At 65.1% G+C, this 461373-nt stretch carries 395 protein-coding genes and 3 riboswitches (2 of these 398 cut by a window edge); of the genes, 157 read left to right on the top strand and 238 right to left on the bottom strand.

Annotation, left to right across the window (positions count from 1 at the left end):
• The 8 genes from DCG74_RS18885 to DCG74_RS18850 all read right to left on the bottom strand — a co-directional run.
• A protein-coding gene (locus tag DCG74_RS18885) for a formate dehydrogenase subunit alpha (protein WP_172784439.1) crosses the window boundary here: on the bottom strand, positions 1-2803 show its 5' portion. The gene continues 140 nt to the left of window position 1, outside the view; 2803 of the gene's 2943 nt are visible here — the first part of the coding sequence; its start codon is at positions 2801-2803; the stop codon falls past the left edge of the window.
• Between the two features lie 15 nt (positions 2804-2818).
• The gene (locus DCG74_RS18880; RefSeq protein ID WP_172784438.1) at positions 2819-3028 is read right to left on the bottom strand and encodes a twin-arginine translocation signal domain-containing protein; all 210 of its coding nucleotides are present in this window, start codon (positions 3026-3028) and stop codon (positions 2819-2821) included.
• Between the two features lie 29 nt (positions 3029-3057).
• The gene (locus tag DCG74_RS18875; RefSeq protein WP_172784437.1) at positions 3058-3837 is read right to left on the bottom strand and encodes a molecular chaperone TorD family protein; all 780 of its coding nucleotides are present in this window, start codon (positions 3835-3837) and stop codon (positions 3058-3060) included.
• Between the two features lie 129 nt (positions 3838-3966).
• Positions 3967-4578, bottom strand: coding sequence for a DUF3306 domain-containing protein (locus DCG74_RS18870; RefSeq protein ID WP_172784436.1), 612 nt, complete (start codon positions 4576-4578; stop codon positions 3967-3969).
• Complete coding sequence (locus tag DCG74_RS18865) at positions 4575-5090, bottom strand: DUF3305 domain-containing protein (RefSeq protein WP_172784435.1); 516 nt, start codon at positions 5088-5090, stop codon at positions 4575-4577. Before DCG74_RS18865 ends, DCG74_RS18870 begins: the two co-directional genes overlap by 4 nt.
• A complete protein-coding gene (locus DCG74_RS18860; protein ID WP_172784434.1) occupies positions 5087-6094 on the bottom strand; it encodes a DUF6352 family protein in 1008 nt (335 codons plus the stop codon). The genes DCG74_RS18865 and DCG74_RS18860 overlap by 4 nt, the downstream gene beginning before the upstream one ends.
• Positions 6091-6630: a DUF6505 family protein gene (locus DCG74_RS18855; RefSeq protein ID WP_172784433.1), complete on the bottom strand. Its 540-nt coding sequence runs from the start codon at positions 6628-6630 to the stop codon at positions 6091-6093. The genes DCG74_RS18860 and DCG74_RS18855 overlap by 4 nt, the downstream gene beginning before the upstream one ends.
• The gene (locus tag DCG74_RS18850; protein WP_257187588.1) at positions 6627-7313 is read right to left on the bottom strand and encodes a biotin/lipoate--protein ligase family protein; all 687 of its coding nucleotides are present in this window, start codon (positions 7311-7313) and stop codon (positions 6627-6629) included. Before DCG74_RS18850 ends, DCG74_RS18855 begins: the two co-directional genes overlap by 4 nt.
• Before the next feature lie 219 nt (positions 7314-7532).
• Between DCG74_RS18850 and DCG74_RS18845 the strand changes: the two genes are divergently transcribed.
• On the top strand, positions 7533-9503 hold the full coding sequence (locus tag DCG74_RS18845; RefSeq protein ID WP_172784432.1) for a 4Fe-4S binding protein: 1971 nt from the start codon (positions 7533-7535) through the stop codon (positions 9501-9503).
• A 49-nt stretch (positions 9504-9552) separates the two neighbouring features.
• Positions 9553-9852 carry a hypothetical protein gene (locus DCG74_RS18840; RefSeq protein WP_246571057.1) on the top strand — a complete coding sequence of 100 codons (300 nt, stop codon included), beginning with the start codon at positions 9553-9555 and terminating at the stop codon, positions 9850-9852.
• A 7-nt stretch (positions 9853-9859) separates the two neighbouring features.
• Here the strand turns inward: DCG74_RS18840 and DCG74_RS18835 are convergent, their stop codons facing one another.
• Together DCG74_RS18835 and DCG74_RS18830 are read right to left on the bottom strand one after the other, a co-directional pair.
• The gene (locus DCG74_RS18835; RefSeq protein ID WP_246708768.1) at positions 9860-11071 is read right to left on the bottom strand and encodes a c-type cytochrome; all 1212 of its coding nucleotides are present in this window, start codon (positions 11069-11071) and stop codon (positions 9860-9862) included.
• A 152-nt stretch (positions 11072-11223) separates the two neighbouring features.
• Positions 11224-11484, bottom strand: coding sequence for a hypothetical protein (locus tag DCG74_RS18830; protein WP_172784431.1), 261 nt, complete (start codon positions 11482-11484; stop codon positions 11224-11226).
• A 182-nt stretch (positions 11485-11666) separates the two neighbouring features.
• Here DCG74_RS18830 and DCG74_RS18825 point away from each other — a divergent pair, with 182 nt between their 5' ends.
• Entirely contained in the window at positions 11667-11789 is a 123-nt protein-coding gene (locus DCG74_RS18825) for a hypothetical protein (protein ID WP_257187580.1), read from the top strand.
• Between the two features lie 316 nt (positions 11790-12105).
• Positions 12106-13242, top strand: a complete 1137-nt coding sequence (locus tag DCG74_RS18820; RefSeq protein ID WP_172784430.1) for a GNAT family N-acetyltransferase — start codon at positions 12106-12108, stop codon at positions 13240-13242.
• A 19-nt stretch (positions 13243-13261) separates the two neighbouring features.
• On the opposite strand, the gene DCG74_RS18815 is transcribed toward DCG74_RS18820, so the two are convergent.
• Positions 13262-14479 (bottom strand): NAD(P)/FAD-dependent oxidoreductase, encoded by a 1218-nt coding sequence (locus DCG74_RS18815; RefSeq protein WP_172784429.1) that lies wholly within the window; start codon positions 14477-14479, stop codon positions 13262-13264.
• A 419-nt stretch (positions 14480-14898) separates the two neighbouring features.
• On the opposite strand from DCG74_RS18815, the gene DCG74_RS18810 reads away from it, so the two are divergent.
• The 3 genes from DCG74_RS18810 to DCG74_RS18800 all read left to right on the top strand — a co-directional run bounded on the left by DCG74_RS18810 (position 14899) and on the right by DCG74_RS18800 (position 19199).
• On the top strand, positions 14899-16245 hold the full coding sequence (locus DCG74_RS18810) for a lipopolysaccharide biosynthesis protein (RefSeq protein WP_172784428.1): 1347 nt from the start codon (positions 14899-14901) through the stop codon (positions 16243-16245).
• Positions 16246-16458: 213 nt separating this feature from the next.
• Positions 16459-17634, top strand: a complete 1176-nt coding sequence (locus tag DCG74_RS18805) for a glycosyltransferase family 4 protein (protein ID WP_172784427.1) — start codon at positions 16459-16461, stop codon at positions 17632-17634.
• Positions 17635-17663: 29 nt separating this feature from the next.
• Positions 17664-19199 carry a hypothetical protein gene (locus tag DCG74_RS18800; protein ID WP_172784426.1) on the top strand — a complete coding sequence of 512 codons (1536 nt, stop codon included), beginning with the start codon at positions 17664-17666 and terminating at the stop codon, positions 19197-19199.
• On the opposite strand, the gene DCG74_RS18795 is transcribed toward DCG74_RS18800, so the two are convergent.
• The 7 genes from DCG74_RS18795 to DCG74_RS18765 form a co-directional block, all read right to left on the bottom strand.
• A complete protein-coding gene (locus tag DCG74_RS18795) occupies positions 19196-20911 on the bottom strand; it encodes an FAD-dependent oxidoreductase (RefSeq protein WP_172784636.1) in 1716 nt (571 codons plus the stop codon). The genes DCG74_RS18800 and DCG74_RS18795 overlap by 4 nt on opposite strands.
• Positions 20912-20957: 46 nt before the next feature.
• Positions 20958-21425, bottom strand: a complete 468-nt coding sequence (locus tag DCG74_RS18790) for a MarR family winged helix-turn-helix transcriptional regulator (protein WP_172784425.1) — start codon at positions 21423-21425, stop codon at positions 20958-20960.
• 161 nt (positions 21426-21586) lie between these two features.
• Positions 21587-22534, bottom strand: a complete 948-nt coding sequence (locus DCG74_RS18785) for an ABC transporter substrate-binding protein (RefSeq protein WP_172784424.1) — start codon at positions 22532-22534, stop codon at positions 21587-21589.
• A 101-nt stretch (positions 22535-22635) separates the two neighbouring features.
• Positions 22636-23676, bottom strand: coding sequence for a ribose ABC transporter permease (locus DCG74_RS18780; RefSeq protein WP_172784423.1), 1041 nt, complete (start codon positions 23674-23676; stop codon positions 22636-22638).
• Positions 23669-25192 (bottom strand): sugar ABC transporter ATP-binding protein, encoded by a 1524-nt coding sequence (locus DCG74_RS18775; RefSeq protein ID WP_172784422.1) that lies wholly within the window; start codon positions 25190-25192, stop codon positions 23669-23671. Before DCG74_RS18775 ends, DCG74_RS18780 begins: the two co-directional genes overlap by 8 nt.
• Positions 25193-25329: 137 nt before the next feature.
• A complete protein-coding gene (gene xylB / locus DCG74_RS18770) occupies positions 25330-26775 on the bottom strand; it encodes a xylulokinase (protein ID WP_172784421.1) in 1446 nt (481 codons plus the stop codon).
• Positions 26776-26788: 13 nt separating this feature from the next.
• Positions 26789-27712 carry a LysR family transcriptional regulator gene (locus DCG74_RS18765; protein WP_172784420.1) on the bottom strand — a complete coding sequence of 308 codons (924 nt, stop codon included), beginning with the start codon at positions 27710-27712 and terminating at the stop codon, positions 26789-26791.
• 107 nt (positions 27713-27819) lie between these two features.
• Here DCG74_RS18765 and DCG74_RS18760 point away from each other — a divergent pair, with 107 nt between their 5' ends.
• The 11 genes from DCG74_RS18760 (at position 27820) to DCG74_RS18710 (ending at position 38666) form a co-directional block, all read left to right on the top strand.
• A complete protein-coding gene (locus tag DCG74_RS18760) occupies positions 27820-28143 on the top strand; it encodes a Dabb family protein (RefSeq protein ID WP_036005173.1) in 324 nt (107 codons plus the stop codon).
• A complete protein-coding gene (locus DCG74_RS18755; RefSeq protein ID WP_172784419.1) occupies positions 28140-29219 on the top strand; it encodes a maleylacetate reductase in 1080 nt (359 codons plus the stop codon). The genes DCG74_RS18760 and DCG74_RS18755 overlap by 4 nt, the downstream gene beginning before the upstream one ends.
• 4 nt (positions 29220-29223) lie before the next feature.
• Positions 29224-30588: an amidohydrolase family protein gene (locus DCG74_RS18750; protein WP_172784418.1), complete on the top strand. Its 1365-nt coding sequence runs from the start codon at positions 29224-29226 to the stop codon at positions 30586-30588.
• 21 nt (positions 30589-30609) lie between these two features.
• On the top strand, positions 30610-31512 hold the full coding sequence (locus DCG74_RS18745; RefSeq protein ID WP_172784417.1) for an NAD(P)-dependent oxidoreductase: 903 nt from the start codon (positions 30610-30612) through the stop codon (positions 31510-31512).
• Between the two features lie 15 nt (positions 31513-31527).
• Positions 31528-32412, top strand: coding sequence for an intradiol ring-cleavage dioxygenase (locus tag DCG74_RS18740; RefSeq protein WP_172784416.1), 885 nt, complete (start codon positions 31528-31530; stop codon positions 32410-32412).
• Positions 32413-32462: 50 nt separating this feature from the next.
• A complete protein-coding gene (locus tag DCG74_RS18735; protein ID WP_172784415.1) occupies positions 32463-33857 on the top strand; it encodes an FAD-linked oxidase C-terminal domain-containing protein in 1395 nt (464 codons plus the stop codon).
• On the top strand, positions 33854-35377 hold the full coding sequence (locus DCG74_RS18730) for a sugar ABC transporter ATP-binding protein (RefSeq protein WP_172784414.1): 1524 nt from the start codon (positions 33854-33856) through the stop codon (positions 35375-35377). Before DCG74_RS18735 ends, DCG74_RS18730 begins: the two co-directional genes overlap by 4 nt.
• On the top strand, positions 35370-36320 hold the full coding sequence (locus tag DCG74_RS18725) for an ABC transporter permease (RefSeq protein ID WP_172784413.1): 951 nt from the start codon (positions 35370-35372) through the stop codon (positions 36318-36320). Before DCG74_RS18730 ends, DCG74_RS18725 begins: the two co-directional genes overlap by 8 nt.
• The gene (locus DCG74_RS18720) at positions 36317-37294 is read left to right on the top strand and encodes an ABC transporter permease (protein ID WP_172784412.1); all 978 of its coding nucleotides are present in this window, start codon (positions 36317-36319) and stop codon (positions 37292-37294) included. The genes DCG74_RS18725 and DCG74_RS18720 overlap by 4 nt, the downstream gene beginning before the upstream one ends.
• Positions 37295-37335: 41 nt before the next feature.
• A complete protein-coding gene (locus tag DCG74_RS18715) occupies positions 37336-38310 on the top strand; it encodes a sugar ABC transporter substrate-binding protein (protein WP_172784411.1) in 975 nt (324 codons plus the stop codon).
• Between the two features lie 68 nt (positions 38311-38378).
• Positions 38379-38666: a YciI family protein gene (locus DCG74_RS18710; RefSeq protein ID WP_172784410.1), complete on the top strand. Its 288-nt coding sequence runs from the start codon at positions 38379-38381 to the stop codon at positions 38664-38666.
• 4 nt (positions 38667-38670) lie between these two features.
• Here the strand turns inward: DCG74_RS18710 and DCG74_RS18705 are convergent, their stop codons facing one another.
• The 13 genes from DCG74_RS18705 to hydA form a co-directional block, all read right to left on the bottom strand.
• Positions 38671-39648 (bottom strand): ABC transporter ATP-binding protein, encoded by a 978-nt coding sequence (locus tag DCG74_RS18705; protein ID WP_172784409.1) that lies wholly within the window; start codon positions 39646-39648, stop codon positions 38671-38673.
• A complete protein-coding gene (locus DCG74_RS18700) occupies positions 39645-40634 on the bottom strand; it encodes an ABC transporter ATP-binding protein (RefSeq protein WP_172784408.1) in 990 nt (329 codons plus the stop codon). The genes DCG74_RS18705 and DCG74_RS18700 overlap by 4 nt, the downstream gene beginning before the upstream one ends.
• A gap of 31 nt (positions 40635-40665) precedes the next feature.
• Entirely contained in the window at positions 40666-41589 is a 924-nt protein-coding gene (locus tag DCG74_RS18695) for an ABC transporter permease (RefSeq protein WP_172784407.1), read from the bottom strand.
• Entirely contained in the window at positions 41586-42527 is a 942-nt protein-coding gene (locus DCG74_RS18690; protein WP_172784406.1) for an ABC transporter permease, read from the bottom strand. The genes DCG74_RS18695 and DCG74_RS18690 overlap by 4 nt, the downstream gene beginning before the upstream one ends.
• A gap of 17 nt (positions 42528-42544) precedes the next feature.
• Positions 42545-44149 carry an ABC transporter substrate-binding protein gene (locus tag DCG74_RS18685; RefSeq protein WP_172784405.1) on the bottom strand — a complete coding sequence of 535 codons (1605 nt, stop codon included), beginning with the start codon at positions 44147-44149 and terminating at the stop codon, positions 42545-42547.
• A gap of 141 nt (positions 44150-44290) precedes the next feature.
• Entirely contained in the window at positions 44291-45961 is a 1671-nt protein-coding gene (gene nikE / locus DCG74_RS18680; protein ID WP_172784404.1) for an ABC transporter ATP-binding protein, read from the bottom strand.
• On the bottom strand, positions 45958-46806 hold the full coding sequence (locus DCG74_RS18675; protein WP_172784403.1) for an ABC transporter permease: 849 nt from the start codon (positions 46804-46806) through the stop codon (positions 45958-45960). The genes nikE and DCG74_RS18675 overlap by 4 nt, the downstream gene beginning before the upstream one ends.
• Complete coding sequence (locus DCG74_RS18670) at positions 46803-47837, bottom strand: ABC transporter permease (protein ID WP_172784635.1); 1035 nt, start codon at positions 47835-47837, stop codon at positions 46803-46805. Before DCG74_RS18670 ends, DCG74_RS18675 begins: the two co-directional genes overlap by 4 nt.
• Positions 47838-47865: 28 nt before the next feature.
• Positions 47866-49485 (bottom strand): ABC transporter substrate-binding protein, encoded by a 1620-nt coding sequence (locus DCG74_RS18665; RefSeq protein WP_172784402.1) that lies wholly within the window; start codon positions 49483-49485, stop codon positions 47866-47868.
• 119 nt (positions 49486-49604) lie between these two features.
• Positions 49605-51041: an NAD(P)-binding domain-containing protein gene (locus DCG74_RS18660; protein WP_172784401.1), complete on the bottom strand. Its 1437-nt coding sequence runs from the start codon at positions 51039-51041 to the stop codon at positions 49605-49607.
• A complete protein-coding gene (locus DCG74_RS18655; RefSeq protein ID WP_172784400.1) occupies positions 51038-51787 on the bottom strand; it encodes an SDR family oxidoreductase in 750 nt (249 codons plus the stop codon). Before DCG74_RS18655 ends, DCG74_RS18660 begins: the two co-directional genes overlap by 4 nt.
• Before the next feature lies 1 nt (position 51788).
• Positions 51789-52763, bottom strand: a complete 975-nt coding sequence (locus DCG74_RS18650; protein ID WP_172784399.1) for an NAD(P)-dependent oxidoreductase — start codon at positions 52761-52763, stop codon at positions 51789-51791.
• 16 nt (positions 52764-52779) lie between these two features.
• Positions 52780-54249, bottom strand: coding sequence for a dihydropyrimidinase (gene hydA, locus DCG74_RS18645; RefSeq protein ID WP_172784398.1), 1470 nt, complete (start codon positions 54247-54249; stop codon positions 52780-52782).
• Positions 54250-54305: 56 nt separating this feature from the next.
• Here hydA and DCG74_RS18640 point away from each other — a divergent pair, with 56 nt between their 5' ends.
• Complete coding sequence (locus DCG74_RS18640; protein ID WP_172784397.1) at positions 54306-54968, top strand: aspartate/glutamate racemase family protein; 663 nt, start codon at positions 54306-54308, stop codon at positions 54966-54968.
• Here the strand turns inward: DCG74_RS18640 and DCG74_RS18635 are convergent.
• The 8 genes from DCG74_RS18635 to DCG74_RS18600 form a co-directional block, all read right to left on the bottom strand.
• Positions 54965-55624 (bottom strand): flavin reductase family protein, encoded by a 660-nt coding sequence (locus DCG74_RS18635; protein ID WP_172784396.1) that lies wholly within the window; start codon positions 55622-55624, stop codon positions 54965-54967. The two genes, DCG74_RS18640 and DCG74_RS18635, sit on opposite strands and share 4 nt — an antisense overlap.
• A 5-nt stretch (positions 55625-55629) precedes the next feature.
• Positions 55630-56562: an N-carbamoyl-D-amino-acid hydrolase gene (locus DCG74_RS18630; protein WP_172784395.1), complete on the bottom strand. Its 933-nt coding sequence runs from the start codon at positions 56560-56562 to the stop codon at positions 55630-55632.
• Between the two features lie 103 nt (positions 56563-56665).
• Positions 56666-58342 (bottom strand): long-chain-fatty-acid--CoA ligase, encoded by a 1677-nt coding sequence (locus DCG74_RS18625; protein ID WP_172784394.1) that lies wholly within the window; start codon positions 58340-58342, stop codon positions 56666-56668.
• Positions 58339-59634, bottom strand: a complete 1296-nt coding sequence (locus DCG74_RS18620; protein WP_172784393.1) for an aminotransferase class III-fold pyridoxal phosphate-dependent enzyme — start codon at positions 59632-59634, stop codon at positions 58339-58341. Before DCG74_RS18620 ends, DCG74_RS18625 begins: the two co-directional genes overlap by 4 nt.
• A 10-nt stretch (positions 59635-59644) precedes the next feature.
• Positions 59645-61225, bottom strand: coding sequence for a hydantoinase B/oxoprolinase family protein (locus tag DCG74_RS18615; RefSeq protein WP_172784392.1), 1581 nt, complete (start codon positions 61223-61225; stop codon positions 59645-59647).
• The gene (locus DCG74_RS18610) at positions 61222-63231 is read right to left on the bottom strand and encodes a hydantoinase/oxoprolinase family protein (RefSeq protein WP_172784391.1); all 2010 of its coding nucleotides are present in this window, start codon (positions 63229-63231) and stop codon (positions 61222-61224) included. Before DCG74_RS18610 ends, DCG74_RS18615 begins: the two co-directional genes overlap by 4 nt.
• A gap of 465 nt (positions 63232-63696) precedes the next feature.
• Positions 63697-65130 carry a PepSY domain-containing protein gene (locus tag DCG74_RS18605; RefSeq protein ID WP_172784390.1) on the bottom strand — a complete coding sequence of 478 codons (1434 nt, stop codon included), beginning with the start codon at positions 65128-65130 and terminating at the stop codon, positions 63697-63699.
• A gap of 12 nt (positions 65131-65142) precedes the next feature.
• Positions 65143-67500: a TonB-dependent siderophore receptor gene (locus DCG74_RS18600; protein ID WP_172784389.1), complete on the bottom strand. Its 2358-nt coding sequence runs from the start codon at positions 67498-67500 to the stop codon at positions 65143-65145.
• 114 nt (positions 67501-67614) lie between these two features.
• Positions 67615-67818, bottom strand: a riboswitch (cobalamin riboswitch).
• 71 nt (positions 67819-67889) lie between these two features.
• Between DCG74_RS18600 and DCG74_RS18595 the strand changes: the two genes are divergently transcribed.
• The gene (locus tag DCG74_RS18595; protein ID WP_172784388.1) at positions 67890-68462 is read left to right on the top strand and encodes a histidine phosphatase family protein; all 573 of its coding nucleotides are present in this window, start codon (positions 67890-67892) and stop codon (positions 68460-68462) included.
• On the opposite strand, the gene cobT is transcribed toward DCG74_RS18595, so the two are convergent.
• The 8 genes from cobT to cbiE all read right to left on the bottom strand — a co-directional run bounded on the left by cobT (position 68455) and on the right by cbiE (position 75649).
• Positions 68455-69507: a nicotinate-nucleotide--dimethylbenzimidazole phosphoribosyltransferase gene (gene cobT, locus DCG74_RS18590; RefSeq protein WP_172784387.1), complete on the bottom strand. Its 1053-nt coding sequence runs from the start codon at positions 69505-69507 to the stop codon at positions 68455-68457. The genes DCG74_RS18595 and cobT overlap by 8 nt on opposite strands.
• Positions 69508-69517: 10 nt before the next feature.
• On the bottom strand, positions 69518-70267 hold the full coding sequence (gene cobF / locus DCG74_RS18585; RefSeq protein WP_172784386.1) for a precorrin-6A synthase (deacetylating): 750 nt from the start codon (positions 70265-70267) through the stop codon (positions 69518-69520).
• Between the two features lie 39 nt (positions 70268-70306).
• Entirely contained in the window at positions 70307-70984 is a 678-nt protein-coding gene (locus DCG74_RS18580; protein WP_172784385.1) for an energy-coupling factor ABC transporter permease, read from the bottom strand.
• A gap of 36 nt (positions 70985-71020) precedes the next feature.
• A riboswitch (cobalamin riboswitch) is annotated at positions 71021-71240 on the bottom strand.
• Between the two features lie 45 nt (positions 71241-71285).
• A complete protein-coding gene (gene cobA / locus DCG74_RS18575; protein ID WP_172784384.1) occupies positions 71286-72017 on the bottom strand; it encodes a uroporphyrinogen-III C-methyltransferase in 732 nt (243 codons plus the stop codon).
• The gene (locus DCG74_RS18570; RefSeq protein ID WP_172784383.1) at positions 72014-73324 is read right to left on the bottom strand and encodes a cobyrinate a,c-diamide synthase; all 1311 of its coding nucleotides are present in this window, start codon (positions 73322-73324) and stop codon (positions 72014-72016) included. Before DCG74_RS18570 ends, cobA begins: the two co-directional genes overlap by 4 nt.
• Positions 73324-74106 (bottom strand): precorrin-4 C(11)-methyltransferase, encoded by a 783-nt coding sequence (cobM, locus tag DCG74_RS18565; protein ID WP_172784382.1) that lies wholly within the window; start codon positions 74104-74106, stop codon positions 73324-73326. The genes DCG74_RS18570 and cobM overlap by 1 nt, the downstream gene beginning before the upstream one ends.
• Positions 74103-74471 (bottom strand): cobalamin biosynthesis protein, encoded by a 369-nt coding sequence (locus tag DCG74_RS18560; RefSeq protein WP_172784381.1) that lies wholly within the window; start codon positions 74469-74471, stop codon positions 74103-74105. The genes cobM and DCG74_RS18560 overlap by 4 nt, the downstream gene beginning before the upstream one ends.
• Positions 74468-75649 carry a precorrin-6y C5,15-methyltransferase (decarboxylating) subunit CbiE gene (gene cbiE / locus DCG74_RS18555; RefSeq protein ID WP_172784380.1) on the bottom strand — a complete coding sequence of 394 codons (1182 nt, stop codon included), beginning with the start codon at positions 75647-75649 and terminating at the stop codon, positions 74468-74470. Before cbiE ends, DCG74_RS18560 begins: the two co-directional genes overlap by 4 nt.
• On the opposite strand from cbiE, the gene DCG74_RS18550 reads away from it, so the two are divergent.
• Positions 75648-76394, top strand: coding sequence for a cobalt-precorrin-6A reductase (locus DCG74_RS18550; RefSeq protein ID WP_172784379.1), 747 nt, complete (start codon positions 75648-75650; stop codon positions 76392-76394). The genes cbiE and DCG74_RS18550 overlap by 2 nt on opposite strands.
• On the opposite strand, the gene cobJ is transcribed toward DCG74_RS18550, so the two are convergent.
• From cobJ to DCG74_RS18515, 7 genes are read right to left on the bottom strand one after another with little or no spacing between them, the layout of a single operon-like run.
• Complete coding sequence (gene cobJ, locus DCG74_RS18545) at positions 76370-77104, bottom strand: precorrin-3B C(17)-methyltransferase (RefSeq protein WP_172784378.1); 735 nt, start codon at positions 77102-77104, stop codon at positions 76370-76372. The two genes, DCG74_RS18550 and cobJ, sit on opposite strands and share 25 nt — an antisense overlap.
• On the bottom strand, positions 77101-77832 hold the full coding sequence (locus DCG74_RS18540; RefSeq protein ID WP_172784377.1) for a precorrin-2 C(20)-methyltransferase: 732 nt from the start codon (positions 77830-77832) through the stop codon (positions 77101-77103). The genes cobJ and DCG74_RS18540 overlap by 4 nt, the downstream gene beginning before the upstream one ends.
• A 2-nt stretch (positions 77833-77834) precedes the next feature.
• On the bottom strand, positions 77835-78464 hold the full coding sequence (locus tag DCG74_RS18535) for a precorrin-8X methylmutase (RefSeq protein WP_172784376.1): 630 nt from the start codon (positions 78462-78464) through the stop codon (positions 77835-77837).
• Positions 78464-79627, bottom strand: coding sequence for a precorrin-3B synthase (gene cobG / locus DCG74_RS18530; RefSeq protein ID WP_172784375.1), 1164 nt, complete (start codon positions 79625-79627; stop codon positions 78464-78466). The genes DCG74_RS18535 and cobG overlap by 1 nt, the downstream gene beginning before the upstream one ends.
• The gene (gene cobN / locus DCG74_RS18525) at positions 79624-82872 is read right to left on the bottom strand and encodes a cobaltochelatase subunit CobN (protein WP_172784374.1); all 3249 of its coding nucleotides are present in this window, start codon (positions 82870-82872) and stop codon (positions 79624-79626) included. Before cobN ends, cobG begins: the two co-directional genes overlap by 4 nt.
• On the bottom strand, positions 82872-83906 hold the full coding sequence (gene cobW, locus DCG74_RS18520) for a cobalamin biosynthesis protein CobW (RefSeq protein ID WP_172784373.1): 1035 nt from the start codon (positions 83904-83906) through the stop codon (positions 82872-82874). Before cobW ends, cobN begins: the two co-directional genes overlap by 1 nt.
• Entirely contained in the window at positions 83903-84277 is a 375-nt protein-coding gene (locus DCG74_RS18515; RefSeq protein ID WP_025035271.1) for a DUF1636 domain-containing protein, read from the bottom strand. Before DCG74_RS18515 ends, cobW begins: the two co-directional genes overlap by 4 nt.
• Before the next feature lie 93 nt (positions 84278-84370).
• Positions 84371-84592, bottom strand: a riboswitch (cobalamin riboswitch).
• A gap of 40 nt (positions 84593-84632) precedes the next feature.
• On the opposite strand from DCG74_RS18515, the gene cobO reads away from it, so the two are divergent.
• Positions 84633-85268 (top strand): cob(I)yrinic acid a,c-diamide adenosyltransferase, encoded by a 636-nt coding sequence (gene cobO, locus DCG74_RS18510; protein WP_172784372.1) that lies wholly within the window; start codon positions 84633-84635, stop codon positions 85266-85268.
• Between the two features lie 7 nt (positions 85269-85275).
• On the top strand, positions 85276-86724 hold the full coding sequence (locus tag DCG74_RS18505; RefSeq protein ID WP_172784371.1) for a cobyric acid synthase: 1449 nt from the start codon (positions 85276-85278) through the stop codon (positions 86722-86724).
• Here DCG74_RS18505 and cobD read toward each other — a convergent pair.
• A complete protein-coding gene (cobD, locus tag DCG74_RS18500) occupies positions 86713-87678 on the bottom strand; it encodes a threonine-phosphate decarboxylase CobD (protein WP_172784370.1) in 966 nt (321 codons plus the stop codon). The genes DCG74_RS18505 and cobD overlap by 12 nt on opposite strands.
• A gap of 11 nt (positions 87679-87689) precedes the next feature.
• Positions 87690-88631 (bottom strand): adenosylcobinamide-phosphate synthase CbiB, encoded by a 942-nt coding sequence (gene cbiB / locus DCG74_RS18495; RefSeq protein WP_172784369.1) that lies wholly within the window; start codon positions 88629-88631, stop codon positions 87690-87692.
• A 121-nt stretch (positions 88632-88752) separates the two neighbouring features.
• Between cbiB and cobU the strand changes: the two genes are divergently transcribed.
• From cobU to bluB, 3 genes are read left to right on the top strand one after another with little or no spacing between them, the layout of a single operon-like run.
• Positions 88753-89256, top strand: a complete 504-nt coding sequence (gene cobU, locus DCG74_RS18490) for a bifunctional adenosylcobinamide kinase/adenosylcobinamide-phosphate guanylyltransferase (RefSeq protein ID WP_172784368.1) — start codon at positions 88753-88755, stop codon at positions 89254-89256.
• Positions 89253-90035: an adenosylcobinamide-GDP ribazoletransferase gene (gene cobS / locus DCG74_RS18485; RefSeq protein WP_172784367.1), complete on the top strand. Its 783-nt coding sequence runs from the start codon at positions 89253-89255 to the stop codon at positions 90033-90035. Before cobU ends, cobS begins: the two co-directional genes overlap by 4 nt.
• Before the next feature lie 4 nt (positions 90036-90039).
• A complete protein-coding gene (bluB, locus tag DCG74_RS18480) occupies positions 90040-90672 on the top strand; it encodes a 5,6-dimethylbenzimidazole synthase (RefSeq protein WP_172784366.1) in 633 nt (210 codons plus the stop codon).
• A 254-nt stretch (positions 90673-90926) separates the two neighbouring features.
• Here bluB and DCG74_RS18475 read toward each other — a convergent pair whose 3' ends face one another.
• The 3 genes from DCG74_RS18475 to DCG74_RS18465 all read right to left on the bottom strand — a co-directional run bounded on the left by DCG74_RS18475 (position 90927) and on the right by DCG74_RS18465 (position 110137).
• The gene (locus DCG74_RS18475) at positions 90927-92615 is read right to left on the bottom strand and encodes a ShlB/FhaC/HecB family hemolysin secretion/activation protein (RefSeq protein WP_172784365.1); all 1689 of its coding nucleotides are present in this window, start codon (positions 92613-92615) and stop codon (positions 90927-90929) included.
• A gap of 11 nt (positions 92616-92626) precedes the next feature.
• Positions 92627-109330, bottom strand: coding sequence for a leukotoxin LktA family filamentous adhesin (locus tag DCG74_RS18470; protein ID WP_172784364.1), 16704 nt, complete (start codon positions 109328-109330; stop codon positions 92627-92629).
• A gap of 69 nt (positions 109331-109399) precedes the next feature.
• Positions 109400-110137 (bottom strand): hypothetical protein, encoded by a 738-nt coding sequence (locus DCG74_RS18465; RefSeq protein ID WP_172784363.1) that lies wholly within the window; start codon positions 110135-110137, stop codon positions 109400-109402.
• A gap of 288 nt (positions 110138-110425) precedes the next feature.
• Between DCG74_RS18465 and DCG74_RS18460 the strand changes: the two genes are divergently transcribed.
• The 3 genes from DCG74_RS18460 to DCG74_RS18450 all read left to right on the top strand — a co-directional run bounded on the left by DCG74_RS18460 (position 110426) and on the right by DCG74_RS18450 (position 114638).
• Positions 110426-111469, top strand: coding sequence for an ABC transporter substrate-binding protein (locus DCG74_RS18460; protein WP_172784362.1), 1044 nt, complete (start codon positions 110426-110428; stop codon positions 111467-111469).
• Positions 111466-114159 (top strand): hybrid sensor histidine kinase/response regulator, encoded by a 2694-nt coding sequence (locus DCG74_RS18455; RefSeq protein WP_172784361.1) that lies wholly within the window; start codon positions 111466-111468, stop codon positions 114157-114159. The genes DCG74_RS18460 and DCG74_RS18455 overlap by 4 nt, the downstream gene beginning before the upstream one ends.
• A 308-nt stretch (positions 114160-114467) precedes the next feature.
• Positions 114468-114638 (top strand): hypothetical protein, encoded by a 171-nt coding sequence (locus DCG74_RS18450; RefSeq protein WP_172784360.1) that lies wholly within the window; start codon positions 114468-114470, stop codon positions 114636-114638.
• Positions 114639-114830: 192 nt separating this feature from the next.
• Here the strand turns inward: DCG74_RS18450 and DCG74_RS18445 are convergent, their stop codons facing one another.
• Complete coding sequence (locus DCG74_RS18445; protein WP_172784359.1) at positions 114831-115307, bottom strand: hypothetical protein; 477 nt, start codon at positions 115305-115307, stop codon at positions 114831-114833.
• A 355-nt stretch (positions 115308-115662) separates the two neighbouring features.
• Entirely contained in the window at positions 115663-116586 is a 924-nt protein-coding gene (locus tag DCG74_RS18440; RefSeq protein ID WP_172784358.1) for a LysR family transcriptional regulator, read from the bottom strand.
• 128 nt (positions 116587-116714) lie between these two features.
• On the opposite strand from DCG74_RS18440, the gene DCG74_RS18435 reads away from it, so the two are divergent.
• Positions 116715-117653 (top strand): ring-cleaving dioxygenase, encoded by a 939-nt coding sequence (locus DCG74_RS18435; RefSeq protein WP_172784357.1) that lies wholly within the window; start codon positions 116715-116717, stop codon positions 117651-117653.
• On the top strand, positions 117650-118276 hold the full coding sequence (locus tag DCG74_RS18430) for an alpha/beta hydrolase (RefSeq protein WP_172784356.1): 627 nt from the start codon (positions 117650-117652) through the stop codon (positions 118274-118276). The genes DCG74_RS18435 and DCG74_RS18430 overlap by 4 nt, the downstream gene beginning before the upstream one ends.
• A 40-nt stretch (positions 118277-118316) precedes the next feature.
• Here DCG74_RS18430 and DCG74_RS18425 read toward each other — a convergent pair whose 3' ends face one another.
• Complete coding sequence (locus DCG74_RS18425; RefSeq protein WP_172784355.1) at positions 118317-119291, bottom strand: magnesium transporter CorA family protein; 975 nt, start codon at positions 119289-119291, stop codon at positions 118317-118319.
• Between the two features lie 220 nt (positions 119292-119511).
• Here DCG74_RS18425 and DCG74_RS18420 point away from each other — a divergent pair, with 220 nt between their 5' ends.
• A complete protein-coding gene (locus DCG74_RS18420) occupies positions 119512-120423 on the top strand; it encodes an arginase family protein (protein ID WP_172784354.1) in 912 nt (303 codons plus the stop codon).
• 218 nt (positions 120424-120641) lie between these two features.
• On the opposite strand, the gene DCG74_RS18415 is transcribed toward DCG74_RS18420, so the two are convergent.
• The 3 genes from DCG74_RS18415 to styA form a co-directional block, all read right to left on the bottom strand.
• Positions 120642-121169 carry a flavin reductase family protein gene (locus DCG74_RS18415; RefSeq protein WP_172784353.1) on the bottom strand — a complete coding sequence of 176 codons (528 nt, stop codon included), beginning with the start codon at positions 121167-121169 and terminating at the stop codon, positions 120642-120644.
• Positions 121169-121471, bottom strand: a complete 303-nt coding sequence (locus DCG74_RS18410; protein WP_172784352.1) for an EthD family reductase — start codon at positions 121469-121471, stop codon at positions 121169-121171. The genes DCG74_RS18415 and DCG74_RS18410 overlap by 1 nt, the downstream gene beginning before the upstream one ends.
• Before the next feature lie 70 nt (positions 121472-121541).
• Positions 121542-122792: a styrene monooxygenase subunit StyA gene (styA, locus tag DCG74_RS18405; RefSeq protein ID WP_172784351.1), complete on the bottom strand. Its 1251-nt coding sequence runs from the start codon at positions 122790-122792 to the stop codon at positions 121542-121544.
• Positions 122793-122885: 93 nt separating this feature from the next.
• Here styA and DCG74_RS18400 point away from each other — a divergent pair, with 93 nt between their 5' ends.
• Entirely contained in the window at positions 122886-123782 is an 897-nt protein-coding gene (locus tag DCG74_RS18400) for a LysR family transcriptional regulator (protein ID WP_172784350.1), read from the top strand.
• 150 nt (positions 123783-123932) lie between these two features.
• Here DCG74_RS18400 and DCG74_RS18395 read toward each other — a convergent pair whose 3' ends face one another.
• The 3 genes from DCG74_RS18395 to DCG74_RS39005 all read right to left on the bottom strand — a co-directional run bounded on the left by DCG74_RS18395 (position 123933) and on the right by DCG74_RS39005 (position 126891).
• Positions 123933-124913 carry an ABC transporter substrate-binding protein gene (locus tag DCG74_RS18395; RefSeq protein ID WP_172784349.1) on the bottom strand — a complete coding sequence of 327 codons (981 nt, stop codon included), beginning with the start codon at positions 124911-124913 and terminating at the stop codon, positions 123933-123935.
• A 225-nt stretch (positions 124914-125138) separates the two neighbouring features.
• Positions 125139-126092 carry an ABC transporter substrate-binding protein gene (locus DCG74_RS18390; protein WP_257187587.1) on the bottom strand — a complete coding sequence of 318 codons (954 nt, stop codon included), beginning with the start codon at positions 126090-126092 and terminating at the stop codon, positions 125139-125141.
• A 268-nt stretch (positions 126093-126360) separates the two neighbouring features.
• Entirely contained in the window at positions 126361-126891 is a 531-nt protein-coding gene (locus tag DCG74_RS39005) for a hypothetical protein (protein WP_373569524.1), read from the bottom strand.
• Between the two features lie 288 nt (positions 126892-127179).
• Between DCG74_RS39005 and DCG74_RS18380 the strand changes: the two genes are divergently transcribed.
• Positions 127180-127368, top strand: coding sequence for a hypothetical protein (locus tag DCG74_RS18380; RefSeq protein ID WP_172784347.1), 189 nt, complete (start codon positions 127180-127182; stop codon positions 127366-127368).
• A gap of 744 nt (positions 127369-128112) precedes the next feature.
• Here the strand turns inward: DCG74_RS18380 and DCG74_RS18375 are convergent.
• The 3 genes from DCG74_RS18375 to DCG74_RS18365 all read right to left on the bottom strand — a co-directional run bounded on the left by DCG74_RS18375 (position 128113) and on the right by DCG74_RS18365 (position 131398).
• Positions 128113-129558: an IS1182 family transposase gene (locus DCG74_RS18375; protein ID WP_172784346.1), complete on the bottom strand. Its 1446-nt coding sequence runs from the start codon at positions 129556-129558 to the stop codon at positions 128113-128115.
• Positions 129559-129743: 185 nt separating this feature from the next.
• Positions 129744-130736 carry a nitronate monooxygenase family protein gene (locus DCG74_RS18370; RefSeq protein ID WP_172784634.1) on the bottom strand — a complete coding sequence of 331 codons (993 nt, stop codon included), beginning with the start codon at positions 130734-130736 and terminating at the stop codon, positions 129744-129746.
• A 257-nt stretch (positions 130737-130993) separates the two neighbouring features.
• Entirely contained in the window at positions 130994-131398 is a 405-nt protein-coding gene (locus DCG74_RS18365; RefSeq protein WP_172784345.1) for a hypothetical protein, read from the bottom strand.
• Positions 131399-131516: 118 nt separating this feature from the next.
• Here DCG74_RS18365 and DCG74_RS18360 point away from each other — a divergent pair, with 118 nt between their 5' ends.
• On the top strand, positions 131517-132224 hold the full coding sequence (locus tag DCG74_RS18360) for a hypothetical protein (RefSeq protein WP_172784344.1): 708 nt from the start codon (positions 131517-131519) through the stop codon (positions 132222-132224).
• A 186-nt stretch (positions 132225-132410) separates the two neighbouring features.
• Here DCG74_RS18360 and DCG74_RS18355 read toward each other — a convergent pair whose 3' ends face one another.
• The 7 genes from DCG74_RS18355 to DCG74_RS18325 form a co-directional block, all read right to left on the bottom strand.
• Positions 132411-134066, bottom strand: a complete 1656-nt coding sequence (locus DCG74_RS18355; RefSeq protein WP_172784343.1) for an amidase family protein — start codon at positions 134064-134066, stop codon at positions 132411-132413.
• Between the two features lie 232 nt (positions 134067-134298).
• The gene (locus DCG74_RS18350) at positions 134299-135795 is read right to left on the bottom strand and encodes an ABC transporter substrate-binding protein (RefSeq protein ID WP_172784342.1); all 1497 of its coding nucleotides are present in this window, start codon (positions 135793-135795) and stop codon (positions 134299-134301) included.
• Between the two features lie 56 nt (positions 135796-135851).
• Positions 135852-136856, bottom strand: a complete 1005-nt coding sequence (locus tag DCG74_RS18345) for an ABC transporter ATP-binding protein (RefSeq protein ID WP_172784341.1) — start codon at positions 136854-136856, stop codon at positions 135852-135854.
• A complete protein-coding gene (locus DCG74_RS18340) occupies positions 136853-137866 on the bottom strand; it encodes an ABC transporter ATP-binding protein (RefSeq protein ID WP_172784340.1) in 1014 nt (337 codons plus the stop codon). The genes DCG74_RS18345 and DCG74_RS18340 overlap by 4 nt, the downstream gene beginning before the upstream one ends.
• A gap of 2 nt (positions 137867-137868) precedes the next feature.
• Positions 137869-138756, bottom strand: a complete 888-nt coding sequence (locus DCG74_RS18335; RefSeq protein WP_172784339.1) for an ABC transporter permease — start codon at positions 138754-138756, stop codon at positions 137869-137871.
• The gene (locus DCG74_RS18330; RefSeq protein ID WP_172784338.1) at positions 138753-139703 is read right to left on the bottom strand and encodes an ABC transporter permease; all 951 of its coding nucleotides are present in this window, start codon (positions 139701-139703) and stop codon (positions 138753-138755) included. The genes DCG74_RS18335 and DCG74_RS18330 overlap by 4 nt, the downstream gene beginning before the upstream one ends.
• A gap of 84 nt (positions 139704-139787) precedes the next feature.
• Complete coding sequence (locus DCG74_RS18325; protein ID WP_172784633.1) at positions 139788-141209, bottom strand: amidase; 1422 nt, start codon at positions 141207-141209, stop codon at positions 139788-139790.
• A gap of 124 nt (positions 141210-141333) precedes the next feature.
• Here DCG74_RS18325 and DCG74_RS18320 point away from each other — a divergent pair, with 124 nt between their 5' ends.
• Positions 141334-142221, top strand: a complete 888-nt coding sequence (locus DCG74_RS18320) for a LysR family transcriptional regulator (protein WP_172784337.1) — start codon at positions 141334-141336, stop codon at positions 142219-142221.
• Positions 142222-142227: 6 nt separating this feature from the next.
• Here the strand turns inward: DCG74_RS18320 and DCG74_RS18315 are convergent, their stop codons facing one another.
• The 15 genes from DCG74_RS18315 to DCG74_RS18245 all read right to left on the bottom strand — a co-directional run bounded on the left by DCG74_RS18315 (position 142228) and on the right by DCG74_RS18245 (position 157222).
• The gene (locus tag DCG74_RS18315) at positions 142228-143163 is read right to left on the bottom strand and encodes a carbohydrate kinase (RefSeq protein WP_172784336.1); all 936 of its coding nucleotides are present in this window, start codon (positions 143161-143163) and stop codon (positions 142228-142230) included.
• A 5-nt stretch (positions 143164-143168) separates the two neighbouring features.
• Positions 143169-144815: an FGGY-family carbohydrate kinase gene (locus tag DCG74_RS18310; RefSeq protein ID WP_172784335.1), complete on the bottom strand. Its 1647-nt coding sequence runs from the start codon at positions 144813-144815 to the stop codon at positions 143169-143171.
• Between the two features lie 39 nt (positions 144816-144854).
• Positions 144855-145628 carry an SDR family NAD(P)-dependent oxidoreductase gene (locus tag DCG74_RS18305; RefSeq protein ID WP_172784334.1) on the bottom strand — a complete coding sequence of 258 codons (774 nt, stop codon included), beginning with the start codon at positions 145626-145628 and terminating at the stop codon, positions 144855-144857.
• A 20-nt stretch (positions 145629-145648) separates the two neighbouring features.
• Positions 145649-146656, bottom strand: a complete 1008-nt coding sequence (locus DCG74_RS18300) for an ABC transporter ATP-binding protein (RefSeq protein ID WP_172784333.1) — start codon at positions 146654-146656, stop codon at positions 145649-145651.
• Between the two features lie 8 nt (positions 146657-146664).
• Complete coding sequence (locus DCG74_RS18295) at positions 146665-147495, bottom strand: carbohydrate ABC transporter permease (protein WP_172784332.1); 831 nt, start codon at positions 147493-147495, stop codon at positions 146665-146667.
• A 3-nt stretch (positions 147496-147498) separates the two neighbouring features.
• Positions 147499-148371: a carbohydrate ABC transporter permease gene (locus DCG74_RS18290; protein WP_172784331.1), complete on the bottom strand. Its 873-nt coding sequence runs from the start codon at positions 148369-148371 to the stop codon at positions 147499-147501.
• Positions 148372-148455: 84 nt separating this feature from the next.
• Positions 148456-149766, bottom strand: coding sequence for a sugar ABC transporter substrate-binding protein (locus DCG74_RS18285; RefSeq protein WP_172784330.1), 1311 nt, complete (start codon positions 149764-149766; stop codon positions 148456-148458).
• Between the two features lie 204 nt (positions 149767-149970).
• Positions 149971-150921 carry a sugar-binding transcriptional regulator gene (locus DCG74_RS18280; protein ID WP_172784329.1) on the bottom strand — a complete coding sequence of 317 codons (951 nt, stop codon included), beginning with the start codon at positions 150919-150921 and terminating at the stop codon, positions 149971-149973.
• 6 nt (positions 150922-150927) lie between these two features.
• Positions 150928-151590: an HAD family hydrolase gene (locus DCG74_RS18275; protein ID WP_172784328.1), complete on the bottom strand. Its 663-nt coding sequence runs from the start codon at positions 151588-151590 to the stop codon at positions 150928-150930.
• 73 nt (positions 151591-151663) lie between these two features.
• Entirely contained in the window at positions 151664-153577 is a 1914-nt protein-coding gene (locus tag DCG74_RS18270; protein WP_172784327.1) for a nitric oxide reductase activation protein NorD, read from the bottom strand.
• A gap of 9 nt (positions 153578-153586) precedes the next feature.
• Positions 153587-154393: a CbbQ/NirQ/NorQ/GpvN family protein gene (locus tag DCG74_RS18265; RefSeq protein WP_172784326.1), complete on the bottom strand. Its 807-nt coding sequence runs from the start codon at positions 154391-154393 to the stop codon at positions 153587-153589.
• A 61-nt stretch (positions 154394-154454) separates the two neighbouring features.
• Positions 154455-155801: a cbb3-type cytochrome c oxidase subunit I gene (locus tag DCG74_RS18260; protein ID WP_172784325.1), complete on the bottom strand. Its 1347-nt coding sequence runs from the start codon at positions 155799-155801 to the stop codon at positions 154455-154457.
• A 34-nt stretch (positions 155802-155835) separates the two neighbouring features.
• On the bottom strand, positions 155836-156288 hold the full coding sequence (locus DCG74_RS18255) for a cytochrome c (protein ID WP_172784324.1): 453 nt from the start codon (positions 156286-156288) through the stop codon (positions 155836-155838).
• Between the two features lie 95 nt (positions 156289-156383).
• On the bottom strand, positions 156384-156644 hold the full coding sequence (locus tag DCG74_RS18250) for a cytochrome C oxidase subunit IV family protein (RefSeq protein WP_172784323.1): 261 nt from the start codon (positions 156642-156644) through the stop codon (positions 156384-156386).
• 2 nt (positions 156645-156646) lie between these two features.
• Complete coding sequence (locus tag DCG74_RS18245) at positions 156647-157222, bottom strand: cytochrome c oxidase subunit 3 family protein (RefSeq protein ID WP_172784322.1); 576 nt, start codon at positions 157220-157222, stop codon at positions 156647-156649.
• Between the two features lie 170 nt (positions 157223-157392).
• Between DCG74_RS18245 and DCG74_RS18240 the strand changes: the two genes are divergently transcribed.
• Both DCG74_RS18240 and DCG74_RS18235 read left to right on the top strand, forming a co-directional pair.
• On the top strand, positions 157393-157548 hold the full coding sequence (locus tag DCG74_RS18240) for a hypothetical protein (protein WP_085965373.1): 156 nt from the start codon (positions 157393-157395) through the stop codon (positions 157546-157548).
• 152 nt (positions 157549-157700) lie between these two features.
• A complete protein-coding gene (locus DCG74_RS18235) occupies positions 157701-158126 on the top strand; it encodes a cupin domain-containing protein (protein WP_172784321.1) in 426 nt (141 codons plus the stop codon).
• 97 nt (positions 158127-158223) lie between these two features.
• Here DCG74_RS18235 and mmsB read toward each other — a convergent pair whose 3' ends face one another.
• The 16 genes from mmsB to DCG74_RS18155 form a co-directional block, all read right to left on the bottom strand.
• A complete protein-coding gene (mmsB, locus tag DCG74_RS18230) occupies positions 158224-159414 on the bottom strand; it encodes a multiple monosaccharide ABC transporter permease (RefSeq protein WP_172784320.1) in 1191 nt (396 codons plus the stop codon).
• Entirely contained in the window at positions 159411-160988 is a 1578-nt protein-coding gene (mmsA, locus tag DCG74_RS18225) for a multiple monosaccharide ABC transporter ATP-binding protein (RefSeq protein ID WP_172784319.1), read from the bottom strand. The genes mmsB and mmsA overlap by 4 nt, the downstream gene beginning before the upstream one ends.
• A 239-nt stretch (positions 160989-161227) precedes the next feature.
• Positions 161228-162298, bottom strand: a complete 1071-nt coding sequence (gene chvE / locus DCG74_RS18220) for a multiple monosaccharide ABC transporter substrate-binding protein (RefSeq protein WP_172784318.1) — start codon at positions 162296-162298, stop codon at positions 161228-161230.
• 71 nt (positions 162299-162369) lie between these two features.
• Positions 162370-163248: an SMP-30/gluconolactonase/LRE family protein gene (locus tag DCG74_RS18215; RefSeq protein WP_172784632.1), complete on the bottom strand. Its 879-nt coding sequence runs from the start codon at positions 163246-163248 to the stop codon at positions 162370-162372.
• On the bottom strand, positions 163248-164324 hold the full coding sequence (locus tag DCG74_RS18210) for an aldose epimerase family protein (protein WP_172784317.1): 1077 nt from the start codon (positions 164322-164324) through the stop codon (positions 163248-163250). The genes DCG74_RS18215 and DCG74_RS18210 overlap by 1 nt, the downstream gene beginning before the upstream one ends.
• Positions 164325-164326: 2 nt before the next feature.
• Positions 164327-165253, bottom strand: coding sequence for a Gfo/Idh/MocA family protein (locus DCG74_RS18205; protein WP_172784316.1), 927 nt, complete (start codon positions 165251-165253; stop codon positions 164327-164329).
• Positions 165250-166026, bottom strand: a complete 777-nt coding sequence (locus DCG74_RS18200) for a FadR/GntR family transcriptional regulator (RefSeq protein WP_172784315.1) — start codon at positions 166024-166026, stop codon at positions 165250-165252. Before DCG74_RS18200 ends, DCG74_RS18205 begins: the two co-directional genes overlap by 4 nt.
• Positions 166023-167003 carry a galactofuranose ABC transporter, permease protein YjfF gene (gene yjfF, locus DCG74_RS18195; protein WP_172784314.1) on the bottom strand — a complete coding sequence of 327 codons (981 nt, stop codon included), beginning with the start codon at positions 167001-167003 and terminating at the stop codon, positions 166023-166025. The genes DCG74_RS18200 and yjfF overlap by 4 nt, the downstream gene beginning before the upstream one ends.
• On the bottom strand, positions 167000-167992 hold the full coding sequence (locus DCG74_RS18190) for an ABC transporter permease (protein ID WP_172784313.1): 993 nt from the start codon (positions 167990-167992) through the stop codon (positions 167000-167002). The genes yjfF and DCG74_RS18190 overlap by 4 nt, the downstream gene beginning before the upstream one ends.
• Complete coding sequence (locus DCG74_RS18185; protein ID WP_172784312.1) at positions 167989-169530, bottom strand: sugar ABC transporter ATP-binding protein; 1542 nt, start codon at positions 169528-169530, stop codon at positions 167989-167991. The genes DCG74_RS18190 and DCG74_RS18185 overlap by 4 nt, the downstream gene beginning before the upstream one ends.
• Positions 169531-169645: 115 nt before the next feature.
• Entirely contained in the window at positions 169646-170611 is a 966-nt protein-coding gene (gene ytfQ / locus DCG74_RS18180; protein WP_172784311.1) for a galactofuranose ABC transporter, galactofuranose-binding protein YtfQ, read from the bottom strand.
• Between the two features lie 303 nt (positions 170612-170914).
• Positions 170915-172087, bottom strand: coding sequence for a fumarylacetoacetate hydrolase family protein (locus DCG74_RS18175; protein WP_172784310.1), 1173 nt, complete (start codon positions 172085-172087; stop codon positions 170915-170917).
• 155 nt (positions 172088-172242) lie between these two features.
• Positions 172243-173220 carry a HEAT repeat domain-containing protein gene (locus DCG74_RS18170; protein ID WP_172784309.1) on the bottom strand — a complete coding sequence of 326 codons (978 nt, stop codon included), beginning with the start codon at positions 173218-173220 and terminating at the stop codon, positions 172243-172245.
• A 2-nt stretch (positions 173221-173222) separates the two neighbouring features.
• Complete coding sequence (locus DCG74_RS18165) at positions 173223-173456, bottom strand: ferredoxin family protein (RefSeq protein ID WP_007593252.1); 234 nt, start codon at positions 173454-173456, stop codon at positions 173223-173225.
• 31 nt (positions 173457-173487) lie between these two features.
• Positions 173488-175230, bottom strand: coding sequence for a fumarate reductase/succinate dehydrogenase flavoprotein subunit (locus DCG74_RS18160; RefSeq protein WP_172784308.1), 1743 nt, complete (start codon positions 175228-175230; stop codon positions 173488-173490).
• 101 nt (positions 175231-175331) lie between these two features.
• Positions 175332-176105 (bottom strand): ferredoxin--NADP reductase, encoded by a 774-nt coding sequence (locus tag DCG74_RS18155; RefSeq protein ID WP_172784307.1) that lies wholly within the window; start codon positions 176103-176105, stop codon positions 175332-175334.
• A 200-nt stretch (positions 176106-176305) separates the two neighbouring features.
• Here DCG74_RS18155 and DCG74_RS18150 point away from each other — a divergent pair, with 200 nt between their 5' ends.
• From DCG74_RS18150 to DCG74_RS18130, 5 genes are all read left to right on the top strand, one after another.
• Positions 176306-176602 carry a gamma-butyrobetaine hydroxylase-like domain-containing protein gene (locus DCG74_RS18150; RefSeq protein WP_172784631.1) on the top strand — a complete coding sequence of 99 codons (297 nt, stop codon included), beginning with the start codon at positions 176306-176308 and terminating at the stop codon, positions 176600-176602.
• Between the two features lie 128 nt (positions 176603-176730).
• Positions 176731-177504 carry a Crp/Fnr family transcriptional regulator gene (locus tag DCG74_RS18145; protein WP_172784306.1) on the top strand — a complete coding sequence of 258 codons (774 nt, stop codon included), beginning with the start codon at positions 176731-176733 and terminating at the stop codon, positions 177502-177504.
• A gap of 181 nt (positions 177505-177685) precedes the next feature.
• The gene (locus DCG74_RS18140) at positions 177686-179104 is read left to right on the top strand and encodes an ABC transporter substrate-binding protein (RefSeq protein ID WP_172784305.1); all 1419 of its coding nucleotides are present in this window, start codon (positions 177686-177688) and stop codon (positions 179102-179104) included.
• Positions 179101-180012 (top strand): ABC transporter permease, encoded by a 912-nt coding sequence (locus tag DCG74_RS18135; RefSeq protein ID WP_373569523.1) that lies wholly within the window; start codon positions 179101-179103, stop codon positions 180010-180012. Before DCG74_RS18140 ends, DCG74_RS18135 begins: the two co-directional genes overlap by 4 nt.
• Positions 180009-180881: an ABC transporter ATP-binding protein gene (locus tag DCG74_RS18130; RefSeq protein ID WP_172784304.1), complete on the top strand. Its 873-nt coding sequence runs from the start codon at positions 180009-180011 to the stop codon at positions 180879-180881. Before DCG74_RS18135 ends, DCG74_RS18130 begins: the two co-directional genes overlap by 4 nt.
• A 124-nt stretch (positions 180882-181005) precedes the next feature.
• Here the strand turns inward: DCG74_RS18130 and DCG74_RS18125 are convergent, their stop codons facing one another.
• The 3 genes from DCG74_RS18125 to ald all read right to left on the bottom strand — a co-directional run bounded on the left by DCG74_RS18125 (position 181006) and on the right by ald (position 183773).
• Positions 181006-182064: a YeiH family protein gene (locus DCG74_RS18125; RefSeq protein WP_172784303.1), complete on the bottom strand. Its 1059-nt coding sequence runs from the start codon at positions 182062-182064 to the stop codon at positions 181006-181008.
• A gap of 111 nt (positions 182065-182175) precedes the next feature.
• A complete protein-coding gene (locus DCG74_RS18120; protein ID WP_027546306.1) occupies positions 182176-182394 on the bottom strand; it encodes a hypothetical protein in 219 nt (72 codons plus the stop codon).
• A 263-nt stretch (positions 182395-182657) separates the two neighbouring features.
• Positions 182658-183773: an alanine dehydrogenase gene (ald, locus tag DCG74_RS18115; RefSeq protein WP_172784302.1), complete on the bottom strand. Its 1116-nt coding sequence runs from the start codon at positions 183771-183773 to the stop codon at positions 182658-182660.
• A gap of 143 nt (positions 183774-183916) precedes the next feature.
• Between ald and DCG74_RS18110 the strand changes: the two genes are divergently transcribed.
• From DCG74_RS18110 to DCG74_RS18085, 6 genes are all read left to right on the top strand, one after another.
• A complete protein-coding gene (locus DCG74_RS18110; protein ID WP_036035057.1) occupies positions 183917-184396 on the top strand; it encodes an Lrp/AsnC family transcriptional regulator in 480 nt (159 codons plus the stop codon).
• Positions 184397-184537: 141 nt separating this feature from the next.
• Positions 184538-185023, top strand: coding sequence for a (2Fe-2S)-binding protein (locus tag DCG74_RS18105; protein ID WP_172784629.1), 486 nt, complete (start codon positions 184538-184540; stop codon positions 185021-185023).
• Entirely contained in the window at positions 185020-186036 is a 1017-nt protein-coding gene (locus tag DCG74_RS18100; RefSeq protein WP_172784301.1) for a xanthine dehydrogenase family protein subunit M, read from the top strand. The genes DCG74_RS18105 and DCG74_RS18100 overlap by 4 nt, the downstream gene beginning before the upstream one ends.
• 7 nt (positions 186037-186043) lie before the next feature.
• Entirely contained in the window at positions 186044-188248 is a 2205-nt protein-coding gene (locus DCG74_RS18095; RefSeq protein ID WP_172784300.1) for a xanthine dehydrogenase family protein molybdopterin-binding subunit, read from the top strand.
• A 96-nt stretch (positions 188249-188344) separates the two neighbouring features.
• The gene (locus DCG74_RS18090; protein ID WP_172784299.1) at positions 188345-190702 is read left to right on the top strand and encodes an Orn/Lys/Arg decarboxylase N-terminal domain-containing protein; all 2358 of its coding nucleotides are present in this window, start codon (positions 188345-188347) and stop codon (positions 190700-190702) included.
• Positions 190703-190708: 6 nt separating this feature from the next.
• Positions 190709-191284, top strand: coding sequence for a GNAT family N-acetyltransferase (locus DCG74_RS18085; protein WP_172784298.1), 576 nt, complete (start codon positions 190709-190711; stop codon positions 191282-191284).
• A gap of 3 nt (positions 191285-191287) precedes the next feature.
• Here DCG74_RS18085 and DCG74_RS18080 read toward each other — a convergent pair whose 3' ends face one another.
• Both DCG74_RS18080 and DCG74_RS18075 read right to left on the bottom strand, forming a co-directional pair.
• Positions 191288-191500, bottom strand: a complete 213-nt coding sequence (locus tag DCG74_RS18080; protein WP_172784297.1) for a hypothetical protein — start codon at positions 191498-191500, stop codon at positions 191288-191290.
• Between the two features lie 124 nt (positions 191501-191624).
• Positions 191625-192674: a hydroxyacid dehydrogenase gene (locus tag DCG74_RS18075; RefSeq protein ID WP_172784296.1), complete on the bottom strand. Its 1050-nt coding sequence runs from the start codon at positions 192672-192674 to the stop codon at positions 191625-191627.
• Positions 192675-192903: 229 nt separating this feature from the next.
• Between DCG74_RS18075 and DCG74_RS18070 the strand changes: the two genes are divergently transcribed.
• The 3 genes from DCG74_RS18070 to DCG74_RS18060 all read left to right on the top strand — a co-directional run bounded on the left by DCG74_RS18070 (position 192904) and on the right by DCG74_RS18060 (position 194514).
• Positions 192904-193455: a thiamine pyrophosphate-binding protein gene (locus DCG74_RS18070; RefSeq protein WP_172784295.1), complete on the top strand. Its 552-nt coding sequence runs from the start codon at positions 192904-192906 to the stop codon at positions 193453-193455.
• A gap of 8 nt (positions 193456-193463) precedes the next feature.
• Positions 193464-194060, top strand: a complete 597-nt coding sequence (locus DCG74_RS18065; RefSeq protein WP_172784294.1) for a thiamine pyrophosphate-dependent enzyme — start codon at positions 193464-193466, stop codon at positions 194058-194060.
• 76 nt (positions 194061-194136) lie between these two features.
• A complete protein-coding gene (locus DCG74_RS18060) occupies positions 194137-194514 on the top strand; it encodes a VanZ family protein (protein WP_172784293.1) in 378 nt (125 codons plus the stop codon).
• 40 nt (positions 194515-194554) lie between these two features.
• Here the strand turns inward: DCG74_RS18060 and DCG74_RS18055 are convergent, their stop codons facing one another.
• The 5 genes from DCG74_RS18055 to DCG74_RS18035 all read right to left on the bottom strand — a co-directional run bounded on the left by DCG74_RS18055 (position 194555) and on the right by DCG74_RS18035 (position 200491).
• Positions 194555-194938, bottom strand: coding sequence for a DUF1236 domain-containing protein (locus tag DCG74_RS18055; protein ID WP_172784292.1), 384 nt, complete (start codon positions 194936-194938; stop codon positions 194555-194557).
• A 114-nt stretch (positions 194939-195052) separates the two neighbouring features.
• Positions 195053-195940 carry a 2-hydroxy-3-oxopropionate reductase gene (locus DCG74_RS18050; protein ID WP_172784291.1) on the bottom strand — a complete coding sequence of 296 codons (888 nt, stop codon included), beginning with the start codon at positions 195938-195940 and terminating at the stop codon, positions 195053-195055.
• A gap of 12 nt (positions 195941-195952) precedes the next feature.
• Positions 195953-196738, bottom strand: coding sequence for a hydroxypyruvate isomerase (gene hyi / locus DCG74_RS18045; protein ID WP_172784290.1), 786 nt, complete (start codon positions 196736-196738; stop codon positions 195953-195955).
• A 13-nt stretch (positions 196739-196751) separates the two neighbouring features.
• Positions 196752-198536: a glyoxylate carboligase gene (gene gcl, locus DCG74_RS18040; protein ID WP_172784289.1), complete on the bottom strand. Its 1785-nt coding sequence runs from the start codon at positions 198534-198536 to the stop codon at positions 196752-196754.
• A 152-nt stretch (positions 198537-198688) separates the two neighbouring features.
• Positions 198689-200491, bottom strand: a complete 1803-nt coding sequence (locus DCG74_RS18035; protein ID WP_172784288.1) for an adenine deaminase — start codon at positions 200489-200491, stop codon at positions 198689-198691.
• A 775-nt stretch (positions 200492-201266) separates the two neighbouring features.
• On the opposite strand from DCG74_RS18035, the gene DCG74_RS18030 reads away from it, so the two are divergent.
• Positions 201267-202007, top strand: a complete 741-nt coding sequence (locus DCG74_RS18030) for a Crp/Fnr family transcriptional regulator (RefSeq protein ID WP_210268167.1) — start codon at positions 201267-201269, stop codon at positions 202005-202007.
• 712 nt (positions 202008-202719) lie between these two features.
• Positions 202720-204228, top strand: a complete 1509-nt coding sequence (locus tag DCG74_RS18025) for an amidohydrolase family protein (protein WP_172784628.1) — start codon at positions 202720-202722, stop codon at positions 204226-204228.
• Positions 204229-204373: 145 nt separating this feature from the next.
• On the opposite strand, the gene DCG74_RS18020 is transcribed toward DCG74_RS18025, so the two are convergent.
• From DCG74_RS18020 to DCG74_RS18000, 5 genes are all read right to left on the bottom strand, one after another.
• The gene (locus DCG74_RS18020; RefSeq protein ID WP_036023341.1) at positions 204374-205873 is read right to left on the bottom strand and encodes a tripartite tricarboxylate transporter permease; all 1500 of its coding nucleotides are present in this window, start codon (positions 205871-205873) and stop codon (positions 204374-204376) included.
• On the bottom strand, positions 205873-206358 hold the full coding sequence (locus DCG74_RS18015; RefSeq protein ID WP_172784286.1) for a tripartite tricarboxylate transporter TctB family protein: 486 nt from the start codon (positions 206356-206358) through the stop codon (positions 205873-205875). The genes DCG74_RS18020 and DCG74_RS18015 overlap by 1 nt, the downstream gene beginning before the upstream one ends.
• Positions 206355-207323 carry a tripartite tricarboxylate transporter substrate binding protein gene (locus tag DCG74_RS18010; RefSeq protein ID WP_172784285.1) on the bottom strand — a complete coding sequence of 323 codons (969 nt, stop codon included), beginning with the start codon at positions 207321-207323 and terminating at the stop codon, positions 206355-206357. Before DCG74_RS18010 ends, DCG74_RS18015 begins: the two co-directional genes overlap by 4 nt.
• Before the next feature lie 106 nt (positions 207324-207429).
• Positions 207430-208272 (bottom strand): IclR family transcriptional regulator, encoded by an 843-nt coding sequence (locus DCG74_RS18005; RefSeq protein WP_172784284.1) that lies wholly within the window; start codon positions 208270-208272, stop codon positions 207430-207432.
• Positions 208273-208469: 197 nt separating this feature from the next.
• Entirely contained in the window at positions 208470-210599 is a 2130-nt protein-coding gene (locus DCG74_RS18000) for an acetate--CoA ligase family protein (RefSeq protein ID WP_172784283.1), read from the bottom strand.
• A 349-nt stretch (positions 210600-210948) separates the two neighbouring features.
• Here DCG74_RS18000 and DCG74_RS17995 point away from each other — a divergent pair, with 349 nt between their 5' ends.
• The 4 genes from DCG74_RS17995 (at position 210949) to DCG74_RS17980 (ending at position 215399) form a co-directional block, all read left to right on the top strand.
• Positions 210949-211644, top strand: coding sequence for a GntR family transcriptional regulator (locus DCG74_RS17995; protein ID WP_157282741.1), 696 nt, complete (start codon positions 210949-210951; stop codon positions 211642-211644).
• Between the two features lie 75 nt (positions 211645-211719).
• Complete coding sequence (gene oxc / locus DCG74_RS17990) at positions 211720-213453, top strand: oxalyl-CoA decarboxylase (protein ID WP_172784282.1); 1734 nt, start codon at positions 211720-211722, stop codon at positions 213451-213453.
• A gap of 63 nt (positions 213454-213516) precedes the next feature.
• Entirely contained in the window at positions 213517-214794 is a 1278-nt protein-coding gene (gene frc / locus DCG74_RS17985; RefSeq protein ID WP_172784281.1) for a formyl-CoA transferase, read from the top strand.
• 422 nt (positions 214795-215216) lie between these two features.
• A complete protein-coding gene (locus DCG74_RS17980) occupies positions 215217-215399 on the top strand; it encodes a hypothetical protein (protein ID WP_025035185.1) in 183 nt (60 codons plus the stop codon).
• An 80-nt stretch (positions 215400-215479) separates the two neighbouring features.
• Here the strand turns inward: DCG74_RS17980 and DCG74_RS17975 are convergent, their stop codons facing one another.
• From DCG74_RS17975 to DCG74_RS17965, 3 genes are all read right to left on the bottom strand, one after another.
• Positions 215480-215704: a hypothetical protein gene (locus tag DCG74_RS17975; RefSeq protein ID WP_172784280.1), complete on the bottom strand. Its 225-nt coding sequence runs from the start codon at positions 215702-215704 to the stop codon at positions 215480-215482.
• A 55-nt stretch (positions 215705-215759) separates the two neighbouring features.
• Positions 215760-216020 (bottom strand): transcriptional regulator, encoded by a 261-nt coding sequence (locus DCG74_RS17970; protein WP_172784279.1) that lies wholly within the window; start codon positions 216018-216020, stop codon positions 215760-215762.
• A gap of 113 nt (positions 216021-216133) precedes the next feature.
• A complete protein-coding gene (locus tag DCG74_RS17965; protein WP_172784278.1) occupies positions 216134-216343 on the bottom strand; it encodes a cold-shock protein in 210 nt (69 codons plus the stop codon).
• A gap of 1329 nt (positions 216344-217672) precedes the next feature.
• Here DCG74_RS17965 and DCG74_RS17955 point away from each other — a divergent pair.
• Positions 217673-218629, top strand: a complete 957-nt coding sequence (locus tag DCG74_RS17955) for a helix-turn-helix domain-containing protein (RefSeq protein WP_172784277.1) — start codon at positions 217673-217675, stop codon at positions 218627-218629.
• Between the two features lie 133 nt (positions 218630-218762).
• A complete protein-coding gene (locus tag DCG74_RS17950; RefSeq protein ID WP_172784276.1) occupies positions 218763-220016 on the top strand; it encodes an acyl-CoA dehydrogenase family protein in 1254 nt (417 codons plus the stop codon).
• Between the two features lie 167 nt (positions 220017-220183).
• Here the strand turns inward: DCG74_RS17950 and DCG74_RS17945 are convergent, their stop codons facing one another.
• Entirely contained in the window at positions 220184-221002 is an 819-nt protein-coding gene (locus DCG74_RS17945; RefSeq protein WP_246708766.1) for an alpha/beta fold hydrolase, read from the bottom strand.
• Between the two features lie 270 nt (positions 221003-221272).
• Between DCG74_RS17945 and DCG74_RS17940 the strand changes: the two genes are divergently transcribed.
• Positions 221273-221962, top strand: coding sequence for a hypothetical protein (locus tag DCG74_RS17940; protein ID WP_172784274.1), 690 nt, complete (start codon positions 221273-221275; stop codon positions 221960-221962).
• A 121-nt stretch (positions 221963-222083) separates the two neighbouring features.
• Positions 222084-222527, top strand: coding sequence for an SRPBCC family protein (locus tag DCG74_RS17935; protein ID WP_172784273.1), 444 nt, complete (start codon positions 222084-222086; stop codon positions 222525-222527).
• A gap of 235 nt (positions 222528-222762) precedes the next feature.
• Here the strand turns inward: DCG74_RS17935 and DCG74_RS17930 are convergent, their stop codons facing one another.
• On the bottom strand, positions 222763-224094 hold the full coding sequence (locus tag DCG74_RS17930; RefSeq protein ID WP_172784272.1) for an Hsp70 family protein: 1332 nt from the start codon (positions 224092-224094) through the stop codon (positions 222763-222765).
• A 354-nt stretch (positions 224095-224448) separates the two neighbouring features.
• On the opposite strand from DCG74_RS17930, the gene DCG74_RS17925 reads away from it, so the two are divergent.
• From DCG74_RS17925 to DCG74_RS17845, 17 genes are all read left to right on the top strand, one after another.
• The gene (locus DCG74_RS17925) at positions 224449-224589 is read left to right on the top strand and encodes a hypothetical protein (protein ID WP_172784271.1); all 141 of its coding nucleotides are present in this window, start codon (positions 224449-224451) and stop codon (positions 224587-224589) included.
• Positions 224590-225049: 460 nt separating this feature from the next.
• Entirely contained in the window at positions 225050-226057 is a 1008-nt protein-coding gene (locus tag DCG74_RS17920; protein WP_172784270.1) for a tripartite tricarboxylate transporter substrate binding protein, read from the top strand.
• Positions 226058-226152: 95 nt separating this feature from the next.
• A complete protein-coding gene (locus DCG74_RS17915; RefSeq protein ID WP_172784269.1) occupies positions 226153-226650 on the top strand; it encodes a tripartite tricarboxylate transporter TctB family protein in 498 nt (165 codons plus the stop codon).
• Positions 226651-226691: 41 nt separating this feature from the next.
• Positions 226692-228191, top strand: a complete 1500-nt coding sequence (locus tag DCG74_RS17910) for a tripartite tricarboxylate transporter permease (RefSeq protein WP_172784268.1) — start codon at positions 226692-226694, stop codon at positions 228189-228191.
• Positions 228192-228601: 410 nt separating this feature from the next.
• Positions 228602-229891: an oxalate/formate MFS antiporter gene (gene oxlT / locus DCG74_RS17905; RefSeq protein WP_172784267.1), complete on the top strand. Its 1290-nt coding sequence runs from the start codon at positions 228602-228604 to the stop codon at positions 229889-229891.
• Positions 229892-230155: 264 nt separating this feature from the next.
• Entirely contained in the window at positions 230156-231478 is a 1323-nt protein-coding gene (oxlT, locus tag DCG74_RS17900) for an oxalate/formate MFS antiporter (RefSeq protein WP_172784266.1), read from the top strand.
• Positions 231479-231652: 174 nt separating this feature from the next.
• Positions 231653-232081, top strand: a complete 429-nt coding sequence (locus tag DCG74_RS17895; protein ID WP_172784265.1) for a CBS domain-containing protein — start codon at positions 231653-231655, stop codon at positions 232079-232081.
• Between the two features lie 223 nt (positions 232082-232304).
• Complete coding sequence (locus tag DCG74_RS17890) at positions 232305-233324, top strand: 2-dehydropantoate 2-reductase (RefSeq protein ID WP_172784264.1); 1020 nt, start codon at positions 232305-232307, stop codon at positions 233322-233324.
• Entirely contained in the window at positions 233324-234106 is a 783-nt protein-coding gene (locus tag DCG74_RS17885) for a fumarylacetoacetate hydrolase family protein (RefSeq protein ID WP_172784263.1), read from the top strand. Before DCG74_RS17890 ends, DCG74_RS17885 begins: the two co-directional genes overlap by 1 nt.
• Positions 234107-234132: 26 nt before the next feature.
• A complete protein-coding gene (locus DCG74_RS17880) occupies positions 234133-234333 on the top strand; it encodes a hypothetical protein (protein WP_172783832.1) in 201 nt (66 codons plus the stop codon).
• A gap of 329 nt (positions 234334-234662) precedes the next feature.
• Positions 234663-236069, top strand: coding sequence for a hypothetical protein (locus DCG74_RS17875; RefSeq protein ID WP_172784262.1), 1407 nt, complete (start codon positions 234663-234665; stop codon positions 236067-236069).
• A gap of 192 nt (positions 236070-236261) precedes the next feature.
• On the top strand, positions 236262-236459 hold the full coding sequence (locus DCG74_RS17870; RefSeq protein WP_210268228.1) for a hypothetical protein: 198 nt from the start codon (positions 236262-236264) through the stop codon (positions 236457-236459).
• Positions 236460-236513: 54 nt separating this feature from the next.
• On the top strand, positions 236514-237164 hold the full coding sequence (locus DCG74_RS17865) for a hypothetical protein (protein WP_172784261.1): 651 nt from the start codon (positions 236514-236516) through the stop codon (positions 237162-237164).
• 309 nt (positions 237165-237473) lie between these two features.
• Positions 237474-238469, top strand: coding sequence for a nitronate monooxygenase family protein (locus tag DCG74_RS17860; protein ID WP_172784260.1), 996 nt, complete (start codon positions 237474-237476; stop codon positions 238467-238469).
• 25 nt (positions 238470-238494) lie between these two features.
• Positions 238495-239466: a zinc-binding dehydrogenase gene (locus DCG74_RS17855; RefSeq protein ID WP_172784259.1), complete on the top strand. Its 972-nt coding sequence runs from the start codon at positions 238495-238497 to the stop codon at positions 239464-239466.
• Positions 239467-239712: 246 nt separating this feature from the next.
• Positions 239713-241086 carry a cation-efflux pump gene (locus DCG74_RS17850; protein WP_172784258.1) on the top strand — a complete coding sequence of 458 codons (1374 nt, stop codon included), beginning with the start codon at positions 239713-239715 and terminating at the stop codon, positions 241084-241086.
• 226 nt (positions 241087-241312) lie between these two features.
• Positions 241313-243643: a PAS domain-containing sensor histidine kinase gene (locus tag DCG74_RS17845; protein ID WP_172784257.1), complete on the top strand. Its 2331-nt coding sequence runs from the start codon at positions 241313-241315 to the stop codon at positions 243641-243643.
• 187 nt (positions 243644-243830) lie between these two features.
• Here the strand turns inward: DCG74_RS17845 and DCG74_RS17840 are convergent, their stop codons facing one another.
• Positions 243831-244724, bottom strand: a complete 894-nt coding sequence (locus DCG74_RS17840) for a LysR family transcriptional regulator (protein ID WP_172784256.1) — start codon at positions 244722-244724, stop codon at positions 243831-243833.
• A 225-nt stretch (positions 244725-244949) separates the two neighbouring features.
• On the opposite strand from DCG74_RS17840, the gene DCG74_RS17835 reads away from it, so the two are divergent.
• From DCG74_RS17835 to DCG74_RS17815, 5 genes are read left to right on the top strand one after another with little or no spacing between them, the layout of a single operon-like run.
• Entirely contained in the window at positions 244950-245426 is a 477-nt protein-coding gene (locus DCG74_RS17835) for a formate dehydrogenase subunit gamma (protein WP_172784255.1), read from the top strand.
• Positions 245423-246979 (top strand): NADH-quinone oxidoreductase subunit NuoF, encoded by a 1557-nt coding sequence (locus DCG74_RS17830; protein WP_172784254.1) that lies wholly within the window; start codon positions 245423-245425, stop codon positions 246977-246979. The genes DCG74_RS17835 and DCG74_RS17830 overlap by 4 nt, the downstream gene beginning before the upstream one ends.
• 10 nt (positions 246980-246989) lie before the next feature.
• Complete coding sequence (gene fdhF, locus DCG74_RS17825) at positions 246990-249863, top strand: formate dehydrogenase subunit alpha (protein WP_172784253.1); 2874 nt, start codon at positions 246990-246992, stop codon at positions 249861-249863.
• Between the two features lie 5 nt (positions 249864-249868).
• Positions 249869-250696: a formate dehydrogenase accessory sulfurtransferase FdhD gene (gene fdhD, locus DCG74_RS17820; protein WP_172784252.1), complete on the top strand. Its 828-nt coding sequence runs from the start codon at positions 249869-249871 to the stop codon at positions 250694-250696.
• On the top strand, positions 250686-250919 hold the full coding sequence (locus tag DCG74_RS17815; protein ID WP_172784251.1) for a formate dehydrogenase subunit delta: 234 nt from the start codon (positions 250686-250688) through the stop codon (positions 250917-250919). Before fdhD ends, DCG74_RS17815 begins: the two co-directional genes overlap by 11 nt.
• Here DCG74_RS17815 and DCG74_RS17810 read toward each other — a convergent pair.
• The 13 genes from DCG74_RS17810 to DCG74_RS17750 form a co-directional block, all read right to left on the bottom strand.
• On the bottom strand, positions 250894-253863 hold the full coding sequence (locus tag DCG74_RS17810) for a bifunctional [glutamine synthetase] adenylyltransferase/[glutamine synthetase]-adenylyl-L-tyrosine phosphorylase (RefSeq protein ID WP_172784250.1): 2970 nt from the start codon (positions 253861-253863) through the stop codon (positions 250894-250896). The two genes, DCG74_RS17815 and DCG74_RS17810, sit on opposite strands and share 26 nt — an antisense overlap.
• Positions 253860-255320 (bottom strand): ATP-binding protein, encoded by a 1461-nt coding sequence (locus DCG74_RS17805; protein ID WP_172784249.1) that lies wholly within the window; start codon positions 255318-255320, stop codon positions 253860-253862. The genes DCG74_RS17810 and DCG74_RS17805 overlap by 4 nt, the downstream gene beginning before the upstream one ends.
• A complete protein-coding gene (locus DCG74_RS17800) occupies positions 255304-255984 on the bottom strand; it encodes a response regulator transcription factor (protein ID WP_172784248.1) in 681 nt (226 codons plus the stop codon). Before DCG74_RS17800 ends, DCG74_RS17805 begins: the two co-directional genes overlap by 17 nt.
• A 274-nt stretch (positions 255985-256258) precedes the next feature.
• Entirely contained in the window at positions 256259-257839 is a 1581-nt protein-coding gene (locus DCG74_RS17795) for a Do family serine endopeptidase (RefSeq protein ID WP_172784247.1), read from the bottom strand.
• Between the two features lie 240 nt (positions 257840-258079).
• Complete coding sequence (locus DCG74_RS17790; RefSeq protein WP_172784246.1) at positions 258080-258559, bottom strand: cytochrome c-type biogenesis protein; 480 nt, start codon at positions 258557-258559, stop codon at positions 258080-258082.
• Between the two features lie 4 nt (positions 258560-258563).
• Complete coding sequence (locus DCG74_RS17785) at positions 258564-260546, bottom strand: heme lyase CcmF/NrfE family subunit (protein ID WP_172784245.1); 1983 nt, start codon at positions 260544-260546, stop codon at positions 258564-258566.
• Positions 260543-261076, bottom strand: a complete 534-nt coding sequence (ccmE, locus tag DCG74_RS17780; RefSeq protein WP_172784244.1) for a cytochrome c maturation protein CcmE — start codon at positions 261074-261076, stop codon at positions 260543-260545. The genes DCG74_RS17785 and ccmE overlap by 4 nt, the downstream gene beginning before the upstream one ends.
• A 37-nt stretch (positions 261077-261113) precedes the next feature.
• A complete protein-coding gene (ccmI, locus tag DCG74_RS17775) occupies positions 261114-262220 on the bottom strand; it encodes a c-type cytochrome biogenesis protein CcmI (protein WP_172784243.1) in 1107 nt (368 codons plus the stop codon).
• Between the two features lie 132 nt (positions 262221-262352).
• Positions 262353-262622 carry a hypothetical protein gene (locus DCG74_RS17770; RefSeq protein WP_172784242.1) on the bottom strand — a complete coding sequence of 90 codons (270 nt, stop codon included), beginning with the start codon at positions 262620-262622 and terminating at the stop codon, positions 262353-262355.
• Positions 262623-262722: 100 nt separating this feature from the next.
• Positions 262723-264123 (bottom strand): hypothetical protein, encoded by a 1401-nt coding sequence (locus tag DCG74_RS17765; RefSeq protein WP_172784241.1) that lies wholly within the window; start codon positions 264121-264123, stop codon positions 262723-262725.
• A gap of 160 nt (positions 264124-264283) precedes the next feature.
• Positions 264284-265660, bottom strand: coding sequence for a sensor histidine kinase (locus DCG74_RS17760; protein ID WP_172784240.1), 1377 nt, complete (start codon positions 265658-265660; stop codon positions 264284-264286).
• Between the two features lie 94 nt (positions 265661-265754).
• Positions 265755-266429 carry a response regulator transcription factor gene (locus tag DCG74_RS17755; protein WP_036035233.1) on the bottom strand — a complete coding sequence of 225 codons (675 nt, stop codon included), beginning with the start codon at positions 266427-266429 and terminating at the stop codon, positions 265755-265757.
• Positions 266430-266670: 241 nt separating this feature from the next.
• Positions 266671-266826 (bottom strand): hypothetical protein, encoded by a 156-nt coding sequence (locus DCG74_RS17750; protein WP_162832009.1) that lies wholly within the window; start codon positions 266824-266826, stop codon positions 266671-266673.
• Positions 266827-267056: 230 nt separating this feature from the next.
• Here DCG74_RS17750 and DCG74_RS17745 point away from each other — a divergent pair, with 230 nt between their 5' ends.
• The 4 genes from DCG74_RS17745 (at position 267057) to DCG74_RS17730 (ending at position 269427) form a co-directional block, all read left to right on the top strand.
• Positions 267057-268049 (top strand): Ku protein, encoded by a 993-nt coding sequence (locus DCG74_RS17745; RefSeq protein ID WP_172784239.1) that lies wholly within the window; start codon positions 267057-267059, stop codon positions 268047-268049.
• 60 nt (positions 268050-268109) lie between these two features.
• Positions 268110-268346 (top strand): hypothetical protein, encoded by a 237-nt coding sequence (locus DCG74_RS17740; RefSeq protein WP_172784238.1) that lies wholly within the window; start codon positions 268110-268112, stop codon positions 268344-268346.
• Positions 268347-268617: 271 nt separating this feature from the next.
• A complete protein-coding gene (locus DCG74_RS17735) occupies positions 268618-268782 on the top strand; it encodes a Flp family type IVb pilin (protein WP_172784237.1) in 165 nt (54 codons plus the stop codon).
• Positions 268783-269010: 228 nt separating this feature from the next.
• Positions 269011-269427 (top strand): hypothetical protein, encoded by a 417-nt coding sequence (locus DCG74_RS17730; RefSeq protein WP_172784236.1) that lies wholly within the window; start codon positions 269011-269013, stop codon positions 269425-269427.
• Between the two features lie 254 nt (positions 269428-269681).
• On the opposite strand, the gene DCG74_RS17725 is transcribed toward DCG74_RS17730, so the two are convergent.
• The 6 genes from DCG74_RS17725 to DCG74_RS17700 all read right to left on the bottom strand — a co-directional run bounded on the left by DCG74_RS17725 (position 269682) and on the right by DCG74_RS17700 (position 275194).
• A complete protein-coding gene (locus tag DCG74_RS17725; RefSeq protein ID WP_172784235.1) occupies positions 269682-269987 on the bottom strand; it encodes a putative quinol monooxygenase in 306 nt (101 codons plus the stop codon).
• A 77-nt stretch (positions 269988-270064) separates the two neighbouring features.
• Positions 270065-270754: a type 1 glutamine amidotransferase domain-containing protein gene (locus DCG74_RS17720; protein ID WP_172784234.1), complete on the bottom strand. Its 690-nt coding sequence runs from the start codon at positions 270752-270754 to the stop codon at positions 270065-270067.
• 60 nt (positions 270755-270814) lie between these two features.
• The gene (locus DCG74_RS17715) at positions 270815-271447 is read right to left on the bottom strand and encodes a hypothetical protein (protein WP_172784233.1); all 633 of its coding nucleotides are present in this window, start codon (positions 271445-271447) and stop codon (positions 270815-270817) included.
• An 8-nt stretch (positions 271448-271455) separates the two neighbouring features.
• Positions 271456-273711, bottom strand: coding sequence for a xanthine dehydrogenase family protein molybdopterin-binding subunit (locus DCG74_RS17710; RefSeq protein WP_172784232.1), 2256 nt, complete (start codon positions 273709-273711; stop codon positions 271456-271458).
• 1 nt (position 273712) lies between these two features.
• On the bottom strand, positions 273713-274177 hold the full coding sequence (locus DCG74_RS17705; protein ID WP_172784231.1) for a (2Fe-2S)-binding protein: 465 nt from the start codon (positions 274175-274177) through the stop codon (positions 273713-273715).
• Positions 274178-274258: 81 nt separating this feature from the next.
• The gene (locus tag DCG74_RS17700; RefSeq protein WP_172784230.1) at positions 274259-275194 is read right to left on the bottom strand and encodes a helix-turn-helix domain-containing protein; all 936 of its coding nucleotides are present in this window, start codon (positions 275192-275194) and stop codon (positions 274259-274261) included.
• A 335-nt stretch (positions 275195-275529) separates the two neighbouring features.
• On the opposite strand from DCG74_RS17700, the gene DCG74_RS17695 reads away from it, so the two are divergent.
• The 7 genes from DCG74_RS17695 to DCG74_RS17665 all read left to right on the top strand — a co-directional run bounded on the left by DCG74_RS17695 (position 275530) and on the right by DCG74_RS17665 (position 286180).
• On the top strand, positions 275530-276285 hold the full coding sequence (locus tag DCG74_RS17695; RefSeq protein WP_246708743.1) for an alpha/beta fold hydrolase: 756 nt from the start codon (positions 275530-275532) through the stop codon (positions 276283-276285).
• Positions 276286-276340: 55 nt separating this feature from the next.
• On the top strand, positions 276341-277354 hold the full coding sequence (locus DCG74_RS17690; RefSeq protein WP_172784229.1) for an aldo/keto reductase: 1014 nt from the start codon (positions 276341-276343) through the stop codon (positions 277352-277354).
• Between the two features lie 94 nt (positions 277355-277448).
• Positions 277449-278279 (top strand): VOC family protein, encoded by an 831-nt coding sequence (locus DCG74_RS17685; RefSeq protein ID WP_172784228.1) that lies wholly within the window; start codon positions 277449-277451, stop codon positions 278277-278279.
• Between the two features lie 73 nt (positions 278280-278352).
• Positions 278353-278775, top strand: a complete 423-nt coding sequence (locus tag DCG74_RS17680; RefSeq protein WP_172784227.1) for a putative quinol monooxygenase — start codon at positions 278353-278355, stop codon at positions 278773-278775.
• A gap of 133 nt (positions 278776-278908) precedes the next feature.
• Entirely contained in the window at positions 278909-281839 is a 2931-nt protein-coding gene (locus tag DCG74_RS17675) for a winged helix-turn-helix domain-containing protein (protein ID WP_172784226.1), read from the top strand.
• Positions 281745-283580, top strand: a complete 1836-nt coding sequence (locus DCG74_RS17670) for a thiamine pyrophosphate-requiring protein (RefSeq protein ID WP_257187579.1) — start codon at positions 281745-281747, stop codon at positions 283578-283580. Before DCG74_RS17675 ends, DCG74_RS17670 begins: the two co-directional genes overlap by 95 nt.
• A 104-nt stretch (positions 283581-283684) precedes the next feature.
• A complete protein-coding gene (locus DCG74_RS17665) occupies positions 283685-286180 on the top strand; it encodes a GAF domain-containing protein (RefSeq protein ID WP_172784224.1) in 2496 nt (831 codons plus the stop codon).
• A gap of 3 nt (positions 286181-286183) precedes the next feature.
• Here the strand turns inward: DCG74_RS17665 and DCG74_RS17660 are convergent, their stop codons facing one another.
• The 5 genes from DCG74_RS17660 to DCG74_RS17640 form a co-directional block, all read right to left on the bottom strand.
• A complete protein-coding gene (locus tag DCG74_RS17660; RefSeq protein ID WP_172784223.1) occupies positions 286184-287767 on the bottom strand; it encodes an MDR family MFS transporter in 1584 nt (527 codons plus the stop codon).
• A 194-nt stretch (positions 287768-287961) separates the two neighbouring features.
• The gene (locus DCG74_RS17655; protein WP_172784222.1) at positions 287962-289284 is read right to left on the bottom strand and encodes a hypothetical protein; all 1323 of its coding nucleotides are present in this window, start codon (positions 289282-289284) and stop codon (positions 287962-287964) included.
• A gap of 11 nt (positions 289285-289295) precedes the next feature.
• Entirely contained in the window at positions 289296-291317 is a 2022-nt protein-coding gene (locus DCG74_RS17650; protein WP_172784221.1) for a S8 family peptidase, read from the bottom strand.
• Positions 291318-291328: 11 nt separating this feature from the next.
• Entirely contained in the window at positions 291329-292462 is a 1134-nt protein-coding gene (locus DCG74_RS17645; RefSeq protein ID WP_172784220.1) for a patatin-like phospholipase family protein, read from the bottom strand.
• A 134-nt stretch (positions 292463-292596) separates the two neighbouring features.
• Complete coding sequence (locus tag DCG74_RS17640) at positions 292597-293106, bottom strand: YcgN family cysteine cluster protein (protein WP_172784219.1); 510 nt, start codon at positions 293104-293106, stop codon at positions 292597-292599.
• Between the two features lie 292 nt (positions 293107-293398).
• On the opposite strand from DCG74_RS17640, the gene DCG74_RS17635 reads away from it, so the two are divergent.
• From DCG74_RS17635 to DCG74_RS17620, 4 genes are all read left to right on the top strand, one after another.
• Positions 293399-295675 (top strand): transglycosylase domain-containing protein, encoded by a 2277-nt coding sequence (locus DCG74_RS17635; protein WP_172784218.1) that lies wholly within the window; start codon positions 293399-293401, stop codon positions 295673-295675.
• A gap of 9 nt (positions 295676-295684) precedes the next feature.
• Positions 295685-296263 carry a DUF1214 domain-containing protein gene (locus tag DCG74_RS17630; protein WP_172784217.1) on the top strand — a complete coding sequence of 193 codons (579 nt, stop codon included), beginning with the start codon at positions 295685-295687 and terminating at the stop codon, positions 296261-296263.
• Positions 296260-296844, top strand: a complete 585-nt coding sequence (locus tag DCG74_RS17625) for a DUF1254 domain-containing protein (RefSeq protein ID WP_172784216.1) — start codon at positions 296260-296262, stop codon at positions 296842-296844. The genes DCG74_RS17630 and DCG74_RS17625 overlap by 4 nt, the downstream gene beginning before the upstream one ends.
• 410 nt (positions 296845-297254) lie before the next feature.
• The gene (locus tag DCG74_RS17620) at positions 297255-298037 is read left to right on the top strand and encodes a sulfite exporter TauE/SafE family protein (RefSeq protein WP_172784625.1); all 783 of its coding nucleotides are present in this window, start codon (positions 297255-297257) and stop codon (positions 298035-298037) included.
• Between the two features lie 7 nt (positions 298038-298044).
• Here DCG74_RS17620 and DCG74_RS17615 read toward each other — a convergent pair whose 3' ends face one another.
• The 9 genes from DCG74_RS17615 to DCG74_RS17575 all read right to left on the bottom strand — a co-directional run bounded on the left by DCG74_RS17615 (position 298045) and on the right by DCG74_RS17575 (position 305808).
• On the bottom strand, positions 298045-298653 hold the full coding sequence (locus DCG74_RS17615; RefSeq protein ID WP_172784215.1) for a class I SAM-dependent methyltransferase: 609 nt from the start codon (positions 298651-298653) through the stop codon (positions 298045-298047).
• Positions 298654-298715: 62 nt separating this feature from the next.
• Complete coding sequence (locus tag DCG74_RS17610) at positions 298716-299564, bottom strand: SDR family NAD(P)-dependent oxidoreductase (protein ID WP_172784214.1); 849 nt, start codon at positions 299562-299564, stop codon at positions 298716-298718.
• Positions 299565-299693: 129 nt separating this feature from the next.
• Entirely contained in the window at positions 299694-300848 is a 1155-nt protein-coding gene (locus DCG74_RS17605; protein ID WP_172784213.1) for an L-dopachrome tautomerase-related protein, read from the bottom strand.
• A gap of 93 nt (positions 300849-300941) precedes the next feature.
• Complete coding sequence (locus DCG74_RS17600; RefSeq protein ID WP_172784212.1) at positions 300942-301958, bottom strand: AraC family transcriptional regulator; 1017 nt, start codon at positions 301956-301958, stop codon at positions 300942-300944.
• A gap of 9 nt (positions 301959-301967) precedes the next feature.
• The gene (locus DCG74_RS17595; RefSeq protein ID WP_337993336.1) at positions 301968-302762 is read right to left on the bottom strand and encodes an oxidoreductase; all 795 of its coding nucleotides are present in this window, start codon (positions 302760-302762) and stop codon (positions 301968-301970) included.
• Positions 302763-302960: 198 nt separating this feature from the next.
• On the bottom strand, positions 302961-303431 hold the full coding sequence (locus tag DCG74_RS17590) for a DUF2147 domain-containing protein (protein ID WP_172784211.1): 471 nt from the start codon (positions 303429-303431) through the stop codon (positions 302961-302963).
• Between the two features lie 208 nt (positions 303432-303639).
• Positions 303640-304140 (bottom strand): heme-binding protein, encoded by a 501-nt coding sequence (locus DCG74_RS17585; protein ID WP_172784210.1) that lies wholly within the window; start codon positions 304138-304140, stop codon positions 303640-303642.
• Between the two features lie 28 nt (positions 304141-304168).
• The gene (locus DCG74_RS17580; RefSeq protein WP_246708742.1) at positions 304169-304762 is read right to left on the bottom strand and encodes a family 16 glycoside hydrolase; all 594 of its coding nucleotides are present in this window, start codon (positions 304760-304762) and stop codon (positions 304169-304171) included.
• 161 nt (positions 304763-304923) lie between these two features.
• Positions 304924-305808 carry a DUF1259 domain-containing protein gene (locus tag DCG74_RS17575; protein ID WP_172784209.1) on the bottom strand — a complete coding sequence of 295 codons (885 nt, stop codon included), beginning with the start codon at positions 305806-305808 and terminating at the stop codon, positions 304924-304926.
• A gap of 456 nt (positions 305809-306264) precedes the next feature.
• Between DCG74_RS17575 and DCG74_RS17570 the strand changes: the two genes are divergently transcribed.
• Complete coding sequence (locus tag DCG74_RS17570) at positions 306265-307347, top strand: Cj0069 family protein (RefSeq protein ID WP_172784208.1); 1083 nt, start codon at positions 306265-306267, stop codon at positions 307345-307347.
• A gap of 132 nt (positions 307348-307479) precedes the next feature.
• The gene (locus DCG74_RS17565; RefSeq protein WP_172784207.1) at positions 307480-307887 is read left to right on the top strand and encodes a GFA family protein; all 408 of its coding nucleotides are present in this window, start codon (positions 307480-307482) and stop codon (positions 307885-307887) included.
• 306 nt (positions 307888-308193) lie between these two features.
• Here DCG74_RS17565 and DCG74_RS17560 read toward each other — a convergent pair whose 3' ends face one another.
• The 9 genes from DCG74_RS17560 to DCG74_RS17520 form a co-directional block, all read right to left on the bottom strand.
• Entirely contained in the window at positions 308194-308673 is a 480-nt protein-coding gene (locus DCG74_RS17560; protein ID WP_172784206.1) for a DUF411 domain-containing protein, read from the bottom strand.
• Between the two features lie 73 nt (positions 308674-308746).
• Positions 308747-311938, bottom strand: coding sequence for an efflux RND transporter permease subunit (locus DCG74_RS17555; RefSeq protein WP_172784205.1), 3192 nt, complete (start codon positions 311936-311938; stop codon positions 308747-308749).
• A complete protein-coding gene (locus DCG74_RS17550) occupies positions 311935-313356 on the bottom strand; it encodes an efflux RND transporter periplasmic adaptor subunit (RefSeq protein WP_172784204.1) in 1422 nt (473 codons plus the stop codon). Before DCG74_RS17550 ends, DCG74_RS17555 begins: the two co-directional genes overlap by 4 nt.
• A 79-nt stretch (positions 313357-313435) precedes the next feature.
• Entirely contained in the window at positions 313436-313828 is a 393-nt protein-coding gene (locus DCG74_RS17545; protein ID WP_172784203.1) for a FixH family protein, read from the bottom strand.
• Positions 313829-313924: 96 nt separating this feature from the next.
• Positions 313925-314287: a hypothetical protein gene (locus DCG74_RS17540; RefSeq protein ID WP_172784202.1), complete on the bottom strand. Its 363-nt coding sequence runs from the start codon at positions 314285-314287 to the stop codon at positions 313925-313927.
• 152 nt (positions 314288-314439) lie between these two features.
• Positions 314440-315627 carry an MFS transporter gene (locus tag DCG74_RS17535; protein WP_172784623.1) on the bottom strand — a complete coding sequence of 396 codons (1188 nt, stop codon included), beginning with the start codon at positions 315625-315627 and terminating at the stop codon, positions 314440-314442.
• 60 nt (positions 315628-315687) lie between these two features.
• On the bottom strand, positions 315688-316863 hold the full coding sequence (locus tag DCG74_RS17530; protein WP_172784201.1) for an MFS transporter: 1176 nt from the start codon (positions 316861-316863) through the stop codon (positions 315688-315690).
• Positions 316860-318221: an NAD(P)-binding domain-containing protein gene (locus tag DCG74_RS17525; RefSeq protein ID WP_172784200.1), complete on the bottom strand. Its 1362-nt coding sequence runs from the start codon at positions 318219-318221 to the stop codon at positions 316860-316862. The genes DCG74_RS17530 and DCG74_RS17525 overlap by 4 nt, the downstream gene beginning before the upstream one ends.
• Positions 318222-318269: 48 nt before the next feature.
• Complete coding sequence (locus DCG74_RS17520) at positions 318270-318587, bottom strand: helix-turn-helix transcriptional regulator (protein ID WP_172784622.1); 318 nt, start codon at positions 318585-318587, stop codon at positions 318270-318272.
• 133 nt (positions 318588-318720) lie between these two features.
• On the opposite strand from DCG74_RS17520, the gene DCG74_RS17515 reads away from it, so the two are divergent.
• Genes DCG74_RS17515 through arsC form a run of 4 tightly spaced genes read left to right on the top strand, consistent with a single transcriptional unit; the run spans position 318721 to position 320702 of the window.
• Complete coding sequence (locus tag DCG74_RS17515; RefSeq protein ID WP_172784199.1) at positions 318721-319083, top strand: helix-turn-helix transcriptional regulator; 363 nt, start codon at positions 318721-318723, stop codon at positions 319081-319083.
• Positions 319076-319603: an arsenate reductase ArsC gene (locus tag DCG74_RS17510; RefSeq protein ID WP_172784198.1), complete on the top strand. Its 528-nt coding sequence runs from the start codon at positions 319076-319078 to the stop codon at positions 319601-319603. The genes DCG74_RS17515 and DCG74_RS17510 overlap by 8 nt, the downstream gene beginning before the upstream one ends.
• A complete protein-coding gene (locus DCG74_RS17505) occupies positions 319603-320304 on the top strand; it encodes an MIP/aquaporin family protein (RefSeq protein WP_172784197.1) in 702 nt (233 codons plus the stop codon). The genes DCG74_RS17510 and DCG74_RS17505 overlap by 1 nt, the downstream gene beginning before the upstream one ends.
• Positions 320301-320702 carry an arsenate reductase (glutaredoxin) gene (gene arsC, locus DCG74_RS17500; RefSeq protein ID WP_172784196.1) on the top strand — a complete coding sequence of 134 codons (402 nt, stop codon included), beginning with the start codon at positions 320301-320303 and terminating at the stop codon, positions 320700-320702. Before DCG74_RS17505 ends, arsC begins: the two co-directional genes overlap by 4 nt.
• A gap of 27 nt (positions 320703-320729) precedes the next feature.
• Here the strand turns inward: arsC and DCG74_RS17495 are convergent, their stop codons facing one another.
• The 6 genes from DCG74_RS17495 to DCG74_RS17470 form a co-directional block, all read right to left on the bottom strand.
• The gene (locus DCG74_RS17495) at positions 320730-321494 is read right to left on the bottom strand and encodes a hypothetical protein (RefSeq protein WP_172784195.1); all 765 of its coding nucleotides are present in this window, start codon (positions 321492-321494) and stop codon (positions 320730-320732) included.
• Between the two features lie 2 nt (positions 321495-321496).
• Entirely contained in the window at positions 321497-321706 is a 210-nt protein-coding gene (locus DCG74_RS17490) for a hypothetical protein (RefSeq protein ID WP_172784194.1), read from the bottom strand.
• Positions 321707-321717: 11 nt separating this feature from the next.
• On the bottom strand, positions 321718-322161 hold the full coding sequence (locus DCG74_RS17485; protein WP_172784193.1) for a hypothetical protein: 444 nt from the start codon (positions 322159-322161) through the stop codon (positions 321718-321720).
• 25 nt (positions 322162-322186) lie between these two features.
• Positions 322187-325606, bottom strand: coding sequence for a CHAT domain-containing protein (locus DCG74_RS17480; protein WP_306558279.1), 3420 nt, complete (start codon positions 325604-325606; stop codon positions 322187-322189).
• Positions 325607-325782: 176 nt separating this feature from the next.
• Positions 325783-326544, bottom strand: coding sequence for a hypothetical protein (locus DCG74_RS17475; protein WP_172784192.1), 762 nt, complete (start codon positions 326542-326544; stop codon positions 325783-325785).
• Between the two features lie 16 nt (positions 326545-326560).
• Positions 326561-326749, bottom strand: coding sequence for a hypothetical protein (locus tag DCG74_RS17470; RefSeq protein WP_172784191.1), 189 nt, complete (start codon positions 326747-326749; stop codon positions 326561-326563).
• Between the two features lie 251 nt (positions 326750-327000).
• Here DCG74_RS17470 and DCG74_RS17465 point away from each other — a divergent pair, with 251 nt between their 5' ends.
• Positions 327001-327978: a DUF2336 domain-containing protein gene (locus DCG74_RS17465; RefSeq protein WP_172784190.1), complete on the top strand. Its 978-nt coding sequence runs from the start codon at positions 327001-327003 to the stop codon at positions 327976-327978.
• 182 nt (positions 327979-328160) lie between these two features.
• Here the strand turns inward: DCG74_RS17465 and DCG74_RS17460 are convergent, their stop codons facing one another.
• The 5 genes from DCG74_RS17460 to DCG74_RS17440 form a co-directional block, all read right to left on the bottom strand.
• Positions 328161-328505 (bottom strand): DUF1491 family protein, encoded by a 345-nt coding sequence (locus DCG74_RS17460; RefSeq protein ID WP_172784189.1) that lies wholly within the window; start codon positions 328503-328505, stop codon positions 328161-328163.
• 3 nt (positions 328506-328508) lie between these two features.
• Complete coding sequence (locus tag DCG74_RS17455) at positions 328509-328802, bottom strand: BrnA antitoxin family protein (protein ID WP_172784188.1); 294 nt, start codon at positions 328800-328802, stop codon at positions 328509-328511.
• Entirely contained in the window at positions 328783-329043 is a 261-nt protein-coding gene (locus DCG74_RS17450; RefSeq protein WP_172784187.1) for a BrnT family toxin, read from the bottom strand. Before DCG74_RS17450 ends, DCG74_RS17455 begins: the two co-directional genes overlap by 20 nt.
• Before the next feature lie 109 nt (positions 329044-329152).
• Entirely contained in the window at positions 329153-329869 is a 717-nt protein-coding gene (locus DCG74_RS17445; RefSeq protein ID WP_172784186.1) for a peptidoglycan-binding domain-containing protein, read from the bottom strand.
• Positions 329862-331724 (bottom strand): PAS domain-containing sensor histidine kinase, encoded by a 1863-nt coding sequence (locus DCG74_RS17440; RefSeq protein ID WP_172784185.1) that lies wholly within the window; start codon positions 331722-331724, stop codon positions 329862-329864. The genes DCG74_RS17445 and DCG74_RS17440 overlap by 8 nt, the downstream gene beginning before the upstream one ends.
• Before the next feature lie 411 nt (positions 331725-332135).
• Between DCG74_RS17440 and DCG74_RS17435 the strand changes: the two genes are divergently transcribed.
• Both DCG74_RS17435 and DCG74_RS17430 read left to right on the top strand, forming a co-directional pair.
• Entirely contained in the window at positions 332136-332579 is a 444-nt protein-coding gene (locus DCG74_RS17435) for a DUF5330 domain-containing protein (protein ID WP_172784184.1), read from the top strand.
• 68 nt (positions 332580-332647) lie between these two features.
• Positions 332648-333076 (top strand): SufE family protein, encoded by a 429-nt coding sequence (locus DCG74_RS17430; protein ID WP_172784183.1) that lies wholly within the window; start codon positions 332648-332650, stop codon positions 333074-333076.
• Between the two features lie 117 nt (positions 333077-333193).
• On the opposite strand, the gene DCG74_RS17425 is transcribed toward DCG74_RS17430, so the two are convergent.
• Both DCG74_RS17425 and DCG74_RS17420 read right to left on the bottom strand, forming a co-directional pair.
• A complete protein-coding gene (locus DCG74_RS17425; RefSeq protein WP_172784182.1) occupies positions 333194-333610 on the bottom strand; it encodes a MucR family transcriptional regulator in 417 nt (138 codons plus the stop codon).
• A gap of 145 nt (positions 333611-333755) precedes the next feature.
• A complete protein-coding gene (locus tag DCG74_RS17420) occupies positions 333756-334625 on the bottom strand; it encodes a DUF308 domain-containing protein (RefSeq protein ID WP_172784181.1) in 870 nt (289 codons plus the stop codon).
• A gap of 329 nt (positions 334626-334954) precedes the next feature.
• Between DCG74_RS17420 and DCG74_RS17415 the strand changes: the two genes are divergently transcribed.
• Both DCG74_RS17415 and DCG74_RS17410 read left to right on the top strand, forming a co-directional pair.
• Positions 334955-336604, top strand: coding sequence for a glycosyltransferase family 39 protein (locus DCG74_RS17415; protein ID WP_172784180.1), 1650 nt, complete (start codon positions 334955-334957; stop codon positions 336602-336604).
• A 193-nt stretch (positions 336605-336797) separates the two neighbouring features.
• Positions 336798-337577: a class II aldolase/adducin family protein gene (locus tag DCG74_RS17410; protein WP_172784179.1), complete on the top strand. Its 780-nt coding sequence runs from the start codon at positions 336798-336800 to the stop codon at positions 337575-337577.
• Between the two features lie 368 nt (positions 337578-337945).
• On the opposite strand, the gene DCG74_RS17405 is transcribed toward DCG74_RS17410, so the two are convergent.
• From DCG74_RS17405 to DCG74_RS17395, 3 genes are all read right to left on the bottom strand, one after another.
• Positions 337946-339340 (bottom strand): M20/M25/M40 family metallo-hydrolase, encoded by a 1395-nt coding sequence (locus DCG74_RS17405; RefSeq protein ID WP_172784178.1) that lies wholly within the window; start codon positions 339338-339340, stop codon positions 337946-337948.
• Positions 339341-339364: 24 nt separating this feature from the next.
• Positions 339365-340693, bottom strand: a complete 1329-nt coding sequence (locus DCG74_RS17400; RefSeq protein ID WP_172784177.1) for a glycosyltransferase family 87 protein — start codon at positions 340691-340693, stop codon at positions 339365-339367.
• Positions 340694-340833: 140 nt separating this feature from the next.
• Entirely contained in the window at positions 340834-342456 is a 1623-nt protein-coding gene (locus DCG74_RS17395; RefSeq protein ID WP_172784176.1) for a helicase HerA-like domain-containing protein, read from the bottom strand.
• A 338-nt stretch (positions 342457-342794) separates the two neighbouring features.
• Between DCG74_RS17395 and DCG74_RS17390 the strand changes: the two genes are divergently transcribed.
• The 8 genes from DCG74_RS17390 to scpA all read left to right on the top strand — a co-directional run bounded on the left by DCG74_RS17390 (position 342795) and on the right by scpA (position 350140).
• On the top strand, positions 342795-343160 hold the full coding sequence (locus DCG74_RS17390) for a DUF2267 domain-containing protein (protein ID WP_172784175.1): 366 nt from the start codon (positions 342795-342797) through the stop codon (positions 343158-343160).
• Positions 343161-343184: 24 nt separating this feature from the next.
• A complete protein-coding gene (locus tag DCG74_RS17385) occupies positions 343185-343592 on the top strand; it encodes a DUF4332 domain-containing protein (protein ID WP_025035066.1) in 408 nt (135 codons plus the stop codon).
• A 237-nt stretch (positions 343593-343829) separates the two neighbouring features.
• Positions 343830-344690 (top strand): dihydropteroate synthase, encoded by an 861-nt coding sequence (gene folP / locus DCG74_RS17380; RefSeq protein ID WP_172784174.1) that lies wholly within the window; start codon positions 343830-343832, stop codon positions 344688-344690.
• Positions 344687-345055: a dihydroneopterin aldolase gene (gene folB, locus DCG74_RS17375; RefSeq protein WP_025035064.1), complete on the top strand. Its 369-nt coding sequence runs from the start codon at positions 344687-344689 to the stop codon at positions 345053-345055. The genes folP and folB overlap by 4 nt, the downstream gene beginning before the upstream one ends.
• A gap of 1 nt (position 345056) precedes the next feature.
• The gene (gene folK / locus DCG74_RS17370) at positions 345057-345548 is read left to right on the top strand and encodes a 2-amino-4-hydroxy-6-hydroxymethyldihydropteridine diphosphokinase (protein ID WP_172784173.1); all 492 of its coding nucleotides are present in this window, start codon (positions 345057-345059) and stop codon (positions 345546-345548) included.
• Between the two features lie 81 nt (positions 345549-345629).
• Positions 345630-347501 carry a methylmalonyl-CoA mutase subunit beta gene (locus DCG74_RS17365; protein WP_172784172.1) on the top strand — a complete coding sequence of 624 codons (1872 nt, stop codon included), beginning with the start codon at positions 345630-345632 and terminating at the stop codon, positions 347499-347501.
• A complete protein-coding gene (locus DCG74_RS17360; RefSeq protein ID WP_018647959.1) occupies positions 347498-347962 on the top strand; it encodes a GFA family protein in 465 nt (154 codons plus the stop codon). The genes DCG74_RS17365 and DCG74_RS17360 overlap by 4 nt, the downstream gene beginning before the upstream one ends.
• A 21-nt stretch (positions 347963-347983) precedes the next feature.
• Positions 347984-350140 (top strand): methylmalonyl-CoA mutase, encoded by a 2157-nt coding sequence (scpA, locus tag DCG74_RS17355; protein WP_172784620.1) that lies wholly within the window; start codon positions 347984-347986, stop codon positions 350138-350140.
• Positions 350141-350259: 119 nt separating this feature from the next.
• On the opposite strand, the gene DCG74_RS17350 is transcribed toward scpA, so the two are convergent.
• Positions 350260-350739: an SRPBCC family protein gene (locus tag DCG74_RS17350; protein WP_172784171.1), complete on the bottom strand. Its 480-nt coding sequence runs from the start codon at positions 350737-350739 to the stop codon at positions 350260-350262.
• 217 nt (positions 350740-350956) lie between these two features.
• Here DCG74_RS17350 and DCG74_RS17345 point away from each other — a divergent pair, with 217 nt between their 5' ends.
• The 8 genes from DCG74_RS17345 to DCG74_RS17310 all read left to right on the top strand — a co-directional run bounded on the left by DCG74_RS17345 (position 350957) and on the right by DCG74_RS17310 (position 358104).
• A complete protein-coding gene (locus tag DCG74_RS17345; protein WP_172784170.1) occupies positions 350957-351949 on the top strand; it encodes a tripartite tricarboxylate transporter substrate binding protein in 993 nt (330 codons plus the stop codon).
• Between the two features lie 161 nt (positions 351950-352110).
• Positions 352111-352602 (top strand): tripartite tricarboxylate transporter TctB family protein, encoded by a 492-nt coding sequence (locus DCG74_RS17340; protein WP_172784169.1) that lies wholly within the window; start codon positions 352111-352113, stop codon positions 352600-352602.
• A gap of 4 nt (positions 352603-352606) precedes the next feature.
• Positions 352607-354118 carry a tripartite tricarboxylate transporter permease gene (locus DCG74_RS17335; protein WP_172784168.1) on the top strand — a complete coding sequence of 504 codons (1512 nt, stop codon included), beginning with the start codon at positions 352607-352609 and terminating at the stop codon, positions 354116-354118.
• Between the two features lie 97 nt (positions 354119-354215).
• Positions 354216-354530 carry a nucleotidyltransferase family protein gene (locus DCG74_RS17330; RefSeq protein ID WP_172784167.1) on the top strand — a complete coding sequence of 105 codons (315 nt, stop codon included), beginning with the start codon at positions 354216-354218 and terminating at the stop codon, positions 354528-354530.
• A complete protein-coding gene (locus DCG74_RS17325) occupies positions 354531-354875 on the top strand; it encodes a DUF86 domain-containing protein (protein ID WP_172784166.1) in 345 nt (114 codons plus the stop codon). It begins immediately after the preceding gene.
• A 21-nt stretch (positions 354876-354896) separates the two neighbouring features.
• On the top strand, positions 354897-355883 hold the full coding sequence (meaB, locus tag DCG74_RS17320) for a methylmalonyl Co-A mutase-associated GTPase MeaB (RefSeq protein ID WP_172784165.1): 987 nt from the start codon (positions 354897-354899) through the stop codon (positions 355881-355883).
• Positions 355880-356536, top strand: coding sequence for a pyroglutamyl-peptidase I (locus DCG74_RS17315; RefSeq protein WP_172784164.1), 657 nt, complete (start codon positions 355880-355882; stop codon positions 356534-356536). Before meaB ends, DCG74_RS17315 begins: the two co-directional genes overlap by 4 nt.
• 197 nt (positions 356537-356733) lie before the next feature.
• Positions 356734-358104 (top strand): TIGR03808 family TAT-translocated repetitive protein, encoded by a 1371-nt coding sequence (locus tag DCG74_RS17310; RefSeq protein WP_172784163.1) that lies wholly within the window; start codon positions 356734-356736, stop codon positions 358102-358104.
• 129 nt (positions 358105-358233) lie between these two features.
• Here the strand turns inward: DCG74_RS17310 and DCG74_RS17305 are convergent, their stop codons facing one another.
• From DCG74_RS17305 to DCG74_RS17290, 4 genes are all read right to left on the bottom strand, one after another.
• On the bottom strand, positions 358234-358992 hold the full coding sequence (locus tag DCG74_RS17305; protein WP_172784162.1) for a TIGR03809 family protein: 759 nt from the start codon (positions 358990-358992) through the stop codon (positions 358234-358236).
• Positions 358993-359538: 546 nt separating this feature from the next.
• Positions 359539-361254: a S8 family serine peptidase gene (locus DCG74_RS17300; protein ID WP_172784161.1), complete on the bottom strand. Its 1716-nt coding sequence runs from the start codon at positions 361252-361254 to the stop codon at positions 359539-359541.
• Between the two features lie 16 nt (positions 361255-361270).
• Positions 361271-361966 (bottom strand): hypothetical protein, encoded by a 696-nt coding sequence (locus tag DCG74_RS17295; RefSeq protein ID WP_172784160.1) that lies wholly within the window; start codon positions 361964-361966, stop codon positions 361271-361273.
• A complete protein-coding gene (locus tag DCG74_RS17290; RefSeq protein WP_036006024.1) occupies positions 361963-362532 on the bottom strand; it encodes a sigma-70 family RNA polymerase sigma factor in 570 nt (189 codons plus the stop codon). Before DCG74_RS17290 ends, DCG74_RS17295 begins: the two co-directional genes overlap by 4 nt.
• Positions 362533-362970: 438 nt before the next feature.
• Here DCG74_RS17290 and DCG74_RS17285 point away from each other — a divergent pair, with 438 nt between their 5' ends.
• Both DCG74_RS17285 and DCG74_RS17280 read left to right on the top strand, forming a co-directional pair.
• Complete coding sequence (locus DCG74_RS17285) at positions 362971-364128, top strand: GGDEF domain-containing protein (RefSeq protein ID WP_172784159.1); 1158 nt, start codon at positions 362971-362973, stop codon at positions 364126-364128.
• Positions 364129-364191: 63 nt separating this feature from the next.
• Positions 364192-365292, top strand: coding sequence for a DUF2336 domain-containing protein (locus DCG74_RS17280; protein ID WP_172784158.1), 1101 nt, complete (start codon positions 364192-364194; stop codon positions 365290-365292).
• A gap of 11 nt (positions 365293-365303) precedes the next feature.
• Here DCG74_RS17280 and DCG74_RS17275 read toward each other — a convergent pair whose 3' ends face one another.
• Complete coding sequence (locus DCG74_RS17275; protein WP_172784157.1) at positions 365304-365942, bottom strand: NrsF family protein; 639 nt, start codon at positions 365940-365942, stop codon at positions 365304-365306.
• A 3-nt stretch (positions 365943-365945) separates the two neighbouring features.
• On the bottom strand, positions 365946-366491 hold the full coding sequence (locus DCG74_RS17270) for a sigma-70 family RNA polymerase sigma factor (RefSeq protein WP_172784156.1): 546 nt from the start codon (positions 366489-366491) through the stop codon (positions 365946-365948).
• 291 nt (positions 366492-366782) lie between these two features.
• On the opposite strand from DCG74_RS17270, the gene DCG74_RS17265 reads away from it, so the two are divergent.
• The 5 genes from DCG74_RS17265 to DCG74_RS17245 all read left to right on the top strand — a co-directional run bounded on the left by DCG74_RS17265 (position 366783) and on the right by DCG74_RS17245 (position 371540).
• Complete coding sequence (locus DCG74_RS17265; RefSeq protein ID WP_172784155.1) at positions 366783-367439, top strand: hypothetical protein; 657 nt, start codon at positions 366783-366785, stop codon at positions 367437-367439.
• A gap of 105 nt (positions 367440-367544) precedes the next feature.
• A complete protein-coding gene (locus DCG74_RS17260) occupies positions 367545-368324 on the top strand; it encodes an enoyl-CoA hydratase (protein WP_172784154.1) in 780 nt (259 codons plus the stop codon).
• 187 nt (positions 368325-368511) lie between these two features.
• Positions 368512-369942: a TolC family outer membrane protein gene (locus DCG74_RS17255; RefSeq protein WP_172784153.1), complete on the top strand. Its 1431-nt coding sequence runs from the start codon at positions 368512-368514 to the stop codon at positions 369940-369942.
• A gap of 26 nt (positions 369943-369968) precedes the next feature.
• Positions 369969-370526: a hypothetical protein gene (locus tag DCG74_RS17250; protein WP_172784152.1), complete on the top strand. Its 558-nt coding sequence runs from the start codon at positions 369969-369971 to the stop codon at positions 370524-370526.
• A 51-nt stretch (positions 370527-370577) separates the two neighbouring features.
• Positions 370578-371540: an amidohydrolase family protein gene (locus tag DCG74_RS17245; RefSeq protein ID WP_172784151.1), complete on the top strand. Its 963-nt coding sequence runs from the start codon at positions 370578-370580 to the stop codon at positions 371538-371540.
• Between the two features lie 69 nt (positions 371541-371609).
• Here DCG74_RS17245 and DCG74_RS17240 read toward each other — a convergent pair whose 3' ends face one another.
• The 5 genes from DCG74_RS17240 to DCG74_RS17220 form a co-directional block, all read right to left on the bottom strand.
• The gene (locus DCG74_RS17240) at positions 371610-375518 is read right to left on the bottom strand and encodes an NB-ARC domain-containing protein (protein WP_172784150.1); all 3909 of its coding nucleotides are present in this window, start codon (positions 375516-375518) and stop codon (positions 371610-371612) included.
• Positions 375506-375862, bottom strand: a complete 357-nt coding sequence (locus tag DCG74_RS17235; RefSeq protein ID WP_172784149.1) for a CU044_2847 family protein — start codon at positions 375860-375862, stop codon at positions 375506-375508. Before DCG74_RS17235 ends, DCG74_RS17240 begins: the two co-directional genes overlap by 13 nt.
• 239 nt (positions 375863-376101) lie before the next feature.
• On the bottom strand, positions 376102-379218 hold the full coding sequence (locus DCG74_RS17230) for an efflux RND transporter permease subunit (RefSeq protein ID WP_172784148.1): 3117 nt from the start codon (positions 379216-379218) through the stop codon (positions 376102-376104).
• A 29-nt stretch (positions 379219-379247) separates the two neighbouring features.
• On the bottom strand, positions 379248-380498 hold the full coding sequence (locus DCG74_RS17225; RefSeq protein WP_172784147.1) for an efflux RND transporter periplasmic adaptor subunit: 1251 nt from the start codon (positions 380496-380498) through the stop codon (positions 379248-379250).
• A 145-nt stretch (positions 380499-380643) separates the two neighbouring features.
• On the bottom strand, positions 380644-382044 hold the full coding sequence (locus DCG74_RS17220; protein WP_172784146.1) for a CoA transferase: 1401 nt from the start codon (positions 382042-382044) through the stop codon (positions 380644-380646).
• Between the two features lie 137 nt (positions 382045-382181).
• On the opposite strand from DCG74_RS17220, the gene DCG74_RS17215 reads away from it, so the two are divergent.
• On the top strand, positions 382182-382469 hold the full coding sequence (locus DCG74_RS17215) for a hypothetical protein (protein ID WP_057027154.1): 288 nt from the start codon (positions 382182-382184) through the stop codon (positions 382467-382469).
• A gap of 173 nt (positions 382470-382642) precedes the next feature.
• A complete protein-coding gene (locus DCG74_RS17210) occupies positions 382643-383413 on the top strand; it encodes an SDR family NAD(P)-dependent oxidoreductase (protein ID WP_172784145.1) in 771 nt (256 codons plus the stop codon).
• A 264-nt stretch (positions 383414-383677) separates the two neighbouring features.
• On the opposite strand, the gene DCG74_RS17205 is transcribed toward DCG74_RS17210, so the two are convergent.
• Genes DCG74_RS17205 through DCG74_RS17195 form a run of 3 tightly spaced genes read right to left on the bottom strand, consistent with a single transcriptional unit; the run spans position 383678 to position 389434 of the window.
• Positions 383678-387157 (bottom strand): error-prone DNA polymerase, encoded by a 3480-nt coding sequence (locus DCG74_RS17205; RefSeq protein WP_172784144.1) that lies wholly within the window; start codon positions 387155-387157, stop codon positions 383678-383680.
• On the bottom strand, positions 387154-388749 hold the full coding sequence (locus DCG74_RS17200; RefSeq protein ID WP_172784143.1) for a DNA polymerase Y family protein: 1596 nt from the start codon (positions 388747-388749) through the stop codon (positions 387154-387156). The genes DCG74_RS17205 and DCG74_RS17200 overlap by 4 nt, the downstream gene beginning before the upstream one ends.
• On the bottom strand, positions 388646-389434 hold the full coding sequence (locus tag DCG74_RS17195) for an ImuA family protein (protein WP_172784142.1): 789 nt from the start codon (positions 389432-389434) through the stop codon (positions 388646-388648). The genes DCG74_RS17200 and DCG74_RS17195 overlap by 104 nt, the downstream gene beginning before the upstream one ends.
• Before the next feature lie 162 nt (positions 389435-389596).
• On the opposite strand from DCG74_RS17195, the gene DCG74_RS17190 reads away from it, so the two are divergent.
• From DCG74_RS17190 to DCG74_RS17180, 3 genes are all read left to right on the top strand, one after another.
• Positions 389597-390832, top strand: coding sequence for a putative DNA modification/repair radical SAM protein (locus DCG74_RS17190; RefSeq protein ID WP_172784141.1), 1236 nt, complete (start codon positions 389597-389599; stop codon positions 390830-390832).
• Positions 390832-392274: a UdgX family uracil-DNA binding protein gene (locus DCG74_RS17185; RefSeq protein ID WP_172784140.1), complete on the top strand. Its 1443-nt coding sequence runs from the start codon at positions 390832-390834 to the stop codon at positions 392272-392274. Before DCG74_RS17190 ends, DCG74_RS17185 begins: the two co-directional genes overlap by 1 nt.
• 117 nt (positions 392275-392391) lie before the next feature.
• The gene (locus DCG74_RS17180) at positions 392392-394020 is read left to right on the top strand and encodes an inorganic phosphate transporter (RefSeq protein ID WP_172784139.1); all 1629 of its coding nucleotides are present in this window, start codon (positions 392392-392394) and stop codon (positions 394018-394020) included.
• Positions 394021-394170: 150 nt separating this feature from the next.
• Here DCG74_RS17180 and DCG74_RS17175 read toward each other — a convergent pair whose 3' ends face one another.
• On the bottom strand, positions 394171-395343 hold the full coding sequence (locus DCG74_RS17175; protein ID WP_172784138.1) for a M20 aminoacylase family protein: 1173 nt from the start codon (positions 395341-395343) through the stop codon (positions 394171-394173).
• Positions 395344-395514: 171 nt separating this feature from the next.
• On the opposite strand from DCG74_RS17175, the gene DCG74_RS17170 reads away from it, so the two are divergent.
• The 5 genes from DCG74_RS17170 (at position 395515) to DCG74_RS17150 (ending at position 400077) form a co-directional block, all read left to right on the top strand.
• Entirely contained in the window at positions 395515-397134 is a 1620-nt protein-coding gene (locus tag DCG74_RS17170; RefSeq protein WP_172784137.1) for a GMC family oxidoreductase, read from the top strand.
• Between the two features lie 224 nt (positions 397135-397358).
• Positions 397359-398303, top strand: coding sequence for a metallophosphoesterase (locus tag DCG74_RS17165; RefSeq protein WP_172784136.1), 945 nt, complete (start codon positions 397359-397361; stop codon positions 398301-398303).
• A 19-nt stretch (positions 398304-398322) separates the two neighbouring features.
• On the top strand, positions 398323-398658 hold the full coding sequence (locus tag DCG74_RS17160; RefSeq protein ID WP_172784135.1) for a cupredoxin family copper-binding protein: 336 nt from the start codon (positions 398323-398325) through the stop codon (positions 398656-398658).
• 109 nt (positions 398659-398767) lie between these two features.
• The gene (locus DCG74_RS17155; protein ID WP_172784134.1) at positions 398768-399313 is read left to right on the top strand and encodes a sigma-70 family RNA polymerase sigma factor; all 546 of its coding nucleotides are present in this window, start codon (positions 398768-398770) and stop codon (positions 399311-399313) included.
• Complete coding sequence (locus DCG74_RS17150) at positions 399310-400077, top strand: anti-sigma factor (protein ID WP_172784133.1); 768 nt, start codon at positions 399310-399312, stop codon at positions 400075-400077. Before DCG74_RS17155 ends, DCG74_RS17150 begins: the two co-directional genes overlap by 4 nt.
• A gap of 110 nt (positions 400078-400187) precedes the next feature.
• Here the strand turns inward: DCG74_RS17150 and hpnO are convergent, their stop codons facing one another.
• Complete coding sequence (gene hpnO, locus DCG74_RS17145; RefSeq protein WP_172784132.1) at positions 400188-401579, bottom strand: aminobacteriohopanetriol synthase HpnO; 1392 nt, start codon at positions 401577-401579, stop codon at positions 400188-400190.
• A gap of 141 nt (positions 401580-401720) precedes the next feature.
• Between hpnO and DCG74_RS17140 the strand changes: the two genes are divergently transcribed.
• Positions 401721-402374, top strand: a complete 654-nt coding sequence (locus tag DCG74_RS17140) for a DUF2147 domain-containing protein (RefSeq protein WP_172784131.1) — start codon at positions 401721-401723, stop codon at positions 402372-402374.
• Here the strand turns inward: DCG74_RS17140 and DCG74_RS17135 are convergent.
• A complete protein-coding gene (locus DCG74_RS17135) occupies positions 402342-404930 on the bottom strand; it encodes an MMPL family transporter (protein WP_172784130.1) in 2589 nt (862 codons plus the stop codon). The genes DCG74_RS17140 and DCG74_RS17135 overlap by 33 nt on opposite strands.
• A gap of 452 nt (positions 404931-405382) precedes the next feature.
• On the opposite strand from DCG74_RS17135, the gene ispH reads away from it, so the two are divergent.
• Positions 405383-406309, top strand: a complete 927-nt coding sequence (gene ispH / locus DCG74_RS17130; protein ID WP_172784129.1) for a 4-hydroxy-3-methylbut-2-enyl diphosphate reductase — start codon at positions 405383-405385, stop codon at positions 406307-406309.
• A gap of 36 nt (positions 406310-406345) precedes the next feature.
• Positions 406346-407506 (top strand): adenosyl-hopene transferase HpnH, encoded by a 1161-nt coding sequence (gene hpnH, locus DCG74_RS17125; protein ID WP_036006086.1) that lies wholly within the window; start codon positions 406346-406348, stop codon positions 407504-407506.
• A 1034-nt stretch (positions 407507-408540) separates the two neighbouring features.
• Here hpnH and DCG74_RS17120 read toward each other — a convergent pair.
• From DCG74_RS17120 to DCG74_RS17095, 6 genes are all read right to left on the bottom strand, one after another.
• Positions 408541-409290 (bottom strand): phosphorylase, encoded by a 750-nt coding sequence (locus DCG74_RS17120; RefSeq protein WP_172784128.1) that lies wholly within the window; start codon positions 409288-409290, stop codon positions 408541-408543.
• Complete coding sequence (shc, locus tag DCG74_RS17115) at positions 409287-411239, bottom strand: squalene--hopene cyclase (protein ID WP_172784127.1); 1953 nt, start codon at positions 411237-411239, stop codon at positions 409287-409289. Before shc ends, DCG74_RS17120 begins: the two co-directional genes overlap by 4 nt.
• 64 nt (positions 411240-411303) lie before the next feature.
• Positions 411304-412560, bottom strand: a complete 1257-nt coding sequence (hpnE, locus tag DCG74_RS17110; RefSeq protein ID WP_172784126.1) for a hydroxysqualene dehydroxylase HpnE — start codon at positions 412558-412560, stop codon at positions 411304-411306.
• On the bottom strand, positions 412560-413399 hold the full coding sequence (gene hpnD, locus DCG74_RS17105) for a presqualene diphosphate synthase HpnD (RefSeq protein WP_172784125.1): 840 nt from the start codon (positions 413397-413399) through the stop codon (positions 412560-412562). Before hpnD ends, hpnE begins: the two co-directional genes overlap by 1 nt.
• Positions 413389-414273 (bottom strand): squalene synthase HpnC, encoded by an 885-nt coding sequence (gene hpnC / locus DCG74_RS17100; RefSeq protein WP_172784124.1) that lies wholly within the window; start codon positions 414271-414273, stop codon positions 413389-413391. The genes hpnD and hpnC overlap by 11 nt, the downstream gene beginning before the upstream one ends.
• A 193-nt stretch (positions 414274-414466) precedes the next feature.
• Complete coding sequence (locus DCG74_RS17095; RefSeq protein WP_025035011.1) at positions 414467-414700, bottom strand: hypothetical protein; 234 nt, start codon at positions 414698-414700, stop codon at positions 414467-414469.
• A gap of 455 nt (positions 414701-415155) precedes the next feature.
• On the opposite strand from DCG74_RS17095, the gene DCG74_RS17090 reads away from it, so the two are divergent.
• On the top strand, positions 415156-415653 hold the full coding sequence (locus tag DCG74_RS17090) for a hypothetical protein (protein WP_172784123.1): 498 nt from the start codon (positions 415156-415158) through the stop codon (positions 415651-415653).
• A gap of 90 nt (positions 415654-415743) precedes the next feature.
• Positions 415744-416577, top strand: a complete 834-nt coding sequence (locus DCG74_RS17085) for a hypothetical protein (RefSeq protein ID WP_172784122.1) — start codon at positions 415744-415746, stop codon at positions 416575-416577.
• 28 nt (positions 416578-416605) lie between these two features.
• On the opposite strand, the gene DCG74_RS17080 is transcribed toward DCG74_RS17085, so the two are convergent.
• From DCG74_RS17080 to DCG74_RS17065, 4 genes are all read right to left on the bottom strand, one after another.
• Positions 416606-418972, bottom strand: a complete 2367-nt coding sequence (locus DCG74_RS17080; RefSeq protein WP_172784121.1) for an RND family transporter — start codon at positions 418970-418972, stop codon at positions 416606-416608.
• A 208-nt stretch (positions 418973-419180) separates the two neighbouring features.
• Positions 419181-419966 (bottom strand): ethanolamine ammonia-lyase subunit EutC, encoded by a 786-nt coding sequence (gene eutC / locus DCG74_RS17075; protein WP_172784120.1) that lies wholly within the window; start codon positions 419964-419966, stop codon positions 419181-419183.
• A 6-nt stretch (positions 419967-419972) separates the two neighbouring features.
• Complete coding sequence (locus DCG74_RS17070; protein WP_172784119.1) at positions 419973-421559, bottom strand: B12-binding domain-containing radical SAM protein; 1587 nt, start codon at positions 421557-421559, stop codon at positions 419973-419975.
• Between the two features lie 154 nt (positions 421560-421713).
• Positions 421714-423096 (bottom strand): ethanolamine ammonia-lyase subunit EutB, encoded by a 1383-nt coding sequence (locus DCG74_RS17065; protein WP_172784118.1) that lies wholly within the window; start codon positions 423094-423096, stop codon positions 421714-421716.
• A gap of 237 nt (positions 423097-423333) precedes the next feature.
• On the opposite strand from DCG74_RS17065, the gene DCG74_RS17060 reads away from it, so the two are divergent.
• Positions 423334-425073 carry a methyl-accepting chemotaxis protein gene (locus DCG74_RS17060; RefSeq protein WP_172784117.1) on the top strand — a complete coding sequence of 580 codons (1740 nt, stop codon included), beginning with the start codon at positions 423334-423336 and terminating at the stop codon, positions 425071-425073.
• A 218-nt stretch (positions 425074-425291) separates the two neighbouring features.
• Here DCG74_RS17060 and DCG74_RS17055 read toward each other — a convergent pair whose 3' ends face one another.
• The 18 genes from DCG74_RS17055 to hpaR all read right to left on the bottom strand — a co-directional run bounded on the left by DCG74_RS17055 (position 425292) and on the right by hpaR (position 449379).
• Positions 425292-426749 (bottom strand): hypothetical protein, encoded by a 1458-nt coding sequence (locus DCG74_RS17055; protein ID WP_172784116.1) that lies wholly within the window; start codon positions 426747-426749, stop codon positions 425292-425294.
• A 211-nt stretch (positions 426750-426960) separates the two neighbouring features.
• The gene (locus DCG74_RS17050) at positions 426961-427929 is read right to left on the bottom strand and encodes an ABC transporter substrate-binding protein (protein ID WP_172784115.1); all 969 of its coding nucleotides are present in this window, start codon (positions 427927-427929) and stop codon (positions 426961-426963) included.
• Between the two features lie 185 nt (positions 427930-428114).
• Complete coding sequence (locus DCG74_RS17045) at positions 428115-429086, bottom strand: ABC transporter substrate-binding protein (RefSeq protein WP_172784114.1); 972 nt, start codon at positions 429084-429086, stop codon at positions 428115-428117.
• A 214-nt stretch (positions 429087-429300) separates the two neighbouring features.
• Entirely contained in the window at positions 429301-430518 is a 1218-nt protein-coding gene (locus tag DCG74_RS17040) for an acyl-CoA dehydrogenase family protein (protein ID WP_172784113.1), read from the bottom strand.
• Positions 430519-430844: 326 nt separating this feature from the next.
• Positions 430845-432056, bottom strand: a complete 1212-nt coding sequence (locus DCG74_RS17035) for an ABC transporter substrate-binding protein (protein ID WP_172784112.1) — start codon at positions 432054-432056, stop codon at positions 430845-430847.
• Positions 432057-432179: 123 nt separating this feature from the next.
• Positions 432180-432755: an HdeD family acid-resistance protein gene (locus DCG74_RS17030; protein WP_172784111.1), complete on the bottom strand. Its 576-nt coding sequence runs from the start codon at positions 432753-432755 to the stop codon at positions 432180-432182.
• 127 nt (positions 432756-432882) lie between these two features.
• The gene (locus DCG74_RS17025; RefSeq protein WP_172784110.1) at positions 432883-434406 is read right to left on the bottom strand and encodes an FAD-dependent oxidoreductase; all 1524 of its coding nucleotides are present in this window, start codon (positions 434404-434406) and stop codon (positions 432883-432885) included.
• Positions 434407-434433: 27 nt separating this feature from the next.
• On the bottom strand, positions 434434-435060 hold the full coding sequence (gene folE / locus DCG74_RS17020) for a GTP cyclohydrolase I FolE (protein WP_172784109.1): 627 nt from the start codon (positions 435058-435060) through the stop codon (positions 434434-434436).
• Positions 435061-435229: 169 nt separating this feature from the next.
• On the bottom strand, positions 435230-436123 hold the full coding sequence (locus DCG74_RS17015; protein ID WP_172784108.1) for an alpha/beta fold hydrolase: 894 nt from the start codon (positions 436121-436123) through the stop codon (positions 435230-435232).
• A 117-nt stretch (positions 436124-436240) separates the two neighbouring features.
• A complete protein-coding gene (locus DCG74_RS17010; protein WP_172784107.1) occupies positions 436241-437068 on the bottom strand; it encodes an HD domain-containing protein in 828 nt (275 codons plus the stop codon).
• 252 nt (positions 437069-437320) lie between these two features.
• Positions 437321-438199 (bottom strand): transglutaminase family protein, encoded by an 879-nt coding sequence (locus tag DCG74_RS17005; RefSeq protein WP_172784106.1) that lies wholly within the window; start codon positions 438197-438199, stop codon positions 437321-437323.
• Positions 438196-440721 (bottom strand): circularly permuted type 2 ATP-grasp protein, encoded by a 2526-nt coding sequence (locus tag DCG74_RS17000; RefSeq protein ID WP_172784105.1) that lies wholly within the window; start codon positions 440719-440721, stop codon positions 438196-438198. Before DCG74_RS17000 ends, DCG74_RS17005 begins: the two co-directional genes overlap by 4 nt.
• Positions 440722-440747: 26 nt before the next feature.
• Positions 440748-444017 carry a DUF2126 domain-containing protein gene (locus tag DCG74_RS16995; protein ID WP_172784104.1) on the bottom strand — a complete coding sequence of 1090 codons (3270 nt, stop codon included), beginning with the start codon at positions 444015-444017 and terminating at the stop codon, positions 440748-440750.
• 278 nt (positions 444018-444295) lie between these two features.
• Complete coding sequence (locus tag DCG74_RS16990) at positions 444296-445600, bottom strand: methyl-accepting chemotaxis protein (RefSeq protein WP_172784103.1); 1305 nt, start codon at positions 445598-445600, stop codon at positions 444296-444298.
• Complete coding sequence (locus tag DCG74_RS16985) at positions 445578-446099, bottom strand: PAS domain-containing protein (protein WP_172784102.1); 522 nt, start codon at positions 446097-446099, stop codon at positions 445578-445580. The genes DCG74_RS16990 and DCG74_RS16985 overlap by 23 nt, the downstream gene beginning before the upstream one ends.
• A 171-nt stretch (positions 446100-446270) precedes the next feature.
• Complete coding sequence (locus tag DCG74_RS16980) at positions 446271-447794, bottom strand: UxaA family hydrolase (RefSeq protein ID WP_172784101.1); 1524 nt, start codon at positions 447792-447794, stop codon at positions 446271-446273.
• Positions 447795-447968: 174 nt separating this feature from the next.
• Complete coding sequence (locus tag DCG74_RS16975) at positions 447969-448745, bottom strand: HpcH/HpaI aldolase/citrate lyase family protein (protein ID WP_131867264.1); 777 nt, start codon at positions 448743-448745, stop codon at positions 447969-447971.
• Between the two features lie 115 nt (positions 448746-448860).
• Positions 448861-449379: a homoprotocatechuate degradation operon regulator HpaR gene (hpaR, locus tag DCG74_RS16970; RefSeq protein WP_172784100.1), complete on the bottom strand. Its 519-nt coding sequence runs from the start codon at positions 449377-449379 to the stop codon at positions 448861-448863.
• Between the two features lie 111 nt (positions 449380-449490).
• Here hpaR and hpaH point away from each other — a divergent pair, with 111 nt between their 5' ends.
• The 6 genes from hpaH (at position 449491) to DCG74_RS16940 (ending at position 455887) form a co-directional block, all read left to right on the top strand.
• Complete coding sequence (gene hpaH / locus DCG74_RS16965) at positions 449491-450297, top strand: 2-oxo-hept-4-ene-1,7-dioate hydratase (protein WP_172784099.1); 807 nt, start codon at positions 449491-449493, stop codon at positions 450295-450297.
• Between the two features lie 28 nt (positions 450298-450325).
• A complete protein-coding gene (locus DCG74_RS16960) occupies positions 450326-450724 on the top strand; it encodes a 5-carboxymethyl-2-hydroxymuconate Delta-isomerase (RefSeq protein ID WP_172784098.1) in 399 nt (132 codons plus the stop codon).
• Positions 450717-452255 carry a 5-carboxymethyl-2-hydroxymuconate semialdehyde dehydrogenase gene (gene hpaE, locus DCG74_RS16955; protein WP_172784097.1) on the top strand — a complete coding sequence of 513 codons (1539 nt, stop codon included), beginning with the start codon at positions 450717-450719 and terminating at the stop codon, positions 452253-452255. Before DCG74_RS16960 ends, hpaE begins: the two co-directional genes overlap by 8 nt.
• Positions 452256-452379: 124 nt before the next feature.
• Positions 452380-453363, top strand: coding sequence for a 3,4-dihydroxyphenylacetate 2,3-dioxygenase (gene hpaD, locus DCG74_RS16950; protein ID WP_172784096.1), 984 nt, complete (start codon positions 452380-452382; stop codon positions 453361-453363).
• The gene (locus DCG74_RS16945) at positions 453363-454232 is read left to right on the top strand and encodes a fumarylacetoacetate hydrolase family protein (protein WP_172784095.1); all 870 of its coding nucleotides are present in this window, start codon (positions 453363-453365) and stop codon (positions 454230-454232) included. The genes hpaD and DCG74_RS16945 overlap by 1 nt, the downstream gene beginning before the upstream one ends.
• Before the next feature lie 26 nt (positions 454233-454258).
• Positions 454259-455887 (top strand): thiamine pyrophosphate-dependent enzyme, encoded by a 1629-nt coding sequence (locus DCG74_RS16940; protein ID WP_172784094.1) that lies wholly within the window; start codon positions 454259-454261, stop codon positions 455885-455887.
• Between the two features lie 171 nt (positions 455888-456058).
• On the opposite strand, the gene alkB is transcribed toward DCG74_RS16940, so the two are convergent.
• From alkB to DCG74_RS16920, 4 genes are all read right to left on the bottom strand, one after another.
• Positions 456059-456712, bottom strand: coding sequence for a DNA oxidative demethylase AlkB (gene alkB, locus DCG74_RS16935; RefSeq protein ID WP_172784093.1), 654 nt, complete (start codon positions 456710-456712; stop codon positions 456059-456061).
• Positions 456713-456721: 9 nt separating this feature from the next.
• The gene (locus DCG74_RS16930) at positions 456722-457468 is read right to left on the bottom strand and encodes a 2OG-Fe(II) oxygenase (RefSeq protein WP_172784092.1); all 747 of its coding nucleotides are present in this window, start codon (positions 457466-457468) and stop codon (positions 456722-456724) included.
• Between the two features lie 289 nt (positions 457469-457757).
• Positions 457758-458444: a DUF2848 domain-containing protein gene (locus DCG74_RS16925; protein WP_172784091.1), complete on the bottom strand. Its 687-nt coding sequence runs from the start codon at positions 458442-458444 to the stop codon at positions 457758-457760.
• Complete coding sequence (locus tag DCG74_RS16920) at positions 458437-459786, bottom strand: amidase (RefSeq protein ID WP_172784090.1); 1350 nt, start codon at positions 459784-459786, stop codon at positions 458437-458439. The genes DCG74_RS16925 and DCG74_RS16920 overlap by 8 nt, the downstream gene beginning before the upstream one ends.
• A 187-nt stretch (positions 459787-459973) precedes the next feature.
• On the opposite strand from DCG74_RS16920, the gene DCG74_RS16915 reads away from it, so the two are divergent.
• Together DCG74_RS16915 and DCG74_RS16910 are read left to right on the top strand one after the other, a co-directional pair.
• A complete protein-coding gene (locus DCG74_RS16915; RefSeq protein WP_027558650.1) occupies positions 459974-460387 on the top strand; it encodes a Zn-ribbon domain-containing OB-fold protein in 414 nt (137 codons plus the stop codon).
• A 3-nt stretch (positions 460388-460390) separates the two neighbouring features.
• Positions 460391-461373 carry the 5' portion of a thiolase gene (locus tag DCG74_RS16910; protein WP_172784089.1) on the top strand. The gene runs 157 nt beyond the window's last position, so only the first 983 of its 1140 coding nucleotides appear in the window; the start codon lies at positions 460391-460393; its stop codon lies off the right edge, out of view.

The raw sequence follows: 461373 nt of genomic DNA, 5'->3' as shown, positions 1-461373 counted from the left end.
CGTTGCCGCCGAGCCAGCCGCCGAAATGGAACGGCATCCAGGCGACGCCCTTGCCGACGCGTTCGGTCACCAGCGCCTTCATCCGGGCACGGGAATTGTTCTCGGCGCCGCTCACCCAGACCCAGCCGCCGTCCTTGATGCCGCGATCGGCGGCATCGGCCGGGCTGATCTCGATGAACATGTCCTGCTGCAATTCGGCGAGCCACGGATTGGTGCGGGTTTCCTCGCCGCCGCCTTCGTATTCGACGAGACGCCCGGAGGACAGGATCAGCGGGAACTGCTTGGCGATCCCCTTCTCCACCGCCGCCTTCTGCACCGAGAAGCCGATGTTGGGCAGGCGGAACTGCTTGGCGTCGGGCAAGGTCGGATATTTCTCGACGAGGTCGACGCGCGGCGTGTAGATCGGCTCGCGATGCACCGGGATCGGATCCGGCAGACCGAACGCATTCATGCGCGCCTTGCCGTTGCCGAACGGCACGCAGCCATGCTTCAGCGCGACGCGCTGGATGCCGCCGGAGAGGTCGAGCGCCCAGGACACCGCATCCGGATTGGCCGCGTTGACCCGCTGGATCGTCGCCATTTCAGCCTCGGTGAGATCCTTGTCCCAACCGAGCTTCTTCAGGCTTGCCAGCGTGAACTCGGGATAGCCGTCCTCGATCTCCGAGCCCTTGGAGAAGGACTTGTCGGCGAGCAGGCTCACCTTGCGCGTCGTGCCGTCCGGCAGCTTCTCCTCGCGTTCGATGCCGAAGCGCGGGCGGAATGCGCCGCCGCCGTCCATGACGTGCAGATCGTTGTTGTAGAGCAGCGGCGAGCCGGGATGCTTCACCTCGGGCGAGCCCCAACACGGCCAAGGCAGACCGTAATAATCGCCGCCGACTTCCGGATCGTCCTTGGGCGCGCGCATCGTCACCAGGTCGAACTTGTGCTGGTTCTTCATATGCGCCTTGATGCGCTCCGGCGACTGGCCGCAATAACCGGTCGACCAGCTTCCACGGTTGATCTCGCGCAGCACGTCCTCGGCGACCGGGAGATTGTTCTCGACCTTGATGTTCTTGAACATCTTGTCGGCGAAGCCGAACTTCTTCGCCATCAAATAGATGATCTCGAGGTCGTCCTTGGATTCGAAGATCGGCTTGACGATCTGCTCGCCCCATTGCATCGAGCGGTTGGAGGCGACGCGCGATCCAGTGCATTCGAACTGCGTGGCCACGGGCAGGATATAGACGCCGTCCTTGCGCCCGGCCTCGACCGCCAGGGCCGCCCAGGTGGTCGGGTGCGGATCCGCGATCACCAGCAGTTCCAGCGCCTTCAGGCCCTTCAGCGATTCGGGAATGCGCGTGATGCTGTTGCTGGCGTGGCCTTGCACGAACACGGCCTTGACGTTGTCCTTCTGCGCGATGTCGGCCTTGGGCAACAGCGCGGCATCGAACCACCGCGTGAGCGGGATGCCTGGCGTTTCCATCTGCTTCTTCTCGTCGAAGCGGGAGACGAGATAGTCGTAATCGACCTCCCAGACCCGGGACCAGTGCTTCCAGGCGCCCTCCGCGAGGCCGTAGTAGAACGGCAACGTCACGATATCGAGGCCGACGTCGGTCGCGCCCTGCACGTTGTCATGGCCGCGCAGAATGTTGGCGCCGGCCCCGGCCTTGCCGACGTTGCCCGTCATCAGCAGCGCGATGCAGCTCGCCCTCACGTTGGCGGTGCCGACCGTGTGCTGGGTCTGGCCCATGCACCAGATGATGGTCGCGGGCTTGACCGTCGCGAACGTCTTGGCGACGCGCTCGAGCTGCGCGGCGGGCACGCCGGTGACGCGCTCGACCTCCTGCGGATTCCATTTCTCGACCTCCTTGCGCAGGTCGTCGAAACCGTAGACGCGCTGGGCAATGAATTCCTTGTCCTCCCAGCCGTTCTTCAGGATGTGCCACATCATGCCGTAGAGCACGGGAATGTCGGTGCCGGGACGGATCCGGACATATTCGGTGGCATGTGCCGCGGTGCGGGTCAGACGCGGATCGAAGACGATGAAATTCGCCTTGTTGATCTCCTTGGATTCGAGCAGGTGCTGCATGCTGACGGGATGCGCTTCCGCCGCGTTGCTGCCGATGAACAGCATCGTCTTGGAGTTGCGCATGTCGTTGATGCTGTTCGTCATCGCGCCATAGCCCCAGGTATTGGCGACGCCGGTGACGGTGGTGGAGTGGCAAATCCGCGCCTGGTGATCGGTGTTGTTGGTGCCCCAGAACGCGCCGAACTTGCGGAACAGGTAGGCCCCTTCGTTGGTCATCTTGGCCGAGCCCAGCCAATAGACGGAATCGCTGCCCGACTTCTCGCGAACCTGCAGCAGCTTGTCGCCGATCTCGTTCACCGCCGTGTCCCACGACACGCGCGTCCACTGCCCGTTCACCAGCTTCATCGGATAGCGCAGGCGGCGATCGCTGTGCACGAGCTCGCGCACTGACGCGCCCTTGGCGCAATGCGAGCCGCGGTTGATCGGCGAATCCCAGCTCGGCTCCTGCCCGATCCAGACGCCGTTGAGCACTTCCGCCGTCACCGTGCAGCCCACGGCGCAATGGGTACAGATGCTCTTCTTGACGGTGGCGCCGGCCGCGAGCGGGCCGGCTGCGGCCGCCTCCGCCTTGCGCACGTTGCCGACCGGCATGGCCCCGAGCGCGGCGAGCGCGCCGCCGGCGAGGCCCGACTTGCGCAGGAATGTGCGGCGATCAACTCCCCCGCCTTGGCCCGCAAGGGATTCGGCCACGGAACCTCGGCGATCGGAACGCTGGTGTGTTCGCTTGATAAGCACGGGCAGCCTCCCCTCTCAAGCCGGATAACGGTTGACGCGGTAGAACGTCTTGACGTGATCGGATTCCTTGTAGCGCGCCTTGCGCTTGTCATCGTTGGTTTCGCTGTCGGCCTGGGCAGACCCGACCAAGGGCGTCGCAAGCGTCGCGCCGACACCGGCCGTGCCCAAGCCGACCTTGCGAAGGAAATCGCGGCGTCCGACCTTTGCTTTCGTCTCGTCACTCATCGCATCTCTCCCGGACCGAAGCGCCTCGGTCAGCTGGCGAATGTGAATGCTTCCGTCTCGATTTCGATGAAGGTGCGGCCGAGCGCACCGACTGCGCGATAGAAACGGGCATCTCCCGCGTTCTCCATGTCGGCGAACAGCCGCCCCATCCAGGGCGAAACATGCTTTTCGAAGAAGGCACGCTGCGCCTCGGGCGCGGCATCGAAGCGGCCATCGGCAAGACCCGACATGATCTCGCACAGGATGGCGGCGTGATCTTCGGGTTCGGAATTGTTGGCGATACGCTCGATGCCGAGCGTCAACAGGTCGCCGCGCAAGCGCGACAAGGGCCGTTCGTTGAGAAAGCCCGTGAGATAATAGGAGGCATAGGGCAGCAATTCACCACGGCCGAGCCCGACGAACAGGTCGAAATATTCCCGCTCGACTTTGGCCGGGACGGTGCTCGAGGCGACGTCGGCGAGCGCCGCATGCGCGCGCCCGAGCGGCGTCGCGTCACCGCTCAACGCGGCGAGTTGATCGAGCAGACGCTTCGACGGAGGCGCAGACAGCAGCACCGCCAGCAGCGCGTATTCGCGCGCGCGCGCCGCGTCGATGGGATCGACGAACTCGGCGGAGCCGGCTTGCTCGCCGTAAAGATCGGGCCGCAGATCGTTTCGGGAAACGCCGGTCGCCATCTCGACCGCAACCACCCGTTGTGCGGGCACACGGGTCCAATTCGACACGGACGGCTGACTGATGCCTATTTTGCGTGCAAGCTGAGCGATGCCGCCCGCAGCATCGATCGCGCGATCAAGTCCGTCATCACGCACGTGGACCTCCCATCCAAGTCCCGTCTGCTTGATTATCGCTTTTGTTACAAAGCAGTAGGCAGCGTAATCTCGGTTCCAGCAACGGTCAATCGCCCGCCATAGCCTGTACCTATAGCCTTTGGTCGTGGTTCAGCGCGGCAGTGCACCGCCATGCGTGCGGGACCTGACGGGTTCCGCAGAAATCGCAGATGTTTCACCCACTGGCGGTTGCACTGCAGCAGCGATTGCCTGCTGCTCCGTCTCATCCGGCGGCTCAACGACATTGGCAGGAAGTCCCGCATCGGCCTGATGCGATTCCGCCGGAGAATTTCCCGTTTCGATCGATCCCTCGGCGAGAGACTGGGCCGCCTCCCGGACGCCGCCGACAACGCGATCGACCAGTGCTGCCAGCTCCTCCGAGGAGCAATCCAGCGGGCCAAAGCCCGGCATCGCCGTTGGGTCGTTGAAGTCCCATGCATTCTCCGCAAGCCCGACGAAGTCGCGAATCGCGGGATCGGTCGCCCAAGCGCGGCGAAGAGCCGCACGGCTCAAGTCGCGAGGAATCCCCTTGGCGAGGAAGGCCGTGATGTCGGTGGCAGCATTGATTTCGTCGATCGACGGCAGACTCGACAGATCGAGTTCCGTCTCGTCCTCTTTGGTTTCCGCTGGCGACGCGGGCTGCGCCGCGGCAGGCTTCGCCGGCTCCGCTCGCGATTGCTGTTTGCGGCGGGACCAGCGCGCAAGGAAGTCCTCCTCACTCATTCCTGTCCGCCTTCATGTTCGCGCCGCGCCAGCGCCTCCGGGTCGGCGCGGCGCCGCTTGCGCTTGACGAATTCCCGCTCGACATGGTGCTCGGCCACGAAGCTTTCAATCGCTTCGCGCAGCACCTCCGGCATCGGCACGGCCTCGACGAGATTGTCGGCGGCTTCGGTATAGCCTTCGCCCTCGGCGGGATCGGCGGTCACTGCGGTGACGGCATAGGGCCAGGCGCCCTCCGAGGGTGACAGCACGATCCAAATGCTCGGACGGCCGGAGGCGAGATTGTCGCGATAGCGCGCCGTTTCCGACGGATAGAGATCGATCGTCGCGCTTCCGGCATAGAACAGGGTCGTGCCGTCCTGCTCGCGAAGCACGGTCCAGGGTTGCGTCGACGGCTCGTCCGGCAGGACGGCAATTCCGCGCCAGATGAAATCGACCCAAGGCGAGTCGGCCTTGCGCCGCTCGACCACGACGCCGACGGCAATCGAGAGGGACGGCAATGCCGCAGGGCTCATGTCGCCATCTCCCGGCGCTTCACCGGCAGCCCGGTCAGCAGATTCTGTGGCTTCATCCGGAGCTTCTGATCCGCCGTCATCGACAGGATCAGGTAGACCGGTTCATCCCCGACCTCGTCGAGGGCACGGCCGGAATCCGCAAACGTCAGCCGGAACAGCGCGAGCACACGATCGGCCTCGCGCTCGCCGAGCTCTTCGCCGTGCCACAGACGGTCGCCGAGCCTCGTGGCATCGGCATCGAGCCCGACATACCACGCCAGCTTTGCCTCGTGCAGCGCCCGTAGCGGCTCGATCACGACATCGATGCCGAGCAGATGGGCGACCCAGCGCGTCATCGCCTGCGCCAGCGCTACAGGTCCGCGGCCGTCCGCGGTCAGGTCGAGAGCCATGTCGAACTGATCGCTACGGTGCCAGTATTCCTCCGAATTCTCCTCGCCCAGCACCTCCACCACCGCATCGGTGGTGGCGCCCAGCATCGACATCAGCGAGAGCACCGGGGTCGGGCTCCGGCCGCCGACGACCTCCTCGTCGCCCAGCAACAAAGCGTGCTCATGCGGCAGGACGCGCTGGGTCCGGAAGAACAATTCGGCCGCGCGCAGCACGAACGGGTCGTCGCAGCCATCGAGCGCGTTGCGCAGGATGACGTGGACGAGCTGGTTGACGAACAGCGGCGGCAGATCGTTCGCCCCTGAGCGCACCCAGGCAAGATAGGCGGCTTCGAGCGTCGGATGCCGCAGCAGAAGATCGCGGAACGCCAGCACGAACTGCCAATTCTCCCGGGCATCCGCATCGAGGATCGCGGCGATCTCGGCGGCGCTGACCGCCTGGCGCGGGTCGGCGAGCAATTCGCGATGCAGCCGGCGTTCGACCGGGCACGCCTCGTCCGGCGGCATCAGCTCGGGACGGGCAAAATAGGCTTTGAGAAATTCGTCCGTGACACGCAGCCCGCCGCCCTCGTCGCGATCGAGCAGGTGATGACCACAGGCGATCCAGAAATCATTCATCTGTCGGTCGGCTCCCGGCCCAGATCCGCAAGCTTGAGATCGCCGTCCGGCTGGACGTCGTCCTCCATCTCCATGAACGAGAACGCCTTGCTATGCCCCTGCCCCTCCCGGAGCTGCAGCCGGCGGAACGACTCGCGGACCTCACCGTCGCTTGACGTGCGGTGCACTGCAATAAGCGAGCTGATGGGATGGCTGCAGAGCGACTGCGCGAAAGCGACCTCCTCTTCCGCGGCCGTTTTCGCCGCCGCCATGTCCGGCGCGCCGAAACGATCGACGAGTTGCCTCGCCAGGAGATCGACCAGGCCGTGGTAATCGTCTGCCGTCGCCGGAACGATCTGCGCCAACGTCGACCAGCCCCAGGATTGCACCCCGAGGAAACCGCCGCGAAACGCCGCGCGTGCCTTGCCCTCGAGCTTCGCGCCATCGCAATCCCAGAAGCGGAAAGCGCCGGAGACGGCCCATTCGCCCGGCTCTGCCGCCACGTCGAACACGAAGGTGTCGGAGGGATCGAGCGCGATGGTACGCAGGAGCTTCACAGGCGCGGTCCTCCGAGGGCCGGATCGAGCCAGGACGGGGCCGCGAGCGCCCGGACGAGGTCGCTCCGTTCGATCCTCTCCGTCCCGATGCGGCGCGTCAGGAGGTCGCCGCGATCATCGATGCGCTGCATAGTCTGCCTTTCACGCGGCATCCGCGTGAGATAGTCGCGCGCGACACTGTCAAAGCCGTCGACCCGCCAGCCGTCCAGCGCCAGCATCAGGTGCCGGGCGAAGCTCTCGGTGATCTGCGCTGCGCCCGCCTCGCCAAAGCCTTCCTGGTCGAGCGCCGAGGCCAGCGGGTGGACGCCTGGATCATCATCGTTCATGGCAACCGTTCGTATCATGGCGCCGAACACCAGCCAGGGCGGCGGCGCGTCCTCGTCAGCTCCGGAAAGCCAGCCCAACCGTCCGCCGCCGACCAGCCCCCCGTCGATCCTGACCGCATCCGGCCAGCCGATCGTGATCGGCTTGCTCGGCGGCGCGTAGGCGCGAAGCGCATCCGTGAGCGCGACCATGCCGGCGTAGAACGCGCGCCGCGCGCCGCGCAACGGCTCGGCCGGCTCGAGCACCACGGCGAACTCGGCGAGGTCAAAGCGGCCGACATAGACGAGCGTTCCGGCGCCCCTCTCCGTTGCGATGCGGCATGCATGGGCAAAAGCGTCGCCGCTCTCGCGCAACCGCACCAATGTGAAAGGCGGCGGCAGGTGGATCGGTTCCGCCGCGGAAACATGGCTCAGTGGGATCGACGGCAGGCCGTCCTCCGCTTTCCTTTTCTTCCCGATGGATAATGTCTATACGAGGCGAAGGGCCGGCGCGAGTCCGTCGTCGGCGTCCGAATGGGCGGAGGGTTTAACCTGGAGCAGCCGTCGAAGACCGTCCTGATCTGTTCGTGCGAAGACACGATGCCCCTCGACGTGGCTGCGATCCGGCGCGGATGCCCGAATTGTGAGGTCAAGAGCTTTCGCCACCTCTGCGGAGCGGAGCTCGAATCATTCCGCAAGATGGCCGCGACAGAAGGCGTGTTGACGGTCGCCTGCACGCAGCAGGCAGCGCAGTTTTCGGAGGAGGCCGGCGAGCGGCCTGACGCGATCAGCTTCGTCAATATCCGCGAAACCGCCGGCTGGTCGCGCGGCGGCGCGCGCGCCGGGCCAAAAATGGCGGCCCTGCTCGCATCCGCCGCCATCCCCGCCCCGGACTATCCGCTCGTCACCTTGTCGAGCGAGGGCGTCATCCTGATCTACGGGCGCGATGAGGCCGCGATCGAGGCCGGCCGCCTGCTTGCCGATCACCTCGACGTCACGGTGATGCTGAAGCAGCTCGATGACACAGTTCCGCCGGCGGCAACGGTGTTCCCGATCGTGAAGGGCACGATCCGCTCCGCGAAGGGACATTTCGGCGCGTTCGAGCTTGCAATCGACGACTATGCGCGTCCCCGCCCCTCCTCGCGCGATCGCTTCGTATTCGAACCGCCGCGAAGCGGCGTCACCTCGCGCTGCGATATCGTGCTCGATCTTTCCGGCGGTCCGCCACTGTTTCCCGCCCACGACCTGCGCGACGGCTATCTCCGCGGCGACGCGAAAGATCCCGCCGCGGTGCTGCGCGCCGTGCTGACCGCGCGCGATCTCGTCGGCAGCTTCGACAAGCCCAGATATGTCGAGGTTGTGCCTGCGCTTTGCGCCCATTCGCGCTCGAAGCGCACGGGCTGCCATCGCTGTCTCGATCTTTGCCCGACCGGGGCGATCACGCCGGTCGGCGATCATGTCGCCATCGATCCGAACATCTGCGCGGGCTGCGGCCAATGCGCGGCGGCCTGCCCAACCAGCGCGGTCTCCTACGCGCTGCCGCCCGCCGATACGCAGCTCCAGAGACTTCGCGCGATGCTGCTCGCCTATCGCGAGGCCGGTGGCGCGGATGCGGTGCTGCTCTTTCATGACAGCCCACACGGCACGCCGCTGATCGACGCACTCGCGCGGCATGGCGACGGCCTGCCGGCAAACGTGCTTCCCTTTGCCGTCAACGAGCTCACGCAGGTCGGGCTGGAGGCGATCGTCGGCGCCTTCGCCTATGGCGTCTCCGCCGTGCGCTTCCTGCTCCGTGGCAAGCCGCGCCACGACGTGACCGGATTGACGCAGACGATCGCGATGGCGGATGCGATCCTCGGCGGCCTTGGATTTGCGGGCGTTCGCATCGCGACCGTCGAAACCGACGATCCCGACGCGCTCGGCCAGCATTTGACCGATATCGGCGCGCTCACTGCGGTCGCGACGCCGGCAACCTTCAAGACCGTCGGCAAGCGGCGCGATCTCTTGCGGTTCGCCCTGAGCGAGCTGCATCGGCTGGCGCCGCAGCCGGTCGACGTCATCGCGCTGCCGCAAGGTGCGCCGGTTGGCGCAATTGCCGTCGACACCGATGGCTGCACGCTGTGCCTCTCCTGCGTCTCGGCCTGCCCGACCGGCGCACTGCGCGACGATCCCGAGCGGCCGGTGCTGAAATTCATCGAGGACGCCTGCGTGCAGTGCGGCCTGTGCCAGAGCACCTGTCCGGAAAAGGTCATCAGCCTCAAGCCGCAGATCGATTTCCGCGCGGCGCGCGCGCCCGCCGCTGTCATCAAGGAAGAGGAGCCCGCGCTCTGTGTCCGCTGCGGCACGCCCTTCGGCGTCAAGAGCACGATCGACCGCATCGCGGCCAAGCTCGAAGGCCGGCACTGGATGTACCCGGCCGGCGACAAGCGGATCGAGGCGCTCAGGATGTGCGCAGATTGCCGCGTCGTGGTCATGAGCGAACAGCAATTCGATCCGTTCAAGGGCGTTCCGGAACGAACGCCGCCGCGAACGACGGATGATTATCTCCGCGAACGCAACGGCAAGGACTAAACAAGACGAACAGACATCTTCGCAGGGTCGGAAACCAGGAAGCATCACCATGTCTCGTTTGATCACAGCTCTGTCGACGTCCATGATCTTCATCGCCATCGCCGGCGGAGCGGCCGAAGCTGCCGCGCCTCCGCTGACCAAGGCGCAGAAAGTGGCCGTGAAGCAGGCGATCGTCGCATGCAAGGCCGAAGCCAAGGGCAAGAAGATCGCGTGGCTGTCGCGCCGCAAATACGTCAACCATTGCGTGGCGGAAGCGCTCAGGGAACACCCCACGATCGACGTCATTCAGATCCTCAAGGCGCATCCGGAAATGAGGGATTTCCCGATGGACAATTGGGACTCGATCTGAGCGGATGTTAGCGCGAGGTCGCGCGGCCCAGAAACTCGGTCAGCGCGCGTCGGTCCTCGGCCGAGCCGATGCGCTGCTCCGGCATCTTCGTGCCGGGGGTGTAGGCATTCGGCCCGATTTCGAACAATTTCGCGACGGTTTCCGGCGTCCAGACGATGTCCATCGTCTTCAGCGCATCGGAGAAGCGATATCCCGGCAGCGAAGCAATCTTGCGGCCGTAGAGTCCCGCAAGCGTGGGACCCGCACGCTGGACCTCCTTGTCCGAGAGCGTGTGGCAGGCAACACACGCCCGAAACACATCGGCGCCATGATCTCCGGCGTAGGCGGCGAGCGGATCGGCCGGTGTGCCGATCAGACTTGAACCGATGGGATCGCCGGTGCGCGCATTCCAGCGCCTGATCCTGCCGTCCGCACCACCCGTCATCAGTGTCTCGCGATCGGGAAGGAAGGCGACCGCCCACACCGGCAGCCCGGGCCCAACCAGCGTGCGCAGCAGCTTGCGCGACTTGCGATCGATGATCGCCACTGTGCCGCCGATGCCGGCCGCAGCGATCAGCGCGCCGTCCGTCGACATGGCCAAGGCCACCACCGGTGTCGGACCGGCCACGACCTCGCCGCTGACCTTGCCGTCCGCAGTCAGCATGCGCAGCTTGCCATCGACGGCGCCTGTGACGATTTCACCATCCGACGCGACAGCCACCGCGTTCAGCGGCGCCGGCAACGTCACGATGTCAGGCTGGCCATCCGGCAAACGCCAGATGCGCAGTGCAAGATCGTAGCCGACGCTGACGGGCCTGCCGTCGGGCAGGAAAGCGACGCCGTTGACGTTCTGCGTATGCCCTTCGAGCACGCGGGATGTGCCGTCCGACAGCGACCAGAGCCGCACCGTCCGGTCCCATGACGCCGATGCGACAAGCGTCCCATCGGGCGATACCGCGAGCGCCGCGAGGGGTGCGACATGTCCCTCCAGCACCCGGTCCGGCTCCGGCCGCCCCGCCGTCCATACCGCAATGCGCGCATCGGCACCGGCCGTGATCATGCGGCCGTCTTTGAGAAACGCGACGGCATTGACGCCATCGGCATGAAACCGCAGCACTTGCTCGGCGCTATCCGTCTTGAGCGACCAGCGGATCACCGCCGTGTCGAAGCTGCCGGACAGAAGGCTGCCGCCATCGGGCGAAAGGGCGAGAGCCCGTATCGGGCCGCCGTGTCCGACCATGTCGGCCTGCACCGACGATGCGGCAAAGAGGGCCCACAGCACTGCGGCCACCTTCGTGCACAGAGATGATCTGTTCATTCCTGGCCGCCTGCTGACATTCACCCTTTCGAGATTGCCAGAAGAGGCACCGGAAATGAATATCCTGAAACGGGCTACTTGGCCGGTGCCGTCGTGGTCTTGGACGAGCCCTCCGGCGCAGCCTGCATTCCAGGCGGGCTCTGGCCCTGGGGACTTTCGGGCGGCGCACCACCCGAACCGGTATTGATCGGGCCTGTCCAACCTTGCGGCTGGAGCTGGCCCTTGTCTTCGGGAGGCGTTTGCGTCGCCGGCGAGTTGGTTTGGGCGGGCTGGGCCAGCGCACCCTCGACAAAACAAAGTGCTGCGAAGCACAGGATCGTTCTCGGTAACTTCACGCAAGGCCTCCGATGCGCTCACCAGGCTTGCAGAGAACTTGCAAGACCTGCATCCGTTCCGAATCGTGCAGCGCAACAGCGAGCTCGCGGAATCCTCCGCTCGAACGGCGATCGCCGCGACCGGCTTGCTCGCCGCAAGCCCTGTCGTATAGATGGCCTGGTCCAATCGAGGGAGGCTGAGGATGAAGGCTTTTTTGCTTGGCTGCGTCGCGGCCGTCGTGATCGCGCTTGCCGGGATGGTGGTCCTCAATCGCATGCAGGAGCCCGCCGCGCAGGCGTTTGCGACCACCGGGGTGCGCCTCTGAGCAGCCTCACTGGCGCTTGAGCCCGATCGACGCGAGGATGGGAGCGGGGCGCGCGAGCCCGTCCTTGCGAACCTTGCTTTCCTGCAGCTGAGGATCAGAGATCGCTGCCCTCTGCTGCGGGGACGATGGCGCCGCGCGAGGCGCTCCCCGCGCGCCATATCCACCTCCGGCATTTAAGAATTGGTAACCATACCAGCATGGTTGAACGCATTGGCGCAAATCGCACGATACCGGTGTCTGACCTGTAACGCCCTTGCTATAAGCGCAGCTACGGTTCGAGCAACGCTCGCGAATGACCCGGTTTTCTTGATTGCTCATGAATAAGCTCAGCAACACCTTCGACATCGCCATCGAGCCGTCGTTCGACTTTCTGTCTCCGGACTACGCCGAGCTATTCGATCGCTCGGCTGCCACTGCGTTCCAGCATCCGGTCTGGTTGCAGAGCCTCTACGCCAGGCTCGCGCCGGAAGCGGGCGCAACAGCTCTGGTCGTCGTGGTGCGCCACCGCGACACCGGCGCCCTTGCCATGGTGCTGCCCCTGCTTCGGATCCGACGCGGTCCGATACGAACCGTCGAGTTCGCCGACCTCCGCGTTTCCGACTATCTGGCACCGGTTTGCAGCCCGGACGTGTTCTCACGATTGCTCCAGGATGCGGCTGCATGCGCGCAGATTCGCCGCCTTGTCCGCCCCTTCGATCTGCTCCGAATGGCCAAGCTGCCCGACGGACGGCTTCCGATCGAAGACCTCCTTGCCACGTCCCGCCGCGTCTCGATGAACACCAATGCCTACGCCACGGTTCTGGTCGCGCCGTACGAGCAATGGCGGGCCAGCGCGATGGATCGCTCCTACCAGAAGGAGCTCGCAAAGAAGTCTCGTCAGCTGCAGAAGAAGGGGGCGCTGAGCTTCGCATGCTGCGGCGACAGCGCCGCCGTGCTCGAGGCGATGGACGTGATGAGGAAGTTTCGCGGCCCGCGCTTTCACGCACAAGGCGACGGAGACCTGCTGCAGCGTCCCGAATATTACGGCTTCTATTCCGACGTCGCCCTTCGCGGCCTCGGCTCCTTCGTCCGCCTCTATGCCATGAAGATGGACGGCGAAGTGATCGCCGCCGTGCTCGGATTGTGCCACCGCGGCAGCTTCCTCGTCATCATGAGCGCCTTCGACATTGCCGGTTACAAGAGCCAGTCCATCGGCGCGCTGATGTTCGAACAGGTGGCGCGGGATTGTATCGAGCGCGGAGATCAGATGCTCGACTTCACCATCGGCGACGAGCCATACAAGAAATCGTTCGGCGCACAGCCTTCGCCGGTGTGGGAGGTCACGCAGGCTGGCAGCGCCGTAGGCGCCATCGCGCTCTTCGGGCTGAAGCAGGCGCCCTGGCTCAAGCTGGCGGCCAAGCGGCTCTCGGATCTGAAGGTTCAGCCTGCCCACACTCCGAGGCCGACGCGCTGACGGACGGGGGCCCTAGAGCTCAGGCGCGCAACGCGCCGCGGACACGCCCAAGCCAGCCCGGGTGCATCTGATCGACGCGGTGTGCAAGACTGCGCCGGAGGAAGTGCAACCGTCGCCGCACGTCCCAGCCGATATCGTTGCGCGAGGTCAGCGCCTGGCGGAAGCGTGCCATCTTCAGCGACTGCTGATCCGCCGCGATCTTGTCGCGATCGGCATAGAATTGCGAGATCTTGTCCAGGCCCATGCCTGCGGTCATGAGCCATTGCGGCACATATTCGGTGCAAAGACGATCGACGTCCACCAGCAGGCGGGCGACACCCGTTCCGGCCGCGGGACAATTGGTCTGGAACGCATCGCCGATGAGCACGATTCCGGGCTGGAGATGCCCCTCGACGACGGTCAGGTCCATCACCCAGTTCTGGACCCGATCGGTCACACGGAAATCGCCGAGGTAGCTCCGCAACCCCGGCAGCAGACGCAAGACTGTCGCTTCCGGCTCGCGGCGCAACTCGCGCATGATCGGATCGGTCGGATCGCGGAACATGAAGAGATTGGCTCGCATTCCGGCGCGGACGGGAAACAGGCTGAGATAGTCGATGCCATCCGCCGTGCGTTCGCCGTAACAGGTCAGCGCCTCGAAATCGAACGGGGTGCCATCCTTGCGAGCGATCGTGAAGCCGAACGACACCGAATGGCGCTCGGCCAGCACGCGCCGCCTGATGCCGAGCTTGTAGCCCAGGACTCCCGCCATGCCCGTGGCCAGAACGACGAGGCGCGCCCTCATGCGCCGTCCGGAGGCCAGCTCGACATGCTGGACGTCGTCGCTAGGACCGATCGCCGTGACCTCGTCGACGATCAGACTGGCGGGATCGGGAATCTGGCGACGCGCCATGGCGACGAGATCGGCATAGGGAAATCCGTAGGCCTGGCCGACGCTGACATCGACCACCTTGCCCTCGCGGATGTTGAGCACTTGATCATATCGGCACGCGACATCTCCGAGTGCGTCGAGGAAGCCGAGCTTGCGGAGCAATTCCAGCTGATGGCCGCCGATCTTCTCGACCCGGAACTCGTCCGGATAGACCGCCCGCTTGTCGACGAGCGCGACGCGATGCCCTGCCCGCGCCAGCACGGCCGCCGCAAGCGATCCCGCAAGGCCGCCGCCGACGATGGCGACGTCCGAATCGATGGCCGCGCTCTCGCCTCCATCGACTGGCTCGGTCACGGGTCTCGTCATGGCTCCGGCTCCCACGATTAACGACGTCTGCAGTGCAATTCTCTCGCCTGATGTCGCATCGCAGGGCCGAGTGCGAACATTTCCTGAGATTGAGGTTAACGACCGGACGCGCCGAGTTCGCTGCCTCGCCGCGGCACGCGTCTTGCTGCGTCAAATCCATTCCGCACGCGAGCGCCAGATCTCGTCTTCTCGGTCGTCGATGCGCTACAAATGCCGGCACTCGCGCGGGCCTGAACTTGCAGAACCAGGACAATGGAGACGGCGATGTTCCAGAACGAAGCAATGGCATCACCGCGATATCGCCGCGACCGCCGAAATCCCGCAGCTCGTCCATTAACACTCGCGATTTCTCGACATGCTAGGTTGCCGCCGGTATCGGAACATGTCCCGTCAGGGGAGCGCAGCCCCTTAACCCTTCCATGATCGCATCCATCCTCCAGTTCATGCGGCGCGACGTCACGCGCGGTGTCGTCGGGACCATCCTGCTCAAGGTTGGCAGCGGCGTGCTCGCGTTCGCATTGTTCTCGCTGGCGGCGCGGACGATGTCGCCTGACGGCTTCGGCATCTTTGCGACCTGGCTTTCGGTGGCGCAGATCGCGGCCGTCGTGGGACTGGTCGGCCAGGAATCCTTGCTGGTGCGATTCCTGAACGAATATCAGGTCGGCGAAAGGCCGGACCTTACCAAAGGCGTCCTCCAATCGAGCTTGAAGATCACCTCGCTCGCAATGCTGATCGTGATCGGCGGCATCGCGATCGCCGCGAGCATGAGAGGCGACTGGTGGGTGCTGATCCTCGCGGTGTCGGCCTACACGGCGGTCAATGCCGGATTGATGCTCGGCAGCCAGATCGCGCGCTCGCTGGTCAGCATTCTCATGGGTGAAGGAAACCGCGAGTTCCTCTGGCGGGCCATCGTCGTCTTGTTCCTGCTCGTCATGCTGCTCGCCCATCGCCAACTCGATCCGGCCGAGATGTTCGCGGCGATGACGGTCGCCATGTCGGCCGGCCTTGTTGCGCAGATCGTATCCGTCGCCCGCGTGCTGCCGGATCTGCGCAGTACGCCGGCGCGCTCCGAGACGTCACGCTGGCGATCGAGTGCCCTGCACTTCTGGATCGCATCGATCCTCGAAGTCGCCAACCAATATCTCGACGTCATTCTGGTCTACTGGATGCTGGATCCAACGACCGCAGGAATCTACTTTGCCGCCTCGCGCCTCGCCAACATTTTCGCCATGGTTTCCGCGGCACTTTACACGTTCGGGGCGCGCCGGCTCCCGTCGCTGTATTTCAGCAAGAACCACAGGGAGTTCGAGCGGACCTCGCGCTTGATGGCGGAAGTGACTGCGCTCAGCGTCGTCGCCGGTCTCGCCACGATCTGGATCGGCGGCCCCTATCTCCTCAACCTGTTCGGACCTCATTTCGCCGAGCAGCATTCGGTCCTGATCGTGCTCGCAATCGGAACCGCCATCCAGGCAGCGGGCGGCCCGTCGGCTGCGATCCTGCAGCTGACCGGCCATGAACGAATCTATGTGCCGGTTGTCGCCGCCAGCGTCGCGCTGCGGCTCGTCGGATTTCTCGTCCTCATTCCCTTCCTCGGCGTGCTTGGCGCGGCGATTTCGACGACCGTGTCGCTCGCGCTCGCGACGATTGCGCTGAACGTCCTCTGTCGCCGGCGAAGCGGGGTCGATCCTTCCGTTCTCGTGCTGTTGCGCTTCCCTGCATCGAGGCGCGGCAACTACGCAGTTCGCAGCGCGGAATCACGTGATTAGGTGTCACGTGCCGCTCGGGTCATCCGCAGGACCGATTGGTTAACGCGCCCGCTGTGCGCCAGCCGGGAACCAGCGGAAATGCTGCGCGAACGACGTCGTCGCCATAGCCTCGCATTAACTCCGTTTGTTGCAAGTCGGTGTCCGCGAGACGCCCGCATGATAGGTACGGAGTTAAGAAGGTGAAGATTTCCTTTCTTTAGCGGGTCGGGATCCGTGCTCCACTATCAGCCGAACAAGGACTTGGGCGAGACGAGCGCGACGGCACCTGCGCGGCCGGACGGCGATGGGCGAAAACTTCACGTGCTTCTCGCACAAACCCAGGCCGAGAACGCCGGTGCACAGGAGATCTCCCGGCTGCTCGGCGCCGGCCTGACCGCGCGCGGTTACCGGGTCACCAACCTGTTCTTCTTCCGCAAATCGGACTCCTTCGACGAGCCGCCCGATACGCTCTACTGCGCGCCAAGCCGGCCGGGCAATCCGCTGGCGCTGCTGCGGATGCTGTGGACGCTCGGCCGCCACATCAGATCCACCAGGCCCGACGCCGTCCTGACGTTCCAGCATTTCGGCAACGTCATCGGCGCCGGCGTCACGCGCCTCGTCAGCCGTGCACCGGTCGTCGCCAATCAGGTTTCATCCGCGCTGGCGATGAGCCGGCCGGTCCGCACCGCCGACATCGCCATGGGCAGCCTCGGCTTCTTCGATTGCATCACGCTCAATTCGCGGGACATGGAGCGCGAATATTCGCGCTACCCCGCGGCCTACCGGTCGCGCATGGTGCATGTGCCGCACGGCTTCGACGACAAGGCCCTCACCCTGTCGAAGGAAGCGGCGCGGCAGCGATTCAATCTGCCGCCGGATCGCGTCCTGCTTGGCTGCGCCGCACGGCTGCATCCGCACAAGCGGCTCGATCTGGCGATACGTCTGCTGCCGGATCAACCGTCCTGGCATCTTGCGCTCGCCGGCCAGGGAGCCGACGAGGCCCGGCTGAGGCAACTGGCGAACGACTTGAACGTCTCGGACCGTCTGCATTTGCTCGGGGAGATTCCTCCCGGCCGGATGGCGGACTTCCTCGCCTGTCTCGATGTGTTCGTCTTTCCGACCCAGGCCGAGACCTTCGGTCTGGCTGCCGTCGAGGCCGCCAACGCCGGTGTTCCCTCCGTCGTGACCGATCTTCCCGTCCTGCGCGAAGTGCTGTTCTACGAAGGCAGACCAACTGCACTCTTCGTCGATGCCTCCGATCATGCGCAGCTCTCCGCGTCCGTCTCGAGGCTGCTGACCGACACGCAATTGCGCGACGACCTGCGACAAAACGCCAAAGGCCTGCGGCTGCGCTATTCGGTAGATGCCATGGTCGAGGAATACGTCCGAATTCTCGACCAGGTCGTTTGACCTGATTCGCTGGAACAGATTGGCTCGACATGATCATCGAGTTTCGCTGTGAACGTGAGTACGCGCGACGCTGGATGGACCGCAGGACGCTGTCGGTCGACGGCCGGGACGTGCCGGTGCAAGTTGCATGGACGGCATCGGCGGAGTCACGGCCGGCGGGTCTCGATGCCCTGTTCGAGCTCGAGCGCCTGGTGTTGCACAAGGGCAAGCACAGCAGGGCCGACAGGCTGACGATCGGCTCCGAACCAGCACGCGCCAGCGTCGGCACGGCCGACGTGATCGTCGATTTCACGAGTGCCCCACGCGATCCGGCCAGCCCTGCCCGGCTGTATCTCCGGCCGCTGTTCAACGGCGTCGCCGGTGAAAATGCCGCGATCGCCGCCATCCTCGCCGGCGACCTGCCGGTGATCGAGATCGTCAACGAGATCGACGGCTCAGTCCTCGACCGCGGCCATCCGTCCGGAGAGATTGCCGCAGGCCTCAGCGGTGGGCTCGAAACGATCATGGCGCGGACTCTGACCATGCTGGCGGCGATCCTGTCGGGAAGGCCGCGCATCGTGCCGCAGCTGCCGCACCCCGCTGGAATTGGCTCGCGACGCGGCGCGGTTGGCTACGTCGCGCGCGGCCTTGCCGTATCGATCGCCAAGGAGATCTATCGGCTCTGCTGCTATGCCCCGCATTGGCATATCGGATGGCGCTTCAACGACGGCGCAGGCGTCTGGCAGACCGGAGACCTGTCGGGTCCAGGCTGGAACGTTCTGAGAGATCCTGGAAACCACTTCTATGCCGATCCCTTTCCCGTCACCTGGCAGGGCCGGACCTTCGTCTTCTTCGAGGATCTCGATCACCGCGTCGGAAAAGGCATCATCTCGGCGATCGAGTTCGCCGACGCGGGGCCAGTCGGCGAGGTGATGCCGGTGCTCGAGGAGCCCTGTCACCTCTCCTATCCGTTCGTGATCGAGGACGATGGCGAGCTCTGGATGATCCCGGAGAGCTCGACCCGCGGGGACGTCGCCCTCTACAAATGTGTTCGGTTTCCGGACAAATGGGAGCGATACGCAACGCTCCTTTCCGGCCTCGAGCTGGCCGACGTCACGATCACGCGCCACAACGGCCTGTATTATCTGTTTGGCGCCTGGCGCGACGGAACGGCTGGCTATTCGGATTCGCTGGCGATCTACCACGCCGATCGACTCTTGGGGCCCTGGTTGCCCCACGCCAGCAATCCCGTCCTGATCGACCGTGCAAGCACGCGGCCGGCAGGAAACTTCGTCACACTCGATAACAAGCTGTGGCGACCGGTCCAGGACTGTACCGACGGATACGGCGCAGCGCTTGCCCTGGCGGAAGTGGTCGAACTGTCGCCGACGGCATTCAAGCAGATCGTCCGCCATGCTCTGAAGCCCGGACCGGCATGGCCCGGCAGGAAGCTGCATACCCTGAACCGCTGCGGCCGCCTCGAGCTGATCGACGGATCGCGCGTCCAACCCAAGACCAGTCTCTTCGCGAGCGCAATTCCGTCGGCCGTGTCACCTGCGCGAACCAATCCCTCCACCGCGCGCTAGCTGCCGCTTGCTAGCCCGGCGTCTTCGCGTGCACCGCGCGCGAGTGCGCGGCCGAGCACGCGTGCGATCGTCCCGGCCTGCGATGCGTTGCCGCGCCAAGCCACGATCTGGTCGGGACGTATCAGGGCGAGATCCGCCTCGTAGAGATCGCGAAACGATCTGGGCAGCGTGACCAGCCTTACATCGGCCCCGATCCCGCGGACGGTCTCAGCGAATGACGCATGGGCCGACATCACGTCCCCAAACTGAAGCAACGTCCATTCGAAACCGAACAGGTCGTACAGCGACATGCCGTCCTCCAGCCACGCATGCGGTGCGCGGCCGCCGGGACAGGCGGTGGGAATGTAGACGTTGGCGGCATCCGGCGGCGGCTCGCTGCCATCGGGGACGATGATCGGCGAGCCGTCGTAGCGCCCGCCAAAGGTGACGCCGGGGATGTTGAACTCGGCGCGGGCGTGCTGATCGAGATAGGCGCCCGCGATCCGCCGCGCTTCGTGGCCGGCGTCCGTCGCATCCTCGATCTCCGGCGCCGGCGCGAAGAGGCCGAGCGAATCGGCGAAGCGCCGCGCATAATCGGTGTTGCGGAGCGCTACCGGACGCCGCTCGACCTCGTAGCTGCCGAGCAGTGCCGCCGGGCTCACGCCCTTGACGACGCTTGCGAGCTTCCAGCCGAGATTGACCGCATCCTCGATCGCGGTGTTGTAGCCGAGCCCGCCGGTCGGCGTGAACAGATGCGCCGCGTCGCCGCCGAGGAAGATTCTGCCCCGCTGCATCCCGTTCGCGACCAGTGCGTGACCGGCGGTCCAGGTCAGAAAGGACAGAACTTCGCAATCGATCGGCGCACCGCAGGCGCGCTGGAACGCGGCTTTGGCCTCGTTGATCGTGATCGCACTTTCGTCCTCGCCCCGCCGCAGCTGCGTGTGGAACGCAAATTCATCACGGCCGTTCACCGAGGCCATGAAGGCGCGGCGGTCGCCGTTGAAGCAATTGTACATCCACGCTTTCGCGTGGGGGACGCGTGCGTAGAAGTCGGGCGAGCGGAGATAGACCGCCAGCATGCGGCCGCCCATGAAATCGCGCTGCGTCCCGGTCTCGCCGCCATAGACGATCCCGAGCGATTGGCGAACCATGGAGCGCGGCCCGTCCGCCCCGACCAGGAAGTCGGCGCCGATCCGGAAGCGGCTGCCATCGTCGAGACATTCGACCTCGCCGACGATACCGTCATCGCTTTCGGTGTAGCCGATCAGCCGGTGACCGTAGTTGAGCTTGATGCCGGGGAGCCGTTCGGCGTGGCGGCGCAGCACCGCCTCGACATATTTCTGCGAGACCCGATGCGGCAGCTCCGCCGCGCTCCAGGAGCCCGACAGGCCCTTGATCAGCTCGCCCGCCCGCGACGCCGGCGGCAGCGCGAACCGCGCCAGCTCGTAGCCGGTATAGCGCGTGAAATAGGCAACATCGGTCGGGTAGTCCGCGGGCAGACCTTCGCGTCTGATCTCGTCGGCAAAGCCTAGCCGTCGATAGTGCTCCATCGAGCGCGCCTGCGTCGCATTGGCTTGCGGATTGAAGGCCGTGCCCGGCTTTTCATCGACCAGGATCGCGGATACGCCGCGGCGGCCGAGCTCGTTCGCCAGCATCAGCCCACAAGGGCCTCCGCCCACGATGAGCACCGCGGCCGTCAGACGAGTCTCCAAGACGCTTCTCCCTACCAGCATCATCCAGCATGGTAAGGTCACCTGACTATTTCGTCAAGTTGCCTGACTAATCGGGATCGTCGAGCGTATCGAACTCCGTGCCATACGCCGCGAGGCCCTTCAGGATCGCGTCCATCGTGGCCTTGCCGAGCTCGGCGCGCATCTCCCACTCGGCGACGTCGACGGCATCGCGGAACGCATCGAGCCATTTGCGCCCCGTGGGCGTGAACATGACGATGCGCGCGCGCCGGTCGGTCGGATCGGCGATGCGATCGACGAGGCCGAGCGCGGCACATTGATCGACCAGCTCGCCCATCGCCTGCTTGCTCATGGAGGCGCGGCGGGCGAGCTCGGTGAGCCGCGTCCCCTCAACGTCGAGATTGCGCGTGAGGCTGACATGGGCGATGCGCGTCTCGTCGTGGCCCCGCTCGCTCATCAATTCGAGCACACGGCCTTCGAAGCGCCGCACCGCGTTATTGAGCAGGCGGCCGATATTGGCATGCCGCCACGCCGTGCCTGACGTCCTGGATTTCACCGGATCTGCTTTCCGAATCGACCGATCGAGATCGTGGAAAGCTAGCACAGGCATCGCTGCGTACTACCGGTGAGCACGCAGGGTATCGGCGGCGGGCGGCGCGATCGAACCGCCGCCCGTCATCTCTCATGCTTCGAACGTCTCCAGCAGCGGACGATGCCTTACTGGGAGCGATCCGAGGTCCAGCCCTTGTACTCGGCGACGTTGTCCCTGGTCACGAGCTTTGACGGCAGCAGCTCGACGGTCGAGGCCGGCTTCTGGCCGTTGAGAATGCCGACGCCGACCTGCACCGCGCGCCGCGCCATGAAGAACGGGTCCTGCGAAGCAGAAGCCTGGATCTGCGGCGACTGCGGATCTTTCAGCGCGGCCTCGATATCGGGCGCGCCGTCGACCGCCGTGATGATCATGCCGCTGCGGTTCTGCTGGCGCGCCGCAAGGTCGGTGCCGATCGCCTGCGGATCGTTGATGGCGAAGATGGCGTCGATCTTGGGGAAGCGGGTCAGATAGCCCTGCGCGACGGTGAGACCGCCCTCGCGCGAGCCCTTGCCGTCCTGGTCGCTGGACAACACCTTGATGCCGGGATTTTTCGAGAAGACATTCTTGCAGCCGACGACACGGTCGATGACGGCGGAGACCTGTGGCCCGTTCTCGATGATGACGTCACCCTTGCCGCCCAATTTGTCGACGATGTACTGGCAGGAGATCTCGCCGGCCTGCACGTTGTTCGTGGTCACGGTGGCATCGGCACCCTCAGCCGCGGTGTCGACCGCGACGACGACGATGCCCGCGGCTTGCGCCTTCTTGATGGCCGGCCCGATCGCCTTGGGATCGCCGGGATTGAGCAGGATCAGGTCGACGCCGGCGGCGATGAAATTGTCGATCTGGGTGACCTGCTTGCCGAGGTCGTATTCGAAGCCGACCGCCGTGATCTTCACGTTGGGATTGGTCTTCTTGGCCTCGAACTCGGCGCCCTTCGACAGCGCGACGAAGAACGGGTTGCCCATCGATCCCAGCGAGACGCCGATCGACTTGAGCTCCTTGGCGAAGGATGGTGCGGTGGTCAGGGCAAGTGCCGTGGCGGCACCGGCGAGCATGATCGTCTTCAACATGGACTTCCTCCCTGGTCTGTCTTCGTCCCCGGCGCGGCAGACCAGTTGCCGCAACGGAATTTCGTATCACGCCATGCGCACATCGTTGCGCGCCCGGCCTCTCACGTTCTCGCGGAGCCTTGCAGCCGGTAGCGGTCCAGCGCCACGGCGCCGATGATCACCAGGCCCTTGATCACATATTGCCAGATGTCGGAGACGCCGATGAGGATGAGGCCGTTGGACAGCACGGCGATGATCAGTGCGCCGACCAGCGTGCCCCAGATCGAGCCGATGCCGCCGACGAACGAGGTGCCGCCGAGGATCACGGCGGTGATCGCATCGAGCTCATAGGACTGGCCGAGCTGGAGGCCGTTGGCCGCATAGAGGCGCGCCGCCTGCATGCCACCGCCGAGCCCGGCGAAAAGTCCGGAGATGCCGTAGACGAAGATCAGGACGGCCCAGACCTTGATGCCGGCCAGCCGCGCCGCGCTCTCGTTTCCGCCCACTGCATAGATATGCACTCCGAGCACGGTCCGGCGCAGCACCAGCCAGGAGACGAGAATGACGAGCAAGGCGATCACCGAGAGCCAGGGGATCGACGCGACGCCGGGAATGAGCGTCAGCGAGCCGTTGCCGATGAAGGCATAGGGAATGGAGGGATTGAACACGGTGGTGTCGGCCCCGAGCAGCCGCGCCAGGCCGCGCACCGCGGTGAGCGAGCCGAGCGTGACGATGAAAGGCGGCAGGCGAAGCAGCGCAATCAGCGCGCCGTTGACGATTCCGAAGCCGAGGCCGGTGAGCAGCGCGGCCGGCAGCCACAGCATCCCGAGCTCCGGCAGCTTGGAGAGCGTCAATCCCGCCATTGCGGAGGCCGCCAGGATCGAGCCGACCGATAGGTCGATGCCGCCGGTGAGGATGACAAAGGTCATGCCGGCGGCGAGCACGGTGTTCACAGCGGCCTGCTGCAATACGATGCCGAGATTTTGTCCGGTGAAGAAGCGGCCTTCGGAGAGCACGTTGAAGCCGATGCAGAGGATCAGCAGCACCGGCAACATGCCCAGCGCACTGATCAGCATCCGCATCCGCTGGCGCCTTGTTTCTGCGGCAGCTCCGTTGGTCGTGGTCGATGCCGGCTTCGCCCCCACACCACCATTGTCAGGCATCGAGATGCTCCATCCCCGTGGCTAGCCCCATGATGTCTTCCTGCGCCAGCGGCGAATTCGGGCCGCGGGTGACCTCGCCGGCGATGTGCCCCGCACGCATCACGACGACGCGGTCGCAGATGCCGATGATCTCGGGCAGATCGGATGAGATGACGAGGATCGCGGTGCCGGCCTTGGCGAGATTATCGATGATCGAATAGATTTCAGACTTGGCACCGACATCGACGCCGCGCGTCGGCTCGTCGAGAATCAGGACCTTCGGTGCGATGGCGAGTAGCCGCGACAGCAGCACCTTCTGCTGGTTGCCGCCTGACAGGCCGCCGGCGGGAACGCCGGCATTGGTGGCGCGAATGCTGAGGCCCGCAAAGGCGCGGTCGGCGCGCTCGCGTGCCTTGTCGCGATCAAGAAACCAGCCGAGCTTCGCATCGCGGCCGAGCACGGCGAGGTTGATGTTGTCCAGACACGACATGTCGAGAAACAGGCCGAGCGCCTTCCTGTCTTCCGTGAGATAGGCGATACCGGCCTCGAGCGCCTCGCCCGGCGTGCGGATATCGACCGGACGCCCCTCCAGCTCGAGCCGGCCCGAGGTTTTCGGCGACGCACCGATGATGAGATGGGCAAGCTCGGTGCGGCCGGCGCCGATCAGGCCGGCGAGGCCGACCACCTCACCCGCATGCACGGCGAGCGAGCAGCCCTTGACGCGCTGGCCATCGGCCATGTCGATCGCCGCGAGCACGGAATGCCCCCGCCCCGCCTCCGGATCATGGTCCTTCTTGTAGAACGAGGAGACGTCGCGACCGACCATCAGTCGCACGATGGTGTCGGCGCGAATTTCGGGCTTGTCGAGCGAGCCGACCAAGCGGCCGTCGCGCAGCACGGTGACCCGATCGCCGAGCGCGTAGACCTCGTCCATCCGATGCGAGATGTAGATGATGGCAAGCCCCTCGGCGCGAAGCTGGCGGATCAGCGCGAACAGCCGCTCGCTTTCGGCGGCCGACAAGGAGGTGGTCGGCTCGTCCATGATGAGAATCTTTGATCTGACATGCAGCGCACGCGCGATCTCGACCAGCTGCCGCTGGCCCATGGACAGATGCGCCACCAGCGTCGAGGGCAGGAAGTCGGCGCCCAGTCGTTTCAGGATCGGGCCGACGCCCTCGCGCATGGCGCCGCGCGCCAGCAAGCCCGAGCGCGACATCTCCCGGCCCAGATAGATGTTCTCGGCAACGCTGAGATTGGGAGCGAGCGACAGCTCCTGGTAGATGATGGAGATGCCCGCCGCGCGGCCGCCGAGCGGGCCTTCGATCCGCACCGCCCTGCCCTCGATGCGAATCTCGCCGCCCGGATCGGGCCGGTAGGCGCCGGACAGGATCTTCATCAGCGTCGACTTGCCGGCGCCGTTCTCACCCATCAGGGCGTGAATTTCGCCGGGATAGACGGTGAGATCGACGGCCCGCAGCGCCTTGATGCCGAAGAAGGTCTTTGAGACCCCGCGCATCTCGAGGATCGGATCGTTCATCGTGCCTCCCGGCGCACAATGCGTTTCCCACCCGCGTCTCGTTTCTCGGCAACGCGGTTTGGTCATTAAACAAAAGCGGTGACGCAGGGCAATACCGAAGGCGAGTATACCGAAGTATGCAAACCAGATTGGGCCAGCTAGTGGCGCGGCCGATACAGTACGCGCCAGGCGGGAAGCCGTTCGGCGTAGGCATCGACCAGTGCAGCGTCGGGCTCGAATGTTTCGATGCGCTGCGGCCGCACGCATACGTCACCGATTGCCTCACCCGTGACAGCAAGCCGCCCCAATCTCGCCGCACCGAACGCGGCACCGGTCTCACCTCCGGCAAAGCGATGCACTGGAACATTGAGCACATTCGCCAGCACCGAGAGCCAGAAGGCCGAGCGCGAACCACCGCCGATCACATCTGCTTCCGCAATCTCAATACCGGCACCGGCGAGCGCATCGCGGCAATCGGCAAGCGCGAAGGCAACGCCTTCGAGCACCGCCTGCACGATCGCCGCGCGATCGGTGCCATGACTGAGGCCATCCAGCATGCCGCGCACGACGGGATCGTCGTGCGGCGTCCGCTCGCCGGCGAGATAAGGCAGGAAGCTCACGGGCGACGGTGCCCGCGGTCGCGCTCCAAGCGGCGCCAGCAGTTCCGCCTCGGTGGCGCCGAACAGGCGCGCGAGCCAGGCGAGGCAGGAGGCGGCCGAGAGGATCGCGCCGGCCTGAATCCACATGCCGGGAATGGCGTGGCAGAACGTGTGCACGACGCGATCGGGATTGGCGGCGATCCTGTCGGTCGGGGCCATGAGGGCCCCCGAGGTTCCCAGCGACACGAATGCGGCTCCCGGCCGGACTGCGCCGATACCGACGGCGCCCGCCGGATTGTCGCCGGCCCCGCCCGCGATCACCGGCTGCCTGACCATGCCCCAGCGCCGCGCGAACTCGCTGCGCAGCGTGGTTGCGGGCGCGCATCCCTCGACCAGGCGCGGCATGTGCGCGCGTGACAAGCCGGTCGCTTCCAGTGCTGCGTCCGACCAATCGCGGCGCGCCGCGTCGAGCCACAGCGATCCCGAAGCATCCGAGACATCCTCGACGGCCTCGCCCGACAGCACAAGGCGCAGATAGGCCTTTGGCAGCAGAACGAGCTTCGTCGCCGCAAAGATCTCGGGCTCGTGCGCGGCGATCCAGAGCAGTTTTGGCGCGGTGAAGCCCGGCATCGCCTTGTTGCCCGTCACCGCGCGCAAGGCGGGCCAGCGTTGCTCCAGGACACGGCACTCGTTGGCCGATCGTCCGTCGTTCCAGAGGATGCAGGGCCGCAGCGGCCTCAAGCTCGCATCCAGCAGCGTGGCGCCATGCATCTGGCCGGACAGTCCGATGCCTTGGACCGCCGCCAACGCATCGGCGTGCGACGCCTTGAGGGCATCCAGCGTGGCAAAGGTCGCATCGATCCACTGCGCCGGATCCTGCTCGGAATAGCCCGATTGCGGCGAGACGGTCGCGAGCGGCCGGCTCTCGCTTGCGATCACGCGCTGGGCATCGTCGACGAGAACCGTCTTGACCGCCGACGTGCCGAGATCGATGCCGAGATACATGGATGCTTCCCGCTCACTTCGCCGCGTCGATCCAGATCCCCGGCTCCGAATGGTCCCGGATGTAGCTGACGAGGAAATCGGAGAACACCCTGATCTTGGCGGGCAGCCTGACGCGATTCTGATAGGCGATGTTCATGGTGAGCAACGGCAGCTGCCAATCCCTGAGGACAGGCACCAGCCGGCCGGCCGCGATATCGCCCTGCACGATATAGAGCGGCTGGATCAGGATGCCGAGCCCCGCACGCGCTGCACCGCAGATGATCTGGCCGTCATTGCTGTCGAGCGTCGGCGCGATCCGGATCGTCTGCGTCGTGCTGCCCTGGCTCAGCCGCAGCGAGTAGGGATCATTGGCGAGGTTGTAGATCAGCATGTTGTGACGGGCGAGATCGGCGGGATGCTCGGGCCGGCCGTGCTTCTCCAGATAGGACGGAGCCGCCGCAAGCACGCGGTGCATCTGGCCGATGCGGCGGACGATGATGTTGGAATCCGGCTCGTGCTCCCGGGTCCGGATCGCGACGTCGATGCCGGCTTCGATGAAGTCGGGGTAGCGGTTTGCGCTGATGATCTGCACGCTGAGATTGGGATAGAGCGCGCGGAAGGCGGGCAGCATCGGCGCGAGATAGATCATCGCGAAGGACAGCGAAGACGTCACGCGCAGCATGCCCTTCGGCGACAACGCGCGGTCGGAGACGGCGTCCTCGGCTTCGGCGAGCTCGTTCAGGAGCGTGCTGCAACGCTGCAAGAGCTCCTGCCCGGCTTCGGTCAGCCATTGCCGGCGCGTGTTGCGCTCGATCAGCCGGACCGCCAGCCGCTCCTCCAGCGCACTGAGATGGCGGCTCGCGGCCGCGTTCGACATCCGCAGGATTTCGGCGGCCTTGGAAAGGCTGCCGAGCTCAGCGGTTTTGGAGAAGACCTCGAGTTGGAGGAGCCGGTCCATTTTTGCGAAAACAGGAAAAGAGACTTACAAATTTTGACCTTTATTTCCGTTTTCTGCAAGGCAAAATGGCGCCAACAAAGCACCATTGCAGGCGAGGAAATCAGGAAATGTCGGGCCCGATCAGGCACATCGTGATGTGGCGGCTGCGCGGGGAGAGCCCCGAGGAGCGCTCCGCCGCCCGGCTCAAGGTCAAGACCCTGTTCGAGGGCCTCAAGGGCCGGATCGACGGCCTCACCCATATCGAAGTCGGCATGGACGTCAGCGCGGTCGATTACGCCTGCGACGTCGTGCTGTTCTCCGAATTCACGGACCAGGCGGCGCTGGCCGCCTACGCCAACCACCCGGAACATCTGCGGGTGCGCGAGGCGTTGGGCGACTTGCGGATCGGGCGCTTCCAGGTCGATTATCCCATCAAAGAGACCGGCGCATGATCGGTTCGTTCACCTTCGAAAACCTGCCTTGCCGCGTCGTGTTCGGCAGCGGAACGTTGGCTAACGCCAAGGCCGAGGTCGAGCGGCTCGGCGGCGAGCGTGCGCTGGTGCTGACGACGCCGCAGCAGGAGGCGCAGGGCAAGAGCTTGGGGGCCGCGCTCGGTCCGCTCTATGCCGGCATCTTTCCCGGCGCCACCATGCACACGCCGGTCGAGGTCACGGAACGCGCGCTCGCGGCGATGAAGGCATGCGAGGCCGATTGCGTCGTCTCGCTCGGAGGCGGCTCGACCACCGGACTAGGCAAGGCGCTGGCCTTGCGCACCGGTGTGAACCAGCTCTGCATCCCCACCACCTATGCCGGCTCGGAGATGACGCCGATCGTCGGCCAGACCGAGAACGGGCTGAAGACCACGGTGCGCGATGCGGCCGTGCTGCCGGAGACCGTGATCTACGACGTCGACTTGACGCTGACGCTGCCGGCGGGTCTCGCCGCAACATCCGGCATCAACGCCATCGCGCATGCGGTGGAGGCACTCTACGCGCGCGATGCCAATCCCGTGACGTCGCTGATGGCCGAAGAAGGCATCCGCGCGCTGGCGCGTGCCCTGCCCGCCATTGCCGCCAAAAGCGACGATCGCGAGGCCCGCACCGAAGCCCTTTATGGCGCCTGGCTGTGCGGTGTCTGCCTCGGCACCGTCGGCATGGCGCTGCATCACAAGCTCTGCCACACGCTCGGCGGCACGTTCGACCTGCCGCACGCCGAAACGCATACCATCGTGCTCCCGCACGCGCTGGCCTACAACGCCCCGGCCGTGCCCGATGCGATGGCGCGCATCTCGCGGGCGATCGGTGCGGCCGATGCATCGCAGGGACTTTACGATCTCGCCAAGGGGCTTGGTGCGAAGCTGGCGCTACGCGATGTCGGCATGCCCGAGAGCGGAATCGACAAGGCCGCCGATCTCGCCGTCACCAACGCCTATTGGAACCCGCGCCCGCTCGAGCGTGGCGCCATTCGCGACTTGATTGCGCGCGCCTTCGCCGGCGAGCCGCCAAGCGCCGTCAAAGCGGCGGCGTAAGGCAATGCGGCGCACGCTGATCAGATCGGCCATTGTCATCAGCATGGATGACGCGATCGGCGATCTCCTGACCGGCGATGTGCTGGTCGAGGGCAACCGGATTGCCGATGTGCGCCCGTCGATCGACGTTGGAGCCGACACCGAGGTCGTCGACGGCGTGGGCCGCATCGTCATTCCAGGCCTGATCAACGCGCATATGCACACCTGGCAGACGGGCTTGCGCGGCTTTGCCGCGAACTGGACGTTGCTGGAATATTTCCGCCGCATGCATGCGGGCCTCGCGACCGTGTTCCGGCCCGACGACATCTACATCGCGACCCTCGTCGGCGCGCTGAACCAGATCAATCACGGCATCACCACGCTGGTCGACTGGTGCCACAACAACCCGACGCCCGATCATACCGACGCCGCCGTGCGCGGCCTGATCGAAAGCGGCATCCGCGCCGCGTTCTTCCACGGCTCGCCCAAACCGGAGCCGAAACCGGGCGAGCCGCATTTCTCGGAAGTGCCGCATCCGCGCCGCGAGGTCGAGCGGCTGCTGGCGGGCCCCCTCGCCGACCGCGACGGCCTCGTCACGCTCGGGCTCGCCATTCTCGGTCCCCACTATTCGACGCTCGACGTCGCCATGCACGATTTCCACCTGGCGCGGGAGCTGAACTTGACCGCCTCGATGCATCAGGGCGGCGGTCCGGCCAAGACGCCTGGCGGCTGGGAGAAGCTGCTCGAGGCCGGCCTCGTCGGCCCCGGCGTCAATATCGTCCATGGCAATGATCTGCCGGATGATCTGCTCGATCGTCTCGTCGATCTCGGTGTGTCCTTCTCGGTCACACCCGAGAACGAGATGATCCAGGGCCATGGCTTTCCGATCACCGGACGCCTTCTGAAGCGCGGCGTGCGGCCGACCATCGGCATTGATCTGGAATCCGTGCTGGCGGGCGATCTGCTCTCCGCCGCGCGCGTTGCGCTGTCGATGCAGCGGGCGCTCGACAATGCGGAGTCGCGCAAGACCAGTGACACGATCCCGGCGACGACCACGATTCCGCTGCGCGAAGCGCTGCGCTGGATCACGACGGAAGGCGCCCGCATGCTCGGGCTCGAGCACCAGATCGGTTCGCTGACGCCGGGCAAGCTCGCCGACCTCGTGATCATCAACGCCTCCGATCTCAATCTCCATCCGGTGCACGATCCCGTCGCAACCGTCGTGATGCAGACGAGCCTCGCCAACATCGAGGCCGTCATGATCGGCGGCGCCTGGAAGAAGCGGAGCGGCCGGCTGCTGGTCGAGGGACTCGAGACGAAGAAGGAGCTGCTGGCGCAATCCGGCCGGCGGCTGGTGCAAGACATCGAACGACAGGGACGCGCCGCCTGAAGGCGCCAATGGACAAGAACAATGACTGACGCTCTGAAAACAGTTGCTTTCATCGGGATCGGCAAGATGGGCCTGCCGATGTCGGTGCTCGTCGCCAAAGCCGGCTACACCGTCACCGCGTTCGACCAGAGCCCGGCGCGCATCGACGAGGCACGCGCGCAGGGCATTGCGATCGCCGCCTCGCCGGCCGAGGCCGTGAGCGGCAAGGCCGCCGTGATCACCTCCCTGCCCGACGACGCCGCTTTGCGCGGCGCCTTGCTCGGCCCCGCCGGCCTGATCGCCGCGATGGCCCCCGGTGCCGTCTTGATCGAAACCAGCACCGTGAGCGTCGAAGCCTCGGCTGAGGTTGCGGCCGCCGCGCAGGCGCGCGGCATTGCCTATCTGCGCTCGCCGGTGTCCGGCAATGCAAGCATCGTTCACACCGGCGCGCTGACCTGTTTCGTGTCGGGATCGACGGACGCGTTCGAGCGCGCAACGCCGCTGTTCGCCGCCTTCACCCGCGCCCAGACCTATCTCGGCCCCGCCGAAGAAGCGCGCTACGCAAAACTCTCGGTCAATCTGATGATCGCCGTGTCGGCGGCGATGATGGCGGAGAGCCTGGCGCTGGCGCGCAAGGGCGGCATCGCCTGGCAGGACATCCTGAAGGTGCTCGACGACAGCGCGGTGGCCTCCCCCATGGTCAAGTACAAGACCGCGCCGCTGCGGACCCGCGACTTCGAGTCCACCTTCTCCTGCAAGCAGATGGCCAAGGATCTCGATCTGATCCTGGGCGCCGGCCACGCCGTCGGCGTGCCGCTGCAGCTCGCCGCGCAAGTGCGCGAGACCTATGGCTCGCTGGTCGCCCAAGGCGACGGCGACACCGACTTCATTGCGACCGTCAAGCATCTCGAGCGGCTGTCCGGCCTCGGCGAGCCGAAGCTGTGATCAACGGAGACCGACATGCGTAACTTCAACGAGAACACGATCACGGACGCGGTGCTGGAGCGGATCGCGGGCGCGACCGATCCACGCATCAAGCAGGTCAGCGAGGCGCTGGTGCGTCACCTTCACGCGTTCGTCCGCGAGGTGCGGCCGACCCAGAAGGAATGGGAATACGGCATCGACTTCCTGACCCGCACCGGGCACATGTGCAACGACAAGCGTCAGGAATTCATCCTGCTGTCGGACACGCTCGGTGTCTCCATGCTGGTCGACGCTATCAACCATCCGGTGCCGGAAGGCGCGACCGAGACCACGGTGCTCGGCCCGTTTTTCGTCCAGGCCGCGCCGGAGAAGGACAGCGGCGCTGACATCTCCGGGTCGATGGAAGGCGATCCGATGCTGGTCACCGGCTCGGTCTCGACCGTGGACGGACAGCCGCTGGCCGGCGCCATCGTGGACGTCTGGCATTCCGACGACGACGGCTACTACGACGTCCAGCAGCTCGACAAGATCGGCGATCTCGCGATGCGCGCCCGCTTCCACACCGACGCCAACGGCCGCTTCCATTTTTGGTCGATCAAGCCGGCCGCCTACCCCATTCCGCATGACGGACCGGTCGGCGAGATGCTGGAGGTGCAGGGACGCCATCCCTGGCGCCCGGCGCACGTGCACTTCATGATCTCAGCGCCCGGTTTCGAGCAACTGGTGACGCACGTCTTCGTTGCCGGCGACCAATATCTCGACAGCGACGTGGTGTTCGGCGTCAAGGACAGCCTGATCCGCGAATTCGTCCGGCATCCCGCGGGCCGTGCGCCGGATGGTCGCATGGTGGAGCGCGACTATTTTCATCTCAACTATGATTTCGGCCTGAAGCAGGTCGCAAGCAACGCAAGAGCCGCTTAAGCTCAACGACGGACCAACAAGAGTCCGTAAAACAGGGACGGGAGCTGAGGATGGGACCGCGGGTCAGCACGGGCACATTGGCCGATCGCCTCACCGGCATGATCGGCCCGCGCGTGAGCGTCGCGCGCGGCGTGCTCGATCAGCACGGGCAGAGCGAGTCGCATTATCAGAACCTGCCGCCCGACATCGTGGTCTTCCCCGAGACCACGCAGGAGGTCGCCGAAATCGTCAAGCTCTGCGCGAGCGCGGGCATGCCGATTGTTCCGTTCGGCGCGGGGACCTCGCTCGAAGGCAATGCGGCCGCGGTCGCCGGCGGCGTCTGCTTCGACTTCGCGCGCATGAACAAGGTGCTCAGCCTGCACGACAGCGACATGGACGTCGTGGTGCAGCCCGGCATCACACGCAAGCAGCTCAATGCGGAGCTGCGCAACACCGGCCTGTTCTTCCCGATCGATCCGGGCGCCGACGCTTCGATCGGCGGCATGACCTCGACGCGCGCCTCGGGCACGATGGCGGTGCGCTATGGCACCATGAAGGACAACGTCATGGCGCTCGAGGTCGTGCTGGCCGACGGGCGCATCATTCGCACCGCCAAGCGCGCGCGCAAATCGGCGGCCGGGTATGATTTGACTCGCATGTTCGTCGGCGCGGAAGGCACGCTCGGAATCATCACGGAGATCACGCTGAAGGTCCATCCGGTGCCGCAGGCGATCTCGGCGGCAGTCTGCAGCTTCGACACCCTGCACGACGCCGTCGACACCGCGATCTCCGTGATCCAGTCCGCGATCCCCGTGGCGCGCATCGAGCTGCTCGACGACGTCATGATGCGCGGCATCAACGCCTACGCCAAGCTCGGATATCGCGAGGCGCCCACCCTGTTCTTCGAATTCCATGGCTCGGAGACATCGGTCGCCGAACAGGCCGAGGCCGCGCAGGCGATCGCGGCCGACCACGGCGGCCATGGCTTTGCCTGGGCCAAGGCACAGGAAGACCGCAGCCGGCTCTGGCACGCCCGCGACAACACGCTCTATGCCGGCCTCGGCCTGCGGCCCGGCGCACGCGCGGTGATCACCGACGTCTGCGTGCCGATCTCACGGCTGGCGGAATGCCTGACCGAGACGCGGCGCGATGCGGACGCGCACGGTTTCACCGCACCGATCGTCGGCCATGTCGGTGACGGCAATTTCCACATGCTGATCCTGATCGACCCGACAAAGCCGGAGGAGGCCGAAGGCGCCAAGGCGCTGCAGGCCCGCATGGTCGCGCGCGCCATTGCCATGGACGGCACCTGCACCGGCGAGCACGGCATCGGGCTCGGCAAGATCGATTATCTCTCCGATGAGCTCGGCGAGGCCGTGGACGTGATGCGATCGATCAAGACGGCGCTCGATCCCGCCGGATTGATGAACCCCGGAAAGATCTTTGCTGGCGGAGCCAAAGCATGAGCGACGCGCTCCCGATCGAGGTCACCTCACCCACGCCGCTGCTGGAGCTGCGCGGCATCAGCAAGGAATTTCCCGGCGTCAAGGCGCTGGACGACGTGTCCTTTGCCGTCTACCCCGGCGAGGTCCACATGCTGCTGGGCGAGAACGGCGCCGGCAAATCGAGCCTGATGAAGGTGCTGTGCGGCGCCTATCGCGCCGACGCCGGCGAGTTCTATTACAACGGCAAACGGGTCGCGATCTCCTCGACCGCCGATGCGCAAAAGCTCGGCATTGCCGTGATCTTCCAAGAATTCTCGCTCGTCCCCCATCTCGACATCGCCCAGAACATCTTCTTGGGACGCGAGCCGAAGGGCCGCATTCCCGGCACCATCGACCGCCGCAGGTTATTGGCCGACGCAAGGCGCGTGCTCGACACCATCGGCTTCGACATCGATCCCTCCACCATCGTCGACAAGCTCGGCGTCGCGCAGCAGCAGATGGTCGAGATCGCCAAGGCGATCAGCCAGAACGCCCGCATCCTGGTCATGGACGAGCCGACCGCAGCGCTGTCCGACCGCGAGACCGAGCTCTTGTTCGCACTGATCGCGCGGCTGAAGGCGGACGGCGTGTCGATCGTCTACATCTCCCACCGCATGGCCGAAGTGTTCGCGCTCGGCGATCGCATCACCGTGCTGCGCGACGGCCGCCGCATCGATGGTGTCCGGCCCGCCGACGTCACGCCGGACCAGCTCGTGCGCATGATGGTCGGCCGCAACGTCGACATGACCTACCCGCGCCATTTTGCCGATAAACCCGGCGAGGTGCTGCTCGAGGTCAAGGGCCTGACTGCGCCGACCGGCATCTCCGACATCAACATCGAGGTACGCCGCGGCGAGATCGTCGGCCTATGCGGGCTGGTCGGCTCCGGCCGCAGCGAGGTCGCCCGCGCGATCTTCGGCGCCGATCCCGTGACATCGGGCGAGATCATCTTCGACGGCAAGAGCATTTCCGGCGAGCCGGATCTCGCCGCCCGCCGCGGCATCGCGCTGATCCCGGAGAGCCGCAAGAGCGAAGGCCTCGCGCTGCTGCGATCCGTCAGCGACAATCTGGTGGTGTCGGCGCTGAGGAAGCTGTTCCCGAGCGGGCTGTTCGACCAACGCTCGGCCCAGCGTACCGCCGACGGCCTGATCCGGCAGCTCCGCGTCGCGACACCGAGCGCACGCCAGACCGTCGGCCTGCTCTCGGGCGGCAACCAGCAGAAGGTCGTGATCGGAAAATGGCTCGCCGCCGGCTCGAAACTCTTCATCTTCGATGAGCCGACGCGCGGCATCGACATCGGCGCCAAGTCGGAAATCTTCGCGCTGATCGACCGCCTCGTCGCGGAAGGCGCGGCGGCGTTGATGATCTCGTCCGAGCAGGTCGAGATCTGCCATGTCTGCGACCGCGCCTATGTGATGCGCGAGGGGCGCATCGCCGGGCACCTGACACGCAACGAATTGACCGAGGAGAATATCGTGCGACTGGGGATGCATCATGCGTGAAGCCGCGGTCGTCGCCCAACCCAATCCGCTGCAACGCATCCCAGGCGTTGCCATCGTGCTGGTGCTGCTGATCGCGCTGTTCAGCGCGATCGCGCCCGGCTTCCTGTCGGTCGCCAACCTCTCCAACGTGCTGGTGCAGTCGACCATCCTGACCATGCTCGCGCTGCCGATGACGCTGATCATCATGACGGAGGGGCTGGACCTGTCGATGGGCGCGGTGCTGACGCTGACCTCGCTCTGCGTCGCGATCGTGTCGCTGGCGACCAAATCGATGCTGCTGGGCCTTGGCGCCGGCCTTCTGGTCGGCGCGGCCTTTGGCGTTGCCAACGGGTGGCTGGTCGCTATCCTCGGCATTCCGCCCTTTGTCGCGACGCTCGGCACGCTCGGCATGGCGCAAGGCCTGTCGCTGATCGTCAGCGACGGCCAGAGCGTGGTCGGCATTCCCCACAGCGTGCGCGACATCTATTCGGCGACGCTGCTCGGCATTCCCGTGCCGATCGTGATGGCGCTGGTGACCTACGCTGCCTTTCACGGCCTGCTCTATCACACCCGCTTCGGCACCTACATCTTCGCGCTCGGCGGCAACCGCGAGGCACTGCGCTATGCCGGGCTCTCGCCCAACAAGCTGCTGATCGCGGTCTACGCGATCGGCGGCGCCATGGCCGGCATTGCCGGCCTCTTGATGACCGCACGCATGAACTCCGGCCACCCCACCGCCGGTCTCGGGCTGGAGTTCGATGCCATCGCGGCCGTCGCTGTCGGCGGCACCTCGTTCGAGCGCGGCAATGGCTGGCTGCTTGGTACCCTGCTCGGGGTCCTCTCCGTCGGCGTGTTGCGCAACGGGCTGAACCTGATCTCGCTGCCGTCCTCGGTGCAGGTCGCCAGCGTCGGCGTGCTCGTCATCGTTGCCCTGTTCCTCGACGGCCTCAGGAGCCGCACATGACCGATATCACCAAGGCCGCTATCGCGCCGCCCCGCTCCTTCCTGTCGCAGGACGCGGTCCAGCTGTTCTATCGCCTGCTCGCGGCTTTCCTGATCTGCGCGGTGCTCGCCGTGCTCAGCGATTCCTTCCTCAGCCTCGGCAACATCCTCAACGTGCTGAGGCAGGCGAGCCTGACCTTCTTCATCGCCTCCGGGCTGACGCTGGTGGTGCTGACCGCGGGCCTCGACCTCTCCGTCGGCGCCAATGTCGCGCTGTCGGCCTGTATCGCGGGGACCGTGATCCACAAGACCGGCTCGCCGGCGCTCGGCATCCTCACCGGCCTTGCCTGCGGCGGCATCGTTGGCCTGCTCAACGGCATCATGGTCACGGCGCTGCGCATCCCATCCTTCATCGCCACCTATGGCATGCTCTGGGTGCTGAATGGCCTCACCTATTGGTACATGGCGGGCGAGACCCTGCACGGCTTCCCGACTGGCTTCCGCCAGATCGGCAGTGGCTATCTGTTCGGCCTGCCGATCCCGGTCTACCTGCTGCTGGTGTTCCTCGGGATCGGGACGTTCTTCGCTCAGCGCACGATCTGGGGTCAGGAGATCTATGCGATCGGCGCCAATCCGGTCGCGGCGAGGCTCTCCGGCATTCCGGTCGCGCGGCGCCTGCTGCTGGTCTACGCGGTATCGGGCACCATGGCGGGACTTGCCTCGATCATCTTCCTGTCGCGGCTCAATTCGGCCGAGGCCGACATCGGCGAGAGCCTGACGCTGCCGGCGATCGCGGCCGTGCTGATCGGCGGCACCTCGCTGTTCGGCGGCGTCGGCACCGTCTTCGGCACGTTCATCGGCGCGCTGATCCTGACCCTGGTGCTGAATGGCATGAACCTGCTGTCGGTCAGCGCCAATTGGCAGCCGCTCGTCACCGGCATCATCGTCATTCTCGCCGTCTGGCTCGACATGAAGACCCGCCGCCGCGCGCAATGAGTTCTAGCAATCCAACAAGCAAAATGAGGGATGGAGGCAACATGAAACAAGGACTGGGCTATCTGGCACTGCCGCTGCTGATGGCGGCCGCGTTCACGACTGGGGCACGTGCCGACGGCGAGACCATCGCCGTCTTCACCAAGAACCAGACCAATCCGTTCTTCCAGACGGTGCGGGTCGGCGCCGACAACATGGCGAAGACGCTGAACGCGAAGACGCTGCAGTACATTCCGACCAAGCCGGACTCGATTCCCGAGCAGCTCAGCCAGATCGAGGACGTCGTCGTGAAGAAGCCGAGCGCGATCGTGTTCACGCCGGTCGACTACAAGGCGATGGTGCCGGGGGTCGAGAAGATCAACGAAGCAAAGATCCCGGTCGTCAACATCACCGATCGCTCTGCCGGCGGCAAGTTCCTGTCCTTCGTCGGCGCCGACGATTACAGCCTTGGACTGGAGACCGCGCGCTTCCTGCTCAAGACGCTCGGCGGCAAGGGCAACATCGTCATCATCGAGGGCGTCAAGGGCTCGCTGACCAATGTCGACCGCGTGCGCGGCTTCAACGACGCGTTGAAGGAGGCTCCCGGCGCCAAGCTTTTGGCCTCGCAGCCCGGCAACTATCAGCGGCTCCAGGCGCTCCAGGTCATGGAGAATTTGATGCAGTCGAATTCGCAGATCGACGGCGTGCTCGCCGCCAACGACGCCATGGCAGTCGGCGCGATCGAAGCGCTCGACGGCGCCAACCGCAAAGCGCAGGTGATCGGCATCAACGGCACCAAGGAGGCGATCGACGCGATCAAGTCCGGCAAGCTGCTGGCGAGCGGTGACTACAACGGATTTGCGCAAGGCTGCCTCGGCACCATGATGGCGATCCGGTCGCTACGGAACCAGCCCGTGATCAGCGAGATCGTGCTGAAGCCGACCGTGATCACCAAGGACAATTTTGGGCCGTTCGACGTGCCGCTGGAGCAGCGGACCTGTCCGACCTTCGAGGACGCCGGCAAGCTCAGCGCGAAGTAGACCACCCCAAGCCCGGACGGCCGCAGCCCGCGGCCGTCCCAAGAACTGACGCAAGAAACGGAGACACGATGCTGTTCGCCATTCACGCCGTCGATCGCGCCGACGCGTTGCCGACCCGGCTCGCCAACTACGATGCCCACAAGGCCTTCCTCAGCGACACCTCGCGCTTGGGCGTCAAGATTGTGATGTCGGGACCGCTGGTCTCCGACGATGGCCAGACCATGATCGGCAGCCTGTTCCTGATCGAGGCTCCTGGCCGCGCCGAGGTCGAAGCCTTCAACCGTGCAGATCCCTTTGCCGCGGCCGGCATCTGGGAAAAGGTCACGATCACGGGCTTCCTGCGCCGGCAGGGATGAGCCCCTACGGCGGTTCGTCGAGGTGACAGGCCACCCACTGCTCCGGTCCTGTGGCGCGAAGTACCGGCTCCTCGGTCCGGCAACGATCGAAGACGAAGGGACACCGGGTATGAAAGCGACACCCCTTCGGCGGGTTGATCGGGCTCGGCACGTCGCCCTTGAGGATGATGGGATTGCGCTGGGCTCCGGGCTCCGGCAGCGGCACGGCCGAGAGCAGCGCCTTGGTATAGGGGTGCCTCGGCGCGGCAAAGATCTCGCGCCGAGGTGCCACCTCGACGATTTTGCCGAGATACATCACCGCCACGCGGTGGGTCATGTGCTCGACGATGGCGAGATCGTGGCTGATGAACAGCAGCGCGAGGCCGAACTCGCGCTGCAGATCCTGCAGCAGATTGACGATCTGCGCCTTGACTGAAACGTCGAGCGCGGAGACCGCCTCGTCGCACACGATCAGCTCGGGCTCGGCCGCGAGCGCCCGCGCAATACCGATGCGCTGACGCTGGCCGCCGGAGAATTCGTGCGGCCTGCGGTTCAGCGCCTCGCGCGGCAGGCGCACCGTGTCCATCAGCGACGTGACGCGGACCTCGAGGTCCTCCGCGGACTTCGCGAGGCCGAAATTGCGGATCGGCTCGGCGAGAATGTCGCGCACGCGCATGCGCGGATTGAGGCTCGAGAACGGATCCTGGAACACGACCTGCACGCGGCGGCGCATCTGGCGCATCGTGCTCGGTGCGGCGTCGTCGATCCTCTGGCCGTCGAGGATGACCTGCCCCGAGGTGATCTCGAACAGCCGCAGGATGGCGCGGCCGACCGTCGATTTGCCGCAGCCGGACTCGCCGACCAGCGACAAGGTCTCGCCGCGCGCGATCTCGAACGACACGCCGTCGACCGCATAGACGAATTCGGTTTGCCGCCCGAAGAGGCCCTTGTTGATCGGAAAATGCTTCTTGAGGTCGTTGACCTGGAGCAGCGGAGGACTCATGCCGCAACAGCTCCCTTGGCAGCGTAGTGACAGGCGGCGACGTGGCGCGGGCCCTTCTCTTCCAGTCCCGGCGCATATTGCCGGCAGAGGTCGGTCGCGAGCGCGCAGCGGCCGGCGAAGACGCAGCCGGTGATCGGCTTGCGGAGGTCAGGCACCTGCCCGGGAATCTCGGCGAGGCGGGTCGCGGTGCCCGCGAGCGAGGAGCCGAGCTTCGGTACCGCGCCAAGCAGGCCTTGCGTATAAGGATGGCGCGGGGAACGGAACAGCTCCGCCACCGGCGCCTCCTCGACCTTGCGGCCGGCATACATCACCATGACGCGCTCGGCGATCTCGGCGACGACGCCGAGATCGTGCGTGATCAGGATGATGGCGGCACCGACCCGACGCTTCAGATCCAGCATCAGCTTGAGGATCTGCGCCTGAATCGTCACGTCGAGCGCGGTGGTCGGCTCGTCCGCAATCAGAAGCTTCGGATTGCAGGCCAGCGCCACCGCGATCATCACGCGCTGGCGCATGCCGCCGGACAGCTGGTGCGGATATTCGCCGACGCGCCGTTTCGGCTCGGGAATGCCGACCAGGGTCAGCATCTCGACCGCGTGCGCCTCCGCCGCCTGCTTGTCGAGGCCCTGATGGATCATCAAGGTCTCGCGGATCTGGCGGCCGACGGTGAGCACCGGGTTCAGGCTCGTCATCGGTTCCTGAAAGATCATCGAGATGTCGTTGCCGCGGATCGCGCGCATCTCGCGGTCGGACAGCTTCAGGAGATCCCTGCCCGCGAAGCGGATGCTGCCTGCGATCCGGCCCGGCGGCTCCGGGATCAGCCGCATCAGGGACATCGACGTCACCGACTTGCCGCAGCCGGACTCGCCGACGATGGCGAGCGTCTCGCCCTCGTTGACATGGAAGGACACCCCGTCGACCGCGCGGTTGATGCCGCCGGGCGTGCGGAAATGGGTCTGGAGGTTCTCGACTTCGAGCAAAGCCATCGCGATCAGCCTCGATCCATCAGAGGCAACATCACAGGCTCTTGGCCATGCGCGGATCGAGCGCATCGCGAAGGCCGTCGCCGAGCAGATTCACGGCGAGCACGGTGACGGACAGGAACGCCGCCGGGAAGAACACGATGTAGGGCTTCACCTGCCAGAGCGCACGGCCCTCGGCCATGATGTTGCCCCAGGACGGGATGGTCGGCGGCGTGCCGGCGCCGATGAAGGACAGGATCGCCTCCGTGATCATGGCGCTGGCGCAGATATAGGTCGCCTGCACCAGCATCGGCGCAACGGTGTTGGGCAGGATATGGCGCAGGATGATCATCGGTGTGCGGGTGCCGCAGGCCACCGCCGCGTCCACATAGGGCTGTTCGCGCAAGGACAGCACGACGCTGCGGACGAGGCGCGAGACGCGCGGGATCTCGGCCACGGTGATTGCCAGGATGACGTTGCCGACGCTGCCGCGCGTCAGCGCCATCAGCGCGATCGCCAGCAGGATCGGCGGGATCGACATCAGCCCGTCCATGAACCGCATCAGGATGCCATCGGCCCAGCGGATGAAGCCGGAGACCATGCCGATGGCAAGGCCGATCGCCGACGCGAAGATCGCGACCGACAGGCCGACCGTGAGCGAGACGCGTGCGCCGAACAGCACGCGCGAATAGATGTCGCGGCCGAGCACGTCGGTGCCGAACCAGAAATCGGCCGACGGCGCGCGGGTGCGCTTGGCGGGCGCAAGCGCGGTCGGGTCGACCGTGCCGAGGTAAGGCGCAAAGACCGCGATCAGCACCAGGGTCAGCAGCAATGCGCCGCCGATCGCGACCGTCGGATGGCCGCGCAGCAGGCCGACGAAGCCGCGCCGTATCCTGACCGGCCGCAGGATCTCGGGCAGTTGCGGCGCAAGGACGAGGCCGGCCGGAAGCGATTGCGGATTGACGGTGGTGTCGGTCAATAGCGGATCCTCGGGTCAACGAGCGTGTAGACGACGTCGATCATCAGATTGACGAGGACGTAGACGAAGCTGAACAGCAGCACGATGCCCTGGATCACCGGATAGTCGCGGCGCAGGATGGCATCGATGGTGAGGCGGCCGAGGCCGGGGATCGCGAACACGCTCTCGGTGACGACCGCGCCGCCGATCAGGAGCGCGATGCCGATCCCGATCACGGTGACGATCGGCACCGCCGCGTTCTTCAGGGCGTGGATGAACAGGATGCCGCCCTGCCCGAGGCCCTTGGCCTTGGCGGTGCGGATATAGTCCTGCTGCAGCACTTCGAGCATGGCCGCCCGCGTGATGCGGGCGACCAGCGCGATATAGACGCAGCCGAGCGCGACCGCCGGCAGGATCAGGTTCTCGAGCCACGGCCAGAAGCCGGAGCTGAGCGGCGTGTAGCCCTGCACCGGCAGCCATTCCAGCTCCAGCGCGAAGATGTAGGCGAGCATGTAGCCGACCACGAAGACGGGCAGCGAGAATCCGAACACGGCAAAGCCCATGATGACGCGATCGATCAGGCTGCCGGCCTTCCATGCCGCCACCACCCCGAGCGGCACCGCCACCACGACCGTCAGCAGCAGCGTGACGATCATCAGCGACAGCGTCGGGCCGAGACGCTGCCCGATCATCGCCGAGACCGGCAGGTTGGTGAAGATCGAGGTGCCGAGATCGCCGTGCAGGATGCGCCAGACCCAGCTTCCGAACTGGACCAGGAAGGGCCGGTCCAGCCCGAGGCTCTGGCGGATGCGCTCCACATCCTCCGGGCTTGCCTGATCGCCGGCGATCACCACGGCCGGATCGCCGGGCGCGATGTAAAGCAGGCTGAACACGAACAGCGCGACGATTGCCATGACCGGCAAGGTCGCGACGATGCGACGGAGGATGTAGGAGAGCATCTTGCTTCAGCGCACGATCATGCAGATTTCGACACGCCCCAGAAGAACGGCAGCGGCCCCTTGGTGACGCCGGAGACGTTCTTGCGCCAGGCGGTGTAGCTCAGGAAGAAGCCCGTGGGCGCGTAGACCACGTCGTCGAGCGCCGCCTTGTTGAGGCGACCGATGGCAGCCTTCTCCTCGTCGAGGCTCTTGGCCTCGAACCAGGACGCGACCTCCTTCTCGGTGCCGGGGCTGTTCGGCCAGCCGAACCAGGCCTTGTCGCCGTTGGCGCGGATGGCGGTGTAGGGAGCCGGATTGATGCAGTCCGCGCCGGCATGCCAGGTGTGGAACATGTTCCAGCCGCCCTGTCCCGGCGGCGTCTTCTGCGCGCGACGGGAGCCGACCGTGCCCCAATCGGTGGCGACGAAATCGACATTCATGCCGAGCTTCTTGAGCAGGTCCGCGGTGACGTCACCCATTGCCTTGGTGATCGGCTGATCCTGCGCCACGATGCAGGTCACCGGCTGGCCGGAATAGCCGCTCTCGGCGAGCAGCTTCTTGGCCGCATCGAAATCGCGCTTGCCCTTCAGGATCTCGCCACCGACTTCGCTGTAGAGCGGCGTCTCCGGCGTGAAGAAGCCGGGCAGCGGCTTCCAGAGAGCGGTGTCGTCGCCGACGATCGCGCGCATATAGTCTTCCTGGCTGAGCGCCATCAGCACGGCACGCCGCGCCCGCACGTCGTTGAACGGCGCGAACAGATGATTCATCCGGAACGAGCCGATATTGCCCAGCGGATCGCCGATGTCGACGCTGATGTTCTTGTTCTTCTTCAGAACAGGCACGAGGTCGGCAATCGGGTTTTCCCACCAATCGACCTCGCCGTTCTGCAAGGCAGCGGCGGCCGTGGCCGGATCCGGCATCACGATCCATTCGATGCGATCAAGCTGCATCTGCTTGCCGCCCGCGAGCCAGGACGCCTTCTCCTGCCGCGGCACGTAGTCCGCAAATTTCTCGAACACCGCCTTCGCGCCCGGCACCCATTCGCCCTTGACGAACTTCATCGGCCCGGAGCCGACATAGTCGGTGATCTGCTTGAACGGATCGGTCTGCGCGATGCGCTCGGGCATGATGAAGCCGCAAGGCGAGTTGTTCTTGGCCAGCGCGTAGAGCATCTTCGGGAAGGGCTGCTTGAGCACCCATTTGAATGTGCGATCGTCGACCGCGGTCAGCTCCTGCTGCAGCGCCTTGATCATCAGACCCATCGGGTCGCGCGCCGACCAGCGCGTCAAGCTTGCCACGACGTCCTTGCTGAGCACCGGCTCGCCATCGTGGAACTTGAGCCCGGAGCGCAGCTTGAACGTCCAGGTCGTGCCGTCGTCGGTCACCTCCTCGGACTCGACCATCTGGCGTTGCGGCTTCAGCGAGGAATCGATGCCGTAGAGCGTGTCCCAGACCATCGCGGCGGCATTGCGCACGACATATTGCGTGCCCCAGATCGGGTCGAAATTGGCGAGATTGGCCTGCGGCACGAAACGCAGGGTGCGGGCCGCGGCGCCCTGAGCGATCGCCGGGGCCGACAGGCCGCCTGTCAATGCCAGACCGCCCGCGCCCGCCAACCCCTTCAATACCGTCCTGCGATCCATGAAGTCCTCCCAGTAATGCCGTGATGCCAGCTGTTCATTGGCAAAGGGCAAGTGAAACCGAGCCCATTTGCAAGCAAATGGTATGCCACTAAATGCGCCATCGCCAGTGGGATCTCACCGCCATTTGGGCTGATCCCGGCCTCAAAGAGCGGCCGCCAGGGCCGGCCCGGCTTCGAAATGCGGAATCGCCTCGACCAGCTTGCGCGTGTAGTCGGTCTTCGGATTATCGAACAGGGCCCGGCTCTCGCCCTGCTCCACGATGCCGCCGTTGCGCAGCACGATGGTGCGGTCACACAGCATGCGCACGACGTTGAGATCGTGGCTGACGAACAGCAGTGCAATGTCGTTTTCACGCCTGAGGCGATCGAGCAGCTGCAGCACAACCGCCTGCACCGAGACGTCGAGCGCGGCGGTCGGCTCGTCCAGCACCAGAAGCCGCGGCCGGCAGGCGATGGCGCGGGCAATGCCGACGCGGGCTTTCTGGCCGCCCGAGAGCTGATGCGGAAACCGCGGCAATAGATCGAGCGGCAAGCCCACCCGCTCGCCGCATTCTTCCACCCGTTTGCGCAGCCCCTCGCCGGCGCGCATGCCGTCCAGACGCATCAAGGGATGGGCAATGCAATCGAACGCCGTGAAGCGTGGGTTGAGGCTCTCGTTCGGGTCCTGAAAGACCATCTGGATGTCTTTGCGCAGGGGCGAGCGGTGGAAATCGCGCGCCGCCACGTGCCCGATCGACTGCCCGCCGAACACGATGTCGCCTTCGCTCGGATCGATCAGGCGGCAGATCATCCGCGAGGTCGTGCTCTTGCCGGAGCCGGATTCGCCGACGAGACCGACGCTCTCGCCGCCGGCCATCGTCATCGAGAAGTCGGCCACCGCGGCAGAGCCCTGATCGAAGCGCTTGGCGAGCTTCCGTACTTCCAAGAGCGGCGGCGTGCCGTGCGCCAGCGCAGGCCGTGGCTTGCCGAGAACGGCCGTATAACGCTCGCGCTCCTCCTCCGTCACGAGATCTTCGATCCGTGACGTCGCCGTCGGCGATGCCGCAACCAGGCGCCTCGTATAGGCGTGCTGCGGCGCGCCGAAGAGCGTGCTGGGGCTCGCCTCCTCGACGATACGGCCGCGCTCCATCACGGCGATGCGGCGGCAATAGCGCGCCGCGAGGCCGAGGTCATGCGTGATCAGGATCGTCGCCATGCCACGCGCGGCGGCAATGTCTGCCAGGAGATCCATGACCACCTTCTGCGTGGTGACGTCGAGGCCGGTGGTCGGCTCGTCCGCGATCAACAGCGCAGGATTGCAGGAGATCGCGATCGCGATCATGACGCGCTGGCACATGCCGCCGGAAAGCTCGTGCGGATAAGCGGTCATCCGCGCCTCGGGATCGCGGATCTGGACCGCGCGCAGCAACTCCAGCGCCTCGGAGCGCGCGGCCTCTTTCGAGATACGCTTGTGGGTGAGGATCGCGTCCGCGATCTGCAGGCCGATCGCACGGATCGGATTGAGCGCCGCCCGCGGGTTCTGGAAGATCATCGACATCGCGGCGCCCTGCAACTGTCGCAGATCATCGCCGCGGAGCTTGGTGACGTCCTGCCCGCGAAACAGGATCTTGCCGCCGGTGACGCGGCCGGCGGCATCCAGCAGCCGCGTCGTCGCAAAGCCGGTGACCGACTTGCCCGAGCCGCTCTCGCCGACGAGGCCGAGCATCTCGCCGGCCTTGACGGTGAGCGTCACGCCGCGCACGGCCTCCACAATGCCCCGCCGCGTCGAGAACGAGACGTGGAGGTCGTCGATCCTGAGCAGGTCCTCGCTCATGTGCGCATCCGGGGATCGAGAATGTCCCGCATCCCGTCGCCGAGGAGATTGAAGCACAGCACCGCCAGCATCAGCGCAAGGCCCGGAAAGGCCACCAGCCACCAGCGTCCGGTCGAGATGAAGCGCGCTCCCTCTGCGACCATGATGCCCCATTCCGGCGTCGGCGGCTTGACGCCGAGGCCGATGAAGGACAAGCCGGCGGCATTGAGAATGGCCCAGCCCAGATTGAGCGAGATCTGCACCGCCATCGCCGGCAGGATGTTCGGCAGCAGGAAGCGCAGCACCACCGAGAAATGGCTCTCGCCGCAGGCGCGCGCGGCCTCAACCCAGCCGACATTGCGCCGGACGTTGACCTCGGCGCGCGCGAAGCGGATGTAGAAGGGAAGATTGATGATCGCGGTCGCGATCACGATGTTCTCGATCCGGTTGCCGAGAGCGGCGACCATCGCCATCGCCAGCACGAACAGCGGAAACGCCATCATCACGTCGACGAAGCGGCCGACGGCGCGATCGAGCCGTCCGCCGGCATAGCCGCAGAACGCGCCGACGACGGCCCCGATCACGAACGAGATGCCGACCGCGGAGACTGCGATGGCAAGGTCGAGCCGTGCAGCGATGATGAGACGGCTGAACACGTCGCGGCCGAGCTGGTCAGTGCCGGCGAGATGCGTGGCGCTCGGCGGCTGCAGGGCTTCCGAGACATTAGAGACCACGGGATCATAAGGCACGATCCAGGGACCAAAGATCGCGACCAGGACGAACAGCGTCACCCCGGCCGCGGCCACCGCCGTCAGCGGATTGCCGCGCAAAATCCAGACCGAATGGCGAAGTGTGGCGCTAGTCATTCGATCGACACCCTGGGATCGGCGATGCCGTAGCAGATGTCCACGACGAGATTGACCAGCACGAACAGGCTGGCCATCAGCAGCACGAAGCCCTGCACCGGCGCATAGTCGGACGACAGCAACGCGTCGAGCGCATAGGAGGCCACGCCCGGCCAGGAGAACACTTTCTCCACCAGCACATTGGCGCCCAGCATCGTCGAGAACACGATGCCGGCGATGGTGATGACGGGCAGGATCGCGTTGCGGAGCGCATAGGTGACGACGACCTTGCGCCAGGACAATCCGACCGAGCGCGCGGTGCGCACGAAATCGCTGCCGAGCGAGACCAGCATCGAGGCCCGCGTGATCCGCGCCAGCGGCGCGATCACGAACAGCGCCATGCTCACCGCCGGCAGGATCAATTGCCTGCAGGCCGCCCACCAGCCCTCAACGTCACCGGCGAGCAGGAAATCGATCGAGAGGAAGCCGGTGCGTTGCGGCGGCAGCGAGGTGAAGACGTCGATCCGCCCGGTCGGATCAGGCGCCAGCCCGAGCAGATAATAGAAGACGTAGATCAACAGCAGGCCCGAGACGAAGGTCGGCACGCAGACACCGAGCGCGCAGAACAGCCGCACGCCGTGATCGATGATCGATCCCGGCCGCAGCGCCGCGATGACGCCGAGCGGCACCGCCGCGATCAGCGCGATCAGGAGTGCGGTGAAGGTGAGCTCCAGGGAGGCCGGCAGCCGCTCGCGGAGGTCCTTCAGCACCGGCTGGCCGGTCATCATCGAGCGGCCGAGATTGCCGTGGCCGATGTCGGAGAGATAGAACACGAGCTGCTCCGGCACGGATTTGTCGAGCCCCATCTGCTTGCGGATCTGCTCGATCTCCTCCTTACCGGCATTGGGCCCCGAGGCGAAGAACACCGCGGGGTCGCCGGGCAGGACGCGCATCAACAGGAAGGTGAAGACCAGCACACCGAACAGCGCCGGCAGCGACGACAAGAGCCGCCTGCCCGCCCGCACCATCGTTGCACCAAGACCGGACGTCACCATTCAGTGTCCCTGCTGGCCGCTGATGTCACTTGCGGCTGACATCGCGATAATCCACCTGGCGATGGAACTCGTAAGTGTAGCCTTCGATCGACGGCGCCATCACCGCGTCCTGATTGGGTTGCCACAGCATGACCTGCGGCATCAGGTCGAAATGCATCGCGTTGAGCTTGCGGCCGGCTTCCTCGTACTTGGCCTTATCCGGCTCAAAGCGCGCCTCCTGCGCGATCGCCGCAAGGTCGGGGTTGTTGATCGAGCTGTAATTCCAGCGCTGACTGCCGGTGTAGAAGTTGCGGTAGAAATAGTCGGTCGACGGCAGCCAGGCGACGATCCCTTCGGTGAAGAACGGCAGCTTCTTCTCGTTGATCTGCGTCGACATCTGCGCGTCCGGCAGCTTCTGGATGTCGACCTTGATACCGATCTTGCCAAGCGACTCCTTGACGAGGGCGGCCATCGGCTCGGCGGTCGAAGCCTGGCCGACGTTGAAGCTGAAGGTGGTCGAGAAGCCCTCGGGAAGACCAGCGGCTTTGAGGTACTCCCTGGCCTTGTCGAGATCGAGCTTCAGCGGCTGCTGGAACGGATAAATGCCGTTCGCCGGCTTGCCGTCCGCCCAGGTCGCGCCAAACAGGGGCGCCCCCCGGCCGAACAGAGCGGCCTTGAACATGTCGTCATAGGGCAGCGCGGAAGCGATGGCGCGGCGAACATTGACGTTGTCGAAGGGCGGGATCTGGTTGTTCATCGAGACGAAGGTGACCGCGTTGTATTGCGGCGTCGAGATCACCTTGAGCTTGCCCTTGGCCTCCAGCGACTGCACGTCGCTCGCCTGCAGGTCGAGCACGAGATCGGCATCGCCGCGTTCGACGAGGTTGGCGCGGGTCGCCGGCTCCGGCACCGACTGCACGATGATGCGCTTGAAGAACGCGGGCTTGTTGGCCGAGCCGCGATTCCAGCTCTCGTCGCGCTTGAGAATCACCTGCTCGCCGGGCTTGAAACTCTCGACCGCATAGGCGCCGCTACCGGCAGTGTGCTCCTTCAGCCAGGCCGTGGCCCAGGGATCGTCAGCCGTCGCGTGCTCTTTTGCCACTTTCGAGTTGATGATCATCGGATAGACGGTGGCAAGATTAGGCAGCGCAAGCTTGTCCGGTTTTGGCAGCGTCACCTCGATGGTGAGGGGATCGATCACCTTGAACTGATCGGCCGACGTCAGCGAGCCCGTCAACAGCTGCGCCTTGCCGAGGATCGGCGCGGTGACGCAGCGGTCGAGCGACCACTTCACGTCCTCGGCGGTCACGGGCGAGCCGTCCTGGAATTTTGCATCCTTGCGCAGGCGGAAGGTGATCTTCAGGCCGTCGGGACTGACGTCGTAGGATTCGGCGAGCTCGCCGGTGATCGTATCGAGATCGAACACCCATTTGCCGTTGAGCTGCTTGCGGCCGAACGCGACCAGCCGGTCATAGGTGCTCATGCTCAATGCGAAGGACTCGCGGGTCGAGCCGGGAATGTTGGGATCGAGCGTGTTGACGGAGGCGCCGGTGACGTAGCGCAACGTCTCGGCCCGGGTTTGCGCCTGCGAAGGCGCGGCGGCGATGAGCAACAGCGCGGTGGTGGCGAGGACCGACGACGCCAACCTGAAAGACACAAAACGCATTGGTTTTTCCCTGAATTTCGAACGAGAACGCCAGCAAGGCAGGTTCAAAAAGAAGCAAGTTGCGCGCCAGTCTCATCGGGCGTTTTTGAGGACGCATCGTCGCGGCGGCGCATGGATGATCACAGCGATTCCCCCATTTTTCGCGCCGGCCGCGCAACCACGGCCTGCGGCACGTCATAGGCGCTGAGCGAAGCCCAGTGCCGTTCGACATCGGCGCGGAACAGGCCGCGCGTCAGCCCGTGGATCAGCTTTGGAACGGCGGTCGTCATCGCGTTGATCGACGATCCCGACGGACCGAAGCTCATGGTGGAGGCGATGGCGAAGAGATGGACGTCGGAGATCCACGGCGTCGTTCCCGGCACGCGCTCGGTGAAGGAATAGTCGTCGGCAAGATAGGGAAAGCGGCCGAGCCGTTCGTTGCGTTCGTCTTCCGGCGGCTGGTAGCGGTCGGTCCAGATGGCGATGTTGCCGGCGAAATTGGCGAGCTCGCCGCGACCGGCAAAGTCCATGTCGATGCCGGTACCGCAGATGACGAAATCGGCCGTGATGGCTCCGCGTGGCGTCTGGAGTTCAACGCCTTTGCCGGTCTTGCGCGCGGCTTCGACCGGCGCGCCCTCGTGCAAGGTGAAATTGGCGTGACGCGCGCAGCGGTCATAGGTCGGTTGCGGAAATCCCTCGCGCATTTCGAGGATCTTGCGCATGAAGCGCCAGCGCCAGGCATCGTCGAGATCGCTGAGATGGCGCAGGAAGCCGCGAAAGGTCAGCCAACGATAGGGCTGGATGACCTGGATCTGCGCACGGCGGCACAGCAGGTGTACCTCGGCGGCCCCGGCTTCCAGAGCCGTCGCCGCATTATCGAAAGCGGAGGCGCCGGCACCGATGACGGCGACGCGCTTGCCGCGCAGGCTTTCGAAATCGATGTCGTCGGCAACGGTTGCAACGGAGCTCGCCGGCAGATGCGCTAGCTGCTCCGGGATCATCCAATCGCCCATGCCCTCCTGCCCCGTCGCGAGCACGATCTTGCGGGCATAGAGCGTTTCGTCCCCTCCTGCCCGTTTCACGCGCGCAGCAAGCAGGCCGCCAGCCGCCGGCGCGATCTCCAGCAGCTCACAAGCATTGCGCACCGGCAGGCCGACCGTGCGCCGCAGCCAGAGCAGGTACTCTGCCCAATGCTCCCGCGCGATCAGGCCGAGCTCCTGCCAGCTCGCCTTGCCGAAGCGGGCCTCGTGCCACGATTGGTACGTCAGGCTGGGGATATCGAGATCGGGCCCGGTATAGTCCTTCGGGCTGCGCAATGTCGGCATCCGGGCGTAGGTGAGCCACGGGCCCTCCTTCCCCTCCAAGGCCTTGTCGATCAGCAGGATGTTGCTGACGCGCGAGCGCAGCAGGCCGAAGCCGATGGCGATGCCGGACTGGCCGGCGCCGATGATGAGGACATCCAGCGCCGGCTTGCCATCGGGTCCCGTTTTGGGATCGAGCCAGGCAGCGCCGGGATGCGCGATCCTGGAGAGATCGGCGCGAATATCGGCTTCGAGCTGGGTGAGCGCCTCACTCATGCCGCGAGCCAGCCTCCGTCGACCACCATCACGGTGCCGGTCGTGAAGGACGAGGCATCGCTGGCCAGATGCAGCGCGGTCTGCGCGATCTCTTCCGCGGTGCCAAACCGCTTCATCGCGTGGCGATTGCGCGAGGCCTCGCGCACTTCCTCGGAATTGGCGTGACGGGCAAAGCTGCGCCGAAGCATTGGCGTGTCGATCGCGCCGGGCGCAATCGCGTTGACCCGGATACCGTCAGTGGCGAAGTCCACCGCCATGGTCCGCGTCAGGCTGATGATCGCGCCTTTGGCGGCGATATAGGCGCTGTTGCCCTTGCCGCCGGCGATCGCGAGCTGCGATGCCAGCGTGATGATCGAGCCGGACTTCTGCCGCTGCATGTGAGGCACTGCGGCCCGCGCCCATAGCCAGGTGCCGCCGACATTGGCACGAAACACCGCATCCCAGTCGTCCAGGCTCGTCGTCAGCACGGTGCCGCCGCAGGAGAAGCCGGCCGCCGTCATGAGGATATCGAGCCGGCCAAATCGGGCCACGACGTTATCGACGACCGTCTCGGCGAAAGCGGCATCGCCGACGTCGCCGACATGCGTGGTTGCTTCGCCGACCAGGCTCAGAGTTTCCGCAAGGCCCGCGGCATCACGATCGACCAGAGCAAGGCCCGCGCCCTCCTCCGCGAACAATTTTGCGCTGGCGCGGCCGATACCCGAGCCCGCGCCGGTGATGATGGCGGTGCGCCCATTCAGCCGCATCTCAGATCCACTCCTTGTGCTGCTTCAGCCAGGCGCTCATCGCGGAGGCGGACTCGGCGCAGCCGAACCGCGCGCGCCAACCGAATTCGTCGGCCATTCGCGTCACCGACAGCGGCGCGCGACAGGGCCCGTGCAGCTTGATGGCCGTCTTCTCTCCCGGCGCCGCGAGCCGGCACTCCAGGCCGGGATGCAACGCTGCGAACGCCTCGCCCCATTGCAAGGCGGGCCACGCCCCGCCGTTCGAAATGTTGTACAGCCGGTGACGAGGACGCTCGGCTTCAACCAGAATCGCGACAGCTTCGGCAGCGTCCGGCGCGTAAGTCCAGTCTCGCAGACCCGGCTCCGGCATGATGGCCGGCTCGCCGCGAGCGAATGCGGCCAATATCTGATATTGGAGGCTCGGCGTATCGCGCACTGAACCGGGGCGCTCCCACGGCCCGAAGACCGCAGTCAACCGCACACTGAGGAAATCACCGCCAAAAAGCTCGGCGTGCCGTGCCACCGATCGCTCCGAGGTGAACTTGCTGATGGCGTAGAACGAGACGGGATCGCAGGGCGTTTCCTCGTCCAGAATGTCGACCCGCGCACCCGCGGCGCCGTAGGCCGATGCCGACGACAGATTCACGACGCGGCGAACGCCATGGCGGATCGCGGCTTGCAGGATCGGAATCTGCGCCATGACGTTGACCTCGAGAACGCGTGCGGGCGATACCCGCTCGAGATCTTCGCCGGCGGTGACTGCCGCGCCGAGCACGATCGCATCGCAACCCTTTGCGATAAGGCCATCGATGGTGTCGGCGTCGGTGATATCGCCCTGCACCGCTTCGAGCCGTGCGCCGTAATCGGCAAGAGATCGCTGCGCGGATGGCGGCAGCGGTGCACGATCATACAGCGTCACCTCGTGCCCGCGTGCGAGCAGCACCTCTGCGAGATTGAGGCCGAGAAAGCCGGTGCCGCCGAAGATAACGGTCCTCATCGCGCGCGATCCACCATCACAGCAGCTTGGCTCCAAAATTCCGCTCCGGATCCATGTCGGCAACGAGCCGGCCGGTCGGCCTGGCCGCCTCGCCGCCGCTGCGCGCCAGGAATTTTCCGCTGCCGGTGCTCGCAAGACACTTGTCGCCCTCGATGATCACGCGGCCGCGCGAGAGCACCGAGACCGGCCAGCCCTTCAGCTGGCGGCCCGCGAACGGCGTGTAGCCGGCGAGATCGTGCATCATCTCGTCGGCGATGGTGACCTCGCGGTTGGGATCCCAGATCGCGATATCGGCATCGGCGCCGACGGCGATCGAGCCCTTGCGCGGATGCAGATTGTAGATCTTTGCCGGCGCCGTCGCGGTCAGCTCGACGAATTTTTCCAGGCCGAGCCGTCCCTTCGACACCATCGCGTCGAACAACAGCGGCAGCCGCAGCTCCAGGCCCGGCAGGCCGTTGGCGACCTGCTTGAAGTTGGGATTGGGACCGGCGCGCAACTTGCCGGTCTCGTCATAGCGATACGGCGCGTGGTCCGACGAGATGGTCTGGAGATCACCGAGCGAGAGCGCCTGCCACAGCGCCTCCTGGTCGGCATGCGTGCGCGGCGGCGGGCTACACATCCACTTCGCGCCCTCAGCACCCGGCTTGTCGAGATCCGCAGCGGTCAGGAACAGATATTGCGGGCAGGTCTCGGCGAAGACCTTGAGCCCCTGCCCGCGCGAGTCGCGGATCACCTTGGCACCCTCGGCTGTCGAGACATGGAAGATCATGATCGGCTGGTCGATCAGCGCCGCCATGCCGATCAGCCGGGTGAAGGCTTCCGCCTCAGAGACGCGGGCGTGGCTGACGGCGTGGTATTTCGGCATCGTGTAGCCGCGCGACAGCAGCCGCTTCACCATCCAGGCGATGATGCCGTGGTTTTCGGCATGCGCGCACAGCATCGCGCCGGACTGGCGCGCGGCGAGCAGGATGTCGAGCAGCGGCTCGTCGTCGACCTTGAGGCGGTCGTAGGTCATGAAGATCTTGATCGAGGCATGGCCCTGCTTCACCAGCGCGGGAATGTGCTCCTCGACCGTCTCCTTGGTCGCGTCCGCAATGATCATGTGAAAGGCGTAGTCGATCACCGCACCTTTCTTCGCCAAAGCGTGATAATCCTCGACGACCTGTGGCAGCTTCATGCCGACATGCTGAGCCGCGAACGGGATCACCGTGGTGGTGCCGCCGAAGGCGGCGGAGACGGTGGCGCTCTCGAACGTATCGGCGTTCATGATGCCGGCGGCCGAGAGCTGCTCGATATGGGCGTGGCTGTCGACGCCGCCGGGCAGCACCAGCTTGCCGCGGGCGTCGATTTCGCGCTTTGCGGGCGGAAGCCCGCGGCCGATCGCCGCGATGGTCTCGCCGGAGATGGCGACGTCGGCCTCGAAGACGTCGGTCGTTGTGGCGACGCGGCCGCCGCGGATGATCAGGTCGTAAGCGGGTTCAGTCATGAGGCACTCCGTGATAGGCTCAAGGCACGTTCGCTAAATTTCGCAGGAAGATCATCATGTCCCGGCCGCGCATTCTCGTCATCAACCCGAACTCCAACCACAAGGTCACGCAGGGGCTGGAGGATGCGTTGAAGCCGCTCGATTTCGAAGGCGGACCCGAAGTGGTCTGCCAGACGCTGGCCGAGGGTCCGTTCGGCATCGAAAGCCAGGCGGACGCCGATAGCGTTGCGATACCTTTGCGGAAGCTGGTCGAAAGCGACAACAGCTCGGCCGCCTTCGTCATCGCCTGCTACAGCGATCCCGGGCTCCAGGTCTGCCGTGAAGGCACCGACCGGCCGGTGTTCGGCATTGCCGAGTGTGGCGTGCTGACGGCGCTTTCCCGCGCGGAGACTTTCGGCGTCATCGCCATCGCGCAGCGGTCGATTCCGCGGCACATGCGCTATCTCAGGCAGATGGGCCTGACCGACCGCTTTTCCGGCGAGCGGCCACTCAACATGAGCGTCGCCGAAACCGCTTCCGGTGAAGGCACGCTCGCCAAGATGATCGAGGTCGGCCGCGCGCTGCGCGACGAGGACGGTGCCCGCGCCATCGTGATGGGCTGCGCCGGCATGGCCCGCCACCGCCGTGCGCTGGAAGACGAGCTGCGCATTCCCGTGATCGATCCGACACAGGCGGCCGTCACCATGGCGCTGGGTACGGTGCGGTTCTCGGCTCACTAGGCGTCCTTCAGCTCTTTGGTTTCCTGGCGCGCGAGCCATTGCGCATGGCTCTCGCGGACCAGGGCAAACGTGTCCCGCTGGGTGGTGTAGAGGTTGCCGAACATGCGGCCGATCGGCCGATAGGCGTCGAGATCGACATACATGTTGGCGGTGTCGACGAGGCCCTCGCGGGCGTGAACCCGCACGACCTCGCCGACCAGGAGCTCGCGATCGGGCGAGAAGGTCAGCACGACATGGCGCCGGCATTCCAGCGCGAACGGCGCCGCAGCGAGGCGCGGCACCTTCACGTCCACGGAGGGAAGCGTCGCCAGGCCCGTCGCGGCGACCTCGCTGTCGCCTGAGGGGAAATCGACCGCGCAGTCGTTCATCGCGACCGACAGCGCCTCGTCCACCATATGCACCACGAATTCGCCGTCGCGATGGATGTTGCGAGTGGTGTCCTTCGGCGAGTGGTCCGGCTTGTGCTGGAGCCCGAGCACGATCAAGGCCGGGCTTTCGGAGAACACGTTGAAGAAGCTGAACGGCGCGGCATTCACCGCCCCGTTCTCGTCCAGCGTGGTCACCAGCGCGATCGGCCGCGGCACCACCACGCCGCAAAGCAGCTTGTAGCGATCGCGCGGATCGAGCTCACGCAAGGAGATGCCCTTGTCAGCCATCGGCGTCAGTTCTCCGGCGGCGGCACCGCGCCGGTCTGGCTGGTGATCAGGCCGTAATGCTCGATGCGGCGATGCCGGGCGAAATCGAAGATCGTGGTCTTGCCGAAGGTGGTGGCGTCGAGGTCGCAGGCGTGAACCAGAACCTCGTCGTCGTCTGTCTTCGCCTCGGCCACGATCTCGCCATTGGGATCGACGATCAGGCTGCCGCCGAACAGCGGGTGACCGTCCTCATTGCCGGCCTTGGCGACCGCGACCACCCAGGTCGCGTTCTGATAGGCGCCGGCCTGCACCGAGAGGCGATTGTGGAACAGGCGCTTCTCGACGCCCTCCTCGCTCTTCTCCGCATTCACGGACGGCGTGTTGTAGCCGATCAGCACCATCTCGACGCCCTGCAGGCCCATGACGCGGTAGGTTTCGGGCCAGCGGCGGTCGTTGCAGATCGCCATGCCGATGATGCCACCCAGCTCGCGCCAGACGTTGAAGCCGAGATCGCCCGGCTCGAAATAGCGCTTCTCCAGATGCTGGTGCGAGCGCTTGGTGTCGTAGTCCACATGGCCCGGCAAATGGACCTTGCGATATTTTCCGATGATCTTGCCGGACTTGTCGGTGAGAACAGCGGTGTTGAAATGATGACCGTCCGGCGTCAGCTCGGCATAGCCGAAATTCATCGCCATCCCGTGCTGCGCCGCGCGCTCGAACAGCGGCCTGGTTGCCGCGTTCGGCATCTCACGCTCGAACCAGATGTCGAACTCGGAGCGGTCCTCGACGTACCAGCGCGGGAAAAACGTCGTCAGCGCCAGCTCGGGATAGACGATCAGGTCGGCGCCCTTGCTCTTGGCCTCGTCCATCAGCGCGATCATGCGCTTGACCACGGCCTCGCGGCTGTCGGCTTTCTGGATCGGGCCCATCTGGGCGGCGGCGACATTGACGATACGCATCAGCGAATTCCTGGTGATGTCTGGGGGGAAGGGTCGGCTCGTGGGATCTTCCGCCGCGCCGAGCATAACGCGGCTCCGTGCCGATATTCCAGCCAAGCAGCTTTCATGCCGTCCGCCCCCATTCGGCATCCTGCAACAGCCGCCAGTTGATTTTGTTGCTGGCGGTGCGCGGCAGGGACTCGACGAAAACGACGGCGCGCGGCGCCTTGTAGCTTGCCATCGCGCCGCGTGCCCAGCCGACGATATCATCGGCCGAAGTCGTCGCGCGCGCGGCGTCATCGAGCACCACCAGCGCCTTTACGGTCTCACCGCGATAGCCGTCCGGCGCTGAAATGATGCAGCATTCCCGGATGGCGCGGTTCTGGTACATCGCCGCCTCGACCTCGGCCGGCCACACCTTGAAACCGCTGACATTGATCATCCGCTTCAGGCGGTCGACGGCGAAGAAATAACCGTCGGCATCGCGGTAGCCGAGATCGCCGGTGCGCAGGAACCGCTTGCCGTCGCGTTCGATGAAGGCCTCAGTATGCGCCTGCGGCCTGTTCCAGTAACCCTGCAGCACCTGCGGCCCATGCACGATGATCTCGCCGACCACGTGGTCGTCGAGCTCGATCAGGCTTTCGGGATCGATCACCCTGGCGTCGGTCTCGTGCACGGCGATGCCGAGGCATTGCCGCTTCGGCGCGGCCATCGGATTGAGGTGCGTCGGTGACATCGTCTCGGTCATGCCGTAACCTTCGACGAAATCGAGGCCGAACCGCCCCTTGAGCCGTTCGGCGACCGCGGTCGGCATCGCCGCGCCGCCGCCAGTCAGCACCTTGAGCTTGGCAAAGCATTTTTCGCGGAAACTGGCGCTGGCGAGCACATCCACGATCATGGTCGGCGCGGCGTTCCAGAACGTGACGCCATAGGTCTCGAACAGGTCGGGGAGCAGATCCTTGTCCCAACGCGCCATCAGCAGCAGCGTGGCGCCGGCGACGATGGCGGCATTCATCGAGCCCTGCATGCCCGCGACATGGAACAGCGGCATGAAGCCGGTCATGACGTCACCGCCATCGAGCCCATACCAGCGCGCCTGCAACACGGCGGTGAACAGCGCGCTGCGATTTGTATGCATGCACGCCTTGGGCTTGCCCGTCGTCCCGGACGTGTAGGGCAGGATCATGAGATCGTCCGGCCCCGCCTCCATCGCACCCGGCTGCAGGCCTTGCGCGATCGCGGGCGACCACGAATGCCAGCCCGGCGACGACGGCACTTCCGACGGCGCGTCGGTCACGCAGCGCGGCAGCGTGTAGGGCGTGGCGGCTGGAACCTCGTCGCGATATTGCGCGACGATTGCATGCGTGATGGCCTCGTCGACCACTGGCGCAACCACATCGCTCAGCTCGCTGCCGATGATCGCAACTCTGGCGCCGCTGTCCGCGGCGAGGTACGCGATCTCTGCGGTCTTGTTCATGGGATTGACCGGTACGATCACGGCGTCCGCCCGCATCACCGCGTAATAGGCGACGACATATTGTGGCGAGTTCTGCAGCGCGATCATGACGCGGTCGCCGCGCTTGATGCCGCAAACGCTTTGCAGGAAGCCGGCCATGGCATCGACCCGGTCGCGCAGCTCGGCGTAGCTCAGGCTCGCGCCGTAGAACACCGTCGCCGGATGCGATGGACGTTCACGTGCAGCACGCACCAGCGCGTCGTAGAGCGTCCCCTCCGGCATCGCGAGATGCCAGGGCTCGTCCGCCGGCCAGGCCGGTGACCTCAGGGACGTTGTGTGGCTCACCCGTGCTCCTTGTCAGCGACATCGAGACCGTGGTCGAGCGCGTCCAGAAGCTGGTTAGCCTCGCGCTCGGAGATGATCAGAGGCGGTGCCAGGAACAGCGAGGTCTGCTCGCCGCTGGTGCCGATCACCGCGCCGGCCTCCAGCGCCCGCTCCGCGACGCGCGAGGCGATCGGCACCTCCGTGGTGTCGGCATGCCAGGTGCGCCAATCCGGGCCATGCAGCTCGACCGTCCAGTGCAGCCCCTGCCCCGCCACGCGCTGCACGCTCGGATGCCTTTGCGCGATCGCCAGCAGGCGCCGCGCAAACAGCCTTTCGAGGCCCGCGACGTGCTCCAAAATCTTGTCGTCGCTGACGACCTTCAGATAGGCGCTCACCGCAGCCATGCTGATCGGATGGCCGCGCAACGTGCCGTAATTCTGCCAGCTGGTGCCCTTGAGCCGCTCGACGATGTCCTTGGACACCACCACCGCGGCGACCGCCGCCGCCCCGCCGCCCAGTGATTTGCCGAGCGTCACGATGTCGGGGCGGCTCTGCGCGCCCTGGAATGCGAACCAGCGGCCCGCGCGGCCTGCGCCAGTGACGACCTCGTCCGCGATCCAGTACGAACCGGCCTCTCGCGCGCAGCGCGCGACCTCGTCCTGATAGGCGCCGTCGTAATAGATGCCGCCCTGGGTGTAGTCGATGATCGTCGCCGCGGTGTCCGACAAGAGGCGCGGCGCGTCTGCCAGATATTCGCTGGGCGGCGCGTTGTTGGCCGGCGCGCCATAGATCGCGCCATTCGGCGCCGGGAGAATCCGCACCGGTGCCATCGGTGCCGGCAATTTTGAGCCGCCGGCGTGCACCGCTAGGCCGCCGTGCCATTGCGGCTGCACCGTCATGCTGCGCGACAGGCCGGTGATGCCGTGATAGGCGCGCTCGCGCGTTGCCAGCGCGGAGCGCTGCGTCAGCGCCTGGCACAGCGACAGCGCCATGTCGTTGGCCTCGCTGCCGCTGATGCAGAAGCGCACCGCGCCGACCCAATCCTCTTCGCCCTTGAAGGCGGTCGCCATCAGATCGTCGGCAGCCTGCTCGCGACCGATCCAGGTCCAGCCTTCATTGACGACAGGCGTATCCGCCGCGCGGCGGATCGCCTCCACCATTGCGGGATGGCGGTGGCCGAGACCGCCGCCGGTGTTGCTGCCGTCGATCAGCTTGCGGCCGTCCGCAAGGTGAAAGTAGACGCCCTCGCCGCCGACCACGGCCATCGGTGCGGCCTCGCCCGCGTTCAGCCCGGTTCGCAACAACCTGCTCATGGCCACTGCCTCACTTCGCTGTCGCGGCGCCGTAGCCGCCGCCACCGCACATCTCGATCGTGACGAGATCGCCTTGCTGCAATACGAGGTTCGACTTGCCGTCGATCGTGACGTTTCGGCCCTGCCGGACCAGCGAGATGCGGCAGGCCTTGCCGGGATAGCCGCCCTGCATGCCCCAAGGCGCCATCACCATGCGTTCGATGCAGGTGGTCAGGTGCATCGATGGCGCCAGGATGCGGTAGGTGCGGACGGAGCCGTCCCCACCGCGATGCGCGCCCGCGCCGCCGGAATTCCGGCGGATGGCCTGCTGCTCCAGCCGGATCGCGTAATTCGCCTCGATCACCTCGACCGGCGTGTTCGAGGTGTTGGACAGATGCACCCGGGTGGCCGAGGTACCGGCTCGATCGTGCCGCGCGCCTTCGCCGCCGCCATGGACCTCGTACAGCATCTTCCACGACCCGTTCGGCCGCGGCTCGGCGAAGAATAGCACGCCGGCGGTGGTCGCCCCGCCCGCCGACAGGCGCTCGGGAATGGTGTCCTGCATGGCGCGGAAAATCGCATCGACGATGCGCATGGAGGTCTCGTGATTGCCGGCGGCAACCGAGGCGGTCCAGCCGGGCTCGAGGATCGAGCCCGGGCGCGTGATGATGGTCAGCGGCCGCAGCGCGCCGGCGTTCTGCTGCATGTCGCGTCCGCTCATGATGCGCGCGGCATAGGCCACCGCCGAGCGCGCCATGAACGGCGTCGTGTTGCAGAAATTGGAGACCCGGTCGCAGCTTCCGGAGAGATCGAAGGTCGCTTCATCCCCGCGAATGGTGATCTTCACATGGATGCGCGCCGGTGCGTTGTTCGCGCTGCCGTCGTCGAGATAATCCTCGCCCTCGTAGACGCCATCCGGCAGATCGCGCAGCGCTTCCCGCATCTCGATTTCGGAGAGATCGTGCAGGCGCGACTGCGCCGCCATGAAGACCGCCTTGCCATGCTCGCGGCAGAGCTCGACGATGCGCTTCTCGCCGGCCTTGGTCGCCGCGATCTGGGCGAGCAAGTCGCCCTCGCAGGATTCGGCATCGCGAACGTTGGCTTTGAGCAGCTGCACGATCGGCGTGTTGAGGCCGGCAGCAGTCGCGATCAGCACCGGCGGAATCCGCATCGCCTCCTGGAACGTGTCGACCGCCTTGGCGAAATAACTGCCGGGCCAGGTGCCGCCGATATCAGGCCAATGGGCGAGGCTGACCGCGAAAGCCACGATCTCGCCGTCGAAGAAGACGGGCCGCACGACCTTGACGTCATTGAGATGATTGCCGCCGAGCGCGCCGATATTGTAGATGACGACGTCGCCGTCGTTCAGGCCATCGCGCGGCATCACCTTCAGGAGTTCGGGGATGGTGTAGGCCATCGCGCCGAGATGGATCGGAATGTCGCGGCCCTGTCCGACCAGGCCGCCGTAGCCGTCGGTGATCGCCGACGACAGGTCGCCGGCTTCGCGCAACAGCGGCGAGCGCGCCGAGCGCGTCATGACGAGGCTCATCTCCTCGGCCGCGGCCGAGAGCCCGTGCCTGATGACCTCGACGACGAAGGGATCGAGCTTCATGCCGCCCTCCGCCTCAGGAACAGATTGCCTGATGGATCGGGCCTCGCCTGCCAGCCCGGCGGCACCACCACGGTCGACCAGGCGTCTTCGATGATGGCGGGACCATTGATGGTCTCGGTGAGCGAGGCGCGGTCGACGATCGCGGTTGCGATGTCATGGAAGCCGTCGAACGAGCAGGTGCGCGTGCCCGTAGACACCGCCCTCGCCGCTGTCGCCGGCCGGCTGACAACGGTTGTCGACGGGCGCCGGGCCTGCACCCGCACGGATTCGATGACGCAGGGCTCACCGGTCGCATAGCCGAACAGCTCGTGATGCCGCGTCAGAAAGTCCTGCTTCAGCCTGACAACGTCGAGCGGCAGCGTGAACGATACCGGAATGGCGTCATTCTGCGCCGCATAGCGCATCAAGGCCACCAGCTCGACCTGGATCTCCGCTTTTGCAACATTGTTGGCGAAAAGCGGCGCCGAGGCATCGGCAATCAGGGTGTCGATCCGCTCCGAGACGCGGGCGAGATCGATGCCGTCGAGGGCAGCGCGAAGGGTCTGCTGCTGCAGGAAGCTGAAATCGGCGGTGAGGCAGCCCAGGGCCGAGAACGCACTCGAGGCACTGGGCACGACGACCTCTGCAATGCCGTAGAGATCGGCAAGGCCCGCGGCATGCATCGGACCGCCGCCGCCGAAGGCCAGCAGCGTGCAGTCGCGCCCGTCGATGCCGCGCTCGACCGTGACGCGGCGGAGCGCGCGGGCCATGGTCGCGTTCGCGACCTTGATGATGCCGAGCGCCGTTTCGGTCAGGCTCAGTCCGAGTGCGTGCGCAATTGGCGCGATGACACGCTTGGCGCTCTCGATGTCTATGCCGATGCGATCGCCAAGCTTGGTCTCGGGATTGAGATAGCCGAGCACGGCATTGGCATCGGTGATGGTGGGCTCCGTGCCGCCACGGCCATAGCAGGCCGGGCCCGGCTCGGAGCCGGCGCTCTCGGGCCCGACCGTCAGCCCGCCGGGACCGTTGCGCACGATCGATCCGCCGCCCGCACCGATCGAGTGCACCGCCAGCATCGGCTGGCGCAGCGGCTTGTCACCGAGCATGCGGCCGTCGGTCATTTCGGCCTGGCCGTCGACGATCAGGCACACGTCCGTCGTGGTGCCGCCCATGTCGAAGGTCAACATGCGCGAGCAGCCGAGCTGGCGCGCGATGCTGACCGACGCCGAGACGCCCGCCGCCGGCCCCGACATCGCCATCACCAGCGGACGCCGCTTCACCGCCGAAATCGGGACCATGGCGCCGGCGGAGTGAAACACCTGCAGGCCGGCCCCGATCGGCAGCCGCTGCTCCAGCTCGCTGAGATATTCCACCGCGATCGGCATCGCGGCCGCGTTGAACACGGTCGCCGAGGTCCGCTCATATTCGCGTGCCTCGGGATTGACCTCGTGCGAGAGCGAGACATGGGCGACGAGGCCCTTGAGCCGCTCGCCCAGCATCTTTTCATGCACCGGATTGGCATAGGCGTGAAGGAGTGCGACCGCGACGCTCTGAACGCCGGTCCCTTTCAGCCACGCCACCAGGCGCTCGATCTCGGCTTCCTCGAGCGCCTTCAACACTCGCCCCTCATGATCGAGGCGCTCGGCGAGCCCGAAGCATCTTTCAGGCGGCACCAAAGGCGGCGATTTCGGCGGAATGTCGAGCCGGTAGAGGTCGCGCCGGCGATAGCGGGCGATCTCGAGCACGTCGGCGAAGCCTTCGGTCGCGACCAGCGCCACCTTCGGCAGCCGATTCTCGACGATCGCGTTGGTCACGCGCGTGGTGCCGTGGACGAAGCGCCTGACCTCGCTCTTGCGCAGACCCACCGCCTCGATCGCCTCCAGCATCGCCTGAACCGGTGCGTCGGGGCGCGACGGCACCTTTGCAATCCGCGCTTCCGCGGAATCGCGCCGGATGGCGATGATGTCGGTGAAGGTGCCACCGATATCGGTGCCGACCTCCCAGTGATCGTCGGAGTAGCTCATCTGCACAGTCAGCTACGCGTGACGTCCGGACCGGACGCCAGGTCCTTCCCGGCCATTGCCGCATCCAATGCCAAAGCGAGCACGCTCATCGTCATTCCCTGTCATGCCATCACGGGCGAGCGTGCGACAGAGCGATGGCCGCGGGATAGGGTCGGAGTTGTCGCAAACCACCGAGCCAGCGAGCCGCCGGCATTGCGCGGCGCACCATCGGCTGCACGTTTTGGTGCAGCGCTGCTCGCCCAGAGAGCAGAAGCATACGAAGCCAGAAATGTGCAGCGCACCCTTGGATTCTTCGACACAAATGGGAGCGCCCGTTGCACTGCAATCGGAATCGCGCAAGTCCGTTTGTCTAATTTGCAGGCGATCAATCTGCGGTGCAGGAGAGAGGGCTGACCAGGAGCTATGCACGCAGGTCGGCTCAGCCTCTCTTTATTGTACGGTCAGTAAGCGAGGACGTCACCGGCCTCAGGATGCCAGCGACGCCCGCAAGCGTCGCCATCCGATGACGACGCCGGTGATGGAGAACATCAGTCCGAGCGTACAGAGGCTGACAATGAGAGCGTCACGCAGCCGCGCGTGAGCCAGCAGAATCGGGAAATCAAGCGTGTGCAGCGCACTGTAGAGCCAGCGATAGACGCGCCGCGACGGGTCCAGTCTTTGCAGCACCTTGCCATCGGCAGCATCGACATCGAACCAGAGATCGCCGCAGGTCGTGCGGTAGACCGGAGCTCCCGGAATAGCGGACTGCGCCGGATAGTCGTCGTAGCCGGCGAGCAGGAACGGTGCGGCACAGCCGGCGCCAAGGCGCGCCGTCAGATCCCCGATCTCCTGCGTATCCAGGTATGCCGCCTGCCCATCTCGCGGCGCGTCCCCGGCCCTGATCAACGTCTGATGGCCAAGGGCGAGCCGATCGCGCCGATAGACCCTGCCGCCGAAGGCGAACCATTCGACCTCGCGCGCCGACGGCGATATTGGCGGCAGATCGAGCGGTGAAGCGTCTCGCCAATCCGGGGCGGCATCGACCACGCCCGCCTCTGCCGGCGTCAATTGCCCGCGCGAGAACAGGCGGCCGTGATCCATCGAGAGCCAGCCGCTGAAGATCCAGCTCAGTACGAACAGCGTCGCCGCGAGGCCGATCAGGTGATGCAGCGCATGCCAGCCACGGTAAGGCGAGGAGATTTGGCCCTTGCGAAACCTGATCCGCACGATTCCGAGCACCGCGCCAAGCAATGCCGCAATCAGGGCCAGCAGCGACAGCGTCCAGACCACGCGATCCCACACCGCCCAGCTGCTGCGCAGAACCGTCGGATAGATCCAGTGCAGCACGCTGCCGGCCCAGTTCCACGCGCGCTCACTGCGCGTCGTATCCAGGACGACCTCCCCGGTCAGCGACGAAACGTAGACCTCCGTTCCAGGGGCATCGCCGAGAGCGGCGCGAAACAAGGGGCGATGGCGATCAAAACCGTTCGGCACGCTCCATTGATCGTGGTCCGACCGCGCGACGATCGCGGCGCGTGGCGCGTCGAGCCCGCGCTGACGGGAATAGCCCTGCACGATGGTGAGCGCGACATCGGCGGACGTCACCGATGCGTCTCCTCTATCGGAGGCGCGGACCGCTCGCGAACCTGCGGGGCCCGAGACGACGTAGACCGGTCCATCACTGCGCTGGATCAGCCGAACACGCGTCCCGTCGGTGATTCCGCTCGCAGCAACGGCGTCCGCGACCGAGATCGTTGTCCCGCCACGGTCCAGCGGCGCGAGCCCGGCAAATCGCTCCGCTTCCGTCAGCGACGGAAACGGGACGAAGTGCATCACGATCCCGCTCGCGAACCACATCGCGAACAGCAGGCAGAACGCGATCCCGAGCCAGCGATGCGAGAGGACGATCGCGCCCATCATGCGCTCAAGGCCTCACCATTTGAACGCGGCCGAGACCTCGTAGGTGCGCGGCGCGCCCAGGAGGATCTGGTCGGGATAGAACGGATCGCCCCAGATCGCATAGCGCTTGTCGGTGATGTTGCGGACGCGGAAAGTCAGGCGGGCCTGGTCGACCGCATTGAACACGGCCTTGGGGATATCGACGAAGGCGTAGACGTCGGCCACGGTGTAGGCCTTCATCGTCACGACGTTCGCGTCGGTGTTGTAGCGGTCGCCGACATGACGGCCGGTCATGCCGAGCTCCACAGGCCAGGGCGTGAAGAACCGGTACGATGCGCCGGCATTGGCCACGATACGCGGTACGTTCGGCGGCGTATTGCCGGAGAACGAGCCACCGACGAAATTGTAGTCGGCATAGCGCGCATCGACATAGGCGATGTTGCCCCACAACCGAAGCGGCTCGATCGGCCGCACCGAGGCGGCAAGCTCGACGCCCTTGGACTCCTGCCGCCCGGCGATATTGAGCGCCTGCCCGCCGGCCGCCGCATAGACGTTCTTGCGCAGGATGTCGTAGGCCGAGAACGACCACTCCGCCCTATTGTCCCAGAACAGATGCTTGACGCCGGTCTCGTAGGTTCGCGACGTCGTCAGGTCCAGTGGCTGGGTCGGCAACAGCAGGAAGATGTTGTTGGCTGCGACGTCGGCCCCGGTGGCGTACTGGCTGAAGAAGGTCAGGCCGGGCACGGCCTCCCAGGTGTAGCCAATGCGGCCCGTCACCGGCGCCCAGTCTTTGGTGTACGGAAAGCCTGCCTTCTCCAGCCCGGCCTTGTCGGTCGAGTTACGGTCGAGTCCGATGTGCTCGACACGCAGGCCCCCGATCAACGCGAAGCTGCGCGTCAGCTTCAACCGGTCCTCGAACGACAACGCCTCGTTGTCGATGCGCGCGGTCTGCTGCTGTGTCGTGAGCAGGCCGTAGAAGCCGCGGTTGGGATCGACCAGCGAAACGGAATCTCCGGGAAAGTTTGCCGCGCCGGGCCTGACGAAATCGAGATAGCTCGACGAGAGCGTCGTGACCAACCGGTTGTCGAATCCTGCGATGTTGGTGTCCCAGATCAGGTCGGTGATGTTGCCGACCAGCCGCTGGCTATGGGCGACATAGAAGCGCTCGCGATCGACCAGGTTCGTGGTGGAGTTGAATGCCTCGATCTCGTTGTTGAACCAGGTCCGTTCGGCGCCATAGCCATAGGCCTGACTTTTCAGCGTGAGGTCAGGCGCGAGCTTCAGCTCGAAGCCGCCGCGCAGCCACACTTCCTGCGCCACGTTGCGGTTATCGAGAACGTTGTAATTGGTGTTGAAGGTGCGGTCGTCGATTGTGACGGCACCGAGATTGGTACCGTTGTAATTCGAGACGTAATTGCCGGAGACGATCCCCGTCGTCGCATGCGAACCGCTGAAGGCGACCGGCACTAGCGGCGCGCCCCAATAGGCCTTCGAGCGGTCTTCGCGATACTCGACCGCACCCCAGATCTTGAGGCTGTCGGAGACCTGGTAATTGAGCTGGCCGGACGTGCCGAACGTCTTGACGTTGGTGTCGTCGGCAAAGCCGTTGAGCGTGGAACGGCTGATGTCGAAGCGATAGTCCAGCCCTTGCACATTGGTGCTGCCGCCCGAGCCGTAATGCGCCCGGAACAAATTCAGCGAATCCCAGGAGAAATTTGCCTCGTTGCGGATCGCTCCCGTGTGCGGCTGCTTGGTGACGAAGTTGATGGCGCCTCCCGCGGCACCCTCGCCCGAGATCAGCGAGGCCGGTCCTTTGAGGAATTCCACGGCCTCCAGATTGGCGGTGTCGACGATCCGCGAGGTCATGTTCTGCGGACCGATCTTGATGCCGTTGTAAAGCGTGTTGATCTGGCTGTTGGTGAAGCCGCGCATCGAGAAGGCGGAAGGTTCGGCCGGGTTGTCGCCGGAGGTGACGCCGACGGCGCCCTGCGCCACCTCGGACACGGTGCGATAGCCCTGCTCGCGCATGGTTTCGGCCGAGATCACCTCGACGGTCGCGGGCGTCTGCCGCACCGTCAGGCCGAGCCGCGAGGCGCTTTCGGCAACGGCATTGGTGTTGAGCGGCGTTTGCGCCGTCGAATCCGGCATCACGGGTTTTGGCGCTGCCGATACCGCCGCCGGCCTGCGCGCTGCCGCGCGGCGCGCGCTCGCCGCCTCTCCTGCTGCCGGTCTGGCCGGCTTGCGCGCCTGGGCGGGCGAGACCTCGACGGGTGGCAGCGGCTCTCGGACCTGCTGCGCCAGAGCGGCAGGCGGATCGAGAACGGCGAAGGACGTGAACGCGGCGGAAACCAGCAGGACGCGGCGCGGTCGTGCGATACGGATGGAAGACACGGTACAAACCTCGGTATGACGTCAGTGGCACGTCACAGCGAACGAGGTCTCACCTTTTGGCCTTGCAGCCGTCCGATGAAGCCGAATGTCTGTACTCCCCGACCGACATCTTCGCGTGTGACCACGGCTGACGGCAGGTCTCCTGGCTCGCGGGTCGTGACCTCTTCGTCGCCTTCCCGGGACCGAGGACCCAGTGGCTCGTGACGAAGGATTCACCGCTCACAGTTGCGGGGGCAGCCGCGGCATTGGGGACAATTTTCCCCGCACCGCATTCCCTTTTCATTCCCTCTCGGGAAAACCGTCGCGAGCATCTAGGATTACCACCAAGACAGAGTCAATGTCCCAGTTGCGGCGTCGTGGCGACCGCACAAGCTTCCTTGGAGATGAGCATGGAAGGCGAGACCTTCCTCTGGTTGATACGGCACGCGGTTGTCGCGGGCGTAGCCGGGACGATCCATGCAGCCGATGCGCCGGCCGATCTCGGCGATTGCGCGGCGTTGGCGGCTCTCAAGCAGCGCTTGCCCGCGGATGTCGCAAGCTATGCCAGCCCATCGCGGCGCACGGTCGAGACGGCGCGCGCGCTGGGGCTGGAACCGGAGCTGGTCAGCGAATTCCGCGAGCAGGATTTCGGCGATTGGATCGGCCATCGGCATGACGAACTCGCCGCGACCGGCGGCGAGATCTACGCGCAGTTCTGGCGCGATCCGGCGCGCGGACGGCCGCCGAAGGGCGAAAGCTTTGCGGATCAGGTCGCCCGCGTCCGCCTCGGCCTGTCGCGGATCGGCGCAGGCTCCGCGGCGCTGGTCGTCCATTCCGGCACCATTCGCGCCGCGCTCTGCATCGCGCTCGATCTCGCACCGGAAGCGGCGTTGCGCTTCGTGATCGATCCGTTGTCGCTGACCCGGATCGACCGGCTCGCCAGCGGCTGGCGCGTCGTCTCGGTCAATCAGCGGATCAGCTAGACCGGTCCGGCACATTGGCCTGCGCAAAGGTCGCCATGCCGTTGTGAAGTGCGCAGGCCGAGCGCACCAGCGGCAGCGCAATGGCGGCGCCCGATCCCTCGCCGAGCCTGAGATCGAGGCTGATCAGCGGCTGCACGTTCAGCGCGCGCAACACCAGCCGATGTCCCTGCTCCGCCGATTGATGCGAGGGCAACAGGAACGGCTGGCAGGAGGGATTGAGGCGCGCCGCCGCCAGCGCCGCCACCGAGACGATGAAGCCGTCGATCAACACGGGAATGCGGCGTTGCGCGGCCGCAATGATCGCGCCCGAGATCGCCGCGATTTCGAGGCCGCCGACCGCGCACAGGATTGTCTCGACCGAGGCTCCGGCGACGCGATGGCGTACGATCGCCGCATCGATCACCCGCGCCTTGTGTACGCGGCCGGCCGCATCGACGCCGGTGCCGCTGCCGGCGATCTCTTCGGCGCTCACACCGAGCAGGCTCGCAGCAATCGCAGCTGACGTCGTGGTGTTGCCGATCCCCATCTCGCCAAAGATCAAGAGATCAGGCCGGCCGGCCTCGGCGCGCGCCACCGCGCGCTGGCCGGCCTCAAAGGCGAAGACCAATTCCGCCGGGGTGAGCGCGGCCTCGACGCTGAAATCGCGCGTGCCGCTGCGCGGCTTGTCGGTGACGATTCCGGCCATCTGCACCTCGGACAGCGTGCCGGCGTCGACCACCTCGAGGCTCGAACCCAGCTCGCGCGCCAGCACCGAGATCGCGGCGCCTCCAGAGGCAAAATTCGCCATCATCGCGATGGTGACGGCTTGCGGATAGGCCGACACGCCCTGTGCGACGATGCCGTGGTCGCCCGCGAAGATGATGATCGGCACCAGCGCGGCGCGCGGCTGCTCGGTGGCCTGCAGGCCTGCGAGCTCGATCGCGAGCTGCTCCAGCCGGCCGAGCGCGCCGGTCGGCTTCGTCAATTGCGCCTGCCGCGCAATGGCCGCCTCGCGATGGACCGCGGAGATTTCGGGGCAGTTCTGGGTGACCCATTCGGGAAGCATGCTGCCTCGCTCAACGCCTGCGTTTGAGAATGTAGCTGTCCATGATCCAGCCGTGCCGCTCACGTGCGTCCTGCCTCGCGGCGGCAATGCGCGAACCCACGTCGGTGAGCGCACCGGACATGAGGATCTGATCGGGCATGCCGAGATAGGCACCCCACCAGATGTGAAGCCCAGCCGGATCGAGCGACTGGAACGCCGTGCCGCCGTCGAGCATCACCACGACTGTATCGACACCCGCCGGCCAGCCGCCTTCGCGCAAGCGCCGCCCCGTCGTGACCAGGAACGGCTCGCCGATGTCGTTGAGCGGCAGCGCATGCGCCGCGCACAGTGCCTGGATCGAGGTGATGCCCGGCACGACCTCGATTGTCGGCGATGGATTCAATCGCCGCGCAATGCGCAGCGAGGAATCGTAGAGCGACGGGTCGCCCCAGATCAGCAGCGCGACCTTGCCGTCACCGCCGAGATGGCTTGCAATGGTCCGCGACCACGTGGCGGCAACGGCATCGTGCCAATCGTCGACGCCCTTGCGATAGTCGGCCTCGGTCGCGTCGCGCACGGGAAGATCGAATTCGGCGATGCGCGTCGCCTTGTTGGTGAGCACGTCAGTGCAGATCGTCCGCCTGAGATCGGCGAGATCAGACTTCGCGCTCCCCTTGCGCGGGATCAGGACGAGATCGGCCGCGTTGATGGCGCGGGTCGCGGCGCGCGTGAGCTGCTCGGGATCGCCGCAACCGATGCCTATCAGAGAGAGCGTGAGCATCGGGCGTACGGGGCGACCATGACGGCCGCCCCTTGTCTCTTAAGCCGCGTTGTGCAGGCGAGGCGTGACGAGGCCAGGCGCGGTGACACCACGCAGAGACTTCGCCAGCGCCAGCACGGCGAGATCGGCGAGCGGCTCGATCACGATGACCAGTGCATAGGACGCCGCGAAGGTCGCGATGCTGGCGAGGTTGCTCATGGCAAAGCCGGAGCCATAGAGCGCCCAGAACGCCACCCAGGCGATCACGCCGGCCTGGTAGGTCGTCGAGAGCGCCAGCGCCTGACGATATTTGAGATCGACATAGGCGGTGTTGCGCGAAATGATCCGGGCAGCGATTGCCTGGATCGCGAACAGCGGCACCAGCAGCGTCGTGACATTCATGCCATATTGCGGCAGGTCGGCCGGCTCGAAGAAAACGCCCTGGAGCAGCAGGCCGAGCGCAAGGCCGAACGCCGCGGGAGCCGCGCCGAATAGCAGGAACAGTGTCGAGCCGAGAATGAAGTGCACCTCGGAGACGCCGACCGGGAAATGCGGCAGGATCTCGAAGAAGGTGAAGACGGCCGCGGTGGTCGCGAGGGTGCGCAACGCAAGCGAGCCGATGCCCTGCTCGCGCACGGTCTCGACCGCGAGCTTCAAGGCAACGCCGCCTGCGGCGATGCCGGTTGCGTAACTCAACACGAGCTTGGCGCCCGTCACGACGCCGGGTTCGATATGCATGGCTCAATTCCTTCCTGCCGTCACACCCGACGGCCTTGGCCTCAATACGTGCACGGCCGGTCTCCTGGCTCGCGGTTCACTGGGTTCTCCGGCCTTCCCGGACCTTGCGGTCCAGTGGCGGTTCGGAGCCCCTCACCGCTTACAGTCGCGGGGGCGGCTGGGGTTTTGGGCGCCGCAACTGGGTCCGCCCATTCCCATTCCCGATTATGCTCCGGCGCTTTGCGCCGCGTCGAGCACCATGCCGCTCTTGTGTGCCCCTTTCGCATTGCGGGCGTCAAGGGGCGAACCGCTGCCGGAGCCGTCATGCCGGATATTCTCCCGCCAGCGCGCCGAACAGGATCACGGCGGCGGTGGAAGCGGCGCCGCCGCGGCCAAGCTGCTCGGCAAGCTCGGCAATCGTGGTACGGACCAGCCGTTCGTCGGGACGCCCGAGAGATTCGGCGAACAGCGCCGGGGTGCTGGGGGCGAGACCGTGCGCGATCAATTTTGCGGCAAGCGCCGGAAAGGTGCGCCGGCCCATATAGACCACGGTCGTGGCCTCGGGATCGGCCAGCGCGGCCCAATTCAAATTGGGCGGCAACTCGCCGGTGACATCAGCACCGGTGATGAACTGCACCCGGCGGGAGGTATGCCGCCGGGTCAAGGGAATGCCGGCCTCGGCGGCGGCGACACAGGCGGATGTGACGCCGGGAACGATCTCGTAGCCGATGCCGGCTTCGCGCAGTGTTTCCAGCTCCTCCTCGAGCCGACCGAAAATGCCGGCATCGCCGGACTTGAGGCGCACCACGCGCGCGCCGGTTGCGGCGTAGTCGACCAGGAGACGGTTGACGTGGTGCTGCTTGGTCGAAGGACGCCCGGCCCGCTTCCCCACCGCGACGAGATTGGCACCGGGCCGGGCGAGATCGAGGATCGCGCCGGAGGCAAGGTCGTCATAGAGCACGACATCGGCCTCGCGCAGCCGCGCGGCGCCCTTCACCGTGAGGAGCTCGGGGTCGCCGGGGCCGGCGGAGACGAAAGAGACAAAACCGCTCACCGATCCTCCGCGATCAGATGGAAGAACGTGCCCGTGGCATGGCCACGGCGCGAGCCGGTCTCGGCGATGACCGCGCCGGTGGCGTCGTGCACGACGGCCAGTGGCGTATCGGGTTGGGCGAGGATGGTCGAATAGTGGAATTCGTGGCCGCGCAAGCGCGCGCCCGGCCGATGCCCCGGCATCGGCGCGGCGAGTTCGGCAAGACGATAGCCGAGATGCATGCGGCGCTTGGCAAAGCTGGTCTCCAGGCCGAGCAGTCCCGCCATCTCATGGCTGATACCGTCAGCGTCGGTGAGGCCTGCGCCCAGCACCATATAGCCTCCGCATTCGCCATGCACGGGCCGTGTCTCGGCGAAAGCGCGCAAGGAGCTGCGAAAGCGCGCATTGGCCGCGATCGTTCCGGCATGCAGCTCGGGATAGCCGCCCGGCAGCCAGCACACGTCGGCGCTCGCATCGGGCGCTTCGTCGGCCAGCGGCGAGAACGGCACGATCTCCGCGCCCGCCGCGCGCCAAGCTTCCAGCATATGCGGATAGACGAAGGAGAATGCCGCATCGCGGGCCAGCGCGATGCGCTGCCCGGGCGGCGTTACGTTCATGTCGTTCGCCGCAGCTTGCGGCGACCATTTGCCTGCCGATTGCAACACCGCATCGAGATCGACGTGCTCGGCAACGAAGCGCGCGGCCTCGTCGATCAGCTTGCCGATCTCGGCCTGCTCCTCGGCCTGCACGAGGCCGAGATGCCGCTTCGGCAGGCTGATCTCGGCATGGCGCGGCAGCGCGCCGAACACGGTGATGCCGGCCTCGTTCAGCGCGCGCCGCACCAGATCCTCGTGGCGCGGGCTGGCGACGCGGTTGAGCACGACGCCCGCGAGGCGCACGCCGGCGCGGTAATCGCGAAGGCCTGTGGCGATCGCTGCCGCGGTCTGCGCCTGGCCGGAGGGATCGATCACAAGAACCACCGGCCAGCCCAGCATCTCCGCAATGTCAGCGGTCGCTCCGGTGCCGGAGACACCGCGCGCAGCGACACCGTCGAACAGGCCCATCGATCCCTCGGCGAGCACGACATCGGCTTCGGCACCACGGCTGACGAGATGCGCGATAGTGCCGCGATCCATCGCCCAGCTGTCGACGTTGACCGAGGCGCGTCCCGTGGCCGCGGTGTGGAAGGCGGGATCGATGTAATCGGGCCCGCTCTTGAAGCACTGCACGTTCAGGCCGCGATGGCGCCAGGCGCGGGCGAGTGCCAGCGTCAGCGTGGTCTTGCCGACGCCGGAGGCCGGCGCGGAGATGACGAGGCTCGCAGGCATCACGACGCCTCCGGAAAGCGCGGCTCGGCACCGACGGGCCGGTAGCGACGGTCGTAATCGGCGGCGTAGAGACGGCTCTCGTCGAAATCGGCCGCGCCAAGCGTCTTGCCGACCAGGATCAACGCCGTGCGCTCCATCTCGCCACCCACGGCCGCATCGAGCGTTGCCAGCGTCGCGCGCACGATGCGCTGCTCCGGCCAGCTCGCGCGCCAGACGATCGCGACCGGGCAATCCGCGCCGTAATGCGGCGTCAGCTCGACGACGACCTGGTCGAGCAGATGGATCGACAGGTGGATCGCGAGCACCGCGCCGGTCGCGGCGAACGCGGCGAGCTTCTCGCCTTCGGGCATCGCGCTGGCTCGGCCCGGCGTGCGCGTCAGCACGACCGTCTGAGCAAGACCGGGCAGCGTCAGCTCGGTTTCCAGTGCCGCTGCGGCAGCCGAGAATGAGGGAACGCCGGGTGTCACTGTGTAGGGAATCCCAAGCGCGCGCAAACGGCGGAGCTGCTCGCCCATCGCCGACCAGATCGAGAGATCGCCGGAATGCAGCCGCGCGACGTCCTGGCCTGCCGCATGCGCGGCTGCGATCTCGGCGATGATCTCGTCGAGCGACATTGGGGCAGTGTTGACGATCCGCGCTCCCGGCGGGCAATGCGCCAGCACGCCCTCCGGCACCAGCGAGCCGGCATAGAGGCAGACCGGACAGGCCGCGATCAGGTCGCGGCCGCGCAAGGTCAGCAAATCGGGCGCGCCCGGGCCGGCGCCGATGAAATGCACGGTCATGCGCCGTCTCCTTCGGCGATCGCGGCGCTCGCGGTGCGATCCTGCGAGACAACCCGAGTTGCAATCAACCGCGCGCCGGGACCGGCGACCGCGAGCGCCGCGGCCTCGGCGACCGATCCGGTGCCGAACTTCTCCGCGACGAGCTTCGATTGCGTGAACGTGTCGATGCCGGCCAGTGTCGCGGCCGGAACGGCCCGGATCGGCACGCCGCACTCACGTGCGAGCTGCTTCAGTGCGTCGGTATCGGCCTTGTCGCTGACGGTTGCCACCGCCGCAAGTCCTTCCGCACCGCCGGCAGCCAGCAGCGCTTCGCGCAGCGAAGCCAAAGTCACATCGCGCTTGAAGCCGAGCCCGGCGACCTTCATCGCATCGCACTCCACTGCACCACGGGACGTGCTGGCTCCCACGACCGATAGCGGCCGAGCGGGGCGACTTGAGAAATCTCCACCCGCGTCAGCTCGCCACCATGGCGCTGATGGAGTTCGCCGAGCAGCGCTTCCGTCTCCAGCGTCACCGCATGCGCCACGAGCCGCGCTCCGGGCGAGAGCCGCGTCCAGATCGCATCAAATAACACTTCGTCGAGACCACCGCCAATGAAGACGGCATCCGGCGCTTCCAACCCGACAAGTGCTTCCGGTGCCCTGCCCGTTACGACTGTGATGCGATGCGCCAGACCGAAGGCGGCTGCATTCTTGCGGATGTTCGCGGCGCGATCCTCGCGCGCTTCGACTGCAATCGCCGTCCCGCCGCACAGCGTCCATTCCACTGAGATCGAGCCTGAGCCAGCGCCGAGATCCCACAGCCGTTCGCCGGACCGAGGTGCCAGTGCCGAAAGCGCAAGCGCGCGCACCGGCCGCTTGGTGATCTGGCCGTCGTGGACGAACAGATCGTCTCGCAGGCCCGAGCTGCGGGGAATGCCCTGTGCGCCCCTCGCCCACACCGCCACCGCGACCAGATCAGCGGCGACCTCCTCGGCAAAGAGGTCGACACGATGCTGGTCAGTGTATTCCCGTGGCCCGCCAAGCGCCTCGAGCGTCCACATCAGTGACGCGCCCCATCCGCGCTCGGTCAGCCATTTCGCGAGATCGCCGACCGCCGCTGCGTCGCGCATCAGGCAGATGATATGCGCATCTCGCACCAGATGCGGCACCAGGCGCTCGAACGGCGCCGCATGGAGGCCGATGCACGTCGTTGCCTCCAGCCGCCAGCCCAAGCGCGCGGCGGCGAGCGAGAAGGTCGACGGCGCGGGGTGCGCGATCCATTCGTTGGCCCCAAGCTTCTCGGCAAGACTGGCACCCGCGCCATGCCAGAACGGATCGCCGGAGGCGAGCACCACCGTCGGTCGGCCTCGGCAGCTCAGCACGACATTCGCATCGAACGGCACCGGCCACGCACGGCCGCGGCTGCCGACCTCGGCAAGCGCGAGATGGCGCTCGCCGCCGAACACGGTTTCGGCCTTGCCAAGCGCCTTTCGGCTTGCCTCCGACAGCCCGGCAAGGCCATCTTCGCCGATACCGATGATGGTCAGCCAGGGTTCACTCATGATTCGCGCCCTCGTTCTGGGCGGAACGGCCGATGCGAGCCTGCTCGCCGCGGAGATCGCGCGCGCCGGCGTCGACGCTGTCTATTCCTATGGCGGCCGCACGCGCGCGCCGGCCGATCAGCCGCTGCCGACCCGCATCGGCGGTTTTGGTGGCGTGAGCGGGCTGGCCGACTACATCCGCCGCGAAGGCATCACCCATGTGATCGATGCGACGCATCCCTTCGCCGCAGAAATGAGTCGCAACGCCGTCGAGGCGTGCGCGGAGACCGGCACGCCGTTGCTTGCGCTGGAGCGCGCGCCCTGGATCAAGGCACCCGCCGACAACTGGATCGAGGTGGCGGATGTCAACGCTGCCGCCGCCGCGCTGCCGGACGCCGCTGCAAACGTGTTCCTCGCCATCGGCCGCCAGCACATTGCGCCATTCGCGACGAAGCCGCAGCACGCCTACACGCTGCGCTTCGTCGATCCGCCCGACGCGCCCCTGCCCTTCGCGGCCGATGTGATCGTGTCGCGCGGCCCGTTCACCTTCGACGGCGAGCTGAACATGCTGCGCACACGCGGCATCGGCTGGATCGTCGCCCGCAATTCCGGCGGCGACGGCGCGCGCGCCAAGATCGATGCGGCCCGCGGGCTCGGCCTTCCCGTAATCATGATCTCGCGACCAGAGCTGCCCGAGCGCCGACGGGCCGAGCGCGTCAGTGACGTGATGCAATGGCTCGGTCATTCTGCCCGCCTCGGCGCATAGACCCAGCGGCCGACACGGCGTGTCTGCGAATTGCCGACGATCACCAGCGTGCGCATGTCGGCCATCTCGGGCCGCGCCTCTTTCAGCGTAACGGTCACGATCTTCTCGTCAGCCGCACTGATCGCGCGCGCGAAGATCACGAGACGCTCGCCGCAGCCCGCCTCGCGAAGCACTGCCAGCGCCCGGCCGAATCCTTCCGGCCGGCTTGCCGAGCGCGGATTGTACATCGCGATGGCAAAATCGGCTTCCGCCGCAAGGCGCAGGCGTTTCTCGATCACCGCCCAGGGCTTGAGGTTGTCGGAAAGGTTGATCGCGCAGAAATCATGGCCGAGCGGCGCGCCGGCGCGTGCCGCCGCCGCCAGCATCGCGGTGACGCCCGGCAGCACGCGGATCGGCAGATCACGCCATTGCGGCGCCCGTTCGAGCGCCTCGAACACGGCCGAGGCCATCGCGAACACGCCGGGATCGCCGGAGGAGACGACCACGACCTGCCAGCCTTCGGCGGCAAGCCGCAGGGCTTCGCTCGCACGTTGCAGCTCTTCGCGATTGTCGGAGGGATGCAGGGTGAGCCCAGGCCGCGGCGGCACGCGCGAAACATAGGGCGCATAACCCAGAATATCGGTCGCCGTCGCGAGCGCGGCCGTGACCTCGGGCGTCACCAACGCGTCGCTGCCCGGCCCGAGGCCCGCGATGGTGAGCGTGCCTGTCATTCGGCGGCGTCCAGATGCCGGCCCTTGCCGTGCACGAGCACGATCGCGAAATAGGGACAATCGGCCGCATCGATCTCGGCGAGCCGCACCACCCGCTCGCCCGGCATAGTGCCGCGCTCGACCAGCCAGGCATCGTCCAGCCGCCCGGCGGCTGCGAGCGCACGGCGCACCTTTGCGAGATTGCGCCCGGTCTTCATGATGACCAGCGCATCGGAATCGCGCATGCGCCGTTCGAGCTCGTCTTGGGGTAGCGTCCCCATCAGCACCGTCGTGACGTCGTCACCGAGCGCGATCGGCTGGCCGACCCCGTTCCAGCAACCGACCATGCCGGGAATGCCGGCGATCACCTCGATCTCGACGCGGCCCTGCAGGCGCGTGTGCAGATGCATGAACGATCCATAGAAATAGGGATCGCCCTCGCAGAGCACGACGACGTCGACCGCGCGCGACAGCCGCGCAAGGCGCTCCGCCCATTCGTCGTAGAAGCCTGCGAGCAGCTGCACGTATTCGGGGCTGTCGAAAGCGATCTCCGTCGTCACAGGATATTCCATGGGATATTCGGTGACGCCGCCTGCCAGCATGCCCTCGACGATGCGGCGCGCCTGTCCCGGCCTGCCCTTCTTGCGGAAATAGGCGACGTGGCTGGCGCCGCGCACCGTGCGATCGGCACGCACGCTCATCAAATCAGGATCACCGGGGCCGAGACCGCAGCAGATGATGCGTCCCATCTCTATTCGCTCCGGCTCGCCAGCGCGTTCACGGCAGCAACCGTGATGGCGGAGCCGCCGAGGCGGCCCTCGACCGTCAGCGCCGGCACGGGTGGATCGGCCATCAGCGCGGCCTTGGACTCGGCCGCGCCGACGAAGCCGACGGGACAGCCGATGATTACCGCAGGCCGCGGACAGTCGCGATCCTCCAGCATGTTGAGCAGATGAAACAGCGCGGTCGGTGCATTGCCGATCGCGACGATCGCGCCATCGAGATGCGGCCGCCAAAGCTCCAGCGCCGCGGCCGAGCGCGTGTTGCGCATGGACTGCGCCAGCGCGGGCACGGCCGGATCGCCGAGCGTGCAGATCACGGCATTAGCGGCGGGAAGTCTTGCGCGCGTAATGCCTTCGGAGACCATGCGCGCGTCGCACAGGATCGGCGCGCCCTTCTGCAAGGCCGCGCGCGCGGCTTTCGCCATATCAAGCGTGAAGCGGATATGCGCTTCCAGGCCGACCATGCCGGCGGCATGGATCATCCGCACCACCACCGGCTCCTCGTCGGGCGTAAAGCGCGCAAGATCGGCCTCGGCCCGGATGGTCGCAAAAGATTGCCGGTAGATCGCCACGCCGTCGGTCTCGTAAGTGTGCGGCATCAATTCCCTCCGACCAGGATGGAGGGATCCCTGACGATGTCGGCGCCGCTCAGCCCGCGCAAGACCGGCGCATCGCGGGTCGAGCCGTCTCGGACGAGATCGAACCCGGCACGCGTCGCAATCAGCGTGACCGCAGCCGCGCCGGAATGGGCGCAGCCCTTGCCGCAGCCGGAGAGGTGCAGCCGCGCATCGGCGGCGATGCGCGGCGCCAGCGCTGCTGCCAGCGCGCGCGTATCGGCATGGGCTTCGCGGCAGCGCGGCGCGCCGCTGCAGGCGATGACGCGCAGCGCCGGGTCATAGGGCTCGGTGATGAGCCCCGCCCCGCTCGGCATCTCGCGCTTGCCCTCGCTGAGCACCATCCGCCAGGGGGTCATGCGCAGCGCATGGCCGCAGGCAGAGAATTGATGAAGTGTCGCGTGCAGCATCTGCCCGAACGCGACACCGACCATCGCGCCTTGCGGATAGGGCCCGGGCCGCACCGCGGCCATCACGGGGGCCGGCTCGGTCTCGCCGCGCAACGATTGAGGCAACACGGCACCGGATGCGACGTGGGCTGCCATGCGCCCGCGCCCGTCCTTCGCACCGCCGGAGATGATGAACCAGCTTGCGAGCGCCAGCGCCGCGCTCACAGCCTGGCCGCGATCGACGGAGCGGCCGAGCTTGGCGCCGTCGGCCCGCACGAGGAGACCGCCCGAGCGGTCGCGCTCGATGCGGATGTCGGCGGAATCGGCGGCGAGAACGCGCGACCGTCCGTCATCGATGGCGAAGCCGAACTTGGTGGGAAGCGCAAGGCCGGAATCGACAAGCGCCTCCTCGAGCTCCGCCGCAAGCGACTGCGTTTCGTCGCCGTTGCTCCAGAACGGCGTCACCAGGATGTTGCGCCTGGCTTCGATATCAGCATCGGGGTCGAGCAGTGCCAGTCGCGCAAGACCGTCGAGCAACGGCCGATGGCCATCCTCCTTGACGCCCCTGATCTGTAGATTGGCCCGGCTCGTGACGTCGACCAGACCATTGCCGAAGCGCTCGGCGAGTTCCGCAAGCCCGGAGATTTGCGGCGCCTCAAGGCGTCCCCCAAACGGACGGACGCGCACCACGAGCCCGTCGCCCGATTGCATCGGGCGCAGCGCGCCGGGACACCAGCCCTTGACTGCGGAAGCGCTCATGACGCCTCCTTTAGCGCCGCTGCAATCGAATTGCGGCGGGTTCGCCAGAGCGAGGCTTCGTGCAGACGCGCGAAGCAGGTTTCCATTGCTGCGAGCGCCGCCGGATTTTCGTGCGCCATGAAGGCGCGGACGTCGTCGTTGCCGAGTGTCGCGTCGTAGTAGAGGTCGAACAGGTGCGGCGGCACGGCGCCGGCGAGATGCGCGAAGGCGGCCATGTGCTCCAGCGTCGCGGTGATCTCTGCGGCGCCGCGAAAGCCATGACGCATCATGCCGGCGATCCAGGCCGGATTGGCCGCGCGTGCCCTGACGACCCGTGAGATCTCCTCCGTCAGCGTGCGCGCATGCGGCTCGCCGGGCCGTGTCGCATCGAGGTGATAGAGCGACGGCGCGACGGCGCCGAGATGCGCGGCCGCCGCAGCAACACCTGCCTCATGCGCGGCATAATCGGCGGCGAGCAGCAGATCGGTTTCGGGCAAGTCCTGGACATGGACAAAAGCGTCGGCGGACGCGAGACGCTGTTCGATACCTGCGCGATCCGGCTGCATCGCGCCATCGGCAGAGAACGCCCAGGACGACGCCGACAGCCAGGCTTCGCCGGCGGCCTCGCGCGTCTCCGGCGTGAACGCATCCGGGATAGCCGAGAGCCCGACGCCGTATTGTCCGGGCCGCGGCGCGAACACGCGGGACGCGCGGTGGCGATACGGATTCTCCTCACCCTCCTCTTCTCGCGACGCAAGCGCTTCGGAGGCGGCTTCGAACAATTGCGCCAGACCCGCGAAGACATCGCGGAACAGGCCGGATACGCGCAGCGTGACGTCGATGCGCGGACGGCAGAGCTCGGCCGGCGCGATGATGTCGTAGCCGGTGACGCGGCCGGACGCATGATCCCAGCGCGGCGCAAGGCCGGCCAGATGCAGCGCCATCGCAAACTCCTCACCGGCGGTACGCATCGTCGCCGAGCCCCAGAGGTCGACCACGAGCCCTTTCGGCCAGTCGCCGTGATCCTGCAAGTGACGACGCAGCAGCTCTTCAGCAAGCTTGATGCCTTGCGCATGCGCCGACGGCGTCGGCACCGCCCGCGGGTCGACGGCGAAGAGATTGCGCCCCGTCGGCAGCACGTCCTGTCGACCCCGATAGGGCGAGCCCGATGGTCCCGGTGCAACGCGCTGTCCGGCGAGCGCGGCACGCAACGCATCCCGCTCCGCTTCGCCGCAGGCGCCGCGGCCGAACACGTGCAGGCCGTCGCCGAACTGGCTCTCCTTGAGGTCGCAAACGAAGCGATCGATCCGCGGAATCGCTTCGGCCGGCGCGGCCGATGCATCCAGGCCGAGATCCTCTTCGAGGCCGGCCGCACGGGCCTCGTCGCGGATCGCCGCGATCAGGCGCTGACGACGGGCGGGATCGAGACCGTCAGCGGTCGAATATTCGTCGAGCAGCCGTTCGAGCCGGCGCAAAGCTTCCGGCACCGCGGATGTCTCAAGTGGCGGCGGCAGATGGCCGATCGTGACCGCGCCGATGCGCCGCTTGGCCTGCGCGGCCTCGCCGGGATCGTTGACGATGAAGGGATAGACGACGGGGAGATCGCCGATCAGCGCTTCCGGCCAGCACGCTCGCGACAGCGCCACGGATTTACCCGGCAGCCATTCCAGCGTGCCATGTGCGCCCACATGCACGACGGCATCGCAGCCTTGCTGCCTGAGCCAGAGATAGAACGCGACATAGGCGTGGCGTGGCGTGCGGGCGAGATCGTGATAGTCGGCATCGCGCGAGGCGGCATCGCCACGCTCGGGCTGCACCGCGATGATCGACCGGCCGCACGCGATGCCGGCGAAATGGAATACGCCATCGCGGCAGCTCGGATCGTCATCCGGCGCGCCCCAGGCGCGCGCAAGATCGTCCTGCAAGGATTGCGGGAGACACGAGAGCGCCGCCCGATAATCCGCGACGCTCCAATTCAAGCTCTGCTTCAACAGTTTCTCGCCGAGCGCATCGACCGACGCAACGTCGAAGCCGACCTCCGCGATATCGGAGATCAACGCCTCGACCGACGCCAGCGCATCGAGACCAACGGCGTGCGCGATCTGATGCGGACGGCCCGGATAGTTCGAGAGCACGATCGCCAGCCGCTTCTCACTGATCGGCTTCTCCGCGAGGCGCCGCCAGGCCGCGACGCGCGCGGCAACGGCGTTGACGCGCTCTTCGTCGGCCCTGTGCGCCAGATGCAAGAACTGCAGATCGGGATCGCGCTCCCCAGCGGACTTGAAGCTCACCACACCGGCGAACAGGCGGCCGTCGACTTCGGGCAGCACGACGTGCATCGCGAGATCGCCGGGCGAGAGGCCGCGCAGCGATTCCGCCCAGTCCTCACGCCGCGCAGTGGAGAGCGCGACCTGGAACACCGGACAGGACGCGGCATCGAATGGCGTCGTGCCGTCATCGCCAAGGGCCGAAAACGCCGTCGCATTGACGATCGCCGCCGCAGGATGTTGCGCCAGATGCGCGCGCAGCCAGTCTGCAACGCCTGGCGCCTTCAGCGAGGTGACGAACACGCCGTAGGCGTCAAATCCCTTCTCGCGCAGCGCGGCAATCAACGCGTCAACCGGCCCGGTATCGGCGGCCGTGAGATAGGAGCGATAGAACGTCACGAATGCGCGCGGCTTCCCCTCGCCGCCCGCAGGCGCAGCGATGACACCGCGTACGGGATCATAGAATCCCATCTCGGGCACGGTCATCTCTCCGATGACCGGGCCGGCATAAAGGCCGGAGGCCAGCGCGAGCTGCGCGATCGCGGCTTGCGCTGCGACTGGGCCGCCAGTGTCGCAGAGCACCTTGAGCCGACGCAGCGTCGAGACCGGCAGGGTCGAGTACGCATCCAGCCGCGTGTCGTCGCGGCCGTCCGCCGGCAGCACGGCGAGCACGATGTTGCGCTCTTTCGCGAGTTGCTGGAGCGCCGCGAGCCCATACGCCCAATAGGATTCCCCGCCGATCAGGCGCACCAATATGCCGCGCGCCTTCGACAGCGTGCGCTCGATATAGGTGTCGACCGACAGCGGATGACGCAGCTCGGCAAGATTGGCGAGCCGCAACGACGGCAGGCTTCCTCGGCCGCGCCGCCAGCCGGCCGCAAACGCGGCAAGGTCGGAATCCGAATACGAGAGCACCACGAGATCGGCCGGGTCCTGGCCGATGTCTCTTGGCGTCGCGGTCTCCTCGAGACCGCGGCTCTCGCGGAAGACGACGTGCATCAGACTCCCAGTCCTGCCTTGATGGCAGCCTCGTCGATATCGCCATGCTCGCCGATCACGACGAGTTTTGACTGCCTGAGACCCGCGCCCCATGGCTTGTCGAACTGGTGGCGCACGCGCTCACCGACCGCCTGCAGCAACAGCCGCATCGGCTTGCCAGCGACCGCGATGTAGCCCTTGGCCCGCAGCACGTTCTGCTCGCGCGCCAGCTTCTGCACCGATGCGACCAGCGCCTCGATATCCGCCACCTCCGGAAGGTCGATCACGACGGAGGCGAAATCATCATGCTCGTGCTCTTCCTCGCCGTCATGATGCGAGGGGCGCGCGGCGAGATCGTTCTCGGCGGCAGCGCCGAGACCGAGGATGACGCGCGCATCGATCGCGCCGTCTGTGACCGGCAGCATCGGCACGCGGCGCGGCATCTCGGCGGTGATCGCGGCCTTTGCGGCTTCGATGCCCGCGGTGCCCGCAAGGTCGGCCTTAGTCAGCAGCACGATGTCGGCACAGGCGATCTGATCCTCGAACACCTCCGACAGCGGCGTCTCGTGATCGAGATTTTCGTCCGCCGCGCGCTGCGCTTCGACCGCAGCCGGATCCGGCGCGAAGCGGCCGGCCGCGACAGCCTCGGCGTCGGCCAGCGCAATCACGCCGTCGACCGTGATGCGCGAGCGGATCTCCGGCCAGTCGAACGCCTTCAAGAGCGGCTTCGGCAATGCCAGTCCCGAGGTCTCGATCAGGATGTGATCGGGCCGCACCGGCCGCGCCAGCAATTGCTCCATCGTCGGAATGAAATCATCGGCCACCGTGCAGCAGATGCAGCCATTGGCGAGCTCGACGATGTTCTCCTCCGGGCAGTTCGCATCGGCGCAGGATTTCAGGATCTCGCCGTCGACGCCCTCGCTGCCGAACTCGTTGACGAGCACCGCGAGCTTCTTGCCGCCGGCATTGCTGAGCAGATGCTGGATCAGCGTCGTCTTGCCGGAGCCGAGGAAACCGGTGACCACCGTAACCGGGACTTTTGCGAGCGAGTTCATTCAGCGGCCTCCGGCACGACGGCAATGGGGGGAATGCGGGCAAGCGACTGCTTGCGGAAGATTTCGGGACGGCTGCGCCAGGGCACGATGCCATCGGGCGCGGCAGCGTAGGCAGCGGCGCCTGCGACCACGTCCTGCGCGTTCGCATCGGACAGGCGACCATAGACATAGGACCAGCGGCCGGGTGCGCTGAGCGCGACCGAGCAGCCCTGGCTGCAGGCCGACAGGCATTCGACGGGAACCACGCTGACGCCCTCCGGCACGCCGGCCTCGAGGATCGCGCCGTGCAGGCGCTTGCCGGGCGTCGTCTCGCCCTCGCCCAGCGTCTGGCCGGCGCGGCAGGTGATGCAGACATGAAGTGTGACGGTCATCGCCTCTTCCAGATAACAGCGGGAGGCGATGAGGCGCACGGACCATTCTCCTGAAGGCCCGCTTCCCCGTCGCGGAACACCCCGTCCGCCGGTCCAAAACTCGTCCGCGCTGGCAGGTCTCCCGGCTTGCGGAGCAGGGTTTTGGCCCTTCGATCCCCGCCTTCCCGATTCCGAAAGGAATCAGTGGCTTCGGGCATCTCTCCGGTCACGGTCGCGGGGGCGGCTGCAGTTTGGATCCAAATCTTGCCGATTCGGACCCTATCGCATTCCCTCTTCGCCTGTCATAGGACAGGAACCAACGCCGGGCCACCATTTGCCGGTGGCCGCCACTTGTCAAGCCGAAGGACCGGGTCCCATGACGTCTGAACCGGATACCCAATCAGCCGAGGATACCGACATCAGGCACGCCCAGAAAATGGCGAAGAAGAAGGCCGCCCGCGACAAGATCATGGCGACCAAGAGCGGCGAAAAGGGCCTGATCATCGTCCATACCGGCGCGGGCAAGGGAAAATCCTCCTCGGCCTTCGGCATGATCGTTCGCTGCGTCGCGCATGGCTTCCCTTGCGCGGTGGTGCAATTCATCAAGGGCGCCTGGGATACCGGCGAACGGCGCCTGCTCACCGGCCATTTCGGCGATCTCTGCCAGTTCCACGCGATGGGCGAAGGCTTCACCTGGGAGACGCAGGACCGTGCCCGCGACATCGCCGCCGCACGTGCCGGCTGGGAGAAAGCCAAGGAGCTGATCCTTGACGCGAACTTGCGTATGGTCGTGCTCGACGAGATCAACATCGCGCTCCGCTACGACTATCTCGACATTGCCGAGGTGGTGGAGTTCCTGACGACGCAGAAGCCTGCGATGACGCATGTCGTGCTCACCGGGCGCAACGCCAAGGACGAGCTGATCGAGATCGCCGACCTCGTCACCGAGATGACGCTGGTCAAGCATCCGTTCCGTTCCGGCATCAAGGCGCAGGCCGGCGTCGAGTTCTGAAGGCACGATGGCACGCGCATTGATGATCCAGGGGGCCGGCTCGGACGTGGGCAAGTCGCTCATCGTCGCCGGCCTCGCGCGCGCCTTCACGCGCCGTGGTCTGCGGGTGCTGCCGTTCAAGCCGCAGAACATGTCGAACAACGCCGCCGTCACCGTCGATGGCGGCGAGATTGGCCGCGCCCAGGCATTGCAGGCGCTCGCCGCCGGTGTCGAGCCGCACACCGACATGAACCCGGTGCTGCTCAAGCCCGAGACCGATGTCGGCGCGCAAGTCGTGGTCCATGGCAAGCGCATCGCGACCGCACGCGCGCGCGAATACGCGGCGATGAAGCCGTCGCTGATGGGCGCGGTGCTCGAGAGTTTCGAACGCTTGAAGGCGCGGGCCGATCTGGTGCTGGTCGAGGGCGCCGGCAGTCCGGCCGAGGTGAATTTGCGCAAGTCCGACATCGCCAATATGGGCTTTGCCCGCAAGGCGGATGTGCCGGTCGTGCTGGTGGGCGACATCGATCGCGGCGGGGTCATTGCCCAACTGGTGGGCATCAAGACGGTGATCGATCCCGACGACGCCGCGATGATCTCCGGCTTCGTCATCAACAAGTTCCGCGGCGACCCCACGCTGTTCGACGACGGTTACAGGCTGATCGAGCAAAAGACCGCATGGCGTGGTCTTGGCGTGCTGCCCTGGTTCGCGCGTGCCGGCGAGCTGCCGGCCGAGGATGCGCTCGGCCTGCGCGACGCACGCAAGCCCGGTCAATGCAAGATCGCCTGTCTCGCACTGTCGCGGATCGCCAATTTCGACGATCTCGATCCTCTCAAGCTCGAACCGGGCGTCGATCTCGTAATGGTGCGCCCAGGCGAAGCAATCCCGGGCGACGTGCGCCTCGTTATCGTCCCCGGTTCCAAATCCACCCGCGGCGACCTCGCCTTCCTGCGCGCGCAACGCTGGGACATCGATCTCCTCGCGCACCACCGCAGGGGCGGCCATGTGCTCGGCCTCTGCGGTGGCTATCAGATGCTGGGCCGCAGCGTCGCCGATCCCGAGGGCATCGAGGGACCTGCGGGCGACACGCCGGGCCTCGGGCTTCTCGATGTCGAGACGGTGATGAGCCCGCAAAAAACCCTCACGCGCGTTGCGGCCGTGCACGCCGCGACGGATCAGCCGATCCAGGCCTACGAGATTCACATCGGCCGCACCGACGGCCCGGATCGCGCCCGCCCCTTCGCGAAGCTGGGCGGCGAGCCCGAAGGCGCCATCTCGCGCGACGGACGCGTGCAGGGCAGCTATCTGCACGGCCTGTTCACGTCGGATGATTTCCGCAAGGCATACCTCGCCAAGCTCGACATTCCCGCAGGCGAGGAACCCTATCACGACCGGGTCGAAAGCGCGCTCGAGGCGCTGGCCGATCACATCGAAGTCCATCTCGACGTCGAAGGCCTGCTCGCGCTAGCGCGCTAGGGCCTCAGCCAGGCGCGTCCATTCGGCTTCCCTGCCGGGAAGCCCGAGGCGCAGCCATGTGGGCTGTTGCGCGAAGACACGGGACCAGATGTGGGCGCGCGCGAGCCTCTCTTGCGCGGTCTGCGCGTCAGGCGTTTCGTACAAGCGGAACAGCGGTGTGCCGCCGATCAGCCGCCAGCCTTGCGAATGCGCCATCGCGTCGAGACGACGACAGTCGCGCGCGAGCCGCGCCGACGTCGCCTCGGCCCAGGCCTTATCGCGCAAGGCTCGGCAGCCGATTTCGATCGCCGCGCCTGAAACAGGCCATGGGCCCGACATCGCGGCAAGCCTGTCGATATCGGCGGCATCACCGATTGCGAAGCCGAGTCGCAGGCCGGCCAACCCATAAAACTTTCCAAAGGACCGCAGCACCAATAGTCCCGGCCGATCCGCGTCGGGCGCAAGCGACAATTGCGGATCGGCATCGGCAAAGCTCTCGTCGATGACGAGGTGGCCGACGCGCCGGAGCAATGCCAGCAAGTCCTTCGGCGCATGACGTCGACCGTCGGGATTGTTGGGATTGACCACGATGGCGAGGTCCGCACCCGCGAGCGCATCGAGCTCCGCAGCCTCCTGGACATCCCAGCCCGCGGCCGACAGCACCCCGGCATATTCGTTGTAGGTCGGTGCGAGGATGCGCGCGCGCCCTGGCACCGCAAGCTGAGGCAGCAATTGGATGGCGGCCTGTGCACCGCCCATCGCAACGACCGGGGCGCTCGTGCGATAGGCCTGCTGGCCGGCCCGATGCAGGGCCTCGATCTCGGCACGCGAGGGCAGCGCGCTCCACGCGCGCGCGCTCACCTCGCCCACGGGATATGGCAAGCGGTTGATGCCCGTCGACAGGTCGATCCAATCCTCCGCGCGTCCGCCAAAACGCTGCTGGGCCAGGTCCAGATTTCCGCCGTGCTCACGCATGCCCCGTTCTTTCACGCGAAGGCCAGGATCGCAAGCAGGCCTGCGACCAGCGACATGGCACGACGGTAGACGGTCAGCGCCTCCGCGATGTCGGCAGCGCGCGGATCGCGCGCACCTTCGTTCAGCCAGGGCTCGTCGGTCCCACTGCCGTGATAGATGCGGGGACCGCTGAGCCGCACGCCGAGTCCGCCCGCCATCGCCGCTTCCGGCCAGCCGGCATTCGGCGAGCGATGACGGCGCGCATCGCGCGTCATGCACGCCAGCGCCTCCGACCGCTGCGGTGCCAGCAGCACGAAGAGGAATCCGGTCAGCCGCGCTGGAATGAAATTGGCGACATCGTCGATGCGCGCCGCCGCCCAGCCGAAGGCTTCATGCCGTTCACTGCGGTGGCCGATCATGGAGTCCAGCGTGTTGATGGCCTTGTAGCCGAGGATCCCGGGCAAGCCGAATAGCGCGCCCCAGAACACCGGTGCGACGATGCCGTCGGAGGCGTTTTCGGCAAGGCTCTCGATCGCCGCGCGCGCGATGCCGGCTTCATCGAGCGCTGCGGGATCACGGCCGACGATGCGTGAGACGGCATCGCGCGCGGCGGCGACATCGCCGGCCAGCAAGGGCGTGGCGACGGCAGCCACATGATCATGCAGCGAGCGCAGCGCGACCAATGGCCAGGCAAGGATGCCAATCAGCACGATCTGGATCCAGCCCGAAGGCAACAGCGATTGAAGCGCCCAACCGAGCGCAGCGGAGAGCGCGATCACCGCAAGCGCGCCGGCGACGCCGGCGGCTCGACGCAATGCCGGCGGATCGGACGCGCGATTCCAGGCGGTGTCGATGGCAGCAATCAGCCGGCCGAGCCAGGTGACGGGATGGCCGATCCGCGCGAACAGCCATGCCGGCCAGCCCAGAAGGGCATCCACCGCCATCGCCACCACCATCGCGCCCGCAAAGTCCACATTGGTCTCCTGTCCCGCCCCTGTTGCGCAAGACGGCGGCCGAGCGCAAGCCCCTCGCCGCCTGATTTCGGCTTTGTCTTTGGCCGCGTTTGATGATTAGTGCTCATCGCAGGAGACCTTCATGGCCGTCATTCTGATCACCGGCGGGGCGCGATCGGGCAAGAGCACCCGGGCGGAAGCGCGCGCGCGCAGCTTTGCCGGCCAGCCCGTCTACATCGCGACGGCCGAGGCGCTCGACGGCGAAATGCAGGAACGCATTGCAAGACACCGCGCGCGCCGCGGAATCGATTGGATCGAGCGCGAGGTGCCGCTCGATCTCGTGCCCGCGCTGCTCGCAACCGATGGCGGCGGCGCAAGGCTGGTGGATTGCCTGACACTCTGGCTTTCCAACCTGATGCATGCCGGGCGTAACTGGGAGCACGAGGTGAACGCGCTTGCCGCGATCCTCTTCAATCTCAAGAGCCCGGTCGTCCTCGTCACCAACGAGGTCGGCCTCGGCATCGTGCCCGACAATGCGCTGGCGCGCAGCTTCCGCGATGCCGCCGGGATCATGAACCAGATCATTGCCGGTGTCGCCGACGAGGTCGAGTTCGTCGTCGCCGGCCTGCCGATGAAGCTGAAATGATCCCGCGCGCCGAGCTGCTCAAAGACATCTTTGCCGATCTCAGGATGGCGACATCGTTCGTGACGATCCTCCCGGTGGCATCTTCGAAGCCCGCCGGTGACGGCGCGATCGCGCGCGCGACCTGGGCGCTGCCGGTCGCGGGACTGCTGGTCGGCCTCGCCGGCGCCCTCACTTACAAGATCGCCATTCGCCTCGGACTGACGCCGAGCCTTGCCGCTTTGCTCGTGCTGGCCACGACCGCCCTCATCACCGGCGCGCTGCACGAGGACGGACTTGCCGACACCGCGGACGGACTTGGCGGCGGCCGCACGCGCGAGCGCAAGCTCGAGATCATGCGCGACAGCCGGATCGGGACCTATGGTGTCTGCGCACTGATCCTGTCGTTCGGTCTGCGCTGGAGCGCGCTTGCCACAATCGCAAATCCATGGACCGTCATGCTCGCATTGTGCGCGGCGCACGTTGCTGCCCGCGCCGGCGTGCCCGCCTTCATGTCGCTGGTGCCGCCGGCGCGGCCTGACGGTTTATCGGCCGGCGCCGGGGCACCGCCCGGCCGCAGCGTGGCGATCGCCTTCGCGCTTGGAACGCTCGCGCTTGCCCTGGCGTTGGGGCCGGGCAAGGCGCTGGTCGGCCTGATCCTGCTGTCGCTGGCCGGCCTGATGCTGGCGCGGCTTGCCATCCGCCAGATCGGCGGGCAGACCGGCGACATTCTCGGCGCGTTCGAGCAGACGGGCGAGATCCTGATCCTGCTGGTGGCCGCGTCCTTCCAGATGGGGCGATGACCTCATGGTCGAGTTCGACGATACCTTCCGCCAGCACTTGCGCGAGCTGTTCGTGTGGCGCCGCGACGTGCGCCGCTTCCGCAGCGATCCATTGCCGAAGGGGGCGATCGATCGCCTGATCGAGACCGCCTGCCTCTCGCCTTCGGTCGGCCTCAGCCAGCCCTGGCGCTTCGTCGTCGTCGACGATGCCGCGCGGCGCCGGGCGGTCACCGACGATTTCAAGGCGTGCAACACCGACGCGCTGAATTGCTATTCCGGCGAACGCGCGGCCCGCTACGCCACGCTGAAACTGTCGGGCCTCGAACAGGCCCCCGGCCACCTCGCCGTGTTTGCCGACAAGGCCAGCGACATCGGCCACGGCCTCGGGCGCGCGACCATGCCGGAGACGACCGAATATTCCGTGGTCGCCGCCATCACCGCGATGTGGCTCGCCGCCCGCGCCGAGAGCATCGGCATCGGCTGGGTCTCGATCCTCAATCCGGATCGCATTCACGCCATCCTCGATGTGCCTGAAACCTGGAAATTCATCGCCTATCTCTGTGTCGGCTATCCGGAAGCCGAATGTGACCAGCCCGAGCTGGAGCAGGCGAAATGGGAGCACCGGCGCGGCGCGGAGGAGTTTACGCTGCTGCGCTAAGCGGATCGCGCCCCGGGCAGAGACCAGCAGTCGATCCATCCTCCGTCATTGCGAGCATCGAGCAGCATTCTGCGTGTCCCGGACGCGGTGCGGCACGCAGTGACGCTCCGCAGAGCCGGGACCCAGGAGACCGGGTCATTTGCTGCTGCATGGGCCCCGGCTCTGCAGCGCACCGCCGAAGAGGCGCTGCGCTGCGTCCGGGGCACGAGATCCGAAATGTCGCGCAATGACGGGGAGAGAGCGTCAGGCCGCCGCTACGACTTGCTCCTGCCGGCCAACGCCGCCACCGGCGCGGGGCTTTCCGGCTTCTGGAACATCAGCAGCGGCCGGAAGATGACGCGGCCATAGGCCTCGTAATGGTTCTGGGTCGAGACCGCCATCTTCAGCGGCGTCGCGTAATTGGCCTCGAAGGTCATGAACGGCGCGTAGGTCCAGGAGAAGCCGAGGCCGACCGAGGCCATTTCGGTGACGCCGGGGAAGGTCGAATACACTGCCCCCCAGTCGGTGAAGACGTAGGTGTCGAAACCCCTCAACCATTGCGACCAGTTGTAGTGCAGCTCGGCGTTGAAATAATAGCCGCTGTCGCCGGACGCCGCGCTGGAGGGATAGCCACGCACGGTGGTCGGACCGCCGATCGAAAAAATCTGATCGCCCGGCAGCAGCTTCTCCTGCGTGTACTGCCAGCTCGCCAGCACGTTGGCGCTGAAGTTCGCGGGCCCCGCGGCGCTGGTCGCGATCAGCGAGCCGGTATAGGTGTTAAACGCGCGGTTGTTGCCGAGCACATAGTCATGCCACGCGATGTAGTTCACCGCCGGCGAGACCGTGATCGAATAGGTGTTGCCGGACTTGGTCACCGAGACGCCCGCCGTGGTCTTGTCGTAATGATCGTCGGTGACGGCGACGGTGGCAAAGCGGCTGACGGTCTTGCCCTCGGTCAAGGCGGCGTTGAGCAGCACCAGCCAGTCCTGGGTCACCCAGACCGGCTGGCTGAGATTGACCGACGCCTGGCTCGAGCGTCCGGTGACGTCGAGCGCGACGAACGGCCCCTGGATGATCTTGATCTTTCCTTCGGTGTAGCTGACGCCGACACGCCCGCCCCAGGGATTGAAGGGAATGCTGTAGGCGACATTGCCGTTGAGATTGCCGTCGGAGCGGACGCCGTAGAAGGTCAGGCGGTCGTCGACACCGAACAGGCCGTGGCGCTTGTAAAAGGTGCCGCCTTCCCAGCGCCCGGTGTTCTCCACGCCCTGATTGTCGACGAAGAGCTGCCAGGTGTCGACCGGCGGCTCGATCACCGCGAACTGGAGGTCGGTCAAGCCGAAGCTCGAGCCGGGCTGCAGCAGCGCCTTGATCTGCACGTCGTTGGTCCGGTTGAACCAGATCACGTCGCGGTTGAGCTTGGGAACGTCGAGTACCTCCCCTTCGGGCTCCTTCACGCGATCGAGGATGTAATCGGTGCGGGTCTGCTTGTTACCCTCGACGGTCGTCTTCTGGAGCCGGCCCTCGGTCAGCTTGACGCGGACGATGCCGCCCTTGGCGTCCTGCTCCGGCAGCGTCGCGATGCCCGTGACGATGCCGCGCGCGACATAGATGGCATTGATGTCGGCGACGAGCTGCAGTAGCGCGGCGATGTCGACATCCTTGCCGACATATTTCTTCGCGATCTCGTCGAGCTCCTCCGGCGTGATGAACTTGGACTCGTCGAACGTGACCTTGCGCAGCCGGAACTTCGGCCCACCCGGCTTGAGGAGCTGGGACTTCTCCCGCTCGCCGCCGATCACTGCGGGCCCGGTGAGCTTGGGCGGCGCGCTCTGCTGCTCGAGCTGCCGGCGCTGCCGGTCAATGTCCTGCTGGATCGCGCCGGGATTGATCGACTGGGCACGCGCGGAGGCGATGCACGATGCTATCAGCACGACCGCCAATGCTGCCCGCAGAATCCGCATGCCCAAGCCCGTCACCATGCCTCCGCCAGGCGACCGATTGCCGGCTTCGCTGTTTCGATCGCCGCATCCTTCCAGCCCGGACGTCCCGCGCGCTGTCCCTTTTGGCGCAGCTTGCGCATGTCGCTGAGCCCTTCGATGTTGACGGCGAGGCCGGACCCGACCGCCTCGACCGGCCGGGGCGTCAGCAGCGCGTCGAGCCGCGCCTGGCCGGAGAGGCCGAGCAGGTAGAATGTGCCCCCGTCCTTCTTGGCGAGCCAGGTCTCGATGTTCTGGTTGCCCTCGCCGTCGACCGAGATGTTGCGCACCATGCTGGCGCCGGTGAAGACGTTGCAGCAGGCGTGACTCGGCCCGTAATTGGTCACCGTCGCCGAGACGTCGCCGGTATAGAACACCACATAGGCATTGCTGACATTGGCATTGCCGGCCTGGCTCATCGTGAACACGCCGCCCGGCTGGTAGAGCTGCAGCGTCGGCCAATTGGACGGCGCCGGCGTGCGGTTGTTCAGGAGTATCTGCTGGGTGGCCGTGGTGAGCATGAGCTGGCCCGGCACGTAACCGTTCAGGATCGAGACAGCCGGCGCATCGGTCCAGAAGGTCGCATCCACCACCCTGAACTGGTTGATAATGATGTGGTCTGGGTCGATCGAGACGTCGGCGGACTTCGCGACGCCGCCGTTATAGCCGGTGATGTTCATGACCAGCGGGATTGCCGGCGTCGAGCGGATCTGCTCGCCCCTGACGTTGATCGTATCCGCCGCGAGGTCGAGCTCCTTCACGACGCTGACCCAGCCGATGGTCAGGTCACCTGGCGAGGTCATCTTGATGGTCTTGCCGCTGATCCTGTCGAGCGAGACCGGGCCCGCCGAGACGAAATGCGTGTCGCCGTTGGCGGAGATCGATCCGCGGCGGATCGCACCCGTATCGGAGCGCAGGTCGATGTCGCCGAAATCGCCAGGGATGCCGGTCGTGGTGAGCTGGCTGAAGACGATGTCGTTCACGGCGTACAGGGTCTGCGTGCCGCCGCTGACAGCGGTGCCGACGGTGATCGCTCCGGCCGTCGCGGTGACGTCGAGCGTGCCGCCGACATTGAGATTGTCCCAGTGAACGACCGTGCCGCTGAGGACTGCATTGCCGGTCGAGGCCGTGAGGTTATGGCCGGTGTTGGTGCCCGCGGCGATCAGCCGCGCCGAGCCGTGGGCCGAGACCGAGCCCTGTGTCGGCACGCCGCCCGAGATCACCGTCTGCGCGAGGATGAAGCCGTTGTCGCCGGTGACGTTGATGTTGCCGACGTCGCCGGCGATGCCGGTCGCCGTCAGTGCGTTGAAGGTGACATTGTCGCGGGCATGAATGGTCTGCGTGCCGCCGCTCTGCGCGGTCTGGAAGATGATGCTGCCCTGGCTCGCCGTCGCAGCCAGCGTCGTTCCGACACTGAGAGCGTTCCAATCGATCGGGCCGCCGTTGGCCGTCAGCAGCCCCGAGCCGGTCGAGGCCGCGAGCGTGTTGCCGGTGATGGTCGTGCCGGCCAGCAGCGTCGCCGAGCCATGGGCCGAAACCGAGCCCAGCGTGGTCGAGCCGCCCGAGATCACCGTCTGCGCCAGGATGAAGCCGCTGTCGGCAGTGACGTTAATGTTGCCGGCATCGCCGCTATTGCCGGTTGCCGCGAGCGATTTGAACGTCACATTCTGGGTCGCGTGGATCGTCTGCGAGCCGCTGCTATAGGCGGTGCCGATGACGATGCTGCCGTTGTTCGCGACCGCGCTGAACCTGCCGCTCGCACCGGTTGCCGTGCCCGCCAGCACCTGATCGAGCGTCAGGCCACCGGTGCCGATGATGTCCACGCTGCCCTTCACTGCCGACAACAGGCTCGCCTCGGTGTCGGTGAGAACCATGACGTAGATGTCGCCGGCGCTCGTGCTCGCCGACAGCCGCGCGGCACTGAGAATGAACCGGCTGGTCGCGTTGCCGATGCCGTTCGATGCGCTCAGCGACACCTCGGCGCCCGCGCCGGAGGCGACGAACTTGGTCCGGCCGTCGCCATTGTCGACGATCGCGCCGAGCGAGGCGACGCCGCCGGCGGTGACGATGATCGAGGGCGCGTTCGATGCTGCCGCGTAGGACAGCGACGAGTTCAGCTGGCCGATCGTCGCATCACCCGTGGTGGTCACCGAGATCAGTCCGGCCGCATGGATCGCCGAATAGGCGCCCATCGACAGCGTCGCCGCGACGAGCGTGACACCATCAGAGCTGCTGGTCGCAACCACCGGCGCCGCGCTGGTGCCGGCCGCAAAGGTCATGCCGCGGTTGGCGAGCAGCTGCATCAGGCCGCCGCTGGTGATGCTGGTGTTGAGCATGAGTGCACCGCGCGCTACGTTCAGCGTCAGCGCACCGCCGGCCGTCAGCGCCCCATAGGGGCCGCTCGTGCCGACCGCGAGATCGCCGGTCACGGCGAGGATGCTGAGATCGCCGATCGCCGAGCCGGTCACCGCGCCGGAGATGTTCATCTGCAGCGGCTGGAAGGTTGACCCATTGAAGCCAATGCTGCCGCCGGCGCGCAGATCGAGGTCGGTCCCAAGGATGTGGATCGCAGAGCGGTCCGTGAAGCCCGCCTCGGCGTAGATGCTGCCGGTCGCGGCGAGCTGGATCGCATTGCCGGCAGCGATGTTGCCGAGGATGAGATCGCCGGTGGTCTGTCTCACATAGATGCCCTGTGCCGACGAGACCTGGTCGAGCTGGTCGTTGCCAGGGTCGGCAAACGCGATCTGGAGCGCGTTGGCGTTGGCCGCGGGATTGCTTCCGGCGGCCCCGGGCGCGCCGACATTGCCGCGCTCGGCGATCAGGGTCAGGTTGGCGATATCGCCCGAGATCACGGCCCCGCCCGCATTGGCGGAAATGCTGTTCACGGCGTCGAGCTTGACGTCGCCGCGGCCGGTCACCTCGATGCCGTTGGCCTGCGCGGCCGTGATCGGGCCGTAGTTTGCGGTGACGCCGCCGAGCGCGAGGCTGTTCTTGCTGCCGAGATAGATGTTGGTCAGCGCCTTGGCCGAGATCGCGATCGGGTTGTCGACCACGACGAGGTTCTGCTGCGACAGGCTGACCGTATAGGTCGTGACGTGGGTCGTGGGATTCGTGACCGCGCCGACGGTGAGCTGGCCGGGACCGGCCGTCGCGAGCAAGCCCCTCTGCTCCGGCGTCAGCGACGAGGAATCGACGCTGGTGAAGGTGAAGGTCTGGGGCGCGGCCGAATTGCCGACCGAGCCGCGCGGCGCGTAGAGCATGATCTGGTTGGCGCTGACATTGGCGATGACGTTGTCGTCGATCGGCGGCGGCGCGGCACCGACGGCCGACGACGACACGGTGTAAGCGAGCTGGCTCTGGGTCCACTGCGAGCCGGCGGTGATGATGCCGTAGACCCGTTCGGTCGACGCGAGCGTGTAACTGTAGCTCGCATTGTAGGCATTGAGCGCGGTCTGCAGCGCCGCGTTGCTGGGAAGGCGCTGATTGGCCGTTGAGACTCCCTCGAACAGCTTGGTGAACAGGGTCGACGACAGCGAGCTGCCGAACAGCGTCCCCAGTGGATCCGTGGGCGCGCTGCCGAGCAAGGTCGTCAGCGAGCTCTTGAGCTGGTCGGTGGTGATCTGGCCGAGCAGGAACTGATCCCGCAGGAACCGCGTCGTGGCCTCGGTCTTCATCTGCGTCGCCGTGACGCTGGCGGGATCGATGCCGAGCTTGGCCGCCACCTGCGCCCGCAGCACCGTCTGCCCCACCGAGGTCGGAGCGTAGGTGCTGCCGTTCGGGAATGCGATGTTCTTGAGCTGGAAGTAGTCGTTGTAGGCCGAGGTCACCATGGACTGGTAGCTGTTGACGGCGTTGGTGGCGGCGTTGCCGCTGAGCAGGTCAAGGCTGGCCCAGACGCCCTGCAGATGCTGGCTCTGCGCCGGGGTGAGACCGACCGCCGCCCGGCCGTTGAGGATGCTGGCCTGGTTGCCGTCGGAGCCGGCGGCTTCGAGGAAGACCGGGCCGCCGGTCGACTGCACCGTGCCGAGGCGCAGATCGCCCTTGGACTGGACGATGTAGGTGCCGGTGGCCGAAGCGCTGTCGAGAACACCGCCATCGACGGTGCCGTCGGTCTGCGTGGTGCCCGTCGCCTGGATCACCAGGGGGTTGATGTTGGTCAGCGTGGACGCGCCGTTGACGACGGCGCTGGTCGCGCCGATCGCGCCGGCACTGGAGTTGATCTCGACATTCTTGCCGATCACGACCGGGGTGGCGACGTTGTAAGCGGCCGCCGAGTTGATGTCGCCGGTCGCGGAGATGAAGACGCTGCCCTGCGGCGCGCGGCCGGAGACGCCCGAATTGACGGCGACCTGGTTGATCGAGAGCGAGCCGACCGCCGCGATCGCGATGTCGCGATCGATCGAGGTGGCGGTCAGGTTGCCGCCGTAGACCTGCACCTGGACGGGAACACCGTTTGCGCCGATCGAACCAATGCCGCCATCGGCCCGCAGCGTCACGTTCTTGCCCGAGATCATCGGGTTGTTCGCATTCGCCCCGGACGTGATGGCCGAATTGGCGCCGGTGGCGATCACCGTCGTCGACCCCGAAAGATTGTTGATCGGCCCGTTGATGACGATGCCGGAGTTCGAGCTGACATTGACCGTGCTCGCACCGCCGCCGCTGAACTGGATGTTGATCGGGTTCGACGCCTTGACCGTGTTGGTCAGCGTCAACGTCAGGTGATCGTAGATCTGCTGAAACCAGTCGAAATGAGCGTCCGCGCCACAGCACTTGCCAGCCCCGGTGTTGTAGCCAGCGTTATGATAGCTGCCGGTCGCCGTGACCACTTCCTGGAAGTTCGCAGTCTGCAATTGGCCGGTGTTGCCGCCCCCGCCCGTGGCCTGCATCACGTTCTCAACCAGGCTGATGGTGCGCGTCCAATTCTCTCCGGTCGCCGGATTCGGCGTGTAGTGCCAGCCATAGTCGAACTGCGTGCTGGTCACCGGACGATCGAGCGTCGCCGTGTCGACCCACTGGTAGTACATGTTGGGCTTCACGGTGTACTGGATGCCCGCTGTGCCGCTCATGCCGGCCAGCATCGAGCCGGTGTACGCGCTCGCGTTGACGCCGGCCGTCCGGTACGTCGACACCTGCTGACTCCCCGCAGCGGAGGGATTGTAGACGTACCAGGTCGTCTGCTGCTGGAGCTGATCGACGATCTGGATCACGCTGGGCGCGCTGACGCCCGTGTTGATGGTGTTGGTGACGAGCTGGAGCCCGGTCGTATTGTTGACCGTGATCGAGCCGGCACCGCCCTTGACTGCGATCGTGCCCTGAGGCGTGCCGTCGGTCGAGGTCGAGATGATCTTGCCGTTCAGATAAACGTAGCCGCCCGAGCCCTGCACCACGCCATTGACGAGGATCTGGTCGGTCAGCGCGTTGTACCGCACTCCGATTTTGATATCGCTGCTCACCAGCGGCGCGGCGGCGGCCGTGATGTCGTAATAGCTGCCGTTCCGCGCGTTGGCCTGCGCCTGGGCGAAGGCCGCGCTGTTGCCCTTGAGGTCGTTGATGGCGGACAACGCGCCGCTGCCGATGTCGATCGAGTAATTGCTGCTCGTGCCGCTCTGGATCAGGCCGTTGACGTTGATGACACCCGCCGAGATGATGATCGCCTGTCCGAGGATGAAGGGCGCGTTCGCGGGATTCTGGTATCCCGAGGGCGTGGTTGAGGCCCAGTTCGTGATGGCGTTGGTGTTCGCGGTCCTCGGCGTGATCACATCATTCTGGATATTGACGACCTGGAAATAGGTTCCGCAACCATCACAATTGAACGGTGAGTAATACGTGTAGGTGCGGGTCGAGGTCGAACCGTCGGGGTTAGTAATGGTCACGTCGCGGGTTGTGTTGCTGAAGACGCCCTGGCCGGCATAGGTGTTGCGCTCCCACGGCGCGGTGACGATCGGTTGGACCGTCGGCCCTTCCATCGCCGCGAGCGTGGCGGTGCTGCCCACGCTGCCGCCGCCTCCGTTGGGCGTGCCGTTACCCGTCGGCAGGAAAATCGCTGAATAGAGCGACAGGCCGTCGTAATAGGTCATCAGCATGCGCGCGGTGAAGACCGTGCTGTTGGCGGCCGTTTGCTGAACGCCCGTGTTGCCGTCGACGCAGCAGTAGTAGAAATACGGGTGATTGCCGCCCGCGCCGATATGCGGGCTGTACGCATATTCGCCATAGGCCCCGAGGAAGGTCGCCGCTGCCATCACGGCCGTCAGCGTGTCGTTGCTCGCCGGCTTGTACTGGACGCCGGCCCATTGCGCGGTAACGTCGTGGTTGGAATTGTAGAAGCTGCCGATGCCGCCGAGGAAGATGAACGAGCCGTTTGGCGCCACCATCTGGATGGTCGCGGCATTGAGCGACTGCGACGCCACGACGCTGCCGAGTTGGCTGGTGATCTTGAGCAGACCGTTCTCGTTGCTGACGATGCCATCGAAATAGATGTCGGGCTTGCGGGTCAGCTGGTTGCCGTTGTCGTCGACGCCAAGCCCGGTGCTGGGATCGACCCGGTTGTAAGTCGCCGAGATGTCGATGATCGGCGTTGCGCTCGGCGTGGCGGTGAAGGTCACGTTGGAGTGCGAATCCGGGTCGACATGGTCGATCTGGCGGTAGGTGATGTTGCCGCCGGTCACAGTGGTAACCGTGAGGTTCGCAAAGTCCATGAAATCGAGGCCGCGGTTCTCGACCTTGATCATGGGCGAGCCTCGCGCGATGACCGCTGGCGCCGAATGACCGGCGAGGCTGTTTCCGGTCAGCTTCTGCGCCAGGATCGAGACATTGCCTGCTGACGCCAGCATGTCGCCGAAGGCAAAGGCGTTGCCGCCAGCATCGGAGGTGTATGGTGCCTGCTGGATCAAAGCGTTGATCTGACGCTGGATGTCGCCGGTCGGATCAGCCCCGGACGGCGTCATCGTGGCGGGATGTGTGGACGTCGACGCCGCCAGCGCGGTCCGGATTTGCGTATCGGTCAGGCCGGTCAGCGTGCCGAGCTGGTTGACGATGTTCTGGTAGGGATTGAAGCCGCCGACGATCGTGTACTGCACCGTCTGGTGGTTCCAGCTCTTTACCGGGCTGAAATGATCGACGTCGGCGACGTATTCGAGTGTGGATGACAGCGACGAGTACGGGCTCGTCGTGCTCAGGGTCGGCGCGCTTGCACCGAGATCGATCGTGATGAGCACGTCGCTGTTGATGCCCGCCACCACAAGGCCGTTGAGCGCGACGTCGCCGGTTCCGCTGGTGTGGCTGTGGTTGTCGCTGTTCTTGGCGCTGAAGATGTCGAGGTACGGATTGTAATTGCTGCCGTTGCCGGACGCGGTGACCTGCCCCTGCGTCGCGCCCAGATAGATGTCGCGCACGCCGAGCACGCGCGAGCCGTCAGCCAGCGTCAGGCTGCTGTCGCCGCCCGCATTGGCCGTGCCGCGGTAGAGGGTCGAGATCGGAATGGCGGTGTTGTTGTAGACGACCGTCGTCGCCGTGGCCTGGATGCTGCTGAAGGTGATGGTGTCGCCCGACATGCCGGCGAAGATGTTGATGTCGCGCCAGGCCTGGATCGTCGTGCCGCTGTCGACGGTGACGTCCTGGTCGGCGTGGACCCAGGTGTTGGTGCTGGCACCGACGCCCGCGATCGCGCCGTAGAGACTGGCGTTGGCGTTGTTGGACGCGGCCATCTTCGCAGCCGTGCCGATGAAGATCTTGCCGACGCTGAACAGCTCCCGGGCATGGATGTTGACGGCGAGCGTGGCGTTCGCCGTCATGTTGGACACGGCGCCGCCGCCGGCGAAGAAGCTGGCCGTGGCGAGGCTCGCGGTGTCCCTGGTGTTCAGCGTGTTGTAGGCCTCGATGTCGATCACGCCCGTCGACGTGCGCGGGTCACCATTGAGGCTCAGGATCGTCCCGGCGCCGATATTGGTGGTGACGGTCTGGGTGACATGGGAATCGCTCAGCGCAGCCGCACCCGAGAACGAGCCGCCGGAGCCCGAACGCGCGCCGCCGCCGGCCTGGTTCACGATGTCGCTGGAGATGACGACGATATCGCCGCCATCCGTGTTGATGATCAGATGCGTTCCGATCTCGGCGGTGGTGGTCGAGGTGACGTCATTCTGCGCCTTGCCGGCGGAGACGCCGGCCGTGGACGCCTGGTAGGCGTCGCCGTTGGCCGCATAGTTGGTGGTGTGCGTGGCCTTGACGCTGAGGCCGCCGAAATAGAGCGTGTCGTCGGACGTACCGCCGTCGAACCGCGCATTGGTGACCGCGGTCGAGCTGGTCGTGGCGACCGCCGCGGCGCCGGCGTAGGTGCCGCCCGCACCGACCGTCGCGTTGGAGACGTTGGTATCCTTGCCCGTGGCGGTGATCTGAAGGATGCCGGTGTAGTCGGCATGGTTCAGGCTATCCATGTCCGCGGGCGCGCCGAGATAGGCGTAGGTGTGCGCGTTCGAGGACGTCTGCGCGACGGTCGCACCCAGCGCCAGGAACCCGGTCGAAAGGCCGGTCGCTTCCGCATATTGGGCGCTGTCGTTCTCGGCGGCGATGACCACGTCGGCATTGGGAAGCCGGATCCCGACTCCGCCATAGGCGCTGACCGTCGCGTTCTCCGACGCCCTCGCCAAGCTGCCCTGCGCGCCGATCAGCGAGCCGCCGCCACCGGCGAGCGCCTTGGCGTAGGTCGTCGTGCCATAGATCGTCGTCGTGGTTCCGTCGGTGTTGGTCTGCGTACCGATGATTGGGACGAGCGCCATCGCGGTCACGCCCAGCGCGCCGCCCGAGAAGACGGTGTTGTCGCCGACATCGGCCGTTACGGTGGCTCCGACCGTCGACTGGGCGATCGCGACGCCGACCGCACCGCCGCCCACCGAGACGCCGATCGCCTCGCTCGACAGATTGGGCGTGATCGATGCCGTCACCAGGGTGCCGACGCCGGTCGCGGACGTGGTGATCGAGGAACCAGTGCCGATCTCGGCGGTCACGCTGGAATTTTCGTGCGCCTCAGCGTCCGCGCCGACGCCGGCGAGGATGCCGCCGCCGAGCGCCGTTGCGGTCGTCGACAACGTGCCGGCTCCAGCCGCGCCCACCGCCAGCGTCGAGGCATTGACCGTGGCGTTGTCCAGGACCTTCGCGGCGACCGAGCTCGACCGTCCGGCCGTCGCGACCGAGGCGCCGACCGCCGCGGCTCCGGCAGTGACGCCGCCCGTGAAGACGACCTGGGTCGTGGAGTCCTGCGCCATGACGGCGACGCCGGTGCCGCCCGTGCCGGTGACCTGGCCGCCGAGCTGGGCCGTCACGGTGTTGGCGACGTTGCCGAACGCCACCGCCGCCTGGGCGCCGAAGTAGAGCGCCGCGCCGCCCGCGATCGCCTCGGTGTCGATGGTCTTGCCGGCATAAGGTCCGGTGTTGGCATCCCTGACGACCGCTGCAACCGTCACGGACGGCGCGGACACGATCGCGCTCAGATTAGCGAGCACGCTGCTGTTGACGCTGGTGTAGCCGATGCCGGCACCGATGCCGACGTTTTTCGCAAAGCCGGCGCCGAGCAGGTACATCTTGGCTGCATTGGCGCTGGTGGCACCGACATTGACCTGCGTGCCCGTGACATTGCCGCCGGCGATCTGCGCGGTGACGCCGTCATTGCCGCCGGTGAGCACGCTGCTGACGTTGTAGGTCGACGTCACATTGGCACTGCTGGGACTTCCCGCCGTTCCGCTCGCGACCGCATCGCTGCCTTGCGCGGTGCTGGTCCTCGCGTTCACCGCGGCGATCGTGCCGTTGCCATTCTGGTTGAGCTGACCGGTCTGCTGCCCCTGCGTATCGGGATCGGCGGTATTGGTGCCGACGATGATGACGCCGACGGTCGCACCGATGCCGACGCTGCCGCCGATGCCGGCCGTCACGGCGTAGGACAGCACTTCCTTGGTGCTGAGCGCATTGACGTTGATCGCGCCGGACGAATTCAGATTGCTGTTGCGGCTTTCCGCGATGGTCTGGCTCTTGAAGACGATGACGTTGGCCGCGGCTCCGACGCCGACCCCTGCCCCGCTGGCGCCGACCGCGAGCGCGCCGGCGATCTCCTTGATCGCCACGTCCTCGTTGGCGTTGATGGTGACCGCACCGGCCGCACCGCCGGTCACCGATTGCAGTGTGGTGTCGTAGACGCCGGCGATGGTGGTGTTGTTGGCGATCTCGATATTCGCCATGCCAGCGATCGCGGCCGTTCCCGTCGAGAGCGCGCCGCCGATCGCATAGGCCTCGAAGCGGTTCCTGGTCTTGGCCTGGACGTCGAGCGCGCCGCTCAGGTTGAGCGCGGTCGTGTGCGGTGTCGTGCCGCCATGATAGGCGAATTCGTCGCCGACATAGGCCTCGGTCCGGTTCGAGGAGACCTGCACCAGGAAGGCCGCGCCGATCGCGGCCTGGCTGCCATAGGCGCCCGAGCCGTTCGCGGAGAAGATGCCGGTGTTGTTGTTGGCGTTTACCGTCAGCGATGCCGCCGTCAGCGCGCCGCCGTCGACATAGGCTTCCGTCGTCGCCTGGAACACGTTCAACCCGACCGAGCCGGTGTTGAACCCGACCGCGATCGAGGACGCATCCTGCTCGGCATTGGCTTTCACGGTGACCGCACCGACGGTCGGGCTCGACGACTGCACTCCTCCGACCGTGGCATTGGTGATGGTGGCGAAGGTGCCGCGCGACATCGTCGTGCTGATGACGGTGGCGCCGCCACCGCCATTGCCGGTCGGCGGCACGATGCCGGCGCCGAACGCGCCGGAGTAGGAGAAGCTCGACGCGGCGACCACGATCTGCGGCGCCAATGTCGACGAGGTCAGGCGCGTGTCGATGGCGGCGCTGTCGATATACGCTCTCGTCGCCCCGCTCATCACGTTTGTGATCGGGTTGATCATGATGGCGATGCCGCTGCTCGCGGCAAGCGAGGCGACGTTGGCCACCACGGCTTGGTGCGAGCTCGCGACGACGGCAAGGCCGCGCACGGTGTCCTGGTTCTCCGAGAGATCAGGTGTCGTGTCGGTCGGGGCATGGGCGGCGCCGAGATCGAAAGCATGGACCAGCGTGCCGTTGTTGACCGCCAGCGTGTCGGTCGAGCTGGTTCCGAGCGCATCGACCTTGGTGTTCACCCCGCTGATATAGGCCGCCGTGGTCCCGGTGATCTGGTTGGTCACCAGCGAGCCGGCAATGCCAGCCGCACCCTTGCTGATCGACAAGGCGCCGGCGAACACGGCCGCCTTGTCGTTGTTGCCGGCGATCACGCCGACATTGTTGGTAGCGGTGACGTCGGCGCCGTTGATGCCGTTGGTGCCGGCCGCGGTGATGCTGGCGGTGACGTTGGTGCCCATCAGATTGGTGGCGACCGAGCCTGCCAACCCCACCTGCGAGGACATCGCGACGCCGACGGCAACCGTCGAGATGCTGGCGTTCGAGTTCGCACCGATCGCGACGTTGCCCGAGGCGGTCAGCTTGGAGCCGGTGACGCCGGCGCTGACAGTGTTGGCGATGCTGCTGTTGACGAGCGCTAGGCCCGCGGCGCTGCCTTGCGTCGAGGCGCCCGCGACCGCGGCGGTTCCGGTGATGCTGGAGTTATCCGTCGCGGTGACGGACACGTTCCTGGCCGTGACGCTCGATTGCGTCGTGCTCGACTGGCTGTTGCCGATGGCCGCCGAAACAGTGTTGGAGATGCTGCTGATCGTGGTGCCGCCGACGCCCGCGAACTGACCGGTCGCAAGACCAAAGCCGATCGTGACCGCCTGGATCTTCGAGGAATCGACCGCGCTCACACTGACATTGCCGTTGCTGCCCGCCGACATCAGGACGTTGGCGATATAGGCCGAATGCGTGGTCGCGATGGTATTGTAGACGATCGAGGCGCCGACATTGTTCTTGCCGGCCTGAATCAGGCCAGCGACGGAGACGATGCTGGCGCCCGGACCGTTGCCTGTGCCGCCGTTGAGCGCAGCCGCGCTGAAGTCGATGCAATTCTGCCCGCCCGTGCCGCCGGCGACCGTGCAGGTATCCGAGGCGAGAAGATTGTTGTTCGACTTCTTGACGAGGTTGCCGAGCGCCGTATCCAACGCCGACACGGCGCCGCTGTCCGCCAGCACCGTCACGCGGCCGACGTTGATGTTCACCGTCGCGCCGCTGCTGATATAGGCCGTCGTGGTCGGCGTGATCTCGCTGACCACGACCGCGCCCGCAAGCCCGTTGGACCCCGCCCCGCCCGACGCCGCACCGGCCGCAATCACGCTGGCGCTGTCGGCCATCACCAGCAGGGTGTCGTAGTTCGAGATCGAGCTGCTGCGGATATGCGCGTCGGTCGCGTTTCCGCCGGTGGGATCGCCGATCGAAGCATAGGTCAGCCCGATGCCCACGCCGGCCTGGCCACCCGATATATAGAGCGAGCCGCCGCCGATCGCGACGTTCGTGGTCTGGTAAGCATCGACCTCGAGCGCGCGGTTGACGCCGGAGGACTGCCCCGTGATCGTCGAGCTCTCGATATAGGCGTTGGCACTGTCGGTGATGATGCCGACGGAAGCCGACAGCGAGGCCGCGTTGGATTTCGATCCCGCAACGCCGATGGCGACGACGGTCTCCGAGCCGCCGTTGAGCGCCTGCACCGTCACCGAACTCTGGTTGTTCACGGTGGTGCCGTAGATATAGGCGAGCGTCGTATTGTTGGACATCGCCGCCGCGATGGCGCCGCCGATCGCAGCGCCCTGAGCGGACGCTCCGGCCAGGTTGAGCGCCGCAGAGCCCGAACCGTTGCTGAGAATGGTGTCGTTGAGCGCCTGGACCATCGTATTGGTCGTGACAGCGGTGGCCGTGGTGTACTTGTTGACCGTCGTGTTCCTGATATAGGCGCTGGTGCCGAGCGAGACGTCGCTCACCGAGGAGCTTCCGGCGAGATCGATGCTGAAGCCGTCGGTGCTCGATCCCGACGTCGAGCCGATCTTGCTCGCGGCCGTCGTGACGCCGGTGGCCCCGCCGGTCGCGCCGGCCCCGGCAGCGCCCGCCTTGTCGGAGAAGCTGGATGCGGCCGGCTCGGAGATCGATGCCGCGACGGCAGCCGCGGTGATGCGCCCCGAGGTGGTCGCGCTGATCGTGAGATTGTCGACATTGACCGCGCCGCTCCCGCCGCTCGTGCCGGCGAACGGATCGTTGAAGCTGAACACGCCTGGGCGAATGTCGGAATGGTTGTCGCCGATATAGGCGGAGGTGTCGGTATTGGCTCCGAGATAAGCCATCGACAATCCGACCGCGGAGCCGCCGCCTCCATTCCGGCTCATCGCCCCGGACAGTGTCACCACCGACAGATCCTGCTGCGCCAGGATGCCCACGGTCGGAGCATAGACGGTGGCCTGGCTCGAGATCGACGCATGCGTCGTGTTGTTCAGGAAGCCGAGCGAGGTAATGCCGTTCAGCGCCAGCGCGCCCGCGGCCTTGCCGGACGACGGCGCGACGGCGACGAACTTGTCAGACGTGATCGCGTTGACGGCGATGTCGTCCGCCGCCCGGAGCGTCGCGCGGTCCGAAACGCCGGCGATGGTATTGGTGTTGAACTGGACGAGATTGAGCGCGCCGCCGACCGAAGAGCCGCCCGAGGTGTTGCCGGTCAGGAAGCCGAGCGTGCCGACATTGCCGGCAGCGTCGATCGACGCCATGGTCGTGGTTGCCGCCACCTGGATGCTGGCGTTGTAGGTGTGGACGTCACCATTGTCCATCCCGGCCGCCCAGCTGCTGCCGCAGGTCGCGCTCGTGCATGTCGCCGTGAGGCTCGCACCACCCGCGACCCACGCCGTCGTGTTGTTGTTCACGACGAAATGGTTCAGCGAACCGGCGATGCCGATCGTGTCGCCGGCGTCCGACGTGGCATTGGCGTAGCTGGTCAGGATGTTGCCGCCGACGCCGAGACTGCCGTTGAGGTGGCTCAGAGTCGCACCTAACCCGTCCCATTTCAGCCAGGTGTTGGTGATGGGCTGTTCGGTGGTGGCATCGACGGCGATGTTCGCCGCGTTGATCAGCGTACCGCTGCCGACATAGGCGTTCGAATTGTGGGTGAAATTGCCCCAGGCGACTGCCGCGCTGATGGCCGTGCTCTCGCCCGACACCACGTCCTTGGTGATCGCGCTGGCCGTCGCATTGCTGCGAACGCCGCGATCGATGACGTTGCTGGCGACGGCGACGTTGCCGCTGGCATAGATGCTCGGCGCGCCGCCGCTCGGATTCTGCGCGATCGCAGCGGTCGCGCTCTGGGTGCTGTTGGCCAGCGAGAGCGCACCTGCGGCCTTGAAATTGAAGTTCAGCGGCACCAGCGAGGACATGTGGTCCTGGATGATCGACGTCGGTGCGGTGACGGCGCGCAGTCCTCTCTCGATCGCCGCGATCAGCGCCGGCAGGCCCGCGATGGACGACGCCATCGTGGAATTGCTGGTCGTGTCGGACGTCGCCTCGACCAGTACGGAACCGTTCATCCGGTTGGCGGTATCGGTTCCGAGCGATGCGCCGAGCGTCGCGGTCACTGACGTCGTGATGTCGCTGATGGCGAACGCACCGCCGACGGCGCCGCTCGCCCCTAATCCGGGTGCCGCAACCGACGTTGCGCTGGTCGAGAAGGAATTGTTGTTGATCGCGCGCACCTTCAGCGTGCTGCCGCTCGTGTTCACGGTGCCGGCTGCGATATGCGCGCCGCTCTCGACGTTCGCGACCGTCGTCACCGATCCCTTGGAATAGGCCACCGTCGGGACGATCTGCGCGCTCGTCGATGCCGCGAGAGCAGAGATGGCAATGGTGGCGTCGTTGAGCGCCTTGATCTCGAGGTTGCCGCCGGCATTGACCGTCGCGCCCGAGGCAATGTTGGTCGTGGCGACCCCGTCGATCTTGCCCACAACCACGCCGGCCGCAACCGGCGTGAGGCTGCCGAGCAAGGTGGACGCGATCGCCGGGTCCGAGGCGGTTTCCGATGCATGCGCTGAAATGGTGACATCGCCACGGCCGTTGATGTCGGCATGGCTGTTGATGTTGATGGTCGCGGTGGCGCTGGCGGCGACATAGCCGCCATTGAGGCCCAGCAGCGAACCGGCAAGCGTCGAGCCGACGAGCGCCAGGGCTCCGACTGGCGAACCGTCAAGGAAACTCGATACGGCGGTCGAGGTCGCGGTGATCGAGACGATGCCGCCGGTGATCTTGCCGTCGACGGTGATTGCCGTCGCCGCGGTGGCCTGGCCGGACAGCTTGATGTCGCTCGCCGTTGCTCTCAGCGTCACATTGCCGTCGGTATAGGTGGTCCCGCCGAAATTGACCGACTGGGCCAGGATCTGCGCGCCATTCATGATCTGGATGTTCGGCGCGTCGATGATGACGTTGTTGGCGTTCCCGGTCGAATGGCCGGATCCATCGAGCCGACGGGCGTCGATCACCGCATGCGCGGCAAGCGTGATCGAATTGTCCGCCTGGATGAGGTAGTCGGCGCCTGCGCTGAGCCCGGCCAGCGCATTCGCGATCGAGCTGTTCGACAGGGTCACGCCGGTGTCGCCCTGGCTGGCGTCGCCGACCACCAGGTCGATCGGATCGAACAGCAGCGTGCCGGCCTTGCCGTTCGGCGCGGTAAGGTTGACGGAAACGCCGCGGCCGACATCGATGATGCCGTTCGCGCTGAAATCGACCAGGCCCGCATTGCCCGTCTTCGCGCTGGCGTTGAACCTGGCCCCGCCCGCCACGGTCAGGTTCTGCGCCGCCTTCAGGCGGATCTCGCCGGCATCGCCGGACTTGCTCGCGATATTCAGCCTGGCGTTCCTGCCGATATCGATGTTGTTGCCGGCCTGCACCGTGATGTTGCTCGGCGTCGTGGTCTTGCTGCGCGCGGTCAGCCGGCCGTTGACCCTGGCGTTGTTGACGGCACCGATATGGATCGAGCCGTTGCTCACCGTGATGGCGCTGGCGCTGCGCAGGCCCTTTGAGTTGACCGAGGCCGCGAACTTGGCGGCATGGTCGAGATTGGCGATGTCGCGCTGGCTGGCGCCGCCAACATAGACGTTCTGCCCGGTCAGGCGCACGCCGTCCTGAGCGTTGATCCGGCCGTAGATGCGGATGTTGCCGTCCGGCGAGACCGGGAACGAGCCCGCCATGAGATTGCCGACGGCCGTGCCGTTGATCGCGCCTCCGGGACCGATCAGGCTGTCGGTGAACTCGCGCGTCGGCGTCGAGACGTTGAGGCTGCCGACATTGACCACGCCGCTGCGGCCGACCACGAACCCCTTGGGATCGGCGAAGTAGACGTTACCGCCGATCGCGCCGTTCATGTAGGAATTCAGCGTGCCGTTGATGTAGACTGGCGCGTCGCGAACGATGTTGACGAGGTTCTGCGTGCCGGTCGGCAGTTGCAGATTGACGGTGTTGCCCTGCCCGACGCTGAACTGCGAGAACGAGTTGAAGGCATTGTTGCCCGAGACCGTCGACGTCGTGACATTGGTGACGCTGCCGGAGGTCTGAAGGCTGGTTCCAGTCCGTCCGTCGGGAACGATGACGTTCGCGGTCTGCGCCTGAACGCGGACGCTGTACACCGGCAGGAAGACCATCTGCATCGCGCAGAGCAGCGACATCGAGCGGAACTGCGCAAGTCCGCGCAGGCCCCGTTCGTCAGTGTCTCGCCTCGCAGATAGCCCGCGCATTTCAGATCCTCTTCACCGGCATTGGCGCCGATCCACGACCGGGTGGGAGAATGTCGCGATGGGCCGGCATCAGAACTGGCCGGGCGGAAGCTTGAAGATGTCGGGGCTCTTGGCGTCGGCGACGTAGAACAGCAGTAGGCTGGTCGGCGTCAGCACGCGGTTGCTCTCCTTGGTCTCGAACGTGCCCTGGAGCAGCAGGATCACCGAGCGATCCTTGGCGTCGCTGCCGCGGAACATCACGATGCCGCCGGCGACGGGCATGTTGACCGCGATGGAGTCGGGCTTGAAGCCCTCGCCCATGAAATGGGCGCGCAGGATGTTGGCGTTGGAGAACAGCTTCTCCGGCGTCATCGCGGTGTCGGTCCCCTTCGACCAGACCGCGCCGACCTGGATCAGCGACTTCGACTTGTAGCCGAGCACGTAGGAGAGCTCGGCGGTGCCGCCGTTCGGCAGCAGCTCCGGAACGGACAGCAGAATGCTGTGCGTCAGTTCGGACGCGTTGTCCTGTGACCTGATGGCGTCGGGCTTGGCGTTGAAATCCTTGGTCATCGCCGCGCGCACGTCGGCCTCGTTCATGCCGAACTTGGCCGAGCGGAAGCCATCGATCGCCTTGATCTTGTCGTCGGCGACTGGCGTCTCGGCTGCAACCGCAGATGTCGCACCGGCAGCAACCGGCGTCCCGGCAGCACTGGCCTTGGGCGCCGGCGCCGCCTTCTGCTTCGGCACGGCGCCCTGGGCCGCGACCGGCCCGACTGCAACGGAGGTGAGCAGGCCGACGAGGGCCGGAATGAGATAGATTCTGCGCATCGAAAACCTTCGAAAAACCTGAAACAACGCTTCAAAAATCAGCAGCAGCGAAACCGGCTTCCCCGAACCGTCGTCGCAGCCGGACGGAAATTGTTGCAGCGCCGCAAGGCGTTACAAGAGTCACGGAGAAGACGAGATTCGAAACAGCGACTCCTTGGCAGCAAAGGCATACGGTATCGGGCTGCCAAACGCTGCGAATGAACATTCACAAGCGCATTTTTTGATCAATTGTGGTCACCAGCCTTTCGCGTTATGCAACCGCCTGGGGAAAATCTTGCGAAGCATTTCATGATCGAGCGGCGCGCTCCTGCCCACACTGTGCCGGCGGTTGCCCGCCGCGATGTCCTTCGCCTTGCAAGTGCATCGGTCGCGGGCTGGATCGCGCTCGGCACAACGACCGATCGCATGCGGATCGTCGCCTCGCTCACCGCATTGCCGCTCGACGACGAGCTGACCAGACGCGGCATGATCGACAGCGCGAGCTCTCGCCTGGGCAACCTCGTCGCCGGCTTGCGCCAGCGCGGCTGGGTTGAAGGCGTCAACTTCCGCCTCGAGCTTCGTTCGACCTTCGGCGCACCGGACAGGCTGAAGACGGCCGTCCAGGAATTGCTCGACCTCAGGCCGGACGTGATCCTGACCGGGTCGACGGTCGAGACCGCCGCCGTGCTTGCCGCCACCAAGACCATCCCGGTCGTGTTTGCGACCGCCAACGATCCGGTCGGCAACGGCTTCGTCGAAAGCCTGGCGCATCCCGGCGGCAACGTCACCGGCTTCACCAACAGCACCGCCGAGATGGGCGGCAAATGGCTCCAGCTGATCCGCGAGGCCGTGCCCGACGTCGCGCGCGTCGGCGTCCTGTTCAACCCGGCGACCACGCCGCGCGGCGGGCGCTTCTTTCTCGACTCGATCGAGCAGGAGGCCGCAGTGTCCGGCGTGTCCGCGGTGCCCGCCCCCGTCAACGCGCCGACGGAGATCGATGACGCCATCAGGCGCTTCTCCGAATCGCCCAAGGCGGCGATGCTTGCGCTGGTCGACAGCTTTCTCGTGGTCAACCGGCAGGCGGTCGTCACGGCAGCCGCCAAATACCGCGTGCCCATGATCTATCCGTTCCATTACTTCATGGATGCCGGCGGGCTGATGAGCTACGGACCGACGCTCGAGGTGCGCTCGGCCGATTATGTCGATCTCATCCTGCGCGGCACCAAGGCCGGGGATCTTCCGGTGCAATCGCCGCGCAAATACGAGCTCTTGATCAACCGCACGGTCGCCCGCACGCTCGGCTTGACGATCCCATTCACGCTGCTCGCGCGCGCCGACGAGATCCGCGAGTGAACGAGCCGGTCGACCAGGGACCTTCGCGGACGCCTCCCGGCCGGTTGTTCAGGAAATATCTCTACTCGATCGTCGCCCTCGCCTTTGCCGCGCTCGCCATCAACACCGGCTTCGACGTCTGGTTCTCCTATCGCGAGCAGAAGCAGCTGCTGGCGGCGACCCAGCGCGAGCAGGCCGCCTCCGCAGCCATTCAGATCGGCCAGTTCATCGGCCAGATCGAGAACCAGATCAGGTGGCTTGCGCGCCTGCCGCCGGAGCTCTCGACCAACGAGGACGAGCGGCTGAACGCCATCCGCCTCCTGCGCCTCTCGCCCGCGATCGCCGAGATCGCCCAGCTCGACGCGCAGGGCCGCGAGCAGGTGCGTGTGTCGCGCCGTGTCGCCGACAGGATCGGCAGCAAGATCGATCTCTCCACGACGCCCGCCTTCCGCGGCGCCAATGACAGCCGGGCCTATTACGGACCGGTCTACTTCTTCGGCGACACCGAACCGTTCATGACGCTCGCCACGCGCGGCACCGGCCGCGCTCCCGATGTGATCGTCGCCGAGGTCAATCTGCGCTTCATCTGGGACCTGGTCGCCGGGATCAGGGTCGGCAACACCGGCAAGGCCTATGTGGTCGACCGCAAGGGCGTCTTGATCGCGCATCCCGATTTGTGGCGGGCGCTCCAGCGCAGCGATCTCTCCGGCCATGCCGACGTCCGCGCCGCGCTCGACGGCGTCGGGCCGCCTTCGGGCGGCCTCGTCAAGGAGGATCTGTCCGGCCAACGGGTGCTGTCGACCTATGCGACGGTGCCTTCGCTCGGCTGGCTGGTGTTCGTCGAGCTGCCGCTCACCGAAGCCTACGCGCCGATCTACGCCTCGATCGGCCGCTCGACCTTCCTCCTCGTCATCCTGCTGGCCGGTGCGGTGTTGGTCTCGCTGGTTCTCAGCCGGCGCATGACCGTGCCGATCCAGTTGCTGACCCAAGGAGCCAAGCGGATCGGCAGCGGCGACCTCAACTCGCGGCTCGCGATCAAGACCGGCGACGAGCTGGAGGCGCTCGGCGAGCAGTTCAACCGCATGGCGGCGCATTTGCGCGAATCCTACGCCACGCTCGAGCGCAAGGTGATCGAGCGCACCTCCGAGCTGGAAAAGGCGCGCGACCACGCGCTCGCCGAGCACGACGCCGCCGAGCGCGCGCGCAGCGCGGCGGTGGCGGCCAACGAGACCAAGTCGCGCTTCCTGGCCGTCGTCAGCCACGAGCTGCGCACGCCGCTCAACGGCGTCATGGGGGTGCTGCAATTGTTGGACGACGGCAGCCTCAGCGAGGCCCAGCGCCGCCACCTCGCCACCGCGGCGGCGTCGGGCGAAACGCTGATCGCGCTGGTCGATGCAGTGCTGGAATATGCGCGCCTCGAAGCGAGCACGGAAATTCTGGAGACGCGCGACTTCCGTCTCGACCAGCTCATCGAAGCCGCCGTCGACCTGATGCGCCCGCAAGCCCTGGACAAGGGCCTGCGCTTCGACCTCGCCTGCGATGCGACGGTCGACACCGCCGCGCATGGCGATCCCGTCAGGCTCAATCGCATCCTGCTCAACCTGATCGGCAACGCGATCAAGTTCACCCCAAGCGGCGGCATCGGCGTGAGCGCGGCGGCCGGGCGGCGCGACGATCACCTCCTGCTGCGCATCAATGTTCGCGACACCGGCATCGGCATCGCGCCCGAGTTGCACGAGCGGATCTTCGAGGATTTCGTCCAGGCCGACGACAGCATCGCGCGGCGGTTCGGCGGCACCGGCCTTGGCCTTGCGATCGCGCGCCGCCTCAGCCGCCTGATGCGCGGCGAGCTCAAGGTCGAGAGCGCGCCCGGCGCAGGCAGCACGTTCACGCTTCAAGTGCCGCTCGGTCTTGCCGGAGACAGCGTGGCGCAAGGCGCGCTCGCGCCGCCGTCGCGGCAGCTCCGCGTGCTCCTGGTCGACGATGACCCCGTCAATTGCGAGGTCGGCGCAGCCATCCTGCACCGGCTCGGCCACCACGCCACGATCGCGAGGAACGGCGCCTCCGCCATCGAGCTCGCCCGCGATCAGGCCTTCGACGTCATCCTGATGGACCTGCACATGCCCGACATGGACGGCGTCGAGGCCGCCTCGCGGATCGGCGAGCTCGGTCTTGCCAAGATGCCGCGCCTCGTCGCCGTGACCGCCGACGTCTCGCGCAGTGCCCGCGATCGGCTCGCGGGCGCTGGCATCGCCAAGGTCGTGAGCAAGCCGATCCTGATCAACGCGCTACGCGAGGCGATCGAGGATGATCAGGCAGTCGAGCCGGCAGCCGCGCAACTCGCGGCCCACGAACTGATTGATCGGGTTTTCCTCGACGACCAGCGGGAGCTGCTGGGCGCGACGCAAATCGACAAGCTCCAGCAGCTTCTCCAGCAGACGGGCGAGCGACTGATCGACGACATCGCCACGGCCGCGGCGGCCGGCGATCACAAGCAGCTCGCGCGATCCGCGCATCAGCTCGGCAGCGCGGCAAGCGCGCTCGGCCTCGTCCGCCTGTTCGAGCGCTGCCGCGAGGTCGAGGAAGCCGCGCCCGCGATGCCGCTGCAGGAATGCCCGACTGCCGCTCGCGAACTCGCTGCGCTGCGGGAAGCGTCGATGAGCGCGCTTGACGATCTGCTCCGCCCCGCCGAGCAGCGCTTGCTCGGCTAGCGCGAGTCCATAAATCTGCAGAGCGGACGGCTTGCCAAAGCCCGCTATCCCTCGACAGCAGCCAAATTCGCCATGGCGTCTGACCTACGTCAGTATGGTCACGTCATACCCCCGCACAATGGCAATGACCAGGTGCTCTTGCTATCTACCAACGCAGAATGAAACGCAATGGAACCGGCCCCGCGAGCCGGCAGTTGCAGGACAAGTCCGGTGGCGTAGCGCCCGCCGGCCTTTCTCCTGATCGAGCGGCAGCATGCTGCTTCGAGACCCTGGCGTCGACCGTCACATTTGGCTGCTGAGAGTACGCCATGAGAAACATCGCCAATCTCCTCACGCGGTTTTGGCAAGGGAGCCAGCCTGCATCCAATGCTCAGGTTGCGGCCGAAGCCGAACACCGAGATCAATCCAGCATGGCTGATTTTGTCCGCATCCTGCAGGCCTACGATCAAGACCCGTGGGGCGACGGCGCCCGCCCGTGACACCGTCGCCGCAGCAGATCAGCGCTGAGGCCGGGCTGCGGACTGTCTCCAGTCAGCTGGTCAACAGGATCAATCTTCCGACTCCAATCGGTCTTGAGCGGGTCGCCCGGCCAGCAATGTGCCGCCGGCCGGGCCAACACCCACACGAGGGATCAACTTCCTTCGTGCCGGAAACCTGTGACCATTGCGGTGTCATGAGCCCGACGTTTTAACGACGAGCTTTATATTTAGCAGGTTGACGCCTTTGAACGGGTTCGGCGCGCTTTCGATTGTTCCCGTACCCGTGGCGTTCGCATAAGCACCTGTGCCCGATAGGATCGTGTATTCGCCCGTTGATTTTCCATCTTTGGCCGAACCAGTGTAGCGCGCCGTGATCGAGCCCTCCTCGAACGTGTAAGTGCTATAGCCGAAGAAGGGACCCGACCCTTTAAGCAGGTCCGAAGTATTCACGAACTCTTTCACTCCGATGCGGCCATCGCTGAAGACGGCAACCCCAAAGAACTTACCAGACACAACCGTCTGTCCTTCGACGTTTGCGGCCTCGATGACCTTGAGGTCGATCGGCTTCGTGATCAGCTTGAACTCAAGCACCCGCTCGCCGGCTAAGGCGGGTGACGCCGCGACCGCCAATGCCAGTCCGGAAAGGAGAAAGGTGAGAGACTTCCGCATAGGCTCCTCCTGCGCTTGTTGAACTCAAGTCGAGAAGTGCCGGCGGGCTACACATCGTGCCGCCGCTTTTCGCTGCGGCATGGAAGAGAGCCCTCGGCGACGCCCCGGCAGCGGCTGAAGCTCTCTGGTCCTAAGGCGCGAAGCCGGGACGCAAGTATGAGTCCGAGCGAGCGGAAGAAAGTTCAGGTTTCCGCTGCGGTATAATAGTGTCCAGCCAACTATGCGGGACTCTCAGTTGAGTCGGCACGGGCGACATGATCGAGCTGATCAAAACCTGCTTCGAAGGCGCTCTTCGGCATCTGGCCCAAGCTCGACCTGTCTCGCGCTTTGCGGCAAGACCACTGACCTCTTCCCTCTAGCGGGTCGTCGCTTTGCGCCCGCCGGCTTCGTCCTCCTCCCGCCCAAACCGCTCCACCAGGAAATCGATGAGCAGCCGCACCTTCACTGACAGGTGCCGGGTTGGTGGATAGACCGCATAGAGCGCTAGCGGCGGTGCGGAATAGCTGTCCAGCACCGTCCGCAGCTCGCCCTTCCGCAACGCATCGGCGGCGATGAACTCCGGCAGCAGTGCCAGGCCCCGGCCCTTGATCGCGACGTCGCGCAGCACCTCGGCGTTGTTGACGCAGAGCGACCAGGCCGGCTGGATCCAGTGGTCGCCGTCGCTGCCTGTGAGCTTCCACTGATTGCCTGTGAGCAGGAAGCCGTAGGTCAGCGAAGCATGCTCGCGCAGATCCTGCGGATGTTTTGGCGTGCCGTGGCGCGCCAGGTAATCCGGCGAGGCGCAGATCATGCGCGCCACCGGCATGATCTTGCGCGCGATCAGGCTGGACGATTCCAGCTCCGCGATCCGCAACGTCACGTCAAAGCCGTCCTGCACGGGATCGAGCAGATCGTCGCTGAGCACGATCTGGAGCTGAAGCTCCGGGTAAAGCGCCATGAAATCGGCGAGCACCGGCCCGAGCCGCATCGTGCCGAACGACATCGGCGCGTTGACGCGGAGCAGCCCGCGCGGCGCCGATTGCGCCTGCGTCACCGCCTGGTCCGCCGCCTCGATCTCCGAGAGGATCACGACCGCGCGCTCGAAATAGCGCTGGCCGTTCTCGGTCGGGCTCGCGTGCCTTGTAGTGCGGTTCAAGAGCTGGACGCCGAGGCTCTCCTCGAGGTCGGCGATGTACTTGCTGATCGCCGAGCGCGACAGCCGCAGCTGCCGGCCGGCCTCGGCAAAGCTGCCGCTTTCCACCACCTTCACGAAGGCCCGGAGGCTGCCGAGCTTATCCAAGGGGTCGCCCCGCCGATTGTTTCCAAATCGTAGACATAGCCGTCATATTTGCATGGATTGTCTCCAATCCAAAGCGGAACGATATTTCCGGCCAGAGCAAGACCGCTCCCCGAATCTGGAGGACGACAATGTCTGGACTGCACCATGTCACCGCGATTGCCGGCGATCCCATCCGCAATTTCGGCTTCTACACCCGGGATCTCGGCCTGCGCTTCGTCAAGAAGACGGTCAATTTCGACGATCCCGGCACCTACCACTTCTATTACGGCGACGAGACCGGCCGCCCCGGCACCATCCTGACCTTCTTTCCGTGGGCCGGCGTCTCGGCCGGGCGCCGCGGCGTCGGCGAGACCCACCAGACCGCCTTTCGCGTGCCGCAGCGCTCGCTCGGCTATTGGACCCAGCGCTTCACCGAGAAGGGCATCGCGTACGAGGCGCTGGAGAAGCGTTTTGGCGAGTCCGTGCTGCCGTTCACCGATCCTGATGGCATGGCGCTCGCGCTGGTCGGCGTCCCCGGTGCCGAGAACGAGCCGGGCTGGAGCAATGGCGACGTGCCGGCCGAGCATGCGATCCGCGGCTTCCACGGCGTGACCCTGCTGCTCGACAGCGCGGCCAAGACGGCGGCCGTCCTCGCCGACGTGTTCGGCTTCAAGGAGACCGGGCGCGAGGGCTCGGTGATCCGCTTCAAGGCGCCGGGCGATGCCGAAGGCAGCGTGGTCGACATCTACGAAGCCAAGGGCTTCCTGCGCGGGCACCAGGGCGGCGGCTCGGTGCATCACATCGCCTTCCGCGCGGCCGATGATGCCGAGCAGGGCCAGATGGCGCAAAAGCTCGTGAGCAATCACGGCCTGCACCCGACCGAGCAGCGCGACCGCAACTACTTCCGCTCGATCTATTTCCGCGAGCCCGGCGGCGTGCTGTTCGAGATCGCGACCGACATCCCCGGCTTCGCCGTCGACGAGCCGGTCGCGACGCTGGGACGTGACCTGAAGCTGCCGAGCTTCCTCGAGCAGCACCGCAAGCAGATCGAGGGCGTGCTGCCTAGCCTGGAAGAGACCGTGTCATGACCGAGACTGCATTCATCCATCGTTTCGAGCCCGCGGCCAGCGCGGGCTCTCCCCCGCTGCTGCTGTTGCACGGCACCGGCGGCGACGAAAGCGACCTGCTCGGCCTCGGCCAGATGATCTCGCCCGGCTCGGCCCTGCTCTCGCCGCGCGGCCGCGTGCTCGAGCACGGCATGCCGCGCTTCTTCCGCCGCCTCGCCGAGGGCGTGTTCGACGAGGATGACGTACGCCGTCGCGCGCATGAGCTCGGCGACTTCGTCGTGGAGGCGCGGCAACGCTACGGCATCGCCGCGCCGATCGCGGTCGGGTTCTCCAACGGCGCCAACATCGCGGCGGCGCTGTTGCTGCTGCAGCCGGACGCGCTTGCAGGCGCGATCCTGCTGCGCGCGATGGTGCCGTTGTCCGATCCGCCCAAGGCTGATCTCGGCAGCAAGCCGATACTGCTGCTCTCGGGCCAGGCTGATCCAATCGTGCCGGCGAGCAATTCGGCACGGCTCACCGCGCTGCTGTCGCAGGCAGGTGCGAGCGTCACCCACAAGGTGCTGCCGGCGGGCCATCAATTGTCGCAAGCCGACGTGACGCTGGCCCGCGACTGGATCAGCAAGGCCGACGCGAAGGCCGCATGATCAAGCAGCGGCGCATCGTTCGAACGATGCGCCGCTGCCATCACTCGAACCAGCCGCGCCGCTTGAACCAGATCAGCGGCAGCACGCCGCTGGCGATGACCGCGAGCCAGGCCAGCGGATAGCCGAAGCTCCAGTCCAGCTCGGGCATGTGCTTGAAGTTCATGCCCCAGATGCCGACCATGATCGTCGGCGGCACGCCGACGACCGACACGATCGTCAGGATCTTGAACAGCTCGTTCTGCTGGATGTTGATGAAGCCGAGCACGGCGTCGAGCAGCAGCTGGATCTTGTCCGATAGTCGCGTCTCGTAGTCGCTGAGCGAGACGACGTCCTTGGACACGGCCTCGAGGCGCTTCTTCGACGACGCCGTGATCCACTCGCTGCCGACGTCGCCGGCAAACGCGGCGATGCGGCCCACCCCGAGCAGGACATCGCGCGCCTTGGCGAGGCGCTCGGCCAGCTCGCCGACATTCTCCAGGGCCTCGCGCATCCTGCGGCTGGAGCGCACCGGGCGCTGGGTGCGCACCAGCCCGCCCTTGAAGACCCCGCGCGAAAGCTGATCGACCTTGGCGCCGAGATGCTCCAGGACATCGGCGCCGCGATCGATCATGGCCTCGAGCAGGCTGACGAACACGCACATGCCGTTCTCCAGGCTGTCATCGGAGCCGACGCGCTTGCCGATGTCGTCGAAGATCGGCAGCTCGGCAAAGCGCACCGTCACCAGCACGTGCGGACCGATGACGAAGCCCACCGGCGTGATCTCGGCCTCGTTGGCCTCCGTGACCCGCACCGCCGGCGAGCTGAGATAGAGCGTGCCGCGATCGAAGATCAGGCGGCTCGACGCCTCGATCTCGCTGAGCGAGTCTTCCGAGGGAATGCGGATGCCGAGCAGCCGCTCGACGAACTGCTTTTCCTCGTCGGTGCCGTTCAGGAGATCGGCCCAGATGATCTCAGAGGGCATTTCCGCGCCGATGCCGTGCCAGTCGTCGGACGGCCACCTGTAAAGCCTGAGCAAGAACCGAACTCCGTGGCCGCATCGTCATGCCGGATGGTGCATGTCCCTCATCCGCTAACGCATGAGAGTTCCAAACGTTCAAGACCTCTACGTGACAGCAATATTCACGCCGCTCACCGATGCTTCCAGGGGACATCGGAGATACCGACCGGAACACGGCCGAGCGATGCACGTTGACGGACGCGCGGGTGATCCATGGATACGCGTAGTGCATCCCGACATGACGACTTTCCTGGGTGTTGAGGCCTGCGACTTGACCACCGCACCGCCGGCGGCCGGCGCGATCCTGTTCGGCGCGTCGGATGCCACCCCATACCTTGCGGGTCAGACCAGCCATGCCGCAAAAGCGCCGGACGTCATCCGCCGCGCGCTGCGTCACTACGAGAGCGATCTCACCCGTTGGGATTTTGACCAGGACGCCGAGTTGCTCGATTCCAGCAAAACGAGGGTCTTGGACGGCGGAAACGTGCCGACCGACCCAATGACTCCGCAGAGCAACCGTGATGCGATCAGAGCAGCCGCGCAAGCCGTCCTTTCGGTTGGCGCCGTTCCGATCCTGCTGGGCGGTGATGACTCCGTCCCCATCCCTTTCTTCGAGGCATTCCAGGGCAGCAAGGGACTGACGATCGTGCAGATCGACGCCCATCTTGATTGGCGGGATCAGCGAAACGGATCGGGCTATACCTTCTCCAGCACGATGCGGCGCGCCAGCGAATTGCCCTGGGTGAAGCGCATCGTGCAGGTCGGCTTGCGCGGCGTCGGCGGCTCCGGTCGTGCCGAATTCGATGATGCAAAGGCCTGGGGCGCGAAGATCTTTACGGCAAGGCATGTCCAGCATCACGGGATCGCAAGCGTGCTCGACGCGATCGAGGATGACGGCGAGTGCCTGATGACCATCGATTGCGACGGTCTCGATCCATCGGTCATCCCGGGCGTGCTCGTCCCACAGCCCGGCGGCCTGTCCTATTTCGACGTGGTCGATCTCATACGGGGAGTCGCGGCAAAGTCCAGAATAGTCGGCCTGGATGTCGTCGAATACGTTCCCGAGCGCGACGTGCAGAATTTGGGAGCGATTGCGGTCGCGCGGATCATCTGCAATGCACTGGGTTGTGTTCGGCGGCGGAAGGTATAGCTGCTACGGCATATGAATCGTGGCGGCGACCGGTGCGCACGCCTCGTCCTTCGAGACGGCGCTTACGCGCCTCCTCAGGATGAGGCTCATCAGCGTCGGTGCCTGCTAGAACTGCAGCCACGCACTCCGTCCTCATCCTGAGGAGCCCGCCAAAGCGGGCGTCTCGAAGGATGGCCGCAGCGAAGGCTCTCAAATGCTCCTGGCGCAACAACATAAATCTAGGTCCACCATCCGTCACCGGGATAGGCAACACTATCCGCGGAAGAGATTTCCATCCCCACGCCCCTTCGAAGACGGCTGGCGTAGAACGCGAGAGGCGCTCCCTCATTGTGTCGGCACCAGCGCACCGCGCCGATGAAGAGCGTGTGGTCAGCGATATCGATCGATTGGACCACCTCGCAGGCGAACTGCGCGATTGCCTGCGGGAGCACGAAGAATCCTTGGCGCGAGACGAGCGGCGGAGCGTCGCGCAACAAAGGCCTTCCGGCAAAGTGCGCGCAGAGCGCAGCGTCTTCCGCATGCAGGACATTGACCGAATAGATGCCGGACCTGGCCACAGCCTGCCACGTCCGCCCGTGCATGAGAGAGACAAGCACAGTCGGCGGATTCGCTGAAATGGTCGTGAAGCTGTTGGCGGTCATGCCGAGCGGCGCGCCATCCTGGTCGACGGTTGCGACGACCGTAATGCCCGTCGCGAACCGCGATGCGGCTGCCCGAAAACCGGCCGGTTCGGCATGATGGCCCATTACGCGCCTTCGATCTTGAAATGGCAGAGCGTCGCCCCCTTGGGCGAATAGTTCGGCACGTCGGCTGCGACCTTCCGGCCGATGCTTGAGCCGAGCGCCGCCTCCATCGCAGCAGCGTCGGGGAAGAACGCCTGGAAGATGCAGAAAGGCGCCTCCCCCGGTCCGAGTCGGTGGGGGAAAGCGTAATGATGACGCACCAGACCGGGCAGTGTCGCTGCGAGGGGGACGTGCTTGTCGACGTAGTAGCCCCTGAAGGCCGCTGGATCGTCGGGCGTCGGGTAAAGAACGGTCAGGCAGTGCATTGGCGTTCCTCTCAGACGTGGTTCAGCCAACCGCCCGGGAGCAGGACTGCTTCCGTGTGGCGGTTCGCCGTCAGGCGGCGATCCTGCCGCTTCTGTCGATCCAGGCGTGGATGCGCTTGTCGCTCGCCAGACGATCCCACTGGCGCTCCGGATAGTTGAAGTTCTCGGTGAACTCGTCGCAAAGCTCCCGGTCCTGCGACATGGCGAAAATCAGCCGGCCCATGGCTTCCGATGGCGGCTGCAACATCATGTTGGTCCAGCGGGCAGCGGCAAGCACGCGGTTCTCGCGTGCGCGGTCGACGTCCTCGACGAAGCGCGCATCGAATGCCACCGCCTCGACGATCGCCTTGCCGAGCTCGAAGGCCGCATATGAGGCCATGTTGGCGCCCTGGCCCATCAAGGGATCGACGACGGAGTGAACGTCGCCCAAGGCAATCGCAAGCTTGTCGCCGTCGAAAGCCACCCAGGACTGCCGCACCGTTGGCACCACCGCGCCTTGCAGCAGGTCGAGCGGCTGGGCCAGCCCGAAGCGGTGCGTGTCGATCCGGTCGTAGGTGTGCGGATGATGCTTTTCCAGCTTATCCAGAAGGGACTGGCGGAATGCTGCCGGGTTGGCATCGTAGCTGAGCGAGACCAGGTCGGCCATGTCGCCGCCGGGAATGTTTTCCATCAACAGCGCCGTTTTCATGCCGCCGAAGGTCAGCGTAGGAATGACGATCATCTCGCCATGGCCGGGCGAGACGGACAGTGTGACGCCGCGCGGATCGTCGCCATCCGGGCTGCCATGATCGACGCCGTCATACAGGCCGACGCAAAGCAGGCGCTGTGGCCGACTGTACGGAGAGAGTTCGGGCCGGTGAGCGAACATGCGCCCGAGGGCGCCTTTGCCGGTGGAGACGACGAGAAGGTCGAAGCGCGAGACCAGCGCGGGGATGTCGTCATCCTGAATGCTGGCATATTCGATCCGACCGCCACGATCCTCGAAGTCCTTCATCAGTGCCGGCAAGTAGATCCGATAATCCACCGCGCGGCTCGGCCGCCGAAATGCACCGCGGAACAGGAGCCCGCCGTCCGGGAAATTGAAGTAATGATCGTGGTGGTGATAGACCAATTGGGGATCGTCCCAGTGGTTCACGCCGAGCTCGTTCTCGCGCGCGATGGTGACGCTATGATGCGCGACGGTGTTCATCAGCCGTGTCGCCGCATACTGCTCCGGGGCGCGGTCCGTCAGCACGGTTGCCGCGATGCCCTGCTTCTGCAGGTAGAGTGCCAGATGCAGGCCGCCGATGCCGGCCCCGAGAATGCCGATCGATTTGCTCATTCGTTTCCTCCCCTGAACGCGAGCAAGGCTAGACCGGACCAGCCATGCCGTATATGGAATGGTGAGAATATTATAAATTCCGGCGAGGAATGAATGGACCGGATCGAGGCGCTGCAGACCTTCATCCGGGTGATGGAGGCAGGCAGCTTCACCCAGGCCGCCGACGACCTCGGTTTGGGGCAACCGGCGATCAGCAAGCGGATCGCGCTGCTGGAAGCCGAGTTTCGCTGCCGGCTGTTCGTGCGCACCACGCGCAAGGTGCGGCCGACCCCGGAAGCGGACCGCGTGTTGAGATACGCCAAGGACATCGTCGCGCTGCTCGAGAGCGCCGGCGCTCCGACGCAGAGCCGGATCGGCAATCCGTCAGGGACGTTGCGGATGACGGTGCCGACGTCGTTCGGCCGCTTCTTCTTCCGCGAGATCTTCGCCGAATACACCCGTCGCTATCCTGATGTCCGGCTGGACGTCAGTTTTACGGAACAGTTTGTCGACCTCATCGAAACCGGGACCGAGCTTGCGATACGGATCGGCAGCCTCAATTCGAGTTCGTTGGTGGCGCGGCGGGTGGGCACCATCAAACGCCGGCTGGTGGCGGCGCCCGCGCTGCTCGCGCGTCATCAGGTGCCCTCGCTGCCGGATCATCTGCGCCGCATGCCCTGCGTCACCTACTCGCGCCTGTCGCAGAAGAATCAGTGGACGTTCGAATCCGAAACCGGCCGTTACGTCGTGGATATCGCGCCGGCGATGACCTGCGACGATGCGGACGTGATGACGTTGGCTGCATTGGAGGGGATCGGCGTCGCCGTGCTGCCGAACTGGTGTACCGTCGAGCACATCGCGGCCGGCCGTCTCGTCCATGTGCTGCCCGACTTCGTCGTGCCGCCGCTGCCCATGCATGTCGTCTATCCCGACCCGCAATGGATGTCACACCGGGCGCGACTGTTCCGCGATCTGATCATCGAACGTGCGGACGTCTTTGCACTCGGATGATCGCTTTCGGCACCCACAGAAACTGGCTCATTCGATTTGCCCAGCGGTCGGGCGCTTCCGGTTTACCCCGGTTTCCGGACAACTCGTCGCTACGCCCTAACGGAAGCGATGGGCCATGAACGGACTCATGCACCGCAGCAAACAACAGCTCTATTCGATCACTTCATCGGCGCGGGCAAGCATCGACGGCAGCAAAGCTAGGCCGAGGGCCTTGGCGGTCCTCAAGTTTACGACGAAGTCGAACTTGGCCGGCTGCTCCACCGGAAGATTAGCGGGTTTTGCTCCACGCAAAATCCTGTCGACGTATTCGGCAGCGCGGCGATACAAATCCGTAAAATTCGGCCCATAAGACATGAGGCCACCCGCTTCGACGTGCTCTCTGGCGTTGTAGATTGTTGGCAGTCGCGCTCCCATTGCTAAAGTCTGGATCTGATCGCGGTGGGTATTCACAAGCGGATCGGCAACTATATACAATGCCGCTGCACCACCTTTTAGCGCCTCGAAGGCAGACGGGATGTCCTCTGCTTGACGAATTGTGAGGATGTCGGTCTCAAGACCAAGCCTCGCCGCCGCCGCTTGCACCTCACTAAGCTCCAGTGCAGACAAGGAATTGCCAATGTTCCCAATAGCTGCCAAACGCCGAAGACTTGGAATGGCCTCGCGCAAAAGTTCTAGGCGCTTGCCGGCAAGATCGGTTGCTACCGTCGAGAGGCCCGTGACGTTGCCGCCGGGTTTCGCCAAACTCGCAACCAGTTTGTTTGCAACTGGGTCTCCCGCCACCGCGAACACGATCGGAATAACCGAGGTTGCCTGCATCGCCGCGATAACGTTTGCGGTCCCCGAGGTTACAATGACATCGACTCTAAGCCGAACGAAATCCGTCGCAAATTTAGCGAAGCGTTCACTGTTTCCTTCGCCCCACGCATACTCAATCACGACGGTTCGCCCCTCGATCCATCCGAGTTCACTCAGTCGCTTCAAGAATGCAGCAAGCCGTTGGCGCTCGACCGAAGGGGTGCTCTGACCCAAGAACCCGATGGTTGGCAATCGAGGGGATTGCTGCGCGCGGCCCGTTACCGGCCGCACGGCCACCAGACCAGCAAGAGCACCAAGCAAATCCCGGCGCCTCATACCTACCTCAACCGCAGACGACGGCATCATATGACTGAGGCCAGCGTTTTGGTAGGGATGAAACCGGCTTCGCCGCGGTCCGATGTCCGAGTTGGGTCAAAGTGCGAAGAACTCAAACGTGAGCAAATCTGGTCCGCTATGCCTCGGTGAGCGGACCTCCTGGCGAGGTGCCACCACTTCGCCGATGGGCCAACAGCGGACTCATGCGCTGCAGCAATTGCGACCCTATTCGATCACCTCATCAGCGCGGGCAAGCAGCCCCGGCGGCACGGAGAGGCCGATCGCTTTCGCGGTCCTTAGGTTGATCATCAGTTCGAACTTTGTGGGCTGCTCCACCGGGAGGTCGGCGGGGCGTGCGCCTTTGAGAATGCGGTCCACATAGACCGCAGCACGCCCGATGAAATCGGACATGTTCACCCCATAGCTCATCAGGGTGCCGGCCTCAGTGAACTCCCGGAGGAAGGTTATGACCGGCAATCGCGCCGCTATCGCAAGTTCGGCGAGTTTGGCGCGATGGGGCGTGAAAGGAGATGTCATAATTGCAAGGCCATCCATGCGGGCCCGCGCCATCTCGGCAAACGCATGATCAAACTCTTCAGGACCTCGCGCTTCGAACAATTGAAGGCGAATGTTCAACGAGTGCGCGGCGATCTGAAGCTCCTCCATCTGTAATGCAAGACCCACGTCGGCCGGGTTGCCAAGGACCGCAACTGCGGTGATGTGAGGGGCGGCCTGCTTCAGAATTTCCAGAAGTTTGCCGATAATTTCCATGCCTACCGAGGCGGTCGTCCCGGTGACGTTTCCACCGGGCTCGCTAAGGCTGGAAATGAGTCCCAGCTTCACGGGATCGGTCGGGAAAGTCATGACGATCGGAATTCGGCTGGTCGCGTTTTTTGCCGCCAAGACCGCTGAGGTGGCCGGTGCAACGATCAGGTCTACGTTGAGCGCCACCAGCTCCCTTGCAAGCTCGGGCAACCAGTCGATGTTTCCCTCAGCCCATCGATATTCAATGATGAAGTTCTCGCCTTCAACCCAACCCAGTTCGCGCAGCCTCCGCAAGAACGCCTGGAGCGGACGCTGGACTGATTCCCGGGTGGGGGCGCTTAGATAGCCGATGCGAAAGACCTTCTTCTGTTGCGCAAGGCCGGTCGCCGGCAAGGCCACCGCGGCTCCCAACACCAGGATCAACTCCCGCCGCCTCATTGAGCCCCCGCTAGGAACCACATCATCGGCGCCTGCAGCCTACCACTTTGTGGCAAGACGGCGAGCAAGAATGGGCAAACAACCGGCTCTAGATCCTGCTAGCGAATGTCCGCATTGTTCACAAGCGGGTATCGCCGCGCTCCCCGACCTTGGTCGGGTTTCGGCCGAACAGCCGACATTCCGATTCTTGAGATAGAAGTCAGCTAGCGGCCAACAGCGGAAGTGCTGGTGGAATGACCCGCCGTCAGCGCGACCTCTCAATGTCGGCTTCAGTCTCGATACTACTTCCACATGCGACGCAAAGAAAGACGTGACGCATTGTCGGACCATCTTTCACCAATTGGGAGCGGGACCACTTCATGATAGTCCCGCACCCAGAGCACATTGGAGGTCTCATTCCGCTGGAATAGGCATCCGAACTTGCGATATCTTCTAGACCTTGTGCGACCGAGCTATAGCTCTTGGCGATATGTTGTAATGTTTCGCGCCTAGACTCATTGCCGACTTGATCGGCCATCTGTAAAGCTTCGGCGGCCTTGTCCCGAAAGCGCTTGGCGTTTTCCAAACCAGTACGCGCCTTCTGACGGAGTTTGCCGGGCGAGGTCAACCACTCGCTCATATGCGAACCGGTTTCGGCCTGGCGGGCCTTCCGCGGAAGTTGCTCGCGCTCGGGGCCGCGCGGCAGAGACTTCGCCTCGTCGCGCAGCCGATTGGCTTCCTGACGAAGCCGTTCTTCGAGAGAATGGCTCTGCTTGAAGCGACGGCGCTCTATCATGGCGCTGCTCCATTGGTAAGTTAAGCGGAGCGCAACTGGCGTTCACACACACCGATAGTGGTCTCGGACCACTCAGTGATGGAACAAAGTGGAGCTAGGAAGAAGACAAGGCAAACGGTTTATTTCGTTCCGCACACGGAACTATCCAGGAACTACTCAAAAGCAGCCGAATTGGCCAATACCCACATTCGCTTTAGGAACGGCCAACCCGGCGGCTCATTGAAGATTGAGGGACGTCAGTGCCGCGACACGCTGGCGCAAGCACGTTAGTGCCGCAAGGCTACAGCCATGCACGACATGCAAACCCACCTAGAAAAACTCCTCACCGAAGCGGAGGAGTGCGCGCTTATCAGCAGACGCCACGCAGCCGACCAGTCGAAGAAGGAGTTGTTTGCTGATCTCTCCTCGAACCTATTGGGGCTCGCCACCAAGTTGGAACGCGCCATCCAAGAGCGTCAGGACTGGTCTAACAGGTAGGTGCATCGGCGAGCCTTGCCTGCGTCTCGCACCTGGCGCTCAGAGAGTAGGTCTAATCGCGACAGGCGATCAGTAGTCAATGATCAGGTTCTTCCCTTCAATCCGGCCATGATCGCGCAAGCTTCCCTGCCACACGTTTGAACAGCGGCAACTACAAGGTCGCACCATCAAGATAGCCAATCCGGCGAGCGGCCCCTCTGCCCACCGACGCGCGGCGAGACAAGCAGTGCCGCACTAGTTGCCGGAGTTCCTAACTGGCTGCTCTGCTACGTCTCGCAGGGTGCGGACCTGCTCCGCCCGGCGCGCGAGCTCCTCATAGGTCTTAGCGACGTTACGCAAGCTTTTCCTTGTCTCAGGATGCTCGCAGTTGTCCGCCTTCGCCCGAAACTCCTCCGCTCGCATCTCCCAGTAGTGAGGCGAGTGCATACGCTCGATACCCATGACGCCAAATTTCCTGAATTGGTCGTTCATGCTGATTAATGTACGTTCAGTCCAAGTGTTCCGCTCCTACCCAGGGAACGGTTAGGTCGCTTCCTCAGCCTAGTGAGCAAAAGCGATAAGGATCACGCCGGAGAGCCGGCCTGGGTCAGCTTCGGGTCTTGGTTGTGTGCAAACGGATGGTCGGCACGCGGCCGTGGTCGCCAATCACTGCAGGCGGCTGAGGTTCTCGCGTCGGATCGCCCAATGACGGCCAAAGCGGGCATCGCGAGGCGGTATTGCGCTTTTGGACGTACTTTCCGGCCTTCAGACGGCGCGGATGGCTGCAATCAGGCGCGGTTTGCCGACGATGTTCATCACCCGCGTGAGGTTATAAGCGAGAACATGCAGCGCCATCTCAGCGGCAACATTCCGTAAGCGCTTCATCAGGAAGTGGGTCGCACCCATACGGGCTTTGATCGTGCCGAAGGGATGCTCGACCGTCTCGCGCCGCGTCCGCATGGCTTTGGGATTGGAATCGAGCCGTCTCTGGACCTCCTCGACTACATGTTCATGCTCCCAACGAGTGATGCGGCGCTCCTTGGATGGCGTACATTGGCTCTTGATTGCGCAGCCTTGGCACGCTGCTGTCGACCAGTAACGGCGCAGCGTCATTCCATGCTCGATGTTGGTATAGCGATAGGGCAGCAGTTGGTCGGACGGGCAGCGGTAGACGTCCTCATCAGGCAGGTAGGCGAAGTCCTGTTTGCCGAACCGACCCTCCGCCTTGGCGTTCGACGTCATGGGCTTGGGCAGCGTGACTACAACGCCAGCCTCTTCGCAGGCCAATATCTCCTCTCCGTCGAAGTAGCCACGGTCGGCGACCGCCTCGAGTTTGTCCACTTCGAGCACTTCTTTGGCTTGCTTCGACATCCGAGCAAGCTGCCCACGGTCATTGCCGACGTTTATGACCTCATGCGTAACAATCAGATGGTGTTCGGTGTCCACCGCGACCTGGACATTGTAGCCGACGACACCCGATCCGCGTCCGCTGGTGGCCATCGAACGGGCATCCGGATCGGTCAGCGATATCTGTTGATCCGGCGTCTTGCGCATCTGCGCGTCAAGCACTTCCAGGCGGCTCATCTCCTGCTTCAGTCGAGCGATCTTTTCCTTGATCCTCGGTGTCTTGATGCTGATCGCTTCCGATGGCTCCTGCCGATCGGCGCTATCCAGTTGACGCAGATATCGCCCGACGCTTTCCTCGATTTGCGCCATCCGCCTCGCCATCTTGGCATGCGTGAAGTTGCGATCGCGGTTGTTCACTGCCTTGAACTTGCTGCCATCGATTGCGACGCTTGGGGTCTGCAACAGGCCCATTTGCCGGCATAGCGCAACGAACTTCGCACAAACCTTCCGAAGCGCCGCACCATTGTCCTTCCGGAAATCGGCGATCGTCTTATGATCGGGAGCCAGGCGGCCGATCAGCCACATCACCTCGATATTGCGGCACGCCTCACGTTCCAGGCGGCGACTGGATTGCACCCGATTGAGATAACCGTAGATGTAAAGCTTCAGAAGGACTGCTGGATGATAGGAAGGCCGGCCCGTCTCCTTGGCGATCACACGCTCAAATCCCATTCCATGCAGGTCGAGCGCCTCGACAAACACGTCGATCACATGGACCGCATTGCCCTCGTCTACCCAATCCTCCAGACATTCCGGCAAGAGCGTCAGCTGGGATCTGTCCGCGCCTTCAACGAAGCGTCCCATCCGTATCCCCCCATTAGGAAACGGAGGAATCGTAACCGACTCGCGGCTTTTCACACAGCCAGGGTCACAAGCGGCGGTCGGGCAAGCTCTAGCCCGCGTCCGCTCTGGCTCCCTTAGCCGACATAGCAAATGCCTCAGCCCGGTTCGGCTAAGGGCTAGGAGCGGACATGGCAATTCACTGAAGCTTAACGGGCGTTGCTTAGCCGACCTAAGACAGCCTGAGCTTCGTCAAAAATCTCCTGCACGATCTCCGCTGCTGGCTGTGTCTTATGGACGAGCGCAACGCTCTGCCCGGCCCAGAGCGACAGTGCATCGATGTCACCCTCGGCATCGGCTGCTGGTGTATAGGATCGATAACGGACGATTGGGCCACGAGATTTCGAGGTGGCGACGACCTCGCCCTCACCCGGCCGCTTTCCCGAAACTGGACGCCCGGCGGCTTCCCAAGCCGCGACAGTGCTGTTGCGCAATACACGGTGAGGAGCCTTTGGCCATCCGATGTCAAATAGCTCTTCGAGATAAACGGTATCGTCTTCTGTTGCTCGAAATAATCGCTCGCGATAATGGGGATGAATTTCCACTTCAGTGCTCGCGAGGAAACGGGTCCCGATCCAGACCCCCGAAGCGCCGAGCGCCAAGGCAGCGGCAAGTCCACGACCATCCGCAATGCCTCCCGCGGCTATGACTGGGACACGGCCAACAGCATCGACCACTGCGGGTACAAGTGCCATCGTCGCGACCTTCCCACGCACATGGCCACCTGCCTCCCATCCTTGTGCAACGACGATGTCAACCCCGCATTCTACTGCTCGGCGCGCGTCTTCGGCGGTGCCAACCGTATGAAGTACGACAGCGCCGCCCGCCTTCGCACGGGCCACAAGCGCCGAGGGTTCGCGCCAGAAGAAGGAGATAATCGGCACGCGCTCCTGCAGGCAAGCGTCAAGGCGCTCTCCTTGCGCGAACTCTAGGTTTAAATTGACGGCGAATGGCTTGCTTGTAAGGGCTTGAGTTTCGCGAATTTGCCGACGCAACGTTTCTATGTCCGCTCCCCATAAAGCCAAGGTGCCCAGCCCACCGGCATTGCTCACTGCTGCAGCAAGAGCGGGACCGACCGCTCCGCCCATTGGGGCTTGAATGATAGGAAGTTCGATCCCAAGACGCGTGCACGCTGCCGACATCACGAGTGTGGTCCTCCAGTTTCAGAGCACAGCAAATCAAAGCATGAAGGGCCGCCCGCCGACTAGGGCTGGCTTCCGCTTCAGGTCACAAAGCGCCTTCCCCAGGGCAGGACGGCGCGCCCGCTGCATCTGCGAGAACAGACAGCGGATTTGTCAGCACGTAGGATGGCTTGAGCCCTTGCGAAACGCATCATGCCTTTCCCACAGGTGGAGGCAGTAATGGGTTTCGCTGGCGCTCTACCCATCCTACGAGCTTCCTAGGGAAGCCCGTAGTAGCTCCGATAATGGCCAAGCTGCTGTTGCGGCGTAAAGCCAGCAAAATCGCCGGCGCGCTTGCAGTCCTGGAGCATGGCGAGAAGCGCTTTCGCTTCAGGGTCGCTACTTGCGCGCAGGAATGCTTCAGTGGCCTCAAGCCCTGCTCCGCAGACCAGCTGAATGTCAATGTAGCACGCTGCGTCGAAAGACGACATCTTGGCCTTATAGATCAGAAGAGCATCATTTGGGATGCCAGCCGAGAATAGCTGCGTGCACAGGAGCTTCAACGTCTCATTGCTGTCGCGATTGGTGTCGGCAATCGACGATTGGATGAGACGTCGGACTTCAGCAAGATCGGCCGCAGCCGGAGCGACACCGAAGCGCGCGAGTAAGTCGTGTTCGTCCATGGTGATGCAAAATCCAGCAGTTCTGCGACCTGGTCAACAGGCAGATCGACCGCTTTGGCCATAAGCAGAAGAACTTTCGCTGGTCGTGGCGCATGAGACAGGTCATCATTGGCTTTGCATGACCCGGCTCTTTTGCAACATATGGTCCAGAATTGTGATCGTCGAAGGGATCATGGGGTCCGGCAAGTCGACGACCGTACGGCGAATTGCTGATCGCTTGAAGGCTTCCGGTGTGTCCGCCCTCGGCATTACCGAGGGCACCAGCCCACATCCGATCCGCTTTGATTGGGACGTGCCATGGGAGGACATGCCGGCAACGCAAATAGCGAAGTTAGCCGCTGCGCGTTGGAGTGCCTACGTCAATTCTGCCGCGACGTCAGCGAGCATCACGGTTGTCGACGGACAGCTTTTCCATGGGAATTTAACGTCGCTGTTTCTGCTTGATGCCGACATCGCCCTGATCCGCAGCTATCTTCGTGAGGTGCTAGCCATTATCAAGCCGCTACACCCTTTGCTGATCTACTTTCACCAAGACGACGTTGACCGAGCGATTAGAGCGATTTCCGCTGAGCGGGGGGACTCATGGGTGACATATCAGGTCAATTGGAAGCTGACGTCGCCGTACGCCGTTAGGCATGGCTACGCTGGCCTTGGGGGACTCATCGAGCTCTATCGTGATTACCGCCGGCTTACCGACGGTCTCTACGCAGAGCTCGATATCCCGAAGATCAGCATCGAGAACTCCGGAATGGAGTGGGCGAAGTATGAAGAGACCATAGTTTCCGTCTTGGTGAACCCGGCCGGCGACGGGGGCAGCAATTCTTGATCGCTCTATGACTGAGCTAGAGAAGATGCTTGCGTGCTGAGCGAGTGGCCACAGGCGGCGCTGGTCCCTGCTCCGGGTCACAAAGCGCCCTCCCCACGGCAGTACGGCGCGTCCGCTGTATCGGTGAGAACAGACAGCGTTTTGTCGGCGTAGGCTACCGGCACCAACCGGCGCACCCACAGTGCTCTAAAGCGCCGGCAGGCCGGGCGGCGGCTTGCGCTTGGCGGAGGCCTGTTCAAAGGCGTAGGCCAAGCGCAGCAGCTTGTGCTCGCTCCAGGCGCGGCCTGCGAAGGTGACGCCGAACGGATAGTCGGGCGTATCCTTGCCGTCATCTGTCCCCGAAACGAACCCGCCCGGCACCATGACGCTGGGATAACCCGCCTTGGCGGCGATTGCGGCTCCGTATGCGCCGGGGAACAGGACGGCGTCGAGCTCGTGTCGGCTCATATAGGCATCCATGCCGCGCGTCTTGGCCGAGAGCAGGTCCATGGCGCGTGCGGATTTGTACTCGCGCTCGCTGAGATCGCCCCTGGTCATCTCCGCGGCGAGAAAGTGGTCCTGGCCGAAACGCAGCGCCCTGTCCGCATTCGCCTCGTTGAAGGCGACGATGTCGGCAATCGTCTTGATGTCCGTGTTGGTCGCCCACTCGTTCAGATACAGATTGAGGCCGTGCTTCATTTCGTAGAGGAAGACGATCGGCGGCCTTGCGATCGTGCCCTTGTGGGCGCTCAGCGGATTGCGGTTGAGCACGGCCATCGTCGTGCCCGGCCCGCCGATCCAGCCAAGCGTCGGCATGCTGGCACGCACGATGACGGCTCCGAGATCCTCCAGCACCTGGATCGTCTCAGCCATCAGCTTGGCCGCCTTCGATGGCAGCTTGCCGTAAAAGCAATCGTTCAGCGGGTCGGCAGGGTCGCTCGGCACGCCGATGCGCGCACCTTTCATGGCGTCGGCGGCAAGGCCGTCGGTGAAATCGTCCGGCCGCCGCTGCTTTTGCGTCGCCGGGTCGAGCGGATCCTTGGCCGCCAGCACGTTCAGCAGCAGCGCCGCGTCGCGCACGGTCCGGGTCATCGGCCCGGCGGTGTCCTGGCTATGCGCGATCGGCACGATGCCGGCGCGGCTGATCAGGCCGACCGTCGGCTTCACGGTGACGAGGCCGTTCTGGCTGGCGGGAAACAGCAGCGAGCCCGAGGTCTCCGTGCCGATCGAGGCCGCGCACAAACCTGCCGCCACTGCAACCGCCGAACCCGCGCTCGAGCCGCCCGAGGACACGACGGGGATGCCGTGATCGTCGGCCAGCGCCGGCGCATAGGGGTTCTTGACCTGACCGCCCAGCGACGAATAGCCGGCGGGCATGTCGACCGCGATCATGTTGGAAAATTCGGTCAGGTTCGCCTTGCCGACGATCACCGCACCGGCCTCGCGCAGCAGCTTGACGAGCGTCGCATCGTCCCGCGCATGCGCGCCTTCCAGCGCCAGCGAGCCCGCCGTGGTCGGCTGCTTATCGCCGGTCGCGATGTTGTCCTTCACCAGGATCGGGATGCCGGCCAGCGGCCGCTTGGGCGACTTGACGCCGTCGAGCCTGGCCGCGATCGCGAGCGCGTCGGGATTGAGCGTGCGTACCGCGTTGAGCCTGGGCCCGTCGCGGTCGTAGGCTTGGATGCGCGCGAGATAGGCTTTGAGCAGCGCCGTGGCAGTGACATGCCCATTGGCCAAAGCATGAGCGATATCGCTCATCGACGCATGATCGAGCCTTGCATGATCAAGCTTTGGGGAGATCGGCGCCTCGGCGCGGACGGCCGCCGCGGCAATGCCGGCATCGCGGCGGGATGGCTTCTTCACGGCTGTCTCGCCTTGCGGCGCGTCCCTGACCACGAGACCGCGACGATGCCATCATGCCAGTGTTTTGCCCGACGGGTCAACGACCGGCGCATCACCTCGATCACGCGCGACGCAAGCGCGCAAGCCATTGAAATGACTAACCCTGGCTACTGTGCATGGGGTTGTTTTTCAGGTTTTGGTTTGGAGCTGTGTCCTCTCCCACGCGTGGAGAGGACACGGAAACGGACGCCGCCTACTCCCAATACCACGTGGAGAAGTCGTTCTCGAATTGCGGCACGTCCTTCCAGACGCCCTTCAGCTTCTTGGCTGTGATGGTGATGAGCTGCGGCTGGTACAGGTAGGCGGAGACCGCGTCGGTGGCGAGCATGCGCTGGGCGTCGCCGAGCAGCTTTGCGCGGGCGGCTTCGTCCGGCGTCGAGACGATCTGCTTGTAGAGCGCGTTGAAGGCCTCGTTGTTGTAACCGAGGTAGTAGTCCGACTCGGTGATCTTGACGAGGTCGAACGGCTCGACATGGCTGACGATGGTCAGATCGAAATTGTGCGGGCCATTGCCGGCGAACACCTGCGACAGCCATTGCGCCCACTCGACGTTCTCGATCTTGGCGACGATGCCGACCTTGGCGAGCTGGGCTGCGGCGATCTCCCCGCCCTGCCGCGCATAGGACGGCGGTGGCAGCTTGAGCGACAATTCGAGCGGCGTGGTGACGCCGGCTTCAGCGAGCAGCTTCTTGGCTTTCTCCGGATCGTACGGGTTGATGCCGGTGGTGTCGACATAGCCGAGCGCGCCCGGCACGTAGAAGCTGCCGATCGGCGTGCCGAAGCCGTCGACGGCGCCGTCGATCATGGCCTTGCGGTCGATCGCGGCAAGGATGGCGCGGCGGACGCGGACGTCGTCGAGCGGCTTCTTGCGGTGGTTGATCGCAACGATGGTCTTGGCCCGGGAGCCGCCGACCTGGACGTTGAAGCGCGGATCGGCCTTGAACTGTGCCAAGGCGCGCGCCGCGGCGACGCGCGGGAATGCATCGACGTCGCCCGACAGCAGCGCCGCCACCTGCGCCGCCGGATCTGAGATGAAGCGGATCGTCACCTTGGACAGCTTGATCGCGGAGGCGTTGCGGTAGTCGGCCCATTTGTTCAGCGTGATCGAAGAGCCCTTGGCCCAGCCGCCAAGCTGATACGGTCCGGTGCCGACCGGCTGCGTGACATTGGTACCCGCGCTCTTCGGCTCGACGATCGAGCCGCCCGCCTGGCCGAGCAGGAACGGCAGGTTCGGCTCGGAATATTTCACGGTGATCACGACGGTGTCGGCGTCGGGCGTCTCGACCTTCTCGAAGGCCTGGTACAGGCTCTTGTCCTTGTTGGTGCTGGTCGGCGCCGCGTTGCGCTCGAACGAGAACTTCACCGCCGCGGAATCGAACGCTTCGCCATTGTGGAATTTGACGCCCTTGCGCAGCTTGAACGTATAGGTCTTCAGATCGGGCGAAGCGGTCCAGCTCTCGGCCAGCAGCGGCGAGACCGAGCCGTCCTCGTTGATCTTGGTCAGGGTCTCGTAGATGTTGTAGAGCGTGACCTCGGCGATCGCGGCCGCGGCGGCGTTGGTGGGGTCGAGCCCCGGCGGCTCCAGCGCCATCGCCATGACGACGCTGTCCTTCTTGCTCTGCGCCAGCACCGGCAAAGGCGCCGCGACGAGCGCAGCGGCAAAGGCGACGATCGATAGTTTCCTGAACATGCGCAAACTCCCCGGCCAATCCTGTTTCCAGCTTAACGCCAATCCTGCCCCGGACACTAACCTTCCATGGCCGCCTGCGGCAACGCCATCACGGCCTCGGCCTTGTGGCAGGCGGCAAGGTGTCCCTCGCCCACCTTGCGTAACGCAGGCGGAACCTCGCGGCAATGCTGGTCGGCAAGGGCGCAGCGCGCGGCATAGGGGCATCCGGCCGTCGCGGCCGATTGCGAGGCGATCGCCTGGGCCCCGCGCCGGCGCCGGCCACCCCCGGCACGCGCCCGCGGCACCGCATCCAGCAGCGCCCGCGTATAGGGATGGGCGCCGCGCTCGAACAAATCCTCCGGCCGCCCCTGCTCGACGATGCGGCCGAGATACATCACCGCGACCTCGTCGCAGAGATAGTCGACCACGGCGAGATCGTGGCTGATCAGGATGTAGCTCAGGCCGAACTGCTCCTGGAGGTCCTGCATCAGGTTCAGCACCTGGGCCTGCACGGAGACGTCGAGTGCGGAGACGGGCTCGTCGGCGACGATCAGCTTCGGCTGGGTGATCAGCGCACGCGCAATGGCGATGCGCTGGCGCTGGCCGCCGGAGAATTCGTGCGGATATTTTTCCATGTCCGCATCGCGCAAGCCGACCTGGCGCAACACCGCTGCGACGCGGTCGCGGAACGTGGTGCGGACGGCACCTTCCAGCACGGTCAGCGGCTCGGCGACGATCCGCGCGATGGTCTGGCGCGGATCGAGCGAGCCATAGGGGTCCTGGAACACCATCTGGAAATCGCGCCGGGCGCGGCGCAGCTCGTCGGCCGGCAGGCGATTGAGATCACGCCCGAGCAGTGCGACCTGCCCTGACGTGGGCCGCTCCAGCGCCATCACGACGCGCGCGAAGGTGGACTTGCCGGAGCCGGACTCGCCGACGATGCCGAGGCTCTTGCCGGCCTGGACCTGCACGCTGACACCGTTGAGCGCGCGCACCTGCCCCGGCGGTCGGAACAGGCTCTCGCGCGGCAGCGTGTAGCGCTGTTCGAGATCCCGGACGTCGAGAAGCGGCGCGGTGCTCATGCGGTCAGCGCTCCGACGCGTTCGGCCATCGACACGTCCGTTCGGATGCAGCGCGCAAAATGGCCGGGTCCGACACCCACCATCGGCGGCAGCGCGCCGCGGCACTGGTCGATCACGAGCGGACAGCGATCGGAGAAGGTGCAGCCGGACGGCAGATCGGCGAGTTCCGGCACCGTGCCCGAGATCGTCTTCAGCCGCGTCCCCTTGCGCGCGCCGAGCTTGGGCCGGGCACGGAACAGGCCCTGCGTGTAGGGATGGCCCATGCGACGGAAGACTTCGTTGGTCGGCCCGCTCTCGACGACGGTGCCGCCATACATCACCATCATGCGCTGGACGTTCTCGGCGATGACGCCGAGATCGTGCGAGATCAGGATCATCGACATGCCGCGCTCCTCGACGAGGTCGTCGATGAGATCCAGGATCTGACCCTGGATGGTGACGTCGAGCGCGGTGGTCGGCTCGTCCGCGATCAACAGGTCCGGCTCGCAGGCAAGCGCCATCGCGATGGTGATGCGCTGACGCTGGCCGCCGGAGAACTGATGCGGATAGGCATCGACACGACGTGCGGGGTCAGGCAGCCCGACGCGGTCGAGCAAGGCGATCGCCTCTTTGCGCGCCTGCGCCGCCGAATATTTCTTATGACGCCGCAGCGGCTCGGCGACCTGGTTGCCGATCGTGTGCATCGGGTTGAGCGCAGTCATCGGCTCCTGGAAGATCATGCTGATGCGGTTGCCGCGCAGGCGACAGTAATCGGCATCCGCAAGTCCGACGAGCTCGTCGCCGTCCAGCTTGATGCTGCCGGTGACGACGGCACTGTCCGGCAGCAGCCCCATCAACGACAACGCCGTGACCGACTTGCCGCAGCCGGACTCGCCGACGAGCCCAAGCGTCTCGCCGCGCTTCAGCGCAAAGCTGACACCGCGCACGGCCTGCGCCGGCCCACGGCTGGTGTTGAGGCGGACGCCGAGATTGTCGACTTCGATCAGCGGCATGTTGGCGCGCTCGGCCATCGTCATCGCTCCCGCGCCAGCCGCGGATCGAGCAGGTCGCGCAGTCCGTCGCCGAGCAGGTTGAGGCCGAGCACGGAGATTGCGATCGCAGCACCCGGATAGACCGCGAGCATCGGCGACTGGAACAGCAGCGTCTGTGCATCGTTCAACATCCGCCCCCAGGACGGCTGCGGCGGCTGCGTGCCGAGGCCGAGATAGGACAAAGCGGCCTCGGCGAGAATGGCGAGCGCGAACTGGATGGTGACCTGCACGATCAGGATCGACAGAATATTCGGCAGCACATGCTCGATGGTGATGCGGAAGCGCCCCTTGCCCGCCGCGCGTGCCGCAAGCACGAATTCGCGCGCCCAGATCGCATTGGCCGAGCCGCGCGTCAGCCGAGTCAACGTCGGGATCTGAAAGATGCCGATCGCGATGATCGAGGTCACCATGCCCGGCCCCACCACGGCGGCGAGCATGATCGCGGACAGCACAGCCGGAAAGGCGAAGGTGAAATCGGAGAAGCGCATGATGATCTCCTCCGTCCAGCCGCGCCGGGCCGAGGCGATCAGGCCCAGCGTGACGCCGAAGGTGAGACCGATGCTGACGGCGATGACACCGACCATGATGGTGGATCGGGCGCCGGCAAGCAGCAGCGAGACGATGTCGCGGCCGAAGGAATCGGTGCCGAGCCAATGCGCCGCCGAGGGCGGGCGGAGCTTTGCGGCGATATCGATCTCATAGGGCGACCACGGCGTCCATACCAGCGACACCAATGCCGAAGCCAGCACCAGAAGGCTGAGCGCGCCACCGAGGACGAAGCTGCGGTGGCGCAGCGCGCGGCGCCAGAACGTGCGCGCCGGCAGCGGACGCGTTGCGACGGGCGCGTCGATGGTGATGGGCGCGCTCACAGGTCGTGCACCTTGATGCGGGGATCGATGAAGGCATAGAGCACATCGACCACGAAGTTGACGATCACGACCATCGCGGCGAGCAGCATCACGCAATTGCGCACCACGATCAGGTCGCGGTTGGCGATCGACTGGAAGATCAGGCGGCCGAGGCCCGGCAGGTAGAACACGTTCTCGATCACGATGGTGCCGGCGAGCAGATTGGCGAATTGCAGCCCCATCACGGTCATCACGGGGATCATGGCATTGCGCAGCACGTGGCTCCACAGCACCTCGCGCTTGCCGAGGCCCTTTGCGCGCGCGGTGCGGACGAAGTCTTCGCGCAGCACTTCGAGCACGGCCGAGCGCGTGACGCGCGCGAGGATCGCGGCCTGCACCACCGCGAGCGAGATCGCCGGCAGCAGCAGCGACTTGATCCCCGGCCAGATGCCGTCCTCCCAGCCGGCGAAGCCGCCTGCCGAGAGCCATTGCAGCCGCACCGAGAACAACAGCACCAGGAGAATCGCGAACCAGAAGTTCGGCAGCGCGATGCCAACTTGCGTCAGCGACATCACGCCGACGTCGCCGAGCTTGTTGTGATTGGCGGCGGTGTAGATGCCGGCGGAGAGCGCCAGCGTCACCGTGATCGTCATCGCCATGATCGCGAGCGGAATGGTCAGCACCAGCCGCTCCGCGATCAGGCTGGCGACCGGGGTGCCGTAGACGTAGGAATTGCCGAGATCGCCGACGAGGAGGCCCTTGATCCATTGCACGTAGCGAACGGCCAGCGGCTGGTCGAGCCCGAGCTTGACGGTGAGCGCGCGGACCGCATCCGGCGAAGCGTCGGCACCCATCAGCATTTGCGCCGCGTTGCCGGGCAGCGCGTCGAGCACCAGGAAGATGATCAGCGACGCGCCGACCAGCGTCGCCAGCAGGGTCAACAGACGTCGGAGGACAAAGACGCTCATGCGCGCTCGGCTTCAGTGCTCACCAACGCCACGATCAACATGTCCGGACGCCTTAAGCAAGCTCTTTGCTGCACGCCCATCTCCTCAAGCCGGCCAGCGGGACAGAAGATCGCTTGACGCCTCGAACAGTGCGCTCACGCGCAGCAATTCCGCGTCGGCCCGGAAGCGGCCGACCAGCTGAAGCCCGATCGGCAGCCCGTCGCGGGCAAAGCCCGAGGGAAGGCTGATCGCGGGATGGCCGGTCATGTTGAACGGCATGGTCCAGGGGAACCAATGCGGCCGGACGCTGTCGTAGTGCCTGCCATCGATCTCGATGCTGCCGAACAGGTCCTGCTTGATCGGCAACGCGGTGCGCGACAGGGTCGGCATCGCCAGGAGGTGACCGCGCGCAAGCAGCGATTGCACGCGGCGGAACAACGCGGTGCGCGCGAACATCGCCTCCTGATAATCGACGCCGCTGACTTCGCTGGCGAGCGCGAGCTGCTTGAGAAAAGCCTCGCTCAGCTCGCCCCCATGCTCGGCCGCAAGCTTGGCAAAGCGCGTGCGCCAGACGGTGTGGTTGATGGCGCGCCAGATCGGCTCGATGTCGAAGCCCTCGCCGGAGAATTCCTCGAGCTCGGCCCCTAATCCGGCCAGCCGGTCGAGGCTCGCCTTGAAACTGGCGGCGACTTCGGCGGAGACCGGACGGCCCGGCGGCGTCAGGCAGTACAGAATCCTTATCCCGCGCAAATCGCCGCGCGGTGCGGCGATGCCGATGAAGTCAGGCACGGGCACGCCGATCGACCAGGGATCGATAGGATCTTCGCCCGCCATCGCCTGCATCATCAACGCGGTGTCGGCGACGGTACGGGTGGTCGGCGTGACATAGGTCTGGTTGCCGAAGACGTCGAGGGCCTGGCTGTGCGGGATCACGCCGTTGCTCTGCTTCAGACCCACCACGCCGTTGCAGGCCGCCGGAATGCGCGTCGAGCCGCCGCCGTCGGTAGCAATCGCCAGCGGAGCGATGCCGCTGGCGACAGCGACCGCCGCGCCACCGCTGGAGCCGCCGGAGGAACGGCAGGCGTCCCACGCATTGCGGGTCCGACCGAACAAAGGTGAATCGGTGAGGCACTTGCTGCCGAACTCAGGCGTCGTGGTCTTGCCGATCAGGATCGCGCCTGCGCTGCGCAACCGTGCGACGGCGACGGCATCCTCGGTCGGCACATTGTTCTTGTAGGGAACAGCGCCAAAGGTGGTCTTGACGCCCTTGGTGTTGACGATGTCCTTGACGGTGACGGGGAGGCCGTGCAGTAGGCCGAGCGGTTCGCCCGCCATCACCTTGCGCTCGGCGTCGCGCGCCGCTGCGATCGCCTCGTCACCGCACAGAGTGATGAAGCAATTCAATTCGGGCTGGCGCGCCTCGGCGCGGGCAAGTACGGCGCGGGTGAGCTCGACCGGCGATATCCGCCTTGCCGCAATGAGACCGCGCAGCTCGGTTGCGGACAACAGACAGGGATCGCCGTTCATCGTCACATCACGCTCCGAAGCGGGCCGCCATTGGCCCGAAGACATTGACAGCGAGAATGACAGTTTTGTTAACTCGCCGTCCAATACGATTTTTGTGGCCAACCCATACGCTCTCGGTATGCCAATGGATCTTCGCCGGCTCCGCTATTTCGTCGCCGTCGCCGAGGCGCGCAGCATCGGCAAGGCCGCCGAGCGGCTCCGGATGGCGCAGCCGCCGCTCTCGGTCCAGATCCGCAAGCTCGAGGCCGAGATCGGCGCGCCGCTGTTCCGCCGCGGCACCCGAGGCATGGATCTGACCGAGGCGGGCCAGGCGTTGCTGGCGCGCGCCAGCGAAGCGCTGGCGCTGGCGGCCGACGGCGCCGAAGCCGCGCGCGCGGTTGCTTCGGGACGGCGCGGCCGGTTGTCGGTGGGCTACATGTTCGTGCTGGCGAATGCGATGCTGCCGCGGCTCATCCCCGAATTGCGCCGCGCGGTTCCCGGCGTCGACCTCAGCTTCGCCGAACTCAGCGCCTCGACGCGCGAGGCCCGCGTGCTCGACCGCAGCGTCACGGTCGCGCTGTGCATGCCCGCAATCAATCATCCCGAGATCCAGGTGGCAAAAATCGGGGCACAGCCTTTCAAGCTCGCCATGCCGATCCGCTCGCCCCTCGCCCGCTTGAGCTCCGTGCCGATGGCCCGGCTGCAGGGCTGTCCGCTGATCGCACTGCCGCATCCGGACCATGGACCCGCCTCCTCGGCGGTCGTCCCCTTGTTGCGTCGGCACCAAGTGGTGATGCCGATCGCCAGCCGGGTGGAGACGGTGCATTCGGCGATGAGCCTGGTCCTGGCCGGTGAAGGTCTCGCCATCCTGCCGGCCTGCGCACAGCTCGGCGCGCCACGCGGAGTCGTGTTCAGACCCCTGCGTGACGTCGCCGACTCCCTCGACGTTGCAGTCTGTTGGCGGCGGGACTCGCAAAGTCCACTGATCGGAACCTTCCTGAAATGTGCCGAGAAGGCCGTCGCGCGGATGTGACGCGGACTACCAGCTCCAATGGATCTCGTGGCTCCAGGGCGGATCGGCACCCGGACGCGTGCAGGTCAGGCCGGCACAATTGGCCGCAAAGGACAGCGCACGGCGGAGCTCGTCCGCGCCGATGTCCTTCAATCGCGGCCGGGTGATGCGGCCCTGCTTGTACAGGGCGAACAGCAGCGCCGCCTGAAAGCTGTCGCCAGCGCCAATCGTGTCGGCCACCTCGACCTTGGGCGCAGCGACTTCAATCTGGCCTGCTCGCGCATGCCAGGCGATGGCGCCGTTGTTGCCGCGGGTGATGACGACAAGGCTCGTGCCCTGCGCCAGCAATGTGTTCGCGCGCTGCTGACAAGGCTCCTCGCCGAACAGATAGGCGAAATCGACGTCCGACATCTTGATGAGATCGGCGCTTCCGGCGAACTCGGCCATGCTAGCGAGATACGCGGGCTTGTCCTTGACGAGGTTCGGTCGGCAGTTCGGATCGAAGGAGATCGTGGTCGACGCCCGCGCGTCCGCAATCAGCGCCTTGGTCTCGGCCGCACCAAGGTCGTTGACCAGCGTGGTCGAGCCGATATGGAGAGCTTCAATCGTGTCGAAAGGAACTGTGCCGCGGCGGTACGTCCAGCTCCGGGTCGCGGTCTCGGCGTCGTAGAAGGCGTAGTGCGATTCGCCTGCGACAATACGGACAAAGGCGAGCGTGGTCTGGTGGTCGCTGCGGGTGGCGAGATCGAGCGCGACGTTCGATGCGGTGGCATGGTCGGCGATCATGCGCCCGAACAGGTCGGTCGAGATGCCGCCGACAAAGCCGGTCGGCGCACCCAGCCGCGCCATGCCGATCGCGACATTCAGGCAGGAGCCGCCGACCGCGGGCATCACGGCCTCGCGTCCGTCGACGTTTCGCGTCGGCACGAAATCGATCAGCGCATCGCCGCAGGCAATCAGCATGTCTTTCAACCTCTCGCGACACTGCTCATCGCCGCGCGGCTGCCGCGATCGACCTCGCGCAGCAGCTTGTAGACCTCGCGCTTGCGGGTGTGAAATGCGGCCATGTCGGGCGCGGTCGGCTCGCTCTTGCGCCCCAGCGCCGACATTTTTGCCATGGTCTCGCCGATCGAGGCATAGGCGCCGCCGGCGACCGCCCCGAGCATCGCGGCGCCCAGCAGGACCGGCTCTTTCGTTTGCGGCAACGCAACCGTGAGGCCGGTGGTATCCGCCATGATTTGGCGAACTAGCGGGCTGCGGCTGGCGCCGCCGCCCATGATCATGATGCTGGAGCGGACCCCATGCGCGGCAAACGCCTCGATCACCTCGGCGAGACCATAGGCAAGACCGCAGAGACCGGCAACGAACAGCCGTTCCATCGAGGCGATGTCGGTGTCGAGATCGAGGCCCGCGATCACCGCGCGCGTGTCAGGGTCGGCATAAGGCGAGCGATTGCCGATGAATTCCGGGAGCACGTGGACGTCGCGCGCCAGCAGCGCGGCGCCGCTGGCATCGCCGGCGCGCGCGATGATGCGGCGCTCGAGGAAATCGATGAGATCGAGGCCCTCACTGCGCGCCGCCGCGCTCGCCTCGCCATGGCCAGGATGCGACTTGAGGAGATGATCGATCGCAGCGCCCGCGGCGGACTGCCCGCCTTCGTTGAGCCAGAACTCCGGCACCATGCCGGAATAATAGGGGCCCCACACGCCCGGCACGAAGCACGGCTCCTTCGTCGTCGCCATGATGCAGGCCGACGTTCCCATGATGTAGGCGAGACGGTCGCTGACATCGCTCGCGCCCCCCGATCCGTCGCGGCCGCCGATCGCGCCGATGCCGCCGGCATGGGCGTCGATCAGGGAGGCGCCGACCGGGATGCCCGGAGCGAGGCCGAGCTCGACTGCTGCTGCCGGCGTGAGCCCGGCGCCGAGGCGCGTACCGGGCGCAACGATCTCGGTGCCGATGCGCGCGTATTGTTCGGTGACGAAGTCCGACAGGCCAATGCGCTTGAAGAACGGCGCGCTCCAGCCGCCGCCGTCATGGGCGAGATAGTTCCATTTGCAGGTGACGGTGCAGGTCGAGCGCTGCAGCGCCCCGGTCGCGCGCCAGGTCAGATAGTCTGCCAGATCGAAGAAGTGACCGGCGGCATTGAAACTCGCGCGCAGATGCCGCTTCAGCCAGAGCAGCTTCGGCATCTCCATCTCCGGCGAGATCGAGCCGCCGACATAGCGCAGCACGGCGTCCTCGGTCTCGTTGATCAGCCGCGCCTCGGCCGTGGCGCGGTGATCCATCCAGACGATGACGTTGCGCTGCGCCTCGCCGGACGCACTGACGGTGAGCGGCTCGCCTTGCGGATCGAGCGCCACGAGGGAACAGGTGGCGTCGAAACCGATGCCGCCAATGCTGTCGGGGGCGACGGCAGCTTCCGCCATCGCCGCCCGCACCGATTTGACGCAGGCCTTCCAGATGTCCTCTGACGACTGCTCGACGATATCGCCGGCCTCGTGCCAGATCCTGATCGGATGCCGGGCCGTCGCGAGCAGTGTGCCGGCCTCGTCAAACACCCCTGCACGCGTGCTCGTGGTCCCCACGTCGACGCCGATATACGCTCGCGGCATTGTCGCTCCCGGTCGCTTTCCGTCCGTTTTGACGTAAGCCTACCAGCAAGTGTAGCCGCCATCCACCAGCACGATGCTGCCGGTCATCAGGCTCGCGGCCTCGGATGAGAGGAACAGGACGACGGAGGCGATCTCCTCGACCTGCCCCATCCGCGCCATCGGGGTTCCACCGATCCAGGCGTCGTACATCTTCGGATTGCTCTTCACGAAGGCGTTGAGCGGCGTCTCGATATAGGTCGGGGCCACCGCATTGACGCGGATGCCGCGCGCGCCCCATTCGGCGGCCAGCGACTTGGTCAGATGGTGCACCGCGGCCTTGGAGGCGTTGTAGAAGCACTGCTCCTGCGGCTTATTGACGATGAAGCCGCTCATCGAGCCGACATTGACGATGGCGCCGCTCTTCGCCTTGAGCATGTGCTTGCCGAACTCGCGGCAGCACCAGAAGGTGCCGTTGAGATTGACGTCGATGACGTTGAGCCAGTGCTCGTCGGTGACGGTCTCGGCCGGCGTCTCGCTGCGCGCGATGCCGGCATTGTTGACGAGGATGTCGACCTTGCCATGGCGGGCGACGAGATCATTTGCCACCTCGGCCACGCGTTTGGTGTCGGTGACGTCCATGATTGCGGTCTCGGTGTCATAGCCCTTCGCCTTCAGGCTGGCTTTTGCGCTATCGGCGACCTTGCCGTCGCGGTCGCCGATGATGACCTTCGCGCCGGCCTCCGCCAGCGCCTCCGCGCAGGCGAGGCCAATGCCCTGCCCGCCGCCGGTGATGAACGCGGTCTTGCCGCTCAGCCTGAACTTTTCCAGATACATGATCGTCTTTCCGTTTCTTGTCAGCCCCGAAGAGCGTTCCCGCTCTCGTCGAAGCGGTGGATGCGCGCTGGGTCCGGCATTAGCGACACCCGGTCGCCGGCATGCAGGCTCAATTCGCCGACGTAGCGCGCCGTCAGCATGCCGAGCGCGCCGGCATCGACGTAGAGGAAGGTGTCACTGCCGAGATGCTCGGCGACCGCAATGGTGCCCTGCCAGCCTCCGCCGCCGTCGCGCTCGATCTTCAGATGCTCCGGCCGGACGCCGATCGTCGCTGCCCCCTTCTGCAAGGCGGGCTCGCCGGTGACGAAGTTCATCTTGGGCGAGCCGATGAAGCCGGCGACGAAGAGATTGGCGGGCCGTTCATAGAGCTCCAGCGGCGAGCCATATTGCTCGATCTTGCCGCCGTTGAGCACGACGATCTTGTCGGCCATGGTCATGGCCTCGACCTGGTCGTGGGTGACGTAGATCGCGGTGGTGCCGAGCTGCTTCTGCAGCCGCGTCACCTCGATGCGCATCTGCACGCGCAACGCGGCGTCGAGGTTGGAGAGCGGCTCATCGAACAGGAATGCCTTTGGCTCTCGGACGATGGCGCGGCCGATCGCGACGCGCTGGCGCTGGCCGCCGGAGAGCTCGCGTGGCTTGCGGTCGAGGTAGGGCGTGAGGTTCAGGGTCGCGGCGGCCGCCTCGACCTTGCGGTTGATCTCGTCCTTCCGCAAGCCCGCCATCTTCAGGCCGAAGCCGATATTGCCGCGCACGCTCATATGCGGATAGAGCGCGTAGGACTGGAACACCATCGACAGCCCGCGCTTGGCGGGCGGCGTATCGACGACGTTCTTGCCGTCGATCAGGATCTTGCCGCCGCTGACGTCCTCGAGCCCCGCGATCAGCCTCAGCAGCGTGGTCTTGCCGCAGCCGGAGGGACCGACGAACACGACGAAGGAGCCGTCGGCAATGTCGAGGTCGGCGCCCTTGATGATGTGCACGGGGCCGAAGGACTTTTGCACGCCCTGAAGTGTGATCTGACCCATGATCCCCTCTACTTCACCGCACCGAAGGTGAGCCCGCGCACGAGTTGCTTCTGGCTGAACCAACCGAGGACGAGAATGGGCGCGATCGCCAGCGTCGAGGCCGCCGACAGCTTTGCCCAGAACAGCCCTTCGGGGCTGGAATAGGATGCGATGAACGTGGTCAGCGGCGCAGCGCTCGAAGTCGACAGGTTCAGCGTCCAGAACGCCTCGTTCCAGGCCAGGATCAGATTGAGCAGCAGCGTGGACGCCAGCCCCGGAATCGCCATCGGCGTCAGCACGTAGACGAGCTCGCGGCCGATCGTGGCGCCGTCCATGCGCGCGGCTTCGAGAATGTCGCGCGGGATCTCCTTGAAATAGGTGAAGAGCATCCAGATGACGATCGGCAAGTTGCCGAGACACAGGATGAAGACGAGGCCGATGCGGGAATCGAGCAGGCCGAAGCTCTTGTAAATCAGGTAGATCGGCACCAGCACGCCGACCGGCGGCATCATCTTGGTCGAGAGCATCCAGAGCAGGACGTCCTTGGTGCGCTTGGTCGGCGAAAACGCCATCGACCAGGCCGCGGGAATGGCGATCAACAGCGCAATGAGCGTCGAGCCGCCGGCGATGATGATCGAGTTCATCGCGTGGTGCAGATAATCGCTGCGCTCCTGCACCGTCGCGTAGTTTTCCGTGGTCCAGTGGAAGAACAGGAAGGATGGCGGGATCGCGAAGGCCTCGAGCTCGGTCTTGAAGCTCGCCAACCCCATCCACAGGATCGGAAAGAAGATCAGGAAGCCGAACAGCCACGCTCCGATCGTCGAGATGACCACCCGTTGTCTCGTCGCCATCCGCGCCATGCTTCAAGCCTCCAGATTGCGGCCGACGATGCGGACGAGGAAGAAGGCGACGACGTTGGCGATCACCACCGCGACGAGACCGCCCGCGGAGGCGCTGCCGACGTCGAACTGGATCAGCGCCTGCGAATAGATCAGGAAGGCGATGTTGGTGGTCTGCAGGCCGGGCCCGCCGCCCGTGGTGACGAAGATCTCGGCGAACACCGTGAGCAGGAAGATGGTCTCGATCAGGATCACCACGGTGATGGGACGCGCCAGGTGCGGCAGCGTGATGTAGATGAAGGTTGAGATGGCGCTCGCGCCGTCCATCTCGGCGGCCTCCTTTTGCTCCTCGTCGAGCGATTGCAGCGCCGTCAGCAGGATCAGCGTCGCGAACGGCAGCCATTGCCAGGTCACGATCAGGATCACCGCAAACAGCGGCACGTCGTTGAACCAATCGATCGGCGTCAGGCCGAACAGCGAGGCGAGCCAGGCGAACAGCCCGGACACCGGATGCATCAACAGGTTCTTCCAGACCAGCGCGCTCACCGTCGGCATCACGAAGAACGGCGCAATCACCATCAGCCGGACGAAATTGCGGCCGATCACGGGTTGGTCCATCAGCAGCGCCAGCGGAATGCCGAGCAGGATCGTCAGCGCCAGCACCGAGCCGACCAGCACCAGCGTGTTTTGGAGCGAGGCCAGAAAAGCGGGATCGGTGAGGAAGTAGCGGAAGTTTTCGAGGCCGACGAACGATTCCGAACCGGGATCGAGCAGGCTGTAGTGCAGCGTCGAGAAATAGATCGTCAGCGCCAGCGGGACGATCATCCAGATGAACAGCAGCCCGACGGCGGGGGTCAGGAGCGACCGCGCAAGAAACTGCGTCTGCCGGGTTGCCATTTCTTGGCGCTCCGCTCGGAGGAAGAAGACGGCCATCCAGCAAGGATGGATGGCCGCAAGTTTGAGCTCAGGGAGAGCTCGGGTTCACTTGATGTAGCCGGCGCGCTTCATCTCGCGCTCGGTAGCAGACTGCGCAGCCGTGAGCGCTGCATCGACGGTCATCGATCCTGCAAGCGCCGCCGAGAACTGCTGGCCCACTTGCGTGCCGATGCCCTGGAATTCAGGGATCGCGGCGTATTGCACGCCGACGTAAGGAACGGGCTTCACCGTCGGCTTGTTGGGATCGGCGGCGTCGATCGAGGCCAGCGTCAGTTTCGCGAACGGCGCGACCTTCAGGTACTCATCGTTCTGGTAGAGCGAGGTGCGCGTACCCGGCGGCACGTTGGCCCAGCCCTCCTTCGACGCCACCAGCTTGGTGTAGTCCTTGCTGGTCGCCCAGGCGATGAACTTCTCGGCAGCTTCCGTCTTCTTGGAGCCGGCCGGGATTGCGAGATTCCAGGCCCACAACCAGTTGGCGTTCTTGCCGAGGCCGGTGTTGGGCGCGAGCGCGAAGCCGACCTTGTCGGCAACCTTGGAATCCTTCGGGTTGGTGACGAAGGACGCCGCGACCGTGGCGTCGATCCACATCGCGCATTTTCCGGCGTTGAACAGCGCCAGATTCTCGTTGAAGCCGTTGGAGCTCGCGCCGGGAGGGCCGGCTTCCTTCATCAGGTTCACGTAGGTCGTGAGCGTCGTCTTCCATTCCGGCGTATTGAACTGGGGCTGCCAGTTCTCGTCGAACCAGCGCGCGCCGTAGGAATTGGCCATCGCCGAGAGGAACGCCATGTTCTCGCCCCAGCCCGCCTTGCCGCGCAGGCAGATGCCGTAGGTGCCGGCACTCTTGTCCGTCAGCTTCTTGGCGGCGTCGATCACGAAGTCCCAGCTCGGCTTTTCCGGCATCTTCAGGCCGGCCTTCTCGAACAGATCGGTGCGGTACATCACCATCGAGCTCTCGCCGTAGAATGGCGCGGCGTAGAGCTTGCCGTCGGCGGAGACCGCGTCCTTGATCTTGGGCAGAAGGTCGGCGACGTCGTAATCGGCACCGAGATTGGCGAGCGGCACCAGCCAGCCCTTCTTGGCCCAGATCGGCACCTCGTAGGTGCCGATGGTGAGCACGTCGAACTGGCCGCCCTTGGTGGCGATGTCGGTGGTGACGCGCTGGCGCAGCACGTTCTCCTCCAGCGTCACCCACTTCACGGTGATGTCGGGGTTCTTCTTGGTGAACTCGCCCGTCAACCCCTGCATGCGGATCATGTCGCCATTGTTGACGGTGGCGATGGTCAGGGTCGTTTCGGCCATCGCAGGGACGGCCAGCAGGACAGACGCGCCGCAGACGGCGCCCAGGACATGTTTCACGGTGACCTCCCCTCAATTCGTTTTGAGCATATGCCCACGCGTTGGGCGTATGTTCAACGGGGGCGCGTCAGTTGTCAAGCACGCGCGCGGGTGTTTGCGCAACTTATGAGTGCTGCAGTGCGGGAGGGTGGAAGGACCGAGGCGGAAGCGACGGCATTGTTGGGAACGAACGCCGCGGCTTGCTACACCTCCGCGCGAACCGCCCTACCGCTCCAGAATCGCCCTTGCCGTCGCTTCGTCGGTGATCAGGCCGTTGATCAGGCCGCCGTTCAGTGCCGCCGCGATCGCCGCCACTTTGGCCGCCCCGACCGCTGCGCCGATCGTCGTGGTTTTCGCCGGCACTTCCGGCGGGATGCTGGTGAGGCGCTTGTTGGTGCCGGCCTTGAGCAGGCGGCCCTTGGCATCATAGGCCCAACCGGTGATCTCGCCGATCGCACCCAGGCGCATCATCTCGAACAATTCGTCGCGGGTGACGAAGCCGTCGACGTGCACCTGCGCCTTCTGGTCCATCTGGCCGATGCCGACGAGGCGCAAATCCGCTTTAGCTGCGACCGCTTTCACCTTCGCGATCGGCTCGATGCGCACCATCCTGTTGCGCTCGTCCTCCGACGACATCAGGAACGGCAGCGGCATCGGATAGTGCCGCGCGCCGGTGCGGTCGGCGAGCCGGCCGACGGTGTCGTAGAAGCTCGCCGAGCCGTCGGCGGAAATGTTGCCGACCAGCGAGACGATCTGGTGATTGGGCCGCTCGATCGGCGTGACGCGCTCGACCGCGGCGCGCACCGCCCGGCCGGTCCCGAGCGCGACGATGACAGGCGTCTCCGAGCGCAGCGTGGAATCGAGCAGATTGGCGCAGCGCTCGGCAATGCCCGCCGTGGCCTGTGGCGCGGCAGGATCTGCCGGCACCACCTCGCAATGGACGAGGTCGAACCGTTGCTTCAAACGCGCCGCCAGCTCCATGCAGGCCGCGATGGGATGTTCGAGCCGGAAGGTGATGAGCCGCTCGGCGAGGCACAGCGAGACCAGCCGCTGCGCCGAGGCGCGCGAGACCTGGAGCATCTTTGCGATCTCGTCCTGGGTATGGCCGGCAATGAAATAGAGCCAGCCGGCGCGCGCGGCGTCGTCGAGTCTCGACTTGTCGTTCTCGGCGGCCATGCGGGCTCACATCTCCCAGAAATCGCTCATGCGCGCGAAGACCCGATCGGCTCCGGCCGCGGACAATATAGCGCAGCCATCGCGGCTGCGATAATGGCCGCCGCCGACAAATCCCCAGACGGTCATGCCGGCGGCCTTGCCCGCCTGCACGCCGCTGACGCTGTCCTCGATCACCAGCGTGCGTGTGGGCGGTGTGCGCATGCTCTCGGCGGCATGAAGAAAGAGATCGGGCGCCGGCTTGCCGTGCCTGACCATCTGCGCAGTGTAGATCCGGTCGCCGAAATATCCCCGAAGACCGGTGACGTCGAGCGCGAGCGACACGCGATCGAGGTCGCTGGACGAGGCCACGCAGAACGGCACGGTCAGCGCCGAGATCACCGCCTCCACCCCGGGGATCGGCTCGAGCGAGGCGGCGAACGTCTCCAGCACACGCGACTTCAATCGCGGCAGGAAGCCATCTGGCACGACCTGACTGAGATCGCGATAGTGCTGCTCGATCGCCGTGGTGCTGCGTCCGAGAAACAGTTCGAGCGCCTGCTCCTCGCTGAGCAAAAGACCGAATTCAGCCAAGGCCTCGGACAGGCAGCGGCAGCTCAAGAGCTCGCTGTCGACGAGCACGCCGTCGCAGTCGAAGATGATCAGATCGGGGTTTGGCCGGCCCTTGTCCATCCGGCCATTCGATCATATACCCACGCTATGAGCAATAGTTCAGCCGAGAACACGGCGCCGTGGCGTTCCCGCATCAGTGCGCCACCTGCCGGTAGATCGCCGGCAGCGCCGCGGGCAATCGCTTAATGTTGCCGACGATCGCAAAGCCGCTGCGCCCGAACAGCGTCGGAAAATAGGATTGCGCCGCCGCGTCGATCGTCACGCCGAACACCACCATCCCGAGTCGGCGCGCTTCCTGCACAGACCTCCTGGTGTCTTCGACCGCAAAGCGCCCCTCATAATGATCGACGTCGTTCGGCTTGCCGTCGGTGAGGACGAGCAGCAGCTTTTTACGCTGCGGCTGGCGTGCAAGCTCGGCGGCGGCATGGCGGACCGCCGCGCCGATCCGCGTGTAGTAGCCGGGCTTGAGCGCGCCGATGCGGCGCTCGACCACGCCGCTCATCGGCTCGCCGAACGCCTTGACCGTCTCGAGCCGCACCCAGGACCGCCGACGCGAGGTGAAGGTCAGGATGCTGTGGTGATCGCCGCAGGCGGATAGGCCGTGGGCAAGCACGAGCAGCGCCTCCTTCTCGACGTCGAGCACGCGGTAACCATCAACCCAGGCGTCCGTGGAGAGTGAGACGTCGACCAGCAGGGTGACGGCGAGATCGTGCCCTTGCGGGCGCATCGCAACGTGGACACGATCAAGACCGCTACTGCTGCCGGCGCGGAGGTCGCATCGCGCGCGCACCAGCGCGTCGAGGTCGAGGTCATGTCCGTCGGCCTGGGCCCGCATCAATTCATGGCGCGGCCGCAGGACCCCGAAGCGGCGGCGCACCTGGCGCACGTGCCGGCGCATGGTCTCGTCAGGCGTCCAGCTTTCACCGGTTTCAGACGCGGCAGATGCGAGCACGCGGCAATGATCGGGCAGATAGGAGCGGCCTCGATAGTCCCATTCGGGATAGGTCAAATCCGCAGTCAGCCGCGATGCATCGAGCGCTTCCGGCGGCAGGTCGAGATCGAACTTGAACCGGCTCGCCGGCTTGCCGCGGCGGCTGAGCGTGATCTCCTCGAGATCGTCAGCCGCCTTCTGGGCGTCCTCGTCCTCGCTGTCATCCGAGGGGCGATCGACATTGACCATCTCGGCCATCGCCAGGATCTTTTCGAAACGATTGAGCACGAAGGGATCGCGGCGATTGGCTCCGTCCTCGCGCTCGCGGACGGCAAAGCGCTTGCGATTGTCCTCGCTCGCGGCCTCCGCACTGCCAGCGCACTCATCCTCTCCCGCATGCGTAGGCGACAGCTCGCGGGTCCAGCAATCGCCCCAGACTGGGCATGGCAGAATCGGACGATAGCCCGGCGGAGACTTGCCCGGCAGCGGTCCATTCCCCATCATCGCCGACCACAGTTTCCCTGCTGGTGCAGGTTCCGCGCCGAGCAGGGCGAGAATGATCTGCTCGATCTCCTGCTCGATGCGCGGCAGGGGACGCCGGGGCCGCGCCGCTGCGGTCGCGGCGGCAAGCTGCGCGTAGTCGGCGACAAGCCCGGGAAACTGGGTCAGCACGAAGACCGCGGTTTCAGCGGCGCGGCGCAGCACGAGCAGATCGCGCCGGAGCGGATCGGTCTCGGCGATCGCCTCGACCGGCGCAACCGCGAACCATGCCGCGAGCCAACGATAGAGGCTTGCATTGAGTACGCGGTCGGCGAAAATCCCGATGCTGTCCGGCAGGAAGATGGTCGCGGCGTCGCGGCCCGGCTGCTCGATGCGCTCGTCACCGAGACCGATGCGTTGCCGCCAACCGAGCCGGTGCCCGGACTTGCGCGCACGGGCGCTCGCGATCTGCACGCCCGCCTCGCCGCCCAGCGCGCGGAACATTACCGCGAGGCGGCTCCTCACTTCTGCAAGGGAAACCGCATGTTCGGCATGAACCGGATAGCTGGCGGTGCCGCCGACCATGCGGTGCCAGGCGCGGCCGACCGTCTCCTCCAGTTCGAGGAAATCGAGCATGGTCGTACCTCAGCCGATCATCGCGCGCGCGACGTCGAGAAGCGCCGCCTTGACGTCGGCATCGTCGGTCAGCGGCTCGATCATGCCCGCGAGCACGGCATCCGCAAGCGGCATGCCGGCCGCGATCAGGGTCGCGCAATAGACCACGAGCCGGGTCGAGACGCCCTCCTCCAGGTCGTGCCCCTTCAGCGCGCGCAGCCGGCCAGCCAGCCCGACCAGCGGCCGCACGCGCTCCGACGACAATTCGCTCTCGGCCGCGACCACCGCGATCTCCTGCTCCGGGGCCAAGAAGCCGAACTCGATGGCGACGAAGCGCTGGCGCGTCGACGGCTTGAGCGCCTTCAGCAGCGTCTGGTAACCGGGATTGTAGGACACGACGAGCATGAAGCTGTTCGGTGCGGCAAGCTCCTCGCCGATGCGCTCCAGAGGCAGGATGCGGCGATCGTCAGTCAGGGGATGCAGCACGACCGTGACATCCTTGCGCGCCTCCACGACCTCGTCGAGATAGCAGATGCCGCCCTCGCGCACCGCCCGCGTCAACGGGCCGTCACTCCACACCGTATCGCCGCCCCTGAGTAGATAGCGGCCGGTGAGATCGGCCGCGGTGAGATCGTCGTGGCAGGCGACGGTGTGCAGCGGCAATCCCAACCGCGCCGCCATATGCGCAACGAAGCGCGTCTTGCCGCAGCCGGTCGGTCCCTTCAGCAGCACCGGCAGCTGGTGCCGCCAGGCGTGCTCGAACAGCGCGCATTCATTGCCGCTTGCGACATAGGCCGGCAGCGCCGGCGCGGTAACGGCGTGAAGGGCAGCTTTCATAATCATTCTCCGCAATTCGCATCGAGATGGCGGCCGCGGCGAACCGCGGCCGCCTTTACGCTCATTCGGCCGGCTGCAACGCGCCGGGGATGACGGGCTGCCTGGCGCGGCCGGGCGCCAGCACGGCCCACACGAACATCAGTGCGGAGATGGCGACGAACACGCCGGACCCGAGCCGGACCCAGTAGAACATCGAGAGCTGGTCCTGCACGTCCATGTAACCTTGGCCGAGCACGCGCTGGAGGTGAACCTGGACCACGCCAGCGAAGGTCAGCGCGAAGGTCATCACCATCATGGCCGTGCACATGATCCAGAAGCTCGCCATGGAGAGCCACTGGTTGTAGGGCGCACGTCCCTTGAGCTGCGGGATCGCATAAGCCATCACGGACAGGTTCAGCATCACATAGGCACCGAAGAAGGCGAGATGGCCGTGCGCGGCGGTGACCTGCGTGCCGTGGGTGTAATAGTTCACCGAGGACAACGTGTGCAGGAAGCCCCACACACCGGCGCCGAGGAATGCCATCACCGAGCAGCCGACCGACCACAACAGCGCAGCGCGGTTCGGGTGCTTGCGGCCGGCCTTCCAGGTCATCTGCACAGTGAAGATCACCATCGTGAAGAACGGCGCGACCTCCAGCGTGGAGAACAGCGAGCCGATCCACTGCCAGTAGCCGGGCGCGCCGATCCAGTAGAAATGATGACCAGTGCCGAGAATGCCCGAGAACAGCGCCAGCCCAATGATGACGTAGAGCCACTTCTCCACCACCTCGCGATCGATGCCGTTGAGCTTGATCATGAGATAGGCGAGCACGGAGGCCATGATCAGCTCCCAGACGCCCTCGACCCAAAGATGCACGACGTACCACCAATACATCTTGTCGACCGCGAGGTTCGCCGGGTTGTAGAAGGCGAACAGGAAGAAGATCGCAACGCCCCACAGTCCGAACAGCAGGATGTTGGTGATCGTCGTCTTGCGGCCCTTCAGCGCTGTCATGGTGACGTTGAACAGGAACATCAGGCAGACCACGACGATGCCGACCTTGATGATGAAGGGTTGCTCGAGGAATTCGCGGCCCTCGTGGTAGTGGAAGAGATAGCCGACGACGGCCACGCCCGCAGCACCGAAGAACATCCAGAACTGGATCTTGGCGAGCAGCGGGCTGTAAAGCTCGGTCTCGGTTTCCTCAGGCAGCAAGTAATAGGTCGCGCCCATGAAGCCGATCAACGACCACACGATCAGTGCGTTGGTGTGGATCATCCTGACGATGTTGAACGGCAGGAGGGCCGACAGCGTGTTGGGCAGGACGTAGATGGTTCCGGCGACAAGACCGAACAGGACCTGGGCCAGGAACAGCGTCAGCGCGCCGTAGAAATACAGCATCGCGACTTTCTGGGTTTGGTATTTCATCTCGGGTTCTCTCTGTCTGGAAAGAGGAAGGCGCTCAGCCAGCCTTGTTCGGCGGCCATTCCTGGCGCTTGATCTTGCTGGTCCACTGCAGGAAGTCGGCGAGATCGTCGAGTTCCGGGTCGGTCAGGTTGAACTGCGGCATCTGCCGACGGCCCGGCGCGCCGGAGGGCTGCGATTGCATCCAGGCCTTCAGCATCTCACGTGCGGCGGCCGGGTCCTCGTTGCCGCCCCAGCGATCCCAGACATTGCCAACCTCAGGGGCGAAATAGGCGCCCTCGCCCAGCAGCGTGTGGCAGTTGATGCAGGAGTTCTTTTCCCAGACGTGCTTGCCGCGGGCGACCGACGACGTCAGCATCGTCGCGTCCGTGGAGGACGTGGCCATGTAGTAATGGCTGTGCGCCGTCAGCCCTATGAAGATCGCAAAGAAGAAGGCCGAGCCGCCGTAGAAGACGTTCCGAGCGGCCGACTTGGTCAGGCGTTCAGCCATTGCCAATCCTTTCCGGTTTGATTCCGAAGACATGCGATGGTGTGATTTATTGCCGCTTTGCCCGGCACGTTCTTTGTCAGGGCGCAATGAGCGCGTCAGATCAGGGCGGCGACGGCCGAGGCGAGCCAGGCAAGCAGCAGCACGATCAGGATCCAGCTCACGACGAGACCGCGCCAGAGCCCGGGCACGACGCGAAGATCCATGAAATCGAGCGCGATGCGGTGCCCCTTGAGCGCTGCGAAGGCGAGCAGCAGCGCATTGCCGAGCAGCGCCCGCGGCATCAGCGGCGGCAGCAGGATGGTCGCGAGCGCGATGCCGATCAGCACGATCCAGGTGATGTCGATGCGATCCGGCATCGTCATCTCACCAGGTAGAGAATGGGAAACATGACGATCCAGACCAGATCGACCATGTGCCAGAAGGCCGTTCCCGTCTCGATGCCTGATATTTCGGCGCGGCGGCAGACCACGGCGAGAATGACGATGCCGAGGCCGACATGCAGAAGATGAAAGCCGGTCAGCAGGAAGTAGAGCGTGAAGAACGGGCTGGTTTCGAGCCCGACCCCGCCTCCAATTTCTTCGGCATATTCGGCAAGCTTGATCGCGATGAAGAGACCGCCGAGCACGATGGCGCCGACAATCCAGGATCGCGCCACCTGCCGTTCTCCGGCGCGCGCAGCCTTCGTGGCTCTTGCCGCCGCCCAGCCGCTGGATACCAGCACGACGGTGTTGAGGCCTGCGAGATTCGAATTGAGCGCGGCCTGCCCGGCCGCGAACACAGCCGGGTGGATCGCACGGGCGACCGAAAAGGCGCCGAGGAACAGGCCGAAGGCGACGAGCTCGCTGAAGATCAGCACCCAGATCATGGGATCGCCGGGGAGATCTTGCAGAATTCCCCAGCCGGTTTCCTGTTGTTCGCACTCGGTCGTCGACATCGTCTTTCCGGACCATGACACCGGCCAGACTTAGCCCGGCTTCTCGGTTCCGAATTTGTCGGCGGACAAACTGGGGATCGCCAGAGCCCTTGTTTGCGCCGACGCAACGTCCGGCCGGCCGGCTCGCGGTACGAACCGGCGCTGGGTTCCCAGGACTGGCGAACGATCACATGAGTGATGCACAAATCGGGCTGATGACTGCGACCCCCATCATCATCGCGTTTGCCATCGCGCTCAGGCGCATGGGGGTCTTGTCGACCGTGGCAACGGTCTCGGCCGTGAGCCTCTCCGTCGCGATCGCGACGGTGCTGTTCACGACGCAGTAGCGGCCCGCGCCCCGAGCGCCATGCAGGGCGTCATTACGATGCTGCACAGCAGGAAGCACTTGCTGTTCGTGGTGTCAGACAGTTCCATTCCTCGGTTTTGGCTTCTTGACGTCGTGCGCTAATATTGCGCTCCACGATTGGATGAGTTGGCCATGCCTGAGATCATCAACCTTGGCGCGCTGCAGCTGACATTCCTACAGAGCAAGGACGACACCGCCGGCGGCCTCGATCTGTTCGAGATGACATTGCAGCCGAACGCGCGCATGCCGATTCCGCATTATCACGATCGCTGGGACGAAACGATCTATGGACTCAGCGGCATCTCGACCTGGCGGATCGAAGCAAAGGACATTGACGTCGCGCCGGGCGAAAGTCTGTTCATCAAGCGCGGCGTTGTGCACGGCTTCATCAACCGTTCCCCCCGACCGGCGACCTGCCTGTGCATCCTCAGCCCCGGCGTACTCGGCCCGCAATACTTCAGGGACATGGCGGGCCTGCTATCGGCCGGCTCGCCTGATCCGGCCAAAATGAAGGAAACGATGCTGCGCTACGGGCTGGTTCCTGTGATGCAATCCTGAGGATGAGCGCGGCGCGAGCGGGGTGGAGCGAGATGGCCAAAGCGTTCGCGATTGGTGGGCACGGCGCGTTGCGCCTTTGCCCACCCTACGAGACCGCCTATCGCCGCTGATTGTACACGTCGATGCACACGGCACCCAGCAGCACCAGGCCCTTGATGACCTGCTGATAGTCGATGCCGATGCCGAGGATGGACATGCCGTTGTTCATCACGCCCATGATCATGGCGCCGACCACGGCACCGCCGACCCGCCCGACGCCGCCATAGGCCGAGGCGCCGCCGATGAAGCAGGCGGCGATGACGTCGAGCTCGAAGCCGAGGCCGGCCTTTGGAGTTGCCGTGTTGAGGCGCGCGGCGAAGACGAGGCCGGCAAGCGCGGCGAGCACGCCCATGTTGACGAAGGTGAGGAAGGTCAGCCGCTCCGTCTTGATGCCCGACAGGCTCGCCGCCTTGGCGTTGCCGCCGACGGCGTAGATCTGCCGGCCGATCACGGTGCGGCGGGTGACGAAGCCGTACAGCGCGATCAGGATACTCATGATCACCAGCACGTTGGGCAGGCCGCGATAGGTCGCGATCAGATAGGTGAAGTAGAGCACCGCGCAGGCCAGCACAACGCTCTTGCCGAGGAAGAACGCATAGGGCTCGACCTCGATGCCATGCGACTGTTCGCGCGACCTTCCCTTGGCACTGGCATAGACCAGCCCGAGCGCGAGCAAGGCGCCGATCAGCATGGATGTCGGATGCAGCGTGCCGGCCTCGGGCAGCAATTCGGGAATGAAACCGGACGACAGTTTCTGGAAAGTCGCCGGGAACGGGCCGAGCGACTGGCCCTGCAACACCGCGAGCGCCAGGCCCTTGAAGACCAGCATGCCCGCCAACGTCACGATGAAGGACGGAATCTTGAAATAGGCCACCCAATAGCCCTGCGCCGCACCGATGGCGGCGCCGAGCGCGAGGCAAGCGAGGAAGGCGAGCGTGTAATCGACCTTGTAGGTCACCATCAGCAAGGCCGCCACGGCACCGATGAAGCCCGCGACCGAACCGACCGAGAGGTCGATATGGCCGGTGACGATGACCAGCAGCATGCCCAGCGCCATGATGACGATGTAGCTGTTCTGCAGCACCAGGTTGGTGAGGTTGAGGGGCTGCAGCAGCGTGCCGCCGGTCACGACCTGGAAGAACAGCATGATCGCAACCAGCGACATCAACATGCCGTAATTGCGCAAATTGTTCTTGATGAAGCTGCCGTGCCGGCGCTCCTCGGGCAGCGAAACCGTCTTGTCGGTCATGGCTGCGATCCTCCCATCTCCGCGGCCGCGGGCGCGGCGTTCCCAATGCTTCGTTCGTTGCGCATGATGGCGCGCATGATCTTTTCCTGTGTCGCCTCCGAGCCCTTGAACTCGCCGACGAAAGCGCCGTCGTTCATGACGCAGATGCGGTCGCAGATGCCGAGCAGCTCGGGCATCTCCGAGGAGATCACCACGACGCCGCGGCCGGCTTCCGCAAGCTCATTGATGATACAGTAAATCTCATATTTGGCACCGACGTCGATACCTCTTGTCGGCTCGTCCAGGATCAGGACCTTGGGGTCGGTCATCAGCCATTTCGATAGTACGACCTTCTGCTGGTTGCCGCCGGAGAGCTGGCCGGTCTCCTGGTAGACGTCGGAGCAGCGGATGCGCATCCGGTTGCGGTAGTCGCTAGCGACCTTGAGCTCGGCGATGTCGTCGATCACCCTGCTAGGTGCGACCTGGTCGAGGCTCGCCAGCGTGATGTTCTTGCGGACGTCGTCGGCGAGGATCAGGCCGAGCTGCTTGCGGTCCTCGGTGACGTAGGCAAGACCGGCGTCGATCGCGGCGGCGACGCTTGGCAGCGCGATCTCACGGCCTTCGAGCCGGATAATGCCGCTGACATTGGTGCCCCAGGAGCGGCCGAACAGGCTCATGGCAAACTCGGTACGCCCTGCCCCCATCAGGCCGGCAATGCCCACGACCTCGCCGCGCCTGACGCCGAAACTGACGTTCTTGATCACCTGCCGCTCGGGATGGATGGGGTGATAGACCGACCAGTTCTCGACGTCGAGCACCGGCTCGCCGATCTTCACATTGCGCTCCGGGAAGCGGTGCGCCATATCGCGATTGACCATGCTGCGGATGATGCGGTCTTCCTGGATCGGCTCGTCATGGCAATCGATGCTGTCCACCGTGCGGCCGTCGCGCAGCACGGTGATGTGGTCGGCGACCTTGGCGACCTCGTTCAGCTTGTGCGAGATCAGGATCGAGCCGATGCCCTGCTCGCGGAACGCCATCAGGCGATCGAGCAGCGCGGCGCTGTCGGCCTCGTTGAGGCTCGCGGTCGGCTCGTCCAGGATCAGCATCCGTACCCGCTTGGACAGCGCCTTGGCGATCTCGACCAGCTGCTGCTTGCCGACGCCGAGATCGGTGATCAGCGTATCCGGGGATTCCTTCAGGCCAACCTGCGCCAGCAGCTCGCGCGTGCGCCGGTAGACCTCGTCGCGGTCGATCACCCCTAGCTTCGACGGCGGATGCGACAGGAAGATGTTCTCCGCAATCGACATCAGCGGGATCAGCGCCAGCTCCTGATGGATGATGATGATGCCCAGCGCCTCGGAATCGTTGATGTCGCGAAAGCGCCGCTCCTCGCCGTCGAAGACGATGGTACCCTCGTAGCTGCCGTGCGGATAGACCCCGCTCAGCACCTTCATCAGCGTCGACTTGCCGGCGCCATTCTCGCCGACGAGCGCATGGATCTGCCCGGCGCGAACCGAGAAGTTGACGTCGCGCAGCGCCTGCACGCCGGCAAAGCTCTTGCTGACGTTGCGCATCTCCAGCATGGCGGTCATGGCTTTGGTGTCCCTTGCTTTACTTCGCCTCTCTCCGCGTGCGGGGAGAGGTTGAATGATATCGCTGCATCCACATCGTCATTGCGAGCGCCGAAGCAATCCAGACTATTTCCGCGTTGGCAGACTGGATTGCTTCGCTGCGTTCGCAATGACGGAGTGCATCAACCACTGCCCGCATGGAAGGAGCCCCCTCATCCTAACCCTCTCCCCGCAAGCGGGGAGAGGGGAAAGAGAGAGTCTTACTGGAACTGCGACTTCTTGTAGTAGCCGCTGTCGACCAGCACCTTCTCCCAATTGTCCTTGTAGACCACCACCGGCTTGAGCAGGTAGGACGGCACGGTCTTGACGCCGTTCTCGTAGGTCTTGGTGTCGTTGACGGTGACCTCCTTGCCGGCGAGCGCGGCGTCGACCATGTCAGCGGTCACCTTGGCGAGGTCGCGGGTGTCCTTGAAGATGGTCGAATACTGATCGCCGCGTAGCATGGCCTTGATCGAAGGCACTTCGGCGTCCTGGCCCGAGATGATGGGCATCGGCTGGCCGGCACTGCCGTATCCGACGCCCTTCAGCGAAGAGATGATGCCGATCGAGAGGCCGTCATAGGGCGACAGCACGGCGTTGACCTTCTTGTTGCCGTAGTAGGCGCTGAGCAGGTTGTCCATGCGGGCCTGCGCAGTGGCGCCGTCCCAGCGCAGGGTCGCGACCTTATCCATGCCCATCTGGCCGGATACGACGACGAGCTTGCCGCTGTCGATATACGGCTTCAGCACGCTCATGGCGCCGTTGTAGAAGAAGTAGGCATTGTTGTCGTCGGGCGAGCCGCCGAACAGCTCAATGTTGAAGGGACCCTTGCCGTCCTTCAGGCCAAGACCTTGCACGATCGACTCTGCCTGGAGCACGCCGACCTGGAAATTGTCGAAGGTCGCGTAATAGTCGACGTTGGGCGTGCCGCGGATCAGGCGGTCATAGGCGATGACGGTGATGCCTTTCGCTTTCGCCTGCTTGAGCACGTCGGACAAGGTGGTGCCGTCGATCGCGGCGATCACCAGCGCCTTGGCGCCCTTGGTCACCATGTTCTCGACCTGGGAGAGCTGGTTCGGGATATCGTCCTCGGCATATTGCAGGTCGGTGTTGTAGCCGCGCTCCTTCAGCACCTTCACCATGTTGTTGCCGTCGTCGATCCAGCGCGCCGAAGATTTCGTCGGCATGGCGATGCCGACCGTCGCCTTCTGGGCGAAGGCAGCGACGCCCGTGGCCATCGTAGCGGCACTGGCCAGCGCCAGCGCGAGAAATGTCGTCTTCAGTTTCAGCATGTTTCACTCCCTTTGGGTGTCAGACTTTCTTCGTAGTGTCGAGAACGACGGTGGTGTACGGCTTGGGCCTCCTATGCGAGCTTGACGTCGGGTTCCGCGCGCCCGCGCGCGTTTGCTTCGAGCAGAAAGGTGCAGCCGGCTTGCGGATCGGCGGCGCGTGCCGTCGCGTCCATGTCCTGCCAGGCCGACGTGACGAGCAGGCGCGACAGGTCGGGGCCGACGAAGGCGGGGCAGCTCGCCTGCTTCGCCGGCACGCTGAGTGACCGCAGGCGCTCGCCCTGCGGCGAATAGACGTCGATCCGGCTCGCGCCCCAGCACGCATTCCAGATCTGCCCGTCGGCGTCGCACACCGAGCCGTCGAGACCGCCGATGCCGCTGTGGCGCAGCAGCACCTCCGGCTCGCCGCGCGGCAGGCCGGTCGCGGGGTTCAGCGGCACGGCATAGAGCACCGCGCGCGGGGTGTCGGTGAAGTAGCCAGTGGCGCCGTCAGGCGAGAAGCAGATCGAATTGGGAATGCTGATGCCGGGAAACAGGGTCGAGATCTTGCCGCGATGAAACGCGTAGATCGCGCCCGCCTTCGGCTCGGCTTTCTTGCCCATGGTGCCGATCCAGAACGTACCCGATTGATGCACGCGGCAATCGTTCGAGCGCGTCGCCGGATTGTCCGCTTCGAGTGGACAGAACAGCGTCATCGCACCATCAGCGAGCTTGCGGATGTAGAGGCCGTCTTCGGCGACGATCAGCTGCCGCTCGGCGTCGATGCGCCCGAGCGCGCTCGCCATCCGGCCGAGCGCGTGGATGCGGACAGAACCGCTGCCGAGTTGCGCCTCGAACAGCTTGCCTTCGCGAATGTCGAACCACCAGGCCGTGTTAGTGGTCACGTCATAGGTCGGACCTTCGCCGAGATGGCAAGGATGGTCCGAGAGGACAGTCGTTGGCACCTGCTCCATCATGGCGACCTCACCGAAAAGCGATAGACCGTGTGATGGCGATAGACCCCGCCCGGATCGAGGCGCGGGCTCGGAAAGTCCGGCCGGTTCGGAGCGTCGGGCCAGATATGCGGCTCCAGGCACATGGCGTCCGATTGCCGGATCAGCTTGCCGCCCTTGCCCGCCATCGTCCCGTCGAGATAATTGCCGGAATAGACCTGAAGTCCGGGCTGATCGGTGAGCAGCTCCATGATACGCCCGGAGAGCGGCGCCTCCAGCCGCGCCGCGAGCGCAAGCTTGCCGTCGCGGCCGAGGCAATAGGTGTGGTCGTAGCCCCTGCCGTTTCGCAATTGCGGGTCGCTCTCGCGGATGCGCTCGCCCACCGGCCGCGGATTGCGGAAATCGAACGGCGTGCCGGCAACGCTGCGCGGCGGCTCCGGCAGCGGAATGGCGGTGGGTTCGATGGCGAGGAACTGCTCGGCGGCGACCATCAGGCTGTGATCGAGAATGGACGTACCTGACGTCGCACCCTCGAGATTGAAGAAGCTGTGGTTGGTCAGATTGACGATGGTCGGCCGATCGGTCCGCGCTTCCATCAGCAGCGACAGCTCGGTCGGACCGGTGATGCGATAGGTCACGCGGACGTCGAGCTTGCCCGGATAATTCTCCTCGCCATGCGGGCTGACATAGGTGAGCGTCACCGCGGGCTCGTCGCCCTCGTCGATGTCCGCGATCTCCCAGAGCTTGCGATCAAAACCCTCGAGCCCGCCGTGCAGCGCATTCGGACCGTTATTGACGGGAAGCTGCACCGTCTCGCCTTGAAACGAAAATTGTCCCTTGGCGATGCGGTTGGCATAGCGGCCGACGGTAGCACCCAGAAACTTCCGTTCGGCGAGATAGCCCGCGAAGACATCATGGCCAAGCACGATGTCGTCGTATCCGCCGTTGGCATCCGGCGCGATCAGCGCTTGCAGCACCGCGCCGTGGCTGATGATACGCGCCTCGAAACCGCCCTCCCCACGCAGCGCGACGCGCTCGACCTTGCGGCCGTCGGGCAGCGTCCCGAAGACGTCTCTTGTGATTGTTGATGCGGCCATGCTCAATCCACAAACGGTTCGACGATCGTGCGCTTGCCGAGCAGGAAGGCGTCGGCGACGAGACGGAGCGGCGTCAGATCGACGTCACTTGCGCCGGCCGCTGCAAGCTCGACGAAGCGCCGGTAGAGTCCGCGATATTCCTGATCAGGTCCTTCGGCAAGCACCTTGCCGTCGACGGCCATGCGCGCGCCACCGCTTGATAGCGTCAGCCGGCCCTGATCGGTCTCGACGAGGATATCCCAGCTCTGCGGCCCGGTCTGGCGGAAGTCGAACTCGGCAGTCACGGGCAGGCCGCTGATATCCGTCAGGTTCAGGTTCGCCGCGATCGGCGCCTGGCAGTTGGCTGGAAAGGCCAGCTCGGCCGCGGTGACGAACACGGGCTTCGGCAGAATCCTGGTCAGGATCGACAGCGCATTGATGCCGGGATCGAACACGCCGAGGCCGCCCGGCTCCCAGATCCAGCCCTGCCCGGGATGCCAGACGCGGACATCCTCCTTCCAGCTGATGTGCACCGAGTTGATGCGCCGCTCGGCGAGCCATTGCCGGGCCGGCTCGACCGCCGGCGCATAGCGCGAATGCCAGGTCGCAAACAATGTCCGCTTCGCACCCGCCGCCATCGCAATCAACGGATCAAGCTCGGCAACCCCGGTGCCCGGCGGCTTCTCCAGCATGACATGCTTGCCGGCGGCGAGCGCCGCCGCGGCCTGGACCCGTCGCACCTGCGGCGGCGTGCAGAGCGAGACCGCGTCGATCGGCGGCCCCTTCTGAAGCAATTCCTCGATGGTTGCAAAATGCGGCACCCCCGGTAGCGAGGCATTGCGGCTCGCCACGGCGGCGAGCATTGCACCCGGCGTGGCGGCGATCGCCGCCACATGCTGGTCCCGCGCGATCTTGCCGAAGCCGACGATGGCGATGCGAAGGTCTGTCACGCTTGTTCTCCGGTATCGGTCGATGGCAGCGGATCGGCCGGGGCGGTCTCGATCACCGTACTGTCGTGGCGGCGCATGCCATTGTGAATGACATAGACCATGGCCTCGGATGCGGCGTCGGCATCGCCCGCGACGATGGCATCGACGATCCTCTGATGCCACAGCAGCACCGTCTCGCGGTCCTCGGTTTCGACCGGGGCGCTGAGCAGGAACGATGCACGCAGCGCTGCTTCGATGACATGCCCGACCGAGCGCATGAATAGATTGCCGGAGGCGCGCGCCACACCAACGTGAAGCGCGAGATCGGCATCGGCAAAGCCGACCGAGTCGGAGGCTTCACGCCGCATGCGATCCATGCAGCGGCGAAGCTCGCTGATGTCCTCCTCGGACCGCTGCGTGGCCGCCAGCATCGCCGCGCGCGGCTCGACCGCCAGACGGATCTCGGCGAGGTCGTTGAGGAAGCGCTTGTCGATGCCGGCGTCGAGGTGCCAGGCCAGCACGTCCGCGTCGAACATGTTCCAGGCGCCGCGCTCGCGCACGACCGTGCCGACCCGCGCCTTGGTGGTGAGCAGGCCCTTGGCGACCAGCGTCTTCACGCTCTCGCGCAGCACCGGCCGCGACACACCGAACATCGCGATCATCTCGGCATCACCAGGCAGGCGCGTGCCTTCCGCATAGCGGCCGGCGATGATGTCGACGCCGATCGAACGCGCCACCTCCGCATGGTTGGAGTGGGCCCGCCGCGTCGGGATAACGACGATCCGCGAGGTCATGACGCCGCTCCCATATGTTTCACCGCCGGCCGGCGCGCAAGCGTGACCAGCCCCTGTTGCAGGGCGATGAAGGCGAACAGAAGCACGCCGGTCGCGATCTTGGTCCACCAGCTCGACAGCGTGCCGTCGAAATTGATGTAGGTCTGGATCAGGCCCTGGATCAGCACGCCGAGGAATGTTCCGACCACCGAGCCCTGGCCGCCGGTGAGCAGCGTGCCGCCGATCACAACGGCGGCGATGCTGTCGAGCTCGACGCCGACGGCGGAGAGCGAATAGCCGGCGCTGGTGTAGAAAGAGAAGACGATCCCGGCGAGCCCCGCGAGCAGGCTCGACAGCATGTAGATCTTGATCGTCATCTTGCCGACGGCAACGCCCATCAGGCTCGCGGTGGCCCGGCTGCCGCCGAGCGCATAGACGTTGGCGCCGAACCGGGTGAGATGCAGCAGCAGGGCCCCGCCGATCACGATCAGGAGCATGATGATCGCGATGGCCGTCAGCCGGCCGCCGCCGGGCATCCGCAGTGCAAAATCTGACACCGTCGAATAGATCGGCGCGTTGATCGGCACCGATTCGGTCGACAGCAGGAAGCTCGCGCCGCGCGCCAGGAACATGCCGGCCAGCGTCACGATGAAAGGTGGCAGATCGAAGACGTGGATGACGGCGCCCATCGCCGCGCCAAACGCCGCCGAGAGCGCGAGGATGGCGACGAAAGCGACCAGCGGCGGGACGCCCCAGCGCTCGATAGCCAGCGCAACGAATACGGTGGTGAAGCCGATCACCGAGCCGACCGAGAGGTCGATGCCGCCGGAGATGATCACGAACGTCATGCCGGTCGCGACGATCCCCAGGAAGGCATTGTCGGTGAGCAGATTGCCGACCACGCGGGTGGAGGCGATGTTGGGGAATTGCATGGCGCAGAGCGCAAAGGCCGCAACGAGCACGATCGCCGTGATCAGGACGGGCGGCAGGCCTTTCATGCTTTGGCCCTCCGCAGCCACGTGGCGATTCCGGCGAGACCGGAGAATTTCGGCGATTGCAGCAGCAGCACCGCGAGCACCACCACCGCCTTGACCAGCAGATTGAACTCCGGCGGGTAGCCCGACAGCAGGATGCCGGTGTTCATGGTCTGGATGATCAGCGCACCCAGCACGGCCAGCACGAGACTGAATCGGCCGCCGAACAGCGAGGTGCCGCCGATCACCACGGCGAGGATCGCATCGAGCTCGAGCCAGAGGCCGGCATTGTTGGCGTCTGCACCCATGATGTCGGCCGCCGCGATCACGCCGGCCAGCGCGGCGCAGACGCCGCACCAGACGTAGACGGCCAAAATCATTGCGCGTGTGCCGACGCCGGCGAGCTCGCTCGCCCGCGCGTTGCCGCCGGTTGCCTCGATCAGGAGACCTAGCGCGGAGCCACGCACGACCGCGCCGGTGAGGATGAGCATGCCCAACGCAATCACGACCGGCACCGGCAGGCCGAGCACCGAGCCATTGCCGAGCCACACCAGATCCGGCGAGGAGAACGTCACGATGCGTCCTTCGGTGATGAGCTGGGCGATGCCGCGCCCCGCGACCATCAGGATCAAGGTCGCCACGATCGGCTGCATGCCGAGCACGGCGACGAGAAAGCCGTTCCAGAGCCCGCAGACGAGGCCCGCCCCAAGTGCAGCCGCCAGCACGATCGGGAGACTATGACTGTCGGCTAGGCTCGCGGCGATCGCACCGCAGATCGCCATCACGGCACCGACCGACAGATCGATGCCGCGCGTCGCGATCACCAACACCATGCCGAGGGAGAGCAGTGCCACCGGCGTGCCGCGGTTGAGCACGTCGATAAGGCTGCCGAACAGACGGCCATCCTGCAGGCGCAGGTCGAAGAATTGCGGCGAAACCACGCGATCGACCGCGAGGATGACGATCAGCGCCAGGATCTGGGCAAGGCCGCGGCGCGGCAACAGCGCTGTCATGTGTGGGCCTCAAGCGCAACAGCGACGCTATCGGCGGCAATGGCGGCGAGAATGTTGCCGACGTCGATCGCCTCGCCCGTGAGCTCCTCTACATGGGCGCGGTCGCGCAGCACGACCACGCGATCGGAATACGTAACGATCTCATCCAGTTCGGAGGAGATGACGAGCAGCGAAAGCCCGTCGTCGCAGAGCTCGCGGATCAGGCGGATGATCTCGGCATGCGCGCCGACATCGATGCCGCGGGTCGGCTCGTCCAGCACGAGCAGCCGCGGCGAGGTCGCGAGCCAGCGCGCCAGCAGCACCTTTTGCTGGTTGCCGCCGGAGAGCAGGCCGACCGGGCGCTCCGGATCGGGCGGGCGGATGTCGAGCATCTTGACGTAACGGCGCGCGATCTCGTCCTGCTCGCGGCGCGACAGCGGCCGATGCAGCCCGCGCTTGGCCTGGAGCGCGAGCACGATGTTCTCGCGCACGCTGAGCTCGGCGACGATGCCGTCGGTCTTGCGCTCCTCCGGGCAATAGCCAAAGCCGTGACGAACGCCGTCGCGCGGCGACTGCAGCCGAACGGCTGCGCCCGCCACCCTCGCCTGCCCACGATCCGCGCGCTCGGCGCCGAACACCAGCCGCGCCGTCTCGGTGCGGCCTGAGCCGAGCAGCCCGGCCAGACCGACCACCTCGCCGTGACGCAGCTCGAGATCGAACGGCGCGACATAGCCGGCCTTTCCGTAACTCCCGAAGCTCGCACACACCTCGCCGGCCTGGCGCTCACGCGTTGCCGCCCGCGCGGTGGTTTCCGCCAGCTCGCGGCCGAGCATCATCCGGATCAATTCCAGCCGCGGCAGCGAGGCGGTCTCGCGCTCGCCGACGAGGCGGCCGTTACGCAGCACGGTGATGCGGTCGGAGATCTCGTAGACCTGGTCGAGGAAGTGGCTGACGAAGACGATGCCGATGCCGCGCCCCGCGAGCTGGCGCATGATACGGAAGAGAATCTCGACCTCGTGCCGGTCGAGGCTCGCGGTCGGCTCGTCCAGGATCAGCACCCGGGCGGAGAGATCCACCGCGCGCGCAATCGCGGTGACGTGCTGAATCGCCACCGAATAATTGCCGAGCGGCGCGGCGACGTCGATGTCGAGGCCGAAATCCGCGAGCAGAGCCTTGGCGCGGCGCCGCATCTCGCCTTCGCGCACGATGCCGAAACGCATCGGCTGGCGGTCGAGGAACAGGTTCTGCGCCACCGAAAGGTTCGGCAGCAAGTTGACCTCCTGGTAGACGGTCGCGATGCCCGCTGCGAGTGCTGCCTTGGCCGAGCGCGGCGCGATCTCCTCACCGCCGAGCCTGACGATGCCGACATCGCGCGGAAACACGCCGGTGACGACCTTGATCAGCGTGGACTTGCCGGCGCCGTTCTCGCCGAGCAGCGCATGGATCTCACCGGCGCGCAGCGTGAAGTCGACCTCCTGCAACGCGCGCACCGCACCAAAGCTCTTGCTGATCCCGCGCACCTCCAGCAGCGGCAGAGCAGGATCAAGGCTGTTTTCCATCGCGACGTCACTCCCACCGGCGCCCGCGGACAGCGCGGACGCCAAGCCTACTCGTTCGCGCAGCGGTTTTGAAAGGGGGTGCCGGACCGCAAGACGCGGTCCGGCGGAGCCCACCTCAGTAACCGAGGCCCTTCTTGCTGTCGTAGATCTTCTGCGGATCATCGGCGGCGGTATAGAGCTTCGACTCGGTCTGGATCCATTTCGGTGGCACCGTACCCTTGTCCTTGAACGCCGCGATGGCATCGAGCGCGGGGCCGGCCATGTTCGGCGTCAATTCGACGGTGGCGTTGGCTTCGCCCGCGGCCATCGCCTTGAAGATGTCGGGCACCGCGTCGATCGAGACGGTGAGGATCTCCTTGCCGGGCTTGAGGCCGGCTTCCTTCATCGCCTGGATCGCGCCCACCATCATGTCGTCGTTGTGGGCATAGACCGCGCAGATCGACTTGCCGCCGCCTTCGGCCTTGATGAAGCTCTCCATCACCTCCTTGCCCTTGGCGCGGGTGAAGTCGCCGGTCTGGCTGCGCACAACCTTCAGGTTCGCGTGCTTGGCAATCGCTGTGTCGAAGCCCTTCTTGCGGTTGGCCGCGACGCTGGCGCCGACCGTGCCCTGCAATTCGACGATGTTGCAGGCCTTGTTGCCGACCGTCTTCGCCAGCCAGTCGCCGGCGACCTCTCCTTCATGCACGCTGTCGGAGGTGACGGCGGTGAGATAGAGCTCCTTGCCGGAGGGATCGATGTCGCGGTCGAGCAGCACGACCGGGATCTTGGCCTCCTTGGCTTCCTTCAGCACCGAATCCCATCCCGTCGAGACGACAGGCGCGAGGAAGATCGCATCGACATTCTGCGCGATGAAGGAGCGGATCGCCTTGATCTGGTTCTCCTGCTTCTGCTGGGCGTCGGCGATCTTGAGGTTGACCTTCCGCTTGGCAGCTTCCTGCTTGGACACGGACGTCTCGGCCGCGCGCCAGCCGGATTCCGATCCGATCTGCGAGAAGCCGATGGTGAGCTCGCCGGCGCTGGCCGGGGTCGCGAGCAACAAGGCGGCCATGGCGCTGGCCGCAAAGAGGGCTTTAGGGGTCATCAGGCGTGTCTCCCAAGATGTTATCCGGGGCGCCCATTGGTATCATGGCACCCACAGGCCGGCCTTCGGGCCAGCGGTGGGCACTATTTCACGGAAGTGGAGTTCCGACTAGTCATATTATTTGACTATTTGGAGGAAAACGCACGTAGGTGGCGGCGAGCTGATTATGACACGCTCAGCGCGATTTTATTCCCCTCATGCAACGAGGAGATGAAAAAAATAAGCGGGCTCGTTTGAGCTTCAGCTGTCAGCGCGGAGAAGATGCGACCTTCGCCCGCTTGCGGGAGGCGAAGGGCAGCAGCGCTAAATCAGCTTCCGTTGCGCCAGGTTCTTCATCAGCGCGCCGATGCCGAACGTCCAGGGCTCGCACTCGTCGCTGGTGCGCATGCGGTTGACGAGCTTGCCGAGCTGAGGCGCCGCGATCGTGACGATGTCATCGCGCTTGTGAGTGAATCCCTGCCCCGGCGCATCGCGATCTTTCACGGGCGCGAACATGGTGCCGAGGAACAGCACGAAGCCATCGGGATATTGATGCACCTTGCCGATGGTCTGCGCGACGAGATCGGTCGGATCGCGGCTGATCTTGCTGATCGAGGAATGGCCGTCGAGAACGAAACCGTCCGTGCCCGTGACGTTCAGGCTGATGTCCAGCCTGCGCGCGTCGTCGAGCGTGAAGGTGTCGTCGAACAGACGCAGCAGCGGGCCAATCGAACAGGACGCGTTGTTGTCCTTGGCCTTCGACAACAGCAGCGCCGAGCGGCCTTCGAAGTCGCGCAGGTTCACGTCGTTGCCAAGCGCGCCGCCGACGATCTTGCCGCGGCTCGAAACGAACAGCACGAGCTCGGGCTCGGGGTTGTTCCAGGTCGATTTCGGATGCAGGCCGGCGTCCATGCCGGTGCCGACCGACGACAAGGTGGGCGCCTTGGTGAAGACCTCGGCATCCGGACCGATGCCGACCTCGAGATATTGGCTCCAGGCGTTCTGATCGATCAGCACCTGCTTCAGGTGCATCGCCTGGTCCGAGCCCGGCTTGAGCTTCGACAGATCGTCGCCGATCAGGCGCGTCACTTCTTTCCGGATCGCTTCGGCCGAAGCCGGATTGCCCTTGGCGCGCTCTTCGATGACACGTTCCAGCATCGAGATTGCGAAGGTGACGCCGGCGGCTTTCAGCGTCTGGAGATCGACGGGTGCGAGCAGCCACGGCTTTTTTGCATCGCGCGTATCGGGGGCCGTATTGGCGACGATGGCGTCGAGATCGCCGATGCGTTCGCCTTTGACTGCGGCCAGCGCCTTGGCCGGATTGTCTTCTTCGCAGAGCGCGCTGATGGTCGGGAATTTGGCGGTGACGTCGAACACGCCATCGGCGCGCACGGCGACCACGGCCGGGCCGTTCGCCTGCGGCAGCCAGACGCGGCCGACCAGCGTCCCCTTCGTTCCATCTTCGGGGAGAAGGTCTTTAACGGACAGTGTCGTCATGGCCGGCGTCCTCGCTGTTTTTCGGACCGGTCGCGCTCACAGCGGCCGGTCCCATTGGCGAAGACCAATAAACGTCTGGCGGGGGAAGTCCAGAGCGGCAGGATGCCCCTCTGGCATGCCCCTGCCCGCGCCTTTATGCGCCTGCGCGCGCCTTTTTACGCGCCTGCGCGGGCCTTGCGGGCCGCGATCTGCTGGAGCGCCCAGCGTGCGTTCTTGCGGACGTCAGGATCGGTGTCGTCGGCGATGACGGCCAGGAACGCCTCGCCGTCGGGATGGGCGATCTCGCCGAGTGCGGCCGCCGCTTCCTTGCGCAAATTGGCCTGGTCGTGATTGACGCAATTGCCGATCGGGCGCACCGCGCGCTCGATCTTCATCTTGCCGAGGCTGCGGATCACTTTGACTCGCACCTGCCAGAATTCATCGGCCAGCGCGCCAATGAGCTGGTCGGCGGCGAGCGAACCGTTGACGTTGAGGCCGAGCGTATCCGCCGCCATCTCGCGGACCATCCAGTCGGCATCCTTCAGCGCGCGCGTGATCGTCTCGGCCGCAGGCTTCAGCTGCGAGAACGCCAGCGCGCTCACGGCGGCGCGGCGGACATGAGCGTCGGGATCGTTGATCAGTGCCGTCAGCGCCGGAATGGATTCCTCCAGCTTGAGGAAGCCGATCACGCCGATCGCCTGCACGCGCACGGCGGCATCTGCATCCTGGAGCGCTTCCAGCGCCGGCTTCAGCGTGTCCTTGGACCGCAACTCCTTCAGCGCGCGCAGCGCGCCCATGCGGACGAAGGCGTGGGCGTGCTTGACCAGCGGCAGGATTATCTCGGCGCAGGCGGGATCCTTGAACTCGGCCATGCTGTCGGCAGCAGCCGCCGCGACGATCCGTTCCGGATCGACCAGCAGCCTCACCAGCGCGCTCGCCACCTCCGGCCCGTCGAACTCGCCGAGCGCCATCGCGACCTGCTGGCGGACGCCGGCGTCGGGATCGGCGACCATATTGGCGAGGTGGCCGACCGCCGCGGGATCGCCGGAATGGCCGAGCGCGATGATGGCAACGCGGCGCTCGGCAGGATCGGCGGCTTGCAACCGCTCGTCGGCGTCCTCGAGGTCGTCGTAGGATTCGAACGGGCTCGACATGATCACCTCAACAGATAGGGAATGTTGACGGTGACGGCGCCGGTCGGGCAATCGGCCTCGCAAGGCATGCAGTACCAGCATTCGTCATAGGCCATGTAGGCCTTGTTGGTCATGTCGCTGATGCGCAGGACGTCGAGCGGGCAGACGTCGACGCAGACGGTGCAGCCCTTGTCGGCGATGCATTTGGCGTCGTCGACGACCACCGGAACGGATGTCTGATAGGACGCGAGAGGCATGTGATGTCTCCTGTTGTTCTGTTGCGGCGGGTCAGGCGGTGGCGCGGATGCGCTGCTTGTCGTAGAGATCCTTCTCGTCGTCCGCGATCGGCACGACATAAGGCTCCACGGCGCGCTTCTCGCTGGTCATCTTGCCGTCCTGCTTGGACAGCAGCGTGTGGCAGAACCAGTTCTCGTTGTCCTTCTCCGGAAAATCCGTGCGCCAGTGATAGAGGCCCCAGCGGCTTTCCTCGCGATAGAGCGAGGCGTGCACGGCCATGTCGGCGCAGTCCATGATCGACTGCACTTCGAGGGCGCGCAGCAGCTCGTGCGCGTTGCGCGCAATCATGTGCTCCTGCATGTCCTGGCGCGTCTCGGCGAGGCGGCGCATGCCGAGCTCGTATTTGCGCGTGACCTTCGGCGGCTGGAGATAGTCGTTGACGAGACGGCGGGTCTTGTACTCGACCTGGTTCGGCGGAATGCCATCCTCGCGTTTTGTCGGCGCCAGGACGCGGTCGCGCTCCTTCGCGACATCGGCGGCGTCGAACTCCGCAAAATCGTGGCTGTCGGCGAACTCCATCGCATCGGTGCCGGCAACCGCGCCGTTGGTGAAGGCGCCGAGCATGTAGTTGTGCGGAACGCTCGCCATGTCGCCGGCGGCGTAGAGGCCGGGCACGGTGGTACGGGCGTTGTCGTCGACGAACACGCCGGAGGCACTGTGACCTGAGCAGAAGCCGATCTCGGAGATGTGCATCTCGATCGAGTCGTTGCGGTAGTCGACGCCGCGTCCCTGCTGGAACAGGCCGCGCGTCGGACGTTCCACCTTGTGCAGCGTGGACTCGATCTCGGAGATGGTGTCGGGGTGAAGATGCTTGAGCTGCAGGAACACCGGGCCCTTGCCCGACAGCAGCTCGTTGTAGAATTCGAGCATCATCTGACCGGACCAGTAGTCGCATTCGATGAAGCGCGAGCCCTCGTTATTCGCCGTGAAGGCGCCGAACGGGCCGGCGACATAGGCGCAGGCCGGGCCGTTATAGTCCTTGATCAGCGGATTGATCTGGTAGCATTCGAGGTTCGCGAGCGCTGCGCCGGCGTGATAGGCCATGGCGTAGCCGTCGCCGGAATTGGCGGCGTTCTCATAGGTGCCGAACATGTAGCCGGAGGTCGGCAGACCGAGCCGACCGGCGGCGCCCATGCAGAGGATCACGGCCTTGGCCTTGATCACCAGGATCTCGGCAGTGCGGGTGTTGACGCTGATGGCACCGGCAATCCGGCCGTCGGTCGACTTGAGCAGCCGCGTCGCCATGTAGCGGTTGGAAATGAGGATGCGCGCGCGGCGGAGCTGGCGGTACAGCGCCTTCTTCACGGTTTCGCCGTTCGGCATCGGCAGCACATAGGTGCCGATGTGGTGCACCTTCTTGACCGCGTAGTCACCGTTCTCGTTCTTCAGAAAGCGGATGCCGAAGCTGTCCAGCTCTTCGATGATCTTGTAGCAATTCTGCGCGTATTTATAGACCGCCTTCTGGTCGACGATGCCGTCATTAGCAATAGTGATTTCCTTGGTGTACTGCTCCGGCGTGGCGTAACCGGGAATGACGGCATTGTTCAGCCCGTCCATCCCCATCGAGATCGCGCCGGAGCGCTTGACATTGGCCTTTTCGAGCAGAACGACGTTGGCCTTCGGGTTTTTCAGCTTCGCCTTCAGCGCCGCCATCGGGCCGGCCGTGCCGCCGCCGATCACGAGCACATCGCAGGAAACCTCCGAAAGTCCGTCGACGATCTGATCTAGTGACATCACTTGCTCCTGGTTCGCCGACCCGCGGCGCCTGTGCATCAGATTTGTTCAGGTGGATGTCCAGCGATAGCAATTAGTTGTCGCCGGACAGCGATTTGGCCTCAGCGCTCGACAAAAGCCTTTTCAATCACGAAATGGCCGGGCTGGCTGTGGTTGCCCTCGACGAAGCCGCGCGCGGAGAACATCGCGTGGAGTTCCTCCAGCATCGCCGGGCTGCCGCACAGCATGATGCGGTCGCTCCCGATATCGAGGGCGGACTGACCGATATCGTCGAACAGCTGGTTCGAGGCGATCAGGTCGGTGATGCGGCCGCGGTTGCGGAACGGCTCGCGGGTGACGGTCGGATAGTAGACGAGCTTGTCGCGGATCAGTGGCCCGAAGAATTCGTGATCGCGCAGACCTTCGACGAGATGCTCGCCGTAAGCGAGTTCGGAGACCTGCCGGCAGCCATGAGCGAGCACGATGGTCTCGTAGTTCTCATAGACATCCGGGTCCTTGATCAGGCTGGCGAAGGGGGCAAGGCCGGTTCCGGTCGAGAGCAGCAGCAGGCGCTTTCCCGGAATGAGATTGCCGGTGATCAGCGTGCCCGTCGCTTTGCGGCCGACCAGGATGATGTCGCCCTCCCTGATCTTCTGCAGGCGCGAGGTCAACGGGCCATCCTGCACCTTGATCGAGAAAAACTCGAGCGCCTCCTCGTGATTGGCGCTGGCCATGCTGTAGGCCCGCATCAACGGCTTGCCCTCGACCTCCAGTCCGATCATCGCGAACTGGCCGTTCTGGAAACGAAAGCCGGGATCGCGCGTCGCGGTGAAGCTGAACAGGGAGTCGGTCCAATGCCTGACTGACAAAACCGTTTCCTTCTGAAATGCACTCATGGTCTCTCCTTGTCGATGACGACAAGGTCATGGAGAGAGGGGGGGCCCGGCAATTCAGAAGTGAAATTCCCGGTCGATTAGTTTCACATTTCGCGCGTGGTGATCGAAGACCAGGCACGCGGTCATGCCGGCGCCGGCAATTAGTTGCTATTCGCCGCGCCGGTGCCGGCATAGATAGAAGTCGGAGGTTCGTCATGACCATGACCTTGGTGGCACCGACCGTTGCCAACTATGAAGCCAGCGCCGATCTCGCCGCGCTTCTCGTCCGCACCACGCAGGACGACGCGCTCAGCGTGCCCGCCGAGAAACTCCGCCTCTCATGCAAATGCGCCCACTGCACCCGCGCCCGTTTCGACGGCCGCTTCCCGGAAGCATTTCCCGGGATTGCGATCACCGGGATCGGCGATCTCGGCTATGGGCTGAACATCTCGTTTTCGGACGGGCACAGCCGGGGGATATATCCGAAGCCGTATTTGCTCAGTCTGGCGGGGCGGTGACCCATCGACGGTCGTCATTCCGGGGCGCCCGAAGGGCGAGCCCGGAATGACGAAGAGCGTCAATCTCGCTCCATCTGGCACAGACATTGCTCCTCTTTAGAACGATTTGAACGTTCCGGAGGCAGACGATGTTGCAGGCGGCAAATGTGGTTCGTGGGACCGCCCCCCCGGCGGCCCGGCCTGCAGGCAGTTCCTCCCTGCTGCTCACCGAGAACCAGCAATGGATCGGCGGTCCACCACCGCTGATGGACAAGCTCTCACCGCGCGAGCGGGAGTTGGTGCTGAAGCAGGGCCGCCGCAAGGTGCTCAACCGCGGCCAGACGCTGTTTAGCCAAGGTGGCAAGCATGATGGCATCTGGCTGATCGAGAGCGGCCGCATCCGCGTATTCTATACCTCTCCACTCGGGCGCGAGATCACACTCGCCTATTGGCACGTCGGCAATTTCGTGGGCGGCCCCGAAGTGTTCGAAGGCACCGTGCATCAATGGTCCGGCGTCGCCTCCAGCAATTGCAGCGTCGTGCACTTGCCCGGAAAGGAGTTGCGGTCGCTTGCCTTGGAGATCCCGAACCTCGCGATCGGCCTGATCGAGGGCCTCACGTTCAAGGGGAAGTGCTATTCGGCGCTCGCGCAGATGCTGGGCACGCGCTCGATCACCCAACGCCTCGCGCATCTGTTGTTGCACCTCGTTGAGCTTTACGGCGTCGAGGATGCTGACGGCACCGTCATTGCCGCCGCCTTCACTCACGCCGACATCGCCCACATGGTCGGCGCCACCAGGCAATGGGTCACGATCAGCCTGAAGCGCATGCAAGAGAAGGGAATCGTGTTGACCAAGCGGTCGCAGATCGTCGTCTGCCGTACCGACGTGCTGGAGGAGATGCGAGGTCACGCATCCGATTAGGAGAATTTGCAGCCAAGACCGATGCACAGGCAAGCGGCTTTATAGTGCAGAACTGCTCAAGGAGTATGCAATCACCTTTTCCGGGCAACTAATCGACCGCTGTCGTCATTCCGGATTTGCCCTGCCGGTGCCCTCAACCAATCATGGCAACCACAGCACATCCAACCGAAAGAGGATGAGAATGGTCCGCCATCTTCCCACGCTCTCGATCGCGATGTCAGTGACGTCGCTGGCGCTTCTCACCGCGCAGCCGGCCGCCGCGGAAACCGTCACGCTCGGCATCGGAACCCAGGACACCACAACCAACACGGTGACCGCGGGGGTCGTCATCCGCCAGTTGCATCTGCTGGAAAAATACCTGCCGAAGGACGGCAAATACGCCAACATCAAGTTCGAGCTGGAGTGGCAGAACTTCACCTCAGGTCCGCCCGTCACCAACGCGATGATGGCGAACAAGCTGCAGATCGGCATGATGGGCGACTATCCGCTGATCGTGAACGGCTTCACTTTCGAGAGTAACCCCGAGAGCAAGAGCCGCCTGATCGGCATCGCCGCCTACAGCCTGTCCGGCTCGGGCAACGGCCTCGTCGTCCACAAGGACTCGCCCTATTACGACCTCGCCGATCTCAAGGGCAAGTTGGTCAGCGTTCCCTTCGGCTCCGCCGCGCACGGCATGGTGCTGAAGGCTATGCAGGATCGCGGCTACGCATCTGACTTCTTCCAGCTCGTCAGCCAGAGCCCGGAAGTGGGCTCAACCAATCTGCAGGAGAAGAAGATTGACGGGCATGCCGATTTCGTCCCCTTTGCGGAATTGCTGCCGTTCCGCGGCTTCGCGCGAAAGATCTTCGACGGTGTCGAGACGAACTTGCCGACCTTCCACGGCATCGTGGTTCGCACCGACTTCGCCCAAAAATATCCGGAGGTCGTCGTCGCCTACTTCAAGGCGCTGATCGCTGCCAATCAGTGGCTGCGCGACGATCCCAAGCTCGCCGCGGAAAAGATCCAGGAATGGACCGGCATCAGCAAGGAAGTCGTCTACATCTTCCTCGGCCCCAGCGGCAACATGACCACTGATCCCACCATCAAGCCGGCGCTGATCGATGCGGCCACGACCGACGTCAAAGTGCTGCAGAATCTCGGCCGCATGAAGGAGTTCGATCCGAAGAAATGGGTCGACGACAGCTACATCCGCAAAGCCTATGCCGATATGAAGCTCGACTATGATGCGCAGCTTGCGAGCACCAAGAACTATGAAATTTCAGGTGAAGATGGTTTCTGCAAGAAGCCGATCGCGGATCCCCGCAAGGCCGGCGAGGTCTGGGTCGATGACGCCGGTATCTTGCCGTTCTCGTCCGCGAGTTGCACACTCGGTGCCTATGCCGACTACAAGGCCAAGGGCAAGAAGATCAACGTCGCCTACGTCTTCGACACCACGCGCGGAATCAAGCTGTTCGCCGATCAGGCCTTCTTTGCGGTCGGCAATGGCGAACTCGCCCCGTTCCTGCTGAAGAAGGATGCCGAAGCCTATGCCGCCAAGATCAGCGGTAAGGTGCTCGGCTTCGACGACGCCCTAAAGGCCGCAGTCGGAGGCAAGACGTGAGCAGTCCCGCCCTCGTCAGACCTCCCGAGGACAGCATGCCGGCAACAGCACTTGCAGAGGCGGCCTCCTCGCCCGCTGCCATCACCCCGCCTACGACGCCGCCGTCCTTCGACACACTCGCCTTGCGCTGGTACCGGCTCAATCGGTCAGGTCTGCGCGCGGCGGCGATCGGCGTGATTTCGCTGTTCGCGTTCCTGCTGGTCTGGCACCTGCTCACGACCTATCGCGTCGTGTTCTTCGTGCGCTTCACCAACGTGCCCTCGCCGCTCGCGGTTTATGCGAGCTTCACCAAGGCGATCCACGATCCCAAATTCCTGATGCACATCCTGCTCAGCTGCCGGCGCATCTTCATCGGCTTCTCGCTGGCGGCGATCATCGGCGTGCCGCTCGGCCTCATCATGGGCCGCTTCAAGCTGGTTCATGAGGTAATCTTCCCGGTCGCGGAGGTGCTGCGGCCGATTCCGGCGATCGCCTGGGTGCCGATGGCGATCATGCTGTGGCCGACCAACGAGCAGAGCATCGTCTTCATTACCTTCCTCGGCTCGTTCTTCCCGATCCTGGTCAACACGTTGCACGGCATGACGCTGGTCGACCCCGTGCTGGTGCGCGCCGCGCAATGCCTCGGCGCGCGCGAGCGCTCGATCTTCCGCGAGGTGTATTTTCCGGCATCGCTGCCTCACATCTTCACCGGCCTCACCGTCGGCATGGGCGTCGCCTGGGTCTCGCTGATCGCCGCCGAGATGATCTCGGGCCAATACGGCATAGGCTATTTCACGTGGGAGGCCTATTCGCTGGTCCAGTACGCCGACATCGCCCTCGGCATGATCGCGATCGGGGTACTCGGGCTCGGATCGAGCCTGCTGATCCGGGGTGCAGGGAAGCTGGTAATGCCGTGGAGATCGACATGAGCGAATTAGTTGCGAGTCCGCCGAAGGGCCACATTGAGGTCAAAAACTTCTCCCTCGCCTACGAGACGATCGAGGGAGCGGTCCAGGCCGTGACTGACACGCAGATCCATGTGAAGCCGGGCGAGTTCGTCTCGATCGTCGGTCCTTCCGGTTGTGGAAAATCGACGCTTCTCAACGCCGTCGCCGGCTTCCTCAAGCCGACTACCGGCATCGTGACGGTCGACGGCGAGCGCGTGAACGGCCCTAGCGCCGAGCGCGGCATGGTGTTCCAGCAATATTCACTGTTTCCCTGGAAGACGGTGCGGGAGAACGTCGAGTTCGGGCTGAAGATGCGCGGCATGCCGCGATCGCAGCGCGAGCGGGCGGCGCGCACGCTCTTGGGGCTCGCGGGTCTGGAGGCGTTCGAAAAGCACTATCCGGAAAAGCTCTCCGGCGGCATGAAGCAGCGCGTCGGCATCGTCCGCGCGCTGGCTACGGGACCGAAGGTGCTGCTGCTGGATGAGCCGTTCGGCGCCCTCGATGCGCAGACGCGCGTCATCATGCAGCAGATCCTTACCAACATGTGGCAGCGGTTGAAGATCTCGGTCTTGTTCGTCACCCACGACATCGACGAGGCGATCTTCCTCTCCGACCGCGTGTACTGCATGACCGCGCGGCCCGGTTCGATCAAGGCGGAGATCCCGATTCCGCTGGAGCGGCCGCGTCAGCAATCGATGATGATGTCGTCGGAGTTTTTGGCGCTCCGCCGCGGGCTGATGTCGCTGATTCGCGAAGAGAGCCTGAAGGCGATGGGCGGCGAGATCAACGACATGGGCATGCAGGGGCTGAACATCGAGCTGCAGGGCCATTCGCTGGCGGACGTGATTTAGCTTCCCGCTCGCAGCATTGACGGTCTCGTAGGGTGGGCAAAGCGAAAGCGTGCCCACCATTCTCCGTCTGTTATAGAACTGGTGGGCACGGCGCTTACGCGCCTCTGCCCACCCTATGCCATGATCATTTGAACCAGTGCACCAGTGCGATGCTGATCCCCAGCAGCAGCATCAGCGACAGCGTCACGGCGGCCGTCACCCGGCCGCCGACATTGGCGAGCACGCGCACGTCGACGCCAAGGCCGAGGGCTGCCATCGAGACCACCGTGAGAAAGCCGGTGATCTTCGTCACGGGGCCGACCACCGTGGCCGGCACGATCTCCAGCGAGCGCAGGGTCGCAAGCGCAAGGAAGCCGAGGATGAACCAGGGGACCAGGCGGAAGAAGCCGACGCTGGTCTTCCGGGCATCGCTCTGCCAGCGCGAGGCGACCAGCGACAGGCCGACAACGACCGGCCCGAGCATCAGGACGCGCATCAGCTTCACCAGCGTGCCGATCTGGGTCGAGACGAGGCCTGCCGGCACCGTGGCGGCAAGCACCTGCGGCACCGCGTAGACGGTGAGCCCGGCGAGGATGCCGTACTGCGTTGCGGACAATTGCAGCAGCGGGATCAGCAGCGGCAGGCCCAGCACCATCATCACGCCAAGGATCGCCGTGAAGGAGATCGAGGATGCAATCTCGTCGTTGCTTGCGCCGATGATGGGAGCCACCGCGGCGATGGCGGAATTGCCGCAGATCGAGTTGCCGCAGGCGATCAGGATCGACAGCCGCGTCGACAGGCCGAGCAGCCGGCTGAGGCCGAAGGAGACGCAGAGCGCGACCACGACGACCGCGGCAATGGAGGCGAGCAGCGCAATGCCGGAAGCCGCGATCGCAGCGAAGCTGATGGAGGCCCCGAGCAGCATGACCGCGACCTCGAGCAGCTGCTTGGCGCTGAAGGCGATACCCGCCTGCCAGCGCGGGGCCGGCTTCCAGAAGCTGCGCACCGCCATGCCGAGCAGGATCGCCATGACCAGCGCCTCGACATAGGGATGCTCGAACACGCCCAGTTCGGCCCGCTCGAGCAGGGCCGACACACCGGCCACGGCGATACAGAGGAGAATGCCCGGGATCAGCGCCGCAATACGGCTCGCGGCGGTGGCCGGCTTGGAATCGGCCGGGCTGGATGCTTGATTCTGCGACACAAATCTCTCCCGAAGGAGAAAGATTTATACGCAGCGCGACCCAATTGGGAAATATGTTTTCGACATATCAGGGCCGAGAGAAGTTCTGTCCTCAGCCCGGAATAAACGGCCTCAGAAGATCAGGTTCTTGGCCAGCGAGGCGACGCGGCTGAAGCCGTCATAGATGCCCGGCTCGAAGAAGGCGGCACGGGCCAGCACGATGCCGGCGACCAGCGACCAGAACAGGGTGGTGCCGGCCCGCAGCAGGAGCTTCGACGCACGCGACTTCGGCTGTGTGTCCGTTGCGGACACCAGTTGCTCGCCGAAGGGCTCAAATCCAGTGCGTTCCATGGCTGCCGATCCACCAATTTCTGGCGCAAATGTCGTCGTTTCGGCTCCAAACAGCAATGGAAGCGATTGGCGTTTTTGCCCTCGTAAGGGGAAACTCCTTCCTCCTGACAGGACCGCGGCAATAGTTTTCTTCTTCTCGCCGATTTGGATACCGCCACTCCAGTCACAACGCCCTTCCCGCGCCGGGATTCCCGGCCCGGGGCAAGGCGGCAGCGCCATCTTCCAGTCGATTGATGGCACCGCATTGGCGGTAGCCCATTTCGCTAAGCCGCCAGCCCGCTCTCTACTGGCGCAAACTCCAGCCCCAGACTCTCCGCCACCGCCTTGTTCGTCACCCGGCCGCGATGCACGTTGAGCCCGTTGCGCAGATGCGGATTCTCCAGGACCGCCGCAAAGCCCTTGTTCGCGAGCATCAGGCCGAACGGCAGCGTCGCGTTGTTCAGGGCCTGGCTCGAGGTCACCGGCACCGCTCCCGGCATGTTGGCGACGCAATAGTGCACGACGCCGTCGACCTCGTAGGTCGGCTCCGCGTGCGTGGTCGGGTGCGAGGTCTCGAAGCAGCCGCCCTGGTCGATCGCGACGTCGACCAGCACGGCTCCCGGCCGCATCGATTTCAGCATCGCGCGCGTGACGAGCTTCGGCGCGCTGGCGCCGGGCACCAGCACTGCGCCGATGACGACGTCGGCGGCGAACACCTCGTCCTCGACCGCCTCGATGGTGGAGAAGCGGGTGCGCACGCGTCCGACGAAGAGATCGTCCAGTTCGCGCAGGCGCGGAATCGAGCGGTCGATCACGGTGACTTCGGCACCTAAGCCGGCCGCCATGCGCGCCGCCTGCATTCCGACCACGCCGCCGCCGAGGACGACGACGCGAGCCGGCTGCACGCCGGGCACGCCGCCCAGCAGCAGACCGCGGCCGCCGGCCGAGCGCTTGAGGGCGGCGCCGGCGGCCTCGATGGCGAGGCGGCCGGCGACTTCGCTCATCGGGGCGAGCAGCGGGAGGTGACCACTCGCGTCCGTGACGGTTTCATAGGCGATTGCGGTGCAGCCGGAAGCAAGCAGGCCCTTGGCCTGCTCGGGATCCGGCGCAAGATGAAGATAGGTAAAAAGGATCTGGCCTTCGCGAAGCTGAGCCCATTCGCTCTTCTGCGGCTCCTTCACCTTCACGATCATGTCGGACTTTGCAAAGATCTCGCGAGCCGTCTCGGCAATGGACGCCCCAGCCCGCCGGTACACCTCGTCGGACGCACCGATGCCGCTGCCGGCGCCGCTCTCGACCATTACCTGGTGCCCGGCGGCGACATATTCGCGGACCGCCCCTGGGGTGAGCCCGACGCGATATTCCTGCACCTTGATCTCCTTCGGCACCCCGACGCGCATCTTGCTCTCCTTCGCCAATGCTTTGATTCCATTGTTGATCGTAGCGAGAGCGTCGGTTTGGTTTCGTGCAAATATCCGCTACCTTGGCGGCACCCGCGCCGGTTTCAGGCGCGAAAACGTCCTTTGGCGCTGGAAACGAAACCTTGGCCCTCGACCGGAAAGACCTCGCCATCCTCGCGGAACTCACGACCAATGCGCGAGCCAGCCACACCGAGCTTGCCAACAAGATCGGCTTGTCGAGCACGGCGCTGGCGCGGCGGCAGAAGGCGCTGGAGGATGACGGCTACATCCAGGCTTACCAGGCCGCGCTCGACCTCGGCCAGTTCGGCCTTACCACCACGGTGCTGGTTCGCATCGCGCTGGAAAGCCAGAGCGACGAGGCGCTGAAGGCATTCGAGGCAGAGGTGACGAAATGTCCCTCTGTCGTGCGCTGCTTCCTGATGTCGGGGACGGACGACTACATCCTCATCGTGCTCGCCCGCGACATCCAGGATTTCGAGCGCATCCATCGCACCGAGCTGTCCCGCCTGCCACGCGTGGCGCGGGTGCAATCGAGCTTCGCGCTGCGCGAGATCGTTAACCGCGCGGTGCCGACCGTCGTGTTCGGCGAGACGAAGCGCTGATCTCGTCGATCCAGATCGGGAGAACCGGTCAGGAACCAAGCAACTCCTCATCCGTTGGGCGCTATTGGCCAGCGGCGGCAACGCATTCTCGCGTCACTTGCCCAATTTGCCCGACTCGGCCTTTCCGCAGGGAAACCGACCATGGCCGACCTTACGATCCCCGAACGCATTCCGATCAACCTCGTCGTTAATGGCGAAAGCTACGCGCTCGAAGTCGTGCCTTGGACCACGCTTCTGGATGCGCTGCGTGATCGCCTGGAGCTGACCGGCAGCAAGAAAGGCTGCGATCACGGCCAATGCGGTGCCTGTACCGTGCTGGTCGACGGAAGACGGGTCAATTCCTGTCTCACCCTCGCCGTCATGAAGGATGGCGCTGAGATCACGACGATCGAAGGCTTGGCCGCGGACGGCGCGCTGCATCCCCTGCAACAGGCCTTCATCGACCACGATGCCTTTCAGTGCGGCTATTGCACGCCGGGACAGATTTGCTCCGCCGCGGGCCTGTTGGCCGAAGGCCGTGCGCGCGATGCGGACGAGATCCGGGAGCTGATGAGCGGAAACCTCTGTCGCTGCGGTGCCTACCCCAACATCGTGGCTGCGATCGAGCAGGCAATGAGCCGGTCATGAACAACTTCCAATATTCCCGCGCAAGCGATGTGGCCGACGCCATCCGCCTGCTCGCCGCCGATCCCGGCGCGAAGCTGATTGCCGGCGGCACCAACCTGATCGACCTGATGAAGGAGAATGTCGAACAGCCCTCCCGGCTGATCGACATTTCCCGCTTGCCGCTCCGCGACTTCGCGGAGACCGCCGACGGCGGCCTGCGTATCGGCGCCTTGGTGCCGAATTCGGACCTCGCCTACCATCCGTTGATCGAGCAGCGCTATCCCCTGCTTGCCAGCGCCATCCTGGCCGGCGCCTCCGCGCAATTGCGCAACATGGCCTCGGTCGGCGGCAATCTGATGCAACGAACGCGCTGCCCCTACTTCTATGACACCACGACGCCGTGCAACAAGCGAAGCCCCGGCACGGGCTGCTCGGCCATCGACGGCCTCAACCGCAACCACGCCATCCTCGGCACCAGCACGTCCTGCATCGCGACCAATCCATCCGACATGAGCGTGGCGCTGGCCGCGCTCGGCGCGCTCGTGCACATCGCAGGCCCCTCGGGGCAGCGCACCATCGCGCTGACGGATTTCCATCGGCTTCCCGATGACAAGCCTCATCTCGATACCAATCTCGGCAGCGGCGAGATCATTACCGCCATCGAGCTGCCGCCGCACGGCTTTGCCCGGAACTACAGCTATCTGAAGATCCGCGACCGGCTCTCCTACGCCTTTGCTCTGGTCTCCGTCGCGGCCGCGCTCGAACTGGAGGGCAACGCAATCGGCGAAGCGCGCCTTGCGCTGGGCGGCGTGGCTCACAAGCCCTGGCGAAGCCTCGAGGCCGAAGCCGCATTGCGCGGCCAGGCGGCAACACCGGATCATTTCGGGCGCGCCGCCGACCTGCTGCTGCAGGGAGCGACTGCCCGCTCCCATAATGGATTCAAAATCGAGCTGGCGCGCCGAGCCGTCCTGCGTGCGCTGATGCAGGCCGCAAGCGCCACGCCGCAGTCACAAGCTTACAAGAAGATCGCATGAGGTCCCGATGAACGCCTATGTCGGAACACCAACGTCGCGCGTCGACGGCCGGGCCAAGGTCATCGGGGCCGCCAAATATGCCGGCGAATTCGCAGCAGAAGGTCTTCTTCACGGCTTCGTTGTCGAGGCCGCCATCGCGCGCGGGCGCATCGCTCGTCTTGACACCAGCGAGGCTCTGAAGGTGAAGGGCGTGGTCGACGTGCTCACCCATGCACATCGGCCGCCCCTCGCCGACAAGGACGAAGCCTGGAAGGATGAGGTGGCGCCGGAGAAGGGCTCGCCCTTCCGTCCGCTCTATGACGACAGGATCAAGTTCAACGGACAGCCGATCGCACTGGTCGTCGCGGAGGACTGGGAGACCGCCAAGTTCGCCGCAACCCGTGTTCGCGTCGAATATGAGCAGGAGGCGTTTGCGACCGATCTCGAATCCGAACGCGGCAAGGCTTCCAAAGTGGATCAGCCGCACGAGCCGCGTGGTGATGCGGCAGCAGCCCTGACGCGCGCGGCCGTGCGCCACGAGGCGGACTACGTCATTCCGAGCGAGCACCACAATCCGATGGAGCTCTATGCGACGACGGCGGTCTGGGACGGCAGTGGCGGGCTTACGGTCTACGACAAGACGCAAGGCGTCCAGAACGTCCAGAAGTTTCTCTGCGGCGTTTTCGGCAAGAAGCCCGACGACATCCGCGTGATCTCGCCGTACGTCGGCGGCGCCTTCGGCTCAGGCCTGCGGCCGCAACACCAGGTCGTGCTGGCAACCCTTGCCGCGCTCGCACTGAAGCGATCTGTTCGCGTCGTGCTGACGCGGCAGCAGATGTATGGCCTGGGCTATCGTCCCATGACAATCGAGCGCCTTGCGCTCGGCGCAAAGCCGGACGGCACCCTCGATGCGGTCAGCCACGAAGCGATTGCCGTGACCTCCCGCTACGAGGATTTCTCTCGCAATGACACCGGCTGGGCCGAGCAGCTCTACAAGAGCCCCAACAGCCACTATTCCCACAAGCTGGTCGACCTCGACGTCTCGACGCCCTGCGACATGCGCGCACCGGGTGCGGCAACGGGCGTGTGCGCGCTTGAATGCGCCATGGACGAATTGTCCGTCGCGCTGAAGCTCGATCCGCTCGAATTGCGCCTGAAGTGCTATTCGGATCGCGACCAGACCGAAGACCTCCCTTACACCAGCAAGCAGTTGCGCGAATGCTACGCCCGCGGCGCGGAGGCGTTCGGCTGGAGCAGGCGCAATCCGGCACCGCGCTCCATGCGCGACGGCAAGGAACTGGTCGGCTGGGGCATGGCGACAGGTGTATGGGAAGCGCTGCAGATGCCGGTCGCCGTCCGCATCGTGCTGACGGCCAACGGCCATGCCGAGGTCTCCTGCGCCGCGTCCGATATCGGCACCGGCACCTACACCATCGTGGCGCAGGTCGCGGCCGATGCCCTCGGGCTGCCGATCGAGAACATGTGCGTCAGGCTCGCGGACTCGAGCCTGCCGCAGGCACCGGTGGAAGGCGGCTCATGGATGGCCGCCTCGAGCGCGCACGCCGTGCTGGGAGCAGCCGAAGAGATTCGCCGCGAGCTAGCGCGATACGCCAAGGCGATGCCTGCCTCGCCGCTTGCCGGGGTCGATGTGCCAGACATCATTCTCCTCGACGGCACGGTTGCTAAGGCCGCCGACCGCAGCCGCTCAGTTTCGATTGCTGATGCGATGCGCCATGGCCAGGTCGAGCGGATCGAGAAGGAGAAGCTGAACGAGTTCCCCGAGGACAAGTCGCACGCGCGCAACACCCATTCGGCCGTGTTCGTCGAGGTCAAGATCGATGAAGAGCTCGGCGTCATTCGCGTCACCCGGGTCGTGAGTGCGGTCGCGGCTGGACGCATCCTGAACACCAAGACGGGCCGCAGCCAGATCATGGGCGGGGTAGTCTGGGGAATTGGAATGGCGCTGCACGAGGAGACGGTGATGGATCACCGCTTCGGCCGCATCATGAACGCGAACATCGCCGAATACCACATCCCCGTGAACGCCGACGTCCACGACATTGACGTCATTTTCGTCGACGAGCCCGACGACCGCATCAACCGGTTGGGCATCAAGGGGCTCGGCGAAATCGGCACCGTCGGCGTGCCGGCCGCGATTGCGAACGCCGTCTATCATGCCACCGGCAAGCGCATCCGGCGCTTCCCGATTACGCTGGACAAGCTGCTGGAGTGAGGCGGCAGGCTAACCCTGTCGCAGCACTCGGGCATGTCATCCAAATGTCATCGAATGTGTCGAGAGCTGTATCTTCCTGCACATTCGGGATCCGACATGGACTATTTCAAACGCTTCAACTTCCTGTTCGCCGCACCTGTGTTCGACGCCGACGATCTCGAAGGCGTCCGCTTCAACCAGATCATCGAGGAAATCCAACGCTCCGGCTTCGAGGTAGTCCGCGCCCGCAAGCTGGAGGATGCCGAGATGGCGGTGCAGACCGATGCCGCGATCGGCTGCATGGTGGTGGACTGGGGCAAGAAGGGGCTTGAGGGCAAAACCTCGGCGCTGATCAACCTGATGCGCCGCCGCGGCCTCGACTTCCCAATCATTCTCCTGATCCGTCGCAAGCGGTTCGAGGACCTGCCGGTCGAAGTGCTCGACTTCATCGACGGCTATGTCTTCCTCTCCGAGGAGACGCCGACCTTCATCGCCAAGAACCTGATCAGCCGGCTCAAGCAATATGCCGAGACGCTGAAGACGCCCTTCTTCGGCGCGCTGGTCGACTATGCCGAGGAAGGCAACCAGCTCTGGACCTGCCCGGGCCACAATGGCGGCGTGTTCTACAATCGCAGCCCGATCGGGCGCGTGTTCGTCGAGCATCTCGGCGAATCCGTGTTCCGCGACGACCTCGACAATTCCGTGCTCGACCTCGGCGACCTCCTCACCCATGAGGGCCCGGCGCTGAAGGCGCAGAAGGAAGCGGCGGCGATCTTCGGCGCGGAAAAGACCTATTTCGTGCTCAACGGCACCTCGACTTCGAACAAGGTCGCGCTGGGCGCCCTCGTCACCGACGGCGACCTCGTGCTGTTCGACCGCAACAACCACAAGGCCGCCCATCACGGCGCGCTGATGATCAATGGCGGCATCCCGGTCTATGTGCCGACCGTCCGCAACGCCTGGGGGCTGATCGGCCCGATGCGCTGGGACAGGCTCGACGAGAAGGCTCTGCGCGAGGCGATCCGCAACCATCCCCTGGTGAACGATCGCGACGCCTGGCGCAGGGAGCGGCCGTTCCGCGTCGCTGTGGTCGAGCAGTGCACCTATGACGGCTCGATCCACAGCGCCGAGATGATCATCAAGCGCATCGGCCATCTCTGCGACTACATCCTGTTCGACGAGGCCTGGGCCGGGTTCATGAAATTCCACCCGCTCTATGCCGGCCGCTTCGCCATGGGGCTGGCAAATCTTCCGCCCGACGCCCCCGGCATCATCGCGACGCAGTCGACCCACAAGCAGCTAGCAAGCTTTTCGCAGGCCTCGCAGATCCACATCAAGGATCGCCACATCCGCGGCCAGAAGCGTCGCGTCGAGCACCGCCGTTTCAACGAGAGCTTCATGCAGCACGCCTCGACTTCGCCGTTCTACCCGCTGTTCGCCTCGCTCGACGTCGGCGCGCAGATGATGAAGGGCCGCTCCGGCGAAGTGCTGTGGGACGACACGATCCGGCTCGGCATCGAGCTGCGCAAGAAGATCCGGGCGATGCGCCGGGAGTTCGAGGAGAAGGAGCAGAATCCGGATCGCCGCTGGTTCTTCGAGCCGTTTGTTCCAGATCGCGTCGCCATTGCCGATGTCAGCCGCCCCGGCGCGGCGCATAACGTCGCCTGGGAGACCCTCTCGACCGACGAGCTCGCCACCAATCCCGCGCTGTGGCAGCTCTCTCCGGATACCAACTGGCACGGCTTTCCCGATCTCGCGGAAGGCTTTGCCATGACCGATCCGAACAAGCTGACGCTGCTCACCCCCGGATTCGATCGTACGACCGGGGCCTATGCCGAGCACGGCATTCCCGCGCCGGTCGTCGCGCAATATCTGCGCGAGAACCGCATCGTCCCAGAAAAGAACGACCTCAACTCCCTGCTTTTCCTGCTGACGCCCGGCGTCGAGGCGAGCAAGGCGGGCACGCTGATCTCCGGCCTCGTCGCGTTCAAGAGGCTGCATGACGACAATGCGCTGCTGGCCGATGTCATCCCCGAATTCTATCAGCGGCGACAGGCGCGCTACGCCGGCGCGCGGCTGCGCGACCTCTGCGGCGAGATGCACCGTTTCTTCCGCGCCGCCGATGTCAGCGCGCTCCAGGCCCGGCAGTTCATGCCCGAGCATATGCCCGAGATCGCGATGTCGCCCCGCGATGCCGCGCGCTATCTGTTCAAGAACGACGTCGACTACCTCCCGATCGAGGCGATCGCCGGCCGTATCGCGACCACGCCCTTCGTGGTCTACCCGCCCGGCATTGCCACCATCGTGCCCGGCGAGCGACTGACGGAACGGGCCAAGCCCATGATCGATTATCTCAAGATGTTCGAGACCTGCTTCAACACATTCCCGGGCTTCGACGTCGAGATCCAGGGCGTCTACAAGGAGGTCGACGCGAACGGGCGCATCGGGCTCTACACTTATGTCGTGACCGAGTAGGTGCCGATGAACGAGACAGCTGCGCGCGCGAGCGACGAAGCGGTCCTGGTCCGCACCTCACGCGAGAGCGACGTCGAGGCGATGCTGGCGATCTACCGCCATCACGTCCGCAATGGCGTGCCGCGCGATGTCGAGGGAACCGGTGCGCCGGAGCCGGACGATCTGCGCGACCGGCGCAAGAACCTGAAGCAGACCCGCCTGCCGCATCTGGTCGCGACCTGGCGCGGCGAGGTCGTCGGCTATGCCTATGCCGTGCTGTTCCGCAAGCGGCCGGCCTATCGCTACGCCGCCAAGCACTCGATCTATGTCCACCACGCCCATCTCGGCCGCGGGGTCGGACGGCTGTTGCTGCAAGAATTGATCGACGCCTGCGCGGCGGCCGGCTTTCGCCAGATGATCGGCTATATCGATGCCGACAACGCGCCCTCGCTGGCGCTGCACGAGCGGTTTGGCTTCGCGCGCGCCGGCCTGCTCAGCGGCGTTGCCTATCGCCACGGCCGCTGGTCCGACACCGTCATGGTGCAACGCTCGCTCGGCGCGGGGACGACGACGCCCCCGCCTGTCACGGCACCCGGGCGTTAGGCCCTACGACGGGAAGTCGGCCGCTTTGACATGGATGCGGTCGGCATGCAGCGACCAGTGGTGCAACGCCTGGTCCTTGCAGAACCTCGCTTTCGCACGTTCCTTGGCCTCGTCCTCGTCGGCGGCGTCGATCTCGAGCGTGCCCTGGCAGACCTCGCACTGCCGGCCGTATTCGCCGAGCACGTCCTTCATGAACCTGACGACATAAGTTGACATGGGACCTCCCTGCCTGCCCGCCGGCACTCTAGTCCCATTTAGGCCGGACGGGGAAAGGAGATTTTGACGCGGATCAAGGCCGGGGCTCAGTTCCCGGCCATCATCCAGAGCGCTTGGTGCGCCCCTACCCCGGCGTCACCCCGAAGGCCTGCTTGAAACGTTCCGCATAGCGCGGCCAGGCTTCGGGGTTGATGATGCGCGGCGGGCGCTTGCCGTCGAGCACATCCAGCACCTGCTCGGCGGCGATCCGGCCCATATTCTGGCGCGCCTCGATGGTGACGCCTGCGGTGTGTGGGCTCGCCAGCACGTTGTCGAGCTGGAGCAGCGGATGCTCCGGCGGCGGCGGCTCCTTGGACCAGACGTCGAGGCCGGCCCCGGCGATGCGCTTGTCGCGCAGAGCCTGCAGCAGTGCATCCTCGTCGTGGATGAAGCCGCGCGCGGTGGTGATGAAATAGGCATGCGGCTGCATCAGCGCGAATTCGCGCGTGCTGATCATGTTGCGGCTGCCTTTATTGAGAGGGCAGGAGATCGAGACGAAATCGGCGCGGCGCAAGAGCTCGTCGAGCTCGACCTTCTCCCCGCCCCGCTCGGCCATCACCTCGGCCGACAAATAGGGATCGTAGGCCAGCACCGTCATGCCGAGCAGGCCCTTGCACAATGCGGCGATGCGCCGGCCGACATTGCCGAGGCCGATGATGCCGACGGTCTTGTGCTCGACCTCGTTGCCGACGAGATCGTTGCGGTTGACGTCGCGCTCGCGGCGCAGCCGGCGATCCGACTGGATGATGCGCTTGGACAGCGTCAGCATCATCGCCAGCGCGTGCTCTGCGACCGAATGGGCATTGCCGCCGGACTGGTTGACGACCACGACCCCGGCGGCCGTGCAGGCCTCGACGTCGACCGGGTCGAAGCCGGCACCGTTGCTGGAGACCAGCAGCAAGTTCGGCGTGCGCTTCAGGAAGGCGGCATCGACATGGAAATGCGGGGCGAGCTCATCGCGGGCGGCACCGACCTGGTAGACGTGGGCAGCGCCAAGGAGCGGCCCATAGACGTCCTCGGGGCTTGCGTTCTCGATGCGATCGAGCCGCACGTCGGGCCGCGCCTTCAGGATGTCGATATAGATCGGATTGGCCAAGTAATTGGAGTAGACGACGCGCTTGTTGTTGACGGACATCAGGACCCTTCCGGCTCTTGCGAGGGAGAGCCGCAAGGTCAGCGCCCCGTGCCCCCCCGTGTTCTGGTTATCGCCGCTTATGCCATGGCGGTGCCGGCCACGGCAGGCCTGCTGGCGCAGATCATGGTGACGGCGCGGACATGTTGACAATCCCGCTGTTCGCGTCAAGTTCGGCAGACTGCCGCGACGGCCAGAACCAAGAAGCATGTGCGGCCGCAGGGAGAGCGCAATGGCGATTGCGGAACAGCAGACGCAGGGGAGCCGCGACGGAAGCTGGCACGGCATCGTCCTGCAAACGTTGAAGCGGAACGAGATCAGCCTGATTCCTTACGTGCCTGACCGCGTGCTCACGCCGCTGATCAAGAACCTGCACGCCGATCCCTTCTTCACCACCTTCGCGACCGCCCGCGAGGAAGAGGCCGTCGGCATCGTCTCCGGCGCCTGGATGGGCGGACGGCGCGGCGCGGTGCTGATGCAGACCTCCGGCTTTGCCACGCTCGCCAACGTGCTGGCCTCGCTCGCAGTGCCCTACCAGATTCCGCTGATCATGTTCGTCTCCGAGCGCGGCACGCTCGGCGAGTTCAACTACGGCCAGTCGCTGGTCTGCCGCACCATGCGACCGGTGCTGGATTCGCTGGCGCTTGAGCACCACACCATCACCCGGCTCGACGAGCTCGAATTCATCACCGACCGCTCGATCAAGCAGGCTGTCACCACGCAGGCGCCGGTGGCGTTGATCCTCAACCCGCTGCTGACGGGCGGCAAGGTCTTTGACAAGTGAGGCCGGCGATGAACACTGGCAATACCAAGGTGATGAACCGGTTTGACGTGACCTCGCGGCTGATCGCAAAGCTCGAGCACGAGGAAGCCGTGATTGGCGGCATCGGCAACACCAATTTCGACCTCTGGGCCGCCGGCCACCGGCCGCAGAATTTCTACATGCTGGGCAGCATGGGCCTTGCCTTCCCGATCGCGCTCGGCGTGGCGCTGGCACAGCCCGACCGCCGCGTCTTCGCGCTCGAAGGCGACGGCTCGCTATTGATGCAGCTCGGCGCGCTCTCGACGATCGCGGCTCTGAAGCCAAAAAACCTCACGATGATCGTGATGGACAACGGCATCTACCAGATCACCGGCGCGCAGCCGACACCGGCAGCCAGCGTCGCCGACATCGTCGCCATCGCCATCGGCTGCGGTCTCGCGAGCAGCGCCTGGGCCGCGGACGAGGAGGATTTCGAGCGACTGGTCGACGATGCGATGGCGGCCTCCGAGCCCTGCCTGATCGCGGTCAGGATCGACGACAAGCCCGGCGTAGGCACCACCCGTCGCGACCCCGTGCAGATCCGGGAACGTTTCATGCATGGCCTTGGCGTGCGCGATCCGCTTTAACATTTTGTCATTAACTACACGGCGATCTGATACGAGCCTCGCGACAACCCGACCAAATTCGTGCTAAGCGACCCAGATGTCGCTTTTCATTCGTACCTTTGCCTGGCTGCTCGCCGCTGCCGTTACGTTCGCCACTCTCGGTCCTCCCGGCCTTCGCCCCCATTCCACCCTCGGTCAGGACGGCGAACATGCGCTTGCCTTCATCATGGTGGGGTTGGCCTTCGGCCTCGCCTATCCACGCCGGCGTCTGCTGATTGCGGCGGCTGCGGTCATCCTGATCGGCGTGCTCGAGCTGATGCAATTTTGGGCACCCGGCCGCCATGCGCGGCTGGAGGATTATCTGGTCGACGCCGCCACCGCCTGCCTCGGCTTTGCGCTCGCCGCCACGGCCGACCGGCTGCTCTCGCGCTTTTGCATCAGCTCCGCCGTGGCAAGCGAAGGCCCCGCGGAGTGACACTCCGCAGGGCCCTGCTCAGCACAGAGGATTGCGTCGATCAGTCGATGATCTTGACCACGCGGCGCGTGCGCGGCTCGACGATCACGCGGCGATCGTTCACGACCGCATAGCGATACTCGGTGTAATTCGGCACCGGGCGGAGCACCACGGTGGGTGGCAGGGGCTCGCCGACCACGACGCGCTCGTGGACTACGACGGAGTCGCTGCGCGGAATTCCGCCCAGGACCGCATTCGGAATTTCAAGACCGGCGCCGACGGCTGCACCCACGGTGCCGCCGACCATCGCTCCGATCGGGCCGCCGATGTCGCCACCCGCACGCGCGCCGTCCCTGGCGCCTTGTTCGGTCGTCGACTGGGCAAAGGCTGCGCTCGACGCCAGCAGCGACGCTGCAGCCAACGTAATCGCAAGACGGGTTTTCATGGTGTTTTGTCTCCAGTGATTGTCCTGCGCCTTCAACCGCGGGGCCAGATCATTGTTCCGGTTCCCCTGCGGCGAAAGTCACCCCGCATCTGGAGACTGTTACGGCGTAACAGTTCAGCTAGCTGCGATCTCGTGGCCGGCCATCAGTTCCAGCGCCCGAACCATCGCCGAATGATCCCATGCTTTGCCGCCATGTGCGGTACAGGACGAGAACAATTGCTGCGCCACGGCCGTGCTCGGCAGCGACAGGCCGAGTGAGCGAGCGCCTTCGAGCGCGAGATTGAGATCCTTCTGGTGCAGCTCGATGCGGAAGCCCGGATCGAAATTGCGCTTCACCATGCGCTCGCCATGCACCTCCAGAATGCGCGAAGAGGCAAAGCCGCCCATCAGCGCCTTGCGCACCAGCGCGGGATTCGCACCGGCCTTGGATGCGAACAACAGCGCCTCGCTCACAGCTTCGATGGTGAGCGCGACGATGATCTGGTTGGCGACCTTCGTCGTCTGTCCGTCGCCGTTGGCGCCGACATGGGTGACGTTCTTGCCCAACTTGTCGAAGATCGGCTTCATGGTGCCAAAGGCCCGCTCCGGCCCGCCGACCATGATGGTGAGGCTCGCAGCTTTCGCGCCGACTTCCCCTCCCGACACCGGCGCGTCGAGATAGTCGGCGCCGAGCGCCTCGATCTTCTTCGCGAACTCCTTAGTCGCCAGCGGCGAGATCGAGCTCATGTCGACGACGATCTTGCCCTTGGAGATGCCGCTGGCGACACCGTCCTTGCCGAACAGCGCGGCCTCCACATGCGGCGTATCCGGCACCATGATGATGACCGCGTCCGCCTGCTCTGCGACCTCCCTGGACGACGTGCAGGCGATGCCGCCCGCGGACATCAGATCCGGCGCGATCGGCGCAATGTCATGCAGGAAAACGCGATGACCCGCGGCCAGGAGATGGCCGGCCATCGGCCGCCCCATGGTGCCGAGTCCGATGAAGCCGATATTGGTCATGTTTGCGTTTCCTCAGGTCTCAAACGTCTGTGCCGCGTGCCAGGACAGGCCTTCCAGCGTCGTCGTGCGCGGCTTGTATTCGCAGCCGATCCAGCCGCGATAGCCGATCGCGTCGAGGTGGCGGAACAGGAAGGGATAGTTGATCTCGCCGGTGCCAGGCTCATGGCGGCCGGGATTGTCGGCCAGCTGGACGTGGGCGATCTGAGGCAGGTATTCCTGCATGGTGCGGGCGAGATCGCCCTCCATGATCTGCATGTGGTAGATGTCGTACTGGATGAAGAGGTTGTTCGACCTCACCTCGGAGATCAGCTGCACCGCCTGCTCGGTGCCGTTGAGGAAGAAGCCGGGAATGTCGAGCGTGTTGATGGGCTCGACCAGCAGCTTGATGTTCTCCCGCGCCAGCGTCGAAGCCGCAAAACGCAGATTCCCGACCAGCGTCTCCTGAAGCTCGCGCGGATCGGCATCAACAGGCGCGATGCCGACGAGACAGTTGAGCTGCTCGCAATCGAGCGCCTTGGCATAATCAATGGCGCGGAACACGCCATCGCGGAATTCGGCGGTGCGGTCGGGCAGGATCGCAATGCCGCGCTCGCCGCCGGCCCAGTTGCCAGCGGGGAGATTGTGCAGCACCTGCGTCAGCCCGTGGGCCTCGAGCTGCTCGCGCAGCTGCGCCTTGTCGAAATCATAGGGGAAGAGATATTCGACCCCGGCAAAGCCCGCCGTCTTCGCCGCTGCGAAGCGGTCGAGGAACGGCATCTCGTTGAAGAGCATGGTGAGGTTGGCGGCAAACTTCGGCATGGTGCTTCTTCCCCTATTCCGCCGGCTGCAGCACGCGTGTGGTCTCGACTTCGTCGAGCGGAAGGTCCAGCACCTCCTCGAACTCCACGATGTTGTCGATCTCCGTGCCCATGGCGATGTTGGTGACCCGTTCGAGGATGAACTCGACCACGACTGGCACGCGGTGCTTCGCCATCAATTCGCGGGCGGTCGCAAACGCCGCTTGCGTGTCCTTCGGGTCGGTGACGCGGATGGCCTTGCAGCCGAGACCTTCGGCGACCGCGACATGGTCGACGCCGTAGACGCCGATCTCGGGCGCGTTGATGTTCTCGAAGGAGAGCTGGACGTGATAGTCCATATCGAAGCCGCGCTGGGCCTGGCGGATCAGGCCGAGATAGGAATTGTTCACGACGACGTGGATGTAGGGCAGATTGAACTGCGCGCCGACTGCGAGCTCCTCGATCAGGAACTGAAAGTCGTAATCGCCCGACAGCGCGACGATCTCGCGCTCCGGACAGGCCGCGCGCACGCCGAGCGCGGCCGGCAGCGTCCACCCGAGCGGCCCCGCCTGCCCTGCATTGATCCAGTTGCGGGGCTTGTAGACGCCGAGGAATTGCGCGCCGGCGATCTGCGACAGGCCGATCACCGTAACATAGGTGGTGTCGCGGCCGAATGCCTTGTTCATTTCCTCATAGACGCGCTGCGGCTTGATCGGAACGTTGTCGAAATGGCTCTTGCGCAGCATCGTCTTCTTGCGGTCGCGGCAGGAAGCGGGCCAGGCCTGGCGCTCGCGGAGCCTGCCCGACCGCCGCCACTCCCTGGCGACGGCGACGAACAGCTCGAGCGCGGCCTTGGCGTCCGAGACGATGCCGAGATCGGGATTGAACACACGCCCGATCTGCGTCGGCTCGATGTCCACGTGAACGAATTTGCGACCCTTGGTGTAGGTCTCGACCGAGCCGGTGTGGCGGTTGGCCCAGCGGTTGCCGATGCCGAGCACGAAGTCGGATTCCAGCAGGGTGGCGTTGCCATAGCGGTGGCTGGTCTGAAGCCCGACCATGCCGGCCATCAGCACGTGATCGTCAGGGATCGCGCCCCATCCCATCAGCGTCGGCACCACCGGCACGTTGGCGATCTCGGCGAACTCGACCAGCAGGTCAGAGGCGTCGGCGTTGATGATGCCGCCGCCTGCCACGATCAGCGGCCGCTCGGCGGTGTTGAGCATCTCGAGCGCCTTCTCCACCTGCTTGCGCGTCGCGGCGGGCTTGTAGACCGGCAGCGGCTCGTAGGTCTCGTCGTCGAACTCGATCTCGGCGAGCTGCACGTCGAGCGGCATGTCGATCAGCACCGGCCCCGGGCGCCCTGAGCGCATCACATGAAAGGCCTGGCTGAACACACGCGGCACCAGCGCCGGCTCGCGCACCGTCACTGCCCATTTGGTCACGGGCTTGGCGATCGACTCGATGTCAACCGCCTGAAAATCCTCCTTGTAGAGCCGCGCGCGCGGCGCCTGACCGGTGATGCAGAGGATCGGGATGGAATCGGCGATCGCCGAATAGAGTCCGGTGATCATGTCGGTGCCGGCCGGCCCGGAGGTACCGATGCAGACCCCGATGTTGCCGGCCTTGGCGCGCGTATAGCCCTCGGCCATGTGCGAAGCGCCCTCGACATGGCGCGCCAGGATGTGGCGGATCGAGCCACGCTTCTTCAGCGCCGAGTAAAGCGGATTGATCGCAGCGCCGGGAACTCCGAAGGCCGTCGAGATACCTTCCCTCTCCAGGATACGCACGGCCGCATCGACAGCTCGCATCTTCGCCATATCGGACCTCGCTCAAATTGCGTCAGCGAACGAGATCATCAGGTGCGCAGAAGCCGATCTCAACGAGATCGATTTTATTTTCCACGATGCGGCAGCCGCGAGAAAATCGTGGGCGTCTCAATCGGTTAGATCAAGAGATGCGTGAAAGCAGGTCACTCGAACAGTGGCGCCAGCTGCATCTGCGGCACCAGCACGAGGCCCTTGTCGGTGATGCGAATTTCCGGAATGACCGATAGCGGAATCAAATTGAAGCCCATGTACGGGATGGTGCAGCCAGCCTCGGCCCATTGTTTCTTCAGCACCTTCACCTCTTCCGCCACTTCGGTGACACGCTTGTCGGAGAGGAGTCCTGCGATCGGCAGCGGAACCAGCGCCCTCACCTCGCCATCGGCGACGACGCAAACGCCCCCCTGCTGCTCCCTAATCGCTGCAATCGCGACCTGCATGTCGGCCTCGTTGGTACCGGCGACGATGATGTTGTGGCTGTCGTGACCGACGCTGGAGGCGACCGCGCCGCGCTTCAGGCCGAAATCCTTGAGAAGGCCGTGGGCGACATTGCCGGCGGACTTGCCGTGGCGCTCGACCACCGCGACGAAGCAGAGGCCATAGCGCGCGAACAGCGACGGCCAGTCCTTGGCCGGCTCGATCGCGACCTTCTCGTGGATCAGCGTGATGCCGGGAAGCGCGGTCCTGATGGCGTTGACGGTGCAGGCCTTGGCCGGCAATTCCGGCGTCAGCTTCATCGTCTGCGGCAGCTTGACGGTCGCATAGGCTGCCCTCGGATATTGATAGCGCTGCGACAGCGCCCGATCGAGACGCGACGTGATCTTGCCGCGCTCGACCACGAGCTCGCCGCCATACCAGGTGCATTGTGGCTTGAGCTGATCGTCCACCAGCACGAGATCGGCGCGGCGGCCGCCGCCGAGCCCGCCGATATCGCCTTCCATGCCGAAGCGGGTCGCGCCATGCAGCGAGCCCATCGACCAGGCCTGCTCCGGCGACATCCCCGCCTTCACGGCTTCGCGCACCACCCAGTCGAGACCGAATAGCAGGAGATCGTCGGCGTCACGGTCGTCCGTGCACACGGCGGTGCGCTTGTGCGAGGCCCCGAGTTCGGTGATCGTTCGGATCGCTTGCGGCAGCGAATGCCACGGCGTGGTCGGCGGTCCCCCGCGCAAAAACACCCAGACGCCGGCATCGAGCAGGTCATCGGCGATGTCGCGGTCGATCGCCTCATGCGTGTCGGTGACGCCGGATGCCGCATAAGCCGCGACGAATTCGCGGCCATAGACATGGCCGGACACGGGACGCCCCCGCTTCAAGGCGGCGGCGAGGATGGCGTGGCTGCGCTCGTCACCCATCGTGACGGGCACGAAATCCATCTTCTCGCCAAGCGCCACCGCTTCGGGCCAGCGGTCGAAAAGGCCGGCGATCTTGTCCGGCGTAAGGTCGCCGCCCGCCGTCTCGAGCTCAGCCGAGGTCGCAGGAACGGTGCTCGGCACGGTCAGGAAGATCGAGAGCGGCGCCTCGCGCGCATCTTCCAGCATCGCCTCCACACCGGCGACGTCCATGACGTTGCCGATCTCGTGGCTGTCGCAAAAGATCGTCGTGGTGCCGTTGAGCAGCGCGGCCTCGGCGTAGGAACAGGCCGTCACCATCGAGGATTCGATGTGAATGTGCGGATCGACGAGGCCCGGCGCGATGATGCCGCCGGCCGCGTCATAAAGCGGAACATCGCCCCACGCCTTCTTCGCTGTACCGGCCGGCTTCACCGCCGCGATGCGGCCGCCTGAGATCCAGACCTCCCGCCCCGGATGGATACGCTCGGAATAGGTCGAGAGCACGCGCGCGCCCGTGATGACGAGATCCGGCGTCACACGCGCCGAGGCGACGTCAGCCAGACGCCGCGTCATGCTGTGCAGCGGCGCGACGGAGAAGCGGGTGAGCTTGGTCATCGGGGCTCTCGCGTGGGAATGGACAGCGCCGCGATGGTTGCCGCCGCTGGCGGCGAGAGCAACTCAAATAATACGTCACCGGTGCTTACGCATTAGGCAGACGCGCCCCGCCTTCTTAATTTCCGCTAGGGCGTGTACTTATAAATCATACGCTGAGTTTGGGCGCGCCAGATGTCGGCTCGTCTCTCAACAGTGCACAACGTTGACGGCGCCGATGGGCCATAACCGGACTTTGCCTAGACGCCGCCAATGCGCCAATTGCGTTCGCCTGCCAGCTGCGCTTATCGATTTCAAAGCCGCCAAACCTGAGGCCTTGTTCTCTCGCAGAGCTGAGGGCCGAAAGGGCCCCCGACGTACTTGAGGCATCGGGCCCCAAACTACCCACTGAGGCAAGTCGCAGATGCGGCGGCTTGGTCGCCCCTTTGCAAGCGGTGCCAAGCTTGAGCTCGAGGGCTCAACGGGAACCAGCTTGCGGCGCAATCGCCCCAATTTACGCATCACTGATTGTGGCGTTTGCCACGCGCCGAAATTGGAACCCTTATGATGTTACCCATACCCATTTTGCAATTGTCCGCGCGTGGCGTCCGGATCTAGTTGAATGATCCTGCACCAGCAGAATTCGCCTGCTTGGAGTTTCATTTTTGCGATTAAGAGCTTTCGCATCTGAATTGGATTTCGAGGCGACACGCACAGGCGAATTCAAACAAAGTTTGAGGCTGTTGCCGTTTGTCGCTCGAAATGCGATGGGGCGGACCGTTCGCATCGGGCTGCAGTGATGCTTGTAAGCGAAGTTGGCAACCGGCTTCTGTCAGCACTGCCGATCGCTGATCTCGATCTTTTGGCACCCGACCTACAGATGGTAACCCTCGATCGGGAAGAGGTCGTCTCGCGGGTGGGGGATCATACCGAGCACGTCCTCTTCCCTCACAGTGGCGCCGTTTCGGTGATGGTCGACATGGCGAATGGGCAGACGGTCGCCAGCGCCGCAATAGGGCGCGAGGGGGCAGTGGGCACTCTTTCCGTGCTGGGACCGTCCCCTGCGGCCGTTACGACTATCGTTCGTGCCGCGGGGACGGCCTCGCGGATCCCCGCGGCGCGATTCCATGCCGCTTTCAGCCGGAGTCCCGCGATCCGCCACGTAGTCCAGCTTCACTTCAAGGCGGTGCTGATACAGTTTCAATTGGGCGGGGCTTGCAATGCACTGCATCCGGTCCAAGCGCGTATGGCACGCTGGCTGCTTCAACTTCACGACCGCATCAACCACGACGTCCTGCCCCTCACGCAGGACGCGCTTTCGCAGATGTTGGGTGTGCGACGAACGACGGTGACGCTCCTGATGCGCAATCTGCGCGCTTCCGGAGCGATCAGATCTGAGCGGCGAGGCGAAATCGAGATCGACTCATCGCGGCTCGCTGCGGTGGCGTGCGAATGCCACGACACCATGCGGCTCGAACTCGAGAAGATCTTCTCTACGGGTACAGCGCCATCTCGCGTTTTCGATCTGCCGATCCGGTAGATGAAACGAGGCGATGCTAGCCGTTTCGGCGCGTCCGGGTAAAGCCGGCGGGCACGATGCTCGAATAGCATCGCCGGATGCGCATCCTTCTGACCGGGCTGCGGCCCAATGCGGTGAGGATCTCCCAGCCAACGTCCGTAACGGGTCAAAAGCGCTGGTCAATGACCCGCCGGCGCAGCGACTCAAGCGCTGAATTGGTCCATCTCGGATGCGCTATTCGAACACTGCGCGTTGAGGTCGGCTATGGGTCCAAAAGCAGCAGTTAACGCAGCCACCTATGAGGATCTCCGGCAGAGAGTCGAGATGGCAGCCGCGGCTGCGGTGTTCGGCTCGGGGACATGAGCCGACGCAGTCCATTTGAAAAACGAGCCTTTCACTTCGGCTGAAATCGATCAAATGAAAGATTGATCAGATGAAAGAGTGATGCGGCGTTGGGACAGCGTGACTGTCGATTCACATCGGTTGCGCGAATAGAAGTTTGAGCATTGAATCAGCGGGGATACCCACAACTGCAAGTGGTTTCTCGGGTATGCCGGCCGCTCTCGCAGGAGCAAGGCGATGCAGAGATTCGCCTAGGCTTCGGGCGCGTGATGGCTTCATGCGTAGCTGAACCGGAGAGGTACGCCTAGTCGGTCCTGCCAACTGATTGGGAGTAGCCATACGCGTCTCATGCCCGCCTGCCACGGTCGGCCAACAAACGGGGAGGAGAACAATGAGCACCTGGCTTAGTGAGCGAGAACAGCGTCTCGTCGCGGGCGCGGAGGCGGCATCGGCGGCAACGCCTATCCCGACCCAGATTGTTTCCAATGGCGAGTATCTCCCGCCCCCGCAGAGCGATACGCAAAAGAAAGTCGAGGCACGGATCAACGAGCTCGCTGATGTTAACGGCAGACACCTCGGCTTGAGCCGCAGGCAGTTCTTACACACGAGCTGCGGCATGGCAGCAGCTTTCCTCGCCATGAACGACATCTACGGCAATGTTTTCCGGGTCGCGCCCGCTGAAGCCCGCGAACCCGAGCTGATGCTGGCCCGCGCGCAGAGCCTTGCAGGCCAATTCATCTTCGACGTCCAGACTCATTTCGTGCGGGACGACTTCGATCATAAGGAGCTGTTGGGGCTGGCGGACTTTGCGAGCCAGCACTGGAATCCGAAGATGAAGGAGGAAGGCGTCTCTTCGCTAGCCCGCTACAAGTTCCAAAACTATGTGAAAGAGATCTACTACGACAGCGACACCAACATGGCGCTCCTGAGCGGCGCGCCCTTCGACGACCCGAGTTGGTGGCTGCTGTCCAATGAGCAGATCGTCAAGGCGCGAGAACTGATCAACGACTTCGCCGGTTCGCGCCGCCTGCTGGCGCACAGCGTCATCACTCCCAAGCAACCCGGCTGGATGGACGAGGTGGACAAGGCAATCGAAGTCTACAAACCGGATTCCTGGAAGTCCTACACGATTGGCGATCCGCTGGCGCCCTCGAAGTTCCCATGGCGGCTCGACGACGAGCAGGTGATGTATCCGTTCTACGAGAAAGCAGTGAAGGCCGGCATCAACACGCTGTGTATCCACAAGGGGTTGCTGCCGCCCGATTATGAGAAGTCGTTCGCCGGCGTCTGGGAATACGCAACGGCGTGGGACATCGGAAAAGCCGCGAAGGATTGGCCGCAGATGAACTTCGTGATCTATCACTCGGCGCTGCGGCCGTTCCTCGAACTACCTGATCACGCGTGGGCGGATTTCGAACAGACCGGCCGTATCCAGTGGGCCACCGATCTCGCGGAAGTCCCGCAGAAGTTCGGCGTCGCCAACGTCTATGCCGAGCTCGGCACGTCCTTTGCCAACTCGGCGGTCGCGCATCCGAAGTTCTGCGCCGCGCTGATCGGCACGCTGATAAAGGGGATGGGTGTTGACCACGTCATGTGGGGCACCGACTCGGTCTGGTACGGCTCACCACAGTGGCAGATCGAGGCGCTGCGCCGGCTCGAAATCCCCGAGGACATGCAGAGGAAGTACGGCTTTGCGGCGCTTGGCGATGCCAACAGCGCTACCAAGCAGCTGATCTTCGCGGGCAACGCAACCAGATTCTACAAGATCAAGCTGAAGGCGGCTGAGAATACCAGGATGCCGGCCTTTTCCGAGGACCGCCTCGCGGCGCTCAAGAACGAGTACACGCAAGCTTCGAAGCAACCGTCGAACCTGCGCTACGGCTACGTTCGCGCCGCCTAGGAACGATGCCAACGGCTTGGGCAACTCCGCCGGCAATGGATGCGCGGCTGCCGCAATCCGACTTCGGCTCAGTGTCACCAATGCTCTCGCCGATCAGAGATTTCCGCTCAGCCTCAGGAGCCGACATGACTTATGAGTACACGCCCTAGTCCTCGTTTGCCTTGAACCGTCCCAACCCCTTCAGCACAAAGGGCGCCACCAGCGCGATCAGCGCGACGCCGAGAAGCGTTGCCGAAATCGGGCTCTGCAGCAGCGTCATGGGATCGCCGAGGCTGATGGCGAGCGCGCGGCGCAGCTGGCTCTCGGCAATCGGGCCGAGGATCAGGCCGACGACGACGGGCGCGATCGGGAAATCGAACCGGCGCATCAGGAAGCCGAGCACGCCGAAACCGGCGAGCATCGACAATTCCACCACCGACGGCTTTGCCGCGATGGTGCCCATGGTCGCGAACACGAGGATGCCGGCATAGAGCCAGGGCTGCGGGATCGCGAGCAGCCGCACCCACAGGCCGACCAGCGGCAGGTTGAGCACCAGCAGCATCATGTTGGCGATGAAGAGGCTGGCGATCAGGCCCCATACGAGGTCAGGCCGCTCGGCGAACAGCAGCGGGCCCGGGTTGAGGCCATATTGCTGGAAGCCCGCCAGCATCATCGCGGCGGTGGCCGAAGTCGGCAGGCCCAGCGTCAAGAGCGGCACCAGCGTGCCGGCTGCGGAAGCGTTGTTGGCGGCCTCGGGGCCGGCGACGCCTTCGATCGCGCCCTTGCCGAACTCTTCGGGGTGCTTCGTCAGCCGCTTCTCGGTCGAATAGGACAGGAAGGTCGGGATCTCCGCGCCGCCTGCCGGCAGCGCACCGATCGGGAAGCCGAACATGGTCCCGCGCAGCCATGGCTTCCAGGACCGCTTCCAGTCCTCCTTGGTCATCCACAGCGAGCCGCGCACCGGCTCCAGCTTCTCTTCGGTGTGGTGGCGGCGCGATGCGACATAAAGCGCCTCGCCCACCGCGAACAGGCCGACGGCAAGCGTTGTGACTTCAACGCCATCGAGCAGTTCGGGGACGCCGAATGCAAGCCGCGCCTGACCCGTCAGCTTGTCGATGCCGACGAGGCCGAGCGTCAGACCGATGAACAGGCTGGTCAGGCCGCGGATCGGGGAATCGCCGAAGGTCGCCGACACCGTGACGAAGGCGACGCACATCAGCGCGAAGTAATCCTCGGGGCCGAAGCGTACGGCGACATCGACCAGCCATGGTGCGAGGAAAGCCAGGCCAATGGTGGCGATGGTGCCGGCGACGAAGGAGCCGATTGCGGAGGTCGCGAGCGCCGGCCCGCCGCGGCCCGCCTTGGCCATCTTGTTGCCTTCAAGCGCGGTGGCCATCGAGGCACTCTCGCCGGGCGTGTTGATCAGGATCGCGGTGGTCGAGCCGCCATACATGCCGCCGTAATAAATGCCGGCGAACATGATCAGCGAGCCGCCGGGGTCGAGCTTGTAGGTCACCGGCAGCAGCAGCGCGACCGTCAGTGCCGGGCCGATGCCGGGCAGCACGCCCACGGCCGTGCCGAGGAACACGCCGATCAGCGCGTAAAGCAGGTTCATCGGCTGGACGGCGACCGCCATGCCGTGAGCCAGCGCGGCAAAGGTATCCATCACAGCAGTCGCTCCAGTGGGCCGGCAGGCAGGCTCAGCGTCAACAACCGGTCGAACGCCAGGTAAATGAGGGTCGACATCACGAGGGCGATGATGGCGTCAATGAGGATGGCACGGCGTCCGAAGGCCGCCGAGGTCGTCACGAACAGCGCCGAGGTCGCCAGGATGAAGCCGCCGCCAATGCCGATGATGGCGATCAGCAGCGCAAGCCCGACGAGGATCAGAACCACAGGCACGGGATCGGCGCTCTCGCGTGCCGGCAGATTGCCGCGCAGCGCGTCGATGAAGTTGCCGATCGCAAGCAGCCCAAGGCCGCTGGCGACCACGACCGGCATCGCCTCCGGTCCCATCCCGTACATCGCCGCAGATTGCAGGCCGCGCGCGTCCCAGACCAGCACGACGGCGAGCACCGCAAGCAATGCCGCGATGACGAGACCGGCACGGTCGACGCGCCGCGGCGGCTGGACGGGATCGCCTGAGATCATGACTTGACCAAGCCGACCGATTTCAACACGTCGGTGACGCGGGCCGTTTCCTTCTTCAGGAAGTCGGCGAAGGCGTCGCCGCCGAGATAGGCATCCTCCCAGCCCTTCTGCTTGAGGATCTCCTTCCAGGCGTCAGACTTCACCATCTTCTCGACCGCATCGCTCAAAGTCTTGCGCTGCTCCGGCGTGATGCCGGGAGGCGCGACCACCGAACGCCAATTGGCGATTACGAGGTCGATGCCCTGCTCCTTGAAGGTCGGGAGATCGCTGCCTGCGATTCGCTTCTCCGAGGTCACGCCGATCGCACGCAGCTTGCCGGACTTGATCTGCCCTTCATATTCGCTGAGGCCCGAAATGCCTGCGGTGACCTTGCCGCCGAGAATCGCCGCGAGCGACTCGCCGCCGCCGGAGAACGGGATGTAGTTGATCTTCTTGGCGTCGGCGCCGACCGCGCCGGCGAACAAGGCCGCCATCACATGGTCGACGCCGCCGGCCGAGCCGCCGGCGAAAGTGACCTTGGCGATATCGGCCTTCACCGCCGCGGCCAGATCCTGCGCATTTTTGATCGGCGAATTCGCGGGAACCACGATCACCTGGATTTCCTCGGTGAGGCGCGCGATCGGCGTCACCTGCTCCAGCGTCACCGGCGACTTGTTCATGGCGAGCGCGCCGACCATGACGAAGCCGTTGACCATCATCTGGTTGCCGTCACCCTTGGCGCCATTGACGAACTGCGCGATGCCGACACTGCCGCCTGCACCGGGAACGTTGGTGACCTGCACGCTGCGGGCGATGCCCGCAGCCACCAGCGCCTGTTGCATCGAGCGCGCGGTCTGGTCCCAGCCTCCGCCCGGAGCCGCCGGCGCCATCAGCTTGAGCTCGAGCTGCTGGGCAAAGCCCGGATTGGCTGCCGCCAGGGTGAACGCGACGGCTGCGCCGACAAGGCGCGCGGGAAATCGGAACATGGGGGCATCTCCAGGGCTCATGCGGACGTTCGCCGCATTGTGTCGTTTGGTCGCATATCAACCAAAACGGCCGATGCTGTCCAGTGACATGCCTCAGGGTTTTTGGTCAGCGGGGCGCCGGGATGACCCCACCGAGCGCAGCCGTCAGTTCGGCCGCCACTTCCCGGACGATTTGTCCGATCTCCGGCAACCGCTCGTCGGTGACCCGACTGGTCATGCCGGATACGGAGATCGCGGCAAGCGGTTCGGCCAACGCGTTGTATACCACCGCCGCGACGCAGCGCAGGCCGATCTGCGCCTCCTCATCGTCGACGGCAAAGCCCTGCTTGCGGATTTTCTCGAGCTCCCTGAACAGGTCGCTCGGGCGCACGATCGACTTCTCGGTCAGGCGGGGCATGCCGTGATGGCGGATGACGGCGCCGACGTCCTCGTCTGAATAGGTTGCGAGCACCGCTTTGCCGACGCCGGAGGTCACCATGGGGACGCGGCCGCCGACCTTGGTGAGCGAGCGCATGATCTCGCGGCTTTCCATGCGGGTCAGCACGATGATGAACTCATCGTCGACCACGGCGAGATTGGCCGTCTCGCGGGTGAGATCGCGCAGCTTGCGCAAATATGGAATGGCCTGTGCGGAGAAATTGCGTCGCCGCGCAAAGCTGGCGCCAACCGTGAAGCTGCGCACGCCGACGTGCCATTTGGACTCGCCACGGTCGAACTGCACGAAACGGCGACTTTCGAGCGTTGCGAGAAGCCGGTGCACGGTGGACGCCGACAGGCCGGTGCGGATCGCGAGATCGCTGAGACGATAACCTTCGTCGTCCTCGGCCAGCGTCTCGATGATCGACAGCGCGCGGTCGACCGACTGCACGCCACCGTCGCGGCCCTCGTTATCAGCCTCCGCGGCCGATTTAGGCTCGAACGATTTGCGCCGGATCACGTTCTTGCTCATCGCGACCTGCATTTGCCAATCAGACAAGACGCGAGCCGCCTCTTCGCCCTCTCCCCGTTCTTACGGGGAGAGGGCGGGGGTGAGGGGCTATCTCCACAAAGACGGTGAGAGACAGACTCGTTGAGAGTCCCCCTCACCCGGAATTTGCTGCGCAAATTCCGACCTCTCCCCGCAAGCGGGGAGAGGCGAACGCAAGCTCAGAGCAGCCCTGCCCCGCGCGCCCACTTGTACTTGGCGCCGAGGACCTCGACCGGCAGCTCGGTCGAATAGGCGTAGGCCGGGATGCCGTTCTGGTAGAGATATTCGGCGGCTTCCTCGACCTCGACGTCGCCGGCGAGAGAGGCGACCATCGGCTTCACAAAACCCTTGGCCTCCATCTCCTTCTTCACCTCGACCATGTTGCGGGCGAACACCATCGGCGGGGTGACGATGGTGTGCCAATAGCCGAGGATCAGCGCGTGGATGCGCTCATCCGACAGCCCGAGCTTCACGGTGTTGACATAGGTGATCGGCGGCTCGCCGCCGGTGATATCCACGGGATTACCGGCAGCTCCAAACGGCGGGATGAACTTGCGGAAGGCCGCATCGAGATCCGGCGGCATCGACATCAGCGACAGGCCGTTGTCGACGCAGGAGTCCGACAGCAGCACGCCCGAACCGCCGGCACCGGTGATGATGAGCACGTTCTCGCCCTTCGGCGTCGGCAGCACCGGCACGCCGCGGGCGAATTCGAGCAGCTGGCGAAGTGAGCGGGCACGGATCACACCGGATTGCTTGAACACGTCCTCATAGATGCGGTCGTTGCCGGCGAGCGCGCCGGTGTGGGACGATGCCGCCTTCGCGCCAGCCGAGGTGCGGCCGGCCTTGAGCACCACGACAGGCTTCTTCTTGGAGACGCGCTTGGCGGCTTCCGCGAAGGCGCGGCCGTCCTTGAGGTCTTCGCAATGCTGCGCGATCAGATTGGTGTTCGGGTCCTGCTCGAAGAAGGCGAGCAGATCGTCCTCATCGATGTCGGACTTGTTGCCGAGGCCGACGATCGCGGAGACGCCCATCTTGGCCGAGCGCGAGAAGCCGATGATGGCCATGCCGATGCCGCCCGATTGCGACGACAGCGCCGCATGGCCCTTGACGTCATAGGCGGTGCAGAAGGTCGCGCAGAGATTGGCGGGCGTATAATAGAAGCCGTAGATGTTCGGCCCCATCAGGCGGATGTCGTATTTCTTGCCGACCTCGACGATCTCGGCCTGCAGCTCAGGCGCGCCGGCTTCAGCGAAGCCCGACGGGATCAGCACAGCGCCCGGGATCTTCTTCTCGCCGCATTCGGTCAGCGCGGCGGCGACGAATTTCGCCGGGATCGCGAACACCGCGACGTCGATCACGCCTGGCACGTCCTTGACGCTCTTGTAGGCCTTGTAGCCGAGGATCTCGGCGGCCTTGGGATGGATCGGATAGATCTCGCCCTTGTAGCCGCCGTTGATGAGGTTCTTCATCACGGAATTGCCGATCTTGCCGTCCTCCGCGGAGGCGCCGACCACGGCGACAGCCTTCGGCTGCATGATGCGGTTCATCGCCGCGACGATCTCTTCGGTCGGACGCGGCTTCGGCTTCGGCACATAAGCGAAGTCGACGACAATACGGACGTCGGCGGCCGTGGCCCCCTTCGCGGTTGCGAACACTGGGTTGAGGTCGAGCTCGACAATCTCGGGAAAATCGGTGACGAGCTGCGAGACCTTGACGATGACATCGGCGAGCGCGTTGCGGTTCACCGGCTCGCCGCCGCGCACACCTTTCAGGATCTCATGCGCCTGGATGCCGTCGAGCATCGAGAGCGCATCCTCCTTTGTGGCAGGCGCAAGGCGGAACGTGATGTCCTTAAGCACCTCGACGAGCACGCCGCCGAGGCCGAAGGCGACCAGCTTGCCGAACGAGCCGTCGGTGATCGAGCCGACGATGACCTCGGTGCCGCCGGCCAGCATCTGCTGGACCTGGACGCCTTCGATCTTGGCATCGGCCTTGTACTTCTTGGCGTTGCCGAGAATGGTCTCGTAGGCCTTCTCGGCCTCTTCAGCCGTCTTGAGGCCGACGATGACGCCGCCGGCTTCGGTCTTGTGGAGAATGTCCGGCGAGACGATCTTCATCACCACCGGGAAGCCCATGGACGAAGCCATCTTGCCGGCCTCGCCCGCCGACTTGGCCACGCCCTCCTTCGGCACCGGAATGCCGTAGGCGTCGCAGACCAGCTTGCCTTCCGGCGCTGTCAGGCTGGTGCGGTTGTCCGCCTTGACCTGGTCAAGCACCTTGCGGACGGCATCTTTGGAATTGGACATGTGGCTTCTCCCTTGACCTGAGTTCGTTCTTTTCAAAGCGCGCGCGAGTTTGCGGCTGCCCGTGATGCTTGCCATTCGCCGCGCTCTGTTCCATGCGGCGGAACGGAGTGGCATAAAGCCAAGACTACTCCGCCGGCTTGGATCAAAAATGGCTGGCGATGGCATTTGGTATGCCAGAAGCCAACTTGTCAAGCTGGTGCACGCCCCAGAACGCCGCAAAAAATAGCCAGCTTGACATTCTGGCATGTGGTATGCCAAAAACTTTCCCGTTAATATTCCTGTAAAAGACGACTCCCACTGGAGGAGATTCGTCGTGTCACTACGGAAACCAACCAAGGCGTTGCCGAACATGGCCGAGGCAGACATCGCAATCGTTCGTATTGCCCCGGAGAGCAGCTTCAAGAACAAGGCGTATGACGCCTTGAAGGAAGCCATCCTCAAGATGGATATCTATTCGACGCCCGAGCCGGTGATGCTCGACGAGCGCGCGCTGTCCGAACGTCTCGGCGTCAGTCGCACCCCGATCCGCGAAGCCATCGCGATGCTCGAGCAGGACGGTTTCGTGAAGACGGTTCCGCGCCGCGGCATCATGGTGGTGCGCCGGACCAAGAGTGAGATCGTCGACATGATCCGCGCCTGGGCGGCGCTGGAGAGCATGGCGGCGCGGCTCATCACCACCACCGCGCGGAAGAAGGACATCACGGCGCTGCGCGACTATTTCAAGGATTTCGGCAAGGACCGCCTGCCCGAGGATCACGTCGAGGAATATTCGCGCGCCAACATCGCGTTCCACCAGGCGCTGATCTCGCTGTCGGAATCGCCAGTGCTGGTCGATCTCACCAACGACCTGCTCTTGCACGTGCGCGGCTATCGCCAGCTGACCATCGGACGCAAGGACCGCACCGCGACGTCACTGCCCGAGCATCTCGGCATCATCGAAGCGCTGGAGGCGCGCGACACCGAGCTCGCCGAGAAGCGCGCCCGCGATCACACCCTCGGCCTTGCCGCTTACGTCGAAGCGCACGGCCAAGAACTGTTTACGTAACTCTTCGCTTAGCAACGTTCACCAGAAGGGCGAACAATTCGCCCCAACGACCTTGAGACCAGGGAGACAAGGCCCATGCTGAATACCGCGACCAAGTCCGAAGCACCGGGCACCGAGCAGGAACTGACGGATGGCTTCCATCTCGTCATCGACGCGCTCAAGCTGAACGGCATCAACACCATCTATAATGTGCCGGGCATCCCGATCACGGATCTGGGCCGCATGGCGCAGGCCGCCGGTATTCGCGTGATCTCCTTCCGTCACGAGCAGAACGCCGGCTACGCCGCAGGCATCGCCGGCTATCTCACCAAGAAGCCCGGCGTCTGCCTCACGGTGTCGGCGCCCGGCTTCCTCAACGGTCTCACCGCCCTCGCCCACGCCACCACCAATTGCTATCCGATGATCCTGGTCTCGGGCTCTTCCGAGCGCGAGATCGTCGACCTCCAGCAGGGCGATTACGAGGAGATGGACCAGCTCGCGATCGCCAAGCCGCTGTGCAAGGCGGCCTATCGCGTGCTGCACGCCCAGGACATCGGCATCGGCTTCGCCCGCGCCATCCGCGCGGCGGTCTCGGGCCGTCCGGGCGGCGTCTATCTCGACCTGCCGGCAAAGCTGTTCGGCCAGGTGATGAACGCCGAGGCCGGCCAGAAGTCGCTGGTCAAGGTGATCGACGCGGCGCCGGCGCAGATCCCCTCGCCCGCTTCGGTCAAGCGCGCGCTCGACGTGCTCAAGGGCGCCAAGCGTCCGCTCATCATCCTCGGCAAGGGCGCGGCCTACGCGCAGGCCGACGAGGAGATCAAGAGCTTCGTCGAGAAGAGCGGCGTGCCGTTCCTGCCCATGAGCATGGCCAAGGGCCTGCTGCCCGACACCCATCCGCAATGCGCCGGCGCCGCCCGCTCGACCGTGCTGAAGGAATCCGACGTCGTCATGCTGATCGGCGCGCGGCTGAACTGGCTGCTGTCGCACGGCAAGGGCAAGAGCTGGGGCGAAACGCCGAAGAAGTTTATCCAGGTCGACATCGAGCCGAAGGAGATGGATTCCAACGTCGAGATCGTCGCGCCCGTCGTCGGCGACATCGGCTCGGTGGTCTCCGCCTTCAACCAGGCGATGGGCTCCGGCTGGACCGCGCCGCCCACCGAATGGACCAAGGCCGTCTCGACCAAGCGCGAAGAGAACGTCGCCAAGATGGCGCCGAAGCTCATGAACAACAAATCGCCGATGGACTATCACGGCGCGCTCGGCGTCTTGAAGAACGTCATCAAGGATTATCCCGAGGCGATCCTCGTCAACGAAGGCGCCAACACGCTCGACCTCGCCCGCGGCGTCATCGACATGTACAAGCCCCGCAAGCGTCTCGACGTCGGCACCTGGGGCGTGATGGGCATCGGCATGGGCCAGTCGATCGCGGCTGCGCTCGAGACCGGCCATCCCGTGCTCGCTGTGGAGGGCGATTCGGCGTTCGGCTTCTCCGGCATGGAGGTCGAGACCATCTGCCGCTACAACCTTCCGATCTGCGTCGTCATCTTCAACAATGACGGCATCTATCGCGGCACCGACGTCAACGGCGCCAACGACGATCCGGCGACGACCGTGTTCGTCAAGGGCGCGCGCTACGACAAGATGATGGAAGCCTTCGGCGGCGTCGGGGTGAACGCGACTTCGCCGGACGAGCTGAAGCGTGCCGTCAACGACGCCATGAAGTCCGGCAAGCCGACGCTCATCAACGCGGTGATCGATCCGGCCGCAGGCTCGGAGAGTGGCCGCATCGGCAACCTCAATCCGCAGAGCGTCCTGCAGAAGAAAAAGTAAGTCCACCCCTTCAACCCTTATTCCCTGTGGTTAGCAGGGGCAGACAGAGTACGGAGCAATATGATGACGAAAGCGCTCGAGGGCGTTCGCATTCTCGACTTCACCCACGTCCAGTCCGGACCGACCTGCACGCAGTTGCTGGCCTGGTTCGGCGCCGACGTGATCAAGGTTGAACGCCCCGGCGTGGGTGACATCACCCGCGGCCAGCTGCAGGACATCCCGAACGTGGACAGCCTGTATTTCACCATGCTCAACCACAACAAGCGCTCGATTACGCTCGACACCAAGAACCCCAAGGGCAAGGAGGTCCTCACCGAGCTGATCAAGAAGTGCGACGTGCTGGTGGAGAATTTCGGCCCCGGCGTGCTCGACCGCATGGGCTTCCCCTGGGAGAAGATCCAGGCGATCAACCCGAAGATGATCGTCGCCTCGATCAAGGGGTTTGGCCCCGGACCGTACGAAGACTGCAAGGTCTATGAGAACGTCGCCCAGTGCACCGGCGGCGCCGCCTCCACCACCGGCTTCCGCGACGGCCTGCCGCTCGTGACCGGCGCGCAGATCGGCGATTCCGGCACCGGCCTGCACCTCGCGCTCGGCATCGTCACGGCGCTCTATCAGCGCACCCACAGCGGCAAGGGCCAGCGCGTCACCGCCGCGATGCAGGACGGCGTGCTCAACCTCTGCCGCGTCAAGCTGCGCGACCAGCAGCGCCTCGCCCACGGCCCGCTCAAGGAATACAGCCAGTTCGGCGAAGGCGTGCCGTTCGGCGATGCCGTGCCGCGCGCCGGCAACGATTCCGGCGGCGGCCAGCCCGGCCGCATCCTGAAGTGCAAGGGCTGGGAGACCGATCCCAACGCCTACATCTATTTCATCACCCAGGCCCCGGTCTGGGAGAAGATCTGCGACGTGATCGGCGAGCCCACCTGGAAGACCGATCCGAATTACGCCAAGCCGGCCGCCCGCCTGCCGCGCCTCAACGAGATCTTCGCCCGCATCGAACAATGGACGATGACGAAGACAAAATTCGAGGCGATGGAGATCCTCAACAAGGACGACATCCCCTGCGGCCCGATCCTGTCGATGAAGGAGATCGCCGAAGACCAGTCGCTGCGCGCCACCGGCACCGTGGTCGAGGTCGATCACCCCACCCGCGGCAAGTACGTCTCGGTCGGCAACCCGATCAAGCTGTCGGACTCGCCGGCGGACGTGACCCGCTCGCCGCTGCTCGGCGAGCACACCGACGAGATCCTGCGCTCGGTGCTCGGCTTCTCGGATCACCAGGTCGCCGAGATCCACAAGTCCGGCGCGCTCGACCCGCCGCAGAAGCAGGCCGCGGAGTAAGCGGCCCCACATTGCACGAGACGAAAGGGCCGCCCGAAGGGGCGGCCCTTTTTGCTTGGGAAGGCGTGCAGCCGCAGGCTCGAAATCAAAACTCGGAAAACAACCCCATGCACAGTAGCCATCCCATTGGCACGCAACGGGATTTCTGATTCGACGAAAAAAATCCTGACCCGTCGGGCAAAACAGGGGTATTATGCCATGGTCGCCAGGCGAGTCAGTGCGAGCCGAGCAAGCATCAATGCCGAATTGAAGCCGCCTAATTGGAACCGACCGGGTTGCGCCTCGTTGTCTCCTGCACCGGAGCACGCTCGGAGCGCAGCCGGCCATCCGACGACAAGTCTAACGCTACCGGCTCGCGAGCCGGACACGCCGGCTCGGGCGTGTTTCGAGCCGCGTTCCCCTACGCCGACATCGAGGTCGACATGACGAGAGATCATCCCGCGTCCCGGGCTCTGCGGGAGGCCAACAAGGCATTCAAGCCGGTCGAGACCAAGAAGCCGATGACCGACTATGCAAAGGCGCAACAATCCCATCACGAAAATCGCGAACGCCTGAAAGCGGAACGGCTGGCGCGAGAGGCCGAGCAGGGAAATCGTCGCAGATAAGGGATTGCCGGTGCCCGCGTTATTACTTCGACACGGCCAGGCAATCTCTGTGGACGAAGAGAGACCGACCTTGGTAAGCTTCAGAGCATCGAGAGCACGATGACCCCGTCCTCGAGCTCCCCGGAAGCCAGCCGCGCCCGCGCGATGCGCTCGAACTCCGTCCGATATTTCTGAAGGTAGCTGAAGGCCTGCTTCTGCGTCTGGAAGGTCGTCGCAAGACGGCACAGCTGTCGGCCCGCGCCGAGCGCAAGAAAGAAGGTGATTGTGCCGCCGCCGTCCGGTTTGATCCTAGGCACGACTTGCACTCATTCGCATGTGAACGGCCCCTTTCAGATCCATCGTCTGCACTGTCGAATTCGGCTATCTCGGCAATTTCCTCGTGCGCTTCTTCGGTGCAGGCGCCGATGCGCGAAAACTGGCATCGGCTGCTTGCTTGGCTGCTTGCTCGGCTGCTTCCTTGGCCTCACGCAGCTCGCGCAGCCGCGCCATGTTGCTGCGGATATCGACAGCGCGCCTTTCGACATCGGCGATCGCCCGCGCGCCCTCTTCGGCGGCCAAGCGTTGACGCTCGGATCGCGCGATGGATTCGGGAGACGGTTCGGCCGATTTCCTGGCGCTCATCGCGTCGCGCTCGTCTTTCGCCTACTCGGCAACGGATAGAACCCGCTCAATCCCTTACGATCGAGCGGGTCACATAGCCGTTTCAGTACATCCGTGAAACGGCCGTACAGAGCTCAAGCCAGCGAGAGATTCTCTGCGCTGACCTTGCCCCGCATTTTATCGGTCTTGGTCTCGAAGTTGACCTTCTGGCCCTCGGCGAGACCCGCAAGACCAGCCCGCTCGACCGCGCTGATGTGAACGAACACGTCATTGCCGCCGTCGTCGGGTTGAATGAATCCAAAGCCCTTCTGGCCGTTGAACCACTTCACAGTACCTGTCGTCATTCTCTTCTCCAAAGCGCATAGGCGCGCATTCCGCGTGACGTTCACGCAGATCGATTCAATTCGTCGATGTCTCTGGAAAAGGAGCCCGCAGGCGCATTCAACAAGCACAGCGGCTGAACGAATAGGTTGAAGGTATACCTCATCGCGAGCACTTACAAGGCTCGAGCCGTATATAATTGCGCCCGCCTGCGGTGGAACGTTTTCGCGTTTGAGGATTCGCCTCCTGATCTCTGGCGCAAGTGCCAGACGAGATCGTCACAAAGCGCGCGCGTCACTTCGACACGGCGATGATCTCCTCCGGAGTTCCAGGCAGATGACAAGTCTAAATGATCGATCCTCTCGCGATCTGTGGTAGACTTCGTCATCACCGCCCGGCTCGTGGCATCTACCGGTGATGAGAACGCATAGCGCTCCCGCCTCCTCCAGCATGGAGCAGCGCCATGGGACGGCGTCAAAACGACATCAAGCGAACCGAAAGTCTCAAGCAACGTCTGACAGACGACGCCAGACGCTCGCGAGATGAAGCCCACTTGCTTCCTCCCGGTCAGCATCGCGAAAGGCTGCTACGAAGGGTACGGCAGGACGAGACGGCCATCGAGATCGAGGCATGGCTGAACTCTCCTGGCCTGAGAGCTCCGACATGACGGAACACCTGGACCGGGTGCTCAGCGATCTCCGCTGACGAGCTGCCCGCGAAAGAACTGCACCACGGCCGCATTGAAGTCGCGGTGAAAGGCCGCCCTGTCGAAGCCTGCCGGCACATCGGTGCAGATGCGCGGAACGGCCGCGGCGAGATCGGCCGAGCATCGGGAGCCTGATCCAGCTGATCGTGGTCTGTTCCCCGGACGGGTCGATTGCTTCCGCGCGGCCTCCTGAAGTTCGCTGACGTGGACGTGAGGCCGCTGCCATCGGCCGACAGCGTAAGTCAAACCCACTGGAGTTGATCCAGTGGAGGCGAACGGGGCGCGAACTCTTCGCCGATTCTCCGGGAAGTTGAAGCGGTAGCGTTGAACGGGGAGCGCTCGCTGTTCTGCCGTCGATTTGCTCTTGAGCGGGGATTGGCCCGGGCCTAGCCTCGTGCCCGCGTTTCTTCTCGTCGGGGTCCTCTGCCCGTTGGCCGCTGCGGCCTTTACGCTGGTGAAGCGTCCGGGGCTGCTGCCGGCTCCGGCATAACGGCCGCTCGGACTACACTTGAGCGACCCGCCAGCTTCGACCGCGTCATGGTTCGGATGAGCCGTTGGCGATCAGAAGTAACGAAGCGGCCGCAACCCCACTGGAATGGCACTGGCTTTGCTTGTCGATGAACCATCGCGCCGAGAGAGGTGGTCGATGAAAGTCTGGAACACCGAAGAGTTGCCCGACCACGAACAGTTCGTCTATTGGCGCGAGGTCCTCTGCGAAGCCTTCGTGACGCTGAGACCGGAGCGGCCTCGAGACCATAACAGAGGCCGCTTTCCCAGTCGCGTCACCGCGCATCCGCTGTCAACCATCAACGTGACGACGGTCCAGTCCAAAGCGCACCACGTCATCCGTGACGAGGCGGAAATCCGCAGGTCGCCGCAAGAGGTCTATTTCCTCAATCTTCAATTGAGCGGCCGATGCCGTTACGAGACCGAAGGCCGGGAAACGATCGTCGGCCCGAACCAGTTTGCGATCGTGGATTCGACGCGGCCCTACTTCCTCGACTTCATGGACGACTGGAACGTATTCTCATTTCGTATCCCGCGCCACATGTTGCGGCCGTTGCTGCAGACGCCCGACTGTTCGACCGGTATATGCGTGTCAGGTGATCAGGCACTGGGCGAGATCACGATCGGATTCCTGAAATCGATCGCAATGCGCGTGGCCGAGCTGCCATCGGAGGCCATCGAGCCGCTCGCGGCCGATGTGGTCAACCTGGCTGCACTGTCCCTCGGTGCCACCGAGGCGACGCGGATTGGGCAGCGCCAATCCGCGCAACGCGCCCTCTACGCGGCCATCGTGAAGTTCGTCGAAACGAATTTGGCCGATGCCGGGCTATCGGCATCGTCCGTTGCCGCGCATTTCGGGATTTCCGTTCGTTATCTTCATCGGATCTTCGAGGAAAAGGGCAGATCGTTCGGCCAAGTCGTGCTGGAGCGCCGACTGCTCCGTTGCGCAGGCGATCTCGATATTTCAGCGCAATCGCGGATCTCCGATGTCGCATTCCGCTGGGGTTTCAACGACATCTCCCATTTCAACCGAAGTTTCCGCCAGCGCTTCGGAGCTTCGCCGCGCGCATATCGACTGAGGCAACGGCAGGAATAGATTCCGGCGACGTCCCGCGCGATCCCGCGAGAAGTGCACTCCAGGTCAACTCTTTCGTCACTCCCAGCCAAGATCGAACGCCGCCGTGGCGTTAGCTTCGGCGCGCATTCATTTCTCGCGGGGAGAGATCGCCATGGCAATCGACTTCAGGCTCAGCGAAGATCAGATCGCGCTTCGTGACGGCGCGCGTGCCTTCGCGCAAACAGCTCTCAAGGACGTCCGAGCGACCATTCGCAACTACGCCAAGCCGGATGACCGCTTCTATGCGATCAGGCCGTTCCACAAGATGGGCGTCGACGCCGGTTTCGTGAAGGGATTGTTTCCCAAGGAGGTCGGCGGCACCGACGTTTCGACGCTCGATTTCGCGCTTGCGGCGGAAGAGTTGTGCGTTGTCGACGTCAACGTTCCCAGTGCGATGCTCGGAACCGGCCTTTGCGTCAAGCCCGTCATCATGTTCGGGACCGAGGAGCAGAAGCAGCGCCTGCTTCCCGATTTCATCCAGGACGGATCCCTGCTCGGCGCACTCGCCTTCACCGAGGTGACGGGTGGCGCGAATTTCGATGCCCCGGATCCGCGCTTCGGCGTGAAGACCTTCGCCATCCGCGAAGGCGACGAGTGGGTGATCAACGGTGAAAAGCACTACACCACCAACGGCACCGGCTGGGATGGCAAGAATTGCCATCTCTTCGCAGTGGTCTGCCGGACCGATCCGAGCAAGGGCGCACAGGACTCCCTGGCCGTGATCATGGTTCCGGGCAGCACGCCGGGCGTCAAGGTGACGGGGATTCTGGATACGGCCGGGCATCGGGCTACGATCTCGCCGCGAATGAAGTTCGAGAATGTCCGCGTTCCCGCCGGCAATATCATCGGCAAGCCGGGAGACGGGATCGAGATCGTCTCGACCAATTTTGCGTGGACTGCGGCGCTGATCGGAGCCGCCTGCGTCGGGGTCATGCGCGCCGCGTTCGACCATGCGGTCGCGTTCGCGCGGAAGGATGCCCGCTCCGGGCCGCATCCGATCATCGAATATTCCACAGTGGGCTACATGCTGGCCGACATGAAGATGAAGATCGAGGCCTGCCGGTACCTGACCTGGAAGGCCTGCCAGCAATTCGACCTGTCCAAAGGCAGGGAGCACGAACTTGCCGTGATGACGAAGGTGTTCTGCTCGGAAACCTGCGTCGATGTCGTCTATGACGCCATGCGGCTGGTCGGTGTCGACAGCTACACCGACATGCACCCGCTGGCGGAATTGATGAATGATGCGATGTGCTTCCCGCTCTACGATGGCGGCAATATGGGGGCTCGCCGCAGGAACCTGCACAATATCATCAAGAGTCCGACCTACAGTTCGCTCACCGCGCCATACGGCATGTTCGGCGCATAGGTGGCCTCTGAGGTCGCTTGTGAGCCGCGCGGGATGGAGAGGCGCGTTTGGCTGACTGCCGAGTGCCGCCGGCCAGCGGGGGTAGCACGGCGAAATGCCATCGACAGCGCGTCAGCCGATTACCGAGCCAAGTCGCCTCATCCTCGCTCCTCGCGAATGCCCGATGCTCACTGATCTCCGCCGGCGAGCTGTTGATGAAAGTACCCCACCACCGCCGCGTTGAACTCGCGATGAAATCCGGCCCTGTCGAAGCCTGCCGGCACATCGGTGCAGATGCGCGGAACGGCCGCAGCGAGATCGGCCGAGCACGGTGCGAGGAACGCATAGTGGCCGGCCGGCACGACGTGAATGTCAGGCTTACCCGGCAAGCTTTCAGCGACGCGTGCGTTGCCCGAACCGTCGCCGACGCCGGGTCCGCCGAACTGCGATCGCCAGAACTGGAAAGGCACTTTGACGAGAGCGAGGTTCTCCCGCGTCAGGGTAGCCGGCGCAGGATCAACGATGACGGCTGCACGAATGCGCGCATCCCGTATCGGCTCAGGCGGCGTCTCGCCATTGTGAAGCTGCGCGCACGCGCCGGTCGTCTCCCTGCACAGGCCGGCGACCCTGGCGAAATCCGGCGTGGTCCCCATCAGCACGAGACCAGTCGCCCCTCCGAGCGAGAAGCCGAAGAAGCCGACCCTGGTGGGATCGATCGCCGCCCGGTCCTTCCAGTCGTTCAACAGAAAATCGAGCAGGCGCACAATATCCGCCGGTCGCGATCCCCAAACCGACAGGGTATCGCGCCTTGAGGAGTCGCCGACCGTATCGCCGGGATGATTGATGGCGGCGACGATGAAGCCGGCATCGGCCAGCGCCTCCGCCGTGTCGTGCTGCTGACCGAAAAATCCGCCCCGGCCGTGCGAGTAGATGACGAGCGGCAGCTTCGCGCCCGTGACAGGACAATCCTTCGCGCCCTTCAGGTCGAAATCGGCGCCGACCGACAAACTGCCGAGCGCCACATGCGTCGGCTCACTCGTGCAAGGATACCAGATTGCACCTGACAGCGCCGGATCGGACTGGAGAAGCTGAATCCCCGCAGCCTGCACAGGCGAGCCGAGACAGCAGAGGATGGCGGCAAAAACCCAAAGCGTGCAGCGCAACGAGAGTCCCCCGATTTCGCGCAGAAGCTGAGCGGGGAACGATAGCGGAATTGTGGCTGATTGATCGGGAGCGCATCCTGAAGCAATCTGCCGGACAACGAGAGGGAGATCAGCATGTCACTGCTCGGCAAGGCCGCCGTTGCGATGTGGTGGAGCGTTCACCCCGAGCAGCGCACCGAGTTCGGCGACTGGCATTCGCATGAGCACTTTCCCGAGCGGATGAGCATTCCAGGCTTTCGGCGCGGGTCGCGATGGACCAGCAAGACCGACGCCGAAGGCTTTTTCGTGCTCTATGAACTCGAGCATTACGACGTCCTCACATCGAAAGGCTATCTCGACCGGCTCAACGCGCCGACGCCATGGTCGACGAAGATGATGCCGCATCATCTCGGCATGATCCGCAGCCAGTGCCGGATCGTCGCCAGCTTTGGCGGGGGTGTGGCGACTTCGCTGGCCACCATCAGGCTATCGCCGGAGGCCGGACGGGAGGCGGCGCTGCAGGCGCGCCTTTCGGACATGCTCGGCGCGTTGGCGCAGAAGCCGGGGCTGACCGGTGCCCACCTCCTCCTCACCGACACACCCCGGACGAGTGCGCCCACCACCGAACAGCAGATCCGCGGCAAGGACAGCACCGCCGACTGGATCGTGCTGCTATCGGGTTACGATGCCGATGTGGTCGAGGACGTGATCGCCGGCCAGTTTTCGGCGTCATCGCTTCAGGCAGCCGGCGCTCGCGAGAATTTCATCACTGGCCGCTACAGGCTGGCATTCACGATGACACCGCAGGATGTCGCAGCCGTCTAGCGGACAGGGCACCAAAAAAAATCCAAACCACCTGTCGGATCGGCGGCTTGCCCGTCGTCCTCGTGACATGAATGGGCCATAGAGGCCAACTCGGGCCCATCAATCACTAGGGATAACAACCATGCCCAATACCGTCCGCCTGCACCGCGTTCTCGCCACCAGCCCGCAGAAGGTCTATCGCGCCTTCCTGGAAGCCGACGCGATGGCGAAATGGCTTCCGCCGAACGGCTTTACCTGCACGGTGCATCATTTCGAGCCCAAGGTCGGGGGCACGTTCAAGATGTCGTTCCGGAATTTCACGACCGGCAACGGCCATTCGTTCGGCGGCGAATTCGTCGAGCTCGTGCCCGGCGAGCGCCTCCGCTACACCGACAAGTTCGACGACCCCAACCTGCCGGGCCTGATCGAGGTGACCGTGAGCCTGAAGAAGGTCTCGGTCGGCACCGAGGTCGAGATCACGCAGTCGGGCCTGCCCGACGTCATTCCCGTCGAGGCCTGCTATCTCGGCTGGCAGGAGTCGCTGCGGAATCTGGCGCGGCTGGTCGAGCCGGAGATCAACCAGTAGCAACGACATCAGCATCGTAGGGTGGGCAAAGCGCAGCGTGCCCACCAACGCTCTCTAAACCTCTCAAAGATGGTGGGCACGGCGCGCGAAGAGCGCGCCTTTGCCCACCCTACGGCTGTTCGGTCAGATGCGCCGCTCTACCAACGTCGTCATTGCGAGCGAAGCGAAGCAATCCAGAGTCCCTCTGCAGAACGAGTCTGGATTGCTTCGCTTCGCTCGCAATGACGAATGATCGTTACGCGCCCGCCTTCCGCTTGAGCTCGCCGTCCGCGGTCCACCTGTCCGGATCCGAACTGTGCCCGATTAGCGCCAAGCCGTAGGCGATCGACTCGAACTGGTCGCCCGACATCAGCCGCTCGTTGCCGAAGCGGTCGGCGAACAATTTTCGGACCGCGGGAACGAACGAGGTGCCGCCGGTCAGAAACACCTTCTCCACCTCGCGCGCGGCGATGCGGGCCTCGGCCAGCACCTTGTCGACGGTGGCGCCGAGCCGGGCGATGTCGTCTGCAATCCAGGCTTCGAATTTCTTGCGCGTGATGGCCGCGCCGATGTCGACGCCGCCGCCCTTGAAGCGGAAGTCGACCTCGTCCTGCGCCGACAGCGCGACCTTGGCGTCGGACACCGCGCGGTACAGCGCAAAGCCGAGGTCGAGATCGACGATGGTGATGAAATCCTCGAGCAGCTGCGGCTGCAGCGCGGTGCGCTGGAGCTCGCGGAGCTCGCGCAGATCGCCGTTGCTCTTCATCATCGCCAGCTGATGCCAGCGCGCGAGGTTGGTGTAATGGCCGGTCGGAACCGGCAGCACCTTGTCGAAGGAGCGGAAGCTGGAGCCCTTGCCGAGCCGCGGCGAGACGATGTGATCGACGATGCGATAGTCGAAGGTGTCGCCGGCAACGCCGATGCCGGCGTGGCCGAGCGGCTCGGCGCGAAGCACGCCGCCCGCACGCGAGAAACGCATCACGGAGAAATCGCTGGTGCCGCCGCCGAAATCGGCAACCAGCACGGTGGCATCGCGCTCCAGCCTGCGGGCGAAGGAGAATGCCGCGCCCACGGGCTCGTAGACATAGCGCGCGTGACCGGCGCCCAAGCGCTCGAACGCGGCGCGGTAGCGCTGCATCGCCAGCGTCTCGTCGGGATTGCCGCCGGCAAAGCGCACCGGGCGACCGACCGTGATGTTGGCCGCCTCGAAGCCGAACTTGTCCCCGCCGTGGCGCGCCAGCGTGCGCAGGAAAGCCGCCAGGATGTCCTCGAACTTGTAGCGCTGCCGGAACACCTGCGTGGTATTGAAGCTGGAGCTCGCCGCGAAGGTCTTGAACGATTGCAGGAAGCGATAGACGTGGCGCCCTTCGAGAAACTGCTCGATCGCCCACGGCCCGCCCTCGGCCTGGGCGCCGGCGCCCGGCCGATCCTCCCAGAAGCACAGGGCCGACACGTAGACGCTGTGGCGCTGCCCGCCATGGTCGAAGCGAATGGCCTCGACCCGGCGGTCGTCCGCCGCCAGCGCAACGACCGTGTTGCTCGTGCCAAAATCGATGCCGATCGAGACGGCGGGCGAGGCGCTCGACATGAACCACTCTGAGGGAGGATTGGATAAGGGGGCGGACCACTAGCGGCTTTGCATGACCATGCCAAGGGTCCTGCATTGCAGCACGGCCGGAACCCGGACCGCCTGGGGCCAGGTCGCCCCTCTCGGACCGCTTTTTCAGCCGGCTTTAGTGCCCGTTTGTTCAAGAAAGGCGCCGCCGTGTGTCCGCATCGGCAACTTTATGTCCGAACCGGACCCTTTAACCCACTATTATGCTGCAATGCGATAGACTGCATGCTGCTATGCAACCACGGGCATGGACACTGGCATCTGGTATACATAGATTGCCCTAGAAATGAGACAGCAAGGCTGACCGTCTCAAGAAAGGGAATTCCGATGTCGAAGACCGCCTCCGTCGCTTTCGCCCCCTCCTCCTCCTCGCTGTTCGCCCGGTTCATGGCCGCGGTCGATCGGTTCCTGCTGGCAAGCGCCGAGATCTCGAACCACAATGGCGACCTGCCGCGTTTCGGCCTGTAAGACAGCTTGGCGGCCCCGCGCAACGGCGGGACCGCACACCACCCGAGACCCATTTGTTTGGATTAAATGGCCCCCCATGTCGGGGCCATTTTCGTTTTACGCCTGCCTCCGCGCGACCCAGCTGCGACGATTCGTCCACCGACGTGCCCGCCGATCCGATTGTTTGCCCCTTGGCATCTCGCATACCATTCGACCAGCAGGCCCAATTGAACAATCAAAGGTGTAAGGCGGAGGACAACCTAGCGCAGCGGGAGCAGCCGAGGGGCACATTTGCACCAACCTTGGCCGAGGCTTAGCCGAAAGGAGCGGATGCCGCGCGTTGTCCCTGCTCATAGAGTTTCTATCGGGACTGCCATGGGAGAATCGGCACCATGGGCGACACCAGGCATTTGAATCGAGATGGGCTGACGCAAGCCGACAAAGAGCGGCTGCGTTGAGGGTTCGACAGGGAGAGAAACAGATGAAGCCATTCGTTCTGAATGTCGCTTTGGCGGCAATCGCGATGTCATGCGCGAGCAGCACCGCAAGCCGGGCTGCCTGGGAGCCGGTCCGTCCGGTCGAGTTCATCGTGCCCGCGGGCACCGGCGGCGGTGCCGATCAGATGGCGCGCACCATCCAGGGCATCGTCACCAAGCACAATCTGATGAAACAGCCGCTTGTCGTCATCAACAAGGCCGGCGGTGCGGGTGGCGAAGGTTTTCTCGACGTGAAGACCTCGTCGGGCAATCCGCACAAGATCATCATCACGCTCTCGAACCTGTTCACGACGCCGCTGGCGACCGGCATCCCGTTCAACTGGAAGGATTTGACCCCGGTCGCGATGCTGGCGCTCGACGAGTTCGTGCTCTGGGTCAATGCCGAGAAGCCCTACAACAGCGTCAAGGACTATGTCGAAGCCGCGAAGAAGGCGCCAAGCGGCTCGTTCAAGATGGGCGGCACCGGCTCGAAGCAGGAAGACCAGATCATCACGGTCGGCATCGAGAAGGCGATCGACGCCAAGTTCACCTACATCCCCTACAAGGGCGGCGGCGAAGTCGCGGTCCAGCTCGTCGGCAACCACGTCGATTCGACCGTCAACAACCCGATCGAGGCGGTGGCGCAATGGCGCGGCGGCAAGCTCCGTCCGCTTTGCGTCTTCGACGCCCAGCCGATGGCCTATGACGAACCGATCGCCGACGGCAAGGCCTGGAAGGACATTCCGACCTGCAAGTCGCAGGGCCTGGCTATGGAATATCTCATGCTGCGCGGCATCTTCATGTCGCCCAAGGCCACGAAGGACCAGATCGAATATTATGTCGAGCTGTTCAAGAAGGTCCGCGCGACGCCGGAATGGCAGGAGTTCATGAAGAGCGGCGCCTTCAACACGACCTTCCTGACCGGCGCCGACTACGCCAAATGGGTCGAGGCGGAGGAGAAGCGCCACGAAGGCCTGATGAAGGAAGCCGGCTTCCTCGCGCCGGGAAATTGATCCGCGAATTGACCCGCGACATCGATGACGGCTGAGGACGCTGCTTCCGGCCGTCTCCTCGACTGCGCAGCACTGCGATTCCGCCTGGAGGGCTCATGACTGAACGATCCGGATCCGAGTCCGGCCCCGCACACAAGACGCTGGAATTCGGCACGGCGCTGCTGATCGGCGTGTTCGGCCTGATCGTGATCGTCGGCAGCCTGAAGGCCGGCATCAACTGGGGCGCGGAGGGGCCGCGCGCCGGGTTCTTCCCCTTCTATGTCGGCAGCGCCATCGTCGTTGCAAGCGCCATCAACCTCTGGCATGCGCGGCGCGACGACGATGGCCGGCTGTTCGCGGAATGGGGGCAGCTGCGCCAGGTCATGAGCGTCGTCGTGCCGACCGCGATCTATGTCGGCTCAATGCCGTTCATCGGCCTCTACGTCGCCTCGATGGTGTTCATCGCCTGGTTCATGCGCTGGCTCGGCGGCTATCGCTGGCTGACAGTCGTCGCAGTGGCGGTCGGCATGCCCGTCGTGACCTATCTCGTTTTCGAGCGCTGGTTCCTGGTCCCGCTGCCCAAGGGGCCGCTCGAGGAATGGCTCGGTCTGTAAGACTACGCATTCATTCAATTGCTGCTGCAGGACGTTTTGACATGGAAGAGTTGGCCAACCTGTTTCACGGCTTCGCGGTCGCCCTGCAGCCCTACAACATCATGCTGATGGTGATCGGCATCACGCTCGGGGTCATCATCGGCGTGCTGCCGGGATTAGGGGGCGCCAACGGCGTCGCGATCCTGCTTCCCCTCACCTTCAGCATGCCGCCGACATCGGCGATCATCATGCTGTCCTGCATCTATTGGGGCGCATTGTTCGGCGGCGCCATCACTTCGATCCTGTTCAACATACCGGGCGAGCCATGGTCGGTGGCGACCACCTTCGACGGCTATCCGATGGCCCAGCAGGGCAAGCCCGGCGAAGCCCTGACGGCTGCCTTCACCTCGTCCTTCGTCGGCGCGCTGTTTGCCGTCATCATGATCACGCTGGTGGCGCCCCTGGTTGCAGGCTTTGCGCTGCGGTTTGGTCCGGCGGAGAAGTTCGCGGTGTACTTCCTCGCCTTCTGCTCCTTCGTCGGCCTCAGCAAGGAGCCGCCGTTCAAGACCATCGCGGCGATGATGATGGGCTTTGCGCTCGCGGCGGTCGGCCTCGATTCGATCACCGGGCAGTTGCGGCTGACCTTCGGCGTCACTGAGCTGCTCAACGGCTTCGACTTCCTGATCGCCGTGATCGGCCTGTTCGGCATCGGCGAGATCCTGCTGACCATGGAGGAAGGGCTCGCCTTCCGCGGCGGCAATGCCAGCATCAACCTTCGAGTCGTACTCCAGACCTGGCGCGAGCTGCCCGCCTATTGGATGACCTCGCTGAGGTCCTGCCTGATCGGCTGCTGGATGGGCGTGACGCCCGCCGGCGCCACGCCCGCCTCCTTCATGAGCTACGGCATCGCCAAGCGCCTGGCGCGACGCGGCAACAATTTCGGCAAGGGCGAGATCGAGGGCGTGATCGCGCCGGAGACGGCCGCACATGCCGCCGGCACCTCGGCGCTGCTGCCGATGCTGTCGCTCGGCGTGCCCGGCTCGCCGACCGCCGCCGTGCTGCTCGGCGGATTGTTGATCTGGGGCCTGCAGCCCGGCCCCATGTTGTTCGTCGAGCAGAAGGAATTCGTCTGGGGCCTGATCGCCTCGATGTATCTCGGCAATCTCGCCGGCCTCATCGTCGTGCTGACCTGCGTGCCGATCTTCGCCGCGATCCTGCGCGTGCCCTTCGGCATCATCGCGCCGCTGATCCTGGTGCTCTGCGCGATCGGCGCCTACTCGGTGCACAACAGCACCTTCGACGTGATGCTGATGCTGGTGTTCGGGGTGCTCGGCTATCTCCTGAAGAAGTGCAATTATCCGCTCGCGCCGCTGGTGCTCGCCATCGTGCTCGGCGACAAGGCGGAGGAAGCATTCCGCCAATCGCTGCTGGGCTCGCAAGGTTCGCTCGGGGTGTTCTTCTCCAACGGCCTCGTCAGCACCATCATGGCGCTCGGCCTGGTCGCCCTGTTCTGGTCCGCGATCCAGGAAGGCTACAGCCGGCTCCGTACGTCGATGGCGTAAGGCCGGGATCTGCGTAAACTGCATCGGCGCGAACGCCAAATTGCCGCACTCCAGAATTCTGGAATATAGAATTCCAGGAATTGCGCCCCCGCCACGGACTGCGCGTCGGCGGACGCGACCAATGCAGGCGTGGAAAAATCTCCGAGCGCAAAAGCTTTCAATAGCGTCCTGCGGTATCGCTAACCAAGAAAAAGCAACGCAAAACCAACGGTTTATCTTGGACAAGCTGCAATCGCCGCCGTCCGCCGAGCGCGATCGGGGCTTTACAATCATGCCCTCCTGGCGCATGTGAACAAGCCCGCGTTATTTCGCCGCACCCTCCCATCCCAGCTTGAATCTTGGCATATTGCATACCAGGATGCCCGCCAGCGCATGCATAAAAATGATCGGCGCGTTCGGGAGGGTTTTTGATGACGGACATGGTGCAGTCGGCAGCGGCCCCTAGTGCCGCACGCGTAAGCGATGCCTATCGCTGGGCGCAATTGGCGATCGGTGTGGCGGCGATGGTGATGATCGCCAATTATCAATATGGCTGGACGTTCTTCGTCCCCGACATCCAGAAGAAGTTCGGCTGGGATCGCGCCTCGATCCAATGGGCCTTCACGCTCTTCGTCCTGTTCGAGACCTGGCTGGTGCCGATCGAAGGATGGTTCGTCGACAAATACGGCCCGCGCATCGTCGTGCTGGTCGGCGGCGTGCTCTGCGCCATCGGCTGGGCGATCAACGCGCAGGCGACCTCGCTCAACGGCTACTATCTCGGCATGATCATCGCAGGCATCGGCGCCGGCGGCGTCTACGGCACCTGCGTCGGCAACGCGCTGAAATGGTTTCCGGACAAGCGCGGTCTTGCGGCCGGCATCACGGCGGCCGGCTTCGGCGCAGGCTCTGCGCTGACCGTCGCGCCGATCCAGGCGATGATCAAGGACAGCGGATTCCAGACCACCTTTCTGTATTTCGGCCTTGGGCAAGGCATCATCATCTGCATCCTCGCCTTCTTCCTGCTCGCGCCAAAAGCGGGTCAGGTGCCGAACGTGGTGGCGAATGCCAATATCATCCAGACCCGGCGCAACTATCAGCCGACCGAAGTGCTGCGCCAGCCGATCTTCTGGTTGATGTACTTCATGTTCGTGATCGTCGGCGCGGGTGGACTGATGGTCACCGCGAACCTGAAGCCGATCGCGGTTGACTGGAAGGTCGACAGCGTGCCGGTAACGCTGATGGCGGTGACGATGACGGCGGTGACCTTCGCGGCCACGATCGACCGCGTGCTCAACGGCCTGACGCGTCCGTTCTTCGGCTGGATCTCCGACATGATCGGCCGCGAGAACACGATGTTCATCGCCTTCGGCATGGAAGGTTTCGGCATCTGGATGCTCTATCTCTGGGGTCACGATCCGGTCTGGTTCGTGCTGCTCTCGGGCTTCGTGTTCTTCGCCTGGGGTGAGATCTACTCGCTGTTCCCCTCGACCTGCACCGACACGTTCGGCGCCAAGTTCGCGACCACCAATGCCGGCCTGCTCTACACCGCGAAGGGCACCGCCGCGCTGTTGGTGCCGATCGCCAACTACATGCAGCAGTCGTCGGGCACCTGGGACAGCGTGTTCATCATCGCGGCCGGCGCCAACATCCTGGCTTCGCTGCTGGCGATCGCCGTGCTCAAGCCCTGGCGCAAGGTCGTGGTCGCCAAATCGACGATCTGACCCGCCCCAAACAGCGGCTTCCAAACACCACCGCCCGGCCTCAACGGCCGGGCGTTTTCGTTTGGACGCAAAGATCCCGCGCTCCCGTAGGAGTCAGGCAGACCCGCGCATTTTGTGGAAAGGGAACCAAGATAGGGCTTGCAAACTGGAATATGGTATACCAATCTCCGCCCCGCGCCTGCGACGATAAGCCACAACATTTGCGACATCAGGTCATCTTGGCAAACTGATGCGCGACCAAACGGGCGCGTTGGGAGGTTCTCGATGATTTCCAGCCCGGACGGCGTCGTCACCGCCGCGCCTCTTCGCACCGGTTTCCGCTGGCTCCAGCTCGGCATGGGCATCGTCTGCATGGCGATGATCGCCAATCTGCAATATGGCTGGACGCTGTTCGTCGATCCGATCGACGCCGCCCATCATTGGGGGCGCGCCGCGATTCAGCTCGCCTTCACCGTCTTCGTCGTCACCGAGACCTGGCTGGTGCCGGTCGAGGCTTGGTTCGTCGACAGATACGGCCCGCGCATCGTCATCATGTTCGGCGGCGTGATGATCGCGCTGTCCTGGATCCTCAACGCCTACGCCGACAGCCTCACCCTGCTCTACAGTGCTGCGATCATCGGCGGCATGGGCGCGGGCGCAGTGTACGGCACCTGCGTCGGCAACGCGCTGAAATGGTTTCCCGACCGCCGCGGCCTCGCGGCGGGTGCGACCGCCGCCGGCTTCGGCGCGGGTGCCGCGATCACGATCGTGCCGATCGCGAGCATGATCGTCTCGAGCGGCTATCAGCACGCCTTCCTCACCTTCGGCATCGGCCAGGGCCTCGTCGTGTTCGCGCTCGCCTTCTTCGTCCAGCCGCCGCGCCTCTCCATCCCGCCGAAGAAGAAGCAGCTCAACCTGCCGCAGACCAAGATCGACTTCACCCCGCCGCAAGTGCTGCGCAGCCCTGTTTTCTGGGTGATGTATCTCGTCTTCGTCATGGTGGCTTCCGGCGGACTGATGACTGCGGCGCAGATCGCCCCGATCGCGCACGACTTTGGGATCGCCGACACGCCGGTGACACTCGCCGGCTTCCAGATGGCGGCGCTGACCTTCGCGATCTCGCTCGACCGCATCCTCGACGGATTCGGGCGCCCCTTCTTCGGCTGGGTCTCCGACACGATCGGCCGCGAGCCCACGATGTTCATCGCCTTCGGCACCGCCGCCTTGATGCTGCTGACGCTTTCGGCCTATGGCCACGTGCCTGTCGTCTTCGTGCTGGCGACCGCGGTCTATTTCGGCGTGTTCGGCGAGATCTACTCGCTATTCCCCGCAACCTGCGGCGACACCTTCGGTGCGAAGTTCGCAACCACCAACAACGGCATGCTCTACACCGCCAAGGGCACGGCCTCCCTGCTCGTCCCGCTCGCGAGCGTGATCTCGACCGCCTATGGCTGGAAGGCCGTGTTCGTGGTCGCGGTGGCGTTGAACGCAACGGCGGCGCTGACGGCGCTGTTCGTGATCAAGCCGCTGCGCCGCGCCTTCATCCTCGGCAACGAAGCCGAGCACACTGAGGCCGCGACCGGCACGGCCAAGACCGAGACGGCGTAAGCCGCGCATTTTACAAGGCTTGCTAAGGGGCGCAGCAATGCGCCCCTTTCTTTTTGCTGGACGTAAACGTCAGCATTCCTGTCGCAAGATTTTTCGGATCAGCCAAAACCAGCGCTTGACGATTGGCATTATGTATACCACACTTCTCCCAACGTTCACCCCAGGGAGGTTGCAATGCTGGTCGGAGACATTCTGCGCAAGAAGACGCCGCGCGTTGTCACGGTGCGTATGAACGAAACGGTGGGGATCGCGGCCAAGCTGATGCGCGCCAACAATATCAGCGCGCTGGTGGTCAAGGACGTGGTCCGCTCCGAGGGCAACACCGCGGTCGGCATGTTCACCGAGCGTGACGTGGTGCGCGCCGTCGCCGAGCACGGCGCGGGCGCCGTCAACGTCAAGGTTTCCCAGCTGGTCTCGGTGCAGCAGCTGGTATCCTGCAGCTCCTCGGACACGATCGAGCAGGTCCGGCATCTGATGAACCGTCATCACATCCGCCATTTGCCGGTCATCGACGATTACAGCCTCGTCTCCGTCATCAGCATGCGCGACATCGCCGCTGCGATGGATGAGGCGCTCAACGGTGCGCCGCAAGCGGCAGCCTAAAAGAGCTCGCCCTACTTTCAGTCGCGGAAGAGCTGCCCCTCTCCCGCTTGCGGGAGAGGGTTGGGGAGAGGGCTGTCTCCGCCAGCGAGACTCCCCAAGAGGATAGAGCCCTCACCCGCCGCGCTCTTCGAGCACGTCGACCTCTCCCGCAAGCGGGAGAGGTGCAGGGAGCCTATGGCCCGATCGATCCACCCAACTACCAAATTGGTCCCGCGAGGATTTCATGAAGATCTGCATCTACGGCGCCGGCGCGATCGGCGGATATCTCGGAGTTCAGCTCGCGCGCGCGGGCGCCGACGTCGGCCTGATCGCGCGCGGCGCGCACCTTGCCGCCATGCGCGAGCGCGGCCTGACGCTGCTCGCGGGCGAGGAGAAGCACACCGTTCATCCGCGCTGCACCGACGATCCCACCGAGCTCGGCGTGCAGGACTTCATCATCATCACGCTGAAGGCGCATTCGATCACCGGCGTGATCGAGAAGATGCAGCCGCTGCTCGGGCCCCACACCCGCATCGTCACCGCCGTCAATGGCATCCCCTACTGGTACTTCTACAAGCACGGCGGCCAATACGAGAACTCGACGCTGGAGAGCATCGACCCCGGCGGACGGCAGTGGCGCGAGCTGGGGGCCGAGCGCGCCATCGGCTGCATTGTCTATCCCGCCACCGAGATCGAGGCGCCCGGCGTGATCCGCCACGTCTACGGCAACAACTTTCCGCTCGGCGAGCCCTCGGGCGAGATCACCTCCGATGTGCAGCGGCTCGCCGATCTCTTCGTCGCGGCCGGCCTGAAGGCTCCCGTGCTCGACCGCATCCGCGACGAGATCTGGCTGAAGCTCTGGGGCAATGTCTGCTTCAACCCGATCAGCGCGCTGACCCACGCCACGCTCGACGTGATCTGCACCGATCCCGCCACGCGCGCGCTGTCGCGCGCGATCATGGTGGAGACGCAAGCCATCGCCGAGACCTTCGGCGTAAAGTTCCGCGTCGACGTCGAGCGCCGCATCGAGGGCGCCCGCAAGGTCGGCGCGCACAAGACCTCGATGCTGCAGGATCTTGAGCGCGGCCGCCCGATGGAGATCGACCCGCTCGTGACCGTGGTGCAGGAGATGGGCCGGCTCACCGGCATCCCGACGCCCGCGCTCGACTCGGTGCTGGCCATGGTGACCCAGCGCGCCCGCATCGCCGGCCTCTATGACGGCGTCTCGACGCCGGCTGATCCGCGCGCACTGGCGGTGGCGTGATGGCGTCGGTGACCAAATGGCTGCGCTTCCGCCATGCCGGCACGACAGGCTTTGGCACGCTGACGTCATCAGGCATCAGCCTGCACGAGGGCGAGATGTTCAGCCGCAATACCAGCACCGGCAAGACACTCGCGCTGTCGGAGGTCGAGCTGCTTGCGCCGTGCGTGCCCAGCAAGATCGTCGCGCTCTGGAATAATTTCCATGCGCTCGCGGCCAAGCTGAACCAGCCCGAACCGCCGGAGCCGCTGTACCTGCTCAAGGCCACCACCAGCATCGCCGCACCCGGCGCCGTGATCCGCCGCCCCTCTTACTACGACGGCAAGACCACCTATGAGGGCGAGCTCGGCATCGTCATCGGCAGGACCTGCGCGCGTGTCTCGCCTAATGAGGCCGATGGCTTCATCTTCGGCTACACCTGCGTCAACGACATCACCGCCAACGACATCCTGACGCGCGACTCCACCTTCCCGCAATGGGCCCGCGCCAAGGGCATCGACGATTACGGCCCGTTCGGGCCCGTGATCGCGACCGGTCTCGATCCCGCAAGTCTCACGGTGCGCACCATCCTCAACGGCGCGGAGCGGCAGAACTATCCGATCTCGGACATGATCTTCACCGCGCAGGAGCTGGTGAGCAGGATCTCCCACGACATGACCCTCTCGCCCGGCGACCTCATCGCGGTGGGCACCTCGGTCGGCGTCGGCGTGATGAAGGAGCCCGTGAACAGTGTGACCGTCGCCATCGACGGCATCGGCGAGCTCACCAACGAGTTTCGGCTGTAGTCTTTCGCCGCCGCAGCGCAGCAAAATTGATCCAGCGCAAATCGGCCGTCGCGACCAAAGCTATCCTCCCCGGCAAAAAATTGATTGCTGATGCAAGGGAGGACGCAATGACGAATGCCGGCAACGCGCTTATGTGGACGGCGCTGTACTTCGCTCTCTCGTTCGCCGCGATCTTCGTGGTCTGGTTCGCCGACAAGATCCGGTCGAACTTGCTCGGGAAGCAATAGCCCCAGGGCACGTTGGTTCGTCCTAGCGCTGGCGGCTGGCCTGGGGTGCAAGCGCGCCGGCACAGCGACGTGCGCGCCATATCACATGGGTCCGCAGCGCCCGGCGTTGACGGAATCCTGGTGCTGCGCCCCCCAGGCGAGCCAGAGGACCCTCTCAGTACCAAGCTGAATTTCGGGATAATCCGGCATCGCCCCCGCACGCCCCCGAGCCCGAGCCCGAGCCGGCTGTGGATCGTCTGGCCACAAAGGTCCTGCGTCGCCCGCGCCTCTTGATCTCGGTTCCGCTCTTCAATAGCAACACAGGAGTGTGCCGGCGTGAGGAATTCACGATGTGGCTGTTTTTCCTGGTTGCCTGGGTCGCCCTGCTCGCCGTCATCGCAGTCTTTGCCCAGCAGGCGTTCGGTTACGACATCGCCCACCTGCCCGCCCGGTTCGCGGGCCTGTCCGTGCCGCAGCGCATCGCCACGGGCGCCATCCCGGTCCTTGCCCTGGCCCTGATCGCCGGCTCCGCCTGGCAGCTCTCGCGGCAGGACCGCAGCCTGAAGACGCTCCGCGACCGCCTCAGGAGGACCCGCGAGGATGTCGTGGTCGCCCACGCCCTGCAAAACCACCTCGATGCCACCGTCCAGCATTTGGTCGAGAGCGATCCCCGGGAAGCGGTTTCCGCCCTCCACGACAAGCTGGGCGAGACAGAGCGGCGCGCCCTGCTCCAGCAAGGCCGCAACGAATCCACCGACATGCACGATCAGCTCGCCGAGATCCGCCGCCGCCAGCAGGAGCTGCGCGAGATGGTCGGCAAGGTCGCCGAGCAGCGCCGTGCGGTCGAGCCCGTCTTTACCGAGATCCGCGACCGCCAGAACCAGCTCGAACGCGCCCTGCACGACCTTGAGACGGACGACCGCAAGAACAACCTCGCCGACCGGCTCAAGGACATCGCACGCGACGTCTCGGGGCTGCTGACACGGGTGAGCGGGGTCCAGGAGACGTTTGCCACCCTGAACCGGTACAGGGAGGATCTGGCGAAATCTCACGCGGAGCTGGCGCCGCTGCGGTCGGCGGAGGCCGGCATCAACGCCCTGATCGGCGAGCTCAGCCTCAGCCATGACGGCCTCGCCAAGAGCATCGACGGGCTCGAGACCGGCGGCGAGGCGCCGCTTTCCACCCGCGTGGAGACGCTGTCGAAGAACAAGATCGAGATCGAGCAGCGCCTCGCCAGCATCGACGACAATTTCAACGTCTTGAAAGGCATCCGGCTCGATTTCGAGGAGCTCAGCCTGCGCCAGGCCCAACTCGAGCGCGCGCTCGCCGATGTCGAGACAGATGTGGACGGCAAGACGCTGGCCGACCGCCAGAACGCGCTGAACGATTTCGTGCTCCAGTCGCGCCAACGCCTTGGCGCGCTGCAGGAGACGCTGGCGACGCTGAACGCCTTCAAGGCCGAGCTGTCGAAGTCGCAGGCCGACCTCATCCCGCTCAAGGCGCCGGTGTTCGGCATCGAGGCCATGATCGCCGAGGTCGGCGCCACCCGCGATCTCCTGGAAAGAACCGTCGGCGAGATCGAGGCGAGCGCCGGCGTGACGCTGACCTCCCGCGTCGACATGCTGACCAAGAGCAAGCGCGAAGTCGAAGACCGCCTCGCCCGCGTCTTCGAGAATTTCAACGCGCTCGATGCACTTCGCAAGGACATCGGCGGCATCTTCGCGACGATCAGGAACAGCCTGAACCGGATCGGGTGACGCTTTCGTAGGCCGCAGCGTCGACCCGCCCCCCGGAAACATCCAGACACATCACATCTCCGCGCGCCCGATCAATGCCGCCAACATGTCCCGTGTGCGCCGCAACTTGGACGCATTCGGTCGCCCTTTTGGGAGGCGTGTCTGGGGGCACGGCATGACCGTGTTTGGACCAAACCTTCTAGGGGTATCGCTGTGAAGAAGATTGTATTTGCTCTGGGTGCCACGCTTGCTCTTGCGACGGCCGCGAACGCCGCGGATCTGCCGCGCCGCCAGCCCGTGCCGGTCTACCCGGCCGAGCAAGCACCGATCGGCAAGATGCCAATTGGCAAGAGCCCGGTTGGAAAGGCCCCGATCGGCAAGGCGCCGGGCCCGGTCGCGGCGCGCTACTGACGCGCGGCGAAGTCCGCGCGAGACATTTGCGGCCGATGGTCGAGGGGGAATAACGTGACGAACAAAGCTGGTCGATCGGGATCCTGCATCCTCGCGGGCTTCGCGCTTGCGGCTATGCTCTCGTGCACGACGCCCTCGGCCTCGGCTCACGAAGCCGACAGGCGCGTTGCCGATGCGAACGCGCTTGCTACGACCGACGCCGCCGCGCGGCCTCAGCCGCAATCGACGCGGCGCTCCGTCGCGCGTGCGGAGAGAGGCCCCTACTATGTCGACTTCCGCGCCCGCACGGCCGCGAGCTGGGGCCATGCCTTCGTCTGGTACGGCAAGACCAGCGAGAAGGCCGTCGAGGTTGCGGGCTTGACGCCGGCCGGCGACACGCTCGCCTACGTGCTCGGTCACATCACCTTTGTGCCATCCGAGACGGGTGCCAGCTACGGCGATCTCGATCCGGAATATCTGACCGCGAGCTATCGGGTCTACCTGAACGAAGCCGACGCCAAGCGTGTGTTCGCCTACATCAAGGAGTTGCAGGCCAGCTCTCCGGTCTGGAACGCCGAGACCGTGAACTGCACCGGCTTCATCGGCGACATCGCGGAGTTCATGGGATTGAAGGTGCCCCATCGCTGGCAACGCCCGGAAAACTTCGTCAACAGCCTCAAGGAAATCAACGGCGGGCGCCAGATGGTGCGGTTGTCGGCGAAGTAGCTCCTCGCCCCATACTCGGTGTCATTGCCCGCGTAGGCGGGCAATCCAGTATTCCAGAGACCGCGAGGCTAGAGCCGAGACACCGCGGCGTACTGGATGCCCCGGTCAAGCCGGGGCATGACGACGGTGTCTTGAGCAAAGGCTTGTGCAGACAGCAGCGCACGCCAATTGTCCGCCCTGCGGAATCTCCTCGCCTTCCGCATGGTCGCCCCGCCCGGCGGCGCAATAGACTTTTCCCACCCCCGGCGGCATCCTCGCCGCCAGTCAATGGATAACAGAGCGCCACGCCGGGCGAGGGGGAAACAGATCATGTTGCAGACACGGTTCACCAGGCTCGTCGGCGTCCAGCACCCGATCGTTCAGGGCGGCATGCAATGGGTCGGACGGGCCGAGCTGGTGGCGGCGGTCGCCAATGCCGGCGCGCTCGGCTTCATCACGGCGCTGACCCAGCCGACGCCGGAGGACCTGACCAAGGAGATCGCGCGCTGCCGCGACCTGACCGACAAGCCGTTCGGCGTCAACCTCACCATCCTGCCGGCGATCAAGCCGCCGCCCTATGCCGAGTACCGCGCCGCGATCATCGAGAGCGGCATCACGGTGGTCGAGACCGCCGGCAACAAGCCGCAGGAGCACGTCGACGAGTTCAGGAAGCACGGCGTCAAGGTCGTGCACAAATGCACCAGCGTCCGTCACGCCCTCTCGGCCGAGCGGATGGGCGTCGACGCCATCTCGATCGACGGCTTCGAATGCGCCGGCCATCCCGGCGAGGACGACACGCCCGGCCTGATCCTGATCCCGGCGGCCGCCAACAAGATCAAGATCCCGATGATCGCCTCGGGCGGCTTCGCAGATGCCCGCGGCCTCGTCGCGGCGCTGGCGCTGGGAGCCGAGGGCATCAACATGGGCACCCGCTTCATGGCCACCAGGGAGAGCCCGATCCACCAGTCCATCAAGGAGAAGATCGTCGCCAATGACGAGCGCGAGACCGAGCTGATCTTCCGCACCATGCGCAACACCTCGCGCGTGGCCAAGAACGCCGTCTCGACCAAGGTCGTCGCGATGGAGAAGGAAGGCGCCAAGTTCGAGGATATCCGCGAGCTGGTTGCCGGCGCCCGCGGCAAGATGGTCTATGCCACCGGCAATTCCGACGAAGGCATCTGGTCAGCCGGCCAGGTCCAGGGCCTGATCCAGGACATCCCGAGCTGTGCCGAGCTGGTCTCCCGCATCGTGCGCGAGGCGGAGGCGATCATTCGCAGCCGGCTGGAGGGGATGATCGTTCAGCCACAACGCGAAGCAGCGGAATAATCACTGCAACACGTGAGAGCATTGCATGAAAGCCTACGTCTACGGCCCTGAAGGCGCGAGGATTTCCGACGTCGCTCAACCGAAGCCGAAGGGCACGCAGGTGCTCGTCCGAGTCCGCACCTGTGGCCTCAACCGCGCCGACACCGGCATGCGCAAGGGCCACGCCCATGGCGCGGCCGGCGGCGTCGGCACCGTGCTCGGCATGGAATGGGCCGGCGAGGTTGCCGAGCTCGGGCCCGATGCGAAGGGTGTCAAAGTCGGTGACCGCATCATGGGCTCGGGCGGCGCGGCCTTCGCCGAGTATACGCTGGCCGATCACGGCCGGCTGTTCCATGCGCCCTCGAACATGAATTTCGAGGAGGCCGCCACCCTCCCCGTCGCGCTCGCGACCATGCACAACGCCGTCGTCACCGTTGGCGGCGTGCAGGCAGGACAGAGCGTGCTGATCCAAGGTGCGAGCTCCGGCGTCGGCCTGATGGCGATGCAGATTGCCAGGCTCAAAGGCGCAAAACTCGTGATCGGCTCGTCCACCGACGCCACTCGCCGCGGCCGGCTGAAGGAATATGGCGCCGACCTCGCCGTCGACAGCTCCGATCCGAAATGGGTGGACGAGGTGCTGAAGGCGACGAACGGCGAAGGCGTCGACCTCATCGTCGACCAGGTCTCGGGCAAGGTCGCCAATCAGAACCTCGCCGCAACCAAGGTGAAGGGTCGCATCGTCAATGTCGGCCGGCTCGGCGGCACCCACGCCGACTTCAATTTCGACCTGCACGCGGCCCGCCGCATCGACTATGTCGGCGTCACCTTCCGCACCCGCACGATCGAGGAGGTCCGCGAGATCTTTGCCGAGGTCCGCAAGGACATCTGGGGCGCGGTGGAATCGCGCAAGCTGCAACTGCCGATCGACAAGGTGTTCGCGTTCGACGACATCGACCAGGCGTTCGCGCACATGGAGGCGAACAAGCATCTGGGGAAGATCGTGGTGACGGTGCCGTAACCGTCGATCCAGTCTCGGTTTCGTAGGGTGGGCAAAGGCGCAGAGCGCCGTGCCCACCGCTCTTTCCGGATTATTGCGCAAGGTGGGCACGCTGCGCTTCGCCCACCCTACCAGACCGGGCGCTCGTGGCAGGGAGCCACCATTCAATTCAGAAGCATTCGCAATAGCTTCGCTCCTGCAACTCACTCGCGACTACAGCTGTGGATCGGCGCTTGATGTTCAGCCATGGGCTGCTAAATCCCCGCCATGACCTCCCAGCACAACAAGACCTCGGTCGCGGCCATCTCGATCTTCGCCAGCGGCGGCATGGCGGCGGCCAAATTCGTGGTCGGGATCGCGATCGGCTCGCTGGCGCTGATCTCCGAGGCCCTGCATTCCTCGATCGACCTGGTTGCGACCATCATCACCTGGGCGGTGGTGCGGGTCTCCGACAAGCCCGCCGACGAGGAGCACCATTACGGCCACGGCAAGCTGGAAAGCGTCTCCGCGCTCGGGGTCACGGCCCTGCTCTACGTGCTCGCGGGCGGCATCCTGGTCGAGGCCTATAGCCGGCTGCGCGAGGGAACCCCGCCGCCGACCATCTCGGCCGTGCCGTTCGTGGTGCTGGTGATCGACATCGTCGTCAATCTCTGGCGCGCCCGCGCCCTGCACCGCGCCGCGCGCGAGACCCGGAGCCAGGCACTGGCGGCGGACGCGCTGCATTTCGCCTCCGACGTGATGGGCTCCTGCGCCGTGATCGTGGGCCTGATCCTGGCCGGGCTCGGCTTCTGGTGGGGCGACGCCGCGGCTGCCGCAGCGGTTGCCGTGATGATCGCAGCGCTCGGCCTGCGCATGGCCGGCTCGACCGTGCAGACGCTGGTCGATCGCGCGCCCGAAGGCGCGCAGGAGAAGGCCACAGCCGCGATCCGCGGCGTGCCTGGTGTGATCGACGTCGAACGCTTGCGCGTGCGCATGGTCGGAGCGACCACGTTCATCGACACCATCGCGAAGGTGCCGCGAACCTATCCGATCGACCGCGTCGAGGACATCAAGCGCAACGCGCAGGCCGCCGTCGCCAAGGCTTTCGGCGATGCCGACCTCACCTTCGCCGCAGTGCCCGTCGCGCGCGACAACGAAACCGTGCGCGACCGCATCATGGTGATCGCGCGCAATTCCGCCCTCGCCGTCCACCACGTCACGGTGCACGATCTGGGCGCCAAGCTGATCGTCAGCATCGACCTCGAGGTCGATGCCGACATGGCACTCGAGGCCGCCCACGACGTCGCCAACACGCTGGAGCGCAACATCCAGGAGGAGTTCGGCGAGGACGTCGAGGTCGACGTTCACATCGAGCCCTTGGAACCGGAACTGCCGTTCGGCGTCGATGCCGCGCCCGAGAGGGTGCAGACCATCGCCGCCGCGCTGGCCGAGTTCGCCGGCGAAGGCGAGATCCACGACATCCACAATGTGCGGGTCCGCAACACCGACGCCGGCGAGATCGTCAACTTCCACTGCCGCGCGGCACCGTCGATGAGCGTGATCAAGGTGCACGAGCATGTCGACGCGATCGAGCGCGCGCTGCGGCGCGCGTTCCCGAGCGTGAAGCGCGTCATCAGCCACGCCGAGCCGCCGCGTGCGTGACGAAGAATGCGCGGCGAGTCACACGTTCTCGTTTCGGACTCCTCGCGTCCGTGAGTTTGCGGACGCGCGATGCACAAACTGCGCGTTGGATAAGAATAATTTCGCGTTAACGATTCGTTGACTCTCGACAGCCCGCGAAAACTGGATTCAAATCGGTGTGATTCGGAAGCGATGTGGGGCTGCTTCCGGACTTCAGTTGCAAGCTGGTTTTCAGGGGGCCGAAGGCATGTCGCGCGCAGACGCCGCGAGCGCGTGCGTCCAATCCGATTCGATCAAAGGATTGGCGCAATCGATCGCGAAACCTGCCTATCACCGGCTCCTGATCGCGGAGCCGGCGCTGCGCCGCGCCGTGCCGACGCTCATCATCGCCTTCCTGATCACGATCTGCCTCGGCGCGTTCGTGCAGGTGGTCGATCAGACGCGCCAGAAGCGACTGGTGGTCCGCCACGACATTTCGGCGCTCGCCGACCTGCTCGCCGAGCGCATCGACCGCCTCACCTCGGTTCGTCAGGAGCGGCTCAGGAACATCGAGAGCCTGCCGACGCTGCTGCCCGATCTCATTCCGTCCTGGGCCACGGCCTCCGGCCGCCACGTCATCGTCACCTCCGCCGGCATCGACCGCCGCATCCTCGCCCGCATCCCGGCCGACAGCGACCCCTCGGGCAACGACCGCCTGCTCGATGCGATCACCACCGCGCAGCTGATCGCGGCGCCGCCGCGTGACGGCAATATCGCCGACATGACGCTGCCGAGCGGCAACGCGGCGATGGCGACCTCGCGGCAGATCAAGTCATTGCCCGGCTTCGTCACCGTGATCCAGGAGCGCAACGAGCCGATCTGGGGCTCGGACGCCGCGCTCTCGGTGACGCTGTCGGCGACCACGGGCTTCGTCGTCCTGATCCTCGGCTTCGCCTTCCACTGGCAGTCGACCCGCGCCCGCGAAGGCGATCTCATCAACGACGCCGTGCGCGGCCGCATCGACACCGCGCTCAACCGCGGCCGCTGCGGGCTGTGGGACTGGGACCTGTCGCGCGGCCGGATCTTCTGGTCGCAGTCGATGTTCTCGATGCTCGGCCTCGACGGCCGTCACGAGCTCCTCACCTTCGGCGAGGTCAACGCGCTGGTGAAGTCCGACGACATCGACCTGTTCGAGATTGCCGACCAGCTCATCTCCGAGAAGATCGACCACATCGACCAGACCTTCCGCATGCAGCATGTCGACGGCCACTGGATCTGGCTCCGCGTCCGCTGCGAGAAGACCCGCGGCGCCACGGATTCCAGCGTGCACCTGATCGGAATCGCGGTCGACATCACCGAGCAGAAGAGCCTTGCCGAAAAGACCGTGGAAGCCGATCTTCGCCTGCGCGACGCGATCGAGACCATTCCGGAGGCCTTTGTGCTGTGGGATGCGAGCGACCGCCTGGTGCTCTGCAACTCGCACTTCCAGCGCCTGCACAAGCTGCCGGACACCGCCGTCATCCCCGGCACCTCCTACGAGACCGTGCTCGAGGTCGGCCGCATGCCGGAGGTGCGCACCCGCCACAACGAGACTGCGGCCCAAGGCCCGGGCGCACGTACCTTCGAGGCGCAGCTCGACGACGGCAGCTGGCTGCACATCAGCGAGCGCCGCACCAAGGATGGCGGCTACGTCTCGGTCGGCACCGACATCACCCGCATCAAGGAGCACGAGCAGAAGCTGGTCGACAACGATCTGCGCCTGCGCGCCACCGTCATCGACCTCAAGCGCTCGCAGGCCGCGCTGGAGCGCCAGGCGGTCGAACTCGCCGACCTCGCCGAGAAATATCAGCGCGAGAAGACCCGCGCCGAGGAAGCCAACCAGACCAAGTCGAAATTCCTCGCCAATATGAGCCACGAGCTGCGCACGCCGCTCAATGCCATCATCGGCTTCTCCGAGATCATGGGCTCGGGCATGTTCGGCGAGCTCGGCAGCGAGAAGTACCAGGAATACTGCCAGGACATCCTGACCAGCGGCCATTATCTGCTCGAGGTCATCAACGACATCCTCGACATGTCCAAGATCGAGGCCGGCCGCATGAAGCTCGACATGGAAGAGCTCGACCTCGCGCAGACGCTGGCCGAATCCTTGCGGGTCGTCACCGGCCGCGCACAGGACAAGCACCTGAAGCTGGATGCCGACATCGCAAAATCCATCTCGGTCGTCGCCGACCGACGCGCCACCAAGCAGATCATCGTCAACCTGCTCTCCAACGCCGTGAAGTTCACGCCCGACGGCGGACGCGTCGTGGTGCGCAGCCGGCAGCTCGACGACAGGATCGTGCTGATGATCGCCGACACCGGCATCGGCATCGCGCCGCATTCGCTGGCGCGGCTCGGGCGTCCCTTCGAGCAGGTCGAGAGCCAGCTCACCAAGACCTATCACGGCTCGGGCCTCGGCCTTGCCATCGCCCGCTCGCTGGCGCAGCTCCATGGCGGCTCGATGCGCCTGCGCTCGAAGATCGACGTCGGCACCGTCGTGCGCGTGACCCTGCCGCGCGATGCGATCAAGGCCGCGTCGGGGATATCGGCTGCGGCGTAGCGCACGGCGGGAAGCTCGCCTGCGGCCATCCTTCGAGACGCCCGCCTCCGGCGGGCCCTCAGGATGAGGGCGGAATACGTGGCAGCAGTTTCAACGAACACCGATACAACGGAGCCTCATCCTGAGGAGCCCGCGAAGCGGGCGTCTCGAAGGACGAGGCGCTTGCTCAGGCCCTCCCGCCTAGCCCCTACAATTGCAGCGTCGGCGCGACTTCCCGCGCGACGTTGACCAGCGCTGCGATCAGCGGCGTCATGGGATCGCGCTGCGGGACCACCATGCCGATGCTGTAATTGACCTCGGGATCGACGATCGGAATCGACCGCACGGTGTCGGACAGACCGAGCGTCTCGGCGAGCTTCGCCGGCATCACGCTCGCCCAGCGCCCGGTCTTGACGTGCGTGAACAGCACCAGCAGCGAGTTCGACGTCAGCGTCGGTGTCGCCTCCGCACCGACCGATCGCAGCGCGCGATCGATGATGCGGCGGTTCTGCATGTCGGGCGTCAAGAGGCACAGCGGCACCTGCCCGACCTCGGTCCAGGTCACCGTCTCGCGGTCGCCGAACATCGCATCCGGCGCGGTGAGCAGGCGATAGCTCTCGTTGTAGAGCGGGATGGTGCGCACCTTGCCGATCGGCTCGTTCTCGATATAGGTCAGCCCCGCATCGACCTCGAGATTTTCGAGCAGCCCCAGCACCTCGGACGAGGTGGTGGACTGGATGCGGAAGCGCACCTCGGGATGCTTGGCGCGGAACGGCGTCGTCAGCGCGGCGACCATGCCGAGCACGGTCGGGATCGCCGCGATGCGGATCTCGCCGGAGAGCTGATGCTTCAGCCCGTTGATCTCGTCGCGCATCGCGCGGGCATCGCCGACGATCCGCCGCGCCCAGTCGAGCGCCCGCTCGCCTTCAGGGGTAAATCCCTGAAAGCGCGAGCCGCGCTGGACCAGCATCACGCCGAGAATTTCCTCGAGCTGTTTGAGCCCGGTCGACATCGTCGGTTGCGTTACGCCGCAGGCTTCGGCCGCGCGTCCGAAATGTCGCTCCTTGGCCAACGCCAGCAATAGCTCAAGCTTGTCAATCAACCGGTCGTCCCCTCGAATTCCATCGTGGCATGCAAGTTAGCACGCCGGGCCTGCATCAACACGTAAAAACCGGCAGCCGATCCAACTTTCATTACCAATCCGTTTCAATCAATTGCGGTTGCAAATCGATCGGGATCCGCAATCGCAGCACGGGACAGCTTTATTGATCTGCGAATGATTCCAACTAGTTTGCGGCGAAGGAAACGCTCTGGTTGAGAACGAAGAATGACAGCGGTTTATGAGCCTTGGAACGAGACGCGCGGCGCCGAGATCGTCGCCGAACATGCCGGCCAGGAGGGCGCAACGCTCGTCATCCTGCACGCGCTTCAGGAGGCGTTCGGCCATGTGCCGGAGGCGGCGATTCCAATGGTGGCGCAAGCGCTCAACCTGTCGCGCGCCGAGGTGCATGGCGTGTTCACCTTCTATCATGACTTCCGACACAAGCCGGCCGGCCGTCATGTTCTGAAGCTGTGCCGCGCCGAGGCCTGCCAGGCTGCCGGCGGCGATGCGCTGGCTGCGCGGGCCGAGGCGAAGCTTGGCGTGTCGCTCGGCAACACCACGGCCGACGATCGCGTCACGCTGGAACCGATCTACTGCCTTGGCCTCTGCGCGACCGCGCCGTCCGCGATGCTCGACGGCCGCCTGATCGGCCGGCTCGACCAGAAGCGCCTCGATGCACTGGTTGCGGAGGCGCAGCGATGAGCATGCGTGTCTACGTCTCACGTGACGCCGGCGCCGTCGCCGTCGGTGCCGACGAGGTCGCCCTGGCGCTGGAGCAGGCCGCCGCCAAGCATGGCGTTGCCGTCGAGATCGTCAGGACCGGCTCGCGCGGAATGTACTGGCTGGAGCCGCTGGTCGAGGTCGCAACGCCGCAGGGACGCATCGCCTTCGGCCCCGTCACCGCGGCCGACGTGCCCTCGCTGCTCGACGCGCTCGCCCGCAACACGCCGCATCTGTTGCGGCTAGGGGCCACCGACGAGATCCCCTGGCTGAAGCGCCAGACCCGCCTCACCTTCGCCCGTTGCGGCGTGATCGATCCGCGCTCGCTCGACGACTACAGCGCCCATGGCGGCTACAAGGGCCTCGCGCGGGCTCTGTCGCTTGGCTCGGATGCGGTCCTCACCGAAGTCACCGCATCGGGCCTGCGCGGTCGCGGCGGCGCGGGCTTTCCGACCGGCATCAAATGGAAGACCGTCGCGCAGGCCAAGGCCGACCGCAAGTTCATCGTCTGCAACGCCGACGAAGGCGACAGCGGCACTTTCGCCGACCGCATGATCATGGAAGGTGATCCCTTCCTGGTGATCGAGGGCATGACCATCGCCGGCCTCACTGTCGGCGCGACCAAGGGCTACATCTACATTCGCAGCGAATATCCGCACGCCGTGGAAGCGATGAACGCCGCCATTCTGGTTGCGAAGCGCGGCGGCTATCTCGGCGACAAGATCGGCGGCTCGAAGCAAACCTTCGATCTCGAAGTCCGCGTGGGCGCCGGCGCCTATGTCTGCGGCGAGGAGACCTCGCTGCTGGAGAGCCTCGAAGGCCGCCGCGGCATCGTGCGTGCAAAACCGCCGCTGCCGGCGCATCACGGCCTGTTCGGCAAGCCGACCGTGATCAACAACGTGCTGTCGTTCGCCGCGATCCCCTTCATCCTCGCCGAGGGCGCCAAGGCCTATGCCGATGTCGGCATGGGCCGCTCACGCGGCACGATGCCGATCCAGCTCGCCGGCAACATCCGCTACGGCGGGCTGTTCGAGACGGCATTCGGCGTGACGCTCGGCGAGCTCGTCGACGACATCGGCGGCGGCACCTTCACCGGCCGTCCGGTCCGCGCGGTGCAGGTCGGCGGTCCGCTCGGCGCTTATTTTCCCCGTGCGCTGTTCGACACGCCGTTCGACTACGAGGCCTTTGCCGCACGCGACGGGTTGATCGGCCATGGCGGCATCGTCGTGTTCGACGACAGCGTCGACATGCGCAGGCAGGCGCGCTTCGCCATGGAGTTCTGCGCCGTCGAATCCTGCGGCAAGTGCACGCCGTGCCGGATCGGCTCGACCCGCGGCGTCGAGACCATTCAGAAGATCATCAACGGCGAGCACGTGAACGAAAACATCGCGCTGGTCGAGGACCTCTGCAACACCATGAAATTCGGCTCGCTCTGTGCACTCGGTGGCTTCACGCCCTACCCCGTGCTCAGCGCACTGAAGCACTTCCGGGAGGATTTCGCGCCCATCCCGACCATGCTTCAAGCCGCGGAATAGGAGAACGACAATGTCTCTGATCGAAGAAATCGACTACGGCACGCCGCGCTCCAAATCCACGACGATGGTGACGCTGACCATCGACGGCAGAGAGGTCACGGTGCCCGAGGGCACGTCGATCATGCGCGCGGCGATGGATGCCGGCCACCAGATCCCGAAGCTGTGCGCAACCGACATGGTCGACGCGTTCGGCTCCTGCCGGCTCTGCCTCGTCGAGATCGAGGGCCGCGCCGGCACGCCGGCCTCCTGCACCACGCCCGTGATGCCCGGCCTCGTCGTGCGCACCCAGACCGAGCGGCTCAAGCAGCTGCGCAAGGGGGTGATGGAGCTCTACATCTCCGACCATCCGCTCGACTGCCTCACCTGCGGCGCGAATGGCGATTGCGAGTTGCAGGACATGGCCGGCGCCGTGGGCCTGCGCGACGTGCGCTACGGCTATGAGGGCGAGAACCACGTTTTCGCCAAATCGCACGGTTGCGACAACGACCACTGGATGCCGAAGGACGAGTCCAACCCGTACTTCACCTACGATCCCTCCAAGTGCATCGTCTGCTCGCGTTGCGTCCGCGCCTGCGAGGAGGTGCAAGGCACCTTCGCGCTGACGATCTCCGGACGCGGCTTCGACAGCCGCGTCTCGCCCGGCATGAGTGAAAGTTTTCTGGGCTCCGAATGCGTTTCCTGCGGCGCCTGCGTGCAGGCCTGCCCGACCGCGACGCTGACGGAAAAGTCCGTGATCGAGATCGGCCAGCCCGAGCACTCCGTGGTTACCACCTGCGCCTATTGCGGCGTCGGCTGCGCCTTCAAAGCCGAGATGCGCGGCGAGGAAGTTGTGCGCATGGTGCCCTACAAGGACGGCAAGGCCAATCGCGGCCATTCCTGCGTCAAGGGCCGCTTCGCCTGGGGCTACACCAACCACAAGGAACGCATTCTTAAACCCATGATCCGCGAGCGGATCGAGGATCCCTGGCGCGAAGTGTCCTGGGACGAGGCGTTCTCGTTTGCCGCCGCCAAGATGCGCGGCATCCAGCAGAAGTACGGCCGCGACGCCATCGGCGGCATCACCTCCTCCCGCTGCACCAATGAAGAAACCTATCTGGTGCAGAAGCTGATCCGCGCCGGCTTCGGCAACAACAATGTCGATACCTGCGCCCGCGTCTGCCACTCCCCCACCGGCTATGGCCTGGCCACCACCTTCGGTACCTCCGCCGGCACGCAGGATTTCGACTCGGTCGAGGACACCGATGTCGTCGTCGTGATCGGCGCCAATCCGGCCTCCGCCCATCCGGTGTTCGCCTCGCGCCTGAAGAAGCGGTTGCGCCAGGGGGCCAAGCTGATCGTGATCGATCCGCGCCGCACCGAGATGGTGGAATCGCCGCATGTGAAGGCGCTGCACCTGCCCCTGATGCCCGGCACCAACGTCGCAGTCATGACCGCGTTGGCGCATGTCATCGTCACCGAAGGGCTCGTCAACGAAGCCTTCGTTCGCGAGCGCTGCGACTGGAGCGAGTTCGAGGAATGGGCCACCTTCGTCGCCCAGCCGAACAACAGCCCCGAAGCCACCGCCATCCTCACCGGCGTCAATCCGAAAGACCTGCGGGAAGCTGCCCGCATCTACGCCACCGGCGGCAACGGCGCGATCTATTACGGCCTCGGCGTCACCGAGCACAGCCAAGGCTCGACCACGGTGATCGCGATCGCGAACCTTGCGATGGTCACAGGCAATATCGGCCGTCCCGGCGTCGGCGTGAACCCGCTGCGCGGCCAGAACAACGTGCAGGGCTCCTGCGACATGGGCTCGTTCCCGCACGAGTTGCCCGGCTATCGCCACGTCTCGGGCGATGCCGTGCGCGACCAGTTCGAGGCGCTGTGGAAGGTCAAGCTCAACCCCGAGCCAGGCCTGCGCATCCCCAACATGTTCGATGCCGCGGTCGAAGGCACCTTCATGGGGATCTACGTTCAGGGCGAGGACATCCTACAGTCCGATCCCAACACCAGCCACGTGGTCGCGGCGCTGTCGGCGATGGAATGCGTCATCGTCCACGACCTCTTCCTGAACGAGACCGCGAACTACGCTCACGTCTTCCTGCCCGGCTCGAGCTTCCTCGAGAAGGACGGCACCTTCACCAACGCCGAGCGCCGCATCCAGCGGGTCCGCAAGGTGATGACGCCGAAGAACGGCCTGGCCGATTGGGAGGTCACCATCGGCCTTGCCAAGGCGATGGGCTTCGAGATGAACTACAGCCACCCTTCCGAGATCATGGACGAGATCGCGGCGCTGACGCCGACCTTCGCCGGCGTCTCCTATGCCAAGCTCGATGAGCTCGGCTCGGTGCAATGGCCCTGCAACGACAAGGCGCCCGAGGGCACGCCGGTGATGCATATCGACGGCTTCGTCCGCGGCAAGGGCAAGTTCGTCGTCACCGAATATGTCGCGACCGACGAGCGAACCGGCCCGCGCTATCCGCTGTTGCTCACCACGGGCCGCATCCTCAGCCAGTACAATGTCGGCGCGCAGACAAGGCGCACCGAGAACGTGGTCTGGCACGCCGAGGACCGCCTTGAAATCCACCCGCATGATGCCGAGCAGCGCGGCGTGCGCGACGGCGACTGGGTGCGGCTGAAGAGCCGCGCCGGCGAGACCACGCTGCGCGCGGAAATCACCGACCGCGTCGCGCCGGGCGTCGTCTACACCACCTTCCACCATCCGGACACGCAGGCCAACGTCATCACCACCGACTATTCGGACTGGGCAACCAACTGCCCCGAATACAAGGTCACGGCAGTGCAGGTCTCGCCCTCGAACGGCCCGTCCGACTGGCAGAAGGCCTATGATGCACAGGCGCGCCAATCCCGCCGCATCGTACCGGCCGAAGCCGCGGAGTAAGGCGCATGCACGTAGCAGTCCAGGCCATCGATCGCGACATCTGGCGCAACGGCGCAGCCTCGGAAGGAACGCGTTTCGTTCCCGAGGAGACGCCGCTGGCGCTCACCTATAATGGCGGCACCTACGCCGTCATGATGGGGACGCCGCAGAACCTGGAGGATTTTGCGATCGGCTTCAGCGTGAGCGAAGGCATCGTCAAGTCGGTCGACGACATCAAGTCGCTCGAAATGGTCCGCCTCGACGACGGCATCGAGCTGCGCATGTGGCTCGCGTCGGAATATGCCGCGCGCATCAACCAGCGCCGCCGCCACATCGCAGGTCCCACCGGCTGCGGCATCTGCGGCGTCGAGTCCATCGCCGAAGCGGTGCGGCCCGCGGCGATCGTCCCGAACGGGCAGACCTTCACGCCCGAGCAGGTCATGGCGGCGATGCAGGCCATCGCGCCGCTGCAATCGATCAATCTGCAGACGCGCGCCGTTCACGCCGCCGCGTTCTGGTCCCCTACAGGCAACATCGTCGCGCTGCGCGAGGATGTCGGCCGCCACAACGCGCTCGACAAGCTCGCCGGCGCCCTCGCCCGCAGCCGCACGGAGCCGCGCGGCGGCATGGTTCTGCTGACGAGCCGCGTCTCGGTGGAAATGGTGCAGAAGACCGCCGCGATCGGCGCGCCGGTGATGGTCGCCGTATCCGCGCCGACCGCGCTCGCTGTGCGCACGGCGGAGGCCGCCGGCATCACACTGATCGCCATCGCCCGCCAGGACGGGTTCGAAGTGTTTTCGCATGGCGACCGGATCGTCGCGCGCCATGCCACGGAGGTTGCCGATGTCGCCTGACCGCCTGATCTACATGGCCAACCAGATCGGCAAGTTCTTCGGCAGCCAGGGCCATGACAAGGACGTGCCTGGTATTGCCGAGCACATCAGGAAGTTCTGGGATCCCCGCATGAAGCGCGCGATCTTCGCCCATCTCGATGCCGGCGGTGCCGGCCTGGAGCCCAACGTGCGCGAGGCCATTACGGCGCTGAAGCAGGCTATGACGCTTCCAGCAGCGCCCTGAACACGCGCCGCACCTCGCTCTGCGTCTCCTTCACCCGCGCCTCGAGCGAGGAGAAATCCGGCGCGTCGCCGGCGCGCGCCATGACGCGCTGCAGGTCGGTGCCGGCGGTTTCCGGCTTGAAGCGCTCGCTGACGCAGAGCCGCAGGATCTGGGTGAGGTCGTGATAGAGCCGCGCCGCGGCCCGCAGGATCTCCGTCTCCGATTGCGCGAGCACGCCGATCCTGCAGGCATTCTCCAGCACCTGCAGCGTGCTGACGTCGAGAATCTCGGGCTTGTCGTGCGCATGCACGAGCTGGAGATATTGCGCGATGAAGTCGATATCGACCATGCCGCCGGCGGCATGCTTGAGATCCCAGCAATCGGCCTCGCCCTTCTCCTGCGCGATCGCGCGCCGCATGTCGGCGACGTCGTTGGCGGTGATGGCGGGGTCGCGGCGGCGAGTCAGGACATCGCGGATGACGCGCTCGATCCGTTCCCGGAATTCGGGCGACGCCGACACCACGCGCGCACGCGTCAGCGCCATGTGCTCCCAGGTCCAAGCCTCGTTGGCCTGGTAGTCCGCGAACGAGGTGAGGCTCGAGGCCACCGGGCCCGCGCGTCCCGAGGGCCGCAGCCGCATGTCGATCTCGTAGAGCACGCCGTAATTGGTGCGTGTCGTGAAGGCGCTGATCAGGCGCTGGGTCAGCCGCGCAAAATAATGCGCACCCTGCAGCGATTTCGTCCCATCGGAGTCGGGATTGTCGCTGTCGAAATCGTAGAGCAGGATCAGGTCAAGATCGGACGAGGCCGTCATCTCGCGGCTGCCGAGCCGGCCCATCGCGATGATCGCGGTCTCCTGGCCCTTGATCCGGCCGTGCTGGGCGGCAAAGCGGTCGGCGACGAGGCCGTGCACGGTGTGGACGATTCCCTCCGCGACGTCGGCGAAGGCCGTGCTCGCCTGCTGCGCCGAAACGGTGCCGGAGAGGATGCGCGTGCCGATCAGGAACAGGCTCTCCTGCCCGAACAGGCGCAGGCGATCGAGGAACTCCTCGTATGAACCGGCGTCCTGCACCGTTGTCGCGAGCCGCCCCGACAATTCCTGCCTGTCGGGCATGGCCCCGAAGAAGCGCGGATCGATCAGGCCGTCCATGAGCTGAGGCTGCCGCGCCAGCATGTCGCCGAGCCGGGGCGCTGCTCCCAGCACCAGCGCCACCAGCGCGACGAGATCGCGGTTCTGGCCGAGCAGCGTGATCAGCCGACCACCCCGCTGCAGCGCCCCGAGGAAGTGATCGAACGAAACGACGGCGCGATCCGGCTCTTCGGCATGGGCAAGGCCGTCGATCAGGGCCGGCACGAACTCGACGAAGGCGCTTCGCGTCGCCTCAACGCGGAAGACGCGATAGTCGCCGGTGATCCAGTCGCGCACCGTCTGCGCGACGGCGGCCGGCTTCTTGAAGCCGAGCGCCACCAGGTGCTGCAGCAGGCGCGGATCGTCGGGGCCCGCACCGTAGTCGAGCGCCGGCAGCTTGGCCGTGCCGGTGGGGTCGTCGCCCTCGAACAGTTTTTCGTAGTGGCCCTGGACGATCTGGAGCTGGTGCAAGAGGTCGCGCGCAAAGGCCTCGCGATTCTGATAGCCGAAGAACCATGCGAAGCGCTCGACCGCCTGCTTGTCCTCGGGCAGCGTGTGGGTCTGCTCGTCGGCGATCATCTGCAGGCGATGCTCGACCCGGCGCAGGAATTCGTAGGCGATCGTCAGCTCGTCGCGCGCCGCCGCAGTGATCCAGTTGCTGGAGGCGAGCACGTCGAGCGCCTTCAGCGTCGGCCGCACCCGCAAGTCCGGATGGCGGCCGCCGGCGATCAATTGCTGGGTCTGCGCGAAGAACTCGATCTCGCGGATGCCGCCGCGCCCGACCTTGACGTTGTGGCCCTCCACCGCGACCTCGCTCTGGCCGCGATAGGTCTGCATCTGCCGCTTCATGTCGTGCACGTCGGCAAGCGCTGCGAAATCGAGATGCTTGCGCCAGACGAACGGCGCGATCTCGGCGAGCAGCGCCTCGCCCGCTTTGGGGTCGCCGGCACAGGCGCGCGCCTTGATCATCGCGGCGCGCTCCCAGGTGCGCCCTTCCCGCTCGTAATAGTTCAGCGCGGCGTCCCGCGAGATCGCCACCTGCGTCGAGGACGGGTCGGGCCGCAGCCGCAGATCGACGCGGAAGACGTAACCGTCATAGGTGCGCTGCTGCAGGATGCGCGCCATGCCTTGCGTCACGCGGACGAAGAACGGCTGCGGCTCGATGTCGGGCGCGAGGGTCGTCGCATCGGGATCGAAGAACACGATGAGATCGATGTCGCTGGAATAGTTCAGCTCGCCCGCGCCCATCTTGCCCATCGCGAGCACGATCAGGCCGCAGCCCTCTTCGGGTGCTTCGGGATTGGGCGGTGAGAGCTTGCCGCGTGCGGCTTCCTGCCGCAGCAGATATTGCAGCGCCGCCCGCACCGAGGACACCGCGACATCGGTCAGTGCCGCCGTCACCCGCATCACCGGCCAGACGCCGCCGATGTCGCACAGCGCGATCAGGAGCGCAGCTTCCGCCTTCATGCGGCGAAGCAGCCGCATCACCTCGGCCTCATCGGAGGCCGCGAGCACCGCGCTGCGCGGCTCCGCGATCAACGCCGCCAGATGCGCATCCGGATCGCATTCGAGCAGCCGGATCAGGCGCAAGGCATCGGCACGCACCAGATCGAACAGATAGGGCGAAAATTCCGCAATCCCGGCGAGGATGTCGCGGGCGAAAGGATGGCCGAGGTGCGTTTCGAGACGGACCGATTGTGCCGGCTCGAGCTCGGCCAGCCAGCTTTCGAAACGGCGTTCGTCGGTTGCGGAAACGGCAATATGGGGAGCCTCCGCGAAGCGTGCGGCCAGCCTCTCACCATGCTTGTCCGCGTTTCCCGGCGCGGAGTGGTTCATGCCACCTTCTGTGGCACATCCGGCATTGGCGGAGCAACCCTGTCGCCGGCACCCGCACGCGCCGGCAGCACGAGCGTGGCGACGAGGCCGGGATGGGCATCGCCCAGGCGCAATTCGCCGCCGTGCAACGTCGCAACCGCCGAGGCGAGACTGAGGCCGAGGCCCGAGCCCGGCAGCGTGCGGCTGGCCTCCAGCCGCACGAATCGCTCGATGACGTGCTTGCGATCCGCTTCGGGGATCCCCGGACCGCGATCGGTGACGCTGAGCAGCACGTGGTCACCATCGCGCCTCGCCTCGATCGTGATTTGCCTGGCGTCCATGCTGACCACGGTTCCGGCGGCCTGTGCCGCGGGCTTGCCGTATTTGATCGCGTTCTCGACAAGGTTGGCGAGCGCCTGGCTGATCAGCTCGCGATTGGCATGAACCGGTGTCGGCTCGCACTTGACCTTCAGGGTCATGCCGTCGTCCTCGGCGAGCGGCTCGTAGAGCTCGTGGATGCCCTCCGCGACCTCCGCGGCGTCGAAGTCGTCCATGTTGCCGCGCGCCTGGCCGGATTCCGCGCGCGCGATCATCAGAAGCGCGTTGAAGGTCCGGATCAGCCCGTCGGATTCCTCGATGGTCCGCTCCAGCGCGGCGCGGTAATCAGCCTCGCAGCCGGATTTCGCCAGCGCCTCCTCGGCACGATTGCGCAGCCGCGTCAGCGGCGTCTTGAGGTCGTGGGCAATGTTGTCGGAAACCTCCTTCAGGCCCGCCATCAGCGCCTCGATCCGCTCCAGCATGGCGTTGAGGTTCTCGGCGAGGCGATCGATCTCGTCGCCGCTGCGCCCCACCGGCAGGCGTTCGCTGAGATCGCCGGTCATGATGCGCTGCGCCGTGCCGGTCATCGCGTCGATGCGCCTCAGCACCCGCCGCGCGACGAAGATGCCGCCGCCGAGCCCGAGCACGACGACGATCAGGACGGAAAACTGCGCCGCCTTGGCGACGATGCCGAACAGACGCCGCCGCTCGGCAAGGTCGCGGCCGATCAGCAGTCGGAAGCCGTTCTCCAATTCGGTGACGCGAACGAGCGCGCGATGATCGCGGTCATCACTGTCCTCGATCCGCCGGTAAGCCGTCTCCGACCAGCCGCGCGTCGCCATCACGCCCGGCGCCAGCGAGCCGACATTGCCGGCAATCGCCTGGCCCGTCGGCGTGGTCACGAGGTAGAGGTTGGCGCCCGGCCGCAGTGCCCGATACTCGATCGTGCGCACCAGGCGAACCATGCCGCCGCGGCCGTAGATCTCGTTGATCTCCGAGGTCTCGGCATTGACCGTCTGCGTGATTTCCTCGGTGATCAGCCGCCGCGTATTCCAGGCGAAATAGGCCAGCAGCGAGGCCGCGAACATCGCGAACAGCAGCAGATAGACCAGCGTCAGCCGGAACGCCGTGGTGCGGACGAGTTTACCGAATGCCGTCACGGATCATGTATCCGGCGCCGCGGATCGTGTGCAGCAGCGGGCGCTCGAAGCCCTTGTCGATCTTGGAGCGCAGCCGCGAGATGTGCACGTCGATCACGTTGGTCTGCGGATCGAAATGATAGTCCCAGACGTTCTCCAGTAGCATGGTCCGCGTCACCACCTGGCCGGCGTGCTTCATGAGGTATTCGAGCAGGCGGAATTCGCGCGGTTGCAGCGTCAGTTCGTCCTTGCCGCGGGCGACGCGATGGGAGAGTCGATCGAGCTCGAGATCGCCGACGCGATAAAGCGTCTCCTCGGCGGGACCGCCGGTGCGGCGCGACAGCACTTCGACGCGCGCCAACAGCTCGGCGAAGGAATAGGGTTTTGGCAGATAATCGTCGCCGCCGGCGCGCAGGCCCTTGATGCGGTCATCGACCTGCCCGAGCGCGGAGAGAATCAGCACCGGCGTGGTGTTGCCCTTGTCGCGCAAGGCACCAATCAGCGACAGGCCGTCGCGCTTGGGCAGCATGCGGTCGACCACCAGCACGTCGTACTCGCCGTTCTCCGCCATGGCGAGGCCTTCCTCGCCGTCGGCGGCGTGGTCGGCGATGTGTCCGACTTCGCGAAACGCCTTGGCGAGGTAGTCGGCGGATTCGCGGTCGTCTTCGATGATGAGGAGGCGCATCGTGCGTTCGGCGGCGGTCAAGGAGGTCAACCTTCTCTAAACATGGCGCGAGCGGCAATCGCATGCAAGCCGAGCGGAAGAGGCTCGACGCAGGAAAAAGGCGGGCGGTGAAGCTGGGGGGACCTCACCGCCCTAGGCCTTCCGACGGAGGGGGGCGTAATTCCACCGGAAGGTAGACGAGGGAAGCCAGCTTTGCGCTGCTTCCCCGAAGGGCGCCGTCGGCGGGGGCGACTGATGCCGGCGACACCCTTCATCTCGTAAGGCTCCTGAAGGCTCAGCCCTTGGCGATGGGCACGGCGACGAAGCGCGATTGGCCGCCGCTCTTCACGCGCATCAGGACGCTGTTCTTGTTGTCGGTCCGCGCCGCGTTGATGGCGTCGCGGACTTCGCCGGCGGTCGCCACGCTCTTGCCGCCGACCTCGAGGATCACGTCGCCTTCCTTGAAGCCGCGTTCGGCCGCGGCGCTCTTGGGATCGACTTCGGTGACCACGACGCCTTCCTTGCCGGCGCCGGCCACGGAATTGGCGGGCGCAACCGTCATGCCGAGCTTCGGCACGTCGGTGCCCTTGCTGGCGCCCTTGCCGCTGTCCTGATCGACGTCAGCCTTGGCCTCGACCGTGTTCGGTAACTGGCCGAGGGTGAGGTTGATGACCTTGTCCTGGCCCTTGTGCAGCACGTTGAGCTTCACGGACGCGCCGGGCGCCATGCCGCCGATGGTGCGGGCAAGCTCACGGGCATCCTTGACCGATTCGCCGTTGACCGCCGTGATCACGTCGCCGGATTCGATGCCGGCCTTCGCCGCCGGACCGTTCGCCTGCGGCTCCGCCACCAGCGCGCCTTCGGCCTTCTTCATGCCGAGGCTGTCGGCGATGTCGGAGGTGACGGGCTGGATCTGCACGCCGATCCAGCCGCGGCTGACCGAGCCCTTGTCCTTGAGCTGCGCGACCACGCTCTTGACCGTGTTGGCCGGGATCGAGAACGCGATGCCGACGCTGCCGCCGGAGGGCGAGTAGATCGCGGTGTTGACGCCCATCACCTCGCCGTTGGTGTCGAAGGCCGGACCGCCGGAATTGCCCTTGTTCACGGGCGCGTCGATCTGGATGAAATCGTCGTACGGGCCGTTGCCGATGTCGCGGCCGCTCGCCGAGACGATACCCGCGGTCACGGTGCCGCCGAGACCGAAGGGATTGCCGACCGCGAGCACCCAGTCGCCGATCCGCGGCTTGCTATCTGCAAGCTTGGCGAACGGGAAGTTGGTGCTGCCCTCGACCTTGATCAGCGCAAGGTCGGTGCGCTGGTCGGTGCCGATCACCTTGGCGGTGTAGGTCTTGCCGTCGTCAGTGGTGACCTCGACCTTGTCGGCGCCATCGACCACATGGTTGTTGGTCACGGCATAGCCGTCAGCCGAGATGAAGAAGCCGGAGCCCTGACCCTGCACGACGCGGCCACGCCCACCGCCCTTCAGGCCGGGGATGCCATCCGGACCGCCGAAGCGGCGGAAGAAGCGCTCCATCGGCGAGCCCGGCTGGAACGGCGAGGAGGAATCGTCGCCGTCATCGTTGCTCGCGGTCTTCTCCTTCATGTTGACCTTGACCGAGATAACCGAAGGCTTCACGCGCTCGACGATGTCGGCGAATCCGACCGGACGCTCGACCTTGCGGACCTCGTTGTTGACCTGCGCATGCGCCGGGCTCGAGAACAGGTCGGCCGGCGAGCTCGAGGGGCTGAAGCCATAAACGGCCGCGCCGAGACCGGCGACGACCGAGGCCATCAGCGCGAACTTGCGCGCGGAAAACACCGACCGGCGCGGCTGCCGGTAGGACGGGAGGTTCGAGAGGTCGATACGATCGTTCATGCGGAAATCTCCAGGGCCTTGAATTCCTTTTGGTGCGGGATGCCAGCACCTTGCGGACCTGAACATGGTGATTGCCGCCTTACCGCGCGCTGGCGGCGGGGTTAAACTTTTGTAATGAACGGCCGATGCGGATGCGGCAGTTTGGCACAGGCCGAAAATCGTGGTTCCACAGGAACTTAGTCGGGTTCCCTGAAGTGGCCGCGAACGAGATTTTGGTGAGCTTTGAGATGTCCGCGCAGGTCAGGACGACTTCGCATCATCGGACATCAAGGCCGCGAGCCGCGCCTTCTCATCCGGCGAGAGCGGCGCTACCTGTAGATCTGCACCACTTCGCGCGCGGCGGCGGATTTGCAGCCACAGCGCCAGGCCGCCGCCGAGCAGCAGCACCGGCCCGAGCAGCCACAGCAGCAGGGTCTGCCGCTCGAAGCGCGGCTTGAGCAGCACGAACTCGCCGTAGCGCGCCACCAGGAAATCGAGCACCTGCGAATTGCTGTCGCCGGCCGCGATGCGCTCGCGCACCAGCAGCCTGAGATCGCGGGCCAGCGGTGCATCGGAATCGTCGATCGACTGGTTCTGGCAAACCATGCAGCGAAGCTCGCGCGACAATTCGCGCGCGCGCGATTCCTTCACCGGATCCGACATGATCTCGTCGGGCTGCACCGCGTGGGCCGCCGGCAAAGCCAGCAGCAGCGCGATGAACGCGGCCATCATCCAGCGCATCGGATCATTCCGCCGGCTGCAGGCGCTGCTTGGCCCGCGCCGGCTTCGGCGCGCCGACCCGCAGGCGGCGGTCGGAGAGTGAGAGCACGCCGCCGAACGCCATCAGCACCGGCCCCCACCAGATCAAAAGCACCAGCGGCTTGTGATAGATGCGCACGGCGATGGCGCCTTCAGCGGTGGCCTCACCGAGCGAGACGTAGAGCTGGCTCGCGCCGCGCGTCAGCAGGGCCGCCTCGGTGGTCGAGGAGCCGCGCGTGGTAAAGCTGCGCTTGGACGGCGTCATCACTGTGACCGCCTCGCCATCGCGGCTGATCTTGAACTCGGCGATCATCTCGCGGTAGTTCGGGCCCTGGCGTTGAAACAGCCCGTCGAGCTTCAGGTCGTAGCCGGCGACATGGGCAACCTCGTTCGGCTTCATCGTCGCGATGAATTCGCTGTTCCAGGTGGACTCGCAGACGATCCCGATCAGCGCGACGCCGAGGCCGGCATGCGCGAATGCGGTGCCCCAGGCCGAGCGCGGCAGGCCGCGCGCCCGGTGCAGCACCGTTGCGAACGGCAGGCGCACCAGGCCCGTCCGTTCGACGAGGTCGGTGACGGCGCCGGCAATGACGAAGACGCCGAGTCCGATCGCGAGCGGCGCCAACGCGCTGCCGCCCCGCACCCAGGCCCAGACGATGGCGACCACGACCAGCCCGGCAACGCCGGCCGCGAGCAGGCGCTGCATCACGCCGAGCAGGTCGCCGCGTTTCCACGCCAGCATCGGCCCGAACGGCACCGCGAGCAACAGCAGCGCGAACAGCGGCGCGAAGGTGAGATTGTAGAAGGGCGCGCCGACCGACATCTTGAAATCGGCGAGCATCTCCATCGCCAGCGGATAGAGCGTGCCGAACAGCACGACGGCGCAGGCGACGGTGAGCAGGAGATTGTTCAGCACCAGCGCGCCCTCGCGCGAGATTGGCGCGAACAGGCCGCCCTGCTTCAGCGAGGTGGCGCGGCCCGCGAACAGCGACAGGCTGCCGCCGATGAACAGGCACAGGATCAGCAGGATGAACACGCCGCGGGTCGGATCGGTCGCGAAGGCGTGCACCGAGGTGATGACGCCCGAGCGCACCAGGAAGGTGCCGAGCAGCGACAGCGAGAAGGTCAGGATCGAAAGCAGGATGGTCCAGACCTTCAGCGCGTTGCGCTTCTCCATCACCAGCGCCGAATGCAAGAGCGCGGTGCCGGCGAGCCAGGGCATTAGCGAAGCGTTCTCGACCGGATCCCAGAACCACCAGCCGCCCCAGCCGAGCTCGTAATAGGCCCAGTACGAGCCCATGGCGATGCCGAGGGTCAGGAAGATCCAGGCGACCAGCGTCCAGGGCCGCACCCAGCGCGCCCAGGCCGCATCGATCCGGCCCTCCATCAGCGCCGCAATGGCGAATGAGAACGAGATCGAGAAGCCGACATAGCCGAGATAGAGCATCGGCGGATGCACGGCGAGGCCGATGTCCTGAAGCACCGGATTGAGGTCGCGTCCCTCGATCGGCGGGCTGGCGATGCGCAGGAACGGGTTCGACGTCATCAGGATGAACAGATAGAAGGCGCTGGCGACCCAGGCCTGTACGGCCAGCACGTGCGCACGCAGCGACAGCGGCAGATTGTTGCCGAAGCCTGCGACCAATCCGCCGAACAGCGCGAGGATCGACACCCACAGCAGCATCGAGCCTTCATGGTTTCCCCACACGCCGGTGATCTTGTAGAGCAGCGGCTTCATGGAGTGGGAATTCTCGTAGACGTTGGCGACCGAGAAATCCGAATACACGTGCAGCATCACCAGCGCCGTGAACGAGGCGCCGACGAACAGCAGCTGCGCCAGCGCGGTCGAGCGCGCCACGTTCATCAGGGCGGCGTCGCCAAGGCGCGCGCCGATCAGCGGCACGATGGACTGGATCAGGGCCAGAGCGAGTGCCAGCACCAGCGCATAATGTCCGGACTCTGCGATCACCGCACCGCTCCCTGCGGATTGCCCTGCGCGGTCGCCGCGGGCCTGGCACCGGAGGCTTGGGTACCAGAGGCTTGGGTACCTGAGCCTTGGGCGCCGTAATCGTCCTTCCAGTGCCCCTGCTTCTTCAGGGCATCGGCGACGTCCTTGGGCATGTAGGTCTCATCGTGCTTGGCAAGCACGGTATCGGCCTTGAACACGCCGTTGGCGTCGAGCGCGCCTTCGGCGACGACGCCCTGCCCTTCGCGGAACAGGTCGGGCAGAATGCCCTTGTAGGCGACCGGCAGCTTGGCGTTGCCGTCGGCGACCTCGAACGTCACTGCGAGATTGTCGCCGCGCCGGAGCGAGCCGGGCTGCACCAGGCCGCCAAGGCGAAACCGCTTGCCGGCCTCGACATGCTTCTCGGCGACCATGGTCGGGGTCGAGAAGAACACGATGGAGTCGCGCAGCGCGTTGAGCACCAGCGCGGCCGCGAGCGCGAGCACGGCGAGCGATCCGCCGATGATGGTCATACGTCGCTGCTTGCGCGTCATGGCGTATCCGTTCTCCGCATCTCTCGTCCCGAAATCGTCATCCGCCGATCCCGAGAGTCCTCAGGCCTTCGTTGAGCTGGCGCAGCCGCTCGGCGTTGCTGGCAACCGCCTGCCGGGCATCGACTGACGCCCCCATTGCCTTGTCCCGCTCGCCCATCACCAGATAGGCGCGCACCAGACGCAGCCAGCCTTCGACATCGTCGCCGTTCTGCTTCAGCCGCGTCGCCAGACGATCGACCATGCCGCGCACCATGGCATTGCGATCGACTTCGGCCATGTCCTTGGAGGCAGCAACCGTCTCGTCGGACAGCGCGGGCATCGTGCCGCCCCCACCGACTCGCGCCAGCGAGGATTGCACCAGGGCACGCCACGGTGCGTCCGCAGGCGCTTTCGCAAGCAGCGCGCGCCAGATATTGGCCGCATCCTCCTTGCGCCCATCCTGCTCGGCGGCAAGACCCAGGAAATAATTCGCCTTGGGGTCGTCGGCGTTCAAGCCGCGTGCGCGCTCGAATTCGGCCTTGGCCTCCGCGGTCACCACGCCGCCGGCGGCGGCCGATATCGCTTCGCCGAGATCGGACCGGCGCTCCGCGCTCTCGCCATTGTAGGTGAGCGAGTTGCGATAGGCGCGCACCGCGTCGTCGAAGCGGCCGAGCCGCTCCAGAACCGGCGCGAGCACGTTCCAGCCGCGACCGTCCGTCGGATTCTTTTCCAGATGCTGCTCGACCTGCACGACGAGGTTCTCGAGCGACTGCGCCATGCCGGACCCTCGCTCCCGCTGCGCGAGGGGGAAGTCCTGCAGCCGGGGGGAGCCGAGCGGCATGTAGACGCCGATCGCAACGAGCGGCAGGCCGGCAAGCGCCAGCACGGCCGCCGCGCGGCGCCATTTGAGGTTCGACATCGGCGCCGTTGCCGGCTCGCTGGCCGCCGCCGCAAGCAGCCTGCGGCTGATCTCGACGCGCGCAGCCTCGGCTTCGGGCGCCAAGATCAACCCTGCGGCCAGATCACGCTCGATCTCAGCCAGCTGGTCCTTGTAGACCGCGACCTCGCTGCCCTGATCTTGCGCGCGGCTGGTGCGGCCAAGCGGCCAGAGCACGGCGAAAATCGCCGCGACCGTCATCAGCGCGAACACGAACCATAGCGTCATCTGGCAAGCTTCCGGCGGCGCCCGAACCGCGCCTGTAGGTGCCTTTACACCACGGCCGGAGGATGCGGCAATTGACAATTGTCAATTCGGCGCGACCCGCACGTCGTCCCGAAAGGGTGAAAATCCAACGGCTTAGCCGATCTCGAAGTCGACACTTTGGGCGGCGTGCTCGCCGTGCCCGTCGAAGGCCTTCAGGAAGTATGTTCCCGGCTTGATCGCATCGGGCAATCTGATGCGCAGCGCTCCGACCGGAACCCTCGATGCAACCCTCGTGATGGTCTCAGGCAGCTGCCGATCGCTGGCCTTCTCGACCAGCACCACCTTGGCCCCAACCATCAGCCTTTGATACTTGGCCACGATGACGCGGTTCTCAATTTCGATCGAGCTGATAACGGGTTTCATGCGCCCACAGATAGAAATTCCCCGGACTTGCGGCGGGAGCGTAGGGCGCGCCACATGTGTCGTCAACCTCAAATTGTGATCAAAAAAAGATGCGCGCTGATCAACCCGCGCGCGACGATTTGCGCTCGCCCGTGAGTGCGTTTTCCGCGGCCCGGCTCATCAACGAGGCATAGTCGTCGCCGAACAGCACCTGGCAGAAGCGGATCGCGGCCTGCACCTGCTGCTGCCGATAGGTGCGGACCTTGTGATCGGCGGCGCGCAGCGACTGCACCAACTGCTCGGTCGAGCGTTCCACATATTGCTGGAGATCGGAATAGGTGCGCAGCGTCACCTCGTTGATCGCAAGCTCGCTCGCATAGTTGCGGCAAGTCGCGACGAAATCGATCAGCGCCACCGTCTCCTCGACTTCGGTGCTGTCGATCCGCGCGCCCGGCGGAATGTCCTTTTCGGGACGCTGGCGCAGGATGCGGCGGACGCGGCCGGGCACGCTGTCGATCTCGGATTGCAGCGCATTGGAGATGTCGGCCCGGATCGAGGTCAATTGCTTGCCCCAGGCGGAATCGTTGCGCAGGTCGAGCTCGGTGCGGAGGCCGCGCACGCCGTCGTGCAGCGTCTTGAGATTGCCGGCGACATTGTCGAAATGGCCGCGCTTGATGTCCATGCGCAGGATCGCGGCAACGCAGGACAGATCATGCAAGGCCATCGTGACGGCGATACCGTAGGGCGTCGCCGCGACGCGGATCTCGTCGTCGGATGCCGCTATCTTGACCGCAAGGCGGATGATCTGCCAGGGCGCGGTCATGCGCTGCACGACGATCGACAAGGCGAAAGGCAGCATCTGCGGCGTCTGAAGCGCTGGAATGTTGAGCGCCGACGTCACCGAGGCGATCTGAGGATCCCCGAAGGCCCGCAAGGTGCGCGGCAATTTCTCGTTCAACGTCGCGATGGCGTCCCGGACCTGGAGCACCGCACCGATCGAATAGAGATCCTCGATCACGTTGGGCGGGCCGACCCGGGCAAGCGCCCGCGACTTGTCGCCGCCGCCCGGCCCCGTCAGCTCGAAGATGGCATCCGCCGCCACGGCCTGAAGCTTCTGCGCCAGGGCCTCGACCTGCCCTGCACTGTCCGCCGGCATGCGCGCCAGCGCCGCCTCGAACTCGTTCACCTTGGCCGGTGCGCCGTCTCGGCCAAGCCACTGCCAGATCGGCTGCAGCGAGGAGCGGCGAATCTGCCCGGCCCTGACAGGAGTGCCCGCCTCGACCAGGAACGGCTCCAACACCTGGAACAACAGCCGCGACAGATCGTCCGTACGCGGCGGCAAAGCCTCCTCGGCCTCGCTCTTGCGGACGATCTTGCGCAGCTGCTCGAGCACGAGGGTGGCCACCGCCGTGTCCTGGCCGCGCTCCAGCGCACGCTCGAACTCCCGCATCAGCAGCGCCTGCGACTGCGGCGGGAGCTGCGCGAGATATTCCCTCAGCCGCTCGATCGATGTCTGGCTCATGCGCCCGGGTAATGCACGGTAAAATGGCGGACATGGGATGGGTCCGGCACGATCATAGGAGGTCCCCACTTAAGAAGCCGTTTAGGAAGCCGCCTCGAATGCCCCCGCTTTTCCCTGGAGGAGCGTCGGCCATGCCGGAAACTGTCGTCGAAACAAGGGATTATAGGCCGGGAAGAACCAGCTCGGCGCGCAGGCCCCCAGTCGGCGCGCTGCCGAGCGAAAGGCTGCCGCCATAGAGGGCGGCGAGGTCGGTCACGATTGACAGTCCCAGCCCCGACCCCGGCTTGGATTCGTCGAGGCGCTGCCCGCGCCGGGCGACCTGGGCGCGCTCCGCTTCCGACAGGCCGCGGCCATCGTCATCGACGATGACCCGCAAACGCGGGCCGGCGCCGGCCTTGGGGGGCGGCTCGACGAGGACCTCGATGAAGACGTGCGAGGCCGCCCATTTGCAGGCGTTGTCGACGAGATTGCCGACCATCTCCTCCAGATCCTGCCGCTCCCCCCGAAACCTGGCGGACGGATCGGCCTTGGCTTCGACCACGATCCCGCGGTCGCGATGGATCTTCTCCATGGTCCGCCGCAGCGCCTCGATGGCGGGCGCCACCTCCGTCACGGTCGCAACCACCGAGACCCGTGCCGCGATGCGGGCGCGCTCCAGATGATGGGCGACCTGGTCGCGCATCACATCCGCCTGCTCCATCACCTTCTCCGCGAATGGATCGGCCGCATGCGCGCTGGCTTCGTTGACGATCACCGAGAGGGGCGTCTTGATTGCGTGGGCGAGATTGCCGACATGGGTGCGCGCGCGCTCGACGATCTCGCGATTGGCGTCGATCAGCGCGTTGGTCTCGCGCGCGAGCGGCGCGATCTCGACCGGGAATTCACCCTCGAGCCGTTCCGCCCGCCCGGAGCGGATGTCGGCGATCGATTCCGAGATGCGCTTGAGCGGTGCGAGGCCGAAGCGGACCTGGAACACGGTCGTCAGCAGCAGCACGATGCCGAGCGCGGTGAAGGTGCCGCCGAGGTAGTAGTCGAAGCTGCGCGTCTCGTCGAAGATCTCGGTGTCGTCCCCGGCGACGCTGACCAGAAATTTGCCGTCGGCGCCGAGATCGACCGGCCGTTCCACCATGCGCAGATTCTGCCCTTCCGGCCCGTCGACGTAAGCAAGGCGGATGCCGGCGGCGGTGAGCTCGGCGCCCTGCTCTTCCAGCTTCGGCAGCTTCTTGTCCCAGAGCGAGCGCGAGGAGCGCACTTCCGGCTTTTCGGTGTCGGTCCGTGTGATCTGCCAGTACCAGCCGGACAGCGGCAGCTCGAACAGCGGCTCGCCGAGCGACTGAAACTGGCGGTCCGGCGGCTCGTCGGGGGTCGCGACCTCGGCGATGAGGGTGCGCAGATAGAGATTGAGCCGGCGGTCGAAAGCACGCTCGGTGGCGTTCTTGTAGACCGACGACAGCACGATTCCTGTGATGGCCAGGATCACCACGAGCCAGGCGGTCGCCGACAGGAACAGTCGGTTCGCAAGCGAGCTAGCGGCCATCGGAATGATCCCGGGCGACGCAGGATGGCAGGTGGTCGGACGTCATGACCGGACCAAGGGCCCTGTTCGGCCTGCCGTCAAGCCCGAGAACGCCTCAAGCGCCCGGCGCCGGCGGCGGGGTCAGGAGATAACCGAGGCCGCGGACGGTCTGGATGATGTCGACGTCGAGCTTCTTGCGGATGCGGCCGACGAAGACCTCGATGGTGTTGGAGTCGCGGTCGAAATCCTGGTCGTAGAGATGCTCGACGAGCTCGGTGCGCGAGACCACCCGCCCGGAATGATGCATCAGGTAGGCCAGAAGCCGATATTCGTGCGAGGTCATCTTGACGGGATTGCCCGACACGCTGACCCGGCCGGTCCGGGTGTCGAGCGTAACCGGGCCGCAGGTCAATTCGCTCTGGGCATGGCCGGTGGAGCGGCGCAGCAGGGCGCGGATGCGCGCCAGCACCTCCTCCAGATGGAACGGTTTTGCCACGTAATCGTCGGCGCCGGCATCGAAGCCCTGCACCTTGTCGCTCCAGCGGTCGCGTGCGGTAAGGATCAGGACCGGCATGGTGCGGCCGTTGCGGCGCCAGGCCTCCAGCACCGAGATGCCGTCCTTCTTGGGCAGGCCGATATCGAGCACCACGGCGTCATACGGCTCGTTGTCACCCAGATAGTGCCCCTCCTCCCCGTCGAAGGCCCGATCGACGACATAGCCGGCGTCGGTCAGCGCCTTGGTGAGCTGGCGATTGAGATCGGGGTCGTCCTCAACAACGAGCAGGCGCACGCTTCTCTCCAAAGATGGGCTGCCAGAACAGGCGAGTTGAACACCGCCAGAGATGAGCAATTCCGGCGTGAACCGAATATGAACGCGGGGAACCGGCCGACGTTACTTTTTGGTCATATACGACCTGCCGCGCGTAAATGCGACTGCGCCCACCATGCCGCCGGAGGAGCCGGCGGCATGGTGGGCGCAAGGTGCCGCATCGCGCGGCGAGCCGGAAGGTGCCGGCGTGCCTTGCCGGCCGTCAGGTCCGGAAGAACACGAACCAGACGACGGCGAGGATCAGGATCGCAAGCCCGGTCGAGATGGCGAGCAGCGCCGCCACCGAAGGCCCAGGCTCGCCCTGGCGCGCCTCGGTCGGAGTTTCGACGATCCGGTTCTGCTCTCGCGTGGTTGCCATGGTGACCTCAATCTGTGGCTGTCGCGTCGGATGGCCGCGACCTCCTCGCGGCGATGAACTGCCGGGGCAACGCGTCATCTCGGGCGATGTTCCGGGCCATGGGCCCGCCAGACGACGCGGTGCAGGCGACGATTAACGCCGTTGCAAGATTCCGCGTCGGCGCTTGCTATGATTCGCAACTGGCCGATGGTATCCTCAGGGCTTGTCCTCTGTTGCGTCTGGAGTAGCCCATGGCCCCCCGCGCCAATTGGAAGGGTTTTCTGCGTCTGTCGCTCGTGACCTGCCCGGTCGCGCTCTATCCGGCCACTTCGGATACCGAGAAGGTCTCGTTCAACCAGATCAACCGCAAGACCGGCCACCGTATCAAGTACCTCAAGGTCGACGCCGAGACCGGCGACGAGGTGACTTCCGAGGACATCGTCAAGGGCTACAAGGTCGACACCGACACGTATATCGAGGTCACCAAGGACGAGCTGGACGACATCGCGCTCGACTCCACCCACACGATCGAGATCGACGAGTTCGTGCCCAAGGCCGACATCGACAACCGCTATCTGATCCGCCCCTACTACCTCGTGCCGGACGGCAAGGTCGGCCACGACGCCTTTGCCGTGATCCGTGAGACCATCCGCAGCATGGACAAGGTCGCGATCGGCCGCGTGGTGCTGACCAACCGCGAGCACATCATCGCGCTGGAGCCGCTCGAGAACGGGCTGATGGGCACGCTGTTGCGCTATCCCTACGAGGTCCGCAGCGAGAAGGAATATTTCGACGACATCCAGGACGTGAAGCTGACGCGGGACATGCTCGACCTTGCCAAGCACATCGTCGAGAAGAAGTCCGGCGCGTTCGAGCCCGAGCTGTTCGAGGATCATTACGAGACCGCTCTGATCGATCTCATCAACAAGAAGCGCAGCGGCATGCCGATCACCGCCAAGGCCGCACCGAAGACCGGCGGCAACGTCATCAGCCTGATGGACGCGCTGAAGAAGAGCATCGCGAGCGAGAAGGAGGCTGCTCCCGCGGCGAAGGTCGCCAGGGACACGGCTAAGGAAAGCGCCAAGGCCAAGAAGCCGAAGAAGCGCGTCGAAGGCCAGCGCGAGATGCTGCTGCCGATATCAGGCAAGGGCGGCAAGGACGCTGCGGCCAAGGCTGCGACCACGCCGAAGAAGGCCGCCGACAAGCCGGTACGAGCCCCCGCGCGGGCAAAGAAGGCCGGCTAACAGCATCACACCCCGCAGATCGCGCCGTGATGTCTCTCCTCGCCGATCGGCCGGCCTGACATGCCCTGGTCGACGGCGTTCGACGATCCCGTTCGCGTAAGCAACAAGCGCAAGCTGCTCACGCTTCAAGAGGCGGCCGACTACATCATGCAGCTGCCCGAGGACGCCCAGCACGAGGCGCATTGGCAGACCGCGATCGAGACCTTGATCAATGCGGCCGAGACCGGCGGCGGCTGGGTGATGTTCGCGCGCATCGCGATGTTGCGGGCGCTGAATGCGGACGGCCGGCGCGGATGAGCGCGATCGAGATGTCCTTGCCTGTTCGTTGACGAACAGGCTCAACAATCGGTTAAGGGCCACAGCACGGAGGGCAATGCCCGCGCCGGGCGGCCGATTTGACTTCATTTGGACGGAACCACGGAACCTTAATTTAATGAATGCCGTCGTAGGAGATAGGGTGCGATCGCCCTCGCTCGGTTCATTTGGCGCGCACGAAGACTTATTCGATCGATTTGCAAGTCCGATAACGACGCGACCTTCCATCGGATCGGATGAACAGGAGTTGGCAATGCGTCTGGTTAGGTCCTTTCTTGCCGATGAGAATGCCGCAACCGCAATCGAGTACGGCCTGATCGCCGCGGGGATCGCCCTGGCAATCGTGACCATCGTCAACAGCACGGGCGCTGCGCTGCTCAACAACAAGTTCAACTCAGTCAGCACGGCGATGAAGTAACCGCCGGCCAACGGCCTGCGCAGCGGCTGGCCCGTGCCCGCCGGACTTGCGGGCCATGATCTGGGCCAACAGCATCTGTTCCTGGTTCACGACAACACCCCGGATTGCGCTTCGCTCCATCCAGGCTACAGCGCTTTGACGGCCCTCTGAGTGCTGATATTCTTCGGCGGAGCGGGCTCGACGAGCCGTGCCGTCAATCGATCAACCAGCGCTGCCGAGAGGATGCGGATGAGAAACGTGACGCTCCTGGCTCTCGGCCTCGTGTTTGTCGTCGCGTGGTCGCACGACAGCGCGCGAGGCCAGACTTCGGCCGCGCCGCCGGTTTCGCTTGCTCCGCCCGATGCATCGCCGCCACGCCCGGGTGCCGCCAAGCCCGCGCGGGTGACGACGAACAGAGCTCCGCCGGCGGCGTCCAGCAGAGAGCCTTCCGTGATTGGCGGGCCTCAACCGATGCCGAATCCGGCCGCCGACTACGATGGCTTCAGCGTCGGCACCGTCGATGACGTTGACACCCCGAGCCGCGTGGCGCCGCCTGCGCGTTCACGCGCAGCAAGGGACGCCGGGTCCAATCCAGATGCAAATGGCCTCGATCAGGAAGATGAGGCGTTGAAGCGAAAGCTGATGATCTGCCAGAACTGCAAATAGCAGGGCAATCGCATATGCCTTGTGGCGGCGGTCTGCGCGCACGCCTCGTCCTTCGAGACGGCGCTTGCGCGCCTCCTCAGGATGAGGCTAATCAGCATGAGTGCTCGTTGAACCTGCTGCCGCGCACTCCGCCCTCGTCCTGAGGAGCCCGCCTAAGCGGGCGTCTCGAAGGATGGCAGCGGGGAAAAATTCCCAAAAGCGATAGCCCTACTGCAAATAGGGATGCGGCTACTTCGAAGGTTCGCCGACGCCGTTCACCTGTCTCCAACCTCGAGCGCTTCCAAGACCACGGCCGTCCGATCAGCCAGCTCGGGAATTTTGGCCAGGTAGGCCTGGTAATGCGGCGAGGCTCGGTGAGCTTCGACGGCCGCAACGTCGCGGTACAGCTCGTCGAGAACGTAGCGATCTTCGTTCGATATGTCGCGCCAGACATCCCAACGCAGGTTGCCGGGCTCAGCCCTGGAAGGCGGTGCCATGCCGACAAGCAATGCGCTGAGTTCAGCGGACTTGCCCGGGCGAGCAACCAGGATAGCGGTGATCTTGGATGGCGATTGCGTCATTCGATGGCTCCCCATGAGAGGGTAAGCGCGGCTTCAGATGCGGGCCCATCCCTCTCGAATTCCACACTTGCGAATCTTCAAATCTTCGCGGCGCTGCTCCTATCCTTGAGGGCGGCCAGCAACTCTATTCCCAGCGCTCCGGCCGACGCGGGATTCTGCCCCGTGATGAGCCGGCCATCGACGACGACGTGAGGTTGCCAGTTGGCTGCGGACGAGTACTCGGCACCCTCTGCCCTCAACGCGTCCTCAAGCTCGTAAGGCACGTCATCGCGGGCGTAGTCGTACTCTTCCTTCTTCGAGAAGGACGTGAGCTTCTTGCCGCGCACGAAAGGGACGCCATCGCCAAGGTCAACGCCAAGCAGCGCGCACGGTCCGTGACAGACAGCGGCGACGAGCTTGCCAGTGCTCCAGGCACGCACGATGGCACTCTGGACCGCAGCATTGCGCTGGATGTCCACCATGGGCCCAAGTCCGCCGGGCACCAGGATGGCGTCGTAGTCGGCGGCGTCCACCTCGGACAATTTGCGACTGTGATTCAAGCGGCGAAAGGCTTTGCTCGCGAGAAACTCCTTCTGAGCGGGATCTTTCTCGTCGTACGCATCGTAAGGCGTCCACCCCCCGGCCGGGGACGCGAACTCCACTGCGACCCCAGCCTTGTCGAGCACCTCGAAAGGATGGGCGACCTCGGCGAAAAAGAAGCCGGTCTTGCGACTATGCGGACCGATCACGGCTGCGTTGGTGACAATGAAGAGGACATGCTGGGTCACGGTTTTCTCCTTTCGATGACGCTGTGTGTGTGATCGCGCTTCCGCGACGCGGAGAACGCATCAGTTCGGACAGGGCTGCCCGGCCGCGCCCCACAAGGCCATGTCCTTGACATGGTCCTCGAAGGTGCCCGGCGGCGTCGAGCGGCCGGCCCCAGGCGCCCAGCCGCGCGGGATGAAGCCACTCAGCGACGCATCGTGCCGCAAGTGCCCGACGAGACCGGCGGCGTCGCGACCGCCATTGCGCTTGGGATCCTTCAACTGCGCGCAGATCTCGGCACCACTCTTGCCGAACCAGATGAAAGCCACCGGGGCCAGCTGCCAGTCGATGCCGGCGCGCGGCGGCGACGGCGCCGGCTCGTTCGCCTGGGTGGAGGTCATGTGACAGGTCGAGCACGGAATGGCTTCCGTGCCGATGCGGCTCTCGCCGCCGTGGATGTTCATGCCATGCGGGCGGGGCTTGGTTTCGCCGGCCGGCGTCCAGATCGGGATGGCCTTGGCGTCGACATGGCAATTGGCACACCGTGGATGTGTCACGACGGCCTCAATCCGCTTCCACGCCTCCAGTCCCTCGGCGCGACTGACGCTGCCGGACGGCAGCACGTCCTTGGCGGCCTCGTCCTTGGCCGCGACGATCCCGGTGAGGGCCGCGACGGCCGAAGCTGCCAGGACGAACGCGATCAGAGATCTCTGCATGGCGCGTCTCACACGAAATCGATGAACTTGTTGAAGGGCATTTCACGGATGCGCTTTCCGGTCGCCGCGAAGATCGCGTTGGCGAGCGCAGGCGCGGCCGGTGGCACCGGCGGCTCTCCGACGCCCCTCACCTTAGGGTCGTTCTCGAGCCCGCGAACTTCGATGACCGGGCATTGGTAGATCCGCATTGCCTCATGGTGGTTATAGTTGGTCTGCTGCGCCGCGCCTTTTGAATAAGTGAGCTCGCAATTGATGGCGTGGCCGAGTCCCCAGACGACGCCACCCTGCACCTGGTTCTCGAAGTTCACGGGATCGATCACTTTGCCGACGTCGACCGCGACCCAGACCTTGTCGATCCTGATGCCGCGGTCCGTCGCCGTCACCTCGACGACCTCGGCGACCGGTGTCCCGAACGACTCGACGAAAGCGACGCCGCGGCCACGGCCGTTCCCGAGCGGTCCCTTCCAGTCCGACATCTGCGCGACGGTCTCCAGCACCTTGCGATAATGCGGCACGGTGCACATCGCGATGCGCGCCTTCATCGGATCGAGACCCGCCGCATGGATCAATTCGTCGATGAAGCTCTCGGTGAAGAAACCGGATGTCGAAGCGCCGACCGAGCGCCATGTGGTGCTTGGCGACAAGCCCTGCGCCTCGTAGCTGGTGGCCCGGAAATTGGGAATGTCGTAGTAGACGTTCCACAGGCCGGCGGCCAATTGCCCATCCGGATCTTTCGAGGGCGTGCCCGAACGCTCGAGCAGTCCCTTGAGCGGCGCCGTCGAGGCCAGCTGCAGGTCGGCAGCGAGGATCTTGCCCTTGTCGATGCTGCCGCGGTGCCGGGCGATCGCGATCTGCCGCGGAATGTCCTGGAGGAAATCCTCTTCGCGCGAGAACACGAGCTTGATCGGCGTGCCCTTCATCTGATTGGCGATCTCGGCGAGAACGCGGACGTTCTCGTACTCGAGACGGTGGCCAAAGCTTCCGCCGGTCCATTGATTGTGGAAGGTGATCTGTTCCGGCTTGAGGCCGATCGCAGTCGCCGCGACCCATTGCACGAAGCGTGGGCTCTGATGGCCGACCCAGATCTCCATGCCCTTGTCGGTGACGAGGCCGATCCCGTTGAGCGGCTCGAGCGGCTGATGCGCCACATAGGGCGCGCGATATTCGGCTTCGACGAGCCTGCCGGTCTTCAGCCCGGTGTCGATATCGCCGATCTTCCGCCACTCCTTGCCGAGAAACTCCGGCTTGAACGAGGATTCCAGCACCTTCCAATGATCGGCCTGCTCGGCGGGATAGGCCGAGGGCGCCCACTCGCAAGCGATGGCGTCGACCGCCCTCATCGCGTACCAGCTGTTCGTGGCGATCACCGCGACGCCGTTCTTGATTTCGAGGATCTTCCTGACCCCCGGCATCGACTGCGCCTTGCTGGCGTCGTACGATTTCAGCGGCTGCCCCTTGTTGGGATTCAGCTTGACGGACGCGTACAGCATGCCGTCCGTTTTCAGGTCGATGCCGAACTTCAGCTCGCCCATCACCTTCGCGCGGACGTCGAGCCGCATCATCGGCTTGCCGAGCATGCGCCAGCCGGACGGATCGCGCGGCTGCGCATCGAGCACCGGCGGGATTTTCGATGCCTCCGCCGCGAGTGCGACATAGGCGATCTTGGTCCCGTTGGGCAGGATCACATGGCCTGATTGCGTGCGAAGGTCGGCCACCGCGACGCCCGAACGTCTGGCTGCGGCGGCCTTGAGCGTCTCGCGCGCGACCGCACCGGCGACGCGCAGCTTTTGATAGGTGTCCGGAATCGAGCTCGATCCACCCGTCATTTGCAGGCCGGACTTGCGCAGCCATTCGAGCGTGGCCGCGCGCGCTTCCTCCGCAGCAGGGCTTTGGTCCGCGGCCACGAACGGCGCGAACTCGTCGGCGAAGCCCGTGTTGAAATAGGCGGGGCTTGGCTCAGCGAACCGGATTTCGAACTGGCCGGGGTCGAGATCCATCTCTTCGGCGATCATGATCGGCTGCACCGAGCCGACACCCTGGCCGATGTCGGCGTGTTGCGCGATCAGCGTGATCTTGTCGGGGCTGATCTCGACCCATGGATTGAAGGTCACCGAATTCGGGCCGAGGCCGGCGGCCAGCGGATTGCCATCGGCGCTCGGCGCGGCCGCTTCGGCCCGACCATAGGCACCGAAAGCGATGCCGCCGGCGATGGCAGCAGAGCCGAAAACGAAAGCCCGACGCGAAAAGGCCTGCATCTGGCCCATCTCACTTCTCCGCCATCTTGTTGGCCGCAGCCGCCTGGATTGCCGCACGAATCCGCGGATAGGTGCCGCAGCGGCAGAGATTGCCGGACATCGCCTGATTGATCTGCTCGTCCGTCGGTTTGGGGATCGATGCAAGAAGCGAGATGGCCTGCATGATCTGACCGGTCTGGCAGTAGCCGCATTGCGGCACTTGATGTGCGATCCAGGCCTGCAGGACCGGATTTTGGTCCTTGTTGTGCAGGCCTTCGAGCGTGACGACCGATTTGCCCGCGACCTCGCCGATACGGGACTGGCAGGACCGCACCGCCTTGCCGTCGATGTGAACGGTGCAGGCACCGCATTGCGCGACCCCGCAGCCGTATTTTGCACTGGTGATGCCGAGCTCGTCACGCAGCACCCACAACAGGGGCATCTCGGGAACGACGTCGACCTGGCGCTTGATCCCGTTCACCGTGAGCTCGATCATGTCGATGTGTCCTTCGCCTGCCTGGTCGCTGCAACAGCACTGCCCGATGCACGTTGAGCCGTATTCCCGAATCCTGCGGAATCATGCGCAATCCGTGCGGAGTGCCGCGTCGGAACGATCGCTCTTCACCTCGGCCTGGCCGCAGCACAATTCGCGATACTGCCCCGGCGTGAGATTTGCGGCCTTGCGGAATACGCGCGTGAAATTGGCCTGCGAGCCGAAACCGAACTCCAGGGCAATCTCGACCAGGGACAGGCGGTCACGGGCGAGCTCCTGTCGCGCGGCGTGGACGCGGCGATCGGTGACGTAACGGTGCGGTGACAGTCCGGTCGCTTCGCGAAACAGCCGGGAAAAATGATAGGGGCTGAGGCAGGCCTGGGCCGCCAGATCCTCGAGCCTGACATCGTTGCCGAGAGAAGCCTCGATATAGTCCAGCACGCGCTGGAGGCGCCGCGGGTCGAGCGCCGGCGACTTGTCGGGCGCGCGCCAACGGTCGATCGTGTAATTGCCCAGAAGATGCGCCGCGAGGGCGACCTGGATCCCCTCGACGAACAGCGCGTCGGTCGGCTGGCGCGGTCGATGGAGCAGATCGCGAAGCGGCGAGCAGATGTGGAAGAGCACCTGGTCCGGCAGGCCGTGGGCGTAGGCGATCTCGACCTTCGCCGGATCGATGTCGAAATCCGCAAGTGCGCTGTGGTCGAGCAACGCCGGCGGCAGATAGAGATGAAGACATTCCATGCGGTCGGAAAGCTCGAGATGGCTCTCCTGCGTCCCTACGGGCACGAGATAACTCATCCCCGGCCGTGCCAGGCTTTTCTGGACTTCGCCGTTGCCGGCGCGGCACACCATCCCGCCGCCCGACAGCAGCATGATGAGCTCGGTGCAGATGGGAACGGGCGTTGCCTGACGGCCCGCCTCGAACTTGCGATGCTCGATGCTCAGCCCCGGCCAATCATTGGCCTCCGCGAGCTTCTCGCTGTTCTTGTATTTCTCATCTCCATGCGTCACGAGCGCCATCACGACCTCCGCTTCGTTGCGGCGAATCCCGGCCCCGTATCGCGCGAGCGATCATTCCATCCGGTGGTGAGTTGCAGCCCCGGTCACTGCCACGCCGATCGCGAATTACTCACAAGCCGCGCCAGCGAAGTCCAGAGGCGGCGCGGTTAAAAGAGGTAAAAGCCAGGCAAGGCAAAGGCTTGGAGCCGGGCGTGTTCGGCTTCGAAAGCTGATCTCGGCGCACCTCAGCAAGATGCGTACGTCATCGCGCAGGAATCGGAAATACCGCAATGCGGGCGTGCGCTAGTGAAAGGCGCATCAACGGCAATGTCGCCGTATCGAGATCGGAGCCTGTTATGAAGTCGCTTATCTTTGCGCTTGCTGCAATGTCGATCGCAACGGCCTCCGCCGCCGTCGCGGCCGAGAGGACCGTATCCATCGTCCTCGTCCACGGCGCGTTCGTCGACGGATCGGGCTGGAAGGACACCTACGACATTCTCTCGAAGGCCGGCTATGAGGTGCTCGTCGTGCAGCAGCCGACGATCTCGCTTCGTGACGACGTCGCGGAGACCGAACGCGTGATTGCCAGGGCGCGGCATCCCGTCATTCTCGTCGGCCATTCCTATGGCGGAATGGTGATCACGGAGGCCGGCGACAATCCGAAGGTTCGCAGCCTCGTCTATCTCGCGGCATATGCGCCCGATGTCGGGGAGTCGGTCAGCTCGCTGTCGGAAGCACCCGTGCCGCCCGGCGAGCACAAGGGCCCGCTGGTCACTGAGGGCAATTATCTCTTCGTCGAGCGCGATAAATTCCCGAGCTCCTTCGCCGCCGGTGTCGACCCGGCCACGACCCGCTTCATGGCTGCGGCGCAATTGCCGTTTGGATTGCAGGCGGTGCAGACCAAGGTCGAGCGCGTGGCCTGGAAGACGAAGCCGACCTATTACATGGTGACGATGGAGGATCACATTATCCCTCCGAGCTTGCTGCGCACCATGGCCAAGCGCTCGGGCGCGAAGGTGACGGAGATCAAAAGCAGCCACGCGGTGATGCTGTCGCATCCGCGCGAGGTCGCGGCCTTCATCAGAAGCGCGGACACGTCCGCGACCGACTGAGATCGGCTGCGCCGCACACCGACGGACTTTCCTGCCGCAGACAAGGACTTGCAACATGGCCCTGAAGGATATTCTGCCGGGAAAACTGGGGTTCGGCGCGGCGCCGCTCGGCAACATGTTCCGCGACATCCCGGAGCAGGAAGCGCTCGCGACGGTAAATGCGGCCTGGGACGACGGCATCCGCTATTTCGACACCGCGCCGTTCTACGGCGCGGGTCTTGCCGAGATCCGCATCGGCGCCGCGCTCGCCGGCCGGCCGCGCAGCGACTATGTCGTCAGCACCAAGGTCGGCCGCCTGATCCTGGACGAGATCGAGGATGTCGATGCCCGCGATCTCGGCGAGAAGGGCGGCGTCTTCAGACACGGACGCCCGAACCGGATCGTGAACGACTATTCCCGGGACGGAACGATGCGCTCGATCGAGGACAGCCTGAAGCGGCTCGCGATCTCCCACATCGACGTCGCCTTCGTGCACGACGTTGCGCAGGATTTCTACGGTGACGAGTGGCTCTCGGTGTTCGAAAGCGCCCGCAAGGGCGCCTTTAGAGCGCTCGACCGGCTGCGCGACGAGGGCGTGATCAAGGCGTGGGGACTCGGTGTCAACCGGGTCGAGCCGATCGAGCTGCTGCTCGCGCTGGACGAGCCGCGCCCGGACGGCTTTCTGCTGGCGGGCCGATACACGCTGCTCGACCACGCAAGGGCGCTGCAGCGGGTGATGCCGGTGGTCGCGGAGCACGAGCTCGCGATCGTCGTCGGCGGACCCTACAGTTCCGGCGCACTCGTTGGCGGCCCGAACTTCGAATATGCGCCGGCGCCTCCCGAAATCCTCCAGAAGGTGGCGCGGATCAAAGCGATCGCAGACCGCTATGGCATCAGCATGAAGGCGGCCGGCCTGCAGTTCGCGCTCGCCCATCCGGTGGTCGCGGCCGTCATTCCCGGTGCGAGCCGCCCGGGCCGCATCGCCGAGGATCGCGCTGCGCTCGAGGAGGCCATCCCGGCGGATTTCTGGCGCGAGCTCCGCGCCGAGGGGCTGGTCAGCCCCGCAGCCCCGCTTCCCGCCGCCGATTGAAAGCCCGAGGGCGCGGCAGGTTCACCCCGGCCGAGCACTGCTCCCGCCGGCAGGACAACGCAGACCAATCCACCGAACGAGCAAGGAGAGCGACATGACAGAAACCGACAACGCCACCGACATGGATCGCCGCGCCCTGCTCCAGACCGCCGGCGCAGCCGTCGTCACGGGCCTCGTCGCCGGCACGGCAATCGACGCACGGGCCGCGACACAGGACGCCGAGCGCGACGAGGCGCCGCTCGGCGCGCGACTGCAGGGCGTCCAGCATTTCGGGCTGACGGTCCAGAACATGGAACGGGCCTACCAGTTCTACACGGAGGTGCTTGGCGGCACCGAGGTGTTCCGGCACGGCGACTTCCAGGGCGACGGGGTGCAGAACACGCTGCTGGCCGACCAGGAGATCGAGGCGAACGCACGCGGGGTCAATCCGCGAACCATCGGCGTGCCCGACTTGCGAAGCGGAGCACAGCGGCTCGACGTCCGCTTCATCCAGTTCGACAACATGGTGCTGGAGCTGCTGCAATATCGCGAGGCTGATCAGCCCATGGGCAGCGCGAAGAGCTTCGCCGAACCGGTGGAGCACATGAGCCCTGCTTTCCCGCGCATGATGCATATCTGCTTCTATGTTCGCGACGATGTCGACTTCAACAAGTTCATGGCCGACCTCGAAGCGGAATCGGCACGCCGCGGCATGACGCAGGTGAGAGCGAACCGCACCGTCCGCGTCATGACGGAAGCGGATCGCAAAGCCGCGCCCCGCAGCACCAACACGAACCGGGTGACCGCCGAACCCTCGAACGGTTGGGAGCTGATCTATTGCAAGGGACCGGAGGGCGAGCAGCTCGAGTTCGTCAAGGCGCTGGGTCCCGTCAAGAAGCGCTTCAGCGAGGCCTTGGCAAAACGGCAACAGACCATCGTGCGCTAGACTCTCGTGCGGGGCGGCGGTCAGTGCCTTAGCAGGTCACCCGGCGATACAGTCACATCTCGAGGACTTCACCATGCAAACTCTCGTCCGCAACTCGCTTGCCGCCCTGCTGATCGCCGCCGCTACGGCGCCGGCGACGCTTCCGGCCGTGGCTCAGGAAACGCCGCGCGTGCACTATCAGGAGATCCCGGAGGGTGCATATTCCGTGGTGGCGCAGGTGCGCGCCAAGCCTGGAAAAGAAGACATGCTGCGCGCCGCCACCTTGCCGCTGATCGACCTGGTCCGCAGCGATCCCAAGAACCTGGTCTATTTCCTTCAGGAAGACCGCGCCAAGCCCGGCCACTTCATCTTTTACGAAGTGTTCGCCAGCCAGGCCGATTTCGACGCGCACAACGCGATGCCTTATGTGAAGGATTGGTTCGCCAAGCTTCCGGAACTTGCCGACGGCGGTGTCGAAATCATGCGCATGGCCATGCTTGGCAAGCCCAAGAAATAGCCGAACTGTCCCGCGCGAGCGCTTTGCCGCAATTGCCCTGCGGCAAATCGTACGAATTCGGAACCGCTCTCTTCAAAATTATTGCAGTGCATGATAATTACGGTCGATCGGTTCGATCGATTGGCAATGAGCAATGCGGGCTGCCACGGAGATACGACAACGGGGCACAGACCGGCGGGAGCTCAACTACTGCTTCGGCCCTTTTCGACTCGTTCCCCGCCGCCAGTTGCTTCTTCTCAAAGGGCGCCCCGTCAAGCTGGGTGGACGCGCATTCGAGCTTTTGCAGCTGCTGGTGCAACGCTGCGGCGAGCTGGTCAGCAAGAATGAGCTGATGGCGGCCGCCTGGCCGGGCACCTTCCTCCACGACAGCAATCTCAAGGTCAACATGTGGAGCTTGCGGCGTTCGCTGGGAGATACCCAGATCGAGCCCATCTACATCGCGACCGTGGCACGCCGCGGATACAAGTTCATCGCGGAGGTGCAGATCAGCATCGGCGAGGTCGAGGACGATCTTGCGCTCGCCGAACCGCTCCCCTCGTCCAGTCCGCCAATGCTGCGCGGCATCGTCGGTCGTGAAGCGGAAATCGACGAAATCACGGGTCTGTTGACCGGGAACAGGCATGTGACTCTGGTTGGCGCAGGAGGAATCGGCAAGACGACGGTTGCCTTGGCCGTAGCCCAGGCATTTTCGCCACAGTGCCGCGACGGCGTGTGCTTCGTCGATCTCGCAACGATCTCCGACCCGACGCTGTTCGGCGCCGCTCTGGTGACGGCCCTCGGCATCAGGGGCAATCCGGACAACAGCCTGGCTGCGGCCATCGACTATCTGAGACCGCGGCAGATGCTGGTCATTCTGGACAATTGCGAGCACGTCCTGCCGGCCACGATGATCTTCGCCAGCAGATTCATGGCTGACACATCGCCGTCGAGGCTGCTTGCGACGAGCCGAGAACCGCTCGGCACCGCCACCGAGCATGTGGTCCGGCTCGGCTCGCTGGTCTCACCAAAACCCGGCCACGCCCTGACCGCCGATCAAGCCGTCAGGTTTCCGGCAGTGCAGCTGTTCGTCAGCCGCGCCGCCGAATGGGCGGACTACCAATTCGTCGACGATGATTGCGAGGCCGTCGCCGCAATCTGCCACTCGCTCGACGGCCTCCCGCTGGCCATCGAATTGGCGGCAGCCCAAATCGGCAGGTTCAATCCTCGCCAATTGGTGGAGTTGCTCGACCAGAATCTGGGTTTTCGTGCCCCCGCCGCCGATGGCGCGCCGCCGCGCCATGAAACGCTGATGGCGACGATCGACTGGAGCTTCAGGCTGCTGCCGCAGCGCGAAGCCAGACTGTTCGGCCTGCTCTCCGTGTTCAGTGACGCGTTCGAGGTTGAGGACGCGGTCTTCGTCGCCGAGGCGGCAGGACTCACGCCGGTCGACGTCGTCACCGGCCTCGGCAGTCTCGTTGCCAAGTCGCTCTTGAGCGCGCAGGCACATGGCGCGAGCCTTCGCTATCGCCTGCTCGACAGCACGTGCCGCTACGCGGGCGAGCGGCGCCGGGCCGATCCTGCCTGCGACCAGGCGCTGCGCCGTCATGCGCAACGTGTCCTCACGCTGTTCGAGCAGTCCGAGGAGGAGTGGAAATGGCGCGAGCCGGCCGATTGGACACAGCGTTACCTTGGCCGCATCGCCGATTTGCGCGCCGCTCTTTCATGGGCATTCGGCGAGCACGGCGATCCCGTGCTCGGGATCAGGCTCACGGTTGCGGCGATCACCTTGTGGTCGGAAACGTCGATCCTGTCGGAAGCGCAGGCGCGATTGGCGGATGCGCTCGCATTGGCCAAGACCGTCCCGTGCGACGATCTGTCGAAGACAAAACTCGCCTGCGCCCTTGGATGGAGCCTGTTCTACGCCCGCAAAATGTCGAACGAGAACGAGATTGCCTGGCTCGATGCCATCCTCTTTGCAAGGCGGGCCGGCAACATCGAATATCAGCAGCGGGCGCTGGTCGGCTTCGGCTTCTACCTGTTGCAGATTGGCGAGGTGCCGCGCGCCACGACTTATCTCGAGGAAGCAACGGAGCTTGCCGACCGCGACCGCGACCTCACCGCAACGTCCGAAGCCGATCGGGCACTCGCCTGGGCCCGCGCTTTTGCCGGCGAGTTGAGCAAGAGCCGCCCGGTTCTCGATCGCCTCGCGGCGACTTATTCGCTGGCAGAGAGCCGTTCGCGCAAGGATGCGAACGAAGTCTACCGGTTCATCACCGTCCGCTTCAACCTGCCTTTCGTGGCGTGGATGCAAGGACAAGCCGACTACGCGGCGAGGCTGGCCAAGGACGCCGTCGACGCCGCTGATCGCAGTGGCCATTGGGTGTCGCAGTCGAACGCACTCGGGCTCGCCGCACTTCCCGTCGCGCTCGAAACCGGCAATCTGGACGCGCTCGCAGGCTACACTGAGCGACTGCGCCGCAACCTTGAACGCGAGCGCATCTCACGCTGGGTTCCGGTCGAGCGCTATTTCTCCGCCTGCCTTCGCGACCTCAGGGGCGATCCACGCGCGGTGGAGGATATTCGAGGTGCGATCGACGAGCTGATCGAGTGCCGGTTCTTGATGCGGATCGGCAGCTATCTTGCGGTCCTCGCCCGCGTCTATCTGAAGCAGGGACAGATTGCCGAAGCGCGCCAGGCCATCACCCGGGCGATCGAGCATCAGGAACGCCAGGGCGAGCGCTGGTGCCGCGCGGAGCTCCAGCGGGTTGACGCCGCGATCCTTCTCCAGGCGGGCGAGCCGCTGCGCGCCGAAAAGCGGCTGCAGCAAGCACTGGCCGAAGCGCGCGCAATCGGCGCGATGACATTCCAGTTGCGGATCGCGACCGATCTCGCGGCACACTGGATCGCGACCGGCCGCAGATCCAAGGCTGTCCGGTTGCTCACGCCGATCTATGGCGAGTTCACCGAGGGCTTCGAGACGCCGGATCTGCTTGCGGCCACGCATCTGCTGCAGCGCGTGCGGCCGACCGCGCGCGGCTACGGCGACCATCACAGGATGGAGCCGGTGCACGCTCGCGACGCATAGCTGGCCTACCGCCACGCTCGCCGCGCGCGCTTTACGCTTCCGGAAATTCCTGATCCTCTCTTCGCAACAAGCCGGATCAACCGGCCTTGCCAGGGAGAGAGACGCCATGAAGCTCGGCACCGCCATTGCGGAAATCATGAGGCGCGAGGGCATCGAGATCCTCTGCGGCTATCCGGTCAACCATCTGATCGAGCACGCGGCCAAGGCCGAGATCCGGCCCGTGATGGTGCGGCAGGAGCGCGTCGGCATCCACATGGCGGACGCGATCTCGCGGGTGACGTCGGGGCGCAGCATCGGCGCCTTCTGCATGCAGCACGGGCCGGGCGCGGAGAATGCGATGGGCGGCGTCGCGCAATGCTTCGGCGAATCGGTCCCCGTGCTGGTGCTGCCGATGGGCTATCAGCGCAGGCTGGCGCATATCGAGCCGAACTTCAATTCCAGCGAGGCGATGAAGCCGTTCGCGAAATCGTCCGAGCCGATCGTCCTCGCGACCGAAGTCGCCAACATCTTCCGCCGCGCCTTCACCAAGCTGAAGAACGGCCGCGGCGGACCCGTGATCGTCGAGATCCCCTTGGACATGTGGAACGAGGAGGTGCCGGAGCCGCTGAACTACACGCCGGTGCTGCGCACCCGCTACGGCGCCGACCCCGTTCACGTCAAGGACGCCGCCGGCCTGCTGGTGAATGCAAAACGGCCGGTGATCTATGCCGGCCAGGGCGTGCATTACGCGCAGGCCTGGCCGCAGCTGAAACGGCTCGCCGAGCGGCTGGCGATCCCCGTCACCACGAGCTTAGGGGGCAAATCATCGTTTCCGGAGACGCATCCGCTGTCGCTCGGCTCCGGCGGCCTCGCAGTGCCGCGCGCGGTGCCGAAGTTTCTGGCCGAGGCCGACGTCATCTTCGGCATCGGCTGCTCCTTCACCGAGACCAATTTCGGCATCGCGATGCCGAAGGGCAAGACCATCATTCATTCGACGCTCGATCCCAATCATCTCAACAAGGATGTGGAAGCGAAGATCGGTCTGGTCGGCGATGCCGGCCTCGTGCTCGACGCGCTGCTGGAGGAGATCGGCAAGACCGTCACTGCGGATCGCGATGCATCGGCGATCGCGGCCGAGATCGCGGCCTCGCACAAGGAATGGTTGGCGAAATGGATGCCGAAGCTGACCAGCAATGACGCGCCGCTCAGCCCCTATCGCGTGCTGTGGGACTTGCAGCACACCGTGGATATCGAGAATACGATCATCACCCACGATGCCGGCAGTCCGCGCGACCAGCTCTCGCCGTTCTGGAAAGCAGTAGAGCCCCTCACCTATCTCGGCTGGGGCAAGACGACGCAGCTCGGCTATGGCCTGGGTCTTGCGATGGGCGCCAAGCTGGCAAGGCCCGACAAGCTCTGCATCAACGTCTGGGGCGATGCTGCGATCGGCTTCACCGGCATGGATTTCGAGACCGCGGTGCGCGAGCGCATCCCGATCATGTCGATCCTGCTCAACAATTTCTCGATGGCGATCGAGCTGAAGGTGATGCCGATCTCGACCGAAAAATATCGCTCGACCGACATCTCCGGCGACTACGCCGCGATGGCACGCGCCTTCGGCGGCCATGGCGAGCGGGTGACGCGGCCGGAGGACATCGTGCCCGCGATCAAGCGCGGCATCCAGAAGACAAGGGAGGGCGTCCCGGTGCTGCTGGAGTTCATCACAGCCAAGGAGACCGAGGTGTCGCGGCCGGGGACGTGAGGCGGGCCGGTGCGGGGCATGGCTGCGAGCGCTGGCTCCGGCCGCGAAAGATGTGATAATCCGGCCCGGTGCCGCGCACGTCGCTGCATCAAGCTGGATGAGGAATGACCACGCTTTCGCACGACATCGAGGAACTCGAACGCCAATTGCAGTTGGCCGCGGCCGAGAATGCGCAGCTGCGCGCTGAGCTTGCGACTGCGCGGGATCGCCAGAGCGCCAGCGCCGAGATCCTGCGCACCATCGCGGCCTCGCCGTCCGATGCGCGGCCGGTCTTTGCGGCGGTCGCCTCCAGCGCGAAGCGCCTGCTCGGCGGCTTCTCCGCCACCGTGCTTCAGTTCATCGGCGACGAACTGCACCTCGTGGCGTTCACGCCGACCAGCCCGGAGGCGGACGCAGGGCTGAAGGCGTCGTTCCCGCGCAAGATCACGGACTTCCCGACTTTTGCCCTCGTGCGCGAGGGCGAGACGATCCAGTTTCCCGACAGCGAGGCTGCCGACGTTCCGGAACTGAACCGGGAGCTGGCGCGGCTGCGCGGCTTCCGCAGTGTGCTGTTCATGCCGCTGATGAACCGGGGCGCGCCGGTCGGCATGATCAGCGTCACGCGCGCCGTCACGGGCGCATTCGCGCCCGACCTGGTCCAGCTGCTGCAGACCTTCGCCGACCAGGCCGTGATCGCGATCGAGAATGCACGCCTGTTCAACGAGACCAAAGAGGCGCTCGAACGCCAGACCGCGACGGCCGACATCCTGAAGGTGATGGCGGCCTCCCCGTCCGACGTGCAGCCGGTGTTCGAGGCGATCGCGACCAATGCCAACCGGCTGATCGGCGGCTTCTCCACCGCGGTGCTGCGCTATATCGACGGCGCCGCGCACCTCGCGGCATTCACCCCGACCGATCCGACCGGCGATCGCGTGCTCCAGGCCTCGTTTCCGGTGCGGTTCGCGCAATTCCCGCCCTATCAGCTCGTGGCCAATGGTGCCGCGGCACAATTGCCCGACACCGAGCTCGAGCCCGCCGCGCGCGACATCGCGCGCGCCCGCGGCTATCGCAGCATGCTGTTTGCGCCCCTGATGAGCGAAGGCGAGGCCATCGGCATCATCATCGCGACGCGACGCGCGACCGGCAACTTCGCCGAGCATCATGTGCGCCTGCTGCAGACTTTCGCCGACCAAGCCGTGATCGCGATCAAGAATGTCAGCCTGTTCAACGCCACCAGGGAAGCACTGGAACGTCAGACTGCGACTGCCGACATTCTCAAGGTGATCGCGGCTTCACCGTCCGATGTCACGCCGGTGTTCCAGGCCATTTCCGACAGCGCCAAGGCGCTGATCGGAGCGCATTCCTCCACCGTCACCCGCGTCATCGACGGCATGCTGCATCTGGCCGCCTTCACGACCGACAATGATGCCGGCAATGCGGATCTGCTGAGCTCATTTCCGACACCCTTGTCATCGTCGGGCATTCACAGCCGCGTGGCGACGAGCGGCGAGTTTGCCTTCCGCAGCGACATGCAGAACGAGCCTGGTCTGACCGAGGCCATGAAGGAGCTGGCGCGAACGCGCGGTTATCGCAGCATCCTGGTGGTGCCGATGCTGCGCGACGGCGTTGCGATCGGCACCATCGCCGTGACACGGCGGGAGCCCGGTCATTTCCCGGACAAGGCGATCAACCTGCTCAAGACCTTTGCCGATCAGGCCGTGATCGCGGTCGAGAATACCCGACTGTTCAACGAAGTTGCGACCCGCACCAGCGAGCTCGCCCAATCGCTCGATGATCTGCGCGCCGCGCAGGACCGGCTGATCCAGACCGAGAAGCTGGCATCACTGGGCCAGCTCACGGCCGGCATCGCGCACGAGATCAAGAACCCGCTCAACTTCGTCAACAATTTTGCCTCGCTGTCTGCCGAGCTGACCGAGGAGCTGAACGAGGCGCTCGCGCCGGTCCCCCTCCCCGAGAACGTCCGCAGCGAGGTCGACGAGCTGACGGGGCTTCTGCAGGACAACCTCGGCAAGATCGTGCAGCACGGCCGCCGCGCCGATTCCATCGTCAAGAACATGCTGCTGCATTCGCGCGAAGGCGGCGGCGAGCATGGGCTGAGCGACATCAACGCGCTGGTCGAGGAAAGCCTCAACCTCGCCTATCACGGCGCACGCGCCGAGAAGCCGAATTTCCACGTGACGCTGAAGCGCGAGCTCGATCCCGCGGCCGGACACGCCGAAATGTTTCCGCAGGAGATCACCCGCGTGCTCCTGAACCTGATCTCGAACGGCTTCCACGCGGTCACCCGGCGCAAGGCCGACGGCGCCGCCGGCTACGAGCCGATGGTGACCGCCGCGACGCGCGACCGCGGCGACCAGATCGAGATCTCCATTCGTGACAACGGCACCGGCATTGCCGACGACGTGAAGGAGAAGATGTTCAATCCGTTCTTCACGACTAAACCGGCCGGCGAAGGCACCGGCCTCGGGCTGTCGATGACCCACGACATCGTCGTGAAGCAGCACGGCGGCACGATCGACGTCGCAACGGAGCTTGGTGCGTTCACGGAGTTCACGATCCGGCTGCCGCGGAAGAGCAGCTTCCCGGACGCAGGCCGCTGAGCCTTATTCGGCCATCTCGACGGGTTGCTTGGCCGAGGGGCCGGCCAGGGGGCGCTCCTCCATCGCGATCAGGCATAGCGCGGCTATCGTCATCAGTGCGGTGGCGGCGCCGAAGACGTAGCGGAACGCATGCCGCATGTCGTCGGCGGGAATCGCTACGCTGCCTGCGGCATGGTGCTCGCCGGCGAGCGGGATGTCGGTACCTAGGGCGATGAGCAGGATCGCGGCGAAGGCCGCCACCGTGAACGAGGACATCAGCGAGCGGAAGAAGTTCATCGCGCCGGTGATGGTGCCGACTTGCGGACGCGCGACCGAGTTCTGCAGCGAGACCACGCAGACCGGGAAAGTCGTGCCGAGACCCAGCGCGAACGCGGCCATCAGCAGCAGCAGCCCCCACAGCGGCAAGGTGGTGACCGTGAGGCCGAGGCCGCACAGCGCGGCCCAGGACGTGCCGATGATGGCGACGCGCTTATAGTGCTTGGCCCGCGCCATGGTGCGGCCGGCGACGGCGGCGCCAACGGTCGAGACTGCCGCGAGCGGGATCAGCGCAAGCCCCGCCTCGCTGGCGCTCAAATGGTAGACCTGCTCGTAATAAAGCGGCAGCTGCACGGTGAGGCCGGTGATCGCACCGAGCCCGCAGCCGCCGGCGGTCAGCGCGAACGGCGCCACCGATCCCGTCAGCAAGGGCAGCGGCAGGAACGGCTCGTCGGCCCGCCGGGCGTGCCACACGAAGCTCACCGCGAGCGCGACGGCGCTGCCCACCATCGCCAGCACCGTCGGCGACAGCCAGGGATAGCGCGTGCCGCCCCAGGTCAGCACCAGCATGAAGACCACGGCGGCGGCCATCAGCAAGACGCCGCCGAGCCAGTCGACCTTGCGCTTGCGATGGAACACCGGGATCTTGCTCATCTTGGGCAGCAGCAATGCGAGCGCTGCGGCCGCAAGCGGCAGGTTGATCCAGAAGATCATCGACCAGTGCAGATGCTCGGCGAACACGCCGCCGATGACCGGGCCGAGGATGCCGCCGACCATCCAGACGCTGGAGAAATAGGCCTGGTACTGCCCGCGCTCGCGCGGGCTCACGACGTCGGAGATCACGGTCTGCACCACCGGCATGATGCCGCCGCCGCCGAGGCCCTGAAGCCCGCGTGCCAGGATCAGCATCGGCATGTTCGGCGCGATCGCGCACAGCACCGAGCCCGCGACGAACAGGCTGAGCGAGATGATGATCATGACGCGGCGGCCGTAGATGTCGCTGAGCGTCCCGAACACCGGCGCGACCGCGGTCGAGGCGAGCAGATAGGCGGTGATCACCCAGGAGAGATTGGAGACGTCCTGGAACTGGCGTCCGATGGTCGGCAGCGCGGTCGCCACGATGGTCTGGTCGAGGGCTGCCAGGAACATCGTCAGCATCAGGCTGATGACGATGGTGCGGACCTCGTCGGAGCTCAGCGGCACCGGCGGGGCGATCGACGGCGCGTCGTCGACGCTGATGACCTCGCTCGGCAGGCGGGACAGCTCTTCGGCAATATCGTCGGGCCAGGCCTGGATGTCGGCAGAATTGCTCTGCCGGTCGAACTTGTTCATCTCGATCGGACGTCGTGACGCGGCGCAACGCCGCGAAGGATTCGTTCTATGCAGGCAATGTAGAGAGGAAAGTTCTTCCCAGGCAGGCACCGCGGCGCATGGGTGCATCCCGCCGATGCATCCTCGCGGTTCCGGGATCGACAGAGCGGGGCCGTATTGAGGTACTGCTTGGAGCCTGAGCGCCCCCGAGCCCACTAAAGCCTGATGGGGTCCAGCAAGTTGATCAGATGTGGTTTGCCGGGATCAACGATGACCACTTTCTTGCCGAACTTGGGATTGGCCTGGAACAGAGCGCCGAGGCTGTGCTTTTCCGGCGACCAATTTTCTCGAACCGGCTTCTTGGTCGCCGGATTCTTCTTCTTGCGCGCCTTCTCCTTGGCCTGCTCCTTTTCCCAGTCGGCTTGGCGCTCGATATCCATCTCGTCAATCGGATAGGTTAGGTGGATTGTGTATTCGGCGTCGACGCCCCGCGCTTCCAGCAGCATTTCCAGCGTCTCACGTTCGGGATTGCCGTGTTCGCCATCACCCGAGAAGACGTAGTGGTCGGCGGGCAGGCGCTCGAAAAAGACCTGCTCCAGATTGTTGGAGCTGCCGTGATGCGGCACCTTGAGAAGATTGACGTGGCGCGTCTTTCCGGGGGCAAGCAACCTGGCCAGCTCAAGTCCCTCCAAGACCTTGTCACCACGCGCGTCGCCGGTCAGCAGCATGCACTTGCCGCCCATTTCGGCCAAAACGACGATGCTGGAGAGATTGGGCACCGACTTGTCGATGAATGCCGCCAGCATTGCTTCCGGGCTTTTCTTCCCCTGCTTTTGCTCCCGCAGCCATTTGTCATGGGCTTCCTGTAGGGCCAGCAATTCCGGCTGCATCGGTCCGGCCACGGTCATCTTGAGGCCACCATCCAACATGACCGCGTCCGTATCCTCGGTCGCGAGGATCAGCTCGCCGTCGAATTTGTGGTTCAGTTTCCACTGCCGACGCGCCGGCGAGCGTCGCTGCAACACTTCCCGATCATCACGCAATTGACGGCCCTGCGATATGCCGGCGAGAACATCCACTGTCTGATGCACCTCTTCCTCGTCGGATTCTTCGTCGGGCTCGATTGAGTCAAAATCCGGCCTTCGCGCAGTGCCTGCCTCGAATGACGCCGGCCCAAACCCGGACAACAGTTCTTCAGGCGCAGTCGTGAGCAGATCGTCAAAGCTGTTGTGCCACAAGCTGGCGACCTTGAGACGGAGATCGGGACTGTTCCCCAGCTGATCCGCCGTTAGTTCGAGAATGCCCCTAATGTGATCGTCGTCGATGTGACTGACCATCACAACGTCTATCGGCAAGGGATCATTCGGCTCCAATTCGCGCGAACGGTGAATCTGCGCGATTCTCGGCGCCAGATGTGGCTTATAGACCTTGGCAGGTCCTCCATCGATCAGCATCAGGTGCGGATCGTCAGCTGTTCCGAAATGAAGGATCAGGCAATCGCCCTTGCGGGCGCGCAAGACGTCAAGGCTAAAATGCATCGCATTCCTCCTCAGATCGATTGAAGTGCCCGCAACACGTCGAGCATGCCGTGCCCCTGAAAGCTGCGCTCGCGGCCAAGATCCGTCGCGCTGTCGCACAGGATGCGTTTGACTCGGCGCGGTTGCCCGATCAGCTCTTCGTATCGGGCGAGCAGCATCGCCGCGGCTCCGCTAACCATGGGAGCCGCCATGCTGGTGCCCGATTCCGGAGCCCAATCATCATTCGGAACGGTCGATAGAATCCGCTCACCGGGCGCGACGAGATCCGGCTTCGCGCGGCCATCGCCGGTCGGACCGCGGCTCGAGAAGAAGCTGACTCCGTATGTATGCGGCCAATTCCCGTGGGTCGATCCAACGGTGATGACGCCGTCGGCATTTCCGGGATCGGTGATACTGAAGGCGGCATAATTTTCGAACGGACCATCCTTCGTTTCGAATTTCTGAAAGCCGCGATTGCCTGCTGCGGCCACGACCACCACTCCGCTTTCGACCAAACGTTCGCATTCGTTGCAAATCGGCGTCCGCCCACATGCAAAATTGCGCACGTTGTGCGGAATTGAGAGGCTGAGATTCGCGCCGTGAATCGTGATGTAGTTATGCCGCTCGTTGACGTAACGGATGTATTGCATGGCAGCGATGACGGCGAACTCGGTCTCCTCCAGGCTCGCACCCAGCACGCGGAAATCGTAGAGTCCGATGTCCGGGCACATGCCGCCAGCGTATTTGCCGTCCTTCTGGTCCGCTCCGATGATTCCCGCAACGTGGGTCCCGTGCGAACTGGGCAGCTTTTCAGACTTGTCGTTTGGATCCGGCCTCTTGACCGTGATCAGCCTTTCGACGGTCGCCCAGTTGATGGGGCGCTCCTTCTCGAAGTCTTCGGCAATCTTCTCCAGGCTGACGTCCACCTCGGCTTCAGGGAGCCCGGACGCTCGGATCAGCTTCTCGCGGGTTTGAGCATCGACGTCACCCGTCTCACTGCTAACGATCTCGCGAATATTCGTGAAGTCGAAGATTTTCCTGACACGCGACGCCGGCTTCTCGCCGGACGTCATGAACGCGTCGTGATTGTTCTGAATACCGGAATCAAGAACTGCCCAAACGATATTCTTGCACTGGACGTTGAACAGCGACCTCGCAGCGTCGGCCTTGACCGCCGGCACCGACCGATCGAGCGCGGGAACGGCCGATCGGTTGAGCGATACCTGGAAAATACAAGCTGGTCTTTCTTCCGCCGGCTCGCTCCTGGCATCGACGATGTCGTTCTGCTGCCGAACGTTCTCGTCCGGCTTGACTACCTCATAAAGTGCGAACATGCCGGAGAGAATCTCGTCGGCATAGTCCCGGTATCGTTCCAATGCCTGCTCAAAGGTCAGTGGCTCAAGCGGTTCGTCCCAACCGACGGGACGTTCCAGCTTGCAAATCCAGTAGATCAATCCGGCAAGCGCGATATACCTTTGGAGCGACGTGGCATTGTCCAATGTGCGTTCGCGCGGCGCGTTGGACCTCCTCGGCCCTTGCTGGAGCAGCTTTTTGATCGTCCCCTGATTGTCGCCGGCATCTACGCTTTCGATCCTTTCGGCCACCTTCGGCTCGCGCCACCATTGTGTCCGCGGTACCAGGATGCGGAGCACCTGGTCGAAATAGAGCCGCGCACCGACGAGCCCCTGCAAATAGGCGACCTTGGCCTTTGTTGGAGGCCGGCCAGGCGGGGCAGATTCGACCGGCAGTTTCAGCGCGCCTGCGATGGTACGGGCCACGCTCACCGCGGTCGCATTTTTGTGCGGCGTAATCAGAACGTCCTGGGCGATGCCCGGATCGAGAGCGTAAGCCGCCCAGACATCGCCGAGCAGCGGCGAGTCCTGCAGCACGCGCCTGTCGTCGCGGGGACCCAGGAGGATGTGTTCGACCACTTCGGGCGGAATAGAGAACTGCTTGGGTCTTCCGTCGGCCGAGACCGGCCAAGTCGGCCCGCGGCTTTTAGGTGTGCCGCTTTGCGGTTTTGCGCGCCGCTTACGCCCCTTGTCGTCCGCCATTGTCGTCTTCCTCAGACACCAGACTGCGGATAGGGAAAGGCAGGCGCTGGCCTGACCGCCGCAACATGCTTGCGCAGGGCCGCATCACACACGGCGTAGCCCCAATTGATCAATCTTTCCTGCGTCGTCGCGTCCAGCCGTTTCAGACGTGTCGGCACCTCCGCAAGTTGCAACGTACGCTCGAAAGGACACGGCAGAGCATCGGCCAGCCCGTAGTCCGCGATGTCGGTGCGGATGCCCCAATAGGCGCCCTTGCGCGTTCCCGACTTGAAGGAGTCGATGACCTGCCGCTTGCGCAGCGAACGCACCTGATTGTCGATCAGATTGAGGACGCGGTAGGAATGCCGCGGCCAATCCGTCTCCGGTTGCTCCTCAGCCTCTATCTTGCCGCCGGCATCGCTGACCAGAACCGTCTGGTGGCGCTTCCATGCCGTCTCAAGGCCGAGATTGTCGTAGACACCGCCATCGCTGAGAACGACGCGCGTGGTAAATGGAGGCCGCTGCAGGTCGAGTCCCGTACCGGGCACGAAATCGCTGTCCTTGAGACGCAATTCAAATGGAGAGAGGACCGGGGGAAAAGCGGAGGAAGCCGCTACGGCTTGCGCCAGCGGAATTTCGGGATTCTTCACCTCGCCGACGCGGTAGTCGCGCATATAAGGCTTCATGAAACGCCAGAGCGCGCCTGATTGCACGTTCGTTGCATTGATTACGAAGCGCGGCCCGTCAGGCATGTCCTGCAGTGTCTTGCCGTGAAACAGGTGATCGTCGTACGCCTCGGCGATACGATCACCGATGCTGCCTGGCAACAGCGCCCCCAGGATCACCGACTCGGCATCGATCGTGACGCCTGCGAAGGTGCGCAACGGCGCGACAAATTTCGGAATGAAATCGCTGTTGATGCTGCCAGGTTTGAAGCTGAGCTCGGGCCACGCCAGCGCCAACATGCCAGCAGTGATCGACCCACCGGAAACGCTCGATATGCGCTTGATGTTCTGCAGCAGTCCCGTTTCGTACAGCCGCCACAGGACGCCGATATGAAACACCATCGCGCGATATCCTCCGCCGGAAAGGCAAAGCGCAGTGGTTGGTTCTAGTGGCTTGTTCTCGTCGTCCGTCGGTATCGGATCAACCGGATCAGTATTCATCGGACCCCCAAAAATCTAGGGTACCTCAATCATTTAAACAACCTAAGTATATCCAGATCAAAATCTACAACCAGAATATCACCTCAACCCGTGAATGTGAAGCGTGTCTCCGTGCGACCTCTACGCACAGCTGTTCAAGGTCGCTTCTTCAGACGCGCCCGTTTCGGCAAGGTCGCCGGCCAGTGCACGATGTGGTCCTCGAGCTCCTCGTCCGGAACCTCCTCCTCGCTGCCCTCGACGCGGCCGCGCACGGAGACGCCGGCTTCGTGCACGGTGTTGGGGTCACCCGAAACCAGCGGATGCCACCAATAGAGGTCGCGCCCTTCGGCGACGAGCTTGTAGCCGCAGCTCGGCGGCAGCCAGTTCAGGGTGCGGACATTGGCCGGGGTCAGGCGGACGCAGTCCGGAACCTTGTCGGAGCGATTCGGATAGTCCTTGCAGGCGCAGCTCATCCCATCGAGCAGCTTGCAGCCAATATGGGTGAAGTAGATCTGCCCGGTGTCCTCGTCCTCGAGCTTGTTCAGGCAGCAGCGGCCGCAGCCGTCGCACAGGCTTTCCCATTCGGCCCCCGACATCTGTTCCAACGTCTTGGTTTTCCAGAAGAATCCTTCCTGTCCGGAAGGTCGTTTGGGAGCTGCGGTCATGCGCCTCAACAACGGTTCGAAAGAGCTACGGCAACGCCATCTAGGGCGCGCCGCGGCAAGGGTGCAAGCGAGGCCCCTTTGAGGCCCGTAATGAACCGGGGTCAATTAGGCCTGTTGTTCAAAATCGCGAGCGTGACCATTGGTTTATGGGGCCCGCTCGGCTAGAAGGAACAGCAAGTCCCTCGGATGCTGGCCGGGCGCCTTGGGTTTGCCGCAACATTCCCGCAAGACGTCTCGAGGCCGCCCCGGCCGGGTGCTTGAACGCTTTCGAAGCAAGCCTCAAGGGTTCTAGGTGCGCCAGATCATACCACCGCATTGGAAGCAGAGGGTCCGGAATTTCTTCCTGGATCTCGATGCGCGCATCGACTCCTCGCTGTTCTCCTCGGCCAAGGGCATCCGCGAACTCTACGAGCGCTACTCGACCTTCATGGACCGCTTCTATGTCGGGCGGTGGAAGCGCTGGGTGTTCATCGAGCCGCTGTCGGAGGCCGCAACCCTCGGGCTCGGCGGCCTCGTCGTGATGCTCACCCTCGCCATTCCCGCCTTCCGCGAGACCGCAGACGAGGACTGGCTGAAGAAGTCCGACCTCGCGGTGACGTTCCTCGACCGCTACGGCAATCCGATCGGCAGCCGCGGCATCAAGCACAACGACTCCATTCCGCTGGAAGACTTTCCGGACGTCCTGATCAAGGCGACGCTGGCGACCGAGGACCGGCGCTTCTACGAGCATTTCGGCATCGACATCGCCGGCACCGCGCGCGCGCTCGTCACCAACGCGCAAGCCGGCGGCGTGCGCCAGGGCGGCTCCTCGATCACCCAGCAGCTCGCCAAGAACCTGTTCCTGAGCAACGAGCGCACCATCGAGCGCAAGGTCAACGAGGCCTTCCTCGCGATCTGGCTGGAATGGCGCCTGACCAAGAACGAGATCCTCAAGCTCTATCTCGACCGCGCCTATATGGGCGGCGGCACTTTCGGCGTCGACGGCGCGGCGCATTTCTACTTCAACAAGTCCGCACGCGACGTGACGCTGGCGGAAGCGGCGATGCTCGCCGGCCTGTTCAAGGCGCCGACGAAGTATGCCCCGCACATCAACCTGCCCGCCGCCCGCGCCCGCGCCAACGTCGTGCTCGACAACCTCGTCGATGCCGGCTTCATGACCGAGGGCCAGGTGTTCGGCGCCCGCCGCAACCCGGCCTTCGCAGTCGACCGCCGCGACGAGGCCTCGCCGAACTATTATCTCGACTACGCCTTCGACGAGATGCGCAAGCTGGTCGACACCTTCCCGAAGTCCTACACCGAGCGCGTCTTCGTCGTCCGCACCGCCATCGACACCAACGTGCAGAAGGCGGCGGAAGACGCGGTCGAGAACCAGCTGCGCCAGTTCGGCCGCGACTATCACGCGACGCAGGCGGCGACCGTCGTCGCCGATCTCGACGGCGGCATCCGCGCCATGGTCGGCGGCCGCGACTACGGCGCCAGCCAGTTCAACCGCGCCACCGATGCCTATCGCCAGCCGGGCTCCTCGTTCAAGCCTTACGTCTACACCACGGCGCTGCTGAACGGCTACACGCCCAACTCGGTCGTGGTCGACGGTCCGGTCTGCATCGGCAATTGGTGCCCGCAGAACTATGGCCATTCCTATTCCGGCTCGGTGACGCTGACGCAGGCGATCACCCGCTCGATCAACGTCGTGCCGGTGAAGCTGTCGATCGAGATTGGCCGGAAGAACGAGCCGAAGGCGCCGAACCCGGCCAAGGTCGGCCGCGCCAAGATCGTCGAGGTCGCGCGCCGCTTCGGCCTCAAGGCGCCGCTGCCCGACACGCCCTCGCTGCCGATCGGCTCGGACGAGGTCACCGTGCTCGAGCATGCGGTGGCCTACGCGACCTTCCCCAACCGCGGCAAGGCGGTGACGCCGCATTCGGTGCTCGAAGTGCGCACCGGCGCCGGCGACCTGGTCTGGCGCTGGGACCGCGACGGACCGAAGCCGCGGCAGGCGATCCCCGCCTCCGTCGCCGCCGACATGGCCGGCATGATGAGCCACGTCGTGAGCGAAGGCACCGCGCGGCGCGCCGCGCTGGACGGCATTCCGACGGCGGGAAAGACCGGCACGACCAATGCGTATCGCGATGCCTGGTTCGTCGGTTACACCGGCAATTTCACCTGCGCAGTGTGGTACGGCAACGACGATTACTCGCCGACCAACCGCATGACCGGCGGCTCGCTGCCGGCGCAGACCTGGCACGACATCATGCTCGCCGCGCATCAGGGCGTCGAGGTCCGTGAGATCCCCGGCATCGGCATGGGCCAGAAGCTGCCGCCGCAGCCGATGGCCGCGCACGCCAGTGCGGCGCCGAAGGTTCTGGAGACCAAGCCCGGTCCGCCGCCGGTGCTGACCAAGCGCGGCGCCGACATCCTGGTGCGCGTCGAGAAGCTGCTGGATGATGCGGCCAAGGCTGCGAACAAGTCGACGGCAAATGACGGCAAGCCGTCCTCGTCGACGAGCGCGCTCGCCTTCCCGCAGAACTATGCGGAAGAGAACGCCAACACCTCCGCCCCGCGCAAGAACTGATCGAAACCCGTGCGGCTGATCCTGATCACATTGACGGCGCTTCTTCTTGCGACAGTCGTCGGCGTCGGCGCGACGTGGATGACCACGACGCGCGGCACCGAGATCGGCGCGCTGACCATCGGCGCCTGGACCGCGCGGCCGCGCACCGGCACCGCCGACGTCGACCCCTATTCGCGCGCCACCATCGTCCGCAACGGCGAGCTGCCGATCGGCACCGGCGACGGCGTCGCCTTCACCGCCACCACTGACGACAAGAAGAAGGCGCTCGACGGCCGCTGCGACGTGATCGTGTCCGGCGTGACGCCGCCGGCGCGGTTCTGGACGCTGACGCTCTACGACCGCAAGGGCCACCTCGTCGCCAACTCGCTGCAGCGCTACGGCTTCACCAGCCAGGAGATCGTGCGCTCGTCCGACGGCTCGTTCGAGATCCGGATCGCCTCGCGCTCGCGCGCCGGCAACTGGCTGCCGACCGGCGGCATCGAGCGTTACGCATTGATGCTGCGTCTCTACGACACGCCGGTCGGCGTTGCGACGCGCACCCAGCGCGATGCGCCGATGCCGAGCATCACAACGGTGGGCTGCTCATGATCCGGCTCGTCTTCACCATCGTTGCCGGCGTGGTGCTGGGCCTCGTGGTCCATCTCGTCAGCGTGCTGGCGCTGCCGCGGATCGCCACCCAGGATGCCTATTCGCGGCTGACGCCGATGACCAGGGTGAACGCCGTCACCCAGCTTCCTCTCGCCGATCCCAACAATTCGCCGATGCCGTTCATGGATCCGGCCTTCGCGCTGGCAATCTGCCGCTATGACCTGTCGGGCGGGCCGATCAAGCTGACGGTGCCGGTGAGCCAGGCCTACACCTCGGTGTCGTTCTACACCCGCAACGAGATCGCCTATTACGCCATCAACGACCGCTCCGCGGGCCGCAAGGTGATCGAGCTCGACCTGATGACGGAGGCGCAGCACAACGAGCTGCCGGAGGACGAAGAGGTCACCGCGGCCGACCGCCTGATCATCGATTCCCCAACCACGACCGGCCTGATCCTGATGAAGGCGCTCGCCCCCGAGCCCGGCCTGATGCAGCAGGCGCAAGGCTCGCTTCAAGCTGCGACCTGCGCTCCGCAGACCGAGCCGCCAGCCAAGGCCGAGGCGCCGCGCGGACGGCGGTGAGCGCGGCCGTTTCGGCGAGCTAGAACAAAAGTGCGAAAACAACCCCATGCACAGTAGCGGGGGTGTTGAAATCATTACGCTCTTCGGATCGGTGATGTTGAGGCTGCTGGCCGTGCGTGCGCCGCTCTTTGACTCGTCGGGCAAAACAGGGGCATACTGGCATCATCGAGAGTTCGTCACACCCGCGCGGAGCCATCCGTCGCGGGTGTTTTCATTTGGGGGAGCACGGAGCGCCATGCTTCGACAGTGGTTCTCTGAAGCCAAATCAATGCGCGTTTGCAACACGCAAAATTCTGGACTACGCTTTAGCTCAGCCCCACGCCCTGCCGTAAGCAGGTGTGAAGCTCCCCGCCACGACGGATTACGGGCAAGCTTGATTTTGCGCATTGGCGCATTTTTCTGTCGTGTCCATGCGAAACAATTCCGCCGCGTTCGGCTCGGGCGCAATCATCGGCACTCTGGGCGGCCTCATTGGTCTTGGTGGCGCGGAATTTCGGCTGCCGCTGCTCATCAGTCTATTCAGGTTTCGCGGCCTTGAAGCCGTGGTTCTCAACAAGGCGACGAGCCTGATCGTGGTGGCGAGTGCGCTGCCGTTTCGCGCAGGCGCCGTTCCGTTCGCCGAGATACATGCCCATTGGCCGATCATCCTGAACCTGCTGGCGGGCAGCCTTGTCGGCGCCTACGCCGGGGCGTCCTGGGCGACGCGTCTCGAGTCCGGGACGCTGTACAGGGTCATTGCCGTCCTGCTGCTCGTGATCGCGGGCATGCTTCTGTTCGCACACGGCAACGAGGCCGCGACCACTCCGGCGCTGACCGGCGCGAGCCTGATCGTCGCGGGCATCGCAGCGGGCTTTACGATCGGGATCGTGGCATCGTTGCTCGGCGTTGCCGGAGGGGAATTCCTGATCCCCACCCTGATCCTGTTGTTCGGCGCGGACGTGAAGCTGGCAGGCAGCCTCTCACTCGCGGTGAGCCTGCCGACAATGCTGGTGGGATTTGCGCGCTATAGTCGCGATCAGAGCTTTTCGGTGCTGCGCGCGAATTGGCGGTTCATGCTCGCAATGGCGATTGGATCCATAACCGGCACATTCATCGGCGGTCTGCTTCTTGGCGTCGTCCCGAATTCGATTCTTCTGCCGGGATTGGCTGTGATCCTGGTCGTTTCGGCAGTGAAAATCTGGCGGCATGAGTGAGACGGCCTCAGGCATAAGGCGTTCCGGCCTGCGATTGCAACTGCCGTCGCCGACGGATGCGATAAACCGATGCCGGCGGAATATTGAGCGCGGTTCGCCCGACCAGGCTCGCCTTCAGCCCGAGACGGTCGAGGATGGGCCGGGGCACCGGGCAGCGCGGTCCGTAGGTGAACTGATAGAGCGTGCCGCCCTCCTGCATGTGGCGGAAGGCGCCCGTCAGGATCGCGATCACCTTGCGCGGCGACATCGACAGGAGCGGAAGGCCGCTGACGACGGCCGCGGCTGGCGCCATGAACGGCTCGTACTGACTTAGCTGGCGCGCATCCATCCAGAGCACGCGCGCTCTCGGGAAGCGCTCCTGCAACAGGCGGACGAAATCCGAACCGTATTCGATCAGCAACAGGTCACGCTCCGCGACGCCGTGCCGGAGCAACGCCTTGGTGAAGATCCCGGTGCCCGGCCCGAGCTCGATCACCGGCCCAGTCCCCGGCGTGATCTCCTGCGTCATCAGGCGCGCCAGTGACTGGCCCGATGGCGCGATGGCGGAGACCTGCCAGGGATTGGACAGGTACGAGCGGAAGAACTGGAAGAAGTCTGCAACTGCGGTCGCGTTCATTGCGATCCTCTCTGTTTCCCGCTGGCGAAGGGAGCGATCCTGTCCGGAAAGGGCTGGTGCGACTACGATGCGATGTTGTGTTGCCGGGCCTCGCCCTGAGCCGCGCTGGAAAGGGGTTCCCACGCTTCCCACATCGCGAGGCGATCGGCATAGGCGGCCCGGGCGCGCGGCAGACCTTCGGTTCCGACAAAGAACCGCAATGGCGGATTCTCGGCGTCGACGATCTTCAGGATCGCATCGGCCGTCGCCTCCGGCTCACCAAAATCCAGCTTGGCGCCGGCGGCAAACACCTCCGCCCGCGTGTTGCTGTAGGCGTTGATGACTGGCGCGATCCTGAGCGAGGCCGTGCTAGCGAACCCCGTCGCATAGGCGCCAGGCTCGAGCAGCGTGACTTTCAACCCGAAACCCTTGACCTCCTGGGCCAGGCTTTCATGGAGAGCTTCGATCGCGAATTTCGAGGCGTTGTAGAACCCGGTGATGGGCCCGGCGACGATGCCCGCAACGCTGGACACGCCGATGATGTGGCCGCTGCCCTGCCGTCGCAGCAAGGGGAGCGCGGCCTGGATGACGCGAAGGGTACCGAAGAAATTGGTGTCGAACTCAGCACGGACATCGGCCTCGTGTGCCTCTTCGATCGCCCCGACCAGCGCGTAGCCGGCGTTGTTGAGCACGACGTCCAGCCGTCCGAAATGCGCGTGAGCCCGGGTCACGGCATTCTGCACCGCATGGGCATCGGTCACGTCCAGGGCGATCGGCAGCACGGCATCGCCGTAGACTTCCGAAAGATCGGCCACGTCAGCCAGAACGCGGGCGGTGGCAGCCACGTTGTCGCCACGCTTGAGGGCGGCCTCCGCCCAGACGCGGCCAAAGCCGCGGGATGCCCCGGTGATGAACCAGACTTTGCCAGACATGCGATATCCTCGATTGGTTGAACGCCGACTTTCCAGCTTTTCGTATCGTCGGCGTGGACACACGGCAGTGACAGACGGCGCCACCGAAGCTGCAGCAAGCGCCAAAGAGGATGCAGGAGCGGCCGCGGCCTACGGCTTGAGCCGGTAGATGAAGTACGGCTGACGGGCGAGCAATCGGTCCCGAGGCGGTGGTCCGGCAAATTGGCCCATGTAGGCCGACAGCGCGCTGTCCGTGAAGTACAGAGAGCCGCTCGGTCCAGCCGCCACACCATCGGCCCATATCACATCGCGCGAGCGCACCAATGTCTTGATGTCTTTGGTCTCGGGATCGAATGCCATCAAGCCGCCGTGCTCGACATCGGTCAGGATGACATGGCCCGCCGTGTCCACCGTGATGCCGTCACTCATGGGCTTAGGCCCTAGAACTTCCACCTTCCTAGCAACGTCCGAAGGTGCGAGAGTCTTGTCCACGACGGCGGAAAGTGGGGCCCGGCACAGATGGGAATTGGTCATGCCGGCGAGATAGACCCATTTCTGATCGGGGCTGATCTCGATTCCATCGAGCCCGGCGGCGACATTCACGAGACCGTAGCCCATGCGGTAGACGCCAAACGGCGTCTGCATCAGCCAATTCTCTGGCAAAGTGCAGGGATGTTCCGCCAGCGCAGTCCGGAAGCTGTGGTCCTCCACGGAATAGACGATAAGCTTCGGGGCGGTGAACCGCAGGATGCCGGTGTGAGCCAGAAGGATGTATTTGCCATCGGCGGTCACTCGCAGATCCTGCGCGAACTGAGCCTCTTTACCGGGAAACTCAAAATATGCGACGCGTTCGCGCGTCGTCAGGTCGAAGGCCCACAGACGCGTGTGCTGGAAATCGAGGCTGGCGGGTTCGATCAGCCAGATACGGTTCTGGTGGTCGATGGTCATGCCGAAGCTTCCCTGGAAATCCCGTTGACTCTCCATCGATGGAAACGGCGTGATCTTTCCATCAGCCCATTCGAACATCGTCGCGGCTGAAAATCGCCCGGCTCGAGCGATGGGATGGTAGTTGAAGTAGACATGTCCGTTGGGAGCGACGGCCACATTGCCAGGCGGGTAGTCGAGCTGAATCAGCTTCTCAAGCTTGGTCAGCCCCTGCGGGTTGTCAGAGCCGATGTCGGGATAGAGCGTACCGCCTCCATACTCGAATTTGACGAACGCCAGCGCGCCCGCTACTGCAAGCGTCAGAACGAAACCAGCGCGCAACGCAATGCGCCTCATACTTTTGCTTGATTGCCTTCCCATCGATCGCTCCATCTTGATCGCAACAATCCAGCGTTCATTGAGGAGACGCTCTCGCCGTCACTTCAATGTCAGCTGCGTTCGGATTTTGGATGATTAGTGAATCTTGTTGCCGTGCAGCTCGCGCCAGCGGCTCGGCGTCACGCCTTCCCAGTACCTGAAAGCGCGATAGAACGAGCTTGCGTCCTGATAACCCAGAAGGCACGCGACCTCGTCGATGTCAGCCGTCGGATCCGACAGAAGCTGCCGCCCGAGCTCCTGACGCGCCTCGACGAGGAGTTCGCGGAAGCTCGTTCCTTCCTCGGTGATGCGGCGCTGAAGAGTCCGCTCGCTTAAGCCGAGATCGCGCGCGACGTCGGACAATTCGGGCCGTCCGCTCGCAAGGCTCCGCTTGAGGACGACCTTCACCTGCTCCCTGACGGAGCTGCGCGCCTTCAATTCGCCCAAGGCTGACGCCAATGCCGGCGTCAGGATTTCGAGCAACTCCTTGTTGTGCCCGGGAAACGGACGATCGAGGTCGGCGGATTTCAGGACCAGCAGGTTCCGCGCCGCGCCATAGCGGATCTGGCATTCGAAGTATTTCTGGTGGACGTCGCTCTTGGAGCGAGGACGAACCAGCTCGACCCGCTTCGGCGTCAGATGCTGTCCCGTACCACGGCGCCCGAGCTCGACCAGCGAGGCGAAGGTCACGTCGGTCGTAATCGCGGGCTCCGGATCCGTTGCGTACGGCCACTCCGTCGTGACGACGCACTCGTCCTTGCCATCCTCGACGTGCAGCTGTTCGGGCGAGCACAACCGCTTGAAGCGCGCGAGGCGGTTCAGTCCATCGCGATAGTCCCTTGCATAGAAAGCAGCGAGGCTCGACGGCGGATGCACCGCCGTCTCGACGCTCTGCACCAGCATCAAGCCGAGCCCCGGCTCCGGCTTCAGCTCCTCCAGCGCTCGCCAGAGCGCAAAATATTGCACCGTGGTGACCTGCCCCTGATCGTTCAGGTGCAAGGTTGCCGGCAGCTTCGCCTGCCGCAACAGCACGGCCGGCGGCACGCCGATATGTTCAACGGCCTGCCAAAAGGCCCGGGGAATCTTGCACCTGTCCGCCGCCGTTCCGCTCATGACTGAACCTTAGCGCATCTGGCTCATGATGACGCGATCGAACATGCGATCGCCGAACCATTCGCGAATCTTGATCATGGGAAGCGCATATTTGCCCGCGACGTAGCGCGTGCGCGGCTTCGGCTCCCGCACAGCCCTGGACACGATGTCGGCGATGACGCTCGGATTGGTGCCGCGTCCCTGTCCATAGGCTTCACGGGTCGATTTCGCGACCGCCTGGGTCAGTTTGGCGTAAGGGCCTTCACCCGATCGTTTGAGCAGGCCATTGGCGACCACATCGCCGAATCCCGTCTCGATCAGGCCGGGCTCGACGACGACGACCTTGATGCCGAATGGCGCCAGTTCAAGCCGCAGGCAGTCGGACCAGCCTTCCAGCGCATGCTTGGTCGCGTGGTACCAGGCGCCGAGGAGCGTGTAGATCTTGCCGCCCATCGAGGTGATGTTGACGATCGTGCCCGCGCGCTTCTCGCGCATCTTCGGCAGCAGGAGCTGCGTCAGGCGGGCGGCGCCGAACAGGTTCACCTCGAACTGGTAACGCGCCTCGTCGATGCCGACCTCCTCGACGGGACCGTAGAGGCCGAAGCCGGCGTTGTTGACGAGCACATCGACCCCGTCCACCTCGCGCAGGATGGCATCGACCGCCGCCTGGATGTCGGCCTCGCTCGATATGTCCATGCGCAGGGGCCGCGCCCGTCGACGTGCCGCGCGGCGACGAAGACCTGAAAGCCGTCCTTGATCAGACGCCGTGCGATTTCCTTGCCCATGCCGGAGGAGGCTCCGGTGACGAGCGCCGTTCTTTTCGATCTGTCGAACATGTCAACCTCTCTTCGTTCCGATCCTTATCCTGCCGCCTTCCTCGGTACGGATTGACTGACCAAGCGCGCCAATAGACTTGCACAACCCGCCAATCCTGGCGATCACTTAAACCGCTGTATTCGCAAGAAAAAAAGCGCGGTCCGGGCGACCGCGCTTCGGTAGAACGGCTCGATATTGGCGGAAGCCCTACCCGCGAACCCGGTGGAATGTGCGGGTCTGTCCCATCGCCGGCAGGCCGAGATAGCCTCGCAGATGCATCTTGCCGTCCTTGACGGCGGCCTTGCAGTTGTAGGTGCGTCCCGATGAGGCGTCATAGATCGAGCCGCCGCTCCACTCGCCATTTTCCCAGTGCAAGCCCGTGATGAACACGATGTTCTTTAGCGACCGCGAACGCAGCGTGGGATCGGGGTTCTTGGCGTCCTTCTTGAAGGTGACGTTGTCAGCCTCCACGATCTCGTTGCCGTAGAGCATGCGCGCCTGGAATTCTGCGCCGGCCTTGAACATGTCGAGCTTCACGGTGCCGTCGTCCGCCTCCCATGTCCCGACGATCGCATCGGGGACCGGCGCCTCGCCGTGCGCCATCGGCATCAGTCCGATGTTCAGGGTTGCCATCAGCAGGAAGATGGCGGATCGACGGGATAGTGGGGATGATTGCATGGTCTGTTCCTTGGTCTGCGGTTGGCGGAGCGATCAGGCCGCTCGCTGGTCTCGCAGGTGTCTAGATTTCAGGAACAGCGTTGGCAGCGGCAGAAGGCGCCAGCGGGATTGCGAGACGTGCCAATCAATGCCGCGACCGGCGACGCGCCCTCGATCGCGTTGCAGACGGACACGTATACTTAGCGGATGATCTGAAATCCTTCGCCCCTCAAAACTCCAGCTTGTCGCGAATGGCCTCGATCCCGGCTTTCGCGCACGCTTCGTCCGCGTCACCGCCCGGAGCGCCGGAAACGCCGACCGCTCCGACCAGAGAACCGCCGGCTTCGACGATCAGCCCTCCGCCTATGATGACGGCTCCGGGAAGACTACGAATGCCTGACTGCATCATGCCGGGCTGGCTGAGCGCGTTCAGTTCGGTCGTGCTGGTTTTGAACGACGCCGCCGTCCACGCCTTGCCGGATGCCGTCGAGGGCGTGTGAGAGCCAGCGAAGCGATCGCGCAGCACCACTTGGGTGATACCGAAGCGATCGACGACGGCGACGGCAACCTGATATCCACGGCTGCGGCAGCTATCCAACGCGGCGCGCGCGAGATCGAGCGCCAGCTCCGGACTCAGCGACTTGTAGGTGACGAGGGTCTCTTCCGCCCGCATGGGGCCGACAAACGCAGCCAGCAGAATCGTCGCCACCGACAGACGGCGAAAGCTCATGGTCATCTCCGACAGAGGTGGACAACTTCTATTTGGTCTCACCATATGTCAGATCATCGAACAAGGTCACGCTATCTGCCTTGGTCCACAGGCCGATCATGCCGGCGTCCGTGATGGTGGCGTCCTCCACCTCGAATAATGGCTTTCCGTCAAACGTCACCTTGAAGCGATTTCCCGCGAAGTCGCAACGCAGCGCGTGCCATTGCCCTGATTGCACCGGCGTGTTGACGCCGTAGCCACCCTTGCGTCCGACAATCTCCAGCGAATTTCGTATGCCCTTGATCGTCTTGTAGAGCACCACGTTGTCCTCCAGCGCGTTGGCCCGGACGACGTAATAATTGTCGGCGTCCTTGGCACGCCAGATGATTCCCGCGGCGCGATCCTCGGACCCGGACACCGCCTTGAACTTCACTTCAACGAAGCCGTTGCGGATGTTGGTATCGCTCTTGATGGCGACGGGAAAAGTCGCCCGTCCGGATTGCTTGAGGACGTTGGGCTTGCTCGGCGCCGTGGGCTCCGCCTCGACGGTCCATTTCGGTTCACCCTTGCCGGTCATCGTGAGAGTCCAGCCTGCCGGCGCCGTTCCAGCAGGAGCGTTGTCGAAATTCAGGGTTTCGGCCATGGCGTTCCCTCCCATCAGCAAAGCCAGCATAAGCGCCAGGACGAGACTGGCCCATGCAGACGGCCGCGACCGAAAGGCCAAAGCGGCGCGCATCGTCGGCTGTCCCAACCTCTGACATTCGATCATTGAAACGCCTCACGCTGCATTTTCTATGCCTTGGCTCAGCTCTTGCTGCTGGCGGTCTTCTCGATCGCCGCACGCAAGCCTTCGGCAAGCTTGACCGCGTCGTCGTTGGCCCAGAAGTGCATGAAAAAGAGTCGCGGCTGTTCGTTCAGCATGTGGCTGTGCAGCGCCGTCACCTCGATGCCATGTGTCCGCAGCGCCACGATGACCGGATTCACCTCGTCGCTGGTCAGGACGAAGTCGCCCGTGATGGCCGCCTTTCCGCCGCCGGTCGGCTGGAAATTGATGGCGGTCGCGACGCCCATCGCACCGACCGGCGTCAGCAGCATGCCATCGTCGGAGACAGGGTCTCGCCGTTTGACGTTGAACTGGTAGACGCCGCCATTGGCCTGCCCCTTGACGCCAATGATCTGATCGAGCTTCGCCGTGTCGAGATCGATGGAGGGCGAGTTCGCTGCCGCGGCGACGCTCAGGGGCGTCTTGCTTTCGGCGAGGGCATCATGGATTGCCGACGCCAGCTTGACCGGGTCGCCATGTCCGGCGACGTGCATGTAGAAGGTCGCCGGGCTTGCGCGCAGCAGATGGTTGTGCACGGCGGTGATCTCGAGACCGCTCGCAATCATCTTCGCCATCACAGGGCTGACCTCGCTCTCGAGCAGCACGAGGTCACCCATGACCATGGTTCCGCCATGCGCGGGCTTGAACGCGAGCCAGCCGCCAAGCGCCAGCGCCGGCTTGATCGTGACACCATCCAAAGTCACGGTGAGATCGGTGCGCGGAAAGCCGTAGCGATGGACATCGTCCGCAACCATCGGCTTTCGCCCCAGTGTCTCATCGACCTTTTGCCAGTCGATGCCCTGCGCGTGAGCGCTCGTGATGAAGCAGGCAGCGACGCCGATCAGTGCCGAAACAGTCTTATGCATGGATCAGCTCCCTTGAGCTCTGGGTCCCTGCCCCAGGTGATGTCGGATGGTGAGGCGGGCTCCGACCGCCGCGCCAGACGCAGCAGACTCGCCGCCGAGGCGCATGCCATGGCGATGCGGCGGCCGATCCCGGCAAGTCGGGCGGATTGCGGAATGGAGCTGCGGTGTGTGATGACATGCGGCGCCCTTGGTGATCAGGACGCGATGCTTGGGCATGTCGCCTCGCGGGGAGATCGCACATCCCCGTCGCGCCGACTAAAAACCCGCAAGACCGGGCTGTCAACCGGCGCACGGCCGCGCCACGTCACGAAGAGTTGCCCCTGCGAAAGGAACTCGCCAGCCCATCTTGAAACGACGAGGCGGTTTCACATACATTCTCCGGGTGGGGACGAGGCAGACTCCCCGTGAGACCCAGGTCCAAGCTCTGCGCAGCACGCACATACGTGGAGCTTGCGCATGGACACCGAACGTCACTCTCCTCCCCTCCGAACCATAGCCATCCTCTCGCGCGGCGACGTTGCCGCGCGGCGCGAGGCGACGGCGCAGAACAGCCGCTTCGTCCGCGTCTTCGAAGCGCTCGCCGCCGCGGGCATCGAAGCCTTCCCGGCGATCTACGACGAGAGCTTTGCGAGCGCGGTCCGCGAACAATTGCTCGCAGCCGACGGCGTGCTGGTCTGGGTCGATCCGATCCATCAAGGCAAGACCCGCGCCGATCTCGACGCCCTGCTGCGCGACGTCGCAGCGCAAGGACCATGGGTGAGCGCGCATCCGGACGTCATCCTGAAGATGGGCGTCAAGGAAGTGCTCTACCGAACACGGCATCTGGGCTGGGGCGCCGACACGCATCGCTACGACACCGCCGCAGGCTTCCGCGGCCAGTTTCCGGCGAACCTTCGTGCCAGCGGCCCACGCGTGCTGAAGCAGAACCGCGGCAATGGCGGCCAGGGCGTCTGGAAGGTGGAGGCGCTGCCCGGCACGGACGGCATGGTTCGCGTGCTGCATGCGCAGCGCGGCAGCATGCCGGAGGACATGCCGATGGACGCCCTGTTCGCCCGGTGCGAGCCCTATTTCGGCTGGGGCGGCTGCATCATCGACCAGGCGTTTCAACCGCGCCTGCCCGACGGCATGATCCGGTGCTACATGAGCGGCGCCAAAGTCGCAGGCTTTGGACACCAGAAGATCAAGGCGCTGATCCCGCCGCCGCCGGAGGGACCTGATACGCCCGAGGCGCAGCCCGGGCCGCGGATCATGCACGGGCCTGATGCTCCGCAATTCCAGGCGCTGCGGCGGTCGATGGAGGACGAATGGACGCCGCAGATGATGGCAACGCTCGGCATCGATGAGCCCTCGTCATTGCCGGTGATCTGGGACGCGGACTTCCTGTACGGGCCGACAGATGCGGCCGGCGCGGACACCTATGTGCTCTGCGAGATCAACGCGAGCTCGTGCTTTGCGATCCCCGAGGAAGCGCCGGCGGCGATCGCGCGGACGGTGAGGCAACGCCTGCGGCTACCTGAGAGCACACGGGCGCAAGGATAGCCTCGCGGGCGGAGCCGCATTGGCAGCAGCTGTCAGGCGACAGTAGGACGCAATCGCAAATCGACTGCGTTGTTGAAGCCACCAGGCGCGAGAGCTATCGATCTGAAAACTCGACTTCGATCGGAGGAACGCATGAGCACCATCACGGGCGGCTGTCACTGCGGCGCAATCCGTTACGAGGTCGAGGGCGAGGCAATCGTACACGCGCTTTGTCACTGCCGCGATTGCCGGCTTCATGCCGGGGCTCCGGTCGTCGGCTGGACGATGTACCCGGACAGCGCCGTCAAGGTGACCAAGGGCGAGCCGAAGGTTTACCGCTCCTCGGAACACGGGCGGCGGCACTTTTGCGGCGACTGCGGAACCGGACTGTTCTACGTCAATACCAACATGATGCCGGGGATTATCGACATCCAGAGCGCGACCTACGACGATCCCGAGGCCGTGCCTGCCACGATGCAGATCCAGGTCGCCGAGCGCCTGCGCTGGATGGAGCATGCGCACGAACTGCCGGCGTTCGAGCGCTATCCGCCACAACCATAGGCTAGCATCGCGCTGCACCGTCTAATGTGTCCCCCGCACAGCACCAAGGCAGCCCCCAAGGCTATCGCATACGACTTGTAGCACGGCCGGTGCGCACGCCTCGTCCTTCGAGACGGCGCTTACGCGCCTCCTCAGGATGAGGCTCATCGGCATCAGTGTTCGTTGAAACCGCTGCCGCGCACTCCGCCCTCATCCTGAGGAGCCCGCTGAAAGCGGGCGTCTCGAAGGATGGCCGCAGGGAAGAGCTCTCAATGGATAGCCCCCGCACAGCCCGGTGCATCATGCCGGTATGGTAGCGCGCCTTGGTCAATCAATCGCCTGCGCGCCGATGAAGCGCATGAACGGCTTTTGGCCATCGGCACCGAACAGCACGACCTCGTAACGCTGCGGCGTGCCGCCTTCCATCCCGGGCGATCCGACCGGCATGCCCGGCACGGCGAGTCCCTTCGCGTTGGGACGCTCGGAGAGAAGGCGCCGCACGGCCGCAGCCGGCACGTGCCCCTCGACGACATAACCGGCGACCTCTGCCGTATGACAGGCGACCAGGTTCGAAGGGATGCCGAGACGCGCCCGGATCGGGTCGAGGTCGGGGGTCTCCTCCACCTCGACGGTAAATCCTGCATCCCGCAGATGCTGCACCCAGCCGGCGCAGCAGCCGCAGCTCGGATCACGGTGCACCGTGAGTGTGGCTGCGTCGGGCGCCGCCGCGGCGGGCCTTGCAAGAGCGGCCGCGGCCATCAGCCCGACAAGCGACCGGCGGGTCATCAAATATGCACGTTGCTTCATCTTCGGCTTCATCTTCGGCTTCCTCTTCTGTCGCTCCGGCGCTCCAACATTTGATCGTGCATCATGGCTCGCGTCATCCGGCCGGCTCCACGACGCGCAATCTGGCGCCGATCGGCTTTGGCGTCTCGGTCGATGGCGCCTTGTCCTCGCGCTTGGGCGGCAAGCGGACGCCCTTCACCAATCCGAAGATCGCGGGGATCACGATCAGCGTCAGCAGCGTCGACGATATCATGCCGCCAATCATCGGCACCGCGATCCGCTGCATGATCTCCGACCCGGTTCCGGTGCTCCACATGATCGGCAGCAGGCCCGCCATGATGGCGACGACCGTCATCATCTTGGGACGCACGCGCTCGACCGCGCCCACCATGATGGCCTCGTGGACATCCTGCCGGGTGAAGCCCCTGCCCTCGGCGCGGCACGTCGCCTTCATCTCGGCCAGGGCATGCTCGAGGTAGATCAGCATCACGACGCCGGTCTCGGCGGCGACGCCGGCGAGCGCGATGAAGCCGACGGCGACGGCGACCGACAAATTGAAGCCGAGCCACCACATCATCCAGATGCCGCCGACCAGCGCGAAGGGCAGCGACAGCATGACGATGAGGGTTTCGGTCATGGCCCTGAAATTCAGGTACAGCAGCAGGAAGATGATCGTCAGCGTCACCGGCACCACGATCTTCAGGCGCGCCGCGGCGCGCTGCAGATATTCGTACTGGCCGCTCCAGACCACGTAATATCCGGGCGGGAACTGGATGCTGTCAGTCACGGCGCGTTGCGCATCGGCGACGTAGCTGCCGATGTCGCGATCGCGGATGTCGACATAGACGTAGGTCGCGAGCTGGCCGTTCTCGGTCCGGATCGAGGTCGGGCCCCGCGCCGGCTCGACCTTCGCGACCTCGCCGAGCGGCACCGCGCCGCCTGCGGGCATCGGCACCAGGATATCGCTGGCGATCGCCTTGGGATTGTCGCGCAGGTCGCGCGGATAGCGCATGTTTACCGTGAAGCGCTGCCGCCCTTCCACCGTCGTCGTGACGGTCTGACCGCCGAGCGCGGCCGCGATGGTGTCCTGAACGTCCTGGATCAGGATGCCGTAGCGGGCGAGCGCCTCGCGATCCGGGACGATCTCGAGATAATAGCCGCCGATGCCGCGCTCGGCGTAGGCCGATGCGGTGCCCGGGACCGCCTTGATCACGCGTTCGACCTGCTTCGCCAGCCGATCGATCTCGACGAGGTCGATGCCCATCACCTTGACACCGACGGGAGTGCGGATGCCGGTGGACAGCATGTCGATGCGCGCCTTGATCGGCATGGTCCAGGCGTTTGAGACGCCCGGAAACTGCAGCGCCTTGTCCATCTCCGCGATCAGGCTGTCGATGGTGACGCCAGGGCGCCAAAGCTCCTTCGGCTTCAGGCTGACCACCGTCTCGAACATCTCGGTGGGCGCCGGATCGGTCGCGGTCGCCGCCCGCCCCGCCTTGCCGTAAACCGATTCGACCTCCGGGAACGACTTGATGATGCGGTCCTGCGTCTGCATCAGCTCGGCCGCCTTGGTCACGGAGATGCCGGGCAGCGTGGTCGGCATGTAGAGCAGCGTGCCCTCGTTCAGCGTCGGCATGAACTCGGTGCCGAGCTGCCGCGCCGGCCAGATCGTGACGGCGAGCACGACGAGCGAGGCCAGGATCACCAGCGTCTTGGCGCGCAGCACGCCCTTGATGACGGGGCGGTAGATCCAGATCAGGAAGCGGTTGATGACGTTCCTGCTCTCGGGAACGATCCTGCCGCGAACGAAGATCACCATCAGTGCCGGCACCAGAGTGACGGACAGCAGGGCCGCGGCGGCCATCGCGAAGGTCTTCGTGAACGCCAGCGGGCTGAACAGCCGCCCCTCCTGCGATTCCAGCGTGAAGATCGGCATGAACGAGACGGTGATGATGAGCAGGCTGAAGAACAACGCCGGGCCGACCTCGGATGCCGCATCGATCAGGATCTGGACGCGCGACTGACCGGGCTCGGCGCGCTCGAGGTGCTTGTGCGCGTTCTCGATCATGACGATCGCGGCATCCACCATGGCCCCGATCGCGATCGCGATGCCCCCGAGGCTCATGATGTTGGATCCCAGGCCCAGCAGCTTCATGGCGCCGAACGCCATCAGCACGCCGACCGGCAGCATCAGGATCGCGACCAGCGCGCTGCGGACATGGAGCAGGAACACGATGCAGACGAGCGCGACCACGATGCTCTCCTCGAACAAGGTGTGCTTGAGCGTGTCGATCGCCGCATAGATCAGGCCTGAGCGGTCGTAGACCGGGACGATCTCCACCGATTTCGGCAGGCTGCTCGCGATCTCCTTGAGGCGCTTCCTGACGTTTTCGATGACGTCGAGCGCGTTGACGCCGAAGCGCTGCAGCACGATGCCGCTTGCAACCTCGCCCTCGCCGTTCAGCTCGGCAATGCCGCGCCGCTCGTCGGGTCCGAGCTCGACATTGGCGACGTCCCGGAGCAGCACCGGCGTGCCGTTGCTCGTCTTCAGGACGATGTTGCCGAGATCGTTGATGCTCTTGATGTAGCCCTTGCCGCGGATGACGTATTCGAACTCCGACAGCTCGACCGTTCGGCCGCCGACGTCGGCGTTGCTGGCGCGGATCGCCTCCCGGATCTTCTGCATGCTGATGCCGCGGTCGCGCATGCGCTGGGGGTCGAGCACCACGTTGTACTGCTTGACGAAGCCGCCGATGCTGGCGACTTCCGCAACGCCTTCGGCCTTGGCCAGCGCGAATTTCAGATTCCAGTCCTGGATGGTGCGCGTGTCGGCGAGGTTCAATTCTTTCGACATCACCGCGTACTGATAGACCCAGCCGACGCCGGTCGCGTCGGGCCCGATGGTCGGAGTGACGCCGACAGGAAGCCGCGACGTGGCGCCGTTCAGGAACTCCATCACGCGCGAGCGCGCCCAATAGATGTCGGTGCCGTCCTCGAAGATCACGTAGACGAACGACACGCCGAAGAAGGAGAAGCCGCGCACCACCTTCGATTTCGGCACGGTCAGCATCGCCGTCGTCAGGGGATAGGTGACCTGGTCCTCGATCACCTGCGGCGCCTGGCCGGGATATTCAGTGTAGACGATGACCTGGGTGTCCGAGAGGTCGGGGATCGCGTCGAGCGGCAGATGAAGCAGCGCGTAGAAGCCGGCGGCGGCCGCAAAGCCGGTGCCGAACAACACCAGCAGCAGGTTGCGCGCCGACCAGGCGATGATGCGGGCGATCACTTGTGCTCTCCCGTCGCATGGCCGGCATCGGAGGCTTGAGGCGCAGCCTCGGCAAAGCCTTTCAGCGCGGCCTTCAAATTGCTTTCGGCATCGATCAGGAAGTTGGCGGACGTGACCACCGCTTCGCCTTCGGCAAGGCCGTCCCGCACCTCGATCAAGCCGCCGCCGCGGCGCCCGAGCTTCACCTCCCGCGGCTCGAAGCGCCCGTCCCCCTTGTCGACGAGGACGGCCTGCCGCGTGCCGGTGTCGAGCACCGCGCTGTCCTGGATCGCCAGGACGGACGCGCCATCTGCCGTATCGACGTCGGCATCGACATACATGTCCGGCAGCAGCACCGCCTCGGGATTGGCGAGCTCGATGCGGACGCGGACCGTCCGGGTTTCGCGGTTCACCTGCGGATAGATCACCGCGATCTTGCCGGTGAAGCTGCGGCCGGGGAAGCTGCGCGCGCGCACCGCAACGGACTGCCCGACCGCGATGTTGCCGAGATCCCGCTCGGCGACGTCGACCAGCGCCCAGACCAGCGAGGTGTCGGCAATGCGGAACAGCACGTCGCCGGGATTGGCGCGCATGCCTTCGATCGCGTTGCGCTCGAGCACGATCCCGTCGCGCGGCGCCGACCAATGGATGGTGACGGGCGCGACATGCGTTTTCTCCATCTCGGCGATCACCCGCTCGGGGACGTCGAGATTGACCAGCCGTTGCCGCGAGCCGCGGCCGTACATCTCGACGCCGCCGACGGTCTTGGAGGTGATGGTCGCGAGGTACTCGGCCGCCGCGGAGGCGACCGCCGAGCTGTAGATCTCCATCAGCAGCTGGCCCGCCTTGACGCGGGTGCCGGTGGTGACGTCCGCGATCTTCTGCACGAAGCTCTCGGCGCGCATCGCGATCACCGAGACGCGACGCTCGTCCAATTGGATCGTACCGGGCGCCTTGACCAGGGCCCGGACCGATCGACGCGCGACCGGCTCGGACTTCACGCCGCTGCGCTGGATCTTGCCGGGCGACAGCTTCACCGAGCCGTCATCGACGTCGTCGCCTTCGTAGACGGGGACATAGTTCATCCCCATCGGGTCCTTCTTCGGCACCGGCGAGGTGTCGGGCAAGCCCATGGGATTGCGGTAGTAGAGAATCTTGCGCGATGAAGCCGCCTGCGCTGGTCTCGGCTCTGCCTGGGCGGCCTTGTCGTCATCGTAGACCGGCAGATAGTCCCGCCCGCGGTCATCCTTCTTTGGCCCGGCGGACCAGAGCGGCGCGCCACTGGGATCGCGATAGTAGAGCGGAGTCCGGTCCGCTGGCGCCGCAGCCGGGGTCACTTCGGCATGGACCGACCAGCGCCCCTCGTTCGAGGACCAGTACGCGCCAAGGGCGAGGCCGCCGCCGAGAGCGAGAGCAGTCAAGAGACGCAACGTCTTCATGGTTGAATTCGCGCGCTCAGAGCGCGTCCATGTGAATGGGAAAGAGAAGTTCGGGCGCCATCCGGCGGCGCCCGAAAGCTCACTTGATCGCCTTGACGACGACCTTGCCCGTGACCGTCTCGGCCTCACCCTGCACCTTCGCCGAGAGCGTGACCTGATAGCGGCCGGCCATCGGCAGGTCCGTCCTAAAGGCGTAGACGCCCGGCTCCTTGGACGGCAGCGGTGCGACCGCCGATTCCATCTCGGCCATGCCGTCCGGCGCCATGTCCACGCGCGTCTTGAAGATGACGGCGTCCGGCACCGGCTTGCCGGTCTGCTTGTTGGTCAAACGAACGGCGAGCGTGACGTCGTCGCCCTTCTTCATCTCGGGATTGATCGGCTCGAAAGCATAGTCGCCGGCGCCCGCCAACGCGGCCGAGGCGGCAAGCGAAAGGGTGGCGGCAACAGCCGCAGTGCTGAATTTGGAAAGCATTGTCCTGTCCTCATGAATTGATCTCGACCGTGACGCAGGAACGCGCACATCAGCCGTCGTCGCGCGGGGCGTGCCCGCGCGCGTCTTTTACGGAGATCAGATTCGAGGAGGCCGGAAGGGAGGACTGCCGCCGCGGGAGGCGACGACCTGATCGGCGGGAATAGCCGCTTCCGCTGCCGCGACGGCAAGGAATTCGAAAGCCAGGGGACGAATGTCCGCAAGTGCAACGGTACCGCCGACACAGCAGAAGCCCATCCCGCACTTGTAGCTGCTGTCGGAGCCCGTTCCCTTCATGTCGGGACAACAATCGTCCATCGACATGTCGCCGTCGCCGCCGACCGGCATGGCCGCCTGCATATCACCCGCCGACATCGTAAGGCTGGAAGCGGACGCACCAGCCGGCAGCATCGCCAGGGATATGGCGATGGCGAGTGCCAGGATGGTCCGAACGATCCGCATCAGACGTCTGCTTTAACCTTTTGGATACCCTTTGGAACCGCAATGCAGCCTGAGTAACATAGTCTGCGGCCGAAAGCATTCTTTGATCCGGGTCAAGCATTCGTGAGCAAGGCTCGGATCCCTGTCAGCCCGATCGCCCGCATCCTGCTCGCCTATTGCGACCTCGATACCAGCTCGTCGGACCGAGCCGTCCGCGACCATATCAACGCGAGCGGGCCGAGTGCGATCCCGGTCGCGAGCACGGTGAAGGCCAGCAACCAGCCCTCTGCACTCTGCGGACCGCCAGCGGCATCGAGGGCAACCCCGGTTCCCCACGCTCCGATCGCCGACAGGCCGAACCCGACGGTCGAATGCAGGGCCAGAGTCGCGCCGCGATGCTCCGAGACAGCTGCAGCCGACATGCCGGCCGTCAACGCACCGGAATCCGCCGGCACCGTCAGGCCATAGATCACCAGCAGCAGCGCCAGCACCCATGCCGGCGCCGTCGCATTCAGGCCGATGATGAGCGCAACGCAGGCCGAAGCGATCATCACCACGGTGATCGCCCGATGTCGCCCGAACTTCAGTGCGGCCTCGTTGCCGAGGATGCTGGCGGGCATGGAGATCACTGCAAAACAGAAGCTCATCAGGACCGGGCTCAGCCACGAGGGCGCGCCCTGATGCGCCACGACGTAGGTCCAGAAGCCGACCAGCCATGTGCGAATGCCGTAGAGCTCGAAGCAATGCGCGCCGTAGCCGAAGATGTAGCCGAGCGCCTCGCGGTTGGCGAAAACGGGCGCGAAGTTCAAAAGGCGTCCTGTTCTTGGAGCGGGACTGCGGCTCTCGATCAAAAGACACGCGACCACCATCGCGATGGGGCCGATGCCGGTCACGTAAAACGCGGTCCGCCATCCCCAGCCGTCGGCGAGGACTTGCGCGATCAGGAACGACAAGCCGACGCCCACCGAGAAGCTCGACGTGTAGAGCGTGACCGCCCGCGAGCTGTCGCCGGCGGGCAACCGGTCCGTCAGTGCCTTGAGCCCTGGCATGTAGGCACCGGCAAAACCAAGGCCAGCGAGCGACCAGATGATGGTCCCCGACCAGAACCCTTGCGCGAAGATGCCAAACGCGACGGTCGCTACTGCGCTGACGACAGAGCCGCAGAGGAGCACGAGCCGTGCGTCGATGCGATCGGTCAGCGTCGTGAGCACGGGCACCGCCAGCATGTAGCCAAACGCGTAGCCGCTCGCCATCATCCCGCCCTCGGCGGCGGACAACCCCCACGCCGGCATCAGATGCTGGGCGAGATTTGCGGACAACGTCACGTGCGGCAGCAGATTGCCGAGCTGGCCGATACACATCACCGCAATCAGCGGCCGGCCGCGCAAGCTACGAATGTTCTCCTCCCGTCGGACAGGGACTCATGCCGTCTGATCCCCACGAAGCAGCAGAAGCGCGAAGAACGCAGAGACCGAGGCCAGCGCGCTGATCCAGAGCGCGCTGCTGCCGAGATGCTCCACCATCAGTCCCAGCGCAAGGGGCGCGAAAGCGCCCGTTGCCCTGGAAGGCAGCGAAATCATCCCGACACGCCTGCCGAACCCGACCGGCCCAAACAGCGCCAACGGCAGCGTACCACGGGCAATGGTGATGATGCCGTTGCCGGCGCCATACAGCACCGCGAAGGCCGGTGCGAGCCAAGGGCCGCCTGCGACCAGCGCAAGCACGCCGATGGGATTCATGAGCATGGCGAGCCTCGCCGACAGCAGCGGATGAAACCGGCCAAGCCATCCTGCTTCCAGAAGGCGGGCACCGACTTGCGCGGGTCCGACCAATGCTCCTGCCAACAACGCCTGTGCTGGCGTGGCGCCGAACGCGATCAGCATGGTGGGCAGAATGGCCGAGACTCCGGAGCTGACAAAACTTGCGGCCGCAAACATGTACGCCAGCAGTATCATGACGAAGGTTTCGCTCTGCCGGCCGGATTGCCGGCTTGCGCCCGTGCTCGGTCCGGCCTCCTGATGCAAGGGAGCGGCGCGGGGCAGCGAAAGGTTGAGCGGCAAGGCAAGGCCGATGTGGATCACCGCCCAGAGCTGGCAGGCCGCGCGCCAGCCGTACTCCGTGGCGAGCCAGGTCGTGAGCGGCCAGCCGAGCGTGCTGGCGAAACCGGCGATCAGGGTGATGCCGGTGATCGTTCGTCGCGCATCGGCGCCGTAAATGCGCGCAAGCGTCGCGAACGCGGCTTCATAGAGGCCCATGCCCATGCCGATCCCGAGCAGGATCCAGGCTGTAATCAGCGCCGCTACGCCATAGGCCGCGGACAGCAGCAGCAAGCCCGCCGCGAAAACGAGGTTCGAGACGGCAAGCATGCTGCGCCCACCGAACGTATCGATGGCATGCCCAACTCTCGGGCCAAGCAGGCCGGAGATGATGAGCGCGCCCGACAGCGCTGCGAACACGTAAGTCGGCGCAAGACCGAGATCGCCCGCAATCGGCGCGGCCAGGATCGCAGGAAGATAGTAGCTCGACGCCCACGCGATGGTCTGCGCGGTGCCGAGCGCGACGACGACGGTGAGCGGGCCCGCAGTGCCTCGGCTCATGAGCAACCGCACCCCACACCGCCCGCCTTCCTGGCGGATTCATCGGCGGCACAGCAGGCCGAGGGTTCGGCCTTGGGCGGACCACCGCAGCATCCTGCCGCGCCGGTGGACTCCACGCCACCGCGTGTGCAGACGCCGGTCTCCGGCAGCACGAGCTCGACCCGTGCCGCAGCCTCCTGGTCGCCGGCAATGTCCGCAACGATCGAGCGGACCTGCTCGTAGCCGGTCATCATCAGGAAGGTCGGCGCGCGGCCGTAGGACTTCATGCCAGCCAGATAGAAGCCCGGCTCATCATGTGCCAGCTCGCGCGCGCCGTGAGGCCGCACGGTTCCGCAACTATGCTCGTTGGGGTCGATGAGCGGGGCGAGCGCGAGGGGCGCCTCGATCGCCGGATCGAGCCGCAGCCGCAGCTCGGACAGGAACGAGAGATCGGGCCGGAAGCCAGTCGACACCACCAGCTCATCGGCAACCACACTCCGCGCAGCAGGGCCGGCGCCTGCCGAAATCCTGAGGCGGCCTTCGAACTCCGAAATATCGGTGACAGCGAAGCCGGTCTCGACCGCAATCCTTCCGGTGGTCACGAGCGCGGCAAAGGTTGCCCCCAGCTCGCCGCGCGCGGCAAGCTTGTCGTTGCGGCCGCCGCCAAAAGCCTTTGCCGGATCGTCGCCGCGCAACAGCCAAACGGGCCTGGTGCCGGGCGCCTCCTCGGCGAGCTGCGCGAGATCGATCAGCGTGCCCAGGGCGGAATGGCCGGCACCGAGCACCGCCACGGTCTTGCCCGCATATCTGCCGCGAGCGGCGCCGCTCACAGCCGGCATGCCATAGACGATGCGGCCGGCGCATTCGCGTTCGCCGAACGCCGGCAGGCCGTTGCTGCCGGCGGGATTGGGCGAGAACCACGTGCCGGAGACGTCGATGACGGCATCGGCGCGCAGCAGCTCGTCGCCTTTGCCGTTCTGGTAGCGGATTTCGAACGGCGCTTGGCCCCGCCCCTTCGTCTTCGCCTTGTCGAAGCCGGCGCGGCTGATCGCCGTGACACGGCTCGAGGTCCGGATCGTCTCGCGCAATGGCGTTCGCGTTGCCAGCGGCGCGAGATAGTGATCGATCAGTTCGCCGCCGGTCGGATAGGAGCTCGGGTCCGGCGAATTCCATCCAGTCGGCGCAAGCAGGCGCGCCGCCGCCTTGTCGACATTGTATTCCCACGGCGAGAAGAGCTGGACGTGCTGCCAATGCCGCACCGCATGCCCGGCCTCCGGTCCAGCTTCGAGCACCACAGGGGACATGCCGCGTTCGAGCACATGAGCGGCGGCTGCGAGGCCGACCGGGCCCGCCCCGATGATCGCTACCGTCTTGTCCATTTCGTATGCTCCATCCTTCTAGAATTATGGAATAACTGACCAAATGATTCAGGCTGCGGTCTGGGTATCCCTACACCCCGCTTCTTCCGCACAGCACTCCGAGACCAGAAAATCGACCAGCCCCCGCATGGCGTCGAAATTGGCGCGACAGATCAGGGTCGTCGATTCCCTGCTCTGACCGACCAGTCCGACCGAGACCAGGGTCTTGATGTGGTGCGACAGCGTCGAGGCCGGAATCTTCAGCTTGTCCTGCAGGCGGCCGACCGGCATGCCCGCATGCCCGGCCCGAACCAGCGCACGGTAAATCTGCAGGCGGGTCCGATTTCCGAGGGCTTCCAGGCGTGCTGCCGCGTCGTCGATCTTCATGAACGCCATGATGCGCGCCTGCACATCGAGTGTCAAACGGTATTTCTAGAATATTCGAAATTACGACTCACGTCGTGGCCGCCGGAGGTTTTCCAGATTGACTCGGCCTCAATAATTCCATAAATCTGGATATATGGAAAAAGAACAAGCCGTCCTGGCGCTCGCCGCGCTGTCTCAACCGACCCGTCTGGAGGCGTTCCGGACGCTGGTCAGGCACGAACCTGAAGGTCTTGCAGCCGGCGACCTCGCGCGTCTGCTGGAGGTCCCGCAAAACACGCTGTCGGCGCATCTGTCGGTTCTCAGCCGCGCCCGCCTCGTGTCTTCCGAGCGGCACAGCCGCTCGATCGTCTACCGCGCCAATTTCGGTGAATTTCGCGACGTCGCGCTCTTCCTGCTGCGCGATTGCTGCGGCGGACGGCCGGAAGTTTGCGACCCCGTCGTCGAGACTTTGCAATCGTGCTGTTCGCCAAAACGAAAGGAGCGAAGCCGTGTCTGATCACAGGTTTAACGTCTTGTTCCTATGCACCGGCAATTCGGCACGATCGATCTTGGCTGAGTCGATCCTGCGCAAGGACGGCGGCGGCCGCTTTCAGTCCTTCTCCGCCGGCAGCACCCCGAAAGGCGCAGTCCATCCGCTGGCGTTGCGCACGCTGGAACACATGGGCTATCCCGCCGACGGAATGCGCTCGAAAAGCTGGCTGGAGTTTGCCGCTCCGGATGCGCCGGTGATGGATTTCGTCTTCACCGTCTGCGACAACGCAGCGGGCGAGGCCTGTCCGATCTGGCCGGGCCAGCCGATGACGGCGCATTGGGGCATCGAGGATCCCGCCGCAGCAGAGGGTTCAGAACTGGATAAACAGGCGGCATTCGTCACCGCGTTTCGTTATCTGAGAAACCGCATCGCTACATTCGCGAACCTCCCGCTGAGGAGCATCGACAAGCTTTCGCTCGGCACCAAGCTGCGCGAAATCGGCCGCTCCGAAGGTGCAACCGATTTGGCACCGAAGGCCGGCTGATGGACAGTTTCGATCTTTCACGGCGCCTTGCGGCCGAAGCGCTCGGCACAGGCATTCTCGTCGCCACCGTGGTCGGCTCCGGCATCATGGCGGAAACACTGACCAAGGACGTCGCGCTGGCGCTGCTCTGCAACACCTTGCCGACCGGCGCCATCCTGGTCGTCCTGATCACGGTGCTCGGCCCGATCTCCGGCGCACACTTCAATCCCGCGGTGACGCTCGTCTTCACCGGCCAGCGCGAGCTGCCGGGACACGAGGCTGCGTTCTATATTGTCGCGCAGATCGCTGGCGGGATCGCGGGAACGGTGGCGGCGCATCTGATGTTCGGGCTGCCGCTGCTCGAACTCTCGACGAAGGTCCGAACCGGAGGGCCGCAATGGTTTGCCGAAGCGGTGGCCGCGTTCGGGCTGGTTGCGACGATCCTGGCCGGCATCCGGTTTCAGCGGACGGCCGTGCCTTGGCTGGTGGGCCTCTACATCACCGCGGCTTATTGGTTCACGGCCTCCACCTCGTTTGCCAATCCGGCCGTGGCCATTGCGAGGTCCCTGACCAACACGTTCTCAGGCATTCGTCCCGCCGACCTGCCCGGCTTCGTCATTGCCGAGTTGTGCGGAGCGTTCGCCGGCATGCTGCTGATGAACTGGCTGCTCGGACGCTCACGCGCGTCCGCCTCGGTTGCAATCACGGAGACAATTCGATGACCGTCACGATCTATCACAACCCCGCCTGCGGCACCTCGCGCAACACGCTGGCGATGATCCGGCAGAGCGGCACCGAGCCCGTCGTGGTCGAATATCTCAAGACGCCGCCCTCGCGCGACGAGCTCAAGGAGCTGATCGCGACCATGGGCATTCCGGTCCGCGCGCTGCTGCGCGAGAAGGGAACGCCCTACAAGGAGCTCGGGCTAGACGATCCCAAATGGAGCGACGACGAGCTGCTCGATCTCATGCTCGCCCATCCCATCCTCATCAATCGTCCGATCGTGGTGACGCCAAAGGGCACGCGCTTGTGCCGGCCGTCGGAAGCCGTGATCGATCTCCTGGACAATCCGCTCGGCCGCTTCGTGAAGGAAGACGGCGAAGTGGTGGAAGCGCGATAGGCCTGCAAGCGCGCGTCGGAAGGTCAGCTATCCCAGCAAGCCCTTCAAGCCCGCATAGATCGAGCCGACAGCGGTCGCGGCAACGCCGACCAGTGGCCCGACGGTCTGCATCAGGTCCTGGATCAAGCGGGCGCGGCGGCGCAGCTGCTCCTCCCCGACATGCTGCCCCAGCAGACGCGCCATGCGGAAGGCGAACGCGTTCGGCTTGCCGCCCTGGGTCAGCACGCGCGGCAATATCTGGAAGATCACGACGCTGAGAATGTTACCCGAGACGAAGGCGAGCAGGATACTGGCGCCATATTCGAACACCTCCCGCCATTCGATCCATACCGTTGGAAGGATCGGGACATGATCGTGGATCCCGGTGATCGTCAGCATCGCCAGGATGCTGACACTCGCGGTGAGAAACGCGAGCACGAATGCCGCGAGGATGTAGACCCGGTGCAGCCGATAGGCGACGAATCCGAACAGGAGCGGCACGGCGATCGACGCGATCCGAAGCGGGATCGGCGACAGGTTGAAGGCGATGGTCACGAGCACATGCGCGATCACCAGCAGCAGGGACGGAATCGCAACGTAGAGCACCGCATGCGTTCCGTAATAGCGCAACGGATTGTTGTAGCGCTCGAGACGGACGTTGACGCGATCGAGATCGCGCCTGAGCTTGTCCAGCTCCGCAACGATCTCGTCGATCTCGAGAAGCGTCGGCCGCACGACGCGCAAGTCCCGCGAACAATGCTTGCACGCGATGGCTTCGTCCTTGATCGTCTCGGCGCAGAACGGGCACTCCATCGCTAGCGCGACTTCCTTCGTCTCATGATCGCTTCGATCTCGTCTCTGGCCCGTTTCAGTTCATCGCGCAGATCCTCGCGCTTGCGCAAGAGATCGTCGCGCTCGGCAAGCAGCGTGGCAGGAACGGCGATGTCGCGCCCGCACGAGGCACAAACCAGCGCACCCTCGGCACTTTCGGACCGGCAGTAAGGGCAGGTCACTTGAGAGGTCACTTGGGCAAAGCTCACTTGGGCGCGACCTTCAGAGTGAAGACGGCCGTGCCTGGCCGGCCATCGCTGTCCTTGATATCGACGCGCACCGTGTATTCGCCGGGCGGCAGCTCCGCATCCTGCATGTTGATGCCATCAGCCTGCACGAAGGGCTTCACCCTGGGAGTCAGGTCGACGTTAGGCGTGCGGAGGAAGATCACCTTGACCGAGTCCGGGTCGACCTTTGCTCCGCCATAGGACTGAAATTTCAACACCAGCCGCAGCGGCGAGCTCGCCGCGTCACCCGGCGAGACGAACTCGACCTTCGGGCCACGCAGGATGCCGCGCTGCTGGACTTCAACCGCTCCCTTGGGAGGCGGCAGCTTGGCTTCCTCCTCCGTGATCAACTGCGTCGCACGCGACGGCGCCGAGACCAGCAAGGCTGCAGCCGCAATTCCGAGCAAGACATTCCGCTTCATTTCCTCTGCACCCCTTCCCGTCTCGTCACCGCAAGCCGCCATCGCCGATGATCGTGTACGGCGCCCAAAACAGCGGATGCGCATAGGCGAACTCGGTCTTGCCTTCGCTGTTGAGATAACCCGGACCATCGACGAGGGCCATTGCCGCCTGGCGCAGCGCCTCGCTGCGTGACAGCTTGGGATCGTCGGCCTGCCGCTTGAACAGGTCAGTCACCAATTGCCGCGCCGACTGCGAATGCACCGACCAGTTCGTCACCAGCAGTGCGCGCGTTCCGGCGTAGAAGAAGGCGCGCCCCAGCCCGGATGCGGCCTCTGCCCCGGCGCCGGCGCCGGCCCCGGTATTGCAGGCCGACAGGACGACCCAGTCCGCATCCAGCTTGAGGCCGAGGATCTCCTCCATGGTCAGGAGGCCGTCACCGCCCTCGCCCGTCACCGTCGGCGACGACAGAGCGAGTGCCGGCTGCGTCAGCCCGTTCAGCTCGCCCGGGACGAGCCCATGGGTGGCAAAGGCCAGGATCCTGAAGCCGGACAGGTTCATGGTCTTCACCGCGCTCTCGGTCGCGCTCTTGCCGAGGAACAACACCTTCGAGGGGTCCGCCTGCAGTGCCAGCGCGATCGATTTCAACTCGTCGGCGGTGTCGGGCAAACGGGGCAACAGACCGAGCTCGGCGCTGTCGACGCCTTCGAGCTTGGGACTGTTGCGCCGCTTCAGCGGACCGCCGCGCGTGATGTTGCCGCCGGCGTCGGCGACCTGAATCTTCTCTCCGCCGCCTTCCGCCTCGGCCTGCTGCTCGCGGTTGAAATAGGGATCGCCGAAGGCCACGAGGTCGCCGCGACCGGGCTTGCCCGGCGGCAATTGCCGCAGCGTGCGCAGCGCCGCGGCCGAGGGCACCGTCGACACGGCATGGCTTCGCGCCAGCCACGGTACGTTGCGATAGCCGACGAAGAGCGGGTCCTCGTCCGCGGCCACCTCTGCCGGTGCCGTCGGCAACAGGGACAGCGGCAGAAGCCCGAGAGCGCCGTTGGTCACGACGATCAGGTTCTTGGCCGGCTTCCATCCGCTCTCGACCGGCTTCAGCAACAGCTCGTAGAGCTCGTGGCCGAGCTTGAGATCGAACGGCGGAATGTCCGAGATCATCGCCGCCTGCGGCTCGAGCGCTTCGCGCAGCTTGCGTATCTTGGTCTCGATATCGCCGATCCTGGCGTTGACCGCGGCGAACGCCACCGGGCCCGATTTCGGCACGGCCCAGACGAAACTGCCGCTCTGGCCGAAATAGAACGACAACATCGCCTCCCCGTCGGCGAGCGTTGCGCGGATTTCGGCGACGCTGGGCGGCTTGGGAGAGACGAGATCGGCGTAGACCGGAAACTTCTGCTTGATCTCCTGGCGCGCCTTGTCGCGCTCGGTGCGCAAGGCGGCGATCGAGGCCTGGATCTGCTGCACGCCTTTCTCGTCCCGCTCGGTGGACGGAAGCGCCAGCACGTTGTTGAGCGTTCCAAGTTGCGCGTTGACCTGCTTGGTGAGGTCCTGCTCCTTGCGGACGAGATCGGCCAGCGCAGGGTCCTTGGCGGCCGCCCGCGCGCTCGATGCCGCCAGAGCCTGCTGAACCGAGCGGCCGCGGATGGCGTCCGCGAGACTGAAGGTCTCCTCGCCGACCCCGCCGCTTGCGGCTTCGGTACGTGCAAGCAGCACGAAATAGCTTTCAACGATGCTCTGCAGGCGCTGGCTGCGTGCGGCGACCACAGTAGTGTTCTCGTCGTCGGCATTTTCCCGCGCGCTCGCCATCATGATCGGGATGGCGGCCTTGAACTCGCGGATCGCTTCGGCATCGCGCCGCGCCCGCATCAGACCGACCGCCAGCGTGCCGCGCGCCGAGGCGGCATCGAAATGATTTTCGCCGACGCGGCCGACCTGCTTCTTCACCAATTGCTCGGCTGCAGCGATGCCGGCCTCGAGCTGGCCGGACGCGTAGAGCGAGAGAATGCGCGACGGATTGAGCTCGAACACCTGGCGGCGCTGCGGCTCCCAATTCGCAATCGCCTTGTCGATCGCCGCGTACATCGCGTTGGCTTCCGGCGTCTTGCGCTGGAGCGCCAGGATGCCGGCCAGTTGCGACAGCCATTGCACGGTGGATTGAGAATCGTCGGGAACACCGACGGTCTTGTTGATCTCCAGGGCCACGCGGCCGAGCTGCTCGGCTTCTTCGTAGCGGCCCTCTTCGACCAGAATGCCGGCGAGGCCCATGACGTAGCGCGGCGTCACCGGATTGTACTTGCCGGTGTCCTTCAGTCGCGCCAGCAGAGCACGACGGGCGTCGACCTCGGCTTCGGCAAGCCGGCCTTGACGCGCCTTCATGCGGGCCTGACTGAGCACCAGGTTGTCGATCGACTGCAGGAAGACGGTTTCCGCCGGGGGATTGTCCGACTCCATCACGCCCTTCATGCCGGCCCGCTTGCGCTGCTCGGCCACGCGATAGGCAGCCTCGGCCTCCGCGAACTGCCCGCGCGCTTCGAAGATCATCGCCTTTGTCGCTTCGAGCTCCCCTTCCCAGTTCTGCCCGAAGCGCGCATAGGAGGTGCGCCACCCCGGAAGACCGCTGGTGCGCGCCTCCTGGATTGCGGCCTGTGTGCGACGCAGATAGGCTTCCGCCTGGGCGACATCGCCCATCTGGATGAGGTTGCCGACAACGGACCGGTTGGCGCTCAATTGGTATCCTTTTGCGCCCGGCTGGGTGGCGGTCTCACGCAACAACTTCTGAATCACATCCATCGACCGCTTTGGGTCGCCGGCTGCGGCGTATTGCAGCGAGAGGAGCTGCTGCATGCGGCCCATCAGCCGAGGCTCGACGGCGCCGCGGCCGACCTCGACGGCCTTGCTGGCATCCGCAATGGATTCAGCAAGCCGACCAAGCTGCGCACGCGCATTGGCTCGATCGAAATAGAACTGCGCGAGATCTTCGCGCGATTCCTTGCCCTTTGGCGTGGAATCGGCGTCCGCTTTCAGCTCCACGATCAGCTTCTCGTTCGGCTTCTCGCTATCGAGGATCGCCGTGATGTCGGCGATGGTGCGGGGCGGCGCGATGAAGCCTTTCGGCAGTGCGGTGCCGGGCTCCAGCTTCGGCGCCGCTTCCTTCGGCAGCTCGACGGCGACATTGGCCCGGCCATTGGCGGCGTTGAGAGCCGCCATCACGCAGGCCTTGACCTGCGGCTTGGCCTTGGCGCGGCATCCCTCGATATCGGCACCGGCCTTGCGGCCGCCTTGGGCCTGCATGCAGGCTTGCACGATCGGCTTGCCGACCGTCATCCGGCAGTTCTCGAGCGCGGCCTCCTGGGTCAGCGCGGCGGCCGGGCCGGCTGATCCGAAGAGAATGGCAAGAATTGGCAGTTTTCGCGCAAGCGTGGAATTTCGACGGACCTCAAGCCGCATCCCGGAATTGCTGCTCATCGCAAAAGACCTTCGTGCAAAATGACTTGGTGTAACAGCGCAATCCTATCGCTATGGCCGGGGAGAACAAGCGCCAATCGGGGCGATTCGCCCATTATGCTGAACCGCGAGGCCCGCGGCGGGCGCGCGTGCGGCAGCACCGTCCCGGCGGAACTGGCAGGCGTGAGGACCCGCGCTCAGCCCTTCGAAATCACGGCGCGGCCGTAAGGCGGCTGGCCTGCGACCGGCGGGTTGGCGGTCTGGGCGGCGAGCTCGCCGATCAGGCGGTCGGCATCGGCGGCCATGCCGTCGGGGGCCTGGATCACCAGGCGTTCGAGCGCCCAGCGGTAGGACGAGACGCGCTGCTCCAGGCACTGCTGCACCCATTGCACGATCAGCGAGTTCTCCTGCATGCGCGCGACCGCATCGTCCCTCTCCCTCGGCGAGAGCGCGGAGACGCGCGCCATGCTGGCATCGCGCTTCCTGTCGAGATCGATGACGCGGATCGCGCTGGCGAAGAACGGCTCGAAGCGGGTGATGTCGTTGCGCACGTCCTCGATCAGCTGCGCATAGCGCGAGGAATGCGAGCGGTGCGGCTCGTCGATCAGCGTGCGTCCGTACATGGTGCGGTCGAACACGATCTTCTGCCGCCACGGCGAGGGCAGCGCCTTGTAGTCGCCGAACACGCTCTTCCATGCCGGGCGCGACAGCGGCGGCTCGATCATGGGATAGGCGAGATCGCGAAGCTGGCGCTCTTCGTCGGTGAGCTGGAATTGCGAGGGCTTCAGGCCGACGCTGGAGGTGACCTCCGCACCGAGCCAGCGATGCATGTCGTCGCTGCGCATGCTCTCGCGGGTGCGGCCGAAGTCGCCGCCGCTGCACGCCGCGAGCGAGGCGCCCAGCAGCGTGAGCAGGACGGCCGATAGGACAGGCCGGATCTGGCGGATGGAGCCCGGCATTGCATGAAGCCGGATGTCAGCGACGGCGACGACGGCGCCCCGGCGCTGTGCCCTGCTCCGGCCCGCGATCGCCACTGGTTTCGTCCGCCTCACGCTCGATACGGATCACGGGAAGGATCACGACCGTTCCCATGTCCGCGCGCGGAGCGACATCCCCCGACGAGCCCACCCGGCGACCGGCCGGAAATTCGATGATGGTCCCCATGTCAGCTCTCTTCGATTGCCGCGCGACCGAACGCGCCCCTGCAACATGCATTTCATTAAGATCAGTTCATGGTTAACGGGGTGTAAACGCGCCCCTTCGACCGTAACCGCACGGACCGCGCCGTCCCGTTGCGGCACGACAATTGCTGAATTTGCAGGGCCGGCTTCACGCCTCGTTTTCCTTAACGAGGCTTTAAAAGAACCTGCGCTAGGCTCGCCCCCAAGTCTCTTTCCCGAGTTGCGTACGCCTCCATGACCAAGTCGCTGTTTCCCGGATTCGACGGGCTGATGACCCTGTCCCGTCGCGAAGGTGTCGATGTCCGTCCGACGCTGCTGCGCGTGCTGACCGACCTTTACGTCCAGACGAGCACCCACAGCGACGACGAGCAGCGGCAGTTCGTCGAGCTCGCCACGCGGCTGATCGACCAGGTCGACGATGCGACGCGCGCGGCCGTCAAGGCGCGGCTCGCGGTCTATCCGCAGACGCCCGTCCCGATCCTGCAGAAGCTCGGCCTGGTCGCGACCCACGAAGGCCGCAGGGTTCCATTGGCCCGGGAGATCCCCGCTCCGCCGCGCACGCCCGCATCGGCACGCGTGCTGACCGAGGCCGAGCAGCGCATGGCCGCCAACATGGCGATGCAGCCGAAAGAGGCGGCCGAGATCCACGACATGTTCTTTCGCGCCGGCGCCTCCGAGCGCGCGCTGATCCTGCACAATCTGGCGCAGACCCCGCTGAAGGCCGCCCCCCGGATTCCGACCGTGCGCGCCAAGCGCGCGATCCAGATCCTGGAGATGGCGGCGATCGCGGGCGATGTCGAAAACTTCACCTTCGAGCTCGGCGACAGCCTGATCCTGCCCTCGCGCGTCGCAGCCCAGATCGTCGACGATGCCGGCGGCGAGGCGCTTGCGATCGCCGCGCGCGCGCTCGACATGCCGAGCCCCGTGTTCCAGCGCATCCTGTTGTTCTTCAAGCCGGAGATCGGAACGTCCGTGAACACGGTGTACCGGTTGTCGCGGCTCTACGACCGCCTCGCCGAGCGATCGGCGCTGGTGATGCTGGCGGCCTGGCGCGGCTCGACGCTCGCCGTCACCCGCGCGAAGTACCAATCGGCGCTGCATGACGGCGAACGGCAGCGCGCCCGCGCAGGCGCGAGCCAGACGCGTCCGGGCGTGCAGCCCGGGTCCAGCCCAGCGGTGCGCATCGGCACCGGCGGATCGTCGGATCACTGATCGGCTCGCGGTAGCGCTGATGCTGAGTGTTGGGCGCCGACGTGCCCAGACTCGTCATTGCGAGGAGCACTTGCGACGAAGCAATCCAGACTCTTTTCGCGGAAAGATTCTGGATTGCTTCGCGGAGCCTGTCATCGGGCCGCGCTTTGCGCGGACCCGGTGGCTCGCAATGACGGTTGGCGCTAAGCCTTCGCCAATTCCAGAAAATGCCGCCCGGCGCGATCCTCGGTCTCGACGATCCAGGCGTCCGGATCGAACCGGATTTCCTTGGTCAGCCGCTCCTCGATCGTGTGCTCCGGCAGCGGCTGCGGCGCGACCGGCACGAAGAAGCGATCGATGGGCCGGCCGTCGTCATAGACGGTCTGCGGCGCCGGCGCATACAGCATCGCATTGCCGTCGAGCAGCGACACCTTGACGAACACCGCGCCCGCCTCCTCGGCACCACGTCGCCGCACGGCGCCGAACACGCCCTCGGTCTGGCAGCGGCGCAAATAGGCCGCGACCCAAATGTTGGATTTCAAACGCATGAGCTAACCTGCGGCAGAGGTGCGCTTGCGCTTCACCACCTTGACCAGCTCTTCGTCGATCCTGCTCTGCCAACCCGGACCTTCCGCCTTGAAGTGATCGAGCACGGCCGGACTCAGGCGCAAGGTCACCTGTTGTTTCGTCGGGGCTCTATTGGGACCGCGTCCCTTCCGCATGCCCGGGAAAACCTCATCGAAAGTCTTGGCCCTGGCAAAGTCGCCCTTGGTCCATTCCGGATTGTCGCTCACAGCACGCATGTCCCGTGCGGTGTAGCCCTTCTTAGCGACGGTTTTCTTCATAGAGCCTCCTTTCCTTCCTGCTGGCAGGACGCATGCTGACGATGCTGACGCCCTCAGCTCCACGGGTCGCGAAGATCACCGAGATCACGCCACGAATGTTGATGCCGATCGCGCGCCAGCGACTGCCATGGGTGGCCAAAACCAAAGCATTGTCGAAGAAGGTCTCGTTGAGATCTGCGAAATCCATCCCGTGCTTGTCGAGATTGGCTCGGCGCTTTGGCTCGTCCCAAACGATCTTCACAAGATTATTTTGTAACTACAAAATAATCTGAAGTCAATTGTAGCGACATCCCGCCGCGCGGAGGCACCGAGGGGGCGCTTGGGATTGTGCCTCTGCGCCGGCCTGGCGCTTATTCGACGGGGTGGCCGATCGCAGCGGCGAGCTCGCGCAGCAGGCGGTCGGAGACCTGACCGGTGACCTGCATCTTGTGCTCGCGCTCGAATTTCTGGATCGCGGACTGGGTCTCGCTGCTCATGCTGCCCGTGATCTTCAAATTGCCGTAGCCATATTCGGACAGCGCGCGCTGCACGCCGGCAATGCGCCGCGCGGCCGGGCTTTGCGCCGGGATCGGCGCCGGCGGACGCACGGCCGCGGGCGGCGTCGAGGTCGTCGCCTTGACCAGATTGGTCATCGGATCGTTGGAGCGCGTCGAGGCGGTCGCCTCGACCGGCCTTTCGGTCGCCTTCTCGGCGGCACGCTCAGCAGGCTTGGGCTCAGCAGGCTTGGGCTCGACGCGGAACTCGGTCGCGCGCGGCTCGAGCGGCGAGGTATCGGCGCCGACGGGGCGCGGACGCGGCAACGGGTTCGACAGCGGCACGGAGGACGGCGCGGGAAGATTGATCACCGTGCCGAACATCGGCGCGGGGTGCCGGCCGGTCTGGAGGAACAGCGCATTGGCGACGATCGCGGCGATCGCGGCGACGGCGACGAGACCGGCCAGCGTATCCTTGGGGCTGTGCAGCAGCACGCGCATCACGAGGTTGCGCTCGGTCTCGACATCGATGACCGCGGCCTTGGCGCCACGGCGGCGCGGAGCGGCTTCGTCCTTGGCAGACTTCTTAGGCACTTTTCTTCACCAGAGCGGGTTGGTCCTGAGATTGTTCCTGGGACTGGTCGTGAGCTTGGTCTTGAATATCCTGGCGCAGCGCCGGCGTCAGCGTCGCGATCTTGCGCTCGGCCGGCTTGACTTGCGGCGGCGTGTAGACGAGCGGCAGCTTGACGGTGACCGCCGTGCCCTCGCCCAACCTGCTTTGTACCGTCAATTCGCCGAGATGCAACGCCACGAGGCTCTTCACGATCGAAAGTCCAAGGCCGGTGCCCTCGTGACGGCGCTGATAGGTCGTGCCGGTCTGGAAGAACGGCGCGCCGATGCGCTTGAGATCGTCGGGCGCGATGCCGACGCCGGTGTCGCTGATGCGCAGCGTCAGCTGCGAGCCGGACACCGCGGCAGAGACGCAGACCTGACCGCCGCGCTCGGTGAACTTGATGGCGTTGGCGACGAGGTTGAGCACGATCTGCTTGAAAGCCCTGGGGTCGCCGGTCATGACGGGCAGGTCCTGCGGCGCGTCGGTGATCAGGTCGATGCCGTTCTCCCGCGCCTTCAGCGCCAGCAGATTGCAGCAATGGAGCAGCGAGGCGCGCGGCGCGAACGGCTCGGACGCGATCTCGAAAGTGCCCGATTCCATCTTCGACATGTCCAGGATGCCGTTGACGACCGACAGCAGGTGCTGGCCGGAATCGTTGATCAGCTGGGCGTATTCCTTGCGCTGGGCCGCACCCAGCATCAGGCTCTGCTCCTGCGCGATCATCTCGGAGAAGCCGATGATGGCGTTGAGCGGCGTGCGCAGCTCGTGGCTCATGGTGGCGAGGAAGCGCGTCTTGGCGGCATCGGCCGCCTCGGCGGCGCTGCGCGCCTGGTCCAGTGCCTGCTCGAAAAGCTTGCGGTCGGTGACGTCGCGCATCACGGCGACGACTTCGGCTTCGCACGTGACGTCACGCGCCCTGTCCTGGTCGAGCGGACGGCAGCGCATCTCGACCCAGATGAAATCGACCTGACCGCGCTCGGAGACGGGCTCGCGCCGCAACCGGAACTCGACGCTGCGCACCTCGCCGCGCGCCGCATCCGACAACGCGGTGAGATAAGCCGGCCGATCGGCGACATGGACGCGGTCGAACAGGCCGTGGCCGAGCAGTTGCGCCACCTGCATGCCGAGCATGGTCTCGGCGGCCGGCGAGATGAACTGCACCGCGCCGTTGCGCTGATGCCGTGAGATGACGTCGCTCATGTTGCGCGCGAGCAGGCGATAGCGCTCCTCCTCGCGCGACAGCAGCGCGACGCTGGTGCGCGCAAGCGATTCCGCGCCGAAGGCGAGGCCCGCGGCATAGAGAGTAGCCGAGGCAACGCCGAACGCCATCAGCACGCCGCGCTCGGCCGCGCTCGGCTCCGCCACGGGCAGCCAGCCGAGCTGGGTGACCAGGATCAGCATTCCGGCGCAGGACAGCGCGAGCAGCGAGGCGAAAGCCGCGACGCGGCGCGAAGCCGACAGCGCAGCTTCGAGCGGAACTACGACCAGCCAGACCGCGGCGAAGGATTCGATGCCGCCCGTCGTGACCGCGACGGCCATGATCAGGCCGGCGAGCGCCAGCGACGACAGCACATGCGCACCCTCGTAGCGGCCGGTGCGTGACAGGAACCAGGACAACATGATCGGCGCGATCAGCCAGGCGAAGGCCGCGACCTCGATCGCGCTCGGCGCGCCGCGCATGGCGAGATAGACCGGGAATGCGGCAAAGGCGGCGAGGCTGCCGAGCAGCCGCGGTGCCATGAAGGCGCGATGGCGCGCGCGCGTCAGCGCATCGTAGCGCGCGGAGGGATGCAGCAGTGCATCGAGACAATCGCGGATGATACTCAAAACTGTCACGGGTCTCGCGCTTCGGCTCAATCGTCTTGAGAAGACGCGCCGGAACGCCTCCTTGTCGTTGCGCCACCGTGTCAGAGCGACCTTAAACGAGTGCTAAGGCGGCACAGCGCGCGGCCGGACACCGCGTTATCGCGGAGCTTTTTAGACGATTTGGCGACGTCTTCGCTGCGGATGGTGAACACAGGGTTTCACGGTCCTCCGCATGGTTTCGAAATGGTGGATAGACCTTCTCCGGAAGGTCACGGGCCGCGGCATCAATGGAAAATTTACGAGACCGGGCTCTGCAAAGTTTTTTGCGTCTGTTTTCCGCGAATTAAGCTCAAGGCAATCACTTGCGATTTATCGAGGGTTGCTAGGTCCGACATCCGCGGGAGATCGCCGCGGGCGGACTCTAACGGACAGGTCGATAAGATGCGCTTTCTGCTCCGCATCACATTCTGGCTCGGGCTGGTGCTGGTGCTCCTGCCGCGGGACAAGACGCCCGAATCGGACAAGCTGCCGCAGATCGGCGCCGCCGATGCGGTGCAGGCCGCGACCGCGGCCGTTTCCGACATGACCCAGTTCTGCAAGCGCCAGCCGGCGGCCTGCGAGGTCGGCGGCCAGGCCGCGACCATCATCGGCCAGCGCGCCCAGGACGGCGCGAAGAAGCTCTATCAGATCATCAACGACAAGAAAGAGCAGATCACCAACGACAAGAACGACGGCAGCAAGAACGAGAACAAGAAGGCGCCCGACCATACCGGCTCGATCGCGCTGGCCGGCGAAGGCGATCTTGCCGCGAACGAGGCGCCGCGCGATACCCTGACGCAGGATGATCTTGCGCTGGAATGGCGCGGACCAGGGCCGGCGAATTAGCGTCCAAACCCTATCGATTTCAGGGCTTCGCGTCTCTATATTGGCCTTAACAGGAACTGTGGGCCGATATGACGACGATCGACGACATCAGGGACAATTTCGAGCTTCTGGACGAGTGGGACGACCGCTACCGGTACGTCATCGAGCTCGGCCGCACTCTGGAACCGATGCCGGAGGCGGAACACTCGGCCGAGAACAAGGTGCAGGGCTGCGTCAGCCAGGTCTGGCTGCAGAAGTTGGTCGACCGCGGCAATGGCGAGCCGGTCCTGAGATATCGCGGCGACAGCGACGCCCACATCGTGCGCGGGCTGGTCGCGATCGTGCTCGCGCTGTATTCGGGCCGCACGCCGCGGGAGATCCTCGATACCGACGCGATCGCCGTGTTCAACGAGTTCGGCTTTCGCGACCATCTGACGCCGCAGCGCTCCAACGGCCTGCGCTCGATGGTCGAGCGCATCAAGACCGACGCGAGAGAAGCGCTCGCGGAAGTTTCGTGACAAGCTTCCAGCGTCGTAGGGCGGGCAAGGGCGTCCTTGCGCCGTGCCCACCATTTTTCTTCGATTGCGCTGGAGCTGGTGGGCACGCTTCGCTTTGCCCACCCTACAATCCCCCGACTACTTCCGCTTCCGCTGCTGCTGCCCGAGGCCCATCTGCTTGGCGAGCTGCGAGCGCGCCACCGCATAGTTCGGGGCCACCATGGGATAGTCGGCCGGCAAGCCCCACTTCTCGCGGTATTGCTCCGGCGTCATGTTGTACTGCGTGCGCAGATGGCGCTTCAGCGACTTGAAGCGCTTGCCGTCTTCGAGGCACACGAGATAATCGGGCGCGATCGACTTCTTCAGCGACACGGCCGGCTTGGCCGGCTCCAGCGGCGCGGTTTCGGTGCGGCCTGACGAGACCCGCACCAAGGCGCCGTGCACCTGATTGATCAGGTTCGGAATCTCGGCCGCCGGCGTCGGATTGTTGCTGAGATAGGCCGACACGATGCTCGCGGTCAGCTCGATGAAATTCTTCGCCCCCGCATCCGACATGCGCCCCCCTTCTCCCGCTCGTGGTCACGGGATTGACGACACCGAAGTATTCCCTGTCAAGAATACATTCGGCTGAAACACGACGACTGAGGGCGATCGGCTGATTACTGGTGAAGGGCGCCGCTCTACTTGAATGCCGGCCGCCTCAACCGCGCTGGTCGAGATGGGCGCGGAGCTCGTCGATCGAGGCAAAGCGCATCATGCCCTCCGGCATCTGCGCCTCGATGGAACCATCGGAATAGAGCGAATAGGCCATGCCATCGACGATGCCGGACTTGAGCACCGTCACGGGTGGTGCGGACTCCACGGGCGGCGGCGGCTCGGGCGCCGGCGCCGGAGCGGTCTCCGCGAAGGTCGACGGCGAGCGCGGCGGCGGCGACGGACGGCGCGGGGCGGCCGGCGGTTCTGGCGGGCGCGTACGGTCCGGCTTCGGCCAGGCCACGTCAAAGCTCGCTGGCGGAAGGTTCGGGGCCTCACTGGGCTCCACAGGCGGCGGCGCAGCCTCACCGGATTTCGCCTCGGCGCGCTCGCGTTCCTTGCGCGAGGTCGAGGCGAACAGCAGGTTGCGCCGGCGCGGCGCTTCCGGAGCGGCAGGTGGCGTCGGTGCTTCCGGTTCCTGCTGCGGTGCCTCGGCCCGCGGACGCTCGCGCGCAGCAGCTTCGCTCTGCCACGGCGGCGGACTTGCGGGCGGTGGCGGCGGCGCCGGCTCGGCTCTCACCGCCGCAGCGGGCACCGGCTCGGGCGCGACTGCGCCAGGCGCGGCGAGACCCGGCAGCACGGGCCTGACCCGAACCTCGGATGGCGCGACCGCACCGGCCAGCCGGCGCGCGAGGCCCTTGAGCTCGAGCAGCACCAGACGCAGGCCGACCAGTAACATTCCGGAGCAGACGCCAATGGTGCCGGAGATTATGAGAGTCCCACCGAGACTGAATTCCCTGATCGTCATGCCGAAAATGATCGCGAGGAGACCCGCCAGGACGGCGCAAATCCCCACGATCAGCAATGCCAAATTCATCGAACTCACCCCCGGCCGCGCATCTGCACGCGAGAACCGCTACGCCACGATACCGTCATACGCTGTTCCACGCCAACGGCCAATTCTGGGCGGTGTTCCTAAAGGGAAGGAAATCAGGGACTTATTCACATTCCCTTCAGCTGCGGCTCGCTACTGCTAGAGCTGCTCTCAAGTCATCGGAATTGGTGCCAACCGGAATTGCTGCGTCGCATCAGGAATTTAGCCATAATGCCCAATTACTTGGTAATGGAACTGCGCTATAGGGAGTCCGGGGTTGAGGCCCGCGCGCACCAGCAGGGCCAAGAGGGGATTCCGGGGCACCGATAGCCATGACATCCATCACGACTTCGGCGATCGACACGCCTTCACGGCGCTCGGTCGAGCGGACTTGCGACGATCTCGCCATGCTGGTGCTGGCCGCGGTCGCCGTCATTGCAGGCTTGACCTTCCGCGATTACGGGCTCGGCTGGGACGACTACACCCACGCCGAATACGCCGACCTGCTGCTGCGCATGTTCGGTTCCGGCTTCAAGGATACCGCGGCGCTCTCCTTCGCCAATCTCTACATGTATGGCGGCGGCTTCGACATGGTCGCGGCCCTGCTGCACAAGGTCATTCCGCTCGAGCTGTTCGAGACGCGCCGCCTGGTCGGTGCCATCGTCGGCGTGATCGGGCTTGCCGTGACGTGGCGGCTCGGCCGCCGCATCGGCGGACCGCTCGCAGGCCTCGCCGCGCTGCTCCTGCTCGCGCTCTGCCCGATCTTCTACGGCCACATGTTCATGAACCCGAAGGATGCGCCCTTCGCGGTCGCCATGATCATCCTGATGCTCGGCCTCGTGCGGCTCGCCGAGGAATATCCGCAGCCGTCGCCGCGCACGATCCTGATCGTCGGCCTGGGGGCCGGCCTCTCGCTCGGCTGCCGCGTTCTCGGCGGGCTCGCTTTGGTCTACGCCACGGTCGGGTTCATGCCGCTGCTGCTGGAGGAATTGCGCAGCGAAGGTCTGCGCGAGTCGGTTCGCCGCTTCGCCCATGTCGTCTATGTGCTGCTGCCCGGCCTCGTGCTCGGCTACCTCGTGATGGGCCTGATCTGGCCGTGGTCGATCATGGAGCCCGGCAATCCCTTCGAGGCGCTGACCTACTTCTCGCATTTCTTCGAGAAGCCATGGAAGGAGATGTTCGACGGCGCGATCGTGTCGGTGCCCGACATGCCCTGGTCGTATCTGCCGACGCTGTTCGCGCTGCAGCTGCCCGAGGTGATGCTGGTGCTGATGGGCGGTGCCATCGTCAGCACCTTCGCCATGCTGCCGCGGCGCGAGGTTCCGGCGCGCCGCAAGACCATCCTCCTGATGCTGACGCTGGCTGCGACGCTGCCGCTCGCGATCGCGATGGTGAAGCGCCCGGCGCTCTACAACGGCATCCGCCATTTCGTCTTCGTGATCCCTCCGATGGCGGTGCTCGGCGGCGTCGCCTTCGCCTGGACCATGGAGCGCCTGCGCGCCAACCACCGCACCTGGCAGCCGGTCGTGCTCGCCACCTTCTGCTTCGGCCTCGCGCTGTCGCTCGCCGAGATGATCCGGCTGCACCCCTACCAGTACACGCACTTCAACCACATCGCGGGCACGGTGCGCGGCGCCGACGACCGCTTCATGCTGGACTATTGGGGTCTCGCCTTGAAGCAGGCCTCCGACGGATTGCGCGAGCAGCTCGTCGAGCGCCAGGAAGTGCCACCGAGCAACCGCAAATGGAAGGTCGCGGTGTGCGGACCGCAGCGCCCGGCCCAGGTCGCGCTCGGGCCGGACTTCACCATCGGCTGGGATTCCAATGCCGCCGATTTCGCCATGACGCTCGGCGAGTTCTACTGCAAGGGCCTCACGGCGCCGGTCATGGTCGAGATCAAACGCGACGACGTGGTGTTCGCCCGCGTCTACGACATCCGCGGCCGCGGCATTTCCAGCCTGCTTTCGATCCCGGCGCCGTAGGATTATTCTCCGTTTCCGTAGATGGGATGGACCGAAGCGTAATCCGGGGACCTGTGGCGTCGTGCGAGCTGCCCCGCATTCCGCTTCGCTCCATGCGGGCTACGCGCGACAGCCACGCTCCTTGCGCCTTGCCGCCAGCCTCACCCGCGACTACGCTCGCTTCCCGCAACAACGACGTTCGGAGAGATCAGCCATGTCGCCAGCAGAAGCCCGCGTGAGGGAAGTGCCCTCCAACATGACGGAGGCGGAGTGGCAGCAACGGGTCAATCTCGCCGCCTGCTATCGCCTGGTCGCGCTGTACGGCTGGGACGATCTGGTCGACACCCACATCTCCGCGCGCGTGCCCGGCCCCGACCATCACTTCCTCATCAATCCCTACGGGCTGATGTTCGAGGAAATCACGGCCTCCAGCCTCGTCAAGGTCGACCTGCACGGCAACCAGCTCTCCGAGAGCGAGTACAGCATCAACCCCGCCGGCTTCACCATCCATTCGGCAATCCACGAGGTGCGCGAAGACGCCATCTGCGTGCTGCATCTCCACACCCTCGACGGCACCGCGGTGTCGAGCAGCGCGGAAGGGCTGCTGCCGCTGAACCAGACCGCCCAGCTCGTCACCCACGACCTCGCCTATCACGACTATGAAGGCATCGCGCTCGACCACGAGGAGCGGCCGCGGCTGCAGAAGGATCTCGGCGACCACAACCACATGCTCCTGCGCAATCACGGCACGCTGACGGTCGGCCGCTCGGTCGCTTCCGCTTTCGAGCGCATGTACCACCTCGAACGCGCCTGCTCGATGCAGGTGCGCACGCGCGCACTGGGCACGCCGGTCTATCCGGTCGAGGAGATCGCGATCGAGAAGAACACCGAGCTGTTGTCGAACCGCGACCGCGCCGAGCTGCGCGCGAACAACCTCGTGTGGCCGCCCTTGCTGCGCAAGCTCGACCGCGTCAATCCCGGCTACAGGTCTTGAGATATTTGGGATCTGGTGTAGAGTAACACCAACGAACCTCTACGCCTTTTTGGAATGAAACGCCGCCCAATCCCGGGCGGCGTTTTTATTTGGTGTGGCGACCTCTCTCATCGTCATTGCGAGGAGCCCTTGCGACGAAGCAATCCAGACTGTTTCCTTGGAGGGATTTCTGGATTGCTTCGCTTCGCTCGCAATGACGATGAGAGAATCTTCGTAGCGAATGAAGCTCTCGTAGGGTGGGCAAAGCGACTTGTCCGCCGTAGCTCGAAGAGCGAAGGGGAAGCGTGCCCACGTCTTCTTCCTTCCTAATCACTGGGAGATGGTGGGCACGGCGCTTTCGCGCCTTTGCCCACCCTACGGCACCGTGCCTATTTCACCTCCGCCAGCGCGGCGAGGATGCGAGCCCAGGAGCGGATCCCTTTCTGGAAGCTCTTCAGGTCGTATTTCTCGTTGGGCGAGTGGATGTTGTCGTCGTCGAGGCCAAACCCCACCAGCAGCGAGTCGAGGCCGAGCCTGCGCTTGAAGTCGGCGACGATTGGGATCGAGGCGCCGGAGCCCATCAGCACGGTCTCCTTGCCCCATTCCTCCGTCAGCGCCTTGCTGGCGGCGGCAAGCGGCTTCATGGTCCAGTCGAGCGCGACCGCGGGCGCGGCGGAATGGTCGCCGAACTCGACCTTGCAGTCGCCGGGAATGCGCGCCGTCACGTAATCACGGAAGGCCTTGCGGATCTTTTGCGGGTCCTGGCCCTGGACCAGACGGAACGACACCTTCGCCGAGGCATGTGAGGGAATCACGGTCTTGGAGCCCTCGCCGATATAGCCGCCCCAGATGCCGTTGACGTCGCAGGTCGGACGCGTCGAGGCCTGCTCGACCAGCAGCCTGCCCTTCTCGCCAGCCGGGAGCGACAGCCCGACCGGCTTGAGAAAGCTCTCGGGCGTGAAATCGAGCTTCTTCCACTGCGCCAGGATGTCGGGCGGCGTGTCCTTCACGCTGTCATAGAAGCCGGGAATGGTGATGCGGTTGTCGTCGTCGAACAGGCCGCCCAGGATTTTCGTGAGCAGGCGGATCGGGTTCATCGCGGTGCCGCCAAACACGCCGGAATGCAGATCGCGATTGGCGGCGGTGATCTTCAGCTCTTCATAGAGCAGGCCGCGCAGCGAGGTCGTGATCGCCGGCGTGCTCGGATCCCACATGCCGGTGTCGCACACCAGCACGTAGTCGGCCTTGAACTCGTCCTTGTTGGCCTCGATGAAGGGCACGAAGTTCTTCGAGCCGACCTCCTCCTCGCCCTCGATCAGGAAGGTGACGTCGACCGGCAGCGAGCCCGTCACCTTCTTCCAGGCACGGCAGGCCTCGACGAACGTCATCACCTGGCCCTTGTCGTCCTCGGCGCCGCGCGCGACGATGATCTTGCGGCCATCGGCATGATCGGTGACGACGGGCTCGAACGGCGGACGGTGCCAGAGATCGAGCGGGTCGACCGGCTGCACGTCGTAATGGCCGTAGAACAGCACGTGCGGCCGTCCGCCCGCGCCGGTCCTGCCGACGACGGCGGGATGGCCCGCGGTCGGCCTCACCTCGGTGGCCACACCGAGGCTGGCGATGTCCTTGGCGAGATGCTCGGCGGCAGCCTTGCAATCATCGGCGAAGGCGGGATCGGCCGAGATCGACTTGATCCGCAACAACGAGAACAGGCGCTCCAGGCTGTTGTCGAAATCCTTGTCGATGTGGTCGAGCACGGATTGGAGCTGCGCGTTGGCCATGATTGCTATCCTGGTTGTTGGGTCTCACGAGGTCCCGGGTTTTAACGCCGGCGCGGCCGCGGGGCTAGCCGCAAGCGGCGGATGCCGGATGTGCCAGGCGAGGCACCCTGCGAGGACCGCGGTCGCAGCGAGGTTGTTGCCCCAGGCTTGGATGACAATGGGAAACCACGGCAACGACAGCAGCATGAGGATGCCGGCGGCACCCAGCGCGAGCCAGGTTCCCAGGCGCACATGCGCTCGCTCGTCGAAGGCGGCGCGATGCATCAACACCGTCATCGGGAAGAACAGCCACATGAAGTAGTATTGCCGGGCCAGAGGCGAGGCCACCGTCATGAGGCAGAACAGGATGCCGAGCTCCTCGGCATCCGAGCGCGCCGTTCGCCGCGCTTGCCGCGGCATGATTGCGACGAAGCCGAGCCCGAGCAGCGCCGACAGCGCGAGCACGATCCAGTTCGCCGTCCTGTAGTCGACGTCGATGACGTTCATGGTGCGCGGCGGCTTCTTGGGATCGTCCTGATTGTAGTTGATCGGCCGCACCAGGCGATGCGTGACGGCAATCAGGGATTGGTTGACCCACGACCAGTTCTGCTCGCCACGCTGGCCAAAGCCTTTTTCCGAGCTCGTCCCGACCATGCCCTGGTACCATTTCGCAAGCTCGGCGGCGTTGCGCTCGAAGCCGCGGATCGGCGCCGGCACGAGGTAGAGAAGTATGCCGGTGAAGACGATCGTGCTGACAAGGGCGGCCCATTTGCGCCGCCACGCCAGATAAGGCAGCACCGCGACTGGAAACACCTTGATGGCGATGGCGAGTGCGAACATGAAGCCGGCGAGCCACGACCGTTGATGCCGCAGGCTCCAGAAGCCGTAGAGCATCATCGCCAGCAGCACGAGGTTCGGCTGGCCGAGGTCGAACATGTCGAACACGAAGGACACGGTGACGACGACCGGCAGCGCCTCCAGCCATCGACCCGGCGCGCGGCCCGAGCCGGTCATGACCTGGGAGAGGGCCCCGGTGCACCACCACGCCACGGCGTTCAGGATCGACAGGACGACATAGAGCGGGATCTTGCCGAACCAGCTCGGGATCGCCAGCAGGATCGCCGGCAGCGGCGGATAGATGAAATCGAAATAGTCCTCGGGCGCGGCAGGATAGAGCGGGTCACCCTGCAAGACCTGCTGTCCGGCCCAGTACCAGAGCGAATAGTCCTTGGTCTTGCCGCGTCCAAAAATCTCGGGAACGAGCACGTCGGCGGCCAGGAGGATGCAGCAGAACAGAAAAAGCAGATCCAGCGGCGCCCGCAACGACGGGCGTCTGGGTAGGTCAGGCTTGGCTAACGGGGAGGACGTGGTCACGGTGCGGTCCTGAGCGGCGATGACACAGGACGTAGCAGACCGGCAAGGGCTTGGAGAGTCCCCTCACCTGAATGTGTGACGTTCGGCCCTCCCAGATCGCGGGAGCGGTCGATCGATTGCCTTGCCGTGGGGCGTTCTGCCTACCGCCGCAGCAATCCGCCGAGCGCACCGCGGACCAGCGTGCGGCCGATCGAGCCGCCGAGCTGACCGCCGATCGACTTGCCGAGATTGGCGGCCATCCCGCCGATCACCTGGTTGGTGACCGATCGCGTCACGTCGCGGGCGATGACCTGGCCGGTCGACAGACGGCCTCGCTTGACGTTGGTGCCGAAGATGGTGCCGACGATCGAGCCGATCTGGCCGAGAACGCCGCCGCCGCCTCCGCCCGCGGGGCCATCGGCGGTCGCCGCCGTGCCGGCGATGCGCTTCTGGATCATCTCGTAGGCGGACTCCGCATCGACGGCCGTGTCATATTTGCCCTTCACCGGACTTGCCGCCATGATCGACTTGCGCTCGTCCGGCGTGATTGGTCCGATGCGGGCGGACGGCGGCCGGATCATCACCCGCTCCACCATCGAAGGCGTGCCGTTGCCCTCGAGGAAGGACACCAGCGCCTCGCCCTTGCCGAGCTCCGTGATCACCTTTGCGGTGTCGAGCCTCGGGTTGGGCCGGAAGGTCTGCGCCGCAGCGGCGACCGCCTTCTGGTCGCGCGGGGTGAAGGCACGCAAAGCGTGCTGCACCCGGTTGCCCAATTGTCCGAGCACGCGGTCGGGCACGTCGATCGGATTTTGCGTCACGAAGTAGACGCCGACGCCCTTGGAGCGGATCAGGCGGACCACCTGCTCGATCTTGTCCATCAGCGCCTTGGGCGCGTCATTGAACAACAGATGCGCTTCGTCGAAGAAGAACACCAGCTTCGGCTTGGGCAGATCGCCGGCTTCGGGCAGCTCCTCGAACAGCTCCGACAACATCCAGAGCAGGAAGGTCGCGTATAGCCTCGGGTTCTGGAGCAGCTTGTCGGCGACCAGGATGTTGACCATGCCGCGGCCGTCGCTGTCGGTCTTCATGAAGTCCTTGAGCGTCAGCGCCGGCTCGCCGAAGAATTTGGTGCCGCCCTGGTTCTCCAGCACCAGGAGCTGGCGCTGGATGGTGCCGACGGTGGCCTTGGTGACGTTGCCGAACCCCTGAGCGGCCTTGCGGATGGCGGAGAGCGGGTCCTGCTCCGCGTCCGCAGCCTTCTTTCCGCTGTCGGGCACGATGGCATCGAGCAGCGCCCGCAGATCCTTCATGTCCATCAAGGTCAGGCCGTTGTCGTCGGCGACGCGGAAGGCGACGTTGAGCACGCCTTCCTGCACGTCGTTCAGATCGAGCATGCGCGCGAGCAGAAGCGGCCCCATTTCCGTGACGGTCGCGCGCACGGGGTGGCCCTGCTCGCCGAATACGTCCCAGAACACCGTCGAGAACTGATCGGGCTGGAATCTCAGCCCCATTTCGTTGGCGCGCTTGACGATGAAGTCCTTGGGTTCGCCGATCTGGCAGATGCCGGCGAGGTCGCCCTTGATGTCGGCCGCGAAGACCGGAACACCGGCGCGTGCAAATCCTTCCGCCATCACTTGCAGCGACACGGTCTTGCCGGTTCCGGTTGCACCCGTGACGAGGCCGTGGCGATTGGCGAGCGCAAGCGTCAGCCAGGCCTGCTCGTCTCCCTTGCCGACGAAGATCTTGGCGTCGGTATCGCCGAGCTTGCTGTCCTGTGCGGTCATTATTCTCTCTGATCTCTCTGCCGAGTTTCGCGTATTGAAACTCAAATGCACCAGTTCCGTAGTTTAACGCATCTCGCGCGCCGATTAAATCGGTTCAGCGGCTCCTGCGCATGCGACATTATCGGACACCGATGGGCGAGATCAGCCGAAAGTCGGAACGCGGCGTTCGCAACGCGGCAATTTTTTGCCGATTCGTTCTAGGCTCTTGCACGGCGGCAACACTTTTCGCGCGTTCGCGACGGCGCATGCGTTCATCGCTTGTATTTCACGTCACACCGGCTCAAGATCGTTTTCGAAAGCAATATTCCGGAATGTAAACCGGCTGAGGGGCGGGTCTTATGGACGAGCTGATCGGACGGCTGGCGACAAACGCCAGCATAGACGGTGCTGTCGCTGAAAAGACCGTCGGCATCATCCTGGCCTTCCTTCGCAACGAGGGTCCTTCCGACACCGTGCAGGCCCTGATCGATCAGATCCCCGGAGCGGAAGCTGCGATCGAAGCGTCCAAGAGCGGTGGCGCCCTGTCGCGGCTGATGGGCGGCGGCTTGATGGCCGTCGGCACGCGCCTGATGAGCCTCGGGCTCGGCATGTCCGAGATTCAAAACGTCTCCCGTGAACTTTTCCGCTACGGGCGAGACAAAATCGGAGCGGATCAGATGGGCAAGATCATTGCGGGGACGCCGGGCCTCAGCCAGTTCGCCTGAGCGACGCTTTTCATATCGAGCATCATGACATATCCGATCTCCGAGATTGAGGGCCTGCCGGCCTTTGCCGCCAACAAGCTGAAGGCGCAAGGAATCCGCACCACGGACGCGCTGCTCGAGGCGGCCTCCACCGTGAAGGGCCGCAAGGCGCTTTCGGCCAAGACCGGCATCAGCGAGCAGCAATTGCTGGAATGGGCCAACGTCTCCGACTACATGCGCATCCCCGGCATGGGCAGGGCCAAGGTCGGGCTCGTCCGCGCCGCCGGCGTCACCACCGTGCGCGAGCTCGCCTATCGAAATCCGGCGAGACTGGCGCAGAGCATGCGCGAGGCCAACGAGAAGAAGAAGCTCGTCCGCCTCCTGCCTTCCGAGAAGTCGGTCGGCGACATCATCGCCAAGGCCAAGAAGCTGCCGCCGAAGATTACGTATTAGGCTGCGGGCCAAGCTGGAGAGGTGGGGCATCACTGCTCCCAGATCGTCATTGCGAGCGCAGCGAAGCAATCCAGAATCTTTCCGCGGTGACAGTCTGGATTGCTTCGCTGCGCTCGCAATGACGGAGTGTGGGCAAGAACATCGCGTCCTCTCGGCCGTCTGTGCGCATCGGAATGGCCGCGAATCGCCCTCAATCCCGGCTTGACACCCTCTTCGCGACCGCGCAAAGCGGGCCGCATGAATGCCTCGCCCTCCCCTTCCGTCCCGCCGGCCGGCTCGGCCGGGATCGACGCGCTGCGGACGCTCGTGGGCCGGCCGCTTCCTGCGGTGATGGGCGTGCTCAACATCACCCCGGATTCCTTCTCCGACGGCGGCGAGTTCATCGCGCCCGCGCGGGCGCTGGAGCGGGCGCGGGCGATGATCGCCGCCGGCGTCGACATCATCGATATCGGCGCCGAATCCACCCGGCCCTACCAGGGCGCCCGGCCGGTCACGGCGGCGGAGGAGCTCGCGCGGCTGAAGCCGGTGCTATCGGACATCGTGGCGCTCGGTGTGCCCGTCTCGATCGACAGCATGAAGGCGGAGGTGGTGGCCTTCGCGCTCGACCAGGGCGCGGCGATCGCCAACGACGTCTGGGGCCTGCAACGCGACGCCGAGATGGCGCCGCTGATCGCCGCCAGGGGCGTGCCCGTCATCGTCATGCACAACCGCGACAGCGTCGATCCCGCCATCGACATCGTCGCGGACATCAAGACGTTCTTCCTGCGCTCGCTGGACCTTGCCGCAAAAGCCGGCATCGCGCGCGACAAGATCGTGCTCGATCCCGGGATCGGCTTCGGCAAGACCGCCGAGCAGAGCATGACCGCACTGGCGCGCTTGCGCGAGCTCGACATGTTCGGCCTGCCGATCCTGGTCGGCGCCTCGCGAAAACGCTTCATCGTCACGGTGTCGCCGTCGGAGCCCTCGGAGCGGCTCGCCGGCTCGATCGCGGCGCATCTGATCGCCGCGCAGCGCGGTGCAAAGATCATCCGGACCCATGACGTCGCCGAAACCCTGCAGGCCCTGCGGGTGGCGCATGCCATCGAGAGCGAGCAATGACCGATACGATCTTCGTCACCGGCCTGTCGATCCATGCCCGCCACGGCGTGATGGATCACGAAACCGAGGTCGGCCAGCGTTTCGTCATCGATCTCGAGCTCTATACCGACCTGTCGGAGCCTGCGCGCAGCGACCGGCTCGCCGACACGGTGTCGTACGCTGAAGTCGTGGCGACGACGACGGCGGCGTTCAAGAACACCAATTACAAGCTCCTGGAGCGCGCGGCGGGCGCGGTGGCTGATGCGATCCTGTCGCACTTCCCGCGCATCCGCGCCGTGAAGGTCACGGTGCACAAGCCGCATGCGCCGATCGCCGCGATCTTCGACGATGTCGGTATCGTGCTGACACGCTCGCGGCACCCCTAATATGGCGAGCGTGCTGATCGCACTCGGCGGCAATGTCGGCGATGTCCGCGCGACGTTCAAAAAGGCGATCGCGCATATCTGCGGCATGGCACAGGGGGCACTGATCGCGCGCTCGTCCGACTATACGACCCCGCCCTGGGGCGACGAGAACCAGGATCCCTTCATCAATGCCTGTATCGAGATCGAGACCAGTCTCGATCCGCATGCGCTATTGTTCGTGCTGCAGAAAGTCGAGCAGAAATTCGGCCGCACACGCACCAAGGCGCGGCGCTGGGGCCCGCGCACGCTCGATCTCGATATGATCGCCTACGACGATGTCTCCTTGCAGAAGCCCGACCTGACGCTGCCGCATCCGCGCCTGTTCGAGCGCGCCTTCGTGCTGGTGCCGCTGGCCGAAATCGCACCGGACCGCGTGATCTCGGGCATTCGTGTGCGTGACGGGCTCGCCAGCGTCTCGACGCAAGGCATTGAGCGGCTTCCGGATACCGGTTAACCAAAAACAACCGTTTGCAGGAACGGTCCGCCGTGGCAATTTCGCCTGCGAATAACAAGACGTTCGGGAGCCCCGCGCCGCATGACCTCCGTGACTGACGACCTGCCGCTGGCGGCGGATTTTCCCAAGGCTACGCCTGAGGACTGGCGCAAGCTGGTCGACGGCGTGCTGAAGGGCGCGCCGTTCGAGAAGCTGGTCGGCAAGACCTATGACGGCATCAAGATCGAACCGCTCTATCCGCGCGCGAGGGGCGTTGCACCCGTGGTCGGACGGGCCGCGGCCGCGCCGTGGCAGATCGTGCAGCGGATCGACCATCCCGACGCTGCGCTCGCGAATGCGCAGGCGCTGCAGGATCTGGAGAACGGTGCAACCGGGCTTGCACTGGTGTTCGCCGGCGCCAATGGCGCGCGCGGTTTCGGCCTGGAACCTTCTGCCGACGCGGTTGCAAAGGTCTTGAAGGACATTCATCTCGACGCCGGGATCGGCATCGACCTCGAGATCGGACCGCAATCGCGGATGGCGGCGATCCATGTCGCGGAATATGTGAAGTGCAACGGCCTCGATCCCGCCGCCTGCAACATCCGCTTCGGGCTCGATCCGCTCGCGGCTGGCGCGGTGTGGGGCCACAGCCCCTATACTTGGGAGGAAATCGCCCCCGCGATCACGGGCGCCATCAAGGGCCTCGCCGGGCTCGGCTTCAGGGGGCCGTTCGCCTCCGCCGACGGCCGCGTGATCCATGATGCCGGTGGTTCGGAAGTGCAGGAGCTCGCCTTCGTGCTGGCCTGCGGCGTCGCTTATCTGCGCGCGATCGAAGGCGCGGGCATTCCGCTGGAAACCGCGCAGGGCATGGTCTATGCGCGGCTCGCCGCTGATGCCGACCAATTCCTGACCATGGCCAAATTCCGCGCGCTGCGGCTGTTGTGGGCGCGCATCGTGACCGCTTGCGGGCTCACGCCGAAACCGCTGTTCATCGCCGCCGATACGTCCTGGCGCATGCTGACGCAGCGCGATCCCTACGTGAACATGCTGCGCGCGACCGTGGCGACCTTCGCCGCGGGGCTCGCCGGCGCCAATGCCATCACCGTGCTGCCGCATACGTTGGCGCTCGGCCTACCCGATCCGTTCGCGCGGCGCGTGGCGCGCAGCACCCAGCTTTTGCTGCTGGAAGAAAGCAACCTCGCCAAGGTCAGCGATCCTGCGGCGGGCGCCGGCGGGATCGAGACGCTGACGGCGCAGCTGTGCGAAGCGGCCTGGGCGCTATTCCAGGAGAGCGAGAAATCCGGTGGCGCCTTCGCCGCGCTTCAGCAGGGTGTGTTCCAGAGCAAGGTCGCGGCCACGCGGAAGGCGCGCGAGGCTAATATCGCGAAGCGCCGCGACGTGCTGACCGGCGCCAGCGAGTTTCCGAACCTGCAGGAGAGCGAAGCCACTGTCCTGAAGGCAACGCCGATCGCGCTTCCGCCCTATGGCGAACAGACATACAAGTTCGAGGCGCTGGCGCCGATCCGTCTCGCGGAACCGTTCGAGGCGCTGCGCGACAAATCCGACGCGATGTTGAAGGCGCGGGGCGCACGGCCAAAGGTGTTCCTGGCCAATCTCGGCACGCCCGCCGATTTCACCGCGCGCGCGACGTTCGCCAAGAGCTTCTTCGAGGCCGGCGGCATCCAGGCGGTCGACAGCGAGGGCTTTGCCGATCCGGCCAAGCTGGCCGCGGCCTTCAAGGCCTCCGGCGCCGAGCTGGCCTGTCTGTGTTCCAGCGACAAGGTCTATGCGGAACACGCCGAAGCTGCGGCAAGGGCCCTGCAATCGAGCGGCGGGCGACATATCTATCTGGCAGGCCGCCCGGCTGAGGCCGAGGCGGCGCTGCGGGCCGCCGGCGTCACGGGTTTTGTCTTCGCCGGGGGTGATGCGGTTGTCACGTTGCAAGACGCCTATCGACGGATGGAAATGGCATGACCGAGACCAGCAAACCCGTTCTCACCGGTGGCTGCCAATGCGGCGCCGTGCGCTTTGCGCTGACGGCGTCGCCGAACAAGATTTCGATCTGCCACTGCCGGATGTGCCAGAAGGCCAGCGGCGCGCCGTTTGCCTCCTTCGCCGATATCGAGAAGACGGACTTTGCCTGGACCAAGGGCACGCCGTCGGCGTTCCAATCTTCGTCGATCGCGATGCGCGATTTCTGCGCCGCCTGCGGCACGCCCCTGAGCTTCCGCCGCATCGATGGCCCGCGCATCGAGATCATGACCGGCGCCTTCGACCGACCGGACCACGTGGTGCCGACCCGGCAATATGGCACCGAATCCCGCCTCGGCTGGGTGGTCGGCATCGCCAATCTGCCGAGCCAGACCACGCAGCAGAATTACGGACCGGAGAAGATGGCGACCATCGTCAGCCATCAGCATCCGGATCATGATTGAGCTTACGATATGGTTGAAGCCATGAGCCGCATTCCGAATTTCGCCGACATTGCCTTTGAGCGGCCAACCGTCGCTGCGCCTGCGGGCAGCGCCGAGCCGTGGCTGACGCCGGAGGGCATTCTGGTGAAGCCCGCTTATGGCGAGGCTGATGTCGCCGGGCTCGATTTCCTCGAAACCTATCCGGGCATCGCGCCCTATCTGCGCGGTCCCTACCCGACCATGTATGTCAACCAGCCCTGGACCGTCAGGCAATATGCCGGCTTCTCCACGGCGGAGGATTCCAACGCGTTCTACCGCCGCAACCTGGCGGCCGGGCAAAAGGGTCTCTCGGTCGCCTTCGATCTTGCCACCCATCGCGGCTACGACTCTGACCATCCGCGCGTCGGCGGCGATGTCGGTATGGCCGGCGTGGCCATCGATTCCATCTACGACATGCGCACGCTGTTTGCCGGGATTCCGCTCGATCAGATGAGCGTGTCCATGACCATGAACGGCGCGGTGCTGCCGATCCTCGCGCTCTACGTCGCCGCCGCCGAGGAACAGGGCGTGCCGCCGGAGAAGCTGTCGGGCACCATTCAGAACGACATTCTGAAAGAGTTCATGGTGCGCAACACCTACATCTATCCGCCGGCGCCCTCGATGCGGATCATCTCGGATATCTTCGCCTACACCTCCACGAGGATGCCGAAGTACAATTCCATTTCGATCTCCGGCTATCACATGCAGGAGGCCGGCGCGACGCAGGATCTCGAGCTCGCTTATACGCTCGCGGACGGCGTCGAATATCTGCGCGCCGGACTTGCCGCGGGGCTCGACGTCGACCGCTTCGCGCCGCGCCTGTCGTTCTTCTGGGCGATCGGCATGAACTTCTTCATGGAGGTCGCCAAGCTGCGCGCGGCGCGCCTGCTCTGGGCGAAGCTGCTGAAACCCTTCAACCCCAAGGACCCGCGCTCTCTCTCGCTGCGCACGCATAGCCAGACCTCGGGATGGTCGCTGACCGCGCAGGACGTCTTCAACAACGTGATGCGTACCACCGTGGAGGCGATGGCGGCGACGCAAGGCCATACCCAATCGCTGCACACCAACGCGCTCGACGAAGCGCTGGCGCTGCCGACCGACTTCTCGGCGCGCATCGCCCGCAACACCCAGCTGTTCCTGCAGCAGGAGAGCGGCACCACCCGCATCATCGATCCCTGGGGCGGCTCGTATTATGTCGAGCGGCTCACGCGCGACCTCGCCGCCAAGGCGTGGGGCCATATCCAGGAGATCGAGGAGCTCGGCGGCATGGCGAAGGCGATCGAAGCCGGCGTGCCGAAGCTGCGCATCGAGGAGGCCTCGGCCAAGACGCAAGCGCGGATCGACGCCGGCAAGCAGGCGGTGATCGGCGTCAACAAGTACAAGCCGACCGACGAGGACAAAATCGAGATCCTGAAGGTCGACAACACCAATGTCCGCCGGCTTCAGATCGACAAGCTCAAGCGGCTGAAGGCAGAGCGCAATCAGCAGGAGGTCGATGCCGCCCTCGCCGCGCTGACGCGCTCGGCCGGCGAAGGCAACGGCAATCTGCTCGCGCTCGCCATCGACGCGGCACGCGCCAAGGCGACCGTCGGCGAGATCTCCGACGCGATGGAGAAGGTGTTCGGCCGGCACCGCGCCGAGATCAAGTCCATCACCGGCGTCTACAAGCGGGAGGCGTCCAGCATGGGCACCCAGGTCGAGAAGGTTCAGGCGCTGATCGACGCCTTCGAGGAGGCGGAAGGCCGCCGCCCGCGCATCCTGGTCGCCAAGATAGGCCAGGACGGCCATGACCGCGGCCAGAAGGTGATTGCGTCAGCGTTCGCCGATATCGGCTTCGACGTCGACATCGGGCCGCTGTTTGCCACCGCCGACGAAGCCGCGCGGCAGGCGGTCGAGAACGACGTGCACATCCTCGGCGTCTCCTCGCTGGCAGCCGCCCACCTCACCGCCGTGCCTGAGCTGAAGGCCGCGCTGAAGAAGCAGGGCCGCGACGACATCATGATCATCGTCGGCGGCGTGGTGCCGCCGCAGGATTACGATGCGCTCTATGCCGCCGGCGCCGAGGCGATCTTCCCGCCCGGCACGGTGATTGCGGATGCGGCCGAGGAGCTGATCCGCAAGCTGAACGCCCGGCTGGGGCATAGCGAGGCGGCGGAGTAGCCTCTCCCTCGAGATCTTCTAAAGCGCGATGAGATTTGGACGAATCGTCATCGCGCCTTAGATCCTTGTTTGAGGATGATCCGCTCGGAAAACCGCGTCACACTTTTCCGGATCATGCTCTAACCAGATCGCGGACGGGTCCGGGCCAGGGTCCGTGCCAGTGAATCCGTCCAATCGGGAATCCAGGCGGCAAACAGGGCTTTCCAGCGCTCGGCGTCCGCAGCTTCGGTTTCGAGCGCGACCGACCATTCGATGAGGGTGCGGTCGCCTTCGACGATCGGACGCAGATGCATGGTGCCTTGGTAGCGCGCCGGCGCCGGACTCGGTCCGCCGTCGTCTTGCGGGTAGGGTATCGCCTCGAGACCGGCATAAGTGAGAGTGTGCTGCCGGTCCGAGTGATCGACCAGACGCTGGCGGATCAGGTTTCCGAGATAGCAGAAGCGCCTGATGGCGCCGACTTCATCGCCGCGCTTGTCATCTTCGATCTCGCTTTCGCTCACCCCGTCGATGTAAGCGGGGTAGTTGTTGAAATCGCGGATCAGCGACCAGACGTCGTTCAGCGGATGGTCCAGCACGGCGCTGTAATAGGCTTGGGTCATCGATGGCTTGCCTTTGGTTCTTCGTTACGCGCTGAAGTTGGCTTCGCGCGCGGACAAAACCCACCCGATTTCCGACCCCCATTCGCGGGCCGTCTGCTTTCACACAACATGGCGCTTCCAGTTGGTAGCGCTACCTTGCAGCGGCGACGCAAAGCCGACTAGAATGCCGGCGTTGACAAGAGCGTCCGACATCACGGGCGCCGCTGGGAGGCATTCAATGTCCAAGATTTCGCGCCGCAACTTTGCGGCTTCCACCGCCACAGTCGCGGCATCCGCCGCTTTCGGCTTCAAGCCCGCACTTGCGCAAGCCTATCCGGCCCGTCCGGTCACCGTGATCGTGCCCTGGGGCGCCGGCGGCGGCACCGATGCCACCGCGCGCATCGTCGCGGCGCTGCTGGAGAAGGACCTCGGCCAGCCGTTCAACGTGGTCAACCGCACCGGCGGCTCCGGCGTGGTCGGCCACAGCGCGATCGCGACCGCGCAGCCCGACGGCTACACCATCGGCATGCTCACGGTCGAAATCTCGATGATGCACTGGCAGGGCCTCACCGACCTGACGCCGAAGAGCTACACGCCGCTGGCACTGATGAACGAGGATCCGCCCGGCATCCAGGTCTCCTCCTCCTCGCCCTACAAGACGGTCAAGGAGCTCGCCGATGCGATCAAGGCGGCGCCTCCCGGCAAGTTCAAGGCCTCCGGCACCGGCCAGGGCGGCATCTGGCATCTGGCGCTGGTCGGCTGGATGCAGGCGATGGGCCTGCCTGCCAACCAGGTCGCCTGGGTGCCGTCGAATGGCGCAGCACCCGCGATGCAGGATCTTGCCGCCGGCGGTCTCGACCTCACCACCTGCTCGGTGCCGGAGGCGCGCGCGATCATCGAGGCCGGCAAGGCCAGGAGCCTCGCCATCATGGCGCCCGCGCGCAACCCGGTGTTCAAGGACGTGCCGACGCTGAAGGAGGCCATGGGCATCGACTACGCAACCGGCGCCTGGCGCGGCATTGCCGGGCCGAAAAATCTGCCGCCGGAGATCGCAACGAAGCTCACGGCGGCGCTGAAGAAGGTCTACGACTCGGCCGAGTTCAAGGATTTCATGAGCAATCGCGGCTTCGGCACCGTGTGGGGCGATGCGGCCCACTTCGCGGACTTCATGGACAAGGGCGATGCCCAGATGGGCGAGGCGATGAAGGCCGCGGGCCTGAGCAAGGCGTGAAGGACTGAGCTCTTGCCACATCGTCATTGCGAGCGCAGCGAAGCAATCCAGAATCCCTCCGCAGAACGACTCTGGATTGCTTCGCTACGCTCGCAATGACGGAGTGCATATTCGATAGCCCCGCCGCGCGCGAGGCAGAACATCTCTCACAGGGCCCTCCCATGCGTCTTCCCGACTCCGTCACGGGATCGTTTCTCGTCGTGCTCGGCGCGGCTGCCGCCTATGGCGGCTACATTCTGCCGCCGGTGCCTGGGCAGCCGGTCGGCCCCAACGTATTTCCGCTGGTGATCGGCTGCGGCCTTGCGCTGTGCGGGCTCGCGATCGTGTTCGGCATCGGCCATTCGTTCGAGGAGGAGGAAGAGCTGGTGCCGTTCGAGGACGGCCAGGCGGCAGCCCCGCCGCCGCAGAGCAAGCTCTACGGCCTACGCGCGCTGCTGCCACCGGCGCTGCTGCTGTTCTATGTATTTGCCGCCGACAGGCTCGGATTCATCATCACCGCGGCGATCATGGTCTACGTGACCTCGACCGCGCTCGGAGCCAAGTGGAAGCTGGCGCTGCCGCTCGCGATGCTCTCGCCGTTCGCCATTCACCTCATCTTCGGCAAGCTGCTCCGCGTGCCGCTTCCCGCCGGCCTGTTGCCGACGCCCTGGTAATCCCATGCTGAAGACCCTGATTGATGCCTTCGCGCTGATCTCCACCTGGGAGGTCATCATCGCGATGATCGCGGCCTCCGTGTACGGCCTCGTGATCGGCTCGCTGCCGGGCCTGTCGGCGACGATGGCGACCGCCCTGCTCGTCCCCGTCACCTTCTATCTGTCGCCGATCGCGGCGATCGCGACCATCGTCGCGGCCTCCTCGATGGCGATCTTCTCCGGCGACATTCCCGGCGCGCTGCTGCGCATCCCGGGCACGCCCGCCTCCGCCGCCTATGCGGATGAAGCCTACGCCATGACGCGCAAAGGCCAGGCCGAGCTGGCGCTAGGGGCCGGCGTCTGGTTCTCCGCCGTCGGCGGCATCGCCGGCGTGCTGTCGCTGATGATCCTGGCGCCGCCGCTCGCCGAGATCGCATTGTCGTTCTCGACCTTCGAATATTTCTGGCTGGCGCTGCTCGGCCTGATGTGCGCGACCCTGGTGGCGCGTTCCTCGCCGGTGAAGGCGATCGCCGGCATGTTCATCGGCCTGCTCGTCTCCTGCATCGGCATCGAGAATCCCGGCGGCATCCCGCGCTTCACCTTCGGCCTCACCGATCTGTTCGGCGGCATCGAGCCGATCCCGGCCCTCGTCGGCGTGTTCGCGGTGGCGCAGGTGATGCGCGCGATGCTGACGCCAGAACCACCACCCCTGCCGCGACGAAAATTCGGGAGCATCATGGCCGGCCAATGGAGGCTGACCAAGCTCTATCACTGGCAGATGACGCGCGGGAACATCGTCGGCATCATCATCGGCGTACTGCCCGGCGCCGGCGCCGACATGGCCGCCTGGGTCTCCTACGCGATGTCCAAGCGCTTCTCCAAGGAGCCGGAAAAGTTCGGCACCGGCCACGTGGAGGGCCTGGTCGAGGCCGGCGCCAGCAACAATGCCAGCATCGCCTCGGGCTGGGTGCCTTCGCTGCTGTTCGGCATTCCCGGCGACACCATCGCCGCGATCGCGATCGGCGTGCTCTACATGAAGGGGCTCAATCCCGGCCCGACGCTGTTCACCGAGAAGGCGTCGAGCATGTACGCGATCTATCTGATGTTCATCATCGCAAACATCCTGATGATCCCGCTTGGCATCGCCATGATCCGGGTCGCCGCCTATATCCTGCTGGCGCCGCGCTCGGCCATCATGCCGATCATCATGCTGTGCTGCGCGGTCGGCTCGTTTGCGATCGGCAACAACATGTTCGGCGTCGTCACCGTCGCCGCCTTCGGCGTGATCGGCTATGTCATGGAGGCGAACGGTTATCCGGTCGCCGCGATGGTGCTCGGCATCGTCATGGGCACCATGGTCGAGCAGGCCTTCGTCACCTCGCTGATCAAGTCGGACGGCAGCATTTTGCCGTTCTTCGAGCGCCCGGTCGCGGCCATCCTCGCTGCCATGGCGATCGGCGCGCTGCTGTGGCCGGTGATGGTGTGGGTCTGGCGCAAGGTGAAACCAGCGCAGACGGTCGCCGCAACGACCCGGTGATATCGCCCGGGCGCGGGCCTCGCCTGCCCCCGGCCGGGTCAGCAGAACTGTCTCCGTATCGCTGGGCCGGGCGGCTGCGCTGTGCTAATATCCGGCCATGACCGATGTCGCAGACATTCCACTCCAAACTCTCATCGGGAAGCTCCGAGAGCTTGCTCCCGCCTTGAGGGCTGCGGGCGTGAAACGGCTGCACATCTTCGGATCGCGTGCCCGCGGTGACGCGCGGCCGGACAGTGACCTCGACGTGTTGGTCGAAACGACCTCGCGCGAGGAAGCGCCGCGGTTCGACTATTTTGAGGTCCTACACCTGATCGAGGATCATGTCGGCGTTCGAGTGCAGGTATCGATGCGCGACTTGCTGAAGCCGCGCATGGCCGAGCGGATCGCGGACGATCTGATCGAGGTCTTCTGAATGCCGCCGACCGTCGAAGACCGGCTACTCGACATTCTGGAAGCCATATCGGACATCGAAAGCGTCACGAAGGGCCTCACATTCGATCAATTTGTCTCCGAAAAGACCTCCCGCCTCGCAATCGAACGGCTTCTCGAGATCATCTGCGAGGCATCGAGATTCATCCCGGATGAGGTCAAGCGAACGGAGCCTGGAATCGACTGGCGCAAGATGATCGACTTTGGAAATCTTCTGCGTCATGCCTATCATATGACGAAGGCCGAGATCGTTTGGGATATCATTCAAACACACCTTCCACCGTTGAAATCCTGCGCTGAGAGACACGTTCGCATGTCAGGCCGCTAGCGGCTGGACGCGAAAGCAACGATGACCACTCCCAAATCCATCGACATCAAATCCCTCGCCCGCGACCTCCGCACCGGCAGCCGCGCGGCGCTTGCGCGGGCGATCACGCTGGTGGAGAGCCGGCGCGGCGACCACCAAGCGCTGGCGCGGGAGCTGGTGCAGATGCTGCTGCCCGACACCGGCAAGGCGTTCCGCGTCGGCATCACGGGCTCGCCCGGCGTCGGGAAATCCACCACGATCGATGCGCTGGGTACGTATTTGATTGAACAGGGCCACAAGGTCGCGGTGCTCGCGGTCGATCCGTCCTCGGCGCGCAGCGGCGGCTCGATCCTCGGCGACAAGACCCGGATGGCGCGGCTGTCGGCCGCGAACGACGCCTTCATCCGCCCCTCGCCCTCCTCCGGCACGCTCGGCGGCGTTGCGGCGAAGACGCGGGAGGCGATGCTGCTGTGCGAGGCCGCCGGCTTCGGCGTCGTGCTGGTCGAGACCGTCGGCATCGGCCAGTCCGAGACCGCCGTCTGCGACATGACCGACTTCTTCCTTGCCCTCATGCTGCCGGGCGGCGGCGACGAGCTGCAGGGCATCAAGAAGGGCCTGGTCGAGCTCGCCGACATGATCGCGATCAACAAGGCCGACGGCGACAATCTCAAGCGCGCCAAGATCACCGCTGCCGACTATCGCGGCGCGCTGCATATCTTGGCGCCGCGATCGGAGCATTGGCATCCGCCGGTCGAGACCTATTCGGCGCTGACCGGCGACGGCATCGCAAGGATCTGGCAGAAGGTTCTGGATCACCGCAAGGCGATGAGCGCGTCCGGCGATTTCGCCGCGCGGCGGCGCGAGCAGCAGGTGAAGTGGATGTGGTCGATGCTGGAGCAGCGCATGCTGGCGAGGCTCCGCAGCGAGGCATCGGTGCGGACGAAAGTCCGCAAGATCGAGGCCGAGGTCGCCGATGGCCATCTCACGCCGGCACTCGCCGCCGAGCAGATCCTGGAGTTGCTGCAATGAGCGACAAGCTCCGCATTCTCCTCACCGGCTTCGGTCCGTTTCCCGGCGCGCCCTATAATCCGACCCAGCCGCTGGTGGCGCGGCTGGCGCAATTGCGCCGGCCCGCGCTCGACGATGTCGCGCTATCGAGCCACATCTTCCCGGTCACCTATGCCGCGGTCGACCGCCAATTGCCTGAAATGCTCGCTGCGCAAAAGCCCGACGCGCTCCTGATGTTCGGCCTCGCCGCACGCACGCCTTACCTGCGCATCGAGACGCGGGCGCGCAACGCGGTCACCATGCTCTGGCCCGATGCCGCCAACACCCGCTCGGCAAAGCGCGGCATCGCCGGCCATGCGGACGCGATGATGTTCGGCCCGCACACGGCAAGGCTGCTGCGCGCCGCGCGCCTCACCGGCATCGACGCGCGCCCCTCGCGCGATGCCGGCGCCTATCTCTGCAACTATCTGAGCTGGCGCGCGATCGAGCACGTGAAGGCGGGCGGGCCGCGGCTTGCGGCGTTCATCCACATTCCCTTGCTTGCGCGCAGCGGCGCCGTTAGCCGCAAGGGCGCAGCCCGCATCACGCTGGAGGAGCTGGTGGATGCGGGGGAAGCGATGCTGATGGAGATGGTGCAGTTGGCACGGAAGGCGCGGAACATACCGGTCTCGTAGGGTGGGCAAAGGCGCGCAGCGCCGTGCCCACCATGCATCGCTTGGGCGCGGACAATGGTGGGCACGCTACGCTTTGCCCACCCTACGGCACCGTCTCTTGCGTAAACATTTAACCCTACCGCCAACAATCCTCACGGTCCTCGCCCTGCTGAGCTACGAAACCGCTGCGGACCCCCGCGTCCGCCGGAGGACGCGTCATGGACCTCAATCGCCGTCATCTCATCGGGGCTTCGACCGCCGGCATTGCCGGTGCCCTCGCCATGCCTGTTGACGCCGCGCGCGCCGCGCCGCTGACGTCGATGCTCGGCCGCGATGCCACGCAATACGGCGTGCGGCCCGGCAGCAGCGAGGACCAGACGCGCGCACTGCAGCGCGCCATCGACGAGGCCGCGCGCGCGCAAATGCCGCTCGCCTTGCCACCCGGCGTGTACCGGACCGGCCTGTTGCGGCTGCCGAACGGCGCGCAGCTGATCGGCGTGCGCGGCGCGACCAAGCTCGTCTTCACCGGCGGGGCCGCGGCGATCCAGAGCGACGGCTCCGATGCGATCGGCATCACCGGCATCACCTTCGACGGCGGCGGCATTGCGCTGCCGACACGGCGCGGCCTGATCCACGTCCTCGGCGGGCGCGATGTGCGCATCACCGATTGCGAGATCACGAGCTCGGGCGGCAGCGGCATCTGGCTCGAGCAGGTCGCGGGCGACATCTCCGGCAATATCTTCACCGGCATCGCGGTGACGGCGGTTGTGTCGTTCGACGCCAGGGGCCTCTGTGTCTCCCGCAACACGATTCTCGGCACCAACGACAACGGAATCGAGATCTTGCGCAATGCGATCGGCGATGACGGCACGCTGGTCGTCGACAACCGCATCGAGAACATCAAGGCCGGCCCCGGCGGCTCGGGCCAATACGGCAATGCCATCAACGCCTTTCGCGCCGGCAATGTGATCGTGCGCGGCAACCGCATCAGGAATTGCGACTATTCGGCTGTGCGCGGCAACTCGGCCTCGAACATCCATATCACGGGCAACAGCGTCAGCGACGTGCGCGAGGTCGCGCTCTATTCCGAATTCGCGTTCGAAGCCGCCGTGATCGCCAACAACATTGTCGACGGCGCGGCCGTCGGCGTCTCCGTCTGCAATTTCAACGAGGGCGGCCGCATCGCGGTGGTCCAGGGCAACATCATCCGCAACCTGGTCCCGAAGCGGCCGATCGGCACCGCGCCTGACGACGATGCCGGCGTCGGCATCTACATCGAGGCGGACTCCTCGGTGACCGGCAACGTCATCGAGAACGCGCCGTCCTACGGCATCGTCGCCGGCTGGGGCAGATATCTGCGCGATGTCGCGATCACGGGCAACGTGATCCGCAAGGCGCTGGCCGGCGTCGGCGTCTCCGTGGTGCCGGGCGCCGGCACCGCGCTCGTCAACAACAACATGATCTCCGAGACGCCGCGCGGTGCCGTGGTCGGCCTCGATCACGCCCGTGCGGTGACGTCGGACCTGTCGGCCGACGGCGCACAACGCTTCGCGCAGCTGCTGGTCGGCGGCAATGCGGTGCGAAGGTAGGCGTGGTTGACGGCCGGGCCCTGCATCCTTCGAGGCTCCTCATGGGACGCACTGCGTCCCATGCCTCGCACCTCAGGATGACGGAGCGACAGGTGCGGCTGCCTCCCGTTTTGCCCTCGCGACGGAGCGTTAGAACGCGTTCCGCAGCAGCGGGTATTTCGCTTCCAGGCCGTCGAGGCTGAAGGTGAATTCGACGACGCGCTCGGGGGCGGCGACGATTTCCTCGGCGGGCGGAGCGAACTGCGGCAGGAGCGCCGCCATCGCTGCAGGCGCCGTCCTCGGCGGCTGCGCGGCAGGCACCGGCGGCCTCACTTCCGGCGCGGTGAATGGCGCGGTTGCGGCCGGCTCCGCGCGCGGCGATCTCACGGCAGGTGCGGTGAACGGTGCCTTCGCAGCGGGAGCCTTGAGCGGCGGCATCTCGGCAGGCGCGGTGAACGACGGCCAAGCCACCGGCATGGCAAGCGGCGCGATCGGGGCTTCGGTGATCTCCGCGAGCACGTCGGGCTTCGGATCGAGCCTGACCGGCGTGGCGGTCGCGGGAGCGATATGAACGGCCTTGGGCTGCAAGGTCTTGGGCTGCACGGTCTGCGCCTGCTCGCGCGGCGCCCTGCGGGGCATCGTCGCCGGCGACCAACCGAATGCCGGCGTCACGCTCGCGGCCGCCTCGGCGACGTCCCCGCCGGTCGCAAGCGCGCGCCAGGTCTGGACGGCGCGCTTGGCTTCCTGGATGTTTTCGAGGAACGCGATCTCGGAATGATAGCGGCGCCAGCGGCCGGTCTCGAACATCTCGGAGAGATGTTGCAGGCGCTGTTCGGCGAGAGCGCACCAACGCGCCGCGATTTGGCGGCTGCCAGCCGCGTCGCGAACGAACTCTTGGCGATGTGTCATGAACCAGCCCGTCAGGAGAAAACACGGACGCGGGGGACGCAACGCACACGAATCAATTTAGACGCGACATGAATATTTTGTGGAAAAGTTTTGACTTGTCCAGCAACGACGCGGCATTGGTCGTCAAACACCGTAGTCGTGCGGTGATTTTCCGTGTTTTCGAGTCAAGCTTCGCACAAGCATAACGGAGTTGCGGCGCGCTCCGCGCGCGGCGGCGACCGACGCCGCGGCGACCTTCAACCGCAAGCTGAACGGAAGCGAAGCTTCAAAAGATCGGACGCCAGATTCCTGTTTTGACGCGTTTTTCCTCACGCGAACCGGCATCCACTTCGGTCAAAAACGCTCTGAAAAGAAAAGACCCGTCCGGGGGGACAACCGGACGGGTCGAGCCATATGGGCGCTTGGGGTGGATGGGCGCTCGCGCCTGATATGACTGATGGGGAGGGATGACCGCTCCCACATCAGTTGGTCGTGGCAGCGGGCTCAACGTTCAATGCGGGGTCTGATTTTTTGACCTTCGGCGCGCGCGCAAAGTTGTCGCAGCGACTATCGCGTCGCCGGCCTATCTGCCTGAGAAATCGCGGCTTTATCGGCTGTGCTCGACAGCGAGGGCTGTTCGATCGCGCGAATGCCGGGCTCGTCGCGACGCTTGTCGGCATCTTCACGTTTTGTTGTACCCGAGGCAGCAGCGACCGGCGTCGCGCTGTCGACGGGAATAGCCATGACGGCGGCAAACGCGTCGGCCTGACCGTCGCCGAAGAGGTCGTCACGCCCGGGGGAGCCGAGGTCGCGCGCGGTCTTCACCAGTGTCATGCGCAGCGCTTCCGGCTTGAGTGCGTAATTGCGCTCGAGCAGCAGCGCCGCGACGCCGGAGACATAGGCGGCGGAGAACGAGGTTCCCGACGTCATCTGGTACTTGCCGTCGGGTGCCGGCAGGAAGATGTCGACGCCGGGGGCCGCGACGGCGATGTAGTTGCCGCGGTTGGAGGCGGCGAACAGCCTGTCCTGCTGATCCGTCGCGCTGACTGCAATCACGTTGGGGTTGGCGGCCGGATAGAGCGGCGGCGATTTCGCGCCGGCATTGCCGGCGGCCGCGATCAGCACGAGACCTCGCGCGGCCGTCGCCGCGATCGCGCGCTCGATCACCGCGTCCTTCGGACCGGCAAAGCTCATATTGACGATCTGCGCGCCGTGCTCGGCGGCGTAATTCAGGGAACGCAGGATGATGTAGGACGAGCTCTCGGCGCCGCCATTGGCACCGCCGAAGGCCCGGATGGCGATGATGCGGGCCTCGGGCGCGCTGCCCATCAGACGGGCATGGGCCGCGATCGCCCCGGCGATGCCGGTACCATGGACGTGCGGTCCTTCGGCACTGCCGAGGGCGTCGAAATTGTCGGCGATGGAATTGGCGAGCTCGGGATGCCGGGCGTCGACGCCGGAATCGATCACGGCGATCGTGACGTTGGCCCCGTGCGCCAGCGTATGCGCCTGCGGCAGGCGGAGCTTTGCCAGCGCATATTGCGCAGGATCGCCCTCGGTCGTGGCAGCCGATTTCTGGTCCTGGAGCACGTAGCGGAAGTTCGGCTGCAGCGAGCGCACGCTGCCGTCGGCCGCGAACTCGCGCCGCACGGTTTCGTATGGCCGGCCATCGGCAATGCGGAACAGGCCGAACGTGGCTCCGATCAGCGGGAAATTCTCGGAAGCGAGGCGGGTCAGGCCGTGGCGACGCGCCAGCTCGTCGGCCTCGGCGGTCGACAGCACGCCGTCGATCTCGGCGACGAATTCGCCTGCGAAGCTGCGCGAGGTCAGCGCGACCGGCGTATCGTTGCCGCGCCCCTTGCCGGCGCTCTTCTTGCCAGATTTTCCGGTGCCCTCGCCGCCCGCGTTCGGCTGCGCCAGGCATTCGCCGTCGGCAGCACGGTAGGGCGCGGTGCAGGCCGGATAGAGGTTCGGCGAGTAACGCGCGTAGGGCAGCACCGGCGTCGTCGGGCGGATGCGCGACGTCGTGGTACGCGGAATGGTCGCCATCGTCCGCGGGCCGCGGTCGACGCTTACCGCGCGCGCAGCGATGTTCGGGCTGACCCGCGGGGTGATGTTGGGAGAGATGGTCGGCGTGCGCGAGGGCACACTGATCGTGGGGGTGCGCATGATCGCCTGCGCCTGCGCAACCTCGACGCCGAGACAGGAGGCGACCAAAAAGGCAACGCCGACGGATGAAGCGCGGATCCCGGTGCGCACCCAGCTCTCGGATTTGCCCGTCATCGGTTTAGCGGCGCGACTACGGCGCCGCGACGGCGAGGTTGACGAACTTCTCGCGCTGCATCCTGCCGAGCAGCGAAGCGAGCTCGTCCTGGCTCATCGCCTTGTCGAACTGGAGGCGGAACATGCCGCCCTTGGCATCGCCGATGATCGAAGCCTGGTAGCTGTCGAGCAGCGCGGTGATGTCGGCGACGCGCGCCTCGGGCGTGAAGCGCACCAGCGCACGCGCCGGTGCGGCCGCGCTGCCAAGCTCGCGTGTGATCGGCGCACTGGTCGAGAGCGAGGCGGTCTGGAAGGTCGCCGGCTGCTTCTTCATCAGCACGGCGCCGATGATGCCGGCCTGCAGCACGAGCGCGACGGCGCCGAGGCTCGCCGACCAGGCCAGCGTGCGCGGCGACAGGCTCGCGAAGAAGGTCGAGATGCGCGCCGACAGCGGCAGCGAGCCGCTCGCCCGGGCCGGCTCGGCGTCGATCGCAGCGAACAGCTTCTGCATCGCGCGCGCCGACGGCGCCCCCAAGCTCTCGTTCAGGTGGATGGTCTCTTCGTACTCGGCGCGGATCGCTGCATATTGCCTGGCGAGCTCGGGATCGCGCCCCAGCGCTTCCTCGACACGGCGCGCATCGCGCGCGTTCAGCGTGCCGGCAGCGTGCCAGGGCAGCAGCAGTTCAATTTCACTGGGCTCTTGCTCCAGCATCTTCTTGCTCAAAGCCATCATGGCCAGCCTCGCTCAACGCCGGCTGCCTTCAGCAGTTCGGCCAGTTTCTTGCGCGCATAGAACAAGCGCGTCTTCACAGTGTTCTCCGGTATCCCGACGATTTCGGCCACCTCTTCCACGGACTTCTCGTGGTAGTAGACGAGATCGACGATTTCCCGGTGATCCGGCGAAAGGCCCGTCAGACACTCCCGCAACGCCTCACTGGTATCCTTCTTCTGCACCACCGTTTCCGGATCGTCGGACGTATCCTCGATCGCGTTGGCGGCGTCTTCGTCCAGCTCGAAATCCTTCCTGCGCCGGAGCGCAGACAGGGCCTTGAATCGGGTGATTGCCAGCAGCCAGGTGGAAACGGCGGATCGGCCCTCGAACTTGCCGGCTTGACGCCAGACGTCGAGAAACACCTCGCTGATGAGGTCTTCCGCCGCCTGCTCGTCCCGCACGAGCCTCAGTCCGAACCTGTAAACCCTGACATGGTGCCGCCCGTACAGCACCTGCATGGCAAGCCGGTCACCTTGAGCGATCCTGGCGATCAGGATCTCGTCCGAAGCCGCCTGTGTCGCGCTCAATGGCCGTCTCGCAAAGTTGGTCGAGTCGATGCGGCGGACGGTTCGACGTGGGGGGCAAAATTGTTCAACCTACCGCACTCATACGGGGGCCTGTGTGAGCTACCCCACATACAGGCTTTTTTCTCGTCCCACCCGCGGTGGTCAGCGTCGCAAGTCCGAATCGGTACCATAATACTGCGAATTTCCCTGCGGAATGCCCTGTCCGGGGTACAGGCGGCCCGGCCTCACCGGTTCCATAGCAGCCCTGCACCACCTTTGTCGCGCCAAGCCCTGCTTCGGCTCGACCGCAGCGCACACGATACCTGATCGCCGGTAAAAATCTCACACTGGCTTATCGCCTTGTTCCGCGCTGCACGGTTCGGATTCGATTTCAAAGGATACCAAACCTAAAGGCTTGCCACGTAGGTTTTTACGCTGACATCCACCATTGGCGGGACCATGAGCACGGCCGCGACGTCCTTTCCGGAGAGGAATGCCGCAGAGGTCGCGGATCTCGTCCTCGCGTCCGAGACGACAGCTCCCGAGGTCAGGGCACGCCGGGCCCGGCAGCGCCGCCAGATGTATATCGGCCAGGTCGCAAGCTACTCGCTGGGCGCCTCGGTCCTGCTGCTCTACGCCTATGACGGGACGATCTCCATCGGCGTTCCGTCGCTGTTCTGGCTCGGCGGCCTCCTGATCATCGGGACGTTCACGGTGCTGTCGGAAGCCGGTTTCGGCAACCGCTTCGAGGATCATTACCTCACCGTCTATCAGATCTCGGCGCATATGGCGCTGCAACTGGTGTTCCTGCTCGCGGTGCCGACGGTCGGGGTCGCGTTCCTCGCCGTGTTGTTTCTGATCTTCGCGTTCGGCACGCTGCGCATGACGTCGAGCCAGGCAATGGTCACCTGGGGCCTTGCCACCTGCGGGCTCACCTTGGTTTTCCTCGGATCGGATCTGCCGATCGGACTGCCGGTCGCGACCCGGCTGCAGCGAACCGCCTCGATGCTCTGCTTCGTGCTGGTGATCGGCCAGTGCGCCTTCCTCGGCCTGTTCGGCGCCACGCTGCGCAAGATCCTGTACCGGCGCAGCATCGAATTGAAGGCCGCCTATCGCCGCATCGAGGAACTGGCCGAGCTCGACGAGCTCACCGGCTCGTACAACCGCCGCTGCATCATGCGGCTTCTCGACGCCGAGATCGAAAACTCGCGGCAGGCATCCACGCCTTGCGCGATCGCCCTGATCGATCTCGACTGGTTCAAGCGCATCAACGACGCTTACGGCCACCCCATTGGCGACGAGGTGCTGCGCACCTTCGCGATCACCATTTTCGCCAACACCCGGCCGACCGACAGTTTCGGCCGCTACGGCGGCGAGGAATTTCTGCTGCTGCTGCCGGACACGTCGGGCGACGTCGCGCGCCGCGTGCTCGAGCGCCTGCGCGGCATCGTCGCCGATCTGGACTGGAGCGCATTCTCTCCGGGCATGCGGGTGACCATTTCCGCGGGCGTCGTGACGCTGCGCGACGCCGATACTGCCGACACGTTTCTCGCGCGCGCCGACAGCGCGCTCTATTCCGCCAAGGCGCAAGGGCGCAACTGCATTGCAACGAGCTGACCGACCCATTTTCCTCCGGTGCGACAGAAGCCGCCGCCGGCCCGAACGCTCCAGGACAGGGCAATGAGATCCAATTCCGCAAGACCATCCGAAAACCTGATCGAGGAATTGCAGGCTGCCCTCTCGCACGGCACCGTCGCGCGCCGGGTGGAGACGCTGCGCCGCGTCACCGACCTCTTCGTGGGCAACGCGGTCGACTATTCCGACGACCACATCCGCGTGTTCGACGACGTGTTCCAGTGCCTGGTCGAGCAGATCGAGACGTCGGCCAGGGCGCTGCTCGCCGAACGGCTCGCACCGATCGCGGCTGCGCCCCCGCAGATCATCCGCACGCTCGCGCTCGACGAGATCATCGAGGTCTCCGGCCCCGTGCTGTCGAAGTCGGAACGACTGGACGAGGCGACACTGATCGAGATCGCGCGCACCAGGGGCCAGGCGCATCTCAAGGCGATCTCGCTGCGGCGAACGCTGTCGGAGGCCCTGACCGACGTGCTGGTGGCGCGGGGCGACGAGGACGTGGTGCAGTCGACCGTCGGCAATCCGGGCGCGCAATTATCCGAGGAGAGTCTCGCCGACCTCGTCGTCCGCGCCGAGCGCGACGACGACCTCGCCGGCTGCATCGGCCTGCGGCCTGACCTGCCGCGCCATCACTATCTGAGGCTGGTCGCCAAGGCATCCTCGAGTGTGCACAGGAAGCTCGCGGCCGCACATCCTGAGCTCGCGGACGAGGTGTCGAGAGCCGTCGAGGAAGCGGCCCAACGGGTTCGCGCCGTTGCCAGGACGAAGCAGACAGACATGGCTCGCGCGCTGGTGAAGTCGCTGCACGAGGACGGCCGTCTCACCGAGCTCCAGATCACGACTTTCGCCGAACAAGGCAAGTTCGACGAGACCAATGCCGGGCTCGCGGCGCTCGCGGGCGTTGCGGTCGAGACCGCCGAGACCATGATGATCGAAAGCCGTACCGAGGGCGTGATGATCCTCGCCAAGGTCGCGGGCATGCAATGGCCGAGCGTGCGCGCGATCATCGCCATGCGCGAGAAGCTCTCCGGCGGGTCGCAGACCGACATGCTGAAGCTGCGCGACACCTACGAGAGCCTGCGCGCATCGACCGCACAACAGGTCCTGCGCTTCCACCGCATGCAGAATGCGACGACGGTGGCCTGAAGCAGGCGCGGCTAGTACCGCAACACCCTCGATCCCACCGCCGCGCCGATCGCCGTCACCAGCGCGGTCGCGAGCGTGTACCAGGTCGCGACGAACAGCGGGGAATCGTCGGTGCAGTGCGAGGCATAGAGGGTCGCCGCAAGTCCGGCCGACACCAGCCCGGCGAGCGCTCCGGCGAGCGCGGGGCGGGACGGCGCGCCGTGGCGCAGGCCGAACAGCGCCCCCGCAAGCAGCGGCAGCGACATCGCGGGGATCGCGACCAGGCACACCCTGGAGTTCTTGCCCATCAGGCGCATCGTCATCGGCATGGCTGGCGCCATCATCGCCTCACTGCCGATCGCCACCGCAAGCAGCCCGACGGGAAGCAGCAGCAGCCAGCCCCAGCCGCGCAGCAGGGCTTCGGGACGCGACAAATGCAGGCTGACGATGATGGCGGGGATTGCGAGCGACAGGGTCACCGCGAACTTCATGTCGAAGAACGGATTGCGCATGGCGCTCATCACGTCGGCGCGCATACCGAGGAACGTCGCGAAGATCAGGATCGACAAGGGCGCGGCCACCAGCAGCGCCATGGTCAGCACGGCGCCGACCCGTGGGGCGCGGTGCGCGTTGTCGACCGCAAGCGAGCGAATGAGTTGATCGGTGTCCATGGATCAATGGTCCCGCAGTTTGGCCGTCAGCGCCGCAAGTCCGCGATGCAGCGCGACCCGGACGGCGCCCTCGCTCATCGACAACTTTGTCGCCGTATCCTTGATCGAGGCGGCCTCGACCGCGATCGACTGCAGCACGTCGCGCTGACGCTGCGGCAGGGTTCCGAGCTGGGCGGCGACCTCGCCGGCCGAAGCGGTCTCCTGCGGCGCTTCGCCCGGCAGCGTCTCGGCGAAATCGTCGATGTTGACGAACACGCGCCTGCCGCGCCGGCGGAGCGCATCGATCAGCTTGTTGCGGCCGATCGCAAACAGCCAGGGTGCGAAAGGCGCTTCGCTGTCCCAGGTATGCCGCTTCAGATGCACCGCCAACAGAATCTCCTGCACGATATCCTCGGCCTGGTCGGGGGGCTGACCTGCCCGCGCCAGGCCACGCCTCGCGGCGGCCCGCAGCACCGGCGTGACTGCCTTCAACAGGCGATGATACGCGGCATCATCGCCGGCCATGGCCGACCGCATCAGGCCGGTCCATTCGTCCTCACGTCCGCGCACCCGCGCCCCTCACCATGCAATTCGGCCGCTCTTTCAATTTGTTACGCGGGCACCGAACATATCACGAATTCGTGATCAAGATCCGGGGCGCGCGACCGATGCGGCCGCAAACATCTGCGACGGCTCATAACACCGATCGCTGCGTCCCGCATCGGGCGGGTGGCTGCGGGAGGGGGTTTGCCGCGTTTTTGGCGGGTGTAGCCCGAAGATTCCCATTTTTTGCCGCGCTGTCGTCACGCCCCGGGGTCTCTGTTCGCTACCGGGACGGGCGGAATTGGGGAGATCGTCGACATGATGAAAACCAGCGCGCGCGCGGCCCTGATCGGTTTGGCCGGGCTTGTCTTGCTGTCCGGAGGCGTCGCACAGGCGGCGCCGAACTCGGCCGCCGGCAACAAATCGGAGAGTGTGGACAAAGGGGCCGATACGCCCAAGCCCCGGCGCCATGACTCGCGCCGCACCGACAGCAAGAAGACGGTGCAGAAATCCGAGGACAAGGCCGACAAGAAGGACGCGGCGGCCAAGGCCGACGAGGCCAGGAACGACAAGACCGACAGTCAGGTGCCGGCCGCGAGCCAGATGCCCCCGGGGGTCGCCAACGCCAATGCGCAGCTCGCCGCTGAGACGCCGGCTGCCGCAGCCGTCTCCGCGATGACGAACCGCGCCAACGACAACGTCCAGGCAGCCGCCGATAATACCAACGCTGAGAACCCGGAAAACCAGGTCGTCGCGCCCGATCAGCTCAACGACATCGATCGCGCCCTGCAGGAGAACCCGCCGCCGCAGAAGACGGTGATCGCGGCGACCGAGGCGCAGCCACGGCCGGCGCCGGTGATGGCCAGCGCCCAGCAGAGCTCGGCCTGGGACCAGAGCTCCCTGATCGGCAAGATCTTCATCGGCGTCGGCACATTGCTGACCCTGGCCTCCGCCGCGCGCATGTTCATGGCCTGATTGGCTGTTCCGCGGGACGCACGCCGCGCGTCCCGCGTCCGGCCCCCTTGAAGGCATCCGCGCCAGCGGGCACATTGCCCACTCAATCAAAAGCGTGGGTGGAGCATGAGCACGTTCGAACACATCATCGTCGAGAGCATCGGTGCGGTCGGCATCGTCAAGCTGAACCGGCCAAAGATGCTCAACGCGCTCTCGTTCGGCGTCTTCCGCGAGATCGCCGCGGCGGTCGACGATCTCGAGGCCGATGACGCCATCGGCTGCATCGTCGTGACCGGCAACGAGAAGGCCTTTGCCGCCGGCGCCGACATCAAGGAGATGCAGCCCAAGGGCTTCATCGACATGTTCTCCGAGGATTTCGCCGCGATCGGCGGCGACCGCATCGCGCGCTGCCGCAAGCCGACCATCGCCGCGGTCGCGGGCTACGCGCTCGGCGGCGGCTGCGAGCTCGCCATGATGTGCGATTTCATCATCGCCGCCGACACCGCGAAGTTCGGCCAGCCCGAGATCACGCTCGGCACCATTCCAGGTATCGGCGGTACCCAGCGGCTGACACGCGCGATCGGCAAGTCCAAGGCCATGGACCTCTGCCTCACCGGCCGGATGATGGACGCGGCGGAAGCCGAGCGCTCCGGCCTCGTCAGCCGCATCGTACCCGCCGACAAGCTGATGGACGAGGTCATGGCGGCCGCCGAGAAGATCGCCGCGATGTCGCGCCCCGCGGCCGCGATGGCCAAGGAAGCGGTGAACCGCGCCTTCGAGACCACGCTCTCCGAAGGCATGAGCGTCGAGCGCAACCTGTTCCATTCGACCTTCGCGCTCGAGGACCGCTCGGAGGGCATGGCGGCATTCATCGAGAAGCGCAAGCCGATGAACAAGAACCGGTAGCGCACAAACCGGTCAGGCTGGTGTAAGGCACTGGCGCTTTGCCGCATGCATCCTGTGACGCGCCTGCAACAAGCACGGAATACATGGGGGTTTCCCCCGCGGCAGTTTGCCTGCGGGACCTCGGCTGGCTAAACAGTTAAGAGGCCATCGTCGGCGGGGGCGGACAGCCGGGGTTAAGCAGGAATACATGATTGGGCGTACCGCCAGAGCTGGTCGCGGAGGGACGCGACGTCGATCGGGCGCGGGTCCTGTGCTTGCGACATGGACCACGCTGGCGCTCTCTTGCGCCCTGCCCGCGACGGCATCGGCCGAAGCCCTCCCGGAAGCATTGGCAAAAGCCTACCAGACCAATCCGCAGCTCAATGCCGAGCGCGCGCGCCAGCGCGCCACCGACGAGAACGTGCCGCAGGCGCTCGCCGGCTACCGGCCGCAGATCGTGGCGAGCCTCAGCGCCGGGCTGCAATCGGTCCGCAATCTGTTGCCCGACAACACCATCCAGACCGGCAATCTGAAGCCCTGGATCATCGGCGTCACCGTGACGCAGAGCCTGTTCAACGGCTTCCGCACCGCCAACGGCGTGCGGGCCGCCGAGCTCCAGGTGCAGTCGGGCCGCGAAGCGCTGCGCAATGTCGGCCAGGGCGTGCTGCTCGATGCGGTCACGGCCTACACCAACGTTCTCGCCAACCAGTCGCTGGTCGAGGCGCAGCGCTCCAACGTCGCCTTCCTGCGCGAGACGCTCGCCGTCACCCAGCGCCGCCTCAATGCCGGCGACGTCACGCCGACCGACACCGCGCAGGCCGAAGCCCGCCTCAATCGTGGCCTTGCCGATCTCAACGCGGCCGAGGTCGCGCTTGCGGTCAGCCAGGCCACCTATGCGCAAGTGATCGGCAATGCGCCCTCGCAGCTCAGGCCTGCCGAGGCCGTCGATCGTTATCTGCCGAAGAGTCGCGAGGACGCCATGACGATGGCGATCCGCCAGCATCCGGCGGTGATGGCCGCCAGTTTCGACGTCGATGTCGCCTCCACCAACATCCGCATCGCCGAAGGCACGCTGCTGCCGAGCGCGACCATCCAGGGCAGCGCCAGCAAGAGCCGCAACAACGACCCGACGCTCGGCACCTTCGCCGAGGACCAGGCCTCGATCGTCGCCAACGTCACCGCGCCGATCTACGACGGCGGCCAGGCCGCGGCGCAGACCCGGCAGGCCAAGGAGATCACGGCGCAGAGCCGCCTCGTGCTCGACCAGGTGCGCAACCAGGCGCGCACGGCGGCGGTCAGCGCCTGGGTCGCCAATGAAGGCGCCAAGATCACGGTCTCGGCCTCCGAATCCGAGGTGAAGGCGGCGACCGTCGCGCTGCAGGGCGTGCAGCGCGAGGCCGCAGGCGGCCAGCGCACGACGGTGGACGTTCTGAACTCGCAGGCCGATCTGATCCAGGCCAAGGCCCGCCTGATCGGCGCGCAACGCGACCGCGTGATCGCCTCCTACACGCTGCTCAGCGCCATCGGCCATCTCGACGTCAAGACGCTGAACCTGAACACGCCGGATTACCTGCCCGAGGTGCACTACCACCAGGTCCGCGACGCCTGGCACGGCCTGCGCACGCCGTCGGGGCAGTAGCTTTCAAATCTCTCTGGTGGATGCCGATGAAAAGCCGCCGCATCCATCTGATGGGAGCCTCGGGCTCCGGCGTGACCACGATCGGTCGCGCGCTCGCGGACCAGCTGGCGCTGCCGCATCACGACAGCGACGATTATTTCTGGCTGCCGACCGTGCCGCCCTATCAGACGACCCGCCCGGCCGCCGACCGCCTGCGCCTGATGCGCGAGATGTTCTTGCCGCGCCTCGACTGGGCGCTGAGCGGATCCGTCACCGGCTGGGGTGAGGAGCTCGTTTCGTACTTCGACCTGGTCGTCTTCGTGACCGCGCCGCGCGAGATCCGGATGAAGCGGTTGCGCGCCCGCGAGGCCGCCCATTTCGGCGCTGATGCCGTCGCGCCAGGCGGCTGGCGCCATGGCGAAACCGAAGACTTCGTCGAATGGGCCTCCCATTACGAAGCCGGCGATCGCGAAGGCCGCAGTCTCGCCAAGCATGAAGCGTGGCTCTCGGGCCTGCCCTGCCCGGTCGTGCGCGTGGACGGCTCACGTCCGCTTGCTGGTCTCGTCGAGCAGCTATGCAGCGAAGCGGAGCGGTTGCCCGGCTGATGTGATATTCTCCTTCCACCCGCCTACAAAAAAATAACCGGGAGAGAAACCATGCTCAGCCGACGCAGCGTCCTGCTTGCCTCCCTTGCGGCCGGAGTAGCCATGACCAGCAAAGCCCATGCCCGCGCGGCGCAGCCCGCGACGCCGATCAATTTCGACGTCCCGGCGCATGCCTGCGACTGCCATACCCACATTCATGGCGATGTCGAAAAGTTTCCGTTCTTCGCCGGACGCGTCTATACGCCGGAGCCGGCTTCGCCGGAAGAAATGGCCGCACTGCACAAGGCGCTGCATATCGAGCGCGTGGTGATCGTGACGCCGAGCGTCTACGGCACCGACAATTCCTCCACGCTGTTCGGCATGAAGGCGCGCGGCGCGACCGCGCGCGGCGTCGCCGTGATCGACGACAAGACGCCGGAGAGCGCGCTCGATACGATGCACCAGGACGGCTTCCGCGGCATCCGCCTCAATCTGGCGACCGGCGGCGTCAACGATCCCAATGTCGGCCGGCCGCGCTTCACCGCCGCCGTCGAGCGCATGAAGGCGCGCGGCTGGCACGTGCAGCTCTACACCACGCTGGCCATGATCTCGGCGATCAAGGACCTCGTCGAGACGGCGCCGGTGCCGGTCGTATTCGACCATTTCGGCGGCCTCGAGGCTTCGCTCGGGCTGGAGCAGCCGGGCTTCTCCGATCTCGTCGCGCTGGTGAAGTCCGGCAAGGCCCATGTGAAGATCTCCGGTGCCTATCGCTCGTCGAAGCTCGCGCCCGACTATCAGGACATGGTGCCCTATGCCCGCGCGCTGATCGCAGCCAATGCCGACCGCATCGTTTGGGGCACCGACTGGCCGCATCCGGATTCGAGCCGCGTCGAGGGACGCAAGCCCACCGACATCGCGCCGCTCTATCAGATCGACGACGGCCGCCTGCTCAACCAGCTTCCGGTGTGGGCGCCGGATGCCGAGGTGCGCAAGAAGATCCTGGTCGACAATCCGGCGCGGCTCTACGGGTTCTGATCCCTGCTAGCCCAGAAGCCTGGAATCTCGGCTATTCTGGATGACGGGAGAAGCTAGACAGCCCCGCAACTACCGCCACCACCTATAACAATCGTGGATGGCGTACGAAGTCTCTAGCGCCACATCCTCATAGCCCCGCAATGCAAGCTCTCGGACATAGGGAACCACATCGCTATACAGGGCAGATCTTGAATCGGTGGTAATTAATTGCTTGAGTTTCTTCGACAGCTCGGCAGCGAGTTCTGTATCGCTGAGCATACTTCCGAAATACTCGTCGGGCGCATTTTCGATCTTCGTGGTTGCACGTCTAAAGGGCTCACTCGCGTCCAGCGAGCGGAGCTTGATCTTCGTGCACGCTCTAATTTGTTCGTCCGACAGCACAATACCAGGAACGCCGCTGAGAATAGGTGCGACCGCGACCAAGCTTGCGCCATTGGGCGCCAAGCTGGCTACACGTACGAATGCCTGAAAGACCGGCTCATCGTCGGTTATACTTCGAGCAGACTCGATAGCAATCTCCAAGAAGCGTGCCGACACACTGGATGGCAATTTCACGAATGTAACCACGTCAACAACTGCCCTGACCGTCTCTGCCTTCTGCAAGATTGACCGAAGAACGCCAGTCAAATTATCAACCGCGGCCTCGTCCCAAGCGCCGCCCCGACAAGTACGAGCACAGCCAAGGACGAAGAGACCGATTGGATCGCCGACTTCTCTCGCCGCGAGATAGGTGGATTCTGCTTCAACATCCTCAAGCTCATCAAAGATGCGGACCACAACAGCCGTCACTGCCGTACTGTAGGGCAACCTTATCAGCAGCTTAGCCAAACGACGCTGCTCTTCATAATTCATCCTAGAAAAATGTCGCTCGCAAATTTCTAGAATCGCGCCAGAATTCGCTCTCACCGCCCCCTTTTCCAATTCAACGATTGAACTTGAAAAGATATCTCGACGGAGCTGTTCGTGCCCAAACGACGATACCCATTGCAACTGGTCTGCCATCGGAGCGAACGGCCCCAATTGACGAATCGAACGAACGACCTGGTCCTTGCCAAGCAGAGCCAAAAATACGTATATGTCTGATCTAAACCTTTCGTACCTCCGCGCAAATTGGCCGACCAGATCATCAAGTCTACCGTCGTCACAATTTGCTACGCAGAGAATCATCACTCGCGCGAGCTCGCTAAGCGAGGAGCGCAACTCTCCAATTTGCCCAACCTCCAATGTGTCCAATCGAGCCGAAGCCGCTTGGAATTTAGCGAACGTCTGATCAAAGAGAGCGGTGATCCGCTCGCGAGGCAAGAGGCTAACTAAAGATGCCACACCCTCGTCTGCTAACCGCTCCAGAACCGTAGAAATATTTGATCGAAACTTGCCTAGAGATGTCACAGCACGATGAATGCCGGAAACTGTTTGGCTCTTCCAAAGGTAGTTGAAAAGCAACTCAGAAAGAAGCCGCACGTATCGCTCGGCGAAAATATACACTCGGCTCGTTTCGCCTGCCTCCAACTCAGCTACCAACCGGGATAGCAAGAACTCCACCACACGATCAAACACGACCGGTCGCACATTTATATCATACACGAGCGCTTCTACGGCGTAGTCGACCAGCTCCCTATCGTCGAGGGACCTCAAGGGCAATTGGCTTGTCGGGCCGCACAACTCGCCGATTACCCTCCTGGTCGTTTCCTTTTTCTGCCCGTCAAACAGAAAAAGAGCTGCAGCAAGCGCCGATAGGACGTTAGATGCATCAGCTCTATGAAAAAGCTGAGACAGACGAGCGAGAGCTAGTGCAAGCGCCTGAGAATTGTAAGGCTCCGGCAACTCATTGGCAAAGTCTACCAACTCGTAAGGATCCAAAGATCGACCGACCGCATAAACCGCCTGCCCCGGGGACCACACGCCATGTCGAAGGAGAAGGCGAACCAGTCGCTTAGATATTCTTGCGTTTTGATTTATGACGGACGCTGTCACGAACGCGGCTCGAATAATATAACCCAAGCTACTGACCGCCTCTTGCGTTAACGTCGCGCTCCGATCGGTCATGACTTTTGCAAAAGTCGACTCAGCCAGAGACCACGCAAGATCAACGTCGGACAAGAATTGGTGCGGCCACCCGCAACGCTCCTGGCTGACGAGCCATCCGTTTTTCACGGTGACCGCATCAGACGAAAATTCATCTTCTTCGAGAAGATCGAATACAGAGGGAAGATCTCCCGATTCAATCAAGTGAAAGACCAGATGCCTTGAAAGGTAACTATCTTTGCCTAACCTTGACCACGGCTCCTGCCCTTTACGTTGCTTAATTTGGCTTGCAACAAAGGTTTGCGCGTTACCACGGAAGGGGTTCTGCTGGTCGCCCCTGCTGGCCCCGTCAAGCAGCTCTAGCCGACATTTATCTCTTATCAGATCGTGCATCCGATAGACACGCTCACCCGCTTCAGTCTGGGCGGCCATTAAGAGCGATTTCGCCGCAAGAAAAGAAAGAAGTTTGGTTGCGTCGAAGAGCGTGTCGCCCGTCAAAATAGAAGTTACACCCGGCGTAATCAGGCCTTGCGAACGCAATAATCCCAGCAGCAACAGCGCCCGACGACTTTGAGGCTGCAGGGCAGCGAAACTCAGCGTAAGCGTCGCCTCTAGGCTAAGCTTTCGATTTCCATCATAGGCCGCATCGATCGTCAACGCCCTCAGCCTGCCAATCTCGGTCCTCAACTCATTGATTAGAAGATGGGCGGAGATTCCGTCGGTCAGATGTACGGAGATTATCTCCAGCGCGAGCGGAAGGCCTTCAACCAATTGTGCCAATGTCTCGGTTTGCTCACCATTCATCGCTGCTGCCGCATCGGACGAAAGCCTCGCGCGCAGAAGCGCTTGCGCTTCATCCAGAGAGAGCACCCCTACGTCAAAAATTCTCGCCGAGGCCGCGACTCCTACGTATTTGTCGCGAGTAGTTATGACTATCCGACAATTGAGCCCTGCCACGAGAAAAGGTCTCACGTCTTCGAACGCCCAGACGTCGTCTAGAACGAGAAGAAAGCGCGCCTTGCTCAATAAAATGCGCAGCTGCGCGGAAGCCAGCGCAATCGATGCATATTGAGACGTTGTTCTCTCCAACGGCATCAGGATTTCGTGGAGGCACGACAAGACATCTGGCGATTGACCAAGCGTCGTCCACAACACTCCATCCGGAAACCGCGATCTTACCTCTGAGTCCCACGCTAGCGTTTGGGCCAACGAAGTCTTGCCTACTCCGCCAAGCCCCTTCAGACACACAACGCGGTTGGCTTCCTCGAAGAGCGATTGTCTCAATTCCCTCTGTATCTCAGTACGCCCTATGAATTCAGCCGGAGCTGAAGGAGCTTGATTTGTGCCGCTAAATTTTCCTCTCTCACCTGATTTGAGTCTTTGAGACAGAAGGTCAGACACGGCATTGAGGGGGATGACGTAACTCTTACCACCGTCCGTCTCTCGGGCTTGAGCAATCCCGACAACTTCACCATCAACTATCGCGGGTCCACCACTCAACCCTTTGCTAATATGAGTATGCAGAACCCAGGTATTCAGCATGCCTTCGTATGAACGCAGCTTCATTCTCGGAAATTCAAGTGGACCGACGGCGCTTGGATATCCAGCGATTGTCACTTCCACCCTATTGTCGATTACATCTCGATTTGATCGACAGAACAGTGGCGCAACCAATCGATCAAGATCGTCGGCCACTTCTAAGAGAGCGACATCCCTATCTGCACTTCTTAAGATGTTAACTATTTTTTGCCGGCCTGTCCAAGCTGGACCGGAAGCGTACAACTCGCCGCTTTGGCCCTCAACGACGTGTCGACATGTCAACAATTGCGTCTCGCTGACGAGAAACGCCGACCCGAGGTAAGTACCAAACCTACTTGAATCGTTGTGGTCCGCAGCGAACAGCCGAACCACTGCGGCTCGCCAGCCGCCATCTAGGTTTCTCAGCGCTTCCATTCCAGTTGAAGCTTCAAAGTCGCGTTAGCCTCGCCTGACAGCAGGACCGGAATAGGGGAGGTCTTGCCTTTAAAGCCGACATTGAGTTCCAATTTCCAACTACTCGGAGCCGAGTCCGTTAAGGCAGAATGGATCTTCGCGATCACGTCGCGCAGCCCCTCCTGCAGAGAACTCATGGCCTCAAACGCATCTCCCGCTGCCGAGGTTAGCTCCGATCCCTCAGGTTGATCAGATAGCGGCGAACGCGGCTCGGATCTCGCCACCCAGTTGTCCGCCTCGGAATCTTCCACTTCGACGTAAAACTGCGCCCCATTCGAGGCGCTCAGCGGGACAATGGTCTTCATGAATTAGCCCTACCAATAAAGAGAGACGCAATCGACGCCGACCACCACGGCTCAACCAACCGTTGTAGTTTTTTACCAGTTTTCTGGACTGGTAAAGTCAAATAGTAGAGCAGCAATCAAAAATTGTGCCTCTCCTCGGCCTCGACCCCGTCGATCTTACCCTCTCTGCCAGATCGCCGGCCGGAAAGCGCAAGAAGATCCTGGTCGACAATCCGGCGCGGCTCTACGGGTTCTGACGATCAGCGCGCGCGGCGGGAAAAGAAGGAGATCAGGACCGGCAAGGTCACCAGGATCACGACCGGCGCCAGCATCATGCCGGTGACGACGACGACCGCGAGCGGCTTCTGCACCTGCGAGCCGATGCCTTCCGACAGCGCCGCCGGAAGAAGGCCGACGCCTGCGACGACGCAGGTCATCAGCACGGGCCGGAGCTGCAGCTCGCCGGTGCGCACCACCGCGCTCATGCGGTCCATGCCCTCTTCGATCAGCTGGTTGAACTGCGACAGGATGATGATGCCGTCCATCACGGCGATGCCGAACAGCGCGATGAAGCCGATCGCCGCCGAGACGCTGAATGCGGTGCCCGAGATCAAGAGGCCCAGCACGCCGCCGAAGATCGCCATCGGGATCACGCTCATCGCGAGCAGCGTGTCCGTCATCGAACCGAAGTTGAACCAGAGCAGCACGCCTATCAGTGCCAGCGAGATCGGCACCACGATCGAGAGCCGCCGGATCGCGTCCTGGAGATTGCCGAACTCGCCGACCCATTCCATGTGCGAGCCCGGCGGCAGCTGCACCTGCGCGGCGATCTTGTCCTGCGCCTCGCGGATCGCGCTGCCGAGATCGCGTTCGCGCACCGAGAACTTGATCGGCAGATAACGCTCCTGCTGCTCGCGATAGATGTAGGCGGCGCCGGAGACGAGGCTGATGGTCGCGACCTCGCTCAAGGGGATCTGCGTGACGGTGCCGTTCGGCCCGGGCGCGCCGATCCGCAAGTTCTGGATCGCCTCGGCGCTGCGGCGATATTCCGGCGCGAGGCGGACGATGATCGGGAAGTGGCGGTCGCTTCCGGGCTCATAGAGATCGCCGGCGGTGTCGCCGCCGATCGCGACCTTGATGGTGGCGTTGATGTCGCCCGGCGCAAGGCCGTAACGCGCGGCCTTGGCGCGGTCGATGTCGATCTGAACGGTCGGCTGCCCGAGCGAGGTGAACACCGCGAGGTCGGTGACGCCCTGCACGGTCGACAGCACCTGCTTGATCTTGTTGGCGGTGTCGGTGAGCGCCTGGAGGTCGCTGCCGAACAGCTTGATCGAGTTCTCGCCCTTCACGCCGGAGACGGCTTCGGAGACGTTGTCCTGGAGATATTGCGAGAAATTGAACTCGACGCCGGGGAAGCGATCGTCGAGCTGCTTGAGCAATTGCGCGGTCAGCTCCTCCTTGTCGCGGGTACCTGGCCACTGGCTCACGGGCTTGAGCGGCGCGAAGAACTCGGCGTTGAAGAAGCCGGCGGCGTCGGTGCCGTCGTCGGGACGACCATGTTGCGACACCACGGATTCCACCTCGGGCCGGGCCCGGATCACCTTGCGCATCTCGTTGACGTAGCTGTTGCCTTCCTGGAGCGAGATGGTCGGCGGCAGCGTGGCACGGATCCAGAGATTGCCCTCCTCCAGCTTCGGCAGGAATTCGAGGCCGAGCAGCCGGGCGAGTGCGACCGTCATCAGCACGAGGCCGACCGCACCGCCGAGGACGATGCTGCGATTGGCGACCGCCCAATTCAGCAACGGCGAGTACAGCCGGTGCAGGATCAGCATCACCTTCGTCTCGGTCTCCTCGACATGCGCGGGCAGGATGATGGCGGACAGCGCGGGCGTGACGGTGAAGGTGGCAAGGAGGCCGCCGGCCAGCGCGTAGGCATAGGTGCGCGCCATCGGGCCGAAGATGTTGCCCTCGACGCCTGACAGCGTGAACAGCGGCAGGAAGGCCGCGATGATGATCGCGGCGGCGAAGAAGATCGATCGCGAGACGTCGGCGGCCGCGCTGAGGATGGCATGGCTCTTCATGCCGAACAGCGTTTCGGGCGACATATGCTCGGATTCCGACATCGGTGTCGTTTGCGTCAGGCGGCGGAAGATCGCCTCAACCATGATGACGGTGGCATCGACGATGAGGCCGAAATCGATCGCGCCGACCGACAGGAGGTTGGCCGATTCCCCGCGCAGCACCAGGATGATGACGGCGAAGAACAGCGCGAACGGGATGGTGGCGCCGACGATCAGCGCGCTGCGGAGATCGCCGAGGAAGATCCACTGCAACAGCACGATCAGCAGGATGCCGATCACCATGTTGTGCAGCACGGTGTGGGTGGTGAGCTCGATCAGGTCGCCGCGGTCGTAGATGCGCTCGATGCGCACGCCGGGCGGCAGGATGCTGGAGTTGTTGATCTGCTGGACGAGTTCGTGGACGCGCTTGATGGTCGGCGAGCTCTGCTCGCCGCGCCGCATCAGCACGATGCCCTGCACGATGTCGTCGGAATCGTCGAGGCCGGCAATGCCGAGACGTGGCTTCTGGCCGACCGTGACGGTGGCGACGTCCTTGACCAGCACCGGATTGCCGCCTGTCTGCGCCACCATGGTGTTGGCGAGGTCGTCGATCGAGCGGATCAGGCCGACGCCGCGCACCACGGCGGATTGCTGGCCGATATTGACGGTGTTGCCGCCGACATTGACGTTGGAATTGCCGACCGCCTGGAGCAGTTGCGGCAGCGTCAGGCCGTTGGCGACCAGCTTGTTGAAGTCGACCTGAATCTCGTAGGTCTTGCTCCTGCCGCCCCAGCCGGTGACGTCGATCACGCCTGGCACCGCGCGGAAGCGGCGCTGCAGCATCCAGTCCTGGATGGTCTTGAGGTCGAGCACGCTGTAGTTCGGCGGGCCGACGAGACGATAGCGGAAGATCTCGCCGATCGGGCTGAGCGGCGAGATCTGCGGCTGGACGTTGCCGGGCAGCGGCGCGAGCTGCGCCAGGCGATTCAGCACCTGCTGCAGCGCCTCGTCATAGGTATAGGCGAAGGAGAACTGGATTTTGACGTCGGACAGACCGTAGAGCGAGATGGTGCGGATGGTCGTGATGTTCTTCAGGCCCGCTACCTGGGTCTCGATCGGGATCGTGATGTAGCGCTCGATCTCCTCCGCCGACAGCCCCGGGCTCTGCGTCACGATGTCGACCATCGGCGGGGTCGGATCGGGATAGGCCTCGATGTTGAGCCGGTTGAACGCGATCAGACCGCCGATCAGCACGGCGGCGAACATGCCGACCATCAGGAAACGCCGGTTGACGGCTAGGGCAACGAGACGATCCATTCAGGTCTTCAATTTTCTTGGGTCGTCGATCAGCTGCCGGACGCCGCGCGGTCGATGAACAGACTGCCTTTGGTGACGATCTGCTCGCCGGGCTTCAGATTACTGGTGACCTCGACGAGATTGCCGTTGATGAGACCGGTCTTGATCTGGCGCAGCTCGACCGACTTGTCCTCACGCGCGACCCAGAGGCGGACCTTGTCGGCCTCGTAGATCAGCGCCTGCTTCGGCACCGCCGGCGCGGCGCGGTCGCCGGCCGAATAGATCGTGACGTTCGCGAACATTTCCGGCTTGAGCAGCCCGTCCTTGTTGTCGATCGTGGCGCGGACCAACAGGCGGCGGGTGGCGGGGTCGATCGCGGCGGCAACGTAATTGATCTTGGCGCTGAACGGACGGCCCGGCAGCGCCATCACGTTGACGGTGATGTCCTGCCCGATGCACACCGCGGCCGCATCGCTCTCGCGCACGAAGGCGGTGAGCCAGACCGTGGAAAGGTCGCCGACCACGAAGACCGGATCGCTCGCACCGGAATTGACGTATTGGCCCGGGCCGATCTTGCGCTGCACGACCGTGCCGGAGATCGGCGAATAGATCGTGATCTCCCGGTCAATGACGCCTTTTTCCTGGAACGTCCTGATCGCCTCGTCGGTGAAGCCGAGGATGCGCAGCTTGTTGCGCGCGGCTTCCAGCGCCGTCACAGAAGAGCGCATGTCGTTGCGCGCCTGCACCTGGGCCGCTTCCGCCTGCTGGTAATCCTTCAGCGGAATGGCATGGCCCTCGTAGAGGTCCTTGGCGCGCTTGAACTGGATGTCGGAAAGCTCGAGCGCCGACTTCGCCTTGTTCTGCGAAGTCATCGCCGCGATGAAATCGTTCTGGGCCTGCACGGTCTCGGCGGCCTCGATCGTAAACAGCGGTTGACCTTGCTTCAGCGTCTCGCCCGGCTTTGCGAGCAGCTTGGTGACACGGCCTGCATAGGGCGAGAACACCGGGGTCGAGCGGTCCTCGTCGACTGCGACCTTGCCCTCGGTGACATACTCGGCGCGGAAGCTCCTGGCGGCGACCGGCTCGATCGTCAGCGTCGCCCATTCGGACGGCGTCGGCGTGAAGGTCTGCGCATTCCTGCGCGACTGGCTGGAGATTTCGGAGTGCTTCTTTTCCTTCGCCCCCGAAGAGAAGAAGCCGTACGCTCCGGCACCGGCGCCGGCGAGAGCTAGTAAAACTACGGATGCGATCACCCGTTGTTTTGTAAGCACCTGCAATCGCTTGGTATTCTCAACTACCATGGGGCCCGGTCGTGTCTGCGACGATCTCGGCAAATGACGGCCTGATCGGTCGCGCTAATAGTGCCGAATTGGGAGTTCAAACAACCTAAAAAACGCCTCGCCCCTATCCGTTTGCGTTAAAATTTTGCGACACGTCAGCTTCATGTCAGCTTCGCGCCGGCCAGTGCGCCGGATGACTGCCGAGCGGCATCGCCGGACGGCTCCATTGCGCCGGCGTCTTCGACAGCAGTGCGGAATGCTGCACCGCCTTCAAGGTGCCGAAGCCAGATTGCATGCGTTCTATGAACGCAGCATGTACGGCCTCTCCCGTAGTATCCGGGGTATTCAATCCGCCCTCGAGCCGGCCGAGATTCCACAGCCAGCGCCCCGTCTGCGCCAGCGATACGCGCACGTGCCAGCTGCCGCCTTCGCGCACCTGGCGTGCCTTGGCCATCATCGCGCCGAACGCCATCAGATAGCCGGTGGCGTGGTCGAGCATCTGTGCCGGCAATTCCTTGGGGCCATCGATGCCGGCGGCCTGGCCTTCGGCATGGTTGAAGCCCGTCGTGGTCTGCACCAGGGAGTCGAAGCCGCGCCGCTCGGCCCAGGGGCCGGCGTGGCCATAGGCCGACAGCGTGACATAGACGATGCCGGGATTGATCTGCGCTGCGTGCTCCGGCGCAAAGCCGAGCGCGGCGAGCGCGCGCGGACGATAGCCTTGCGAGAAGATGTCGGCGTCCTTCAACAGCCCGCGCAGCTGCGCCCTGCCGGCCTCGCTCTTCAGTTCGATGAAGGTGGTGAGCTTGCCGCGGCCGGTGTCGATGGTGAGCCAGTCGATCGCGGGCAGATCCGGTCCTGATACCAGCAGCACGTCCGCACCGTGCGCAGCGAGCGTGCGGCCGGCGACGGGACCTGCGATGACGCGGGAGAGATCGAGCACGCGAAGACCTGAGAGCGGACGATCGCCTTTTGGCCACGGCTTTGGCGGCGCCTCGCCGATCTTCTCGATCGAGAGCAGCGGCAACTCGGCGAGCGCGCGCGCCTGCGGGTGCGCGGACCATTCGTCGTAGGACCGCATCAAGGCGACGACGCCGCCCGCGGCATAGGCCGCGCTTTCGAAATCCTCGCCCTTCCACTGCATCAATGCGGCCTGTACTTTCTCGCGCTCGGGCTCGCAGTCGAGCACCTTGCAGACGGCGTCGCGGTGATGCGGAAAGTTGGTGTGGCAGCGAACGAAACGGCCATCGCCGGTTCTGTAGACGCCGGCGATGGCGTCCCAGGCCGGTGGCGGTGGCTTGTCGTCGCGGCGCAGATAACGCTCGGAACGGCATTCGGCGACGGCATGGCGCATGTCGACGGAGACGTCCTGCGCCTCGCCGCTGCGCAGCTTCCATATCTCGGCGGCGGCAAGGCCGGCCGCCGCGATCGTGGTCTGGCCGGCGACGGCAACGCGAAACGAGGACGGGATTTGCGGCTCCTCGCCGGTCAGCCGCACGCGGCCGAGCGCGGCCTGATCGCCACCTGCGGAGGTCCAGATATCCTTGAGAATATCGGCGGGGCTTTGCATGGCCACTTCTCTCCCTTGCAGTTGAGCATGATCTCCGCGCAAGCGCGTTCCGCGTTTGTCGCGTCGGAAAACCGCTGCACATTCTTCCGGATCATGCTGTAGTTTCGCGACCATCCATCAGCACATAAGGGAATGCAATGGCCGCCATCGATCCCCTCATCGCAGGTGCCGTGTTCATCGCGACAGCGGCCACCGATGCCGTCTATGTCATGTTCACCTCGGCCGTGATCGCGCGCAAGCGCATCCCCGCCGCGAACTGGAGCGCGGTCTGGTACCTGCTCTCCTCCTACGCCGTGATCAGCTACACCGAGAACGCCTTCTATGTCGCCTTCGCCGCGATCGGCTCCTGGGCCGGCGCCTATGCCTCGCTGACCTTCCTGCACCGCCCGCCCGGTGGCCCGCCGGTGGGGGCTGCGCCGGAGTGAGGAGTCCCGCGTCTCTCCGCGTCATTGCGAGGAGCCCTTGCGACGAAGCAATCCAGACTGTTTCTGCGGATGCAATCTGGATTGCTTCGCTGCGCTCGCAATGACGACGTGGGGGCTTCTGGGCGTCTCTCGAAACAGCTACAGTCCCTGCGACCACCAAAAAGGAGCCAACAATGGATCTCGGTCTCAAGGGCAAGAACGCCGTCGTGCTCGGCGGCACGCGCGGCATCGGGCGGGCGATTGCGGCGACGCTGGCCGGTGAAGGTGCCAATGTCGCGGTGTGCGCGCGCAACGCCGATCAAGTTGCGGCAACCGTCGCGGAGTTGAAGGCGAGCGGCATCAACGCCACCGGCGGCACGGTCGACGTCACCGACGGCGCGGCGCTGAAAAGCTGGATCGAGACGGCTGGAAAAGCGCTCGGCGGCATCGACTTGCTGTTTTCCAATGCCGGCGCAATGGCGCAAGGGCACGATCCCGCATCCTGGGAGCAGAATTTCCGGCTCGACGTGCTCGGCGCCGTGCACGCCTTCGATGCCGCCCGGACGTTCCTCGAGGCAAGCGGCGCCGAAGGCGGCGATGCGGCCTTCGTGATCGTCTCGTCGATCGCCGCGGCGCAGGCGGACGCGGCCGGCTCCTACGGCCCGATCAAGGCCGCGCTGATCCACATGGCCAAGGGACTGGCGCGGCAATACGCGAAGAAGAAGATCCGCGTGAATGTCGTGTCGCCCGGCACCGTCTATTTCAAGGGCGGCGTCTGGGAGACGATCGAGAAGAACATGCCGGAGCGGTACCAGGACGCGATGAAGCGCAATCCGACCGGCCGCATGGCGACGCCGCAGGAGATCGCGAACGCGGCGGTGTTTCTGGCAAGCCCGGTGTCGGGATTCACCACGGGTTCGAATCTCGTCGTGGATGGTGCGATCTCGAACCGGGTGAATTTTTGAGGGGCGGCATCATCATCGACGAACTTGGAGGGTGGGCAAAGCGAAGCGTGCCCACCGCTTTCGCGACGAGATCCCAGAAGGTGGGCACGGCGCTTACGCGCCTTTGCCCACCCTACGGCAGCTGAGAGTGTGGCGCGCGATCGCCGTCAGCAAACTCGTCATTGCGAGCGTAGCGAAGCAATCCAGCATCTTTCCGCGGGGACAGTCTGGATTGCTTCGCTGCGCTCGCAATGACGGCGTGGTGGGCAGCCCGCCTTACGACGCTCAATGAAAATCCCGCGACGGCGGCAGGATGCGGACGTTGCGGGGGTGGCGGATTTTTTGCGCTGGGCTATCCGCGAGGGCGCGGGGGTCTTCGTTGAGCGGCTCGACGACGGTGGCCCCTGCCGGCACCGGATGCTTGCGGCTTAGCGCATCGTTGGACAATCCGACCAGATCGTGCGAGCGGTCGACCATGCGCTGGGCGATCAGATGCGTCACCTTCTCCGGGCTGCTCTGGATGTAGCCCTCGACCAGGATGAGCCTCGCGCCCATCACTTCTTTGCGGTACTGCTCCATGACCTTGGGCCACACCACGACATTGGCGATGCCGGTTTCGTCCTCCAGCGTCATGAACACGACGCCGCTGGCGCTGCCCGGGCGTTGCCGGACCAGCACCACGCCGGCGCAGCGGACACGGCGCCGCTCGTTCTCATGGCTGATCTCCTTGCAGGCGACGATACGCTCGCGCGTCAACATCTCGCGCAAGAATTCCATCGGGTGGCCCTTCAGCGACAGCCTGATGGTCTGATAGTCCGCGACCACCTGCTCGGCGCGCGGCATCACCGGCAGCGGTTTTGCGCCTTCGTCCGGCTGCTCGCGCGCGGTCGCCGCCTCGAACAGCGGCAGCGGCACGTCGTCGGGCAGCCGCCGCACCTGCCACAGCGCTTCGCGGCGATCGAGCCCGAGCGAGCGGAACGCATCGGCATCCGCCAAGAGGATCAGCGCGCGCTTGGGCAGCCCGGTGTCGCGGGCGAAATCTTCCAGCGAGGTGAAGGGACGGCGGTTGCGCGCGGCGACGATGCGATTGGCCCAATCGGGCACTCTCTCCACGTCGTCATTCCGGGGCGCGCCTCTTGGCGCGAGCTCTGGTGCGCAATTGCGCACCTTAGAATCCATACTCCCGATCGTGGTTATGGATTCCGGGCTCGATGCTGACGCGTCGCCCCGGAATGACCGCTGGGAGCGCTTCAGCCTCTCCTCGTCCTCGTCCAGCCAGTGGAATCCATCGATCTGGCGGAAGCCGAGGCGCACGGCACAGTATTTGCCATCCGTATTTTCCAGCGTGTTCTGCGCAAAGCTGTAGGACACGTCGATGTCGCGCACCTCGACGCCGTTCTTGCGGGCATCGCCGACGATCTGCGCCGGCGCATAAAAGCCCATCGGCTGCGAGTTCAACAGACCGCAGCAGAAGGCGTCGGGATGATAGTGCTTCAGCCACGACGAAATGTAGACCAGCTGTGCAAAGCTCGCGGCATGGCTCTCCGGAAAGCCGTAGGAGCCAAATCCCTTGATCTGGTCAAAACAGCTTTTGGCGAAATTGGGATCGTAGCCGCGGGCGACCATGTTGCCGATCAGCTTCTCCTCGTACTGGCCGATGGTGCCGACGTTGCGGAAGGTCGCCATCGAGCGGCGCAGGCCGTTGGCTTCCTCGGAGGTGAAGTGCGCGGCCTCGATCGCAATGCGCATCGCCTGCTCCTGGAACAGCGGAACACCGAGCGTCTTGTGCAGCACCTTGTAAAGCTCGTCCTTGTCACCATGGTCCGGCGACGGAGACGGATAGCTCACCTTTTCCAGCCCGTTCCGCCGCCTTAAGTAGGGATGCACCATGTCGCCCTGGATCGGCCCGGGGCGAACGATCGCGACCTCGATGACGAGATCGTAGAAGGTGCGCGGCTTCAGCCGCGGCAGCATGTTCATCTGCGCGCGGCTCTCGACCTGGAACACGCCAAGCGATTCCCCGCGGCACAGCATGTCGTAGACGTTGGGATCGTCTTGGGGAACGCTCGCAAGCACAAAACGCTCGCCCTTGTGCTGGTCGATGAGATCGAAACATTTCCTGATGCAGGTCAGCATGCCCAGCGCGAGCACGTCGACCTTCATCATATGAAGCGCGTCAACGTCGTCCTTGTCCCATTCGATGAAGGTGCGGTCGTCCATCGCGGCATTGCCGATCGGCACATAGGTGTCGAGCCGGTCCTGGGTCAGCACATAGCCACCGACATGCTGGGACAGGTGACGCGGGAATTCGATCAGCTCGGTCGCAAGCTCGACCGCGAGGTTGATCATGGGATTGTCGGGATCGAGCCCGGCCTGGCGGACCTGCATGTCATTGAGGCCTTTGCCCCAGCTGCCCCAGACGGTGTCGGCGAGCGCGGCGGTGACGTCCTCGGTCAGGCCCAGCGCCTTGCCGACGTCGCGGATGGCGCTGCGCGGGCGATAATGAATGACGGTGGCGATGATCGCGGCGCGGTGGCGGCCGTAGCGCCGATAGACATATTGCATCACCTCCTCGCGGCGCGAATGCTCGAAATCGACGTCGATATCGGGCGGCTCCAGCCGCTCCTTGGAGATGAAGCGTTCGAACAACAGATCGACCTTGGTCGGGTCGACCGAGGTGACGCCGAGCACGTAACACACGGCCGAGTTCGCTGCCGAACCGCGGCCCTGGCACAAAATGTTCTGGCTGCGCGCGTAGTGGACGATGTCGTGCACGGTGAGGAAGTAATGCGCGTATTTCAGCTCGGCGATCAGCGCGAGCTCTTTGTTCAAGGTCGCGCGCAGCTTGTCGTCGATCTTGCCGCCGAAATATTTGTCGACGCCCGCCCAGGTCAGGTCCTCCAGATGCCCCTGCGCGGTCTTGCCCGGCGGCACCGGCTCGTCGGGATATTGGTACTTGAGCTGATCTAGCGAGAACTCGATTGCGTCCGCAAAGCGCATGGTCTCTGCGATCGCCTCGGGAAAATCGCGGAACAGCCGCGCCATTTCGCGCGGCGTCTTCAGGAAGCGCTCGGCATTGGCTTCGAGCTTCCGTCCAATCGCCTCGATCGTGGTCTTTTCCCGGATGCAGGTCAGCACGTCCTGAAGCGGACGGCGGCGAGGATCGTGATACAGCACCTCGTTGGTCGCGAGCAGCGGCACCTTGGCCTTTGCGGCGAGATCATCGAGCCGCGAGAGGCGCCGCCTGTCGTCGCCGCGATAGAGCAGGCTCGCCGCCAGCCACACGCCCTCGGCACGGCTATCCCTAAGCTTTGCGAGAACATCCAGCGCCTGCGCCGGCTCGAAACGATGCGGCAGCGTCAGGATCAGGAGCTGGCCTTGCGAGAATTCCAGGAGATCGGCGAAGGTGAGACGGCACTCGCCTTTCTCGATCCGCGTGATGTCGTCGCCGCGCTTGCCCCTCGTGAGGAGCTGACACAGCCGGCCATAGGCGGCGCGATCGCGTGGATAGACCAGGATGTCGGGCGTGCCATCCATGAAGACGATGCGGGCGCCGATCAACAGTTTCGGCTTGTGCAGCACCTCGTCATTGTCGAGCTCGTTCCAGGCACGCACCACGCCGGCGAGCGTGTTGTGGTCGGCGATGCCGATCACCGGAATTCCCAGAGCGCTGGCCTGATGCACATAGGCACGCGGATCCGAGCCGCCGCGCAGGAAGGAGAAGTTGGTGGTGATGCCAATCTCGGCATAGCTGAGCGTATTCATGCGAAGAGACCGTGCACATACCAGCCGGGAGACGCAGGCTTGCCGTCACCGTCGAACACCTCGCCTTCATAGAGACCGTCGCGAAAGATCCAGAAGCGCAGGCCCTCGGCATCCTCGATGCGGAAATAATCCCGCGTCAGCTGCTTGCCGTCCTGCCGCCACCATTCCATCGCGATGCGCTCGGGGCCCTCCACCCGCACCACCGCATGCAGCGCGCGGCGCCAGGTGAATTGATGCGGCGGGCCATCGGGCACGGTCGCGAACGGCACCTTGATCGGCTCCGGCTTGTCGAACAGCCGCAAGGGACGCAGCGGCGGCTCGCTCTCGGTACGAACAGGCCATTCCGCCTGCATGGCAGCCGCGAGATGATGCTGCGCCGATGCGGCCAGCACCGCGCTTTCGGGGATGTGGGTATCCTGCGGCAGGTGCACGACGACGCGTTTTCCCCCGATGCGCGCGGCGATGCGGTCGATCAGCGCGGCGAGTTCGTCATTGTCGTGGACATGGGCATCGAGATCGCGCTGCTCCTGCACCACGGTCTCGGTGCGGCTCGCCGACAACCGCACCATGTCGAAGCCGAAGCCGGGATCGAGGGGATCTGCGATTGCATCGAGCCGCTCGCGGAACAGGCGGTCGATCACGGCGCTTCGCGTCACGGGACGTCCGGTTTCGACCGTGATCGTGCGCACCACGCCATCGGTGCGGAAGAATGCCGCTTCAAGTCGCCGTGCGCCTTTGCCCTGCTTCTCCATGGACGTAACAAGCGTGTCGGCCAGCCGCGACAGCGTCATCGCGATCATGGTGTCGGTCGCGATCGGCTCGGCAAAGCGTTTTTCCACGATGTAATCGGGCAGCGGTTTTCGCGGGCTGATCGGCGCATCGCCCTGCCCCAGCGCATGGGCGAGCAGCGTGGAGAAGCGCGCGCCGAACCGCGCCGTGATTTCGGAGGCGCTGCGCGATGCGACATCGCCGATGGTCTTCAGCCCGGCGCGGCGCAGGCCGGTGGTGATGGCTTCACCTGCACCGAGCGCGGAGACTGGAAACGACCTGATCGCCTCCGCCTCGCCGCCATCGGCAACGATGGTGCCGGATGCCTGCCGCGTCAGCGTGCGGGCGCAGATCGAGGTGCCGGCGATCGCCGCGCTGACGGCAAAGCCTTGCCGGCAGAGCGCGCGGACTAATGTCCGCAACAGCGCCGCCTCGCCGCCGAACAGATGCGCGCAGCCGGTGATGTCAAGAAACAGCCCGTGCGGCGCATCGAGCGCCACCAGCGGCGTGAAACGGTCGCACCAATCGGCGATATCGCTGAGCGTCTTGGCATCGGCGACAGGGTCGGCGTCGAACACACGCAGGTCCGGACACATCGCCCGCGCATTGGCGAGCGGCTGGCCGATATACAGGCCGAGGCGCTCGGCGGCCTCGTCCAGCGCATGGATCACCAGCGCATTGTTGTCCTTGATGACGACGATATCAGGCTCATGATTGGCCTTACCCAGCCCGGCGCTGCTGAAGAACCGCTGGATCCTGTCGATGGGCAGGCGCGGCAGCCACAGGCTGAGGATACGTCGACGGTTCACTGAACTGGCACTCATCACAATTCCATTCCATGATCCACCGGCCGCACGGGCCATGACGATTGCGCAAGAGTTCGGCATCGAACACCGGCGCGCCCCAGGCTCTCCACACCGAGCCCGGCGGCGAATGCGCCGCCCGCAGCATCCATCGTGTTTCCGCGGTCGAAGGCAGCGGCTGCGCCGCCATCCGCAGCAAGAGGCCGGTAACGCCCGAGCCTTGCGCGGCGAGCGTCAACTTGCGGCTTGCCACGAGATCGAACTGTCTGGTCTCGCCCCACAACTCGAGCACGACGGCGCCCAGCGCATCGCAGGCGAGCGCATCGGCCGAGGTGCGCAACGCGCTCTCGACATCGGCCGCGCGCACCATCACGACACGGCGCGGATCGAGGCCGAGTTCGGCAAGCCCGCTCATCGACAGCGCACCGGCTTCGAGCTCCGAAAAATCCTGTCGCACCCACAGCAGCGGCCGACGCGCGCTCACGCGTCCCGCAAGCCCCATGACAAAGCCCGTCGCGGCCGCGCCCTGGCGCCCCTCGCAAAACACCTCGTGGATCGCCGCGCGCGCGAGCCCGCCCTTCAGCGCGCTGTCGGCCTCGCTGTGGCCGAGCGCGACGCGATCGTGTTGATGCACGACCTCCGCCGTCTCGATGCGCTCGATCTGGCTGCGCAAGGTCGCAAGCGCGCTGATGCGTGCGCCGCTCATGCTCGCCGCTCCTTCAGGAATTGGTGCCGTGGTCTTCAAAAGAAGAACCAACGGCTGGCTCATTTGTTCATGATATGTTCTAATATAAAGCTAACGGTGCTCGAAGAGTCAATCGAATTGGCGCGCTGTCGGATTCATGAGTTGAATCAAAGGGATTCCAAAATGGACGTGCAACGCAAACTGGAGATTCTGGCGGACGCCGCCAAATACGACGCATCCTGCGCCTCCAGCGGCACCGAGAAGCGGGATTCCAGCGACGGCAAGGGCATGGGCTCGACCGCGCCAGGCATGGGAATCTGCCATTCCTACGCGCCGGACGGACGCTGCATCTCGCTGCTCAAGGTGCTGCTGACCAACGCCTGCAATTACGATTGCCTCTATTGCGTCAACCGCGCGTCCTCGAACGTAGCACGCGCCCGCTTCACCATCGACGAATTGGTCAAGCTCACGCTCGACTTCTACCGGCGCAACTACATCGAGGGCCTGTTTCTCTCCTCCGGCATCATCCGCAGCCCCGACTACACGATGGAGCAAGTGGTGAGCGTCGCGCGCAAACTGCGCGAGGAGCATCACTTCCGCGGCTACATCCACCTGAAGACCATTCCCGAGGCCGACGATGCGCTGATCGCCGAGGCCGGCAAATATGCCGACCGCCTTTCGATCAACATCGAGATGCCTGAGGAGACCAGCCTGCAGCAATTCGCGCCTGAGAAGGACGTGCGCGCGATCCGCCGCACCATGGGCCGGCTGCGGTTGAAGCTGGATGAGGCCGAGGAGAACCGCGCAACGAAGACAAAGGCCAAGCCGCAGCGCTTTGCGCCGGCCGGACAGAGCACCCAGATGATCGTCGGCGCAGACAGCGCCTCCGATCACACCATTCTCCACACCAGCGCCAACCTTTACGGCGCCTACCGGCTGCGGCGCGTCTATTACTCCGCCTTCAGCCCGATCCCCGATGCCAGCCGCGCACTGCCCCTGCGCGCGCCGCCGCTGCTGCGCGAGCACCGGCTCTACCAGGCCGACTGGCTGATGCGGTTCTACGGCTTCGATGTCGGCGAGATCGTCGACGACAGCGCGATGCTGCCGCTCGACATCGATCCCAAGCTCGCCTGGGCGCTGCGCCACCGCGACCGCTTCCCGCTCGACGTCAACCGCGCCAGCCGTGAGGAACTGCTGCGCGTTCCGGGCTTCGGCACCAGGACGGTCGACCGCATCATCGCAACAAGGCGCACCACCACGATCCGCCTCGCCGATCTCGCGCAGCTGCATGTGCCACGCAACAAGGCGCTGCCGTTCATCGTCCTCAGCGATCACCGCCCCTCATCGCATCGTCTCGATTCCGCCGGGCTGATCGAACGGTTCAAGCCGAAGGCAACGCAACTGGGATTTGGCTTCTGATGCAGTACATCACCCTCGACACCGAAACCGATTTCGACGGCTGGCGCAATGCCGCGCGCAGCCTCGTGCTTCACCACGTGCCGCCCAGCGACGTCACCTGGACCGTGCAAGGCGGCGAAGCCGAGTTGTTCGCGTCCCCCGCGCCGTCTCCGATCCTCGAGGTGAACGACGGCACCTTCAACGTATCAGGCAAATTCGTCGAGCTCGCCAAGGCGGCGATCCTGCACCGCGACGGCGAGCGCTTTGCGATCCTCTATCGCCTGCTGTTCCGGCTGAAGGACAACCACGATCTCATCGAGGTCGCGACCGATCCTGATGTCGCGCGCGTCACTTCCATGGCGAAAGCGGTCTATCGCGACGAGCACAAGATGCATGCCTTCGTCCGCTTCCGCGAGATCGGCCGGGAACGCCAGGCGCATTACGTCGCCTGGTTCGAGCCGGAGCATCATATCGTCGAGCTCGCCGCGCCGTTCTTCGCCAAGCGCTTTGCCGACATGCCCTGGTCGATCCTGACCCCGGACCTCTGCGCGCATTGGGACGGCCATGCGCTCTCGTTCACGCCGGGCGTCAGCAAGAGCGAGGCGCCGGGCGAAGACCGTCTCGAGGAAACCTGGCGGCGTTACTACGCCAGCATCTTCAATCCGGCCCGGCTCAAGGTGAAGGCGATGCAGGCCGAGATGCCGAAGAAATATTGGAGGAACCTGCCCGAGGCTTCGATCATTAAGCCCTTGATCGAGGACGCCGAACGCATGACCGGTGCCATGATCGCCAATGCCGCAACCGATCCGCATAAGCCTCAGAAGCGGCCGGAGGCTCCGATGAAACGCAAGCCAGCTGCCGACGATCTCGAAACGCTCCGCGAGGAGGCCGCGCATTGCCGCGCCTGCCATCTGTACAAGGACGCGACGCAGACCGTGTTCGGCGAAGGCCCGAAGAATGCCAACATCATGCTGGTCGGCGAGCAGCCCGGCGACAAGGAAGACCTCGCCGGTCACCCCTTCGTCGGCCCGGCCGGGCAGATGCTCGACCGCGCGCTGGAGGAGGCCGGCGTCGACCGCAAGAAGGTCTATGTCACCAACGCGGTGAAGCACTTCAAATTCGTGCCGCGCGGAAAGATCCGTCTGCACCAGAAGCCGAACACCCCGGAGATCCGGGCGTGCCGGCAATGGTATGAGCGGGAAGTTTCGGCAATCCAGCCCGATCTCATCGTGGCGATGGGCGCCACCGCCGCTCAAAGCGTGTTCGGCAAGATCACTCCGATCGGCAAGAACCGCGGCCGGTTGATCGATCTTCCCGACGGGCGCAAGGCGCTCGTGACGGTGCATCCGTCCTATCTGCTGCGGCTGCCCGATCCCGAAGCCAAGGTGCTGGAGTATCGACGCTTTGTCGAGGATCTGAAGATCGCCGCCGGCTTGCAGAAAAAGGCCGCACGCGCCGCCTAAGCACTGGCAGGACAACGGCATACTTGCAGGAAAACAGCTTTCGCGCCTCGGTTGTCATCCAGGCTTCAAATCCATCGCGGACAATGCCTTGACCTGAAAGTTAAGGGGCGTCCAGACATGACCGATGTTGCATTCGACCGCGCGGTAGCAGATCCCGCGCCCGTCCAGCCGGCCTCGCGGCCAAATCTCGACAAGGGCTTCAATCCGCTGACGATGATCCTGTTCTTCGGCATCCTCGCCGCGGGCCTGCTGTTCGTCGCCTACAGCATCTATGTCGACGTCAATGCCACCGGCGCGCGGGTCACGACCTACCTGCCCTACATCCTCCTGTTCGTCGCGCTCCTAATTGCGCTGGGCTTCGAATTCGTCAACGGCTTCCACGACACCGCCAATGCGGTGGCGACCGTGATCTACACCCATTCGCTGCCGGCCGAGGTCGCGGTGATGTGGTCGGGCTTCTTCAACTTCCTCGGCGTGCTCCTGTCCTCCGGCGCGGTCGCCTTCGGCATCGTCTCGCTGCTGCCCGTCGAGCTGATCCTCCAGGTCGGCTCCAGCGCCGGTTTTGCCATGGTGTTCGCGCTGCTGATCGCCGCGATCCTGTGGAATCTCGGCACCTGGTTTTTCGGCCTGCCCGCCTCCTCCTCGCATACGCTGATCGGCTCGATCATCGGCGTCGGCGTCGCCAACGCCGTCATGCGCGGCCGCGACGGCACCTCGGGCGTGGACTGGACCAAGGCGACCGAGATCGGCTACGCGCTGCTGCTGTCGCCCCTGTTCGGCTTCATCTGCGCCGCCACGCTGTTGCTCCTGCTCAAGTTCATCGTGCGCAACCCGGCGCTCTATTCCGCGCCGGAGGGCAACAAGGCGCCGCCGCTGTGGATCCGCGGCCTCTTGATCGCGACCTGCACCGGCGTCAGCTTCGCGCACGGCTCGAACGACGGCCAGAAGGGCATGGGCCTGATCATGCTGATCCTGATCGGCACCGTGCCGACGGCCTACGCGCTCAACCGCGCGCTGCCGGAATCGCAGGTCGTCCAGTTCCAGAAGACCTCCGATGCCGCCGCCAAGGTGATCTCGGCGAAGGGCGCCGGCCACAGCATCATCGGCGATCCCCGCCCCGCCGTGACGCAGTACATCACGCTGCGCCACATCAACGAGGGCACCTATCCCTCGCTTGCCGTGCTGGTGAAGGATGTCGGCGACCAGGTCGCCAAATATGGCACGCTGAACAAGGTGCCCGCGGAAGCCGTCGGCAACACCCGCAACGACATGTACATGACCTCCGAAGCGATCCGCTTCCTGATGAAGGACAAGGAGAACGATCTCACCAAGGAGGAGATCGCGGCGCTGAACGCCTACAAGGGATCGCTCGATGCCGCCACGAAGTTCATCCCGAACTGGGTGAAGATCGCGGTCGCCATCGCGCTCGGCCTCGGCACCATGATCGGATGGAAGCGCATCGTCATCACGGTCGGCGAGAAGATCGGCAAGAGCCATCTCACCTACGCGCAAGGAGCGTCCGCCGAGCTCGTGGCCGCCGCCACGATCGGCGCGGCCGACGTGTTCGGCCTTCCGGTCTCCACCACGCATGTGCTGTCGTCGGGCGTCGCCGGCACCATGGCGGCGAACGGTTCGGGCCTGCAATGGTCGACGATCCGCAACCTGCTGATGGCCTGGGTGCTGACGCTGCCCTGCGCGATCATGCTGTCGGCGACGCTCTATGTGATCTTCTCGCGGATGTTCTGAGAGCCGCTCCCTCTCCCCGTTCTTACGGGGAGAGGGCTGGGGTGGGGGGCTCCATCCGAGAAAATAGTGACAGATGGACTCGCGGAGAGTCCCCCTCACCCGGCGCTTCGCGCCGACCTCTCCCCGCAAGCGGGGCGAGGTGACGAAAAGCTACGACGCCGCGAGCTGCTCCTCGACCAGCTTCACCCAATAGGACGTGCCGTAGACGATCGCCTCGTCGTTGAAATTGTAGGCGGGGTGATGCAGGCCGGCGCTGTCGCCGTTGCCGCAGAAGATGAAGGCGCCGGGCCGCGCTTCCAGCATGTAGGCGAAATCCTCGCCGCCCATCAGCGGCGCCATCTCGTGGACATGGGACTCGCCCGCGACCTGCGTGGCGATGCGCCGTGCCACCTCGGTTTCCGCGGCATGGTTGTTCACGACGGGATAGTTGCGCTTGTAGTGCAGGTCGATCTTGGCGCCGGTGATCTGCGCCACGCCCGCCACGACCTCATGCACGCGCTTCTCGACCAGCTTGCGCACCTCCGGCGTCAGCGTGCGGATGGTGCCTCTCAGCGTCGCGGTCTGCGGAATGACGTTGCGGGCGTTGCCGGCGTGGAACTCGCAGATCGAGATCACCGCCGATTCCAGGGGATCGACGCTGCGGGAGACGATCGACTGCAGGGCCGTGATTACCTGCGCGCCGACCAGCACGGAATCGACGCATTTGTGCGGACGCGCGGCGTGGCCGCCGAGGCCTTCGATCATGATGTCGACCTCGTCGGTCGCCGCCATGATGGGGCCTGGCCGGATCGCGAACGAGCCGACCGGGATGCCCGGGCCGTTGTGCATGCCGTAGACCTGCTCGATGCCGAAGCGCTCCATCAGGCCGTCCTTGACCATGGCCGCGCCGCCGGCGCCGCCCTCCTCGGCGGGCTGGAAGATCACCACGGCATCGCCGGCAAAATTGCGCGTCTCGGCGAGATAGCGGGCCGCCCCGAGCAGCATCGCGGTGTGGCCGTCATGACCGCAGGCGTGCATCTTGCCGGGGGTCTTGGAGGCGTAAGGCAGATTGGTCTGCTCCTCGACCGGAAGCGCATCCATGTCGGCACGCATGCCGATCACCTTGAGCCCCTCGCCGGCCGGCTTGTTGCCCTTGATCACGCCGACAACGCCGGTCTGGCCGAGGCCGGTCACGACCTCATCGCAGCCGAACTCCCGCAGCCGGTCCGCAACGAATGCTGCGGTGCGGTGGACATCGTACAGCAGCTCGGGATGCTGATGGATGTCCCGCCGCCAGGCCTGGATATCGGGTTGAAGGTCGGCGACGCGGTTCACAATGGGCATGGAAGGTCTCGAGCTGGTGGAAATACAGGACTGTCTACCATGCAAGCGTCGGTCCACCCAACCGCCGGCAATCGGGGTCTAGCCCTGTTCACCCGGCATGGCCGGGCTTGTCCCGATCGGCTGCGTCAGCCTATTAGACGAACGCAAAGAGACCATTCGGGTGGAAGCAGAATGCCGAGGCGGCTTGAAGGTGAGTTTGACTACATTGTCGTCGGAGCCGGTACGGCAGGCTGTATCATCGCGAACCGGCTGTCAGCTGATCGCAACAACCGCGTCCTCATCCTGGAAGCCGGCGGCGACGACAATTGGATCTGGTTCCACATTCCGGTCGGCTATCTCTTCGCCATCGGCAATCCGCGTTCGGACTGGATGTTCAAGACCGAGGCCGAGCCGGGCCTGAACGGCCGTTCGCTGGCCTATCCGCGCGGCAAGGTGATCGGCGGCTGCTCGGCGATCAACGCCATGATCTCGATGCGCGGCCAGGCTGCCGACTACGATCACTGGCGCCAGCTTGGGCTGACCGGCTGGGGCTATGACGACGTGCTGCCGCTGTTCAAGCGCCTCGAGGACCACTTCCTTGGCGCCAGCGAGCATCACGGCGCCGGGGGCGGTTGGCGCATCGAGGCGCCGCGGCTGTCATGGGCAGTTCTCGATGCCGTCGGTGACGCGGCCGAGGAGATGGGCATCAAGCGCATCCCGGATTTCAACACCGGCGACAACGAAGGCACCAGCTATTTCCACGTCAACCAGAAGCGCGGCCGGCGCTGGTCGTCGGCGCGCGGCTTCCTAAAGCCCGCGCTCAACCGTCCGAACCTGCGGCTCGAGAAGCACGTGCTGGTCGACCGCCTCATCATCGAGCAGGGCCGCGCCGTCGGCGTGCGCTTCATCCAGAACGGCGAGATCATCGAGGCGCGCGCGAAGCGCGAGGTGGTGCTCTCGGCAGGCTCCATCGGCTCGGTGCAGGTGCTGCATCGCTCCGGCATCGGCCCTGCCCACTGGCTGTCGCCGCTCGGCATCGACATCGTCATGGACAAGCCCGGCGTCGGGCGCAATCTCCAAGACCATCTCCAGCAACGCGCGATCTACAAGGTCGAGGGCGTGCGCACGCTGAACGAGACCTATTACAATCTGTTCCGCCGCGGCCTGATGGGGCTCGACTACGCCTTCCGCCGCCGCGGTCCGCTGACCATGGCACCCTCGCAGCTCGGCATCTTCACGCGCTCCGATGCGACGCGCGCCCGCGCCAACATCCAGTTCCACGTGCAGCCGCTGTCGCTCGACAAGTTCGGCGATCCCCTGCATCGCTTCCCTGCGATCACCGTCAGTGCCTGCAATCTGCAGCCGACCTCGCGCGGCACGGTGCGACCGCGTTCGGCGAGCCCGGACGAGAAGCCGATCATCGCGCCGAACTACCTGTCGACGGACGACGACCGCCAGGTCGCCGCAGACGCCATCCGCACCACGCGCCGCCTGATGCGGCAGAAGGCTCTGGCAAAATACCGGCCCAGCGAATATCTGCCGGGGCCGACGGTCGGCGATGACGACGCCTCGCTGGCAAAGGCCGCCGGCGACATCGGCACCACCATTTTCCACCCTGTCGGCACCGCGAAGATGGGCACGGCAAACGACCCGATGGCGGTGGTGGATGAGCGCCTGCGCTTCTATGGCCTTGGCAATTTGCGCATCGTCGATGCCTCGATCATGCCGACGATTACGTCGGGCAACACCAATACGCCGACCGCGATGATCGCGGAGAAGGGTGCGACCATGATCCTGGAGGATGCGAAGTAGACGCTATCGTGTCCCGGACGCGGCGCAGCGCGAAGCGGTGCGACGCGGAGCCGGGACCCATTGCGGCCCTGGGTCCCGGCTCTGCGGCGCACCGCCAAGCGGCGCTGCGCCTTGTCCGGGACACGAGACTGCACTCACGAAATCGTCATCCCATCCGGGAATAAGTCCCTCCCTCCCCCGATCACCTCCCCGAAGCCCAATTCCGGGCGACGTGGAGAGGCGCGATGAGCGGAGACAATCACGGGGACGACGGCGTCAGCCGCCGCAAGGTGCTGGAATGCATGACCTGGGCCGGCACCGGGGTGCTCTGGACCGCCACGGGCGGCGTGCCACGCTCGATCGGCATCATCGATTCGGCTGAGGCCGCAACGGCGGCCGCGCCCGGCATGAGCTTCCTCCAGATCAGCGACAGCCATGTCGGCTTCGACAAGCCGGCCAATCCCAACGCGCTCGGCACGCTGGAAGAGGCCGTGAACAAGATCAACGCGATGCCTGCAAAGCCGTCGTTCATGATCCACACCGGCGACATCACGCATCTGTCGAAAGCCGCCGAGTTCGACAATGCCGAGCGCATCATCTCGCAGACCAAGCTCGACGTGCATTACGTGCCCGGCGAGCATGATTTCATCGATGAGGAGGTGAAGCTCTATCGCGAACGCTACGGCCGCGGCACCAAAGGTCACGGCTGGTACTCGTTCGACGCCGGCGGCGTGCACTTCATCGGCCTCGTCAACGTCGTCGACCTCAAGGCCGGGGGCCTGGGCAATCTCGGCGCCGAGCAGCTCGCCTGGCTCGAGGACGATCTGCGCGGCAAGTCGAAATCGACGCCGGTCGTGCTGTTCGCGCACATCCCGCTCTGGACCGTCTATCCGCAATGGGGTTGGGGCACCGAGGACGGCGGCCGCGCGCTGGAATACGTCAAGGGCTTTGGCTCGGTCACCGTGCTGAACGGGCACATCCATCAGGTGATGCAGAAGGTCGAGGGCAACGTCACCTTCCACACCGCGCGCTCGACCGCCTTCCCGCAGCCGGCGCCGGGGGCCGCGCCCTCGCCCGGTCCGATGAAGGTCGAGGACGCAAGGCTGCGCTCCATGCTTGGGGTAGCCAGCATCAACTTCAAGCAGAACGAGCAGCGGCTCGCGATCATCGACACGCCGCTCCAGGGCTAAGGCTGAACGGAAGCTGACAATGAAGACTCTCAATCGCCGCGACTTCGGTTTCGACCTCGGTCTCGCTTTGGCCGCGGCCATCCTGTTGCCCGCAACAAAAGCCCGCGCCGACGACCTGGACGTGCACATCGACAATTTCGTGTTCCAGCCGGCCGAGCTCAAGATCAAGGTCGGCACCACCGTGACCTGGACCAACCGGGACGATATCCCGCACACCATCGTCTCTGCCGGCAAGTTCAGGTCCAAGACTCTTGATACCGACGACAAGTTCTCCTTCACCTTCACCAATGCGGGCGACTACAAGTATTTTTGTTCGCTGCACCCGCACATGACGGGGATGATCAAGGTTGAGTAACGTCTTCAACCAAGGCATCAACGTCCTGCCCGGCCGGTGGTCCCACGCCGGCCGGGCGCATGCGCCCGCGGTCAAGGCAAAAGAAGAACCAGAGGCAAAGCGAGGAGCGATGCCCGCCACCGACGATGTGCAGAAGGCACAGCGCTTCCGCGAGGCAGCGCTGCCCTATCTCGACGACGTCTACACGCTCGCACGCTACCTGCTGCGCGATGCCTCTGACGCCGAGGACGCGGTGCAGGAGTGCTATCTGCGCGCGCTGAAGCATTTCGACAGCTACCGGGGGCCTGCGATGAAGCCCTGGCTGTTCGCGATCCTGCGCAACGTCTGCAACGCCGAATATGTGCGTCGCGCGAACCGGCCCAGCGCGATCGAGGATACGCTAGGTGCCGCCGAGCAGACGCCGCTCTGGCGGGAGACCGAGGCGAGCCCCGAGACTGAAGTGCTGCGGAGCCGCGATGCCGGCGCCATCCGCAAGCTGATCGACGCGCTCGCCGAGCCGTTCAAGGAAACATTCGTGCTGCGCGAGATCAACAACCTGTCCTACCTTGAAATCGCCGAGGCCGTCGGCGTCCCCGTCGGCACCGTGATGTCCCGCCTCGCCCGCGCCCGCGCCATGCTGCGCGCGGCCTGGACGGAAGAGGAGCAAGCGAAATGACCTGCGACGAAGCAAGGATCCTGCTTCACGCGCTGCTCGATGGCGAGCTCGATGCCGGCCACGCGCGCGAGGTCGAGGCCCATATCGCGAGCTGCCCGGCCTGCGCCGCGGAGTTCGCGGCGCAGCGCGAGATGCAGCGCGCGCTCGCAGGTACCAATTTGCGCTACACCGCGCCGGCAAGCCTGCGCGCTCGCATCGAAGCCTCGTTGCCTGAGCCGCAGCGCCAGCAGCCGAGCCGCCGCGCCGTGCTGCGCGGATTTGCGATGGGCTCGGCCGTCTCCGCGCTCGCCGCCACCGGAATCGTCGCGGTGGTGCTGCGCCAGGATGACCAGCAGCGGATTCTGTCTGAGGTCGTCTCCGCGCATCTGCGCTCGCTCCAGGCCGGCCATCTCACCGACGTGGTCTCGACCGACCAGCACACCGTCAAGCCCTGGTTCAACGGCAAGCTCGACGTCGCACCACCGGTGATCGACCTCACCGCGCAAGGTTTTACGCTGGTCGGCGGCCGGCTCGACTATATCGACGCCCGCGCCATCGGCGCCGTGGTCTACCGGCGCCGGCAACACGTGATCAATCTGTTCGTGTCGCAAACTTCGAGCACCGAGCATCGGCCGCCGAAGACCCAGACCATGCAGGGCTTCAACTGCCGCCGCTGGGGCGGCCGCGGCCTGAACTTCTGGGCCGTCAGCGATCTCGGCGCCGACGAACTTGCCGAATTCGTCGACAAGTTCGAGGCGGCAATGAAGGCGAACGTGGAGGGGTAACGGTCTCCGCCGTCATTGCGAGCGTAGCGAAGCAATCCAGACCGCATCCGCGGAGGGATACTGGATTGCTTCGCTACGCTCGCAATGACGATTGCTGAGATAGATCGGCCTTACGCCGACCTTCGCACCGCGTTGTCCACCAGCGTCTTGCCGAGCGACCAGATCGCGCCGGGGACCTTGTGGCTGCCGGCGATGACGTCGTCGAAGGCGCGCTCGATCCAGCTGCAGTCTTCCTCGGTGATGGTGAGCGGCGGCAGCAGCTTGATGGTGTGGCTGCCGTGGCCGGCGACTTGCGTCAGGATCTTGTGATCCTTGAACAGCGGCACGGTGATGAGCTGGCAGAACAGGCCCTTGTTGGCGGTCTCGAGCACGTTCCAGGACGCCCGCAGGCGCAGCGATTTCGGCGGGCCGAACTCGATGCCGATCATCAGGCCCTTGCCACGGACTTCCTTGAGCAGCTCGTAGCCCGGCACCATGCGCGTCAGCGCGAGGCGCAGCTCGGCGCCGCGCTTGGCGGCCGCATCGATCAGCTTCTCCGATTCCATGACGTCGAGCGTGGCGATGCCCGCGGCCATCGCGAGGTCGTTCTTGGAGAAGGTGGAGCCGTGCACCACCGCGCGGTCCATCTGGTTGAAGATCTTGTCGAAGATGCTCTTGCGCGTCAGCACGGCGCCGACCGGCACGTGGCCGCCCGACAGCGACTTCGACAGCAGCACCATGTCGGGCTCGACGTTCCAGTGCTCGACCGCGAGGAAGCGGCCGGTACGGCCCATGCCGGTCTGGATCTCGTCGGCGACGAACAGCGTGCCGTATTTCTTGCAGAGCGCGGCCGCCCCGGGCAGGAACTCGTCGGTGGGCATGTTGACGCCCTTGCCCTGGATCGGCTCGACGACGAAGGCGGCGACCTCGCGCGAGGCCAGCGCCTTTTCCAGCGCGGCCAGGTCGTTGAACGGGATCGGGGTGCAGCCCGGCAGCAGCGGCTCGAAGCCGGTGCGGAAATTGGCGTCGCCGGTCAGCGACAGCGCGCCGTAGGTCAACCCGTGATAGCCGTGCGCGCAATAGACGATGCCGGGACGCCCCGTCGCGCCGCGCGCGAACTTGATCGCAGCCTCGACGCATTCCGCGCCGGAATTGGCGAAGAACGCCTTGTCGAGATAGGGAACGTATTTCAGGAGGCGCTCGGCCAGCACACCGGCGAGCGTCGAAACGTCGAATTGGACGAGGTTGGGCAGGTCGGCATCGAGCACGCTCTTGAGCGCCTCGCGCATGACGGGATGATTGCGCCCGATCGCAAACACGCCAAAGCCGGACAACAGGTCGAGATAGCGCGCGCCGTCGCGGTCGTAGAGGTACTGCCCCTGCCCCTTCTGGAAGCCGACATCGTAGCCGATGGTCTTGAGCACCCGAACGAACTGCTCGTTCAGATACCGGTTATGCAGGGTGCTGCGCTGGGCCTGACGGTCCGCGAATAGCTGAGACATGTCTGGATTTGGGCTGTGCATCCGCTACATACTTCGGTTGAGGGCCGTCTCGTCAACTGAAAACGGACCGTTACTGAAAACGGTCTGTGCGGCCTTTTGCCCTTTTTCGGACCATCTTCGCAAGCACAGCTTTAGACCATGTTGCACTGCCAAGGAACACACATGCGTTTGGCCCTTTACACCGGACTAATACTGGCTGGCGGTTACGCCGGCCTGACGCCCGCGCTCGGCGCGGATCCGACCGGCGACTGGCGGGTCGCCGACGGCGTTGCCAACATTCGCGTCGCCCAATGCTACGGCAGCATGTGGGGCGCGGTTTCCTGGGAAAAGCAGCCCGGCGGGCGCGACGAGAACAATCCGGATGCCTCGAAAAAGAACAGGCCGACGCTCGGCATGGCAACCCTGATCGACATGAAGAAGAAGCCCGGCGTCGATCAGTGGGAAGGGCAGGTCTACAACGCCAAGGACGGTCAGCTCTACAGCGCGACGATCACGCCGGCCGGCCCCGACCAGCTCGAGATCAAGGGCTGCGTCATGGGCTTCCTCTGCGGCGGCGAAACCTGGACCCGGGTCGGCCCGCCGATCCCTTCCAGCCCTGCCAACGCCATGGCCAAGGGCGCGGCGAAATCCAGCGGCACTGCGCCGAAGCCGCAAGCGGGGCAAGGGGCCCAGGCAGCCCAAGCCACGGGCGGCACCACCACGCCTGCGCCCGCAGCTCCCAAGGCCGCCGGCGCAGCCAAGCCCGGTCAGAAGGGCACCGCCGACCCCGTCGGCGACATCTGCCTACTCCCTGAGATTGCGGGGTTTGCCCATTAGGGCCGGCTGGAACAGCAGCACGGCGGCGAGCGTCGTCACCAGCGAGAGGGCCAGCAGCTTGCCCATGCTGGACGTGCCGGGATGGCTCGACAGCCACAGGCTGCCGAACGCGGTCGCCGTCGTCAGCGCACTGAAAAAGATCGCGCGCGTCAGGCTGGTCTGGAGCAGGTTCGTTCTGCCCGAGCGCCAGGCCACGACATAATAGATCTTGAAGGCGACGCCGACGCCGAGCAGCAGCGGAAACGCGACGATGTTGGCGAAGTTCAGCGGCAGGCCGATCAACACGCAGATCTCGAGCGTCACCGCGCCGGCAACCAGAAGCGGCACCAGCGTCATCAGCACGTCGACGAAGCGGCGGAGCGTGATCCACAGCAGAAGCCCGATCACCAGCAGCGCATAGATGCCGGCGTGGATGAACGCCTTCACCACGGTGTCGCCGGATTTCAGGATCGAGACCGGCCCGCCGATCGCAGTCGGCTCGGCCTGGAGCACCGCCGCTGCGAATTTGCGCAGCGTATCGTTGTCGTTGGGATCACCCTTGGGCAGCGCCTCGACGCGGATGACGCCGTCCTTGCTCTTCCAGGCGCTGACGAGATCGGGCGGCAGCGAGCTCAGGGTGACGGGACCTGCCTGCATCGCGTTCCTGAGCTGGTCGAACACGATCTTCAATGGCGCGACGAACACGTCCTGCGCCTTGTTGCGCGTGGCCTCGTCGCCATTGGCGAGCTTTTCGAGCGCGTTGGCAAGACGGCGCGAGGCGACAGCGCCCGGGCCCTTCGCCTCGCCCGCCGTCCGGCGCAGATTGTCGACCGAGGATTTCAGCGCTTCGACATTCTCCTGATCCGTCGGCGCTGCGTCGATCTGATCGGGGTTGAGCGCGGGATTCAGCACTTTGGCGCCCTGCGCGAGCAGCTTCAGCTTCGGCGGCTGGTCCTGCGGCACGAAGCTGTCGAGCGACATCACCCTGAGCACCTCGGGCACCTTCTCCAGCTTCGCCTCGACCTGGCTCGCCTGCTCTTCCGACGTCGTCATCACGTTGACGGCATTGGCGCCGGTGTTCGGATCCTTGCGCAAATCGAGGAAGGTGGCGATCGACTCGGCGTGCGGATTGCGCAGGTTCATCGGGTTGAAGTCGAACTTCATGAAGTAGAGCAGCGGCAGGCCGCCGAGCGCGAGCAGCAGCGTGCCGCCGACGATCAGCACCCGATGCTTCTCCAGGAAATGGTCGAGCGGCGCGAGGAAGGCGTAGCCGACTGGCTCCGGCTCGCCCGGCGGGTTCAGCAGCTTCAGCATGGCTGGCAGAACGGTAATCGACGAGATGAACGCCACCAGCATGCCGACGCCGGCGATCTGGCCGAGCTCGGCGATGCCCTTGTAGTCGGTCGGCATGAAGCAGAGGAAACCGGCAGCCGTCGCCATCGCCGCCAGCGACAGCGGCACCGCCGAGCGCTTGGCCGCCAGCACCAGCGCACCGGCGAGATCGTCGTGCTTGTAGCGCTCCGAGCGGTAGCGGACGCTGTACTGGATGCCGAAATCGACCCCCAAGCCGACGAACAGCACCGCGAAGGCGATCGACAGCAGATTGAACGATCCGACCATCATCAGGCCGGCCGCGGTCGTGATCGCAAGGCCGACGAACAGATTGACGAACACCGCGAAGATGATCTTCGACGAATGCAGCGCCAGCCACAGGATGACCAGCACGACGAGAATCGTGCCGACGCCGTTGACGACCGCGCCCTCCTGAACGGTGGCGTATTCCTCGTTGGCGATCGGCACGGGGCCGGTCAGCCGCACCCGCGCCTGGTATTTGCCAGTGAAATCCAGATCCGCAGCGGCCTTGCGGATCGCGTCGGTGGCATCCTTGCCCGGCTCCAGCGCGTTGTAGTCGAGAATCGGCTTGAACTCGATGAAGGTACGCTTGTCCGAATCCTTGAGCGGCTCGTCGCTGACGAGCTCGCGCCAGGAGAAGCTGGCATTGCCCTTGTTGAGCACGGTCTCGACCGTCTGCGCGATCAGGTTGAAGGGCCGCTCGGTGTTGTCGAGCTTGACCTGGCCGCGCTTGACGCCGGCAAGGCCCGTCTCCAGCGCCCCGGTGAGGCCGCGGATCGAGGGGTCGCCGGCCATGATCTCGATCAGGGGCGCTGCGGATTCGAACTGGCCGGTGATCTTGCCGACCTCCTCGGTCGGCAGGAACAACAGGCCGTTCTTCTCGAAGAATTCGCCGCTGCCGAGCTGCTGCATGGACTGGAAGTTGGTCTTGTCGTCCTTCAGCTTGGCGTAGAGCGCATCGGCCGCCGCGCTCGCCATTTCCGGGGTCTTGGCCTCGACCACCGCCGTGATCGTCGCATCGCGGTCGAAGGCGCGATCGAATTGCTGATCACGCTGGCGCCAGTCCAGATTCTGGGCAATCAGCGAGTTGATGTCGGTGTTGATGGCGAAGTGGCGCGCAGCGTAATAGCCCGCCCCCACCGACAGCAGGAGCCCGAGAACGACGACGAGGGAGGCAAACCGGGTGCAGGCCCTGACGATGGCAACGACGACGCTTTGCAGCACTTCTTTTCTTTCTGCGGTTAACAGCTTGCCGGAAACGCCCGCTGTTTATCGGAGTTCCCGGGCGAAACCTATTGCTGTTTTGGGTGGTTCTCGCCGCCAGAAGGTTCGAGGGTAAACGGCGGGAGACCGTGCAAAATCATGCGGGCCGCCGGTATAGCCGGGGAGTTGAGGCGGGAAAGTGACGAAGGACTACGCAGGAATGTCGCGCAAGCGAGCACATCGCATACCCTACCAAAATACCTCAGAAGCCTCCGCCCGCGGTTCCAGCTTTCCATTCTGCCGATTTTTTGACACAAAGTACTGCGCCTCCATGCGGCGGAGCCCCCACAGGGGTGGGTAGTTACCGCAGGCGCGAACCAATGGTGCGGATATTGCAACTCATTGGTCAGTATCGGAGTGCCGCTTGGGGACTTACGAGAGCGGATGGGTGCAACTTGCGTGATGGGCGTCCCATGGAACTTTATCTGGCGCAACCGCGCGGCTTCTGCGCGGGCGTGGTGCGTGCAATCGAGATCGTGGAACGGGCGCTGGAGAAGTACGGCCCGCCCGTCTACGTGCGCCATGAGATCGTGCACAACAAATACGTCGTCGAGAGCCTGAAGAACAAAGGCGCCATCTTCGTCGAGGAACTCTCCGAGGTGCCACCGAAGGCGGTGACCGTGTTCAGCGCCCATGGCGTCGCCCGCAGCGTCGAGGAAGAGGCCGCCGCACGCGACCTTCCGGTGCTCAATGCCACCTGCCCGCTGGTCACGAAAGTTCACAATCAGGGGAAGCGCTACATCGGCAAGGGCCGCACCCTGATCCTGATCGGCCATGCCGGCCACCCCGAGGTCGAGGGCACGATGGGCCAGGTCCCGGGGCCGGTGCAGCTTGTTCAAAGCGTTGAAGAGGTTAAGGCACTGACCCTGCCGGCGGATACGCCAGTGGCCTACATCACCCAGACCACCCTGTCGGTCGACGACACCAAGGACATCATCGCGGCCCTTCAAGCCCGCTTTACAGACATTCAAGGTCCGGATATCCGGGATATCTGCTATGCGACACAGAACCGCCAATCTGCGGTAAGGGACTTGAGCAAGCTGGTCGACGTGATCTTGGTGGTGGGCGCTGCCAACAGCTCGAACTCGAACCGGCTCCGCGAAATCGGCACTGAGGCCGGCGTCGCGAGTTATTTGATTGCCGACGGCAGCGAGCTCAATCCGGAGTGGTTGAAGGATGCCAGAACCGTCGGCGTCACGGCCGGCGCTTCGGCGCCCGAGGTACTCGTGGATGACGTGATTGAAGCGATGCGGCGGATCGGACCGGTGAAGGTCTCGGTGTTGCCGGGCCGCGAGGAAAACATCGAATTCCGGCTTCCGGCCCAACTGGCCGCGAGCTGACCCACCTGAATTGAAAAGCCCAGAAAGAAACCTGTAATGGCTATCCCGTTCTTCAAGGAAATGCGTATCGGCGGCTATTTGCTCAAGCAGAAACTGCTTGGCCGCAAGCGCTATCCGCTCGTGCTGATGCTGGAGCCGCTGTTCCGCTGCAACCTCGCCTGCGTCGGCTGCGGCAAGATCGATTATCCCGATGCCATCCTCAACCGCCGCATGACCGCGCAGGAGTGCTGGGACGCGGCCGATGAATGCGGCGCGCCGATGGTCGCCATTCCCGGCGGCGAGCCGCTGATCCACAAGGAGATCGGCGAGATCGTGCGCGGCCTCGTGGCGCGCAAGAAGTTCGTCTCGCTCTGCACCAACGCGCTGCTGCTGGAGAAGAAGCTCGATCTGTTCGAGCCCTCGCCCTATCTGTTCTTCTCGGTACATCTCGACGGCCTGCGTGACCACCACGACAAGGCGGTCTCGCAGAAGGGCGTGTTCGACCGGGCGGTGTCGGCGATCAAGGCGGCCAAGGCGCGCGGCTTCACCGTCAACGTCAACGCCACCATCTTCGACGGCCACCCGGCCGAGGAGATCGCCAAATTCCTCGACCTCACCACCGAGCTCGGTGTCGGCGTCTCGATGTCCCCGGGCTACGCCTATGAGCGCGCCCCGGACCAGGAGCACTTCCTCAACCGCACCAAGACCAAGAAGCTGTTCCGCGACGTCTTTGCGATGGGCAAGGGCAAGAAGTGGAATTTCATGCATTCCGGCCTGTTCCTGGACTTCCTCGCCGGCAACCAGGAATACGAGTGCACGCCGTGGGGCATGCCCGCGCGCAACATCTTCGGCTGGCAGAAGCCCTGCTATCTGCTCGGTGAAGGCTACGCCAAAACCTTCAAGGAGCTGATGGAGACCACCGACTGGGATTCCTACGGCACCGGCAAGTACGAGAAGTGTGCCGACTGCATGGCCCATTGCGGCTACGAGCCGACCGCGGCGACCGCAGCGCTCAACAACCCGCTGAAGGCGATGTGGGTGGCGCTGCGCGGCGTGCGGACCAGTGGCCCGATGGCGCCGGAGATCGACCTCTCCAAGCAGCGCCCGGCGCAGTACATCTTCTCCGAGCAGGTCCAGAAGAAGCTCTCCGAGATCCGCAAGGACGAAGCCGCCGCCGCGCAGGCGAAGGCCGCGCAGAAGGCTTCGACGGCGGCGTAAAACGCCGCACGATCAGACCTCACGACGAAAGCCCGGCCGCCAGCGCGACCGGGCTTTTTTCTTCTGGGCAGGATTCGTGCGGCTTGGGAGCACGCTATCAGCCCCAGCGTCATTGCGAGCGCAGCGAAGCAATCCAGAATCGTTCTGCGGAGACAGTCTGGATTGCTTCGCTGCGCTCGCAATGACGGAGAGTGCGGCAGCAGCTTGCTCTTGCCATTCGCGCTGCCCATCGCAGACACACCTTCGCATCCCCGCGGTGCGTTCGCCCGGGCTATGCGTCTCGTTCGCGCCCCTTTGAAGACCAGAGGGCGCAGGGAAGGCCGGGCGCCGGCGGCACCCGCGGTCCGCGTGCATCGAAAACGCACACGGGGTGGATCACAGGTGATGCCGATCGCCCGGCCTTCCCTGCGCGGATGGTTTTAACGGTGTCCTTCGTGCTCTCCTCGGGGAGCGTTGCACTATTGCCCCCGTCGTCGTCGCGGCTGATCGATGTGCACACCCGGTCGGGCCGCCGCATCACCGCAAGACTTGACGCCAGAACCCCGGGCGTCGGGACCACACGACTTCTCCGTCCGCGGACGGCCCTTCAGGAAGCATCGGGGGCTCGCGTGTGCTCGCCCCAGAGATCCAGCCTCGCCGCTTTGACGGCGCCGTGTCGTACGCGTCGCGCATGACTCACGGATGCCCGCCCTGTCATCGCCTTTCGCGCCGGCGCTGCCGCGTCCACCGCACCCCGACCCGCATCTCGTGACGATCGCGAAGCGCCCCTCTGGCAGGACCGGGATGAGCGTCCTATGCCACAAATCCGAAATTCGGGAAAGTGGAATATTTTTGCAGTAAGGGATTGACGAGGTCCGCGCTGTTTTGCCCGACGGGCATTTTGACCAGCCGCGTTGAGCTCCTGCGAGCCTATCGCTGTCGTTGCGTGCTGAGTGGAAGGACGCCACTCGCCCGTGACGGGGATCAGGCAGCTCAAAACAAAAGGCCCGGTCAGACGACCGGGCTGTTTTGTCTTGCCAACTCGAAGAACCCGCTCACGCCGCCTTCGACACCAACTCCTCGCTCTCGACGAGCTCCGTCCCGATCAGATAATCGCGGCAGCCACGCAAAGACCGCAGCGCGCGGTTGAAGTCGATGCCGGTCGAGACCAGGGCATGCAGCGTCGCCGGATTGCGCACGATGCCGCGCAGCACGGCGGCGAGGTCGATCTGGCCGTTCGGCTTGATCGCGGCGCGGGCGAGCGCCGGCAGCGCGCGGTGGGCGGGGTCGCTGATGACGCGGACCGCGGCGAAAGGCAGCCCGGCCTCGGCGGCGTAGGCGGCGGCGATGTGGCTTTCCATGTCGACGGCGGCGGCCCCGGTCTCGGAGTGCAGCGCTGCCTTGCAGGACCGCTTCGTGACCACTTCCTCGGCCCCGGCGAGGCTGCCGCGCACGACGCGGCGGCGGCCGGAGGTCAGGCGCTCGATCAGGTCGTCACCGAGCGACAAGCCGGCAGCCCAGCGGGCGTCGCCGGAGAGCACTTCGGTCGCCAGCACGACGTCGCCGGAGCGCAAGCTCGGATCGAGCCCGCCGGCCACGCCGAACGAGATCACGCCGCGAATCGTCTCTGGGTCCACCACCGTCAGAAGCGCCCGCAACTGGGTCGGGCTGCTGGATGAACAAATGACCGCCATGCCAGGCCCGGCCGCAATGCGGGCCTCCTGCACCAGTCCAGTCACGATCAGTATCGGCCGCGGGTCGATGGCATTACCCGCGGTAACAAAGTCCCCCGTCCCCAAAGTCACATTCCGACCCCTACCACCCTGCTGTTGGTGTTCCGCAAGTTCCGATACCGCGCCAATGCCCACAGCGGAAAGAACTTTGGGTAACCATGATAACGTAGATAGAACACGCGGGGGAAGCCTGTGGCGGTGTACCGCTGCTCGTCCCACAGCCCTTTTTCGTTCTGTGTTGCAATCAGGTACTCCACCCCGCGGGCGACGGCCGGGTGATCAACCTCGCCTGCCGCCATCAGGGCAAGCAAGGCCCATGCCGTTTGCGAGGCGGTCGAGGGGGCGGCCTCCCAGCCCTTGTAGTCGAGTCGGTAGCTGACGGCGTCCTCGCCCCAGCCGCCGTCGTCGTTCTGGATCGAGGCCAGCCAGGCGGCCGCCTTGCGGATCATGGGGTCCTTGTGGTCGACGCCGGCCATGTTGAGGGCGCACAGCACCGACCAGGTTCCATAGATGAAGTTCATGCCCCAGCGGCCGTACCAGGACCCCTCCGGGTGCTGGGTCTTGCGCAGGTACGCAACGCCGTCGGCGACGTGTTTGCTGGTCTTCTCGGTCTCGCCGAGCTGGGCCAGCATCGAGATGCAGCGCGCGGTGACGTCCTCGGTCGGCGGATCGAGCAGCGCGCCGTGATCCGAGAACGGGATGTTGTTCAGGTAATATTCGAGGTTGTTGACGTCGAAGGCGGCCCAGCCGCCGTCGTCGCTCTGCATGCCCTCGATCCACTCCCGGCCGCGGGCGATCGCCTCGTCATAGCCGGCCGCACCGTGCTCCCGGCGCATGCGGTCCATCGACATCACGACCACGGCCGTGTCGTCGAGATCGGGGTAGTGGGCATTGTTGTACTGGAAGGCCCAGCCGCCCGGGCGGACGTCGGGCCGCTTCACCGCCCAGTCGCCCTTCACCGCGAGCTCCTGCCTCGGGATCAGCCAGTCGAGGCCCTGCTTCGCCGCCGGCACCGCCTTGTCGCCGCCGGCTTCCAGCAGCGCATGCGCGGTCAGCGTCGTGTCCCACACCGGCGAGACGCAGGGCTGGCAATAGGCCTCGTCGCCCTTGATCACGAGCAGCTTGTCGATGCCCCGGCGCGTGATCGCGCGCGGCGGGAAGTTCTCGTCCTTGCCGAGCGCGTCGTACATCATGACGATGTTGGCCATGGGCGGATAGATCGCGCCCATGCCGTCCTCGCCGTTGAGCCGCTCCTCGGTGAAGGCGAGCGCGGCGTCGATCGCGCGCTTGCGCAGGCTCTTCGGAAACAGCGGCTCGATCACGCGCAGGATCGCATCCAGCGAGCGGAACAGCAGGAACCAGGCCATGCTCTGATGCGGCGCCTTGGCGGTCATGCCGATCGAGCGCGGGTCCTGCAGGAACAATTCGTCGATGCCGACGCCCTTCGGATTCCTCGCGCGCGGCTTCAGCGCGGCGATCACCATCAGCGGCACCATGGTGGTGCGCGCCCAGTAGGAGATCTTGTTGAGGTGGAACGGCGACCAGAACGGTAGCAGCACGATCTCGATCGGCAGCACCGGCACCGCGCGCCAGGTCACGACGCCGAAGGTTGCGAGCAGGAAGCGGGTGAAGACGTTGCTGTTGATCGCGCCGCCGCGGGCGTGGATCGCCTCGCGCGCGCGCACCATGTGCGGCGCGTCGATGGAGTCGCCGATCATCTTCAGCGCGAAGTACGCCTTCACGCTGGCGCTCATGTCGAACTCGCCGTCATGCACGAGCGGCCAGCCGCCATGAGCGCCTTGAACGCGGCGCAGGTAGTTGCCGATCTTGGCCTCGAGCACGGTGTCGACCGGCTCGGCGAGATAGTGGCGCAGCAGGATGTACTCGGCCGGAATCGTGCAGTCGGCCTCGAGCTCGAACACCCAATGGCCGTCGGATTGCTGGAAGCCGAGGACGCCCTGGGTCGCCGACGCAATGCTCGATTCCAAAGCTTCGCGGCTGGTCGCGGTCACGGAATCCATGTCGCTCGATTACTCCGATAGTCGATTGAAAGTTGACCGGGACATTTGCCCGTCAGGCCGCCTTTCAGGATCCTTTGGCGGCCAGAACCAGATCGGCGGCGCGGTCACCCGACCGGACCGATCCCTCGATGGTTGCTGGCAATCCCGTAGCAGTCCAGTCGCCGGCGAGGAACAGGTTTTTCAGCGCAGTGACCGGCCCCGGACGCAGGGCATTCTGGGCCGGCGTCGCCGCAAATGTGGCGCGGCGCTCGCGCACGATCTGCCAAGGAGGCAGCTCGCCCGAGACACCGCCTGCCTCGCAGACGTCGTTCCAGATCGCCTGCGCGAGTTCCTCGCGCGGCATGTCGACGAGCCGGTCGCCGTTGCTGATGGTCACCGAGAGCCGATTCGGGAACGCGAACAGCCATTCCACAATGCCGCCGATCACACCGAGGATCGGCGCCGAGCCGGGCGGCGGCTCAAAGCGGAAATGCGCGTTGACGATGGCGCGGAATTCGGTCGGCGTCTTCAGCCCCGGCAACAGGCCGGCGGCCGCGCGCGGCGGCACCGCCATCACGACGACATCGCCCGCGCCGAGCTGGATCAAATCCTCGCCGCCGAAATTCAGCGCGGTCACCTTGCCGTCAGTGCTGACGAACGAGCGCAGCTCATGGCCGAGCTGAACGGTGTGGCCACGTTCCTGCAGAAACGTCACGGCGGGCTCGATCAGCACGGCGCTGAGGCCATCGCGCGCGATCAGGGGACGACAGGCCTGCCCGCCCGCCAGCAGCGTTTCGCGCACGATCGCGCCGGCAAGCCCGGCCGAGCCTTCAGGCGGATCGACGTTGAGCGCGGCGAGCAGCAGCGGCTGCACCAGGCGCTGATAAAGGATGCCCTCGGTCGGAATCGACTTGCCGACCAGCGTCTCCTCCGACGCCCAGATCAGCGGCGCCAGCTTGAGATAATCGGAAAGGCCGGTGTCAGGCACGCGGCGGCCTTCGTCGAGCACCCAGGTCGGCCAGCGGCCGTCGCCGAGATCGATCTGCCAGCGCTGCCCGGTCTTGATGTCGACGAAGGGAAATTGCGCGCGCTCCGGGCCGACGAGGCCCGCCTCGGTGCCGATCGCGCGCGCATAGGCACGCGCATGGCTGTTGCCCGACAGCAGCAGATGATTGCCGTTGTCGATGGTGAGATTGGTCGCACCGTCGAAATAGGACCGGCAGCGGCCGCCGGCCTGGTGCGTCGCCTCGTGCACGGCGACCTTGAAGCCGGCATTGGCGAGCCGCACGGCGGCGGAGAGGCCGGAAATTCCAGCACCGATGATGTGAGCTGTGTTTTGCATCAGATGAAAGCGTAACGGAGCAGTATCAGGATCCGTGTGATCTTCGACACACGTACCGGCGCGCGTGGCGCGGAGAAGCCACGCGCGATCAGGAGGTCCAGAATGGAATGATAGTATTTCGACATGATCCGCGGCGCGCGCACGGCGCGGCGCCTGTTGCGGTTCATGATCTCGTCCGACTTCTCGAAATGCACCTTGGCGCGCTGCGCCAGCGGCAGGCAGACTTTCGGCAGCGCGCGCTCGGCGATCACGCGGTTCGGATCGTTGGAGGTGATGCCGGCATGCAGCAGCGCCTCGCGCGGCAAATAGAGCCGGCCGAGGCCGGCGTCCTCGTCGATGTCGCGCAGGATGTTGGTGAGCTGAAGCGCGCGGCCGAGATGGTGCGCGAGCAGAATGCCGTCTTCCTCGGGCATGCCGAACACCCGCACCGACAGCCGCCCCACGGCGCTGGCGACGCGGTCGCAATACAGATCCAGCGTCGCCATGTCGGGCGCGCGGATATCCTGCGGCACGTCCATCTCCATGCCGTCGACGATGGCGAGGAAATCCTCTCGCTTGAGCCCGAACGTCTTCACCGAGGCGACGTAGTCCTTCAGCCTCGGCGGGGGATGGCCCTGATAGAGCGCGTCGATGTCGTTGCGCCATTCCTGAAGTGCTGCGAGCCGCTCCTCGCGCGGGCCGTCGGAATCGGCGATGTCGTCGACCTGGCGGCAGAAGCTGTAGATCTGGAACATCGCGTCGCGCTGGTCACGCGGCAGGATGCGCATCGCGGCATAGAACGAGCTGCCGGATGCGGTCGAGCCGTAATTGGCGCCGGGCGTGGTCGCCTCAAGCGTCATGGGCAGTCCCCGGTCTGGAAATGGCCTTGCGGCCGACCGCACGGCGGCCGACTTCGCCGATCATCCCGGCGAGGCTGAAGGCGAGCAGCTCGAACTTGTTCAGATGCACGCGCTCACGCAGGGGATCGCGGACCTTGAGCAGGCGCACGATGCGGTCGGCATAGGCCTGGATGACGGAGACGTCGACGCCGAGACGGAAATCGCGGATTTCCGCAGCGAGCGACCTGCCCTCCTCGAGCAGCGCCTCGTTGCGCGCGGCGAGCGATTGCAGGCAGGCCAGCATCGCTGGCGGCGATTGCGCAAGGCCGAGCTGCTCGACCGAGGCGCCGTGTGCTGCCAGCGCATCGCGCGGCAGATAGACGCGGTTGAGCTCGCGGAAATCCTTGCCGCAATCCTGCAAATGATTGTTGATCTGCAAGCCTGCGCAGAGCGCGTCCGAGGCGGCCCAGGTCGAGGTGCTCTCGCCATGGACGTCGAGCATGAAGCGGCCGACCGGCATCGCCGAGTAGCGGCAATAATGGATGACCTCGTCCCAGGTCTCGTAGCGCAGCTTGGTCACGTCCATGCGGAACGCGATCAGCACGTCGAGCGCGTGGCGCGGCGGCATGCCGCGCTCGGCCAGCGCGCGGCGCAGGCTGACGGCCTCAGGCTGGGTGTCGCCCTTGCCGAGCAGTTCCGCCTCGAGCAGGTCGAGAAAAGCGAGCTTCTGGTCGGCGGGCAGCGTGGCGTGGTCGGCGATGTCGTCGGCGGTGCGGACGAAATTGTAATAGGCCAGGATCAGGGCGCGATGACGCGGATGAATGATCCAGGACGCGACGGGAAAATTCTCGTCGCGGTCACCCTTGCCGGATCGCAATTCGCTCGCAGAGGTCATCGAGGGGCTGGTTTACAATCGGTTGGACAGGAAGGGCTTCTTCGCTCGCGCGGGCTCATGCCGGCGATGCCGCCGCGGCCCCCATATAGGGGAATACGGCCGCAAAACCAATCCTGTCCGTCGACGGCCGCCCCTTCGCGGATCGCGCCCGGAAAAAGCGGCCGAGGGCCGCCTTGGGGGCCAATGGCCGAGTTTATTGATTGTGGTTCTTCAGGACCTGGTCGCAGGCCTGCGAGATCTTGGCCCGGTTCTCCTTGAGGCAGGCCAGGATCGTGAAATCGCCCTGGTCGATGACCGGACGGCAGAACTTCTGCACATCGCGGGTGCAGGCCTTCTGCTCGGCGTCCGTGCCTCGCCCTTGCTGGGCGAACGCCGCTGTCGAAAGGGAGGCCGACAGCAGGGTGAGAGCGACGAGAAGATTACGCATTGTATTCCTTCATTCTGACGGCAGAATCGCACCGATCCCGGACTGCACAGGGCGGATGACCGGAACGGATTGTTCTGATGGCAAGTCGCCGCTTGTAGCGGCCTCAGAGAAGGCACAAGCACTGGCAAATGCGGCCAAATTGGCGCCGCACCCGCCGAACAGGTCTTCCCCGCATTTTCAATCGCAGATGTAAGGGTTTGATCCTACATCATAATTCGGAAGCATTGCGTTTTAATGCAGACCTGTTGCCGCGCTGCATCTCTTCGCCCCCCCTTGGTCGCCGCAAACATGCCGAAACGCGGCAAATCGCGGCCCTGAAGCGCGGCGGGGCTGCGTGAACCGCCGTCTCTGGCCGCCGGGCTTTGAACCTGCGACTTGCTCGGAGCACTAAACTTTCGATGTGGCGAGACGTTCTCAATGATGAGCGAACGTCGTTCCAAAACGGGATATTTGCGATGAAATTCTTTGGGCGATCTGGACTGGCAATCACGGCGGCCGGCATCGGGGCGGCGCTGCTCTTTTCGGTTACGGCAAGCCATGCTCAGTCGTCCGGACCGTTCGCCGGTTTCGACGGCGCATGGAGCGGCACCGGCACGGTGTCGTTGTCCGACGGCTCCACCGAGCGCATCCGCTGCAAGGCGGATTACAAGGTCGCCGGCAGCGGCCTCAGTCTGAAGCAGGCGCTGCACTGCGCCTCCGACAGCTACAAGTTCGACCTGACCAGCGACGTGACGAGCCAGGGCGACCGCATCTCCGGCAATTGGAGCGAGTCCAGCCGCAACATCTTCGGCAACCTCCAGGGCACCGCCGGTGGCGGCCAGATCGAGGTCTTCGTCGAGGCCAACGGCTTTGCCGCCAATCTGTCGCTGCGCACCAACGGCACCAAGCAGACCGTGCAGATCTCGTCCAAGGGCGAGATCCGCGGCGTCAACATCACCATGACGAAGGGCTGAAGGCTCTTGCCCGCAACGAGGAACATGCCCCCGGTTCTGCGAGCCGGGGGCTTTTTGCTGACATGAACTTGCGCGGCTGGATTTGCTGAGATGGACCCGATCCGCAGACATCTGCTGAAAGCCGCCGGCCTGTTCGTGGCCAGCCGCGCCTTCGCCGGTGATCAGCAGGAAGCGAACATGCAGTCTTCGTCCGTGAAGCCGCGTCACGTGCTCTGCTTCCTCGGCAAGAATGAAAGCCTGCTGCATCCGCCGAAGGCGGTGGCCAAAACGATTGCCGATTTCGGCTTCGAGATCGACCGCACCTATTCGCAAGGAAAGCCCGATCCGCGCATGGAGCGGTCGTTCGGCGTGTGCTGGGACCGCGTCTTCCCGAAGGCATGGTCCGCGTCCGACGAAGCGGCCGTGGCCAACCACAAATCGGTCCTCTACCTGCGGAGCCCGCCGATGGCTCAGCAGAAGACGGCCGCCTACTCGGCCGCCGCGCTGCAGATCGTGGACGAGATGTTCGACGCGGGCGCCGTTGCCGCAAAAGGCGAAAGCGCCGGCGTCGCCCACGGCCTCGCGCGGTGGCGAAGTCTCATGGACCAGGCGCGCAAGGGCTCCATCACCAGCCAGGGCCTGCGCATGACCCCCGCCGTCACCAAGGCCTGTCGTCTTGCCTTCGCCAAGCGCCCGCTCGCCGGCGACCGCTACTACGAGACCGTCGGCTATCACCTCGTCGGCCTGCCGGAGGTCTATGTCGCGAAATCGCGCGGCAACGAATGGTCCGCGGTGATGCTGATGGAAGAGATCGCCAACGCCATGGCCGAGCACGGCGTCGAGGCGACGTTGCGCGACCGCAAGCTGACGCTGTCGCGGGAGCAGGACTACGCCGAGGACGACTTCAAGTTCAACCCCTACGGAATCGTCCGCGTCGAGGCGTGAGCGCGAGGCGGCGTCTGCCGCCCCAGACTCAGATCGCCGGCTTATCCGTGCCCTGCAGCTTGTCGTGCAGGTTGATCAGCCACATCGCCGTCGGCCGGAGGATGAAGAGGTCGGCGACCAGCGCCATTACCATCGAGAAGGCGCTGAGCCAGCCGAACAGCCGCAGCGACGGCAGGTCGGAGAACACGGTGACGACGAGGCCGCAGGCCAAGACCACCGTGGTCAGGATCAGCGCAGGTCCCACCAGCACGGTCGCCCGCTCCACCGCGAGCGCGGAGCCGACGCCCGGCTTGCTCTCGAGCCTCAGGCGATTGAGGAAGTGGATGGTGGCGCTCAGCCCCAGGCCGAACGAGACCGTGAGCGCGACGACGCTGGCGAATTGCAGTCCCTCGCCCATCGCCCACAGCACCGTTCCCGACATCACCACCGGGAAGATGCCCGGCAGGATGCAGGCGAACATCACGACCCAGGAGCGGAAGGCAAGGCCGATGAAGATCGCGACCAGCGCGAATTCGACGGTGAGGCCGCGGTTCAGCTTCTCGATCATGCTGGCCGAGTTGCGCGCCGCAATCGCAGCGAGACCCGTCACCGCGACCTCGTATCCCGGATGCTTCTTGCGGACAGCATCGAGCTCGGTATCGAGCTTGTCGACGATCGGCAGGAGCTGGCTGGAATCCTTGTCCGGCACGCGGCCGGCGACCACGACGGCGTCCTGCTCGGCGTCGATGAAGCGACGCACCAGATGCTCGGGAATGACGCTGACATATTCCTTCAGCGTCGCGACGTCGGCACTGCCGGCCTTTTCCGCCAGCCAGCGGCGCAGCGTCTCCAGCGACCAGACGTTGCCGACGCCCGCGGCCTTCTCGACCGTCGCGTGGACTTCAGCGATGGTCTGGAGCGTCTGCGGTGAATAGAGCGTTTCACCCTTGGGGAACACGATCAGCACGTTGACCGGATTGGCGCCGGTGAGCTTGGCGTCGAGCCGGTCGCTGGCGGCGACCGCCTGGCGCTTGTCCGGCACCTGGTCGGCGAGCCGGTAGCGCGGCTCCAGATTGGCATAGATGACGCCGAGGCCGCCGACGAACAGCACCGCGATCAGGCTGAACAGGCCGGGCCGGCCGACCATGCGGACCGCGATCCAGTAGCAGAAATTGCGCAGCGCCTGGACGCCGGCATCGGCCCCCTGGAACTTGACCGCGAAGACCTTCTCGTTGCGCACGAACAGCACGCCGAAAACGGGCACCAGCGACAGCACCGCGACCAGCGCGATGATGGTGGCGGCAAGCCCAGCCTCGCCGAACTTGCGGATCAGGTCGGAGTCGGAGAATTGCAGCGCGATGAAGGAGATGCCGGCGGTGCCGTGCGTCAGCACGCAGGCCGGCCCCACCACCAGCACCGCGTTCTTGAACGCGGTGAACTTGTCCTGACCAGCGATCAGCCGGTCGCGCGCGGCGAAGGTCAGCTGCATCGAGTCCGAGAAGCTGATGACCATGATGAGCGGCGTCATCACGTTCAGGAACATGTTGAGGTTGAAATTGGCCCAGCCGAGCGCGCCGAGCGCCAGCAGAATCGCGATCATCGGCGGGAATGCCGCCGCGATCATGAACGAGATCTTGCGGAAGAAGATGATGGCGATGATGCAGCCGGCGAGAATGCCGAGGATGTTGTAGGTCAGCCCGTCGCGCTCGACCGCGTTGCGGATCTCGAGTTGCATCACCGGCACGCCGGAGAGCTGGACGTTGAGCCCGGTGTCGCCGAGATCTTCCTTCATCAGCGCGCGGATGTCGCCGACGGTCTTGGTCAGCTTGTTGGAGCCGACCACTTCGGGATCGAGCGACAGCACGATCAGCGCCAGCGTGCCGTCCTCGGACAACAGCTTGCCGCGGATGATCTCGTTGTTCTTGACGGTCTCGATGAACTTGTCATAGGCCGCGCCCTCGGGCAGCTCGGCCGGGAACAGCGCCGCCGGCAGCTTCCCCGGGGCCGGCGCCTGGCGCGCCGAGAACAGCGAGACGAGGCCGCGCGTGCCTTCGACCAGCTGCAAGTCGGTGACGAAGTCGCGCAGCTTCTCCAGGTTGTTCCGCTCCAGCAGGGCCTTGCCCTCGACCACGACGAGGACGTCGAACTCCTCCGCCGGGAACTTCTTGGTCACCTCTTCATACTGGCGGAATTCCCGGCTGTCGGAGCGGAACAGCTGCGACAGCGAATCGTCGATCTTGATCCGGTAGATGCCGAACACCGCGCCGACAATCAGCGCGAGCAGGACGATGCAGGAGACGATCGGGGCCCGGACGGCGATCAGCCCGAGACGCTCCAGCCCGAAGGCGATGGAGGACGCAGGTCCCTGCTCGACCTTGTCGACATGAACCTCACTCTCGCTGTGCTTTTCGAGCATGCCTTGTCCAGTTCCTAAATCGGCTCGGCCTGTGAGCTTATTGCGCCCCGCGAACGGCTTGAAAACGCCATACCAATGGGAGGCTTGCCCCTTGAAAATGCGCGGAAAATCGCCGCGAGGGGGTTTAGCAGGTCAGTCACCCCTCTCGCAAGCAGGCGAAGTGTGGGCAAATCGATCAAGATGCGGCGATTTCGGGCCCGGTCCCCGGTTATCCCGGCGAGAATGTGCCAATTTGGCGCGGCGCGCGATCTGCGCTCTCGTCCTTCAACGCGACGCCGGTGACCTCCCGGGCCAGCCCCTCGCGAACCAGCCAGGCGATCTTGAACGCCGCTTCGTCATGGCTCAACCCGGCGTGGTGGATGTTCGAGACGCAATTGCGCTCGGCATCGGTGCGGCCGGGCTGCGGCGCGAAGGTCAGATAAGCGCCGAGGCTGTCGGGCGCGGACAGGCCGGGCCGCTCGCCGATCAGCATCAAAACCATGCGCGCGCCGAGAATGGCGCCGATCTCGTCGCCGAGCGCAACGCGCGCGCCCGAGGCGACGACGACATGGCCGACCGCAACAGCATCGCCCTCGGCAAGCAATTGCAACAGGCGCCCTACCACGATCGCCGCATGGCTGTGGACCGCCGCTGCGGACAGGCCGTCTCCGATCACGACAGCGAGCTGGCACGGCGCCGAGACGCTTCGTGCCAGACGCTGCGCCGAGTCGGGCTCGAGCTGTCGTCCCAGATCCGGCCGCCGCAGATAGTCGCTGCGATCGACCGCCCGGCTCCTCACCTCGGTCACCGCAAGACCGAGCGCGTCGAGATCGGCGATTAGACGCGGCGTATCGAAGGCCGCATGCACGGCATCGCGCGCACGGGCATGGTCCAGCGTGAAATCGAGCAGCGCCTTCGTCGGCAGGCTCGCGCCGCTGCGCCCGAGCGCGACGCGCGCCGGCGTGAACGCCCGCAGATCGAGGACGGGGCGGCGCGGCGGGGCCGGATCAGACATGCGGCATCATTCGGCGGGAACCGCGGCTTCGCGCAGCCGGATCGAATAGTTCGAAGCGTTCTGCTTGCCGCTGGAGGCCGCCCGCGCAAAGGTGATGAGGTGGTGCGCGATCAGCGTGCAGCCGATCAGGCCTTCGAGATCGCCTCGCTTGATGCGCCCCAGCGCGAACTTCCAGAATACGCGCTTGTAGTCGCCGAGCACGCCGACCTTCCAGAAGATGTTGCGCAGCATGACGAGGCCGCGCCGGATGTTCCGCCAGGTCTTCATCTCGTCCGGCACCGGCATCTTCAGGCGGTGCACATAGACGTTGTCGCATTGATGCTGAAAGCGCGCGTAAACCTTCTCGGGCGCGTAAGCGACCGCCATGGCGTGCTTCCAGGACGCGACGACCTCGTCATAGGGCAACAGGAAGTCGACGTTTGAATCGCGGCTGTCGTCATCGACCAGGCGCCCCTCGCGCTCCAGCCGGTCCCATAGCGGCGTCTTCGGCAGCGCCTGCAACAGGTTGATGGTGAGCAGCGGAATCCGGGACTCCTCGACGAAGGCGAGCAAAGCCTCCGAGGTGTTCGGCTTGTCGGTGTCGAGCCCCATGATGATGCCCGAGACCACCTCCATGCCGTAGGAGTTGATGGTGCGCACGCCCTCCAGGATCGGGACCATCATGTTGTGGTCCTTCTGCATCGCCTTCAGCGCGTCAGGATCGGGCGTCTCGATGCCGCAGAAGATGGTGATGAAATAGGCCTCGCGCATCTTCTCGAGGATCTCGGGGCGCTTGGCGATGTTGAGCGTGGCTTCGCACGCCAGCCGGACGACATAGCCGGTCCGCTTCTGCCACTCGATCAGATGCGGCAGCAGGTCCATGGCCGCCTTGCGGTTGCCGATGAAATTGTCGTCGACGAAATAGACCGTGTCGGTCATACCGCATTCGCGCAGGCGGTCGAGCTCGGCGATGATCTGCTGCGGCGTCTTGATGCGTGGATTGCGGCCGTAAAGGCCGGGGATGTCGCAGAACTCGCACTGATAGGGACAGCCGCTGGAATATTGGATGCTGCCGAGGAAGTATTTCTTGACCTCGGCGAGCTCATAGGCCGGGATCGGAAACTCCGTCATCGGCACGCGGTCCTTGGTGGTCAGCACCACCTGAGCCTCGGGACGCGAGGTGTCGCGCGACAGGATCTCGATCAGCTGGTTGGTGGCATCGCCCAGCTCGCCGACATGCAGATAGTCGAAGGACGGATAATAGTCGGGGCAGGCGCTGACGGAGGGACCGCCGAGCGCGACCGGCAGATCGAACTCATGCGCGCGGCGGCAGATGTCGTTCATCTGCTGGCGCTGGATGTGCATGCCGCTGACGAAGACGGCTTCCGCCCATTCGAACTCCTCCCTCGTGGTGCGGCGGAGGTTCTCGTCGACGAATTTGACCTGCCAGTCATGCGGCAGATAGGCGGAGATCAGCAACAGCCCCTGCGGCGGCATGAAGGCGCGGACGCCATCGGTCAGGGGATAGGAATGCTCGAACGTGCCGAAGGACGAGGTGTAGCGCGGAAACACGCAGAGAATCCGCCGGGACGTTCCGTTACTTTCAGCTCGCATCAAAGCTCCCCCGCCACGACCTGGTTGCGGAAATTGCCAGCCAGACACATAGCGTAATGCTGTCGCCGGAATTTCTCAACATTGTGGCACAAGCACAATTCCGGGCAGCGCCGACGGTTTCCCCAAAGGAGAAAGTTTGACGCTTAGTGCCGCCTTACGCGATCAGACGCGAGGCAAAATCGGGCAGCAGGCCTGCATCGGCCGCAATCCGGAAATCGCCGCCGGTGATGCCCGACCGCGCCAGCCAATCGTCGAATTCCGGCGCGCGGCGCAAACCAAAGACGTCCCGGACATAGAGCGCGTCGTGAAAAGACGTCGACTGGTAGTTCAGCATGACGTCGTCGGCACCGGGAACGCCCATGATGAAGGTGACGCCGGCGGCGGCGAGCAGCGTCAGCAGATTGTCCATGTCGTCCTGATCTGCCTCGGCGTGGTTGGTGTAGCAGATGTCGACCCCGAGGGGCAGGCCGAGCAGCTTGCCGCAGAAATGATCCTCCAGCCCGGCGCGGATGATTTCCTTGCCGTCATAGAGATATTCCGGGCCGATGAAGCCGACCACGCTGTTGACCAGCAGCGGGGCGAAGGCGCGGGCGACCGCATAGGCGCGCGCCTCGCAGGTCTGCTGGTCGACGCCGTGATGGGCGCCCGCCGACAGCGCCGAGCCCTGGCCGGTCTCGAAATACATCACGTTCTGCCCTTCGGCGCCGCGCCGCAGCGATCGCCCCGCCTCGTGCGCCTCCTTCAGAAGCGCAAGGTCGATGCCGAAGCTGCGGTTGGCAGCCTCGGTGCCTGCGACCGATTGGAAGACGAGGTCGACCGGCACGCCCTGCCCGATCAGTGACAGCGTCGTCGTGACATGGGTCAGGACGCAGCCCTGCGTCGGGATTTGCAGCCGCGCGATGATCTCGTCGAGCAGCCGCAGCAATTGCCCGATGATTGCGGGATCGTCGCTGGCGGGATTGATGCCGATGCAGGCATCGCCCGCCCCCAGCAGGATGCCGTCGAGGATCGAGGCAGTGATGCCCCTGGCATCGTCGAAGGGGTGGTTCGGCTGCAGGCGTGTGCTCATCCGTCCCTTCAGGCCGATGGTGTTGCGAAAGGCGGTGGTGACCTCGCATTTCCGCGCCACCAGGATCAGATCCTGGTTGCGCATCAGCTTCGACACCGCGGCCGCCATCTCGGGGGTGATGCCGGGCGCCAGCCGCTTCAACACGTCGGGCGTTGCGGCGTCCGACAGCAGCCAGTCGCGGAAGGCGCCGACCGTCAGCGATGCCACCGGCGCAAACGCCTTGGCGTCATGGCTGTCGATGACGAGGCGGGTGACCTCGTCGGCCTCGTAGGGAATGACGGCTTCCTGCAGGAATTGGCCGAGCGGCACATCGGCGAGCGCCATCCGTGCTGCGATCATTTGCTCGGAGCTGGCAGCGGCAATTCCGGCCAGCCGATCGCCGGAGCGCGGGGGTGTCGCCTTGGCGAGCAGCTCGCGCAGATCTGGGAAGCTGTAGGTCGTGGCGTCGATGCTGTGGCGGTAGACCAAGGGTCTCTCCGGGGTTGCTCGGCCAACGGCCGACTCCAGGACTTATCCCGAAAGACTATCCTGAAACTAAACCCAGGGATCAAGACGCTGAAATGGCTTGCCTTTCCTTCGACCAAGGACGGAGGCGGCCAGGAGCTGCGTTAACGCCGTATCCATCTTCGTTCCGCATAGTTTTGCATCAATTTTACCCAACCCCGCTCACCGGCCGCTCCAGGCCAATCCGGGCCCCTGAACATCATGACATCCGACCGATCTGGGAATGCCGCCAAGCCGGCAGGCCGCTTCACGCTTGCTGGCAAGCTCTATGCGATCTTCGCGCTGTTCGCGCTGCTCACGGCGGCGATCGCGATATTGTCGGACTACAACAGCCGCCGCAGCGCCGACCTCGCAGGCGCGATCGAGACTGCCAATGCCGCCGCGCTGAACGTCGAGCGGGTCAACTCGCTGGTCTATGCGGTGGTGATGGAATCGCGCGGCGTCTACATGTCGACCGAGCCGGCCGTGGTGAAGAAATACGGTGACGGCCTGCTCAAGTTCAACGCCCAGATCCTCGACGTCGTGAAGCGCTGGGAGACCATCGTCAAGGCCGACGATGCCGAGCAGTTCGCGACGTTCAAGAAGCGCATCGAGCAGTTCGTCGAGTTCCGCAAGGAGCTGGTGCGCCGCGGCGTCGAGATCAATGCGGCCGCGGGCCGCGAATGGGGCGACAACGACGCCAATCGCAGCGTGCGCTCGGCGCTGAACAAGGACCTCGAGGCGCTGTCCAAGGTCTATGCCGAGCGCGCCAGGCAGATCGCGCAGCAGACCGAGACCAACCGCACATTTTCGTTCATCCTCACCTGCCTCGGCGGCGTCGCGCTCGCCCTCGTCGTCGTCGGCATCGTCATCATCGCCCGCTCGATCGCCCGGCCGCTCGCCGCGATCACGGCCACCATCAAGCAGGTCGCCGACGGCGCCGAAAATGTCGCGGTCCCGCACTCCAACCGCGCCGACGAGATCGGCGCGCTGGCCCGCGCCATCCAGGTCTTCCAGGACGCGATGGGGCGCAACCGCAACCTCGCCTCGCAAGTATCGCAAGACGCCGCCGCGCGCGAGGAGCGCGCCCGCCACGTCGAGCGGTCCGTCGAGCAATTTCGCGAGGCGATCGGCGCGATCATGCGCGGCCTCAGCGACAATGCCTCCGTCATGCGCGAGACCGCGCAGACCATCACGCGGGTCACTGCGGATGCGAGCAGCCGCGCCGGCAGCGCGGCGAACGCCACCGAGCAGGCCTCGCACAACGTCACGGCGGTCGCGGGCGCGGCCGAGGAGCTTTCGGCCTCGGTGGTGGAAATCGGCCGCCAGGTGCGGCAGAGCGCCGGCGCGGTCGAGCAGACCGGCCAGCGCACCGAGAAGTCGATCTCCGAGATCGAGAGCCTCGCTGCGGCCACCCAACGCATCGACGGCGTGCTCAATTTGATCCAGGCGATCGCCGAGCAGACCAATTTGCTCGCGCTGAACGCCACCATCGAGGCGGCGCGCGCCGGCGATGCCGGCCGCGGCTTTGCCGTCGTCGCCCACGAGGTGAAGGCGCTCGCAGGCCAGACCGCCAAGGCCACCGCCGAGATCAGCGAGAACGTCGCGATGATCCAGGCCTCGACCCGCAACGCGGTCGACGCCGTGCGCGAGATCGGCGGCGCGGTGCGCGAGATCAACGAGGTCACGTCCGCGATTGCCGGCGCCGTCAGTCAGCAGGACCAGGCCACGCGCGAGATCTCCTCCAATGCGCAAAGCGCCGCGCAGGGCAACGAGACGCTGGTGGCGAACATCACCTCGCTGCGCGATGCCATCGGCGAGACCGATACGGCGGCGGCTTCGGTGCTGACCGCAGCCAGCAGCCTGACCGAGACGGCGCAGACGCTGTCGCGGGAGGTGGAGACGTTCTTCCAGAACCTGCGCGCGGGGTCGGCGGACGGCCGCATCGCCAAGGCGGGGTAGCGGCTGGACCACCGCGGCGAAAGCGGTCGCTCCAACAAAAACTGAAAAACAACCCCATGCACAGTAGACGGGGCCAAGCTTTTCAATGGCTTGGCGGCCGACGTGAAAGCCTGCTGTTTTTACGAACCGATTTTGACTCGTCGGGCAAAACACTGGCATGATGTCAGCATGGCGAGCGTGGCGCCCGTGCCGCGGCCGGCGCACGACCGAACGGGTTGTTACCGCTCCGAACCCGATCGAGCGACCAGGATCCGGACGCGGCCGTCGGCATCTTCGACCTCGCGGTAGCGACTTAGCTCCGCCTCGATCTCGGGATCGGACCTCGCCCAGGCCAGCCAGTCGAACGGGACCGCGCTCAGCAGCTGGGTATCCACGAGGATCACATCCGGTCGACCGGCGCGCAGGTCCGCGAGCAAGTGCCGTCGCTCGAAATCGATGATGCTGTCCAGTCTTGCGCGCTCGCCTTGGGTTAGTTGCGTCGTCTTCTGGAGCATCATCGCGCCGGCCGCCAATAGCTGCACGCAGGAGCTGCCCACCCAGGTCCCGTTGACCTCACGGACGAGCGGATGCCCCAGCGCGATGTGATCGCCGATCGTGATCAGCCGCGGATGCGTTGCGAGAGCCTGGATGCGCTCCTTGAGCGGCGGAAACGGCCGGACCTGCAAAGACAGGCAGTAGGCGATGAGCGCAACGGCCGCAAGGCCGGCGATCATGACCGGTATCCGCATCGTCCTCACGCGCGCATGGAGCAGCGGCGCGGCAATCGCAAAGACGCAGAGCGCAAACGCCGTGTAGGTCCAATGCTTGCCCTGGAGAACGAAACTCGCAGCTCCGCCGACGGCTGCGGCCAGCCACGGGGTCGCGTTGCCCCCGATCTTGAACTCGTGCGGGGCCAGCAGGCCGAGAAACACGATGGATCCGGCCATCACCGTGGCCGGGAAGGACAGCAGATCGCCCAGATTCATCCGCAGCGGCAGATAAGCGGCAGAGACCATCGGCGCATAGTCGAACAGATAAGCGGGGAAGACGATGACGAGGATCGCTCCGTAGCCGATGACGACAGCAGCCGCCGTCATCGCTTCCGGAGAGAACAACGGCCTGAGCGAGCGCTGGCGGAAGACCGCAAGGACGACCGGAAGCCCTATTACCAGGGCGAGGTGGGGCTTGATGCTCAAGGCCAGCCCGGCGCCAAGTCCTGCCACGACCGCCACCGGTCCGGGGCTGAGGCCGCGCCAGCGGATCGCCGTGACGGCGACGAAAGGGGTCAGCGCAATGACGGCGATGTGCTCACGCTGTCCGAAGACGCCGCTCGGAAGTATCGCGAACAAGAACGCGAACAGGCAGGTTGCGACGATCCGCTCGTCAGCCCCCAGCCTCGCTGCCGCAGCGGCACGATCAATGATCAGAAGCGCGACGACGATTTCGACCAGGATCAGGATGATCACGATGAGCTCAGGCGCAATGCCGGTCGTTCGCGCCAGCATCGATGCCGGCATGTACAGATAGACCGACAGGGGCGGATTCAGCTCCAGGAGGTCGACGCCGGGCTTGCGCCCATCCAGGACCTGCTCGCCTTCCGTCAGCAGACAGGCCAAATCCGGGTTCAGAACGATGGGGATCTGGACGAGCAAGGCGGCCAGGAGGAGCGCCGCGACGATCAGCCAACGCAGGCTCATGCGGAAACGGCTTGCCGGCATATCGGGGGCGCGAGCGCTGCCCGCGACGTCGGCCGCAGACGTTATCTCGCGCGAAAGCGATCTATGCTCTTTCACCTGGGTGAACCTGCCATGGCGTGCAGGGTCACTCTCGGCCAGTATTGGTTACTATTGTGCTACAGTGATCTGAAGCGCTGCATCACCCCCAAGCGGTTCGACGATCGTGAGACGATCACTCGATCACCTCGTCGGCAAACGCCAGCAGAGCCGGCGGGATGTCGAGGCCCATTGCCTTTGCCGTTTTGAGGTTGATCACGAACTCGAACCTGGTGGGCTGCCAGATGGGCAGACTGGCCGGCTTGTCACCCCTGAGGATGCGGCCAACATACAGCCCGCCCTGCCGAAAAGCGTCCGTGAGACTGTTACCATAGCTCATCAGGCCGCCAGCATCGGCAAAGTCGCGCCAAGGGTAGATGGTCGGAATGCCGGCTCGCGCCGCGAAATCCACCAGCTGACGACGCTCCAGATTGAACAGGCGATCGGAGGTCACGAGCAGCGCATTCGCTCCGCGTTGAACCAGTTGCGCGAATGCGCTTTCCACCTCGGCGAGACTGCGAGCTTCCATAACGAGCAGCTGCAGCCCCGAGGCAGATGCGGCCAGGCGCACGGCACTTGGATCCGCGTTCGGATTGTCCGGGTTGACCAGCACTCCGATCAGGGAAGCCGCCGGCAATAGTGCACGCAGCAATTCGAACCGCTTCGGCTCCAATGCACTCACCTGGAACGATACGCCCGTGGCGTTGCCGCCTGGGCGGTTGATGGTGGCGACGAGACCCATGGCAACGGGATCTAGACCCACGACAAACACGATCGGAATTTGCGAGGTCGCCGCCTTGGCGGCCAGCGCTCCGCCATTGTCGGCCGTAAAGATCACGGCGACCTGCTTCCGCACGAGCTCGGCCGCGGCCTCTCGCAAGTCTTCGTTGGGGTTGGGCCAACGCCCTTCAATCAGAAGGTTCTGGCCTTCGACAAATCCCATCTGCTTGAGACCGCGACGGAACGCGGTGCCGAACGCCTCCGTCCCCGGGCTCGGGCGATTCAGAGAGCCAAGCACCGGTATCGCGGATTTTTGCGCCCGAGCCGGAAGCGGAAACGCGAGCGCCGCGCTGCCGAAGGCCTTGATGAACTCGCGCCGTCTCATGCCGCTGCGACCTTGCAAATCCTCGCTATCGGCAGTCTAGCATATGGGCAACGATCCCGGGATGTTCGCCAGAAATTCATCGCGCCGGTGTACCTGATCCCGACAATTCCGGCTCGCCCACGGCTACGGGCATGTTGCAGCTCCGCGCCAACTGACGCGGAGGGCCAATAAGCGACATCAAGTGCCTACTCGATCACTACATCGGCCCGCGTCAGCAGGGTCGGTGGCATGTTGATGTCGAGTGCCTTGGCGGTCTGGAGGTTTATAACAAGTTCGTACTTGATCGGCCGTTCAACCGGCAGATCGCCAGGTTTCGTACCCTTGAGAATCTTGTCGACAAGGATTGCAGACCGGCGAAACTGATCTGGCAAATCAGTCCCGTAGCTCAAGAGGAAGCCCGCTTCCGCGTATTCTCTCACCGCAGAGATTGCAGGCAGCTGATTTCTGACGGCCATGACGCCAACCAGACCGCGGTGGTTGAACAGTACTCCATCGCTCAACACGACGAGCACCTGAGCGCGTTCCCTCACCATTGTCGCGAACGCTTGTTCAAGCATGTCCGGGCCGCGCGCCTCGGCCGCGACAAGCGTCAACCCCAGCGCTTGGGCAGCTTCCCGCAGCGACGCCAGCCGGTCCTGATTGGGCGCAAAGTCCGGATTCCACAGAACGCCCACACGCGATAGGTTCGGCAGAGTGTCCTTCAGAAATTCGAGCCGCTTGCCGTTGATCTCATCGCCGGGCTCCGAGCTGAACCCGGTGACATTGCCACCCGGGCGCGCCAGACTGGCGACGAGTCCGGCACTGACTGGCTCAGCACTGTTGGCCATCACGATCGGGATCGTCCGGGTTGCCTTCATGGCTGCGACCGTGGTCGCATTGGTCCCGGACACGATGACGTCCACGCCGAGCCCGACCACCTCTGTGGCAAGCGCCGCCAGCCGCCCCATGTCTCCGTCGGCAAAGCGGTACTCGATGACGACATTCTCGCCAGCGCGGTAGCCCAGGCTCCGCAGGCCCGCTTCGAAGGCTCCAACATTACGAAGTGTTTGCTCCCGCGACGCGCTCGCGAGATAGCCTACCCTGTAGCGCCACCTTGCCGGTTGCTGCGCACGCGCTCCGAGCGGCCACGTCGCCGCCGCGCCGCCGATCAGCCCCATGAACTCGCGTCGTCTCATTGAGCACCGCGGAGGAAAGGCCCATCCATGTCCGAAGCCTAGCACTTTGCGGCGACACAGCTAGTGAGAATGGACAACCAATCCGATGTCCGAAGCCGCGTCCCTATGTCCGAGATGGGCCACAAGCGAAAAGCGCAATCCTTGCCCGGGTCCAATGCATTCCTCTATGCGCAGATCCTGGCGCAGGACGTCACCTCTACCCCGCCATCACCCCGCCGCGCCTGATCAGCTCCTTGCCCACCGCGGCGAGGTGCACCTGGTCCGGGCCGTCGCCGATGCGGATGAAGCGGGCGTAGACGTAAGCGCGCGCGAGGAACGTGTCCTGCGACACGCCGGCGGCGCCATGGATCTGGATGGCACGATCGATGACGCGGGCGGCCATGCTGGGGACCACGATCTTGGCCGCGGCGATCAGATCGCGCGCGGCCTTGTTGCCCTCGCGGTCCATCCTGTCGGCGGCCTGCAAGGTGAGCAGCCGCGCCTGTGAGATCTCGCAGAAGGAATGCGCGATGTCCTCGCGCACCGAGCCCTGCTCTGCGAGCGGCTTGCCGAAGGCGACGCGCGAGACCGCGCGCTGGCACATCAATTCCAGCGCGCGCTGGGCGCAGCCGATCAGGCGCATGCAGTGATGAATGCGGCCGGGGCCGAGCCGACCTTGCGCGATCTCGAAGCCACGGCCCTCGCCGAGCAAAATGTTCTCGGCGGGCACGCGGACGTCGTCATAGACGATCTCGGGATGGCCGACCGGCGCATCGTCATAGCCGTAGGTGAGCATGTCGCGTACGATGCGCACCCCACGCGTATTCTTCGGCACCAGGATCATGGATTGCTGGCGGTGGCGGTCGGGATGGTCCGGAGCAGTCTTGCCCATCACGATCAGGATCTCGCAATCCTCGTTCATCGCGCCCGAGGTGAACCATTTGCGGCCGTTGATGACGTAGTCGTCGCCGTCGCGCTTGATCTCGCACTGGATGTTGGTGGCGTCGCTGGAGGCGACCTGCGGCTCCGTCATCGAGAAGCCGGAGCGGATCCGCCCCTCCAGAAGCGGCTTCAGCCAACGCTCCTGCTGCGTCTTGGTGCCGTAGTTTGCGAGCACCTCCATGTTGCCGACATCGGGCGCCGAGCAGTTGAAGACTTCAGGCGCCCAGAGGATGCGGCCCATGATCTCCTTCACCGGCGCGTATTCGAGGTTGGTCAGACCCGGGCCGTGCTCGCCGGACAGGAACAGATTCCACAGCCCCTGCTCCCGCGCCAGCCGCTTCAACTCCTGCAGCACGGGCGGCGTCCTGTAGCGCGCGGCCTCCGGCTTGACCTGCTCGTAATAGAGATCCTCGACAGGCTCGACATGGGAGCGCATGAACTGGCGGACGCGCTCCTGGAGCTCCAAGGAACGGGCGGAGTGCTGAAAGTCCATGATGGGTCTCCTTCTTCCTTCTCCCCTTGCGGGAGAAGGTGGCGCGAAGCGCCGGATGAGGGGTTCTCTCCGTCGGCGACAACGTTCGTGAGGAGAGAGACCCCTCACCCGGCTGCGCTTCGCGCATCCACCCTCTCCCGCAAGGGGAGAGGGAGCACCGCCTCCTCGGCCGCCCCTCACGTCCCCTTCAGTCCTGCAGGGTGGGCAAAGCGAAGCGTGCCCACGCATTCTTTCGATCATCATTGATAGATGGTGGGCACGGCGCAAGGGCGCCTTTGCCCACCCTACGATTCTACGATTCCGAGTTCGCGGTGAGAGCCCCCGCCTCACGTCCCCCGCAACAGTTCGCTCGCCACCACCCAGTCATTGCCGTCGAACTGGAGCATGTAGCCGTCCTTGATCGGGCGGAAATCCTGCGGCGTGGTGTTGAGGGTGATGCCGGGCATCAGGAGCGACAGCGGCACATTCTTCAGGTTCGCCGCCTGCGCCATGATGTTCTCGCGCGTCAGATTGTCCCTGCATTGCTTCAGCAGCACCACCAGCGCCTCGGCGACGGTGTAGCCGTAGAGGCCGGCGACGTTGTTGATGTCGGCATTGGGCAGGCGCTTCTTCATGAAGTCGATATAGGCCGCCATCGCCGGATCGTCCTTCGGTGCCTCGACGAACGGCTTCAGCGCGCCGAGCGACAGCACCCCCTTGCCGGCCTCGAGCCCCGCCGGCACCATCACGGTGGCCTTGTTGGCGCAACCGCTGGCCAGGAAGCGCGTCGGCTGCCAGCCGACCTCGTGCGCCTTGCGGATCGCCTGCGCGCAGGCGCGCGGCGTCACCGAATAGATCATGAAGACGTCAGCCTTGGTGTTGGCGAGCGTCAGGACCTGGGAATCGACGGTGGGGTCGGCGACCTCGAAGCTCGACGCCATCGCGATCGCCTTGTCGGCGTCGGCACCGAGCGCCTCCTTGACGCCGCGAAGATATTCCTTGCCGGCGTCGTCGTTCTGGTAGAGCACCGCAAAGCGCGCATTCGGGTTCTTGGCGCGGGCATAGGCGACGTCGATCGCGGCCTCGCTGGTGTAGTTCGGCGCCCAGGGCAGCGCGATCGACCAGGGCATGTTGGCGGGATCGTTCCACTTCGAGGCCGAGCTGATCAGGAAGAGCTGCGGCACCTTGTTGCTGTTGAGATATTTTGCGATTGCCGAGCTCGGCGCGGTGCCCATGGTGGCGAAGATGAAGGCGACGCCGTCGCCTTCGACGAGGCGCCGCGCGGCTTCCATGGTCTTGGGCGGCGAGAACGCATCGTCGAGCGAGATCAGGTTGAGCTTGCGTCCGCCAACGCCGCCCTTCTCGTTGATCTCGTCGAAATAGGCGGAGATCACCCGTCCCGTGATGCTGAGCGGCGAGGCCGGGCCGCTATAGGGCATGGTGTTGCCGATCTTGATCTCGGTGTCGCTGACCCCGGGGCCGTAGGATTTTTGCGCCGAGACAGGGTCGGACAAGCAGGCGGCAGCCAGCGCTGCGGCCAGGGCCAAAGCGGCTTTCATGGTTTCTCCCCGGGTGAACATCGCCGCGCGAGACGATCGCGCGGCGTGCTGCTTGTTGTCAGCACGTTCAGCTCAGCGGAGTTGCGCAAGAGGGTCTTGCGTCGAGTTGCTGATGGCGTTGCGCTAGCCGCGCCGCTTCAAGGCAAAGCCCAGGCTGATCCAGCCGGCGCCGGCCATCATCAGATCGATACCGAGAAACAGGCCGAGGATATAGACGCTGTTCACCGGCCAGCGCGCCACGATCAGGAGGCCGAGCAGCAGCGTGATGGCGCCCGAGAGCGCGACCCAGACCCACGGGCTCTCGCGCTTCATGCTGAAGGCGAGAAACAGCCGGACCACGCCCGAGGCTATCAGCGACGCGCCCAGGAACAACGTCAGCAGGACTGCCGCGAATAGCGGGTTCGCGAAGGTCAGGAAGCCGGCGACGACATAGAGCACGCCGAGCAAGGCCCAGATCAGAAACTTGCCCCAGCTCTTCATCTGGAATGCGCCGATGATCTCCGTCACGCCGGCGACGATCATCATGGCGCCGACCACGATCACGCTCGCCACCGTCGCCATGACCATGCTGCCGAGCGCAACGAAGCCGGCGATGAGATAGACGACGCCGAGCGCAACGATCCAGCCCCATTTGCCGTGTAGCGCAGAGATACCCGAGCCGAGACCGGGATGACGGGACGCATCCGAAGCACTTGTCATGGGCCACTCCTGCATGCGAAGCCCGCGGGCACGCGCCAGGATAGCACGCCCCATGCCGGGACGACAGTCAGTAGAGCAGCCCCCACCTGCGGCAACGTTGACACAAATCAAGATCGAATTCGGCGCGTCAGCGGCGTGGCCGCTCCATTTCGAGCTCGGCCTTGAGATTGTCGAGATCGCGATAAATTGAAGCGACGGCAAGCACGCGACCGCCCTTGCGGTACTTCAGCAGGCAGTCCCTTCCCGAAATACTGCCGTCGATCGCGATGTCGTCGAAGTTTTCGGCGTGGCCGACATAGTTGATCGGCACGTCGTAGTGCTGGCTCCAGAAGAACGGCACCGCATCGAAGCGCTCGCGCCTGCCGAGCATGTTGCGCGCCGCGGTCTGCCCCTGCCGCTCCGCCACCACCCAATGCTCGACGCGGATGGTCTGCCGCGAGTGCGAGTCAGGCCAGCGGGCAATGTCGCCGGCCGCGAAGATGCCGGATACACTGGTCTCCAGATATTCACTCACGCTGACGCCACGATCAGCCGCCAGTCCCGCCTGCTCGGCGAGCGCAAGGCGCGGCTTGACGCCGATGCCGACGACGACGAGGTCGGCCTCGATGATGGCGCCGCTTTTCAGCGTCGCGCGCAGGCCATCGAGATGGTCGACGGTGTCCTTCAGGTGGAAGATCACGCCGTTCTCTTCGTGCAGCGACCGGATGAAGTCGCCCATCTCGGCGCCGAGCACCCTCTGCATCGGCCGCTCCTCCGGCGCGACCACGTGCACCTCGATCTTGCGCGCCCGCAAGGAGGCGGCGACTTCGAGGCCGATGAAGCTGGCGCCGATCACCAGCGCGCGCCTCGCACTCCCTGCGGCCTTGATGATGGCGCGGCTGTCGGCGACGGTCCGCAGGGTGTGAACATGCGGCTGGTCCGCGCCCGGAATCTGCAGCTTGACCGGCTCGGCGCCGGTCGCGAGCAGCAGCCGATCGAATGGGAGCTTGTCGCCATTGCCCAGCGTCACACTGCGCGTCTTGAGACCGATGGCAGCGACGTCGGTGTTGAGCCTGAGATCGATACCGGCGTCCCGGTAATAATCCTCGCCGCGCAACGGCAACCAGTCCTCCGGCGCGTTGCCCGCGAGGTAGTCCTTGGACAGGTTGGGCCGGTCGACCGGCATCGCGCCGTCATTGCTGAGCATGGTGATGGCGCCGGCAAAACCCTCACGCCGGAGCGTCTCGGCGGCAGCGAAGCCGGCAGCACCGCCGCCGACAATGACGAATTTGTCGGGCGTTGCCGCGCTGCGATGTGCAGCCGGCGGCTTCGGTGCCTCGCGCTTGCGCCGAACGATGATTTTGTCCCGATCGCGCTCGACCTCCCACACCGCCAGCGCATTCAATGCCGGCGGACGACTGGCTTCGCCCGTGCGCAAGGAGAAGCAGGCATGATGCCAGGGACAGCGGATGCTGTCGCCCACCACCAAGCCGTCGGCAAGCGGGCCATGATAATGGCTGCAGGCCGGCTCGATCGCAAAGATCTCGCCGCCGGCTTGCACCAGCAGAACGTCGTCCTCGCCGACGTGACCGAGCAATTTGCCATCCTTGAACGCGGTCAGCGACACGCCTTTGCTCAGGTCGGGTCCGCTCGGCTTGTTGTCTTCGGCCATGGCAAACGCCTCCTTGCGCGCGCGGGGTTAATCGTCCGAATTGGCGAGCCCCAGCAGTTCCTGGCGCGTCAGCGCACTGTCGCGGAACACACCCAGCATGCGGCTGGTGACGAGATCGGTCCCCGGCTTGTGCGCACCGCGCGTGGTCATGCAATGATGCGTCGCCTTGATGATGACGCCGACGCCTTCGGGCTTGAGCACGTCGTTGATGGTATTGGCGATCTGCGCGGTCATCTTCTCCTGGATCTGAAGCCGTTTCGCGTAGACGTCCACCACGCGCGCAAGCTTGCTGATGCCGACGACGCGCCCCTGCGGAATATAGGCGACCCAGGCGCGACCGACGATCGGCGCCATGTGGTGCTCGCAATGGCTCTCGAAGCGAACGCCGCGCAGCACGATCATCTCGTCATAGCCTTCGATCTCCTCGAAGGTCTTCTGCAGGATCTCCGTCGGGTCCTGCGCGTATCCGGAAAAATACTCCTCGAAAGCGCGTGCGACGCGATCAGGTGTCTCGCGCAAACCGTCGCGCGCCGGATCATCGCCGGCCCAGCGGATCATGGTCCGGATCGCCTGCTCGACCTCCGCTTTGTCCGGCCGATCGGACGGCGCCTGCGCCACCGCGACACGTTCCAGCTTGCGCACTGATGACTTCATCAAGATCCTCCCTGCAACGATCCCGCCTATGGAAGCGGGCCCACAGCTTGGACGGCTGCAATCGGAAAAGGTTCCCGCAGATCAGGGAAATTTGGGGAACGGGGTCGTTGGCCCAGCGCCAGCGCGCCATAGCCTCAGGTGAGGAGCGCCGAAGGCGCGTCGGCGCTGCCTATGACGCAGTCGCTTTCCGGACGTCGATCACGGCCTGCGCCCATTCGGCGGGCCGCTCCTGCGGCAGGTTGTGACCGGCATCGGTGAAGACGCGGCGCTCGAAAAATCCCTCGAACTTGCCCGCGTGGTGGGCGGTGCCGGGATTGACGCCGTCGCTGTCGCCGTCGATCGCAATGGTCGGCACACGGATCGGCGGCTGCGCGGCGAGCTTTGCCTCTATTCCCGCATAGGCGGGATCGCCCGCCACCAGCGCATAACGGTGGCGGTAGGAGTGGATCACGACGTCGACGAAGTCAGGATTGTCGAACGATGCAGCGCTCGTCTCGAACGTCGCGTCGTCGAATGTCCATTTCGGCGACCACATCGTCCAGAGCTGACGCGCAAAGCCGCGGCGGTTGCGCTCCAGCGCGCGGCGGCCGCGCTCGTTGTGGAAGAGATATTGATACCAGAGCGCCGCCTCCTCCGGTGGCGAAGCCGGCTCCATGGATCGGGCGATGTTCTGGATGTTGTAGGAATTGCCGGAGACGAGACCGATCACGCGCTCCGGATGGAGCGCCGAGACCACGCAGGCGGCGCGCCCTCCCCAATCATAGCCGCCGACGATTGCGCGCTCGATACGAAGCGCATCCATGAAGGCCAAGAGATCGGCGCCGAGCGCCGCCTGCTCGCCGGAGCGCAGCGTTGCAGTGGAACGGAAACGCGTCGGCCCATAGCCGCGCAGCCAGGGCACCAGCACGCGTGCGCCGGCCTCAGCAAGGATCGGCGCGGTCTCGGCATAGGCGTTCACGTCATAGGGAAAGCCGTGCCCCATGATGCAGGGCCAGCCGTCCGGCGCACCGTATTCGCGATAAGCGATGTCGAGGATATCCGTGGTGATGGTTTTTTGTTGCATGATTTGCTCACGGTATTGGGGCCAGCTAGCCTGGATGGAGCGTAGCGCAAGCCGGGACGCCAGCATCCGCGAATGCCGGATTTCGCTTTCGCTCCATCCGGGCTACGAGAGCCCGATCTACTTCTGCGGACCGGACAGCGAGATGTCGCGTTCGGCGCGGAACACGTTGCTGTAGAGATTGGCGATCCATTGCCGGCCAATCTCGGTCTTGTTGAGATAGCCGATCTCGGTCTGGATGTGCGGTGCGACGCTGTTCCAATAGAATTGCGGGTAGCGGTTCACGATGTCGGCGGGCGAGTCGTAGCCGAGCTGGCGGTTGATGCCGACCTCCTCGAACTCGTAATAGAGCGCATTGGCCTTGCGCAGATAATTGGGATCGCCGAGCTGGCCGATGAAGTCGGCCGCACGCAGGATCGAAGCTTCGTCGTCATAGTCCTGGCCCTGCTGAGCGGGGAACCTTGTGCCTTCGATGGCACGGGCGACGCGTTCCGGATCGAGTCCCGGAATATGCCGCAGTCGCCGCGTCACGTACAATTTCGATCGATCGACGTGATACATCATCAGGCTGGCGTCGGATGCACCCCGCGGCAGGGAAACCTTGGTGCCGGCCGCGTCGACCAGAAAGCCGTCCTCATCGTCCTCCTCGAACAGGCCTCGCACATAGCCGATGTCGTGAGCGAGGCAGGCGATCAGGACGTGGACGTAATCCTCGGCCGACAGATGGGTATGAAGACTTCGGCCGCGGAGGATCGCCTGGGCTGCCAGCGTCACCAGCATCGTATGCTCGATGTTGTGATAGAGCGCATCGCTGTTGCCGATACACTCCATCGCGGTGCGGGTCGCACTCTCCACGATGCTCGCGGCAGTTTCATCGAACCGGCGACGCAGGAACTTGCCGAGGAATTCCTCCAGGGATTCGGCCGCCAGTCTCGGTAAGGTTATCATGGATGCAGCCCCGTCCGCCGCTGGTGTCCCATGCCGTCTCCCGACGTCTCATTCTTGTCCTCGACGCAGCGGGGAGCATAGCCCATCTTGGGCCGGGTAACCAAACGTCGGGGACGAAAATACGAAAATACCGCGTCGTTTCGCTGCGCAACATCACGGTTGCGGCCACAGTTTAACACAACCCAAAGCAGCCGGAAAGCCGCTGCCGCCGCTCGGGGCGCGGCACCGCAGGGAATTGGACGCGCGGGCCGGCTACTCCACCTGCAGCACGTCGACGGCGACGGCGAGCTTCTGCTTGGGCGAGCCGACGATGATGCCGTCGACCGGCGAGACGTCGGAAAAATCGCGCCCCATTGCGAGCACGATGTGATCGTTGCCGATGAGGAGATCGTTGGTCGGATCGAGATCGATCCAGCCGAGCTCGGCCCCGCACCACAGCGACACCCAGGCGTGGGTGGCGTCGGCACCTTGCAGCCGCGGCTGGCCCGGCGGCGGAATGGTGCGCAAATAGCCGCTGACATAGGCCGCGGGCAGGCCGAGCCCGCGCAGCCCGGCAATCATGACATGGGCAAAGTCCTGGCAGACGCCGTGACGCTTGTCGAAGACCTCGTCGAGCGGCGTCGAGATCACGGTCGCCTTGGGATCGTAACGGAATTCGCCGCGGATGCGTCGCATCAGGTCGACGGCGCCGGTGAGGATGCCCGCGCCGGGCGGAAAGCTCATCCCGGCATAGGCGCTGACCGGGCGCAGCACCGGCACCAGGGGGCTGGCAAAGACATAGCCGACCGGCGAGGACGGCCCGAGGCTGGTTGCTTCGAACGCGATGTCGCGAATGCTCTCCCAGGGCGGGCTGACCGCATCGCGCGCCGGCGGCCGGCGCGAGATCGAAACCCGCGAGCGCGAGTCAATGCGCAGGTTGCGATGCGCGGCTTCGATCACCACGCTCTCGGTCAGCGTGCCGAAGAAGTCGCGCCGCACGTTACGCTCGGACGGGCGGGGATGGATCTCGACCTCGTGCGAGATCAGCTCCTGGCCGCCGCCGCTTCTGGGCTCCAGCCGCAGCGTGCAGCGGGCGAAGCTGACGGGATTCTCATACTCGTAGGTGGTGACGTGACGGATGTCGTAGATCACGCCAGCCCCGTCAACTTTTCCGGCCGGGCGGCATTGGGGCCATGCGGGAAGTAGTGCTGCCCGATCGCCTCGGCGAGGCTGAGCAGATCCTGCTCCAGCGCGAACAGCGTCTTGACCTCGAGCTTCTCGGCCTCCGCGGTCGCGAGCATCGCCTGCATCGCCACGGCGAGACGCTGTGGCTTCTCGATCAGGCCGTGCTCCTTCAGGCTCGGCAGCGCGGCAATGTGCTCGTTTAGCGTCGTCACCTGAAACGCCACCGAACGCGGATTGTAGCCGTCGAGCACCGCGAGGTCGCGCACCGGGGCCAGGATCGGCGCCAGCAGATAGCGCGAGCGGTAGGTGATCTGGCAGTCCACCAGCGTCAGCAGGATGTCGAGATCCTCATCGCCGGCCTCGTCATAGGCGAACTGGCGCGTGAAGCGCGTGGTGTTGATGGCGCGCTCGACGCGGCGGCCGATGTCGAGGAACCGCCAGCCGGCGGCGCGGTTCATGTTCTCCTGCGCAAGGCCTGCGAAGCTCGCCAGCTCCTGCAACGTCAGCTCGGCCGCGCTCAGCACGCTGTCGTCGTCCTCGACCTCGTAGGCGAGACGCTCGGCCATTTCCGTGATCACCTGCCAGGCATCGGGCGACAGCCGCTCGCGCAAGGAGGTCGCGGTGCGCTGCGCCGCGCGCACCAGCGACAGGGCCGAGCCGAAACGCTCCGCGCTCTGCAGCGCTTCGGCGACGATGCGTCCCGCGGCCGTGCGCGAGGATTGCGAGACCGCGCCCCAGGCCACCAGCAGGCGCTGGATGCGTTCGGCCGATTGCGCCGAGGCCGCCGTGCCCTTGTTGGGCCCGCTCGGCGAACCAAGCGCACGCACCAGGCGCAGCGTCGCCTCGGCGCGCTCGAGGTAGCGGCCGAGCCAGAACAGATTGTCGGCGGCGCGGCTCGGCAGCACGCCGGCGATGCGGCGGATGCGGACCTTGTCCGTCGCGGGCAGAAGCGTCGCGGTCGCGACCTGCTTGTTGGAGACGACCCAGACGTCGGCGGCGCGCGCGCCGTCGCCCATCGACACCGCGCGCGCGTCCGGCTGCTCGGCGATCCGGCAGAAGCCGCCGGGCATGATGGCCCAGCCGTCCGGTGTTGCGGCGGCAAACACGCGCAGCACGAAGGGGCGCGGCGTGATCTGGCCCTGCTCCCACACCGGCATGGTCGAGAGCCGCACCACCTCCTGGCCGACATAGTCCATGCCGCGCGCGCTGATCGCATCGATCAGGCGCTGCCGTCCGCCCGCGTCGAGCTCGCTCGCGAGCACCGGGCCAAGCGAGTCGAAGCCGGGAACGCCGCGGCGATAGGCGCCTTCGATCGCAACTTCGTCGAGCCGCGCCAGCACCTCGTCGCGCGCCACGCGTTGGCCGCACCACCAGGTCGCGATGTGCGGCATCTTGAGGTCTTCGCCGAGCAGGCGGCGGCTCAGCGCCGGCAGGAAGCCGAGCAGCGCCCGCGCCTCCAGGACGCCCGAGCCCGGCATGTTGGCGACGACGACGCCGTCCTTGCGCAAGACGTCGATCAGGCCGGGCACCCCGAGATGTGAGGAGGCATCGAGCTCGAGCGGGTCGAGCGAGTTGGAATCGACCCGGCGCAAGAGCACATCCAGCCGCTTCAGGCCGGCGACGGTACGGATGTGGACGCGGTTGTCGCTGACCGCGAGGTCGTCGCCCTCGACCAGCAGGAAGCCGAGATAGCGCGCCAGCGTCGCATGCTCGAAATAGGTCTCGCTGAAGCTGCCGGGAGTGAGCACGCCGATGCGCGGCTCGTCGCGATCGGCGCGCGCGCGAAGACTGTCGCGGAACGCCTCGAAGAACGGCGCGACACGCGGCACGTTCATCGACTTGTAGAGATCGGAGAAGGCGCGCGACAGCACCAGGCGATTTTCCAGCGCGTAGCCCGCGCCTGATGGCGCCTGGGTGCGGTCGCCGAGCACCCACCAGCGGCCGTCGGGCCCGCGGCCGACATCGGCGGCATAGATCGACAGATAGCGTCCGCCCGGCGGCGGCACGCCGCAGACGGGACGGAGATATTCGGGACTGCCGGCGATCGCCGCAGCCGGGAGCGCGCCTTCCGCCACGAGGCGCCCCTCGCCATAGATGTCGCGCAGCACGCGCTCGAGCAGCTCGGCGCGCTGGGTGATGCCGGCGCAGAGCTGCTGCCAGTCGGCTTCATCGATCAGAAGCGGCAGGTGGCTGAGCGACCAGGGCCGGTCGGCGCTGTCGCCGGGCGCGCGGTAGGTGACGCCCGCCTCGCGCAGGTGACGGTCGGCCATGCCGAAGCGCCGCTCGATCTCGTCGGGCGCCAGCGCGCCGAAGGCGTCGAAGAAGCGGCTCCAGACCGCGCGCGGGCTGCCGTCCGGGCTCAAGAACTCGTCGGGGATACCGGGCAGCCGGCTATAGTCGCGGACCCATTGCGCGAGGCGGCGCTGGCCGTCACGTTGGCCTTGCGCCTTTCCCGCCTTGTCGTCCTGCTCGGCTGCGCCCTCGGCCATGCGCCTCTCCCTGCCCACCATCATACTCATTGCAGGAGCGGGGTCCGCAAGTCGAGGGTCAGCGGAAACTCATTTGTGCGTTCCTCGGGCGGCGGCTGCATCGGACCCGGGGTGTGGCCGTGGTCCTGGAAGCGCGCCAGCCGCCGGGCCTCGGCCTCGTAGGTGTTGACCGGCTTGGTATCGTAATTGCGCCCACCGGGATGGGCGACGTGGTAGACGCAGCCGCCGAGCGAGCGGCCGTTCCAGGTGTCGATCAGGTCGAAGGTCAGCGGCGCGTGGACGGGAATGGTCGGGTGCAGGCCGGATGCCGGCTGCCAGGCCTTGAAGCGGACGGCGGCCACGGCCTCGCCGGAGCGGCCGGTCGGGGTCATCGGCAGGCGGCGCCCGTTGCAGGTGACGACGTGGCGGCCCTCGACGAAGCCTTCGGCCTTGACCTGGAGCCGCTCGACCGAGCTGTCCACATAGCGCACGGTGCCGCCGGCCGAGCCCTCCTCGCCGAGCACGTGCCAAGGCTCCAGCGCCTGGCGCAGCTCCAGCGTCACGCCGCCATGATGGACGCGGCCGAAAGCGGGGAAGCGGAATTCGAGCTGGGCCAGATACCATTCCGGCTCGAACGGATAGCCCGATTGCTTGAGCTCGCCGAGCGCGTCGAGAAAATCGTCCCAGATGAAATGCGGCAGCATGAAGCGGTCGTGCAGCGCGGTGCCCCAGCGCACGAACTTGCCGCTCAGCGGCTCGCGCCAGAGCTTTGCGATCAGCGCGCGGATCAGGAGCTGCTGTGCCAGCGACATGCGCGGGTCCGGCGGCATTTCGAGCGCGCGGAATTCGACGAGGCCGAGCCGCCCCGTGGGCCCCTCCGGCGAATAGAGCTTGTCGATGCAGATCTCGGCGCGGTGGGTGTTGCCGGTGATGTCGACGAGCAGATGCCGGAACAGCCGGTCCACCAGCCACAGCGGCGTCTGATAGCCCGGCGGCGGCACGTGCGAGAGCGCGATCTCGAGCTCGTAGATGCTGTCGTGGCGGGCCTCGTCGATGCGCGGCGCCTGGCTGGTCGGCCCGATGAACAGGCCGGAGAAGAAGTAGGACAGCGCAGGATGGCGCTGCCAATACAGCACCAGGCTCTTCAGAAGATCGGGCCGGCGCAGGAACGGCGAATCCTGCGGTGAGGAGCCGCCGACCACGACGTGATTGCCGCCACCGGTGCCGGTGTGACGGCCGTCGACCAGGAAGCGGTTGGCGCCGAGCCGGACCTTTGCCGCATCCTCGTAGAGGCCGGTGGTGATCTCGACCGCATCGCGCCAGCTCTTCGCCGGCTGGATGTTGATCTCGATGACACCAGGGTCGGGCGTCACCTTGATCACCTCGATGCGCGGATCGAACGGCGGCGGGTAGCCCTCGACATGGACCTGTAGCTGCATCTCCTCGGCGGTGGCTTCGAGCGCGGCAACGAGTTCGAGATAGTCCTCGATGCGCTCGACCGGCGGCATGAAGGCGCAGAGCACGCCGTCGCGGACTTCGACCGACATCGCGGTGCGCACCGGGACGGAGGTGTTGAGATGCTCAGGCGCGGCCCGCGGCGGGGATTCCGGACGCGCGGCGAGCGTGAACACCGGCAGCTTGCCGCGCGCCTCCATCGGGTCCTGCTCGACGATGTAGGGATATTGGTTGGGCGGGACGTAACCGAGCGACCCAATCGGCAGGCGCAAACCGAGAGGCGAATCGCCGGGCATCAGGAACAGATGGTTGCGCCGGAGTTGCCAACGCTCGCTGCGCCAGCGCGGCGGCGCGTTCCAGCGCTGCACCGGCAGCACGAAGCCACGCGGTGCGTTGAGACCCTCGTTGAACACGCGTGCCATCCGCGCGCGGGCTTCCGGATCGGATAATTTGGAATCGGAGGGATCGACGTTGACGGGAAGCTCGGCCTCCTTCTGGAGCCAGTACGCGGTGTCCTCATAAGCCGGCATGATGTAGCCGGCATCGAGGCCGAGCCGGGCCGCCGTGCCTTCCATGAAGGCCTCGGCGTCCTTCACCTCGGCACGGCGCGGATTCTCGATCTTGGCGATGAGGTCGGAATTCTTCCAGATCGGCACGCCGTCCTTGCGCCAGTACAGGCCAAACGCCCAGCGCGGCAGGCTCTCGCCCGGATACCATTTGCCCTGGCCGTAATGCAGCAGTCCGCCCGGCGCGAAGCGCGTGCGCAGACGGCGGATCAGATCGTCGCCGAGCGCGCGTTTGGTCGGGCCGACGGCCTCGGTATTCCACTCGCCCGCCTCGAGATCGTCGACCGAGACGAAGGTCGGCTCGCCGCCCATAGTCAGGCGCACGTCCTGGGCGGCGAGATCGCCATCGACCTGCTCGCCGAGATCGTTCAGCCGCGCCCAGGATTCGTCGGAGAACGGTTTTGTAATGCGCGGCGCCTCGCGGATGCGCTTCACGCTCATGTCGAAGGAGAACTCGACCTCGGCAAAGCCGGCCCCTCCCGAGATCGGCGCCGCCGAACGGTAGTGCGGCGTGGCTGCGACCGGGATGTGCCCTTCGCCTGCGAGCATGCCCGAGGTCGCGTCGAATCCGATCCAGCCTGCACCCGGCAGATAGACCTCGGCCCAGGCGTGCAGATCGGTAAAATCGTTCTCGACTTCCGGCGGTCCCTCGATCGGATCGATGTCGGGACGGATTTGGACCAGATAGCCGGAGACGAAGCGGGCGGCGAGCCCGAGATGGCGCACGGTCTGGATCAGCAGCCACGCGGAATCGCGGCATGAGCCTGCGCCGGAGACAAGCGTCTCCTCCGGCGTCTGCACGCCCGGCTCCATGCGGATGATGTAGCGGACCTTCTTCTGGATTTCGCGGTTGAGGTCGACCAGGAAATTGACGGTGTTCGGGGCCTCGTGCGGGATCGTATCGAGGAACTTGGCGAACAGGCGATCGGGCTTGATGGTCTCGAGGTACGGCGCGAGCTCCGTCTTCAAATCCTTGGGATAGTCGAACGGAAAGCTGTCGGCATAGGGCTCGACGAAGAAGTCGAACGGGTTGACCACGGTCATCTGCGCCGTGAAGTCGACCTCGAATTTCAGCTCGGTGGTCTTCTCCGGAAAGACGTAGCGCGCCAGCCAGTTGCCCTGCGGGTCCTGCTGCCAGTTCACGAAATGATTTGAAGGCGTGACCTTGAGCGAATAGCTCAGGATCGGCGTGCGGGTATGCGGCGCCGGCCGCAGCCGGATAGTCTGCGGTCCAAGGTCGATCGGGCGGTCATATTTGTAGTGCGTGACGTGGTGTAGCGCGACGTAGATCGACACGGGGTGCGGTGCTCCAGCAGCTTTTTTGAGCAGAACACCTGAGGACAGCGCGATCAAGCACTAACAACGGGCACAGGGTGCCTAGGTAAGGTGCGGGGCGGGTGATTGTGGGCGCCTTTCTTCCTTCTCCCCTTGCGGGAGAAGGTGGCGCGAAGCGCCGGATGAGGGGTATCTCTCCAGTCGCAAGATCGGTCGTGAGGAAAGAGACCCCTCACCCGTCTCGCCGCTTCGCGGCGAGCCACCCTCTCCCGCAAGGGGAGAGGGAAAGAGAGAGCGCGTTACGCCGCAGACGTCAGCCTTTGCAAAAACTGGGTCACCTCGCGGCGGAGTATCTCGACTTCGCCGTGGACGCGCTCGGAGGCGTGGTTGACGCGAACAGCGACGCGGCCGGTGTCGGCAGCGGCTTCGCTGATGCCTGTGACGTTGGAGGACACCTGCGAGGTGCCGGCGGAGGCTTCGTGAACGTTGCGGGCGATCTCGCGCGTCGCCGCCCCCTGCTGCTCGATCGAGGCCGCAATCGAGGCGGTGATGCCGTTGATTTCGGCGATGGTCTGCGCGATCGCCTCGACGGCCGCGACCGAATTGCTGGTCGATTGCTGCATCTCGCCGACCTTGGCGCTGATCTCCTCGGTCGCCTTGGCGGTCTGGTTGGCGAGGCTCTTGACCTCGGAGGCCACCACCGCGAAGCCGCGGCCGGCCTCCCCTGCGCGGGCCGACTCGATGGTGGCGTTGAGCGCGAGCAGGTTGGTCTGCGAGGCGATCTCGCTGATCAGCTTGACGACGTCGCCGATCTGCATCGCGGCGTCCGCAAGGCTCCGGATCTCGCTGCCGGCGCGATTGGCTTCGTTCACCGCCCGCCCCGTGCTCGCGGTCGAGCCGGCCACCTGGCGGTTGATTTCGGCGATCGACGATGCGAGCTGCTCGGCGGCGCTGGCGACGGTGGCAACGTTGCGCGAGGCCTGGTCGGAGGCAGAGAGCACGCCGGAGGTCTGCAGGCTGGTCTTCGCCGCCGCCGCCGCCATCTGGCCGGCGTCGGATTCGAGATCGGTCGCGGCGCCCATCAGCGTGCCCGCAACCTGGTCGAGATGCGTGCCGAACTGCCTGGCGAGATCCGCGATCTCGACGACCCTGCGGCCGAGGCTGTCGGTGCCGGCATTGATGACGGTGGCCGAGCGGCGGAACGAGCCAGGCAATCCGCGCGCCAGGATCTTGCGGAAATGCTTGCCGTGGCTGGCATACTCCATCGAGGCCGAGGCTTCGCGCTGGAACGCATCGGTGATGTCGAGCATGTCGTTGACGGATTTCTGGATCGCCCCGATCCGCCCGGCCTGCCGCTCACTGAGGATGCGCGCCTCGAGATCGCCGCCCGCCGCCTTGCGGCACACATCGGCGACCTCGTCGACGGCAACCGCGGTGCGGTGCTGACACCAGACGGCATAGCCGGAGAGCGCGATCGTCGCGCCAAGCAGAGCGGCACTCGTGATCCCGGTCATGCCGAGAAGAGAGAGAACGAACGCGACGACGGCAAGACCACACGCGAGCGCGGTCGCTCCCTGCGCCTTAGAGAGAGAGCACAAACTCATCGTAACCGACACCCTGTTGCTTGAGCAGCCCGATCATCGCCTCGAAGCTTGCCTGCATGCCCTCCTTGGCATTGGCATGCCGCGCCTCTTCGGCGCACAGCGTCTTGTAGATCGGCTTGATGCGCTCGATCTGCGCGGGATCCGGCTTGCGACGGTTGGAGTGATAGCCGACGATGTTGCCGCGCTCGTCGAACGTCGGCGTGACGTGGGCGAACACCCAGTAATGACTGCCGTCCTTCGCCAGGTTGACGACGTAGGCGAAGATCTCCTGCCTGGACTGCAGCGTGTCCCAGAGCAGCTTGAAGACGGCGCGCGGCATGTCGGGATGGCGGATCAGGCTGTGGGGCGCGCCCATCAGCTCGGCGTAAGAATATTTCGCCATCCGGATGAAGACGTCGTTGGCGTAGGTGATGCGGCCCTTGAGATCGGTCTTGGACACGATCAGCTCCTTCTCGCCGAGGAGATTTTCCACGCCAGTCGGCCGTATCGCATTCGTCATCGTTGACGAATCCTGTCGAAGGGCAGCGCCCCTCGAAGGGTAGCCCGCATCACCTCACGAATACGGTGCGAAATGTTAATCCCGAGTGACCGCGGAAACTCCTGCGGTCATATGACACCTACGTATGAGTACGTAGGTGTCGGCATCCTGCAGCGGGGTGCATCAGCACCATCACATCGTCGCGCCCAGCACCCAGGGCGCGAACTCGGCGCCGCCGAAATCAAAGCTCTCGCTCTTGGTCGGCTGACCCGAGGCAGTCTTGAGGATGAGCTCGAAGATGCGCTGGCCGCATTGTTCGACGCTCTCCTCGCCTTCGAGGATGGTGCCGCAATTGACGTCCATGTCCTCTTCCATGCGCTTGTACATGGGCGTGTTGGTGGCGAGCTTGATCGACGGCGCCGGCTTGCAGCCGAACACGCTGCCGCGGCCCGTGGTGAAGCAGACGAGGTTGGCGCCGCCGGCGACCTGTCCGGTCGCGGCGACCGGATCGTAGCCGGGCGTGTCCATGAACACGAAGCCCTTCTTGGTGACGGGCTCGGCGTAGCGCAGCACCTCGACGAGGTTGGTGGTGCCGGCCTTGGCCATCGCGCCGAGCGACTTCTCCAGGATGGTGGTGAGGCCGCCGGCCTTGTTGCCGGGGCTGGGATTGGCGTTCATCTCGGCGCCTTCGCGCGTCGTATATTCGTCCCACCAGCGCATGAGGTCGACCAGCTTCTCGCCGACCTCGCGGCTGACGGCGCGGCGCGTCAAGAGATGCTCGGCGCCGTAGGTCTCCGGCGTCTCCGACAGGATCACGGTGCCGCCGTGACGTACGATGAGATCGCTGGCCGAGCCGAGCGCAGGATTGGCCGAGACGCCGGAATAGCCGTCCGAGCCGCCGCATTGCAGCGCCACGGTGAGCTCGCTCGCCGGCACCGTCTCGCGCTTGACCTTGTTGGCGTCAGTCAGCGCCTCGCGCACGAAGGCGATGCCGGCCTCCACTGTCTTGCGGGTGCCGCCGACCTCCTGGATGTCCATCGCGCGCAGGCGTCCGGCGAGCTTCTGCTCTTCCATCAGGCCTCCGATCTGGTTCACCTCGCAGCCGAGGCCGAGCACGATGACGTGGGAGAAATTGACGTGCCGCGCATAGCCGCCGAGGGTGCGGCGAAGCAGCGCCAGCGGCTCGTTCTGCGTCATGCCGCAGCCGGTCTTGTGGGTCAGCGCGACCACGCCGTCGACGTTGGGGAAGTCGGCGAGCGGATTGTCGCCGGTGAACGGATTCTTCTTGAAGACGTCGGCGACGAGGCTCGCGACATGCGCGCTGCAATTCACCGAGGTGAGGATGCCGATATAGTTGCGCGTGGCGACGCGGCCGTCCGGACGGCGGATGCCTTCGAAGGTCGCCGGCAGGTCGAAATTCGGCGTCGGCTTGACGTCGACGCAATAGGCATAGTCCTTTGAGAAATCACCCATGCCGCAGTTCTGCACGTGCACGTGCTGGCCCGGCGCGATCGCTTGCGTGGCAAAGCCGATGATCTGACCGTAGCGCCTGATCGGCTCTCCTACCGCGATCGGCTTGATCGCGACCTTGTGGCCGGAGGGGATGCGATCGACCGTGCTCACGCCGTCGGCGACCAATGTTCCCGGCGGCAGGCTCGCGCGCGCGATCACCACGCCATCATCGGGATGCAGGCGGATGACGGGGCTGATGGTCATGGGAGTCTCCTTGGGGTCTCTTACTTCACCTCTCCCCGTTCTTACGGGGAGAGGTCGGATCGCGCAGCGATCCGGGTGAGGGGCAAGCCGCGCGTTCGATCGTTAGATTAGTCGTGTTGAGAGAGGCCCCTCATCCTGACCCTTTCCCCGTAAGAACGGGGAGAGGGAAAGAGTTCAAGCCTTGCCGCCCGAATCCTTGCGGGTCGCGTTCACCTGCATCTTGGCGTAGGTCGTCATCAGGCCGACCTCGTTCGACAGCGTCACCAGCTTGAAGCCCATGTTGATGGCGCGCGCTGCGCCTTCGGCGCCGCTGCAATGGATGCCCGGGTTGAGGCCGCGCTTGCCGCACTCCTTGATGATCTTGTCGTAGATCGCGAGGATCTCGGGCTCGCTGCGGTCGAGCTTGGGCTCGAGGCCGTAGGAGAAGCCGAGATCGGACGGTCCGATATAGACGCCGTCGATGCCCTCGACGTCGAGGATGGCTTCCATGTTCTCGACTGCGGTCCGCGTCTCCATCATCGGCAGCAGCACGATCTCGTCGTTGGCCGTCTTCTGATAGGAGCCCGCGGTGCCGTACATGCCGGCGCGGATCGGGCCGTTGGAGCGCACGCCCTTGGGCGGATATTTCGAATAGGAGACCAGGTTCCGGGCTTCCTGCGGCGTGTTGACCATCGGGCAGATCACGCCATAGGCGCCGCCATCGAGCACCTTGCCGATGATGCCGGGCTCGTTCCAGGGCACGCGGACCATCGGGGTGATCGGATGCTTGTCCATGGCCTGGAAGCACTGCACCATCGAGAGATAGTCCTGCACGCCGTGCTGCATGTCGACCGTGACGCTGTCGAAGCCGCATTGCGCGATCATCTCGGCCGAGAAGCCGGAGGGTATGGCAAGCCACGCGTTGACGACGGCCTTGCCCGACTTCCAGATCTCTTTGACTTTATTCGCCACGTTGCCTTTCCTTCCCTGTTGCTCTCACTCGCCGCGGATCGGGTTGGGCCGCACTTTGAGCGAAAAAAAGCGTGAATGTCCATGGCTCTCGCCGCGCACGCACGCATATCTGGTTTCACTCCTCGGCTATTGTCTCGTCCGCGCCTCCGAGCCCCGCAAGGCTCCGTTCGAGCTCGCCGAGCATCTCCTGCAATTCGGCGAGCTTGCGGGCGCCAAAGCGCCGCGTGATCTCGGCATAGATCGCCTCCGACGTCGGCGCGACCGACGCCATCAGCTTCAGCCCTTCCTTCGAGATCGAGACCATGCTGCGGCGCTGATCCGCTTTCGCGGTCTTGCGCTCGATCAGGTTGCGGGCCTCGAGATCGCGCAGGATGCGCGACAGGCTCGGCCCGAGCAGGAACGCGGTGCGCGCGAGTTCCGTGACCTCGACCGCCTCGATCGCCGCCAGCGCCCGCAGGATGCGCCATTGCTGCTCGGTCAGGCCGTGCTCGCGCAGCGAGGGACGAAACTGCCGCATCACCGCTTCCCGGGCCCGCAGCAACGACATCGGCAGCGAGCGCGAGAAATCGCGCATCGGCACCTGGCGCGCGGCCGGCGGGTGACCGTTGGCGGGATCGGCGGATTTCTTGGTCATGACGCCCTTTCAAGCCGCAAAACGTTTGCAGTGCAGCAAGTCGAATTTGTGTTTGACGCATTCACTTAACATGTTAAGTATCTCGCGGCACCACGATTTGTAAGATCACGCATGGCGCTTTCCAACGACGATATCCAGGCTTGCTCGAGGCGTCTGCACCAGGCGGAGAAAACCCGCACGCAGATCCGGCAGCTCTCGCAAGACTTCCCCGACATCACCATCGCGGACGCCTACGCGATTCAGAAGGCCTGGGTCGACGTCAAGATCGCCGAGGGGCGGGTGGTCAAAGGCCACAAGATCGGCCTGACCTCGAAGGCGATGCAGAGCGCGCTTGGCATTGACGAGCCGGATTCCGGCGTGCTGCTCGACGACATGTTCTTCGCCGATGGCGGAATCGTTCCGACCGAGCGCTTCATCGCGACGCGCGTCGAAGCCGAGCTCGCCTTCGTCATGAGCAAGCGCCTTTCAGGGCCCGACTGCACGCTATTCGACGTGCTCAACGCCACCGACTTCGTGGTGCCGGCGCTGGAGATCCTGGATACGCGCATCGAGCGCGTCGATCCCAAGACCAAGGCGACGCGCAAGATCTTCGACACCATCGCCGACAATGCGGCGAATGCCGGCATCGTGCTCGGCGGGCGGCCGATCCGCCCGCTGGATGCTGACCTGCGCTGGATCGGCGCGCTGTGCTTTAGGAACGGCCAGCTGGAAGAGACCGGCCTTGCCGCCGGCGTGCTCAATCATCCTGCGACCGCCGTGGCGTGGCTTGCCAACAAGATCGCGCCGCTTGGGCTGGCGCTCGAACCGGGCCAGGTTGTGCTCGCCGGCTCGTTCATCCGTCCGATCGAGACCCGCAAGGGCGACACAATCCAGGCCGATTATGGCGCCTACGGCTCGGTGAGCTGCTACTTCGCGTAAACGAAAGACGACAGGGAGTGAAACCGCGATGCCGCATTTCACCATCGAATATTCGGCCAATCTCGACGGCCGCCTCGACATCGCCGCGGTATGCGAGGTCGTGCGCAAGGCAGCCAGCGAGACCGGCATCTTCCCGCTCGGCGGCATCCGCGTTCGCGCTGTCAGGTGCGAGCATTATGCGATCGCGGATGCGCGGCAGGACTACGGGTTCCTGGACATGGTGCTGCGCATCGGCGAGGGCCGCGACCTTCCCACCCGCCAGAAAGCCGGCGAGCATGTTTTTCAGGCGCTCTCGAAGCATCTCGACCCCGTCTTCGCCGCCAGCAAGTTCGCTCTGTCGTTCGACATGCAGATCAACGACAAGGACACCAGCTGGAAGCGCAACAATATTCACGACGCCCTGAAAGCGGAGGCCGCTCATGGATAAGCCCACGCCGAAAGCCGATCTATTCCAGGCCAACCGCGACCGCGTCGCGCCGCTGCTGAAGACTCTGCGCGCGGACGGCATCGGCCACATGATCGACGGCAAGACCGTCGCCTCGATCTCAGGCGAGACCTTCGAGACCAGATCGCCGGTCGATGGTGCCGTGCTCGCCAGCGTCGCGCGGGGCAGTGCCGAGGATATCGACGCGGCGGCGACCGCGGCTGCGCTCGCGTTCAAGTCCTGGCGCGACATGGGGCCGGCGATGCGGAAGAAGCTGCTGCATCGGGTGGCCGACGCGATCGAGGACAATGCCGACGACATCGCGGTGCTGGAATGCATCGACACCGGCCAGGCCTATCGCTTCATGGCCAAGGCCGCGATCCGCGCCGCGGAGAATTTCCGCTTCTTCGCCGACAAATGCGCGGAGGCACGCGACGGCCTCAACACGCCGAGCGACGAGCACTGGAACGTCTCAACGCGCGTGCCGATCGGTCCCGTCGGCGTGATCACGCCGTGGAACACGCCGTTCATGCTTTCGACCTGGAAGATCGCCCCGGCGCTGGCCGCCGGCTGCACCGTCGTGCACAAGCCGGCCGAATGGTCGCCGGTGACGGCCTCTATCCTGGCGAAGCTCGTCAAGGACGCCGGCGTTCCCGACGGCGTGCTCAACACCGTGCACGGCTTTGGCGAGGAAGCGGGCAAGGCGCTGACCGAGCATCCCGCCATCAAGGCGATCGGCTTCGTCGGCGAGAGCGCGACGGGCTCGGCCATCATGATGCAGGGCGCGCCGACGCTGAAGCGCGTGCATTTCGAACTCGGCGGCAAGAACCCGGTGATCGTGTTCGACGACGCCGATCTCGACCGCGCGCTCGACGCCGTCGTGTTCATGATCTACTCGCTCAACGGCGAGCGCTGCACCTCATCGAGCCGGCTGCTGATCCAACAGAGCATCGCGGACAAGTTCGTGGCGAAGCTGACCGCACGGGTGAAGGCGCTGAGGGTCGGCCATCCCCTCGATCCCGCCACCGAGATCGGGCCGCTGATCCACGAGCGGCATCTGGCAAAGGTCTGCTCCTATTTCGACGTCGCGCGCCAGGACGGCGCCACGATCGCGGTCGGCGGCAAGGCCTATGACGGGCCGGGCGGCGGACATTATGTCGAGCCCACCTTGGTCACCGGCGCGCACGGCAAGATGCGCGTGGCGCAGGAGGAGGTGTTCGGCCCGTTCCTCACCGTGCTGCCGTTCCGAGACGAGGCGGACGCAATCGAGATCGCCAACGACATCCGCTATGGCCTGACAGGCTATGTCTGGACCAACGACGTCGGCCGTGCCTTGCGCGTTGCCGACGCGCTGGAGGCCGGCATGATCTGGCTGAACTCGGAGAACGTCCGCCATCTGCCGACGCCGTTCGGCGGCATGAAGGCTTCAGGCATCGGCCGCGACGGCGGCGATTACTCGTTCGACTTCTACATGGAAACCAAGCACGTCTCGCTGGCGCGGGGCACGCACAAGATTCAGAAGCTGGGAATTTGATTGTCATTCCGGGGCGCGCGGAGCGCGAGCCCGGAATCCATTCATCCACCAACTCTGCTGCGCGATGGATTCCGGGCTCGGCTCTGCGAGCCGCCCCGGAATGACAGGACCGAGGGGAAACGCAATGCCCGTACCGCAACACATCTTCGAGCCGCCGTTCAACATCATCCGCTCCAGCCACGTCGTGCTCGAGGTGACCGACCTGAAGCTGAGCCGCGAGTTCTACGAGACCATTGTCGGCCTCCACGTCGAGGACGCCGACGACAACGCCGTGTACCTGCGCGCCGCCGAGGAGCACCAGCATCACTCGCTGGTGCTGCGCAAGGCAGCCGTGCCGGCTTGCGCCCGGCTCGGCTTCAAGGTCGGCAACGACAAGGATCTCGACAAGGCCGCCGCTTTCCTGTCCGAGACCGGCCTTTCCTACGCCTTCGTCGATCAGCCGTTCCAGGGCCGCACGCTGCAATTCACCGACCCCTTCGGCTTCCAGATCGAGCTCTATGCTGCCATGGAGCGGCGGCCGCATCTCTTGCGCCGCTACGACCTCTACCGGGGCTGCCACCCGCAGCGGCTCGACCATTTCAACGTCTTCGCCGCCGAAGTGCAGGACACGATGGAATTCTACGCCCGGCTCGGCTTCCGCCTCACCGAATATGCCGAGGAGGACGGGCCGAATGGACGCATCGCCGCGGCCTGGATGCACCGCAAGGGCAACGTCCACGATTTTGCGATCACCAACGGCAAGGGCCCGCGGCTGCACCATTTCGCCTATTGGACGCCGACGGCGATGAACATCATCCATCTCTGCGATGTTATGGCCTCGCAGGGTTTTGTGAAGAACATCGAACGCGGCCCGGGACGCCACGGCATCTCGAACGCGTTCTTCCTCTATGTGCGCGATCCCGACGGGCACCGCATCGAGCTCTACACCAGCGATTATTTCACGGGGGATCACGACCATGAGCCGCTGCGCTGGTCGCTGCGCGATCCGCGCCGTCAGACGCTGTGGGGCGCCCCTGCCCCGCGCTCCTGGTTCGAACAGGGCTCGCCGTTCACGGGCCAGGCCGTGCGCGAGCCGAAATTCGTGGCCGATGTGCTGGTGGCGGACTGATGAAGTTGCCTCGTCTCGCCACTTTTTCCGTCAAGGGTGATGTCGGCTATGGCGCCGTCCTGGAGGGCGGCATCGTCGATCTCTCCGCCCGCTATGCCAAGACCTATCCGACGCTGCGCGAGGTGATCGCTGCGGGCAAGCTCATCAGCTTTGCCGAAGAGGCCGCCAGCCGCACGCCGGATCACGCGCTCACTGAGATCACCTGGCTGCCGCCGATCCCGGCGCCGGAGAAGATCATCTGCATCGGCGTCAACTATCCCGACCGCAATGCCGAGTACAAGGACGGTCAAGAGGCGCCGAAATATCCGAGCATGTTCATGCGCTCGCCCCGCTCCTTCGTCGGCCACGACACGCCGCTGGTGCGCCCGCGTGCCTCCGCGCAGCTCGACTATGAGGGCGAGATCGCGCTGGTGATCGGCAAGCAGGGCCGGCATATCCCCGAAAGCAGCGCGCTCGACCACATCGCCGCGCTCACGCTCTGCAACGAAGGCTCGGTGCGCGACTGGCTGCGCCACGCCAAGTTCAACGTGACGCAGGGCAAGAACTTCGATTCCAGCGGCAGCCTCGGTCCGTGGCTGGTGCCCTACACGAAGGAGTCCCAGGTCGCCGACATCCGCCTCACCACGCATGTCAACGGTGAGCTCAGGCAGGACGACCGCACCAGCCGGCTGATGTTTTCGTTCCGCTACCTCATCAGCTATATCTCGACCTTCGCAACGCTCGTTCCCGGCGACGTGATCGTCACGGGGACGCCGACCGGCGCCGGTGCGCGGTTCGATCCACCGCGATATTTGAAGCCGGGCGACGTAATCGAAGTTGCGGCCGAGGGCATCGGCTCTTTGCGCAACGGCGTCGTCGACGAGGCCTGACCAACAACCGAAATGGAAGTGCCAAAATGACCACCCTCACCGGCGGCGAAGCGATCGTAAGCGGGCTTGTCGCCCACGGCGTCGACACCGTGTTCGGCCTGCCCGGCGCGCAGGTCTACGGCCTGTTCGACGCCTTCCACCAGGCGCAGCTCAAGGTGATCGGCGCACGACACGAGCAGGCCTGCGGCTACATGGCATTCGGCTACGCGCGCGCCAGCGGCAGGCCCGGCGTGTTCAGCGTGGTGCCCGGCCCGGGCGTGCTCAACGCCAGCGCGGCGCTGCTCACCGCCTTCGGCTGCAACGAGCCGGTACTCTGCGTCACCGGCCAGGTGCCGACGCAATTCCTCGGCAAGGGCCGCGGCCATCTGCACGAGATGCCGGACCAGCTCGCGACCTTGCGCACCTATGTGAAATGGGCCGACCGGATCGAACATCCCGGCAACGCGCCGACAATCGTGTCGCGCGCGTTCCAGGAGATGATGTCTGGGCGGCGCGGTCCCGCCTCGGTCGAGATGCCCTGGGACGTCTTCACGCAGCGCGCGGCAACAGTGCCTGCGCAGGTGCTGGAGCCGCTGTCGGAGCCGCAGCCCGATCCCGATATGATCAAGCAGGCGGCAGCGCTGATCAAGGCGAGCAAGGCGCCGATGATCTTCGTCGGCAGCGGCGCGATCGAAGCGGGTGAGGAGATCCTCGAGCTCGCCGAGACGATCGATGCGCCCGTGGTCGCCTTCCGCAGCGGCCGCGGCATCGTCTCCAATGCCCACGAGCTCGGGCTCACCATGGCCGCCGCCTACAAGCTCTGGCCGACAACCGATCTGATGATCGCCATCGGCACCCGCGCCGAGTTGCCGGCCTCCGGCTTCCGCTGGCCCTATCAACCGAGCGGCCTGAAATCCATTCGCATCGACATCGATCCGGCCGAGATGCGCCGGCTCGCCGCCGATGTTGCAATTGTCGCCGATGCCAAGGCCGGTACGGCCGATCTCGTCGCGGCCGTGAAGAAGGCCGGCTACGCCAAGAGCCGCAGCCGACGCGAAGACATTCGCGAGGCCACCGCAGCAGCGCAAGCCGAGATCCAGCGCGTCCAGCCGCAGATGGCCTATCTCAACATCCTGCGCGAGGTGCTGCCGGCGGACGCAATCGTCACCGACGAACTGTCGCAGGTCGGCTTCGCCTCCTGGTACGGCTTTCCGGTCTACCAGCCGCGCACCTTCATCACCTCGGGCTACCAGGGCACGCTCGGCTCGGGCTTTCCGACTGCGCTCGGCGCCAAGGTCGCCAATCCCGACAAGCCTGTCGTCGCCATCACCGGCGACGGCGGCTTCATGTTCGGCGTGCAGGAGCTTGCCACCGCGGTGCAGTTCAACATCGGCGTGGTGACGCTGGTGTTCAACAACAACGCCTATGGCAATGTCCGCCGCGACCAGCGCGAACGCTTCGACGGCCGCGTCGTGGCCTCCGATCTCGTCAATCCGGATTTCGTCAAGCTCGCGGAGTCCTTTGGCGTGACTGCTGCGCGCGTCACCGCGCCGGAGCAGTTCAGGGCGGCAATGGAGAAGGCGCTCGGCCACGGCGGGCCGGTGCTGATTTCCGTCGAGGTGCCCAGGGATTCCGAAGTCAGCCCGTGGGCTTTCATTCACCCGCCGAAGCCTTAAACGAAGCGTCGTCGTTCCGGGACTCTTCCCTTCTCCCCTTGTGGGAGAAGGTGGATCGCTGACGCGAAGCGGCAGCGAGACGGATGAGGGGTCTGTCTCCGCGGATCGAGACCCCTCATCCGCCTTCCCTTCGGGAAGGCACCTTCTCCCACAAGGGGAGAAGGAAACGCGTCAGCGCGTCCTGCGGAAAGTCAGATTGATCCGCTTCCTTCCCAGCAGCGGATGCTCGCCGTCGGCGAGCGGCGCGACGCCGTGATAGGCGAGCCTGCTGGCCCCGCCCCAGACCACCACGTCGCCATGGACGAGCCGGAAGCGGCGCGGCTTGTCGCTGCGCGCGAGGCCGCCGAACAGGAAGGTCGCGGGCAGGCCGAGCGAGACCGAGACGATCGGCGCGGAATAATCCAGCTCGTCCTTGTCCTGATGCAGCGACAGCCGCGTGCCCGGCTCGTAGCAATTGACGAGGCAGGCATCGGGGGCAAAGCCTTCAAAGCCGCCCTGTTCCGCGGCGCGGCGGGCGAGATCGCAAAACAGCGGCGGCATCGCCGGCCATGGCGCAGCGGTGCGCGGATCGATCGGATCGTAGCGATAGCCGGTGTGGTCGGTGATCCAGCCGCGCTCGCCGCAATTGGTCATCGCCACCGACATCTGATGGCCGCCGGGCGTCGTCATCCGCCGGAACGGCGATTGCGCCACGATGGCGCGCACCGCGTCGATCAGCCCGCTCTCGATCGGCTTGACGAAGCCGCGTAGCAGCACGGCGCCGTCGGCGATCGCCTCGCGCTGCGGCTGCGCCTCGGCGACGCTGTCGAACAAATCACCCGTCAATCGCAGCGCTCATTTGGCATCGTGGAAAATCACACCCAGCGTGTGGCGCTGGCCGGACCTGATCCGGCTGACGCCGTGGCGGAGATTAACGCGGTAGGTGCCGCGTGTCCCCTGCACCGGGCGATGATGCACAGCGAAGGCGACCGCATCGCCCTGCATCAGCGGCACCACCTCGGCCCGCGACTGCATGCGCGGGCGCTGCTCGGTCAGCACGAACTCGCCGCCGGTGAAATCGCGTCCGGGCTCGGAGAGCAGGATCGCAACCTGGAGCGGGAACACGTGCTCGCCATAGAGGTCCTGGTGCAGGCAGTTGTAGTCGCCGGCCTCATATTGCAGCAGCAGCGGCGTCGGCCGCGCCTGCCCGGCGTCGTGGCAGCGTTTCAGGAATGCCGCGTGTGTGGCGGGATAGCGGATGTCGATCCCCATCGCCTCGTTCCAGCGATTGGCGACGGCTTGAAGATGCGGGTAGAGCGCGGGGCGGAGCTGCGCGATCAGATCGGGCAGCGGATAGGAAAAGTACTTGTACTCGCCGCGACCAAAGCCATGGCGGCTCATGACGATGCGGCTGCGGAAGTGCGCATCGTCCGGGTAGAGCGCGGCGATGGCGCGGCATTGGTCCGGCGTCAGCAGGTTCTTCAGGACGGCGCAGCCCTGGGTGTCGAGCTCGGCGGTGATTTGGGGCCAGTCGAAGGCATCGACGTGGGCGGCGAGGTCGGCGGATGGCTTCTGGGGCGATTTGCGTGCTGTTGCTGTCATGGCTGCGACCTTCGCAAAGCAGACTCGCCCTCCGCCACCCGATTTCCGATGACTATCTCCCCGTCATTGCGAGCGAAGCGAAGCAATCCAGAATATCTACGCGGAGACAGTCTGGATTGCTTCGTTGCAAGGGCTCCTCGCAATGACGGAGGAGAGATCTCGTAGGGTGGGCAAAGGCGCTCTTGCGCCGTGCCCACGCCTTCGCAAGACGTGGGCACGCTTCGCTTTGCCCACCCTACGAGACCGTCGCTTGTGAAGCGACTATCCCCCGCCGCTCGTGTGGAGTGACCTACCCCCTCACCGGAAGCGTCACCACGTCATACCCGTGCCGGATCGTCCGCTTCAGCACGGGATCCTCCAGCTCGAAGTCGAACCGATCCGCCGGGCGGATGCCGCCCTTGGCGGCGAAGGTGCCGCCGAACATGGCGCTGCCGTCGGGGAACTTGCCGCCGTCAAAGCCGCGCGCGATGAGGTCGGCGACCGGCAACATCGCATCCAGCGTGCCCTCCTGGTAGAGCACACGCTCGCCCTTGATGGTGGCGTAGGAACGCAGGATCATCTTGTCCCAATGGCCGATGACGTCCTCGAGCTCCCAGAGCGTCGAGGCGACCGGCTTGTCGCACATCTGCTTGGAGACCGTGACGCTGTAGGCCTCGACCTTGCGGTCGGTGTGATCGGAGCCGCAGCCGACGAAGATGCGGCCCTGCCAGCCGATCAGCACGAACTCGACCTCGCCGGAGGAATCGCCACCGGTACATTCGATGCTGTCTTCCTGGGTCAACCGCCGCGCCGAGGCGCGGTAGTAGATCGGCGTCGAGGCCGGGCGGGCGATGCCCATCTCCTCCAGCTCGGCGATGTGCTTGTCGCGCGCGACCGTGTCGCGGCCGGTCCAGCCGGCGATGACCAGTTGATCGATCGCCAGCGTCAGCGGCGTAGTGGCGTCCTTGGCGTCGATGGTGAAAGTCAGGTCAAACACGAATGACGGCCTCCATGCCGGCAGCAAGTTCGAAAATGCGATGGTCCGAGCCGCCTGCGCCCGCCAGCATCAGGCCGACGGGAACGTCGCCCTCGCGATGACAGGGCAGCGAGATGGCGCAACCGTCGATCAGGTTGATCAGGCTGCAATTGCGCAAGGCGCGGATGTTCTCGCGGGTGAAGGCCTGATCGTCGGCGAGGTCGGCGATCTTCGGCGGTGTGTTGGGCGTCGTCGGCAGCACCAGGGCATCATAGGGCGCGATGCGCGCGTTGACGCGCGCGATCAGCGAGCGGCGTTCGTTGAGCAGGTCGATGTAGTCGGCCGCGCTCTGCGCCTCGCCGCGCATGATGCGCACGGCGACCCTGGGATCGTAGACGTCGCCCTTGGCCGTGATGAGATAGCGGTGCCAGGCATAGCTCTCGGACGCCGCGAAGCCGCCCTTGGCATTCATCGGGCCGACGTCGTGGAACTCCGCCATCTCGATCCGCTCGATGATGGCGCCGTGATCGGACAGCGTCTTCAGCGCGCGCTCGAAGGTCTTGGCCACCTCTGCGTCGAGATCGTCGAGCGCGATCGTGGTGGGCACCGCGAGACGCATGCCCTGGATCGGCCGCGGCCTCAACGGGACGATCGGCTCGCCCGCGAGCACGGCATCGAGTATGGCACAGCAACTGACCGATCGTGCCAGCGGCCCGATGCTGTCGAGCGAGAACGACAGCGGCACCGAGCCGTCGAGCGGCACGCGCCGCTGCGTCGGCTTGTAGCCGACGATGCCGTTGAAGGCGGCCGGAATCCGGCAGGAGCCGCCGGTGTCGGTGCCGAGCGCGCCATGCGCCATGCCGTCGAGCACGGACACCGCCGCGCCGGCCGACGAGCCGCCGGGCACGTGGCCTTCGGACCGGTTCCAGACCCCCTTCGGCGTGCCATAATGCGGATTGATGCCGATGCCGGAATAGGCGAACTCGGTCATGTTGGTGCGGCCGATGACGACGAAGCCGGCGCCGCGCAGCCGCGCCACCGTCGCGGCATCGTGCTCGGCCGGGGCTGAGTCATCGAGCGCGCGCGAGCCGGCGCGCGTCACCTGGCCCTTGATGTCGAACAGATCCTTGATCGAGATCGGGATGCCGGCATAGCGCGACGGCGCCGCCTTGGCCTTGCGCAAGGCATCCATCGCATCGGCGGCCGCAAGCGCGGCGTCCTTGTCGACGTGGATGAAGGCGCGCTGGCCTTCGCCGGCGGGGTCGGCGATCCTGGCGAGGCAGGCCTCGACCAACTTGCGGGAGGTGGTGCGGCCGCTTTCGAGGTCATCGGCGAGCTGCGCCAGTGTCGGAAAATCGGGCATGTCTGTCTCACGGAATATTCGCGCGCAATCTATAGCGCTGGCTCAGCTCGACACAAGCATTGTGCGCATGATGGCATGCATGCGCATTGCTGGACCGTTGACGCGCCATGGTCGATTGTCGCATCAAGTTCGAAACCGGCGGGCGCGAGGCCTGTCGCTCGGGAGACTCTTGGGAGGAGCCGCCAACATGGCCGAACCGCAGCGCGCGCGACCGAAACCGACGCCGGAGACCCAGCATTTCTGGGACGGCACCAAGGCCGGCGAATTGCGCCTGCAGCGCTGCGATGCCTGCGCCCACGTCTACTTCCCGCCGCGCCCGTTCTGCCCCTCCTGCGCCTCGCGCAAGGTCAGCATCTTCAAGGCGAGCGGCAAGGGCTTTCTCTACAGCTACGTGATCAACCACCGGCCCGCGGCACCGGGCTTCACGCCGCCTTACGCCATCGCGGTGGTCGAGCTCGACGAAGGCCCGCGGATGATGAGCAACATCATCGACTGCCCGCAGACCCCCGAGGCGCTCGAACTCGACATGAAGCTCGAGGTCGCGTTCCAGGAGCTCGACGACAAGATCACCCTTCCCGTCTTCCGTCCGGCGAAGGGGTAGACCATGCGCAAGAACCAGGTTGCCGTCGTCGGCGCAGCCGAGACCACGGAGCTCGGTGTCATCCCCAACGCCTCGCAGCTCCAGCTGCATGCGGACGCCGCGCTCAACGCCATTGCCGACGCCGGGCTGAAGCTCTCCGACATCGACGGCTTTGCCACCGCGGTCGAAACGCCGCAGCAGGTCTGCCATTATCTCGGCATCAAGCCGACCTGGGTGGACGGCACCTCGGTCGGCGGCTGCTCCTTCATGCTGCATGTCCGGCACGCGGCGGCGGCGATCGAGGCGGGTCTCTGCAAGACGGTGCTGATCACCCACGCCGAGAGCGGCAAGTCGATGATCGGCAAATTGCCGCGCTCGACGGCGGCCGACAGCCTCAACGGCCAGTTCGAGGCTCCTTTCGGCGTCTACGGCCCGCCCAGCATGTTCCCGATTCCCGTGCTGCGCTTCATGAAGACCTACGGCATCACCCACGAGCAATTGGCTTCGGTGGCGGTGGTGCAGCGGGAATGGGCCGCGAAGAATCCGCGCGCGATGATGAAGGACCCGATCACGGTTGCCGATGTCCTCAACTCGCGCATGATCGCCTATCCGTTCCGGCTGCTGCAGTGCTGCCTCGTCACCGACGGCGGCGGCGCGCTGATCCTGACCTCGGCCGACCGCGCCAGGGATTTTCCGCGGAAGCCGGTCTACATCATGGGCACCGGCGAGAGCGTTGAGACGCCGATGGTCAGCCAGATGGAGACGTTCAACTCCTCGCGTGCGTTCAAGACGGCGGGGCCGCTGGCCTTCAAGGAGGCCGGCATCGCGCACGGGGACGTCGATCATCTCATGATCTACGACGCATTCGCGCATCTGCCGCTGTTCGGCCTCGGCGATCTCGGCTTCATGCCGTACGAAGAAACCGGCCAATTCATCGCCGACGGCAACACGCGGCCTGGGGCCAAGCTGCCGCTCAACACCAACGGCGGCGGATTGAGCTACATGCA

Origin of the sequence: Bradyrhizobium sp. WBAH42 (assembly GCF_024585265.1) — a bacterium.
Taxonomy (GTDB): Bacteria; Pseudomonadota; Alphaproteobacteria; order Rhizobiales; family Xanthobacteraceae; genus Bradyrhizobium.
This window is presented reverse-complemented; position numbering and strand designations above follow the sequence as displayed.

Coding starts and splice junctions, on each gene's coding strand:
- DCG74_RS18395 (WP_172784349.1), bottom strand. CDS start 124,913: ATGAGGCGCCGGGATTTGCTTGGTGCTCTTGCTGGTCTGGTGGCCGTG.
- DCG74_RS16930 (WP_172784092.1), bottom strand. CDS start 457,468: ATGACAGCAACAGCACGCAAATCGCCCCAGAAGCCATCCGCCGACCTC.
- DCG74_RS18005 (WP_172784284.1), bottom strand. CDS start 208,272: ATGAGCAAGAACGTGATCCGGCGCAAATCGTTCGAGCCTAAATCGGCC.
- DCG74_RS18595 (WP_172784388.1), top strand. CDS start 67,890: ATGGAAGGCGAGACCTTCCTCTGGTTGATACGGCACGCGGTTGTCGCG.
- DCG74_RS17890 (WP_172784264.1), top strand. CDS start 232,305: ATGAAGATCTGCATCTACGGCGCCGGCGCGATCGGCGGATATCTCGGA.
- DCG74_RS17605 (WP_172784213.1), bottom strand. CDS start 300,848: ATGGGAAGGCAATCAAGCAAAAGTATGAGGCGCATTGCGTTGCGCGCT.
- DCG74_RS18685 (WP_172784405.1), bottom strand. CDS start 44,149: ATGGATCGCAGGACGGTATTGAAGGGGTTGGCGGGCGCGGGCGGTCTG.
- DCG74_RS18120 (WP_027546306.1), bottom strand. CDS start 182,394: ATGGAACGCACTGGATTTGAGCCCTTCGGCGAGCAACTGGTGTCCGCA.
- DCG74_RS18430 (WP_172784356.1), top strand. CDS start 117,650: ATGACCGAGACTGCATTCATCCATCGTTTCGAGCCCGCGGCCAGCGCG.
- DCG74_RS17855 (WP_172784259.1), top strand. CDS start 238,495: ATGAAAGCCTACGTCTACGGCCCTGAAGGCGCGAGGATTTCCGACGTC.
- DCG74_RS18320 (WP_172784337.1), top strand. CDS start 141,334: ATGGATCTTCGCCGGCTCCGCTATTTCGTCGCCGTCGCCGAGGCGCGC.
- DCG74_RS17200 (WP_172784143.1), bottom strand. CDS start 388,749: ATGAGTGCCAGTTCAGTGAACCGTCGACGTATCCTCAGCCTGTGGCTG.
- cobT (WP_172784387.1), bottom strand. CDS start 69,507: ATGCTTCCCGAATGGGTCACCCAGAACTGCCCCGAAATCTCCGCGGTC.
- DCG74_RS17705 (WP_172784231.1), bottom strand. CDS start 274,177: ATGATCGAGCTCACGGTGAACGGGATCAAGCGCCAGGTCGACGTCGTT.
- DCG74_RS17350 (WP_172784171.1), bottom strand. CDS start 350,739: ATGACCCAAGCCTATTACAGCGCCGTGCTGGACCATCCGCTGAACGAC.
- DCG74_RS17415 (WP_172784180.1), top strand. CDS start 334,955: ATGACATCCATCACGACTTCGGCGATCGACACGCCTTCACGGCGCTCG.
- DCG74_RS18825 (WP_257187580.1), top strand. CDS start 11,667: ATGAAGGCTTTTTTGCTTGGCTGCGTCGCGGCCGTCGTGATCGCGCTT.
- DCG74_RS18750 (WP_172784418.1), top strand. CDS start 29,224: ATGCGGCGCACGCTGATCAGATCGGCCATTGTCATCAGCATGGATGAC.
- folP (WP_172784174.1), top strand. CDS start 343,830: ATGAATGCCTCGCCCTCCCCTTCCGTCCCGCCGGCCGGCTCGGCCGGG.
- cbiE (WP_172784380.1), bottom strand. CDS start 75,649: ATGAGTGAACCCTGGCTGACCATCATCGGTATCGGCGAAGATGGCCTT.
- cobF (WP_172784386.1), bottom strand. CDS start 70,267: ATGCTCACGCTCTCTCTGATAGGCATCGGTTGCGGCGATCCCGAGCAG.
- DCG74_RS18215 (WP_172784632.1), bottom strand. CDS start 163,248: ATGGAGCAGGTGCCAACGACTGTCCTCTCGGACCATCCTTGCCATCTC.
- oxlT (WP_172784267.1), top strand. CDS start 228,602: ATGACGGACATGGTGCAGTCGGCAGCGGCCCCTAGTGCCGCACGCGTA.
- DCG74_RS17250 (WP_172784152.1), top strand. CDS start 369,969: ATGAAAAGCCGCCGCATCCATCTGATGGGAGCCTCGGGCTCCGGCGTG.
- DCG74_RS17735 (WP_172784237.1), top strand. CDS start 268,618: ATGCGTCTGGTTAGGTCCTTTCTTGCCGATGAGAATGCCGCAACCGCA.
- hpaD (WP_172784096.1), top strand. CDS start 452,380: ATGCCCGTACCGCAACACATCTTCGAGCCGCCGTTCAACATCATCCGC.
- DCG74_RS17915 (WP_172784269.1), top strand. CDS start 226,153: ATGACTGAACGATCCGGATCCGAGTCCGGCCCCGCACACAAGACGCTG.
- DCG74_RS17645 (WP_172784220.1), bottom strand. CDS start 292,462: ATGAATACTGATCCGGTTGATCCGATACCGACGGACGACGAGAACAAG.
- DCG74_RS17405 (WP_172784178.1), bottom strand. CDS start 339,340: ATGGCCAACGCGCAGCTCCAATCCGTGCTCGACCACATCGACAAGGAT.
- hyi (WP_172784290.1), bottom strand. CDS start 196,738: ATGCCGAAGTTTGCCGCCAACCTCACCATGCTCTTCAACGAGATGCCG.
- DCG74_RS17650 (WP_172784221.1), bottom strand. CDS start 291,317: ATGGCGGACGACAAGGGGCGTAAGCGGCGCGCAAAACCGCAAAGCGGC.
- DCG74_RS17060 (WP_172784117.1), top strand. CDS start 423,334: ATGACATCCGACCGATCTGGGAATGCCGCCAAGCCGGCAGGCCGCTTC.
- folB (WP_025035064.1), top strand. CDS start 344,687: ATGACCGATACGATCTTCGTCACCGGCCTGTCGATCCATGCCCGCCAC.
- DCG74_RS17695 (WP_246708743.1), top strand. CDS start 275,530: ATGAAGTCGCTTATCTTTGCGCTTGCTGCAATGTCGATCGCAACGGCC.
- DCG74_RS18105 (WP_172784629.1), top strand. CDS start 184,538: ATGGCCGACCTTACGATCCCCGAACGCATTCCGATCAACCTCGTCGTT.
- DCG74_RS18690 (WP_172784406.1), bottom strand. CDS start 42,527: ATGCTCTCCTACATCCTCCGTCGCATCGTCGCGACCTTGCCGGTCATG.
- DCG74_RS17150 (WP_172784133.1), top strand. CDS start 399,310: ATGACCTGCGACGAAGCAAGGATCCTGCTTCACGCGCTGCTCGATGGC.
- hpnO (WP_172784132.1), bottom strand. CDS start 401,579: ATGCACAGCCCAAATCCAGACATGTCTCAGCTATTCGCGGACCGTCAG.
- DCG74_RS18860 (WP_172784434.1), bottom strand. CDS start 6,094: ATGAATGATTTCTGGATCGCCTGTGGTCATCACCTGCTCGATCGCGAC.
- DCG74_RS17285 (WP_172784159.1), top strand. CDS start 362,971: ATGAGCACGGCCGCGACGTCCTTTCCGGAGAGGAATGCCGCAGAGGTC.
- DCG74_RS17675 (WP_172784226.1), top strand. CDS start 278,909: ATGCGGGCTGCCACGGAGATACGACAACGGGGCACAGACCGGCGGGAG.
- DCG74_RS17080 (WP_172784121.1), bottom strand. CDS start 418,972: ATGCTCGAAAAGCACAGCGAGAGTGAGGTTCATGTCGACAAGGTCGAG.
- DCG74_RS18400 (WP_172784350.1), top strand. CDS start 122,886: ATGGACCGGATCGAGGCGCTGCAGACCTTCATCCGGGTGATGGAGGCA.
- DCG74_RS17295 (WP_172784160.1), bottom strand. CDS start 361,966: ATGATGGCTTTGAGCAAGAAGATGCTGGAGCAAGAGCCCAGTGAAATT.
- DCG74_RS18305 (WP_172784334.1), bottom strand. CDS start 145,628: ATGTATCTGGAAAAGTTCAGGCTGAGCGGCAAGACCGCGTTCATCACC.
- DCG74_RS17470 (WP_172784191.1), bottom strand. CDS start 326,749: ATGGGGACCATCATCGAATTTCCGGCCGGTCGCCGGGTGGGCTCGTCG.
- DCG74_RS17920 (WP_172784270.1), top strand. CDS start 225,050: ATGAAGCCATTCGTTCTGAATGTCGCTTTGGCGGCAATCGCGATGTCA.
- DCG74_RS18630 (WP_172784395.1), bottom strand. CDS start 56,562: ATGCGTATCGTCAATGTCGCCGCCGCCCAGATGGGCCCGATCCAGAAA.
- DCG74_RS39005 (WP_373569524.1), bottom strand. CDS start 126,891: ATGATAGAGCGCCGTCGCTTCAAGCAGAGCCATTCTCTCGAAGAACGG.
- DCG74_RS18235 (WP_172784321.1), top strand. CDS start 157,701: ATGCCTGAGATCATCAACCTTGGCGCGCTGCAGCTGACATTCCTACAG.
- DCG74_RS16985 (WP_172784102.1), bottom strand. CDS start 446,099: ATGACGAATGCGATACGGCCGACTGGCGTGGAAAATCTCCTCGGCGAG.
- DCG74_RS17310 (WP_172784163.1), top strand. CDS start 356,734: ATGGACCTCAATCGCCGTCATCTCATCGGGGCTTCGACCGCCGGCATT.
- DCG74_RS17090 (WP_172784123.1), top strand. CDS start 415,156: ATGAAATTCTTTGGGCGATCTGGACTGGCAATCACGGCGGCCGGCATC.
- DCG74_RS17620 (WP_172784625.1), top strand. CDS start 297,255: ATGCGAAACAATTCCGCCGCGTTCGGCTCGGGCGCAATCATCGGCACT.
- meaB (WP_172784165.1), top strand. CDS start 354,897: ATGACCACTCCCAAATCCATCGACATCAAATCCCTCGCCCGCGACCTC.
- DCG74_RS18760 (WP_036005173.1), top strand. CDS start 27,820: ATGTCGGGCCCGATCAGGCACATCGTGATGTGGCGGCTGCGCGGGGAG.
- DCG74_RS18085 (WP_172784298.1), top strand. CDS start 190,709: ATGAACGAGACAGCTGCGCGCGCGAGCGACGAAGCGGTCCTGGTCCGC.
- DCG74_RS18380 (WP_172784347.1), top strand. CDS start 127,180: ATGCACGACATGCAAACCCACCTAGAAAAACTCCTCACCGAAGCGGAG.
- DCG74_RS17980 (WP_025035185.1), top strand. CDS start 215,217: ATGACGAGAGATCATCCCGCGTCCCGGGCTCTGCGGGAGGCCAACAAG.
- DCG74_RS17600 (WP_172784212.1), bottom strand. CDS start 301,958: ATGAGCGGAACGGCGGCGGACAGGTGCAAGATTCCCCGGGCCTTTTGG.
- DCG74_RS18025 (WP_172784628.1), top strand. CDS start 202,720: ATGAGCACCTGGCTTAGTGAGCGAGAACAGCGTCTCGTCGCGGGCGCG.
- DCG74_RS17540 (WP_172784202.1), bottom strand. CDS start 314,287: ATGCGGATCGTTCGGACCATCCTGGCACTCGCCATCGCCATATCCCTG.
- DCG74_RS16980 (WP_172784101.1), bottom strand. CDS start 447,794: ATGACCATCAGCCCCGTCATCCGCCTGCATCCCGATGATGGCGTGGTG.
- DCG74_RS17710 (WP_172784232.1), bottom strand. CDS start 273,711: ATGGGCCAGATGCAGGCCTTTTCGCGTCGGGCTTTCGTTTTCGGCTCT.
- DCG74_RS18845 (WP_172784432.1), top strand. CDS start 7,533: ATGCCCCTCGACGTGGCTGCGATCCGGCGCGGATGCCCGAATTGTGAG.
- DCG74_RS18365 (WP_172784345.1), bottom strand. CDS start 131,398: ATGGACGAACACGACTTACTCGCGCGCTTCGGTGTCGCTCCGGCTGCG.
- DCG74_RS18450 (WP_172784360.1), top strand. CDS start 114,468: ATGAGAAACATCGCCAATCTCCTCACGCGGTTTTGGCAAGGGAGCCAG.
- DCG74_RS18070 (WP_172784295.1), top strand. CDS start 192,904: ATGGCGATTGCGGAACAGCAGACGCAGGGGAGCCGCGACGGAAGCTGG.
- DCG74_RS18210 (WP_172784317.1), bottom strand. CDS start 164,324: ATGGCCGCATCAACAATCACAAGAGACGTCTTCGGGACGCTGCCCGAC.
- DCG74_RS17940 (WP_172784274.1), top strand. CDS start 221,273: ATGTCACTGCTCGGCAAGGCCGCCGTTGCGATGTGGTGGAGCGTTCAC.
- DCG74_RS18635 (WP_172784396.1), bottom strand. CDS start 55,624: ATGGCTGACAAGGGCATCTCCTTGCGTGAGCTCGATCCGCGCGATCGC.
- DCG74_RS17570 (WP_172784208.1), top strand. CDS start 306,265: ATGGACACCGAACGTCACTCTCCTCCCCTCCGAACCATAGCCATCCTC.
- DCG74_RS17035 (WP_172784112.1), bottom strand. CDS start 432,056: ATGAAAGCCGCTTTGGCCCTGGCCGCAGCGCTGGCTGCCGCCTGCTTG.
- DCG74_RS17885 (WP_172784263.1), top strand. CDS start 233,324: ATGGCGTCGGTGACCAAATGGCTGCGCTTCCGCCATGCCGGCACGACA.
- DCG74_RS17930 (WP_172784272.1), bottom strand. CDS start 224,094: ATGTCGAGCGCCTCGCCCGCCGTCTCGATCGGCATCGATTTTGGCACG.
- DCG74_RS18290 (WP_172784331.1), bottom strand. CDS start 148,371: ATGGCAACCCGGCAGACGCAGTTTCTTGCGCGGTCGCTCCTGACCCCC.
- hydA (WP_172784398.1), bottom strand. CDS start 54,249: ATGACTGAACCCGCTTACGACCTGATCATCCGCGGCGGCCGCGTCGCC.
- hpaH (WP_172784099.1), top strand. CDS start 449,491: ATGGCGCTTTCCAACGACGATATCCAGGCTTGCTCGAGGCGTCTGCAC.
- DCG74_RS17660 (WP_172784223.1), bottom strand. CDS start 287,767: ATGAACAAGTTCGACCGGCAGAGCAATTCTGCCGACATCCAGGCCTGG.
- DCG74_RS17435 (WP_172784184.1), top strand. CDS start 332,136: ATGCGCTTTCTGCTCCGCATCACATTCTGGCTCGGGCTGGTGCTGGTG.
- DCG74_RS17230 (WP_172784148.1), bottom strand. CDS start 379,218: ATGGATCGTCTCGTTGCCCTAGCCGTCAACCGGCGTTTCCTGATGGTC.
- DCG74_RS17330 (WP_172784167.1), top strand. CDS start 354,216: ATGACCGATGTCGCAGACATTCCACTCCAAACTCTCATCGGGAAGCTC.
- DCG74_RS18700 (WP_172784408.1), bottom strand. CDS start 40,634: ATGGCTTTGCTCGAAGTCGAGAACCTCCAGACCCATTTCCGCACGCCC.
- DCG74_RS17215 (WP_057027154.1), top strand. CDS start 382,182: ATGGCCGCCATCGATCCCCTCATCGCAGGTGCCGTGTTCATCGCGACA.
- DCG74_RS18775 (WP_172784422.1), bottom strand. CDS start 25,192: ATGAACGATCCGATCCTCGAGATGCGCGGGGTCTCAAAGACCTTCTTC.
- DCG74_RS17195 (WP_172784142.1), bottom strand. CDS start 389,434: ATGAGCGGCGCACGCATCAGCGCGCTTGCGACCTTGCGCAGCCAGATC.
- DCG74_RS17245 (WP_172784151.1), top strand. CDS start 370,578: ATGCTCAGCCGACGCAGCGTCCTGCTTGCCTCCCTTGCGGCCGGAGTA.
- DCG74_RS18050 (WP_172784291.1), bottom strand. CDS start 195,940: ATGACCAATATCGGCTTCATCGGACTCGGCACCATGGGGCGGCCGATG.
- DCG74_RS17315 (WP_172784164.1), top strand. CDS start 355,880: ATGAGCGACAAGCTCCGCATTCTCCTCACCGGCTTCGGTCCGTTTCCC.
- DCG74_RS17000 (WP_172784105.1), bottom strand. CDS start 440,721: ATGGCCGAGGGCGCAGCCGAGCAGGACGACAAGGCGGGAAAGGCGCAA.
- DCG74_RS18160 (WP_172784308.1), bottom strand. CDS start 175,230: ATGTCACTAGATCAGATCGTCGACGGACTTTCGGAGGTTTCCTGCGAT.
- DCG74_RS17955 (WP_172784277.1), top strand. CDS start 217,673: ATGAAAGTCTGGAACACCGAAGAGTTGCCCGACCACGAACAGTTCGTC.
- DCG74_RS18080 (WP_172784297.1), bottom strand. CDS start 191,500: ATGTCAACTTATGTCGTCAGGTTCATGAAGGACGTGCTCGGCGAATAC.
- DCG74_RS17365 (WP_172784172.1), top strand. CDS start 345,630: ATGACCTCCGTGACTGACGACCTGCCGCTGGCGGCGGATTTTCCCAAG.
- xylB (WP_172784421.1), bottom strand. CDS start 26,775: ATGTATCTCGGCATCGATCTCGGCACGTCGGCGGTCAAGACGGTTCTC.
- ytfQ (WP_172784311.1), bottom strand. CDS start 170,611: ATGACCCCTAAAGCCCTCTTTGCGGCCAGCGCCATGGCCGCCTTGTTG.
- DCG74_RS17360 (WP_018647959.1), top strand. CDS start 347,498: ATGACCGAGACCAGCAAACCCGTTCTCACCGGTGGCTGCCAATGCGGC.
- cobJ (WP_172784378.1), bottom strand. CDS start 77,104: ATGACAGGCACGCTCACCATCGCGGGCCTCGGGCCGGGCAGCGACGCG.
- DCG74_RS17465 (WP_172784190.1), top strand. CDS start 327,001: ATGACCAAGTCGCTGTTTCCCGGATTCGACGGGCTGATGACCCTGTCC.
- DCG74_RS17160 (WP_172784135.1), top strand. CDS start 398,323: ATGAAGACTCTCAATCGCCGCGACTTCGGTTTCGACCTCGGTCTCGCT.
- DCG74_RS18715 (WP_172784411.1), top strand. CDS start 37,336: ATGAAACAAGGACTGGGCTATCTGGCACTGCCGCTGCTGATGGCGGCC.
- frc (WP_172784281.1), top strand. CDS start 213,517: ATGACGAAAGCGCTCGAGGGCGTTCGCATTCTCGACTTCACCCACGTC.
- DCG74_RS18360 (WP_172784344.1), top strand. CDS start 131,517: ATGACCCGGCTCTTTTGCAACATATGGTCCAGAATTGTGATCGTCGAA.
- DCG74_RS17530 (WP_172784201.1), bottom strand. CDS start 316,863: ATGAGCCGAGGCACTGCGGGCCCGCTCACCGTCGTCGTCGCGCTCGGC.
- DCG74_RS18675 (WP_172784403.1), bottom strand. CDS start 46,806: ATGACTAGCGCCACACTTCGCCATTCGGTCTGGATTTTGCGCGGCAAT.
- DCG74_RS17860 (WP_172784260.1), top strand. CDS start 237,474: ATGTTGCAGACACGGTTCACCAGGCTCGTCGGCGTCCAGCACCCGATC.
- DCG74_RS18310 (WP_172784335.1), bottom strand. CDS start 144,815: ATGCCGCGAGCGTATATCGGCGTCGACGTGGGGACCACGAGCACGCGT.
- ccmI (WP_172784243.1), bottom strand. CDS start 262,220: ATGACGCTATGGTTCGTGTTCGCGCTGATGACGGTCGCGGCGATTTTC.
- DCG74_RS18640 (WP_172784397.1), top strand. CDS start 54,306: ATGTCCCGGCCGCGCATTCTCGTCATCAACCCGAACTCCAACCACAAG.
- DCG74_RS18370 (WP_172784634.1), bottom strand. CDS start 130,736: ATGTCGGCAGCGTGCACGCGTCTTGGGATCGAACTTCCTATCATTCAA.
- oxc (WP_172784282.1), top strand. CDS start 211,720: ATGCTGAATACCGCGACCAAGTCCGAAGCACCGGGCACCGAGCAGGAA.
- DCG74_RS17845 (WP_172784257.1), top strand. CDS start 241,313: ATGTCGCGCGCAGACGCCGCGAGCGCGTGCGTCCAATCCGATTCGATC.
- DCG74_RS18615 (WP_172784392.1), bottom strand. CDS start 61,225: ATGAAGCTCGATCCCTTCGTCGTCGAGGTCATCAGGCACGGGCTCTCG.
- DCG74_RS18475 (WP_172784365.1), bottom strand. CDS start 92,615: ATGCGGATTCTGCGGGCAGCATTGGCGGTCGTGCTGATAGCATCGTGC.
- DCG74_RS18620 (WP_172784393.1), bottom strand. CDS start 59,634: ATGAGCAGGTTGTTGCGAACCGGGCTGAACGCGGGCGAGGCCGCACCG.
- chvE (WP_172784318.1), bottom strand. CDS start 162,298: ATGCTGAAACTGAAGACGACATTTCTCGCGCTGGCGCTGGCCAGTGCC.
- DCG74_RS18265 (WP_172784326.1), bottom strand. CDS start 154,393: ATGAAAGCTGCCCTTCACGCCGTTACCGCGCCGGCGCTGCCGGCCTAT.
- DCG74_RS17155 (WP_172784134.1), top strand. CDS start 398,768: ATGCCCGCCACCGACGATGTGCAGAAGGCACAGCGCTTCCGCGAGGCA.
- cobM (WP_172784382.1), bottom strand. CDS start 74,106: ATGACCGTGCATTTCATCGGCGCCGGCCCGGGCGCGCCCGATTTGCTG.
- DCG74_RS17280 (WP_172784158.1), top strand. CDS start 364,192: ATGAGATCCAATTCCGCAAGACCATCCGAAAACCTGATCGAGGAATTG.
- DCG74_RS18200 (WP_172784315.1), bottom strand. CDS start 166,026: ATGACCTCGCGGATCGTCGTTATCCCGACGCGGCGGGCCCACTCCAAC.
- DCG74_RS18150 (WP_172784631.1), top strand. CDS start 176,306: ATGACCTTGGTGGCACCGACCGTTGCCAACTATGAAGCCAGCGCCGAT.
- DCG74_RS17170 (WP_172784137.1), top strand. CDS start 395,515: ATGCCGAGGCGGCTTGAAGGTGAGTTTGACTACATTGTCGTCGGAGCC.
- mmsA (WP_172784319.1), bottom strand. CDS start 160,988: ATGACCGCCATGCTGGAGATGCGCAACGTCAGCAAGAGCTTTGCCGGC.
- DCG74_RS18315 (WP_172784336.1), bottom strand. CDS start 143,163: ATGCTGATTGCCTGCGGCGATGCGCTGATCGATTTCGTGCCGACGCGA.
- DCG74_RS17385 (WP_025035066.1), top strand. CDS start 343,185: ATGACATATCCGATCTCCGAGATTGAGGGCCTGCCGGCCTTTGCCGCC.
- DCG74_RS17390 (WP_172784175.1), top strand. CDS start 342,795: ATGGACGAGCTGATCGGACGGCTGGCGACAAACGCCAGCATAGACGGT.
- DCG74_RS17790 (WP_172784246.1), bottom strand. CDS start 258,559: ATGCGCTGGATGATGGCCGCGTTCATCGCGCTGCTGCTGGCTTTGCCG.
- DCG74_RS17525 (WP_172784200.1), bottom strand. CDS start 318,221: ATGGACAAGACGGTAGCGATCATCGGGGCGGGCCCGGTCGGCCTCGCA.
- DCG74_RS18570 (WP_172784383.1), bottom strand. CDS start 73,324: ATGCCTGCGAGCCTCGTCATCTCCGCGCCGGCCTCCGGCGTCGGCAAG.
- DCG74_RS18735 (WP_172784415.1), top strand. CDS start 32,463: ATGGGACCGCGGGTCAGCACGGGCACATTGGCCGATCGCCTCACCGGC.
- DCG74_RS18740 (WP_172784416.1), top strand. CDS start 31,528: ATGCGTAACTTCAACGAGAACACGATCACGGACGCGGTGCTGGAGCGG.
- hpnD (WP_172784125.1), bottom strand. CDS start 413,399: ATGACGCTTGAGGCGACCACGCCCGGCGCCAATTACGGCTCGACCGCA.
- DCG74_RS18280 (WP_172784329.1), bottom strand. CDS start 150,921: ATGGCCGCCGAGAACGACAAGTCGAGACTCGACGACGCCGCGCGCGCC.
- DCG74_RS17180 (WP_172784139.1), top strand. CDS start 392,392: ATGACCGATGTTGCATTCGACCGCGCGGTAGCAGATCCCGCGCCCGTC.
- shc (WP_172784127.1), bottom strand. CDS start 411,239: ATGGATTCCGTGACCGCGACCAGCCGCGAAGCTTTGGAATCGAGCATT.
- DCG74_RS18255 (WP_172784324.1), bottom strand. CDS start 156,288: ATGGCTGAACGCCTGACCAAGTCGGCCGCTCGGAACGTCTTCTACGGC.
- DCG74_RS17460 (WP_172784189.1), bottom strand. CDS start 328,505: ATGCGTTTGAAATCCAACATTTGGGTCGCGGCCTATTTGCGCCGCTGC.
- DCG74_RS18665 (WP_172784402.1), bottom strand. CDS start 49,485: ATGCGTTTTGTGTCTTTCAGGTTGGCGTCGTCGGTCCTCGCCACCACC.
- DCG74_RS17680 (WP_172784227.1), top strand. CDS start 278,353: ATGCAAACTCTCGTCCGCAACTCGCTTGCCGCCCTGCTGATCGCCGCC.
- DCG74_RS18015 (WP_172784286.1), bottom strand. CDS start 206,358: ATGATCTCAGGCGATCCCGTCCAGCCGCCGCGGCGCGTCGACCGTGCC.
- DCG74_RS17550 (WP_172784204.1), bottom strand. CDS start 313,356: ATGAAGACGTTGCGTCTCTTGACTGCTCTCGCTCTCGGCGGCGGCCTC.
- DCG74_RS17305 (WP_172784162.1), bottom strand. CDS start 358,992: ATGACACATCGCCAAGAGTTCGTTCGCGACGCGGCTGGCAGCCGCCAA.
- scpA (WP_172784620.1), top strand. CDS start 347,984: ATGAGCCGCATTCCGAATTTCGCCGACATTGCCTTTGAGCGGCCAACC.
- DCG74_RS16920 (WP_172784090.1), bottom strand. CDS start 459,786: ATGCCCGATTTTCCGACACTGGCGCAGCTCGCCGATGACCTCGAAAGC.
- cobU (WP_172784368.1), top strand. CDS start 88,753: ATGGCCGTCATTCTGATCACCGGCGGGGCGCGATCGGGCAAGAGCACC.
- DCG74_RS18650 (WP_172784399.1), bottom strand. CDS start 52,763: ATGAGGACCGTTATCTTCGGCGGCACCGGCTTTCTCGGCCTCAATCTC.
- DCG74_RS18580 (WP_172784385.1), bottom strand. CDS start 70,984: ATGCATATCGAACCCGGCGTCGTGACGGGCGCCAAGCTCGTGTTGAGT.
- DCG74_RS17560 (WP_172784206.1), bottom strand. CDS start 308,673: ATGAAGCAACGTGCATATTTGATGACCCGCCGGTCGCTTGTCGGGCTG.
- oxlT (WP_172784266.1), top strand. CDS start 230,156: ATGATTTCCAGCCCGGACGGCGTCGTCACCGCCGCGCCTCTTCGCACC.
- DCG74_RS18270 (WP_172784327.1), bottom strand. CDS start 153,577: ATGCTCGATTTCCTCGAACTGGAGGAGACGGTCGGCCGCGCCTGGCAC.
- DCG74_RS16990 (WP_172784103.1), bottom strand. CDS start 445,600: ATGAGTTTGTGCTCTCTCTCTAAGGCGCAGGGAGCGACCGCGCTCGCG.
- folE (WP_172784109.1), bottom strand. CDS start 435,060: ATGAAGTCATCAGTGCGCAAGCTGGAACGTGTCGCGGTGGCGCAGGCG.
- DCG74_RS18175 (WP_172784310.1), bottom strand. CDS start 172,087: ATGACGACACTGTCCGTTAAAGACCTTCTCCCCGAAGATGGAACGAAG.
- DCG74_RS17615 (WP_172784215.1), bottom strand. CDS start 298,653: ATGAACGCGACCGCAGTTGCAGACTTCTTCCAGTTCTTCCGCTCGTAC.
- DCG74_RS18730 (WP_172784414.1), top strand. CDS start 33,854: ATGAGCGACGCGCTCCCGATCGAGGTCACCTCACCCACGCCGCTGCTG.
- folK (WP_172784173.1), top strand. CDS start 345,057: ATGGCGAGCGTGCTGATCGCACTCGGCGGCAATGTCGGCGATGTCCGC.
- mmsB (WP_172784320.1), bottom strand. CDS start 159,414: ATGACCGACAAGACGGTTTCGCTGCCCGAGGAGCGCCGGCACGGCAGC.
- DCG74_RS18470 (WP_172784364.1), bottom strand. CDS start 109,330: ATGCGCGGGCTATCTGCGAGGCGAGACACTGACGAACGGGGCCTGCGC.
- DCG74_RS17050 (WP_172784115.1), bottom strand. CDS start 427,929: ATGAGACGGCGCGAGTTCATCAAGGCCTTCGGCAGCGCGGCGCTCGCG.
- DCG74_RS18515 (WP_025035271.1), bottom strand. CDS start 84,277: ATGACCGTCACACTTCATGTCTGCATCACCTGCCGCGCCGGCCAGACG.
- hpaE (WP_172784097.1), top strand. CDS start 450,717: ATGGATAAGCCCACGCCGAAAGCCGATCTATTCCAGGCCAACCGCGAC.
- DCG74_RS17700 (WP_172784230.1), bottom strand. CDS start 275,194: ATGGCGCTCGTGACGCATGGAGATGAGAAATACAAGAACAGCGAGAAG.
- DCG74_RS17425 (WP_172784182.1), bottom strand. CDS start 333,610: ATGTCGGATGCGGGGGCGAAGAATTTCATCGAGCTGACCGCGAGCATC.
- DCG74_RS18155 (WP_172784307.1), bottom strand. CDS start 176,105: ATGAGTGCATTTCAGAAGGAAACGGTTTTGTCAGTCAGGCATTGGACC.
- cobN (WP_172784374.1), bottom strand. CDS start 82,872: ATGCACGTCGTCTTCCGCGAGAGCCGCGGTCTCGAGGAGACCGCGACG.
- cobS (WP_172784367.1), top strand. CDS start 89,253: ATGATCCCGCGCGCCGAGCTGCTCAAAGACATCTTTGCCGATCTCAGG.
- DCG74_RS18660 (WP_172784401.1), bottom strand. CDS start 51,041: ATGAGTGAGGCGCTCACCCAGCTCGAAGCCGATATTCGCGCCGATCTC.
- DCG74_RS18460 (WP_172784362.1), top strand. CDS start 110,426: ATGATCGAGCGGCGCGCTCCTGCCCACACTGTGCCGGCGGTTGCCCGC.
- cobW (WP_172784373.1), bottom strand. CDS start 83,906: ATGAACTCGCTCGCAAAAGTCCCGGTTACGGTGGTCACCGGTTTCCTC.
- DCG74_RS17045 (WP_172784114.1), bottom strand. CDS start 429,086: ATGGGGCTGATCGGCGGCGCGGCGGCGACGTGGCCGCTCGGAGCGCGT.
- ald (WP_172784302.1), bottom strand. CDS start 183,773: ATGCGCGTCGGGGTGCCGAAGGAGATCAAGGTGCAGGAATATCGCGTC.
- DCG74_RS18170 (WP_172784309.1), bottom strand. CDS start 173,220: ATGTCGAGCCCGTTCGAATCCTACGACGACCTCGAGGACGCCGACGAG.
- DCG74_RS17970 (WP_172784279.1), bottom strand. CDS start 216,020: ATGAGCGCCAGGAAATCGGCCGAACCGTCTCCCGAATCCATCGCGCGA.
- DCG74_RS17255 (WP_172784153.1), top strand. CDS start 368,512: ATGATTGGGCGTACCGCCAGAGCTGGTCGCGGAGGGACGCGACGTCGA.
- DCG74_RS17240 (WP_172784150.1), bottom strand. CDS start 375,518: ATGGAAGCGCTGAGAAACCTAGATGGCGGCTGGCGAGCCGCAGTGGTT.
- DCG74_RS18240 (WP_085965373.1), top strand. CDS start 157,393: ATGAGTGATGCACAAATCGGGCTGATGACTGCGACCCCCATCATCATC.
- DCG74_RS18055 (WP_172784292.1), bottom strand. CDS start 194,938: ATGAAAACCCGTCTTGCGATTACGTTGGCTGCAGCGTCGCTGCTGGCG.
- DCG74_RS18605 (WP_172784390.1), bottom strand. CDS start 65,130: ATGATGGGCGCGATCGTCCTCTCGCATCGCTGGCTCGGGATCGCGTTC.
- DCG74_RS18835 (WP_246708768.1), bottom strand. CDS start 11,071: ATGGTCGGACACGGCGGCCCGATACGGGCTCTCGCCCTTTCGCCCGAT.
- DCG74_RS18505 (WP_172784371.1), top strand. CDS start 85,276: ATGGCACGCGCATTGATGATCCAGGGGGCCGGCTCGGACGTGGGCAAG.
- nikE (WP_172784404.1), bottom strand. CDS start 45,961: ATGAGCGAGGACCTGCTCAGGATCGACGACCTCCACGTCTCGTTCTCG.
- arsC (WP_172784196.1), top strand. CDS start 320,301: ATGACCGTCACGATCTATCACAACCCCGCCTGCGGCACCTCGCGCAAC.
- hpnC (WP_172784124.1), bottom strand. CDS start 414,273: ATGACCTCTGCGAGCGAATTGCGATCCGGCAAGGGTGACCGCGACGAG.
- DCG74_RS18745 (WP_172784417.1), top strand. CDS start 30,610: ATGACTGACGCTCTGAAAACAGTTGCTTTCATCGGGATCGGCAAGATG.
- DCG74_RS17580 (WP_246708742.1), bottom strand. CDS start 304,762: ATGGCCGAAACCCTGAATTTCGACAACGCTCCTGCTGGAACGGCGCCG.
- gcl (WP_172784289.1), bottom strand. CDS start 198,536: ATGGCGAAGATGCGAGCTGTCGATGCGGCCGTGCGTATCCTGGAGAGG.
- DCG74_RS17795 (WP_172784247.1), bottom strand. CDS start 257,839: ATGAACGATCGTATCGACCTCTCGAACCTCCCGTCCTACCGGCAGCCG.
- DCG74_RS17575 (WP_172784209.1), bottom strand. CDS start 305,808: ATGCATAAGACTGTTTCGGCACTGATCGGCGTCGCTGCCTGCTTCATC.
- DCG74_RS17485 (WP_172784193.1), bottom strand. CDS start 322,161: ATGAAGCGGAATGTCTTGCTCGGAATTGCGGCTGCAGCCTTGCTGGTC.
- DCG74_RS17565 (WP_172784207.1), top strand. CDS start 307,480: ATGAGCACCATCACGGGCGGCTGTCACTGCGGCGCAATCCGTTACGAG.
- DCG74_RS18065 (WP_172784294.1), top strand. CDS start 193,464: ATGAACACTGGCAATACCAAGGTGATGAACCGGTTTGACGTGACCTCG.
- styA (WP_172784351.1), bottom strand. CDS start 122,792: ATGAGCAAATCGATCGGCATTCTCGGGGCCGGCATCGGCGGCCTGCAT.
- DCG74_RS18415 (WP_172784353.1), bottom strand. CDS start 121,169: ATGGGCCATCATGCCGAACCGGCCGGTTTTCGGGCAGCCGCATCGCGG.
- eutC (WP_172784120.1), bottom strand. CDS start 419,966: ATGTCTGATCCGGCCCCGCCGCGCCGCCCCGTCCTCGATCTGCGGGCG.
- DCG74_RS18030 (WP_210268167.1), top strand. CDS start 201,267: ATGCTTGTAAGCGAAGTTGGCAACCGGCTTCTGTCAGCACTGCCGATC.
- hpnE (WP_172784126.1), bottom strand. CDS start 412,560: ATGCAAAACACAGCTCACATCATCGGTGCTGGAATTTCCGGCCTCTCC.
- DCG74_RS17345 (WP_172784170.1), top strand. CDS start 350,957: ATGTCCAAGATTTCGCGCCGCAACTTTGCGGCTTCCACCGCCACAGTC.
- DCG74_RS18325 (WP_172784633.1), bottom strand. CDS start 141,209: ATGAACGGCGATCCCTGTCTGTTGTCCGCAACCGAGCTGCGCGGTCTC.
- DCG74_RS18130 (WP_172784304.1), top strand. CDS start 180,009: ATGAGCGAATTAGTTGCGAGTCCGCCGAAGGGCCACATTGAGGTCAAA.
- DCG74_RS17010 (WP_172784107.1), bottom strand. CDS start 437,068: ATGATAACCTTACCGAGACTGGCGGCCGAATCCCTGGAGGAATTCCTC.
- DCG74_RS18725 (WP_172784413.1), top strand. CDS start 35,370: ATGCGTGAAGCCGCGGTCGTCGCCCAACCCAATCCGCTGCAACGCATC.
- DCG74_RS17690 (WP_172784229.1), top strand. CDS start 276,341: ATGGCCCTGAAGGATATTCTGCCGGGAAAACTGGGGTTCGGCGCGGCG.
- DCG74_RS17030 (WP_172784111.1), bottom strand. CDS start 432,755: ATGACAAGTGCTTCGGATGCGTCCCGTCATCCCGGTCTCGGCTCGGGT.
- DCG74_RS17925 (WP_172784271.1), top strand. CDS start 224,449: ATGTCGAAGACCGCCTCCGTCGCTTTCGCCCCCTCCTCCTCCTCGCTG.
- ccmE (WP_172784244.1), bottom strand. CDS start 261,076: ATGACGCGCAAGCAGCGACGTATGACCATCATCGGCGGATCGCTCGCC.
- DCG74_RS18785 (WP_172784424.1), bottom strand. CDS start 22,534: ATGTTGAAGACGATCATGCTCGCCGGTGCCGCCACGGCACTTGCCCTG.
- DCG74_RS17165 (WP_172784136.1), top strand. CDS start 397,359: ATGAGCGGAGACAATCACGGGGACGACGGCGTCAGCCGCCGCAAGGTG.
- DCG74_RS17830 (WP_172784254.1), top strand. CDS start 245,423: ATGAGCATGCGTGTCTACGTCTCACGTGACGCCGGCGCCGTCGCCGTC.
- DCG74_RS17815 (WP_172784251.1), top strand. CDS start 250,686: ATGTCGCCTGACCGCCTGATCTACATGGCCAACCAGATCGGCAAGTTC.
- DCG74_RS17770 (WP_172784242.1), bottom strand. CDS start 262,622: ATGAAACCCGTTATCAGCTCGATCGAAATTGAGAACCGCGTCATCGTG.
- DCG74_RS16960 (WP_172784098.1), top strand. CDS start 450,326: ATGCCGCATTTCACCATCGAATATTCGGCCAATCTCGACGGCCGCCTC.
- DCG74_RS17730 (WP_172784236.1), top strand. CDS start 269,011: ATGAGAAACGTGACGCTCCTGGCTCTCGGCCTCGTGTTTGTCGTCGCG.
- DCG74_RS17875 (WP_172784262.1), top strand. CDS start 234,663: ATGTGGCTGTTTTTCCTGGTTGCCTGGGTCGCCCTGCTCGCCGTCATC.
- DCG74_RS17965 (WP_172784278.1), bottom strand. CDS start 216,343: ATGACGACAGGTACTGTGAAGTGGTTCAACGGCCAGAAGGGCTTTGGA.
- DCG74_RS17335 (WP_172784168.1), top strand. CDS start 352,607: ATGCTGAAGACCCTGATTGATGCCTTCGCGCTGATCTCCACCTGGGAG.
- DCG74_RS17410 (WP_172784179.1), top strand. CDS start 336,798: ATGTCGCCAGCAGAAGCCCGCGTGAGGGAAGTGCCCTCCAACATGACG.
- DCG74_RS18020 (WP_036023341.1), bottom strand. CDS start 205,873: ATGGATACCTTTGCCGCGCTGGCTCACGGCATGGCGGTCGCCGTCCAG.
- DCG74_RS17395 (WP_172784176.1), bottom strand. CDS start 342,456: ATGACCGCACAGGACAGCAAGCTCGGCGATACCGACGCCAAGATCTTC.
- DCG74_RS17480 (WP_306558279.1), bottom strand. CDS start 325,606: ATGAGCAGCAATTCCGGGATGCGGCTTGAGGTCCGTCGAAATTCCACG.
- DCG74_RS18185 (WP_172784312.1), bottom strand. CDS start 169,530: ATGGAAAACAGCCTTGATCCTGCTCTGCCGCTGCTGGAGGTGCGCGGG.
- cobO (WP_172784372.1), top strand. CDS start 84,633: ATGACGTCTGAACCGGATACCCAATCAGCCGAGGATACCGACATCAGG.
- DCG74_RS18090 (WP_172784299.1), top strand. CDS start 188,345: ATGGACTATTTCAAACGCTTCAACTTCCTGTTCGCCGCACCTGTGTTC.
- DCG74_RS17205 (WP_172784144.1), bottom strand. CDS start 387,157: ATGAATACGCTCAGCTATGCCGAGATTGGCATCACCACCAACTTCTCC.
- fdhD (WP_172784252.1), top strand. CDS start 249,869: ATGCACGTAGCAGTCCAGGCCATCGATCGCGACATCTGGCGCAACGGC.
- DCG74_RS17950 (WP_172784276.1), top strand. CDS start 218,763: ATGGCAATCGACTTCAGGCTCAGCGAAGATCAGATCGCGCTTCGTGAC.
- hpaR (WP_172784100.1), bottom strand. CDS start 449,379: ATGACCAAGAAATCCGCCGATCCCGCCAACGGTCACCCGCCGGCCGCG.
- DCG74_RS17085 (WP_172784122.1), top strand. CDS start 415,744: ATGGACCCGATCCGCAGACATCTGCTGAAAGCCGCCGGCCTGTTCGTG.
- yjfF (WP_172784314.1), bottom strand. CDS start 167,003: ATGAAAGGCCTGCCGCCCGTCCTGATCACGGCGATCGTGCTCGTTGCG.
- DCG74_RS18075 (WP_172784296.1), bottom strand. CDS start 192,674: ATGTCCGTCAACAACAAGCGCGTCGTCTACTCCAATTACTTGGCCAAT.
- DCG74_RS17300 (WP_172784161.1), bottom strand. CDS start 361,254: ATGACGGGCAAATCCGAGAGCTGGGTGCGCACCGGGATCCGCGCTTCA.
- DCG74_RS17625 (WP_172784216.1), top strand. CDS start 296,260: ATGATCCGGCTCGTCTTCACCATCGTTGCCGGCGTGGTGCTGGGCCTC.
- DCG74_RS16915 (WP_027558650.1), top strand. CDS start 459,974: ATGGCCGAACCGCAGCGCGCGCGACCGAAACCGACGCCGGAGACCCAG.
- DCG74_RS18000 (WP_172784283.1), bottom strand. CDS start 210,599: ATGTCCAATTCCAAAGATGCCGTCCGCAAGGTGCTTGACCAGGTCAAG.
- DCG74_RS17475 (WP_172784192.1), bottom strand. CDS start 326,544: ATGCCGGGCTCCATCCGCCAGATCCGGCCTGTCCTATCGGCCGTCCTG.
- DCG74_RS18435 (WP_172784357.1), top strand. CDS start 116,715: ATGTCTGGACTGCACCATGTCACCGCGATTGCCGGCGATCCCATCCGC.
- DCG74_RS18870 (WP_172784436.1), bottom strand. CDS start 4,578: ATGAGTGAGGAGGACTTCCTTGCGCGCTGGTCCCGCCGCAAACAGCAA.
- DCG74_RS18465 (WP_172784363.1), bottom strand. CDS start 110,137: ATGCGCAGAATCTATCTCATTCCGGCCCTCGTCGGCCTGCTCACCTCC.
- DCG74_RS17935 (WP_172784273.1), top strand. CDS start 222,084: ATGCCCAATACCGTCCGCCTGCACCGCGTTCTCGCCACCAGCCCGCAG.
- DCG74_RS18550 (WP_172784379.1), top strand. CDS start 75,648: ATGATTCGCGCCCTCGTTCTGGGCGGAACGGCCGATGCGAGCCTGCTC.
- DCG74_RS17895 (WP_172784265.1), top strand. CDS start 231,653: ATGCTGGTCGGAGACATTCTGCGCAAGAAGACGCCGCGCGTTGTCACG.
- DCG74_RS17545 (WP_172784203.1), bottom strand. CDS start 313,828: ATGCTTTCCAAATTCAGCACTGCGGCTGTTGCCGCCACCCTTTCGCTT.
- DCG74_RS17175 (WP_172784138.1), bottom strand. CDS start 395,343: ATGCCCATTGTGAACCGCGTCGCCGACCTTCAACCCGATATCCAGGCC.
- DCG74_RS18710 (WP_172784410.1), top strand. CDS start 38,379: ATGCTGTTCGCCATTCACGCCGTCGATCGCGCCGACGCGTTGCCGACC.
- DCG74_RS17850 (WP_172784258.1), top strand. CDS start 239,713: ATGACCTCCCAGCACAACAAGACCTCGGTCGCGGCCATCTCGATCTTC.
- DCG74_RS17260 (WP_172784154.1), top strand. CDS start 367,545: ATGAGCACGTTCGAACACATCATCGTCGAGAGCATCGGTGCGGTCGGC.
- DCG74_RS17325 (WP_172784166.1), top strand. CDS start 354,531: ATGCCGCCGACCGTCGAAGACCGGCTACTCGACATTCTGGAAGCCATA.
- DCG74_RS18420 (WP_172784354.1), top strand. CDS start 119,512: ATGACGACTTTCCTGGGTGTTGAGGCCTGCGACTTGACCACCGCACCG.
- DCG74_RS18445 (WP_172784359.1), bottom strand. CDS start 115,307: ATGCGGAAGTCTCTCACCTTTCTCCTTTCCGGACTGGCATTGGCGGTC.
- DCG74_RS17455 (WP_172784188.1), bottom strand. CDS start 328,802: ATGAAGAAAACCGTCGCTAAGAAGGGCTACACCGCACGGGACATGCGT.
- DCG74_RS18810 (WP_172784428.1), top strand. CDS start 14,899: ATGATCGCATCCATCCTCCAGTTCATGCGGCGCGACGTCACGCGCGGT.
- DCG74_RS18010 (WP_172784285.1), bottom strand. CDS start 207,323: ATGTTCCGATTTCCCGCGCGCCTTGTCGGCGCAGCCGTCGCGTTCACC.
- DCG74_RS18190 (WP_172784313.1), bottom strand. CDS start 167,992: ATGACAGCGCTGTTGCCGCGCCGCGGCCTTGCCCAGATCCTGGCGCTG.
- DCG74_RS17070 (WP_172784119.1), bottom strand. CDS start 421,559: ATGCGAGCTGAAAGTAACGGAACGTCCCGGCGGATTCTCTGCGTGTTT.
- DCG74_RS17655 (WP_172784222.1), bottom strand. CDS start 289,284: ATGCATTTTAGCCTTGACGTCTTGCGCGCCCGCAAGGGCGATTGCCTG.
- DCG74_RS17520 (WP_172784622.1), bottom strand. CDS start 318,587: ATGAAGATCGACGACGCGGCAGCACGCCTGGAAGCCCTCGGAAATCGG.
- DCG74_RS18540 (WP_172784377.1), bottom strand. CDS start 77,832: ATGGGACGCATCATCTGCTGCGGTCTCGGCCCCGGTGATCCTGATTTG.
- DCG74_RS17420 (WP_172784181.1), bottom strand. CDS start 334,625: ATGAATTTGGCATTGCTGATCGTGGGGATTTGCGCCGTCCTGGCGGGT.
- DCG74_RS17275 (WP_172784157.1), bottom strand. CDS start 365,942: ATGGACACCGATCAACTCATTCGCTCGCTTGCGGTCGACAACGCGCAC.
- DCG74_RS17040 (WP_172784113.1), bottom strand. CDS start 430,518: ATGGACTTTCAGCACTCCGCCCGTTCCTTGGAGCTCCAGGAGCGCGTC.
- DCG74_RS17055 (WP_172784116.1), bottom strand. CDS start 426,749: ATGAGCCTGCGTTGGCTGATCGTCGCGGCGCTCCTCCTGGCCGCCTTG.
- DCG74_RS17495 (WP_172784195.1), bottom strand. CDS start 321,494: ATGGAGTGCCCGTTCTGCGCCGAGACGATCAAGGACGAAGCCATCGCG.
- ispH (WP_172784129.1), top strand. CDS start 405,383: ATGGAACTTTATCTGGCGCAACCGCGCGGCTTCTGCGCGGGCGTGGTG.
- DCG74_RS16945 (WP_172784095.1), top strand. CDS start 453,363: ATGAAGTTGCCTCGTCTCGCCACTTTTTCCGTCAAGGGTGATGTCGGC.
- cobG (WP_172784375.1), bottom strand. CDS start 79,627: ATGAGCGCTTCCGCAGTCAAGGGCTGGTGTCCCGGCGCGCTGCGCCCG.
- DCG74_RS18300 (WP_172784333.1), bottom strand. CDS start 146,656: ATGGGTCAGATCACACTTCAGGGCGTGCAAAAGTCCTTCGGCCCCGTG.
- DCG74_RS18140 (WP_172784305.1), top strand. CDS start 177,686: ATGGTCCGCCATCTTCCCACGCTCTCGATCGCGATGTCAGTGACGTCG.
- DCG74_RS17725 (WP_172784235.1), bottom strand. CDS start 269,987: ATGACGCAATCGCCATCCAAGATCACCGCTATCCTGGTTGCTCGCCCG.
- DCG74_RS18245 (WP_172784322.1), bottom strand. CDS start 157,222: ATGTCGACGACCGAGTGCGAACAACAGGAAACCGGCTGGGGAATTCTG.
- fdhF (WP_172784253.1), top strand. CDS start 246,990: ATGTCTCTGATCGAAGAAATCGACTACGGCACGCCGCGCTCCAAATCC.
- DCG74_RS17185 (WP_172784140.1), top strand. CDS start 390,832: ATGCAGTACATCACCCTCGACACCGAAACCGATTTCGACGGCTGGCGC.
- DCG74_RS18840 (WP_246571057.1), top strand. CDS start 9,553: ATGTCTCGTTTGATCACAGCTCTGTCGACGTCCATGATCTTCATCGCC.
- DCG74_RS18275 (WP_172784328.1), bottom strand. CDS start 151,590: ATGGACAAGGGCCGGCCAAACCCCGATCTGATCATCTTCGACTGCGAC.
- DCG74_RS17590 (WP_172784211.1), bottom strand. CDS start 303,431: ATGCAATCATCCCCACTATCCCGTCGATCCGCCATCTTCCTGCTGATG.
- DCG74_RS17740 (WP_172784238.1), top strand. CDS start 268,110: ATGCCCTGGTCGACGGCGTTCGACGATCCCGTTCGCGTAAGCAACAAG.
- DCG74_RS17025 (WP_172784110.1), bottom strand. CDS start 434,406: ATGGCCGAAGACAACAAGCCGAGCGGACCCGACCTGAGCAAAGGCGTG.
- DCG74_RS17225 (WP_172784147.1), bottom strand. CDS start 380,498: ATGGTAGTTGAGAATACCAAGCGATTGCAGGTGCTTACAAAACAACGG.
- DCG74_RS17640 (WP_172784219.1), bottom strand. CDS start 293,106: ATGACCGCAGCTCCCAAACGACCTTCCGGACAGGAAGGATTCTTCTGG.
- DCG74_RS17610 (WP_172784214.1), bottom strand. CDS start 299,564: ATGTCTGGCAAAGTCTGGTTCATCACCGGGGCATCCCGCGGCTTTGGC.
- DCG74_RS17760 (WP_172784240.1), bottom strand. CDS start 265,660: ATGGCCGCTAGCTCGCTTGCGAACCGACTGTTCCTGTCGGCGACCGCC.
- DCG74_RS18260 (WP_172784325.1), bottom strand. CDS start 155,801: ATGAAATACCAAACCCAGAAAGTCGCGATGCTGTATTTCTACGGCGCG.
- DCG74_RS18100 (WP_172784301.1), top strand. CDS start 185,020: ATGAACAACTTCCAATATTCCCGCGCAAGCGATGTGGCCGACGCCATC.
- DCG74_RS17015 (WP_172784108.1), bottom strand. CDS start 436,123: ATGCAACAAAAAACCATCACCACGGATATCCTCGACATCGCTTATCGC.
- DCG74_RS17765 (WP_172784241.1), bottom strand. CDS start 264,123: ATGAGCCAGACATCGATCGAGCGGCTGAGGGAATATCTCGCGCAGCTC.
- DCG74_RS17665 (WP_172784224.1), top strand. CDS start 283,685: ATGACCACGCTTTCGCACGACATCGAGGAACTCGAACGCCAATTGCAG.
- bluB (WP_172784366.1), top strand. CDS start 90,040: ATGGTCGAGTTCGACGATACCTTCCGCCAGCACTTGCGCGAGCTGTTC.
- DCG74_RS17750 (WP_162832009.1), bottom strand. CDS start 266,826: ATGGCAACCACGCGAGAGCAGAACCGGATCGTCGAAACTCCGACCGAG.
- DCG74_RS18655 (WP_172784400.1), bottom strand. CDS start 51,787: ATGCGGCTGAATGGGCGCACCGCCATCATCACCGGCGCGGGCTCGGGT.
- DCG74_RS18705 (WP_172784409.1), bottom strand. CDS start 39,648: ATGAGTCCTCCGCTGCTCCAGGTCAACGACCTCAAGAAGCATTTTCCG.
- DCG74_RS17190 (WP_172784141.1), top strand. CDS start 389,597: ATGGACGTGCAACGCAAACTGGAGATTCTGGCGGACGCCGCCAAATAC.
- DCG74_RS17995 (WP_157282741.1), top strand. CDS start 210,949: ATGGCCGAGGCAGACATCGCAATCGTTCGTATTGCCCCGGAGAGCAGC.
- DCG74_RS18330 (WP_172784338.1), bottom strand. CDS start 139,703: ATGAGCGTCTTTGTCCTCCGACGTCTGTTGACCCTGCTGGCGACGCTG.
- DCG74_RS18865 (WP_172784435.1), bottom strand. CDS start 5,090: ATGAGCCCTGCGGCATTGCCGTCCCTCTCGATTGCCGTCGGCGTCGTG.
- DCG74_RS17430 (WP_172784183.1), top strand. CDS start 332,648: ATGACGACGATCGACGACATCAGGGACAATTTCGAGCTTCTGGACGAG.
- DCG74_RS18820 (WP_172784430.1), top strand. CDS start 12,106: ATGAATAAGCTCAGCAACACCTTCGACATCGCCATCGAGCCGTCGTTC.
- DCG74_RS18720 (WP_172784412.1), top strand. CDS start 36,317: ATGACCGATATCACCAAGGCCGCTATCGCGCCGCCCCGCTCCTTCCTG.
- DCG74_RS17210 (WP_172784145.1), top strand. CDS start 382,643: ATGGATCTCGGTCTCAAGGGCAAGAACGCCGTCGTGCTCGGCGGCACG.
- DCG74_RS18060 (WP_172784293.1), top strand. CDS start 194,137: ATGTCGCTTTTCATTCGTACCTTTGCCTGGCTGCTCGCCGCTGCCGTT.
- DCG74_RS18095 (WP_172784300.1), top strand. CDS start 186,044: ATGAACGCCTATGTCGGAACACCAACGTCGCGCGTCGACGGCCGGGCC.
- DCG74_RS17140 (WP_172784131.1), top strand. CDS start 401,721: ATGCGTTTGGCCCTTTACACCGGACTAATACTGGCTGGCGGTTACGCC.
- DCG74_RS18250 (WP_172784323.1), bottom strand. CDS start 156,644: ATGCCGGATCGCATCGACATCACCTGGATCGTGCTGATCGGCATCGCG.
- DCG74_RS17095 (WP_025035011.1), bottom strand. CDS start 414,700: ATGCGTAATCTTCTCGTCGCTCTCACCCTGCTGTCGGCCTCCCTTTCG.
- DCG74_RS18345 (WP_172784341.1), bottom strand. CDS start 136,856: ATGAGCACCGCGCCGCTTCTCGACGTCCGGGATCTCGAACAGCGCTAC.
- DCG74_RS18535 (WP_172784376.1), bottom strand. CDS start 78,464: ATGCCGCACACTTACGAGACCGACGGCGTGGCGATCTACCGGCAATCT.
- DCG74_RS17535 (WP_172784623.1), bottom strand. CDS start 315,627: ATGTGTATCGGCCAGCTCGGCAATCTGCTGCCGCACGTGACGTTGTCC.
- DCG74_RS18375 (WP_172784346.1), bottom strand. CDS start 129,558: ATGGGACGCTTCGTTGAAGGCGCGGACAGATCCCAGCTGACGCTCTTG.
- DCG74_RS17910 (WP_172784268.1), top strand. CDS start 226,692: ATGGAAGAGTTGGCCAACCTGTTTCACGGCTTCGCGGTCGCCCTGCAG.
- DCG74_RS18815 (WP_172784429.1), bottom strand. CDS start 14,479: ATGACGAGACCCGTGACCGAGCCAGTCGATGGAGGCGAGAGCGCGGCC.
- DCG74_RS18800 (WP_172784426.1), top strand. CDS start 17,664: ATGATCATCGAGTTTCGCTGTGAACGTGAGTACGCGCGACGCTGGATG.
- DCG74_RS17220 (WP_172784146.1), bottom strand. CDS start 382,044: ATGCAAAGCCCCGCCGATATTCTCAAGGATATCTGGACCTCCGCAGGT.
- DCG74_RS17745 (WP_172784239.1), top strand. CDS start 267,057: ATGGCCCCCCGCGCCAATTGGAAGGGTTTTCTGCGTCTGTCGCTCGTG.
- DCG74_RS18145 (WP_172784306.1), top strand. CDS start 176,731: ATGTTGCAGGCGGCAAATGTGGTTCGTGGGACCGCCCCCCCGGCGGCC.
- DCG74_RS18755 (WP_172784419.1), top strand. CDS start 28,140: ATGATCGGTTCGTTCACCTTCGAAAACCTGCCTTGCCGCGTCGTGTTC.
- DCG74_RS18765 (WP_172784420.1), bottom strand. CDS start 27,712: ATGGACCGGCTCCTCCAACTCGAGGTCTTCTCCAAAACCGCTGAGCTC.
- DCG74_RS17265 (WP_172784155.1), top strand. CDS start 366,783: ATGATGAAAACCAGCGCGCGCGCGGCCCTGATCGGTTTGGCCGGGCTT.
- DCG74_RS17585 (WP_172784210.1), bottom strand. CDS start 304,140: ATGAGCTTTCGCCGTCTGTCGGTGGCGACGATTCTGCTGGCTGCGTTT.
- DCG74_RS18880 (WP_172784438.1), bottom strand. CDS start 3,028: ATGAGTGACGAGACGAAAGCAAAGGTCGGACGCCGCGATTTCCTTCGC.
- DCG74_RS17685 (WP_172784228.1), top strand. CDS start 277,449: ATGACAGAAACCGACAACGCCACCGACATGGATCGCCGCGCCCTGCTC.
- DCG74_RS18780 (WP_172784423.1), bottom strand. CDS start 23,676: ATGCCTGACAATGGTGGTGTGGGGGCGAAGCCGGCATCGACCACGACC.
- DCG74_RS18165 (WP_007593252.1), bottom strand. CDS start 173,456: ATGCCTCTCGCGTCCTATCAGACATCCGTTCCGGTGGTCGTCGACGAC.
- DCG74_RS18795 (WP_172784636.1), bottom strand. CDS start 20,911: ATGCTGGTAGGGAGAAGCGTCTTGGAGACTCGTCTGACGGCCGCGGTG.
- DCG74_RS17515 (WP_172784199.1), top strand. CDS start 318,721: ATGGAAAAAGAACAAGCCGTCCTGGCGCTCGCCGCGCTGTCTCAACCG.
- DCG74_RS18410 (WP_172784352.1), bottom strand. CDS start 121,471: ATGCACTGCCTGACCGTTCTTTACCCGACGCCCGACGATCCAGCGGCC.
- DCG74_RS18295 (WP_172784332.1), bottom strand. CDS start 147,495: ATGGCGCGGATGGCGACGAGACAACGGGTGGTCATCTCGACGATCGGA.
- DCG74_RS18350 (WP_172784342.1), bottom strand. CDS start 135,795: ATGTTCAGGAAACTATCGATCGTCGCCTTTGCCGCTGCGCTCGTCGCG.
- DCG74_RS17800 (WP_172784248.1), bottom strand. CDS start 255,984: ATGCGCCTCCTCATCATCGAAGACGACCGCGAATCCGCCGACTACCTC.
- DCG74_RS16940 (WP_172784094.1), top strand. CDS start 454,259: ATGACCACCCTCACCGGCGGCGAAGCGATCGTAAGCGGGCTTGTCGCC.
- DCG74_RS17505 (WP_172784197.1), top strand. CDS start 319,603: ATGGACAGTTTCGATCTTTCACGGCGCCTTGCGGCCGAAGCGCTCGGC.
- DCG74_RS17340 (WP_172784169.1), top strand. CDS start 352,111: ATGCGTCTTCCCGACTCCGTCACGGGATCGTTTCTCGTCGTGCTCGGC.
- DCG74_RS17810 (WP_172784250.1), bottom strand. CDS start 253,863: ATGAACCACTCCGCGCCGGGAAACGCGGACAAGCATGGTGAGAGGCTG.
- DCG74_RS17715 (WP_172784233.1), bottom strand. CDS start 271,447: ATGCAGAGATCTCTGATCGCGTTCGTCCTGGCAGCTTCGGCCGTCGCG.
- hpnH (WP_036006086.1), top strand. CDS start 406,346: ATGGCTATCCCGTTCTTCAAGGAAATGCGTATCGGCGGCTATTTGCTC.
- DCG74_RS17835 (WP_172784255.1), top strand. CDS start 244,950: ATGACAGCGGTTTATGAGCCTTGGAACGAGACGCGCGGCGCCGAGATC.
- DCG74_RS17235 (WP_172784149.1), bottom strand. CDS start 375,862: ATGAAGACCATTGTCCCGCTGAGCGCCTCGAATGGGGCGCAGTTTTAC.
- DCG74_RS18610 (WP_172784391.1), bottom strand. CDS start 63,231: ATGAGCTACTCCGACGATCACTGGGAGGTCGGCACCGATATCGGTGGC.
- DCG74_RS18035 (WP_172784288.1), bottom strand. CDS start 200,491: ATGACCAAGCTCACCCGCTTCTCCGTCGCGCCGCTGCACAGCATGACG.
- DCG74_RS18560 (WP_172784381.1), bottom strand. CDS start 74,471: ATGAAGGTCGCCGGGCTCGGCTTCAAGCGCGATGTGACTTTGGCTTCG.
- DCG74_RS18340 (WP_172784340.1), bottom strand. CDS start 137,866: ATGGCCGAGCGCGCCAACATGCCGCTGATCGAAGTCGACAATCTCGGC.
- cobD (WP_172784370.1), bottom strand. CDS start 87,678: ATGCGTGAGCACGGCGGAAATCTGGACCTGGCCCAGCAGCGTTTTGGC.